We start from the raw sequence: 461,373 nt of genomic DNA on the forward strand, positions 1-461,373 counted from the left end.
CGGGAAGGCGGCATCGTGCATACGGTTTATGACGACCTCGTCCGTGGAGTGGTGGATCTCCACTGCCACATCGACATGGAGTTCTCGCAGACGTCGTTTCGCAAGGCGCTGCCGGAATGGGAGTGGCTGCCGCGCGCCGAGGCGGCGGGAATGCGTGGCGTGGTTCTCAAGTCGCACCTGTGGCCCACGACGACAGCGACACCGTTCCTGTCGCAGTTGTATCAAGGACCCGTCGAGGTGTTCAGCAGCATCACACTCAATCCGCTGGCCGGCGGTCTCGACCCATGGGCTGTCGAAGCCGCCGTCGCGATGGGGGCCAAAGTGGTGTTCATGCCGACGTGGGGCGCGCGCAACGATCATGAACGGCACGGTTTCGGCCGACGCCTCAGCGCCACGTTCGACCACTTCGACGGTGAACGACTCGCCCGGCTCACGGTGACCGGCCCCGACGGCAGGCTCACCGACGACGCTCACGAGATACTGCGGCTGGCAAAGCAATTCGATGTCGTGCTGAGCACCGGGCATGTGTCCTGGCAGGAATCACTGGCGATTGCCCGCGAAGCAAATGCGATTGGCTTCGAACGGCTGATGTTCGGGCACCCGTTGTCGGGTTCGGTGGGGGCGCCGTCCGACGCCGCGATCGAGGCCGCGGGCCTCGGCGCCTTTCTCGAGATTTGTTGGCCGACCATCGCGCCGGGTCGCCGCGACCCCGCGGAAGTGGTGAAGCTCATCGGTGAGGTCGGTGCGTCGCGCATGGTGTTGACGAGCGACTTCTTCGGGGGGAGCAATCCGTCACCGTCGGACTTGCTGCGGATGCATCTGGGCGCGTTGTTCGATGCCGGCCTGGATGCGGCCAGCATTCACATTGCGGCGGTCAAGAATCCAAGTCAACTGGTCGGGCTCGACACGTGAGGAGCGCCATGCGAGATCTGACAACCGGTGCGCGATCGTTGTTACGGCTGCTGCTGGTCGCCGTCCTGGCCCTGGCGGTGGCCGCGTGCGGCTCGAGTCGCACGGTCGACAACGGCAGCGCCGAGGTAGCGATGTACACCGGCAGCGATCGTGCGCAGAAGCTCCTCGACGGCGCCAAGCAGGAAGGGAATCTGTTGTGGTACACCACGATGATCCCGGATCAGCTCGCCAACCCCCTCATCGACGCGTTCAAGAGGAAGTACCCGTTCGCCAACATCGAGCTGTATCGGGGTAATTCGACTGACGTCGCGCAGAAGGCGCTGCAGGAGTACCAGGCACAGAAACACACGGTCGACCTCGTCGACGGAACCGGAACCGCCTCGCTGCTGAAACAGGGAAATGTGCTGCAGCCGTTCACCTCTCCGGAACTGGCGAGCTATTCGGACAATCTGAAGGACCCCGACGGGTACTGGGGCTCGGAGCTGCAGTACTTCATGGTGCTGGCTTACAACACCAAACAGGTCAGTCCGACCGATGTGCCAAAAACATACGAAGATCTGCTCGACCCTCGCTGGAAGGGCAAGATGGCGTGGAGCACCAGTCCCACCTCCGGCGGCCCGCTGTTCATCGGCAACCTCATCAGCGCCTGGGGTCAAGACAAGGCGACGTCGTACCTGCAGAAGCTCGCCTCCCAGGACATTCGCAACACGAATTCCTCCGGTCGCGCAGTACTCGACCAGGTGGCCAGTGGGCAGGTTCCCATTGCCCTCGAAGTGTTCAACGACCAGGTGGAGGCGAGTAAAGCCAAAGGCGCACCGGTGGATTGGGTGGCGCTGGAACCCGTCACCGCGCAGCTGTCGCGGATCTCACTGACCAAGGCGCCACCGCACCCGCATATGGCGATGCTGTTCCTTGACTTCATGTTCTCGGAAGAGGGTCAACGTGTGATCCAGGCCGGGGGAGGAATCCCCGCACGGCCGGAGGTCGACGCGATGATCGCGAGTTTGAAGCCGGCCCAAGGCGGGTTCAAGGCGCAATACACCAACCCCGATCAAGCCTTCGACCAGACCAACAAGTGGACGGACCTCTACGAGCAGCTATTCGTCAACAAATAGGACCGATGATCGCCGAGGAGTTGACGTGACGACCACCCCGCCCATGGAGTCAACCCTGGTCCTGGAGCGCGATCCCGACGAACGCCCACAGCTGGAACGCAAGATCCGGGCGCCACGACCTCGGCGATCGGGCGCACTACCGCTCAGCGTCCTCACGATCGCAGTGGCGGCGCTCGTCGTGCCGCCACTGATCAGCATCGTGATTCGCAGCTTCACCACGGTGACCCCGCTCGGCGAACCCGGTGAGCCCACACTGGGCAATTTCGCCGCCCTTGCCAACCAGGGTGGGCTGACGCAGACGTTGATCAATACTGCGGTGACGACAATCGGTTCCACCCTGCTGGCCCTCATCATCGGGGGCGGACTGGCCTGGATGGTGGAACGTACAAATGCGCCCGGCGGTGGCCTCTGCCGCCTGATGATGCTCATCTCGCTGTCGGTTCCCTACATTCTCTACGCAATCGCGTGGATCATGCTGCTCGGCCCCGACGGGCCCATCAACTCGGTCACTCGGCACGTCGGCTTCACGATCGGGGCGAACTCGCTGACCGCCATGATCATCGTCGAGGCATTGATCGCCGTGCCGCTGGCCTTCCTGTTCATTGGTGCCGTTCTCAGGACCATCGATGCTTCACTCGAGGAGGCCGCCGCCACTTCGGGCGCGGGGCATTTCCAGACCCTGTTACGGGTGACCGGCCCGTTGGCACTGCCGGGGATTCTCGGTGTCGGGCTGCTCATCCTCATCCGGATCCTCGAATCGTTCGAAATCCCCGCCCTCGTCGGGCTGCCCGGCGGCATCCACGTCATGACCACCATGATTTTTCTTGACTCCCAACGCTTTCCACCGGACTACGGAACGGCTGGCGCCTACGCGGTGCTGCTGATGCTGGCCGTCGTGGTGCTCCTGTACTTCGCGAACCGGCTCAACCGGCGCGCCGACGCATTCGCCACCGTCACCGGCAAACCGACCCAACCCCGCACCATCGACCTCGGCAACAAACGATGGGTCGGCACCGCCGCGATCGCCGTCTTCGGGGTGTTCGCGCTCATTGCCCCGATGGTCATCATCGTCTGGGCCTCGCTCGTCACGTACTACCACGCTCCGTCGCTGTCGGGGCTGGCCGAGGTCACCCTCGACAACTATCGCCAGATGTTCGAGCAGGCGACGTTCCTTCCGTCCGTGATGAACACCATCGTCGTCGGTACGGTGTCGGCCACGGCGGTGACGGCGATCGCCGCAGTCGGCGTTTTCCTGAGCCTGCGGCTGCGCGCGCCTGGCGGTCAGTTCTTCGACCAGTTCGCGATGACCCCACTCGTCATTCCTGGTGTGATCCTTGGTTTTTCGCTGGCGGCGTTCTATCTTTCGGTACCTCTGCCGATCTACGCCACGCTATGGATCCTTCTCATCGGCTATACCACGCGTTATCTTCCGTTCGGAATGCGTTACGCCACGGCCGGGATGATTCAGATCCACCGGTCACTGGAAGAAGCAGCGGAAGTCGGGGGAGCGCGCCACTGGACCACGTTCCGCCGCGTCGTGCTTCCGATCGCCCGGCCTGCCCTGGTGGCGGGCTGGATCTTCATCTTCCTCATGGCCAGCAAGGAGTTGTCCATGTCCGTCCTACTCGCCAGCCCCGGCAACGAGGTGCTGTCCGTGTCGATGTATCACCAGTGGATCAACGGCCAAACCAACCAAGTCGCAACTGTAGGGGTGCTGTGGGCGGCATTCCTCTGCGTCGTCATGCTGGCGCTGTTCCTGTTCAGTCGCCGCCGCGGCGTGTCATTCGCGGTCTGATCCGGTCGCAAATGAGTTCGCTACCCCCCAAGAATCGACGCAGAATTCGTCACCCCGGTTGGCGAGTGAATGCTGTTGTGCCCCAACTCAACGGCGCCGCGGTCATCGACGGTTGGGGCCGCGCGGGCCGTTCAACCGGGCGGCCCCGAATCGAGGCCAGCCAGGCCGCGTGGTGGTCCACCGGCTTGCCGGTGCGCCTGTCGGCCACCTTCCAGCGGCCCCTCTCGATCATCCGCATGACGAACTCGGCTTCGGAGAGCGTGAGGGACTTCTGGCTGGCGGGCCGCCCCCGGTCATCGTTGATCAGTTCGCCGCAGCGCTCGGCCGCAGCCTTACGCACCTCGCGCCGATCGACATGCGTGCCCACACACAGCATGTGGTCACGCAGCGTCATGACCTCGCGATCGGGCGACCGCGGGAACACCCACCTTCCTGCGATCTCGCCCTGAGCCTCCAGGCAGTGCGCGGCCCGATGCCAGGACTGCCGGGTCGCGCGCTTGCTGATGTCGTACCCGTGGTCGCGGGCGATCTCCAACACCGGGATCAAGGTGCCCGGTTCCTTCTCTGTGGCGTCGATGATGGCTCGCTCGAGCTTCCCGTGTCCTCCGCTCATGAACTCCAGTGTGTTCCGCGAGCGCAGCACACGTTGCTGTTTCTCTCCCGCGATCCCACGACTTTGCAGGGTAATCATGGTGCGCCCAGCATTTAGGCGGCAGAATCACCCGTGGAGGTGTTGCGCTGATGCCCAGAAGCGACCTTCGTCAGGCCCCCACAGGGGACGAACCGGTGTCAGTCGGCCGGGATCGCTGGCGCGCGCGCTTCGAGGCCGCGCGCAAGCGGGACGCCGACTTCACGACCCTCTCCGGTGTCGAGGTCGAGCCCGTGTACGGGCCGGACGACTGTGCGGTCGTCCCCGGCTTCGAGCGGATCGGATGGCCAGGGCAGTATCCGTTCACCCGCGGCCTTTACCCGACCGGCTACCGCGGCAAGCCCTGGACGATCCGCCAGTTCGCCGGGTTCGGCAACGCCACGCAGACCAACGAGCGGTACAAGCTGATCCTCGCCGGCGGCGGCACCGGGTTGTCTGTCGCATTCGACATGCCGACCCTGATGGGCCGCGACTCCGACGATCCGCGCTCGCGTGGTGAGGTGGGGCACTGCGGGGTTGCCGTCGACTCGGCCGCCGATATGGACGTGCTGTTCGACGGGATACCGCTCGGCGACGTCACGACGTCGATGACGATCAGCGGCCCGGCGGTGCCGATCTTCTGCATGTGGGTCGTCGCGGCCGAGCGCCAAGGGGTCGCCCATGCCAACCTCGACGGCACCCTTCAGACCGACATCTTCAAGGAGTACATCGCGCAGAAGGAATGGCTGTTCCCGCCCGCGCCGCATCTGCGCCTGATCGCCGACCTGATCGAGTGGTGCGCCGCGGAGATCCCGCGCTACAAGCCGTTGTCGGTGTCCGGCTATCACATCAGGGAAGCCGGCGCGACCGCGGCACAGGAGCTCGCGTTCACCCTGGCGGACGGCTTCGCCTATGTCGAACTAGGCCGCTCGCGCGGGCTCGACGTCGATGTCTTTGCGCCCGGGCTGAGCTTTTTCTTCGACGCGCACGTGGACTTCTTCGAGGAGATCGCCAAATTCCGTGCCGCGCGGCGGATCTGGGCACGCTGGATGCGCGACGTCTACGGCGCCAAAACCGAACGCGCCCAATGGCTGCGCTTCCACACGCAGACCGCTGGTGTCTCGCTGACCGCCCAGCAGCCGGACAACAACGTGGTCCGCACTGCGATCGAGGCGCTCGCCGCCGTCCTCGGCGGGACCAACTCACTGCACACCAACGCGCTCGATGAAGTGCTCGCGCTGCCGTCCGAGCGGGCCGCGCGCATCGCGCTGCGCACCCAGCAGGTGATCGCCGACGAGACCGGGGCGGCCAACGTGGTGGACCCGCTCGGCGGGTCGTGGTACGTCGAAGCGCTCACCGACGAGATGGAGCGGCAGGCCGAGGCGATCTTCGAGCGCATCCGCGAGATGGGCGACGATGGCACGATGCTCGGCGGCGTCCTGCGCGGAATCGAAAACGGCTGGTTCACAGGGGAAATCGCAGAGGCCGCCTTCGCCTATCAGCAAGCGCTGGAAAAGGGCACGAAGAAGATCGTCGGCGTCAACAGCGCCGTCGAGCCGGACGACGACGATCTGGACATCCTCCGCATCAGCGCGGGCGTCGAACGCGAGCAGTGCCGAGTCCTCGTCGAGCGGCGCGCCGGGCGCGACGACGGCCGCGTGCGCGCGGCACTCGCGGCGGTGGTCGAGACCGCGAAGGGCGACGACAATCTGATCCCCCCGATGCTGGAGGCGGTGCGCGCCGAGGCGACGCTCGGGGAGATCTGCGGTGCGCTCCGCGACCTGTGGGGCGAGTGGACGGAAACCCCGCGGTTCTGATGACCGACAACAACATTGGGCGGGGCACCATCCGCGTGGTCGTTGCCAAGGCCGGCCTCGACGGTCACGATCGCGGTGTCAAGATCGTCGCGCGGGCGCTGCGCGACGCGGGCGTCGAGGTCATCTACACCGGGCTGCATCAGACGCCTGAACAGATCGTGCAGGCGGCAATCCAGGAGGACGCCGACGCCGTCGGCGTGTCGATCCTGTCCGGAGCGCACATGACCCTGTTCCCGCGGATCGTCGAGCTGCTGCGCGAACACGACGCCGCGGACATTCTCGTCTTTGGCGGAGGCATCATTCCGCGCGAGGACGTTCCCAAACTCAAAGCCGTTGGCGTCGCGGAGCTGTTCATGCCGGGCGCCTCGACCGAGGCGATCGTGGAATGGCTGCGCGGCGCGGTACGTACCTCGGCGTCGTGAGACGCCAAGGAGCAGCCGGCAGGGGAGCTGCAGCACCGATCCTGACCGGCACAGGTGACGGGACGTCATCACCTCACTTGCGGGCGATGTAGTAGTTGTTGAACGGGTCGCTGTCGACCTGCGCGATGTCCACCTCGGCGAAGCCGGCGTCGGCCAGCATGGCGGTGGCCAACTCCTGGCCCCACACCGTGCCCAGCCCTGTCCCACCGGCCGATAACGAAACCGTCATGCAATGCATCGTCGACACCGTGTATAGCCAGGAAGCCCACGGAACCCGACGGTTCTGCGCAAGATCCGATGACGCCTTGATGTCGACCACCAGCAGATCACCACCGGCCCGCAGCTCACGATAAATATTCGCAAGCACCTTGTCAGGGTGGACCTGGTCATGAATCGCATCAAACACCACGATGGCGTCAAATGCCTCCGAAGCAGCCGGCACAGCGAGATCGCGCACATGAAACGTCGTGTTGGACAAGCCCAACGCATCCGCTTCCGCCCGCGCCGCGGCTATGGTCTCCTCGGAGAAGTCGTAACCGGTGAACCTACTCGCCGGAAACTCCCGGGCCATCACATTGATGGCATGTCCTTGACCGCAACCGAAATCGGCGACGTCGATACCCCCGCGCAGTCGTTGCGTCAGCCCGTTGACCAACGGCAGAATCGTACCGACCAGCGCAGCATCGAACACCTCACCGCTCGCTTCAGCGCGTACCGCGTGAAAGCGCGGAAACGCGTTGTACGACAAACCGCCTCCATTGCGAAAGCAGCCGACGATGCGCTGTTCGACCTCGCCGAGAAGGGCGATGTACTGGGTCATCTTGGCGACATTGTCGGTGCCGCCAGCCCGCGTCAACGCCGGTGCATGATCGGCTGGCAGATGATAGGTATGCGTCGTCGAGTCATAGTCAACGATCGACGCACAAACCATTCCGCCCAGCCATTCACGCACATAGCGCTCATCAAGTCCTGCAGCCGAGGCGATTTCAGCACTGGTAGCCGACGCAAGGTTGGCCATACAGTCGAACAGACCGGTCTGATGGCCGATGCTGAGCAGCAGCGCAACGGCCGCGTCGTTCAAAACGCCGAGCATCCGACGGCCAAACGCCTCGGCGTCAGTGGATTCAGTTTCGGAAAGCCGGTCTGTTGCAATCATATTGACGATGTTACGCGGATCGCCGACACCGATTAATGTCATGTGAGAAGCCACTCAATTCACATGCAAAGGCAATATTCGGGGCCTTCATGGCGTCCACCGCTGAGCCAGTATGTAGCGATGACGCAACCGATCCGGCAACGGGAACTTACATCGCGCAGTCGGAGCGCCGATGGCGTAGTGGCGAAATCGGCTGTCTTGTCGAAGCTTTCATGAAGCTAGGCGATCACTTTCGGTCCGCCAGCGCTCAGTGGACAGCTCAAAGCAAAAGGTCGCCTTAACGGACTAAATAGTCCGTTCATATGCCGCCACGGAGGATCGTGACCGGAAGGACGTCCTCGCGGCGCCCGGACGGAAACTCCAAAGGTGTTGCGGCGCTGGTGTTCTGAAGTGGAATCCGGTCTGCGCCGTCAGCCGCTGCTCGCAGGGGGAGTGGCAACCGCCATGCGGTCTGTCGCCATGCGCCGCGTAGGCATCAATATCACCAGGACCGCGCCGATCAAGGCGGGTGCAGCGAAGGCCGCGAACAGCACCTGCAGTCCTAACTCGGCGGACAGCAGCAGGCTGCCGTAAAGCGGGCCGATGATCGCGCCGAGCCTGCCGACAGACAACGCGGCACCGATAGCGGTGGCCCGGATCTGCACCGGGTACCGGCTGGCGATGAACACGTTGACGAGCGTTTGCGCGCCGACGGTTCCGATTCCCGCCACCACGACCGCCGCGTACAGCAACGGCGTCGGCAGCCGATAGCTGAGCACCGCGATCCCGACGACGGCGAGCAGGAACGATCCCGCGATGGCTGCCTTCGAGCCGACCCGATCCGCCACTCGGCCGACAAGCAACGGCCCCACGGCGGCGCCCATGTTGAGCACCATCAGAAACATCAACGCCGAGCCCAGCTCGTAGCCGGTGGAGCGCATGAGATGCGGCAACCAGGTAAAGATCCCGAACAGCACCAGCAGTGACGCGAACGCGATCATCCAGAACAACACGGTCATCAGGGCGCGTCCGCCGGTGAACAGAGCGACAAACCTGCCGGCCACCGCGGCCCCCGTGGATTGTGACGCCGGTCCGGCCTCGGGGGCGATGCCGAGCCGTGCGGCCCATCGTCGCGCTTCGGCCTCGCGCCCGGCGGCGCGCAGGTGGGCGAGGGACTCGGGCAGGAAGGCCACGGCCAGCGGCACGATCACCAGCGCGGCGAGGCCGCCCACCACGAACTCCATGCGGAACCCGAACGCCGGGACCAGCGTTGCACCTACCAGCGCTGCAGCCGCACCCCCGACGCCGATGCCGGCGAAGACCAATCCGGTATGCACATTGCGCTTGTGCGGCGAGGAGTACTCGAACACCAGCGCCGCGATCGACGGCACGACCCCGCCAACCCCGAACCCGACCAGCACCCGCCCGATCCCGAACGGAATCACGCCGGGCGCAATCGCACACAGGACCATGGCCAGCGAGAAGATGGTGACGCTGGCCACCACCAATCGCCGGCGACCGACGATGTCGGTGAGCAGCCCCACGACCATCGCCCCGACCAGCATCCCGACCGGCGTGAGACTGCCAAGCAGGCCGGCCTGTGGCACCGTCAGACCCCAGTCTGAGTCGGCGAGCATCATGGGCAGGACAGCGCCGTAGGAGACCACGTCGTAGCCGTCGGCCGTCATACATGCAAGGCAGATCCACAGCACGCTCGGTGGCATCCGGGTGTGCGCGGGCATCGCCGCGGTGCCTCTCATGCAGGCATGCCAGCCCGCGGTACCCAGACCACCGCGGCGGCTCGCATGCGTGCCATTCTCCCTCAACACCTTCAGCTTCACTTTTCGAGTGACGGGCGGCGCTATCGAGCATGGTCTAACGCAGGGTCTTGGCAAGGAAGTTGAAGACGGTCTGGTGCAACAGAAGCATCGCGCCCTCGTGGCAGTGTGCGCCCGCACCTTCGGCGCTGGACATGATGACGTGCTCGTGAGGCGCCTTCAACCCCGCGGCGACCTTCGAAGCCTGCCCGGCGAACACCGAGTCATCCTCGCCTTCTAGCAGCAGCACCGGTGTCTGGATGCTCGCGATGTCCTGATCGGTGAGTGTGTAGTCGCGGGTGCTGCGGACGTACTCGGCGAAATTCGCAACGCCGTTGACCCACATACCGTTCTGCAATCCCCAGCGCGCGTTGGTGTCGTCTTTGATCATCGCTTCGAACAAGGGCAGTGCTTCGTCGTCACGCCTCTCTTCGATCAGGTTCAAGATGTCGGCGGGGATCGGCGGATAGGAGGCGTAGAACGTCGTCATTCCGTCGTTGCACACAAGCGCCGCCGAGCGGTGATCGTGCGCCGCGTAGCGCGACACCAAATATCCGCCGAGGCTGTAGCCGAATTGAACGATTTTCGCGTCGTCGATCTCCGGGACGCTCAACGCATAGTCCACGACCGGGCCCAAAACGTTTTCCCAGTCAGGGCGGTAGGGCACTTTCTCCTCCCGGATCTTCCAGCCCTGCCCCGGCCCGTCGTAGGCGAGGAAGTTGTACCCGCGGCGCAACGCTGCGGCGCCGATGACGAAGTAGCCCTCCTCGCGGGTGGAGTCGAAGCCGTTGGTGTAGATGACCGTTGGGCGGGGGGTGCCGCTGTCGTCAACCAGGAAAAGATAGCCCGGCAGCGAGCCGCCTTCGAAGGGGATCTGCACCTCCGAGAACGGCCCGTCGAGCAATTCGGCAGCCTTGACGAGGTATTCCTTGGAGAGCCGGGACAATTCGAGGACCTGAGGATCATTGAGGGGATCTTTGCGGCGGTAGAACTCTGCGCAGCGGTAGTAGCTCGAGGCGCGGAAGAACGCCTCGCGGGCACTCACCGAGTCGCCCACGTCCAGCGAGTCATGGCCCCGCCGGGCCGTGCGTTCAGCGGTAGCCTTCCACGCCGCCGTCCACGCATCCTCGTCACCGTCGGGAATCCGGCTGGTGGTGACGATGACCTCGCCGATGTCCGCTCCGGCGTCGGCAGCGAACCCGGCCGCGCGCAGCGTCTCGAATTTGAACGCCTGGTCGTGGAAGATGAACTCCATCGTTGTATCCTTCCTCGGAATTCCATTGCGAGAAAACACTTCTGACGTGGGCATGCCATCGTGGTGTTCCAAGCATGGCAGTCCGCTCGATGCGAACACGTCCGCGTCGCGCCGCTCGTGGTCAGCAAAACCAAATGCGTTGACGCGGTGTGGAGGTGCAATACGACGCTGGACGCGGATGACGGTTTGGCCATGCACATCTATGGCGATTAGTGAACGCCCAACGTCGCGCGCCCCGACACAGTGTGGCGTCAGCACCTGAGATCCACGACCACAAGGAGGCGCTGACATGGCATCCTTGGCCAACAAAGTCGCAATCGTGACCGGCGGTGGGGCAGGCATCGGCAGGGCAACCGCCTTAGCGATGGCCAGCGCCGGCGCCTCGCTTGTCATCGGCAATCGCGGGGCCAAGCTCGGCGAAGAAGTCGTGCGGGCCATCGAGGAGGCCGGCGGGGTTGCGATCTATCAGATGACCGATGTGAGTAAGCCCGAGGACGTGAAGGCTCTGGTCGAGCGGGCTGTCAAGGAGTTCGGGCGGCTGGACCTGGCTTTCAACAACGCCGGGGCGGACGGCGAGCAGGTGCCCCTCCACGACCAAGACGTCGAAAAGGCGTCGTTGCTGTTCGACGTGAACATCAAGGGCGTCTTCTATTGCATGAAGTACGAGATCGGGGAAATGCTCAGGACGGGCCGCGGCTCGATTGTGAACACCTCGTCAATCTTCGGGCTCAACGGCTACCCCGGTTGGTCGTTGTATTCGGCCACAAAGCACGCGGTCACCGGCATGACCAAATCGGCGGCCCTGGACTACGCCCAGCTAGGCATCCGGGTCAATGCAGTGGGCCCGGGTCCGGTGGATACTGCGCTGCTGGCAAGGGGAACCGGAGGCGATCCGCATAGCTTCGCTTCATTCGTCCCGATGGGACGGATTGGCCAGCCCGAAGAGATCGCTGATTCTGTCGTCTGGCTGCTGTCCGACGAGGCCAGATACGTCACCGGACACACGGTTCCGGTCGATGGAGGCGTCTGCGCGCAGTGAGGTGAGAAGCTGGGTCCGCAATCCAGAGCTGGGCGATCACGAAAATGATTGCGCAGAAGGGGATTATCACAGCAGTTGGCAGAACACCAGACACGGGTAGCTCGCGCAGTACCTGTATCACCAGTGCCTTCCAGACGTCCACAACGCCTGTCACTCTGGCTGAGTTGGCGGCCCACGCCGCCACAGAGAAGACGGAGACCAATGGCGAACAACCAATTCACCACTCACACAAAGCTATTCGATCTGAGTGGGAAGTACGCTCTTGTCACTGGGGGTACCAGGGGCATCGGGATGATGATCGCGCGCGGCCTTCTCCAGGCGGGCGCCCACGTCGTCATAAGCTCACGCAAGGCGGACGCGTGCGCCGAGGCGCAGCATCTGCTGTCCGAATTCGGCAGCGTCGAAGCAATCCCCGCCGACCTGTCCAGGCACGACGAGTGTCAGCGGCTCGCTGATCTCGTGACGGTAGACTCGGGTCGCCTGGACATCCTCGTCAACAACGCGGGAGCGATGTGGCGCGAGCCGCTGGCGACATTCCCGGACGAGGCCTGGGACGCAGTGCTCGACCTCAACCTCAAGTCGCCGTTCTGGCTGGTGCAGGCGCTGCTCCCAGCACTGCGCAGGGCGGGTACCGCCGATGATCCCGCACGGATCATCAACGTCGGCAGTATCGCCGCCATCCACGTCGCGCAGTCACCCAACTACTCGTACGCCAGCAGCAAAGCGGCGCTCCACCAACTCACCAGGGTGCTGGCCAGAGAGCTGGGCCCACAGCACGTCACGGTGAACGCGGTGGCACCTGGACCGTTCCCGTCGCAGATGATGGCGTCGACGCTCGATGCCATCGGTGACACGATCGTGGCGGCGGCCCCGCTGCGCCGGCTCGGCCGCGACGACGACATGGCGGGTACCGCCGTGTTCCTTGCCAGCCGTGCTGGGTCCTACCTCACGGGCACCGTCATCCCGGTAGACGGCGGCATCGCGACGACCGCGTCGGGTACCTAGGCGTGGGGGCACCCGCAGTGCCTCCCTGGAACCCCGCGACGGGCTTACGGTTGGGGGATGGCCCCGGTGGATCTGCGCTCCGACATCCGCGAGTTTCTCAGCTCACGTCGCGCCCGCATTGCCCCCGAGCAGGCGGGGCTGCCCGCGTACGGCGGCAATCGTCGGGTCAAAGGTCTGCGTCGCGAGGAGGTCGCACTCCTGGCGGGGGTTTCAGTGGACTACTACGTGCGCATGGAACGCGGCAGCCTCGCTGGTGCCTCCGACGGCGTCCTCAACGCGTTGGCCTCTGCCTTGCAGCTCGACGAAGCCGAGCGCGATCACCTGTTCCACCTCGCTCGCCAATCCGGGTCGGGCGGCGGCCCACGCCGGCGCAGGCGTGCCGTGACGGTGCGGTCGACATTGCGGCAGGTGCTCGACGCCATCTCTGATGCACCGGCCTGGATCTGTAGCGGACGTTATGACGTGCTTGCCGCGAATCAACTTGCCCGCGCGCTGTTTTCACCAGTGCTGGCCGACCCGCGACGGCCCGCGAACGCGGCGCGGTTCGTCTATCTCGCCCCCGAGGCGGCCAGAGAATTCTTCGTCGACTACGACCAGATCGCCGCTGACATGGCCGCCAAGCTACGCATGGAAGCCGGCCGCAATCCGCATGACGAGGAGCTGATCACCCTGGTCGGCGAACTGTCAACCTGCAGTGAGCTATTCCGGCAGCGATGGGCATCTCAGGACGTGCGGCTGCACCGGTCCGGCCGCAAGCGACTGCACCATCCGATCGTCGGCCAGCTCGACTTGGACGTCGAGTCCCTGGAACTGCCCGCGGAACCCGGCCTGCACCTCACCGTCTATACCGCGCCCGCGGGCACGCCGACCGCTGACGGTCTAGCGCTCCTGGCGTCGTGGGCCGCCGGCCAGCCCGGACTCAGTCCAGGATCGCCCGCGCCGCGCGCTCGGCGATGAGCATGACTGGCGCGTTGGTGTTGCCAGAAGTGATGGTGGGCATCGCGGAAGCATCAGCCACTCGAAGGCCGGCGACGCGGTACACGCGGAAGTCGGTGTCGAGCACTGTGGAGGGCGACTGCGGCAAGCCGTGTGCGTCAAAGGCACCCATCGCACAGGTGCCCACCGGGTGGAAGATGGTGGTGCCCAGTTCACTAGCGGCCTGCTGCAGGTCGTCGTCGCTGACCAGTTGCGGGCCGGGAAGCATCTCTTCCGGGGAGTATCGAGCCAACGCCGGGGACGACATGATCTGCCGCGTCATCCGCAGACCGCGCACGGCGATCTTGCGATCCGCGTCGGTGGACAGATAATTGCAGAAGATCTTCGGGCTGGTCAGCGGATTCGCGTCGGCAATGCGCACATGGCCACGCGAGGTCGGGCGGAGATTGCACACCGACGGAGTGATGGCCCCGAAGGGGTGTAGAGGTTCGCCGAACTTCGGCAGAGACAACGGCTGGACATGCCACTCCAGATCCGGGCTGGCCAGTGCGGGGTCGCTCTTGGCGAACGCTCCCAGTGTGGACGGTGGCATGGTCATGGGTCCTGATCGCAGCAGCAGGTACTGAATTCCCATGCCCGCGCGGGTGATCCAATTCCGGTAGAGCGTGTTGACGGTGCGCGCGCCGCGGATGCGGTAGACGGTTCGAAGCTGTAGATGGTCCTGAAGGTTGTCACCCACACCTGGCAGATCGACGGCCACCGGCACCTGATGCTGGGTGAGCAGCCCGGCCGGACCCAAACCCGAGACCTGCATCAGATGAGGCGAGCCGATGGCTCCGGCACTCAGGATGACTTCACGGCGGGCCCGAACGTCGACGATTTGGCCGTCCTTGAGCAGCCGCACCCCAGTGGCGCGGTGCTGCGCCGTGGTCCACGCACCGCGACGTTGACCGTCGCGGACGTGGTCGTCCATCAGCAGCTGTAGCGCCTGGGCTTGGGTGTAGACGGTGAGATTGGGTCGATGGGAGATGGGGTGGAGGAACGCATCGGCCATCGACCAGCGTCGGCCACGCCGTTGAGTGACATGGAAGTAGGCACTGCCGGAGTTGTCGCCGCGGTTGAACTCCTCGATCGCGGCGATGCCGAATTCGGCAGCGGCGGCCTGCCAGGCGTCCAGAATCTTCCAGCGCACCCGCGGCCGCTCGACCCTGATCTCGCCACCGGCGCCGTGCCATTCGTCGGCTCCGCCGAAGTAGTCTTCCAGCTCCTTGTAGATGGCCAACGTCTGGCCGGTGCGGTCTGGGCTGCCCCAGAGCCACCGCTCGTCACCGGTCGCTTGCGCCCACAGTTCGTAATCGCTTGCCTGCCCGCGCATGTGGATCATGGCGTTGATCGATGAGCATCCGCCGATGACGCGGCCCCGCGCGTAGATGATGCTGCGCCCGGCCAGACCCGGGTCGGGCTCAGTGGTGAAGCACCAGTCGGTGCGGGGATTGGCGATTGTGAACAGATAGCCGACTGGCACCTTGATCCAGAACCAGTTGTCTTTGCCGCCGGCCTCGACCAAGAGCACACGGTGGTCAGGGTTGGCGCTGAGCCGATTGGCGAGCAGACAGCCCGCGCTGCCCGCGCCAACGATGATGAAGTCGAATTCGGCCACAGGGCTCAATTCCGGCACCGTTCCTCCATAGCCGTTGGATGCGCGTCACCAGTGTGCGCGATGACGGACCGCCGCGCAGGCTCCGATGTCAAGTGACCGACGCTAAGGGACAGTCGCGGGACCCGGCCTACTCGGCCTGAGGGGACCGTCGTCGACGCGTCTCACGTGCTGAGTGGGATCAAATCCGCTGCCACACCGAAGACGAGGACCACCAAGTAGAGATAGAAAGCCTCATCCAATGCGGTGGCTGCGCGTCCACGGGGAATCGTTGGCATCCCAGCGTCTTTGCAGCGGTGGATAGATTGCGGTCTGGTCATGGGGTAGGTCATTCTTCAGTTGGCGCGTGCCATCGTCGGTGAGCACTTCGCTGCGACCAGCTTCGAGAGCATCAAGGGTTTGCTCGACCACTGATGCTGGCGAAATCTTGGGTTCGTTGACGTCAGCGGCCATGTCGGTGTCGATGAAGCCGGCATGCACGCCAACGACCGCGATGCCTTTGCTGCGGAGTTCAATCCGCAGCGCGTTGGTCAGCACCCATTCGGCCGACTTGGAGGCGCAGTAGGTGCCATTGAAGGGGTTGGCGAAGAAGCTTGCTATCGATAGCACATTGACCAGTGCACCCTGATGGGCAGCGAGACTGGGGGCGAAGGCGCGTGACATCAACAGGGTGCCGAAGTAGTTGGTTTCCATCTCGGCGCGAGCGCCGTCGATGTCGGGGGTTGTGGTGAACGTTGTTCCGCGCATCAGGCCGGCATTGTTGATGAGCAGCGAGGTGTCACGGCACGCCCGTACCGCGGCGTCGATGTCGACGGCCTTGGTGATGTCGAGGCCGACGGGCACGACGCGCGGGTCGTAGACGTCGATGCCGTCCGGTCGACGCGCCGCGGCGTATACCTTGTCCGCGCCTCGGGCCAGCAGGGCGCGGACGAACGCTTGGCCGAGTCCGCGGTTGGCGCCGGTGACCATGGCGGTCGTTCCGGCGATGGGCCGGGGCATTGCAGTGCTCATGGCGAGGTTCTCTTCCTGTCGGGATATGACGACGCGTCCCGCGGCGAGGAGGGGAGCGTCTGAACGTACACGGTGGCGCGCTATTTGGATATTGTCAATATCGTTGTGCGGCACTGTTTTTCGACGGGAACAACTTCTCGGTGGGCCGATGCCCGATGGGTATTGGAAGCCGACCAAAAGGGTCTTGGACAGCCACGGCGTCGTTGGGACAGCCTGGTGACCAGACACCAAGGGAAAGGTCGCGGGATGAAAGTCTTCGTCACCGGAGGATCCGGATACATCGGCAAGTCGTTGATCGCCGAACTTGTCAGACAGGGGCACGCTGTGTCTGCGCTTGCTCGTGCTGACGCGTCATCGGAGTTCGTCGCGGGATTGGGCGCATCCCCGGTACGCGGCGGGCTGACTGATCTGGACGTCCTCAACCACGCCGCCGCTGACGCCGAGGCGGTGATTCACCTCGCCCAAGCCTCCACCGGGGCCGAGGACCTCGCCGCAGCCGAAGCGATGCTCGACGGGATCGGAGGGGGAACCTACGTCCACACCGGCGGCACCTGGGTTTACGGTGACACCAGCGGTGTGGTCGACGAGACGGCGCCGTGGAATCCGCCGACGTTGGTCGCGTGGCGCAAGCCAGTCGAGGAGGCCGTGCTAGGCAGGGCAGCCGAGGGTGGGCGTCCGGTGATCGTTCAGCCGGGTCTCGTCTATGGCGGTGACAACCGACTCATCGATGTCTTCTTCACCGCCCCAGGCCGAGAATCGCGGAGCGTCAAGTACATCGGCGATGGCACCAACCACTGGGCGTTGGTCCACATCGACGATCTGGCCACCTTGTATGTCGCGGCACTGGACGCCAAGAGCGGATCGGTCTACATCGGCGTCGGGGGAGTCAATCCCACGGCCAAGGAGGTCGCGACGGCGGTGAGTCACGGCGCCGGAATGGAGGGACGGATCGAGTCGCTGACTCTGGATGAGGCCCGCCAGCAGATGGGACCCATCGCCGAGGCGTTCGCCCTGGATCAGCAACTGACCCCGGCACGGGCACGCGACGAGCTGGGGTGGGTACCGACCTACCTCGACCCCTTGAGCATCCTCGCCGCGGGGTGATCGGCACAACTGTGAACCCGCACGGAGGGGACTAACCCGTGCCCGCGCGACGTTAGTCGGCACGTCGCGGCCGCGAGGCTACCCACGAGCAAGGAGGAATGCGTGCTGGTCGACCGGTGGATCGACGTTCATGCCCACTTTTCGCCCCCGCTGTCGGAGCAGGCGCGCGACACCGTGCTTGACGCCATGCAGCGGGCGCACTGGCGCATCGACCAGGCGCCCACCTGGCGCATGGACGACATTTTGGCCTACATGGACCGCACCGGCATTCAGATGCAAATGTTGAGCAACATCCCCAAATCACTGGAGGCGTTACGCGACTCCAACGACTTCGGGGCCGAGGTGGTGCGCACCCACCCTGACCGATTTGGGTTGTTGGCGGCGTTGCCCACCGATGACCCAGACGCCGCGCTGGCCGAGATCGACCGCGCCACAACGCAGCTGAGTGCCGACGGGTTCGCGGTGACGTGCAACTACAACGGAGTGCTGCTCAGCGACGCGTCGCTGGACCCGGTATGGGCCGAGTTGGATCGCCGACAGGCAGTCGTGTTCGCTCACCCCGACGCCTACACCCCGGGCGCTCAAGGCAGACCCGCACCGGTGCTGGAGGTGGCTTTCGAAACCACCCGCACCTTCACCGACATGTTGTACGTGCGCCTCTTTCAACGGTTCCCCCGCATTCGCTTCATCGTCGCGCATTGCGGGGCGGCCCTGCCCGCGCTGTCGGGGCGGTTGCGGCTCCTGGGTTTGGCGTCGTGGGTCCCCAATCCGCACGGCCTGACTGCCGAGGAACTCGCCGACGCGCTGCGGCGGCTACACCTCGACACGGCCGCAACCTGTCCGACGTCGTTGGCCGCAGCGATGGCCATGACCACCCCTGACAAGCTGGTCTACGGCTCGGACTGCGGGGTGCCATGTAGTTCGGAAGCCAGCATGAACCGAAACCTGCAGGCACTGCTGGACTTCGACGGGCTCACGACCCAGGAGAAGGCCGCAATCGGCACGGCCGCACTGCAACTGTTTCCCAATGCTGCAGCGCGCCTGAGTTGAGGCGGACGACATCTGAGCGGCGCGCATCGTCTGTTTCTGCTGAGCAATGTCGCTCATGCGACCGACGCCAGATATGCGCTGAATTCTGTTGCAGATAGCGATAATTGAGCTTGGTCGCGGCAGCAAAGCAGGAGGTTTCGGTGAGCCCATGCGTTTGTCAAGTCGACGGAGCGCAGGACTTGATGCGACCGCCAGGCAGCGGCTAGGGCCGGGACGACCGCTATTCCGACACCTGCTGCGACCGCGGCACAGATCGCCTCGGTGGTGGGTAGATACGCGCGGTAGCGCGGGCGAAGCCCGAGGGGCTGGGTTTGGCCACTCAAGTGTTCCTGCAACGGATTCCCCTTGGAATATCCCAGGAACGGGTAATCCAGACACTCACTGAACGCCACCTGGTCACGCTCGGCGAGAGCATGGTCGGCGGGCACGATCACGACCAGGTGGTCCGGACGCAGCGTGGTGCAATCCAGCCGGCCCGTGTCCACGGTGTCGGCGATGATTCCGAGCTCGGCGCGCCCGTGGGTGACCGCCGCGACGATTTCGTGGCTCGGGCATTCCCGCAACTCGACGTCGATGTCGGGGTGGGTGGCCAGAAAGTCGGCCAACCCCGTCGGCACCAGTGTCTGGGTAGCCGAGGTGTTCGCCAGCACCACCAACGTGGACTGCAGCCCGTCGGAGCAGCGGGCCAACTCGGCGCGCATGCGGGCCAACTGACCGACGATGGCTCGGGCGTGTGCGACCAGCAACCACCCGGTCGGGGACGGCACCACGCCCCGCCGGTGGCGGACCAGCAGCTTGGCCCCGAGTGCCTTCTCCATGGCTGCGACCCTCGCGCTGGCCGACGCCAACGACAGATGCGCGCGCTCGGCTCCCTGAGTGATACTGCCCTGGTCGACTACCTGCAGGAACAGTTCCAAATCGGTGAGGTCGTAGGCCATACAGTCACGGTACTCAAGCTCCCACACAAACATCAGCCTTCGGCCTAGCCGAATGCTGACTCACAAGATGCCGCATTGTGCACCCGGCTGCGGACGCCCACGCTGGTGTTGATGCCGGATACCGGCCGGCAGTCATGACGGGAAGGTACTGAATGACAACGCACGCTGATCTGACCGAGGTCTTCGATCAACGGATCGTCCCGGACTGGGCACTGGGCGAGTGGGCGGATCGACTTCTCGAACAAGCCGGCGTCGGGGTCACCATCGTGGACCGGCACGGCACGGTGATGTACTACAACAAATGGGCGGCCGAGCACTTGGACCGCGAGCCCGGTTATCTCGGCCACACGGTGCACGAACGGCATCACCGCAGGATCACCAACGTGCGCTTCGACGCGATGCTCAAACTGTTCGTCGACGGCCGCGTCGAGCCGGTGATGTACGTGGCCAGGCCGTACGGGAAGACCACCATCCTGGTGATTGTTTCCCCGATCCGTATCGACGGCGAGCTGGTCGGCCTATCGCAGCTCGTGTTGCTCAAAGATGAAGTGCAGGAACTGTTTGCACGTTTCGACGCCACGGGCCGTGAGTCGTTCGAGCGCGACATGCTGCCCGACGGCTATTCGGGCGCGCGATGACACGCATCCGGCCCCTCGAAATCGACGAGGTGGACGCCAAGACCGCCGCAGCGATCAAAACGGGAGAACTGACCAGGGGAGGCTTTCCCAACAACTTCGTCAAAGTGATGGCTCACTGCCCGCGCTTCGTGCAGCTGGAGATCGAGTACGCCAACTCCTTCATGTTTGATCCAGTCACTTACGTCGGTGGCGTTCAGACCGCGGGCTTCAACGACCGGTTCCTCAAGGAATTAGTCATCTCGCGAACATCGCTGTTGAACCGTTCGCACTACTCGGTGAGGCACCAGTCTCTTGTCGCAACCGCCCTGTTCAATGACGCGGGGCGGGGCGAAGAGGGACACCGAAAACTTCTGTACCTCCACGAGCACGAGAACCACCCGGACGTGTACACCGCGCGCGAACGAGTTGTCCTTGACTACACCGTCACGGTCAGCCGAGACGCGCACACAGTCACCGACCAAGACTTCGCCGATCTGCGCAAGGTACTCGAGGCACATAATCGCACGGACGCGCGACTCAACGAACTCGACGACGCCGCGATGGCTCGCCACGTCGATAGTCAGGTCGTCGAATTGACCTGGCTGATTGGACATCTCTGCCTGTTGAACCGATGGTTCACGGCCCTGCAGGTTCCCGATGAAACCGAGTTCGTGACGCTTTACGAGCGGACGGTGCCCAATGACATCAGGGAACGCAACGCGCGAATCCTTACCAATGGCATCTAAGGGAATGAGTCGAAATGGTCAGTGTGTCAGCGGTTCTGGGAATCGCGGCGGTAGCGTTCGGGATAGTTCTCATACCCGGACCGAACATGTTCTACCTGGCATCGCGCTCGATCAGCCAGGGCCGCGGCGCGGGACTGATCTCGCTAGCGGGAGTCGCGGTGGGCTTCGGAGTGTACCTGGTGGCCGCGGTGGCCGGACTCGCGACGATCTTTGCGGTGGTCCCGGTGGCGTACACGCTACTGAAAGTGGCCGGTGGCGTTTACCTGCTCTACCTGGCATGGCAAGCGCTACGCCCGGGCGGAAGCTCCCCGTTCTCCCCGCAGCACCTGAATCCGGCCTCGCGGCGCCGACTGTTCAGCATGGGACTCGTGACCAACCTCCTGAATCCCAAAATCGCAGTGCTCTACGTGTCCCTGCTCCCGCAGTTCGTGCAGCCGGGCCACGGCTCGGTGGCGTTGCAAAGCCTGATACTGGGCGGGGTGCAGATCAGCATCGCGCTGGTAGTCAATGGGGCAATCGTATGGAGCGCGTCGGGGTTGTCGGTGTATCTGGCGGCCAGACCCCGATGGATGGCGCTGCTGCGGCGAACCATGGGCACGGTGCTCGCAGGCTTCGCGGTGAAACTGTTCCTAGGCCCCTCAGGGCCAGCTGCCACGGGCTGAGCCACCCTTCGACCCCTCGGCTTTCCACAGAACGGTCAGCAACATGCCACTAGTCCACATTCACGTCATCGAAACTCGCCGCACACCAGCACAACTCAAGCAGCTGGCGGATACCGTCCAGCAGGTGATGCGCGAGCACTTCGGCGCACCCGACCGCGACCGCTATCAAATCATCACCGAGCACAAGCCGGGTCAGATAATCGCCGAGGACACCGGACTCGGATTCCAGCGGACTGATGACATCGTCATCTTGCAGATCTTTCAGCAGGGTCGAACACGCGACGACAAGCAAGCGGCGTACCGGGCATTAGCGGACCGTCTTCGGGATCAAACCGGGCTAGAACCATCGGATTTGATCGTCTCCGTTATCGAAACCGCGCGTGAGGATTGGTCCTTCGGTGACGGCATCGCGCAGTTCGTCGAAGGTCGACTGTAGGTTCGCGCTCCACCAGTGCACACCCTCCGGTAGGTCGATCCGAACGCGGCCAGCCGCGTAGGGGGACGGCGAGCGGAGGTTGGGGAGAGGTGTGTCCGTTGGGCCCGTCTGGCCGATCACCTGCGGGAGCGGTTGCGGGTCAGTGCGGTGCGATAGCGTCACAGAACTGAAATCGCCTAAAGCACACCAGCCTTCGGTATACGCGAAGGATGACTCGCAGAATGACGCATTGTGCGTTCGGCTGTGCGCGGCCATGCTTGGGTAGGGCCGGATATTGGTCGGCAGGCATGATGCTGGAAGGTGTTGAATGACAACGAATGATGGTTCTGGGCAGCCTTTTCGGTCAAGTGATCGTCGCGGGCCTGGCACAGTTGGTGTCGTTCAACGATTAAGTGCAGGAACAGTGCTCGCGCCTTAACGCTTCGGGTAGCGAGGTGTTCGAACGCGAGATGTTATCCAACGGCCCATCCGGTCGTGCCCGTCGATCAAACTTGGAGTGTCAACAGATGTCGCGAATGATTCCGCCGGCTGAGGACGACGTCCCCGCCGCCTCCCGTCCCGGATTGGACAGCGCCGCTGACCAACTGGGTTTCGTGCCGAATATGCATCGGGGGCTAGCGGCCGCCCCTAAAGCTTTCAACGCCTGGCTGGGTTTGAGGAAGGCGATGAGCACCGCGCTGGATGCCGCGACCCGCCAAGGTATCGCACACGCTATCGACGAAGTCAATGGTTGCCGCTACTGCGATGCTATGCACACCTGGGTATCTGAGCAGATGACGCGCCTCGATGATGGCGAGATCGCCCGCAACCGCAACGGATCCTCGAGTGACACACGGCGTGCGGCAGCGCTGGCCTTTGCCCGCGAGGTCGCACTCACCCGCGGAAACGTGGATGACAGCGCGCTGGACGCGGTGCGGGGCGCAGGCTTCACCGACGGCCAAATCCTCGACATCGTCGCCGTGGTCGTGCTGTCCACGATGAGCAACTACTTCAACAACGTCATGGAAACCGATGTCGACGCGTTCCCTACAGGGGCATTCAATCCGCCGCGAAGCACGGCTTGCGCTGACCCGAGCACCGAAACATCCGGGTGAACAGGCGGGTGGGGTGATGACCAATCACCCCACCCGGCGCAAACCTGATGCTGTGGGTGGATTCAGGGGCGTGCAAAATTCGGCTCGAAGCACCGCGGTGCGGGCAGAAAGGTAAGGATCATGATTTGGAACGCACTACTGGCGAAGGCGGTTTCAACAGTGGCGACCGGGGCGGTGGGTGTCGCCGCCTATGACGGGTTACGCAGGGCAGTCAAGGCAGCGCCGACGCACGAGGCCGCGGTCACCACGACGGCCTGGAGCTTGCGCGGGATCCGTAAGGCCGAGGAGGGCGCCGAGCGTGCGCGGTTGGCCATTGGTGACGTAGTCGCCGAAGCCCGCGGACGCCTCGGTGAAGAGGCATCGCCGCCGGCGGCGGACGCCGAACACAATCACGACCACTGAGTCATCGATGTCGAGGGTTGTTTCGAATGCGGGTGGGCGCCTCCGGGTATACAGCGCTGCCCTGCACCATGATTCGCGGCGGGCTATTGCGATCGAGGATGCGGTCGCCATGATCGCCGGTGTGCGGGCGGTGCACGCCTACCCCCGCACGGCCTCGGTCGTAGTGTGGTATTCGCCGGTGCGCGGCGACGCTGCCACGATACTAACGACGATCGACACCACGGCTTCCGCTCAGCTGAGCGCCGCGACGCCTGGCCGACTGCCCCGCTCGGCTGACGTGCGCAACGGCGAAGTCCTACGAATGGCGGTGGGTGGGGTGGCGCTCGTGCTGCTGGGGCTGCGGCGCTACGTATTTGCGCGGCCACCCTTGTTGGGCCCGAAGAGTCGGCTCTTCGTCACCGGAGCCACAATCATCACTGGGTATCCGTTTCTTCGCCGCGCGCTTGCTTCGCTGCGCGGTGGCCGCTCATCAGGGACCGATGTGTTGGTGTCCGCGGCGACGATTGCCAGCCTCGTCCTTCGCGAGAACGTGGTGGCGTTAACCGTCTTATGGTTGCTCAACATCGGTGAGTACCTGCAACAACTCACGCTTCGGCGGACTCGCCGCGCGATCGCCGATCTCCTTGCGGGCAACCAAGATACCGTCTGGCTTCAACTCGACGACGGCACCGAGGTCCAGGTCGCCGTCGATACAGTGTCGATCGGTGATGTTGTGGTCATCCACGAGCACGTGGCCGTCCCAGTCGACGGTGAAGTGATCGCGGGAGATGCGATCGTTGATCAGGCGGCGATCACCGGAGAGACGCTCCCGACCACTGTCGCCGTCGGCGCTCTCGTCCACGCGGGTTCGGTGGTGCTTCGTGGCCGGATCGCAGTCCGCGCCAAGGCTGTTGGCGCGCAGACGGTGATCGGGCGTGTCATCGCCCGGGTCGAGGAAGCGCAACGCGACCGGGCTCCCATCCAAACTATCGGTGAAAACTTTTCACGTCGCTTCGTACCCGCATCGTTCCTGTTGTCGGCCATCACATTCGCGGTGACACGCGATGTTCGGCGGGCAATGACCATGTTGTTGGTGGCTTGTCCGTGCGCAGTTGGGTTAGCCACCCCCACTGCGATCAGCGCTGCTATCGGCAACGGCGCGCGGCGCGGCATTCTCATCAAGGGTGGTTCACACCTCGAACGAGCGGGATATGTGGACGCGGTCGTGTTCGACAAGACGGGCACGCTGACCGTCGGCCGACCCGTCGTTACCAATGTCGTTGCATTGCACAAGGAGTGGCAGCCCGAAGAAGTGCTTGCCTACGCGGCAAGCACGGAAATTCACTCGCGCCATCCGCTGGCCGAGGCGGTGATCCGGTCTACCGAAGAGCGTCAGCTCGCGATACCTTCGCACGAGGAGTGCGAAGTGATCATCGGATTGGGAATGCGCATGAGGGCCGATGGACGCACGCTGCTATTGGGTAGTCCCGCCCTGTTGCGTAGCGAGAAGGTGCGCGTCACCAAGAAGGCATCCGACTGGGTCACCCGGCTACAGGGCCGGGCCGAGACGCCCCTGCTGCTGGCGGTCGACGGCATGCTCGTCGGGCTGATCAGCTTGCGTGACGAAGCGCGGCCTGAGGCCGGTCCGATCATCAAGATGTTGCGCGACAACGGTGTCCGGCGTGTCGTGATGTTGACCGGGGATCATCCCGACACCGCCCGGGCGATCGCTGACGAGCTGGACATCACCGAATGGCGCGCAGAAGTGCTACCCGAGGACAAGCTCGAGGTGGTGCAGCAGCTACGCGCAGAAGGTCATGTGGTAGCCATGGTTGGCGACGGTGTCAACGACGCGCCTGCGCTGGCCGCCGCGGACATCGGCATCGCGATGGGCATGGCGGGTACCGACGTCGCGGTCGAAACCGCTGATGTCGCTTTGGCCGGCGATGATCTGCACCGGCTGCTCGACGTGCGCACCCTGGGCGCCCGTGCGGTGACAGTGATACGACAGAACTACGCGATGTCGATCGCGGTAAACGCTCTCGGCCTCTTGATCGGGGCGGGTGGCGCGCTGTCCCCAGTCCTCGCCGCGGTACTGCACAACGCTTCATCGGTGGCAGTCGTCGCGAACAGCTCACGGCTGATCCGCTTCGAGATTGCAGAGAGTGGCAATGAGTAACCGAGCACGCGCCACGATGGTTGAGAAAAAGCTGTCGTTACGACGCGTCGTCCGCTCATGCGCACTGATCGCGGCCGCGTCGGTATGGCCGTTGACAGCGTGCGGTTCCGGCCAGGCCGGCGTATCGCCGTCGAGTCCGACCGGCTCCGCTGCCGCAGGCATCGACAGCGCACCACCATGCCCCACAGTCCCCGTTGCGGTGGTGGTCAGCGTCGACCAGTGGGGCGATATCGCATCACAGCTTGGAGGTCAATGCGCAACGGTCAAGACCGTGCTGGCCAGCTCTTCGGTCGACCCGCACGACTATGAGCCGTCACCCGCCGATGCGGCCTCGTTCACCGGCGCGAGATTGGTCGTCGTCAACGGTGCCGGCTACGACCATTGGGCCGCCGATTTGGCCACCACGTCAGCGCCATCGGCACCCGTGGTCAACGCGGCTGAGGTCACCAAGGCATCCGACGGTGCCAACCCCCACCTGTGGTACAGCCCCTCGGCCGTCACCTCGGTCGCCGACGCGGTCACCATCGAACTGCGCAAGATCGACCCCTCTGCTGCAACCTATTTCAGCGACCGGCGGGCGGCGTTCAGCCTCGCGTTGCAGCCCTACACCAGGCTGATCGCCAAGATCAAAGCGAGTTCGACGGGCAAGTCGTATGCCGCCACTGAAGGGGTCTTCGACTATCAGGCCGCCGCATTGGGATTGGTCAACAAGACACCGTCGGGATACCGGCAGGCGGCGGCGAACGAATCAGACCCGTCCCCGGCGGATCTGCAGGCCTTCCGTACTGCGCTGGCTAGTCGGCAGATCGACGTCCTGATCTGCAACACGCAGACCGAGGGGGCAATCCCCGACCAAATACGCACGGCGGCCGAACAGTCCGGCGTACCGGTCGTCGACATCACCGAAACGGTGCCGCCGGATCAGACCAGCTTTGTGGGTTGGCAAGACAAGCAGTTGACCGCTTTGGGGGAGGCCCTCGGTGTCGCTCTCTGAAAACAATGCACAGTGCGCTGCGCTGTCGTTCAAAAATGTCAGCGCTATGCGGTCAGGGCGAGTGCTCTGGACGCAGGCAACCTTCGATGTTCCGGCAGGCGGCATCGTCGCCGTGATCGGTGCCAACGGATCCGGGAAAACAACTCTGCTTCAGATGATCCTTGGACTGCGTCCGTTGGCGACCGGGACGCTGGAGGTGTTCGGAGGCAAGCCCGGTGAAGACAACAACCGTGTGGGCTATGTTCCGCAGGACTATGCGGCAACGGCGGGCGAAGCCGTTCGTGCCTGCGACGCGGTGCTTCTCGGTCTGACTGGGCGCAGTTGGTCCGCGCGTCGCGCCACCCCGGCTCAACGGCGCCGCGCTGCCGATACATTGGCCGCCGTTGACGCGCACCAGTTCGCCCGAAAACGACTGTCCACGTTGTCGGGCGGGCAGCGTCAACGGGTGGCTATTGCCGAGGCTCTGGTCGCCGGGCCTCAATTGCTGATCCTGGACGAACCGCTGGCGTCTCTGGACTTGCGTAGCCAGCGTGAGCTAATGCTGCTGCTCGCGCGATTACACCGTGACCTCAACATGACCGTCGTCGTCGTGACCCATGATCTCAACCCCTTCCTGCCCATTTTGGGCAGCGTGATTTATCTGCTCGGCGGCCACGCGCACTACGCGCCCATCGCCGACGTCGTCGATGACAACCTGCTAACCGATCTCTACGGCACCCCGATCTGCATCGCACATACGCCCCATGGGCATCCCTACATGAGCAGCGCGCTGTGACAACGCGTTTCGCGACAATCGGCTACCAGGAGAATTGGTGGAGCATATTGACCTCGCCATTCATGCGCAACGCCGTGGTCGGCGGCACGATCGTCGCCCTTGCCGCCGGCCTGATCGGCTACTTCATCATCGTCCGACGGACAGCCTTCGCCGCCCACGCGTTGGCCCACATTGGGCTGCCCGGCGCCACCGGTGCCGTCCTGCTTGGCCTGCCCGCTGTGCTCGGTCTCGGCGTGTTCTGTGTCGGCGGGGCTCTCGTGATCGGCGTACTGGGAAAGCGCGCTTCCGAACGTGACGTAGTCACCGGAACAATCCTGGCCTTCGCTACTGGACTCGGCTTGTTCTTCAACTCACTGGCCACGAAAAGCTCCAGCACCATCACCAACGTCTTGTTCGGCAACCTCTTGGCGATCTCGTCTGAACAGCTCGCTACCTTTACGGCACTGCTGTTGGTCCTTGCGTTGACCATCGGGCTGATGTACCGGCAGTTGTTGTACACCTCGATCAACGCCCCGGTGGCCGAAGCCAAAGGGTTACCACTTCGAATGCTCTCAGTAGTCTTCATGGTGCTGTTGGCACTGGCGGTGACCATGGCGGTGCAAGCGGTCGGCACCCTGTTGTTGTTCGCACTCGTTGTCACTCCCGCCGCGACCGCGATCGCCCTCACGCCGCGGCCGGTTGTCGCGATGGCGATCTCCACCGGCCTGAGTCTGGTGAGCGTGTGCATCGGCCTGGGGGCGTCAGCGATGTTCAACCTGCCACCCAGTTTCCTCATCGTCACCATCGTCACCGTGATCTGGCTGGCAGTATGGGCAACCGCCAGTCGGGTCCATGCGACCGCGCATCCCCATCACACCGCAGACACCGAAGCCGTTGAATCCGAGAGGGTCTCGTGAACGCTGCCACGCAATTGTTCTTCGGCGAAGCCTAAGCGCGAGGCCTGATCAAGCGACCCAGGGCAGCCGATCCAGTCCGACACTGCGGCGTGCATCGAGGTGTGGATATACGGGCCGGTTCGATGGAAGAGACGACGAGAAGCGTTGGCTGCTTGAGTAGTTCGCCGCTTTCACAAATCTGATAGATGAGATGTCCCCTCCAGCAGCCGTTTTCACGTGCCACATCTGTGTGTGGCTATCATCACCGTCGTTCTCAGGTTGAATCGATTACACCGAAATCTCGTTTGTCAATTTAGGGATCGTTCACATGCGGCTGAGCTAGGGACGCAACGCGATCGACGAGAAAGTAGGGATAAACAGAGTGGCCAATCGACTGAGCTCCACATCGGCACCTAAAGGCAGCTTTGGTACAAGCGTGCTCAATGTGCTTGGGCGACAGCTGTGGCTGGACCGACCCAGTTACCGGCTGGAACACGCGATGACCCTGCTGTTCGCCGCATGTGGCCGCCATCGGGATCGTGTCGCCAACGTGCTGTACGGCACGTGGCTTGGCCATCCATTGCACCCGGCGTTCGCGGCCGTGCCCACCGGTTCAGTGGCCACCGCGATAGTTCTGGATGCGGTGAGCGTGCTGTCCGGCCCCAGCGCGGCGATGCGCGATGCGTCAAGGTTTGCGCTCGGCGTGGGAATCATCGGCGCCGTCGGGGCGGCGACCACCGGTGTGACCGACTGGCAGCACACCCACGAAGAGTCGCGACGGATCGGAATCGTTCATGGGCTGTTGAACGTCGTCGCGACAGGGCTATACGCAATGTCGTGGTGGGACCGCCGGAGGGGCCGCCACTTTCGCGGCATCGCTGCGACCGCGATGGGCTACGGGCTGACCATGAGCAGCGACTACTTAGGCGCTGCGCTCGTGTACGGCTCCGGCATCGGGGTGGACCGAGCGGGGCCACGTTTGAACCACGGGTGGACGCCCGTGCTGCCGGCAACGGCGTTGACCGGCCAACCGCAGCGAGTCGCGGTTGACGGGATCGGCGTGGTCCTGCATCGCGACGGCGATCACATCCTTGCCGTCGGCGAGTACTGTCCGCACCTGGGCGCGCCGATGTCTGACGGATGGGTAGACCGCGGACGAGTGGTTTGTCCCTGGCACGGTGCCAGATTCGACTGTGGCTCCGGGGCGGTGCTGCGTGGCCCGGCCACGGCCTCGCTGCCGAACTACGCGACTCGGGTCCGTGACGGAATGGTGGAGGTAAGTGCGCGATGAACGCCTACGACGTGCTGTTCGACCACCACAACACGCTGCGCGGCCTGTGCCGCAAGATCACCGCGCTGCCGCCGACCTCGGTCGAGCGCCGCGACGCCCTCGATAAGCTGCTCGTCGAGCTCGACATCCACATGCGCATCGAGGACGACATGTTGTATCCGGCCGTGCAGGCGGCGGCGAGCACGCTGGTTGCCATCTCACACGCCGAGCATCGGCAAGTGATCGATCAGTTGACCGTGGTCCTGCGCACGCCACCACACGCACCCGAGTACGACGACGAGTGGCGGTCCTTTGTCATCGTGCTGGACGCGCACGCCGGCGAGGAGGAGCGTGACCTGTGCCCGCCGCCAGTCGAGATCGCCGAAGATGAACTAAAAGCGTTGGGAATCAGAATGTCTGCGCGCATCGCCGAACTGCACGCGTCGACGTTCCAAACCCTCCGTGTCCGCGCTCGAACTGCGCTACTGCGGGCGATATAGCGCCAGCGCCGGGCGAATGGCCCGCGAATTAGCCCCGCTGAATCATTGCTGGTGACAATAGTATTCGTGGCGCTGCACAGAAGGTGCTCCATGAGCCGCTCACGCAGCGGTACTTCGGCCACATGACGGAAACTTTCGGGGGACGTAGCGAGACTGATCGTATCGAAAAGACGTGGAGTTTGGATCGCCAACAGGGAGGACGTCGCCCGTGTTCGCGGATTGAGTGAAAGGTGTTGAGAGTGAGAAGGTTAACGACGGCGGCTGGTGTGGCGTGTACCTTGGCAGCCACTGTACGGGGCTCCTCGGCAGTGGCCGGGGCGGCTCCGTCAGGGTTCGCAAATTTCGGCAACGCGCAAGACACCATCAACGCGCTAACAGCCGCGGGCTATAACGTGCAGATCAATGGAGCGACGGTCTTTCCGTTGTCGACCTGCACAGTCATTCAGGTCGAGGGATTGAACAACTCGAACATCGATGCCAATGGAAACCGGATCGATCCAACTAAGTTCGACACCGTTTACGTCGACATATCGTGCCGGGGAGGTTAGCAGGACGCTCACGAAACACGATTTCCGACAGGGCGATAGCCCTGAGACGGGATTTACCGCACGAACAAATTTCAAGTCGGTTCGCGAAGATGAGCCTTCGACTTCACCGAAATCTGACCGAGCACACGCCTCCACGTGGGCATAGGGCCCCGAGTTGCATTTGAAATGAAAGGAAAACCCTTGAAATACAACGTGAGTAACATTGTGCGGTCCGCTGACCGCATCACGGCTGTCGGTACGGCGATCGTGCGCTATGGCCTGGTGATTGTCATCGCCTGGATCGGGTTGATGAAGTTCACCGCCTCGGAGGCCATGCGGATAAGCCAGTTCACCTCGCACAGCCCATTCATGAGCTGGCTGAACGGCTTCTTGTCAATTCGCGTGCAGTCCAACGTCATCGGGGTGATCGAGATTCTCGCCGCCGTGTTGATCGTCTTGAACGTGGTGTCGCCGCGTCTTGGTGCGGTTGGCGGCGCGCTATGCATGCTGTTGTTCGTGATTACGCTGAGCTTCCTTTTCACCACGCCCGGCATCGGTGATGCTGCGGCGGGCGGATTCCCGGCGCTGTCGCGGCTGGGGGAGTTCCTGTTGAAAGACCTTGTGCTGCTCGGCGCCTCGATCCTCGCGCTGGGCGAGTCGCTGACCGCCATGCGCGTATCGTCCGACCCCGATCAGGTGTCGGCGAACACCACTTCGTAACCCTACAGGTCAGCCGAGCCGAGTCCGATGTGTCAGCCACTATTTAGGCCTGGCACCTGCAAATTGGCACCGGAGGCCTTTTCATCGTTGTGATCCCTAGTCGATCGGAATCGTTACCGTTAGCGTGGTTCCGTGTCCACGGGGGCTTGACACGGTTAGCTTGCCCGCTACGGATTCGATTCGGTCCTGGAGCCCGATCAATCCCGAGCCGTCGCCGAACGCGGCCCCGCCCACTCCGTTGTCGCTGACTGACACGTGTAGCTGCCCCTTGTCGATGGAGGCAGAGACGTGGACTGTCGAGGCCCGTGCGTGCTTGGTCGTATTCGTCAACGCCTCCGCGACGACGTAATACGCTGCGACCTCGACTGATTCTGCGAGGCGACGTCCAATGTCGATGGTGTAGGAGGTCGGTACGGCCGACCGACGCAACAGCGCAATGAGAGCCGGACCCAATCCACCTTTGGACAGGATTGCCGGGTGTATTCCATGCGACAGTTCACGAAGGTCGGCGTGCACCCACAACAGAGTCTTCACTGCCCGGCTCACCGCGTCGCGGTGCTGAGCCGGCACAGCTGCCTCCAACTCGCGCAGGTCCATGCCCAATTTCACCAGCCGCTGTTGGGCCCCATCGTGTAGATCGCGCTCGAATCCTCGCCGGGCCTGATCGGCGGCCGCGACAATGCGCGCGCGCGATGCCTGGAGCTGTGCCTTGTTCTGCGCGTTGGAAATCGCTGTCGCTACCAAGTCCGCGAAGTCGGCCACCTGTGCGTTGTATTGCGGTGCCATCGCCTCACCTGTGGCCGACCCGGCGATCAATGCACCCCATCGTTGACCGTCGACCACCACCGGCGCGGCCACACTCGAGCGCGGGCCCAGGCCCGGCATCTGGTCCGCTATCGCGCCGCCGAGGTCGCCCTCAACTCGCCCCAGTTCGGTAGCACCCATCACCTCAGTGCCGACCCCCGTGCCGTTCAGCCGAAACCGTTGCCCCACCGTGATCCTCGCCGGACCCCTGTTATCCCGCACCGCCAGGACCACACCTTCATCGTCGTCGTACCCAATCAACGTCGCATGTTCTAAATCCAGGCCGAGCGCCAACTCCACTACCGCCACTGGATACACGTCGTCGGGTGCCGCCCCGCGTGCGACGAGCGTGGCTACACGACGCAGCGCGGCCTGCTGCCGTGCCAGGGCGCAGACTTCGGCATCGATCTCTTGCCGATGTCGGGTGGCGATCAACAGGGCCTCGAGCGAGGGCACCAGGCGTCGCACACGCTTTTGTTGGCCGGATGGCAGACGCGTCGGCACCACCAGTGTGGCGATCTGCTCGTCGCCATCGCGCAACGGCACCGCCAATCGTTGCTCGTCGCCCCGAATTTCGGTGAGAACCAGGTCGGCATAGGCCAACCCGAGCACCTGGGCAACGCGCTGTCCGGCGCCGTTGAGTGCTGAATTCAAGTCTTTTGCCTGCAGTGTCATTCGTGCAAACTCTGCCAACAAGTCGGCCTCGACCTGCCGCTGTTCGGCGTCGGCTACGTGTGAACGGGCCTGTCCAGCAAGCGCATTGGCCAGCAGCGCCAGGCACAGGAAGACAACGACGCCAGGCCCCACGCTGTCTCGATGGAGAAGAAGCACATACGCCAACACACTGGCCACCGACGTGGTTGCTGCCAAGCCGAAATCCCAAGCCGCCGACACGACTAGCACACCGAGCAGGAACAGCACGCCGTATGCATTCTCCGGCGCCACACTGTGTAGCCATCGCACCAGGACAGCTTCCGCGCCGAGGAACCCGGTCGCCACCACCACACCCAGCCACAACGGCGGCGCCGTCGGCCGCACAACACGAGCAAGAACTCCCTGGTACAGCACCGGAATACGACCTAATCCGGCGGTAATTGCGCCCAGATTGTGGTTCCTGATCCTGTTGACGCAGTGCGTCAGCTCAATGGGCACGACCACTACTCCTCATCACACGGGGCGGCGACGTTAGGAAAGCCGCCGAACGGCTGATGCCGCCTTGGCCCGATCGACCTGAATCCACGATGGCCCGCGCACTCGACCCGGTTGTAAGCCGTGGTACACACACCCCAGGCCGGTCGGCTCATTCCGGGTGCGATGGAGGCGTGAATTGTAGTCGCGTTGTTATGGCGACGGGCCGTCGCAACATGGGTGACGGAGACCAACCTGGGTACACCCGCTACGCCGAGATGTGAATGAGAGTGACCAGTGAAGCCCGTATCTGCAAGCCCTTCCGGAACGGTCTGCAGCGAGAGGCTGATACGAAAGTCTCTGCCGGCCGTTCGAGGTGTGCGGAACAAGGTAGGTCCTCTCGGCGCCAACGTATTGCAGAGAATTCTGTGGAGAAACGTCCCTGAGCAATGCGGAGGCGTCGAAACCTCAGATCACACGCTCACCCCAGTGCGCGCTCCTACGTCGACCGATCTATATCGAAAGGCGCGAGGCACGTTCTACCTCCAGTGCTTGTGGCAACTCACCCATCATTCCGCGGCTGGCCAACTCCAACCCATCGGCGAGCGCGGCTTTTGGATCGACGAGCCGATCTGCGACGGTGCAGGAACCCGATAACGCGTGGTCGGCGTGACCTCGAAGGTCAGTCATGCAGCGCCGCAGTATGCGCGGCCGCCGTCGTCACGCCTACTTGCGGGCGATGTAGTAGTTGTTGAACGGGTCGCTGTCGACCTGCGCGATGTCCACCTCGGCGAAGCCGGCATCGGCCAGCATGGCGGTGGCCAACTCCTGGCCCGACACCGTGCCGAGCCCTGCCCCACCGGCCGATAACGAAACCGTCATGCAATGCATCGTCGACACCGTGTATAGCCAGGAAGCCCACGGAACCCGACGGTTCTGCGCAAGATCCGATGACGCCTTGATGTCGACCACCAGCAGATCACCACCGGCCCGCAGCTCACGATAAATATTCGCAAGCACCTTGTCAGGGTGGACCTGGTCATGAATCGCATCAAACACCACGATGGCGTCAAATGCCTCCGAAGCAGCCGGCACAGCGAGATCGCGCACATGAAACGTCGTGTTGGACAAGCCCAACGCATCCGCTTCCGCCCGCGCCGCGGCTATGGTCTCCTCGGAGAAGTCGTAACCGGTGAACCTACTCGCCGGAAACTCCCGGGCCATCACATTGATGGCATGTCCTTGACCGCAACCGAAATCGGCGACGTCGATACCCCCGCGCAGTCGTTGCGTCAGCCCGTTGACCAACGGCAGAATCGTACCGACCAGCGCAGCATCGAACACCTCAGCGCTTTCTTCAGCGCGCAGCGTGTGAAAGCGCGGAAACGCGTTGTACGACAATCCGCCTCCATTGCGAAAGCAGCCGACGATGCGCTGTTCGACCTCGCCGAGAAGGGCGATGTACTGGGTCATCTTGGCGACATTGTCGGTGCCGCCAGCCCGCGTCAACGCCGGTGCATGATCGGCTGGCAGATGATAGGTATGCGTCGTCGAGTCATAGTCAACGATCGACGCACAAACCATTCCGCCCAGCCATTCACGCACATAGCGCTCATCAAGTCCTGCAGCCGAGGCGATTTCAGCACTGGTAGCCGACGCAAGGTTGGCCATACAGTCGAACAGACCGGTCTGATGGCCGATGCTGAGCAGCAGCGCAACGGCCGCGTCGTTCAAAACGCCGAGCATCCGACGGCCAAACGCCTCGGCGTCAGTGGATTCAGTTTCGGAAAGCCGGTCTGTTGCAATCATATTGACGATGTTACGCGGATCGCCGACACCGATTAATGTCATGTGAGAAGTCACTCAATTCACATTCAATGCAATATCCGAGGCAATTTCGGCGTCGGCGGATAAGCGATCCTACGTCTCAATTCGCCTGTTTTTCAGTCAGTTTCGGGTCAGTAGGGCGGGACAGTTGGCTAACGTAGTTGCGCGGTGCCCCAGAGAAATGTGTATCGAACTAGCTTCAGCGCATTCCAGGGCCGACCGCCCCTACCAACCATGCGCCACATATTTCACGCCGGTTCGCACCGTGTTGGCGAGATTTCTTGCGTCACTCGACCCTCAGCCTAAGTAGTCAATCTCAGGGCGCGAGTGGTCGACTACAGGCGATCTCGTCGCGGTAACAAGGGTTGCCGCCGTCGTCTGCCGCAGCACCAAACGGCTCTCGGATACGTCGATCCGTTTCTCGGCGAACAGATACGTAGGGTGTGCGTTACGCAGGCGGTAGATCCTTACGCAGGATCTTGCCCGACGTGGATTTCGGGATCGCATCGATGAACGCCACTTGGCGCACCTTTTTGTACGGAGCGACTTGGCCCGCAACAAAATCGATAACCTCGTCTGCCGTCAACTCAACACCAGACTGCCTGACCACGAATGCCTTCGGCACTTCCTCGCCTTCGGCGTCCTTGACGCCGATGACAGCGGCGTCAGCGATGGACGGATGCCCCAACAGCACCGCCTCGAGTTCGGCGGGCGGCACCTGGTAGCCCTTGTATTTGATCAACTCCTTGAGCCGATCAACGATATACACGCAGCCGCGTGAGTCGACCCGAGCCAAATCCCCCGTGTGCAGCCAGCCTTCGCCGTCGATGATCTCGCGGGTGGCCTGCTCGTTGCCGAGGTACCCGGCCATCACGTTAGGCCCCTTGAACCACAGTTCGCCGGTCTCACTGAGACCTTCTGTTGGAATACCAATTTCCTCGCCAGTGTCGGGATGTACCAGTTTGGAGGCCGCATTCGGCACCGTCCACCCGACCGAGCTGAGCGGCGCCACCCTCCCCATCTTTTGCATGCCTCCGTCGAACGGGGTGACGTGACTGGCCGGGCTCAGCTCGCTCATTCCGTAGGCCTGTACCACCCGGCAGCCCACCCGCTCGGCGACGGCATGGCCGAGGTCGGCGTCCAGTGGGGCGGCGCCGGACATCACCACGTTCAGCGAGGACAAGTCGTAATCATCGATCAGCGGATGTTTGGCCAGCGCAACGGCGATCGGCGGCGCGATGAACGCGATCGTGCACTTGTGGTTCTGAATGTTGCCGACGAACTCAGCGAGGTCGAAACCTCTCATCACGACCAGCCGGGCACGTGCATGCAGGGCAGCGTTCAGCAGCACCGTCATGCCGTAGATATGAAAAAACGGAAGGACGGCCAACACCACGTCCTCTGGGACGATCCCGCTAACCGGCCGGATCTGGGCGACATTGGCCACCAAGTTGCGGTGCGTCAGCATCACACCCTTGGGGATGCCGGTGGTACCGGAACTGTAGGGCAGCGCCGCCAAGTGCGACGACGGAGCGAAATCCACCTGCGGTGCCGGCAGGCCCTTGCCTATCAGTTCGGCGTAATTGGGGTGTCCGGCGGCGTCGCGTCCCTCGCCGTCAAGCACCACCAAGTCGGCGTCAGACAGCCCCACCGCCGCGACTGCTTCCTTCGACTGGGGCAGCAGCGCCTCGACCGTTACCAGCATCCTGGCCTTCGAGTCGGCCAGCTGCTTTGCGATGTCCTTCGCGGTGAACAGCGCGTTGATCGTCGTCGCCGTCGCACCGGCACGCAGGATGCCATGGAAGGCGACCGCAAAGCCCGAACTGTTCGGCGACAGTAGCCCGACCACATCACCGACCCCGACACCGCAGTCGGCCAGCGCGCCGGCGAACGCGTCGATGCGCGCGATCATGTCGCGGTAGCTGGTCTGTCGGCCGGACTCGGCGTCCACCAGCGCGATGCGGTCCAGATTTGCGGCGTCGAGGCCACCGAACAGGTAGTCGTACACGCTGGTTGAAGGAATCTCGACCTCGGGGAAGAGACTCGCGAAACTCATACCGCCTCCAATCAAATGGCCTGCCGTCTACCTGATCCGCGTCAGTCGGCTACTTGATCCTTAACGCCTGCGGCCGCCAGAACGATCCTATAAATAGCCGGACTATTTAGTCCCTAATGATTCGGTCCCGGCGTGTGCGCGATGTGATGGGTGATGCCGCGTCTACTCCATTCGCATGCGCGCACGCAGCGTCTAATGTCTCTAGTTCGGTACGATCGAAAGGTCTTATATATCAATGGATATTGATATATACACGTGGTGCGCCGATGCGCTGCGCCGGACACACCCGCAGCCGTGAGTCGTTCGGCCTCGATAGCCATCGACCACTAACTGAGATCAAGCTCGGATAGTCAACACTGGACTTTTTAGTTCGCACGATCCGGGCTGGAAGACGGTTCGAGTTGAACGATCTCGATGTCCGTTGCCCTACCGGCGACCACACGGGCGAGCGCGCGAGGCCTGTGTGGTGATCGTGAGGGGAGGAGGGCGTCGGCGGCCTGTTCTGATCATTACCGATGCGTTGGGACTGAAACCCTGTTCCGCGGCGCACAATTAGAGTCGGCAGTCCCGTCTGGCAGACGCAATTGGATCCGGATAGCTTGCCGCGACCGCAACATTGAGCAGGGCGCCGCCTCACCGGCGGATCACGGTGAGCATGCGACCCGTTCCGAAATGTCTGCGTAAGATCTGAGAACCTCCAACCGGTGCTGAACGCATTCGCAATCGGAATGCGTTCAGCACAGATATGGGACCGATGAACTGTAAGACACTGACCGGCTACATCTCGGGCGACCGGCATCTCACCGCCGAGCAGATGGCCGATCGCGTGGAGCGCGCTACCACTGTCCTTGGCGACCATGGCATCGCACTGCACGACCACGTGGCAATCATGTTGCGCAACGACCTCGCGTTCATCGAGGCGTCGTATGCGGCACAGGCGCTTGGCGCGGTCCCTGTCCCGATCAACTGGCATTACAAGGGCGACGAGGTCGGTTTCATACTTCGTGACTCCGGCGCAAAGGTCCTTCTGGTGCACGCAGACCTGCTCGCCCAGATCGAAAGGCAGGTCCCAGACGACTGTGTCGTTTTGGTAGTCGACACGCCGCCGGAAGTCTGGGCCGCGTACGAGTTCCCACAGCAGAGCGCTACGGTCGGCTCATCGTGGAATGCCGCTGTCGCCTCCGCGGGTCGCTGCACGAACCCACCCCACCCACCTGCTCCAAGCATCATCTACACCTCCGGGACCACTGGCACACCGAAGGGAGTTCGCCGATTCAAGCCGCTGGATACCGAGCATCCCGTGATGGCGGGCACCGTCTCCGCGCTCGGCGTGGCGCCCGCGATGCGCACCGTCGTCTGCGGTCCGATGTATCACACGGCGCCTAACGTATTCGCCCTGCTGGCCGGTAGAACGGGTGGCCTTGTTGTGCTGCAGCCGAAATTCGATGCCGAGGGATTACTGCACCTCGTCGATCGCTACGCGATCGACACGTTGCACCTGGTTCCCACGATGATGGTCCGGTTGTTGGCGCTCGATCCGGACACTCGGGCACGGTATGAGATGTCCTCCCTCAAGCGAATCACACACGGTGCTGCGCCGTGCCCGCCGTCGGTCAAGCACGCCCTGATCGAATGGCTCGGCCCGATCGTCGACGAGTACTACGGGGGCACTGAGGTCGGCATCGTCACCGCCTGCAACAGCCAGCAGTGGCTGACCCACGAAGGCACAGTCGGCACAGTAGTCGACGGCTGCGTGGTGAAAGTCCTCGACAACGACGGGTCGGAGGTACCGCGAGGCCAGATCGGCGATATCTACGTCTGGAATCCCGGGGCTGGCGACTTCACCTATCACGGCCGCGACCGCGACCGGGCGGCGATTGAGAAGGACGGTCTGGTCACGCTCGGCGACATCGGATATTTCGACGACGATGACTTCCTGTATTTGTGTGGACGCAGCAAAGACATGATCATCTCGGGTGGAGTCAACATCTACCCGGCCGAGATCGAAGCTGCGCTGATTCAGCATCCCGATGTGGCCGACTGCGCGGTGTTCGGCATCCCAGACGACGAGTTCGGTGAATCCGTCGCAGCGGTGGTGCAGCTGCGCGAATCCGGGGTCGGCGATGCCGAGGGTATTCGTACATTTCTGAGGAACCAGTTGGCGTCCTTCAAGGTTCCGCGCATCATCGAGTTCAATGACAATCTTCCACGCGAGGACTCGGGAAAGATCTTCAAGCAGAAGCTACGGGCCCGCTACTGGCCCGAACACAGACAGATCTAGGTGCGGTGCCATCGCCTCCCGCATCGACATCAACGCAGGATTGGTGATGCGCGATGACTGGATTCGAGAGCTCTTTCAGTCCAATCTATTTGGTGTAGACGCCATGATCGAGTGCATCCGTATCCAACACTTCCTCAACCGCAGCCTATGCCGGGCTGGTCCGAGATCGAAGTCACTTCCCTCGGCCTGTCGGCTGATCGGTGGAGTGGGTGTGGGGGAGGTAGGCGGCTGAAAACTGGGTGAGAAGGCTTTGTTCGTCGGCACCGCCATAGGTGTAGGCCGGTGACAGGATCGGTCGCACACGTTCAACATTCACTAGGACCGCCTGGTTGGCCGGATAGCCTGGCCCGTTGAGCTCGAGCAGCCAGTGATGTAACCAGGTGTGCACGGGGCTGCCGGGCTCGTGCAATTCGGCAGTACCACTGAATCGGTAGCCTCGTCGGCGCAGGAAGTCCACAACAGCGATCTCGATTCGAGGGTTCACGGACAGATTCGCGATGGTGGCAGGTGAGGCGATGTCCATGAACGCGACATGATCATCGTCGTAGACGCGCAAAGATCCCTTCGGGGAGAGGTTCGGCGATCCGTCGGGATTGACCGTCGCGACAAACGCGAGCTTGGCGCTAGCGACGATGTCGCGCATATCGTTGTCGATGAGGGTCATATCACTGCCTTCCGTTCTGTGCGCCGGCACCGGCACAGGTGTTCGATACTGACGGCGTCACTGCCCGGCGGGCAGAGACCAAGGAACATCGCGACCGAGGCCGGACTCGAATCTGAAGTGTCGTCAAGCAACCGTGCCGGGAAATATGCTGTACTAGCGCGCATATGGCGGTATCGGTCGAGGCTTCCCCATGCCACATTGTTGGCGGCGGCACCCTTCTCCTGTCGTCGGCTGAGTTCGAGCCAGCCAAGCATCCGTGCCCGGCTTGACCGTCGTTTGCAGAGACGTCGGGGCCTGGCCGTCCTCATAACGCGGAGACCGGGCTGCCAGCTGTTCAAGGGCCTAGACGTCCGTTAAGCGCCAGATCCGAACCAAGCGGCATGCTGCTTATAACGGACTAAACAGTCCGTTCCATCCCTCGTCGCCATTTCGGGCGACAGGACCGGATGGAGCTAGCTAGAGCGTGATGCTCGCCCTGGGGCGTAACGCCGATCCTGCGGCGGGCAGTCCCGAGCACTGTCAAGCCGCACGCTATCTGCGTACCCTTCAGACCCTTCGGATTGTACGAAGGGCGAGAAGCAAAAATCCGGATTGTGCCAACGCACAGGTTGCAGATGCAATTACTTCATGCAGACCTCCATCCTCGTCATCCTCGTGACGATGACGTTCCTGGGCGCCGGAGTTGTCAAAGGCGTCACAGGTATGGGCCTGCCCACCGTCGCCATGGGTGTGCTCGGAATCGCTATGCCGCCGGCCGCTGCGGCGGCGATGCTTGTGATTCCTTCGTTGGTGACCAACGTCGGACAACTGCTTGCTGGGCCTGCGATTGTGACAATGGTGCGGCGCCTATGGCCGATGATGATCGGGATCGTCCTGGGCACGGTCGGCGGCTCAAGTTTATTGGTGCACGCCGACCCCATGTGGTCCGGGGTTTCACTGGGAACCGTTTTGATCATCTACGCCGGCTATGCGCTACTGACGCCGACGCTGTCGATTCCGCGTTCTGTCGAGGTCTGGTTGGCGCCGCTGGTGGGGGTCGTGACGGGAGTAATCACGGGCGCCACCGGGATCCTCACCATACCCGCTGTGCCATATCTGCAAGCGCTTAAGTTCAACACCGACAAGCTGATTCAGGCGCTAGGACTTTCATTCACGACATCCACCATCGCACTGGCAGTCGGGCTCATGACACAAGGCTCCCTGCAGCTCGACCACCTCGGCCCCTCCGCTCTCGCGGTTGTCCCAGCAATGGCTGGGATGTGGGTCGGTAGCCGAATCCGGTCACGGATCAGTCCCACGCAATTCCGGCGGTGTTTTTTGGCGCTGCTGATACTGCTCGGCCTTGAGCTGGTATGCCGCCCGTTCATCTAGTCGCGTAGCAGCGGACTAAGAGCCAACGGGCTGAACACCGATGAAGCGTGCAGCATTACGAGGACGAAGACGAGGATGACAACGGCCACATAAGCTGACCGCGCATAGAGACGGCCCAGGGGGGTGCCAGCCAAACCATGGTGCTGCCCTCGGCCGCCAACTCGACTGCGACCCGGGAACGCCAATCCGTCGACCGCCAGTTCAAGATCGCGGCACGAGTCGGCGCCGCAGGGACAGCACGCGGGAAGCCCTGTACACCAGCCGAAAACGACGTGAAAGCGGTGATGGCACAGAGGTGGGCGATGATTCCTCTGATGCAAAATTTGGTGTTTTGCTGGTAACCCGCCGATTCGATCCCGCCGTATTCCTCGCGATGCGCAGCAGTGAATCGGGTGTAATGCGACGGGGGAGAGGTGCTGACTGCTGGCCAGATCGCAACCGGCGCCCGGACCAGATCTTGTATCGCTGTGCGGCATCAGATGTTTACTGGCTGTCCGATTGGGTTTGCAGGAAATACAGCCTCACTCCGTGCGGACAGAACATGTCGCGACCGACGGATGAATCGGGCTTCGAGGGAAAGTAGTGACCGCTCGCGGGATCGGCCCGTCGTGGAGGGAAGCTCGTCAAGGGACTACTTCCGGGAGTTGCCGGACGTCGCCAACCATCCGGTGTTCACGCCTGTCGCGTTGTGATAGTTCACGCGGCACTGCTGACGATCGCGATAACCAGCCCGCCCAGGGTCAGCACACCGACTATCACCGCGGCTGCGATCGCCCGGCCCCGGCGGTGCCGGCGTGCGTCGTGGATCGTCACCGCGATGCCGGCGAAGATCAACGCTGCATACACCGCAAGCCCTACCGTCAGCGCAGCCGTTGACGCGGCGCTGGCCAGGATCACGTTGTGCACGCCCTGAGCCTACGGCGCGAACGGAAGCATCGCGCCGTCTGGCTACATCATCAACGGCTTCCTCGGCCGACGTCATCGCAGTGGCGGTCGAGACGGATATCCGCGCGGGCGCCCGTGGGGTTCGCTCCTCATCGTCGATCTTCGGGACGGCCCGCGGTTCTCGGTGCGTGCGAAACGCAAGCGCCATAACTGATGTCGTGCGCGACGTGGCAGTGGGCGTCGGCATATCTACAGGGCGCTTACCTCGAGCCACTCATCGATCACAAAAGCGTCGCCGCGCGCCACCACGGTCGCGCCGCCGACCCCCGGATAGTGCGCGGGGATGACGACGGCGCGCCTCCGGGACGCCTCGGTGAGCACCCGCCGACGCGTCACCGCGGCCTCGTCGAAGTTCTCGTCTAGTACGCAGGAATCCGCAGGTCTGTGCAACTGCATGGGGCTGTGGGTGAGGTCACCGACGAACACCGCGGGACTGCCCGCATCCAGCCACAGGACAGACGAGCCGGGAGTATGGCCGGGGGCCGGCCGTAACCTCAACGAGTCGCTGACGCGATGGTCGTCGGACCACAGTTCGATCTGGCCCGCCGCATCAACCGGAAGAATGCTGTCGGAGAACAGGATTCGGCTCGCATCCAACCGCGCCTGATGCTCCTCAGTCCGGCCGGGGCCGCGTGCGTCGGCGTTGTCGGGGTGGTAGTAGCGGTAGTCGGCTTCTGGCACTAGGTAGCGCGCATTCGGAAAGGTCGGCACCCATTCGTCGTTCTGACGCTTGGTGTTCCAGCCGACGTGGTCGGTATGGACGTGGGTATTCACCACGACGTCCACCGAGTCGGGTGCGATGCCCGCGGCGTTGAGCGCTTCCAGGAAATCGGTGTCCAGACCGGACAGGAACGGCATCGCGGGGCGGTCGCGGCCGTTGCCAACGCCCGTGTCGACCAGCACCGTGAGGCCATCCACCTCGATCGCCCACGTCTGAACGACGGCGTGCCAGTTGTCGGAGTCCCAGAACGTCTGGCTCAGTTCGGATGGCAGCTCCCGCCACGCCGCCTGTGGTGTCTCGGGAAACATGGCGAGCGGCAGGTCGAGTCGCCACTCGACAACCCGCGTGACTGTCGCGGCACCTAGCTGCGCGCGGTCGGCCATACTCGAACCCTACTCATCCCAGGATTGCCACGCGGTACGCTCCGCGATCCGCATGATCGAAGCGTCTGTGTTCACCGGCGTTGTGGCGGGCATCGTCGACATGGCGGGGGAGCGGCGAGCGCGCGCTGGTCGTAACCACCCCGCCGAGGGTGAAACCGCATCCGATACTGGCGGTTTGGCGGCACCGCTCAAAGTTGCGTCACGGGCTGTTCGTTGGCCAGGTCGGCCAGCATGTGGAAGGCATGCTCGGAGGGGCTGCCCGGCTCCGCGTGATAGGTGACGAGCAGATGCTGGGATTCCGGCAGCGCGAACTCTTGGTACTGCAAGTCCAGCGGGCCGATCAGGGGATGCTGCAGTTTCGTGCCGCCCCCTCACGGACTCTTACGTCGTGCTTTGCCCATAAGGTGCGCAATCGTTCACTGCACAGGCTGAGTTCGCCGATGAGCCGGGTAATGTGCGGGTCGTCGTGGAGACCGACGACCACCGATCTTGGAACCGACATCAAAGTGTGCAGACAAAGCCGCAGCCAACCGGTTGGCCGCCAGCACGGTGAACTCCCGATTTCACCTGTCGACCGATCTGCTCAACGCCGCCGAGGTTGCGGCCACTTTGAGCCAGGTGCTGCAGCGCGACGTCCCCGCGGTGATCCTCACACCCGACTTCTACGACGACGCATACGCTTCGAGCGCGTTGAGCTGGTTGCAACAAACCTGCGATGGTCGCCTGAGCTACTCGGCGATCACCACTACCACCGTTCACGACCTGCTAGGCCGCGAACCAATTCACCTGAACGAGTGGGCAGCCCGCCATCGGGACGAGTTACTGGCACAGCTCCGATGATGACCAACTGCGTTGTCCTGCCGGGCATTGCAGAGATCGAGTTTCGCCCTGTCGGCCGATCAGGGCGGACCGGTCAGCTGCACACTCTTGGCGTGGAGAAAACGCCACGCCCTGGCAGCCGCGTGGAGGTTGAATCGGGTATTGACGTCGCGCAGGTCATGGTCCGTCAGTTCACTGATGCGCGCCAGCCGGTAGCGCAACGTGCTGCGGTGGATGTGCAGCGCCTTGGCGGACTCGTCGTAACTCCCACCGTTTTCCAGGTATTGGCTCAGTGTGAGAACGAGCTCCGAATTCTTGGCGGCGTCGTACTCCAGAAGCGCGCCCAGCCATTCGCCGATGAAGTCGTCGACGGCCCCGCACGCGTGGGCTACGTCGATGAGACGGTAGAAGCCGAGTTCGTCGTAGGCAGACGCACCGGCGGGCGCCGCGGAATGCATCCGCACATTCAGTGCTCGTTTGGCTTCGGCGAACGACTGCGGGAACTCCGACGGTTTTTCACACCGCGATCCGACGCCGATCGCGCAAGTAGCTGGGCTCAGCAACTCGCTCAGCTGGCGGTAAAGCGCTTGTGGGTCCGGGCGGCCTGCGGTCAGTAGCACCGCCAGCTGACCACTATGTCCCTGAAGCGTGTTCAGCTGCAACGCAGCGGCCGCGCGGCCGGCGGCGGCCACCACGGAACCCAAACCGGCCGAGCTGTGCACGACTACTACGTAGTGCGGGCCGCGGAGGTCGTGGGCAAGCGCTTCTGCCCTGGCGATGGCGCCCTCGCCGCCCGTGCCGGCCAGGAGGTCATCGACGAGTTCTTGGCGAATGCCTTCCTCTAACTCGACCAGGCTTCGCTGATGGGACAATTCGTAGCCCAACAACGTGCACCCGAATTGCAGGGCGTCTTTGTCGTCTTCGGTTACCTGCTTGTGGGGGTCGACGATTGCCAATACGCCCAGAGTTTCGCCGCGCGACGCCAGGAGTACGGCGATGCGATCCTTCATTCGCATGGGCCCGCGACGAGCAGCCAACACAGCCAGTTGGCGCTGATGCCGTTGCGGGTCTTGTTTGGGATAGCGCTCTGGCCGTCCAGGGCCGGACCAGCGGCGAAGATTGCCGAATCGGTCCTCAAGAACCACCGGTAGCCCCGTCAATTCGTGCAGCGCGTCGACGATCGCCAGCTCGTCGTGACCGCCTGTCAGCGCCGCCTCGATGATTTCGTATGCGCGGGTTCTGCTCCTCAGCCGTTGCCGCGCACCGACGAGGTCGCTGGTGATTGTTGCGAGTTCCTCGTTATACCGCTCGTCTCGCCGACGAAGGGCAACACATGCCAGCGCTGCGCCCGTCTGATTCGCCAACACCATCAAGAGTTGCAAGTGCTCGCCTGAGGGGCGGTCGGCTGCGCTGACGACAAGCGTGCCTTCGACAACTCCTTGGTGACGGACGGGAAAAGCCCAGCCCCACGGGCGTCCGGGTATCTCCATGGCACCGCTACCGCCGGATTCGGTGATCAGTTGATCCAAGTCAGGACGTTCATCCTCGCCCGAGGGCGACAATCGCCATGATCCATCGATGTGCAGGTAGGTGGCCTCTGTCTGACAGGCCCCTAGGCGGGGCACCGCAGCAGCGGCCTGGCAGAGCACGGTTGCTGCGTCGCGCAACTCGAACGTGAGCTGAGATAAGGCGGCCAGCTCACCAGATGCCGGTCCGGCGCCGAGCGATGCGGTTGTCACGTCCAGCCCGACCCCCCGACACATGTCCGATAGGCGGCAGATCAGCGTTTGACCTGCTCCTCGGATATGCATTCAAATCGATCTCTCGGCAATCCTACATCGCCAACCAGCGCCTCCAGTTAGTTCGCTGTTGTTGTACCGGGCGGCGCCGAGAGGACAAATTGACGCATGCGTCGGCGTCCTGGGCGGCCTGCTGGGCTCTAGCAGAAGCTGATGGCGTTGATGCGGCTTGGTGCCACTGGCGTCGTTGACATCTTGGCGCGTGGGGCACACGGTGGATCTGATGCTAACCGGGGTCGAGGATAACATCGAAACTGACTGGGAGACACCAGGTTTGGAATCCAACATTGGTACGCCGCGACGTCGGATACGCTAATCCGCTTTGACGGCTTGGCGATTCGCATGGGATGACCCACAGGCGCCTCGGCCTGAAACGGTACCCGCAGAGGCACCTGCGCTGAAAGCCCCAGCAAAGAATCCATCCGGTCACGGATGATGCGCGAACTGTGTTGCTCAACTTGTGAAGATCCTGTGCGATTTTGCCAGATCGCGATTGTTCGAATACAGTTCACGGCTGACTGCGACGGTGCAGTAGCACTAGTTTGAGTGACGCCGATCACAACCTGGCAAAGTCGTGGCGAGTCAGCTAGTGCGTCACTGCGGCTGTAACGCGCGCTCAGCGAATTTCGCTGGCACGCACCGTTTATTTCGGTGACAAGTCACCGGATCGCGACCAGTGCGCGATCAGACCCTGCTGCTCAGCTCCCGAGCTGCGGGGTTTTGAGGGGGAGTCCGAGGTCCGGCACACGGATCCACAAGTTCAAACCCCCGAAAAGAGAGCACAACCATGGCCAAACACCGAATGCCTGCCACATCCGGCGCACAGAAACCTGCGAAGACGATTCTCGCGGGCGTTCTCGTGGTGACGGGCATCGGTGGCGCGGCGGTGCTGTCTACTCCGACGAATCGCGCGACATCGGTCGCGATTGACCAACAGCCGGCGCACGAAGTCGCTGTCGTCCGCGCGGTCGCACCCGCCCCTGCACCGGCAGCCGCGCCCGCACCGGTGGCCGCGGTGACCAAGGACTCCGACGCGCTGGCGATAGTCAAGGCCATCGTGAGGCAGGGGCAGGCGGCCGGGCTGAGTGAAGATCAGATCAAGACGATCATCGCCACTGCGAAGATCGAGTCCGATTTCCGCCCGGCCGTGTCCGGCGGTGTGCAGGCCTACGGGAACCGGGGTAGCAGGGCTGACGAGGTCATCGGCCTGTTCCAGGAGAAGGCCAGTTTCGGCACGGTCGAAGAGCGCCAAGACCCCGACAAGGCGATTGCGCGGTTCATCGTCCGATTCAGCGATGCGTTCAGGAAGTACCGCATCAGCGACAGCGTGCTCGCGGCCACGCTTGCGCAGAACCCGCAACTGCGCAAATACCGTAGCGGCGGTGTCGGCACCCACTACTACAACACTGTCCGTGCCGCGATGGGGGCGGCTGCGAACTTGTACGGCCAGGCCGCCGGGCCGCGCGCTGACGCGATGTGATGCGCCGCCGCGGGCGAAGGCGTAACCGGCGCGCCGGCGAGGTAATCGTCAAGGTGTTCCATGGTGCGCGGACCGACGATCGCTGAAGTGACACCGGGGTGGGTGATCGCGAAAGCGGTGACCAGATGGGTGAGCGTGATGCCGGCCTCGTCGGCGAGCGTGATGAGTTGTTCAACGGCGTCGATGCGGATCTCGTGCTCACCGATGACCTCCTCGACCGGATCGACGCGATCGTCCCGCCGGGCACCGACATCGGTCAACTCGACATGGCCTATCAACCGGCTGCCCTTACCGATGCCTCGCTGCGCCGCCGCACCGTCGCCGACCGAGTCGCGGCCGACACGTTGAGATGATCTCGTCACGGTGGGCGGATCAATCGCATTGGGACGCGGCACACCGTGGGGCTCAGGCGTTCACTTCAATCGCTCGGGCGTGAAGGTGACGTCGACACCGCCCACGGTCATCGTCACCTGACCCTCCATCACCATTACCTGCGCCGCGAACCGTCGATCGACGGTCTGAGCCAGTTGCCGCACCGGCTCATGCGGTATCTGCACCACAGACAGGTTCGGCAGCCCCGCCACCTTGGGGCCGACGGTTCGCCACCAGGTGTCCACTCCGGCGGCGAACGGGAACAGCACCACCTGGTCGGCCTGGCTGGCAGCCTTGCCCAAGGCGCGTCCATCGGGCTGGCCGACGTTGATCCACTCCAGGATCCGGCCCGTGTAGTCCGCGAGCCGCAAGTCTGGTACGCCAGGGGTGGACAGGCCCGCCCCGAACGCCAACTCACCGTCGACGTCGCTGAGCCGGTGTGCGCGCAGCCCAAACGCCAACAACCGCACCACCATCCGCTCATCGGTCTCACTGGGATGACGGGCCACGGTCAGCATGTGATCGGCGTAGTAATCGTGATCGACATCGGAGACGCCGAGTTCGACTTTGAACACCGTTGCGGAGAGAGCCACGACATATTGTCCACCCAGGTGGTGTTCCCCGAGCAGTCAGGCCGCTTGGACTGGTCGCGTAGATTCTTTGACAACAGTCCGAGCATTCAACGAAAGCCACCATGTCCGAGGATCAGAACACAGACGTTCCCCCGAATCACCTCTCCATCGATCCGCGCAGCGCCTTCTATAGCGAAGAGGTGCTTCTCCGCGGTGTGGGTATTCGCTTCAATGGCGCCGAGAAAACCAATGTTCACGAATACAACGTGGCCGAGGGATGGGTGCGCGTTGAAGTCCCCACCGCGAGGGATCGCCGCGGAAATCCCATGGTCGTCAAGCTCAGTGGCACGGTTGAGCCATATTTCCGCTCAACGGAATAGCGGACGCCTTAAGGTCGCACCTCGACGGGCAGGGCTGGACGGCCGCCACCAAACGAACTACTGGCACGGTCGATCTCGCCGAAGAACACCATGACGTCGTTGGGATCCGTTCCGGCCGACTGAAGGCGGCTCACGATCGCGGAAAGTAGCAACCGTTTCCTGTCTGCATCGGTCCCTGACGACACCAGAACCTCGATCATCACGACACGCTCACTGCGGGGCTTCTGCAGATCGGGGTAGAGGGGGCTGACGCGAAAGTCGGCCTCTTCCAACGAGAGGAACCTCTGGAAGTGATCATCTTCGGGGTACCCAGCGCTGACGCTCGCTTCATGAATGGCAGCGGATATCGCGTCCTTCTCGGCCACCGTTCTCCGGGAACGCAACGTGACCGTGAAAAGTGGCATCGGATTCCGACCTGGCGAGTAGGAGAGGATCTGTTCGTGAAGGTGTTGCAAGTGTAGTCGCGTCCGGAACGTCCTGGCGCCCGTCTCACGGCAGCAGGAGGTCGGGCAGTGATTCAGGTGGTGCACCACGCAATGGCCTACTTGACATAATGTGGCTTATCGGCGTTTTGTCTACCTGAGCCTCGAACTCCAGACCGCGAAATCTTCAGGGGCTGCACGCATTACCGGCGTGCTCCGTCCTCCGCACGCCGGACCGTGCGCAACGGCGCGGCGATTTCGGTGCGCTCGGTCGCGATGCGCGCGACTCATCACACCGAAACCACACGGGCCGACCGGCTGCCGACCGGCAGGTCTGTCCTCATCCCTTCCCCGCGGGTGTCCATCATTTCGTCACTGTGACGGATTGAGGTCAGCGTGCGGGCCGCTGACTACTTCGCATTCGGGCATTCGACATCGACCGAGACCGTGACCGTTGCCGGATCCGCTGTCGGCGGGCTCGGGTCGTCGATCCCGATGACGGTGCATGCCGACAGCGCGACGTTGGGCTGGCCTTCCAAGAAGTTGACCACGACGTTGTACCCCTGAGCCTTGAGGTCGTCGACCGTGGCTCCGACAGATTCCGAACCTGCTGACGGGAAGACCAGATCGGCTGCGGCGACAGGCGCGCCGGCGTTGGCCGCGACAATGGCTAGGGCACCGACCGCAAGCCAGCGTCGGGTACGCGTGGAAATCCGTGAACTCGGCACAATTCGTCCTTCCTGCGGCGCTATATCGCATCCAACGAGACCGGCTTCAAGATCGTTCATGCCTCCAACGACCGACAGATGCGCGGGTTTACCGCAAAGCTCGGACAGATACGCACATCCGAGTCATGGTTACCAAATGCCGAACCCGAAGGTTCCGACCCCGAAAGAGATCAAGGCCGCCGCGCAGGCGGCCGCCGACACCGCGCAATCGGTCGCGACCGGAGCGATGCGCATCCCACCCGCCTCGATCCAACTCGCCAGCCAGTTGCCTGACCTGATCGAGAATCTCGCGATCGCCACGGAACGCCTCAACACGGCGATCGATCGTGCCGAACGGTACCTCGCACTGGCCGATCCGATGATCCGGACGATGGACGCGCTGCTGCCGCAACTCGAAGCCCTTGTCGCCACTGGCAACGACGTCTACAACGCCGTGTCGTCGCTGCCCGGCGCGGCAACGCTCGGCCGGCTTGCGAGCAGCGGCACATCGGTTGCGCGGAAGCGGCCAGCACGGCCCCGATCCGGCGACAAGAAGTCCTAAGGCTCCCCCGCGAACACCCTTGTCCCCCAACCCAATACGTCACTGTGACGTATTGGGTCCGCCACCATCCGATGCGCGTCCGTCGAAGTCGATCCGAACAATTGCGCTGTCGGGCCACACATTTCGGTCGCGCGCCCACCGCAACTTCTCCCGCAGGGGCAATCCGCTGTGCACATTGGTGACGCCGGGAATCTTGATCAGCGGCACGGTAGTCCATTGCCACCCATACCGCCGATGCAGCGCGCGATTGGCTTCCGTGGCCTCGGCTCCGGACAGGATGGTCGCTCGACCGGTGAACGTGCTGGCACCGCGGATGATCCGGCCACGGTAGTCGCACGCGGTGATCTCGACCTCGGGGTGTGCGGCCATCCGTTTGGTCTTCGGCCCGACCTTCGTCCGGAACACCAAAGAGCTTCCTTGAAGGTCGAACCATATCGGGGTGTCGACCGCGGTGCCGTCACGCCGGTACGTCCGCAGCATCGCGTACCGGGCGCGGCTCAACTCATGGGCAAGGTCGACTCGCTGTGGATGCTTGTGCATGGCTACAGTCAACAACTTAGAGTTAACTCCAAGTCAAGCCCAGGGATCAAAGGACGCATCATGACCAGCACTCTGACGATCGGCGAACTGGCTCAGCAGGCGGACGTGGCGGCCACCACGCTGCGCTACTACGAGCGGATCGGCCTCATCCGCTCCCCCGATCGCGTCGGGGGTCAGCGCCGCTACGACCAGTCGATCGTCGCCCGCCTCGACGTGATCAGGCTGTGCAAGGCCGCCGGGTTCGCACTCGACGAGATCCAGGTGTTGTTCGCCGACGACGCCCCCGGCCGGCCCGCGAGTCGCGCGCTCGCAGAGACGAAACTCGCCGAGATCGATGGGCGCATAGCCGAGTTGCAACGCGCACGACAGATCATCGAGTGGGGCATGCGCTGCACCTGTCCGTCGATCGACGACTGCACCTGCGGAATCCACACCGCCAAGCCTTTCGATACGTCACAGTGACGATTTGGGCGCTCTAAATCCCCTGTGCTGCAACGAGACTGATCCGATCAGTCGTGTTTCGCCGCGTAGCGCAACAGCACCGTGCCACCCGGGAAGTTGCGATTCTCCACCAGTTCCAGCGAAATCCACGACGGTAGCGCCGGGAAGAACGGCGTGCCGCCTCCAACGGCGATGGGCGCGATGACGATCCGGTATTCGTCCACCAGTCCGGCCTGCACGATCGGTGCGGCCAGCGTCGCGCCGGCCACCTCCAGCTGGCCGTCGGTTTCGGCTTTCAGCTTCGTCACCACCTCGACCGGGTCGCCGCGTTCCAGACGGGAGTTCCAGTCGACGGACTCCAGCGTGCGCGAGAACACGACCTTGGGCATGTCGCGCCAGATGCGGGCGAAATCGACGATCAACGGCGTGGCGTCTGGTTCCTGATCAGCGGTCGGCCAGTACGCGGACATCAGTTCGTAGAGCCGCCGGCCGTAGAGCGACACGGCGGTCTCCCGCTCGAAGTCGTTCCAGTACTGGTGCAGTTCCTCGCTCGGTTCGGACCAGTCGATGTTGCCGTGCGCGTCCGCGATGTACCCGTCCACCGACACGTTGAAGCCATAGATGAGCTTGCCCATGCCATTCAGACTGCACCCGAGGGCAAGAATCATCGCGGCGCCACGCAACGGGGTTACGACTCCACGCGACGCCGCGCCACATCCTTGATCTCATCGGCCAGCGCGTCGGCCCGCAGAACTTCGGGCAGCAACTCCGGTTCCAGCGTGAGCGCGCGGAACACCAAGCCCACGGTCACATCGTGGGTCGGTCGATCGGTGACGACGATCGAATCGCCGGCGCGCACCGATCCGGACTCGATCACACGCAGGTACGCCCCGGGCGTCGCCGCCTTGGTGAACGTCTTCACCCAGCCTCGGATCGACAGCCACGTCGCGAACGTCCGGCACGGGATCCGCGGCCGGGTCACCTCGAGCACCAGCCCGTCGGTGCCGACCTGCCATCGCTCGCCGATACGAGCGCCGGTGACGTCCAGCCCCGCTGTGGTGAAGTTCTCCCCGAACATGCCGTTGTCCAGGTCGCGGCCCAGCTCGCGTTCCCATTCGTCGAGGTCCTCGCGGGCGTACGCGTAGACCGCCTGATCGTCGCCGCCGTGGTACTGCTGATCACCGATGTAGTCACCCAACAGGCCACTGCCGAGGCCGCCGTGCTTCGGGCCGGGAGCACGCACGCTCACCGCGTCATCCGTCGGACGCTTGTCGATGCCGGTCAACAGCGAGTCCTTATCGGAATTCGGGTACGGATGCGCCAGATTGACCGTCAGCACGTTGGGCATGGCGGCAGCCTATCGGGATGACGGCCGGTCACGCGCTGACGTACTCGGCCAGGTGCTCGCCGGTCAACGTGGAACGGGCAGCGACCAGATCAGCGGGCGTGCCCTCGAAGACGATGCGGCCACCGTCATGCCCGGCGCCGGGGCCAAGGTCGATGATCCAGTCGGCATGCGCCATCACCGCCTGGTGATGTTCGATAACGATCACCGATTTCCCGGAATCGACAAGACGATCCAGCAACGCGAGCAACTGCTCGACGTCGGCGAGGTGCAGGCCGCTGGTCGGCTCGTCGAGGATGTAGATGTCACCCTTGTCGGCCATCTGCGTCGCCAGCTTGAGCCGCTGCCGCTCGCCACCGGACAACGTGGTCAACGGCTGACCCAACGACAGATAGCCCAGACCGACGTCGGCAAGCCGAACCAGAATCTTGTGTGCTGCAGGCACTTTGGCTTTATCACCGAAGAACGACAATGCGTCGGCGACCGACATCTCCAACACCTCGCTGATGTCGCAGCCACCCAACTTGTATTCGAGCACTGACGCGTCGAACCGCCTGCCCTCGCACACGTCGCACGGTGTGGCGACGCCCGCCATGATGGCCAGATCGGTGTAGATCACACCGACGCCGTTGCAATTCGGGCACGCGCCTTCGGAATTCGCGCTGAACAGCGCTGGCTTCACCCCGTTTTCCTTCGCGAACGCCTTGCGGATCGGTTCGAGCAATCCGGTGTAGGTCGCCGGGTTGCTGCGCCGCGAGCCCCGAATCGGCGTCTGGTCCATCGCCACCACACCGTCCGCCCCCGCCACCGATCCGTGGATCAGCGAACTCTTACCCGAGCCAGCGAGCCCCGTGACGACCACCAGGACCCCCAACGGGATGTCGACGTCGACGCTCTGCAAGTTGTGGGTATCGGCGCCGCGAATCTGCAACGCACCGTTGGGCTTGCGCGTCTTCTTCTTCAAGGTTGCCCGGTCGTCCAGATGCCGCCCCGTCAGGGTGCCACTGTCCCGCAACTGCTCGACGGTGCCCTCGAACACCACCTCGCCGCCTGCCGCGCCCGCCCCAGGGCCGAGGTCGACGACGTGGTCGGCGATCGCGATCGCCTCCGGCTTGTGCTCGACGACGAGCACGGTGTTGCCCTTGTCGCGCAGTTGCAGCAGCAAGTCGTTCATCCGTTGAATGTCGTGTGGGTGCAGGCCGATCGTCGGCTCGTCGAAGACGTAGCTGATGTCGGTCAGCGACGAGCCGAGGTGGCGCACCATCTTCACCCGCTGCGCCTCACCGCCCGACAGCGTCCCGGCGGGCCGGTCGAGCGACAGGTAGCCCAACCCGATCTGCACGAACGAATCGAGACTGTGCTGAAGCGCCGCCAGCAGCGGCGCCACCGACGTCTCGTTGAGCGCCTTGACCCACTCGGCCAGATCGCTGATCTGCATCGCACACACGTCAGCGATGCTGGCCCCGTTGATCTTCGACGAGCGGGCCAACTCGGACAGCCGAGTGCCGTCGCACTCCGGACACGTCGTGAACGTCACCGCCCGCTCGACGAACGCCCGGATGTGCGGTTGCATCGCGTCGACGTCCTTGGACAGCATCGACTTCTGAATCGTAGGAATCAGCCCGGAGTACGTCAGGTTCACGCCGTCGACCTTGATCTTGGTCGGCTCCTTGTACAGCAGGGCGTCCAATTCCTTCTTGCTGTACTTGCGGATCGGCTTGTCCGGGTCGAAGAAGCCGCAGCCCCGGAAGATCCGGCCATACCAGCCGTCCATGCTGTAGCCCGGGATGGTCAGCGCACCCTCGTTGAGCGACTTGCTGTCGTCGTACAGCGCGGACAGGTCGAAGTCGTTCACCGAACCGCGACCCTCGCAGCGCGGGCACATACCGCCGGTGATGCTGAAGTCGCGCCGCTCCTTGACGGTCTTGCCGCCCCGCTCGAACGTCACCGCCCCTGCGCCGCTGATCGAGGCGACGTTGAAGGAGAACGCCTGCGGCGAACCGATGTGCGGCTGCCCGAGCCTGCTGAACAGGATGCGCAACATCGCGTTGGCGTCGGTGGCGGTGCCGACCGTGGAGCGGGGGTCGGTGCCCAACCGCTCCTGGCCGACGACGATCGCGGTGGTCAGCCCGTCCAGCACGTCGACGTCAGGGCGCGCCAACGTCGGCATGAACCCCTGCACGAACGCGCTGTACGTCTCGTTGATCAGCCGCTGCGATTCCGCGGCGATCGTGTCGAACACCAACGAACTCTTGCCCGACCCCGAGACGCCGGTGAACACCGTCAGCCGACGCTTCGGCAGTTCGACGTCGACGTTCTTGAGGTTGTTCTCGCGGGCGCCGTGCACCCGGATCACTTCGTGGCTGTCCGCCGCGTGCAGGGCCGGCGGCCGAGTCGGCTTTCCCATGGATCAGCGGATCTCCTGGATGCGGACCATGTTTCCGGCGGGGTCACGCAGTGCGCAGTCGCGAACGCCGTACGGCTGCTCGGTCGGCTCCTGGACGACCTCGACGTCTCCCGCCTGTACGCGCTCGAAGGTACCGTCCAGGTCGTTCGTGGCCAGGTTGATCTGGCCAAAGGTGCCCTTGGCCATCATTTCGGCGATCAGGCGGCGCTCGTCGTCGGTGAGGCCGGGCGTGGCGGCAGGCGGGTAGAGCACCACGTTCGTGTCGGGCTGGTTGGGCGGGCCGACCGTGATCCAGCGCATCTTGCCGTTGCCGACGTCGAGGCGGACCTCGAAGCCGAGGACGTCGCGGTAGAACGCCAGCGACTCATCCGGGTCGTCGAGCGGCAACATGCTGGAGTGAATGGTGAGGTTCATGTCGCTCACGTTATGTGGAGCCGGGTGGCGGGCGCTTCTCGATTCCTGATCGGTCTGGTGATCTGCTTCTCCACGCACGACGGGAGCCCGCCGACCGCACCGGTTGCCTGGTCTCGATAGGCGCTCGGCGACATGCCGACCAATTCGCTGAAGCGGGTGCTGAAGGTCCCCAACGACGAGCATCCGACGGCGAAACAGACCTCGGTGACGCTCATGTCACCGCCGCGCAGCAACGCCATCGCCCGCTCGATCCGGCGCGTCATCAAATAGGAGTACGGCGACTCCCCGTACGCGAGTTTGAACTGGCGCGACAGGTGACCTGCCGACATGTTCACGCCCCGCGCGAGCGCCTCGACGTCCAACGGCTGGGCATACTCGCGGTCCATCCGGTCGCGGACCCGGCGCAGCAGCTTGAGGTCGCGCAGTCGTTGCGCATCCGGGAACGTCACATCGGGATCGTACGACGGGCGGCTACGTCCAGAATTCGTTCATGGGGTACGCGTAGCGGTCGTTGTTGGTCAGCGGTGGAAGCCCGAGCGAATCCTCGATCGTGCGCAGCAGGCTGTAGTGGTCGTAGCGGTCGTCGGCGATGAACGCACCGGCACGCATCCCACCTGCGACCGCACCCGGTGACGGGATGACCACGGTGACGATGTGGTTGCCGTCATTGCCGATGCCCAACGAGATGTTGTTGTAGTCCTCGTCGAAGGTCAGGAAGATGGCGCTTCTCTCGTTGGGGTCGTTCCAGGTGTTCGAGTCCATGATGATGGGCAGCGTCTCGGCGAGCCATCGGTCGCCCGCCGCCACGTTGTATTGGTGTCCGCCAAGGAATTGCGGCGTGAGCTGACTCAACGCCCACCCGATGACGCCGCTGAGGGTATCGGTGGGGCCCTCCATGTTGGTCGCGTCGTCGGCGGCGAACCACACGAAATCGGGCGCCAGATGGGGAACGACGAGATCTCCTGCCATTTCCGACAGATCGAACAAGTGGCTTTCCACCCGGGCCTGGTCGTCGTAGATGTCATGGAACGCGAGGAACGGCAACCGGTCGGTGGGTGTGCTGTAGCCGCCGCCGCCCTCCATGTAGCCGGCCCAGGTCTTGTGCGCCAACTCGATGTTGTCGACCAGGTTCACTGGGGGGTCGAAGCAGTCGGCCGGGCAGTTGTAGTTGAACCCGAAATCTGAACCACCAATGATCGGATAGTAATTCGGGTCGCTCGGGTGGGTCAGCGCGTAGTATTTGGATGCGAACCCGTAGGTCTGGATGAGGCTGTTCAGGTACGGCGCGTTGCGGCTGCCGACGATGTCGCTGAAGCCCTTGTTCTCCATGTAGACCATGAACACGTGATCGAGTTCGCCGACGTGCGAGTCCGGTCGGACAAGCGTCGGCGCGACGACGTTCTCCGAGCCCACCCGAAACGACAGGTTGTCGGCGTAGGCGTTGTTGTAGTTGCCCAGCACCGGGTTGCGGTCCGCCAGCGTGACGACCACGCGTGCGGCGCGGGTGCCCACCGGAATGGTTCCGGTGGTCTGACGGCTGAGGAACCGGGTCTGGAAGAAGCGATCCAGCACCCCGACCGGGCGGATCCTGCCGGTGCCGAGTGTCGCCCCGCTTGCGTCGAGGAACTCGACGCGGACCGAGGCCGCTGACGGATCGATGGTGAATCCACCAAGGTATCCGCTCAACGCGTAAGGCACTGTGCCGCCGTCGATTTCGGTAGCGGCGGCGCGGAGATCGACAGTTTGGCTCAGAGTGGACGTCGCGACCGGTCCACCCCCGAAGAATTGCTCGCCGCTGTCGGGCGGCGCACTGGCCGAGGTGGGGAACGCCAGGAACCGCGGGAATGTCGGGCCCGGCGACGAAGTGGGCCACGGGAAGCGGCGCGGTGTGCCGTACTCGATGACGGTCGGGGTGCCCGTCACCGTCCAGCCCGGCACGGTCACCGAGCTGTAGCCCGACAATGACGGATCACCGAGTTCGGCGCCAGGGTTGACCAACAGGTTGGGTCCCGTGACGATCAGCGCGGGGACATGCTGCACGCCCGCGGTGGGCACCGCGATTCGCAGCGTCTGCTCGATCTCGCGGCGCACCCAGGCCAACATGGTCCACAACACCGGCTCGTGAAGCGGCGCAAAGGGACTGGCGGTCATCGAGGGGCCAAGCCCGGCCCAACCGAGCAGGCTCGAGACCACCTCGGTGACGATGTTCAGCGGCGTCAGTGGACCGCTGAACTTGGGCGGCTCCACACGCGATGTGACCGGTGTGCTGACGGTGACGGTTCGTGCACTCGAGCTCGGCATGTCGGCCGCCGACCGAAATTCGTTGGGAGGACTCGGTGTCGGGGCGGTGTCGGTGCTGGAATCGGCCTTGGGCTTGACGTTCGACGGTGCTGGACTTCGTGTTGACTTCTTGGTCACCCGATCGGGGTCGACCTTGCGCGGTTTGCGTTTCGGCGTGGTCGGTGTGTTCTCGTTTCGATCCGTCGTGGTCACCTTGGTCGACGGCGTTGCGGCGGAAGCGGTGTCGGGAGCCGTCGACGCAGGCTCGTCGGGCTTGACCGGCGTACTGGACGACTTCTTCTTCGGCGTGTGCTTCTTCGGAGGCGGCGAGTCCGACTCCACGGACGTCGTCGACGCCGCATCGGATGGCTCCGCCAGTGCGACACCCGGCATCGTTCCCACCGCGAGGCCCACGCCGAGCGCGACGGCCAGCGCACCCACCCTGCCGACGTACCCGACGTAACCCATCTTGGCTCCTTAGCTCGATGGGGATGCCCAGCGTCAGAAAATCTACGCCGAGAGGCCTTGACCGAGGACCGAATCGACAGAAGACGGTCGCCCTCCTTGCCTGCGAAAAAAGCGACTCGGCGTGCATACCACGATTTCCGATCCCCTATACTGCTGCGACGATGACGCAGCCGATCAACGAATATCGCGACCCTCGCGAAATCGCCGACGAGTTGGACAAATCCGGCGTGGTATGCCTTCAGAATGCCGTCCCCGAGGAATGGCTTGCCCATGCGCGGGAAGACATCGAGGATCGGCTCCGAACCCATGGCACGCGCGATCACTTCATACAATCTCCGCACGACGACACACACAGCGCTGCAGCGGTTTTCGTCAATAGTCCGTCGGTTGTGTCACTGCTCACCGACATCGTCCGGGCCCGCTTTCCCGACGATCCCGGCACTCTGCAGTTGACCGGTTCCGCGTTGCGCATAATCGCCGGTCCGCGCGGCGAAGGCGACGCGTATTGGTTTCACTACGACGCGAGTGTCGTGACGATGGTGGTACCGATTTATCTGCCAGCAGCCACGCCTGGGAACGCAGGCGAATTGGTCGGCATATTCAACAAGCGACCGTTCCGGCGTTCTGTTCTCGCCAACATCATCGACAAGGTCGTCGGACAAAGCGGCTTCTATCGCCGACAAATTCTCGGAAAGCTCGACAACGCCGACTATCTGCGCAGAGTCGACATGAAAGTCGGAGACGCATACCTGTTCTGGGGTTATCGCAGTCTGCACGGCAATATGCCGTGCGAATCCGGAGCCGTGCGCGCCACATTACTGCTCCATTTCGGTCGTCCGCACGGATCGAGCGAGGCGTTGACGACAGCCGTCCGCATTGGTCAGTCGCTGCGCAGCAGAGGCCGGAAACCCAGTGCCGAGGAACCTGCGGTCGGCGTGTACTGACTGCTCGGATCCGCGGTTTGCCGTCGGCGTTAGCATCGGGGGGTGACTGAGCGCGAAGCCCCGCCGGGTTCGGGCTTCGATTACCGGCAGGACGACCCGTACGAAAGCGACGGGTGGTTCGGCGGTGAGCAGGTCACCGAGCCGGCACACGTGAACGAGGTGTTCCGCGAGCCTCGACGCGAACCCCCCGCCCCTGCGCCGCGGAACCGGGTCGAGACGCGCCCTGCACCCGCGGCCCGGCCAATGACCAGTCCCACCGTGAACACCTGGACCGTCAACGGCCAGCTGCGCGCGTCGGACAGCAGCACACTGACCTTCCGGCGGCCCCCGGAGCCGTGGTACCGGTCCAAGCAGGCCGGCATCGGGTTCCTTGTCGTCGCGGCGGCTGCGGTGCTCGTGCCCATCGTCTGGCTCGTGCTGCCCGACAACTCCGCTCCGGCGCCGGGTCCGTCCACCTCTGTCGCCCCGCAGCCGTCCACGCCGCAACCGACGCCCACCACCGCTGCGTCGACGCCGGTGAACCTGCCACCGCCACCACCACCCCTCCGGGCCGGCTCAGGGGCCGCACACCCCGATTGCCCGTCAGCCGCCCCCGCCGCAACCGAGGCCCACCACCGCTGCGTCGACGCCGGTGATCCTGCCACCGCCAAGGCGCCCACGCCTGTCACCCGGTCACCGATCAGCGTGGCGCCGGTGCCAAGGAAACCGACGGAGCGCAACTCTCTCGGTGAAAGCGACAAGCCCGGCTGCGCGGGCTGGTGCTGAGGTGTCGGCTACTCGTAGTTGAGGCCCTGCACCAGCGTCGGCCGGGTCGAAAAGTCAATCTGTGCTGCGGGATTGGCGACCGCGGTGACCATCCCCGTGCCGAACGGGCCTTGCGAATCGAAAAGTGTCGCGGTACCGACCGAAATGCCGTCGGACGTCCAGTGTGAGTCCGCCTGTACCGCGATCCAGGCGTCGACGGGCAACCGGGCGAACGCGGCGGTCAGGTCCCCGTTGATGTAGCCGATGCCCCGAGTACCGAGGTTGGTGACCAGACTTGTCGACTCGGCGAGCATGACGGCCCGGACGAAGGCGGAGTTCTCCTCGCCCGCAACCACTTTGATTCCGTCGTTGAAGAAGCACTTACGAGAATCGTTCTGGTGCGCGGCGGGCGACCGGGTCCAGCCCACCTCCGCACTGCCGACGAACGGCTGGATCGAATCGTCGGGCTCGGGCGGCTGAGGATGCGCGACCGACGCGCTCCACTCCCGACCGGGTGGTGGTGCTGAACGCCGGTACTGCACAAGTGTCGCGCGCGTCACCGGTCTGCCGTCCTGCACCACATCGCATTCCGTGGTGCGCACCCGCCGGCCGTCACGCACGGTGCGGACATCGATGGTCGTCGGGGTGTTGCGTGCGGCCCTGAACAGGTCGGCGGTGAACCGAGCGGGCGTGAAGTCTGGTGACCCAGCGTGCTTTTCGAGTTCGCGTGCAGCCAGTCCGACAACGGCAGGACCGTTGAGATGGTCATCGCCCCAGTGGCTCTGCGCGAACGACGTCGGGAGGTAACCGCCGTCGCCAGTCAGGGCGAAATGGGCCGGTTGCGTTGGCATCCGATGATCGTCGCATAGCGGCCGACCGGTCAGGTGTTGCGCCCTCCGTTGACACCGAGGATCTGACCGGTGATGTAACCGGCCTCGTCGGAAATCAGGAAGGCACACGCCGCGGCGATGTCGTCAGGTTTGCCCATCCGGCGGACGGGGGTGGCGTTGATCGTCGCTTGCACGTCGCCGATGACGCCGCGGGACTGCGCGCTGCGCAGCATCGGGGTGTCGATGAAGCCCGGCGGCACCGCATTGACGGTGATGCCTGCCGGCCCATACTCCAGCGCCAGCGATTTGGTCAACCCGTTGACCGCCGATTTCGCGGCCACGTAATGCGACATGTACGGCGTCCCGGAATGCGTGCTGGACGACGAGATGTTGACGATGCGGCCCCAGCCCGCTTCGATCATGTCCGGCAGCACCGCCTGCGTGCAGTGGAACACCCCGTTTAGGTTGACGTCGACCACTTTGCGCCACTCGTCGAACGTGATCTCGGTGAACGGGGTGAACGCGTCCAGGCCGGCGGCGTTGACCAGGATGGTCACCGGCCCCAGTTGTGCGCGTATGGCCGCGAGCGCGGCGTCCACTTGGGCGCGGTCCGTGACGTCGGCGGTCTGGGCGAACTCGTCCGCGCAGGGCGTCACGTCGAGTGTGGCCACGTGATAGCCATCGGCGCGCAACCGATCGGCCACCGCCCGCCCGATGCCTGAGCCGCCCCCGGTGACGACAGCCGTCTTCATGATCTTTCCTTCCGCATCGTGTGATCAGTCGGTGCTTGGTCTCACGAGCGCCGAGGCGCCCGCAGCCCCAGCGTGCGACGCCCGGCGTCCACCAAATGTTCGCGCAACGCGTCGTCGTCGAAACGTCCCCACGCGGGCCCCACTGCGCCCGCCATGCCTGCGAACACCATGGCCGCCTTCACCTCGCCGCCCGGTCCGGAGTCGACATCGGCCAACAGTGCGAGCTGGCGGCCGATGAGTTCACCCCATTCGGCACGCTCGCTGAGCGCGGTGGCAACGCTCGGATCCGCGGCGAGCACCGCGACCAACCCCCGGTTGCGCACGGCCAGCGTCGCGTACCCGGTGAGCATGTGCTCGGCCCGCGCATGCGCGGTGCGTTTGGCCTGGGCGGCTTCGACGACGGCGCGCAGTTCGTCCAGCATGGGTTCGAGGACGGCGGCCAGCAGTTGTTCACGCGTTCGGAAATGGTGGTAGATGGCGGCTTTCGTGAATCCGAGTTCATCGGCGATCATCTGCAAGGACGTGCCGGCATAACTGTGCCGGGTGAACAGATCGACCGCAGCGTCGATGAGTCGAGTACGGGTGTCGGTGGCCTCGGACACCTTCCCAAGCACCATGCTGACCGCCTATCTAACCCGGCACCCGACTTTACGATCGTATAGTACTGTACTAGCCATTCGTAAAGCTAGCCGACGGTCAACAGTACGCCGTCCGGCGCCCGTTCGACCCTGGTGCCGAACGGTCGGCTGATGTCCTGGAGGTTCGCGCGCAGCCACTCGGCATCGGAATCGGGTGTGCGCTCGAGCCGCATCCGTCTCATCCGCATCGGCACCATCCGCAGTGCGCGTTCGTCGTCCGACGCGAAGTACAGCAGCCGCAGTTCGTGCCGGAATGATTCGTATCCGGTGATGCCTTCGTAGTCGTCGACGGTGTCACCGCAGCCGTACATGATCAGCTTCCCCCGATACCACTCGATCGGCCGCGGATGGTGCGACGAATGGCCATGCACCAGATCGATGCCTGCGTCAATCAGCCTGTGCGCGAACCGGATTTGCGCATCACGCACGTCGTAGCCCCAGTTCGAGCCCCAATGCACCGACACCACCGCGGTGTCGCCCGGTCGTGTCACGTCGTGTACCCGTTCGGCGATCACGTCGGCGGCGTCGTCCGACATGTCCGGTACGTACGCAACACCAGGTCGCTGATCCGTCGCGGCCCACGCAGGCGGAATGCCGCTCGACCGCATGCCGCAGCCCGCGATCACCGCCCTGGCTACCACGGCGGGACGCCACGCCTGCCCGGCGTCCAAACCCGCACCGGTGCTGCGTATTCCGGTATCTGCGATGGCCCGCAACGTGTCGCGCAGTCCGCGATGACCGAAGTCGAGCACGTGATTGTTCGCCAGCGTGCAGACATCCGCGCGGATCGCGGTCAGGCATTCGATGTTGTCCGGATGCATTCGGTAGTGCACGGCCTTCCCCGGCGCGAAGTCGGCGCACGTGGTGATGCTGGTCTCCAGATTGAGTAGCCGCACATCGGGGGCGAACGAACCCACGATGTCGAGCGCCTCGCCCCAGGGCCACGTGTAGTCGACCGGTGCCTGGATGGGACCGTGCACGCGCTCGGCCAGCGAGATGTACCTGCGTGCGTCGCGGACGACGCTCTCGCGCAGTTCCGGATCGCCGGGATGCGGCAACAATTGGTCGATCGCACGCCCAGTCATCACGTCACCGGTGAGGAAGATGACGGTCACTTAGGACTCAGCGGGTGCCGGCCGCTGCGAGGTCGGCCACCGTGTTGATGTTCGTCTCGTCGACGAACGATGGTCCGGTCAAGGTGGGCTGGCCACCGCCGATCACGTCCCTGTTGGTGAAGTAAAGCCACAGCGAGTCGACCGCGAGATAGCCCTGCAGGAACGGCTGTTGGTCGATGGCCCACTCGACCATGCCGTTCTTGATCGCGTCGACGACGCCGGCGTTGGTGTCGAATGTCGCCACCTTGGCGTAGCTGTTCTCCTCGGCCACCGCCTCCAACGCGGCCAAAGCCATTGGGGCTCCGAGGGTCAGGATGCGGTCGATGCTGAAGTCCTGTCGTAGGCGTGCCGCGACCGCGTTCTTGACGATCGCCTTGTCCACACCGTCGACTTCGAGCGTCTGAGACTTACCGGCGAATGCGTTCGCCAATCCTTCGCATCGGGCTTCGAGGTTGACGTGCCCCGGTTCGTGGATCACACAAAGCGCGTTTTGCGCCTGTTCGTTGGTGAGGCGCTCCCCCGCGGCCTGGCCCGCGATCAACTCGTCCTGCCCGAAATACGCCATCACGCCGAGCTGGTCCCAGTCTCTGATCCCGGAATTGATTGCCACTACCGGTATTCCGGCTGCTACCGCCTCCCGCACCGCGGGCGCCATCACCGCGGGGTTGGCCAGCGTGACAGCGATACCTGACACCTTCGCGTTGACGGCCGACCGCACGAGGTCTGCCTGCGCCGCCGAATCGGGGTTGTGCGAATACTGCAGATCGATGTTGTCTTTACGAGCGGCCGCTTCGACACCGCGCCGGACGAGGTCCCAGAACGTGTCTCCTGGCGCCTGGTGGGTGATCAGAGCGACCGTCGCGCGCGGCGCGTTGCCGACCGGACTCGACTCCGTCGTCGTGGCCGTCCGCTCACCGCCCGAACATGCCGTAAGCGAAACCAATACGGCCGAGAGGATGTACGCAGTGAACCGTTTGGCCATGGCTTCGCCCCTCCCGTGCGAACCGGCGCGATCCCACCCGTGACGGTGGTGTCGACCCCATTTTCGCAGGTGATCACCGCCGAGATGGCAGCTTTACCCCGAACCCCTCAAGCATTTCCGGAGACGCGCTGACGCTCGTCCTCTGGCGCGCCACCACGGTGTCACCGGCCGCGGTTGAGTTGCCAGATGCGCGAAGACAGCAGCGTCGCGAACGCGCACCACGCCGGGTAGGCGGCGAGCACTCCCGCGGCGGGTCCGCGCGCGGCAACCGCCCGCCTCGTGAGATCGGCACTGCTGGCCGTCAACGCCGCGGCCGCCACAGCCGAGGTGCCGAGCAGTCGACGGTCGAAGAACAACCACGACCAACTGGCGTTCAGCACGAGATTGACCCCCAGCAGCGCCGCGAAGGTTCGGGCCTGCCCCTGGTCGCGGTTGCGCAGGTGATCCAACGTCGACGCCGAGACGGCGGCGATGTCCGCGTAGAGGATCGGCCACACGATCGGAAAGGCCTGCCGCGGCGGCTGAAAGCTCGGCTTCTTCAGCTTGGCGTACCAGCCCGACTGCGCGGGCCTGCTCGCCAAACCGCCGACCGCGCCGGTGAGAAGGACTGCTCCAAGGGTGCTGACCAGGGTCTTCGGTTGCATGACGTTATTTACCCGGAAGTCGATGTCACGAATCGCCGGGGTTCTTGCGTCTCGTGTTCATCAGTCGCCGACACGGAAGGCACCAATGATGAACGAGATCCTGATACTGGGCGCCGGATACACCGGCATGGCGGCCGCCGCGGGCCTCGTGGGCCGACTCAAACACCGCGACGACGTGCACGTCACCATCGTCAACCCGCAGACCCGGTTCACCGAACGACTGCGCCTGCACCAGATTGCCTCCGGCCAGGAATTGGCCGACCTTCGGATCCCCGACCAGTTGGCGGACACCGGCGTCGACTTCGTCAAGGGCTGGGTGACCGGTATCGACGCCGACGCGCGAACCGTCCGGGTGGACGATGCCTACACGTTGCGCTACGACACACTGGTCTTTGCGCTCGGTAGCGTCGCCGACACCGAAACAGTCCCGGGTGTCGACGAATTCGCGTACACACTGAACAGCGCACAAGACGCAGCACTGCTCGCCGCCCAGTTGAGCCGCCGCTCCGACGGCACCATCGTGGTGGCAGGCGGCGGGCTGACCGGAGTGGAGTCCGCGGCCGAAATCGCCGAGCAGCATCCTGAACTCGATGTCGTGCTGTTGAGCCGCCAGGAGCCAGGGGCGATGATGGGCGCCAAAGCGCGGGCCCGGTTGCACGCCGGTCTCGAACGGTTGGGTGTGCGGGTACGCGCCGGTGCCGAGATCGTGAAGGTGATGGCGGACGGTGTCGCGCTGGACGACGGCGAGGTGGTGCGCGCCGATGCGGTGTTGTGGACCACGGGCGTGCGCGTGTCCCCCATCGCCGCCCGCGCGGGCTTCGAGGTCGACGACCGCGGACGCATCGTGACCGACGAATCGCTGCGTTCGGTGTCGCATCCGGCCGTCTACGCCGTCGGCGACGCCGCCGCGATCCGACAGGGCTACGGGATCATGCACGGCACCTGCCAGAGCGGCATCCCGAGCGCGCTGCACGCGGCAGCGTCGATCGCTCGCGAGCTGAAAGGCAAGCAGCCCAAGCGGTTCCGCTTCGGCTATGTGCACCAGCCGGTGAGCCTGGGCCGCCACGACGGCGTCATCCAGTTCACCCACGCCGACGACAGCCCTGGCCGGTTCTACCTGGCCGGCCGCTACGCGGTGGCGTACAAAGAGACGGTGAGCTCCAGCCCGTGGACCACATATCGACTTCTCAAGGTGCTGCCCGCGCTGGGAGCGGCGACCTGGCGGCGCGGCGGCCGGTCGACGAGATGACGTCGGACCAGCAGACGTTCGCCGATCACAGAACCCTGTTGTTCTCGATCGCCTACCGGATCCTCGGCTCCGCCGCGGACGCCGAAGACGTCGTCCAGGACGCCTGGTTCAAGTGGTCGGCACAGGATCGCTCGCGGGTGTCCGACCCGAAGGCCTACCTGGCGCGCATCATCTCGAACCTGTCGATGGAGCGGCTTCGCTCGACCCGGCGCCAGCGCGAAACCTATGTGGGGCCTTGGCTTCCGGAGCCGATCCTCACCCAGCCCGACGCGTCCGACGACGTTGCTACCGCCGAATCGGTGTCGATGGCGATGCTCGTCGTGCTGGAGACCCTCAGCCCACTGGAGCGCGCGGTGTTCGTGCTCAAGGAGGTGTTCGACTTCAGCTACGCCGAAATCGGTGACGCCGTCGACCGCTCGGAATCCTCCGTACGGCAAGCGGCCCACCGGGCGCGTGAGCACGTCCGGGCGCGCCGCCCGCGGTTCGAGACCGACCGCGTCAAGAAACGCCAAGCCACCGAACGCTTCTTCGCCGCGATCACCGGGGGTGACATCAACTCGTTGATGGAACTGCTCGCGCCTGAGGTCACGCTGTGGACCGACGGCGGAGGCAAGGTCCGCCAGGCGATGCGCCCGATCCGCGGCATCGACAACGTCGCCCGCTGGATCGCCGGCGCCAGTCAGCGGCCATATGAGGGTGTCGAAATCGCCGATATGGCAGCCGAAGTCGTCGAGATCAACGGCGGGCCGGGAATCGTGTTGACCGGCGGTGGCCGGGTGATCGCCACCCTCACCGTCGACCTAGACGCCGACGGTCGCATCGAAACTGTGCACAACGTGGCCAACCCCGACAAGCTGCGTGCGGTGACAGACGGGGTGAAGTACATCTAGCGTGGCGTGATGACCGATTGGCAACTGCGGACCGGCAGCGCGGCGGACTTGGATCTGGTGGGTCCGCTGTGGACCGCGGTGCATCACCGACATGCGGCGGTCATGCCGCACTTGGCACCGTATGTCAGTGACGACGAGACGTGGCGCGTCAGGCGCGGCCTGTACGAGCAGTTGCTCGCCAAGCCCGACACACTGCTGCTGCTCGCGTTCGACGGGGACACCGCGGTGGGCTACGGCCTGGCCCACGTGATGCCGGTCGACGACAGTTGGATCGCGGACACCTGGGTCACCGGCCCGCGGATCGGCGAAATCGAATCCCTCAGCGTGCTACCGGAATACCGCGGCGGAGGGCTGGGCTCGGCCCTTCTGACTCGCCTCGAGGAGCACCTGCGCGACGCGGGCTGCGAAGACCTGATCCTGGGCGCCTTGCCCGGCAACACCGACGCGATCCGCCTCTACGAGCGCATGGGTTACCAACCGACGTGGCTCTATTTGTCGCGGTTCACCGGCCGCGACAGCCAGCGGTAGCCGCCATAGAGCAGCGCGGCCACTGTGAGGTTGACGAAGTACGCGATGTCCGCGCCGTGCCAGGCCTTGGCGATGGGCCCCTCGAACAGCGAGGTGTTCATGAACGGCACCGCAGCGACATACGCCAGCAGGAAGACGACGACCGCGACGGCCGCATCCCGGCGGCCGGTGGTTTCCTCCGCCGGGTTGATGCTCGCCCTGCCGTCGATGCGCAACAGCCAGTCGACGGCCACGATCGCGACGAACGCCGGGATCCAGTAGCTGACCAACAGCAGCACAGCCTGAAACCTCGGCGCGGTGTCGACATCGTTGAGCCACAGGATCAGCGGATACGCCAGCACCGCCACCATCAGCGCCGACACCGGCCGTCGCACCTTGACGCCGATGGTCTGCAGCGCGAGCGATCCGCTGTAGTCGTTCATCACTCCGGAACCGATCGAGGCCAGCGCGATGATCAGCAGCGCCAACCCGCCCAGCACGCCGCCGCCCATCACCGTCCGCACACCCTCGGCGGTCTGGTCGGACACCACGTTGCCCGCGGCGACGCCAATGCCTTGAATGAAGGTGTAGCCCAACATGATTCCGGCGAACGTGAAACCGAAGACCCGCGTTTTCGGTGAGGTGGCGGGCAGGTAGCGGCTGAAGTCGGCGGCGTAGGAGGCCCATGACACCGCGAGGCTGAACGCGATGGTCACCTCGAGCACGAACGCGCCCGCCAGGTTGGCGCCTTCCGCGCCTGCTGGCGTGATGATGTCTTCTCCGCTGACCAGTTTCACCGCGAACACCACGAACGTCACGAACAGCACCACGGTCAGCACGGCCTGCAGGCGGTGGATGAGCTCGTAGCCGAAGAAGCCGACCGCCGCCTGTACCGCGAGCACGATCAGCACCGCGAGCCAGAACGGAATGCCGACCAACAGCGCCAGCGCCTGCCCGCCGAACAACCCGACGAGTGCGTCCCACGCGATGGTGCCCAGCCATTGCAGCACCGCGGGCAATACCACCGCGCCACCGAAGGCCATCCGCGAGTTGGGTAACTGCCCGGTGCCGGTGCGCGGGCCCCACGTCGACAGATAGGCGACCACCAGGGAGCCGAGCGCGGTGCCGATCACCATCGCGAGCAGACCCAGCCAGAAGCCGAGGCCGAGCACGATCGCCAGCGCGCCGGTGAACACGCCGGTCATGTTGACCTGGGGCGCGAACCACACGGTGAACAACCGGGCCGGCGAACCGTATCGCTGGTCTTCCGGGATCGGCGCGATGCCGTGCGTCTCGACTGAGAGATCGCCTGCGGCCGCGGGTCGGTGGCCTGCGAAGGTCGGTTCGGTCAGCGCGCTCATTGCTCCATTCGATCACGACTGTTGAGAGGATCGGCCGGTGACCATGACCCACACCAGTGACGGCAGGCCCCGCGCACGCGGGCTCGGCATCCGGCTGCCCGGTGAGCCGGGACCGCTCAACACGATCACCGACGTCGACGGCGTGGCCGTCGGCGTCGCGACGTTGATCGACGGCGCGGCGGTGCGCACCGGCGTCACCGCGATCCTGCCGCGCGGCCGCGACGGCGTCGGCCAGCCGTGCGCGGCGGGCTGGTATTCGCTCAACGGCAACGGCGAGATGACCGGCACCACGTGGATCGACGAGGCCGGATCGTTCAATCTGCCTGTCGTACTGTCGAATACGCACGCGGTCGGCGCCTGCCACACCGGCGTCGTGGGCTGGGTCAATCGGGTCAACCCTGGGCTGGCGCGGCAGTGGCTGCTTCCGGTGTGCGCCGAGACGTGGGACGGCTACCTCAACGACATCAACGGTGGCCACGTCCGACCCGAGCACGTGGAGGCCGCGCTCGACGCGGCCACGACGGGACCGGTGGCCGAAGGTTCGGTCGGCGGCGGCACCGGGATGAACTGTTACGAATTCAAGGGCGGCAACGGCACCGCGTCGCGCCGAGTCGATTACGGGTCGAGAACATTCACCGTGGCGGCGTTCGTGCAGGCGAACTTCGGCTCGCGGGCCGAACTGACCGTCGCCGGAATCCATGTCGGTCCGCGCCTGCTGGACGACAATCCGCTCGGCGGCGATTGGTTCGAGGTCGATCTCGGCCTCAAACCGCCGCCGGGCGGGGGGTCCGTCATCGCGATCATCGCCACCGATGCCCCGCTGCTCCCTGGACAGTGCAAGGCGCTGGCCCGGCGCGTTCCGCTGGGCCTGGCGCGCACCGGAACGGCGGGCAGCCACTTCTCCGGCGACATCTTCCTGGCCTTCTCGACCGCGGATGTGCCGGGTTTGGCCAGCGCGTTTCCCGTCGGCCCCGTCCGCGACGATGAGTTCGGCACGCTGACGTTCGTGCCATGGGGCCGGATGGACGACCTCTACACCGCTGTCGTACAGGCCGTGGAGGAGGCGGTGCTCAACGCACTCGTCGTCAACAGCGACATGGTCGGCCGCGACGGCCACCGCTCCCCCGCCCTCCCGCACGACCGACTGCTGGCGCTGTTGAGTTAGCCCGCCCTCTCGGCCGAACGTTCCGTACCGCTCGATATGGCGCCGATTTTTCGAGCGGTAACGAACGTTCGCCGGGTGGGCAGACATAATGCGAGAGAACCGAAGATGAGCTAACGATCGGAGCCGGGCCGTGGTCGAGACCGAAGCGACACGGTCCGGCGCAGGCGTGAAGCCGGGACTGCTCATTGCCGGTCTGTCGATCGTGGTGCTGACGGTCGCGGTGCTGCAGACCGCCGTCGTTCCGGTGCTCGGTGTCATCGCCGACCAACTGAACGTCTCGGCGGTCGCGACGAGTTGGGTCGTCACCGCGAACCTGCTCGCCGCCGCGGCCGCCACCCCGCTGATCGGCCGACTCGCCGACCTGCACAGCAAGAAGCGGGTGCTGCTGACCGTGCTGGTGGTCGTCCTCGCCGGTTCGATCCTCGCCGCCACCACGACGTCGCTGGCGTTGCTGGTCGTCGCCCGCGTGCTGCAGGCGGCCTCATACGGCCTGTATCCGATCAGCATCGCGATCCTTCGCGAGGAACTGCCCGACGACCGAATGGGCTCGGCGATGTCGGTGCTGTCGGGCACGTTGGGCTTCGGCGGCGGCACCGGCCTGGTGGTGGTCGGCCTGCTGATGAGCGGGCAGGCCGGCTATCACCGCGTCTTCTGGCTGACGACGGCGTTCACGGTCGTCGTGATCGCGATCGCGCTGCTCGTCGTGCCCGACCGCGCACGCACTGCGACCGGGACCATCGACTGGGTCGGTGCGTTCGGGTTGGCCGCCGGCCTCTCGGCGGTGCTGTTGGCCATCACGCAGGGCCACTCGTGGGGTTGGACGGCGCTGCCCACCGTGGGCTGCGCGGCGTGCGGCGTGCTGACCCTCTGCGGTTGGTGGTTCTGGGAGCGCCGCGCCAGGCAGCCGCTGGTATCGACCAAGATGATGACCCGACGGCCTATCATGCTCACCAACCTCGCCACCGTTTTCGTCGGCATGGGCTTGTACTTCGCCTTCCTCGGCCTCACCCAGTTCGTCCAAATCCCTTCCGACGCAGCGGGATACGGCTTCGGCGCGACCGTCCTGCAGGCCAGCGTCATCTACCTGCTACCGGGTGCGTTGACCGGCTTTCTGGTGGCTCTGGTCAGCGGCCGGTTCATCGACCGTTTCGGCGCCAGCCCGGTTCTGATCGTCGCCGCCGTCGCAGGCATCGCGGGCTTCCTATTCATCGCGTTCGCGCACGACGCGCCGTGGCAGATCATCGCCGCGAGCATCCTGGCCAACGCCTACATCAGCCTCGGCTACGGTGCGCTACCCGCGCTGGTGGTGGCCGAAGTCGACGCAACCGAGACCGGCGTCGCGACGAGCATGAACGCGATCGCGCGGACCATCGGCAGCGCGCTGGCCGCCGCACTGGTCGCGGTGTTGCTCGGCCGCACCCTCAACGGCGTCCCGATGGAGAGCAGTTTCGTCGCGATCTTCGCGGGCGGCGCGATCACCGCGGCCCTGGCGATGGTGCTGATCGCGTTCTCCCGACCACGGCGCACGACGATCGAATCCGTCGAGGCACGCTACGAATCCCGCGCCATGAACCACGAGTGGGGTTAACCCAGTGCCGCGAGATTCTCCACGGACTTGCGCACGTCGTTTCGGATCAGTTTCGCCACGAAGTTCCCCACCGGAGTGTTCAGCACACCGCCGGACAGGTCGGCGACCACCCGGAAGGTGGTGCCGGGATCGTTGTCGACCACGTGAACGCACAGGCCGATGCGGATTCCGGGACGGCCGCGGCCGACCAACTCGATCAACTCGGGCTCGTCGTAGCGGGTCACCCGCCAGTGGATGACGTTGCGGACACCCTTGACCCGGATGCAGGACGACACACACGTACCGACCTCGATCTGCGACGGCACCTCGCTGCGCCAGCCGTTGAAGATCGTCAGCCACTCGTCGAAGCGACGCAGGTCCGATGCCAGCGCCCATGCCTTCTCGGGACTCAGACTCGTCGACACCGCTACATCAACCTTCGCCATGTCAGAGCATCTACCCGGCTGTGCGCATGAGGTAAACGACGTCGGCAATTTCCACCGACCGCGCCGCGCACGGCTGGGAAACTAAAAGCCCATCCCGTCGCCCTGCCGCCAGCGGCAGGCGGTAGGCGACGACGCCCGATTCAGCGGTTTTTCTCGGTCTCAGGGGCGACTGACGAAGGATTCCATTGTAAAAATGTAAATTCGTTGCGGAATCGCTTGCGCAGGACCGCTCGATCCGCGAAGGTTTACCCACAGCTTCACTGCTGTGTCTAGAGGAGGCTCGCCCTGACCGGCACACACACCACCCCCGTCGAGCAAGCGGCGGGATCAGACGGGGCCCGCGCCAAGGGCGGCCCGGTCATTGAGATTGATCATGTCACCAAACGGTTCGGCGACTACGTCGCCGTAACCGAAGCCGACTTCTCCATCGCGTCGGGCGAGTTCTTCTCGATGCTCGGCCCGTCGGGCTGTGGGAAGACGACGACATTGCGGATGATCGCTGGTTTCGAGACGCCGACCGAGGGCGCGATCCGGCTGGAGGGCGCCGACGTGTCGCGCGTCCCTCCGCACAAACGCAACGTCAACACGGTGTTCCAGCACTACGCGCTGTTCCCGCACATGACGGTATGGGACAACGTCGCGTACGGACCGAGGAGCCGGAAGAAGTCCGCCAAGTTGAGCACCGCCGAGGTCCGCAAGCGGGTCGACGAGTTGCTCGAGATCGTGCGGCTCACCGACTTCGCCCAGCGCAAGCCCGCGCAGTTGTCCGGCGGCCAGCAGCAGCGGGTGGCACTGGCCCGTGCGCTGGTGAACTACCCCAGCGCGCTGCTGCTCGACGAACCACTCGGTGCACTCGACCTCAAACTGCGTCACGCCATGCAGTTCGAGCTCAAGCGCATCCAGCGGGAGGTCGGGATCACGTTCATCTACGTGACCCACGACCAGGAGGAAGCGCTCACGATGAGCGACCGGATCGCGGTGATGAACGCGGGCAACGTCGACCAGATCGGCACCCCGACGGAGATCTACGACCGGCCGTCGACGGTGTTCGTGGCGAGCTTCATCGGACAGGCCAACCTGTGGGCAGGCAAGCAGACCGGCCGGGTCAACCGCGACTTCGTCGAGGTCGAGGTGCTTGGCACGAAGTTGAAGGCGCGCCCCGGCGACACCACGATCGAATCCGGCGGCCACGCCACGCTGATGGTGCGACCGGAGCGGGTGCGGGTGTCGATGGACGCGCCGACCGGAGACGTCGCGACGGTACGCGCGACGGTCACGGACCTGACGTTCCAAGGCCCGGTTGTGCGGTTGTCGATGGCCGCGCCTGACGAGTCGACGATCGTCGCGCACGTCGGCGCTGAGCAGGATCTGCCGATGCTGCGACCCGGTGACGAGGTCCATGTCTGCTGGGCACCCGAGGCTTCGCTGGTGCTGCCCGCTGCGGATATCCCCACCACCGAGGATCTCGAAGAGATGCTCGACGACTCTTAACCGTTGGCAGTTGTTTCGTCCTCTTCCCTTCGTCGAAAGGCACAGTCGCCATGCCCTCCAAGGACTTTGATCCGCAAATTCTGAATCGTCTTGCCGCCAACCGGACTTCGCGTCGGCGCTTCATCGGCGGCGGTGCCGCGGCCGCCGCGGCGTTGGCCGTGGGCGGCTCGTTCCTGGCCGCGTGTAGCTCCGACAACAAGTCCTCCTCCTCCGGCGGCGCCACGTCGACGCAGGAAGGCCCTGCCACGGGCACGGTGCGGATCTCGAACTGGCCGCTGTACATGGCCGACGGTTTCGTGGCCGCCTTCCAGAAGGCGTCCGGTCTGACCGTGGACTACAAGGAAGACTTCAACGACAACGAGCAGTGGTTCGCCAAGGTCAAAGAGCCGCTGTCGCGCAAGCAGGACATCGGCGCCGACCTCGTGGTGCCCACGCAATTCATGGCCGCTCGCATCCATCGCCTCGGCTGGCTCAACGAGATCAGTGAGGCCGGCGTGCCGAACAGGAAGAACCTCCGCAAGGACCTGCTCGACTCGCAAGTCGATCCGGGCCGGAAGTTCTTGGCGCCGTACATGACCGGCATGGTCGGGCTGGCGTACAACAAGGCCGCCACCAAGCGGGACATCGCGACGATCGACGATTTGTGGGATCCGGCCTTCAAGGGCCGGGTCAGCCTGCTCTCCGACACGCAGGACGGGCTCGGGATGATCATGCAGTCGCAGGGCAACTCCGTCGAGAAGCCGACCACGGAGGCCGTCCAGAAGGCGGTCGATCTGGTCAAAGAACAGAAGGACAAGGGCCAGATCCGGCGGTTCACCGGCAACGACTATGCCGACGATTTGGCGGCAGGCAATATCGCTGTCGCGCAGGCATATTCGGGTGACGTGGTGCAGTTGCAGGCCGACAATCCCGATCTGCACTTCGTGATCCCCGAGTCGGGCGGCGACTGGTTCATCGACACGATGGTGATTCCCTACACCACCCAGAACCAGAAGGGCGCCGAGGCGTGGATCGACTACATCTACGACCGGCCCAACTACGCCAAATTGGTTGCGTTCACCCAGTACGTTCCCGTGCTTTCGGACATGACGGATGAACTCAACAAGATCGACCCCAAGCTGGGTGCCAACCCGTTGATCAACCCGCCGCAGGAGAGCCTCGACAAACTGAAGTCCTGGGCCGATCTGACCGACGAGCAGACTCAGGAGTTCAACACGATGTACGCCGCAGTCACCGGCGGTTGATCAGATGGCAGGTGTCGCCAGCAGCAGTCGGCAGCGGAGCAAAATCGCCCCGTATCTGATGATTCTGCCCGCGCTCGTATACCTCGGGATCTTCTTCGTGGTGCCGCTGTTCACGCTGGCCCGCACGTCGTTGTCGAGTTCCGGTGGCTCGGTGTTCCTGCCGACGCTGACGTTCAACTGGGACTTCGGCAACTACTCCGAGGCGTTCACGACTTACCGGGATCAGATCATCCGGTCGTTCTCGTACGCGTTGGTTGCCACGGTGGTGTGCCTGCTGCTGGCCTTTCCGCTGGCGTATGTCATCGCGTTCAAGGCGGGCCGGTACAAGAACCTGATCCTGGGACTGGTGATTCTGCCGTTCTTCGTCACGTTCCTGATTCGCACGATCGCGTGGAAAACGATTCTGGAAGACGACGGTTTGGTGGTCAAAGCCCTCGGAGCGATCGGCTTGCTGCCTCACGAAGGCCGATTGCTCTCGACGGCATGGGCGGTGATCGGCGGGCTGATCTACAACTGGATCATCTTCATGATCCTGCCGCTGTACGTATCGCTGGAGAAGATCGATCCCCGACTGCTCGAGGCGTCGCGCGATCTGTACTCCGGCGCGCCGCGCAGCTTCCGCAAGGTGATCCTGCCGCTGGCTATGCCCGGCGTGCTGGCGGGCAGCATGCTGGTGTTCATCCCTGCGGTCGGTGACTTCATCAACGCCGACTATCTCGGTAGTACGCAGACAACGATGATCGGCAACGTGATTCAGAAACAGTTCCTGGTGGTCAAGGACTACCCGGCCGCCGCGGCGCTGTCCATGGTGTTGATGGCGATCATTCTCGTCGGCGTGCTGCTGTACACGCGGGCGCTGGGCACGGAGGACCTGGTATGACGACTCAGGCCATGACCGACCTGGCCAGCACCGAGACGACGACGGTCAAGGGCAGCCCGAAATGGGGCGACCTGCTTCTGCGGATCGTCGCGGGACTTGTGCTGCTGTATCTGTTCCTGCCGATCTTCGTGATCATCCTGTTCTCGTTCAACAAGCCGCTTGGCAAGTTCAACTACACGTGGAAGGGCTTCACGCTCGAGAACTGGATGCACCCGTTCAAGTACCCGGCGTTGACCGACGCGCTGAAGCTGTCGTTGAACGTGGCGTTGGTGTCCACGTTGATCGCACTGGTCTTCGGCACACTGGTGGCGATAGCGCTTGTGCGGCAACGGTTCCGCGGTCAGACCGCGGTCGACACGTTCCTGGTGCTGCCCCTCACCGCGCCGGAGGTGGTGATCGGCGCCGCGCTGCTGACCCTGTTCCTGGATTTCGGCTGGGCGGCCGGCTACACCACGATCGTGATCGCGCACATCGCCTTCGAGATCAGCTTCATCGCGATGACCGTTCGCGCGCGGGTGCGAGGGTTCGACTGGACGTTGGAGGACGCGTCGATGGACCTCGGCGCCTCCCCCACCCGCACCTTCTTCAAAGTGACGCTGCCGCTGATCGTTCCCGGCATCATCGCCGCGGGCATGCTGTCGTTCGCACTGTCACTGGACGACTTCATCATCACCTATTTCGTCAGCGGGTCGACGGTGACCTATCCGCTGTACGTGAACGCCGCCGTCAAGGCCGCGGTGCCGCCGCAGATCAACGTGCTGGCGACCGCGATCCTGGTGATCAGCCTGCTGCTGCTTGCGGTGGGGACTCTGTACCGGCGCAAGCGGTTCGAGGCCTAACCCAACTGCACGGCGACCTGTACGCGGCCCTTCTCGTCGCGACTGGCGATGGCGTGTCCGGTGCGGTCTCGGCCGTCGAGCTTGAGCAGCGTTATCGGGCCGCCCTCACCGAGGAAGTTGCGCCACCACGTCTTGCTGTCCGGTGCCGTCACGTTGATGACGATGCGGTCGCCGGAGCGCCGGTAGCCCACCGGCGTCTGAATCGTCTTGCCTGAGCGGCGCCCGACGTAGCGGATGTTGATCAGGCCGCGCCGCACGACCGTACCCACGACGGGCGCGTCGATCAGCGCGACGAACACCTTGTTGACGATGCCGGCGATGGGCGTAGCGAAGATTCCCGATGCCATGGCTTCGAGGGTAGGTCAGCCGACCTCGGCGGGCACCGGCGACGGGCGTGCACCGGTGCGTGCTGCACCGATGCCAGCGGCTACCACGAAGCAGATGCCGACGGTGCCCGCCGGGCCGGGGATCTGGTGCAGCACCAACAGTCCGACGATCATCGCGAACGCCGGCTCCAGCGCCATCAGGGTGCCGAACGCCGCGGTGGTCAATCGCCGCAGTGCGAGCAGTTCAAGGGCGAACGGCACCACCGGCAGCAGGATCGCCAGGCCGATGCCGATGAGCAGGATCTCGGGGGTCATCCGCGGCAGCACCGCCGGCCCGACCGCGATGGTGGCGACGAGGCCGGCGACGGGCATCGAGACTGCGAGCGCATTGATGCCGGACACCGTGTCACCGGCCCGCTGGGTGAGCACGATGTAGCAGGCCCAGCACGCGCCCGCACCCAACGCGAACAGCACCCCGATCGGATCGACCGACCCGGTCCACGGCCCGGTCAGCAGCACCACGCCGACGGCGGCCAGCCCGGGCCACACCACCCGGTGGCTGCCCTTGCCATGTGCCACCGCGACGCCGAGCGGCCCGAGGAACTCCAGCGCGCTGGCCGTGCCGAGTGGGATGCGATCCAGCGCGGCCATGAACAGCAGGGTGACGGTTGCGGTCACGACGCCGAGCACCACACACACCCGGAACGTCGCCCAGGTGAACGCGGCGAACCGGGGCCGCACGATGACCAGCATGAGCACCCCGGCCCACGCCAGTCGCAGCCACGCGGCACCCTCGACGCCGATGCGGTCGATCAGCGTCACGGCCAGCGCGAGGCCGACCTGAACGCACATCATCGAACCCATGGCCATCAGGGCGCCGGTGCGGGCCTGGTTCGTCATCACCCCTGAATTGAACGGGATAACGACCGTTCACGTCCACGTGATTTTTCTGCACATACCGTTCACAATTCGTGAACAGTTATTTGATGGTGTAGCCCCCGTCGATGACGAGGTCGGCACCATTGACCATCGCCGCGGCATCGGAGGCCAAATACACTGCTGCCGCAGCGATTTCGTCCGGATAGGCGAACCGCCCGGTGGGGATCAGCTTCTTGAGCGCATCGCCGTGCGGCCCGTCCCACGCCTTGCGGCCCAGTTCGGTCAGCACCACTGTGGGCGAGATCGTGTTGACGCGCACCCCACGCGGTCCCCATTCCGCGGCCAGCACTTTGGAGACGCCGACGACGCCGAACTTCGACGCACAGTAGGCCACGTGCTGGTCGAGCGCGACGCTGGCGGCCTGCGAGGCCATGTTGACGATTGCCCCGCCGCCCGCCTCCAGCATCGACCGGCCCACCGCCTGACACATCAGGAAGGTGCCCTTGAGGTTCACGTCGAGCGTGGTGTCCCACGCCTTCTCCGACAAGTCCTCCGCAGGGGCGAGGTGGACGACACCGGCGCTGTTCACCAGGATGTCCATCCGGCCGAACGCGCTGTGCACCGCCTCCACGGTGCGGCGCACCGAATCCGGATCGGCGACATCACAACGGAAGCCGCGACTTTCGGTTCCAAGACCCTCGGCACGGGACACCGCACCGGCCTCGTCGAGGTCGACGACCGCGACGCGGGCCCCCTTGGCGGCGTAGGCCTCGGCAATGGCCGCCCCGATGCCGGCGGCCGCGCCGGTCACCAGGGCGGTCTTACCGTCCATGCGGAAGTCGAAATCGACTGTGACTTCGTCGGTTTCGGCGGTCACGGCTGCTTCTGACCCGGGATGCCCTCGTAGGCGATGTCACCGGTTTCGAGGTTGCGGTTGGTCAGCTCGGTCAGGTCCTTGAGGAACTGCGCGCGGTCGGTCACCACGTGCTGGATCGCGACGTCGACGTTGTCCTTGGTGATCGCGGGCATGGTGTACACGGGATCGGCCTTGACCGCTTCGTGCTTGGCGAGCTTGCTGGCCACCGCGAGACCGGCTGCCAGTTCGACGGTGCCGTTCTGCAGTGAGGTGCCGATGAATTCACCGCTCTTGACCGCGTTCAGGCCGTCCTCGATGCCGTCGATGCCGACGATCGGAACACCCGCACGGCCCGCCTCCTTCAACGCCTGGAGCGCGCCGAGGCCCATATCGTCGTTCTGCGCGACGACGCCGGTGATCTGCGGTCCGAACCCGGAGATCCAGTTCTTCATCTTGTTGACGGCCTCGTCGCGTTTCCAGTTGGCGGTGTCCTTGGCGAGCACCTTGATGTCGGGGTACTTGGCCAGCACCTGTTCGATGCCCTTGCTTCGGTCGAGTTCACCCGACTGCCCCAGGGGGCCCTGCAGGATGACGATGTTGCCCTTGCCGCCCAGCTTGTCGGCCATCATCTGCATCTCCTGGGCACCGGCCGCCACGTCATTGGGTTGGACATTGCCTTGGATGTCCTTGCTGTTCAGCGACGCGTTGACGGCCACGAGCGGAATGCCCTTGGCCTTGGCCGCGGCGACCTGCGGGGCGAGCGAATCCGCTTGCACGGGAACGACGATCAGGGCATCGACGCCCTGGTTGATCATCGAGTCGACCTGGCTGGCCTGGGTGGACACGTCGAGATTGGCTGAGTTCCAGACCAATTCGATGTTGTTCTCCTTGGCGTAGGCGTCCATCCCCTCCTTGCCCGCGGTGATGAACGAACTCATGTCGTACACGGTCACCCCCACCCGCATGGTGCCCTTTTTGGCGTCGGTGTCGCCTGCGCCGCAGGCCGTCATGCCGAGGGTGAGCGCGCCTGCCGCGGCGACGGCGCCGATCTTGGTTGCCAGTTTCATGTGACGGTTCTCTTTCTCTGTGTGGTGATTCAGGTTCCGACTCTGCGGCGTGACGACCACACGTCGACGGCGACGGCCGCGACGATCAGCACACCCTTGATCACGTCCTGCCAATACGCCGGGACGACAAGGATGTCCAGGCCGTTGTTGAGGGTTTGAATCATGAACAGGCCGAGCGCGGTACCCCAGATGGTGCCCCGCCCGCCCATCAGGCTGGCCCCGCCGATGACCACCGCGGCGATGGCGTCGAGTTCGTAGCCCTGCCCGAGGTTCGGCGGTCCTGATATCACCCGGGAGGCCAGCATCACGCCGGAGATGCCCGCCAGCAGACCGGAGAAGGCGTACACACTGAACAGCACATACTTGGTGTTGATACCGGCGATCTCGGCCGCATTGCGGTTGCCGCCGACCGCGTAGACCCGCATGCCGTAGGTGGTGCGCTTCATCACCACCGCCAGCGCGACGATGCCGATGATCATCAACAGCACCGGAATCTGCAATCCGAGGATCTTGGTGTTGGCGATCGACCCGAATTCCGCTGGCAGTCCGTTGATGGGTGCGCCGCCGCCGATCACGTAGGCCATACCCGAGCCGGCGGTCAGGGTGCCCAACGTCGCGATGAACGGGGGAACATTGATGCGCGACACCAGGATTCCGTTCAGACAGCCGACCGCGAGCCCGACGACCATCGCGACCACGACGGTCAGCCACACCTGCCCGGGGTTCGCCTTGGCGGTGGCCGCCGCTGCCATCGCCGACACCGCGATCACGCTGCCGACCGAGAGGTCGATACCGCCGGTGAGGATCACCAGCGTCTGGCCGAGCGCAATGAGCGCGAACGGTGCGGCCGCGACCAGGATGGTGACCAGGTTGTCGACCGTGCTGAATCGCATACTGCGGTAACTGAAGTAGGCGATGACAAGCAGCATCACCAGCACCATCGCGTAGCGCAGCGCCAAGCCGGCGAACCATGCGCGCGAGAACAGCCGCACCGGCTCACCGGTGGCCGGCGAGGCCACACTGCGAGCCCGCACAGATGCGGTCTCTTCGCTGTCGAGTTGGGTGGTCACGATGCAGCCTCCTGAGTTGTGCCGGCCGGCAGGCTGGGTGACGGTGCATCCAGGGCGGTGGCCAGACGGAAGACGGATTCCTGGACCGCCGGGTGGTCCAGCGCGTCACGGTCGAGTTCGCCGACGAGCACGCCGGCGCGCATGACGAATGCCCGATGCGACAAACCGACGATCTCGGGCATATCCGATGACGCCATCACCACCGCCATGCCGTTGGCGGCGAATTCGGTGATGATGCGGTAGATCTCGCTGCGGGCGCCGACGTCGACGCCGCGGGTGGGTTCGTCGAGGAGCAGTACGTTGACCTCGCCGGTCAGCCACCGGGCCAGCACCACCTTCTGCTGGTTTCCTCCGGACAGCGTGCCGACCTCCTGACCGAGTCCGCGGCTGCGCAGGCGCACCGACGTCATCACGTCCGAAACGGCTGCGGTGCGGGCCTTTCCGCGGAGCCACCCGGCCAGCGAGAACGACGACAGCCGTGGCAGCGAACCGTTGTCGAGCACGCTCATCGACAAGACGGCACCGTTGAGTTTGCGATCCTCGGGCACCATCGCCATGCCCGCGGTGATGGCGGCGGCGGGTTGGTTGCGTTTGACCGGCCTGCCGTCCACCAGCACCGTCCCGGCCGTGCTGCGCCGTGAGCCGAAGATGGCCTCGAGCAGTTCGGTCCTGCCCGCGCCGACCAACCCTGCCAGGCCGACGATTTCGCCGGCGCGCACGTTGAACGACACCGGTCCTGCGGCGCCGACCACTTCCAGATCGCGGACCTCGAGGACGGTGTCGGTGCCGGGTTGCGGGCGGTGGGGAAACAGGGTGTCGAGTTCGCGGCCGATCATCGCAGTGACGATCTCGTCGTCGGACACGTCGGCGATGGGCGTGTCCATGATCAGCCCGCCGTCGCGCAGCACCACGACGCGGTCGGCGATGGCGCGGATCTCGGCCATCTTGTGCGTGGTGTAGACCATCGCGACACCCTGGTCGCGCAACCGGCCCACGATGCGGTAGAGCCCTTCCACCTCGCGTTCGGAGATCGCCGACGTCGGCTCGTCGAGCATCATCACGCGCGCGCCGGTGCGGGCAGCCTTGACGATCTCGACGATCTGCCGCAGTCCGACGGGCAGGCTGCCCATGCGCGCGGTCGGCGAGATGCTGACGTCGAACAGCCCCAACGTCTGCTTCGCCTCGGCGATCATCGCGCGGCGGTTCAGCAGCGGTCCGCGCCGCAGTTCCCGCCCGACGAACATGTTCTCGTAGACCGTCATGTCCTCGATGGAGGCGAGTTCCTGCGGGACGATGGCCACGCCGTGGCGGACGGCATCGCGGGGGCTGCCTGGCGTCAGGGTGGCGCCGGACACCGATACGGTGCCGTCGTCGGCGCTGTACTGACCGCTGATGATCTTCATCAGCGTCGACTTGCCTGCGCCGTTCTCACCGGCCAGCGCGGTCACCGTGCCGGGTTCGAGGCGTAGGCTCACCCCTTTGAGGACCGGTACGCCGCCGAATCCCTTTGTGATCGACGAACATTCGAGAAGTGTCTCGGCCATCGTCATCCTGCGCTGGCCTGCGTGGCCGGCTCGTACTCGCCGATGGCCTCCACCTTCCCCGCCGACGCGCTCTGCGGATCGAACTCGTATGCCAACCATTCGCGGGCCAGCCGCCTCGCGAGTTCCAGGCCGATGACGCGTTGTCCGAAGCACAGCACCTGCGCGTTGTTCGACAGCACCGACCGCTCGACGGAGAAGCTGTCGTGCGCGGTGACGGCGCGGATGCCGGGCACCTTGTTGGCGCTGATCGCGACGCCTAAACCGGTCCCGCACACCAACAGTGCCCGGTCCGCGTTGCCTTCGGCCACGACGCGCGCCGCCGCGACCGCGACATGCGGGTATGCGGTGTTGTCGTCTGCGCCGACACCGACATCGATGACTTCGGCGACGCGGTGGTCGGCGAGCAGGTCGCCCTTGAGGGCTTCCTTGTATTCGTATCCGGCGTCGTCGGCGCCGACCACGATCCGCAAACCTGCGGAGTGTTCTGTCATGTCAGGGTTTCTCCTTTGGAGGTCAGGGTGAAGCAGTCGGCGACGGTGACGGCGCACATGGCAAGTGAGATGGCCCCCGCGTCCGGTGTTCCGACGCTGCGGTCGGCGAGCGGCCTTGCCCTGCCGATCTTCGGTCGCATGTCCGCCGTGCCGCGCGCGGCATCGGTCGCGACGTCCGCGGCCGCCGCCCACGCCTGCTGCCACGGTGTGCCGTCGCCGACGCGTCGCTCGAGATCTTCGACGAACGGCAGTAGCGCGTCGAGCATCGTCTTGTCTCCCGGTGCCGCGCCGCCGAGTTGGATCAGCGCGTCGTAGCCGGCCCGCACGCCAGCCGCGATGGTGCGACCGTCCGGTCTTCCGGTGTCGCCCAACCGCGTTCCGAACGCCTTGAGCAGTGCGCCCCACAACACGCCGGACGTGCCGCCCGCCCTGGCCGCCCACTGTTCGCCCGCGACCGTAAGGACCGAACCCTGTCCTGCGCCTGCGTCGACAGCGCTCAGGGCCGCGTCGCGTGCCGCGGTCGCCCCTCTGACCATGCCGCGGCCGTGGTCGCCGTCGCCTGCCACCGCGTCCAGGCGGCCGAGTTCCTCTTCCGCTGCGGTCAGCGTCTCCGCCATCGCCTCCAACGCCCGCGCCACCAACCTGCCGCCCGCGCGGCCGTCGCTGTCCGACAGCGACGCCAAATCCGGTGTGGTCGTGGCGGTTTCAACGGTGCTGCTGTCGGTTCGCCGCTCCCCTGCTGCCGCCCAGACGTCGGCGGCCCCCTTCTTGTAGGCGGGCGTGTCAGCGGGCGCCTTCCAGTAGCGTTCGAGTTCGTCGTCGAGCCACATCACGGTCAGCGAGCACCCGGCCATGTCGAGGCTGGTCACCAGTTCCCCCACCTCGGGCTCGACCAGCTGATAACCGCGATCACGAAGGAGTCGGGCGACCTCACCCCACACCACGAACAGTTCTTCGTATTTCGTGCGGCCGAGTCCGTTGAGTATCACCGCAATTCGACGAGACGTGGCGTCCTCGTTGTCGCCGAGCACGCCGTCGACCAGGGTGGCGGCCAGCCCGGCCGCGGTCGGCATGTCCCGTTCCTCGACGCCGGGTTCGCCGTGGATGCCGAGCCCCAGCCCCATCTTGCCATCCGGCACGGTGAACAGCGGGTGATCCGCGCCGGGCAGGGTGCAGCCGTCGAACGCCACCCCAAGCGTGCGGGTCGCGGCGTTCGCCTTCTCGGCAACCCGGATCACGCCGGCCAGGTCGAGTCCTTCTTCGGCCGCCGCACACGCGGCCTTGAACACCGTGACATCACCGGCGATACCGCGGCGCTTGCTCTCCTCCCCCTTCGGTGCGCTGGCGACGTCGTCGGTCACCGCGAAGTAGTGCGCGTCGATCCCTTCGTCGCGCAACTGTGTGGCAGCGAGGCTGAAGTTCAACACGTCGCCGGCGTAGTTCCCAGTCGTCAACAACACGCCCGCATCGCCGTGGGCCGCGCGCGCCACCGAGACGGCCTCCTCGGTCGACGGTGAACTGAACACGTTGCCGACCACAGCGCCGTCGGCGAATCCGGGTCCGACCGTTCCGCAGAACGCCGGATAGTGCCCTGACCCGCCGCCGATCACCACCGCGACCTTGCCCGGCCTGGTCTGGTGTGCGCGCACCACGCCGCCGGGCACGCCGCTCACGTATTTGGCGTAGGCGTCGAGGAACCCGACCAGCATGTCGTCGCTGAAGCGGGCCGGGTCGTTGAAAAGCTTCGTCATCGCAGGCGCTCTCCGGTCTCGGCGTCGAACAGGTAGACGCGTTCGGGTGGTGCGGTGACCACCACGCGCTGTTCGGGTTCATACGATTCGGACGCCGGGGTCTGCACGATGATTCCTTCCTCCATGCCTGCGACGGTGCTGGTCGCCAGTCCGAACTCCAGCAGGTGTTCGAAGTACGCGACGGTGGCGGTGATCCCCTTCTCGGCAGCCGGATTCAGCGCGCAGTCCTGCGGGCGGATACCCACCGTGACGCGGGTACCGTCGGCCACCTCTTTGGCAGTCGTCTCCAAACCGCCTGTGCCTGAGCCGACCTCGACTCGCACCCGGCCGTTGTCGACCTTCGCCACCCCGCGCAGCACGTTGATCTGTGGTTCACCGACGAACTGTGCGACGAACAGATTCGCCGGGTCGTCGAACACCTCGTCGGGGGTGCCGAACTGTTGCACGACGCCCGCATCCATCACCGCGAGGCGGTCCGCGAGCGACAGCGCCTCGACCTGGTCGTGGGTGACGACGATGGTGGTGTAGCCGAATTCGCGCTGCAGCACCTTCAGTTCGCGCCGCACCCGCTGCCGCGCCGACGCGTCGAGGTGCGACAGGGGCTCGTCGAGCAGCAGCACGGGTGGGTTGCGCACCAGCGCGCGAGCCAGCGCGACGCGCTGCTTCTGACCGCTCGACAGCCCGGCAGGGCGCAGTTCGAGCATGTCGTCCATCTCCAGCCTGCGACTGATCGAGGCGACCATCTGCTCGGCGCCCTTCACCTTCCTGGCCTTGAGGCCGTACAGCAGGTTCTCCCGCACCGACAGCGGCGGGTACAGCGCGTAGCTCTCGAAACCGACGCCGATACCGCGTTTGGCGGCCGGAAGGCCGGACACCTCCCGCTCGCCGATGCGGATGGAACCGCTTGTCACGGTTTCCAATCCGGCGATCATCCGCAGCGTGGTGGTCTTGCCGCAGCCCGACGGCCCGAGCAGGGCGACCAACTCGCCGGCTTCGATGGCCAGGTTGATGCCCTTGACCGCGGTCACGCTTTCCCGTCCGCGCGACGCGTACGTCTTCACCAGGTCGGTCAGCGTGAGGCTTTGTGCGGTGCCGGTGCTGGGCTTCTCGAGGGTGGCGGTCATTGTGCTACCTCCAGCGTGTCGTTCGCGTTCAGCCGTGGACTGTCTCCCTCGCCGGCGGCGAACACGTGCACGTCCGGATCGGCGACGCTCAACCCGACGTGCGCCCCTTCGCCGACACCTTCGCGGCCGGAGGCCAACACGATCACCTGCGTGCCCGCGACGTCGACGGTGAGTTCGATGTTGCGGCCCAACCGTTCGGCCAGCACCACGCGTCCGCGGATCGCGGCCGAGTCCGGATCGGCGACGTGAACATCGCAGGGTCGCAGGCCCACCCGAACCCGATCACCCCTGTCGCAGCGAACGCCGTCGGGCACCGGCACGTCGAACGATCCGTCGCCCAACCGGATTCGATGGTCGTCGACGACTCCGTCGAGGAGGTTGATCTCCGGCTGGCCCAACGCGCGCGCGACGAAGGTGTCCGCAGGCCGACGCCAGATCTCCTCGGGGCTACCGATCTGGATCAGCTTGCCCGCACGCATGACCGCGATGCGGTCGCCGAGCGCGAGCGCCTCCTGATAGTCGTGGGTGACGTAGAGCGTGGTGGTGTTCGACATCGCGCCGAGCTGTTTGAGTTCGGCCCGCATCGACGCCCGCAGCTTGGCGTCGAGGTGGCTGAGCGGCTCGTCGAGCAGGTAGATGTCGGCGGGTCGCACCAGCACCCGGCCCAACGCCACCCGCTGCCGCTGACCGTTGGACAGCTCGCGCGGAAAACGCTTGAGCAGGTGGTTGATTCCCAGCGTCGTGGTCACCTGGTCGATGCGCTCGGTGCGTTGCCGCTCGGTGTACTTGCCGGTGCGACCGGACTTCAGCGGTGAGGCGAGGTTCTCGCTGACGGTCTTCTGCGGATACAGCGCATAGCTCTCGAACGCCATCGCGACGTTGCGGTGGTACGGCTCGACGCGTGTCACGTCGGTGCCGCCGATGGCGACCGTGCCGCCGTCGACGTCGATCAGACCCGCGACCGACTTCAGCGTCGTGGTCTTACCGGCGCCGCTCGGGCCGAGGATGACGAAGAATTCGCCGTTGTCGATGTCGACCGATATGCCGTCGACGGCTTTCGTCTTGCCGTACGACTTGTGCAGATCGGTGATGCGCACCGTTGCCATCAGGCTTTCACCGCCCCGAACGACAGGCCCCGTACCAGGTAGCGCTGAATGGTCAGCGCCAGGATCAGGGGCGGGAGTGCGGCGATGATCGCCGCCGCGGCGGTCAGGTTGTAGTAGGCCTGCCCACCGCCACCGAGGAACTTCGTGATGGCGACCGTGACGGTGGCGGCGTTGGTGTCGGCCAGGATCAACGGGAACACGTAGTTGTTCCACGCGAAGATGAAGGCCAGCAGCGCCGCGGCGGCGATGCCCGGCCGCACGATCGGCAGCGCAACCATCAGGAACGCTCGCGTCCTGGTGTAGCCGTCGAGCAGCGCGGCCTGCTCGAGATCCTCCGGCAGATCCTGGAAATACGATCGCAGGATCCACACCACCAGCGGCATCGTGACCAGTTGCAGCACCCAGATCATGCCGACCTTGGTGTCGAACAATCCGATCTGGTTGTAGATCACGAACAGCGGCACGATCACCATCAGCTCCGGCGCGAACCGGAAGGACAGCATCTGGAACATCAGGTCCTCGCTGCCGCGGTAGCGCCACCGGCCCGCGGCGTAGGCCGCCGGAATGCCGATCACCAGCGAAACGATTACCGCGCCACCGCAATTGATGAGGCTGGTGATCAGCGACGCCTTGAAGTCGACGCTGGTCAGCTGGGTGCCTTTGTCGCTCACCACGGTCGCGAAGTTGGACCAGGTGGGGCTGAACTGAAAGTAGGTCGTGGTCTGCTGCTCGTCATTCTTCAACGCCAGCAACAACATCCAGGCGATCGGAAACAGCGAGAAGAGGAACCAGAAGACCAACCCGACGTCCGCGACGGCGGCGCCGATGGAGAAGCGCTTCTGGCCGGGCAATAGTTCCTGTTTGGCCATGGTCTACGACTCCGCTCCGGCAGCACGTCGCTGCGCCTTGCCGAGCACGCTCACCAGGTAGCGCGCGGTGATGAACACGATGATCCACAGCAGCAGCATGTAGGTGCTGCCGCGGGAGTAGTCGAGGTTGATGATCGAGTCCTCGAACGCGCCGATCTGCAGCGTGCGCGTCGCCACCCCGGGTCCACCTGCGGTCAGCACGTAGATGTGGTCGAACACCTTCAGGTTGTCCATGAACCGGAAGATCACCGCCACCAGGATGTAAGGCCACAGCATCGGCAGCATCAGCTTGCGGAACATGTAGAACCAGCTGGCGCCATCGACCTCGGAGGCTTCGAACGGCTCCCTGGGCAGCGACCGGATACCGGCCAGCACCAGGATGGCCACGAACGGGGTGAATATCCAGGTGTCGACCAGGATCACCGACATCAGCGCGGTGCGGCCGGACAGCCAGTCGAAGGTACTTCCCAGTCCGAGAACGTGATTCAGAACGCCGAACTGCGGGTTGAACATCAGCTTCCAGATCACGCCCGCGATCACCGGCGCGATCATCAGCGGAACGATCAGCACCTTCTCGAAAACCCGCCCGATGGTGCTGGACCGGTTGAGCAGCAACGCCAACCCGACGCCGAGCACCGTCTCGATCGCGGTGGCCGCGACCGCGAAAATGCCGGTCACTTTCACGCTCTGCCAGAAGACCTGGTCGCCCAGTACCGATTTGAAGTTGTCGAACCAGACGAAGTGCGGGTTGGGATTGACCGCCGCGTAGTTGAGGAACGCGTAGTAGGCGCCCAGCACGAACGGGTAGAGGATGCCGATGACGATCACCAGCGCCGGGATCGACAGCAGGTAGGGCCGCAGTCTGCGACGCCACTGCGGGACCTCGGGCAGCACTCGGCGCGCGGTGGTGTCGGGTTGCTCGGGAGCGGACTGGGAGACCTTGGATGTCTGAGTTGTCATGGTGCGCCGGACTCCTACAGATTGACCTTGGAGGTGTTGGTCTTGGCGAGGCTGCGCAGCCGCGACGCGGTATCTGCACCGCCGTAGATGTCTTGCAGCGCGACCGCCCAGTTCTGAGTGGTGTCGAAGAACTTCTTCTGCGGGGTGAACTGGATCTTCGACGATCCGATCACGGTCTCGAACGCCTCGAGGTAGCCGAACTGGTCGGCGGCCACGCGCTTGAACGTCGTGTCGAACACCGACTTGCGGACCGGGTCGGCGTACGTGCCGCCTTCGACGGCCTTGTTCAACGAGTCCTTGCCTGTCGCCCACTGGATGAACAGCCAGGCGGGCAACTTGTTGCGGGAGTTGGCGCTCATCGCCCAACTCCACGTCCAGAGGTTGGTCTTGTAGTTGCCATCCGGACCGGCCGGACCCGGATACCAGCCCAGGTTGCCTGCCAGGGCGCTGGCGCCCGGCTTGTTCTTCGGGTAGGTCGCGCTGTCGGCGTCGTACACCATCATCGCCGTGCCGTCGCCGAGATCGCCCGTGGCGTTCGGGTAGTCATAGGAGGTCCACGAGGTCGGCCCCGCCTTGTGCTGCATCTCGATCCACTTCTTGGTGAAGTCGATCGCCTTGTCGCTGTCCATCTGGGCGACCAGGTCGGAGCCGTTGAACGTGTAGTCCACTGCCCCTTCGCGCACATATTGCGTCATGAAGCCGGGATGGATGGTGGCCCACGACTTCGACCCGCGGGTGGCGATGCCGTAGCGGTTCTGTGAGCGGTCGGTGAGGTCGACCGCCAGTTGGATGAAGTCGTCGAACCGGTCCGGCAACTTCTTGATGCCGCGCTGGTCGAAGTACTTCTTGTTGTAGGCCACCACGTTGTTCTCGAATCCCCATGGAATCGCCCACTGCCCACCGGTGCCCAACGGGTTGCCGGTGGTGAAGTCCCATCGCGTCGAAGTACGTAGACCTTCGAAGATGTCCTCGAAGTCGTAGTCGGGTCCGGTGGCCGACGAGTTCTGCAACCAGGGGTCCAGGTTCTCGATCCATCCGGCAGGCCCGTACTGCCAGATGAAGTAGGCGCCGAGCATGAACGCGTCGTGTTTGCCGCTGCCGCCGGCCAATTCGGTGTTGAGCTTGGTGAAGTAGTCGGCCTCCGGCACCAGGTCGACGTTGACGTTGATCCCGGTGAGTTCGGTGAACTCCTTCAGCAGCGGCTGGTAGGACTTCTGGTAGGGGTGCGGGGTCTGCAGGATGTTGATCGTCGACCCGGCGGCCTTCTTCCAGTCGAATCCGCCGGTGACCTCCCCAGCCCCGTTGGGCGCGTTGGTCTTTCCTCCGACGCCGCATGCCGACAGCACCGGCAGGCTCACCGCCGCCATGCCGGCAAGGCCCATGGCCGCCAGCATGTCGCGGCGCGACAGTTCTCGACTCATTTCTCGTCCTTCGCTTCGGCGCGATCGATCAGGCCGGAATCAGCGAGACCTTCACCGACTCCTTGCCGCTGGCGACCAGGTCGAGGCCCTTCTGGAAATCGGTGAGCGGAAACTGGTGTGTGCAGATCTTGTCCATCGGCAGTACGCCGGACTCGATCATCTTGATCGCGGCTGGCCAGCAGTACGGGCCGAGGTGCGCGCCGAGCACGTCGAGTTCCTTGTCGTCGCTGATGATGCTCCAGTCGACCGAGGCCTCGCTGCCGAAGACGCCGTACTCGACGTAGCGGCCGAGCTTGCGTAACACGTTGAGCCCCTGGGAAACCGCGGAGGGATGACCGGTTCCCTCGAGGTACACGTCGGCGCCGTAACCGTCGGTGAGGTCCTTGATCACGCTGACGGGATCCTGCTCGGCGATGTTGATCGTGAGGTCGGCGCCGCAGGCCTTGGCCAGGTCGAGCTTCTCCGGGGCCATGTCCAGTGCGATGACCCGCATCGGGTTCTTGGCCTTGGCGCCGGCGACCATACCGAGGCCGATCGGTCCGCAACCCGCCACCACGACGGTGTCCTCGAAGGTGATCTGCGCGCGCTCGACGGCGTGCAGTGAGCACGACAACGGTTCGGCGAATGCCGCGTGGTGTGCGGGAATGTCACCAGAAACCTTGTGCACCAACGCTTCCGCCGGATACACCATGTAGCTCGCCATCGCTCCGGGGGTGCGCCGCTTGAATCCGTAGAGGTCGTGCGGTTGGCACATGTGGTACTGCCCGCGCTTGCAGAACCGGCATTCCCAGCACGGCACGATCTGCTCGGAGACCACCCGGTCGCCGACGGTGATCCCCCACCGCGCGGCGGCGGCGTCGTCGAGTGCGACTACCCGCCCGGCGAACTCGTGACCGGGAATCACCATGGTCTCGGCCCAGGCCGGACGATTCTCGTCACCCCAGAACTTCGCCGCGCCGTGATAGCACTTCAGGTCGCTGGCGCAGATGCCGACGGCCTCGACCTTGATCAGGGCTTCGCCGGGGCCGACGGTGGGCACCGCCACCTCCTCGAGGCGATAGTCGTGCGGCCCGTGGCAGACCACGGCCTGCATCTTCTCGGGGACTTGGTCGGACATCTGCAACTCCTTCGATGTCGGTGAACCGGCCGATCACAGCGCGATATCGCTGTGGTTGCAGTCACACTAAAGCAGCTGGTGCACAAATGTCCAGAACAGATGTTCATAGAAATTTCGCCCCGAACACATGTGCAGTGTCATACTCGTCACGTGCCAGGGCCCGCGCACTCCACCCAACCGGACGGCGTCGACACCGCCGTCTCCGAAGTCGACGCCGGACATTTCCAACCGTCGTTGCTGTATGCGGCCGCCAAGCTCTACTACACCGAAGAGGCCACCCAGGCCGAGGTCGCCGCACAACTGGGCACCAGCCGAGCCACCGTCAGCCGGCTACTCGCCGAGGCGAAGCGACGCGGCATCGTGCGCATCGAAGTGGTGCCGCCCGAAGAGGTCGCGACCAGCGATGTTGCCGATCGGCTAGTCCGTGCGCTGTCGCTGACCACGGTGTATCTCAGCCATCCGCTGCCCGCGCCAGGTGCGGGCCGCACGATCGTCGACGTGATGGGCGCCGCGCTGGCACCCGCCGTCGGCCGGGCGCTTGCGGCCGCCGGACTTTTGCCGGGTGACGTGCTGCTGGTGTCGTCGGGCCGCACCGTCTACGAAGTGGCACAGTACGAACTGGCATCGCTGCCAGGCGTGCTGGTGGCGCCGACGGTCGGCGGCAACGACCAGCCCGAGGAGTGGTACCAGACCAACGAGATCACCCGCCGGGTCGCCAACCGGGTGGGCGGTCGGCCGAACTATCTGTTCGCGCCCGCCTTGCCGGGTCCGGACCTGTACCCGTCGCTGTTGAAGGATCCGAGCATCCAGCGGGTGCTGCATCTGTGGCCGCGCGCCCGGTGCGCGCTGATGGGCGTCGGCGCGCCACCTCTGATGCGTTCGGACATTCCCCGTTTCGTACCAACGGATTCCACGTCGCTGCGCTCGGCCGTCGGCGACGTCTGCTCGCGGTTCTTCGACCGTGCCGGTGACGAGGTCGACTTCGAGGGCCGCGAACGCCTGATCGCCGTCGAACTCGAGGCTCTGCGCCACGTCCCGGTCACCATCGCGGTGGCGGTCGGTCAGGAGAAGGTCGACTCCATCGTCGCGGGGGCGCGCGGCGGCTATTTCAACCAGTTGGTGACCGATCCGGTGACCGCGGCGGCCATTCTGGCCAGCGTGGAGGCCGCCGACCAGCCTGCGAAAGGTGAAGCGTGACAACGATGACCGAACGGCGCTACGCGGGCGTCCTGCGCCTCGACGGCAAGCGCGCCCTGATCACCGGCGCCACCAAGGGCATCGGCGCCGACATCGCGAAGGCGTTCGCGTCGGCAGGCGCCCGCGTGGTGCTCAGTGGCCGCGACGAAGACGAGTTGGCCGCCGCGAAGACCGCTCTGACCGCCGAATTCGACGCCGAAGTGCGTACTGCCGCGGTGGATCTGGCTCATCCCGACGGCGCCGCACAGCTGGCGCAGGTTGCCCACGACGCGTTCGGCGGCCTCGACGTCCTGGTGAACAATGCCGGCATCTCCCATCCGCAATCGGTGCTGCAGACGGATCCGGCGGTGTTCGATGCGACGATCGCGGTGAACTTGCGGGCCCCTGCGCTGCTGGCTTCGGCGGTCGGCGCTGCCATGGTCGAACAGGGCACCGGGGGATCCATCATCACCGTGGCGTCGGCGGCGGCGTTGGCTCCGCTACCGGACCACTACGCGTACTGCGCTTCCAAGGCCGGGCTCGTGATGGCGACCAAGGTCCTGGCGCGCGAACTGGGCCCGTACGGCATCCGCGCCAACTCGGTGTGCCCGACCGTGGTCCTCACCGAGATGGGCCAACGGGTTTGGGGCGAAGAGGCCAAGGCCGCGCCCATGCTCGCTCGAATCCCGTTGGGACGCTTCGCCGTACCGCAGGAGGTGTCCGACGCGGTGGTATGGCTGGCCTCCGACGCGGCCAGCATGATCAACGGCGTCGACATTCCCGTCGACGGCGGCTACACGATGGGCTGATGCTAGGCCGGACCGGGTTCGGCGAGCCTGTGCACCTGGTCGCGGGTTGCCGGGTACAACTCACGCCACGTCGCGTACAGGCCTTCGTAGAGTTCGTGGTTGCGCGCGTCCGGTTTGATCTCGCGGGCGATTTTCGCCCAATCGGTGTCGGGTTCCACCAGGCCGACGCCGATGCCCGCCAGCAAGGCGTCGCCGTAGCTGGCACCGATGGCCTGCTCGGGTACGAGTTGCGGGCGTCCGGTGATGTCGCTGACCGCCTGCGCCCAGACCGGGCTGCGTAGTCCGCCGCCGACGGCCACGGTCCGCAACGCGCTGTGCGCGTCGTCGAAACGCTCGAGGATCTGCCGGATGCCGAACGAAATCCCTTCGTAGGCAGCTCGGAACAGATGTCCGCGGCCGTGGCGCAAGGTCAGGCCGGCAACGACGCCGCGGGCGCGCGGGTCGAAGACCGGCGTCCGCTCGCCCGCCAGGTACGGCAGCACCAGCAGCCCTTCGCTGCCCGGTGGCACCCGCTGCGCCTCCGCGGTCAGGTCCTCGAACGACGGTTCGCCCGTGACCTTTTGCAGCCACGCGATCAGACTGCCCGCCGTGGATGTGCCTGCGGCCAGTGCCAAGCTGTTGTGATCGACGCCCGTCGTCGTCCACAGCGTCGGGTCGCTGTGGTACTCGTCGATGATCTGCACCAGAAACATCGTCGAGCCGTACATCAGCATCTGATCCCCTGGCTGCCGGACGCCGACCGAGAACGCCTCGGAGTAGGCGTCGACCGTGCCAGCAGACACCGGGGTGCCGACAGGGACTCCCGTCGCCTCGGCGGCCGCCGCGGTGACGAACCCGACCACGTCGCTCGGCCACACCAACCGTGGCAGCGGCAACGGCCCGCAAATGCGTTGCGCCCAGTCGTGATTCCAGTCGAACCCGCGTGTGGCATACAGCGGGTCGCACTGGCTGGCGGTGTGGTGATCCATCACGTATTCGCCGGTCAGCTTGGCGGCGATGTAGGAGTTGGAGCCGTACCATCCGGCGGCCCTGTCGAACACGTCGGGTTCGTGGCGCCGGACCCACTCCAGTTTCGGGCCGACGGCCTGACTCGACAGCAGGGTGCCTGCGCGGTCCAGGATGTTCTGCTCGCCGAGTTCGGCGGTCAACGACTCGATCTCCGCTGTGGCCCTGGTGTCGATGCCGTAGAGGATCGCGGGCCGCAGTGGTCGCAGGTCGGCGTCGCAGAGAACGAGGCACGGCCCGACGCCGCTGACACACATTCCGGCGAGCGACGCGCCGCCGGGCATCTGTGCCATCAGCGAAGTGCTGATGGCGCACACCTCGCGCCACCACAAACCCTCGGCATCCACCTCCGCCCACCCGGGCCGCGGCAGATCCATCGTGTGGGGAATCGCCTCCGACGCCACGATCGAACCGGTGGTGTCCACCAGGACACCCTTCGTGCTCCCGGTTCCGATGTCGATTCCGAGTAGCAAGTCCACGCGACAACCCTACGTGGTCGTCAGGCACGTCACAGTGCGCCGCGGGGAATCGAAGCCGTGCGATCCGCAGCGAATGGTTACCGCATTGCCCGGTGTCAGACAATCCGTGCGTTGTCTGCCTCGACCGTCATATCGCGGTTTGCCTCGAGCAGCTTCAGCCACACCTCACTGATCGTGGGGAAGCACGGCACGGCGTGCCACAGCCTGGCCATCGGAACCCGCGCGGCGACGGCGACGGTCGCCGAGTGCAGAAGTTCCGAGATACCGGGACCGACGAAGGTGACGCCCAGCAGATGGTCGCCGTCGACATCGACGACCATGCGCGCCCGGCCGGTGTACCCGTCGGCGAAAAAGTTTGCCCCCGGCACGGTTTCACCGATGTTGACGTCGACGACACGCACCCGGTAACCGGCGTGCTCCGCGTCCTTGGCGGTCAGACCGACAGCGGCGGCCTCGGGGTCGGTGAAGAACACCTGAGGTACCGCGTGCGAATCGGCGGTCGCCACGTGCGCGCTCCACGGGGTCCGATCCAGCCCCGCGCCCGCGGCAGACGCGGCGATCGCGTTTCCTGCTATCCGGGCCTGGTACTTGCCCTGATGGGTGAGCAGCGCGCGATGGTTGACGTCACCGAGCGCATACAGCCAGTCGTTGTGGGCGCCGGTCACCCGGCAGGTGTCGTCGACGTCCAGCCAGGAACCCGGCGCGAGACCCACTGTCTGCAGACCGATGTCGAACGTGTTCGGGGTGCGGCCGATGGCGAAGAGCACCTCGTCGACGCGCAATTCGTCGTCGTTGTCGAGCGTCACGGTCACCTCGCCGGCACCGCCGGGGCGGCGCAGTTCAGCGACCGCCACCCCGGTACGCACGTCGACGCCTGCATGCCGAAGTCCGTCTGCGACCAACTCACCGACGAAGGGTTCCATGCGGGGCAACAAGTCACGGGAGCGCGACAACAGGGTGACTTGCGAGCCGAGACCGTGCCAGGCGGTGGCCATTTCGACGCCGACACCGCCTGCGCCGACGACAGCCAGGCGCGGCGGCACCGCACTGCTGTCGGTGGCTTTGCGGTTGGTCCACGGGCGCGCTTCGGCGATGCCCGGGATATCGGGCAGGGTGGCGGTGCTGCCGGTGCAGATCGCGACGGCGTGCCTCGCGGTCAGCACGACCGTCTCGTCGTCGGCGGTTTCCACGGCGACGCGTCGCGGTCCGTGCAGTCGCCCGTGTCCGCGAATCAGGTCGGCGCCGATCTCCTTGACCCAGGTCGCCTGTCCGGTGTCGTCCCACTGCGTGACGTAGCGATCGCGACGACCGAATACCCCCTGTGTTCGAACCGGGCCGGTAACGGCTTCGCGGGCGCCGTCGACCTTGCGGGCGTCTGCGACGGCGAGGACCGGGCGCAGCAGAGCCTTACTCGGAATGCAGCCCCAGTACGAGCATTCGCCGCCGACGAGTTCACGCTCGACTACCGCGACGGTCAGGCCCGCGGCGCGGGCGCGGGCCGCGACGTTCTGGCCGACCGGCCCTGCACCCAACACGATCACGTCGTAGGAGTCCGACGGTGTGTCCATGATCGATCCCTTCCATTGTTGGCCCACCGAATACCTGAACGCCTCCCGTCCTCGAAAAGAAGACGGCCCGCGATTGCGATCCGCGATCACAGGCATAAGCCGGCCGCATGGCAGCGTCGTATTGGGACATTCAACCCACTAATCTGGGCCGTATAACCCATTTTGTCCAGACCGCGAATCCGATCAATCGGTCTCGCATTGTTCACAGATGCTGAACAATCACCGGTGATGGACACCCGTCGCCTGCAACTGCTGCTGTCGCTGTCGCGGCTCGGTTCCATGCGAGCCGTCGCCGAGACACACCACCTGACCACGTCCAGCGTGTCGCAGCAGATCGCCGCCCTGGCAAAGGAAACCGGGGCGCAACTCATCGAACCCGCGGGACGGCGCGTGCGACTCACCCCCGCCGGGCAGCGCCTCGCCGAGCACGCGGTGACGATTCTGGCTGCCGTCGACAGCGCCCGCCTCGACCTCGACCCGGATGCCGATCCCGCCGGAACGGTCCGGGTGGGTGGATTCGCGACCGGAATCCGGCTTTCGCTGCTGCCGATCGTCGCCGAACTCGCCGAGGAGTTTCCGAAGGTGCAGTTCGTGATCAGCGAGTACGAGCCCATCGAGGCGTTCGCACTGTTGACCGACGACGACCTGGATCTCGCGCTGACCTATGACTACAACCTCGCTCCGGCGTCGCCAAGCCCGGTGCTGGAAACGGTTGCGCTGTGGTCCGTCCCGTGGGGTCTCGGCGTTCCGGCAGACTCTGCGGACGGACCAGCGGATATCGCCGAGTACTCGGATCGGACGTGGATCGTGAACTCCCGCAACACCGCCGACGAAGATGCGGTGCGGACGCTGGCGTCGCTCGCCGGATTCGTCCCGCGTATCGGGCACGAAATCGACAGTCTGGAATTGGTCGAGGATTTGATCGTCGCCGGCTTCGGCGTCGGGCTGCTACCCGTCGGCAGGCCGACGTCGGCAGGCGTCAAAGTGCTACCGCTGGCCGAACCCCAGGTGGTCCTGACCGCCTATGCGGTCACCCGTCGCGGCCGCGCGACGTGGCCACCGCTGCGCACCGTCCTCGACCGGATGCGCCAGCGGTCCGGCACCGAACTGCCGCAACCGAAATGGCCGCGCCCCGTCCCCGAAACGAGCAGGGCTAAACGCGCGTCTCCCTGACGGCCTCGACGTCCCCACGCCGAACATCGACGGTGAACCGCTTCGGTCCCCAGCCCGTGGCAAGTGAGAAGTAAACCTTCTTGGGTTTGCCGAGGACGGTGGTGGACTGGACCGTCCCGACGGACCCGGCCGGGACCTCGGGGACATTCATGCCCTCGATCCGTCGGCGGGCGATGATCGAATCTCCTTTGCGATAGCGCAATTCAGTTACCCCCAAGGCTCCGAGTGCTTGACAGCTCGCAGAACTATGTTGGCAATTTCGGCTGTTCCAACGCAACCGAATTGTGGCGGACGGGTGTCCGAACGGCCAGCATGCCGGCAAGGCCGAGGGCCAGCACCACGCAGATTCCGCCCATGCCCGCGCGGTCCGTGTCGAAGACGTCGATGAACGTCGAAAACAACCATGGCGCAAGAAAAGACACCGCCCGACCGGTCGTGGTGAACAGGCCGAAAGCCACGCCTTCCTTACCGTCGGCCGAGATCCGCAGCATCAACGTGCGCGCCGACGCCTGGATCGGCCCGATGAACAGGCACAGCAACAGACCGCACACCCAGAACGCCGCGGGTCCCGAGAGCGCCATCAAGGTGAGTGCAACGACGAGCATCGCGAACAACGATCCGACGATCACCGACTTCGACCCCAGTCGGTCGTCGAGCAGGCCGCCGGCCACCGCACCGACGGCGGCGATCACGCTGGCGCCGATGCCGAACAACAGCACGTTGGCCGCCGAGACCCCGTACACCTTGACACCGAGCACCGCGCCGAATGTCGCGACGCCGGTGATCCCGTCGCGGAACACCGCGCTGGCAAGCAGGTAGTAGACGACGTTGCGGTCGCGCCGCCACTCGCTGACGATCTCCGTCCACAGCGTCCGGTATGCGCCGAGAAACCCGACCGACTCCCGTCGCTCCCCCACCGGTATCGGCGGCACGGCAACGAACACCGGAAGCGCGAACACCGCGAACCAGACGGCCGCCAGCAGGACCGCCGCTCGCACGTTCTGCCCGTCGGCGCCAGGCAACCCCAGGAGCCCGTGCACGTCGCCGTCACCGGAGATGAAGCCGAAGTACACGATCAGCAGCAGCAGGACACTGCCGAAAAACCCCATCCCCAAACCGAATCCGGAGACCCGCCCGGCGCTCTCCGTGGTCGACACCTGCCGCAGCATCGCGTTGTACGGGACGGTCGCCAGGTCATTGCACGCCGCGGTGCAGGCCAGCAGGATCAGGCCGGGTAACAGGTAGTGGTAATCGTCGCGGATCAGACTCATCGCCGCCGTCAGCAGCACCGCCGCACCGGTCAGCATGGCCAGCACGCGGCGCCGCCGCCACGGTGCGTCGACCCACACCCCGGTGACAGGCGCCAACACGGCCACCACCACGCCTGCGACGGCCAACGCCCGCCCGAGCCAACTGGCAGCACTGGTGTGCCCCGGCAGATCCTGGCCGACGCTGCTGGTCAGATAGACGGAGAAGACGAACGTCACCACGATCGCGTTCACGCCGGTCGCGCCGAAGTCCCACAGCGCCCAGGACGCTTGCGACCACCGGCGACTCATGACCGCCCACCATATACAGGCAGTCGGCTGGGTCTCAGGCCGCCTTGTAGCGACGGACCGTGCGCTTGCGGGTGTCGGTCGACCACAGCGTGGCGCAGTTCGGGCACTGCAGGTGCACCACCGTCGCCTGACTGCTCAGCAGGTATTGCCAGTGCGACGCACAGTTCCTGGCGCTCTGGCACTCGACACAGTCCGCGCCCTGATCGCAGTTCGGGCAGGGCAGCCACGCGCGGCGGCACCGGTTGGCGGTCGGATCAATCGGTAACACGGTTGGCCGTCCGATCAGGCAGCACGCCGGAAGCGACGAGTTCGTCGTAGATCCGCTGCTGCTCATCGTCGAGATCGGAGTACAGCATGTCGTAGGCCTTCTCCTGGACGGCCAGTACGGCGACCGGGTCCCAGTCGTCGCCGATCGCTTCGAGCACCGCGGCGCGCCGTCGACCCTCGTCAAGGGTGAGGTCGTAGGAGAAGTCCAAATCGCGCATTGCGGCCAGAGTTCCCGACGATCGTTAGCCCGAGCAATGATCTAGGTCACGTTGGGGACTTGAGCTACATCACAGCGCGCTATCGCCCGAGCGTCAGCGGTTGCGCGGCGAGATACTGGTCGATCACACTCGGCGTCGGGTCGGCAACGTAGGACGCCGCCGACTGCGCCGACCACTCGGGCGGCGAATCCTGTTGCGAGACAACCCATGCCGCCTGTCTGGCCGCACCGATCGCGACGTACTCGGCAGGCGTCGGCACGTATACCGGTGCGCCCAGCACCGCAGGCGCGATACGGCGCACCGCTTCTGAACGCGCTCCCCCGCCGATCAAGATGATGCGCTGGGCGTCGACACCCTGGGCGGCGATCTTGTCGATGCAGTACGCCATAGAGGCCAGCAGCCCCTCAACCGCGGCACGAGCTACGTTGGCGGGCAACAGATTACGGGTCGTCACGCCGTGCAGCGCGCCTGCCGCATTGGGTAGGTTCGGCGACCGTTCGCCTTCCAGGTAAGGCACCAGGGTCAGTCCTTCGGCACCGGCGGGGGCCGACAGCGCCAGCTTGTCGAGTTGATCGAAGTCGACGCCGAGCATCTTCGTCACCGCCGCCAGCACCGGCGCCCCGTTGAGGGTGCACACCAGCGGTAGCTGACGTCCGGTGGCGTCGGCGAATCCGGCGACGATGCCCTCGGGATCATGTGGCGCGGCCTCGCCCACCGCGCTGACCACCCCCGACGTGCCGAGCGAGACGATGCAGTCGCCGGTTGCGGCGCCGAGGCCCAGTGCCGCCGCGGCGTTGTCACCGGCGCCGGGACCCAGGACGGCTCCGGACCGGGTCTGGCCGGCAGACTCCCTCGGGCCGAGCACAGTGGGTAGCGTGGGCCGCCGCCCGCGCGTCGCCAACTCGAGCAGATCGGGTTGATAGCTGTCGGTTTCCGAGGAGAAGTATCCGGTGCCGCTCGCATCGCTGCGATCGGTGCGCAGCGTGGTGATGTCCGTCGAACCGCTCAACCGCCACGTCAGCCAGTCGTGCGGCAGGCACACCGCCGCCGTCATGTCCGCGTGCGCGGGTTCGTGGTCGGCCAGCCAGCGCAGCTTCGTCGCGGTGATGGCGGCCACTGGGACCACGCCGATTCGTTTCGCCCACTCGCCGGGTCCGCCGAGTTCGTCGACGAGCGCGGCCGCCGCGTCGCTGGATCGAACGTCGTTCCACAACAACGCATCCCGGACGACAGCGCCGTCACCGTCCAGGCACACCATGCCGTGCTGTTGGGCGCCTACCGAGATTGCCGCGACGTCGTCGAGGCCGCCGACGGCGGTGATGCTCGCCTCCAACGCCGCCCACCACAGCTGCGGATCGACCTCGGTGCCGTCGGGATGCGGCGACGACGCGGACCGCACGATCTCACCGGTATCCGCATCGCAGACAACCACCTTGCAGGACTGGGTGGACGAGTCGATTCCCGCAACGAAAGCCACGCCTGCGAAGCTACTACGGTGCGACGGCTTCTTGTCACCATCCTCGCGGTCGTGGCCGCGGTGCTACCGACGCCCGTCGCGCAGGCCGATGACGACGCGGCGGCCAGGATCGCCGCAGCGGATTCCTACCTGAGCACCCGGCCCGGCACCGTCGGCTACGTGTTGCGCGACCGCACGACGGGGGCGGTGTATCGCAACGCGCACGCCACCGATTCGGTGTGGACGGCGTCGACCATCAAGCTCGCGATGGTGGTCGACCTGCTCACCCGGCAGCGCGCAGGCGCGATCACCCTGACGGACAGCGACAACCGTCTGATCGCGGCGATGCTCCACTCGTCCGACGACGACGCCGCCGACACGTTGTGGGCGCGGTACAGCGGAGCGGATCACCAGGCCTTCAACAACGACTTCCCGTCCTACGGAATGACCGGCCTTCGGCCGCAACGCGGCTACAGCAATACCTATCCCTACTGGGGTTTCCAGAAGGCCACCCCGGACGATCTCGATCGACTGATCAACTACACGCTGACCCGGTTGGATCCGGCCGACACCGCGAGCATCGTCACCCAACTTCAGCACGTCGACGCCGATCAGCAGTGGGGTGTATGGGGCGCCGGACCGGCGATGGCACCCGGCAACAAGGACGGCTGGTCCCTGGAGGACACCGGTTGGGTGATCAACACGGTGGGATTCGCCGGGCCGGGCCAGCGGTACACGCTTGCGGTGATGAACGACCTCGGCGGAGCGGGCGGCTACGCCGACGGCGTCGCCACCACGACGCATCTTGCGCAACTGCTGCTCGCAGGCCGATGAGTTGACCGCGCCTGCGGTCAGCAGCGCCTACCTCCGACTGTTTCCCGAAGGAACAACAATCGGCCGACTGCGACCGGCGCAACCCGCCGTTCGGCGTAACCGCAGCACCCCGGACTGTCACACTTACTTGGTGTCGGACATCGAGCATCCGGAGGCCCAGAAATGGGATCGGGATCGCGACGAGACGGAAGCGCAACGGCTGGACCGGAATTGGTCGAGTCTGCTGCAAGAACTGCGCGTCGCGCAGACCGGTGTCCAGTTGCTCACCGGCTTCCTTCTGACGCTGCCGTTCCAGCAACGGTTCACCCAACTCGACGACGTCATGCGCAGCGTCTACCTGGTCACCGTCGCGTGTTCGATAGGCGCCACCGTGTTGCTCGTCGCACCCGTGAGCATGCATCGACTGTTGTTCCGCAGGCACCGCCTCGACACGTTGGTCTCGGCCGCGCACACCTACGCGATGGTGGGTCTGGTTTTGCTGGGGGTAGCGCTCGCCGGCGTGGCGGTCGTCATCTTCGACGCGGTGCTGGGCGCGATCGAGGCGTGGGTGGCCGGAGCGGCGACCTTGGTGGCGTTGGCCGTGTTCTGGTACGCCATGCCGATGCTCGGTCGACGCGACCGGAAGAACCGCTACTGACGTTTGCGTCACGGGGGGCCGGGGAACCCAGGGCACATGTTGATCCGACGAATCGCGCGCCCCATGCTGTCGGCGGTTTTCATCAGCCGCGGCATCGATGCCCTTCGCAGCCCCAAACCCGCGGCAGATGCGGCCCGTCCCACCCTCGAGGGCCTGAGCAAGCTGCCGGATCCGGTAGGCACCAACGTCCCGTCCAACGCCGAGACGGTGGCCCGCGTCAACGCCGCGGTGCAGATCGGCGGCGGCCTGTTGCTCGCCAGCGGCAAGCTGCCGCGCCTGGCGTCCGCCGCACTGGCTTTCTCCGTGGTACCGGGAAGCCTTGGCGGGCACACGTTTTGGAGCGAATCTGACCCGCAGCGCAAAGCCGACGAGCGGCGGGCGTTTTTGACCGACGTCAGCTTGATCGGCGGGCTGATCATCGCCGCGCTGGACACCGAAGGCAGACCGTCCCTTGGCTGGCGAGGACGTCGCGCGGCACACAAGGTCACCGAGGCGGTGGGCGCGGCACTGCCGGTCGGCGCGGCAGCCGGTGGGACGCTGACAGATAGCGCCTTCGCCGAGAAGGTCGGACACGGCCTCCAGGTCGGGGCGGAACGCGGCCGCGAGTTGGCGCACGTCGCCCGTGAACGCGGCGCCGAGTGGGCGGAGATCGCCCGTGAACGCGCACCGGTCGTCGTCGAAGCGGCGCGTGAGCGGGGCGCGGAATGGGCCGAAATCGCCCGCGACCGCGCGCCGGTGCTTGCCGAGGCGGCCCGTGAACGCGGAGCGGAGTTGGCCGACATCGCCCGAGACCGCGCGCCCGAACTCGCCGAAACCGCGCGTGAGCGCGCGAATGAGTTGGCCGGGACCGCTAAGGCTCAGGCCAAGCAGCAGCGCCGCCGCTGGAGCTGATGTCCCGAATCACGTTGCGCGCCAATTTGCCATCATCTGTGCACGTGAGCGGTACATTTGCCGCATGACAAGCGGTGAGTATCAACCTCAACCCGGACAGTACGGCGAACCCGGCGGTTATTCGCAACCCGTTGGCCAAGAACCCGGTGGCCTGGTTCCGCGTTTCGTGGCGCGCTTCATCGACGGCATCATCGTCAACGTCGTCGCGATCGTGATCGCCATCGCCATCGGCTCGCTGAACAATTACTGGGTGACCGGCCTGTTCTCCGGTCTGCTGATGTTCCTCTACTTCTTGGTGTTCGAATCCAGCCAGGGCTGGACGCCCGGCAAGAAGCTGCTCGGCTTGAGCGTGCGCGGGCCCGGCGGCGCCGCCAAACCGGATCTGCAGCAGGCCGCGATCCGAAACGTCTGGACGCTGTTGAACATCGTGCCGTTCATCGGCGGTCTGCTGACCCTGATCGCGGTCATCGTTATTGCGGTGACCATCAACGGCAGCCCGACCAAGCAGGGCAAGCACGACGAGCTCGCCGGCGGCACCCAGGTGGTCAAAGGCTAGCGGCCGCCGTCAGATAAATATCCCGAGCACCAACACCAGCACGAGGCCTGCGACCGACAGCACGGTCTCCATGATCGACCACGACTTGATCGTCTGGCCCACGGTCATTCCGAAGAACTCCTTGACCAACCAGAAGCCGGCGTCGTTCACGTGCGAGAAGAACAGCGAGCCCGCACCGACCGCCAGCACCACCAAGGAGACCTGGCCGGTGCTCATGCCTTCGACCAGTCCGAGCATCAACGACGACGCGGTGATGGTGGCCACCGTGGCGGAACCCGTTGCGAGGCGGATCAATACGGCCAGCACCCAGGCCAGCAGGATGGCGGATATGTTCGCGCCCTTGGCCCAGTCGGCGAGCAGTGTGCCGATGCCGCTGTCCACCAGGACCTGCTTGAAGCCGCCACCTGCCGCGACGATCAGGATGATGCCCGCCACCGGCGGCAGTGACGTCTCGAGGCATTTGACGATCTGATCGCGTGTCATCGCCGCGCCACGGCCCAACGTGAAGATGCCGACGACCACCGCGATCAGCAGCGCCATCAGTGGGCGGCCGAGGATGTCGAAGATCTGCCGCAGCAGGTTGGTCTCGTCGTCGATGAAGATGTCGGCCAACGCCTTACCCATCATCAGTCCGACCGGTAGCAGCACGGAGAACAACGTGATGCCGAAGCTCGGCCGTTGCCGCTCGACGCGGGTGGCCGTCTTCGTCGTCGCGGCCTCCCCCTCGGCGACGTCCGCCGCGGTGACCACCGAGCCTGTACCGTTGCCGCGCGCGAAATCGTCGGCGTCGAACCGGTCGGGGACGTCGAGGACCACCCAGCGACCGGCCAGCCTGCCGAACAACGGACCCGCGACGATCACCGTCGGGATCGCGACCAGCACACCCAACGCCAGCGTGATGCCGAGATCGGCCTTCAACAGGTCGATGGCGGTCAGCGGGCCCGGGTGCGGCGGAACCAACCCGTGCATGGCGGAAAGGCCTGCCAGCGCGGGGATTCCGACCGTGATCAACGACAGTTGGGAGCGTCGTGCCACCAGGTAGATGACGGGCATCAGCAGCACCAGGCCGATCTCGAAGAACATCGGCAGCCCGATGATGGCGCCTACCAACGCCATTGCCCACGGCAGCGCCCGCGGCGACGCGTGCCCGACGATGGTGTCGACGATTTCGTCGGCGCCACCGGAGTCCGCGAGCAGCTTGGCGAACATGGCACCGAGCGCGATCAGGATGCCCACCCCGGCGGCGGTGGTTCCGAAGCCGTCGCCGAACGAGTCGAGCACGTCGCCGACGTTCTCCCCGGCGACGATGCCCACGGTCAGCGCGCCGAAGATCAGCGCGAGGAACGGGTGCATCTTGGTGATCGTGATCAGCACGACGATGAGCGCGATGCCCGCGACCGCGGCCAGCACCAGTTGCCAACCGGCCGCGACCGGTTCCGGTAGCTCGGTATCGGCCGCCAAAACAGTGAGTGCGGGATTCATCAGTTCTCCTGTTCCGTTGTGCGCGCGACGGATAACGCGACGTAGTTGTCGATGATGGAGTCGATGTTCTGGTCGACGTCGATGACGACGCCGTGTTCGTCGGGGGCCAGCGGCTCGAGCGTGGCGAATTGGGACGCCATCAACGATGCGGGCATGAAGTGTCCGGGCCTGCTGGCCTGGCGCCTACCGATGACCTCGGGTGTGCCGGACAGATGCAGGAATTCGACGTCGGGGCAATGGCGGCGCAACTGGTCGCGGTACTTGCGTTTGAGAGCCGAACAGCTCATCACCCCGCCGTCGCGGCAATGCCCGGCGAGCCAGTTTCCGATCGCTTCGAGCCACGGGTAGCGGTCGTCGTCGTCGAGCGGTTCACCGGCCGTCATCTTCGCGATGTTGGCGGCCGGATGAAAGTCGTCGGCGTCCGCGAACGGGACCCGCAGGCGCTGCGCCAACGCCGCGCCGACGGTCGACTTCCCGGAGCCGGAAACGCCCATGACGACGATTGGTGACGCCATTCTCTCCACCTACCCAGTTGTGCTTGACGTCACACAGCATGCACCAATAGTCATACGATTGCAAGTCTGAAGCGCAATCATATGTTTTTAATAACGTCAGCAAAGTTATGACAAGATGTATGTGTGACTTCTGAGGCAAACGCCGGCGCACTGCACGGCAATTTGCTCACCGCGCTGGGGGCGGCCATCGTGTCTGCGAAGTACCCGGCGGGGCAGGTCCTGACGCTGGAAGGGGTCAGCGCCGAGCACGGGGTGTCACGCAGCGTCGCCCGCGAGGCGATTCGCGTGCTCGAGTCGATGGGAATGGTGGAGTCGCGCCGCCGGGTCGGCATCACGATCCAGCCTGCGGCGAAGTGGAACGTTTTCGATCCCCGGCTCATTCGCTGGCGGCTGGAGGCCGGGGACCGCGCCGCGCAGTTGGTTTCGCTGTCCGAACTGCGTCGCGGCTTCGAGCCCGCGGCCGCGGCGTTGGCCGCCAGACGCGCCGACCCCCACCAGTGCCGGATCATGGCGGCCGCGGTGTCGGACATGGTGGTGCACGGCCGGTCCGGCGACCTGGAGGCATATCTGTTGGCGGACAAGATCTTTCACAAGACCCTACTGGAGGCCAGCGGCAACGAGATGTTCCGTGCGCTTAACGGTGTGGTGGCCGAGGTGCTCGCGGGCCGCACCCACCACGGCATGATGCCGGACTCGCCCAACCCCGCGGCGATCGAACTGCACGACCAGGTCGCGCGCACGATCCGGTTGCGCGACGAAGAAGGCGCCGAGCGGGCCATGCGCGCCATCATCGACGAGGCGGTATCGGCTGTGGCCGAGGAGTTTTCGGATCCGGCCTAAGGCTTCGGGGTGTAGCTGTAATTGATGCTGCCGTCGCTGACGGTGGTGACCGTCAATGTGAACGCCGCCGTTTGCGAGCCGGTGACCACCGTGCAGTCGACCGTGTTGCCCGGCGTGCCCTCGAGGTTGTCTGCGCACCGCGCGGAATCGGGCCGCAGGCCGGTTTGCCGTTGCAGGTCGTCGAGCAGCGACGTGGCCACTTCGTCCCTGGTCAGCACGGGCACCACGTCGAAGTTCATCATCAGCCCCTCGACGCCGGTCACTTCGACCGTGCGCCGAAGCGTGAGTCCGCCTGAGTCGACTTCGCAGTGCGCGGTGGCGCCGGTCTTACCGTCGAGACCGGATTCGCACCGCACAGACGCCACCGGGGCGCGCGTCGCATCGGCGACGAGTCGCGAGACCGCCTTCTCGAGTTGTCCTTTCGACACCGCAGGGCGCATCTCGTAGTTGATGGTGCTCCCCTGCACGCCGGTGACCGTGACGACCGGTTCGAAGCTGTTGGTCGGACTCATCACCACCTCGCAACGCGCAGTCCTGCCCACTTCGCCTTCGAGATTCTGTTGACAGGTGACCGACTGCGGTTTTTCGCCTGCCGCAGCGAGCCGATCGGCGATGTCGGTCTGCAGCGCTTCCTTTCCGACGGCAGGCGTGTTGCCCACTCCGACGCTGGCATCACACGCCAAGATGAGCGCTCCAAGGGTCGCCATAGCGCCAACGGTCGTAGTCACCGTATGCACGGCCGCCTGCTGGACCCGTACTGGCATGCCACCCCCGGGCGATTGCAGGGACCATAACAAGTCGTCGAGTGACGTGATGGTTAACTGCAGAAGTGACCAGACATCCTTCGCTTGCCCGCCGGTTCTTCGAACGCTTCGAACCGGTGCACGGTGTCACGTATTTCGCGCCGGAGGCCCGAACGGCGCTCGACCAGCTGGGATTTCGCGGATTCTGGATGAGCTACTTCGCCGCCAGGTCCGCACCGTTCGGGGTGGTGCCCGCGCAGGTCGTCGCGGCCGCGTTTTACAACTTCGCCCCCGAACGCATCGCAAAGGCGCTGCCCGCGGCGTGGGACGTCGCGTCACCGGAAGACGCGCTGCGCGCCCGCGAAGAATCGGCGGTCGAAGCGCTACGCCGCTACGGCGTGACCGATGACGAGGCCGCCGCCGCAGCGGAACTGGCCGAGAAGGCGGCGCGCAGCGCACCGCTGGATGGCAGGCCGCTGTTCGCCGCGAACCTCGCTCTGCAGTGGCCGGACGATCCCGTCGCTCGGCTGTGGCATGCGGCGACACTGTTGCGCGAACAGCGCGGGGACGGACATGTCGCGGTCCTCGCGACGCTGGGGGTGTCGGGTCGGGAGTGCAATGTGCTCCATGCCGCCGCGGGCCGAGTGCCCGCGGAGATGATCATGCGCAGCCGCGACTATGACGAGGCGAAGTGGGAGAGGTACCGGTCGCAGTTGGCCGACCGGGGGCTGCTCGACGCCGACGGTGCGCTCACCGACGCCGGTCGGGACTTGAAGCAGCGCATCGAGGACACCACCGACACGCTGGCGCTGGCGGCACTCGACGCACTGACCGACGACGAAGTCGAGCGGCTGTTTCGGGCGCTCACGCCGATCACCCGCAAAGTGGTCGCGGCGGGCGATGTGCCCGCGGCGACGCCGATGGGCCTCACCCGCGACGACCTGCACGACGACAGCGCCCACCTGGTCTGACCGGTCTCGTTCGGCGAGCGACCGCGTCTGCACGCCGACACGCCGTGTTCTGCGTACATTCTGCGGTCACTCGCGGCACGCTGAGGGCGTGACCGTGTTGAAATCCGTCGCCTTGTTCGTGCTCGCCGCGCTGCTGGAGATCGGCGGCGCTTGGCTGGTGTGGCAAGGCGTGCGTGAACACCGCGGATGGGTCTGGGCCGGTGCGGGGGTGATCGCGCTGGGCGCCTACGGATTCGTCGCCGCGTTTCAGCCCGACGCGCATTTCGGCCGAGTGCTGGCCGCCTACGGTGGGGTGTTCATCGCGGGCTCACTGTTCTGGGGAATGGTCGCCGACGGCTTCCGGCCCGACCGCTGGGACATCGCGGGCGCCGCGGTGAGCCTGATCGGTGTTGGCCTGCTGATGTACGCTCCGCGCTGATGCGTGTCATCGTCACCGGCGGCAACAGCGGCGTCGGACAAGCCACGGCCGCGGCCCTTGCCGCCGAGGGCCACAGTGTTGTTCTTGCCTGCCGCAACCTCGCCAAGGCCGACCAAGCCGCCGCCGCGATGTCCGGCGACGTGTCGGCCGCCGAGCTCGACCTCGCCGACCTTGCCAGTGTGCGAGCGTTCGCCGAATCGGTGAAAACCGTTGACGTGCTTGTCAACAACGCCGGTGTGATGAACCTGCCGCTGACACGGACCGCGGACGGCTTCGAGGCGCACATGGGCACGAACCATCTCGGCCACTTCGCGTTGACATGTCTGCTCGCCGACAAGATCACCGACCGGGTCATCTCGGTGGCCAGCGCGATGTATCACTTCGCGCGTATTCATTTCGACGACCTGAACTGGCAGCGCAGGAGGTACGCGCGCACCGCGGCGTATGCAGAGTCGAAGCTCGCCAATCTGCTGTTCGTGCACGAACTGGCCGCACGCGGCGTGCGCGCCTACGCCTCGGATCCCGGGATGACCGACAGCGGCATCACCAGGCGCGCCGCAGAGGGGTTGCCGGTGGGTGAGCGAAATCTGGTGTGGCGCATGCTGCATACGCCGGCTCAGGGTGCGCGCGCCACGCTCGAGGCGGTGCGCACCGATCTGCCGAGCGGTACGTATTTCGCGCCGCGGTTCAACCAGTGGGGCAAGCCGCGGGTCACCGGGTTACGAAAGAAGGCCCGCGATCCGGTGGCGGCCCGCCGGTTGTGGGAGCTGTCCGCGGAGTTGACGAACTGCGACTGGCCGGGCTGACCCGCGCGAGCGACCGCTTTTGCACAGGATTCCGCGGCGTGTCGACGTGCAAACACGGTCGCTCGCGGAGAAGGAGGGTCAGCGCTGGTTGCGGTTCCACTCAACCCAGCCGACTCCGGTGCGGCCGTCGTCGGTGGTGATCGTCGCCCATGCCCGCGGGAAGTGGCTGATGCGGCCGTCGGGCGCGGTCAGCAGCACCGGAGCGTGCCCGCGGATGTCGATGGTCGCGGTGACGTCGCCGTAGGTGATGGTCGTCGCTGTCGGTAGGCCGTTGTCCGCGAACGCTTCCCGTGTCGCGGTGGCCTGCACCTCCACCAGCGGGCGATCGGTCGGCTGCACATATCCGACGCTGAAGGCCGGGGCGCCGGGGATGCGGATGTCGACGCCGTGCAGATGGGCGCCGTCGTCGAGGTGCAGCGCGCTCCACACCCAGTCCATCGCCCACCAGTCCCGCACGCCCCACGAGTGGTCACGCTGGCCCGCGACGTCGCGCACCATCACATCGCGGTCGCCGACGGTGACGGTGCCGGACACCGTGCACGGGATCTCGTAGCGCGGGGTGACGCGATACAGGTAGGGCACTCCGGCGGTCGACCACACCAGGTCCATCGCGACCTCGATCGGTGTGCCCGGCTCACCGCGCAGCAGCGCCGCCGGATCGTCGTAGCGCTGTCCCTGCCCCCGCACCGTCACCCGGTATGTCTGCAGCGGTTCGGTTGCGGCGAGGGTGAGTTCGAGTCGGTCGGTGCGCACCGCGGCGGGGTCGTCGGGCAGCGCGGCCTCGAAGTCGTTGATCGCCACGGTGGCCGAGTCGGGTCCGCATAGCAGCGCGTTCACCCATGCGGTGCGCTGATTGGGATACAGCCCCAACCGGATCCAGCCGCCAAGGCCCTGGTCCTGGTCGGCGAAGTCGAAGTACCAGCTCTCATTCCACAGCGGCTCATCGGTCGCCTCATGTGGACCCTCGTCGTCAGCAGCCGGAGTAAGCGGTTCTGGCGCAACGGGTTCCGGTAGGACGGCCAGCGCATCGGTGTCGAGCACATGCTGGCAGTGCCGCTGCAGCATCACCATGAACATCTCGTCACCGCGATCGGTCCGCTCGACCAGCATCGACGAGACGATCGCCATCATCACCCCGAAGAAGCTCTGCCGGCGCACGCCGTCGCGCACCTCGTCGAGCGTCAGCGCGGGATTCTCGCCGAGCGCGTCATGGTAGGCCCGCAGCAGCGCTTCATAGTGCGCACGGCGGACGTCGTCGGGCAGTGCGCAGCCGAGGAAGTACGCGACATCGGTCAACGCGGGGCCCCAGGTGACCGTCTGCCAGTCCACCACGGTCAGCGGCCGGTCGGCGCCTGCCTCACCGAACAGCATGTTGTCCAGCCGATAGTCGCCGTGCACCAGTCCGTGTGGCCGCTGTGCGGCGGATTCGCTTGCCACATAGGCATCGAAGCTCGCGACCAGCCGCTCGCACACCTGCTGGTGTTCGGGCGCGATGCGGTCGCGGTACCGGTCGACGAACCCGGCGTACAGTTGGCCGATCAACGCCTGGTTCATCGGCGACTCACGGTTGAGCCACTCGGCGTTGGCCATCGCGGTGTCGCCCAGCAGCGGCGCATGCACCCGGCCCAGCTCTGAGAGCGCGAGCATCGCCTGTTGCGCTGTCGCGCCGCGGATCTCGTCGCCCACCACCGCGGGTCCGGCGTCGCCGAGCAGCAAGTGGAAAGCCCCGGTCTCGGTGTCGATCCCGGCGTGGTGACACGGGGCGATGGGCCCGTCGATGCCGGGTGCGATATCGGTGTAGAACCGCACTTCCCGTTCGTAGAGGCCCAACGCCAGACCGGTCTGCCTGCTCACCGGGTCGGTCGCCGCGACCTTGAGCACCACCGAAGCCGGGCCGTCCTGACCGTCGGCGTAGCCGAGTTCGACGCGGTAGCACTCGCTCATCTGGCCGGTGCCGATGCGGTCGAACGTGAAGTCGCGCACCGGAGCACCGAGCGCCGCGGAGAGCCACTCGGCCGTCAGATCGGCGGGCCGCTCGATGATGTCAGTGGTGTGCACTGGTGGCCTGGGTGTGTGCGCCCTCGACGTCGAGCGACGGGTTGCGGTCGAAGAAGCCGAACGGCTTGAGCCAGAACGACACCACGTCGACGGGCATCACCGGCCAGTCTTCCGGTCGGGTGATGTGGTGAATGCCGAACACGTACCACAGCACGACATCGGTGTTGTCGATGGACCTGTTGGCCCGGGTCCACCGGCCCAGCCCGGTGTCGTGTGCCGATTGGTTGACGAATTCGCCTGCCGGCCAACGCTCGTCGGGCCGGTTCGGTGTCACCCACAGGGTGTGCCCGATCACTCCGGCGCGTTCGATCACCGGAGATTCCGGATCGAACATCGGCGGAATCGCCCCGGTCGGCACAAGCTTGTACGACGGATGCGTGCCAAGGCCGTTGACCACGTTGGTGTTGACCACCTTCCAGCTGCGTTGAGTTGCGAAGTTGACGTCCTGTTTGGCCTGGCTCTCGCTGCGCAACGGCACGTTACGCACCACCAGTGAGAGCCCGTGCGGGTTGTCCGGACCGACCGGCTCCGGGTGCGACTCGGTCATGTACACGGTGTTGTCGCTGCCGTCGACGTCCATGTCCAGCCGTGCCACCAGAAAGTGTTGGTGGAAAGGCGCATACGTGCGCTCGTCGACGAGCGTGCCGTTCGGGTGCGGTTGGCCGGCGGCCAGCGGCGTGGTGACCATGATCCCGGTGGCCCGAACCTCGCATTCGATGTTGCCGTCCTGATACAGCCGCCAATACACCAGGTATTCGTAGTTCGCCACCGTGACGTGAAACGAGATGGTCAGTCGCCGCGACCTGCGCACCTCGGCGCCGACGTCGTGGTCGACGTGCTTCCACAGCACCGCGTCGTCTTCCTCATGGATGCAGATAGCGTTGGCGATGGTGTACGGCTCACCCTTGCTGTTGTGCAGAACGGCGTCCACATACCGGATCTCGCCGAGGCAGTCGCAGCCCAATTCCAGCGAGGTGGTCATGTAGCCGAGTCCCCACTCCCCGATGTCGAATGCGGTGCGCCGATAGTGGTCCACCGAGGGATCGCGATACGGGACGATCATCTCGGCGAACGACAATCGGTGTGCCACTGACCGATTCCGGTCTGCGTCGCGGTAGCGCACGGTGTGCAGGATCAAGCCCTCGCGGTAGTTGAAGCCGATGCGCAGCGACCAGTTCTGCCATTGCAGCAGGTTTCCGTCCAGCGTGAACGACGGGCCTTCGGGTTGGGTGACGTGCAGCGGCTTGAGCGGTTCGCGCCGCGATTCGGCGCGGATGGCCTCGGGGATGCGGCTGGGCACGTATTCGCCCATCACGTCAGGTGTCTCGACGCCACCGTCGTCCTCGACGCGCAGCAGTTCCATTGCGTTGAGGTCGATCACACAATGCAGACCGCTGACCAGATTCGCGTACGGGTTCGCCCCCGGCCCGGCCTTGAGCCAGCTGTCCGACCAGCCGAGTCGCCGGTTGCGGTACTCCTCGGGCAGCACCGCGTCGCCGTAGGTCCAGGTGTCGAAGAACACCAGATCCATGTCCGTGATGCCGCGGTTGGCCAGCGCCGCGATCACGTCGGGATGGGTGCGCAGCAACTGGTCGCATTCGACGAATTCGTCGACGGTGAAGTTGGCCTGCACACCCGGGATGTGCTCGAAAGACTCGGCCCGGTCATCGGTCAACGACACCACGCTCTTGTAGGTGGCGTTGGTGGACCGCTGCAGGCACACCGCGATCGCTCGCCGCGGCGGCGGCGCTCCCCCGTCGTCGAACGCGCGCAGTTCCGCCTTGCTCGGCTCCGCGAGTTCGATCGAGGCGAACCGCCAACCGGTCCCAACCCCGTGTTCACGGTCCAGGATCGATGCGACCGTCCTGAACTCATCCCCCGTCAGCGGGTCCAGTGGGTGAGCCACCGAATTACGCAATCACATCCGCTGCAGGCCGCGCAGCCGATTCGGGCGAGGATCTCATCCGGTCGCCAGGGAGAAATCGGCCCACGCCTGCCTGCGATCGGCATGTGGGTCGTATTCGACGCGGGGCCGCCGGTCCAGCACCATCACCGCCCGGTCTTCGGTGCTGTAGGCAGGCCAATCGTGCCCCGGCACACCGGTGCGGGAAAACGTCCGCCAGCGCGCCTGCACGTCGTCGCTGACCCGTAGCGCCGATCGGCGGTCCGACGCAGCGGTCAGCAGCCGACCGAATGCCGTGCGGTAGACGTCGAACACCGCCAACAACTCGGTGGCGTGCGTGGCCCCCAGACCCGACCAGCGCAGCGTCCTGGGCGCGTAGTCGTAGCGGTACAGGTACGTCGGCGCGTGCTGACTGTGCGCCTCCGCGATCTGCCATGCCGCGGACCCGAACGCGAAATCGCCGCCGAACTGGATGCACGCCGAGGGGTCCGGGTAGCCGGGGTATGCGGCGGTAATGCGTTCGCGCTCATCGGGTTCCACCGCCGCGAGCAGTCGCTCGATGGTCGGCTCGGTCATCGGCAACAGCTTGAGGAACCGGCCGAACAGCCGGGCTTCCTCGGCGTTGGTGCCCACGATGAGCGGTACCCGATGCGCCGCGCCGGCCCCCATCGCCTCGACGGGATCGAGCGGTAGGTACTCGGTGTTGCGGGTCGGGCCCGCCGCGAACGCGCCGAGCATCTCCCGCTGGCCCTGGCGCACCAACCGGTCGAACGCGGCGACCAGGTCCGCGGGCCTGGCCGCCATCACCGCCCGGGCACCGTCGCCGCTGCCCGCGCCGAGCAGCGCGGCGAACTTCGCCGCGTATTCGGTGGCGATCTCGGGAGACCGGACCATACCCGCGGCCGGGCTCTCCGAAATCGCCTGCGCGAAAAGGCCTTTGGCCTCGGGAACGGCCAACAGCGTGGCGACCGCATGGGCCCCCGCGCTCTCGCCGAAGATGGTCACGTTGTCCGGGTCGCCGCCGAACACCGCGATGTTGTCGCGCACCCAGCGCAGCGCCATCACCAGATCGCGGAGGAACAGGTTGTCGTCGATCCTGATGTCCTTGGTGGACAGCGACGACAGGTCGAGGCAGCCCAGGGCGTTGAGCCGGTAGTTGACCGAGACGTACACACAGCCCTGGCGGGCCAGCGCCGCGCCGTCGTAGATCGGCGTCGCCGAGCTGCCCATGAAGTAGCCGCCGCCGTGGATGAACACCATCACCGGCAGCGGCTGTGCTGCCTGCCGTTTGGGGGTGACGACGTTGAGCGTCAGGCAGTCCTCCCCCATCGGCTGGTATTTGCCGGGACCGAGCACCGTGTACATCCGTTGCTGCGGTGCGCAGTAGCCGAAGCCGTGGCAGTACCGCACGCCGCGCCACGGCTCGACGGGCTGTGGTGCACGTAGACGCAGCGGGCCGACCGGCGGCCTGGCATACGGGATCGACCGCCACCTGTTCACGCCGTCACGGGTGAAGCCCTCGACCGTGCCCGACTCGATAGTTGCGCGGACAACGTGTTGGTGCATGGCTCCGACGGTATCGAACGAGCCCGGCCGCCGCGCCTGGCGTCCGATCGCGTGTCGGCCCGCTAGCCTTGGCCGTTATGCGGATTGCTGCCCTGATCGCGGCGTCTGTGCTGGTGGCGGGATGTTCGCACTCGGTCGGCCCTTTCCCCCCCCCAGGGCGAACATACCCCCCCCAGCACAGACCCCCCCGTCAGGGCAGCAAACCGCCTAACAGGCAAAGCCAGCGGGCCCACAACCGACTGGGCGCCCGGCGCGGCCGCCCGGCCCGGTCCCTACCCCCCGCGCCATGCCACAACACGCTGTCCCCGCCGCCGATGAGTGACGTCATCGCCTGGGTGGAAGCAGGCACGCCCGCCGACCCGGCGCAATTCCACTCCGCCTCGCGCGGCGGCGAAACGACCGATCTCGGCGCGGACGTCGCCTTCGTCACCCCGTCGGGCAAGACCAATTGCATGACCGACTCTGCGCACAGCGCGGGCGCATTGGCGTGCCTGGTGGATCTGAAGGACCCGCCGCCGCGGCCTGACGACGCCTATGGCGAGTGGAAAGGCGGTTGGGTCGACTTCGACGGGATGAGCGTTCAGGTCGGATCGGTACACGGCGACCCGGGCCGGTTCGACGCGGGCACCGGCGCCGAACTGCCGTACGCTCAGTCGCTGGCGTTCGGCGACTACCGCTGCCGCAGCGACCAGGCGGGGCTGGTGTGCGTCAACTACGCGCACCAATCGGCGGCGCGGCTCAGCGACGCCGGCGTGCAGGTGTTCGGGTGCTTACAGCCTGCCACCGCCCCGCCGCAGATCGGCGAGATGTTCAGCTGCTGAGCGCGTGCGCGGGATAGGCGTGCACGATCACCGAGCTGAGCTTCGGATTGCTGTGCGCCAGTTCGTGTTCGGCGCTGTGGGCGATGGTGTGCGCCTCGGCAAGGCTCAACGACGGATCGACGTCGAGTTCGACGTCGGCCTCGAGTTGGTGACCGACCCACCGCATCCTGACCCGGCGCACCGCGCGGACGCCGGGTCTGGCCGCCAATACGGTCACGGCGTCGTCGACCAGTTCGGGATCGACACGATCCAGTAGCCTGCCGAACACGTCGCGCGCCGCGAAGACCAGGACGACGACGATGGTCGCGGCGATCACCAGGCCGACGATCGGGTCGGCGGCGGGGAACCCGAGCGCCGCCCCGGCGGCGCCCACGACGACGGCCAGCGACGTCAAACCGTCTGTGCGCGCGTGCAATCCGTCGGCCCGCAGCGCCGCGGAACCGATTCGCTTGCCGACACGGATGCGGTACAGCGCCACCACCTCGTTGCCGAGGAATCCGACGACGCCGGCTGCCGCCACCCAGCCAAGGTGAGTCAGCGGGACGGGGTCGATGAGCCTACGGATCGCCTCGACCGCGGCGATCACGGCGGAGATCGCGATCATCGCGACCACGAACAGGCCCGCCAGATCCTCGACCCTGCCGAAGCCGTAGGTGTACCGACGGGTGGCCGCGCGCCTGCTCATTGCGAACGCGATCCACAGCGGCACCGCGGTCAGTGCGTCGGAGAAGTTGTGCACGGTGTCGGCGAACAATGCGACCGAACCGGATAGCGCCACGATGACCAACTGGGCGGCGGCGGTCAGGCCCAACACCACCAGACTGATCTTGACCGCACGGATGCCCGCGTCGCTGTCACGCAATGCGTCGTCGACGGCGGGGCTGTGGTCGTGGCTGTGCCCCAGTCCCATCAGCCGGTCGCTTCCTCGTGCAGCACCCGCAATTCCTTGTCGTCGAGGTGGTGTGCGGGCACGCCGCCCGCCGCATGTTCGGCGTTGTGTATTGCGTCGGTGAGGAGTTGGCGGACGTGGTCGTTCTCCAGCCGGTAGAACACCTGGGTGCCCTCCCTGCGGGTCCGCACCAGCCGTGCCATCCGCAGTTTCGCCAGATGCTGCGACACCGACGGCCCGGGCTTGCCGACCCGTCCTGCGAGTTCGTTGACCGAGAGTTCGCGGTCGGCCAGCGCCCACAGCAGCTGAATGCGGGTGGCGTCGGCCAGCATCCGGAACACCTCGACCACCAGGTCGGCCTGTTCGTCCGCCAGCCGTCGCGCACAGATCTGCTTATCTGCATTCATACGCAGATAATAGCGCTCGGTTAGACCGGTCGGGCGCTCTCCCGTGCCCGGGCGGGATAGATCTGCGTCATGCCGATGGCGCCGACGATCACCACGACCGGGATCACCGCTTTGGTCCAACCCGCGGTCTCGGGTGCGTCGACGGCGACGTAGCCGAGGACGGCGATCAGCGCGAAGACCAGCGCCCACATCAGCGTGAGTACCCGGTTGGTGCGCCGGAACGCCGCCTTCTCCCAGTCGTCACGCGGTCCGCGCTCGGGCGCGTACTGCGCGGTGAACGGCACGAACGCCAGCGACGCCACCGACATCACCGCGAGCACGCCACTCGACAGCGTGGTGGCGTAGGTGTCCATCCAGTCGCGGTCCTCGGCGCCGACGACCATGCCTGCGATGGTCACCGCGACGAAGAACACGATGGTCACCACTTCCAGCAGGCGCGGTCCGCCGCGGCCTGCGGACACCCCGAGCGTCAGCGCCGCGATCACCGCGCATATCGCGCCGAACATCCAGGTGCTCGGACCGTCGGCGACCACCCAATAGATGATCCACGGCGCGAACCCGACGAACGGGCTGCGCTCAAACCACGCGTCCACGGTTCAGTTCTATGCGCGAGCAGACGCAGAAACGTGCAAAATCCGCTGAATTGACACGTTTCTATGTCTGCTCGCGGGTTCTAGGCGACGCCCTTCTGCTTCAGCAGCGGCAGCACGCCCTCGGCGAACCAGTAGGCCTCCTCCAGATGCGGATAGCCGGACAGGATGAACTCGTCGAAGCCGAGCGAGTGGTACTCGTAGATGAGGTTCGCGACTTCTTCGTGGCTGCCGACCAACGCGGTACCCGCCCCGCCGCGAACCAGCCCGACACCGGCCCACAGGTTCGGGTAGATCTCCAACTGATCCACCCGACCGCCGTGCAGCGCTGTCATCCGACGCTGCCCTTCGGACTGCGACTTGGCGTGCAGCTCAGTGGCTTTGGCGATCTGGTCGGGGCTGAGCTCGGCCAGCAACTCGTCGGCGACGGCCCACGCCGCGGCGGAGGTGTCGCGGCTGATGGTGTGCAGGCGGATGCCGAACCGCACGTTGCGGCCGCGCTCTTCGGCGAGCTTGCGCACGGCCGCGATCTTGGCTGCGGCGGCCTGCGGCGGCTCACCCCAGGTCAGATAGACGTCGACGTACTGCGCGGCGATCGGCAGGGCGGCCGGCGATGACCCGCCGAAGTAGATCTGCGGCAGCGGATCCGGCGGCGTCGACACCCGCGCATCGGACCGAGTAGTACTTGCCCTCGAAGTCGAGGGAGTCCTGGCGCCAGATCGAATTGACGATGTGCAGGAACTCCCCTGTGCGGGCGTAGCGCTCGTCGTGGCTGAGCCAGTCGCCGAACCGGCGCTGCTCGAGGTCGTCGCCGCCGCTGACGATGTTGAGCAGCACGCGACCCTCGGAGAACCGCTGCAGCGCCGCCGTCTGTTGCGCAGCCAGGGTCGGCGGCACCAACCCGGGCCGGAACGCGACCAGAAACTTCAGTCGCTCGGTCTCGGCCAGTAGCGCCGATGCGGTCAACCACGCGTCCTCGCACCATGTTCCGGTCGGAGTGAGCACGCCTTCGTAGCCGAGGCGGTCGGCGGCGCGGGCCACCTCGGCCAGATAACGACGGCTTGGGGCGCGGTAGTTCGCGGGCACGGTGTGATGCGACGACGCGTGCGACGCGCCGACGATGGAGCGGCTGTCGCCGTTGGTGGGTAGGAACCAGAAGAACTTGGCCCGCGGAGCGGGCGATTCAGATGTGGCCCGCGGAGCGGGCGATTCAGATGTGGCCCGCGGAGCGGGCGATTCAGACTTGGCCCGCGCGGGCGATTCAGATGTGGCAGACACACGGACTCCTAATTGGTACTGACGAGCAGCGGGCGCAGTACGTCGTTGTAGCGGCGGTCCACCCAGTCATTGAATTTCGGTGCAGGGGACGCGATTTGGCCCGACGCGGCGAAGAGATCGGCAAGCTTCTGCTCGGAGGCGACGACCTCGTCGTCCAGCTCTGTCGGCAACCGCAGGCTGCGCCCCTGCGCGACGGCGGCCACCTTCGGATCGAGGCCGACGGCGGCGGCGTAGCCGTCCGCCCACTGCTGCGGGTGATCCTTGGCCCAACGGGCTGCCTTTTCGAAGCGCACCAACAGATCGGCAAGCGCGGTGTTGCGCTTCGGGTCGGCGAGTGCTGCATCCGACGCGATACCGAACCAGTAGCCGTTGGTGACGTCCCTGGCCTGACCGATGCTGCGCACCGGCAACTGCGCGGCCGCCTGCGCCGTATACGGATCCCAGATCGCCCACGCATCGGCCTGATGCTGCTTGAACGCCGACAAGGCGTCGGCGGGTTGCAGGAACACCAGCTTCACGTCCGACGGTGTCAGCCCCGCCTTGTCGAGCTGACCAAGAATGTGTCCGTGTGCAGAGCTGCCCTTGCCGACGACGATGCTCTTGCCACGCAGATCGGCGATCGACTGGATCGGCGAATCGGCATGCACCAGAATCTGATCGCCGTTACCGCCACCGTCGTACGCGGCCACCACCTTCACCTTCGCGTTGGACGCCGCCCCGAAGATCGGTGGGGTGTTCCCGGTGATCGCGAAGTCGATCTTGCCTGCCGTGGCGGCCTCGACCTGCGGCGGGCCCGACGTGAACGTGGAGAACGCCACTTGGTACGGCAGGTTGTCCAGCGCACCCGCAGCCCGCAGCAGTGACTCGGTGCCGCCCTTCTGATCGCCGACCTGCAGTGTGAGCCCGGATAGTTCAGACAGTGCCACGGTGGCGGGAGCCGCCGTGGCGCCCGAGTTGTCGGTGCGGGACACACATCCCGCGAGCAGAATTGTCGCGGCGATCACCACCGCGACCAAACGTGTCTTGGACAAGGTTTGCCTTTCTCAGATCTGGACGCCGAGTTTGTCGAGCAGTTCGTTCCGGTAACGGTCGGTGTGAATGCCAAACGACTCGCGCGGTTCGTCGATGGTCAAGGTGTGGATCACCCGGCCCGCCTCGAGCACGAGCACTCGGTCGGCGAGGGCGAGCGCTTCGTCCACGTCATGCGTGACGAGCAGCACGCCGAAACCGTGCTCGCGCCACAAGTCAAGCAGCAGCGCGCGCATGCTCAGCCGGGTCAGCGCGTCCAACGCGCCGAAGGGTTCGTCGAGCAGTAGCAGCTCCGGCTCGGCGACGAGGGCGCGGGCCAGCGAAACGCGTTGCGCCTGACCGCCGGACAGCGTCAGCGGCCAGGCGCCGGCGCGGTCTGCCAGGCCGACATCGGCCAGCGCCCGGTCTGCCCGGGCCTGGGCTTCTGCCCGCGGCAACCGGCTGCGGGTCAAGCCGTACACGACGTTGGTGCGTACGTCGCGCCACGGGAACAGCCGCGGCTCCTGAAACGCCAGCGCCGGGGCCCCGGAGACCACGCGCTCACCGGTGTGGTCCGTCGACAGTCCGGCGAAAACCCGTAGCACCGTGGACTTTCCAGAACCGCTGCGGCCGATGAGCGCAACGATCTCGCCGGGCCCAACCCGCACGTTGACGTCGACGAGCACGTGATGGTCGCCGTACCACTTGTCGACGTGGCGCAGTTCCCCCGCGGTCGCGGTCCGTCGTCCAGACACAATCGTCATGACCGGTACCTCAATGCTCGACGTTCCAATGTTCGGACGATGGCGTCGGTGCCGATTCCGAGGAGTGCGTAGACGATCAGACCGAAGATGATGATGTCGATCCGGAGGAAGTCGCGGGCGTTGTTGATCAGGAAGCCAATGCCCTTGTCCGCGTTGATCTGTTCGGCGACGATCAGCGTCAGCCAGGCGATCGCCAGGGACTGCCGCACACCGACGAGGACCTGCGGCGCGGCGCTGGGCAGGATGATCGTCCGAAACCGCTGCCAGAACGAGAATCCAAGCACCTGTGCGGTTTCGAATAGTTTCGGGTCGACCTGGCGGATCGCCGAGAAGGTGTTGAGGTAGAGCGGGAAGCTCACCCCGAGCGCGACCAGCAGCACCTTGGGCAGTTCACCGATCCCGAACCAGAGGATGAACAACGGGATCAAGCCGAGGTGCGGCAGCGCCCGGATCATCTGCATCGGCGGGTCGACGGTGGCCTCGAACCACCGTGACAGCCCGACGGCGGTTCCCAGTGCGACACCGAGGATTCCGCCGAGCAGCAGCCCCTCGACGACACGCAGCCCCGACACCTGCAGCGCATCCGCCAGTTGCCCTTTGTGGATCAGTTCGATCCCCGCCTCGACGATCAGTGACGGGGCAGGCAGGACATCCTGTGGGATCACGCCGACGGCGCTGCCCAACTGCCAGACACCGAGCAGAACGAGCGGCGACAACAGCCGGATCAATCCCCACTTGCGGTGGGCCCACCGGTCGGATCGCGCAGCAGTGGTCGACGCCAAAGGCACGGCCGACTCGGCGGAGATGGTCACGGTTGGTCGACGCTACGCGTCGCGACAAGGCCGTTGAAGACTTTGATTCTGGGTGATGAAAAGACCGACGGCCCAGCCGGATCAGGTGGTTGGGCGGTCAGCCCAACCGGAAGGTGCCGGTGACAAGGGTCGGTGTCACGTCGTGGCCGTTGATGGTCGACCGCGCACTCTTGTTCTGCAGGAACTGGATCTGTGACGCCTGCTGAAGCTGACGCTTGTTGCGCACACTGCTGCGGAACTGTTGTTCGTTGAGTTGCTGCAGTTCGGCCTGCTCGAAGTCACGGCCGCTGATGCTGCCGGTGTTGAACTGCACGCCGGTCGCCGAGCCGTCCTCACGCACCACCCACGATGCACGCACGCCCTCGAAATCGGCGGTGTACATGCCTGCGATGCCCGAAGCCGGCGCGGCGGTGAACTTGTAGGCGACACCGTTCATCGTCAGATCGCCCGTCACGTCGGTGCCGTTGAACTCGGCGCTCAACGTGTCGCGGAAGCGGGACTTGAGGTCGAGTTTGCCGTCGGTCTGGTTGCCGAAGAACCAGGCTTCGTCGTCGGTGCCGTTGCACGCATATGCGGCGACGGACGAACCGTCGACGGAGATGCCGATGGCCATGGTCTTGCCATCGGCCGCCTTCATGTCGGCGACGTATCGCGCCGACTGCGGGAACGGTTTCGCGGTCGCTGCGGGCGGCGTGGTGACCGCCTCGGAGGTGTTGGTGGCTTCGGTGGTGGTGCCGCCGGAGCATGCGGACAGGGTGCCAAGGGCGAGCAGCGCGCTGGCACCCAGGATCAGGGTGCGGAGGTGCTTGTTCATGGTGATCAGCATGTCCGGTTCACAGCCACTTCACATGAAGAATGTGTGGAGATTGCATGGAGATCCCCAGCGATATCAGGACGCGAGAAAGCGGTCGACCTCGGCGAGGAACGGCGGCCACGCCGGCTCGTCGGCGGTGAGCAGATGGTTGTTGCTCGACATCGCGACGAGTCGCGAATCGGGTATCAGCGCGGCGAGTTCCTCGGCGAATTGGATCGGCACCCGGTGGTCGTCGCGCGAATGCATGATCAGCGTCGGGCAGGTCAGTTGTGCCGCCTCGTCGCGAACGTCGATGCGCCCGAACTCCTCGAGGAAGCGGACCGCGTTCTCCGGCGAGGTGGTGCGCCGTTGCAGCTGATCGAACGCGGCCCAGTCGGCGCGGGTGCCGTCCGGCTGGAACTGCGCGGCGAACACCTGACGGAATGCCGGGTCATCTCGCCCCCAGCCGACCCTGGCGAGCTCCAGATCCAGGGCGGCTGCGCGCTTTTCCGCTTCGCTCACCGCTCGCACCGCCCGTCCGCGCGCGTAGGCGCCGCAGAGCACCAGATGGCTGACGCGGTCGGGATGCCGGGCCGCGTAGGCCACCGCCACCGCACCGCCCTGCGACACGCCGAGCAACGGAAAGCGCTCCAGCCCAAGGGATTCCACTACCGACTCGAGGTCGGCCACCCAGTCGTCGAAGGTGAAATCGGCGGCGTCCCAGTCCGATAGCCCGCAGCCACGTTCGTCGTAGCGGATGAAGCGGTACCGCGACGACAGTTCACACACCCAGTGTTTCCAGACGGGGCTTTCGATGTCGTAACCGAGGTGGGTCATCCAGTTGGCCGCCCTGACGAGCGGAGGGCCCTCCCCCGCGACCGCGTAGGCCAGTCGAACACCGTCGGCGGCGCGGCAGAACGCGATCTGCTGGCGCGGGGTGGGCGGCTCCGGCGCGGGATCAGGCTGCGCCGCAGGGTCGTCGGCGATGATCCCGACGAATTGGTAGCCGCGGCCGCGGACGGTCCTGATGTAGCGCTGCGATTCGCCGTCGTCGCCGAGCGCCCGCCGCGCAGCCTTGATGCGACTGGTCAGCGCCGCCTCGCCGACGAAGCGCCCGCCCCACACGGAGTCGAACAGTTCTTCTTTGGTGACGAACCGGTGCGAATTGCGCACCAGGTGGGTGAGGACGTCGAACACCTGCGGCTCGACGCGGACCACGGCGTCGCCGTTGCGCAGTTCGTAGCGCAGTGTGTCGAGCACGAACGCGTCGAAGCGCCACACCCCGGTCTCTGGAAGTGAAATGGACACCCGCGTTCCCCGTCTCGCGTTTCGTCGTTGGCAAATCGTAGAACGGGTGTCCTGCCCGCGATGTTCACCGCAAAAAACAATTTGGTGGCTAGCGCCAGCCGTCGGCCGCCTTCGCCGCGCGCATCAGCGCGTCGCACAGCTGGCGGAGCTCCGCCTCTTCCGCCCCTTCCTCGACCGCGATCGCGACGTCTTCGGCGGCGCATCTGACCTGGTAGACCCGGTCGGAGAGCTCGGAGGCCTCATCAGCGGTCAGCACCACGGAATCCGGAGCCAACGAGGTGCCCTTGACCATCGCGCGCTGTTCGTACGCGCGTTGCCGGCACGACTGCCGGCAGTACTGTCTGCGCCTGCCGAGTCCCGCGTCGGCGACTTCTCGACCACACCAGCGACAAGGCTGGGGTTTCACGCTTCGTCTTCCGTGCCCCACGGACCAGACTGTAAACCGGACGCGGCGCGGATCCCGGTATCATTGACCGTCGAGTCGGGAACTGCGCGCGGCGTTGCTGCGTTGTTTCTCCGGACAAATATTGACTTGAGGAGTGATGACGATGGCTGATCGTGTCTTGAGGGGCAGTCGCCTCGGAGCCGTGAGCTACGAGACTGACCGCAACCACGACCTGGCGCCGCGTCAGGTCGCCCGTTACCGCACCGAAAACGGCGAGGAGTTCGACGTTCCGTTCGCCGACGACGCCGAGATTCCCCACACCTGGCTGTGCCGCAACGGGATGGAAGGAACCCTGATCGAGGGTGATGCGCCCGAGCCCAAGAAGGTGAAGCCGCCGCGCACTCACTGGGACATGCTGCTGGAGCGCCGCTCCGTCGAGGAACTCGAGGAGTTGCTCAAGGAGCGCCTCGACCTCATCAAGGCCCGCCGGCGCGGGAACTAACTAGCGGGTGACACCGACGCCGCGGGCGCGATCCATCCGCCCGCGGAAACCCCATTCCGCGACCTTGAACAGGGCCTCGCGAATGTTGGATCCGCTCATCTTGGACTGACCGAACTCACGTTCGGTGAACGTGATGGGCACCTCGACCACGATGAAGCCGTTGTTGATGGTGCGCCAGGTCAGGTCGATCTGGAAGCAGTAGCCCTTGGAGTCCACCGCGGCCAGGTCGATCTTCTCGAGCACCTCCCGCCGGTAGGCGCGATAGCCGGCGGTGATGTCGTGGATGTCGACGCCGAGCAGGATGCGGGAGTAGCCGTTGGCCGTGCGCGACAGCACCAGCCTGCGGCGCGGCCAGTTGCGCACCTCGCCGCCGTGGACATAGCGCGAGCCGATCACCAGGTCCGCGCCCGCGTCGACGGCATCCAACAGCCGGTGCAGTTGCTCCGGCGGATGGCTGCCGTCGGCGTCCATCTCGACCAGCACCGAATACTCCCGATTCAGGCCCCACGCGAACCCGGCCAGGTACGCCGCGCCGAGCCCGCCCTTGGCGGTGCGGTGCATGACGTGGATCCGGTCGGTGTCGGCCAGCGACAGCTCGTCGGCCAGGTCGCCGGTGCCGTCGGGGCTGTTGTCGTCGACGATCAGGATGTGCACGTCGGGACGCGCTTTGTGCACCCGCTCGACGATCAGGGGCAGGTTCTCCCGCTCGTTGAAAGTGGGGATGATGACCAGAGTGCGCTCACTCGGGCTGGGAGGTTCCCCCACCGCTCCGCCCCTTGGGACGCCCATCTCGCTCCTTAATCCTTGCCGCGCCGTCCGAGCCGACGCACGAAACTCCCATTGTGCAGCATCGCGATGAGCACAGCGGCAACGCCGATCGCGGCCAGCAGGTACGAAACGATCGGTTCCCACCGGGTGGCGGGCGTGAGCTGCGTCTTTAGCCGCACCTGCATGTCGAGGTACGCCGGTTCGAAGAATCCGGTGCGAGCCAGCTCACGGCCGTCGGGAGCGATGACGGCGCTGATCCCGGTGGTGCCCACGACGACGACGTATCGGTCGTGTTCCACGGCCCGGAGCCTGCCGAACGCGAGTTGCTGCTCGCTCATCGCCTCGGTGAAGGTGGCATTGTTGGACGGCACGGCGAGCAGTTGGGCGCCGCTCTCCACCGCCTCGCGTGCGGCGCGGTCGAAGATGACCTCCCAGCACGTCGTCACCCCGATGGGCACGCCCGCCGCGTTGACCACCCCGTTGCCGGTGCCGGGCACGAAGTAGCCGGCCCGGTCGGCGTAGGACGACAGATGCTTGAAGAAGCCCCGCCACGGCAAATACTCGCCGAACGGCTGAATGATCTTCTTGTCGTGCCGGTCGGCGGGGCCGCTGCCCGGATTCCACACGATCACCGAGTTGGTGGCCACCGGGTTGTCGGGGCTGTAACCGGGGGCGGCGACGACGCCACCGACCAGGATGGGCGCCCGGATCGCCGCGGCGGCGGTGTTGATCTCCTCGCGGGCGTCGGTGTTGGTCAGCGGATCGATGTCGGACGAGTTCTCCGGCCAGATGACGACCATCGGCTGCGGTGCCCGACCGGCGTGTACGTCGTCGGCGAGTTGCATCGTCTGACGGACGTGGTTGTCGAGGACCGCGCGGCGCTGCGCGTTGAACTCCAGTCCGAGTCGCGGCACGTTGCCCTGGACCGCGGCGACCGTGACCGCCGGATCGTCGCCCGCGCCGACGCCGGACTGCTTGACGTGTGGCCACGCCAGCGCGGTGCACAGCAGCACGGCGCTGATGCACACCCCCGGCAGCACCACAGCGGACGGCGCACCGGCCTCGTCGCCTTTGCGGCGCCACCACTTGATGATCTCGAAGGTGATGGCCGCCAGACTGAATCCGGTCAACACCACCGCGAACGACAGCAGTGGCGCACCGCCGAGTTGCGCAAGTGCCAGCAGCGGACCGTTCGTCTGACTGAAACCGACGACGCCCCAGGGAAATCCACCGAACGGGACGGTGGACTTCAACCACTCCGTGGCCGCCCACAGCCCGGCGAACCAGAACACCCAGCCCGACAACCGCCGAACGTAGACGGCGGCCAGCCCGAACAGTGCGGTGAAAAGCGCCTCGACCGCCGACAGCGCGATCCACGGGGCCGGGCCCACCAGACCGCTGATCCACGGGATGAGGGGCAGATAGAAGGCCAGCCCGAACAGGAAGCCGTACCCGAATCCGCCTGCCCGGGTTGTCGTCTCGCGGGTGAGCACCCAGGCCAGCAGGCCGACCGCCGCAAACGCGGCGAACCACCAACTGAACGGCGGGAAGCTCACACACAGTGCCAACCCGGCGACGATCGTGACACCCAGCTGGGCCAGCCGGTCCACCACGGCCTGGCCGAATCGCTTTGCCCGCGTTTGGATTTCAGCCTTCCAATCGCGGCCTTTTGCGGGTGCCAGTTCGGCGTAGTCTTCGCCTTCCACCGGCTCTTCGGTGTCGTCGACGATCGGCGGGAATGTCTCCGTGTCGTCGGCTGCGCGGGCCCATTCGCGTCGGCGGCCGGACGGGTTAGCCATGTATGACGGCACCCCGGTGAACCGTTTGCCTGCAACGCGGCAACGGGTCGTCGAGTCGCGGCAGCGGCGGCACCCGCGACCGCTGATCGGTCGACCACCGCTGCACCGCATCGGCAGGCGCGCTGACTTCCAGGGCGTCGGTCTCCCAGACGGCATAGGACGCCGGGGCACCCGGGACGAGGGTTCCGGTGATGCCGTCGCGGGCGCCGCCTGCCCGCCACGCACCGCGGGTCGCCGCTGCGAACGCGGCCCGCGCCGACACCGCGCTGCCTGGAGTGCGGTGTCGGGTCGCGGCACGCACCGTCGCCCACGGATTCAACCCCGTCACAGGGCTGTCCGAGCCGAAGGCGATTGGCACGCCTTGGGATGCTAGCAGCGCAAACGGGTTCAATTTGACGCCTCGGCCAAGCCCGAGGCGGTGCGCGTACATCCCGTCCTCGCCGCCCCACAGCGCGTCGAAATTCGGCTGCATGCTCGCGAACACGCCCCAGGAACCGAGCTTGGCCGCCTGCTCCGGCGTGACCATCTCGAGGTGCTCCAGCCGATGACCGCAGCGGGCGACCGCGGGCGCACCGAATTGGTCGACGACACGCTCGAGTCCCTCGACGACGGCGCTGACCGCGGCGTCGCCGATGACGTGGAAGCCCGCGGTGATGCCCGCCTCAGTGCAGGCCCGCAGATGGGCGATGATGGCGTCGACGTCGAGATAGGTGTTGCCGCAACAGTCGGGCGCATCGTCGTAGGGCGCGTGCAACCACGCGGTGCGGGAGCCGATCGCGCCGTCGACGAACAGGTCGCCGGCAAGACCTCGGGCACCCGTTCGCTCGATGAGCTCACGCGCCGCGTCCGCCGTCGTCACATGCTCGCCCCAATAGCCGGTGACCTCGACTCCGTGGTCGGTGTCGCGGACCTCGACCCAGTCATCGATGCCGCCGATCTGCGGACCCGCGCACTCGTGCACCACCGCGATGCCGAACGCGGCCGCCGCGTCGAGGGCCGCGATGCGGGCCTGACGGCGCTGCGCCGCGGTCAACCGGTCACGGGCGGCCGCGCGGACCAGATGGTGCGCCTCGCTGGTCAACGGCAGGTGCGGGTCGAAACCCGCCGCGCCTGCCAGATCGGGCGCCAGCCGCCGCAGCGCGGTCGACGCGGCCGCCGAGTGCACGTCGACGCGGGCCAGGTAGGCAGGCCGGTCGCCGACCACGCGGTCCAGGTCGTCGGTGCTGGGCGCGGTGTTCTCGGGCCAGCCGGACTCATCCCAGCCGTGGCCCCAGACGGGACCGTCGGGATGGCTGCCCACGTAGTCGGCGACCAGATCCAGGCAGTGCCGCAGCGAGGTGGCGGGCCGCAGGTCCAGACCGGCCAGCGTCAGCCCGGTCGCGGTGAGGTGGACGTGGCTGTCGACGAAGGCAGGCGCGACGAAACCGCCGTCGAGGTCGACGACCTCCGCACCCGGAAACTGTTGGCGCCCAACGTCGTCGCTACCGAGCCACGTGACGACGCCATCGGCGACCGCCATCGCGGTGGCGTCGGGCATGGCGGGGCTGTGCACCCGCCCGTTGAGCAGGAGAGTCGCCACTAGTCAGGCTTGCGCTCCACTGCGTGCGGCGGCACTTCGATGACCTCGCCGTCGATGTAGTCGCCGCGGCCTGAGGCGTCGTAGCCCCATCCGGTGGCCGCGATCGGACCGGCGGCAGCCACCAAGGGCACCCGGCGCGCGGCCATCGCGGCGATCAGCGGACGGGCGGCGGCCCTGGTCGGCGGCAGCAGGAACAACGCGCCGACCACAGAGCTGGCCAGTCCCGGAATCACGACGAGCACGGTACCGAGTGCGACGAGCAGGCTGTCCGTCGCGGCCCCCGGGACCGCTGCGGGCTTGAGGCCCGACTGGAGCCGGCGGAGGTGTCGCTTGACCTGTGATCCGGCCAGCGTGACACCGACCAGCCAGGTCGCGAGCAGTGCCACGATGGTCCAGCCGAAGCCGATCGTCGACGTCAGGGCCACGATGACCGCAAGCTCGACGACCAGATAGACCAGAAACAGCCGTATCGCCATGCCATGTGAACGTCGCTGGGCGCGGCTGGGTTCCGGACGTGCCAGTCAGGCCGGCTGGATCTCGATCGCGCTGTGCACCTTGTCGACCCCGCCGCGGATGATCGCCTGCGGGATCCACCACCACGCGTGCCACCAATACTTCCTGGTGACCATCTCGAAGACCCGCCGGTTCTGCGACTTGGGCAGGTTGCGGGCCACCGCTTCCACCGGTTCGCCCTTCGGCTTACCAAGGGCGGTGGACTTCTGGATGGTCACCCGCGGGGTGTTGTTGATGCGCTTGGTCTTCCACGATCCGTCGTCGGTGGAGATCAGCAACCGGTCCCCCTCGCGCACACCCCAGACCGGGGTCGGTTTGGGCCTGCCGTCCTTGGTGAACGTGGTGAGCAGCAGGTACTTGGAGTCGGCGATGTCATGGAACGTGTCAGGCATGGGTCGCTTTCACAGGGTTTGCGAAACGGCTCGCAACTCGAGGGTCACGTTCTTCGTCATTCCCCCACGCAGCTTCGAGAAAACGTTGAACGTTTTGCCGAGCAGCCCGTAGCGCTTGCCGATCGCGTCGTAGGTAGCGCCGTTCGCCGACTTGTCCAGGATCACGGCGGTCGCCTCGACCGCCTCGCCCTTGGGGTTGCCGCGCCGGTCGCAGACGGCGATGGTGACGCGCGGGGTGTTGCGGATCCGCTTGACCTTCCAGGACTGCTCCTGCGTGATGACGAGGAGGCGGTCGCCCGCGGGCGCGGCCCAGATGGCGGTGGGCTTGGGCCTGCCGTCCTTGGTGAACGTGGTCAGCAGGATGTACTCGGATTTCGCGACGTCGGCAAAGGTGGTGGGCACCGACCCAACCTAGCCTTCGAGTTCGCCTTCCGTCTCGAGCAGCACCTGCCGCAACCCGTCGAGGGTGGCCTGCTCGGGCTGGGCCCACATACCGCGGCCCGCGGCCTCCAGCAGGCGTTCCGCCATGCCGTGCAGTGCCCACGGGTTGGACTCGGCCATGAATTTGCGGTTCTGCTCGTCGAGCACGTATTCCGCGGACAGCCGTTCGTACATCCAGTCGGCCATCACGCCTGCGGTGGCGTCGTAGCCGAACAGATAGTCGACGGTGGCCGCCATCTCGAACGCACCCTTGTACCCGTGCCTGCGCATCGCGGTCATCCAGCGGGGATTGACGACGCGTGCGCGGAACACCCGTGTCGTCTCCTCCGACAGCGTGCGGGTGCGCACGGCGTCGGGCCTGGTGTTGTCGCCGATATAGGCGGCGGGCGACTGCCCGGTCAGCGCGCGCACCGTGGCGACCATGCCGCCGTGGTATTGGAAGTAGTCGTCGGAGTCGGCGATGTCGTGTTCGCGGGTGTCGGTGTTCTTGGCGGCCACCACGATTCGCCGATACTGCCGGTTCATGTCGTCGGCGGCGGGCGCGCCGTCCAGCCCGCGGCCGTACGCGAACCCGCCCCATGCGGTGTAGACCTGCGCGAGGTCGGCGTCGTCGCGCCAGTTGCGGCTGTCGATCAGCTGCAGCAGGCCGGCGCCATAGGTGCCCGGCTTGGACCCGAAAATCCTTGTCGTGGCGCGACGTTGGTCGCCGTGGTCGGCGAGGTCGGCCTGCGCGTGCGCCCGCACGTAGTTGTCGTCGGCGGACTCGTCGAGGCCGGCGACCAGTTGCACCGCGTCGTCGAGCATGGTCACCACGTGCGGGAAGGCGTCGCGGAAGAAGCCGGAGATGCGCACCGTGACGTCGATGCGCGGCCTGCCGAGTTCGGCAAGCGGGATCGGCTCGAGGTCGACCACTCGGCGTGACGCGTCGTCCCAGACCGGCCTGACGCCGAGCAGCGCAAGGACTTCCGCGATGTCGTCGCCTGCGGTGCGCATCGCCGACGTGCCCCACACCGACAGTCCCACCGACTGCGGCCAGCGGCCGTAGTCGTCGCGGTAGCGCGCCAGCAGCGAATCCGCCATCGCCACACCGGTTTCCCACGCCAACCGGGACGGCACGGCCTTGGGATCGACGGAGTAGAAGTTGCGGCCCGTCGGCAGCACGTTGACCAACCCGCGCAACGGTGAGCCCGACGGCCCCGACGGGATGAAGCGGCCGTCCAGCGCCCGCAGGACCTGATCGATCTCCCCCGCCGTCCCGGCGAGTCGGGGCACCACTTCGTCAGCGGCGAACCGCAGGATCGCGGCGATGGCGGGGTCGTCGGTCAGGGAGTCGGCGGCCGCGGCGTCCCAACCGGTCTCCTGTAGTGCTGCCACCAGGTCGCGGGCGGCGGACTCGGCGGCGTCCACCGCGGCCCGCTCGTCGCTGCCGTCCTCGGCCAGGCCGAGCGCCTGGCGCAACCCGGGCACCGTCTGCTCGCCGCCGAACAACTGTCTGGCCCGCAGGATGGCCAGCACCAGGTCGAGTTCGGCTTCGCCCGTGGGCTTTTGGCCGAGGACATGCAGGCCGTCGCGGATCTGCACGTCTTTGATCTCGCACAGCCAGCCGTCGACGTGCAGCAGCATGTCGTCGAACACGTCCTCGTCGGGGCGGTCCTCGAGGCCGAGGTCGTGATCCATCTTCGCCGCCCGCATCAGCGTCCAGATCTGCTGACGGATGGCGGGCAGTTTACCCGGGTCAAGGGCGGCGATGTTCGCGTGCTCGTCGAGCAACTGCTCCAAACGGGCGATGTCGCCGTAGGTTTCGGCGCGAGCCATCGGCGGGATCAGATGGTCGACCAGTGTGGCGTGGGCGCGGCGCTTGGCCTGGGTGCCCTCGCCGGGATCGTTGACCAGAAACGGGTAGATCAGCGGCAGGTCGCCGAGCGCGGCGTCGGCGCCGCACGCCGCCGACATGCCCAACGTCTTACCCGGCAGCCATTCCAGGTTGCCGTGCTTGCCGAGGTGCACCACGGCGTCGGCGCCGAATTCGCTGCCGATCCAGTGGTAGGCGGCGAGGTAGTGGTGGCTGGGCGGCAGGTCGGGATCGTGGTAGATGGCGACCGGATTCTCGCCGAACCCGCGCGGCGGCTGGACCATCAACACCACGTTGCCGGCGTGCAGCGCGGCGATCACGATCTCGCCGTCGGGATCGCGGCTTCGGTCGACGAACAACTCGCCGGGCGGCGGGCCCCAGTGTGCGGTGACGGCGTCGGTGAGCTCGGCGGGCAGCGTGTCGAACCACTCGCGATAATCCTTGGCGGACAATCGGATCGGGTTGCCGGTCAGTTGTCCGTCGGTGAGCCAGTCAGGGTCCTGACCGCCGCGCGCGATCAGCGCGTGCACCAACGCGTCGCCGTCCCGCGCGTCGAGGCCGGGAACGTCGTCGATGGTGTAGCCCGCGTCGCGCATGGCGCGCAGCAGCGCCACCGCGCTGGCCGGGGTGTCCAGCCCGACCGCGTTGCCGATCCTGGCGTGTTTGGTCGGGTACGCCGAGAACACCAGCGCGACCCGCTTGTTCGACGGCGGAATCGTCCTCAGCCGGGCATGTTTCACCGCAAGCCCGGCGACCCGCGCGCACCGCTCGGGATCGGCGACATACGAAATCAGGCCCTCGTCGTCGATTTCCTTGAACGAGAACGGAACCGTGATGAGGCGACCGTCGAACTCCGGCACGGCGACCTGGGTGGCGACGTCGAGCGGGGACAGCCCGTCGTCATTGTCCGCCCACTGCGCACGGGAACTCGTCAGACACAGGCCCTGCAGGATCGGAATGTCAAGCGCGGCAAGGTGCGCCACGTTCCAGCTGTCGTCGTTGCCGCCCGCGGTGACGGAGGCGGGGGTGGCGCCACCCGCCGCGAGCACGGTGGTCACCATCGCGTCGGCCGTCGACAGCAGGTCCAACAGACCCGGTTCGGCGGTTCGCAGCGAGGCGCAGAACACCGGAAGCGGCCTGCCGCCCGCGTCTTCGACCGCCCGGCACAACGCTTCGACGTAGTCGGTGTTGCCCGCCAGGTGCTGGGCGCGGTAGTAGAGAAGCGCGATCGTCGGGCCTTCGACGTCACGTGCCGTACGGTCCAGGACGCCCCACGACGGTGTGGTCTCCGGCGGGGCGAAGCCGAACCCTGTCATCAGCACCGTGTCGCACAGAAACGCGTGCAACTGGCGGAGGTTCGGCACGCCGCCCTGGGCCAGATAGATGTGGGACTGCAGGGCGACTCCGGCGGGGGTCGTGGAATGGCCCATCAGATCGGCGTCCGGTGCCTGCTCGCCGCTGACCACGACGGCAGGCACGCCGCTGGATACCACGGTGTCGATGCCGTCCTGCCAGGCCCGGTAGCCGCCGAGGATGCGGACAACGGCGATGTCGGCGCCGGCCAGCAGTTCCTCGAGTTCGCCGTCGACCAGCCGTGCCGGGTTAGCCCACCGATAGTTCGCGCCGCTCGCGCGCGCCGTGATCAGGTCGGTGTCGGACGTCGACAGCAGCGCGACGGTTGGCTGGTTCACCCACCATTCGTACCGCACCGCCCCCTCGAGCGGTGCGGTCGGTGGGTCAGCCGCCGTTGCCCCAGCGGCCGTGCCATGTCTGCGGGTACGGCAGCCCGACTCCAGCGATGAGCACCAGCAGGAGCACGCCGAATGCGATGAGTCCGAACATCGTCGTCCTTCCGTGACATTCGGTTACTACACACGCGTGCAGTAGCCAAAACTTAACGCGCTACCGGCGGATATTCAATGCTTCTGTGTGGGAGAGATCACCGCGGCCCGCACTGTGGCGGCCGTCACATCTCCCGTCGTCGAATTCGGATCGCGCTCAGCCAAACCGTTTACCCGCCGGCCGATGCCTGCCGGAATGGATCCGTGACTGAACTCTTCGATGTGGTGAAACTGGGCGCCAATATCGGGGCCCGCATTGACGGCGTCCGTCTGGCAGATGATCTCGACGCCCATACGGTGGCGGCGATCAACGACGCACTGCTGGAACACAAGGTGATCTTCTTCCGCGACCAGCACGATCTGGACGACGACGGTCAACTTGCGTTTGCAGGAAAGCTGGGCACCCCCACCACCGCACACCCCACGCTTTCGGCAGGCGAGTCGGTGCTGCCGATCGACTCGCGATACGACAAGGCCAACAGTTGGCACACCGACGTCACCTTCGTCGACCGCATCCCGAAAGCCTCTCTGCTGCGCGCTGTTTCGCTGCCGAGTTACGGCGGCACCACGGCGTGGGCGTCGACCGAAGCCGCATACGACCAGTTGCCGGAACCGCTGCGGGTGCTCACCGAGAACCTGTGGGCGGTGCACACCAACAAATACGACTATGTCCGCGAACACTTCGACCACAACGAGCAACTGACCGACACGGTTCGGCAGTACCGCGAGGAATTCGTCCGCGAGTACTACGAGACCGAACATCCGGTGGTGCGGGTACATCCCGAAACTGGTAAGCGGGTGCTGCTGCTCGGCCACTTCATCAAGCAGTTCGTCGGCCTCGGCCCTTCCGAGTCGGCGACCCTGTTCAACCTGCTGCAGGCCCGGGTCACCAAACTGGAGAACACGATTCGCTGGAACTGGGCGCCCGGCGATGTCGCGATCTGGGACAACCGCGCCACCCAGCACTACGCGGTCGCGGACTACGACGACCAGTACCGGCGGCTCAGCCGTGTCACGCTGGCCGGCGACATCCCGGTGGATGTGCACGGCAGGGGCAGCCGCGTCGTCGTCGGCGACGCGACACAGTACTCGGACGTCGTCAGCCCCATCGCGCTGGCGAGCTGACTACAGCCGATCCATTTCGCGTGACATCAAGGCGTTCTCGAACCAGACACGCCGCTTGGGGTAGACCGGCTTCGGCGGCTGCGCTGCACTTCCCAGCCAGCTGCCGACAGCCGCCATCATTGCGGTCGCGCTCCACCGGCGGGTCTGCGCCGGTGGCAGCGCCGCGGCGGCGGCCGTGCTGAGCAGCACCTGCTGCTCGGTGATCAGCGAGTGCGGCTGAGCCGAGATCTGTTGGGACGTGACCAGTTGCTCGCGACCCTCGTCGAGTGGCCGTTGCGACGTTGCGGTGTCAGTCATTTCAATTGCTCCCACCCGATGTGCGGTGATTCGGTGATCACCTCTATTTCAAAATTAACGAGGTAGTCGGTACGTCTCACGCGTAGCTGAGTACCTGTTTCCTGGGTTAACCGGCGCTGTTGTACGCAGGTACCGAGCCTGCGCCCGTCGCCGACCCGACGACGTGCGCAAAGAGCGGTGGTGCGCGGCGACGGGGCCGCCCCGGCGCCGGGCTTGGGGCTGTCGAGCAAACCCGGCTGCCTGTTGACCACCGGTCATAGCCGCATCATCTCGCGCGCCATCCGGGAATCTTCGAGGAAGTCCGCGCGGGGCGGGTAGTGACGCCGCGTCGGCCGCTTTTCGTTGCCGGACAACACGAATGCGGCGAGAACCGCCCGCACGTTGTCGATCCAGCGCGTCTTCGTCGGCCGCAGCGGAACCGCGGCGGCGGTGGCGAACAGCACCTGCTGCTCGGTGATCAGGACCGGTGTGCGCGGCGGTGCCTCTACGTCGGCGGGCCGTTGGACCGGCTCTGCGTCGAAAGGCGCTATCAGATCAGTCATTTCGATTCTCCCCCTGTTTGACCCCTGGGCCGCCGTACGCGGCTGTCGGCTGGAAAGAATCGTCGATCGGTCGTTAGCGATCCTCACGAGTATCCGACTACCTGTTTATCCCCGTCACTGACTACGCAATGGCATCGGCAAAGACGTAATCGGTATCTACCTGTGTTCTACTACTGTTCCGCAATGCTCGTCGGCGCCGTGTCGTGCCCGTTTCGCGGGGACGTACGGTGGTCTGGTGGACCGAAACCGCGAGCACGACGCCTGCCCCGGCGCACTGCAACTGCACCAGGCGGCAGACGGCGCACTCGCGCGGGTGCGACTGCCGGGCGGCATGATCACGGCCAATCAACTCAACACGCTCGCGCACGCCGCAACGCAGTTCGGATCGCCTGCCATGGAGTTGACCTCGCGCGGCAGCATCCAGTTGCGGGCCATCACCGATACCGCGGCGGTGGCGGAAGTCGTTGCGGCCGCCGGGCTTTTGCCTTCGCAAACGCACGAGCGGGTGCGCAACATCGTCGCGTCGCCGTTGTCCGGACGCGTCGGTGGTATCGCCGATATCCGCGGACTGGTCACCGAACTGGACGAGGCAATCCAGGCCGAACCCGCGCTCGCAGCGCTGCCGGGTCGGTTCCTGTTCAGCATCGACGACGGGCGCGCCGACGTCTCGGGTCTCGCCGCCGACGCGGGGGCGCACTTCCTGGATCCGTCGACAGCCGCTCTGCTGTTGGCGGGCAAGGACACTGGCCTACGACTGGCGGCTGCTGAAGTGGTCGCCGCGCTCGTCGACGTCGCGGTCCGATTCACGGCCATCCGCGGAAATGCCTGGCGCGTAGCCGAACTCGCTGACACCGCGGCACTGCTCGAGCCGTTCAGCCCCGCAGCGACAACGGGAGCGACCTGGCCTGCCGTCACTCGCCCACCCGTCGGGTGGCTGCCGCAGAACGACGGACGCATCACGCTCGGCGCGGCGGTGCCGTTGGGTGTGCTGCAGGCACGGGTGGCCGAATTCCTGGCCGCGATCGAGGCGCCGATGGCGATCACACCGTGGCGCTCGGTGCTCGTGTTCGACCTCGACGAGGGCGTCGCCGACACCGCACTGCGGGTCCTGGCGCCGATGGATCTGATCTTCGACGAGAACTCTCCGTGGCTGTCGGTGAGTGCGTGCACGGGCAGTCCTGGCTGCCACCATTCGGCCGCCGACGTCCGCGCCGACGCGACCGCCGCGGTGGCCGACCCCGCCGACCGCCACCGGCACTTCGTCGGCTGTGACCGGGCATGCGGAAGTCCACCTGTCGGAGATGTACTGGTGGCCACTCCAGACGGATACCGGCTGCGTACCCCGCCCCCGTAGGGTGAGCGGGTGCTCGACTACATCCGCGACGCCGCGGAGATCTACCGGCAGTCGTTCGCGACGATCCGCGACGAGGCAGATCTGTCTCGATTTCCCGACGACGTCGCACGCGTGGTGGTCCGGTTGATCCACACCTGCGGGCAGGTCGACGTCACCGAACACGTCGCATTCAGCGACGACGTCGTCGCCAAGGCACACGCCGCGCTGGCGGCGGGGGCGCCGGTGCTCTGCGACTCGTCCATGGTGGCCGCGGGCATCACCAAGTCGCGGCTACCGGCCGACAACGAGGTGGTGTCGCTGGTGGCCGACACCCGGGCCGCCGAGTTAGCCAGCCGCACCGGTACGACGCGTTCGGCCGCCGCGGTGGATTTGTGGTCGGATCGGCTCGGCGGTGCGGTGATGGCGATCGGCAACGCGCCGACGGCGTTGTTCCGGCTGCTGGAACTGATCGACGAGGGCGCCCCGACGCCCGCCGCCGTCTTGGGCGGGCCGGTCGGATTCGTCGGCTCGGCGCAGTCGAAACAGGAGCTGATCGACCGGCCCCGCGGCATGGCCTATCTGGTGGTCGAAGGCCGACGCGGCGGCAGCGCGATGGCTGCGGCCGCCGTCAACGCGATCGCGAGTGCCGACGAATGAGGGGCACGCTCTGGGGAGTCGGCCTCGGTCCGGGTGACCCCGAACTCGTCACGGTCAAGGCGGCGCGGGTGATCGGCGAGGCGGACGTCGTCGCCTACCACAGCGCCCGGCACGGCCGCAGCATCGCGCGCAGCATCGCCGAGCCCTATCTCCGCGCGGGCCAGATCGAGGAGCACCTCGTCTATCCCGTCACCACGGAGACCACCGACCATCCTGGCGGTTACGCAGGCGCGATGGACGACTTCTACCGCGAGTCCGCCGACAAGATCGCCGCGCATCTGGACGCGGGCCGCGACGTGGCGCTGCTGGCCGAGGGCGATCCGCTGTTCTACAGCTCGTATATGCACATGCACACCAGGCTCACCGAACGGTTCGACGCCGTGATCGTGCCTGGGGTGACGTCGGTCAGCGCCGCCTCGGCGGCGACCGGCACTCCCCTCGTCCAGGGCGACGAGGTGCTGACGATCCTGCCGGGCACGCTGCCCGCCGACGAACTCGAGCGCAGGCTCGCCGACACCGACGCCGCAGTGGTGCTGAAGCTGGGCCGGTCGTATCCGTCTGTGCGGGAAGCGCTTTCGTCGGCCGGCCGGCTGGACGAGACGTACTACGTGGAGCGGGCCAGCACACCCGAGCAGCGGGTGCTGCCCGCGGGCGAGGTCGACGACGACAGCGTGCCGTATTTCTCGTTGGCGATGCTGCCCGGCACCACGCAGCGGCGGTCGAGCGTCGGCAGCGTCGTCGTGGTGGGCCTCGGGCCTGGGGACACCGACTGGATGACGCCGCAGAGTCGGCGCGAGGTGGCCGCGGCGACCGACCTGATCGGCTACGGGCCGTATCTCGACCGGATCAAGGGCCGCGACGGTCAACGCAGGCACCCCAGCGACAACACCGACGAACCGGCGCGCGCCCGCCTGGCCTGCACGCTGGCCCAGCAGGGCCACGCCGTCGCGGTGGTGTCCTCCGGTGATCCCGGCGTGTTCGCGATGGCGACGGCCGTGTTGGAGGAGGCCAAGCAGTGGCCGGGCGTCGACGTGCGGGTGATCCCCGCGATGACGGCCGCGCAGGCGGTCGCCAGCCGGGTCGGCGCCCCGCTGGGCCACGACTATGCGGTGATTTCGTTGTCCGATCGGCTCAAGCCGTGGGAGGTCATCGAGCAGCGACTCACCGCCGCGGCGCGCGCTGATCTAGTGCTGGCGGTCTACAACCCCGCGTCCAAGAGTCGCACCTGGCAGGTCGCCGCGATGCGGGATCTGCTGCTGGATCACCGCGACGCCAGCACGCCGGTGGTGATCGGGCGCGACGTGTCGGGGCCCGCCGAAAGCGTGCAGGTGGTCAGGCTCGCCGACCTCGACCCCGCCGACGTCGACATGCGCTGCCTGCTGATCATCGGGTCGTCGCAGACGCAGTGGTACTCCGACGAGGCCGGGGACCGAGTGTTCACGCCGCGTCGCTACCCGACCTAGCAGTCTGGGCGCACCCACAGTGCTAACGTCCGGCGCGTGACCCTAGACATTCCACGCGGGCCGTCAGATGTAACGCCGGCTTGGCTCGGTTCGGCGCTCGGAGCCGACGTCCGCGACGTCGATGTCACCCCGGTCGGCACAGGCCAGACGGGCGCGACCTATCGGGTATGCGCGACGTATGCCGCGGCCACCGGCCTGCCGGACACGTTCGCGGTCAAGCTGTCGGCGCAGGACGACGCGGTCCGCGAGCGCGTCGCACTCGGCTATCTGTCCGAGGTCGAGTTCTATGCCGACGTCGCCGCCCAGGTGCAGATCCCGGTCCCGAAGTGTTACTACAGCGACATCAGCGACAGCGGTGCAGACTTCGTACTGGTGCTCGCCGATATGGCACCCGCGGTGCAGGGCGACCAGATCGGCGGGTGCAGCCCGCAGGAGGCGCAACTGGCTGTCGAGGCGCTCGCCGGTTTGCACGGCCCGAGTTGGTGTGACCCGACATGGCTTGCGCTGAAGGCTGTTTCGATGCCCAGGCCCGGCGACGAGGCAGCGGCGAAAGGGCTCGGTGACATCTCGGTGATGGCCGCCGACATCACCATCGAGAAGCTCGGCGCCCGGATGAGTGCGAAGGACCGCGACACGCTGCGCGCGGCCATGGGGTTGGTGACGCCGTGGTTGTTGGCCGAGCCGACGCGTTATTCGCTGATGCACGGGGACTACCGGCTCGACAACATGCTGTTCGATCCCGACCGCACCCGGATCACCGTGGTCGACTGGCAGACGGTGGGCCTCGGTCTGCCTGCACGGGATTTGGCGTACTTCACCGCGACCAGCCTGGTGCCGGAGGTGCGCGCGGAGATCGAGCGCGATCTCGTCGGCCGCTACCACGACGCGCTGCTGGGTTTCGGCGTCACCGGCTACGATGCCGAAACATGTTGGCGGGATTACCGTCTCGGTGTGTTACAGGCGCCGCTGCTCGGCTGTCTCGGGTTCGCGTTCGCGGCGTCCACCGAGCGTGGCGACGAGATGATGCTGACCATGTTCGCTCGTGGCTGCCGGGCGATCCGCGAGTTGGGCACGCTGGAGTTGATCAACAGCTACCAGTCGATCTGACCCAGTCGGCGGCGGCGTCGACGGTGCTCACCGTCGCCACCCCGGCGGGCAGCGGCGGGCGGTCGACCATCACCACCGGGATGCCGAGGGCCGCAGCGGCATCGAGCTTCGGCCGCGTCATCGCGCCCCCGCTGTTCTTGGTCACCAGCGCGTCGATGCGGTGTTCGCGCAGCAGAGTCACCTCGCCGTCGTAGTGGTAGGGCCCGCGGGACAGCACGAGGTGGTGGCGTCGGGGCAACGTGGCCGGTTCCGGGGCGGTGACCGCGCGGATCAGAAACCAGGCGTCGACGTCGGCGAAGGCCGTCGTGCCGGATCGGCCGGTAGTGAGGAACACCCGCGAATAACCGTTGGCAGTCACGGTTTTCGCCGCGTCGGTGTCGGACGCCACGACGATCGCGTCGCCAGGGTCCCAGCCCGGCCTGGCCAGCACCAGATGCGGAAGGCCCACGTCGCGGCATGCGGCGGCGGCGTTGCCGGTGATCGTGGCGGCGTAGGGATGGGTGGCGTCGACGACGGCGTCGACCCGGGTATCGCGTAACCACCGGCGCAGTCCGTCGACGCCGCCGAAGCCGCCGATCCGGACCTCACCCACCGGGAGCGCCGGGTCGGGGACGCGACCGGCCAGCGAGCTGATCACCTCGACGTCCTGGTGCAGTCGGGCGGCCAGCGCGCGGGCTTCCGATGTGCCGCCGAGAAGCAGGATGCGCATCAGTGCCGTCCCCGGCGCACCCGACCCGACGAGTAGAGATAGCTGTCGGCGAACCCTTCGGCGGCGAGCACGTCGCCGACGACGATGACCGCGGTGCGGGTGATGCCCGCCGCCTTGGTCTGCTCGGCCAGGCCGGCCAGCGTGCAGCGCAGCACCGTCTCCTGCGGCCACGTCGCGAAAGCCACCACCGCGCAGGGTGTTTCGGGTCGGTAGCCGCCGGCGAGCAGCTCAGGCACGATCGAGTCGATCTGCGCGGCGGCCAGATGCAGCACCAGCGTCGAACCGGATGCCGACAGGGTCCGCAGGTCCTCCCCCGGTGGCATCGCGGTGGACAGCGTCGCGACCCGGGTCAGGGTGACGGTCTGCGCGACGCCGGGCACGGTGAGCTCGCGGCCCAACACGGCCGCCGCAGCGGCGAATGCCGGTACGCCGGGGACGATCTCGTAGTCGACACCGAGCGCGTCGAGTCGACGGCTTTGTTCGGCCAACGCGCTGTATATCGACGGGTCGCCGGAATGCAGTCGTGCGACGTCGAGGCCCGCGGCATGGGCGTCGGCGAGTTCGGTGATGATCTGGTCGAGCGTCAGCGGTCCGGAGTCGATCACACGTGCGTCCGGCGGGCAGAGCGCCAGCAGGTCCTCGGGCATGATCGACCCGGCGTACAAACAGACCGGACACCGGCTGAGCAGACGCTGGCCGCGCACGGTGATCAGGTCCGCTGCGCCGGGGCCGGCACCGATGAAGTAGACGGTCATTCCTTCGTCACCGACCACTGGGTGACAGGCATCGCGGGCCGCCAGCCGGTGAACCCGCCCAGCGGCTCGCCGCGGTAGTGCTGGAACCGACGAAGCTCGCCGCCGAGGTGCGAATACCACTCGGCGAGAACAGCTTCGGATTCAACGGTAACGGCGTTGGCGACCAGCCGCCCGCCTGATTGCAGCCGGTCGTAGCAGGCCTCGAGCAGCCCCGGCTGACTCAACCCGCCGCCGATGAAGATCGCCGTCGGCAGCGGTATCCCGTCGACGCCACCATCGCTCAGCACTGCGTCGTCGAATGCGGCAGGCGCCGCACCATGCACGTCCACCTTGACTCCGAAGGACCGCGCATTGGCCTCGATGAACATGCGGCGCATGTGATCTCGTTCGAATGCCACGGCCGTACAGCCCGGCCAGGCGCGCGCCCACTCTACGGCGATACTGCCCGATCCGGCACCGACGTCCCACAGCCGCTCGCCGGGGCGCGGCGCGAGCGCCGCAAGCGTCGCAAGCCGGATCGGCTGTTTGGTGATCTGGCCGTCATTGGTGAACGCGTCGTCGGGCAAGGGCCAGACCCGGTCGTCGGGCAGGTACCGCACGGCGATCACGTTGAGGGCGTCGACGTCGAGCGGATGGCTATCAGCCCATTCGCGGGCTGTGCTGTCCCGTCGGCGCTCGGCAGGGGCGCCGAGCTGCTCGAATACCGTGAACTCCGAATCGCCTCTGCCGTGGTTGTTCAGCATGATGGCCAGGGCCATCGGCGTCGCGCTGTCTCGCGACAGGACGATGGCCTGCCCGCCACGGCGCATCGCCGCGTACGGTCCAGCCGTCACCAGGCTGATCACCTCGGTGTCCTGCACCGCCCAACCGAGGCGCGCGCATGCGAGCGTCACCGAGGACACATGCGGCAGCACCGTCACCTTGTCTGCGCCCAACAGCTTGATCAGCAGCCTGCCGACGCCGTGCAGCATCGGGTCACCGCTGGCGACGACGTGCACATCGCCGTCGATGTCGCCGAGAGCCTGCACCGCGCCCAGCATCGGCGACGGCCACGGCCTGCGCTCGGCGGTGACGGTGTCGTCGAGCAGGTCCAGTTGCCGAGCCGACCCGTAAACGATTGTTGCCCTTCGTAATTCGGCCGCTGATGCCGGCGCCAGCCCGGACATGCCGTCGGCGCCGATGCCCACGACGGTGATCATCGCGGCATCCTGCGCCAGATGAAGCGTGGCGTCAGCCGGAACGCGAACGCCAGCAGCCCGAGCGGCGCGGGCACCCAGATCGCGCTGCGGCCCTTGGCCAGTGCGCGGGCGGTCGCGTCGGCGACTTGCTGCGGAGTGCTGGACAGCGGCGCGGGTGACATGCCTTCGGTCATGCGCCCGATGACGAACCCCGGCCGCACCAGCAACACGTGCACTCCGGTGCCGTGCAGCGCGTCGGTCAGACCGGCCGCGAACCCGTCGAGGCCCATCTTCGCCGACCCGTAGACGTAGTTGGCTCGGCGCGCCCGCGCTCCCGCCACCGAAGAGAACACCACGATCGACCCGGATCCCGCCGCCCGCATCGTGTTCGCCAGCACCGTCAGCAGGCTGACCTGCGCGACGTAGTCGGTGTGCACGATGGCGGCGGCGTGCCCGGGATCCTTCTCGGCCATGGCCTGATCGCCGAGGATGCCGAACGCCAGCACCGCGGTGCGGATCGGGCCGTGCTCGGCGATGATCTCGTCGACCAGCGGACCGTGCGACGCGAGGTCGTCGGCATCGAACTCCCGCACGTGCACCGCCGCGGCGCCGGACGCCCGCACGCCGGCCACCTCGTCGTCGAGTTTGTCGGCGCGTCGCGCCGCGAGCACGACGGTCGCCCCGGCCGCCAGCCGCTTGGCCAGTTCGAGCCCGATCTCGCTGCGGCCGCCGAAAATCACGACCAGCCCGGGGTCCGTGTCCTTCACGGCCCTGATTATGTCCTGCGCTACCGTGAGCGTTGATGGCGAAGGCAACCACCCGGCTCACGAACGACGCGTTGGCGTTTCTCACCGAACGGCATTTGGCCATGTTGACGACGCTGCGCTCGGACAATTCCCCGCATGTGGTGGCGGTCGGATTCACCTTCGATCCGAAGACGCACATCGCGCGGGTGATCACCACCGGCGGCTCGCAGAAGGCGGTGAACGCGCAGGAGCGCGGTGTCGCGGTGCTCAGCCAGGTCGACGGAGCCCGCTGGCTGTCGCTGGAGGGCAAGGCGGTGGTCAACACCGAGACCGAGGCGGTTCGCGACGCCGAACTGCGGTATGCGCAGCGCTACCGCACACCGCGCGTCAACCCAAAGCGGGTGGTCATCGAGGTCCGCGTGGAGCGGGTGCTGGGGTCCTCCGACCTGCTCGACCGCGCCGAGGATTAGGGCCGCTTCCGGGCACGAGCCGAACTCAGGCAGGCACCACAATCAGGTCGTGCGGGCGATTGTTCACCGACAGCGCACCGTCGGCGGTGACCACCACGATGTCCTCGATGCGGGCGCCCCACTGGCCCGGGAAGTAAATACCGGGCTCGACGGAAAAGGCCATGCCCGGCTCCAACGGCAAGTTGTTGCCGGCGACGATGTAGGGCTCCTCGTGCACCGACAGCCCGATGCCGTGGCCGGTGCGGTGCACGAACGCGTCGGCCAACCCCTCCGCGGCCAGCACGTCGCGCGCGACGGCGTCCACCTGTTCGGCTGTCACCCCTGGCCGCACCGCCTCGACCGCGGCCTGCTGCGCGCGTTGCAGCACCGCGTAACGTCTCGCCACCTCGGGGTCGGGTTCGCCGATGCTGTAGGTGCGCGTCGAGTCGGAGTTGTATCCCGGCTCGTAGGGGCCGCCGATGTCGACGACGACGATGTCGCCGGTGCGCAATTCGCGGTCGGAGCACTCGTGGTGCGGGTCGGCGCCGTGCGGCCCGGAGCCGACGATGATGAAGGCCACCTCTGAATGTCCCTCGGCGACAATCGCTTCGGCGATATCCGCGGCGACGTCGGCTTCGGTCCTGCCGGGCACCAGGAACTCAGGAACGCGGGCGTGCACCCGGTCGATCGCCGCGCCGGCCTTACGGAGCGCGTCGATTTCGGCGGCGTCCTTGATCATCCGCAACCGGCGCAGCACGCCGGTGGCGAGCACCGGCACCACACCGAGCACTTCGGCCAGCGGCAGCAGGTGCAGCGCGGGCATGGCATCGGTGACAGCGGTCGCGACGGGCGCGCCCCCCAGCGCGTCGGCGACCACCGCGTACGGGTCGTCACCGTCGACCCAGTCGCGCACGGCCAGACCGAGTTCGGTGACCGCGGACTCCTTCAGCGACGCCAGTTCCAGCCGCGGCACGACGACCGTCGGTTCATCCTCGGCAGGCAACACCAGCGCGGTCAGCCGCTCGAAGGTCTGCGCTCGCGAACCCACCAGGTAGCGCAGGTCGTAGCCGGGGGTGATGACGAGCCCGGCCAGGCCCGCGTCGGCGGCAGCGGACGCGGCCGCGGTGAGCCGCTGCGCGTACACATCGGTGCTGAATCGACTGGCGGTCATGCCATGAAGGCTAATCGCGGGCCGAATAGCTGGCGACCTCGATGAGGTTGCCGTCGGGATCGCGGCAGTAATGCGACGTCATCGGGCCCTGCGCGCCGGTCTTTGGCACCGGCCCCGCGGTGATCGTCACTCCGCACGCCCGCAGGTGGGCTCCGATCTCGTCCGGGCTCAGGTCGGCGATGAAGCACAGATCCAGCGACCCGGGCGCGTCGACCGCGCCGGTCTCCCAGTCGGGCGCGCCCGTCGGCCGCACGTTGATCTTCTGGTTTCCGAAGGCAAGCGCAATCCGATTGTCGCCGAACACTTCTCGCCTCATGCCGAGCACCCGCACATACCAGTCGACGGTGGTGTCGACGTCGCGACAGTTGAGCACGACGTGGTCGATGCGATCAACACCGAAGGGCATCTGTTCTCCTCTGTCAGCCTGCGGCCCACTGTGCGGCCTGCTCGATCTCGTCGAGACCGAACAATGCGAGTTCCCCGGGGACCATCCAGGCGAACGCGTGTAGCGCATGCGCTACCCAATCCTTGTCGGAAACGACCGCGATTCGTTTGAACGCCGAATGGTGGTGAATCAATGCACCGAGACCCAACTTCAGGTCTTCGGCCAGCCCGCCAGGCCCGAAGCCTTCGTAGTCGGGAGCGATGACCTCGACGATCCTGATCTCACCGGTCTTCGCCAGGTCCTCCATCGTCGGCTTGAAGTCGCGCAGGTCGTCACCGCGTACTCGGCCTGACACGCGGATGCCGGTGACGCCCGCTGGCATGTCGGGCAACATCTCGATCATCCGTCCAGTGTGACCCGCTAGCCGAACTGTCCGGGTTGGTAGTCGCCTGCCGGCCGCTGAAGGATGACGTTGAGCCTGTTGAACGCGTTGATGACCGCGATCTGGGCGACCAGGGCCGCGAGCTGATCCTCGTCGTAGTGCTTTTCGGCGTTGGCCCAGGCGTCGTCCGAAACGACGCCGCCGTCGGCCAACCGAGTGCCTTGCTCGGTGAGCGCGAGCGCGGCACGCTCCGCCTCGCTGTACACCGTCGCCTCCCGCCAGGTGGCGACAAGGTTGAGCCGTACTGGCGTCTCACCCGCGGCCGCCGCGTCCTTGGTGTGCATATCGAGGCAGACCCCGCATCCGTTGATCTGGCTGGCGCGGATCTTCACCAATTCCTGGGTGGCGGCGGGCAGAGTGCCGGCGGTCGACCGGCCAGCCGAGGCCAGACATTTCACTGCTTTCATCGCGGTGTCGTTGCGCAAGACGTCCAGTCGAGGGTCCATGGTGATCTCCTTGGTTCGTTGTCGGTCACTGGTCCGACGAAATAGCCCTGCGGAATGTCAGGCCTCACACTTCCGACGGCTATTTCGTCGGATCGGTGACAGCACGCACCCGGGAAGGGGACATAGTGAGCGATCCGGACCTGAGCGCGGTCATGAGCGAGCGCCGTCAACTGCTCAACCTGACGTACCGGTTGCTCGGCTCGTTGGCAGATGCCGAGGACGTGGTGCAGGAGACCTACGCGCGGTGGTATGCGATGACGCCACAACAGCAGCAAGCCATCGAGTCGCCCGGCGCTTGGTTGACCACGGTCGCCAGCCGGATCTGCCTCGATCTGCTCGGCTCGGCGCGAGCCAAGCGGGAACGCTATGTGGGCGAGTGGATTCCGGAGCCGGTGCCGGCATCGACGGAATGGGCAGGCGCACCGGACCCGGCGGACCGGGTGACTCTCGACGAATCGATCAGCATGGCGTTTTTGGTGGTGCTGGAATCGATGACGCCTGCCGAGCGCGTCGCGTTCATCCTGCACGATGTGTTTCGCTATCCCTTCGGCGAAGTGGCCGAGATCGTCGGCCGGACACCGGCGGCCTGTCGGCAACTGGCCAGTTCCGCGAGGCACCGGATCGACGCCTCACAGTTGCGGCCGACGCCGGCCGCGCACCAGGCAGACATCGTCAAGAACTTCAAGCAGGCGTGGGAGGCCAAGGACATCGGTGCCCTTGTGGCGATCCTCGATCCTGACGCGACCGCGATCGCCGACAGCGGCGGCCTCGCCAAGGCGCACCTCGAACCCATCGAAGGCGGTGAGCTGATCGCGCACGCCTACCTTGACGTCATCGGCTGGGCCCCGAATCTAGAACTGTTGCAGCGCACGGTAAATGGTCAACCCGGGCTGGTGGCTCGACTGGACGGCATCGTGGTGACGGTGTACGCGTTCGACGTCGTCGACGGCCGGATCAAGCGCATCTGGGCGATGCGTAATCCCGAGAAGCTCCGCGCCTGGGCGGCGGATGGGTAACTCAGAGACGCCGCTGCAGCGTGCGCACCCGGCGGCGCAGCGCCGCGACGGGCCGCATCGCATATCGCCTCTCGATGGCGCGTGCGCCGGACCGGAAGAACCGGCGCACCGCGTCACTGACCGCCTTCTCGTCTCCGACGGTGACTGAGAAGTGGGCCGTCCAAATCACGGTGCATCGGTGTCGTCCGCCGGGGCGGATGCGGAACTCGCCGCGAAAATCGGCGATCGGCAGATTGGCCGAGGCTTCGTATCGGTAGATCCGTTGCGCGGGATCGCATTCGGTCAACCGCTCCTCGAACCGCACGCCGTCCTCGGTCTCGTAAATCCGCACCGCGCCGGGCTGTTCGCCTTCTCCGGACGCCGCGGTGACCATCGGATGCCAATCGGCGATGCTCTGGAACCGGCCGATTTGCCGCCACATCGAATCGGCGCTGCGATGGGCGTCGGCGAAGACTTGCACCTGTGGCATGCCTGACCGGATACCCGCGAACGCGCTGCGCAACCCCTGGCAGGATGACCGACATGTCCTTGTTGCTGCTCGACGGCGCCAGCATGTGGTTCCGCTCGTATTTCGGTGTGCCCTCATCGATCAAGGCGCCCGACGGACGGCCCGTCAACGCGGTACGCGGTTTTCTCGACGCGGTCGCGACGCTGATCACCCGGGAGCAACCGACGCGACTGGTGGTGTGCCGCGACGACGACTGGCGTCCGCAGTGGCGCGTCGACCTGATCCCGTCGTACAAGGCGCATCGTGTGCTCGAGGAGAACCCGGACGGACAACCCGACGTCGAAGAGGTCCCCGACGAGTTGACCCCGCAGGTGGACATGATCATGGAGATCCTGGACGCCTTCGGCATTCCGACCGCGGGCGCCCCACAGTGCGAAGCCGACGACGTCCTCGGCACGCTGGCCTACCGCGAGCGCCGCGACCCGGTCGTGGTGGTCAGCGGTGACCGCGACCTGATGCAACTGGTGTGCGACGACCCGGTCGCGGTCCGGGTCCTCTACCTGGGCCGCGGACTGGCGAAGGCCACCAAGTTCGGGCCCACGGAAGTCGCCGAAACCTACGGTGTGCCGGTCGACCGTGCCGGACCCGCATACGCCGAACTGGCGTTGCTGCGCGGGGATCCGTCGGACGGCCTGCCCGGCGTGCCCGGCATCGGAGAAAAGACCGCGGCGACGCTGTTGGCGCAGCACGGCTCGCTGGAAGCGATCCTGGCTGCGGCGCAGGACCCGAAGTCGAAGATGTCCAAGGCGTACCGGAACAAGTTGCTGGCCGCCACCGACTACATCGAGGCGGCGGGGCCTGTCGTGCGGGTGGCCGCCGACGCCGACGTCAACTTCTCCACGAAGTCCGACAAGCTGCCGCTGGCGGCCGAGCATCCGCGCAAGGTCGTCGAACTCGCCGAACAGTACGGAGTGACGTCGTCGATCGGTCGCCTCCAGAAGGCGCTCGACGCGCTGCCGGGATAGCCGCTACTTGGGCCTGCCCACCTCGTAGGTGCCCTTGTCGTCCTGGAACGTCACGGTGACCTGCCGCTTGGTGCCGTCGATGCTGACCTCGCAGTTGAAGGTCTCACCCTTCTTCACCGTGGGGTTCTGGCCGTCGTTGCACTTGACGTCCTTGACGTTCTTCGCGCCGTAGCCGTTGGCCTCGTCGGTCAGGATTTGCTGCACCCCGGTCTGCGCGGCGTTGATGTCCAGCTTGTTGGTCCAGAACCAGCCCGGCGTGACGAATCCCAGCACCGCCACCGCCGCGATCACCACGAGGACAAGCGCCCCGACGACGCCGAGGATGACGCGCATCGAGCGCTTGGAGCTTTCTTCCGCACCCGGCGCGCTGTACTGCGGGAACTGCCCGTACTGACCGGGCTGTTGGCCATATTGGTCGGGCTGCTGCCCGTAGGGCTGGCCGGGCTGGGGGGCGTACGGCTGACCCGGTTGGGGGGCGTATTGGCCGGGCTGACCGTACTGACCCGGGTAGGTCGGCGGCGGGTACGCCCCTGGCTGGGCGTACTGCTCACCCGACGGGTACTGCTGCGGCGGCTGATAGGCCGGCGCGCCCGGCTGCTGGTACTGCGGATACTGCTGCTGTTGCGGATCGTAAGCCGGCGGAGGCTGCCAGGACGGCACCGCGGTGGTCGGTTGTTCGGCCCCTGGAGTCGGCGGCTGCCACGGCTGATTCCCCGACGGGTCGCTTGACGTCTGATCCTGCCCGGACTCCGGTTGCTGACCGGGCCACGGCTGCGTCGGATCAGATCCTTGCGGTCCGCTCATGTCTCTCCTTGCTCATGGGTCGCACTGCTGGCGAACACACTACCCGGCATCAACAGCCACGACGCCGCGTCGAATGTCGTTGATAGCGCGTTTCGCGGTCGTTCGCAGCGCCGGTGTCGGTGCGGCGTTGCGGACCTGGTCGAGCAGGTCGAGCACCTGACGGCACCACCGCACGAAATCGCCCGCCGACAACGGTGTCCCGGTGCCTGAGGCATCGGAGGCGGCGAGCGCGGTGGTCAGGTCGCCGGTGGTGGCCCACCGGTAGATCGCGGTGACGAAACCCTCTTCGGGCTCACGGCTTTGAGCGATCCGGTGCCGCTGCTCGTCGGCGCGCAACTCGCTCCACAGCCGACGGGTCTGGTTCAGCGCGCGGCGCACCTTGCCGGTCGGCACTTGAATTCCGTCGGGGGCGCCCGGCGCGTCGCCGCGCGATTCGAAGAGCACCGATGACACCACGGCCGCGAGTTCGGCGGGCTCCAGCCCATCCCAGGTGCCGCTGCGCAGGCATTCGGCCACCAATAGGTCGCTCTCGCTGTAGATCCTGGCCAACAACCGGCCGTCGTCGGTCACCTTGGGGTCGGCGCCTTTGCTGTCGATGAACCCGCGCTCGGTCAGCAGCACCACAATGCGGTCGAAGGTGCGGGCCAGCGAATTCGTGGCGGCCGCGATCTTCTGCCGCAGCTGTTCGTTGTCGCGTTCAATCCTCAAGTAGCGTTCGGCCAACCGGGCCTTGGCTTCCCGTTCGGGTAGGTGGTGGGCGGGATGACGGCGCATCTGTTCACGGAGCCCCGCGAGTTCGGGGTCGACGTCGCGTTCCTTCGGCGGTCCGGCGCGGTGGCGGTTGCCCGAGGGCACGTCGAGTCCCGTCGACGCCGAACGCAGCGCCGACGCGAGGTCGCGGCGCATCCGCGGGTTGCGGTGTTCGACCCGTTTGGGCAGCGGCATCGAGCCCAGCGGTTCCGAGGCACCCGAGTAGTCGGCCGACGAAATGCGCCCGGCCCAACGGTGTTCGGTGAGCACCAGTGGACGCGGATCGTCGCTGTCGCGGTCGGCTTCCAGTACGACCGCCAGGCCGCCGCGGCGGCCGTGGGTGATGGTGATGATGTCCCCGCGGCGCAGTGCGGCCAGCGCATCGTTGGCGGCCCGGCGCCGTTGCACACGCGACGCCCGGGACTGCGCCCGTTCGCGTTCCGAGATCTGCTGTCGCAGCCGCACATACTCCAAGATCGGCGCGTCACGGCCGCCTACTTCGCCTGCTATTTCATCCAGTAACCGTTCACCGCGCTCGACGGCACGCACCAACCCGACCACCGAGCGGTCGGCCTGGTACTGCGCGAAGGAGCTTTCCAGCAGTTTGTGCGCCTGCGTGGGCCCCATCTGGTTCACCAGATTGATGGTCATGTTGTAGGTCGGCGCGAACGAACTGCGCAGCGGGAAGGTACGCGTCGACGCCAGGCCCGCGACCTCGGCCGGGTCGACGTCGGGATGCCACAACACCACCGCGTGCCCTTCGACGTCGATGCCGCGTCGTCCCGCCCGGCCCGTCAACTGGGTGTATTCCCCCGGCGTCAACGGCATGTGCTGCTCACCGTTGAACTTGACCAGCCGTTCGAGCACCACCGTGCGGGCCGGCATGTTGATACCCAAAGCCAGTGTCTCCGTGGCGAAGACGGCCTTCACCAAGCCCGCGGTGAACAGTTCCTCGACGGTGTGGCGGAAGGTCGGCAGCATTCCCGCGTGGTGGGCGGCGAGCCCGCGCAACAGTCCCTCGCGCCATTCGTGATAGTCGAGGACGACGAGGTCAGCGTCGTTGAGGTCGGCGGTGCGCCGGTCGATGATCTCGGCGATGCGGGCTCGCTCCTCGTCGGAGGTGAGCCGCAGCGGCGAGCGCAGGCATTGCTTGACGGCGGCATCGCAACCGGCCCGGGAGAACACGAAAGTGATTGCAGGCAAAAGGCCTTCGCGGTCGAGCGCGCTGATCACGTCGGGTCTGCCCGGTGGCCGGTAGATGCTGGGCCGGGAGCGGCCACGGCCGCGGGGCTGCCAGTCGGCCAGTCGGTCCGCTTCCCGCCGATTCGCGATGTGGCGCAGCAGTTCCGGGTCGACCAGCAGTTCGCGACCGGACTTGGCGGCCTTCGAGTGGCGGTAGTCGAATAGGTCGAACAGTCGCTTGCCGACCAGGACGTGCTGCCACAACGGGACCGGGCGGTGTTCGTCGACGACGACGGTGGTGTCCCCACGCACGGTCTGGATCCAGCCGCCGAACTCCTCGGCGTTGCTGACCGTCGCGGACAGACTGACCAGTCGCACCTCCTCGGGCAGGTGCAGGATCACTTCCTCCCACACCGCGCCGCGCATGCGGTCGGCCAGGAAGTGCACCTCGTCCATCACCACGTGTGAAAGACCGCGCAGCGCAGGCGAATCCGCGTACAGCATATTGCGGAGCACTTCGGTGGTCATCACGACGACGTCGGCGTCGCCGTTGATCGACTGGTCGCCGGTGAGCAGGCCGATCCGCTCCGGACCGTATCTGGCCACCAGATCGTTGTGCTTCTGGTTGCTCAACGCCTTGATCGGCGTGGTGTAGAAGCACTTTCGGCCGGCGGCCAACGCCAGGTGCACGGCGAACTCGCCGACGACGGTCTTACCCGCACCAGTGGGTGCGCACACCAGCACACCGTGGCCGTTCTCCAGCGCTCGGCAGGAGCGCTGCTGAAAGTCGTCCAGCGCGAACGGCAACTGCGCGGAGAAACTGGCGAGTTGGTCGCTAGGTGGCGTCGTCATCGATCACGACCCGGGACGGAGCGGGCACGGCGCTGGGCGCCTCGATCGGTTCGACACTGCCGATCGGCGCAGCGAGTTCGTCGGGGACGTCCGCGGCCGCCGCGCGGCGGGCCTTGCGCCGGTCGTGGATGCGGGCCAGCTGGATGGACACCTCCAGCAGCAGAGACAGCGCCAGCGCCAACGCCAGCATCGAGAACGGGTCGGACCCGGGCGTCGCGAACGCGGCGAAAATGAAGAGGCCGAAGATCAGTCCGCGTCGCCACGCCTTCAGCCGGTCGTAGGTCAGGATGCCGACGAGGTTGAGCATGATGATCAGCAGCGGGAATTCGAAGCTGATGCCGAATACCAGCAGCAGGTTGATCAGAAAACCGAAGTACTGCTCACCGTTCAGCGCGGTGACCTGGACGTCGCTGCCGACGGTCAACAGGAAGTGCAACGCCTTCGACAGCACGACGTAGGCGAGCACGGCGCCGGTGACGAACAGCACCGCCCCGACGGCGACGAACGCGCTGGCGAACCGGCGTTCCTTTTTGTACAGACCGGGCGTGATGAATGCCCACAGCTGATACAGCCAGACCGGGCAGGCCAGGATGACGCCCGCGGTCAACGCCACCTTCAGCCGCAGCATGAACTGGTCGAACGGCGCCGTGGCCAACAGGCGGCATTCGCCGTCGGGTGCGATGGCGGCGCGCGCGGACGGCGGCAGTGAACAGTACGGCCCGCGCAGCCATTCGCCGAGGCTGTGGAACCCGAAGAAAGTGTGGCTGTACCAGAAGAACCCGACGATCGTCGTCAGCAGGACGGCGGCCACCGCGATCAGCAGGCGGGTCCGCAGTTCGGTGAGGTGCTCGACCAACGACATAGTGCCGTCGGGATTCACGCGCGACCGACGTCGACGCGGATCGAGTTTCTTGAAGATTCCGGGGGTTTGCACGGGCTATCTACGCCGCGTCACGAAGCGGCCATTGGGGTGGGCGACGGTCAGGCCGGGCGTTGGTCCGACCGCTGCTCGGCCTGCGGGGCCGGCGGTGGCGTGTCGACGCGCTCCGAGGAGATGGGCGTCGGGGCCGGAGCCGCTTGGCCGGCGACATTGGGCGCCGGCGTTGAGGCATCCGGCTTGGAGTCCGACTGCATCTCTTTGATCTCGGATTTGAAGATCCGCATCGACTTGCCGAGCGAACGCGCTGCGTCCGGCAGCTTCTTGGCGCCGAAGAGCAGCACGAATACGGCGATGACGATTACCCAGTGCCAGGGCTGTAAACCGCCCATTTTTGTTACCTCCAGACGTCTGGACCGAGTCTACCTGCCGGTGCTGTCCGCACCGACCTCGTAGGCGTGCAGCGCGGCGGTCGCCGAGTCGCGGACCCGCTGAGCCAGCGATTCGGGCTCCAGGACGCGGACCGCGGAGCCGAAGCCCAGCACGAACCGTGCCATCCACTCCTCGGAGGCGTAGGTCATGGCGGCCTCGCAGGCGCCGTCGGCCAGCTCCCGGATGTCCCGCAGCGGGTAGTAGTCGAACATCCACGACGCGGACCGGTCGATCAGCAGGGTGGCCGACGGCAGCGACGGGTCGGCGTCGAACAGCGAGGTGTCCGGCCCGGCCTGCACCGCGGGCGGCGGCGGGGCGGACGGCTCGTCGAGCACGTGCGCGTCGACGATGCGGTCGAAGCGGAACAGCCGCACGCCCTCGGCCGAGCGGCACCAGGCCTCCAGATAGCTGTGGTCGGCGACCAGTACGACGCGGATCGGGTCGACGACGCGACTGGTGAGGACATCGTGGGAGGCCGAGTAGTACTCGATGGACAGGGCGCGGCCGTTGCGCACGGCGGCACGGACCGCGGCGGCGGCCTCGCTTTCGGCAGGCGCGGGCGCGTCGACGGCGGCTTCGGCACCCTGACCGACTGTGCCCGCGGCGGATTCGATCTTGGCGATCGCGCTGCGCGCGGCCTCGGGGTCGACCATGCCTGGCACGTCGAGCAGCGCCCGCAGCGCGACCAGGATGCCGGTGGCCTCCGGCGACGTCAGCCGCAGCGGGTGGTCGATACCGGCGGTGAACGTGACTTCGATTGTGTCGCCGGAGAATTCGAAGTCAATGAGGTCACCGGGGCCGTAGCCGGGCAGCCCGCACATCCACAGCTGGTTGAGGTCGTCGCGCAGTTGTTTGACGCTGACACCGAGGTCGGTGGCGGCCTCGGCGTAGGTGATCTTCGGATTGGCCTGGAAGTACGGCACCATGTTGAGCAGCCGGACCAGCCGGGTGGACACGGCGGTCATGCGGGCACCTCGCCCGCTTGGGCGCGCAGGCGCGCGAGGACGTCGTCGCGCAGGGCCTGCGGTTCGAGGACGACGGCATCGGGGCCGTAGCTGGCGATTTCGCGGGCGAGGCGGTCCATCATGCCGATTTCGACGGTGATCTCCTCACCTGCGCGGCCACCGAGGGTGCGCGGTCCGACGACGGATGCGTGACGGCGCAGGGCGGTGGCGCGGCCGTCGGCGACCCACACCCGGGCTTCACCGGTGCTCGGCCACTCTCCGACAGCGCGGTCGACGATCTCGCGCAGGTTGACGCCTTCGGGCGGTCGCACCGCGCCGGTCGGGCCGATCGGGGTGACGTCGGCGCCGATGCGGGACAGCCGGAAGGTGCGGGTGGCGTTGCGGTCGCGGTCGTGACCGACCAGATACCAGCGCCCCTTGTCGGTGACGACGCCCCACGGTTCGACGGTGCGAACGGTGTAGGGGTCGCTGCGCGATGGCCGGTGCGGGAATTGGACGGCTTGGCCAGAGTCGATGGCGGACAACAGGATTCCCAACACGTCTTCGGAGCCGCGCAGTCCGGGCAGCATGCCGGTGGAGGAGATCGCGATGGCGGAGTCGGTGGCGTCGACGTCGACGCCTGCGGCGCGCAACTTGAGCAGTGCGCCCTGGGTGGCGGTGATCAACTCGGGCGATTCCCAGAGTTGGGTGGCTACGGCGACGGCGGCGGCCTCGTCGGCGGTCAGTTCGACGGCGGGCAACGCGTAGGCGTCGCGGTTGATGCGGTAGCCCTCGGTGGGGTCGAACTGCGACACCCGTCCGGTTTCGAGCGGGATGCCGAGGTCGCGCAGTTCGTTCTTGTCGCGCTCGAACATCCGGGAGAAGGCTTCGTCGCTGGCGCTGTCGGCGTATCCGGAGACGGTTTCGCGGATCCGATCGGCGGTGATGTAGGTGCGGGTGGAGAGCAGCGCGATGACGAGGTTCATCAACCGCTCGACTTTGGAAATACCCACTCGTGACAGCTTAGGGCTTCCTGTCGCCGTCACTTCGCTGCGGCACCTGCCAGCGCGTCGGAGATGAGCACGCTCAGGTGCTGCCAGTAGACCCAGTCGGCGATGGCGCCGCGTTGAGCGGCGGCGTCGGCGGCGGTGTGCGCGCGGTACAGGGCTTGTTCCTGGGCGTGGTCGGCGTAGTTGACGAAGGCTTCCAGATGCGCGACCCCGCGTTCGGGGTTGGTGCTCATCATCGGCTTCATCACTTCGAACCACAGCTTGCTGGTCTCATCCGGCGGCGGGTTGGTGTCCGACGGCGGGGGCGGCAGCAGTTCGGACAGTCCGCCGGCGCTGACGCCGGCCAGCCGAGCGGCGGCTTCAGGTGCGATGACCGCTAATCTGTTGCGGCCCTGCATCTTTCCACTTTCGGGGATGTCGTCGGATTGCAGGGTGATCTTGGGGGCGCCGGGGTCGAAGTTCTTGAACTGGTCCTCGGTCGCGACGACAGCACGCAGTCGCAGGTTGTGGTGTTGCGCCCAGCCCTGGACGGCGAGGATCGGATAGGTGGCCCACTTCGCGCGTTCGCCGAGCGGGATGGCTTCGTCGGCGCTGGCCATGCGAACTTGGTCGGGCAGGTTGACGCCGTCGGGGATGTAGGCGATGCCGTAGCTGTTGGCGACGACGATCTGACCGTCCTGGGTCAAAGCGGTCACCCAGAAGAAGCCGAAGTCGATGTTGGGTTCGGCGTTGAGGGCGGCGCCGATGCGGCGGGCGACCTGAAGGGGGTCGTTGCCGCTGGCGGATTGGCGGCGCAATGCTCCGGCGGTCGCGGCGGAGGCGATGGCGTCGCGTTCGGCGCGAGCGGCCGAAACCGGTACTGGCGCAGGCGCTCCCACGGGCGTCTCTTATACACCTCTGATGCTGCCGACGATCTTACGCGTGGAGATCACGTGGGTCTGTCTGTCGATCGAATATGCGTCGACATATTCACTAACTCCATTGGCGCGTCGGGAATCGGGGCTGGGCCGGGAGGCGGGGTGGGGATGGACGGTTGGGCGGCCATCGGCGGGGGCGGATTAGTTACGGGTGCGGTTTGGGGCTGGAAGGTGTTGGGTTGACCGGCTCCGGCTTTGGCGGTGTCTACGCCTGGTGCTTGCGCGCCGCCCTGGCCGGCCGAGGCCGCGTGGACGGGTGCACCGCCCGTTGCACCGGACGTCGTCGACAACGGCGAGCTTGGACTGCTGATACCGGGAGCGCCGGAAGAGGATCCTCCGCCACTTCCGCCGCCGAGGCTTGGGGCTGCGGGAGCGGGACCGGTTGGTGCGGATGCCACTGTCGGAGGTTGCGCGGGAGCGGGCTGCACGACGGGAGCCTGTCCCTTCACAACGGGGTCGGGCCTAACTGCCTGCGGCGCCGCCGCTTGCGGCGGCGCTTGAACCGGAACAGCATCCGACGGCTTCTCTATCCAAGCAGGTCTCGACCCGCCTGGCGGCGTCTGGGGAGGAAGTGTCTGAACGGAAACTGGATCTGTTGGCTTCACTATCCAGTCGGGCCGTGTCAAGTCGGATGGCGCGTCAGTTGTCGCTTTGCCATCTTCTGGGCCTGGCTGCATCGGGTCGGGTTTACCCGGATCCCTTCTTGGCGAGGTAGGTATCGAAGGCTTGCCGCCCAAGCCGACTGCCAGAGCGTCGATCGTGGAGACGTTTTCACCGTACTTACGTTGAATGACTGAGCGAATAGCACCGTCAGGATTCTGGTTTGTCTTGGCGGCGGCCTTTTCGATCGATTGAATCTCATGTTGGCCCACTGCGACATTCGACGCGACCGTGTCCTTAGCGCTAGTGATATGCGTGGCAGCATCATTGCACCAGGCGATGGCATCCCGAAGCTGCTGCTGATGAGCCTGCAATGTCTTAGTGGCGCCGTCGACTGCTGCGCTCGCTGCCTTTGAGGCGTCGCCCGACCAGACATGTGGGCCGTTGAAAATAGAAGCCTGCTGGCTCTGCCACGAGTCTAGGGCTGCTGTCACTGACGACAGAACGCCCCCGAGTTCCTGCGCGCGCTTAGAGTAGGCATCCTCGTCGACTTCGGGCCAGGCGCCGGGTCCCGTCATCTCACTGGCATGTGGACCTGTCGGTTTAGCTTTGCCCATTTTCAACCACCACTAGCTTTGCATGCCCAATTCACGGCCTGAGCAAGATACGTAGCGACGTTAGAAAGGTAATTATCGGAAGATGTGTATGTAGGAATAGCCTTCGCAAATCCGCGTTGATATTGAGCCAACAGAACGGCAATATCTTCGAATATGGCATTCTGACTCCGGCGACCCAGTTGCTCGAGCGTGTCGGCATCTGACATTAATTCGGGCACAACCGCATCGTTAACCGCTCTCTGTTCAGGCGTCCAATTGGCGGCTGGAATAGAGGGATCTATAGCGCGCCACTCGGCTGTGCTCTTGCTGAAGCTATCCATCTCGACGCCCCACTCGGCGCACACGCCATTCGGAGAGGTTAGAAAACGCTTAGGTTCTGCCGATTTGTCCAAGTGCGAAAGGGTACTGGGCGGCTCAGCGCTCGCGATCAGTGGCGCTACGGTTGGCGCAGAACGGTAATTTATTGCCGAGCAAATTGCAGACAGTGCGGACGTTAAGGAATCAGTCACAACGGCTAAGTTATCGTCCTGTGGACTGTAATTAGGAACCGAATTAGCGAACCCCTTTCCGTATGCAATAAATTGCTGATAGAGTTCGCGCATAACCCTATGTGGCGTGAGCTTAGTCAGATTCACTGTCTGATCGCCGGCTGATGTCATCGCATTCGCGACATCCTCATACATGGAACGCTGGTCGGTTGTCCACGCACTTGCGGGAATCGCCGAATCCCTCTTGCTCCAATTGGCCGCCTTCGTTGCAGCCGAATATTCCTGCGAGACACGGCCCCACGCGTCACACGTCGGATCCTCCGTGATAATCCCAACGGGCCCTTTGTCATTCGCGCTCGCAAACTCAGAGCCATTGCCATTAGTCGGCGTCGGCGATTCACCACCGCCGGAGTTCTTGCCGACCACCAACACCGTCACGGCCACCGTCACCGCGATGACCGCAAGCAACGCGATACCGCCAAAGATCCACTTACCCTTGCCACCTCGGCTCGGCGGCGGTCCCGGCGGAGGCCCCCACGGTTGCTGTGGGCCCCACTGCGGGGCCCCACCTGGCTGACCCGGAGGCGGTCCCCACTGCGGCGGCCCTCCCGTCGGCGGTTGCGAACCCCACTGGTTCGGCGGCGGGGGCACACTCATCGGCGCACCTTCGCGTCATGAATTCTCATGTCACAGAACGCTTTCCGGCCCTGACGTCGCCGGCCGCGTCGGCGCCGGCTTATGCGGTTGCGGCGCAGCCTCCGGCGACGGCGCAGGCTCCGGCTCGGTGGGCGCCCGTTCCGCCGTACCCGGGCCCGCGGCGCCATCGGACGGCGCCTTCTGCTCTGCCGGCCTCCCCTCCGGCTCCGCGCGCTTGGCCTCCTCCGGCGAGCCTTCGCCCGGCTCATTCGGATCCGTATTCTCCCCTGCGCCCTCGGCCAATTGGCCGGCTTGCTGCATCGCGCTCTGCACGCCCTGCATGATCCCTTGCGGTATCGACGCCGCCATGCTCGCCAACTGCATCGGTATTTGCGCCGCCTGCTGCGCCATCTGCATCGGCATGCCCATCATCTGGCCAAGCTGACCCGCCTGCTGCGCGGCACCCGTCGCACCCGCAGCCGGAGTCTCGCCCGCCATCCCTGCCGCACCCGTGGCGCCGGCACCACCGCCACCAGTTCCGCCCGCGCCGCCAGCGCCGGCAGCTTCCGCGCCCTCGAGTTCAGCCAGCGCCTTCATCACCTGATCCGCCAGGTGTTGGTCGACGCCTTCGTATTTCGCGGCCGCCTGAATGATGTTCTGCGCCGTGCGCAGCGCATCCGCTTTCGTCACCGGTAAGCCCGCGATCAATGGCGCCTCGAGCGCCTGTGTGCGCGCATTGAGAATGGTCGACAACGCATCCGCACCCGTCGCCGCGAAAGGCTGCGGCGGCTCCGGAATCTCCCCGGCCGCATTCAGTAGCCCTTGACCACCCGTGGCCAGCGGTGTGGTGTCGACCCTGAGCTCTCCTGGCATCAGACCAGTCCCCCTGCCAAGTCAGGTCTGATAGCTGCCGGTCGCGGATCGAAACTCAACAAAACCGGCTCGCCTCCGCCAACACCCGCACACGTGAAGACCTCAGAAGTCGCTACGACCCCATTCAGCAACCGCGCTCCAGGATTCATCGGGCGCTCGGCATTCGCGTCGCGCAGCCTTCTGAAAGTCACTCAACCACCTTCAGAAACACCCGAACAGCACCAATTCGCAACAGTTGCGATTCCGGCGCGCGCATTCGACATTCCCTCCAGCAGTCATGCAGCAAAAATGCTACCGGAGCCGCGACCTTCCCCACCGCGCCAATTTGTCCCGCTGGGACGGTCTACATCGAGGCGATCAGCCGCTTGACCCGCTCATCGACAGACCGGAACGGGTCCTTGCACAGCACCGTCCGCTGCGCCTGATCGTTCAGCTTCAGGTGCACCCAGTCCACGGTGAAGTCGCGACCCGCCTCCTGCGCGGCGCTGATGAACTCGCCACGCAGCTTGGCCCGCGTCGTCTGCGGCGGCGTGTTCACCGCGGCCTCGATCTCCTCGTCGGTGGTCACCCGCGACGCCAAGCCTTTGCGCTGCAGCAGGTCGAACACCCCGCGGCCACGCTTGATGTCGTGGTAGGCCAGGTCCAACTGGCTGATCTTGGGGTCGGACAGCTCCATGTTGTAGCGGTCCTGGTAGCGCTGGAACAGCTTGCGCTTGATCACCCAGTCGATCTCCGTGTCGACCTTCGCGAAGTCCTGACTCTCCACCGCGTCGAGCTGCCGACCCCACAGGTCGACCACCTGCTCGATCTGCGAGTTCGGCTCCCGGGTCTGCAGGTACTCCACCGCGCGCTGGTAGTACTCGCGCTGGATGTCCAGCGCGCTGGCCTGCCGCCCGCCCGCCAGCCGCACCGGCCGCCTGCCGGTCAGGTCGTGGCTGACCTCGCGAATCGCCCGGATCGGGTTGTCCAGCGAGAAGTCGCGGAACGGCACCCCGGCCTCGATCATCTCCAGCACCAGCGACGCCGTGCCGACCTTCAGCATCGTTGTCGACTCGCACATGTTGGAGTCGCCCACGATGACATGCAGCCGCCGGTACTTCTCGGCGTCGGCATGCGGCTCGTCGCGGGTGTTGATGATCGGCCGCGACCGCGTGGTCGCCGACGAAACACCTTCCCAGATGTGCTCGGCGCGCTGCGACAGGCAGAACGTCGCCGCCTTCGGCGTCTGCAGCACCTTGCCCGCACCGCAGATCAGCTGCCGGGTCACCAGGAACGGCAGTAGCACGTCGGAGATCCGGGAGAACTCCCCCGCCCGCACGATCAGATAGTTCTCGTGGCACCCGTACGAGTTGCCCGCCGAGTCGGTGTTGTTCTTGAACAGGTAAATGTCGCCGCCGATGCCTTCATCGGCCAGCCGCTGCTCCGCGTCGATCAACAGGTCCTCGAGCACGCGCTCTCCGGCGCGGTCGTGGGTGACCAACTGGGTGAGGTTGTCGCATTCGGCGGTGGCGTACTCGGGGTGGCTGCCCACATCGAGATACAACCGCGCACCGTTGCGTAAGAACACGTTCGAACTGCGGCCCCACGACACGACCCGCCGGAATAGGTAGCGGGCAACCTCGTCGGGACTTAGCCGACGATGGCCGTGGAACGTGCAGGTGACACCGAACTCTGTCTCGATGCCCATGATTCGTCGCTGCACCTCATCGAGACTACTTGCTGCTGGCCGACCTCGGCGGGCAAGCCGCGCCGAAGGTTCCAGTTGACACTGACGAGAGCGTCCGTCAACCCAAGCCGACGCCGCCGCGAGCAGACGCAGAATGCGCCGACACGCCGACGAAATGGCGCACTTTGCGTCTGCTCGGCGGGTGACACCAGCCCTGTGGATAACGCCACCGCCGCCGCGGCGAAATCTGCCAGCATGAGGCATGGGGGAAATCGTCGAAGTCGATCTGACTCGGCTGCGGGCCGTCGCCAACCGGGTCATGGAGTCCGCCGAGAAGATCGCTCAAATGCGTTGGCCAACACTGAATCCCGACGATCTGCAAGGCTCGGCCGTCGGCAACATCGCCGCGCCCGTTCTGGTGGCCGCCCGGCTCACCGACGTCGTCGCGAACATGCGCGGGTGGGCGGTCGCGGCCCACATGTCGGCCGACGCGTTCGAGCGCGCCGACCGCAGCAACGGCGAACGCCTGCAGTGACCCGGCCGACCGTCTCGCAAGCCCATGCCTGGCAGCCGGATTCGCTTCGCCGACTCGCCGACGGCTGGGACCAGGCCGCCCGCTGGGTGACGGAAACCGTCGACACCGCCATCAGTGACATCCGTCGCGGCCACGACACCTGGACGGGCGCCGCCGCCGACGCCGCACGCAACCATGCGAGCGCCATCACCACCGCCGCCGACGCCGCGGTCCGCTGCCTCGTCCTCGCCGCGGTCGCCGCGCGCGACGGCGCCGACCAGATCGCGGCCGGGCAGGCCGCGCTGCAGTCGCTGGTCGCCGACGCGCAGTCCAGCGGATTCGACGTCGCCGACGACGGAACCGTGTCGATCCGCGCCGGCCCCCCACCACTCCTCGTCGCGCTCTCCGGCGGCGACCCCGCCGTCGCACACGAATTGCTCGACGCGCGCGCCGACGCGCTGACGCAGCAGATCACCGACGCGTTGGATCGACTGGCCGCTGCCGATAGGGACGCCGCCGCCGATATCGACGAGGCGTTCGCACCCGCCACCGCGTCGCCGGTGAAGTCCCCCGACCTGGTCGCCGGTTGGCCCGCGATGAGCCAGGACCGGATCGGCGCGCAGATCGCCGCCATGACGCCCGCCCAGCGACAGCAGTTGATCGCCGAGTTCCCGCGCCAGGTCGGCAACACCGACGGCGTCCCCTGGCCGATGCGTGTCGCCGCCAACCGGACCAACATCGCCCAGGCCATCGTCGACGGCTTCGACGGTCCCTCCCCGCAGCAGCCGCTCTACCGCAGCCTGCTCGGCGAGATCGACGACCCGGCCGGAACCGGTCGCCGCATCGACCGCCAGATCCTCGCCTTCGACCCGGCACGCGCATCGCTGGTCGAACTCAACGGGGACCTATCGACCGCCAAGAGCGTCGCCGTGTTGGTGCCCGGCCTGAACACCACGGTCGAGGCATCGGCGGCCAACACCCGCACCGCGCGACGCTTCGTCTCGGCAACGCGCGGCGACGTCGCCGCCATCACCTATCTGGGCGGCCCCTTCCCCCGCGGCAATCCGGTGACCGGCCCTATCGCGGCCGCCGACCCGCGGTACGCACTCAACATGGCGCCGCGGCTCGTCGCGTTCAGCGAAGACGTCGACCGCACCGTCGACGCGACCGGGCGGTCCATCCCGGTCACCTACATCGGGCACTCCTACGGCGGGTCGATCGTCGGCACCGCCGAAGCGCTGGGCATGACGGGCGACCGGGTGCTCTACGTCGCGGCCGCAGGCGCAGGCGTCGGTGTCGACGACCCTGGCGACTGGCACAACCGCAACCCCGACGTGCTGAGATTCTCGATGACCGCGCCCGGCGACATCATCGAGGCCGTACAGGGCATCCCCGGCGGCCCACACGGCGCCGACCCCGACGAGATGCGCGGTGTAATCCGTTTAACGACAGGACATTACGACGACGGCAGGCTGATGGCAGGCCCACAGGCGCACAGCGACGTGCTGAACTGGCCCTCCGACGCCTGGCGCAACATCCTCGCCGTCATCACCGGCGATTCGGAAACCCTGCACCAATCCGGCTGACATATGGCCAGAATGGGCCAATGTGGTCGCGCAGCTCGCCCGTCGACGGGTTCCGATTGGCCTTCGACCGCTTCGGCACACCGGGCTCGCCTCCCGTGGTGCTGCTGCACGGGTGGCCGGGCAACCGGCATGACTACCGCAAGGTCATCCCGATCCTCGGCGATATCGCCGACGTCATCGTTCCCGACCTACGCGGCTTCGGGGGCTCCGACAAACACGAAGTCGCGGTCCGACATTTCTACAGCGCCACCGCCCAAGCCAGCAGCGTCATCGGATTGATCAAGGAACTCGATCTGTCGAACGTGGTCATCGCCGGCTATGACGTCGGCAGCCGCGTCGCCCAGAGCATCGCCAGAATGCATCCGGACCTGGTGTCGGCTCTCGTGCTGTCTCCCCCGCTGCCCGGCGCGGGCGAACGGGTACTCACCGCCCACGCGCAGGGCGAATTCTGGTATCAGGCATTCCACCAACTCCCGCTCGCCGCAGAACTGATCGACGGCAATCCCGACGCCGTCCGAGAGTACTTGCGGCACTTCTGGACTCATTGGTCTGGGCCGAATTTTTCGCTGTCCGAAGACGATCTGGACCGGTTGGTCGCCGACTACGCTCTGCCGGGCGCGTTCACCGCGTCGATCGCCTGGTACCGCGCAGGTGCAGGAACCGTCGCCCAGTCACTGGTCGAGCTGCGACCCGACGCCGCCATCAAGATCCACGTCCAAACCGATGTGCTGTGGCCGCAACATGATCCGCTGTTCCCGCCGGAGTGGGCGGACCAACTCGAGCACTACTTCACCAACGTCCGCCTTCACATCGCCGACGGCGCCGGGCATTTCACCCCGCTCGAATGCCCCGAGCAGTTCGCCGAGTTGATCCTCGTTCAGCAGCCGACGTAGTTCACCGACACGTTGACCGCGAGCCCGCCGGTCGACGTCTCCTTGTACTTCGAGCTCATGTCGCGGCCGGTGGCACGCATGGTCTCGATCACCTCGTCGAGGCTGACCCGATGCTCACCGTCGCCGCGCAACGCCATCCGCGCCGCGTTGATCGCCTTGCCCGCCGAGATCGCATTGCGTTCGATACAGGGGATCTGCACCAGCCCCGCAATCGGATCGCACGTCAGGCCCAGGCTGTGCTCCATCGCGATCTCGGCGGCGTTCTCCACCTGTTCCGGTGTGCCACCGAGGATTTCAGCCAGCCCGGCGGCCGCCATCGACGACGCGGAACCCACCTCGCCCTGACAGCCGACCTCCGCACCGGAGATGGACGCCCGCTCCTTGTACAGCGACCCGATGGCGCCCGCGGCAAGCAAGAACCGCACCGCGACGTCGTCGGGGTCAGCCACGCCCGCCTCGGTGTAATGCACCGCATAGTGCAGCACCGCTGGGATGATGCCCGCCGCGCCGTTCGTCGGTGCCGTCACGATCCGTCCGCCGGATGCGTTCTCCTCGTTGACGGCCAACGCCACCAGGTTGACCCAGTCCTCGGCGAAGCGCGGATCACGGTGCGGGTCTTCCTGACTGAGACGCTCGTACCACTGACCCGCCCGCCGGCGCACCTGCAGCGCACCGGGCAGCAGTCCGGTGCGCGCGATCCCGCGTTGCTCGCATTCCACCATCACGTCGCGCAGATGCAGCAGCCCCGCGCGCACCTCCTCGGCACTGCGCGTGCGGCGTTCGTGAGCGAGCATCACCTCGCTGATCGACCGGCCCGATGCCATCGCGAGCAGTTCGGCCGCCGACGAGAACGACGTATCCCCGGATTCGACGTCGGCATCTGCGAGCACCTCACCTTCGGCGACGACGAATCCCCCACCGACGGAGAAGTAGGTCCGGCGATGCAGCGTGCTGTCGTCGGCCGCGTACGCCGTCACCGTCATACCGTTCGGATGGAAGTCCAGCACCGTCCTGGTGTAGAGCGCGATGTCGTCCTCGGACAACGCAATCGGGGTCCGCCCGCCCAGCATGATCTTGCCGGTATTGCGCAGCCGCTCCCGGCCGGCCTCCATCTCCTCGGTCTCGACGGTTTCCGGCCGATACCCCTCGAGGCCGAGCAGCACCGCAGGCAATGTGCCGTGGCCCCGGCCGGTCGCCGCCAGCGATCCGTACAACTCGACACGGACGTCGGCCACCCGCGGCAAGGTTCCAGCAGCCTTGAGGTCGGCGACGAAGTTCGCGGCCGCCCGCATCGGCCCGACGGTGTGCGAACTCGACGGACCGATGCCCACCTTGAACAACTCGAAGACGCTGATCGTCACTGAAACATCCCTTCCCGGTCAGAGCTGCGGGTACAGCGGGTGACGCTCGGCGAGTTCACTCACGCCACGGGCAAGCTTCGCGGTGTCCGCGTCCGGCGCCGCGATCAAGCACTGCGCGATCAGATCCGCCACGGCGGCGAAATCCTCCGCCGCGAATCCGCGGGCCGCCAACGCGGGCGTGCCGATGCGCAGCCCGGAGGTCACCATCGGCGGCCGCGGATCGAACGGAACGGCGTTGCGGTTCACCGTGATTCCGATCGTCGCCAGCCGGTCCTCGGCCTGACGCCCGTCGATCTCCGCGTTGCGCAGGTCGACCAACACCAGATGCACATCCGTGCCGCCGGTCAGCACGGCGATGCCCGCGTCCCGAACGTCCGGCTGCGACAACCGCTCGGCGAGGATGCGCGCACCCTCGACGACCCGCTGCTGGCGCTCGACGAAATCGGGTTCGGCGGCCATCTTGAAGGCCACCGCCTTGGCTGCGATCACGTGCTCCAGCGGGCCGCCCTGCTGGCCCGGGAACACCGCCGAATTGATCTTCTTCGCGATGTCGGCGTCCTTGGTCAAGATGATGCCGCCGCGCGGTCCGCCCAACGTCTTGTGCGTTGTGGAGGTGACCACGTGCGCGTGCGGCACCGGCGACGGATGCAGGCCTGCCGCAACCAGACCCGCGAAATGCGCCATGTCGACCATCAGATAGGCGCCGACCTCGTCGGCGATCTCGCGGAATCGGGCGAAATCCTGATAGCGCGGATACGCCGACCAACCCGCGATGATCATCTGCGGCCGGTGCTCGCGGGCCGCCTCAGCCACCTGGTCCATGTCGATCCGATAGTCGTCTCGCGAGACGCCGTACGCCGCAACGGTGTACAGCTTGCCGGAGAAGTTCAGCCGCATCCCATGGGTGAGGTGCCCACCGCAGTCCAGCGACAGCCGGAGGATGGTGTCCCCCGGCTTCAGCAGCGCGTGCATCCCCGCGGCGTTGGCCGGCGCACCGGAATGTGGCTGGACGTTGGCGAACCCCGCGCCGAACAGCGCCTTGACCCGATCGATCGCGATCTGCTCGATGACGTCGGCGTCCCCGCACCCGCCGTAGTAGCGCCGACCTGGATAGCCCTCGGCGTACTTGTTGGTCAGCACGGACCCCTGCGCCTGCATCACGGCCAGCGGCGCATGATTCTCCGAGGCGATCATCTCCAGGCCGGTGCGTTGTCGGTCGAGTTCCTTGTCGATCAGCTCGGCCACCTCGGGGTCGAAATCCGCCAGGTGCGCGTCCAGAACGCTCATGCACGTACTCCGTTCATGGGAAAAATCATGCATACCAGATAATCAGTAACTGATATATCAGGGTGTGACGGGCATCATAGCTGCGTGCGGCTTCGACGGTCAAGGGTGCCCATGTCCGGCTTGTTACCAGCGAGTTTCGTTTCACTCCCGCCCTTGACAGTGATGTCCGCCACGGTCCACTCTGTTGCATGTAGAGGGTTCTATTGCGCGATACGCAACGTTGACGTAGCTGGGCGAGAGGCCGACTAGGTGGCGGAACACCTGAATTTGTACATCGCGGGCGAGTGGCGCCCCGCGCACGGCGATGCTCGCCGAGAGATCCGATGTCCTGCCGACGGCCAGTTGGTCGCCCAGGCGGCAGAGGCAACCACCGAGGACGCCCACGCTGCGATCGCCGCCGCGCGGGAAGCCTTCGACACCGGCCCCTGGCCGCACACGCCGGAACGCGACCGGGCCGAGGTGTTGCGGCGCACCGCCGACCTGATCGACCGCGACCGCAAGGATTTCGTCCGCGCCGAGGCGCTCGACACCGGTAAGCGGATCGTCGAGGCCGAATACGACATGGACGACGTCGTCGGCTGCCTGCGCTACTACGCGGGCGTCGGCGGCACCGAGGCGGGCCGCGTCGTCGACACCGGCAAGGCCGACGCGATCAGCCGCCTTGTCTACGAGCCGATCGGCGTATGCGGACTGATCACACCGTGGAATTACCCTCTGCTGCAAGCGAGTTGGAAGGTCGCGCCGGCGCTGCTGGCGGGCAACACCTTCGTGCTGAAGCCAAGCGAACTGACGCCGTCGACGGCTGTTCTGTTGATGCGCGCGCTGGAAGAGGCGGGCCTGCCCGCAGGCGTCGCGAACCTGGTGCTCGGCGCCGGGCCCGTGGCGGGTGCGCCGCTGTCGGAACACCCCGACGTGGACATGGTGTCGTTCACCGGCGGTGTGCCCTCGGGCACCCGCGTCATGGCCGCCGCCGCCGCGACCGTCAAACGGGTCGCGCTCGAACTCGGCGGCAAGAACCCCAACGTGGTGTTCGCCGACGCCGATTTCGACACCGCGGTCGACTTCGCGCTCACCGCAGTGTTTCTGCATTCAGGGCAGGTGTGTTCGGCGGGTGCGCGACTCATCGTCGAGCAGTCCATCCACGACCGGTTCGTCGACGAAGTCGTGGCGCGTGCCCAGCGGATCAGGCTCGGCGGACCGTTCGACCCCGAGGCCGAGACCGGTCCGCTGATCTCGGCCGCGCACCGCGACAAGGTCGAGGCCTACGTCGCCAAGGGTATCGAGGAAGGCGCCGTGCTGCGCTGCGGCGGACGTCGTCCCGAAGACGACCTCTTGCGCGACGGATTCTTCTATCCCCCAACTATTCTCGATGGTTGCCACTCGAAAATGACTGTGACACAGGAAGAGTCGTTCGGTCCGGTGCTGACTGTTGAGACATTCACCGACGAGGACGACGCCGTACGGTTGGCCAACGACACCGTCTACGGCTTGGCAGGCGCGGTCTGGACGCAGGACGCCGGTAAGGCGCAACGCGTGGCGAACCGACTGCGGCACGGCACCATCTGGATCAACGACTACCACCCCTACGTGCCGCAGGCCGAGTGGGGCGGCATGAAGCGCTCCGGCAACGGCCGCGAACTCGGCCGCGTCGGTCTCGACGAGTATCGCGAGATCAAACACATCTGGCAGAACACCAATCCACGGCCCGAGCGGTGGTTTCGGGGTTGACCCCCGAATCCCCTGAACGCCGCTTGTTCATCAGCCCATCAAGTTAGGAGATTTCCGTGGCGATCCACACCGAGAGCGCGCCCACCGCGGTGGCCGCGCCGCCCACTCCCCGCCGCGGTGACGCCGAACTGAGCGTCCAAGGCCTGTGGAAGGTCTTCGGCAACAAGGCATCCGATGTCGCATGCGACGAGTCGATCGAGCGGCTCAGCGTGCAGGACATCAAGAAGAAGACGGGTTGCGCGGTCGCCGTCCGGGACGTCAGCTTCGACGTGGGATGCGGTGAGGTGTTCGTCGTCATGGGCCTGTCCGGTTCAGGCAAGTCGACGTTGGTGCGATGCCTGACCCGGCTCATCGAGCCGACCAAGGGGCAGGTGGTGTTCCAGGGCACCGACATCATGTCTGCCGACGAGAATCAGTTGCGCGATCTGCGCCGCCGCAAGGTGTCGATGGTCTTCCAGCACTTCGGCCTGCTGCCGCACCGCCGGGTGCTGGAGAACGTGGCGTACGGCCTGGAGGTCAAGGGCACCCCGAAGAAGGAACGGATGCAACGGGCCGCCGAGGTCACCGAACTGGTCGGCCTCGCCGGATTCGAATACTCCTACCCGGATCAGCTCTCGGGCGGTATGAAGCAGCGCGTCGGCCTGGCCCGCGCGCTGGCCAGCGATCCCGACATGCTGCTGTTCGACGAGCCGTTCTCGGCGCTGGACCCGCTGATCCGCCGCGACATGCAAAACGAGGTCATCCGTCTGCACCACGAGATGGGCAAGACGATGGTGTTCATCACCCACGACCTGTCCGAAGCGCTCAAGCTGGGCGACCGGATCCTGATCATGCGCAACGGCGAGGTGGTGCAGATCGGCACCGGCGACGAACTGGTCGGTGCCCCCGCCGACGACTACGTCCGCGAATTCGTCAGCGACGTGCCGCGCTCACGGGTGCTGACGCTGAAGTGGATCATGCGCGAGAAGCGTGCCGACGACTCGCTCGACGGTCCCGAAATGAGCCCCGACACCGTGATTCGCGACGCCGTCGATCCGGTGCTGGCCGCCGACAAGCCGATCAAGGTGGTCTCGGACGGCGAACTGCTCGGCGTGGTCGGCCGCAGCGAGATCCTCGCGGTGATCGGCAAGGTCGACGAGGGCGGTGCGTGATGGCCACCCTCGCCGTCGATGCTCCCCCTGCGCCACCGTCACCGGAGGCGCAGTCGCGGACGTCGTGGTTCACCGAACGCGGGCCCGCCCAATTCGTCGCGGTCATGTGTGCGGTGCTCGGGCTGTGGATCATCCTGTACCAGTTCCTGGCAGGCCGAAACACGTTGGCGCAGGCCCCCGCCGACACCAAACCGCTGCACGTCTGGCTGTCCGAACTGCAGACGCGCGTCGGTGAAGGCCGAAACAGCAACCCGCTATTCACCTATTTCTTCAACCCCATCCGATCCGTGATCGACGCGTTCGGCACCGCCATCGCCGACCTGATCGCGCATCCGGTGGACGGCCGGCCCGTCCCCTACATCGGCTGGCTTGGCGTGGTGGTGCTGCTGACCTTCCTGGCGTGGGTGCTCGGCAATTGGAAGGTCGGACTGCTCACCCTGTGCGGATTCTTGTTCATGGGCCTGCAGGGCCTGTGGCAGGACAGCATGGAGACACTGGCGCTGACCATCGCGGCCGTCGCGATCTCGCTGCTGATCGGAATCCCACTGGGCATCTGGGCGGGAATATCCGACGGCTTCAACCGGGTGATCACCCCGGTGCTGGACTTCATGCAGATCCTGCCGTCGTTCGTCTACCTTGCCCCGTTGACGCTGGCGTTCCTGATCGGCCCGGCAGCGGCCATCATCGCGACCGTCATCTACGCGGCCCCGCCGGTCATCCGGCTCACCGCCCACGGCATCCGGTCGGTGCCCTCCGAATCGCGTGAGGCCGTCGAATCGCTGGGCGCCACCCGATCGCAGGAACTGTTCGGTGCGCTGCTGCCAATGGCCAAGCGCACCATCGTGCTTGGCATCAACCAGACCATCATGGCGGCCTTGGCGATGGTGACCATCGCCGCGCTGATCGCCGCGCCCGGCCTCGGCCAGGTGGTGGTCCAGGCGCTGTCCACCCAGGACGTCGGCACCGCGTTCAACGCCGGCCTGGCCATCGTGATCATGGCGATCATCCTGGACCGGACCACCACCGCGGCCAGCGAGCGCGTCGAAACACAACGACGAAAGTCCGCTGAGCCCAACAAGTATCGCCGCCCGGGCATCATCGTCGGCGCCGTTGTCACGGCGATCGCGATCTGGCTGTCCTACACCTACCAGTTGGTCGCGCTGTTCCCGTCGTCGCTGCAACTCGGTTCCGTTCACATCGGACTCGACGTCGGCACGCCGATCATCAACGCCGCCAACGCCGTGACCAACTGGGCGCAGACCAGCTTCTCCGGAGTGACCAACGGCATCAAGGACGTGGTCACCGCCGTGGCGCTGGACCCGCTGCAGAAACTGCTGGACAACTCGCCGTGGTGGCTCACATTCGTGGCGATCACCGTGATCGCGGCGATCGTCGGCGGCCGGATCGCGGCGCTGATCACCGCCGTGTGCCTGCTTCTGATCCTGTGGCCGCTGGAGTTGTGGCAGGCGACCATGGACACCCTGGCCGCGGTGCTGGTGGCCACGGTCATCGTCGTCGCACTCGGCGTCGTCGTCGGAGTGTGGATGGGTCGCAGTCCCACCGCGGACAGGTTCGTCCGACCGTTCCTCGACGCCGCGCAGACCATGCCGTCGTTCGTGTATCTGGTGCCGTTCCTGGCGTTGTTCTCGGCGTCGCGGTTCACCGGCATCGTCGCGGCCATCGTGTACGCGGCGCCGGTGTCCATCAAGATCATGGCCGACGGGATCCGCGGTGTCTCCGCCGAGACGGTCGAAGCGGCGCGCTCGGTGGGGTCGAACACCTGGCAGGTGATCAGCAAGGTGCAACTGCCGATGGCGGTGCGCTCGCTGACATTGGCCACCAATCAGGGCCTCATATATGTGCTTTCGATGGTGGTGGTCGCCGGTCTGGTCGGCGGCGGCGCGCTGGGCTACCTGGTGGTGGCCGGCTTCGCGCAGACCAGCCTGTTCGGTAAGGGACTCGCCGCCGGTCTGGCCATCGTGCTGCTCGGCACGATCCTCGACCGAACTACCGCGGCCGCATCGAAACGGATAGGACGGGTCAGCCAATGAAGCGAATCGCCATCGCCGCAGTGGCACTTGCGCTGCTCGTATCGGGGTGCAACGCCACCAAGGTGTCCGACCTGCAGGCCCGCGGCGAACTCAAGCCGGGTGCCAGGCCGTGCGGCACCTTCAACCTGGCCATCAACTCGTGGGTCGGGTACGAGGCCAACGCGGCCGTCATCACCTACCTCGCCGAGAATGTGTTGGGCTGCTTCGTCAAACAGCGGCACATCGCGGAACAGGTGTCGTGGCAGGGCATGTCGACCGGACAGGTGGACGCCATCCTCGAGAACTGGGGCCACGACGACCTCAGGCAGCAGTACATCGACAACATGGGCGTCGCGCAGAGCGCAGGCTCCACCGGCATCGAGGGCGAGATCGGTTGGTACGTGCCGCCGTGGATGGTCGAGCAGTATCCGGACATCACCGACTGGCGCAATCTGAACAAGTACGCCCACTTGTTCAAGACCTCCGAATCCGGTGACAAGGGGCAGTTGCTCGACGGTGATCCGGCATACGTGACCAACGACGACGCATTGGTGGCCAACCTCGACTTGAACTACAAGGTGGTCCAGGGCGGCAGCGAGACGGCGCTGATCTCGAGCATTCGGCAGGCCCAACAACAACGCAAACCGCTGCTCGCGTACTTCTACTCGCCGCAATGGCTGCTGAGCGAGGTGCCGATGGTCAAGGTCAAGCTGCCGCCCTACACCAAGGGCTGCGACGACGATCCCGCCAAGATCGCCTGCGACTACCCGGCCTACGACCTGGACAAGATCGTCTCGACGAAGTTCGCGGAATCCGGCAGTCCGGCCTACACGCTGGTGAAGAACTTCCAGTGGACGGCCGAGGACCAGAACTCCGTGGCCCGGTCGATCGCCGACGGCATGAGTGACGACGAGGCCGCCAAGAAGTTCATCGACGCCCACCCGCAGTTGGTCGCCAAGTGGCTGGCGGGCACGGGCGCCGAGAACGCGGCGTAACGCCTGCTGAGAAGCGGAAAAACACCCGCCGCGACTCTTGACAAGGGCAGGCGATTTCCAGCAGGCTGTTGCATATTACGAACCGTGTTTCATAATCCGCTACAACAATCCATCCGAAGGAGGTCATGGTCGTGCTGGAAATCTGCCCGCTCGCGGCCCTGCCTCGCGGGGAGGCGCGCAGGGTCGAAGCGGACCCGCCGATCGCCGTCTTCCACACCGACGACGGCGAGGTGTTCGCGATCGACGACACCTGCACGCATCAGGACGCGTCACTGGCCGACGGCTGGCTCGAGGGCTGCGAGATCGAATGCCCTTTGCACGCTTCGCGTTTCAACCTGCGCACCGGTCAGGTCGACGAACCACCGGCGAAGCTTCCGGTGCGCACGCACGAGGTGGTCATTGTCGACGGCGTGATCAACGTCGTCCTCGACGATGCGCCGCCCAACCTTCCCCCCGGTGTCACCACCCGCGGGGCTGGGCAGTGAAAAGCGTTGCGGTCATTGGCGCCTCGCTGGCGGGGCTGTCGGCGGCCAGGGCGCTGCGGGCGCAGGGTTTCGACGGCGATCTGACGGTCGTCGGCGGCGAAGACCGCCGGCCGTACGACCGTCCGCCGCTGTCGAAGGAATTCCTGGCCGGTGACATCGGCGAGGACACCCTGGCGCTGGAAGCCGACGACGACGACCTGCAGGCCGATTGGCTGCTGGGCGCGCACGCCACCAGGCTCGACCCGGCCGCAGCCGCGGTGCACCTCGACGACGGCACCGTGGTCCACGCCGACGGCATCGTGATCGCGACGGGCGCGCGCGCCCGCACCTGGCCGGGCGCCGAGCACCTCGCCGGCGTGCACGTGCTGCGGACCATCGACGACGCCGTCGCGCTGCGCGCCGACCTGAATCCCGGTGCCCGCCTCGTGGTCATCGGGGCCGGCTTCATCGGAGCCGAAGTCGCTTCCACCGCAGCCAAATTGGGTCTCGACGTGACCGTGGTCGAGGCGGCGTTGGCGCCGCTGGCCGGTCCGCTCGGCGTGCAGCTGGGCGCCGCGGTGGCACGGCTGCACACCGAACACGGCACCCGGTTGCTGTGCGGTGCGCCGGTGGCAGGTCTGATCGGCACGGACCGGGTGACGGCCGTCGAACTGGCCGACGGGCGCCGACTGGCCGCCGACGTCGTGGTCGTCGGCATCGGCGCGATACCCAATGCCGAGTGGCTGCGCGACAGCGGACTCGAACTCGCCAACGGTGTCGTCTGCGACGCGGGTGGGGCGACGTCCCTACCCAATGTGGTCGCGGTCGGCGACTGCGCGGCCTGGCACGAGCCTGCCGTCGGATTTCCGCACCGCGTCGAACACTGGACGGGTGCGCTGGAGCGACCCGCTGTCGCGGTCGCCACCCTGCTGGCGGGCGGGCAACACACCGGCAACCCGGTCAAGCCTCCCTACTTCTGGTCCGACCAGTACGGCCACCGCATCCAGTTCGCCGGCATCGCCCATACCGGCGACGAGATCGGCTTCGAGGTCGGATCGGTGCGCGACGCCAGCTTCCTCGCCGTCTACCGCCGCGGCGGCGAACCGGTCGCCGTGCTCGGTGTCGACCAGCCCAAGCTGTTCACCAGATGGCGTCGCCAACTGGCCTTCGTTCCTGTCCCAGCCTGACTTTTCTTTCCCCAGAAAGGATTTCGATGACCACCGTCGGACTGCCGCAAAGCTTGATCTCGACGCTGCCCGGCAGCTACTACACCGACCCGACGATCTTCGCGATGGAACAGGCGCAGATCTTCGAGTCGATGTGGTTCTGCGCGGTGCGGTCTGCCGAACTCGACAAGCCAGGCGCGTTCAAGACCGTGCAGGTCGGCACCGAGAGCGTGCTGATCACCCGGTCGCGCAGCGGGGAGGTGCGCGCATTCTTCAACGTCTGCAGGCACCGCGGTGCGCAACTGTGCACCGAGGACAGCGGCGAGGCCAAGCGTGCGTTTCAATGTCCTTACCACGCTTGGACTTACGATTTCGACGGCAAGCTGGTGGCCGCGCCGAACCTGACCAAGATGCCGGACATCGACCGGGTCGAGTACGGGCTGCGCCGCATTGCGGTGCAGGAGTGGCTGGGATATGTGTGGGTGTGCCTGGCCGACACCCCGCCGTCGTTCGACGACACGGTCCGCAAGGATGTCAACGACCGCCTCGGCAGCATCGACTTGATCGACCATTACGACATCGCCAACCTGAGCGTCGGGCGCCGGATCGTCTACGACGTCAAGGCCAACTGGAAGCTCATCATCGAGAACTTCATGGAGTGCTACCACTGCGCCACCATCCACCCCGAACTGACCGAGGTGTTGCCGGAGTTCGCCGACGGGCTGGCGGTGCAGTACCACGTCGGGCACGGCGCCGAATTCGGGGAGAACATCGAGGGATTTACGATCGACGGCTCGGCCGGACTGGACCAGATTCCGACGGTCGCGCAGGAGCAGGACCGGCGCTACTACGCGATCACGATCAAGCCGCAGGTGTTCGTCAACCTGGTGCCCGACCACGTCATCCTGCACCGGATGTTCCCGATGGCCGCCGACCGCACCGTCGTCGAATGCGACTGGCTGTATCTGCCGGGAGTGGTCGAATCCGGTAGGGACGTCAGCCGTTCGGTCGAGTTGTTCCACCGCGTCAACGAGCAGGACTTCGCCGCGTGCGAGCGGTGCCAACCGGCGATGAACTCACGCACCTACCGCGACGGCGGCGTGCTGGTGCCCAGCGAGCACCACATCGGCGAGTTCCACAACTGGGTGCAGGCGAAGCTCACCAAATGACCGCCGTGTCAGTCCAGGTGACCCATCCGGTTGCTGATCGCCGCGGCAGCGGCGACGACGTCGGGGGTCACTTCACGCAGCCGCTCCTCGGTGAACCGGTAGACCGGGCCGGAGACGGACAGCGCCGCGATCACCCCGCCGGTGTGGTCGCGCACCGGCGCGGCGACGGCGTTGAGCCCCTCTTCGAGTTCCTCCAGCGACGACGCGTAGCCGTCGCTGGCGGCGGCCTCGACTTGGTCCTCGAGTTGCCGTTGCGAGGTGATCGTGTGCGCGGTGAGGCGGGTAAGTCCCGCGGCGGACAACACCTTTCGGCGCTCGTCGGCTGTCATGTAGGCCAACAGCACCTTGCCGCTCGACGTGGCGTGCAGCGGCGTCAGCTCCCCGACCCAGTTGTGGGTGGCGACCGCGCTCGGCCCTCGGACCTGGTCGATATTGACGACGAAATGCGAACGGCGCACCGCGATGTTGACGGTTTCGCCGACTTGCGCGGCGAGTTGCTCGCAGATGGCGCGGGCCTGGTGGGTGATGTCCAGTTGACCGGGCACCGCGCTGGCGAGTCGCAGGATGCCGAAGCCGAGACGGTACTTGCCGCGCTCCTGGGTCTGCTCGACGAGTTCGCGCTCCTCGAGCGCGGCGAGCAACCGGAACGCGGTCGACTTGTGCACGCCGATGTCGGCGGCGACTTCGCTGACGCCGGCTTCTCCCCGCTGCGCCAGGATTTCCAACACGCTGATGGCACGGTCGACGGATTGCACGCCCCCTGCGCTCTCCCGCTCGTTGCTCATAGCGCAACTATACGAGAAGCGGTTGCACATAGAGGAACTTGATGCGTATCACGCTTCTTGACTACTAGCCTTTACCCAGGATTCGCAGGAGGACAGCGATGGCCGGAAAAGTTTCCACTCGGTATGACTTCGTAATCGTCGGCGGCGGATCGGCAGGCTGCGCGCTCGCCAACCGTCTCTCGGCCGACCCGGCCAACAAGGTCCTGGTGCTCGAGGCCGGACGCAACGATTCGCTGTGGGACGTGTTCGTACACATGCCCGCCGCGTTGCCGTTCCCGATCGGAAGCCGGTTCTACGACTGGAAATACGAGTCCGAACCCGAACCTCACATGCACGGCCGTCGCATCTACCACGCCCGCGGCAAGGTGCTCGGCGGGTCAAGCAGCATCAACGGGATGATCTTCCAGCGGGGCAATCCGATGGACTACGAACGCTGGGGCGCCGATCCCGGCATGGGCGACTGGGACTTCGCGCACTGCCTGCCGTACTTCAACCGGATGGAGAACTGTCTGGCCGCAACGCCCGACGATCCGTATCGCGGCCACGACGGTCCACTGGCACTGGAGCGCGGACCCGCCACCAATCCGCTGTTCGAGGCGTTCTTCACCGCGGGCGAGCAAGCCGGTTATCCCCGCACCGACGACGTAAACGGTTACCGCCAAGAGGGTTTCGCGAAGTTCGACCGCAACATCCGCAACGGCCGCCGGCTGTCGGCGGCTCGCGCGTACCTGCATCCGGTGATGAACCGGCCGAACCTCGACGTTCTCACCCGGGCATTCGTCGAGCGCATCGTGTTCGACGGCAAGCGCGCGGTCGGCGTCGAGTATCGGCACGGTCGCGGCGCGACCCAACGTGTCAACGCAGGCCAGGTCGTTTTGTGCGGCGGCGCGATCAACAGCCCGCAACTGTTGCAACTGTCCGGGATCGGCAACGCGGCCGAACTGCAGGCCCTCGGCGTCGACGTGGTCCATGACCTGCCCGGTGTCGGTGAGAACCTGCAGGACCACCTCGAGGTGTACATCCAGTACGCCTGCAAGCAACCGGTGACCATGCAGAAGTACTTGAAGTGGCGCTACCGGCCGTGGATCGGCGCCAACTGGTTGTTCCTGCGCCGCGGGCCCGGCGCCACAAACCATTTCGAGGGCGGCGGCTTCGTCCGCAGCAACGACGACGTCGCGTATCCGAACCTGATGTTCCACTTCCTGCCGATCGCCGTGCGATACGACGGCTCGCAACCCGAGGGTGGCGAGGGCTACCAGGTGCACGTCGGCCCGATGTACTCCGACGCCCGCGGCAGCCTGAAGATCGTCAGCCGCGACCCGAAAGTCCATCCGGCACTACGGTTCAACTATCTGTCCACCGAGCAGGACCGCCGCGAGTGGGTGGAGGCCGTCCGGGTCGCTCGAAACATTCTCAATCAGCCCGCGATGGCGCCGTTCAACGGTGGCGAGACCTCGCCAGGCCCGAGCGTCGAGACCGACGAGGAGATCCTCGAGTGGGTGGCGCGTGATGCCGAGACCGCGCTGCACCCGTCGTGCACCGCAAAGATGGGCACCGATGCGATGTCGGTGACCGACCCGCAGACCATGGGCGTGCACGGCGTCGAAGGTCTGAAAGTCGTTGACGCGTCGGTGATGCCGTACGTGACCAACGGCAACATCTACGCCCCGGTGATGATGGTCGCGGAGAAGGCCGCCGATCTGATCCTCGGCAACACCCCGCTTCCGCCCGCGACGGTGCCGTTCTACCGACATCAACCCAAACAGCAGCCAAGCGACTCGGAAACCGTCAGCCGCAACTGATGAACACTCCGCGTGTCGTCATCATCGGCGCAGGCATCGTCGGCGCCAACCTGGCCGATGAACTCACCGCTAGGGGCTGGAACCGCGTCACCGTATTGGATCAGGGGCCGCTGCCGTTAACCGGCGGGTCGTCCTCCCACGCGCCGGGACTGGTTTTCCAGACCAACGCGACCAAGGCGATGACCGACTTCGCCCGCTACACCGTCGAGAAGTTCGCCGCCATGGACCTCGACGGCCAGTGGTGCTTCAACCAGGTCGGCGGCCTCGAGGTGGCGACGACGCCGGAGCGCCTCGCCGAACTGCACCGCCGCCAGGGCTGGGCCACCTCGTGGGGCGTCGAGGGCAGTGTGCTTGATCCCGCCGAGTGCGTGCGGATCCATCCGCTGCTCGACGAGTCGAAAATCCTTGGCGGGCTGTATGTTCCGACCGACGGGCTGGCCAAGGCACCGCGCATCGTTGCGGCCCTCATCCGGCGAGCCCAGTCGCGCGGCGCAGAGTTCCGCGGGTCGATCAGGGTGACAGGCATCGAACACAGCGGTGGCCACGTCACCGGTGTCGCGACGTCGGGCGGCACCGTCGACGCCGACATCGTGGTGTCGTGCGCGGGGTTCTGGGGCCCAGAGATCGGTGCGATGGCAGGCATGGCCGTTCCGCTGCTGCCCCTGGCGCACCAGTACGTCAAGACCGACCAGATCCCGCAGTTGGTCGGCCGCAACACCGAGGCCGCGGAGGCAGGCCTGCCGATCCTGCGTCATCAGGACCAGGATCTGTATTTCCGAGAACTCGTCGACTGCCTCGGCATCGGGTCCTACGCGCACCGCCCGATGCCCGTGAACCTGCGTGACCTCACCGACTCCGCCGACGTTTCCGCGTCGAGCATGCCGTCGATGTTGCCGTTCACCGACGAGGATTTCGCCGAACCCTGGGAACAGTGCAAGCGGCTACTCCCCTGCCTGGAGCAGGCCAAGGTCGACAGCGGCTTCAACGGGATCTTCTCGTTCACCCCTGACGGCGGCCCGCTGATCGGCGAATCTCCTGACGTGTCGGGGTTCTGGATCGCCGAAGCCGTCTGGGTGACGCACTCCGCCGGTGTCGCGCGCGCGGTCGCGCAACTGCTGGTCGACGGCCGCAGCGACACCGACGTGCACACCTGCGACGTGCACCGGTTCGAAGACGTTCAACTGTCGGCCGATTACGCCGCCGAGACGTCGCAACAGAACTTCGTCGAGGTCTACGACATCCTGCACCCGCTTCAGCCCCGCATGTCGCCGCGGAACCTTCGGGTCAGCCCGTTTCACGTCAGGCAGACGGAACTGGGCGCGTTCTTCCTGGAAAGCGGAGGCTGGGAGCGGCCGCATTGGTATGAAGCCAATGCTGCTCTGCTGCAACAGCTTCCGCCCGAATGGACGCCGCCCGCTCGCGACGCCTGGTCGGGCCAGTTCTGGTCGCCGATCGCGGCGGCTGAGGCGTGGCGCACCCGCACCTCGGTCGCGATGTACGACATGACGCCGCTCAAGCGACTCGAGATCGCCGGGCCAGGCGCGTTACCGCTGCTGCAGCGGTTGACCACCGGCAAGATGGACAAGTCAGTCGGTTCGGTGACGTACACCCTTCTGCTCGACGACGCAGGGGGCATCCGCAGCGACCTCACCGTGGCCCGGTTGGCCGAGGACCGGTTCCAGGTCGGGGCCAACGGCAACATCGATCTCGACTACTTCCGCCGGTTGGCCGACGACGGCGTCCAGGTCCGCGACATCACCGGCGCCACCTGCTGCATCGGGCTGTGGGGCCCGCGTGCCCGCGATGTCGTCTCGGCGCTGAGCCATGACGACTTCTCGAACGCGGACTTCAAGTACTTCCGCACGAAATCCGTTCGCATCGCCGGTATTCCGGTCACCGCCATGCGACTGTCCTACGTCGGCGAGCTGGGCTGGGAGCTCTACACCAGCGCCGAGTACGGGCTGCGGCTCTGGGACGTGCTGTGGGCGGAGGGCCAGCAGCACGACGTGATCGCCGCGGGACGGGCCGCCTTCAACAGCCTGCGCATCGAAAAGGGCTACCGCGCGTGGGGCACCGACATGACCACCGAACACAACCCGTACGAGGCCGGTCTCGGCTTCGCGGTGTCGCCGAAGAAAACCGACTTCGTCGGATACGCGGCCCTGCAGGGTGTTTCGGATTCGACGGTCGAGCGAAGGCTGAGGACCGTGACCGTCGACGACGGTGTATCGGTCGTGATGGGCAGCGAGCCGGTGTTCCTCGACGGCACGCCGGTCGGATACATCACCAGCGCCGCGTTCGGGCACACCGTCGGCGCGCCGGTGGCGTACGCGTGGCTGCCTGCTTCGGCGACGGAAGGCACCCGCATCGAGATCCAGTACTTCGACCGGCGGATTGCGGCCACCGTCGCCGCCGAACCGCTCGTCGACCCGGAGATGACGCGGGTCCGGTCCTAAGCGGCGCCGTCGGCGCCGCCCAGACTACGGTTTATGACGGAATTCGCGACGAAATCCGTCATAAACCGTAGCGTCGGCGCAATGGGGCGAGGCGCTCAGAGCACCACGACCGACCGCAGCACCTCGCCGCGGTGCATGGTCGCGAACGCGTCCTCGACCTGGTCCAGCTTGATGCGCTCGCTGACGAACTTGTCCAGCGGCAGCCTGCCCTGCTGGTAGAGATCCACCAGCGCCGGGAAGTCACGCTCGGGCAGGCAGTCGCCGTACCATGACGACTTCAGCGACCCGCCGCGGGAGAAGAAGTCGATCAGCGGCATCTCCAGCGTCATATCGGGAGTCGGCACGCCCACCAGCACCACGGTGCCCGCGAGATCACGCGCGTAGAAGGCCTGCTTCCAGGTCTCCGGGCGGCCGACCGCGTCGACGACCACGTCGGCGCCAAAGCCGTCGGTCAGGTCCTGCACGGCGGCCACAGCGTCCACCTTCGACGCGTCGACGGTGTGGGTGGCGCCCAATTCGACTGCCATCTGCAGCTTCTTGGGGTCGCGGTCGATCGCGATGATCGGTGAGGCGCCCGCCAACCGGGCACCGGCGATCGCGGCATCGCCGACACCGCCGCAGCCGATCACCGCGACAGAGTCGCCGCGCGACACGTTGCCGGTGTTGACCGCCGCACCGAGACCGGCCATCACGCCGCAGCCGAGCAGGCCGACGACCGCGGGGTCGGCATTCGGATCGACCTTCGTGCACTGTCCCTCGTGCACAAGGGTTTTGTCCGCGAACGCGCCGATCCCCAGCGCCGGCGTCAACGCGGTGCCGTCGGTCAGCGTCATCGGCGCGCTCGCGTTGAAGGTGTCGAAGCAGTACCACGGCCTGCCCCGCTTGCATGCCCGGCAGTTGCCGCACACCGCGCGCCAGTTCAGCACGACGAAGTCGCCGACCGCCACGTGGGTGACCGCGCTACCAATCGATTCGACGACGCCCGCCGCCTCGTGGCCGAGCAGGAACGGGAACTCGTCGTTGATGCCGCCCTCGCGATACGTCAGGTCGGTGTGGCACACCCCGCACGCCTGGATGCGCACGACCACGTCGTTCGGGCCGGGATCGGGGATGACGATGTCGACCAGTTCGACCGGGGCGCCCTTGCTGCGCGCAATGACACCCTGAACCTGCTGTGGCATGTGATGACCTTCCTGGATTGTGGGAAAACGGTTGCTTACAGCGCGAGGCACAACCGGTACGCGTCGTATACCGCCGCGTGGATGTTGCGGCTGGCCACCGCGTCGCCGATGCGGAACAGCTGGTAGGTCCCGTCCGGATTACGTTGAACTGTCTGCGGATTGAGGTCGAGCAGCGCTTGCTGGTCCACTTCGCCGAGGTTCGACGAACCGGGCACCAGCGCGAAGTACAACTCGTCCGACGGCAGCGTGCCGTGCTCGACGACGACCTGGTCGACCATGCGCTGCCGGGTGACGTGTGCGTACTCGTTGTACAGATCGACTTCGAGCCTGCCGTCCTTGCGCCGCACCGCGGTCAGCCGATCGTTGAGCGTCACGCGGACGTCGTGTTCGGCGAACACCTTGAAATAGCCGGGGTAGTTGACCCCGCCGACGTCAGGTGCCAACGTCCGCTCCGGCGTGACGAACTCGATGTTCGCACCCGCCCGCGCCAGCACCTCGGCGGCGTCGAGGCCGGGATGCTGCCCGTTGTCGTCGAACAGCAGCACGTCGCCCTTGACCCGGAACGCACCGCTGAGCACATCCCACCCGTCGGACACCAATTGTGCGCCCTCGGTGAGGAATTCGGTGTTCGGGACGCCACCGGTGGCCACCACCACCAGATCGGGATTCTCGGCGAGCACATCGTCGGCCTCGGCGTAGGTGTTGAACCGGATGTCGACGTCGAGGTGTTTGCACTCGGCCAGTCGCCAGTCGACGATGCCGATGAGGTCGCGCCGCCGCGGCGACGACGACGCGAGCCGGATCTGCCCGCCCGCGGCGTCGCTGGCCTCCAGCACCACCACCTGATGCCCGCGCAACCCGAGCACCCGCGCGGCTTCGAGGCCCGCGGGACCGGCGCCGACGACGACGGCCTTGCGCGGCGTACCCGTCGCGGGCGACACGTGGTGCGGCAACCGGTCCTCCCGACCCGTCGCCGGGTTGTGGATGCACTTGGCGTCGCGGGCCTGGTAGATCTCGTCGAGGCAGAGGCTGGCGCCGACGCAGGGTCGGATCCGGTCCTCCTCTCCCGCTTGGATTTTCGCCACGATGTGCGGATCGGCGATGTGCGCGCGGGTCATCCCGACCAGGTCGAGCAGGCCGTCGCGGATGGCGTGCCTGGCGGTCGCCACGTCGTTGATCCGGGACGCATGCATCACCGGGACGCCGACCTGACGCTTGATCTCGCCGGCGAACTCCAGATGCGGCGCCACCGGCGTGCCCATCGGCGGGATCACGCGTGACAACGCCTCGTCGCTGCCCATGTATCCGCGGATGATGCTGATGAAGTCGACGCCCTCGGCGACCACCTGCTGCGCGATCGCGAGCGCCTCCTCGCGGCCGAGGCCGCCGGGCATCTCCTCGTCGAAAGACATCCGGATACCGACGGCGAAGTCGGGCCCCGCCGCCTCGCGCACCGCGCGAATCACCCTCAGCGGGAACCGCATCCGCGCTTCGAGGCTGCCGCCGAACTCGTCGTCGCGGTGGTTGGTCAGCGGCGACCAGAACGCATCGAGCAGGTGAGTGTAGGCCTCGATCTCGATGCCGTCCAGGCCTGCCTCGCGGCACCGGGAGGTGGCGTCGGCGTAGGCCCGCACGATGCGGTCCATATCCCACTCCTCGGCCACCTTCGGGAACGCCCGGTGCGCGGGCTCCCGCAGCGGCGACGGGTACACCACCGGCAGCCAGTCGCCGTCGTAGTTGCTGGTGCGCCGGCCCAGATGGGTGATCTGGCACATCAGCGCGGTGCCGTGCTCGTGCACGCCGTAGGCGAGTTCGCGTAGCCACGGCACGATTTCGTCCTTGTAGACGTGCAGGTTGCCGAATGCGGCCGGGCTGTCGGGCGCGACGACCGCGGACCCGCCCATCATGGTCAACCCGATGCCGCCCTTCGCCTTTTCCTCGTGGTAGAGGCGGTAGCGCGCCTTGGGCATTCCGTCTTCGGTATAGGACGGTTCGTGCGAGGTGCTGACCACGCGGTTGCGCAGCGTCAGATGCTTCAGTTCGAACGGCTGCATCAACGGGTCGATGAGCTGACGAGTCATAGCGAGTACTCCTGCGCGGCGTCGAGTAACCAATCGGCCAGATAGCGGGCGAACGACGAGCGGACCAGAATGCGGTAGTCGGCGCCGCTGTCGTCGACGGCCAGCAGCACGATCCCGGTGCGCCCCAAAGTGGTCTGCACAGCCGCCCCTTCGCCGAACTTCGTCGGATGCACGTCGATGGCGCACCCCTTGCTCAGGACGTCGCGGCTGTGGCGGCCGCGCAATCGCAGCGTGGTGCGTTGTGCGGAGACGTCGACGGCGCTGCCGCCGTGCGGCGCGAGGGCCTCGCGCAGCCGGGCCTCCAGATCGGCGCCCGCCAACTGAGTGCCGGTCACCAACCATTCGTCGGGGCCGAGCCAAATCACCGTGGTGTCAGTGCCTTTGGCGTAGGTGGACGCAGCCGTCGGCGGTTCGATCCCGAGCACTCCGGTCACTGCATCAACACCAGAAGCGTCGGCGCGCAGTTCGACCATCGTGACGAACGGTTCCTCGGCGATCGACACCGAATCGGACAGTTCGGCGAACCGTCCCGCCCACGGCTCTAACGGGCTGGTGCGTTGCAGGGTGTCAGCCATCGCGGCGCGCTCCTTCCGGGTCGACCAATACCGAACCGGTGATTTCGACGGGGATCAGCGCTCCGTCGACCGGCACATGCAGCGTCTCGCCGATGCGGGACTGTCCCGCCTTGACGAGCGCCAGTGCGAACGTGCGGCCGAGCTCGGCGCTTCGGTAACTGGAGGTGACGTGCCCCAGCATCGGCACCGGCGGCGGCGGAAGCACATCGCCGTCACAGAACTCGACGATCTGCGATCCCTCAGGCAGTCGGCTGACCCTGTCGACCGGCAACAGCCCGACGAGTTGTTTACGCGACGGGTTCTGGTTCTCCGCCCTGCTGAACGAGCGCTTGCCGATGAAGTCGGGCTTCTTCTTCGACACCGCCCATGCCATCCCGAGATCGTGTGGAGTGACCGTGCCGTCGGTGTCCTGCCCGATGATCGGATAGCCCTTCTCCGCGCGCAGCACGTGCATGGTCTCGGTGCCGTACGGCGTGATGCCGTACGGGGCTCCCGCCGCGATCAACCGCTCCCACACCGCGGGCGCATGCCACCAATCGACGTTGACCTCGTAGGCCAGTTCACCGGAGAAGCTGACCCGGCCCAACCGCACCGGCACCCCGGCCAGGCTGGTCGACCGCCAGGTCATGAACGGGAAGGCCTCGTTGCTGACGTCGACGTCGCCGAACACCGCCCCGATCACGTCCCGTGACCGCGGGCCGACCACCGGGAACGTCGCCCAGTGATCGGTCACCGAGGCGAGCGACACCTGCAGTTGCGGCCATTCCGTCTGCAGCCACTCCTCCATCCAGTCAAGGATTTTCGCCGCACCGCCGGTGGTGGTGTACACCAGGAACCGGTCGTCGGCCAGCCGCATCACGGTGCCGTCATCGATCACCATGCCGTCGACACCGCACATCACGCCGTAGCGGACAGCGCCGACCTTCAGGCTGCTCATCAGGTTGGTGTAGATGCGGTCGAGCAGTTCGGCGGCGTCACGGCCGGACACGTCGATCTTGCCCAGCGTCGACCCGTCGAGGATGCCGACACTTGTTCGCACGGCGGCACATTCGCGTAGCACCGCATCGTCCATACTTTCTATGGCGGCCTCGCCGCCCAGCGGATAGTACCGCGGACGCTTCCACTGCCCGACGTCCTCGAACACCGCGCCGTTGGCGACGTGCCAGTCGTGCAGCGCCGTGGTGCGCTCCGGGTCGAACAACGCGCCCCGGTCGCGGCCCGCCAACGCGGCGAATGCGACCGGCGTGTACGGCGGCCGAAATGTGGTGGTGCCCAACTTCTCGATGGGCACGCCGAGCAGTTCGGCGGTGATACCGGAGGCGATCACACCCGACGTCTTGCCCTGGTCGTGCGCCGTGCCGATGGTGGTGTAGCGCTTGATGTGCTCCACCGAGCGCATCCCCGCGCCCACCGCGCGCGCCACATCGGCGACGGTGGCGTCGCGCTGAATGTCGACGAACTGATCCTGCTCACGTCCCGGCACCCGCCACAACACCAGACCGGGGCCTGCGGCAACCTCCGAACCCTCGGGCAGCGGATCATGCGCCGCCACACCGAGCGCCGCGGCCGCCGAGTCCCGCCCCTCGCGCAGGCAACCCGCCAGATCCATGACGCCGTTGGCCGCGCCCGCGACGCTGACGCCGTCGAGGTGCTCGCCGGGGACGAAGCCACCCAGCGCCGCGTCGTAGCGCAGCACGCCCCGGGCCTGGCTGAACAGGTGCACCGCCGGGTTCCAGCCGCCGCTGACCAACAGCGTGTCACACGAAACAGTCTCGGCGGCAGCGGTATTCGTGCCGTCGAAGTCAGCGATCAGGGCGTCGGTGATGCGGTCCTCACCCCGGGTTCCGGTGACGACGGCGCCTGCCCGCAGTGGAATGCCTCTGCGGTCGCACGCGTCCTTCAGCGCATCCGGCACCTTGGCGCGGGCGTCGACGACCAGCTGGATCTGCACACCAGCATCGGCCAGGTCGAACGCGGCGGCGTAGGCGCTGTCGTTGGTGGTGAACACCACCGTCGTGTGCCCGACCAGCACGCCGTAGCGGTGCAGGAAGGTTCTCGCGCTGTGCGCCAGCATGATTCCGGGCAGGTCGTTGTCGGCGAACACGATGGGCCGCTCGTGGGCACCGGTTGCGATCAGCACGTGACTGGCGCGGATGCGCCACACTCGTTGGCGTGAGATGCCTGCCGGCGCGGCGGCACCGAGGTGGTCGGTGCGCCGCTCGAGGGCAAGGACGAAGCCGTCGTCGTAGTGCCCGAATGCGGTGGTGCGCTGCAGGTGTCGGACCTCGGGGTAGGTCGCCAACTCCTCGACGGCGGCCTGCACCCAGTCCAGGGCGTCGGCGCCGCCGATCCGGTCGGTGCTGCCGAGCAGCGAACCACCGGCCTCGGACTGCTCGTCGACCAGCACCACCCTGGCGCCGGAGCGCGCCGCGGTCAGCGCCGCGCTCAGTCCGGCGGGCCCCGCGCCGACGATCAGCACATCGGCGCGCGCATGCATCGCGTCGTAGCGGGCGGAGTCGGCGATGTCGGCCAGCCTGCCCTGTCCCGGCAGGCCGCGGGCAGCCAGTCCGTCGTACAACTCGACCGTCGAGGCCAGCAGCATGGGTTCGGGGAACGGGGTCTCGATCTGCACCAGTCCGCCGGTGTCCTCGGCCCATGCCGCTGAGATGCCGCGCGGGCGGCCGAGTTTGACGCTGGTTGCGATCTTGTGCACGCCGTTGGCGAGCAGTGCCGACGCCAACGTGTCACCGGGATGGCCGGTGTAGGTGCGACCGTCGAAGGTGAATTCGTGGCGGCCGCCGCGATCGATGCGGCCACCCTTGGCGGTGCGGAACGGTGCGGTCATCAGATCACCGGTTTCGGATCGTCGATGCGGTAGACAGTCTCGAAGCGATAGGTCGCGGTGTCGCGCACGGCGTTGAACCACCGCCGGCATCCGGCGCTGTGCACCCAGCGCTCGGTGAACTTGCCCTTGGGGTTGGCGCGGAAGAACACGTAATGCGCCCACTGTTCGTCGGTCAGCACGTACGGGTCGTCGGGGTAGGCGACGTGCGCCTGCCCGCCGTAATGGAATTCGGCCTCTTCACGGGGCCCGCAGTACGGGCATTCGATGAGTTGCATTGCTGCTCCCGTCTTTTGAAAGTCTCAGTGCGCGACGGCGGCGGCGCCGTGTTCGTCGACAAGCGCTCCCGTGACGAACCGGTCCAGGTGGAACGGGGCCACGTACGGGTGGGGTTCGTCGTTGGCGATGGTGTCGGCCATGCACCAACCGATGCCGGGGGTGGCCTTGAATCCGCCTGTGCCCCAACCACAGTTGAGGTACAGGTTGCGGTACGGGGTGCGGCCGATGATCGGCGAGGCGTCGGGCGTGGTGTCGACGATGCCGCCCCAGGTGCGCAGCAGATGTGCCCTGGCGAAGATCGGGAACAGTTCGACGGCCGCCGCCATCTGCCGCTCGATGATGTGGAACGCGCCGCGCTGCCCGTACCCGTTGTACGAGTCGATGCCTGCGCCCATCACCAGTTCGCCCTTGTGCGCCTGGGACACATAGACGTGCACGGCGTTGGACATCACGATGGTCGGGTGCACGGGTTCGAGCAACTCCGAGACCAGCGCCTGCAGCGGATGACTCTGCAGCGGCACCCGGAATCCGAGCATGTCGGTGAGCACCGAGGTGTGGCCCGCCGCGCACATGGCGACCTGCCCGGCCGAGATGTCGCCGAGCGTGGTGCGTACCCCGGTGATCCGGTCCCCGTCGGTGACGAAGCCGGTGACCTCGCAGCCCTGCAGCAGATCCACGCCCGCCGCGTCGACCCGACGCGCGAAACCCCAAGCGACGTAGTCGTGTTTGGCGATCCCGGCCCTGGGCTGATACGTCGCGCCGAGCACCGGGTAGCGCAGATCGGCGGAGATGTTGACGATCGGGCAGATCTTCTTGACCTCGTCCGGTTCGAGCCACTCGGCGTCGATTCCGTTGAGCACGTTGGCTTCTACGCGACGGACGCTGTCGCGGACGTCCTGCAGGCTGTGCGCCAGGTTGAGCACCCCGCGCTGGCTGAACAGGATCGGATAGCCGAGGTCGTCCTCGAGGCCCTCCCACAACTTCAGCGAGTGCTCGTAGATCGCGGCGCTTTCGTCCCACAGATAGTTCGACCGGATCAACGTCGTGTTGCGGGCCATGTTGCCGCCCGCGAGCCAGCCCTTCTCCAGCACCGCCACGTTGGTGATGCCGTGGTTGCGCACCAGATAGTGCGCGGTCGCCAGGCCATGCCCGCCGCCGCCGATGATCACGACGTCGTAGGACCGCTTCGGCTCGGGATTGCGCCAGAGGAAATCGGGATGATCGGGCAGGTGCGCGCCCGGCGCCTGAGGACTCACGCGGCTCTCCATCGAACAGTCGTTTCGTAACTGATATATCAGTTGTGGAGCACAGTATGGTACGTTGATTTGCACGTCAAGGGTCAATGTCCGACAGGAGACCGAGATGAGCGTGGAACTGGTCGACACCGGCGAGGGCGCCACCCAGTCCAACGCCGACCTGGCCTATCAGATCATTCGCGAGCGCCTGATCATGCTCGACATCCGGCCCAGCGAGCCGATCAACGACGAGGGCCTGGCCCGCCAGCTCGGGTTCGGCCGCACCCCGGTGCGCGAGGCGCTCAAGCGGCTCGAGCGCGACCGCCTGGTGATCGCCTATCCCCGCCGCGGCACGTTCGCCACCACCGTCGACATCACCGACCTCGCGCACATCCAGGAGATCCGCAGGCAGCTGGAGCCGGTCGTCGCCGCCCGCGCCGCCACCGCCGCCTCCCAGGAGACCAAGGCCAAACTGTCGGAACTCGCCGACGACATCGCCAAACTCGATCCCGCCGACGACCCGCGCACGCTGCTGCGGTTCGACGTGCGGGTGCACACCGCGATCTACAAGGCCTCCGGCAACCCGTATCTCGAGGACGTGCTCGTCTGCCAGGATGCCCACGCCACCCGCATCTGGTGTCTGTTCCTGGACCGGTTGTCGAACGTGGCCGAGCACGTCACCGAACACGTGTCGCTGCTGCGGGCGATCATCGACGGCGACGCCGAGCTGGCCGCCAAACTGGCCGCCGAACACGTCGCCGGTTTCGAAAAGGCCGTCCGCGCAGTCCTTTAGCCCGCGCGCGGACCGTCGAGATTGCAGCCGTGCAGGAAAAGTTCGAGTAGAGGCCTGTTGGAATACAGTTTCGGCGAACGGTGGCCGATCGCTGATCAACGCGCTCGCGGCGTGCCCGCGCGCGGGGTGGTCGCGCGCACCGGCCTGCCGAAGCGCGCCGCGACACCGTCGCTGTACGCCACATGGTCCGGCGCTCGTCGGCCGAGTTCGCCCAGCCCGACGGATGCCAGCAGCCCGTCGTCGCTGAAGTCGATCAACTCCGCGCGTCGCAGCGCCCACACCGGATGCTCGTTGGGCACGTACCAGGTGCGCCCGGCGCGCACCACGTGCGCGCCCCACCGTGCGGTCAGATAGTGCTCGAGCGGCCCGCACGCCAGCGAATCACCCACGCGCACTTCGATGGAACTCGACGCCATGACGTTCGGCCAGCGCAGCGTCGACGTGTAGACGCGGCGGTCGCCGTTCGCGCGATAGCTCATGCGGGCCCATCGGTAGGGCACCCCGAACACCCACCGACCGCCCGCGACGATGTCAAGTCGGGTGGTGTCCAGCGACAGGAACACCACCCCGCGGCGGCCCGTCTGATCCACCGAGTACAACCGGACGTTGGTCTCGAGGAACGTGCCGAACAGCGACATCTGGAACGGCACGACGCCGACGAAGCTGCGGCCCTCGAAGGTGTCAGGCTCGGTGCCCGGCGGATACAGGTGGGCGATGTCCGCCGGTTCGACCGCCCAATGCAGGAAGGACAGGTTGAGCCACCGCTGCCGCAGCATCCGCGGCCTGGGCAGAATCGGCGCGTAGGGCGTCACCGACTCGGCCATGGCGAGGAGCTAACCGCCGTCCGACGGCTTCGGGTCCGAATCCTCAACGGGCAGAACGGCTTCCAACGCAGAGCCGGTGATCCGGCGGAACGCGCGACGCGGTCGGTTCGCGTCCAGGATCGCGACCTCCAGCGTCGCGGGCCCCAATTGGCGCGGTTCAGCGCCGCCATTGGCGCCCGCCTTCAGCGCCTCGACGGCGACCTTGACCGCGTCGGACAACCCGAGGTTCTCCGAGTACGACTCGTTGAGCGCCGCGGTGATCGGGTCGGTGGTCCCGCCCATCACCACGAAATGCGGCTCGTCGGCGATGGATCCGTCGTAGGTGATCCGGTACAGCTCAGGCGCTTTGGTCTCGCCGAAGTGGGCCACCTCGGCCACGCACAGCTCCACCTCGTACGGCTTGGCCTGCTCGGTGAAGATGGTGCCCAGCGTCTGCGCGTACACGTTGGCCAGTTGCCTGCCCGTCACGTCGCGACGGTCGTAGGCGTAGCCGCGGGTGTCGGCGAACTGGATGCCACCGCGACGCAGGTTGTCGAACTCGTTGAACCGGCCGACGGCGGCGAAGCCCACCCTGTCGTAGAGCTCGCTGACCTTCTGCAGCGACCGCGACGGGTTCTCGGCGACGAACAGCACGCCGCCGGAGTACGCCAGCGCCACCACGCTGCGACCGCGGGCGATGCCTTTGCGTGCGAGCTCCGAACGCTCGCGCATCGCCTGCTCGGGCGAGATGAAGTATGGAAAGCTCACGAGTCTCCTCGCGCGTCGGCGCTACGGTGTTGTGCGTCGGGGCCGAAAGTGTCCGAGCGGGACCGGCTTTCGATGACCTCGCGGGCCAGCTCGGCGATCCTGGTCTCAGGCACCTCTTCGGCGCCCTCGGCCTGCAGGATCACCGCGGTCGGGAAGATGCCGCGCACCAAGTCTGGTCCACCGGTCGCGGAATCGTCGTCGGCGGCGTCGTACAACGCTTCCACCGCCACCCGCAAGGCCGAATTGCCGTCGGTCACCTGCGAATACAGCTTCTTCATCGACGACTTGGCGAAGATCGAGCCCGAGCCCACCGACTGGTAGCCCTCTTCCTCGAGGTTCCAGCCGCCCGCCGCGTCGAACGACACGATGCGCCCCGCCGCCTCCGGGTTCGGGTCGTCGAGGTCGTAGGCCGCCAGCAGCGGCAGCGCGACGAAGCCCTGCAGCGCCGCGCCGAGATTGCCGCGCACCATGGTCGCGAGCCGGTTCACCTTGCCGCGGAACGTCAGCGGCACGCCTTCGGTCTTCTCGTAGTGTTCGAGTTCGACGGCGTAGAGACGGGCGAACTCGACGGCGATAGCCGCCGTGCCCGCGATGCCGGTGGCCGTGTAGTCGTCGGTGATGTACACCTTCTGCACGTCGCGGCTTGCGATCATGTTGCCCTGGGTGGAGCGGCGGTCGCCCGCCATCACCACACCGCCGGGAAACTTCAGCGCGACGATGGTGGTGCCGTGCGGAACCGCGTCACCGGGAACGACGGACGCGGACGCGGCCCGGTTGATCGGCAGGAGTTCGGGCGCCTGACGGCGCAGCAGGTCAGAAAAGGACGACAAATCCACAGGGATGGAGGGTGCTCCTGATTGGGGTGACGGGATGGCCAGCTGTTCGCGGTACGGCCAGGTCACTGTCCACCCTTCTGGACGTACGCACGGACGAAGTCCTCGGCGTTCTCCTCGAGAACGTCGTCGATCTCGTCGAGCAGGTCGTCGGTCTCCTCGGCCAGCTTCTCGCGACGCCCCTGCCCGGCGGCAGTGCTGCCGGTGAGGTCGTCGTCCTCGCCGCCGCCCCCGCCCCGCTTGGTCTGCCCCTGACCCATCGCTCCCTCCTGATAGTCATCGGCGGGCTCCCTGCGCCCGCCGTTACTCCACCCTACCGTTCGTCGCCTGTTTTGCCCGGGATAGCAGGGCTACTGGGTGAGCTGTTCCACCAGTTCGACGGCGGTGTTGACGCTGTCCAGCAGGGCGCCGACGTGCGCCTTGCTGCCCCGCAGCGGCTCCAGGGTTGGAATCCGCACGAGTGAATCGCCGCCAAGGTCGAAGATCACCGAGTCCCAGCTCGCGGCGGCGATGTCGGCGCCGAACCGGCGGAGGCACTCGCCGCGGAAGTACGCGCGGGTGTCCGTCGGCGGATTGTCGACCGCGTCGATCACCTGCTGTTCGCTGACCAGCCGCTTCATCGAGCCGCGCGCGACCAGCCGGTTGTAGAGCCCCTTGTCCAGCCGGACGTCGGAGTACTGCAGATCGACCAGGTGCAGCCGCGGGGCCGACCAGTTGAGGTTCTCCCGCTGCCGGAAGCCCTCCAGCAGCCGCAGCTTCGCCGGCCAGTCCAGGATCTCCGCGCACTCCATCGGATCGCGCTCCAACAGGTCCAGGACGTTCGCCCACGTCTCGACGACGTGCGCGGCGCGCGGATCGGGGTCGCGGCTGTCCACCAGCTTGGCCACCCGGTCCAGGTAAATGCGTTGCAGCGCAAGGGCGGTCAGCTCCCGGCCGTCGGCAAGTGCGACGGTGGCGCGCAGCGACGGGTCGCGGCTGATGACGTGCACCGCGTGCACCGGCCTGGCGAGCGCCAGATCGGTGAGGTCCATGCCCTCTTCGATCAGGTCGAGCACCAGCGAGGTGGTGCCCAGCTTGAGGTAGGTCGACGTCTCGGCCAGGTTCGCGTCGCCGATGATCACGTGCAGCCTGCGGTACTTGTCGGCGTCGGCGTGGGGTTCGTCGCGGGTGTTGATGATGCCGCGCTTGAGCGTGGTCTCCAGGCCGACTTCGACCTCGATGTAGTCGGAGCGCTGCGACAGCTGGAAGCCGGGCTCGTCGCCGGACGGTCCGATGCCGACCCGGCCCGAACCGGTCACCACCTGCCGCGACACCAGGAACGGGGTCAGGCCCGCGATGACCGCCGAGAACGGCGTCTGCCGCGACATCAGGTAGTTCTCGTGCGAGCCGTACGAGGCGCCCTTGCCGTCCACGTTGTTCTTGTAAAGCTGCAGCTTGGCGGCCCCTGGCACGCTCGCGACGTGCCGTGCGGCGGCCTCCATGACCCGCTCGCCTGCCTTGTCCCAGATGACCGCGTCCATCGGGTCGGTGCATTCGGGCGCGGAGTATTCGGGGTGCGCATGGTCGACGTACAGGCGGGCCCCGTTGGTGAGGATCATGTTGGCCGCACCGACCTCGTCGGCGTCCACCACGGGCGGAGGACCGGCAGAGCGACTCAGGTCGAATCCGCGGGCGTCGCGCAGCGGCGACTCCACCTCGTAGTCCCAGCGGGTGCGCTTGGCGCGCTGGATTCCCGCGGCCGCCGCGTACGCCAGCACCGCCTGGGTGGACGTCAGGATCGGGTTCGCGGTCGGATCGGACGGCGACGATATGCCGTATTCGACCTCGGTCCCGATAATCCTTTGCATAGGGCAAGCCTAGGCGACGCCGCGCAGTAGCCTGCGACCGTGCCGTCCGAGCAACGCGATGTGGCCGCGCCCCAGTTCGTGGCCGCGCTCGGCGCCGCCATGGCCGCGGCGAACTATCCCGTCACGATGGTGCGCGCGGTGATGGAGCAGACCGCCCGCGCATACGGTCTTGACCACGAGTTCCTGGCGCTGCCCAACTACGTGCAGGTGGGCAGCCCGTCGGGTGAGGGCGTCTACATCGCCAACCCGAATTTCACTGTGCGCTATGACCAATCCTTCCCGCTGGCGACGTTGGTGGCGCGGGCGCCGTCGGGTACGGTCAGCCCCGCCGAAGGGATGGCCGAGCTCGAGCGAATTCGCATCCTGGACAACCGATTTCCGCTGCCGATCACCATCTTCGGCTATGCGGTGCAGAGCGTCGGGTTGGCGCTGATCCTGCAGCCGACACCGTGGAGTCTGTACGGCGCCGCGATACTCGGCCTGCTCGTCGGCGGTCTGAGCGTGATCGGCCGTCGCGTCGAGGCGATCGGCCACATGTTGCCGACCATCTGCGCATTCCTGGTGGCGCTCATCGTGTTCTCGTTCGAGAACCGCTACCACGTCGGGACCGACAGCCTGCGCGCGCTGGCCGCGCCGCTGGCCACGTTCCTTCCCGGCGCCGCGATCACGCTCGCGGTCATCGAGTTGAGCACCCAGCACCTGGTGTCCGGTGCGAGCCGGTTGGTGGCGGGCTTCATGCAGATCGCGCAGTTGGCCTTCGGCATCCTGATCGCCGCGCAGATCGCAGGCGTCGCGGACACCGACCTGGTGACCACCCAGTTCAACCGACTCGGTCCGTGGGCGCCGTTCGTCGGGGTGCTGGTGTACGCCATCGGGATTTGGCTGAACTACGCTCCGCCGACGAAGTTCCTGCCGTGGATGGTGCTGATGCTGTACGTGGCTTACGGCGGCCAGTGGATCGGCAATTCGGTGCTCGGCAGCTACGCCAGCGGGTTCGGCGGCGGATTGACACTGATCCTGTTCGCGCTGGCGATATCCCATCGGCCAGGCACACCGCCGACCATGTCGCTGGTGGTGCCGGGCTTCTGGCTGCTGGTGCCGGGCTCGCTGGGCTTCATGGGTGTCACCCAACTGCTCGGCACGCACAGCACCGCGGTGTTCACTGCGACGCTGATCTCGATGATGTCGATCGCGGTTGGCGTGCAGACGGGGCTGCTGCTGTGGCGAGCGGCGATCCAATTGACGTCGACACCCGACCGGCGGGCTCTTCATGATTGACGCGACGCAGCGCCGTGCTGCCGACGCCTGGTTCCTCGATCGCGGGCTGCCCGCGGTGTTGCGCCCTGGCGCGTTGGTGCGACGGCTGTGGCCCCGTTCGGCGCCCGCGCTGGCCGCGTTCGCGGTGTTCATGGTCAACTCCGCCGTCGTCGTCGCCGTCACCGGTGAACACACCATCGACATCGACGGTCATCCGACGCGCACGGAGTGGTTCGTCCTTGCCCTGCTCGTCCTCGTGCTGCCCGTCGCGGTGGCGGTCGGCTGGTTGGTCTCGCGCATCTCGACCGTGCGGGGTCGCACCGTGGCGGCGACGGTGGCGGTCGCGATTGCGATCGTCGGCGGCATCCTCGGCGGGCCGAGCCCACGGGTGCTCGTCGACCTCGTCCTGGAAGCGGTCGTGATCGCGGCCATCTTGGCGCTGACCGCGTGCGGTGCGGGCTCCATCATGGCCTGGGCCGTGCAGATGACGACGACGAATCTCGCGGCGGCGGGTTCGATGGTGACGCGCGCGCTGCCGCTGCTGCTGCTGACCTTCCTGGTGTTCTTCAACTCCCCCGTGTGGCTGATGGCGGCCACCGTGTCGCGGCCGCGGCTGTGGTTGGCGCTGGCGTTCCTCACCGCGATCGCGGCGGTGTTCGTGGTGTCGGTGACGCGCGACCGGGTCAAACCGATGATGCTGGCCGACGATGCGGACGACCGCTCAGTGCAGTTGGCGGGCACGCCTTTTGCGGCGATGCCGGATCCGGCGACGGCTCGTCCGCTCAGCCGCGTCGAGCGGGTCAACATCATGTTCGTGGTCGCCGCTTCGCTGATCACCCAGATCGCCGGGGTCGCCGCGATGGCCGCCGGACTGTTTCTGATCCTCGGCCTGATTCTGTTGTCGCCTGAGTTGCTGGCGCAGTGGACACGCAACGGCCGCAGCGACGGCACCGTGCTCGGCATGACCATTCCCGTACCGAATTCGCTGATTCAGATCACGTTTTTCCTTGGCGCGCTGACGTTTATGTATCTCAGTGCGCGGACGATCAGTGACGCCGAGTATCGGACGCGTTTCTTCGATCCGCTCATTGACGCCCTTCGGCTCACGTTGCCCGCACGGCCCCGCTCCCGTGCCGCTGTGGCGAGTTGCCCCGCCGCAGCGGCGCCGATCCCGCACAATGTTGCTCGTGGCCGACCTGCGGCAGGTACACCAGTGGTTCCTGCATCGCGGGCTGCCGTTGGTACTGACCCGCCGCGTCCGCTCACGTGCCCTGATCGAGCGCTCGGCGCCGATGGTCAGCGGGATCGGTGCGGTGATCGCGGTGACCATGCTGCTGGCCGAACTCACCGATGGCGATCCCGATTTCGGTTATGTGATCCGGTTGGGTGTGTTGGCGTTGTTGTTGGTGGCGGCGCCGTTCGCGCTGTACCTGCTGCGACAGACGGGCACCACGCTCGGCGAGGCGGGCCGTCGCTCCGCGGCGCTGTTGGTGATGGCGCTGTTCGTTTTCGGGCTTCCGTTCGCAGACAGCGGGTTTTCCGGCATCGCCGCCGCCGAGGCGTTCGGTTTCGCGGTCGTGGCGTTGTTGGCAATCTGGCTGACGTACCTCGGCTTTGGCTCGATTCTGTTGTGGGCGTTCAGGTTTGCGTTGCAACAGGTGGGTGCGCTCGGCACGCTGATGAGCCGCGCGCTGCCGTTGATGATGCTGACCGTGGTGGTGTTCTTCACCGGCGAACTGTGGCAGTTGGCGGCCAGGATGTCGCGTGAGCGGCTGTGGCAGACCATCGGATTCCTCTCCCTCGTCGCGATCCTGTTCGTCGTCGCCACCATCAGGGACGAAGTGCGCGCGCTGCGCGACGATCGCGCCGAGCAGACCGACCCCGCCACGTTGCTCGCGGGCACACCGCTGCAGACCGCGGCGGGCCGTCAACCGGCGCGCACCCCGCTGTCGCGCGCCGAGCAGGTCAATGTCGTCGCGGTGATGGTGGTGTCACAGGCGATCCAGGTGGTTTTGTTCACCGCCGGGTTGTTCGCGTTCTTCCTGGCGCTCGGCATCGTCGCGGTGCCCGACGATGTCGCGGTGCTGTGGTCCGCCGAGGAGACCTGCCCGGTCGGCGAACCGCCTTGTCCAGGAACGTGGTTCGGAGTCCACGTGCCAGTCCCCCAGACCATCGTCCACGTGTCGCTGTTCGTCGCGGTGCTGTCCGGGCTGTACTTCACGGTGAGCACCAGCGTCGATCCGCTGTACAGGGAGCGGTTCTTCAACCCGCTGATCGACGACGTGGCGGTGAGCCTGGCGGGTCGCGACGCTTATCTGGAGATGGAGAGATGATGGCCGACGACGTCACGATGATCGACGGTGTATTCGGGAAACGCTACGGCGAGGTGCTCCTGGTTCACGTCACCGACGACGGGCCCGAGGCAACCGTCTACAACACCTTCGGACTCAACGACTGCCCCGCCGATTTGTGGGACAGGCTCGACGCGCAGGCGATCGCGGCCGAGAACGGCGCGGCCGCCGCGTTGCTCAACGGCCCGCGCTACTGGCTGATGAGCAGCATCGGCAAGCGGGGCCGAGAAACCCAGGAGCACAAGAGCTTCGGCGGTCTGGAGATGATCCGTCAGGCGACCGTACAGCTCGCGTCGATGAATCCGGCGCCCTACCACGTCAACCGGGTCGACCGTAAGGCGGTGTTCGTCTTCGACGCGGGCCGCGAGTTCTACGAACTCGTCGACCCCGACGGCGGGCGCTGGGTCATGCAGACCTACAGCCAGACCGTCAACCGGGGGCTGCGCCTGGCGGATCTGCCTGGGCTCGCTTCCAGACTGTCGCTGCCCGCAGGCTGGCGCTACGAGGCGCGCACCCCGTCGACACCACTGCGGGTGGATACGACCACCACCGACGCCTGCGTGACGCAGGACGATCTGGCCAACAGCTACTCGGCCTACAGGTACTGACCCAGGTTCGACTCGGTGTCGATCGCCCGGCTCGCCGACGAACTCTTGCCGGTGACCAACGTGCGGATGTAGACGATCCGCTCGCCCTTCTTGCCCGAGATCCGTGCCCAGTCATCGGGATTCGTGGTGTTGGGCAGGTCCTCGTTCTCGGCGAACTCGTCGACGATCGAGTCCAGCAGATGCTGGATCCGCAGACCCGGCTGACCGGTCTCGAGCACCGACTTGATCGCGTTCTTCTTCGCCCTGTCGACGACGTTCTGGATCATCGCGCCGGAGTTGAAGTCCTTGAAGTACATGACTTCCTTGTCACCGTTGGCGTAGGTGACCTCCAGGAACCGGTTGTCGTCGATCTCGGCGTACATCCGGTCGACGACCTTCTCGATCATCGCCTTCAGGCAGGCCGCCCGGTCGCCGCCGAACTCGGCGAGATCGTCGGCGTGCACCGGCAGGTCCTCGGTCAGGTACTTGCTGAAGATGTCCTGTGCCGCTTCGGCGTCCGGCCGCTCGATCTTGATCTTGACGTCCAGGCGGCCGGGCCGCAGGATCGCCGGGTCGATCATGTCCTCGCGGTTGGAGGCGCCGATGACGATCACGTTCTCCAGGCCCTCGACACCGTCGATCTCCGAAAGCAGCTGGGGCACGACCGTCGTCTCCACGTCCGAGCTGACGCCGGTGCCGCGGGTGCGGAAGATCGAGTCCATCTCGTCGAAGAACACGATCACCGGCGTGCCCTCGGATGCCTTCTCCCGGGCGCGCTGGAAGATCAACCGGATGTGGCGCTCGGTCTCGCCGACGAACTTGTTCAGCAGCTCCGGGCCCTTGATGTTGAGGAAGTACGACTTCGCCTCGCGGGCGTCGTCGCCACGGACCTCGGCCATCTTCTTGGCCAGCGAGTTCGCGACCGCCTTGGCGATCAACGTCTTACCGCAGCCGGGCGGCCCGTAGAGCAGCACACCCTTCGGGGGCCGCAGCGAGTACTCGCGGTAGAGCTCCTTGTGCAGGAACGGCAGCTCGACCGCGTCGCGGATCTGCTCGATCTGCCTGCCAAGGCCGCCGATGTCGTTGTAGCTGACATCGGGCACCTCTTCGAGCACCAGGTCCTCGACCTCGGCCTTGGGGATGCGCTCGAACGCATACCCGGCCTTGGTGTCGACGAGCAACGAGTCGCCAGGACGCAGCTTGCGCGGCCGAAGGTCGTCCTCGTCGTCGTCCTCGTAGTCGTCGGGCAGGAACTCGGCGGAGACCAACGGCTCCGCCAGCCAGACGATGCGCTCCTCGTCGGCGTGACCGACCACGAGCGCGCGGTGCCCGTCGGACAGGATCTCGCGCAGCGTGCTGATCTCGCCGACCGCTTCGAAGTTCCCGGCCTCGACAACGGTCAGCGCCTCGTTGAGTCGGACGGTCTGGCCCTGCTTGAGCGACTTGGTGTCGATGTTGGGCGAGCACGTCAGCCGCATCTTGCGGCCCGAGGTGAACACGTCGACGGTGTCGTCGTCCTGGACCGCCAGGAGCACGCCGTAGCCGCTCGGTGGCTGACCGAGCCGGTCGACCTCCTCACGCAACGCCAGCAACTGTTGGCGGGCCTCTTTAAGAGTTTCCATTAGTTTCGCGTTGCGGGCTGCGAGCGAGTCGATCCGCGCCTCGAGCTGGTGCACGTCGCGGGCGCTGCGGAGTCCGCTTTGCGGCCCTACCGCGTTCTCCAGCTGCTCTCGCAAGAGCGCGGCTTCTCGTCGCAGCTCTTCCAATTCGGCGGCGTCATCGCTGGACATCCCTGACTCACGGGATGTCCCGTACGCTTCAGAACGCTCTGACTCATTCATGTTGCGCCCCTTCCCGCACCGGAAGTTGGTGCAGTAACAACTTCAACGCTACCGGCGATTCAGCCATTGTGTGTGGTGTAGGAATTCGACACACCAGCAACACTTGTTAACCTCTCTGGTGAGTTGGGCCGATCGAAAGGACAATCGTGACCCTGAAAACCCTCGTTACCGGCGTAGCAGCGGCTGCTCTGGTGGGTGGTGTGGCAGCGGGTGTGACTTCCATTGCATCTCCCGTCGCGTCGCCGGCGCCAGCCGCGCAACCGGTCGTGTGGGACATTCCGATGCCGCAAGCGCCGGCACCGGACTTGCAGGCTCCGCTGCTGCAGACGTTGCAGGCGCTCGCTTCGGGCGGCTCGTTCGCGGGCAAGGCGTCCTACATTCAGGGCGGCATCGGCCGGATCGAGGGTATCGCCGCCGACCGCGCGTACAACCGTGCCGCGGCCGAGGGCAAGTTCCCGTTGACGTTCAGCATCGTCAACATCGACTCGGACGGTGCAGTCGCCAACGCTGACGTCACCGCGACGTCGGCGCTCGGCACCAGCGCCACCCAGAACGTCCAGTTCGTCGCCGGGCCCAGCCCGACCGGCTGGCAGATCTCCAAGTCGTCCGCCCTCAACCTGCTCTCGGCGGCGAGCTAGTCGACCCGAGTGCATCGCACCTGTGCCGCAATCCTGGGCGCCGTCACGATAGTGGCGGCGCTCGGGCTTAGCGGGTGTAGCGACGACACGAGCAGTTCCGCGCCGAGTCCGACGCCGTTCCCGTTGAGCAAGCCGCCGACGGTGCCGCCACCGCCGACCGAGACCGGCGCCCCGCTGCCTCCTGCGGCCACCCTGACCGATCTGATGGGCAAGATCGCCGACCCCAATGTGGCGGGCGCCGACAAGGTCGGTCTGATCCAGTACGGCACCTCCGCCGACGGGGCCGCGCTGGACCGGTTCGCCAAGGCGCTGCAAGACAGCGGATACGCGCCGTTGACGTTCGACGCCTCGGACATGACCTGGGCGCAGGATCAACCGGGCAACGTCATCGCCAACATCACCATGAAACCGAGCGGGCCGCAGGCCGCCGGTAAGGACCTCAAGTTCCCGATGGAATTCAGCCCGCAGCAGACCACCTGGCAGCTGACCCGCCAGACCGCGGACCTGCTGCTGCAGATGGGTCAACAGCCCACCCCGTCGGCGCCTGCGCCGACACCGACCCCCTGAGCGCGTGTGGATCGGCTGGCTGGAGTTCGACCTGCTGCTCGGTGACGTGCACTCGCTCAAGCAGAAGCGCTCCGTCATCCGTCCCGTCATCGCCGAATTGCAGCGCAGATTCGCGGTGTCCGCGGCCGAGACCGGCGACCAGGATCTGCACCGCCGCGCCAACATCGGCATCGCGGTGGTGTCGGCCGACCGCGCGCACGTCGTCGAGGTGCTCGACGCCGCCGAGAGGCTGGTGGCCGCGCGGCCCGAACTGGATCTGCTGTCCACGCGGCGCGGACTGCACCGCAGCACCGACGACTGAAACTAAATGCTCCCGCCGAGTTGACGCTTGCGCCGCAACGGCATCGGCGCCACGGCTCCCGGCGCCAATTTGCGCACGTTGATCAGAAACGCCGTATGGCCCCGCATGGTGTGTTGCGGACGCACCGCCAGCCCCACCACATGCCACCCGCGCTGCATGCTCTCCCAGGCCCGCGGCTCGGTCCAGCACTGCTGCTCGCGCAGCGCCTCCACGGTCCGCGACAGCTGCGTGACGGTGGCGACGTAGATCATCAGCACACCGCCCGCCACGAGCGCGTTCCCGACGGCCTCGAGCACCTCCCACGGCGCCAGCATGTCGAGCACGACGCGATCCACTTCCTGGCCCGCGTAGTCGGCCAGGTCGGCGGTGACCAGCTCCCAGTTCGCGGGACGCTCGCCGAAGAACGTCTCGACGTTGCGCACCGCATGCTCGGCGTGGTCCTCGCGCACCTCGTAGGACGTCACCTTGCCCTCGGCACCCACCGCGCGCAGCAGCGAGCACGTCAGCGCCCCGGAACCCGCGCCTGCCTCCAGCACCCGCGCGCCCGGGAAGATGTCGCCCTCATGCACGATCTGGGCGGCGTCCTTGGGGTAGACGACCTGCGCACCGCGCGGCATCGACATCACATAGTCGACGAGCAGCGGCCGCAGCACAAGGAACTGGTCGCCGCTCGTCGACTTCACCACGCTGCCCTCCGGCAGCCCGATGACGGTGTCGAGCGCGATGATCCCGCGATGGGTGTGGAACTCCCCGCCGGGAGTCAGCACCATCGTGTAGTGCCTGCCCTTCGCGTCGGTCAGCTGGACGCGATCGCCGACTTCGAACGGACCGGTCCTTCGCACAGCTGATCAGCCTGCCAGTTGACGCGCCGAGCCGGGTGTCCGGGGTTGCGCAACATTGTCGGGGGGTCGCCATACGCTGATTTCATGAGCGACGAGCAGGCCCGTGAGGTGCGTCGCCCTGCGTTGTCGCCGTCGCGGGCCAGCGACTTCAAGCAGTGCCCGCTGCTGTACCGGTTCCGCGCGATCGACCGGTTGCCGGAGCCCGCGTCGACGGCCCAGATCCGCGGTTCGGTCGTGCACGCGGCGCTGGAGCAGCTGTACGCGCTGCCGGCCCAGCAGCGCGGCCGCGATACAGCGCTGACGCTCGTCGGCCCCGCGTGGGACCGGGTGATGGCCGAGCAACCGGAGCTGGCCGACTTCGAGCCGGCGCTGCGGGCAGAACTGCTCGACGAGGCGCGCGCCCTGCTGTCCGGCTACTACCGGCTGGAGGATCCCACCCGATTCGACCCGCAGAGCTGCGAACAGCGCGTCGAGGTCGAGTTGGCCGACGGCACGCTGCTGCGCGGCTTCGTCGACCGCATCGACGTCGCCCCCACCGGCGAACTGCGGGTGGTCGACTACAAGACCGGTAAGGCTCCGCCCGAGGCGCGGGCGCTGGCCGAGTTCAAGGCGATGTTCCAGATGAAGTTCTACGCCGTCGCGCTGTTACGGTCGCGCGGCGTGCTGCCCGCCCGGCTTCGGCTGCTGTATCTGTCCGACAGCCAGGTGCTCGACTACACCCCCGACCTCGACGAGTTGTTGCGCTTCGAGAAGACGTTGATGGCAATCTGGCGGGCCATCCAATCAGCAGGCGTCACAGGCGATTTCCGACCGCAGCCGTCGCGGATGTGCGACTGGTGCGCCCACCATGCGCATTGCCCGGTGTTCGGTGGCACCCCGCCGCCCTACCCTGGTTGGCCGGAGGCTCCCGGCGAAGGCGATGATGACACCGTGCTGAATGCCTCGGAGCCCGCTGCGTGATCGACTGTCTGTACCGCAGGCTGCCCGCCGACGGCGAGTTCTCGGTATTCGAGTCGACCGACGGGACGAGGAGCAACTGGGATCCTGAGATCCAGCACGGCTCACCACCTCTGGCGCTGATGACCAAGCTGATCGAAGAGATGGCCGCGGGTTCGGGGCTGCGTGTCGGCCGTGCGACGCTCGACATCCTCGGCGCCATTCCCGTCGCGCCGGTCAAAGTGCGGACGTGGATCGAACGTCCAGGTAAGCGGATCTCGCTGATGATGGCTGAGATGACGGCGGCACGGGCCGACGGCACGGATCGCGCGGTCGCGCGGGTCAGTGCGTGGCTGCTGGCCACCAGCGACACCTCCGACGTGGCCACCGACCGCTATCCCCCGCTGGTCGAAGGCGAGGCGGTTCCGGTACCGCACAGTTGGGTGGGAGCGAAGGGATATCTCGAAACGGTGACCTGGCGGCGGCAGCCAGACACCGGCGAGACCGGCAATGTGGTGTGGCTCAGTCCCCTTGTGCCACTGGTGGATTCAGAACCAACGACTGGCGTGCAGCGCCTGGCAATGGTCGTCGACTCGGCCAACGGTGCTGGCGCGGCGTTGGACCCGGAGCAGTTCGTCTTCATGAACACCGACACCGTGGTGCATCTGCACCGGTTGCCCGCCGGGGACGATTTCGCGCTGCGTGCGCGCGGGTCCATCGGCCCCGACGGCATCGGCGTGACGACGGCGGATCTCTTTGACAGGCAAGGTTTTATCGGCACCGTCGCGCAGACGCTGCTGGTGCAACGGCGACCCTACTGAACGCCCAAACGGACGTTTGGATGCAAAAGTCGAGTAGAACTCACCGTTTCGTCGATCTCGGCGCAAACAGAGCATTATATTTACTTGCATCTATATAGACGCAGTGCAATACTCGGGGCATGGACGTCTTCGAAGCGGTCGCCGAACCGAGTCGCCGCGCCCTGCTGGACGCATTGCTCGACGGTGAACGCACCGCAGGCGAACTCGTCGCGACCCTGCCGGGGCTGACGCAGCCGACCGTCTCAAGACACCTGAAGGTGTTGCGCGAGGTCGGGTTGGTCGAAGTCCGGCCCGACGCGCAGCGGCGGATCTACGCGTTGCGCGCCGACGGCCTCGTCGCGATCGACGACTGGATCGACCGATACCGCCGCTTCTGGGCCGATCACCTCGACGCCCTCGAACGGCACCTCGAACGCAAACACAAGGAGTCACGATGACCGAGCGCGACGGCAGGCTGACGGTCGACGGCGACCGAGCGGTATTGAATTTCGAACGCCGCCTTCCCTTTCCGGTCGAAGTGGTCTGGTCGGCCATCACCGACCCTGTCGAACGCGCGCAATGGTTCGGCGAAACCACCATCGAACCTCGACAGGGCGGCACCATCGACATGGTCGCGACAGGACCGCCGCTGCCGCCCGAGCGCAAGCGGATGACCGGACGCATCCTGGTGTGGGATCCGCCGCATGTGCTCGAACACGAATGGAAACAGCCCATCGTCGAGGACGGTGTGGTGCGCTACGAACTCACCGCCGACGGCGACGGCACGCTACTGCGGTTCACGCACCGCGGCCTCAGCCCCCGCAATGCCTCCGGCTTCTTCGGCGGCATGTACGCCTACCTGGACCGACTGCAGGCCTATTTGTCCGGTGACGAGCTACCGGACTGGATCACCCGACGTCTCGAAGTCAACCAACGATTGGGAGCCAACTAACATGTCGCACAACGGATCTGATATCGCTGCGCCGACCCTGGCGATCGCTTACCATTCCGGCTTCGGTCATACCGCGGTGCTCGCCGACGCCGTCGCCGCCGGTGCCAGCCAAGCGAGCGCACACGTGCACGTGATCGAGGTCGACCGGATCACCGACGAACAGTGGGAGATCCTGGATGGCGCCGACGGAATCGTGTTCGGCACCGCCACATACATGGGCAACGTGTCGGCCGGCTTCCAGACGTTCGCCGAGCAGACCGGACGTCGATGCCTCAACGGCACCTGGCGCGACAAGGTCGCGGCGGGGTTCACGAACTCCGGCGCCAAGAGCGGCGACAAGCTGAACACCCTGGTGTCACTGGCTGTCTTCGCGGCCCAGCACCACATGCATTGGGTGAGTTTGGGTTTGGGGGCAGGCTGGAACAGCAGCGCGGGCAGCGAGAACGACCTCAATCGGCTCGGCTTCTGGTTGGGCGCGGGTGCACAGACCGATGTGGACGCCAACTCCGATCAGGTGCACCCGTCGGACGTGCAGACCTGCCGCCATCTCGGCTGGCGGGTCGCGGTGGTGACCCGTCAACTCACCGTCGGGCGGTCGGTCACTGCAGCGGTTTCAGCTCCTGCAGCATCGTCGGCACCAACTCACTGACCGTCGGATGGATGTGCATGGTGCGGGAGATCGCGGTGTAGGGCTCCTTGGCCGTCATGATGTCGAGGATCGAGTGGATGACCTCGTCGCCGCCGACACCGAAGATGGCCGCGCCGAGGATCTGCTCGGTCTCGGCGTCGACGACCACCTTCATGAAACCCTGGGTCTCGCCCTTCTCCACCGCACGACCGACGCGTGTCATCGGGCGCTTGCCCACCAACGCTTTTCGGCCCGACTTGCGAACCTCGTCGACCGTCATGCCCGCGCGGCCCAGCGGCGGGTCGATGTAGAGCGCATACGTGGTGACGCGATCGCTCACCCGCCGCGGATCGTTGTCGAGCAGGTTGGCCGCCACGATCTCGTAGTCGTTGTAGGACGTATGGGTGAAGGCGCCCCTTCCGTTGCAGTCACCCATCGCCCAGATGTGCTCGACGTTCGTCCGTAACTGGTCGTCGACGACGATGTAGCCGTGGCTGTCGGTCTCGACGCCCGCCTTCTCCAAGCCGAGATCGTCGGTGTTCGGCCGCCGCCCGACTGCCAGCAGCAGATGTGTACCGACAATCGCCTCGGCGCCGTCGGCCGGCACCACCGAGAAACCGCTGTCGAGCTTGGTGAACCGCATCGCCTTGGCGTTGAGCACGATGTCGATGCCCTCGCCTTCGAGGATCTCCTTGATGGTCGCCGAAACGTCCTCGTCTTCGCGTGACGTCAGCCGCGGCCCGCGCTGCAGAACGGTGACCCTGGCGCCGAATCGGCGGTACATCTGGGCGAACTCGAGGGCGATGTAGCTCCCGCCGACGATCACCAGATGCTCTGGGACACTGTCCAATTCGAGAATGCCGACGTTGGTCATGTAGTCGATGTCGTCGAGGCCCGGCATGTCGGGCGCCACCGCGCGGCCGCCGACGTTGAGGAAGATCCTGTCGGCTGCCAACTCCCGGCCGTCGACGCTGATGGTGTGCGGCCCCACGAACCGCGCGTGTCCGCGAATCAGCGTGCAGCCCGCCATGCCCTCCAACCACGATTCGACGCCACTGCGGTCGTCGAGCATGATCTTGTCCTTGCGCGCCTTGACCCTTGCCATGTCGACGGTGATTTCGCCTGTGCCGACACCGTATTCGGCTCCGCGGCGGGCCAGGTGTGCGGCGTGGGCGCTGGCCACCATTGTCTTGGTCGGGATACAGCCGGTGTTGACGCACGTGCCGCCGACCAGGTGGCGTTCGATGACGGCGACGGACTGGCCGACTTCAGTCAACCTGCCTGCCAGTGGCGGCCCGGCCTGACCGGCGCCGACGATGATCGCGTCGAATTTCTCTGCCATGGACGACTAGACCAGTGGCGCGAAGCTGACGAGGAACGCGATCAGGAAACCGCCACCGACAGCCACGACATCTTCGCCGATGGCCACCGGTCGGTCCTTACCGCCGTTGGATGCCACCAGGCGACTGCGGGCTTCGGCGCCGCCCAGCGTGCCGAGCACCGCGCCGATGATGCCCGCGCCCATCCCGATGAAGGTGTGGTGCGAAACGCTGCCGATCACCGCGCCAGCGAACGCCCCGGTGATCAGCCGGGTGATGAACTGCGGCGGCGTCCTGCGGCTCGGCGTTTTGGGCAGCTGGTCGGTGACCAATTCGACGAGCAGGAAAATGCTCAGCACGGTGACGGTGATCGGATGCGCCACCCACTCCGACCATTTGCCGTCGACGTCGATCCAGCCGAAAAACGCCCCCCATGCCACCACGGCCGGTGCCGTGAGCGCGCGCAGACCCGCGATCACGCCGATCAGCACAGCGAGCACGAGAACGATCACCTGCGTCATGGCAACCTCCGGAGCCGCGAAACGGACTACCGGACGCTAACACGCAGAACGGAATGGAGCCTGTCAATCAGAACCGGCAGAACCGGATGTCAGACGCCAGGATCGCCTTGGCACCGATCGCGGCAAGCTCGTCCATGATCGCGTTGACGTCACGACGAGGCACCAAGGCCCGCACCGCAACCCACGCCGGATCGGCGAGCGGTGCGATCGTCGGGGATTCGAGACCCGGTGTGACGGCAGTCGCGTCGTCGAGGACGCTGCGCGGACAGTCGTAGTCCAGCATCAGATACTGCTGCCCGAACACCACACCCTGTACCCGGCCCGCGAGTTGATCGCGGGCAGCGGCGTTGTGCTCGCCGGCGTCCTCGCGTTCGATGAGGACCGCCTCGGAGTCGCACAGCGCATCGCCGAACGCGACCAGGTCATGCAACGACAGCGTGCGGCCGGATCCGACCACGTCGGCGATGGCGTCGGCGACGCCGAGTTGCACCGAAATCTCGACGGCACCGTCGAGTCGGATGACCGTGGCGTCAATCCCCCTGCGGGCCAGGTCTTTTCGCACCAGGTTGGGAAACGCGGTGGCGATCCGCTTGCCTGCAAGGTCTTCGACGCGCCACTGCCTGCCCGCAGGCGCCGCGTAGCGGAACGTCGACGAGCCGAAGCCGAGCGCGAGACGTTCCCGGATCGGCGCGTCGGACTCCTGCGCGAGATCGCGACCGGTGATGCCCAGGTCGAGCTGCCCCGATCCAACATAGATCGCAATGTCTTTGGGGCGCAGGAAAAAGAACTCGACGTTGTTGACCGGGTCGATGACGGTCAGATCCTTGGCGTCGGTGCGGCGCCGGTAACCCGCCTCCGACAAGATCTCAGCGGCCGGTTCGGACAATGTGCCCTTGTTGGGTACGGCGACCCGCAGAGTTCCGTTCATCACAGCTTGGCGTACACGTCGTCGAGCGTGAGTCCACGCGAGATCATCAGCACCTGCGTCCAGTACAGCAGCTGGCTGACCTCGTCGGCGAGGGCGTCGTCGCTCTCGTGTTCGGCCGCCAGCCACACCTCGCCGGCTTCCTCGAGAATCTTCTTGCCGATCCCGTGCACCCCGCCGTCGAGGGCGGCCACCGTGCCGCTGCCCGCCGGCCTGGTGCGCGCGCGCTCCGTCAACTCCGCGAACAGGGCATCGAACGTTTTCACGGGACGCGATTGTTTCACGCCCGCGCTGCCGCGGTCACGCGGGTTTGCCTCGGACCGCCTCCTCGATGCTGTCGCCGACGCTCTTGTCGATGCTGCGCCAGTAGTCGAAGGCCCGCTGCAGCACCTGTTCGGACACGCCGTTACGCAGGTGCCCGGCGACATTGCTCACCAACCGGCGGCGTTCCGCGTCGTCCATCACGTCGCGCACCAGCACGCCTGCCTGCCCCCAGTCGTCGTCGGCGGCCCGTGGCGTGTTGGCGGCGCGCACCATCTCACCGTCGACCGACCACACCACCTCCGCGGCCCTGGCCGGGTCCGCCTGCGGACCGCCGTAGGAGTTGGGCGCGTACACAGGGTCGGCGACGTTGTGGATGCGCATGGCGCCGTCCTTGGAGTACGAGTGCACCGGCGCCTTCGGCGCGTTGACCGGGATCTGCTTGTAGTTGACGCCCAACCGGGCCCGGTGCGCATCGTTGTAGGCGAAGGTGCGGCCCAGCAGCATCTTGTCCGGGGACAAGCCGGTGCCGGGCACCTGGTTGCTCGGCGAGAACGCGGCCTGCTCGATCTCGGTGTGGTGGTCGGTGAAGTTGCGGTTCAACACCAACCTGCCCACCTCGATCAGCGGGTAGTCGGCGTGCGGCCACACCTTGGTCAGGTCGAACGGGTTGATTCGGTACGTCTTGGCGTCGTCGAAGGGCATGATCTGCACCTTCAGCGTCCAACTCGGGTAGTCGCCGTTCTTGATCGCCTGGTGCAGGTCACGCGCGTGGTAGTCGCCGTCGACGCTGACCAGCCGGTCGGCATCGCCCTGCGTCAGGTTCTGCACCCCCTGATCGGAGATGAAGTGGTATTTGACCCACGAGATCTTCCCGTCGGCGTTCAGCCAGCTGTAGGTGTGGCTGCCGTAGCCGTTCATGTGCCGCCAGGTGCTGGGGATACCGCGGTCACCGAACAACCACGCCACCTGATGCGCCGACTCCGGGGTCAACGTGAAGAAATCCCACTGCATGTCGTGATCGCGCAGGTTGTTGTCCGCACGACGCTTCTGCGAGCGGATGAAGTGGCCGAACTTCAGCGGATCCCTGATGAAGAACACCGGGGTGTTGTTTCCGACGATGTCGAGGTTGCCCTCGGAAGTGTAGAACCGCAGCGCGAAACCGCGCGGGTCACGCCAGGTGTCTGGGCTGCCGCGCTCCCCCGCCACCGTCGAAAACCGAATCAGCGTCTCGGTTTTCACACCCGGCTGGAACACCGCGGCGCGAGTGTGGGCGCTGACGTCGTTGGTCACCTCGAAATAGCCGAAGGCGCCGGACCCCTTGGCGTGCGGTTGGCGTTCCGGGATGCGCTCCCGGTTGAAGTTGGCCATCTGCTCGATCAGGTAGCTGTCTTGCAGCACGATCGGGCCGTCGGGCCCGATCGTCAGCGAGTGCACATCGCTGGCGACCGGGATGCCAGCATCGTTCGTCGTCGGTTCAGTCATTGTCGAGTCTCCTTGTGGCGGGCCGGAAGTCGGCTCTTGCCGCAAGTGTGGACTCCAAGGAGGTCAGGCTGCCCCTAGCAGGTGCGCCATCGTTCCCACAAAAAGCGACACGTCAGTGCGCCGCGTGATGCGTCTCGTGGTGGTAGGCCTCGCGATGCATGTCCTCCAGGTGCATGCCCTTGGTTTCCTGCACCCACTGCCACACGAAGAGGAACGACAAGAACGCGCACAGCGCGTAGAAGCCGTAAGCCATGCCCAGGTGGTCACGCAGTCCGGGGAACGTCACGGTGATCAACCAGTTGGCCACCCATTGACCCGCCGCGGCGAGGCCGAGGGCGGCCGCCCTGATGCGGTTCGGGAACATCTCACCAAGCAACACCCAGACCATCGGCCCCCACGACATGCCGAAGGCCACCACGAAGAGGTTGGCGGCGACCAGGGCGATCGGCCCTGAGGCCCCGGGCAGCGACGGCACCATCTCGCCTGCTTCGTTGGGTTCGAGTTCCGCCACCAGGCCGAAGATGACCGCCATCGTGCCCAGCGTGACCGCCATCCCGACCGAGCCGACCAGCAGCAGCGGTTTACGCCCGACCTTGTCGACCAGCGCGATCGCGATCAATGTGGTCGCGATGTTGGTGACCGACGTGATGACCGTGATGAGGAAGGCCGCGCTCTCGCCGAATCCCACTGCCTCCCAGAGGATGTTGGAGTAGTAGAAGATGACGTTGATGCCAACGAACTGCTGGAAGATCGAAAGCCCAAGTCCCACCCAGACAATTCCGTAGATGCCGCCGGTCGGCTTCTTCAAATCGCTCCAGGACGGCGGCTTTTCGGCTTTCAGCGATTCCTGAATCCGGGTGATCGTCAGCTCGAGGGCCTTCTCGCCGAGAAGAACCGAAAGAACCTTGCGGGCCTCGGGGATGCGGTACTTCGCGACGAGGTATCGGGGCGATTCGGGAATGGTGAAGGCCAACGCGCCGTAGACGACCGCGGGCACCGCCATCACGATGAACATCCAACGCCAGGCCTCCATGCCCATCCACAGCACCTCACCCGAACCACCGGCCAATCCCGCGAGCACATAATCGATTGCCAGCGACAGGAAGATGCCGGTCACGATGGCCAACTGTTGCAGCGAGCCGAGTCGCCCTCGGATACGCGGCGGCGACGTCTCCGCGATGTACATCGGCGCGATGACGGAAGCCACGCCCACGCCGATGCCGCCGACGATCCGGAACACCACCAGCATCCAGACGCCGCTGGGCAGGCCGAGGTAGTGGTCGTCGTTGGTCCCGACGAAGTTGAAGGACAGCCCGGCGCCGATCGCACTGATCAGGAACAGCAGCGCGGCGATCTTCATCACCGCCAGTCGGCCGATCCGATCGGCGAGCCTGCCCGCGGTGACCGCGCCGAGGGCGGCCCCGAGCAGCGCCGAGGCCACGGCGAAGCCCAGCTTGAAACCGCCGACCCCGAATTGGCCCTCGATCGCCGACACGGCGCCGTTGATCACCGCGCTGTCATAGCCGAACAGCAGACCGCCGAGCGCGGCCACCGACGCGATCCGGACGACGCGGCCGGCGTGCTCGGTTTCTTCGTACTCCACTACGGAAGAGGAATCGCCAACGGGTCCGTGAGTCATGTGACACCCCTCCGCAACATTGCGTGATGTGGGTCACATTCAACCACTTACGGCGACGTCAGGCGGTGCGTTCCCCGAACTGTGTGAGTTCCGCGTGCACCCGGCGCAGGTCGGCGACGTCGATGCCGGCGAGCGAACGGACGTGGCGTCGCCGCGGGCCCTTGGGCACCACGACGTCATTGGGCACCACCAGCACCGGACAGCCTGCGCTCTCGGCCGCCGCGGTGCCCGTCACCGAGTCCTCAATGGCCAGACAGAAATCCGGCGCGAGGTCCAACAGTTCGGCCGCCCGCAGATAAAGATCGGGCGCCGGTTTGCCCTGCGCTACCTCGTCGGCGCACACAGTCGTCGAGAAGTATTGGCGCCCAATGCTGTTCAAGGCCCGGTCGGTGAGTTGACGTTGGGTGTTGGTCACCAGCGCCATCGGAGTGCCTTCGGCGGCAAGCGCTTCCAGCAACTCCTGCGCGCCGTCGCACCACGGCAATCCCTCGTCGAACAACTCCGCGGTGTAGTCGTGCAGCCAGCGGATGGAGTCTGACATCGCTGCGGGGTCCATCCGCAAACCCAGGTCGGCGTACACGGTCTGCATGGTGTCCTCGGCGGATCCGCCGACCATCGATTCGCGCACCTCGGGCGTCAGCCGACCACCGAGGTGTTCGTAGAGCGCCCCCAGCGAGATGTCCCAGAGTTTTTCGGAGTCGACGAGCGTGCCATCCATGTCGAACAGCACCGCCTGCATGACCCCAATTCTGTCATGGCGGTCGGCGTGCGGCTAAATCGCGAGACTGTAGTTGTTGTGCAACTCACTCGAACTTCCTCGCGACAACAGCAGTTTCGCGGATTCAGTCCTCCGGGTTGTAGCCGAGATTCGGTGCCAACCAGCGTTCGGCTTCCTTCAGCGTCCAGCCTTTGCGCTTGGCATAGTCGGCGACCTGATCCTGGGCCAACCGGCCCACCACGAAGTACTGCGACTGCGGGTGCGAGAAGTACCAGCCGCTGACGGCGGCACCCGGCCACATCGCCATCGACTCGGTGAGCTCGATACCGGTCCGCTCCTGGACGTCCATCAGCTGCCAGAGGGTGGCCTTCTCGGTGTGCTCCGGGCACGCCGGATAGCCCGGCGCGGGCCGGATTCCCACGTACTTCTCGCCGATCAGCGCGTCGTTGTCCAGGTGCTCGTCGGGCTGGTAGCCCCAGAACTCCTTGCGGACCCGTTGGTGCATCCGTTCGGCGAACGCCTCGGCCAACCGGTCGGCGAGCGACTCCAGCAGGATCGCGCTGTAGTCGTCGTGCTCGGCCTTGAACTCGGCGATCTTGTCACTGCTGCCGAGTCCCGCGGTGACCGCGAACGCGCCGACGTAGTCGGCCAGACCCGTTACCTTGGGGGCGATGAAGTCGCCGAGCGACCGGTTCGGGATGCCGTCGCGGTGCTCACCCTGCTGACGCAGGTTGTGCAACGTGGTCAGCACCTCGGTGCGGGTGTCGTCGGTGTAGACCTCGATGTCGTCACCCACGGCGTTGGCAGGGAAGAAGCCGATCACCCCGTTGGCCGTCAGCCACTTCTCTTTGATTAGGGTGTCGAGCATCTCCTGCGCGTCGTCGTACAGCTTGCGCGCGGCCTCACCCGACGCCGGGTTGTTGAGGATGTCGGGGAACCGGCCCTTCATCTCCCAGGCGTTGAAAAACGGCTGCCAGTCGATGAATTCGCGCAACTCGGCGAGGTCGTAGTCGGAGAAGTCCCGTACTCCAAGCCCCTGGGCCGGCACGGGTGGCGTGTAGCCGTCCCAGTCGATCGGCGTCCGGTTCGCGCGCGCCTTCTCCAGCGTCAGCATCGGCCGCTCGTTCTTCTGCGCGTGCCGTTCCCGCAGCGAGGCGTAATCCTTCTCGGTCGCCTCGAGCAGCGCCGGACGCTGCTTGTCGTCGAGCAGCGCGGCCGCGACCGGCACCGAGCGCGACGCGTCCTTCACCCAGACCACCGGACCCGACCGTCGCGGCGCCACCTTCACCGCGGTGTGCGCACGCGAGGTGGTCGCGCCGCCGATCAGCAGCGGGATCTCCAGCCCCTCGCGTTCCATCTCGACGGCGAAGTTGACCATCTCGTCCAGCGACGGGGTGATCAGCCCGGACAGCCCGATGATGTCGGCGTCGTGCTCCCTGGCCGCGGCCAGGATCTTCTCGGCGGGCACCATCACACCGAGGTCGATGACCTCGAAGTTGTTGCACTGCAGGACAACTCCGACGATGTTCTTGCCGATGTCGTGGACGTCGCCCTTGACGGTCGCCATGATGATCGTGCCGTTGGTGTCCTTGCTGCCTGAAGTGCCGTTCTCTTCCTTCTCCGCCTCGATGAACGGCAGCAGGTACGCGACGGCCTTCTTCATCACCCGCGCCGACTTCACCACCTGGGGCAGGAACATCTTGCCGGAGCCGAACAGGTCACCGACGACGTTCATGCCGTCCATCAGCGGACCCTCGATCACCTCGATGGGCCGCCCTCCCGCGGCGGCGATCTCGGCGCGCAGTTCCTCGGTGTCCTCGTCGACGTGGGCGTCGATGCCCTTGACCAAGGCGTGCGTGATGCGCTCGCGGACCGGCAGGCTGCGCCACTCGGCCGCCTCCGCCTCGTCCGCCTTCTCCGACTTGTTGAATCGCTCCGCGATCTCCAGCAGCCGCTCGGCCGCGTCCTCGCGACGGTTCAGCACGACGTCCTCGATGCGGTCCCGCAGCTCCGCGTCGATCGAGTCGTAGGGCACCAGCGCGCCTGCGTTGACGATGCCCATGTCCAGACCGGCCTTGATGGCGTGGAACAGGAACACCGAGTGGATGGCCTCGCGGACCGGGTTGTTGCCGCGGAACGAGAACGACACGTTGGAGATGCCGCCGGAGATGTGCACCCCCGGCAGGTTCTCCTTGATCCAGCGGCAGGCCTCGATGAAGTCGATGCCGTAGGTCGCATGCTCCTCGATACCGGTCGCCAACGCGAAGCAGTTCGGGTCGAAGATGATGTCCTCGGCCGGGAAGCCGACCTCTTCGGTGAGGATCCGGTAGGCGCGCCCGCAGATCTGCTTGCGGCGCTCGAGGTTGTCGGCCTGGCCCTGTTCGTCGAAGGCCATCACGACGACCGCGGCGCCGTACTTGCGGCACAGCCGGGCCTCGCGGACGAACTTCTCCTCGCCCTCCTTCAGGGAGATCGAGTTGACGATCGGCTTGCCCTGCACGTTCTTCAGGCCCGCCTCGATGACCTCCCACTTGGAGGAGTCGATCATCACCGGGACCCTGCTGATGTCGGGTTCGGCCGCGATCAGCTTGGTGAACCGGTCCATCGCGGCGACGCCGTCGATCATGCCCTCGTCCATGTTGATGTCGATGACCTGTGCACCGACCTCGACCTGTTGCAGGGCCACCGACAGCGCAGTGTCGTAGTCCTCGGCCTTGATCAGGTTGCGGAACCGGGCGGAGCCGGTGATGTTGGTCCGCTCACCGATGTTCACGAACAGCGAGTTGTCGTCGATGTTGAGCGGCTCCAGACCCGAAAGCCGGGTCGCCACTTCGATCTCCGGCACCTGGCGCGGCGGTTTGCCCTCGACGACCTTGGCGATCTCGGCGATGTGCGCGGGCGTCGTCCCGCAGCAGCCACCGACCATGTTGACGAAGCCGGCCACGGCGAATTCGGCGACGTAGCCTGCCTGACGCTTCGGCGACTCGTCGTATTCGCCGAAAGCGTTGGGCAGCCCGGCATTCGGATAGCAGGACACGAAAGTGTCAGCGATGCGCGACATCTCGGCGATGTAGGGCCGCATCTCCGGCGCGCCGAGCGCGCAGTTGAGGCCGACGGCCAGTGGCTTGGCGTGCCGGATCGAGTTCCAGAACGCTTCGGTGACCTGACCGGACAGGGTGCGTCCGGAGGCGTCGGTGATGGTGCCCGAGATGATCACCGGCCAGCGTCGGCCGCGCTCCTCGAACAACGTCTCGATGGCGAAGATCGCGGCCTTGGCGTTGAGCGTGTCGAAGATGGTCTCGACGATGAGCAGATCCGCACCGCCGTCGACCAGACCCCTGGCGGCGTCGAGGTATGCGTCGGCCAACTGGTCGTAGGACACGTTGCGGGCACCGGGATCGTTGACGTCCGGGGAGATCGACGCGGTCCGCGTCGTGGGCCCGATGGCACCGGCGACGTAGCGCGGCCTGTCCGGGGTGCTGAAGTCGTCGACGGCCGTGCGGGCCAGCGCCGCGCCTGCGTAGTTCAGCTCGTAGGCCAGTTCGGCCATGCCGTAGTCGGACAGTGAGATCGCGTTCGCGTTGAACGTGTTGGTCTCGACGATGTCAGCGCCCGCCTCGAGGTACTCGCGATGGATGCCCTCGATGATGTGCGGCTGCGTCAGGGTGAGCAGGTCGTTGTTGCCCTGCAGGGCGGTCGGCCACTCCGCGAACCGCTCGCCGCGGTAACCGGCCTCGTCCGGCCGGTCGCGCTGGATCGCCGTGCCCATCGCGCCATCGATGACGACGATCCGCTGACGCAGTGCGGCCGTCAGTTCGTCGGTGCAGTCGGGGCGGATGTTCGGCTCCCACACGGTCACGTGCACTCCTTCCGTAAGCGGAAGGCGTCCTTGACTCTGCCGAGCGTGGCGGATACCGGTTCTACCACCCGGTCCCGTTGCAACGCCTCTCGGCCAAGACAGTCTACGTCGTCACCTGATCGACGTCTGGACGCCCAGCTCACCCCCGCGTCGTCTTATAGTTAAACAGGTTAACGATATTGCAGCCGAACGTATTTCGTTCCGGCCTCCGATTCGCGGATCGCCACGTGTGGCTATGCCCCTCGCACCTACCGCGCAGGGCTTACGCTGGCGTAGTGACCCCGTCGGATGCGAGCGGCTACAAGGATGGTCTTCGCGCAAGCGGCTCATCCGAAAACCGCCCGGGCCTGCCCAAACTCAACGACACCGTGATTGTCGCCGCCTTCGAAGGCTGGAACGACGCTGGCGACGCCGCCAGCGATGCGTTGGAACACCTCGACGCGATCTGGGAGGCCGAGCCGATCGTCGAGATCGACGACGAGGCCTACTACGACTACCAGGTGAATCGCCCGGTCATCAGGCAGGTCGACGGCGTCACCCGCGAACTGGTGTGGCCGTCGATGCGGATCTCGCACTGCCGCCCGCCGGGGTCCGATCGCGACATCGTGCTGATGCACGGTGTCGAGCCGAACATGCGGTGGCGGACGTTCTGCGCCGAACTGCTGGCGATCGCCGACAAGCTCAACGTGCAGACCGTCGTCATCCTGGGTGCTCTGCTGGCCGATACGCCGCACACCCGGCCGGTCCCGGTCTCGGGTGCGGCGTACTCCCCCGATTCGGCGAAGACGTTCGGTTTGGAGGAGACCCGCTACGAAGGCCCGACCGGCATCGCCGGGGTGTTCCAGGACGCGTGTGTGCAGGCGGGCATTCCGGCGGTGACGTTCTGGGCCGCTGTTCCGCACTACGTGTCGCAGCCGCCGAATCCCAAGGCGACGGTGGCGCTGCTGCGTCGCGTCGAGGACGTGCTCGATATAGAGGTGCCGCTCGCGGATCTGCCCAGTCAGGCCGAGGAGTGGGAGCAGGCCGTCAGCGAGATGACGGCCGAGGACGACGAGATCGCCGAATACGTGCAGTCGCTCGAGGAGCGCGGCGACGCCGAGGTCGACATGAACGAGGCGCTCGGCAAGATCGACGGCGACGCGCTGGCGGCCGAGTTCGAGCGTTACCTGCGCCGCCGCGGCCCGGGCTTCAGGGGCTGAGCGGCCAGTTATGTCACGCTTCCTCGTCTCAGGTTCAAGGGGTGATTGCAACGGCTCCTAGCTGAGGAGTTGTTGATGCGTCCGTCGCGTTATGCCTGTGTTGGTCGTCAGTTCTGGGGTCATGTCGGCGATGGCACGTCGGTGGTGGAGGCGGCGCAGGCAGTCGGTGTGTCGGTGCGCACCGGCTGGCGCTGGTTTGCCGATGCTGGCGGGGTGAGACCCAAATTTCCTGATGAGACCGGTGTGCGGAAGTGGTCGCGGCTGGGCGAAGACGAACGTAACGAAATTCAAGACGGCATTGCCAGAGGGGAAAGCATTCGGCAGATCGGCAGGCGGCTGGGCCGCCCGGCCTCGACGGTCATGCGTGAGATCGACCGAAACGCGTTCTGCCGTGGACGATATCGTTCGCGGTACCGGTTCGGGGCGCAACGGCACGGCGGCTGGGATGCCACGCCGAGGTATCGGGCCGGCGTCGCACAGGCGCGTGCTCACGCGCGGGCTCGACGCCCGAAACCGCGCAAGCTGGCCACCAATGAACGGTTGCACCTTGAGGTGCAGAATCGGCTGCTAGACGACCACAGTCCTCAACAGATCGCCAACCGGCTGCCGATCGAATTTCCCGACGATGCGGAGATGCGGGTGTCCCACGAGACCATCTATCAGTCGATCTACGTGCAGGGTAAAGGAAATCGGCGCCGTGAGCTGCACAAATGTCTACGCACTGGGCGGGCGTTGCGCAAGCCTCAACGACGCGGTAACCAGCGCCGAGGGCAAATCCGCGACATGGTCAACATCAGCGAGCGTCCACCGGAGGTCGAAGACCGTGCCGTACCCGGCCACTGGGAAGGTGACCTGATCATGGGTAGCACCGCATCGGGTTCGGCGATCGGCACCGTGGTCGAACGCATGACTCGGTTCGTGCTGCTGCTGCATCTGCCTGACGACCACGGTGCCCTGGCAGTGCAAGAGGCCATCGTCGCGAAAATGGCTCAGCTGCCGGCGATTCTGCGTAAGACACTGACCTGGGATCAAGGCAAAGAGATGGCCAATCACGCCGCTATCGCCGCAGCGACGGAATTAGATATCTACTTCTGTGATCCGCACTCACCATGGCAGCGCGGGACCAACGAGAACACCAACGGACTGCTGCGCCAATACTTTGCTAAAGGCACCGACTTGTCGATCTTCCCGGCAGACTATCTGGACTACGTCGCCGCCAAGCTCAACAACCGGCCCCGGCAAACCCTGAGCTGGAAGACCCCAGCCGAAACCCTCGACGAACTACTCTCAAACCCGTCAAAACCACCCGCTGTTGCAATCACAGCGTGAAACCGCCCGTGTCTGGCGTGCGATAACTGGCCACTGGGCAGCGAGGAGTCAGCGCTTCTCCAGCGCCTCGTTACGCGCGCTCATCGACCGGCCCAACGCGGCCACCTCCGCGTCCATCTTCGGGAGCATCTCCGGTGCCATCTTCAGCGTCGGCGCCTCGCCGACGCGGGTCGACAGGAAGGGCTTGAGCCAGCGCAGGAGGCCGACCCAGCCGGGTACGAAGATGTGCCGCTTGCGGCCCTCGATGCCTGCGACGAACGCCTCTCCGCACTTCTGTACCGACGTGGTCTTGCCCAGCGGGCCCGGCAGCGCGTCCAGCATCTGCCGGAACGCCGGCATATCGGCCTTGCTGTCGCGGACCAGCGGAGTGTCGATCCACGACATGTGCGCCGAGCCCACGTCGACGCCCAGGTGCGCGACTTCCAGGCGCAGCGAGTTGGCGAAGTGCTCCACACCGGCCTTGGCCGCGTCGTAGGGCGCCATCCCTGGCGCGGCCGCGAACGCCGCGAGCGACGAGACGATCAACACGTAACCGCGTCGGTCGATGACCTGCTTCAGCGCGGCACGCACGGTGTTGAAGACGCCGACGATGTTGACGTCGATCAGCGTCCGGAACGCCTGCGGATCGACCTGCAGCACCGATCCGTACGTCGCGATTCCGGCGTTGGCCACGACGACATCGATCCCGCCGAAGCGCTCGACGCCCTCGGCGACGGCGCCCTCCATTGCCGACAGGTCACGCACGTCGGCGGCGACGGTCAACACCCCCTCGTTACCGAGGCCGGCCGCCACCTCTCCCAGCTTGGTCTCGTCGAGATCGGTCAGCACCAGCTTGGCGCCCTTGGCGTGCAGACGGCGTGCCACCTCCGCGCCGACGCCGTTGGCGCCGCCGGTGATCAGCACGACTTTTCCAGTCACAGAACCCATAGCCGCCAACGTAGTCAGTGCGACAACTGGACACCTAGCAATGCGTCGACTGCGGTCGCAACTGTCTGCGGCGCCGCGGTGTCGTGGCCGCCGTACTCGAGCGCGTCCGTCGCCCAGCCGTCCAGCGCGGCCAGCGCCTTGGGCGTGTCCAGATCGTCGGCCAGGTACTGCCGCACCCGCGCGACGACATCGGCCGCGTCGGGGCCGGCCTGCAGGGCTGTAGCGGCCCGCCACCGCTCCAGTCGGGCGATGGCCTCGTCGAGCACCTGATCGCTCCAGTACCGGTCGGCGCGGTAGTGCCCGGCGAGCAACCCGAGTCGGATGGCGGCAGGCTCGACACCGTCGGCGCGCAGCCGCGACACCAACACCAGGTTGCCGCGGCTCTTGCTCATCTTGTGGCCGTCCCAGCCGATCATTCCGGCGTGCACGTAGTGGCGGGCGAATCGCCGTTCCCCCGTTACCGATTCGGCGTGCGCGGCGGAGAACTCGTGATGCGGGAAGATCAGGTCGCTGCCGCCGCCCTGGATGTCCAGGCCGGTGCCGATGCGGCTCAACGCGATCGCAGCGCACTCGACGTGCCAGCCGGGCCTGCCGGGGCCGAACGGTGACGGCCAGCTCGGTTCGCCTGGCCGCTGCGCCCGCCACATCAGTGCATCGAGTTCGTCGGCCTTACCCGCGCGGGCCGGGTCGCCGCCGCGTTCGGTGAACAGCCGCAGCATGGTCTCGCGGTCGTAGCCGGACTCGTAGCCGAACTGTGGGGTGGCGTCGGCGTGGAAGTACACGTCCGGGAAGTCGGGATCGTCGACGACGTAGGCCGCACCGGAGGCCAACATCTTCTCCACCAACTCGACCACCTCGCTGATCGCGTCGGTGGCCGCCACGTAGTCGTGCGGCGGCAGCACCCGCAGGGCCGCCATGTCCGCGCGGAACAGGTCGGTCTCGCGCGCGGCGAGTTCGCGCCAGTCGATGCCGTCGCGCTCGGCCCGCTCGAACAGCGGATCGTCGACGTCGGTGACGTTCTGCACGTAGTGCACCTTGTGCCCACTGTCCAGCCACACCCGGTACACCAGGTCGAACGCCAGATAGGTGGCCGCGTGTCCGAGATGGGTGGCGTCATAAGGCGTGATGCCGCAGACGTACATGGACGCCGTCTCGCCGGCGGCGACGGGACGCACCTGCCGGTCGGCGCTGTCGTAGAGCCGCAACTGCGGCCCGCGGCCTGGCAGAGCCGGGACGTCGGGAGCCGGCCACGAATGCATAGCCTCGACTTTAAGGTGTTCGGTCAGGACGGCCTCCGGATGGTGCGTTGCTTCGATGTGACCTACAACGCCGAAGGCCATTCCATTCCCCGACTATCAATTCCGGTAGGCCGACCAGATGCCCTCCAGCAGGACGTCGGCCAGCTCGGCGCGGCACATCAGCAAGTCGGGCAGGTAGGGGTCCCGCCGGTTGTAGATCAGCGGCGAACCGTCGATCCGGGAGGCGTGCAGCCCCGCGGCCTGCACGACGCCTGCCGGAGCCGCGGAATCCCACTCCCACTGGCCGCCCGCGTGCACGTACGCGTCGACGTCGCCGCGAACGACGGCCATCGCCTTGGCGCCCGCCGACCCGATGCGGACCATCTGGATGTCCATCATGTCGCGCAGCCGCCACAACACGGCGGGTGGCCTGCTGGCGCTCGCGGTGATGCGGATGGGTCCGTCGCGGCGCGGCGGCGGTGGTGTCACGGTGTCGGTGCGATAGACCTCTCCGCGCGCCGGCAACGCCACGGCCGCGTCGGTGATGCCGCCGTCTCGTTGCCACAGCGCGATGTGCACCGCCCAGTCGGTGCGGCCCGGCCAGGAGAATTCGCGGGTGCCGTCGACGGGGTCGACGATCCACACCCGGTCGGCATGTACCCGCGACAGGTCGTCGACGGCCTCTTCGGACAGCACGGCGTCGTCGGGCCGGTCCCGCCGCAGCCGGTCGAGGATCAGCTCGTTGGCCCGCATGTCGCCCGCGTCGCCGAGGTCGTACGGATCGTCGAAGCCGACTTCCTCGCGAACCGCCAACAGCAGCTTTCCGGCGTCGACCGCCACGTCGGCAGCCAGCGCCGCGTCGGTCAGATTCACCGGGTCAGTAGACCACGCACGCGTCGAAGACGTTTAACGTCGCCGTGCCGTGGAATCCGTGGCTGGCTGGCGGTGGGGCGGCGAAGGACGAGGGTGCGGTGACCGAGCTTCGAGACGTGACAATGCAACAGGCCGCGACGGTGTAGAGCTGGCAGGTCCGACACGATCTGACGCAGACGGAGTTGGCCCAACTGATCGGCGCCACCCGCGAAAGCGTCAACAAGGCGCTGTGCGACTTCGTTGCCCGTGGCTGGATCACCACGGACGGCAAGATGACGCTGATCCACCAGCCCGAGCGGCTGGCTCACCGGGCGGGTTGATCAGAACGCGGGCCACGGGATGGGCCTGCGCCGGTCCGGTGTCGGCATCACCGGGTTATCCAGCAGCCCAACGGTTCTGGCGTGCAGTGCCGCGACCTCGCGGCGGGTGATGTGCGCACGAAGTCGATCGCCGAGGTCACCGCGGATCTGGTCACGCAGTCGGGCAACGGCTTCCAGCATTTCGTCGTCGACGGGCTTCCCGGACCAGCCCCACAGCACGGTGCGGAGTTTGTCCTCGACGTGCAGGCTCACGCCGTGGTCGACGCCGTAGACGTGGCCGTCGACGCCGCACAGGATGTGCCCGCCCTTGCGGTCGGCGTTGTTGATCAGCACGTCGAAGACCGCCATCCGACGCAGCCTGATGTCGTCGGCGTGCACCAGGGTCACTTCGTCGCCCGCGTAGTCGTAGGCCTGCAATACGGGCAGGAAGCCCGGCGGGATGTGGCCCGCGGGCAGCAGGTCGACAAGATCGGGTCCGGCCTGTGGTTCGTCGCCCACCTCTCCGAGACTTGAGCCGGGTTGGTCGACCCACACCTGCAGCATGCCGGGGCCGGCAGGCCCATCACGAATGATGGTGTGGGGCACGATGTTCCAGCCCAGCGCGGCCGAAATCAGGTAGGCGCTCAGTTCGCGTCCCGCCAGCGTGCCGTCGGGAAAGTCCCACAGCGGAGCCTCGCCCTTGATCGGCTTGTAGACGCAGTGCGCCTGCAGCTCACCGAGGTGAGCCTCGCAGAGGAAGGTGGCGTTGCTCGCTGACCGGATCCGGCCGATGACCGTCAACTCGCCGCGCTGCAGCACCTCATCGTTATGAATCGGCGTCATCGTCGGACCCGGCAAGGGCGCCGCGTCGATAGCCGTTGGTGCGCACGCAGATGTGGCCCTCCGGGTCGAGCGGCTCATCGCACAGCGGACATGGCGGGCGGCCAGCCGAGATCACCCGGTTGGATCGCGTCGCGAACTGACGAGCCGATTCCGGAGTCAAAAACACCCGCACCGCGTCGGGTCCCTCCTCGGCGTCGTCGAGCACCACCGACGCGTCGAACTCGGTTTCCGACACCGCGAGCAGTTCGACGACGACCGTCTGCGCCTCCGAATCCCAGCCCAGCCCCATCGTGCCGACCCGGAACTCGGCATCGACGGGGGTGATCAGCGGGCTGAGGTCCTCGACGTCGCCGGTCTCGGGCGGGATGGGCGTGCCGAAGCGACGGTTGATCTCGAGCAGCAGCGCCGCGATGCGCTCAGCGAGCACGGCCACCTGCTGCTTCTCCAGCACCACCGAGATCACGCGTTTGTCGTGCACCGCCTGCAGATAGAACGTGCGGTTGCCTGGCTGCCCGACGGTCCCGGCGACGAACCGGTCGGGTGTACGGAAGACGTGAATTGCGCGGGCCATGGCACCCTCCAAAATACCGGCATAGCCTCGTCGGCCGTAATTCCGTCAATCTGTCGAACCACCGATTACCGCATCCTCCGGCGGCAGCTCGTCGTCCTTCTTCTCGGCTTGGCCGTCGGCCGTCGCCGGCTTGGCCAGCAGCCCGGCAGTCAGCGCAGCACCAGTGTGGTTGACGTGGATGACGAACGGACGCAACGCGGTGTAACGGATCACACTCATCGACGCGGGATCGGCGGTGATGCGCTGGAAGCTGTCCAGGTGTGCGCCGAGCGCGTCGGCGACGATCGCCTTGATCACGTCGCCGTGCGTACACGCGACCCACAGCGCGTCACCCTCGTGCAGTTCGGCCAGCTTGCGGTCGTGTTCACGCACGGCTGCGACCGAGCGGGCCTGTACGTGGGCCAGCCCCTCGCCGCCGGGGAACACTGCGGCGCTGGGCTGCTGCTGGACGACCGCCCACAGCGGTTCCTTCACCAGATCGCCGATCTTGCGGCCGGTCCAGCTGCCGTAGTCGACCTCGGAGATGCGCTCGTCGACGATGGGGTCCAGGCCGAGCGCCGCGGCGAGTGGTTCCACCGTGCGCCTGCAGCGCAGCAGCGGTGACCGCACGATCGCCCGGATCGGCAACCCGGCCAGCCGCTCGACAATCGCTTGCGCCTGCTCTGCGCCCTTGTCGTCGAGGTCGACCCCGTTGGTGCGACCGGCCAGGGTGTGCGCGGTGTTCGAGGTCGACCTGCCGTGCCGGAGCAGGATGACCGTCATGTCGCGGAGACTACCCCGGCGGCGAGCAGGGCGATCACCACGGCGCCGAGCACCACGCGGTAGCCGACGAACCAGTACATGCTGTGCCGCACCAAAAAGCGCAGGAACCAGGCCACCGCGAGGAAGCCGATGACGAATGCGATCACGGTGGCGACGAACAGTTGCGGGCCGCTGGCGCTCATCCCCTCGCCGACCGGATGAAAGGCGTCGGGCAGCGAGAACAGACCCGAGGCGAACACGGCGGGGATAGCGAGCAGGAAGCCGAACCGGGCGGACAGTTCACGGTCGAGTCCGAGGAACAGCCCCGCGCTGATCGTCGCGCCCGAGCGCGAGACGCCGGGCACCAGCGCCAGACACTGCGCCAGGCCGACGATGATGCTGTCCTTCCACGTCAGCTGTTCGGCGTGCCGGGTCTGCCTTCCGACGTACTCGGCGACCGCGATCACGACGGAGAACACGATCAGCGCGCTGGCGATGAGCCACAGATTCCTTGCGCCAGTACGGATTTCGTCTTTGAACAGCAGACCAAGCACCCCGATCGGAATGGTGCCGATGATGACGTACCAGCCCATCCAGTAATCGAGGTTGCGGTGCGCCGCCACGAACAGGCCGTTGAACCAGGCCTTCAGGATGCGCCCGATGTCGCGCGCGAAATACAGCAGCACCGCCAGTTCGGTGCCCAACTGGGTGACCGCTGTGAACGAGGCACCCGCGTCGTCGTCGAAGAAGATTCGCGAGGCGATCGCGAGATGTCCCGACGACGAAACAGGCAGGAACTCTGTCAACCCCTGTATCACCGAGAGAACGACGACTTGCAGCCACGACATCGCAGGCGCGTCAATCACGCCGACGACCGTACCGTGGGGTTGCTGTCAGCGCGCTGTGCGTGTCACCGGCTGCGCGGCGGCCACCGCGTCGCGTACCGCCGCGGAGACACTGCGCTCATCGGTGACGTCGATGTCGGTGAGCTTGCGACTGGCGACCGCGACGACGTCCTCGGCCTGCGGCACCGGCCCCGCGATGCGCGGCCGGTACACCTCGACGACCAGCACCTGCTTCTCGACGTGGAAGGAAAAACTGCGCCCGTCCCCGACCTGGCCAAAGCCGCTGGCGTGCAGACCTGTGGTGATGTCCTCGATAGCAAACTGTTGGTTACCCAAATCCCTGTCTGCGGCGAGGGTCATGATCGAACCATACCTTCGCGAACGTCGCCGAGCGCGACGGACGTGGCCAAATGTGGATAACCGGCTTGCCTACACTTGCATTTCGATTGAAATCCAATTCGCACGTCCGAGAGCTACCCCTTGTTTCGCGGTTCAAACGCCTTTGCTCAGCTAATTCGAGCCAGCGCTGTCGTGCTGGCAACCATCGGATTGGCCGGTTGCTCGGCTAATCATCCCGACGCCCCACCGGCGACGATCGTGCCCGCACAGGCCGCAGAGTCGCCCCCGGTCACCGCGCCGCCCGACGGCGTGGTGCGGCCGCTGACCGGCCTCGCGCAGGTCGCCGTCTTCGATGCGGCAACGACGTCGTTGGCGGTACTCAGCCCCCTTTTGGGAAGCCAGTCACAGGTGACTGTGGTGCCGGTGACCGGCCCGCCCCGACCGGTCACGCTGCCTGCTCCCGCGACGGCACTGGCGGGTGACAACGAGGGAACGGTGTACGCGTCGACCCGCGGCGGCTACTTCCGCGTCGACCTGCGCGCGGCCACCGCCACCCGGGTCGACGTGGAAGGTCAACCGGACACCGACTTCACGGCGATCGCCAGGCGCGCGGACGGCAGATTGGCGTTGGGCAGCGCGGACGGGGCGGTCTACACGCTGAGCTCCGACTCGAAGGTCGGCGCGTCGCTGAAGATCTTCGCGAAGGTGGATGCGCTTGTCGCACAAGGCAATACGATTGTGGTGTTGGACCGGGGCCAGACTTCGGTGACCACCATCTCGGCCAGCGGTGAGGAAGCTGAGCACGCGCTGCGGGCCGGTGAGGGGGCCACCACCATGGCGGCGGACTCCGCGGGCCGGGTGCTGGTCGCCGACACCCGCGGCGACGAACTACTGGTGTTCGGCACCGACCCGCTTATTTTGCGCCAGCGTTATCCGGTGCAGGGGGCGCCATACGGGCTGGCCGGATCGTCGAAGCTTGCCTGGGTGTCGCAAACGGCGAGCAACACGGTGGTTGGTTACGATCTGGCTACCGGTATCCCCGTGGAAAAGGTGCGTTATCGAACCGTGCAGCAGCCCAACTCGCTGGCCTTCGACGAAGCGTCTGGCACCCTGTATGTGGTGTCTGGCTCGGGAGCAGGTGTGCAGGTGATCGCGAACGCGGAGAAGCATCAATGACGCAGATGCACCGCGGACGGATGCCGGAGGGCTGGGACAACGATCTGTCAGACGACTACGAGTGGATACCGCTGCGGCTGCCGCCGGAGTTGACCAGGATCAGCGCCTCCACCCGGCTGTCCATCGAGGCCGAATACCGCGGGTGGGAGCTCACCAGGGTCCGGTTGTACACCGACGGAAGCAGGCGGGTGCTGCTGCGCCGCAAGAAGACCGCTGCGGACAGACTGGACCAGCCCGGCCTGTGATGTACGGCGCGCTGCGCAGGGCGTTCTTTCTCATTGCGCCCGAACGCATTCACACGCTGGTGTTCGCCTTCCTTCGCGTCGTGACTGCGGTGCGACCGCTGCGCCTGGCGCTGACGCGGTGGCTGGCGCCGCGCGATCCTGTGCTTGCCAGCACGGTGTTCGGGGTGCGATTCCCTGGACCGCTCGGCCTGGCAGCAGGTTTCGACAAGGACGGCAAAGGGCTGCACACGTGGGGCGCGCTCGGTTTCGGCTATGCGGAGATCGGCACCGTCACCGCGCAGGCCCAACCGGGTAATCCGCAGCCGCGGATGTTCCGGCTGCCCGACGATCGCGCGCTGCTGAACCGGATGGGATTCAACAACCACGGTGCGGCCGAACTGGCGCTGCGCCTGACCCGCACCACACCCGACGTGCCCATCGGGGTCAACATCGGCAAGACGAAAGCCACGCCCGCCCAGGACGCAGTTGCCGATTACGCCCAAAGTGCCCGTCTGGTGGGCCCGTTGGCCGACTTCCTGGTGGTCAACGTCAGCTCTCCGAACACGCCAGGGCTGCGTGATCTGCAGGCGGTCGAATCGCTGCGGCCGATTCTCGCCGCCGTGAAAGCGGAGACGTCGACGCCGGTTCTGGTCAAGATCGCCCCGGATCTGTCCGATGAGGATGTCGACGAGATCGCGGATCTGGCAGTCGAATTGGGGTTGGCAGGGATCGTCGCGACGAACACCACGGTGTCGCGCGACGGGCTGGCGACGCCCGGTGTCGAGGCGTTGGGCGCAGGCGGGGTGTCCGGTGCGCCGGTCGCGCAACGGTCCGCCGAGGTGTTGCGCCGGTTGTACCGGCGGGTCGGTGACCGGTTGGTGTTGATCAGCGTCGGCGGCATCCAGACCGCCGACGACGCGTGGGATCGCATCACGTCGGGCGCGTCACTGCTGCAGGGCTACACCGGCTTCATCTACGACGGCGGCTTGTGGGCCAAGCACATTCACGACGGCATCGCCCTGAGGCTGCGCGAGGGCGGGTTCGCCTCGCTGGCCGATGCGGTGGGCTCAGGAGTCCCGCGCTAGGTCGAGTCGCACCATCGGCAGCTTCAGATCCGGGGTGTCGAGCGCGGCCGACATCGCCGCCTGCAGCGTGCGCCATGCCCGCGGATGGTGCCGGGCGTAGCGGTCCAGGGTCTCGTCGACGGCCTGCGGGGTCATCGGCGTCGCGGTCGCGGTCGCATCGCGGCGCAGTCCCACACTCACCCGGACGTGTGGGTCGGCAACGACGTTGCGATACCACTGCGACTTCTCACCGAACCCCGACACAATGACGTACTGGTCGGGGCCGGGGCGGTCGACCACCTCGAGTACCGCATATCGACGCGCCCCGCTCTTGCGGCCGATGTGCTCGAGCATCAGCATGCGATGACCGAACAGGACGCCGAGATGCGCCCGGTAGAGCCAGATCGGTGCCCGAACCAGCGTCCGGGTCTGCAGTATCCGCGCGAGAAGCGCGCTACTTCTGCTCATACGTGCCGTGGATGACGGCCCGCGCGATTGCGTTCATGAACAGGTTGAAGCCCAGGTAGGCCGGGCTGGCGTCACCGTCGACCTCGAGTTTGTCGACCTTGACGGCATGCACCGCGATGAAGTACCGGTGCACACCGTGGCCCTGTGGCGGCGCGGCGCCGATGAAGCGGCTGAGTCCCGCGTCGTTGCGCAAAGTGATTGCGCCACCTGGCAATTCGCTGCCGTCGCCGGCGTTGGCAGCCAGTTCGGTGACGGTGGCGGGCAGGTTGGCGACGGCCCAGTGCCAGAAGCCCGATGCCGTCGGCGCGTCGGGGTCGTACACCGTCACGGCGAAGCTGCGGGTCTCCTCGGGGAAGCCGGACCACGACAGCTGCGGTGAGACATCGTTGCCTCCCGCGCCCATGATGCCGCTGACCTGGTCGTTGCTCAGGGGCTGGCCGTCGGTGACCGACTCCGAGGTCAGCGTGAACGACGGCAGCTTCGGCAGGAAGTCGTAGGGGTTGTAGTCAAACGCCATGGTGGGTCGTCCTTTCTGGTGGTCAGCAGTGCAGAAGGAAGTGCTCGAGAACCTGGGTGCCGAACTTCAATGCGTCAACGGGTACCCGCTCGTCGACGCCGTGGAACAGCGCGGTGAAGTCCAGATCCGGCGGCAGTTGCAGCGGCGCGAACCCGAAGCAGCGAATTCCCAACTGCATGAACGCCTTTGCGTCGGTGCCGCCGGAAAGCATGTAGGGCACAATGCGCGCGTCCGGGTCAACGGACAGGATCGCGCCGTTCATGGCGTCCACCAGGTCGCCGTCGAACGTGGTCTCGTACGACGGCAGTTCGGTGATCCACTCGCGCGTCACGTCGGGGCCGATGATCTCGTCGACCTCGCGCTCGAAGGCTTCCCGCCGACCGGGCAGGATGCGGCAGTCGACCACCGACTCGGCGGTGGCCGGGATGACGTTGGCCTTGTAACCGGCCTTCAGCATGGTGGGGTTGGCGGTGTCGCGCAGCGTGGCGCCGACGACGCGGGCGATCGGCCCGAGCTTGGCGATGGTGCCCGCCAGGTCGGGCGAGTCGACGTCGAACTGGTAGCCGGTCTCCTCGGTGATGGCCTGCAGGAACTGGCTGACGGCGTCGGTCATCACCAGCGGGAACTCGTGGCGGCCGAGTTTGGCGGTGGCCTCGGCAACCGCGGTGACGGCGTTGTGGTCGTGGATCATCGAGCCGTGACCGGCGAAGCTGCGCGCGGTCAGCTTCATCCACATCATCGACTTCTCGGCGGTCTCGACCAGGTACAGCCGCCGCTCACCGCCGTCCTTGCGGGGCACGGTCAGCGAGAACCCGCCGACCTCGCCGACGGCCTCGGTGACGCCTTCGAACAGCTCCGGCCGGTTGTTGACCAGCCAATGGGCGCCGTATTTCCCGCCTGCCTCCTCATCGGAGACGAACGCGAACACCAGATCGCGGGGCGGCACGATGCCTGCCCGTTTGAAGTGCCTGGCGATCGCGATGAGCATGCCGCACATGTCCTTCATGTCGACCGCGCCGCGACCCCACACGTAGCCGTCCTCGATGGCCCCGGAGAACGGGTGCACGCTCCAATCCGAGGCCTCCGCGGGCACCACGTCGAGGTGACCGTGCAGCAGCAGCGCGCCGCGCTCGGGGTTGGCGCCCTCGAGCCTGGCGAACACGTTTCCCCGGCCCGGTGCGCCTGCCTCCACGTACTGGGTGGTGTAACCGACCTCCTCAAGCTGTTCGGCCACCCAGCGGGCGCATTCGGCCTCGCCTTTGGTGGTTTCGGGTTCGCCGGTGTTCGACGTGTCGAAGCGGATGAGCGCGCTGACGAGGTCGACCACCTCGTCTTCGGAGTTGGGGGGAGGCGTCACAGTCACCATTCGTACCATTGAGAGGACCGTTCGGTTTGGGCGCGGGCTGTCTCATCCGATAGCCTTAGCTGCCCAACTGGTCCGAGTGGCGGAATGGCAGACGCGCTAGCTTGAGGTGCTAGTGCCCTATTAACGGGCGTGGGGGTTCAAGTCCCCCCTCGGACACCCGACTGAGGCGAGTGAAGTGAATGCTCGCATTCACTTCCGAGCCGATGGAGTGTGTTGAGCGGCGAAGCCGCAATCACACACGACCAAGCCGTGCGAAAGCGATAGCGCTCGCTTTTCGAGGCGCTCCGCGGCGCGGCACCGCAAAGTGGCAGTCAAGTCCTCAACGGCCTCATCCTCGAACGGACTACGTGCTGCCGCCGGAGCGGACAGCAAAGTGCAGTAGTGCGCTACTGAGTTCGGCCCGGCCCCACGGCAGCACGATTCCTCGTATTGCACGACACCACAGTGGGCCGGGTTTACCAGCGTCGGCCGACACGGATTGGGGACGACGATGGGTACCGCAAAATATGTCGGCCGTGTGGGGGCATTGGCTGTCGCACTGGGAGTGGCAGCCGCGAGCGTACCGGCAGCGACGCCGACGGTGTCACCGAACGTAGGGCTAACGGCGGATTCGACGGCGTTAGTCGTGTGCGGCCTCGGTTGCCCGACACCAGACGCCTACTTTGTTGACAGCATGATGGACCGATTCGTCACGCCGACGCATCCGGGCCAGACCCTCACACCGGTCGGGGTGACCGGGCCCACGGACTCCTTTCCCCTACTGGGGATCTTGCGACTTATCGCGAGTCTGACAGGGGATCCGAAGGTCGTTCCGAATTTGTGGCCGGACGAACCGTGGTGGAAACTCACGGGGCTGTTCGACCGCACCAACGATCAGGCGGTGGCCGCCGGGGTGAGCGATCTCGAGGCGGCGATGGCCGCGCACGGCAATGACCATCTGGTGATTGCCGGCGAGTCGGGGGGCGCCGCTGTCGTAGTAGCGGAGAAGCGCAAGCTCGCCGCTCAGTACCCGAAAGGCACTACCGCGCCGGACATCAGCTTTGTGCTGGTCGGTGACCCGAGTGTGCCCAACGGCGGCCTCAATTCGCGGTTCCCGGGCTTCCCCAGTTTCTTCCTTGGTACGTTCACCAGCGCCGAGCCCACCGATACGCAGTTCCACACCGACGTCGTCATCCGCCAGTACGACATGGCTTCCGACTTCCCGCTGTATCCACTCAACTTCGTCGCAGACCTGAACGCCGTGCTGGGGTTCTTCTATGTGCACACGTATCCGTTCGACGTCGGCCTGCCTGCCGACCCCACGAAGTCGCCTGCGTATCAAGGTACGTACGGCGACTCCAGTTACTACTTCTTCCCGACCGACGAACTGCCGTTATTCGCACCTCTGCGCCAGGTGGGAGTGCCCGAAGGGTTGATTGATGTGGTCGAGCCGTTTTTCCGGGTACTGGTGGAAATGGGTTACGACCGCAGCATCCCGGTGTGGGAACCCACCCGGGCGCGGCTGATTCCGGCGCTAGACCCGGCGAAGGTGGTCACCGACCTCGCCGCCGCTGTCGGCGAAGGCGCGAACAACGCCGTCGCCCTGGTAAGTAACCCGTCGAAACTGATCCCGACGATCCCCCCGCCGATCGTGGCCAATGTGGCGACCCTGGTGTCGATGCTGCAGACGGTCGCGGCACGACAGACGCCGACCACGACCGTCAGCCCGATCAAGCCCGCCGCCGGTGGACTGCCGTCCGCCGCTTCTGCGCCGGTCACTCTCGCGGCACCGGCCGGCAATAGCGGAAAGGCGGATGTCTCTCCATCGGTGGAGTCGACCGGCACTCAGTCCCGCTCCGAGCGGGTGACGTCGACGAAAAAGAAGGCAGCGGTGCGCGCGCCAGAGCCGTCGGACGGTGACGCCAAAGCAGAGACGCCGAAGCCCATTGTGCGGCCAATGAAACGTCGGCCGGCGGTGCGCGATTCGCTCGAGGTGGGCAAGCAGATACGCGATCCGGTGCGCCACATGGGTCGGGGTCGCCATAACAACGAGGCCGACGGTGACACCGTGAGCGGCGAATCGCCCTCGGCGTCGTCGGGCGGTGACAGCGGCGGGTCTTAGGAAGCCAAACGATTCCGCCATCACACCTTCATGCCTCGTTCGGCATGTTCGTCCAGCCCTTGCCGTCGGCACGGGCATACCACCCCGCAGCGGCCAGCGTGCCGCCGTCCACAGGGATCGTGTGCCCGGTGACGAAGCGGGCGTCGTCGGACGCGAGGAACTCCACGACGGCCGCGTAGTCGTCGGGCCTGCCGAACCGGCCGACCGGGATCCACGTCCTGATCAAGTCGGGGTCGCGGCCGCGCAGCATCAGCGCGGCGGGCGTCTGCGCGGTGTCGGCGAGGTCCGGGGCGATCGCGTTGACCCGTATCCCGTGCTGCGCGACGTCGACTGCCAGGCTGCGGGTGAACGCCACCACGCCCGCGTTGAATGCCGCATACGGCGCGGCGTACGGGATGCCGCGAAACGCCTCCACGGTCGCGTTGTTGACGATCACGCCTCCTTCCCGCTCGACCATCGCGGGCAATACGGCGTGGCACATGCGGAGCACATGCAGCAGGTTCAGTTCGTAGAGGGTCTGCCACTGCTCCTCAGTGCTGTGCAGGAAGTCGCGGGCCGCGGGCCGAAAGTCGCCGACGTTGTTGACCAGGATGTCGATACGTGAATCAGCAACGGCCAGAGCCGTTTTGGTCACTGCAGTCACGACGTCGCGGTCGCGGATGTCCCCGACGACGGTGGTGCATGATCCGCCCCGTGCGGTGATTTCGTCGCGGGTGGCCGACGCCGCCTCGCCGTCGATGTCGTTGAGTACGACATGCGCACCCGCCACGGCCAGTCGCCTGCTGATGCCGCCACCGATGCCGAGTGCCCCACCCGTGACGATCGCGACCTGTCCCGAGAACCGCATCGGGACAGTCTCACAAACCGAGCCGCATCCCAGTTGGAGGACGAGACAATTAGGTCATGTCAGGGGGCGCGCTCGAATCGGATCTTCGTAGGCTCATCGGCCCCGACGCGGTCTCGGTAGACGCGTCTACCCGCCTCGCGGCCGGAACAGACTTCGTCACCCAACGCGGTGTACCTCTCGCGGTCGTGCGACCTACTTCGAGCGATCACGTCGCGGCACTGCTGGACTATGCCGGCGGGCGGGGCATCAAAGTCGTCCCACGCGGCGCGGCGACGAATCTGTCGGCGGCGGTCGCACCGGGCGACGACGCCCTCGTGATGGATCTGGCACGAATGAATCGGATCCTCGACATCGACGCGGAAGCACGTCGCGCGGTCATCGAGCCGGGGGTAGTCAACGCCGATCTCAAGGCCGCCGCCCTCGCGCAAGGTTTGGTGTACGCGCCAGATCCAGCGTCCGCCCCGATTTCGACGATCGGCGGCAACATAGCCGAAAACGCGGGCGGCCCCGCGTGTATCAAGTACGGGGTCACGTTCCACCACGTGATCGCGTTGGACGTCGCGCTGGGCGACGGCCGCGTGGTCACCTTGAGCGACGATGACGACGTCGACCTACTCGGTGTGGTGATCGGGTCCGAGGGCATCCTTGGCGTCGTCACTCGTGCGGTCCTCAACCTGATACCGATCGCGGCAGCGCGTTGGACAGCACTGGTGTCCTTCGACCGCGTCGAGGAAGCCACACATACGGTGTCGGAGATCATTGCCGCGGGGGTACTTCCAGCCGCGTTGGAGCTGTGCGACAAGCGGGCCATGGAGGTCATGGAGGGCTATCTGCCGTCCGGCTATCCGTTGAACAAGGCCGCGATGCTCATTGTCGAACTCGACGGCACACACGATGAGGTCGGCCGAGACACCCCTGTGATCGAAAACATCCTGCGGCGAAGGGATCACGAGCTTCGTACCGCGGTCGACGAGGCCGAACGCGCGGCGCTATGGGCGGGTCGGCTCGCGACGGGATTCGCGGTGCGCGAGGTGGGTAAGGCGTACTACATCTGTGATTCAACGGTGCCCCGCCAATGGGTGCCCGAGTTGATGACTCGCAGCGCAGAGATCGCGGCAGGCGCTGGATTGGACGCCATGATCCTGGGGCATGCCGGCGATGGAAACCTGCACCCGGTTCTTTTCTATGACCCAGACGAACTCGGCACTGTGGAGGCGGCCGCTGAGGCGATCGCCGATGCGGCGCTCGAACTCGGTGGCACGCTCACCGGTGAGCACGGAATCGGTACTGCGAAGCGGGACCTGATGCGTCGAGTGTTCACCCCGCCAGAGCTCGCAGCGTTCCTGGCGATCAAGCACGCATTCGATCCCGACGACCTACTCAACCCCGGCGTCATGTTGCCCACGCCAGTGCACCCCGAGCCTGACCTCAAGAAGTTTGGTGACGCGGTGACAGCAGCACTCTCGGGGCGTCGAAATACCTTGCCGGCTCCGCGCATTGGATGCGATACCGACATTGCGATCGACACTGAGAACATGAGCGTCAGCGCGGGCGGCGACGCGGCCTGTCGCGACGTGGCTGCTGCGGCCAGGGCCGCTGGACTGTCGTGTGTGGCCATGGAGTGCGACGGGAACGTGGCCGACGCGATCGAGCGCACGGGGCACCGGCAGCCGGCGCGAAGGGCGCTCCTCGGTGTCGAGGCGGTGCTGAACGACGGACACCACGTGAAGTTCGGCAGCGCAGCCATGAAGGACGTTGCGGGACTGGATGCCAAGCGACTCGTCGCGGGCGGCGCCGGCGAATTCGGCCGACTCACCCGCGCGGTTCTTAGGGCGATCCCACAACGGTGACCTAAGTCCCTTGCGGGGCGTGTCGGCGCCGGTGGTGAATGGAGGTGCGCCATCGATGGGGGACGTACATGACGACGGAAGCACCTTCGGCTGAAACACTGGTGGCCCGTCGCCCGTTCCCGGCGCGGCTCGGCCCCAAGGGCAACCTGGTCTACAAGCTCATCACGACGACCGATCACAAGATGATCGGCATCATGTACTGCGTCGCCTGCTTCATCTTCTTCTTCATCGGCGGGCTGATGGCGCTGTTCATGCGTACCGAGCTGGCATTGCCGGGGTTGCAGTTCCTGTCCAACGAGCAGTTCAACCAGCTGTTCACCATGCACGGCACGGCGATGCTGCTGTTCTACGCGACCCCGATCGTGTTCGGGTTCGCCAACCTGGTGCTGCCGCTGCAGATCGGCGCCCCCGACGTCGCCTTCCCACGGCTGAACGCACTGAGTTTCTGGCTGTTCGTCTTCGGCGCCCTGATCGCATTGAGCGGTTTCATCACTCCCAACGGCGCGGCCGATTTCGGCTGGACGGCCTACAGCCCCCTTACGAACGCGATGCACAGCCCTGGTCCCGGAGGCGACCTGTGGATCCTCGGCCTCGGAGTCGGCGGTCTTGGCACCATTCTCGGTGGCGTCAACATGATCACCACCGTGGTCTGCATGCGCGCCCCCGGCATGACGATGTTCCGGATGCCGATCTTCACCTGGAACATCCTGGTGACCTCGATCCTGGTCCTGCTGATATTTCCATTGTTGACGGCCGCGCTGTTCGGCTTGGCCGCCGACCGTCACCTCGGTGCGCACATCTACGACCCGGCCAACGGGGGCACGATTCTCTGGCAGCACCTGTTCTGGTTCTTCGGCCATCCCGAGGTGTACGTCATTGCGTTGCCGTTCTTCGGGATCATCACCGAAGTGGTGCCGGTCTTTTCACGCAAGCCGCTATTCGGCTACACCACACTCGTCTACGCGACGTTCAGCATCGGCGCACTGTCAATGGCGGTGTGGGCCCACCACATGTTCGCCACCGGCGCGGTGCTGCTGCCGTTCTTCTCGTTCATGACGTTCTTGATCGCGGTGCCGACCGGCATCAAGTTCTTCAACTGGATCGGCACGATGTGGAAGGGCCAGTTGACGTTCGAGACACCGATGCTGTTCTCGGTCGGCTTCCTGATCACCTTCCTGCTCGGTGGTCTTTCCGGTGTGCTGCTGGCCAGCCCGCCGCTGGACTTCCACGTCACCGACTCCTACTTCGTGGTGGCGCACTTCCACTACGTGCTGTTCGGCACCATCGTGTTCGCCACCTACGCGGGCATCTACTTCTGGTTCCCGAAGATGACCGGCCGCCTGCTCGACGAGCGGCTGGGCAAGCTGCACTTCTGGCTGACCTTCATCGGCTTTCACACCACATTCCTGGTGCAGCACTGGCTCGGCGACGAAGGCATGCCGCGCCGGTATGCCGACTACCTGCCCACCGACGGGTTCACCACGCTGAACATCGTGTCGACGATCGGCGCGTTCATCCTCGGCGTTTCGACCATCCCGTTCGTGTGGAACGTGTTCAAGAGCTGGCGTTACGGCGAGCCGGTCATGGTCGACGACCCCTGGGGTTACGGCAACTCGCTGGAGTGGGCCACCAGCTGCCCGCCGCCGCGGCACAACTTCACCGAGCTGCCCCGCATCCGTTCCGAGCGTCCGGCGTTCGAACTGCACTACCCCTGGATGGTCGATCGGATGCGCGCCGAAGCGCACATCGGCCGGCCACACAGTTCTCAATAGACATCGCGCACATAGCGTTTCGACGCCACGAGTTCACGCTTGTAGTCGTGGGCGTCCTCGTCGGACATCGACCCGTGCCGCCGGATGATCGACGTCAACGCCGCGTCGACGTCCTTGGCCATCCTGTTGGCGTCTCCGCACACGTAGATGTGCGCGCCGTCGTCGAGCCAGCGCCACACGTCGGCGCCGTAGTCGAGCATCTTGTGCTGTACGTACACCCGGTCGGCCTGATCCCGCGAGAACGCCAGATCCAGCCGGTTGAGGAAACCGTCGCGGACCATGTCCTCCAAATCGTCGCGGTAGTAGAAGTTTTCGCTGCGGTGTCGGTCGCCGAAGAACAGCCAGTTGCGGCCGCTGTGGCCGAGTGCGCGGCGCTCCTGCAGGAAGCCGCGGAACGGCGCGACGCCGGTCCCCGGGCCGACCATGATCATCGGCGTCCCACCGTCTTCCGGCGGACGGAAGTGCGGCGAACGCTGCAGGAACACCGGCGCCGCCGCTGCCCGGTCGGCCAGGAACGTCGAGCACACCCCGCCGCGCTGGCCGCCGTCGACACCGCGGTATCGCACCACCGACACTGTCACCTGCACCTCGTTCGGGCTGATCAGCGGGCTCGACGAAATCGAGTAGCAACGCGGCGTCAGTCGGACGAGCACCTCCTGCCACTCGTCGGGTGCTGCGCGAACGGCGAACTCCGCAACGATGTCCAGCCCGTTGCGGTTCACCAGCCACTTCGCGAGTTTGTCGCGGTTGACTTTCGGCGCGCCGACGAACCGCAGCAGGTCGGGCGTCACCCGGCAGATGTCGTACGACATGATCAGCGCGTCGCGCAGGCTCTGCTCGTTGCCGTCCACTTCCACCGACACGTCGCCGCTCAACCCGGTGGCCGCCAGCCACGCGTCGACCGTCGCGGGATCGTTGGTTGCATACACCCCCAACGAATCGCCGACGGCATAGCTGACGTCGTATTCGGAGACGTCGAATCCGAACTGCCGCACCTCTTTTCGCGATGTCTGCGCCGTCAGCACCACGTTGCGGCTCAGCGGCGCGAGTAACGGCTTGGCGCGGGTGAACGGCTCTGCCACTTTGCCGCGCTTGACGATCGACGGTGCGCTGACGGTGCCCGTTAGCAGCGCGGCCACCTGGTCGGCCCACTTGTCCATCGGCGCATCGTCGTATGCCTCACATTCGATGCGCTCCAGCATCCGCGTCGCGCCCAGCGCCGCGAGCCTGCCGTCGATGGCCTTGGCGTGCCCGCAGAAATCGGCATACGACCGGTCCCCGATGCCCAGCACCGCGTACCGAACACCGTCCAGCGCAGGCGCGTCAGCGGAATGCAGGCGGTCCCAGAACCCGGCACCGTTGTCCGGCGGTCCACCGTCGCCGAAGGTGCTGGTGATCACCAGCACGTCCTTGGCGGCGGCCAATTCGGCCAACTCCATGTCGTCCATGTTGACCAGTTGCGAGTCGCCAAGCCGGCCGGCAAGTCGCGCGGCGAAGTCCTCGGCATTGCCGGTCTGCGACGCCCACAACACCAGCGGCCCGGCCTTGACGGGGCGCGCTTGCGACGGTGCAGGCGTGCGGGAATAGCGGCCCGCCAGCAAGCCGTCGATCCACAATCGGACGTCTCTGGCCACCGGGGCGGAAGCAGGCAGCACCGGCACGCCGCTGACACCTTCGGCGAGTCCACTGAAAAACGCCGCCAGATATATCTTTTCGTCGCCCGTCACGGCTGGCTTGGAGACGTCGAGACCCAATGGGTCCGCCTGCTTCACCCGCTTCAGACTGACCGCGCAGACCTTGAATTCGGGTTGCAGGGAGTCGGCATCGACCGCGTCGTTGGTCAGCGCGTTGATGGTCAGCTCGTCGCCGTGTTCGTCGTTCCAGTGAAACGGCACGAAGCAGTTCCCCGGTCGCACCCGGTCACTGACCACCGCGGGAAGCACCGCCCTGCCGCGACGCGTCGTGAGCTCGACAGGTTGACCTGTGACGATGTCGAGGCCTGCGGCGTCGACCGGGTGGATCTCGACGAAGGGCCCGCTGTCGAGCTTGTTGAGTTTGTCGACCTTGCCGGTCTTGGTCATGGTGTGCCACTGGTGTTGCAGCCGACCGGTGTTGAGCACCAGCGGGAAGTCGTCATCCGGCAGCTCGCGGGCCTCCATGTGCGGCCGGGTGTGAAACACCGCGCGTCCTGACGGCGTCGGGAACGTCAACACACCGCTGCTGACATACCGGATCGGGTTGCGCGCGTCGCCGTCCGGAGGGCACGGCCACTGCACCGGTGTCTGTCGCAGCCGCTGATAGCTGGCTCCGCGCAGGTCGTAGCCGGTCTGCGGATTGGCGAACCGGCGGATCTCGTCGAAGATCTCCTCGCTGGACTGGTAGGCGAAGTGCTCACCGAATCCCATGTGCGCTGCGACACCGCAGATCAACTGCCAGTCGGGCCGCGCGTGGCCAGGGGCCGGGATCGACTGCTGCAGCAGCGTGACATTGCGCTCCGAATTGACCATCACGGCGTCGGATTCGGCCCACAGCGTGGCGGGCAGCACGACGTCCGCGTAGTGGTTGGTGGCGGTGCTGCGGTACGCGTCTTGGGTGATGACCAACTCCGCCTTCTGCAGACCGGCGATCACCGTGCCTCGATTTGCAACGCTGGCAACGGGATTGGTGCAGATGATCCAGCACGCCTTGACGGTGCCGTCGGCGAGTTGGGAGAACATGTCGATGGTGCCCGGGCCGACGTCGGTGCGGATGGTGCCTGCAGGCAGCCCCCACTGGGTCTCGACGAAGGCTCGGTCGTCAGCAGAAAGAACCGACCGCTGCCCCGGAAGACCCGGCCCCATGTAGCCCATTTCGCGCCCGCCCATCGCGTTGGGCTGACCCGTTAGAGACATCGGTCCGCTGCCCGGCCGACAGATCGCGCCGGTGGCCAGATGCAGGTTGCAGATCGCGTTGGTGTTCCAGGTGCCGTGTGTGCTCTGGTTGAGTCCCATCGTCCAGCAGCTCATCCACTCCCCCGCGTCGGCGATCATTCGCGCGGCGGTACGGACGTCGCATTCGGCGAGACCGGTGATCGCGGCGACGCGGTCCGGCGGATAGTCGGCGAGAAACGCGGGCATACCGTCCCAGCCGGTGGTGTGGGCCGCGATGAAATCCGCATCGATGTCGCCGTTTTCCACCAGCAGGTGCAGTATCCCGTTGAGCAGCGCCAGGTCGGTGCCCGCCTTGATCTGCAGGTACAGATCCGCGCGTTCGGCGGTTGTGGTGCGGCGCGGGTCGACGACGATCAGCTTCGCGCCCGCCTTGAGCCGGTCGACCATCCGGAGATAGAGCACCGGGTGGCAGTCCGCCATATTCGACCCGATCACGAAAAACAAATTGGTGCAGTCGAAGTCGTCATACGAGCCGGGCGGCCCGTCGGCGCCCAACGACTGCTTGTAGCCGGTACCCGCGCTGGCCATGCACAGCCGCGAGTTCGATTCGATGTGCACGGTGCGGATGAAGCCCTTGGCCAGTTTGGTCGCCAGATACTGCGCTTCGATCGACATCTGACCGGAGACGTAGAGCGCAACCGCATCGGGGCCGTGCTCGTCGACGATCTCACGCAACCGCCTGCCCGCCTCGGCGACGGCGTCGTCGACCGGAGTCGGGACGGGTTCGTCGTCGCGGGTCGGGCGCAGCAGCGCGGACTTCAGTCGGTCATCGTCGGCGGCCATCATCTCGGCGTGGGTGGCACCCTTGGTGCACAGTCGGCCGAAGTTGGCAGGGTGCAGCTTGTCGCCGAGGATGCGGGCGATGACGGGTTTGCCGTCCTTTTCGGCGGTGTGCACCTCGATGCCGCAGCCGACGCCGCAGTACGAGCACGCCGTCCTGGTCACCGCCATGAGGCCATGGTGGGTGAGCTATGTTTCGCGTTGCTTTGCGGCGACGTTATCGCGGTGAAAACTGATCCTCACCCGGTCACAAGCGCCGCGGTGAGCGGCGTGTGCCCAGGTCAGACGAAATAGAACGTGAGCCCGACCACAGCGTAGATGGCGAGCAGCTGCAACCCCTCGTACCAGGTCGACTCGCCACGCTGGGTGACCTCGTTGGCGATGATGACCGCCAGGAAGATGGCGCCGATCTCAAAGCCGTTGAACACCAAAGCCATTGGGAACGGGCCGATGAAAAACGACGCCAGCACCAGCACCGGAGCGACGAACAGCGCGATCTGCGCCGCCGATCCCACCGCGATGTTGATCGAGATGTCCATCTTGTCGCGGGCCGCGAAGTACACCGCGACCCAGTGTTCGGCGGCGTTGCCGACGATCGCCACCACGATGACGCCGACGAAGAACGGTGACAGCCCGATCGCGTCCGACGCCTCGGTGATGGAGTGCACCAGGATTTCCGACATCCAGCCGACCGCGGCACCCGCGATGGCCAGCATCAATACGCTTCTGCGCACCGACCACGGTTCGCCGTCGTGGTCGTCGTCGCCGTGCGGGTTGAACAGGTGCGAGTGGGTCTTCAACGAGAACACCAGCCCGGCGGCGTACGACAGCAGCAGCACGATCGCGACGCCGACCGACAGCGCCTGCAGGTCGCTGGGAAACGCCACCGCCTTCGCCGTCGGGCTGGGCAGCCCACCGCCCGCGACCAGCTCGAAGATCGCGGGCATCACCAGCGCGACCGTGGCAAGCAGCAGCATCAGTGACTGCGCGGTGGCGGCGCGCAGTTCGAAGTGCTGTCGCTCCCGTTTCAGCCCGCCTGCCAGCATCGACATGCCCAGGACCAGCAGGATGTTGCCCAGGATCGAGCCGACGAGTGAGGCCTTGACCACCTCCTGCAGCCCGGCGCTGAGGGCGAACAGCGCGATGATCAGCTCGGGCGCGTTGCCGAACGTGACGTTGAGCAGGCCGCCGATCCCCGGACCCGACCGCGCGGCCAGTTCCTCGGTGGCACGGCCCATCAGCGCGGCGGTCGGAATCACGCCCAGCGCCGAGGCGAAGAACACCAGCACGGCGTCGGCGTGCGTGAACTCCAGGACGATCGCGACCGGGATCAGCGGTACGAGCAGATAGGGCCAGCCTTCGCCCGTCAGCACATACGGCTTGCCCGCCATGAACGCTGCTTACAGCTCGTCGGGTTTGACCGCCAGCACCGGTTTCGGGCACTCCAGGAGCAGCTGCTGCGAGATGCTGCCCAGCAGCAGCTTGCCGACCGGGCTGCGGTGGCGGATGCCGATCACCAGCAGTTCGGCCTCGGGGCGGTCCATCGCCTTGAGCAGCTCTTCGGCCGGATCGACCCCGACCGGCTGGTGCAGCTGGTACTCGACGCCGCAGTCGGCCAACCGCTCTTCGATGTTGTGGATCTCGCCGGACTGCGCGAAGTGGGCGTCGACGTAGGCGTTGCCTGCCGTGGAGTTGATCACGTGCAGCGTCGTCCCGCGCACCTTGGCCTCGGCGATCCCGTGCTCCAGCGCTGCGCGGCCGAACGCGTCGGCGCTGTATCCGATGACGATCATGCCTGCGCCGCCTTCTCCTTCTGGTCCGCGTCGTCCTCCACAACGAGCAGTGTTTCCTCGCTGCGGTGCATCAAACGCAGCACCAACGGGGTCAGCAGCAGGATCGCCATCAGCACGTACACGACGATCGCGACCGGCTCGGTGAACAGGCTGCTCCAATCGCCGCCGCCCAGTTGCAGGGCCTGCCGCAACTGACGTTCGATCCGCGGACCGAGGATGACGCCGATGATCAGCGGCAGCACCGGTAGGCCGAAGCGTCGCATCATCAGCCCGAGCAGGCCGAACACCAACAGCAGCGCCAGGTCGAGCGGCTGGACGTTCACCGCGAGCGCGCCGAGCGTCGCGAAGAACAGAATGCCTGCGTACAGGTATGGCCGCGGGGTGCGCAGCAGCCTGGCCCACAGCGGCGCCAGCGGCAGGTTCAGCACCAGCAGCAGGAAGTTGCCGATGAACAGGCTGGCGATCAGTGTCCAGATCAGCAGCGGCTCCTTCTGGAAAAGCGTTGGGCCGGGCTGAATTCCGTACGACACGAACGCGGTGAGCATGACGGCCGCGGTGGCGTTGGTGGGCAGGCCGAGTGACAGCATGGGCACCAATGTGCCTGCGGCGGAGGCGTTGTTGGCCGCTTCCGGCCCTGCGACGCCTTCGATCGCGCCCTTGCCGAACTCGTCTTTATGCTTCGACAGTCGCTTCTCGGTGATGTACGACAAGAACGTCGGCAGCTCGGCTCCACCGGCGGGCAGCGCGCCGAACGGGAATCCGAACGCGGTGCCGCGCAGCCACGGCTTCCACGACCGCTTGAAGTCGTCGCGGCCCATCCACGGCCTGCCGACCGGGATGACCTCGGCGGGTCGGCGACGCAGATGCGCGGCGACCCACAGCGCCTCGCCGACAGCGAAGATGGCGACGGCGATCACGACGATGTCGATGCCGTCGGACAACTGCGGAAGTCCGAACGTCGCCCGCGGTTGACCGGTGAGGAAATCGATGCCGACGACGCCGATGCCGAGGCCGAGGAACAGCGAGATCGCGCCGCGCAACTTCGACGCACCCAGCACGGCCGTCACGGCGACGAGCGCGAACAGCATGATGGCCAAATACGAAGGCGCGCCGAGGGTCACCGCGAACCTGGAGATCGGCGGCGCGAACGCAGCGAGCAGCGCGGTGCCGATGGCACCCGCGACGAAAGACCCGATGGCGGCGGTCGCGAGGGCCTGTGCGGCCCGGCCCGCTTTGGCCATCTTGTTGCCCTCGATCGCGGTGATCACCGACGACGATTCACCGGGCGTGTTCAACAGGATCGACGTGGTCGACCCGCCGTACATGCCGCCGTAGAAGATGCCTGCGAACATGATGAACGCCGCACTCGGGCTGACGTTGTACGTGACCGGCAGCAGCAGCGCGACCGTCATGGCCGGGCCGATGCCGGGTAGCACGCCGACGGCGGTGCCGAGCAGCACCCCGATGACGGCGTAGAGCAGATTGGTGGGCGTCGCGGCCTGCTCGAAGCCCTGCAGGAGCCAGTTCAGATTGTCCATCTACAGAATCCCGTCCAGAATGCCTGCGGGCAGCGGGATTCCGAGCCCGGAGTAGAACGCGTAGAAGCTGGCGACGGAGAGCACCGCGCCGATGACGATGTTCCGCACATAGTGGTGATTGCCCAGGATGGTGGCCGCGCCCGCGAACAGCAGGGTGCCGGTGATCGCCCAGCCCAGCGGGTTGACCAGCACGATGACTGCCACGAACAGCCCGACGAGCAGTCCGACAGTGCGCCAGTCGCCGGGGGTGGTGGGGTCGACGTCCTCGCCCGCGTCCGCCTCGCCCACCGAGCCGCGCGGAATGGCAACGGCCAGAACGATTGCCAGCAGAATCAGGATGCCGCCGATGCCGATCGGGAACAGCCTTGGTCCGACTGGGTCGACCTTGGCGAAGCCGGCCTCGAGGCTGAGTGCGTCGTAGATCAGGAACGCACCGACAGCGACCATCACCACACAGACGATGTATTGGGCCTTGTCAACTGTTTTCGCGGGCAGGTCGGTCATATCAGCCCCAATTCGGTGAGCGTCGACGAGACGCGGTTGTCCTGGTCCTTCAGGAACTGTTCGAACTGTGCACCGGTCACGAACGCATCGGTCCAACCGTTCTTCACCAGCGCCTCCTTCCACTGGGGTGTGCTGTGCAGGTCTTCGAGAACCTTGACCATCGCTTGTTTGGCGCCGTCGGAGATGCCCGGCGGCGCAAGAACTCCGCGCCAGTTGGCGAAGGTGAGGTTTATGCCCGACTCCTTGAGGGTGGGCGCGTCGACGCCTTCGACCCTCTTGTCACTCGACACCGCGAGCACCCGCAGTTGGCCTGCCTCGATCTGATCGATGAGTTCGCCGGGGCTGGACGTGCCGACCGTGACCTTCTTGCCGAGCAGGGCGGTCAACAGGTCGCCGCCGCCGTCGTATGTGATGAAGTTGACCGACTTGGGTTCCACCCCAACGGCTTTGGCCAGTTCCATGGGGAACAGGTGGTCTGGTCCGCCGGGTGAGGAGCCGCCGCCGATGGTCACCTTCGACGGGTCCGCCTGCCACGCCGCGACGAAGTCCTGCACCGTCTTGAACGGCGAATCGGCAGGCACGAAGATCGCGCCCGGGTCTTCGATCAGTTTGGCCAGCGCGGTGGCATCGGATGCCCGGGCCTTGGATCCGTTGGTGTAGGTGGCGCCGACGACGCCGAGCCCCATGGTCATCATGAGGTCGTCGTTGCCCTTTTCGTTCATCAGCCGCGCCATCGCGACGGTGCCGCCTGCGCCGATGACGTTGAAGACCTCGACGCGGCCGGTGATGTCGTCGTCCTCCATGATCTTCACCGCGGTGCGCGCGGTGAGGTCGTAACCGCCGCCGGGGCTGTTCGGCACCATCATCCGAAGCCGGTGCAGGCCCGGTGCCTCGCTGCCTCTGGTGACGCCGCAGGCCGACAGCACGAGTGCGGCGATCAACGCGACGATCAGGCCGGTCATCATTTGATGCCGTCGCAACATTGGTTGTCCCCAATCACTTCAGTTGTGATGCTCAGCAATACTGGACCCCACAGTGACCCACGTCACCGATGAGTACGCAAAGGAAGTATTGGTCGTTGTGAACAATGAGATCCCCGGTCCGTAGCATCCGTAGCCTGGCGGGCCAGTTCCTGGTGTTCCAGTTGCTGGTCGTCGCCATCGTGCTGGTCGCGGTCGCCGCGGTGTCGGTGGCGCAATCGACGCGCGAGTTCCGTGACGTGCGCGGTCAGCGGATGATCGCCGTCGCCGAGAACATGGCGTCGACGCCCGTCGTGCGTGACCGCTACGCCGACCCGTTCGCCGGCAAGGTGCTTGCGCCCGAGGTGGACCGCGCGGTCGCGCTTTCCGGTGCGGACCTGGCGGAGATCCTCAACCCGGATGGCACCGTGCGCGCATCGTCTGATCCCTCGCGCATCGGCCAGCGGATGGACCTGGGACCGAGTCGCGCCGACGAAGGCCGGGCGTGGTTCGGCGACGACACCATCGACAGGGTGCACAGCCTGGTCGGCCAGGTGCCGATCCTGTCCACCAACGGCGACGTGTTGGCGGTCGCGTCGGTGAGCGAGCCGTATCCGTCCATCTGGCAACTGCTCAGCGGCGCGGGCGAGCGCTTGCTGATCTATCTGGGGCTCGGCGCGGCGTTGGGCATGCTGGCGTCGTGGCTGCTGTCGCGGCGGATCAAACGGCACACACGTGGACTCGAGATCGCGGAGATCGCCGGCCTCGCCGAACATCGAGAGGCGTTGCTGCACAGCATCCGTGAGGGTGTGGTCGCGGTAAACAACGAGGGTGACATCACGCTGCTCAACGACAGCGCCCAGGAGTTGCTGGGGGTGTCGCCGTCGGCCGTGGGGCGGCGCGCCGACAGCGTGGGCCTCGAGCCCGCGATCGTGGAGTTCCTGTTGTCGGGCGAGGACGGCCGCGATGTCGTGATCGCCACCCGAACAAGGGTTTTGGCGTTGAACAGGCGAGCCGCGACCAGCCAGGGGCAGCAGATCGGCACTGTCACGACCATGCGCGACAGCACCGAACTGGCTGCGCTGCAAGGTCAGTTGTCGTCGCACAAGAGCGTGACAGACACGCTGCGGGCACAGACGCACGAATTCGCCAACCAACTGCACACCATCTCGGGGTTGGTGCAGTTGGGTGAGTACGACTCGGTGCGCGATCTGGTCGGCACGTTGACGCGGCGGCGCGCAGAGATCAGTGATGCGGTCACCCAGCGGATCGCCGACCCCGCCGTCGCCGCGTTGATGATCGCGAAGACGTCGCTGGCCGCCGAGAGCGGCGTGTCGCTGGAGATCGCGCCCGATTCCCATCTCGCGGCGCTGGATCCGGCGCTCGCCACGGACGTGATCACGTTGTTGGGCAACCTGATCGACAACGCGGTCGACGTTTCGGTCGGAGCGAATCCGGCCAAAGTCACCGTCGCCATCCAAGACCACGACGGGCTGACCATCACGGCGGCGGACTCCGGAACCGGTGTGCCGGAACATCTCCGCGAGGAGATCTTCGCCAGAGGGGTGACCTCCAAACCCGACGTCCCCGGCGGCCGGGGCATCGGGTTGGCGTTGGTCCGTTTGGTCAGCGCGCAGCACGGCGGGACGGTGGAGGTCAGCGACGGGCCTGCCGGTGGCGCGTTGTTCGTGGTGCGGCTACCGGTCTCTATAGCCGCGGTGGCGACGGAGGGGGCCGCGCATGCGTGACGTACTGGTGGTCGACGACGATTTCATGGTCGCCGAAATCCATCGCCGGTTCGTCGAACAGGTCGGCGGCTTCCGCGCGGTGGGTGTGGCCCGCACCGGCGCAGAGGCGCTCTCCGCGGCACGCGAGTTGAACCCGCAGTTGATCCTGCTCGACGTGTACCTGCCCGATATGACCGGCCTGGAAGTGTTGCAGCGGTTGCGATCCGAGGGCGACCGGGTGGGCGTCATCATGATCACCGCGGCCCGCGAACTGGACACCGTCAAGGGTGCGCTGGACGGCGGGGCAGCGGACTTCTTGATCAAACCGTTCGAATTTCCGCAATTGAAGGCCAAACTGGAGGCATTCGCGGCCCGCGCGGATGCGCTGGAGTCGGCGGGCGGTGTCGACCAGTCGTTGATCGACACGCTGTTCGGCGGACCGCCCGCCGCTACACCGCAGGAGGTGCTGCCCAAGGGGCTCGGCGCCGAGACGGGTCGGCTGGTACTGGATGCGGTCCGCGACGCCGGCGAGGTGTCTGCCGCCGAATGCGCTGAGCTGGTGGGGATTTCGCGGGTCAGCGCGCGCCGGTACCTCGAGCATTATCTCAGTACCGGCGCGCTGGAATTGCGGCTGCAATACGGCGTCGGCCGACCCGAACGGCGTTATCGTTCGACGCGTTAGAAGGGTGGGTCGTCGTTGTTGGTGGTGGGTGTGGGTGGTGGTGGTTTCCAGTCGGGTGGGAGTTCTTCGGGTTCGAAGGGTTCGTTGAGCCAGGTGCACCAGGGGCTGGTGCTGTGTTGTTCGCCTTTGAACAGGATCAGGTAGCGTCGGGATTGGTTGCGCCACTTGCGGAGTTCGATCTCGCGGCGGATGGCGTAGTTGACCCGGCGGTTCTCGGCGTTGACCGGTCGTTGGGCGCGCAGGTGGGCGCGGGCGCGGTTGATCCGCGCGGCGAGGTCTTTGGCTCTGCTGCGTTTACCTCCGGTGGGTGCTCGGCAGGCTTGGCGTAGTTGGGGAAACAGGTCATAGCCCAGTGGGCTGGTGGTGTAGGTGCGTCCGGTCGGTGAGGTCCACTCGATGCGGCCGTCGGGTAACTGTTTATCGCGCCACCCGCCCGGCCCGCCGTGGAAGGTGTAGGCGTCGACCCCGGGCGTAGTGTCCCGGATTTCTCAGGGGCTATTTCCCGGGGCCGCGCCCCCGAACCGGACGTGCGACTTTCACCGCATCCGGCTCTCCATAGATCACGCAGGGACGGCTGATGGATTCCAGGGAGTGGGGATCTTGTTGCCGCGGTAGCGATAACGCTGGATGCGCATCGAGGCCGGGTTGTAGAGCTGCACTCCGGCGTATTCCGGTTTTCGATCCACGTGGTATCGACGGAAGAGCTCGCGCCTGCGGGTGCGCGGATGTTTGTCGCGCATCCATCCCCAGACCCGCCACCACAGGTAGTGCCCGATGTCGTGGTAGGCGGCGCTAGAACTGCCGTGCCGGAAATACTGGGCCCATCCCCGCACCGTCCGGTTGAGCCGGTGAAACAAGACTGCCGGGGAGTGGTAGGTGCTACTGCGTGTGGTCATGGCCTTGATCCGGCGACGAATCGATGCCATCGATTTGGTCGACGGATAGCTGTAGACATATGACCGGTGGCTGCCTTTCTGGGGGTGTCGCTGGATGTGAAACCCCAGAAAGTCGAACCCCTCGTCGATGGACACGACATGCGTTTTCTCCGGGGCTAACCGCAGCCCCAGTGATGCCAGCACGTCGGCCACCTCGCCCTGGATGTGCACCGCATGTTCGCGGGTGCCGAACACCATGACCACGAAGTCGTCGGCGTACCGGACCAGCCGGTAGGTCGCTCCTCCGCGGTGGCGATGCCGCCTGCGGGCGGTGTCGTTGGTGCGGGCCTTCCATGTGACCTCGAAGTGGTCATCGAGAACCGACAAGGCGATATTGGCCAGTAACGGCGAAAGGATGCCGCCCTGGGGAGTACCGGCGACGCTGTCGCGAACGAAGGACGCTTCTTCGAGCACACCGGCTTTCAGAAACGCCTTGACCAACCCCAGCACGCGTTTGTCGGTGATACGGCCACGAACCCGGCCCGTCAGGGCGGTGTGATCGATCTCGTCGAAACACGAGGCGATATCGGCCTCCAGCACCCACGTGTAGCCGTGGTGGGCGTTGAAGCGGATCGCCTCGATTGCGTCCTGGGCGCGTCGCCCGGGCCGAAACCCATAACTGGCCGCCGAAAAATCGGCCTCAAAGATCGGTTCCAGCACCAATTTCAGCGAGGCCTGCACGACACGATCCGCGATAGTCGCGATGCCCAGCTTGCGGACCTTGCCGCCAGTCTTGGGAATCTCGACCCGCCGCACCGGAACTGGAGTGAAAGTACGGGCCTTCAACTGCCCCCGCAGATCCTCCAGAAACCCTTGCGCACCGTCGGCGGAGGCTTCGATCGAGCGCACCGTCGCCCGATCAATTCCCGCCGTTTTGGCCCCGCGATTCTCCCGGACCCGTTCCCACGCCGTAACGAGGAAACACGGGTCGGCCACGAGGTTGAACACATCATCAAACCGACGACCACCCTCGGCGGCCGCCCAACGATGCAACTTGGTCTGCATCCTCAGTACCTGCTGGGCCGCCGCGAACGGACGCTCCAACGCGGCACCGATATTCACCGGCGCATCTTCTGACATTGCACTCCCAACATTGCTGATCTACTGCCGCCCTTCCCCATGTGACCGGCTTTCCCGGCCTCGGAGTACTACGACGGCTCCGCCCCGCTACACGCCATCAGTGGGCAATGACACCTACCCGCCGCACTCCTGGCTGAAATGCGGGAAGGGCAGCCGCGCAGCGGTTCCCGTGTTCACATGCATTCCGATCGACGAGGGAGGCACCCAGCTATACCCCGGTGACCCCGACGACTACTTCGCAGCTGATTTCATCGTCGGCCAGCGTCCACCCCTGGCCGGGATGGCCGCCGGACGTTCGGACACCAAAAGTCACCGAACGTGCATCACGCACCGACCCACATCCGCCAGATTCGGGGTCGGTTCCACCTAACGAGGCCTCCAACACTGGTTCCTCGCGTATGCCTTCTCGTCTTGCTCGCCGCGCGCACAGTCCATCTGGCAGTACTGGACCGCCGCGGCTTTGTCAGGGCCGCTTGCCACCAAACCCGCCCATTCCCAGCAGATCCGGCTGCCCTCAGCTTCACTCAGATCACTGCGACAACCCGAGGATCGGGGTCTCTCACCCCCATTCGGAACACACGCGCCTCACGGCGCACCTTCAGCCGGTGATGCTCGCGGCATTCACAACTGAGATCCTCGGCCACGGTCAACCCGCCCGCGGCGGGGTTGGCGTGGTTGAACGGCTGGGTGTGGTCGAGGTCGCAGATCCAGGCTTTACGGTCACAGCCGGGAAACCGACACGTCAAATCCCGACACCGGATCCAGTTCTCCAACCCCGCCGAGGGCTGATAGCGGTGCGCCTGCTCCTCAGAGACGTCCGGGCACTCCACCGGGCGGATGATGGCGTGCTCGGCCAACTCACGCACCAACTCGGCGTCGATGACCCCGTAGCCCTCCAGATAGCCGGGCTGCTGGCCCTCGCCGGCCACGGTGGCCTCGGTGGCGATCACGTTGATCACCACGCTCGCCGGACTCGCCGGCCGGTCGGGGTCGGGATTCGGTGTGGCGGGGCAGTCGGGTCGCCCGCAGGCACAGCTCAGCTCGCGGCGCTCGGCCAGCGCCCACAACGCATCGGTGCGCCGCTGATCCATGGTGCGTGGATCCTTGCCGCACACCGATGTGGCCATCGCCGCCAACTGTTTGTCGACGATCGCGGCCACCGGCGCGGGCAGCGTGGCGCGCAACTGGGCCATCCCATCCGGGCCGGGCCTGAGGTGGATGTGGCGTTCATTGTGGGCGCGCACCCGACGCTCCTTGGCCGCTGCCGGGTCGATCTGGCGCACCGCGGCGTCCACGGCGTTGATGATGCGCTGGCGCGACCAGCACAACCACGACCCGATCCGCTCAGCCAGCAAGGTGTCCAGCGCGGCCATCGACACGGCGTCCTCGACCAGTTCGGTGCGTTTGATGACCTGCTCCACGGCGCGCCAATCCGTGCCCCCGGCCGCCAGCAGTGCGGCCACCTGCGGCAGCCGGGTGTCCAGTGCCTCGGCCTGGGCCACCAGATGCTGCGCACCGCGCGCGGTCATGTTCATCGCCGCCGACACCTCGGCGGTGGTACGGGCGAACCCGGTGATCATCGACCACCCCGGATCCGGATCCGCAGCCTCGGCCTCGCCGGTGCGCAGCGCCAACAGTGCTGCGATCGCCGCACACCGGCGGGCCATCAACACCGACTCGTCCCGCACAGTGTCCTCGATCGCGGCGACCAAACCCCCCGCCGACCTATCGAACATAGGTTCGACACTGCCAGGCCACCCCGACCCGCGTTGACTCTCCAGATATGCGCGCGAAAAGGTGATTCGTTGCCTCATCGAAAATGCGCGCGTACGCCCAGTGGATGGGGTTGACATTGGCGCAGCGCAGAGCAATCACCGAGACGATCGCGACCCGCTACCAGCTGGCGAGTAAGCGCGGCAAGAGTCGCATTCTCGACGAGTTATGCGCCAACACCGGGTGGCACCGAAACCACGCCCGCAAGGCGCTCGCAGCGGCGCTGCAACCCAAGGTGTTGACCCCACGCAGTCCCCGGCCAGTGAAGTACGGTCCCGATGTCATCGCCGCGCTGACGATCTGCTGGACAGTGCTCAGAATGCCCGCCGGCAAACGGCTCGCCCCGATGTTGGGTGAGCTGGTGGCAGTGCTGCGTTATTTCGGACAACTGAACATCGACGACGACACCGCAGTGCTGCTGGCGTCGATGTCGGCGGCCACCATCGATCGCCGCCTGGCCAGTGAGCGAGCCAAACATCGGCTCAAAGGACGCGCAGGGACAAAACCGGGATCACTGATCAAAAGCCAAATCCCGGTGCGCACTTGGGCGGACTGGGACGACTCCCAGCCAGGCTTCGTCGAGATCGACCTGGTCTGGCACGACGGTGGGGGCAGCCGAGCTGCCAACCATGCATATACGTTGACGGTCACCGACATCGCCACCGGCTGGATCGAGAATCGCTCCGTACCCGACAGGACCGCCAAATGCGTTCTGGTCGCACTCAATGACATCGCCCGCAGAATGCCGTTCCCACTGCTGGGCGTGGACTCCGACAACGGGTCGGAGTTCATCAACGAACACCTACTCCAATGGTGCCAAGGCCGCCAAATCACCTTCACCCGGGCACGGCCGGGCAATAAGAACGACGGCTGTCACGTCGAGCAGAAGAACTGGGCGGTCGTACGCACAGTTGTCGGCTACCACCGCTACGACACCGCTGCAGAACTGTTGTTACTCAACGAGATCTGGCAGTTGCACTCCAAGCTAGCCAACTACTTCTACCCTCAGCAGAAGCTGATCTACAAGATCCGCCACGGCGCCAAGGTGTCCAAGAAACACGACACCGCCACCACCCCATTTCATCGCGCAATCGATCACCCAACCATGACCGTTGACCGCATCGTGGCGATGACCCGGACCTACTCCCTCATCAACCCAGCCGCGACCCAACGCCAGATTCAAGCCCTGACCGCCCAACTCACCGCCCTCGCCACCAGCAAAGCCCAACCCACAGCCCACCGACCAACCAACAAGCGCGCACAATTACGTGAGGCAACGAATCCCCCCTACGCGCGCATATTGACATGAGGCAACAGGCGACCCGCGCACAAAGTTATCCACAACCCGGTTGCCTCATCAGAAATGCGCGCACACGCCCAATGGAACGGTTTGACCTCCGACGCGTCGGGCCAGCGCCCCAGAATCACAGCCGGCGTCTGAGCCGGTCCCGGTACGACCGGCCGTCCGGGTCGTAGAACATCCGATAGGCGGGATCGGCCCACAGCCTTGTCAGCAGTCCGAGTCGCTCGGCCTTGTGTGGTCGCAGCCGCCCCGGCGGACGCCGTCCCGCGCACCCGGACGCATACCAGCCCTCCAACGCCTCGGCGGCGGCCACCATCTCCCGCACGGCCGCTTCGGGATCGGCCAGTCCGTCGTCGTCGTCGCGATCGAGGTGTTCCCGCATCAACCGCAGTCGAAGGTCGCGTGCGAACTCGCCGTTCTCGTCGAGCACCGCGCAGGACAATTCGCTGTCATGCGTCCACGACCGACGGTTGAAGTTGTCGCTCCCGACACTTGCCCAGGTGTCGTCGATGACGCAGACCTTCGCATGCACGTAAACCGGTGTGCCCTGATGGTTTTCGACGTCGAAGATGTGCACCCGCTCTGGGCTGGCCTCCTTGCACGCATCGATCGCCTGACGACGGCCAACCATGTTGGGCGGCAACGCAAGTGCCCCATCCACGTCGGGATACCGCGGCACCACCGCGACCAGATGCAACTCCGGATTCTCCTCCAACGCGCGTGCGAACAACCGCGCCACCCGCTTCGACCACAGGTACTGATCCTCGAGGTAGATCAACCTCCTGGCCCGACGCACCGCCTTGCTGTAGCCGCGCGCCACGCTGCGCTCGCCGTGGGGCGCGAAGTCGTATTCGAAGTGTGCGTCGGGATATGTGCGCAGCACCTGCACGGCGTGCGACCCGCACACCGGCGGATCCGGCGGTTGCTCCGGCAACTCCCCCGGCTTGAGGTCCGCACCGCGGAGCTTGTCCTCGATCCACGCGATCGGTGACAAAGTATCCAGCGGCGCCGGGTCGTTCCACCGCTCCCGGAACGTGTGATCGAGCGCGCCGACGACGGGCCCCCGAAGTTCCAACTGGACGTCGTGCCACGGTGGACGGTCGCCGTAGCGCTTCGACATCTGCACCGCCTGCGGGTCACCCCGATGCGACGCGTCGTCGCGGCGCGAGTGGCACAGATCGATGCCGCCCGCGAAGGCCACGTCCCGCGCAGGCTCTGCCGGATGGCGCAGCACCACCAGCTTCTGATGATGCGAGCCACCGAACCGCACCCGCTGATCGAGCAGCACCTCACCGCCTGCCTCTTCGATCGCCTCGCCGAGGTGCTCGTTCTCCTCTTCGCTGTCCTGGCACTTGTCCAGATGCGACCGCCACACCAAACCCTTCACGACGACGCCTCTTTCGGCCGCACGCCAGAACAGGTCGCGGATGGTCGGCCCCTCGTCGCGCAGCTTCTCGTCGGGGTCACCGCGCCAGTCCGTGAAGAACAGATGGTCTCCCGCGCCGAGCGCATCCACCTCGTCCACGAGGCGGTCGAAGTACGTCGCACCGTGGATCAGCGGTTCGGCCCGATTGCCTGCACACCAGGCCGGCATCGTCGAAGCGGGATTGCCGCGTTCGGATTCGGTGAGGAACCAGTCGGCGAGGTTCACGGCCGCCACCCCAGCAGCCGATCGCGATACGACCGCCCGTCGGGGTCGTAGATCAGCCGATACGCGGGTTCCGCCCACAGCCGGGTCAGCGCGTCGACGCGGTCGATCGGGTGGGGACGCAGCCGACCGGGCGGCCGCCGGCCCCGGCGGCCCGATGCATGCCATGCTTCCAACCTCTCTGCCGCGGAACGGATCTCGTCGACGGCCGTGCCGGGGTCGGCCAGTCCGCCGTCCTCACTACCGTCGTCGGCCCTGTCGAGGTGCTCGCGCAACAACTGCAACCGCAGATCGCGTGCGAACACGTCGTCGGCGTCCAGCACCGCGCAGGACAGTTCGCTGTCATGCGTCCACGACCGTCGGTTGAAGTTGTCACTGCCCACACACGCCCAAGTGTCGTCGATGACGCAGACCTTCGAGTGCACGTAAACCGGTGTGCCCTCGTGGTTTTCCACGTCGAACACGTGTACCCGATCCGGCGCCGCGCGTCGGCAGGCGTCCACCGCCAACTGGCGCCCCACCACCGTCGGGGGATGACCGAACCCGCCCTCGAGATCGAAATACCGTGGCACGACGGCCACCAACTGCAACTCCGGATTCGCCGTCAACGCACCGGCGAGCAGCTTCGCCACCTCCTCCGACCACAGGTACTGGTCTTCGAGGTAGATCAGCCGCCGGGCGCGCCGCACCGCCTTGGTATAGCCGCGGGCGATGCTGCGTTCCCCGTTCTTGGCGAACTCGTACTTGATCAGCGCATCGCCGTACGTCCGCAACACCTGCACGGCATGCCGACCGCACGGCGGCGGGTCGGGCGGCGGCTCCGGCAACGCGCGCCTGCCGGCGTCGGCGTCGAGAAACCGGCCCCGCAGCCACTCCAGCGGATTGAAGACGTTCAGCGGTGCTCTGGCCGTCCACCGCTCGCGGAAGGTGGCATCCAGCGCGGCCACCGCCGGACCGTGCACCTGCAACTGGACGTCGTGCCACGGAGGCCGCGGGCCGTAATGGTGCGACATCTGCACCGGCTGCGGATCACCGCGGTGCGCCGCGTCGTCGCGCCGCGAATGGCACAGGTCGATCCCGCCAATGAACGCGGTGTCGCGGTGCGGTTCGTCGAGATGGCGAAGCACCACGAGGCGCTGATGGTGTGAACCGCCGAGCAACACCCGCTGGTCCAGCAGCACCTCGCCGCCCGCGCGTTCGATCGATTCGGCGAGATGGCGGTTCTGCTCCTCGTTGAACTGCAGCTTGTTGGGGTAGGACCGCCACATCAGGCCTCTGACGAGGACCCCGCGCTCGGCGGCCGCACGGAACAGTTGCGCGACGGTCGGGCCGGCCTCCCGCAGCCGCTGATCGGCGTCTCCGCGCCAGTCGCTGAAAAACAGGTGATCACCGGGTCCGAGCGCCTCCACCTCGTCCACGAGGCGGTCGAAGTACGTCGCCCCGTGGACGAGCGCCTCGGCCTCGTTGCCGTCGCTCCACGCCGGCAGGCGCCAACTCGGATTCCCGCGCTCCGCGGACGTGAGGAACCATTCCGCAAGGACAGACACGCCCTGGGATGCCCGCTGGTGCGTTAACTTACGCACTATGGCCGCGGTACGGCGCCTGCTCGCCAGCACGTGCGCTCTCGTCATGCTCGGCGGCTGTGCTCCCGGCGCGCTGCCCAGCCAGACCCCCACCTCGACCACCGACACCGCCAAGGCCGACGCCGTGATGCGGATCGTCCGCGACACCATGGCGCAGGCGCATCTGCGGGCCGCCATCGTCCGGGTGACCATCGACGGCAAGGAACTGGTCACCCAGGCCGTCGGCGAATCGATGACCGGTGTGCCCGCGACCCCTGCAATGCATTTCCGCAACGGCGCCGTGGCGATCTCGTATGTGGCCACCCTGCTGCTGAAACTCGTCGACGAGAAGAAGGTCAGCCTCGACGACAAGCTGTCGAAGTGGCTGCCGCACATACCGCATGCCGACCGGGTCACGCTCGGCCAACTCGCCCAGATGACGTCCGGCTACGTCGACTACGTCATCGGCAACACCGCGATGAACGACGCGCTGTACGCAAACCCGTTCCGGCGCTGGACCGTTCCCGACATGCTCAGCTACGCCGTCAACAAGCCGCTGCTCTATCCGCCAGGCACGAACTGGAACTATTCGCACACCAACTACGTGCTGCTTGGCATGGCGCTCGAGAAGGCCACCGGCGAAGAGATGTCGAAGCTGTTGTCCGACAAGGTGCTTCGCCCCCTCGGCCTGACGAATACCGCGGCCTCCCTCACCCCCGAGATCCCCCCACCGGTACTGCACGCGTTCACCTCGGAACGCCGGGCCTTCCTCGAGATCCCGTCGGGCACCGACTTCTACGAGGAGTCGACGTTCTGGGACCCGTCGTGGACGATCACCCACGGTGCGGTGCAGACGACAAATATCTACGACCTGGAGGCCACCGCGGCGGGCATCGGTTCGGGTCGCCTGCTCACCGCCGACTCCTACCAGAAGATGGTGTCCACCGACCTTCGCGGCAGGACGCACAAACAACCCGGCTGCACCACCTGCGACGCGATGACCGACGGCTACACCTACGGCCTCGGAATCGTGATCTCGGGCAACTGGCTGGTGCAGAACCCGATGTTCGGTGGCTACGCCGCGGTCGAGGCCTACTTACCTGCACAGAAGATCGCAATCGCCGCCGCCGTCACCTTCAGCCCCGAGGCGTTCGACGACCAGGGCAATTACCGCAACGAGGCCGATCCGCTGTTCCGCAAGATCGCCGCCGAACTCGCCCCCGACGATGCGCCACCCATGCCACCGCCGAAATAATGTCGGAGTGACGTCCAAGGTTCTGTTTCTGCGCAACGAGCACCTCGCGACCGAGGGCCTGCTCGGCGAAGCCTTCGCCGACAGCGGCTTCGACGTCGACAGCTTCGAGGTGGTGCCCGCCGAGCGCGTCGACAGCCCCGCCTGCGACGTCACCTTCCCTGACCCAAGCGGCTACGACGTGATCGTCCCCCTCGGCGCCCGCTGGCCCGTCTACGACGACGCGCTGCGCCGCACCTGGGTGGGCGCCGAAACACGACTCATCCGTGAGGCCGTCGACGCCGGAGTCGCCGTGCTCGGTGTCTGCTTCGGCGGTCAACTCCTGGCCCAGGCATTCGGCGGGTCGGTGAGCCGGGCACCCGCAGCCGAGATCGGCTGGTACGACATCGAAACCGACGACACCGACCTGATACCGAGGGGGCCGTGGTTCCAGTGGCACTTCGACCGCTGGACGCTGCCGCCCGGCGCCACCGAGATCGCCAGGACTGCCGACTCGTCACAGGCGTTCGTGCTCGGCCGCTGCCTCGCGCTGCAATTCCACCCCGAGATCGACCGCGAACTGCTCGACACGTGGCTGGCCGACGACCGGGACGGCGAAGTCGTCGGTGCCGGTCTGCGTCACGACGAATTGCTCGCCCGCACAAGTGAATTCGCTGACGGTAAGCGGGTGCGCGCCCTCGTCGACGGGTTTCTGGCGCACGTCGCGCGTCAGCCGCGCCCGAGTTCGTGACCGAGCGCGTCGGTGAGTTTGGACCGCCGGAAGCGGTGCCCCAGCGACTGCAACTTCGCGGGTAGCACCCGCTGGTTGGCCGCCGCGAGTTCGCGCACGCCCTGCTCCCCCAACAGCAGCTTGGGCCCCAGTGGCGGCACCGGCAGCACCGCGGGCCGGTGCAGCACCGCCGCCAGCGCCTTGGTGTAGTCGGCATTGCGCACCGGATCCGGTGCCACCGCGTTGACCGGTCCGCTCAGCCGCGCGTCGTACAGCGCCCGGTGATACACGTCGAGCAGGTCGTCCAACCCGATCCACGACAACCACTGCTCGCCACTACCGAGGCGCCCGCCCAACCCCGCCGCGAACAGCGGTCGCATCAACTTCAGCGTGCCGCCGCGGGCGGACTGCACGATCCCCGTGCGCACGGTCACCACCCGCAGGCCCGCCTCTGCGGCAGGCGCCGTCGCCTCTTCCCAGTCGGCCACCACGTCGGCCAGGAAGCCGTCGCCGCGCGCGCTGTCCTCCCCCAGCAGCGCATCGCCTCGATCGAATCCGTAGTAGCCGATCGCCGAGGCGCTGACGAACGTGGTGGGTCCGTCGTCTGACAGAGCCGCGGCGTCGGCAAGCCTGCGGGTCGGCTCGATGCGGCTGTCCCGGATCGCAGCCTTGTGCCGATCGGTGAAACGGCCCGCTATCGAGGCACCGGCCAGATGCACGACCGCGTCAACGCCCGACAGCAGATTCGGCGCCGGACAGCTCGGATCCCATTGGCGCTCAAGGCTATTGGCGGCCCTCCGACGCACCAGGCGGATGACGCGATGCCCACCTGTGGACAGGAACGCCGCCAACGCCTCGCCGACCAAACCGGAAGCCCCCGAGATCGCCACCACCATCGGCGGCGCCGCCGCGGCGCGGTGTGCGGCCAGATCCTCGGCCAACTGCCGATGCCGGTAGACGAATGTCGAGCGCAACGCGGCCCCGGGCACGGTGGTGTCGACGCGGTCGCGGACCTTCGTGCCCCCCGCGTGCGCGCTGAACTCATGCGTGTGCCGCCACCGGCCGACGATGCGCGCGGGCCACGACGCAAGGCCCTGCGACGACAACTCGTCGACGAAACAATGCGGCGGATCGAATCCCGCCGGATCGTGCTGGGCCACCCACCGCAGCCCACCCGGCAGGCCAAGCACGGCCCGCCCGTCGGCCAGCGACGGCGTCTCCGCCACGACGGTCATCGGTTGCCACGGCGGCACCAGCCGCCTCATCGCGCCGGGCCGGGTGTGCCAGGCGAACACCTCGTCGAGCGGATGGTCGACGACGCTTTCGTATTCGATGCCCACATCTATGGGTACCCCTGGACGTACGCTGAACATGTCCCCGATATCGAAAAGATCGCGATGAGCGGATGGAGCGGGCTCGCCCGCCGCAATGCGAGGCGCACCTTCCGGGACCGCCGCGAAGCCGGCCACGTCCTGGCTGAGGAGTTGGCGTCCTACCGCGGAACAGAAAACGTGTTGGTGCTCGGATTGGCGCGCGGCGGCGTGCCCGTCGCCTGGGAAGTGGCGTCGTACCTGCATGCGCCGCTGGACGTGTTCCTGGTGCGCAAGCTGGGCGTACCGCAGTGGGAGGAACTGGCGATGGGCGCCCTGGCTACCGGCGGCGGCGTGGTCATCAACGACAACCTGGTGCGCAACCTCGGCATCAGCGACGAACAACTGCAGGCCGCGATCGCCCGCGAGACCGAAGAACTGCACCGCCGCGAGACCGCCTACCGTGGCGGGCGGCCGCCGGTCGACATCGCGGGCAACACGGTGATCCTCGTCGACGACGGCATCGCGACGGGTGCCAGCATGCTCGCGGCCGTGCGCGCGGTGCGGGCGGTCGGACCGGCTCAGGTGGTGGTGGCGGTGCCGGTGGGGCCCGCGTCGGCGTGCAGGCAGTTAGCCGAAGAGGCCGACGACGTGGTGTGTGCGACGACACCGCCCGGCTTCGAGGCCGTCGGCCAGGTGTTCGAAGACTTCCACCAGGTCACCGACGACGAAGTGCGTGAATTGCTCGCTACCCCAACGGTTTAGCGGGTGTTGGTGTCCTCGTCGTGGGACTCCACCACGGTGGTCTGTTCCTCGGACTCGTCGTCCTGCGCGAGGGGAGGCTCCTCCTCGGGATAATCCTCGGCGAACTCGGGCTCTTCGGATTCGGGTTCGGGTTCGGGTTCGGGTTCTGCGGGCGCCTGCGCCGCATCACCCTTGGACCGCTCGCGCAGCGCATCGACGATCAACAGCACGACACCGATGACGCTGGCGGCGATGCACACCCACGCGATCAGTTCGTTGCTGGTGACGACGGCGGTCACCAGGGCCGCCAGGCCGATGACGGCGAGGACTAGCGCGACTATGAGCATGTGTCAGCGGGTTAGTTGTTACCCCGATTGAACTGGTTGAAGCCACCGCCGTCGTTGTTGGCGCTGGAATCCACCGGTGCTGCGGAGCCACGCTGACCCAGCTCTTCGAGCTGCGATTCCAGATAGGTCTTGAGCCGGGTGCGGTATTCGCGCTCGAACGTGCGCAGCTGCTCGAGCCTGCCTTCCAGCACGGTGCGCTGCTGATTGATGGTGCCCATGATCTCGGAGTGCTTGCGCTCGGCGTCGGCCTGCAGGGCGTCGGCCTTCTCCTGGGCCTGGCGCAGCTGCGCCTCCGACCGGGTCTGGGCGTCGGCGAGCATGGCGTCGGCGCGCTGGCGCGCCTCGGCCACCGTGGCCTCGGCGGTCTGCCGGGCCTCGCTGACCATCGCGTCGGCCTGGGCGCGGGCGTCGGCCAGCATCTTCTCCGACTCGGCCTTCGCGGTGCCGGTCAGCCGGTCGGCGGTGTCCTGGGCCAGGCTGAGCACCTTCGCGGCCTTGATGTGGCTTTCCTCGCTGGCCGGAGCGGCGGGCTGGGCCGGGGCGTCGTAGACCGGCTGCGGCGCGGGAGTCGGCTCGGGCTCGGGCTCGTAGACCGGGATGCTTGTGGTGGGCTGCGCCCCGCCACCGGCCCTGGCGCTGGCCAGTTCCTGGTCGAGCTCCGAGACGCGTTGACGAAGGTCTGCGTTCTCCTCGATGAGGCGGGTCAGCTCGTTCTCTACCAGATCGAGGAAGGCGTCGACCTCGTCCTCGTTGTAGCCTCGCTTGCCGATCGGTGGCTTGCTGAACGCGACGTTGTGAACGTCGGCTGGTGTGAGCGGCATTGTCTGCCCCCTTGGAGTTCTGGACCGTCAACCGATCTCAAAGTGTAGAGCCTAACTGGAACGTAACTGGCGTCCATCCTGTCACACCAGACCCGGCGGTTGCAGAAGAGGCTGAATTTTAAGAGCGAATTTCAATCTTCTTACCCGCGATATTGCCCTCGGCAAACCGTTCGCAGCTAGCGTCCCGGTCGCCAAATACCGGCTCGCGGGCCGGATCTCACGCCGCGGCGCCGAACGCCAGCTGCATCCCGATGAACGCCACCAGCAGCAGCACCATGATCGACAGATCGAACCGGACCGCGCCTATGGTGAGCTGCGGAATGAGCCGGCGCAGCAATTTCACCGGCGGGTCGGTGACCGTCATGATCACCTCGAGCACGACCACGGTCAGCCCCTTGGGCTGCCAGTCGCGGGAGAACGACCGGATGAACTCGACGACGACGCGCGCAATCAACAACAGCCAGAAGACGAACAGCGCGAAACCGAGGATCTCGAAGAAGAGCGACAACGACAGCCGTCCTCACTACGGGCAGAGGTGTGACATTGGATACAGCTCCGCAACTCATCGCATGCGAAGCGCGACGCCAGCCTACCTGCCGCGCCGAATACCTACTGGTACGCGTAGAAGCCGGCCTCCGCAATCCGCCTGCGCTCCTCGGCGCTGACGTCGATATCGGCCGGTGAGAGCAGGAAGACCTTGGTGGCCACCTTGTCGAACGAACCGCGCAACGCGAACGCCAGCCCGGCAGCGAAGTCGACGAGTCGTTTGGCGTCGGCGTTGTCCATGCTCACCAGGTCCATGATCACCGGGGTGCCGTCACGGAAGCGTTCGCCGATCGTGCGGGCCTCGCTGTAGTCCTTCGGGCGCAGCGTGGTGATCTTCGACAGCGGGCTGCCTGCGTCGAAGAGTTCGGCCATGCGGCGCGGGTCCATCGCAAGCGCGCCGCGCGTCGAGCCACGTAGGGAGCTGAATCGGGGTGCGGGCCGGTCGAATTCGCGCGGGCCACGCAGCCTGGCGTCGAACCTGTCCTCGTCGCGGTAGCCGCCGCGGAAGCTCGGCTCGTCGTAGTCGCGGCCGGGCAGCCTGTCGTCGTAACCGCGGCCGTATCCGTCGTCCTCGAAGTCGCGGGACCGACGTGAGTAGCTGCGGGCGGGGGCGCGGTCGTCGTCGTCGTAGTACTCGTCGTCGTAGTCCTCCATCGGCGCCATACCGAAGTAGGCCTTGACCTTGTGCAGTGTGCTCATCGGTGGACCCTTCCGAGGTGTTCTGACTCTGTTGTCTGTGATGAAGATGTGACTAGAGTGACTACTCAGGGTGACGTTAGCGGTCGTTGCCCCATCAGCGCGGTACCGACACGCACACACGTCGAACCGTGTTTGACCGCGCTTTCGAGGTCGCTGGACATACCGGCCGACAGCCCGAGGCGCTGGTCATAGGACTTCTGCACCCGATCCCTTTCCTCTTGCAGCCGCGCGAAAGCCTCGTCGGGATCGGCGTCCAGTGGCGGAATGCCCATCAGCCCGACGAAGTCCAACCCGTCGGCGGCGTCGACGGCGGCGCACAGTTCGTCCACCGATTCCGGCCTGCCGATGGCCACTCCTCCCCTGGACTCGTCGCCGTCGAGGCTCAGTTGGAGGTAGACGCGCAGCGGTTCGGCCCGGCGGCCGTCGGCCAGCGCGTCGCAGGCGGCCCGGTCCAGCGCGGCGATCAGCTTGGCGCTGTCGACCGAGTGCGCGGCGTACGCCCATCCCGCGATCGACCGCGCTTTGTTGCGCTGAATCCGCCCGACCATATGCCAGCGAATCGGCTCAGTTCCCAACACCGCACCGACTTCCGCGCATTTATTCGACGCTTCCTGTTCGCGCGATTCGCCGAATTGTCGACACCCCAAACGATGCAAAATAAGTACGTCACTAGCCGGAAAGAATTTCGTTATGGGCAGTAATTCAATTTCATTTGCATTGCGATTTGCGGCCTCGGCGGCGCGGTCCAGTCGGGCCCGCAGCGCCGTCAGCGCATCGGCCAGTTCCCGTTCACGTGTGCTCGCCATCGCGGTCATTCCATCCACACCAACGACGCCAGCCGTCCCGTCGGTGCATCGCGACGATGACTGAACAGATTGCGGTCGGCCACTGTGCAGCGCGGGTCGACATCGATGGCCGTGATCCCCAAAGTCGTTAATTGCCTAGCGATTCCGGCTCGTAGATCAAGACCGGGGGTGCCCCGCGAGGTGGTCGTGCGACTGCCGGGCAGCGCGGCATCGACGTCGGCGGCCATCTGCGCGGGCACTTCGTAGTTGGCTCCGCTGACCGCGGGACCCAACAACGCCGAGATGTCGTCGACCCGAGCGCCCGCCTCGAGCATGGCCTCCACCGTCCTGACCACGACACCCTTCTGCGCACCGACCCGCCCCGCGTGAACGGCCGCCACCACGCCCGCGCGGGCATCGCCCATTAAAACCGGAACACAATCGGCGGTTACCACCGCCAAAGCCAATCGCGGCGTGGTAGTGACCAATGCATCGGTATTGTCGACGGCCACCTCGACCGGGCCGTCGACACGCACCACATGATCGCCGTGCACTTGGTTCATCCACACCACGCGGTCGTCGCCCAATTTCAGCGCGGCGGCGAGTCGTTTCCGATTGGCGGCCACGGCCGCCGGATCGTCACCGACATGGTCGCCGAGATTGAAGGTATCGAACGGCGGCGCGGAGACGCCGCCAGCGCGGGTGGTGGTCACGCGGCGGATACGAACGGTCACTCGCCCAGTATCCGCACGTGCATCAGTGGCGCATGAACGGCGGCACGTCGACGTCATCGTCAGAGATGCCACCGTCGTCGCCACCGATCTTCACCGTCGCGCCGTTGGTGTGCACCGGCACGCTGGCCGCATCCGCAGGGTCGAACAACGAGGTGCTGACCGTCCCGGCCTTTCCTGGCGTGATCGACTGCGCGCCGGTGGCGCCGACCACCGGTTTGCGGCCGGGCCCCTGGGCATCGAAGCCCGCGGCGATCACCGTCACCCGAACTTCGTCGCCGAGCGAGTCGTCGATGACCGTGCCGAAGATAATGTTGGCTTCCGGATGGGCGGCGTCCTGCACCAGCGACGCGGCCTCGTTGATCTCGAACAACCCGAGGTCACTGCCGCCCGCCACGGACAACAGCACCCCCTGCGCGCCCTCCATCGAAGCCTCGAGCAGTGGCGAGTTGATCGCGATCTCGGCGGCCTTGAGCGCACGGCCGTCACCCCGCGCCGACCCGATGCCCATCAACGCGGTGCCCGCGCCGCTCATCACACCCTTTACGTCGGCGAAGTCGACGTTGATCAGACCGGGCGTGGTGATCAGATCCGTGATGCCCTGCACGCCGTTGAGCAGCACCTCGTCGGCGGCGCGGAACGCGTCCATCAACGACACGGCGGCATCGCCCATCTGCAGCAGCCGGTCGTTGGGGATGACGATCAGGGTGTCGCAACTCTCCCGAAGCGAGGTGATGCCGTTTTCGGCCTGGTTGCTGCGCCGCTTGCCCTCGAAGGAGAACGGCCGCGTCACCACGCCGACGGTCAGCGCACCTAGCTTGCGCGCGATGGTCGCGACGACCGGCGCCCCGCCGGTGCCGGTGCCACCACCCTCACCGGCGGTGACGAACACCATGTCGGCGCCGCGCAGCAGTTCTTCGATGTCGTCCTTGGCGTCCTCGGCGGCCTTGCGACCGACCTCGGGGTCGGCTCCAGCGCCGAGACCGCGGGTGGAGTCGCGGCCCACGTCGAGCTTGACGTCGGCGTCGCTCATCAACAACGCCTGCGCGTCGGTGTTGATCGCGATGAACTCGACGCCCTTGAGGCCCTGCTCGATCATCCGGTTGACGGCATTGACGCCGCCACCGCCGATGCCGACCACCTTGATGACGGCGAGGTAGTTGTGCGGGGGGGTCATCTGTCGCCTTCCTCCCTTGTTGCGATTCCACGTGCGCAACACCTCGGCAAACTCTCAACCTCAACCAGAGGGTTATAGTTATGTCAAGTTGTTCCGCGCATCCAGAACGGTAGGGGGCGGTCGCGGCGTAGCCGTGCAGGCGCGCCGAAGCACGTGTCGAGATTTTCCGCGCAACGTGTGTTCGCCGAAGTCCGCGCTAACCGCCCGGCGTTGCTGCCACAATCAACCAAACACTTTGCTGTGCTTACGCCTAGGGGGGGCTTTGATGGGTCGGAACATCCGTATCGCCGGGATCGCCGTGTTCGCAGCAGCGCTGGCCCTCTCGGGCTGTGGGGACAAGAGTGAGAAGAGCGAACCCACCCCCACGCCGACGTCCGAGGTAGCCAAGGAGTCGTCGCCTGCACCAACCCCGAAAGCCTCGGACGAGGACCAGGTCCGGGACGTCCTCACCCAGGAAAGCGCCGCTTTCGGCGCATGGGACTTCGCCAAGGTCGGGCAGTTGACCTGCCCGAAGTACCGCGAGCACGCCTCGTCGGTGGACAGCGCCATCCCGCCGATGGACATGTACCCGGCCGATGCCGCGGCCTCGATGGGTGCGCAGGCGTTCGCCGCTCAACTCGGCGCGCAGTTCCCCGGTGCCTCCGAGCAGTCGCTACAGGCAGCGGCGGATGCGGTGATCCGCAAGGACGCAAACGCCTACAGGACCACGATGTTGGACGTCGTCAAGCAATCGATGTCGGTGCAACTCGACAAAGTCGAGAACATCGTGATCGTCGGTGACACCGCGACGGCCGACGTGACGGTGACGCAGCGGGTGGGCGACACGGAGCCGCAGTCACGAACCAATTCGGCGATGCTCGTCCGGGAGAACGGCGTGTGGCTGGACTGCACCCCACCCGAACAGCAATGAGCTATTTGACGGTGGGCAGGTCCGGACTGGACACGTCGTAGGTCTGACCCGGCTGGGTCAGCAGCGCGCCCAACTTGAGCGCTTTCTCCTCGGTGCGGTCGGTGGTGCCCCACACCACGGTTCTGCCGTCGATCAACGTCAGCGTTATCGCGGCGACCGACGGCGCGGCGATGCGGCCGACCTGTCCGGCCACCTCGGGGCGCAGCGCGGTCATCACCTGCAGCGCCGCCTTGGTCGGGGCATCGCTGGGGCCTGGGTTGTCGGTGTCCAGATACGGCACGCCCGCTGGCGGCGGTGCCGTCGCGAAGTCCACGCCGTCCTTGTCGAACAGGTGGGGCCCGTCCGGATAGTCCTTGACCACGACGGGGATTCGCTCGACGACGGTGACACGCAACGTCGACGGGTACTGCCGCTGGACGCGCGCACTGGCCACCCGCCGGATCGCCGCGACGCGCTCGGCCACCGCGTCGGTGTCGACCTGCAGCAGCGGTGTGCCGGGTTGCACCGCGGCGGCGGCGATCACCTCGTCCTGTGTCACCGCGCCCAATCCGACCACGACGATGTTGCGCGCCGACATGATCGGCGTGAAGTACAGCAGCAGGCCGAGGCCGACCACCACGACGCTGATCAGCGCCGACCACATCAGCACCTTCAGGCCCCGAACCGCCCGGCGGCCAAGCTTTTTCGAGTCGTCGGCCGGCCCGCCCATGACGCGGCGTTTCGCCTCCCGGCGGGCATTCTCGATCGCCATCGCCCTGGCCTGCGCGGCGCGGCGCTCCTCGCGCTCCCGCCGGGCCCGTCGTCGCGGCCCCTCGTAGTCGGCAGCCGCGGCAGGCGGCAACGTCTCCTGCGGGGCGCCTGCCTCGCCTGTGTCCTGATCGGTCGACTCGGTCGGCTCGGTCATCGCAGCGCTTTCCCCGACCCGCCCGGTGCGCTGCGGTTGGCCCTGATACGAAGCGCGGCAAGGATTTCCTTGCCCAGCATCGTGACATCGCCTGCGCCCATGGTGATGACGACATCGCCGGGGTCGGCGGCCGCGGCCACCTGCTCCGCCACCGCGGAGAGGTTCGGCACGTAGGTCACCGGGGCGGTGACGTGGTCGACGATCATCGCGCCGCTGACGCCCGCCATCGGTTGTTCCCGCGCGGCGTAGACGTCAAGGACGAACACCTCGTCGGCCTGGCTGAGGGCCTGCCCGAATTCGCGGGCGAAAGTCGCTGTCCGCGAATACAAGTGCGGCTGGAACACGACGATGGAGCGGCCTGCGAATCCGGGGTCGCCCTGCGCAGCGACCGCGCGCAGAGCGGTGATGGTGGCGGCCACCTCGGTCGGGTGATGCGCGTAATCGTCGAAGACCCGCACGCCGTTGGTGGTGCCGACCAGTTCGAAACGCCGCCGCACGCCCTCGAAGTTGGCCAGCCCGTCGAGCACCGCGTCGACAGGCGCGCCGATGTGGGTGGCCGCCAGCAGCGCACCGAGCGCGTTGAGCGCCATGTGTCTGCCAGGCACCGACAGCCGCATCACCCTGGGGTGCGTTTCCCCGTCGAGTTGGATGTGGGCGACCGCGCCGGTGCCCTGCTGCTCCCAACTCAACAGTGTGCCCGCCAGCTGTTGCGCCGGGTCGCTTCCGTACCGCAGCACCCGAATGCCAAGCGCGGCAGTGCGTTCGGCAAGCCCGGCGGCACCGGCATCGTCGGTGCAGACCACCAGCACGCCACCGGGTTTCAGACGCTCGACGAAGCCGTCGAACACCGCGCTGTAGGCCTCGGCGCTGCCGAAGAAGTCAAGGTGGTCGGCCTCGATGTTGGTGACCACGGCGACGTCGGGGGTGTACTCCAGCAGCGATCCGTCGCTCTCGTCGGCCTCGGCGACGAAACAGTCGCCGCTGCCGTGGTGGGCGTTGGTGCCCGCCTCGCCGAGATCGCCTCCGACCGCAAATGAGGGATCAAAGCCGCTGTGCTGCAACGCCACGATCAACATCGACGTCGTGGTGGTCTTCCCGTGGGTGCCGGTGACCATCAGCGTGGTGTGCCCGGCCATCAGCTTGGCCAGCACCACGGGCCGCATGATCACCGGAATGCCGCGGCGACGCGCCTCCACCAGTTCGGGGTTGGTCTTGGGAATGGCGGCATGCGTGGTGACCACCGCGGTCGGTCCGCCCGGCAGCAGGTCCAGCGACGACTCGTCGTGCCCGATCCGGATCGAGGCGCCGCGGGCGCGCAGCGCGATCACCCCGCGCGATTCCTTGGCGTCCGAACCGGACACCATGCCGCCCCGGTCGAGCAGGATGCGCGCGATACCGGACATACCGGCTCCGCCGATGCCGACCATGTGCACCCGCTGCAGCTCGTCCGGCAGCGAATTGCCGTTCATCGCAACCGCTTTCTCGCGACTTCGAGCGCCACTTCTGCGACTCGCTGCGCCGCGTCCCTGTGCCCGGCGAGCGCGGCGGCGGCGGTCATCGCCCGCAGCCTGGCGTCGTCGTTGAGCAGGCCTGTCACCGTGTCCGCCACGAAGGCCGGGGTGAGGTCGGCGTCGTCGACCAGCAGACCGCCGCCCGCGGTGACTACGGGCAGCGCGTTGAGTCGCTGTTCGCCGTTGCCGATCGGAAGCGGCACGTACACCGCGGGCAGGCCGACGTCGGTCACCTCGGCGACCGTCATGGCCCCCGACCGGCAGACCGCCAGATCGGCCGCCGCATAGGCCAGGTCCATCCGATCCAGATACGGCACGGCGACGTACGGCGGATCCCCGTCGGCGGGTTCGCGAAGGTCGAGGGTGTTCTTCGGGCCGTGCGCGTGCAGTACCGAAATGCCAGCGGCGGCAAGGTCTTTCGCAGCGCCGGCGACGGCTTGGTTGATTCGCTGTGCGCCCTGGGAGCCGCCGGTCACCAGCAACACCCTGGCGTCATCGGCGAAGCCGAAGTGCGCCCGCGCCTCGCTGCGCAGTGCCTTGCGGTCCAGCGCCGTGATCGATGCGCGCACCGGCACCCCGACGACCTCGACGCGCTTCAACCCGGGATCGGACACCGCGGACAACACCCGCTGCGCGGAGCGCGCCCCCACCCGGTTGGCCCAGCCGGCGCGCGCGTTGGCCTCGTGCACCACGACGGGAACGCGGCGCCGCAACGGCCCGCCGCGGGCGGCCAGGTACGCGGGCAGTGCGACGTAGCCGCCGAAGCCGATCACCACGTCGGCGTCGACGTCGTCGAGCACAGCGCGGGTTTGCCGGACGGCGCGTCGCACCCGCAGCGGCAACCGCAGCAGGTCACCCGACGGCTTGCGCGGCAGCGGCACGGGAGTGATCAACTCGAGTCGATATCCGCGCTCGGGCACCAGTCGCGTTTCCAGGCCACGCTGGGTGCCCAGCGCAGTGATGCGAATCTCCGGGTCGAGCGCGGTGAGCGCGTCGGCCACGGCCATGGCGGGTTCGACATGCCCCGCTGTGCCGCCGCCCGCAAGGACGATCGATGCGCTCACCCGTAACGCTGGCCTTCCAATGTTCTCGCCCGGCGCTGTCGCTGGGCGCCTCCATGATGCCCTGCGCGCCGACCCTGCCGGTCGGCCGGTTGGGGTTTGCGCTTCTTGGCGGGCGCGGGCTTGCGATCCGGTTTGCGCTCGGGTTTGCGCGCCGACTTGGCGGGCGCGGCGCCGGGCTTGGTGCGCAACCGGTCGCGCAGCGCCTCGGTCTTGGTCGGCACGTACGGCTCCGGCAGCGGCAGCCGCAACAACCGGTTGACCCGGTCGTCGCGCCCCGCGCGCAGCGCGGCCACCGCCTCCGGTTCGTGCCTGGCCGCGTTTGCCATGATGCCGATGATCAAAAGTGTTGTCGCGGTTGATGTTCCACCCGCCGAGATGAGCGGCAGCTGCAGCCCCGTGACCGGCAGCAGGCCGACCACGTAGCCGACGTTGATGAACACCTGGCCCATCACCCACAGCGTCGCGGTGGCGGTCAGCAGCCGCAGGAACGGGTCGGCGGACCGCCGCGCGATCCGCATGCCGGTGTAGGCGAACAGCCCGAACAGGCACAGCAACCCGATGGCGCCGACGAACCCGAGTTCCTCGCCGATGATCGCGAAGATGAAGTCGTTGTGGGCGTTGGGCAGATAGTTCCACTTCGCGGTGCCCTGCCCGAGCCCGTCGCCGAACACCCCGCCGTTGGCCAGCGCGAACCGGGCCTGCCGTGCCTGGTAGCCGGAGCCCTGCGAGTCGGCGCCCGGGTTGAGCCAGGACTGCACCCGGTCGGATCGGTATCCCTCGGAGACCGCCAGCACGGCCGCCGACGCCATCACCGCGAGCAGTGAGGACAAGAACACCCGCAGCGGCAGGCCCGCGTACCAGAGCAGACCGAGCAGGATGATGCCGAGCGACACCGTCTGCCCCAGGTCTGGCTGCGCGACGATCAGCGCCAGCGCGATCACCGCGGCCGGCACCAGCGGGATCAGCATCTCGCGAAGCGAGGCATGCTCCATGCGCCGCGCCGCGAGCAGATGCGCACCCCAGATCGCGAACGCGATCTTGGCCAGTTCCGACGGCTGCATGGAGAACCCGGCGATCACGAACCAACCGCGGGAACCGTTGGCTTCGGTGCCGACGCCCGGGATCAGCACCAGCACCAGCATCACGATGGTGAGCGCGAAGCCGGTGAACGCCAGCCTGCGCATCAACTGCACGGGCATGCGCAGCGCGACGTAGAACGCGAACAACCCAACGATGGTCCACAGCACCTGCCTGGCGAAGATCGCCCACGGTGAGCCGTCCTCGTCGTAGCTGTGCACCCCCGAGGCGGACAACACCATGGTGAGGCCCAGCGTGATGAGCAGCGCGGTGACCGCGATGATGAGGTGGAACGACGTCATCGGCCGGCCCAGCCACGCACCGAATCTGGTCCGCGGCGCAGGTGCCTCGGCCGTGACGACGCCGTCGCCGCCCGGTTCGGTGTTCGGCTTCGTACGCCGGTGCCGCAACCGGGTCAGGATGTTGCTCACCGGCGCCTACCGGGTCAGTGCGGAGACGGCGGCGGCGAACGCATCGCCGCGCTGGCCGTAGCCGCTGAACTGGTCGAAGGACGCACCGGCCGGGGCCAGTAACACGGTGTCGCCGGGAGTCGCCAAGCCGCGGGCGGCGTCGACGACCTCAGTCATCAGTCGAGTCACATTTACCCCACGCACCCCAGAATCCTCCCCCGTCACAACCTCCACGACGGGGACATCCGGGGCGTGTCGCGATAACGCATCCCGGATCAGGTTCCGGTCGCGACCGATCAACACCACTCCGACCAGGCGATTCGCCACTGCAGCAACCAGTTCGTCGACCGAGGCGCCCTTCAGCAGGCCGCCGGCGATCCAGACCACCCGCGGATACGCGGTGATCGACGCCTGCGCTGCGTGCGGGTTGGTGGCCTTGGAGTCGTCGACGTAGCTGACGCCGTCGACGTCACCGACCACCTGCGCGCGGTGCTTACCGACCTCGAAGCCGCGCAGCGCGGCGGCGATGGCCTCCGGTGGCACGTCGACGGCGCGGGCCAGCGCCGCGGCGGCCAACGCGTCGAGCACCCCTACCGGGCCTGCCACCGGGATCGCATCGGCGTCGACGAGCGGCACGTCGTCGCCGAACGCGTTGTCGACGAGCACGCCGTCGCGCACACCCAACTCCCCCGGCCCCGGTTCACCGAGCCGAAAGCCGACCCGCACGCCGGCGGCCGCGCCTCCCAGCAGGCCCGCCGCGACCGGGTCGTCGAGTCCGACCACGGCGACGCGGCCGTCCAGCACCCTGGCCTTGTCGCGGGCGTAGGCCTCCATCGACCCGTGCCAGTCCAGGTGATCCTCGGCGACGTTGAGCACCGCGCCCGCCTCCGGACGCAGCGACGGCGCCCAGTGCAGTTGGAAGCTGGACAGCTCGACGGCCATCAACTCGGCCGTCTGCTCGAGCACATCGAGCACCGGGTCGCCGATGTTGCCGCACAGCAGCGCGCTGCGGCCCGCGGCGACCAGCATCGCGTGCAGCATCGACGTGGTCGTGGTCTTGCCGTTGGTGCCGGTCACGACGAGCCAGCGTCGCGGCGGCCCGTACCGGCCGGAAACGTCCAGCCGCCAAGCCAATTCGACGTCTCCCCAGATCGGCACGCCCGCTGCCGCTGCCGCGGCAGGCACCGCCGCGGTCGGCGGCAGGCCTGGGCTGGTGACGACCAGGTCGAAGTCGGTGATCCGCTCGGCGGCGCTGGCCGCGTCGATCACCGCGACGCCGTTCTGTGCGAACTCGGTCAGCATCGACGGACTGTCGTCGGTCAGCGTGGCGCGTGCGCCGAGCGGCGTCAGCGCGGCCAGGATCGCGCGGCCGGTGACGCGGGCACCGGCGACGAGGACCTTGGCCCCTGACAGCTCCACGTCAGGCCCCGACTGTGGTCAGCCACTCGCTGTAGAAGAGCGCGACACCGAGCCCACACGCGATCGCCGTGAGCAGCCAGAACCGGATGATGACGGTGGTCTCCGCCCAGCCGACGAGTTCGAAGTGGTGATGGAACGGCGCCATCCGGAAGACCCGGCGCCCTGTGGTCCGAAACGCCATGATCTGCACGACGACCGACGTCACCTCGGCCACGAACAGCGCGCCGAGCACGACGGCCAGCATCTCGGTGCGGCTGGTCACCGACAGTCCGGCGATGATGCCGCCCAGCGCCAGCGACCCGGTGTCGCCCATGAAGATCTTGGCGGGCGCGGCGTTCCACCACAGGAAGCCGATGCAGGCGCCCGCGGTCGCCGCGGCGATGATCGCCAAATCCAGCGGGTCGCGCACGTTGTAGCAGCCGAGGCCGGGGCTGGTGGCGCAGGCGTTGCGGAACTGCCAGAACGTGATGAGCACGTACGCCGCGCACACCATGGCCATCGCGCCCGCGGCGAGGCCGTCGAGGCCGTCGGTGAAGTTCACCGCGTTCGACCAGGCGCTGACGATCACGATGCAGAACAGCACGAAGATCGCCGGGGCCAGAGTGACGGTGGCGATCTCGCGCACGTACGACAGTTCCGGGCTGCCCGGCGTCAGCCCGTCGGCGTTGCGGAACTGCAGGGCCAGCACGCCGAACAGCACGGCGGCGGCCAGGATGCCGATGGTCTTGGCAGTCTTGTTCAGGCCCAGATTGCGGGCCCGGCGGATCTTGATCAGGTCGTCGACGAACCCGACGGCGCCCAGCGCGGTGGCGAGGAAGAGCACCAGCCAACCCGACGCCGACGGCCCCTTGCCGTCCATCACGATGCCGATCAACTGGGTGCCCAGGTAGCCCGCCCAGATGCCCGCCACGATCGCGACGCCGCCCATCGACGGGGTGCCGCGCTTCTTGTGGTGGCTTGGCGGCCCGTCCTCGCGGATCTCGTGGCCGAACCCCTGGCGGGTGAACAGCTTGATCAGCAGCGGTGTCAGCAGGATCGACACCGTCAGCGCGATGCCGACGGCGATGAGGATCTGCCTCATCGGCGAGCCTCAGCGGTCAGCGCGTCGCCAAGCGCACCCAGCCCTGCCGCATTCGAGGCTTTCACCAGCACCACGTCGCCGGCCTGCAGTTCGGCCTGAAGCAATGCCAGCGCGGCGTCGGCGTCGGCGACCATGGTGGCCTCGGAGCCCCACGATCCCTCCATCACCGCCCCGTGGTGCATGGCGCTCATAGCCCTCCCGGTTCCCACGACGACGAGTCGAGACACATCTAATCGCACCGCCAACCGGCCGATGCGGTCATGCTCGGTTATCGCGTCGTCGCCGAGTTCGGCCATCTCACCGAGCACCGCCCAACTGCGCCGCTTCCCGCCGCCCTCGCGGGCGATGGCGGCCAGCGCCTTCAGCCCCGCCTGCATGGAGTCCGGGTTGGCGTTGTAGGCGTCGTTGATGACGGTCACCCCGTCGGTGCGGGTGGCCACCTGCATGCGGTGTTTGGACACCGGGGTGGCCGCGGCCAGCGCGGCGGCGACCTGGTCGAGGGTCGCACCGCACTCGAGCGCGACGGCCGCCGCGCACAGCGCGTTCGAGACTTGATGATCGCCGTGTACGGCCAGCGCGACGTCGATCTGCCCGGCTTCGGTGTGCAGGGTGAACCGCGGGCGGGCCAGCGCGTCGAGTGTGACGGCCTGCGCCCGCACATCGGCGGTGGCCGACCGACCCACCCGCACCACCCGCGCGGAGGTCTGCTCGGCCATCGCGGCCACCGCGGTGTCGTCGACGTTGAGGATCACCACGCCCGACGCTGGAACTGCTTGCGGCAGTTCGGCTTTGGTCGCCGCGATGGCCTCCCTTGAGCCGAATTCGCCGAGGTGCGCGGTGCCGACGTTGAGTACGACGGCGATCGACGGCGGCGCGATCTCGGCGAGCGCCGCGATGTTGCCTGGATGGCGCGCCGACATCTCGAGCACCAGGTAGTCGGTGGACTCGGTGGCGCGCAACACCGTCCACGGGTGGCCGAGTTCGTTGTTGAAGGATCCCGGCGGTGCGACCACTTCGCCCAGCGGCGCGAGCACCGCGGCCAGCAGATCCTTCGTCGAGGTCTTACCGGAGGAACCGGTGATCCCGATGATCGTCAGCCCGCCCGCGACCAGTTCCGCCGCGACCGCTTGCGCCAGTCGCGCTAGCGCCGCGAGCACCGCGGCGCCCGATCCGTCGGTGTCGTGTTCCAGCACGCTGGCACCGGCATCGCGGGCGGGTGCGGGGTCGACCACGATCGCGGGCACCCCCACCGGACGTGCGGCCAGCACAGCGACGGCGCCCGCGTCGACGGCGGCGGCTGCGAAGTCGTGGCCGTCCGAGCGCGCGCCGGGCAGCGCGAGGAACAACGAGCCGGGAGTGACTGCGCGCGAATCAAATTCGACGGTGCCGGTGATGCGGGTGGTTTCCGCCTCGTGCGGCGTGATGTCGGCGAGCCTGCCGCCGACGATGTCGGCGACCTGGGCCACGGTCAGCTCGATCACGGCCGGGGCCTTCGCGATTCGAGGGCCGCCGCGAGTTCGATGCGGTCGTCGAACGGTTTGGTCTGCCCGTGGCTGGTCTGGCCCGCCTCGTGGCCCTTGCCTGCGATCAGCACCACGTCACCGTGTTGCGCCCACGCCACCGCGTGGCCGATCGCCTCACGGCGGTCGCCGATCTCGACCACCTGGGCCGCGCCCTGTTTGGCGCCTGCCACGATCGCCGCCCTGATCGCGGCGGGGTCCTCGTCGCGGGGGTTGTCGTCGGTGACCACCACCAGGTCGGCCAGTTCGGCCGCGACCAGCCCCATCGGCTCCCGCTTGCCGGGGTCGCGGTTGCCGCCAGCGCCGAACACGACGGCGAGCCTGCCGTCGCTCTGCGCGCGCAGCGTCTCGAGGACCGCCCGCAGCGCGCCGGGTTTGTGCGCGTAGTCGACCAGCGCGAGGAAGCCCTGCCCGCGGTCGATCGGTTCGAGTCGACCGGGCACGGTGGCGGTGCGCAGTCCCGGCGCGGCCTGTTCCGGCGACACCCCGACTGCGTCCAGCAGCGCGATCGCCAGCAGGCAATTGCCGACGTTGTAGCGGCCGGGCAGCCCGATCCGCAGCCCGTGGTGCACGCCCGCGGGGTCGACGGCGAAGAACTCCTGCGCGCCGAGTTCGACGGTGCTGATGTTCTCCACCCGCCAGTCGGCGTCGCGTCCGGTGGCGCTGACCGACACCGGCTGGTGTGCGACCCTGGCCATCTGGCGTCCTGCGTCGTCGTCGATGCAAATTACGGAAAGCGTTGCGTGCGTGGGTGATTGCGGGTCGAACAGCCGCGCCTTGGCGTCGAAGTAATCCTGCATCGTCGGATGGAAGTCGAGGTGGTCGCGCGACAGGTTGGTGAAGCCACCGACCGCGAAATGAACGCCGTCGACGCGGCCCAAGGTCAGCGCGTGGCTGGACACCTCCATCACGACGGTGTCGACACCCTGTTCGACCATCACCGCGAGCAGCGCCTGCAGGTCGGGCGCCTCGGGCGTGGTGAGCGCGCTGGGCTGCTCGCGGCCGTCGATGCGGACGCCGACAGTGCCGATCAGGCCTGCCACCCGGTCCGCGGCGCGCAGGCCCGCCTCCACCAGATACGTCGTGGTGGTCTTGCCGGACGTGCCCGTCACGCCGATCACCCGCAGCCGATCCGACGGGTGTCCGTAGACGGTGGCCGCCAATTCGCCGAGCACCGAACGCGGCTCGGGGTGCAGCAGCACAGGCACGTCGACGTCGGCACCCATCGCGTCGACACCCTGCGGGTCCGTCAGGACGGCGACGGCGCCGCGCGCCACCGCGTCAGCGGCATAGCGCCCGCCGTGCGCCGACGCCCCCGGCAGCGCCGCGAACAGGTCGCCCGGCTGGGCGTTCTGGCCGCGCAGCGTGACGCCGGTGACCCGAACGTCCGGCACGGCTCCCCCACCTGCGGGCACCGCCCGCACCTGCTGTGCCAGCCGCCCCAGCAGTTCGCCGACGGGTTGAGTGGGACGCAGGTTCATGGCGTAGACACCCTACCGACCTGGCCGCGCGGGCCACGTCGGTCAGGTGGCCTGCAGCGTCAGCGGCGGGCCGGGGTCGGGTGACAGCGGCACGTTCTCCCGCTGCAACAGCCAGGCGGCGATGTTGTGGAACAGCGGTGCCATCGTGGTGCCGTGCTGGCCGTCGGCGGTGCGTTGCGGGTTGTCGGCCATCACGCCGATCACGTAGCGGGGGTTGTCGGTGGGAACCATGCCCGCGAACGTGATCCAGTAGACGTCGTCGTAGTAGCACCCGCAGGCGGGGTTGATCTGCTGTGCGGTGCCCGTCTTGCCCGAGATCTGGTAGCCGTCGACCGCGCCCTGTGAGCCGGTGCCCTGCTGGACGCCCGTCGGATCGCGCTGCAGCGTCGCGCGCAGCATCTGGCGCACCGTCTGAGCGGTCTGTGGCGACACCACCCGCACACCCTCCGGCCTCGGCTCGTCCTTGCGCGTGCCGTCGGGCGCGATGGTGGTCTTGACGATGCGCGGGGGGATGCGCACCCCGTCATTGGCGATCGCCTGGTACATCGCGGTCATCTGCAGCAGGGTCATCGAAAGACCTTGCCCGATGGGCAGATTGGCGAACGAGCTGCCCGACCACTGGTCGATGGGCGGTACCAGACCTGCGCTCTCGCCGGGCAGTCCGACGCCGGTACGCTGGCCGAGCCCGAATTTGGTGAGCATGTCGGCGTAGCGCTCCGGTCCGATCCGCTGGGCCAGCATCAGTGTGCCGACGTTCGACGACTTTCCGAAGATGCCGGTGGTGGTGTACGGCGTGACCCCGTGTTCCCACGCGTCGTGCACGGTGACGCCGCCCATCTCGATCTCACCGGGTACCTGCAACACCTCGTCGGGACTGGACAGCCCGAATTCGATCACCGAGGCCGCGGTCACGATCTTGTTCACCGAACCCGGTTCGAACGGCGACGACACCGACGGGTTGCCGAGATCCCGGTCGGACTGGCGGCCGACGTCCTGCGACGGATCGAACGTGTTGTCGTTCGCCATCGCAAGCACCTCACCGGTTTTCGTGTCCAGCACGACGGCCGAAACGTGCTTGGCGCCGGACATGTCCTTGGCCTGCTGCACCTGCTGCTGCACATAGAACTGGATGTCGTCGTCGAGGGTCAGCATCACCGTCGACCCGTCGACCGCGTCATGGCGGTTGCGGTAGCTGCCCGGGATCACCACACCGTCGGAGCCGCGGTCATAAGTGACCGAACCGTCGGTGCCTGCGAGCGAGGCATCGAGCGAATCCTCCAGTCCGAGAAGGCCGTGGCCGTCCCAGTCGATGCCGCCGACGATGTTGGCCGCCAGCGATCCGCCGGGATACTGGCGCAGGTCCTGGCGCTCCGACCCGACCTCGGGGAACTTCGTGGTGATGGCGTCGGCGATGGCGGGATCGACCGCGCGCGCCAGATACACGAACGAGTCGTTGCTGTTGAGCTTCTTGAGCACGGTCGCTTTATCGGGTTTGTTGTTGAGCCGCAACGCCACTTCGGCGGCGATATCGCGCAGTCGCCGCTGCGGGTCGGGCGCCTCTGGCGTTTTCGCCTTGGCCTCTTCGAGTTGCTTGCGGATCTTGATCGGCTGGAAGGTCAGCGCACGCGCCTCGATGGTGAAGGCGAGCTTGTCGTTGTTGCGGTCGACGATCGCACCGCGCACTGCCTTTTCCACATCGGTGACCTTGAGCTGTCCGGCGGCCTCGGCGCGCAGACCCGCGGCGCGCGGCACCTGCAACATGAACAGCTGCGCGGCGGCAACCACCAGTACCAGGAAGATGACCGCGTTGCCCGTTCGATGCCGGAACACGAAAGATGCACTGCGCAAACCCTTTTCGGCGGCAGCCTGCCGGGTCCGGCGGGCTTTCGCGGGACGTTCCTGGCCGGCTTGGGCCTTTTTGCCTTTCGGCGCGCCGGCGACACGGCCCCGAGGAGTTGGCCGGCTCATGCGGGCGCACCGGCTACTGGCGCGGCCACGGCGGGGACCGCGGGGGCGTCAACGGCAGGTGCGGCAGGCGGTGCGGGCACGGGTGCGGGGACCGCGGGCCCGAGCGCAGGCACCTGCCCGCTGACCGCGTGCGGCACCTCCGCGCCTGGCGGCGTCGCCAGCGGGGCCGCCCCGGGCACCGCTCCTGGCACCGGCACCGAACGCTCGACACCCGGCAGCGCAGCCGCCCCGCGCGTGGTGGATCCGCGCTAGCTCACCGTCCGGATGCCGCCGCGGACCGCGCCGCCCGCTGCGCTGCCGGGTGTCGAGCGTTCGGTGCCGGTGCCAGGAGCGGTGCCCGGGGCGGCATCCGGACGGTGAGCTCGCGCGGATCCACCACGCGCGGGGCGGGCGGGGCGGGCGGAGGCGGCGGGGCCTCATCGGGCAGCGGGGTGTTCAGTGGTGGCGGCGCGACGCCCTGCGCGGGCTTGGGCGTTCCGACCACCACCCAGTTGCCAGACGCATCCTGGACCAGATGCGCGGTGTCGCGTGACGGGATCATGCCCAGGTTGCGGGCCGCCTCGGCGAGCGCGGGGGCGGCCTGCGCCTCGAGCACCTGACGTTCCAACGCTTCCTTCTGTTGCAGCAGAGCCTGATTCGTCTCGCGGGCATGGCCGAGCTCATACGAGCGTTCCGCGGCGTCCGTCGACAGCCACAGCGTGACGCCGAGCCCGAGACCGAGCGAGGAGATGACCAGCACGACGAACGGCACCCGTGCGACGAGCGTTCGCGGGTTCAGGTCGATCGACGCCAGCCTGACGATGATCCGCTCGCGCAGCGGCGGGCGGGCGACCTTGGGCGCCTTCGCCTTTCGCGCCTTGGCCCGCGCCTTGGCCTGGCTGGTGTTCTTCGGCCGCGCCGGCGCGTCCGTCGGCCTCGGAATGGGGTTGGTCGCGGGCGCCGAGCGCTGCGGCCGCTGCTCACGCGTCGGCTTGCGCCTGCGCGGCTGGGCGTCGGCCTGCCTGCGGGTGGCGCTGCGTCCGGCGCGACGGGATTCGTCGCCACCGCGGACCGACGCCGGCTTGCGTGCCTTCATGGTCAACCCCCCACCTTTTCCAGTGCCCGTAGCCGTACCGACGCGCTACGCGGATTGAGTTCGATCTCTTCGGCGCCCGCACGTTCGGCTCCGCGGGTCAATGCGATGAATTCCGGTCCGTGGCCCGGTAATTCGACCGGCAGTCCCGGTGGGGTGCGAGATGAGGTGGCGGCGGCGAACTGATTCTTCACGATGCGGTCCTCCAGCGACTGGTAGGCCATCACCACGATCCGGCCGCCGGGTGTCAATGCGTTGAGGGCCGCGGGCAGGGCGTCCCGCAGCGAGTCCAATTCGCCGTTGACGACGATGCGCAGCGCTTGGAACGTGCGCTTGGCCGGATGCCCGCCGGTGCGGCGGGCGGGGGCGGGAATCGCCTGATACAGCAACTCGACGAGTTCGCCGGTGGTGACGAACGGCCGCTGCGCGCGGCGGCGAACGATCTGCGCGGCGATGCGGCCCGCGAACCGCTCTTCGCCGAACTCCCGCAGCACCCGGCTCAGTGTCTTCTCGTCGTAGGTGTTGATGACCTCGGCTGCGGTCAGCTCCGCGTCGGGATCCATCCGCATGTCCAGCGGTGCGTCGGCAGCGTAGGAGAAGCCGCGCGCGGTGCGGTCGAGTTGCATCGACGAGACGCCGAGGTCGAACAGGATGCCGTGCACTTGGCTTGCCCAGTAACCGGTTTCGGCCAACACCCTTTCGATGCCGTCGTAGCGGGTGCGCACCAGCATGACCCGGTCACCGAACCGCGCCAACCGCTCGCCCGCGATCCACAGTGCGTCCGGGTCGCGGTCGAGGCCGATGAGTCGCAGCCCGGGCAGTTCGGTGAGGAAGCGCTCGGCGTGTCCGCCCGCGCCCAGCGTCGCGTCGATCAGCACTGCGCCCTCGCCGTCGGTGTGTTCGCGGGTGAGTGCCGGTTTGAGCAACTCGACACACCTGTCGAGCAGGACGGGAATATGTGGGTGCTCGTTCGAATTCGCGGCCATCGCAACCTCTTTGATGAAGGCCCCTGCACCGAGGTCCCTGTCCGAGGTCGCGGACCTGACGTCGGGGAAGTACGTCAGGGCCGGTTCGGGCAGAGGCCACGATGCACGGGCAAGGTGCGGGTCGGCCACCTCAAATGATGTCGGAAAGAGCTTCATCGGTGGCCGCGGAGAAGTTCTCTTCGTGCGTCTGTTGGTACTCCTGCCATGCGGCGGAGTCCCAGATCTCCAGGTAGTCAACCGATCCGATCACCACGCAGTCCTTCGACAGGTTCGCGTAGCGGCGGTGGTCGGCTGACAACGTGATCCGGCCCTGGCCGTCGGGGTGCTGCTCGTCGGTGGCCGCGGCCAGGTTACGAAGGAACGCGCGCGCCTCCGGATTGCTGCGCGATGCCTGCGATGCCCGTCGAGCCAGCTTTTCGAACTCGGCGCGCGGGTAGACCGCCAGGCTGTGATCTTGGCTCTTGGTGACCATCAACCCTCCTGCCAGCGCGTCGCGGAACTTGGCGGGCAGCGTGAGCCGCCCCTTGTCGTCGAGCTTCGGCGTGTAGGTGCCCAGAAACATCTGGCCTACCTCCAACCACCCTGCCTATCAACAGAGCCCCGGTCGCTCCGTTGTCCGCCACTTTACCCCACAATCCCCCACATTGCTCCATTTGATAGCAAAACTTGGCCGAATGTCCCCACCACGCCCCCGCATCGAGGTGTTTTACCCGCGGTCAGCGCCATGCCCAGGGGCGCGCAGAAGATAAAACTGCAGGTGACCGCCCTCAGGGCGGGTGGTGGGGCGATGTGGGGGATCCGAAGCCGGGCCGCGACACGCGAGCGCACGAAAAAGGGGTAGCCCGCTGCGGGCTACCCCTTGCCTCGGTGGGCGTTACTCGTCGAAGCGGCGGCGGAAGCGGTCTTCCATCCGGCTGGTGAACGAGCCACCCGAGCCCTTGGCCTTCTTCTGCCGCGGCCCACCGGGTTCAGCGCCTGAGCGGTCGCGACCGCCCGCGACACGCGGACCGGTGATGGCGTAGATCACGCCGCCGAACATCACCAGAAAGCCGATCACCGAAAGGATCGGGAAGCTGCCAATCATGGTGGCCTTGAAAGCGACACCGCAAACCAGCATGGCCAGACCGATCACAAAGAGCGCGGCGCCCTGAAGGCGGCGCCGGGCCGAGGGTGCGCGCAGAGTCCCACCGCGGACGCTCGAAGCGAACTTGGGGTCCTCGGCATAGAGCGCGCTCTCGATCTGGTCGAGCATGCGCTGCTCATGATCGGAGAGTGGCATTCGTCCCTCCTTGCCGGCCCTGCCGTCTCAAACGTTCAAACTTCAGTGTGCTCGCATTTACGGGCACCTAACAGTCATGATACGAGGTCAATCTGAGCCGTACCACCTACTTGGATCCTCGATTCTATGACGAAGGCCGCGACCGTGAGGCGGTGCCACCTGGAGGCCTCGGTCACCCAATAATGGTGTGGACGGTCCGCTCGACACCCGAGAGAGGCAACGAGAGTTGGCGACGTTTCTCATCGATCTCTCGCCGAGCGATATGCAACGGCGTCTCGGTGACGCGCTCGCGGTGTACGTCGACGCAATGCGCTACCCCCGCGGCACCGAGGAGCAGCGGGCGTCGATGTGGCTGGAGCACACCCGGAGACACGGCTGGAAGGCCGTCGCAGCGGTCGAGGTGGCCGAGCCGGCCGACGACGCCGGGCGCTCACCGGCGGCGCTGGCCTCGGCGCCGCTGCTCGGCATCGCATACGGCTACTGCGGTGCGCCCGACCAGTGGTGGCAGCAGCAGGTCGTGCAGGGTCTGCACCGGGTCGGCGCGGACCGGACCCGGATCGCGGAGCTGATGACGAGCTACTTCGAGCTGACCGAGTTGCACATCGCGCCGCGCGCACAGGGGCGCGGACTCGGTGAAGCGCTGACCCGTCGGCTGCTGGCCGACCGCGGCGAGGCGCACGTGTTGTTGTCGACCCCGGAGATCAACGGCGAGGCCAACCGGGCGTGGCGGCTGTACCGGCGGCTCGGATTCGTCGACATCATCCGCGGCTATCACTTCGCCGGCGATCCGCGCGCCTTCGCGATCCTGGGCCGGGCTTTACCTCTCTGAGCCTCTGTGAGAGCGTCCGATCTGGCACGATGACCACGTGCCCGCTCGCTCCCGCCGGATCCGCAAGCTCGCGGTGGTGTTGCTACTGGTGCTCGTCCTGCCGCTGGCCGTTGGCTGCGTGCGGGTACGCGCGTCGATCACGGTGTCTCCCGACGACCGGGTCTCGGGACAGATCGTCGCCGCGGCCAAACCGCGCAACGCCGACGACAAGGGCCCGCAGCTGCTGAACAATCTGCCGTTCGCGCAGAAGGTGGCCGTCTCGGACTACGACCGCGATGACTACGTGGGGTCTCAGGCCGTGTTCTCGGACCTGACCTTCGCCGAGCTGCCGCAGCTGGCCAACATGAACCGGGACGCCGCTGGTGTCGACATCTCGCTGCGCCGCGCGGGTGACCTGGTCATTCTCGAGGGCCGCGCCGATCTCACCTCGCTCAACGACCCCGAAGCCGACGTATCGCTGTCCGTGGCGTTCCCCGGCGAGGTCACGTCCACCAACGGCGACCAGGTGTCGGCCGAGGTGGTCGAATGGAAGCTGCGACCCGGCGTGGTCAGCACCATGAACGCGCAGGCCCGCTACACCGATCCCAGCGCCCGCTCGTTCACCGGCGCGGCGATCTGGCTGGGCCTCGCGTCGTTCCTGGTGGCCGGGATCATCGGGGGTATTGCGTATACGAGTCGGGACCGCTCGCCCCGGCCGACGTGAAAGCTCTAGTCTGAGAGCACTCGGGGGCGAGTACACACAGACTGACCTTGCAGAAAGGGGCGCCCGCTGAGCGTGGATGCAGCGGCACCGTCAGCCGTCGAGTTGGCAGGCGCCGTCACCGACCAATTGCGGGAGTATCTCCGCAGCCGTCGCAGCGATGCTGCGTACATCGGCGCCGATTATGCGGAGTTGACCGCCGCCCTCGAAGAATTCGTGCTGCGCGGCGGCAAGCGGCTGCGACCCGCGTTCGCCTATTGGGGCTGGCGGGCGCTGGCCGACGGGCAGCAGGATCCGTTGAATCCGTCGATGCTGCGGCTGTTCTCGGCGCTGGAGCTGCTGCACGCCTGCGCGCTGGTGCACGACGACGTGATCGACGCCTCGGCCACCCGTCGCGGGTTGCCGACCGTGCACCGGCTGTTCACGGACAAGCATCGCAGCAGCCAATGGCACGGATCCGCCGAACAGTTCGGCATCTCGGCCGCCATCCTGCTCGGCGACCTCGCGCTGGTGTGGGCTGACGACATCGTTGCCACCGCCGATGTGCCCGCCGATGCGCAGGCGCGGGTGCGTCGGGTGTGGTCGGCTATCCGGACCGAGGTGCTGGGCGGGCAGTACCTCGACATCGTCGCCGAGTCCAGCGGAGCCGAATCCGTCGCGTCGGCGATGACCGTCAACATCTACAAGACCGCGTCCTACACGATCTCGCGCCCGCTGCAGTTCGGCGCCGCGGTCGCCGCCGACCGGCCCGACGTGCAGGACGCCTTCCACGAGCTCGGCACCAACCTGGGCGTGGCCTTCCAATTGCGTGACGATGTGCTGGGCGTGTTCGGTGACCCCGCGGTGACCGGCAAGCCGTCGGGTGACGATCTGCGATCCGGTAAACGCACCGTGCTGCTGGCCGAGGCGGTCGAGCGCGCTGAGAAGGTCGACCCGGTCGCGGCCAAACTGCTGCGCACATCCATCGGCACCGAGCTGACCGAGCCGCAGGTCAGGGAATTGTGTCTGGTGATCGAGTCGGTCGGTGCGCTCGCCGCGGTCGAGGGCCGCATCGATTCGCTGACCCGCCGCTCGCTGGAGATCCTCAGCGCCGCGCCGATCGATCCTCAGGCCAAGGTCGGACTCGCCGAACTCGCCAGATTGGCTGCGAACCGGTCGGCGTAGCAGCATGACGACCCCTACGCCGACGCTGGCCGCGAAAACCGGTCTGGCGCATCATCTTTGGAGACTGAAGTCGTTTGCGGCGTCGCCGCAGGCGCGGCCAGCGCTGCTCGGCGCGGTGGGCGCGGTGCTGATCACCGCGGGCGGCCTCGGTGCGGGCAGCACCAGGTTGCACGATCCGCTGCTGGAGTCGCTGCACGTGTCTTGGCTGCGGTTCGGCCACGGCCTCGTGCTGTCGTCGGTGCTGCTGTGGATCGGCGTCGCACTGATGCTGTTCGCGTGGCTCTGGTTGGGCCGACAGTTGTTCGACCGCACCGCAACCGAATACACGATGGTGGCTACTACGGGCTTCTGGCTGGCACCGCTACTGCTGAGCGTTCCGGTGTTCAGTCGGGACACCTACTCGTATCTGGCACAGGGCGCACTGCTGCGCGACGGATTCGATCCGTACGTCGTCGGCCCGATCGACAATCCGAACTCGTTGCTGGACAACGTGAGTCCGATCTGGACGACGACGACGGCGCCCTACGGGCCCGCGTTCATTCTGGTGGCCAAGTTCGTCACGATGCTGGTCGGCAACGACGTGGTGGCGGGAACCATGCTGCTACGGCTGTGCATGCTGCCGGGCCTGGCCCTGTTGATCTGGGCGGCGCCGAGGGTGGCCCGGCACGTCGGCGCCGACGGCGCTGCCGCACTGTGGATCTGCGTGCTGAACCCGTTGGTGATCATCCACCTGATGGGTGGGGTGCACAACGAAATGCTGATGGTCGGCCTGATGATGGCGGGCATCGCGCTGACGTTCAGCGGGCGCCACATCTGGGGGGTGGCACTGATCGCGGTCGCAGTGGCCGTCAAAGCCACAGCGGGACTGGCTCTCCCGTTCATGGTGTGGGTGTGGATGCGACACCTCCGCGATAAGCGGGGCTACCGCCCGGCGAAGGCGTTCGCCGCGGCGACCGCGGCCTCGGGCCTGATCTTCGTCGCGGTGTTCGCGGTGTTGTCGTGGCTGGCCGGGGTGGGCCTCGGGTGGCTGACCGCGCTGGCGGGCTCGGTGAAGATCATCAACTGGTTGACCATACCGACCGCCGCGTCCAACCTGATTAATGCGATCGGCGGCCTGCTGTTCCCGGTGAACTTCTACGCGGTGCTCGACGTCACCCGCATCATCGGCATCGCGATCATCGCGATATCACTTCCCTTGCTGTGGTGGCGGTTTCGGCACAGCGACCGCGAGGCGCTGGTCGGCATCGCGTTGGTGATGATCGTGGTGGTGCTGTTCGTCCCCGCCGCGCTGCCGTGGTACTACACCTGGCCGCTGGCGGTGGTGGCGGCGCTGGCCCAGTCGCGTCAGGCGATCGCGGTGATCGCCGGGCTGTCGACGTTTATCACGGTGATATGGAAGCCCGACGGCGCCCACGGCATGTACTCGTGGATCCATGTGTTGCTGGCCACGGCTTGCGCTGTGGCGGCGTGGTATTCGCTGGCCCGGTTCGACTGGCGGGCGGTCAATAAGCCACGACCGCGGGCGGTCAATAAGCCACGACCGCGGGCGGTCAATAAGCCACGACCGCGGGCGGTCAATAAGCCATCGCTTGGGCCCGACGCACCACTTCCCGGGCCTGATGCGAATGCAACGCGTCCACAGGACGCGCATTAGCCTGCCGCTCTTTGCTTCCGTCGTGGCTGATGGTCAGCGACGGATCCGGGGTGAACAGCCACCGCACGATCTCGGTGTCGTGGTAGCCGCCGTCGTGCAGCACGACGAGCAGCCCTGGCAGGCTCTTCACCACGTGGCCGGTGTCGTCGAAGAACACCTTGGGCACCACCACCGTGCCGTCGCGGCGCACCGCGACCAGGTGGCCGTCCCGCAATTGCTGATGCACTTTCGTCACGGCAACCCCGAGCAAATTCGCAACGGTGGGTAGGTCGTATACGTCCTCGCCGGGGTCCAGAACATCGTCGGCGGCCGGAATGCTGCTCACCGCACAGAGTCTAGGTCCAAAGGGGCGCCTCGTAACATGTGTTCGGTGGAGGCCTACCAGCAATCCGACCCACTCATCGGGGCGGTGCTGGACGGGCGCTATCGCGTCGAGGTGATGATCGCGACGGGTGGCATGTCCGCGGTGTACCGCGGACTCGATCTGCGGCTCGATCGGCCGGTGGCGCTGAAGGTCATGGACTCCCGGTACGCCGGAGACCACCAGTTCCTCACCCGATTTCAGCGCGAGGCCCGTGCGGTGGCCCGGCTCAAGGACCCCGGCCTCGTCGCGGTGTACGACCAGGGCATCGACGGCCAGCATCCCTTTCTGGTGATGGAACTCATCGAGGGGGGCACGCTGCGCGAACTGTTGCGCGAACGCGGCCCGATGCCGCCGCACGCGGTCGCCGCGGTGTTGCGACCGGTGCTAAGCGGCCTGGCGGTGGCGCACCGCGCCGGCCTGGTGCACCGCGACATCAAACCGGAGAACGTGTTGATCTCCGACGACGGCGAGGTCAAGATCGCTGACTTCGGTCTGGTGCGAGCCGTCGCCGAGGCCAAGATCACCTCCACCAGCGTCATTTTGGGCACGGCAGCCTACCTGTCGCCGGAACAAGTCAGCACCGGCGACGCGGGACCACGCAGCGACGTGTACTCCGTCGGCATCCTGGCCTACGAACTGCTGACCGGGGTCACGCCGTTCACCGGGGACTCGGCGCTGGCGGTCGCATACCAGCGGATGGACAACGACGTCGCACCCCCCAGCCGCAGGATCGCCGGTGTGCCAGCACAATTCGACGAGTTGGTGGCCCACGCGACCGCACGCGAACCCGCCGACCGCTACGCCGACGCGCACGACATGGGCGCCGATCTGGAGGCGATCGTCGCGGAACTCGCACTCCCCCCGTTCCGCGTGCCCGCACCCCGCAACTCCGCGCAGCACGCGTCGGCGGCGTTGCACCACAGCCAGATGGGTGACCAGCAGGCGACCGCCGTGACCACCGCGAGGCCGCCCGCCCCCGCCGTGCTGACCCCCCGTCAGCACACCCGGGAACTCACCCGCGACAGCTGGCCGCAGCAGCCCGAATATGCGCCCGGCTCAGGGCAATTCGCCGGAATCGATCTCGAGGACTTCTACTGGGCCCGGCAGCGCGCCAGACGTGTGCTGGTGTTCTGGGTACTCAGCGTGTTGACACTGACCGCCCTGATCGCCGCCGCGGCGTGGACGCTCGGCAGCAATATCGGCAATCTGGTCTAGCTCAACAGACGAACGGCACACCTGGCTGGCAGCGTCCGCTGGCGGCGTGCATCCAACCGTCGTGGCGTGCCATGAACAGCGCTAAGCGTCGTCGACCGGACCACCCGCAGGTGCACCCCGCCGTGCGGCCGGTGACGGTGACCACGCCGGAGAACGCCGGCGCGGTACTCAACTGTTTCAGGTCGACAACTGCGGTGCTCAAGAAAGTTCCCCCACATCCTCAAACGGCCACCTGCCCCAAGTAGCCACCACAAAACAATATTGACAGGGGCGCAAGTAATAAATCGGGTGTTTCCCTATCTCGGTTTCCGGGTGTTGCGCCGCCAGGCACCAATCACTACAGTCGTAGTGAAATAATTCATCACTTGATGAGATCACAACGAGGTGGTTGAAATGACGGAATCAGTGCTTGGCGTGCTGGTCGTGGGCGCGGGCCCGACCGGACTGACGGTGGCCAACGAATTGGCGCGACACGGCATCGTGCCGCGGATCGTCGACCGCAACCCAGCACCCGCGACGACATCCCGGGCACTGGTCGTCCAGCCGAGAACGCTGGAGATCTTCGACGACCTCGGCGTGGCCGATCAGGCGATCGCGGCGGGCGCCTCGGCGGCCAGCCTGACGGTCACCTTCGCGGACAAGACGGTCGAGTTGGAGTTCGCCGACCAGTTGACCGGGCCGCAGAACCGCACCGCCTATCCCGAACCGCGCACGCTGTCGCAGCACGACACCGAGCGCATCCTCACCAAACTGCTGACCAAGCACGGTGTCCAGATCGACCGTGGCCTGGCGCTGACCGATCTGACACAGGACGGCGAGGCGGTGACAGTGACGCTGCGCGGCGAGGACGGGTCGACTGAGACGCTGCGCTCTCGGTGGGTGATCGGCTGCGACGGCGCCCACAGCGCAGTCCGCAAGGCCACGGGCATCGCGTTCACGGGGTCGACGTATCGCGACGAGTTCATCATGGCCGACGCCGAACTCGACTGGCAGCTGCCGCACGGTGGGCTATACGGATTCCCTAGTTCCGCAGGCATTTTCGCCGCCTTCTCGATGCCGGGCGAGAATCGGTATCGGATCTTCGGCAACTTCCCGCCCGGCCCGCAGGGCCCCAGCGCCGAATACAGCGAACCGACCCACGAGGAGTTCCAGGCGATGGTCGACGAGCGTGTCCCGTTCCCGGCCACGGTCGTCAAGGAACACTGGGTGACCCGCTACCGCGTGCACAGTCGCACCGTGCCGAGGTACCGCGAGGGGCGGGTATTCCTCGTCGGCGACGCCGCACATGTGCACAGCCCTGCCGGCGCGCAGGGCATGAACACCGGCATCCAAGACGCATACAACCTGGCCTGGAAGCTCGCCCTGGTCGAACGCGGGATCGCCGACGCCGGACTACTGGACACCTATGAGCAGGAACGCCACCCGGTCGGCGTCCAACTGCTCAAGACCACCGATCGCCTCTTCTCGGTGTTCGGCGGGCAGAACCCGCTGGCACGACTGGCCAGGGGCCGGGTCGCGCCGTTGCTCGCCAGCCATCTGCTCACCCAGTCCTGGTTGCGCAGGCGGTTCATCGGCGTGCTCGCGCAGTTGCGGATCCGCTATCCGGAAAGCGCGCTCAACGCCGAGGACGGTTCGGGTTGGCGCCACGCGCCCGCCCCCGGTGACCGGGCCCGCGAGGCCGACGTCACGATCGGCGGCGCACCAAGTCACCTCTACGAGGTGTTCCGCGGCACCCGGCACACCGTGTTGCTGTTCACGGGCCTCGACGACGAGGCCCGGCCTGCCGTCGAACTGTGCCGGATCGCCGAACAACTCGAGCAGGCCTACCCGGGCCTGGTCACGGCGCGCGTAGTCACCGCGGAACGGTACGCGGATCATGCTGCGGCCCTTGGTGATCCGACTCGGGCGGCGCACCGTCAGTACGGGGTCACTGCGCCGAGCGCATTCGTGATCCGGCCCGACAAGTACGTCGGATACCGCGGCCGTCCTGTCGACGCCGAGGAGTTGCTGGCCGACCTGGCGCGCCGACTGCCTAGTCGCGCAGCAACTCCGCCCCAGCTCAATCGCGGAGCATCTCCGCCCCAGTTCAATCGCGGAGCATCTCCGCGACCAAAAACGCCAGCTCCAGACTCTGCTGAGTGTTGAGCCTCGGGTCGCAGGCCGTCTCGTAGCGACCGGCCAGGTCGGTATCCGAGATGTCCTGCGCCCCGCCGAGACACTCGGTGACGTTCTCGCCGGTGATCTCGACGTGGATGCCGCCCGGATGGGTGCCAAGCGCGCGGTGCACCTCGAAGAAGCCCTGCACCTCGTCGACGATGCGGTCGAAGTGGCGGGTCTTGTAGCCGGTGGAGCTCTCGTGGGTGTTGCCGTGCATCGGGTCGCATTGCCAGATCACCTGATGACCAGTGGCCTGGACCTTCTCGATGATCGGCGGCAGCAGGTCGCGCACCTTGTTGTTGCCCAGCCTGCTGACCAGCGTCAGCCGCCCCGGCTGGTTGTGCGGGTCCAGCCGCTCGACGTACTCGACCGCGAGTTCCGGCGTCATGGTCGGGCCGATCTTGACGCCGATCGGGTTCGCGATCACCTCGGCGAACGCGACGTGCGCACCGTCGAGTTGGCGGGTGCGCTCGCCGATCCACACGTAGTGCGCGGACAGGTCGTACAACCGCGGCTCGGGAGTCTCCAAGGGGTATTCCGTCGAAAGCCGCAGCATGGCCCGCTCATAGTCGAGCACCAAAGCCTCATGGCTGGCGTAGATTTCGGCGGTCTGCAGGTTGCGGTCGTCGACGCCGCAGGCGCTCATGAACGTCAGCCCGCGATCGATCTCACCGGCCAGCGCCTCGTAGCGGGCGCCCGCGGGCGAGGTCCGGACGAATTCGCGGTTCCAGTCGTGCACCGCGTGCAACGACGCCAGGCCCGACGCGGTGAGCGCGCGCACCAAATTCATCGCCGCGCTGGCGTTGGCGTAGGCGCGCACCAGTCGCGACGCATCGTGTTCGCGGGCGGCAGCATCGGGGGCGAAGCCGTTGATCATGTCGCCGCGGTAGGACTTCAGGCCCAGCGCGTCGAGGTCCGACGACCGCGGCTTGGCGTACTGACCCGCGATCCTGGCGACCTTGACCACCGGCATGCTGGCGCCGTAGGTCAGCACCACCGCCATCTGCAGCAGGGTGCGGATGTTGGCACGAATGTGGGGTTCGGTGTTGTCGGTGAACGTCTCGGCGCAGTCGCCACCCTGCAGCAGGAACGCTTCGCCGCGGGCAACGTCGGCAAGCAGTCCGCGCAGCCGCTCGATCTCGGCGGGCACCGTCACCGGCGGGACACTTTCCAGCACCGTGCGCATCACCTTGGCCGATTCGGCGTCCCAGCTTGGCTGCTGCGCCGCGGGCTTGGCCAGCGCGGCATCCAGCCGATGCCGCAGGTCATCCGGCAGTGGCGGCAGCGGTGGCAGCTGGTCGATGGGTACGTCGACGGTCCAGTTCACCCGTTCATGGTAACGGGCGCCCGCATGTGCTTTTCACCGCTGGGCTGGCACTTCCCCGCTAGTCATCAGGCGAAATCGCACCAGGTTGTGCTTCGCGTCGACCAGGGCGTCATGGGCGTCCCGGGGCCGCGGCGGCATCCGCGGCGACCCGCGGTCCTCCCAGAACTGCCGCAACTCCCGGGTGAAGCGCGGGATCGCGGGCGGCAGGTCGGTCATCGGGCCCCACAGCTGGCACAGCACCACGTGGTCGTAGGCGCCGACCCAGGCCCACAACTCGATCGGCTCGTCGCCGTCCACCCCGAAGAAATCCTCCAGATCCATCCGGATCTGCCGACGCGAGCGCCACAGCGGCGACGCCGGCGACGGCAGCTTGGGGAGCACATGCTTACGCACCCAGCTGCCGGCTCGCTCGGGGTCGAATTCCGTTGAGATGGCGTAATATTCGCGGCCGTCTTCGGCCGCGACGCCGATCGAGATCAACTCGATGGTGCGGCCGTTGTCGATGAATTCGGTGTCGTAGAAGTACCGCACGCCTACGACACCTGAGCCGTTTCCCGGTCGGACCGTGATGCCGGTACCGGCGCGGCGTGAATCTCACGGTCGAGTTGCTTGTCGACCTCGCTGTCCTCCGGAAAGTGCGGCTCCCCCGCGATGACGTGCTGCAGCCACAACTTGGCCTGGACCACCGGCCGGCGCAGCCTGCGCTCCCGCTCCAGCGCCCGGTGCATCTTGCGGGGCTTGTTGCAGTAACGCCACCGCGCCCACGGTGCGTGCGGCCGGGACAGCCGGATGGCGCCGATGAGCAGCAGCGGGGTCATGAACATCCCGACCAGGCCGGTCCACACCTTGCCCTTGAGCAGCACGATCACCGCGAACACCAGCGTCAGCACCGCGGCGGCGACCACCAGTGCCCGCGCCTCGAAGGACTGCTCCTCGCGCCAGATGGTCACGTCGAAGAACGACAGCGGGTTGTAGCCCAGAATCAGCAGGCCCGCGACCGCGACGGCGGCGAACACCGCGTCCACCGACGTCCGGCCGTCCTCGGCCCAGTAGACGTCCTGCAGATGCAGGATCAGCGCGAACTCGTCGAGCACCAACGCCGCGCCGATGCCGAAAAATGTTGCCGCGACCGTGAATTCGGGTACTCCCCCGTCGACCGCCAAAGTCACCATCGAGACCCCGGAGATCATGACCAAGATCACACCGATGACCACGTGGTGGATGTGCAACCCGCCCCCGGCGGAGATGTTGCGCGGCTGCCACCACTTGCGTGGCGCATCGCTGTCCGGGTGGCTGCGGATGTACCGCACGATCGTCCGGGTCACGAAGAACGTCAGGATGAACGCGACGAGGCAGAACACCAGCGGCAGCCGCCCATGGGGGATGGACAGGTTCAGGCCGAACGTCGCGTGCACGCAGAAAACTTACGCCGAGGGCCGCGTGTCAGGGACGGGATACCGCCCGACTCGCCGGTGGGCCCCGATACGCTGGTCTGCGACATGAGTAATCGGCGGTCGCCCGGCGGGGCTGTTTGGTGGCCCACACTCGCCTGGCGGCTGTTTCAATTGCTCACCCTGGCGGCCCTGGTGTGGGCGGGTTGGCGGCTGCTAGGCCACATCCCGTACCGCATCGACATCGACGTGTACCGAATGGGCGGGCGCGCGTGGCTCGACGGCCGTCCCCTCTACGCCGACGGCGCGATGTTCCACACCCGCGGCGGCCTCGACCTGCCGTTCACCTATCCGCCGCTGGCGGCGGTCGCGTTCGCGCCGTTCGCCTGGCTGACGCTGAACGTAGCCAGTGTCGCGATCACGCTGACCACGCTGGTGCTGCTGATCGCGTCGACGGTGATCGTGCTGACCGGGCTCGACGTGATGGCCTCACCGGTGCGCCGCTGCTGGCTGGCGGCCGCGATCGTCGCGCCCGCGATCATCTACCTGGAACCCATCCGGTCGAACTTCGACTTCGGTCAGATCAACGTCGTGCTGATGACGCTGGTAATCGCCGACTGCGTGCCGCGCAGGACGCCGTGGCCGCGCGGCATGCTGCTCGGCGTCGCGATCGCGCTGAAGCTCACTCCCGCTGTGTTTCTCCTCTATTTCCTGCTCCGCCGCGATACCCGCGCGTTGCTGGTCACCGTCGCCTCGGCGGCGGTGGCCACACTTGCCGGTTTCGCGTTCGCCTGGAAGGACTCGTGGGAGTACTGGACCGACACGGTCCGCAACACCGACCGGATCGGCACCGCGACGCTGAACACCAACCAGAACATCGCGGGCGCGCTGGCCCGGTTGGGTCTGGCCGAGGGCGAGCGGTTCGTGCTGTGGATCGTGGCCTGCTTCGCGGTCCTCGGTCTGACGGTGTGGGCGGTGCGTCGGGTGCTGCGCGCCGACCAACCGGTGCTCGCGCTGATCTGCGTGGCGATGTTCGGGCTCGTGGTGTCGCCGGTGTCGTGGTCGCACCACTGGGTGTGGGCGCTACCGAGCCTGGTGGTGATGATCGTGACGGCGGTGCGGCTGCGGCACGTCGGCCTCGCCGTGGTGGCCGCCGTGGGTATCGCGTTGATGGTGTGGACGCCTATTCCGTTGATGCCCGAGCACCATGAGACGTCGGCGTCACTGTGGCGTCAGCTGGCAGGCGGGTCGTATGCCTGGTGGGCGATCGCGCTGATCGCGGTGGCGGGCACGGTGTCCGCCGGCTGGGCCACGCGTCCGGTCAGCCCGCAGCTGCTTCCGGCATCCGCGCCGGCGGCTTGAGCGCCGCCTCACCTTTTCCCTCTTTGACATCGGCGGCGTACAGGTCGACGTACTCCTGACCGGACAGCCGCATCAGCTCGTACATCACTTCGTCGATGACGGCGCGCTCGATGAACCGGTTGCCTGCCAGGCCCTCGAACCGGCTGAAGTCCATCGGCTTGCCGAACTTCACCCGGACCCGGCCGAACCGCCACATCTTGCTGCCGGGCGGGTTGACGACGTTGGTTCCGATCATCGCGACCGGAATCACGGGCACGCCTGACTCCAGCGCGAGCCGGGCCAGGCCGGTCTTGCCCTTGTACAGCCGCCCGTCGGGCGACCGGGTGCCCTCCGGGTACATGCCCAGCAACTTGCCTTCGTTCAGGATCCGCTGCGCGGTGTCCAGCGCGCTCTTCGCGCTGTCGGCGTCCGTGCGGTCGATCGGCACCTGGCCGGCGACGGTGTAAAACCAGCGGGTGAACCACCCTTTGATGCCGGTGCCGGTGAAGTATTCGGCCTTGGCCAGAAAGGTGATCCGGCGCGACACGACCAGCGGCAGATAGAAGCTGTCGGCGACGGCGAGGTGATTACTGGCGAGGATCATCGGGCCGGAGTGCGGAACATATTCCAGCCCTTCGACTTTCGGACGTCCCAGCAAAGACAGCAACGGGCCCATGAAGATGTACTTGAAAAGCCAGTACCACATGGACCCTCCCCACCAACGGAGCACCGGACGGTGCTTTGCGACAACTTTACTCACGCGGTGTGGGTGCGGCCACAGGGCCGCACGCTCACTCCTCCACAGTCACGGGAATGTGTTGATAGCGCCCAGGACCGTTCGGCGGAGGTTCACCGTCCGGCGGTGGTGGCGGCGGTTCGCCAGGACCGGACGGGCCCTGCGGTGCGCCGTTCGCTGTGCCGTCGACGAGCGCGCGCACCACCGCCAGCAGCGCCACGCTGTGCTCGGCGATGACGTCGAGCAGCGGATGCTGCTCACCGGCGACCAAGGCCGCCAGCGCGCACACCGGGCACCACACCTGCTGGCACGCGCCCGGCCCGGCTGCGCTACCGGCGGCCCGCTCGGCCGCCAGTCGCACCACAGGGTCGAGCTTGTCGAGGATGGTCTGGGCCAGCTGCCGCAGTTCGGGACCGATATCGGAGTGGCCCTCCGTCATGCTGGCCACACCTCCGGATTCGGTCGAAATCGCACGGTCAGTTCGCTGCCCTTCAGCTGCGCGTCCATCACGATGCACCGCCGCAGGACGGACGCCAGCCGAACCCGACGCCGCATACCGCCCGCGCCGATGATCAAGTCGTCGTCGACCCGGCCCAGCGTCAAGGCGGCGGAATCGACCTGCGGCAACTCTAGCCGCAACCGATACACCGATTCGAGTCCCGTTCCGGATTCGCGGTCCACGATCGGCCGCAGCGGCCCTGGCGGCGGCGATCCGTCGCGCCGCCGGGCGCAGTCCAGCAGCTCACCGAGCGCCTTCGGCCCGATCGGCTCGCCCGCGAGGTGCGGCACCAGCACCAGTTGCACGTCGCCGATGGTGTCGTCCAGCTGGTCGAGCACGGCCTGCTGATCCGAGATGCGTTCGGCATACCAGTCGAACGCCGGGTGGTCGGGAAGATTGCGGTACTCGTATGAATCGTCTTGCACCAGAATCTGATTGACGATCAGCTCGTCGATCCGCAACCCCATCAGGGCCAGCGACCCCAGCGTGCGGACCGCCTCCGCGGCGACCACCCGTTCGGCCGTCATCACCAGGTGGGCGCTGACGCGTTCGCCGTCGGTCAGCAGCGCACCCAACTGTTCGGTCCCTGCGCTGATGCGTTCGATCAGCGCGACGATGGCCGCGGCGCGGGCATCGTCGCTGGACAACCGGCGGTGCCGCGGCCATGCGCGTTCCAGGTACAGGCCGAACGTCGCGGGCAGGGTCAGCATCCGCAAGGCGTCGGCGGTGGACGCGCAGTCGACGACGACGTGGTCCCACAGGCCCGAGGCCGCCAGTTCGCCGACCTCGTGCAGACCGAGCACCTCCTGAATGCCGGGAAGGGCCGAGAGTTCTTCCGGCGCAACGTCTCCCAACTCGGACTCGGGGAACCGGTCGGCCAACAGGCCCGCGATCTCGGCCCACCGCGCGGCGAGCAGAGCCAGCGTGTCCAGTGCGAGCGCGTCGAGGAAGCCGCCGCCCGCATCGGCGTCGTCCGCGAGCACTCGGGTGGGTTCGCGCAGCCCCGTCGGAGCGATCGTGCAACCGAGCACGTCTCCGGTCGAATGCGCCTGGTCGGTCGAGACGATCAGCACCCGTTGCCCGGCGCGCGCGTCGCGCACCGCGGTGGCGGTGGCCAATGTCGACTTACCTACCCCGCCCTTGCCGACGAAGAGACTGATCCGGGCACTGGTCGGGGCGCCAGACTCAGTCAGTCTCGACTCGTTTCTTGAGGTCCTTCAGTGCGGTGTCGGTCAACCTGCGCTCGGCTTTGCGTTTGAGCAGCCCGATCATCGGGATGATCAGATCGACCGAAAGTTCGTAGGTGACGTCGGTACCGGAACCCTTGGGCACCAACCGATATGCGCCGTCCAGCGACTTCAGCAGCGAGCTGGACACCAGGCTCCACTTCACCGACTTGCGGTCCTTGGGCCAGTCGTAGGACAGCACCATGGTGTCCTTCAGGACGGTGGCGTCCAGCACCAGGCGGGCGGTCTTCGGGTAACCCTCGGCGTCGGCCTCGAGCACCTCGGTCTCCTTGTACTCGGCGACCCAGTCCGGGTAGGAGCCGATATCGGCGATGACGTCCATCACGGTGGAAGGATCGGCATCGATGTAGATGGTCTGCGCCGTCTTGTCCGCCACGGTAAAAACCTACCCCCCTGTGCTTGCTCCGGCCCGGGTATCAGGCCAGCCGAGAGACGCCCACCGGGCGCGTCGCCTCTAGTATCCGCTTCACCTCGAACGCCATGTTCTTGCCGGCCACGCGGCGGCGGTGGTTCACCTTCGCCAGGTTCATCTTGGCCAGTTGCCACGCCGCCACCCCCGTTGGTTCAGCGTGCAGAAAATAATGCAACACGACCCCGTCCAGCACCGGTTCGAGCCAGATCTCCATGGTGCCGGTCAGCGCGCCGGCCACCGTCCAGCGGTGGCCTTTGTCGGCACGGTCCTCGACGACCGTCAGCAGCAGGTCGGGCCACCAGCGCCGCCAACTGGCGGGATCACCGACGGCCCTGCCCACCTCGACGGGATCAGCCGCGATGAACGTCTCGTCAGCAATCTGGATGCTGTTCATGCGGACAAGCTTCACATATGCCCCGACCACCCGCGACGGAGGCCGACTAGGCTGGGAACACCCAAGGTCGCCAGTGAACCGTTGAGAGGCCAGGATCGTGCGCGAATACAGTGTTCCCGCAACGTTCACCGTCGGTGAGCACGACAGCATCGTCACTTCGGTGTTCAGTCACGAGCGCGACGATCCCGATCACGTGATCTTCCAGCGCCTCGTCGACGGCACCTGGACGAATGTCACCTGTAAGCAAGCCGCGGATCAGATCCGTTCGGCGGCATTGGGTTTGATCGCCGAGGGGGTACAACCCGGTGACCGGGTCGCGGTGTTCTCGGCGACCAGGTACGAATGGCCCATCCTGGACCTCGCGATCCTGTCCGTTGGCGCGCTGACAGTGCCGATCTACGAGACCAACTCGGCCGAACAGGTGCGGTTCGTGCTGCAGGACTCCGGCGCCGTGCTGATCTTCGCCGAGACCGACGCCCATGCCGACAAGATCGAGCATCTCGAGCATGAGCTGCCCCAGCTACGCAAGGTGTACCGGATCGACGGGTCCGGCCCGTCCGCGCTCGACGCGCTGGCCGAGGCGGGCGCCGCCGTCGACCCGAAGGAACTCGACGCCCGGTTGGCCGGTATCAAATCCGCCGATCCGGCGACGCTGATCTACACGTCCGGCACCACGGGGCAGCCGAAGGGCTGCCAACTCACCCATTCGAACCTGATGTACGAGATCCGCGGCGCCAAGGAGTGCTTTCCGACGCTGCTTGGCAAGGGCGAGCGGATGCTGGTGTTCCTGCCGCTGGCGCACGTGCTCGCCCGCGCCATCACGTTGGCGTGCTTTGCGAACAAGGTCACGCTCGGCTTCACCAGTGACATCAAGAACCTGGTCCCGACGTTCGGGGTGTTCAAGCCGACGCTGGTCGTGTCGGTGCCGCGGGTGTTCGAGAAGGTGTACAACACCGCCGAACAGAACGCCCGCAACGACGGCAAAGGCCGCATCTTCGAGATGGCGGCCAACACCGCCATCGAATACAGCCAGGCACAGGACTCCGGCGGAGCAGGCCTGGTGCTGCGGGCGAAGCACGCGCTGTTCGACCGGCTGGTGTACGGCAAGCTGCGGGCCGCGCTCGGTGGCGAGTGCAGGGGCGCGATCTCGGGCGGTGCGCCGCTTGGCGCCCGGCTGGGGCACTTCTACCGCGGCGTCGGGCTGACCATCTACGAGGGCTACGGGTTGACCGAGACCAGCGCGGCGATCACCGTCAACAAGATCGACGAGGTCAAGGTCGGCACCGTCGGAAAGTTGTTGCCCGGCAACAGCATGCGCTTGAACGACGACGACGAGCTGCTCGTCAAGGGCGGCGTGGTGTTCAGCGGCTACTGGCACAACGAGGAGGAGACGAACGCCGTCTTCTCCGACGGCTGGTTCCACACCGGCGATCTGGGTGCGATCGACGATGACGGCTTCCTGACCATCGTCGGCCGCAAGAAGGAGATCATCGTGACCGCGGGCGGCAAGAACGTCGCGCCCGCGTTGCTCGAGGATCGGCTGCGGGCGCATCCGCTGATCAGCCAGGCGATGGCCGTCGGCGACAAGCAGCCGTTCATCGCGGCGCTGATCACCATCGACCCCGAAGCGTTCCCGGGTTGGAAGCAACGCAACGGCAAGGACCCGAACGCGACTGTCGGCGACCTGGCAGGAGATCCCGATCTGGTGACGGAGATCGAGTTGGCCATCAAGGAGGCCAACCAGGCGGTGTCGAAAGCGGAGGCCATTCGCAAATTCCGCATCCTGGCAGTCGATTTCACCGAGGACACCGGTGAGCTGACGCCGACTTTGAAGGTCAAGCGCAAGGTGGTCGCCGAGAAGTTCGCCAGCGACATCGACGCCTTGTACGCCTAGAGCAATTCGGCACGGCTCTACGCCTAGAGCAATTCGGCCAAGCGCTGCGCCTTGCTGCTCCACTGCCAGTTCTCGACCACCCAGCGTCGGCCTGCTTCGCCCATCCGCGCGGCCCGGTCCGGCTCGGCGAGCAGGTCGCTGACCGCCGCCGCGATCGCGCCGACGTCCCAGCCGTCGACCACCACGCCGGTCTCACCGTCGCGAACCGTCTCGGGCGCGCCGCCGGAACGGCCTGCCACCACCGGCACGCCCGTCGCCGACGCCTCGAGGAACACGATGCCGAGCCCTTCGACGTCGAGTCCGGCGCCGCGGGTCCGGCACGGCATCGCGAACACGTCGGCCATGGCGTGGTGGGCGGGCAGTTCGTCGCCAGGCACCCCTTCGGTGAACACCACGTGTTCGGCTACCCCGAAGCTGTGCGCCAACCGGCGCAGCGGCGTCAGATACGGGCCGCCGCCGACGATCACCCGCGCGGCCTCGGGCACCCGCTGCCGGATCGCGGGCATCGCCCGGATCAACATGTCCTGGCCCTTGCGCGGCACCAGCCGCGATACGCAGACCACGACCGGCCGCTGACCGAGCCGGTAGCGGGCACGCAAGTCGGCTCTGGCCACCTCGTCGGGGGCGAACCGGTCGGTGTCCACACCGGGCGGCAGGTGCTCGAGCGCGGCGTTCGCGCCGAACGCCGAGGCGAACCGGCCGCGGGTGTATTTGCTCACATACGTGACGACGTCGGTGCCAGTTCCGATGCGCCGCAACGCAGTTCGGGCCACCGGCAGCATCGACCAGCCGACCTCGTGACCGTGGGTGCTGGCGATGACGCGCTCGGCGCCCGCGTGGCGCGCCAGCGGCGCCATCAGCGCCAGCGGCGCGGCGGCGCCGAACCAGACCGTGTCGGCGTTGTGCCGTTTGATCAACGTGCGCATCCGGCCCGCCACCGACGGCTCGGGCAGCATCAGCGTGGTCGGATGGCGCACCACCTCGTAGCCGGCGGCCCGGTCGAACTCGTCTGCGCCCTTCCATTTCGGCGCGTAGACGGTCAGCGTGTGCGTACCTGCGGCGGCCAACCGGTCGACGAGGTTCTGCAGATAGGACTGGATGCCGCCGCGGCGCGGCGGAAAGTCGTTGGTGACCAACAGAACCCGGCTCATCGAGGCGCGCCGGACATCCATTGCCGCCACCGGGCCAGCACAGCGGGCAGGTCGGCGCCGAGGGTCTCGTGCACGGCGGTGGCCGCGTCCGGATGGCCGGGACTGCACGCCCGCAGGTATAGCGCGCGCAACGTGTCCGCGCCGTACGTGTCCGCGACGAACCGGCTGAACCACCAGGCACGGTCGTACGCCCGGGACTGCTCGGGCCCGGACAATTCCGCGTCGGTCGGCAGCGCCCAGGTCGCGGCGGAGGCAGGCCGGGGTGTCGGTGGGCGGCCCACAAAATCGGCGACCCCCTCGGTGAGCCAGCGGGGCGCGTCGGCGGCGGTGTCGGCGCGCGAGGCGAAGTGGAACAGCTCGTGGCGCAGCACAATTCGCAACGAAGCAGCGCTCATGCCCGACGCGCCGGGCGCGAACATGATGCGTTGGGCGGTGGTGGTGGCCGCGGTGTCGGGTCCGCCACCCGCGAGAGTGCCGAACTCGGCGTCCGATCCGGCAGCCACGATCACGATGTCGCGCGGCCAGTCTGGGCCCCAGAACGTGGTGACAGCCTTCGCGGCACCGTCCATCTCGGCGCCGATGCGGGCCAGCAGCGGCGCCGTGCGCGGGCCGCCCATGCTGACGAGGTGAACGGTGCGGCCGTCGTCGAGGGTCTCGGTGGTCGACGCGGCAGTCGGTGTGGTCAGCGACGCGGGAGCGGCGACGACCGGACGCTCAGGGTCGGACTGCGGCCCGCCGACGAGCAGCACCCCACAGATCAACTCCGTGATCAGGATTGCCGCCAGCCGGCGGCGGTCAGTAGCGGCGGATGTTGTGGATCGGCGCATTGTCGACCGGAGCGACGCGCACCGGCGTGCCATACGTGGAGGCATGCACCATCATGCCGTCACCGATGTAGATGCCGACGTGTGAAGCGTCTGAGTAGTACGTCACCAGATCGCCGGGCTGGATCTGATCCATCGACACCGGCTGCCCGCCCTGCGCAAGCGCCTGGCTGGAGTGCGGCAGGGAGATGCCGGCCTGCTGGAACGACCACATCACCAATCCGGAGCAGTCGAACTGGCCTGGGCCCGACCCGCCCCACACATACGGCGAACCGATCCGGCTCAACGCGGCCTGGATGACGGTGGCGGCCTCGGGTGATCCGTCGCCCGGTGGCGCCACGTCGCCCGGCGGGATGCCGTTCGGCGGGGCGGCCAGCACGCCGGGATCCGCCGGTGGGAGCGGCGCGTCGGCAGCCGGCGGTGGCGGCGCGGGCACCGGCGGCAGCGCCGCGAGCGCGTCACGCTGCGCGGGAGTCAGCGCCTGGTACTGGGACTTGACCACGGCGATCTGGACCTGCAGCTTGCTTTGCTTGGATTGCAGGTCAGCGCGCACCGCGGCGGCCTGTTCAGCCGCCGTCTTGGCGTCGGCGGCCGATTTGGCCGACGCCTGCTCGGCCAGCGTGGCCTTCTGACCGAGGTCGCGATAGCTCTTCATCTGCGCCGACATCTCGGACGCCATCACCCGCTGCACCGCAAGCTGATCGATCAGGCCCTGCGGCGAGTTGGCCGTCAGCATCGCGTCGAGACCGTCGGTCCTGCCACCCATGTACTGCGCGGCAGCTAATCTGTCGACCGCGCCCTGAAACGTTGCCAATTGGGCCTTGGCCGATTCGACAGCGGAGACGTCGGCGGCGTGCTTGGCCTCGGCGGCCTGCTGCGCTGCCAGCTTGTTGTTGAGGTCCAGCTCAGCCGAGTGCATGGCTTCGGTGGTCTGCTCGGCCTGCCGAGACAATTCGTTGAGCTTTGCCAGCGCGTCGTCGGCCGGATCGGCCTGCACATGCCCGGCGAGGATGCCTCCGAATACCGTTAACCCAGCTATCGCCCCTACAACTGGTTTCCGGAGTGCGTGAAAACCACGTGTCATCCCGCGCGTGCGGCTGAGCCTCAAGATTTGCGTCCTTTAGATGCCGTGACGAAACCGCGTCAAACTGCTCTTAGGTCTCAGATAGGTTACGAAACGGCCTCGGGCTTGTCCAACAGAAGACGCAAATTTAACAGCTGCCTCAGAGATCGTTATCAACGACCTCGTAAACGAATGTTCTTACGCCACGCCGGAATCGCCATGCCGGCGAATCGGCACCAGCCGTAATCGCGGCGCCAACCCGACATCGGCCAACACCTCTAGCGCGCGCCGCTCGTCGTCAAGCAGGGTCTCGGGGACGCCGAGCAACACGCTGACGACACAGTCCTGACACCCTGGACCACGCACCGCGCAGTCGTCGCAGTCGATCTTCACCGTGCCTGTCTGGTCGCCCATCTGGCTCGTCCTCTCAATCGGTGTTGTCCGCACGGTATCGAGGCCCACCGACAAGTTCGTCCGCGTGGCAACCGGTTGCTGTCGGTGGGCGTGCCTACCTTCAGCGCATGGGTCAGCTGAGCTTCGCGGACGTGGCTCCGGAAAGCGATGTGACCCTGCGGGAGACCACCTTCGTCGTCGTCGACCTGGAGACCACGGGCGGTCGAGCCGCCGGCGACAACCACGACGCGATCACCGAGATCGGCGCGGTCAAGGTGCGCGGCGGCGTGGTGCTCGGCGAGTTGGCCACCCTGGTCGACCCGCAGCGCGGCATCCCGCCGCAGATCGTGGCGTTGACCGGCATCACGTCGGCGATGGTGTGCAACGCGCCGACCATCGAGGCGGTGCTGCCGTCGTTTCTGGAGTTCTCCCGCGGCGCGGTGCTCGTCGCGCACAACGCCGGCTTCGACATCGGCTTCCTGCGCGCGGCCGCCGAACGCTGCCACATCACCTGGCCCAAGCCACCGGTGCTGTGCACGGTGAAGCTGGCCCGCCGGGTGCTCACCCGCGACGAGGCGCCCAGCGTGCGGCTGTCCGCGCTGGCGCGGTTGTTCAGCGCCGCCACCACGCCGACGCACCGGGCACTCGACGACGCGCGCGCCACCGTCGACGTGCTGCACGGGTTGATCGAGCGGGTCGGCAACCAGGGTGTGCACACCTACGCCGATCTGCGGTCCTATCTGCCCGACGTGACGCCCGCGCAGCGCAGCAAGCGGCATCTGGCCACCGCGTTACCGCATCAGCCCGGCGTCTACCTGTTCCGCGGGCCGTCGGCCGAAGTGCTCTATGTCGGGACCGCGGTCGATCTGCGCCGCCGCGTCGGCCAGTACTTCAACGGCGCCGATCCGCGCACCCGGATCAAGGAGATGGCGTCGCTGGCCACCGCCGTCGATCACGTCGAGTGCGCGCACGACCTGGAGGCGGGTGTGCGTGAACTGCGGCTGTTGGCCGCGCACGCGCCGCCCTACAACCGCAGGTCGAAGTTCCCGCGCCGGTGGTGGTGGGTGACGCTGACCGACGAGCCGTTCCCGCGCTTCTCCGTTGTCCGTAATCCCAAGCGCGCCAACGCAATCGGCCCGTTTCGCGGACGCGCCGACGCGGTTGAGACCGCCGCGCTGCTTGCCCGGTTCACCGGCGTGCGGACCTGCACCGCCCGGCTGGGCCGCTCGGCGCTGCATGTGTGCCCCGAGCGCGAACTGTCGCCGTGTCCCGCCCCACAGGGCGTCACCGCCACGCAGTACGCGGCCGCGCCCGCCCGCGCCGTCGAGTTGATCGAGGGCAGCGACAACCGGGCCCTCGCCGGCGTGCTCGCCCAGATCGCCGACCTCGCCGAGCGCAACCGCTACGAGACGGCCGCCCGGTTGCGCGACCACGCCGCAGCGGCCATCGACGTGCTGTGGCGCGGTCAGCGACTGCGGGCCCTGGTCGAGGTGGAGGAACTCGTCGCCGCGCGCGCCGACGGCAACGGCGGCTGGCACCTCGCGGTCATCAGGCACGGACAGCTGGCCGCGGCGGGCAACGCGCAACGCGGTGTGCCGCCGATGCCGGTCATCGACGCGATATGCGTTGGCGCGCAAGCGGTTCTGCCGACGTCTGCGCCGCTGGGCGGTGCGCTGGTCGAGGAGACCGCGTTGATCGCGCGGTGGCTCGCGCAGCCAGGGGTGCGCATCGTGCGCGCCGAACCGGGCTGGGCGTCGCCGCTGGCGGCGGCGGGCCGGTGGGCGAACTGGGCGGCGACGGCTCGGTCGGCGCGTGCGGCGGCCGAACAACTCGAGCGGACGGACTCCTCAGGCTTTCTGGGTGAACCGCACCCAACGCGCGAGCAGCTTTTCGGCCGCCCCGGAGTCGATGGCCTCGGCGGCGCGGGCCAGGCCCGACTCCCAGGCGGGCACCCATTTGGCGTCGCTGGCTAGCCCCGCGTGCGCCACCATCGCGCCAGCCGCGTTGAGCACGACGGCATCGCGGACGGGTCCCTTGGCCCCGCCGAACACCGAACGGACTTCCGCGGCATTGGATTCCGCATCACCGCCGACCAACTCGTCGATGTGCGCCCGCGCGAAACCGAACGCCGCCGGATCGAACGTCAGCCGCTCGACGGTGCCTGCCTGCACGCGCCAGATGGTGCTGGTGGTCGTCGTGGTGAGCTCGTCGAGCCCGTCGTCGCCGTGCACCACCAGCACGCTGGACCGGCGGGTGGCGAACACACCCGCCATCACCTCGGCCAGTTCACCCCACGCGCAGCCGATCAGACCGGCCCGCGGCGAGGCCGGGTTGGTCAACGGCCCGAGCAGATTGAAGACCGTCGGCACCCCGATCTCGCGGCGCACCACCCCGGCATGCCGGTACGACGGATGAAACTGCGGGGCGAACGCGAAGCCGATCCCGACCTCGGCCACGCTGCGGGCGACCTCATCGGGACCCAGGTCGATGCGCACCCCCAGCGCCTCGAGCGTGTCGGCCCCGCCGGACAGCGACGACGCGGCGCGATTCCCGTGCTTGATCACCGGCACCCCGGCCGCGGCCACCACGATCGCCGCCATCGTCGACAGGTTGACGGTGTTTGCTCCGTCGCCGCCGGTGCCGACGATGTCCACGGTCTCGTTGCCGATCACATCGGTGGGCACCCGGCGCGCGTGCTTGAGCATCGTGTCGGCCAGCTCGGTCACCTCGCCGGAGGTCGGGCGCTTCATCTTCATCGACACGCCGAAGCCGGCGATCTGGGCCGGCGTCGCGACACCGGTCATGATCTGGTCCATCGCCCACGCGGCCTGCCCTGGGAGCAGCGCCTGACCTGTGGTCAAGCGGCCGAGAATCTGGGGCCACGTCAAAGCGTCGGAAGAAGTCACCCGCCGATTATGGCGAATTGCCTGACCCGGGTGGAGATCAACAACTACAAAGCGTCATACTTGCTCCTGTGACGAGCGCTGTAGGGACCTCGGGAACCGCCATCACGTCGCGAGTACATTCGCTGAACCGACCGAATATGGTCAGTGTCGGCACCATTGTGTGGCTGTCCAGTGAGCTGATGTTCTTTGCTGGGCTGTTCGCGATGTACTTCACGGCACGTGCTCAGGCGCAAGGCGACTGGCCGCCGCACCCCACCGAACTGAACCTGTATCAGGCGGTTCCGGTGACGCTGGTGCTGATCGCCTCGTCGTTTACCTGCCAGATGGGCGTGTTCGCCGCTGAGCGTGGCGACGTGTTCGGGCTGCGACGCTGGTACTTCATCACCTTCCTGATGGGTGCCTTCTTCGTCGCCGGACAGGGCTACGAGTACATGCACCTGGTGGAACACGGCACCACGATCCCCGGCAGCGCCTACGGTTCGGTCTTCTATCTGGCCACCGGCTTTCACGGCCTGCACGTCATCGGCGGTCTGATTGCCTTCATCTTCCTGCTTGCGCGCACCACGATGAGTAAGTTCACTCCGGCGCAGGCCACCGCCGCGATCGTCGTCTCGTACTACTGGCATTTCGTCGACATCGTCTGGATTGCGCTGTTCGCCACCATCTATTTCGTTCGATGATCGGTCCGCTGATGAGAAGGGGTTCGATGACCGAGAAGGCGGCCGGAGCCGGAAGGCCGGCGACCTTGAGACAGCGTCGGCTGCGCCGGCGTCTATCGGCAGCACTGCTGCTGCTGGTCGGGCTGGCAGTCGCCGGTGGCTTGGCGGCCACCCTCACGCCGACCCCGCAGGTCGCGGTCGCCGACGAGGCGTCGTCGGCGCTGCTGCGCACCGGTAAGCAGCTGTTCGACACCTCGTGTGTCACCTGCCACGGCGCCAACCTGCAGGGTGTGCCCGACCGCGGCCCCAGCCTGATCGGCGTCGGCGAGGCCGCCGTCTACTTCCAGGTGTCGACCGGCCGGATGCCAGCGATGCGCGGCGAGGCGCAGGCGGCGCGCAAACCACCGGTCTTCGACGAGTCGCAAATCGACGCGCTGGGCGCCTACGTCCAGGCCAACGGCGGCGGGCCGACGGTCCCACGCGACGACAACGGTCACATCGCCAACGAGTCGCTGCTCGGCGACGACGTCGCGCGCGGCGGCGACCTGTTCCGGCTGAACTGCGCCTCCTGCCACAACTTCACCGGTAAGGGCGGCGCGCTGTCGTCGGGCAAGTACGCACCCGACCTCGCGCCTGCCGAGCCCGCGCAGATCTACACCGCGATGCTGACCGGCCCCCAGAACATGCCGAAGTTCTCCGACCGCCAACTGAGCCCCGACGAGAAGCGCGACATCGTGGCTTACGTCCGCGAGGCCACGCATGCGGCGAATCCGGGCGGCTACGGCCTCGGCGGCTTCGGACCGTCGTCTGAGGGCATGGCGATTTGGATCATCGGCATTGTCGGTGTGGTGGCAGTTGCGCTGTGGATCGGAGCGCGAGCATGAGCGAAACATCTGGCGTCAAGGGCAGTGACACCCCCGGCCAGCAGGGTGTGCCGGGGCAGCCGACCGACGCTGAACTGGCCGCGATGAGCCGCGAGGAACTGGTCGCGCTCGGCGGCAAACTTGACGGCGTCGAAACCGTCTTCAAGGAGGACCGCTGGCCGGTACCCGGCACCAAGGCCGAGAAGCGGGCCGAACGTACGGTCGCGTACTGGCTTCTGCTCGGCGGCATTTCGGGCCTGGCGCTGCTGCTGATCTTCTTGTTCTGGCCGTGGGAGTACAAGCCGACGGGTCATGCCGGCGAGATCTGGTATCAGCTGGCCACCCCGCTGTACGGCCTGACGTTCGGCCTGTCGATCCTCGCGATCGGCATCGGCGCGGTGCTGTTCCAGAAGAAGTTCATTCCCGAGGAGATCTCGATCCAGGAGCGCCACGACGGCCGCTCCCCCGAACTCCAGCGCAGGACCGTCGCCGCCAATCTCACCGATGCGCTGGAGGGCTCAACGCTGAAGCGGCGCAAGGTGATTGGCCTCTCGCTTGGCATCGGCCTCGGCGCGTTCGGTCTCGGCACGCTGGTCGCGTTCGTCGGCGGACTGATCAAGAACCCGTGGAAGCCGGTGGTGCAGACCGCCGACGGCAAGAAGGCCGTGCTGTGGACGTCGGGTTGGACTCCCCGGTTCAAGGGCGAAACCATCTACCTCGCGCGTGCCACCGGCAGGCCTGGCGAGTCGCCGTTCGTCAAGATGCGCCCCGAAGACATCGACGCGGGCGGTATGGAGACGGTGTTCCCGTGGCGGGAGTCCGATGGCGACGGCACCGACGTCGAATCGCACCATCGGCTTTCCGAGATCGCGATGGGTGTGCGCAACCCGGTCATGCTGATCCGCATCAAGCCTGCCGATATGCCCAAGGTGGTCAAGCGCAAGGGCCAGGAGAGCTTCAACTTCGGCGAACTGTTCGCCTTCACGAAGGTCTGCTCGCACTTGGGTTGCCCCGCTTCGCTTTACGAGCAGCAGACCTATCGCATCCTTTGCCCGTGCCACCAGTCGCAGTTTGACGCGTTGCACTTCGCAAAGCCCATATTCGGTCCAGCTGCGCGCGCTTTGGCGCAGCTGCCCATCACCATTGATCAAGACGGGTACCTGGTCGCCAACGGCGACTTCATCGAACCCGTCGGACCGGCATTCTGGGAGCGGAGCTCATGAGTCCGAAACTGCCAAAGCCGAATTTCGCGGAAATCGCCGCGGCACAAGGCGATGCGATCGACTCGCGGTATCACCCGTCGGCGGCGGTGCGTCGCCAGCTGAACAAGGTGTTCCCGACCCACTGGTCATTCCTGCTGGGCGAGATCGCGTTGTACAGCTTCATCGTGCTGCTGCTCACCGGCGTGTACCTGACGTTGTTCTTCGACCCGTCGATGGCCGAAGTCACCTACAACGGGGTGTATCAGCCGCTGCGCGGTGTCGAGATGTCCAAGGCGTTCGCCTCCGCGCTCGACATCAGCTTCGAGGTGCGCGGCGGCCTGTTCGTCCGGCAGGTCCACCACTGGGCGGCGCTGCTGTTCGCCGCCGCGATCATGGTGCACCTCGCGCGCATCTTCTTCACCGGTGCGTTCCGCAAGCCCCGCGAGGCCAACTGGGTGATCGGCTCGCTGCTGCTGATCCTGGCGATGTTCGAGGGTTACTTCGGCTACTCGCTGCCCGACGACCTGCTGTCCGGCATCGGCCTGCGCGCCGCGTTGTCCTCGATCACGCTGGGCATGCCGGTGATCGGCACCTGGTTGCACTGGGCACTGTTCGGTGGCGACTTCCCCTGCGGCGGCGTGGGTTACCAGTGTTCCGAGGACGGCGTACTCCTGCCAAGGATGTACTCGCTGCACATTCTGCTGATTCCGGGAATCATCCTGGCGCTCATCGGTATTCACCTGGCGCTGGTCTGGTTCCAGAAGCACACCCAGTTCCCCGGCCCCGGCCGCACCGAGAAGAACGTGGTCGGTGTGCGGGTCATGCCGGTGTTCGCGGTGAAGTCCGGCGCGTTCTTCGCGATGGTCACCGGCATCCTCGGCTTGATGGGTGGCCTGCTGCAGATCAACCCGATCTGGCAATTGGGCCCCTACAAGCCTTCGCAGGTGTCGGCGGGTAGCCAGCCCGACTTCTACATGATGTGGACCGAGGGCCTGGCCCGTATCTGGCCGCCGTGGGAGTTCTACCCGTTCGGCCACACCATCCCCGCCGTGGTCTGGGTCGCCGTGATCATGGGCCTGGTGTTCATGCTGCTGATCGCCTATCCGTTCCTCGAGCAGCGGGTCACCGGCGACAAGGCGCACCACAACCTGTTGCAGCGGCCGCGAGATGCACCGGTGCGCACGTCGATTGGCGCGATGGCGATCGCGTTCTACATGGTGCTCACCCTGGCCGCGATGAACGACATCATCGCGCTGAAGTTCCACATCTCGCTGAACGCGACGACGTGGATCGGCCGCATCGGCATGGTGGTGTTGCCCGCGATCGTCTACTACATCACCTACCGGTGGTGTATCGGACTGCAGCGCAGCGACCGCGCGGTGCTCGAGCACGGCATCGAGACCGGCATCATCAAGCGACTGCCGCACGGCGCCTACATCGAGTTGCACCAGCCGCTCGGGCCGGTCGACGAGCACGGCCACCCGATTCCGTTGGAGTACCAGGGCGCAGCCGTGCCCAAGCGGATGAACAAGCTGGGTTCCGCGGGTGCACCGGGCACGGGCAGCTTCTTGACCGCCGACCCGATCTCGGAGCACGAGGCGCTCACCGAAGCGGCGCACGCGTCAGAGCGCAGGGCGCTGACCGCACTGCGTGAGCACCAGGACCGCAACGGCTCGTCCAACGGCGAGACCAACGGGCATCACTGAACACCTAAAAGAAGCGCCATCGAGATCAGACTCGGCGCACCCCATCCACGCGATGCGGGTGCATCGGGTCTGATCTCGTCGCGTTTACTGCTCCGAAACGGCGCGTAGTTCGCGTAGGTAGAACCACGGAATCGCGGGCATTCCCAACGTGATCAGGCCTGCGACGGCGTAGCACACCCACGCCATGGTGTTGTGGTCGACGGCCATCAGATACGTCGCGACGCCGATGGCCACAACGGCCACCCCCATCGCGATCGCGATGACCACTGCGCACCGGAGCCACACCCGATCGATGGCCTCCTCCAACGGATTTGGCGGCGCGACGATCGCCTCGCGGGTGGGATAGCCGGGCCCTGCGGCAGGCGGTGCGCCGATCCGGATCTTCTCCGTCGGCGCCTCCGCGCCGCGCACCGGCGCCTGCGGGTGAATCGGGGCGGCGCGCACCGGGGTGCGCACCGGCGGTGGCGGTTCTTCGAGCGCGGCGCGGCGTGCGCGCAGCAGCAGCGGCACCGCGCCGATGATCACCGCCGCCGAGATCGCGATCACCGCGTACAGCAGCCACGGCGTCTCCGAGTCCCCCGACGACTGCGCATGCCCGGTGCCCAGGTCGACGAGCGCCACCGTCGCCGCCACCCCGGCGCCGAGGGCGACCAGCCAGACGCCGGCGCACGCGCCCACCAAAATGCGGTCGGTACGGTCGAATTCGCCCATCAGCAGCTGGTCTGCGCGGCGTTGTTGGTGTTCGACGAGAGCACGGTGCCGTCGCTCGTCGTGATCGAGCAGTTGAGCCGGCTGACCAGGAACAGGCTGGACGCCTGCACCGAGCCGACTTCCGACTGCGAGATCGGTGTCACGGTCAGCGACCACGGAATGTAGACGTTGCGCTGGGTGCGGCTGCGGCCCGACGCGTCGATGTAAGTGACCGTGATGATGTCGCCGGGCGCCTTGGTGCCGGTGACCGAGTAGGTGACCTGCCGCGGCCCCGCGGGTGTCGTGGTGGTCGGCGGCGGCGGCGCCGCGGACGTGGCCGGCGGGGGCGGCGGCGCCTCGGTGGCAGGGGGCTGGCGGTGGTGGTGGCGGCGCTTCCGTCGTCGTCTCCGGCGGCGGTGGCGGCGGGGGCGGCGGTGTGGTCGTCGTGATCTCGTCCTGCACCGGCGGCGGAGTGGTGGTGCTGGTCGCGGGTGTGGCGAGGTTGTCGGTGTCCGTCCGGGTCACCAGCACCGATACGGAGGCGACGAGCGCGATCGCGGCCACGATGGCCGCCACCCCCACCACCCACGGCCAGCGTGGCGGCCTGCCCTGCTCGGCCAGATCCGCGGCGGGCTCATAGCTGTCGTAGTCGTACAGCGACGAGTCGGCGGGCACGTAGGGACCGCTGGTGAACTGTTCGGACTCAGGGGCGGAGTAGGCCTGCGAGTAGAACTCGGTCTCACCCGTCTCGGGTGCCGCCGACTGGTCCGACGTGGGCTGATTGCCTGGCTCCTGACCCGGCTTATCCGACCCTTCCGATCGTGGGGGATTCGGCCCGCTCATCTACGCCTATCCTTTTCGACTACTCTCCGGCGCGGTTGACCGTGCCCCGGCAACACTACCCAAAGCCATTGGCCGATCGGCTCTCACAGTGCGGTTCGCGGGCGAACTGTTGTCCCGATTGTGACCTTGCTGAACTCAGTCGTGAAGTCAGTGCTTCTCGGGGCCCATGTAGTACTCGAAAACCAAGCCTGCGGCCGTGAAGAGCACGAAGCACGCGCCCGCCGCGATCATCCACGGCAACCACAGCGCGACGCCGACGGCGGTGACGGAGGCCGACAACGCGATGGCCACCGGCCACCAGCTGTGCGGGCTGTAGAAGCCGAGTTCGCCCGCGCCATCGCTGACCTCGGCGTCCTCGTAATCCTCGGGCCTGGTATCGAGCCTGCGCGCGACGAACCGGAAGAACGTCCCGGTGATCAGGGTCAGCCCGGACGTCATGACCAGCGCCGTGGTGCCCGCCCACTCCACACCGCCGTTGGCGAACAGCGCGGTGAGCACCCCGTACACCACCGCCGACAGGACGAAGAAGGCGGTGAGGAACTCGAACAACCTGGCTTCGATGTGCATGTGGTGTCCCTACTTGCTTGCCTGCGGGGGCACGCCGACCTGTTCGCCGCGGCGCGTGTCGAACGGATGCGTGGTGACGGCCGTCGGCGGCTGGTTGATCGCCTGCAACGCCTCGGCGTTGGTCTTACCGGCGATCCGCTGCTGCAGATAGGCCTTGAAATCGTTGGGTTCGACCACGCGAACCTCGAAGTTCATCATCGAGTGGTACGTGCCGCAGAGTTCCGCGCAGCGGCCGACGAATGCGCCGGTCTTGGTGATCTCGCTGACCTGCCACTTGTTGTCCTGGTGGTTGGCCTCTGGATCGGGGTAGACATCGCGCTTGAACAGGAACTCCGGCACCCAGAACGCGTGCGCGACATCGGCGGAGGCCTGCTGGAACTCGATGCGCTTACCCTTGGGCAGCACCAGGATCGGGATCTCGCTGGAGGTGCCCAGCGTCTCGACCTTGTCGAAGTTCAGGTAGGTGCGGTCTTCCGGGTTCAGCCCGCGTACCGCGCCGACGATCTCCTGGCCGTGCTCGTCGACGCCCTCGGGCTTCGACTGCATCGCGGCCTTGCGTGCGTTGTCGGCGCCGTCGTAGGTGAAGGTGCCGTCGCTGAAGTTGACCTTCTGATACCCGAACTTCCAGTTCCACTGGAACGCCGTGATGTCGATGACGACCTCGGGGTTCGGATCCTTGTGCAGCATCTTCTCCTGCACCACCACGGTGAAGTAGAACAGCACCGAGATGATCAGGAACGGCGTGACGGTGAGCACCAGTTCCAGCGGCATGTTGTAGCCGAACTGGCGGGGCAACTCGGTGTCGCCCTTCTTGTGCCGGTGAAACGCCGAGCTCCAGAAGATCAGCGCCCACACGATCACACCGACCACCAGTGCCGCGATCAGTGAGCCGATCCACAGTTCGCGGTTCGCGTGCGCCTCGGGCGTGATGCCCTCCGGCCAGCCAAGGCCGAGAACCTCGGACCAGCTACATCCGCTGAGCAGCACCGCAGCGCCGCCGAGGATCATCGACAACGCGACCGTCTTCAGCCCGCGACGTGCCACGTTGAAGCCTCCTACGAAGTCGATAGACCGCCGAGCGGTCACTTGCCGCAGTGAATACTACGCAGCGTAGACCACGCCGCGACGCCGGTCTCGACACACTCCGTCTATTCGGCATACTGGCGCGGTGTGCGGACTGCTGGCCCTGCTTACCGACCCGTCCGCTGACGTCTCGGACGCGCTGGTCGACACCGTTTCCGGGGCGTCGCATCTGATGCGGCACCGCGGCCCCGACGAGCCCGGCACCTGGTCGGACGACCGTGTCGTGCTCGGTTTCAACCGGCTGTCGATCATCGACATCGCCCACAGCCACCAGCCGTTGCGCTGGGGTCCGCCCGAGTCCCCTGACCGCTACGTGCTGGTGTTCAACGGCGAGATCTACAACTACCTGGAATTGCGTGAAGCACTGCGCGCCGAGTTCGGGGCGGTGTTCCATACCGACGGCGACGGCGAAGCCATCATCGCCGCCTACCATCACTGGGGCACCGCCGCGCTGACCCGGTTGCGCGGCATGTTCGCGTTCGCGCTGTGGGACACCGTCGCGCAGGAACTGTTGTGCGCGCGCGACCCGTTCGGCATCAAGCCGCTGTACATGGCGACCGGACCCGGTGGCACCGCGGTCGGCAGCGAGAAGAAATGCCTGCTGGAACTCGCCGACAGCCTTGGCATCGATCTGGGCATCGACGAGCGCGCCGTGCAGCACTACACGGTGCTGCAGTACGTGCCGGAACCCGAGACGCTGCACCGCGGCATCCGCCGGCTGGAATCCGGCAGCTATGCGCGCGTGCGGGCCGGTCAACCGCCGGAGGTGACGCGCTACTTCACTCCGCGTTTCGACGCGAGGCCCTTTGTGAATGGCAGTGAGCAGAGCCGCTACGACGAGATCACCGCGGTGCTCGAGGATTCGGTCGCCAAGCACATGCGCGCCGACGTCACCGTCGGCGCCTTCCTGTCGGGCGGTATCGATTCCACCGCGATCGCCGCGCTGGCGATGCGGCACAACCCGCGGCTGATCACGTTCACCACCGGCTTCGAACGCGAGGGCTTCTCCGAGGTGGACGTCGCGGTCGCATCGGCCGAGGCGATCGGTGCGCGCCACGTGACGAAGGTGGTCAGTCAAGCCGAGTTCGTCGCTGCCCTACCCGAAATCGTCTGGTATCTCGACGAACCCGTGGCCGATCCCGCACTGGTGCCGCTGTTCTTCATCGCACGTGAGGCCCGCAAGCACGTGAAGGTGGTGCTGTCCGGCGAGGGCGCCGACGAGCTGTTCGGCGGCTACACGATCTATCGGGAACCGTTGTCGCTGCGGCCTTTCGACTATCTCCCCCGCCCTGTCCGGCGCTCGCTCGGCAAGGCGTCGAAACCGTTGCCGGAAGGCATGCGCGGCAAAAGCCTGCTGCACCGCGGGTCGCTCACCCTCGAGGAGCGCTACTACGGCAACGCGCGCAGCTTCTCCGACGACCAACTGCGCGCGGTGCTGCCCGGCTTCCGTCAGGAATGGACGCACACCGACATCACCGCGCCCATCTACGCGACCTCCGACGGCTGGGACCCGGTGGCGCGGATGCAGCACATCGACCTGTTCACCTGGCTGCGCGGCGACATCCTGGTCAAGGCCGACAAGATGACCATGGCCAATTCGCTCGAACTGCGGGTTCCGTTCCTGGATCCCGAAGTCTTCGCGGTCGCGTCCCGACTTCCCGCCGATCAGAAGATCACAAGGGCCACAACGAAATTCGCACTACGCAAGGCGCTGGAGCCGATCGTGCCCGGCCATGTGCTGAACCGGCCGAAGCTGGGCTTCCCAGTTCCGATCCGGCATTGGCTGCGCGCAGGCGAGTTGATGGACTGGGCGTACGCCACCATCGCCGCCTCACAGGCGGGCGAACACATCGACCTCACCGCGGTGCGCGCCATGCTCGACGAACACCGCGGCGGCGCAAGCGATCACAGCCGCCGGTTGTGGACGGTGCTGATCTTCATGCTGTGGCACGCGATCTTCGTCGAGCACAGCGTGACCCCGCAGATCAGCGAACCGACCTACCCGGTGCAATTGTAAGAAGCGCCACCCAAACTATCTGTCGGCGCCGAGCGCCTCCGAGATCTCAGCACCCGCGTCCGCGCCGTAGGCGTCGGACAGCCGCTTGACCGCAGAGTCCTTGTCCCACACCCATTCCTGCGGTCCCGGTGCCTCGAGCACCAGAGTCGCCACCATCGAGGCAAGCTGAGCGGACCGCTCCAGGCTCAGGCCTGCGCTGCGGCCGGTGAGGAAGCCGGCACGGAACGCGTCGCCGATGCCGGTGGGATCGGCCTTGTGCGTCTCGGGCACCACGTCGACATGGACGAAGGTGCCGTCGCGGCCGACGATGTCAACGCCCTTCTCCCCCAACGTCGTGATGCGCATCTCGATCTGGCGCATCACCTCCGCCTCCGACCACTCGGACTTCTGCAGCAGCAGGTCCCATTCGTAGTCGTTGGTGAACAGGTAGCTCGCGCCGTCGATCAGTTGGCGGATCTGCTCGGCGGACAACCGGGCCAACTGCTGCGACGGGTCGGCCGCGAACGCCAGGCCGAGCTTGCGACACTCCTCGGTGTGCAGGAACATCGCGTCGGGATCGTTGGCGCCGACGATCACCAAATCGGTGGTGCCCGTTCGGGATACGACGTCTGCGAGCTTGATGTTGCGGGCCTCCGACATCGCTCCCGGGTAGAAGGATGCGAGTTGGGCCATGACGTCGTCGGTGGTGCAGACGAACCGTGCGGTGTAGGCGGATTCGGAGATCAGCACGCTGTCACAGTCCACGCCGTGCGCCGTCAACCACTGCCGGTAGTCTTCGAAATCCTTGCCTGCAGCGCCAACCAGCGCGACGTCACCGCCGAGCACACCGATGGCGTAGGCCATGTTTCCCGCTACGCCGCCACGGTGGATGACCAGATCGTCGACGAGAAAGCTCAACGACACCTTCTGGAGGTGATCCGGCAGCAGCTGTTCGGAGAACCGACCAGGAAAACGCATGAGATGGTCGGTCGCAATGGATCCGGTCACCGCAATGGTCACGAAACGTCACCCTTCATTTATTAAGCCGTCTACATAACCTTACCGACGGAGTTCCCGCAGACGGTGCGCTAACCTGCCTACAAGTGCCCGCTCGGTCACTGTAGACAGGCAATTCCATCGACACATCTCGGGGGAGCAAATACATGACTGGTCCTTACCCGCCCGAATACGGCGCTGGACCGGTCGGCCCGCAAATGTATGCCCCACAGCCATATCCGGGGAATGTGCCGTCGCCGTACCCCTCGATGCTGCCACCGCCGCTGCCATATCCGAAACGACGATGGGTCAAACCGGTCCTCGCAGTGGTGGCTGCCGTGGTGCTGATCGCCGCGATCATCGCCGCAATCGTGTTGGCGTCACGCGACGACAGCGGTTCGGGTCGCGGTGCGTTGACCGAGTCGTCGGCGAAGGCGGCGATTCAGGAGTACCTGGACGCCCTGTCGAAGGGTGACGACCAGACCGTCGCGCGGAACACGCTGTGTGGGCTGTACGACTCGGTCAAGGAGCGTCGCTCGGATCTGGCGCTGGCGGGGCTGAGCAGTGATGCGTTCCGCAAGCAATACAGCCGCGCCGAGGTGACGTCGATCGACAAGATGGTGCTCTGGTCACCGAATCAGGCTCAGGTGCTGTTCACCATGAAGGTCACCCCGGCGTCCGGGTCGACACGCGGCCAGACGCCGAGGGACAGTGAGGAACAGGCCGTCGCACAGCTGCTGTCCCAGGACAACGAGATCCTGGTGTGCTCCTACCTGCCGCGGACGGCAGGCCAGTACTAGCTCAGTTGAACGAGTCGCCGCAGGCGCACGAACCGGTGGCGTTCGGGTTGTCGATGGTGAAACCCTGCTTCTCGATGGTGTCGACGAAGTCGATGGTGGCGCCCTGAACGTAGGGCGCGCTCATCCGGTCGACCGTCAGGTTGACGCCGCCGAATTCCGCGGTCAGGTCACCGTCGAGGGACCGGTCGTCGAAGAACAGGTTGTAGCGCAGGCCAGCGCAACCGCCCGGCTGGACTGCGATGCGCAGCGCCAGGTCGTCACGGCCTTCCTGATCCAGCAGCGCCTTGGCCTTGGCGGCCGCGGCGTCGGTCAGGATGACGCCGTGCGTGCTGGTGGCCGTCTCGTCCTGAACAGTCATTGCTTCTCCCCTGTACATGTTCGTGGGCAGACCGTTGGGTCCACACCATCAACGGTACCTTGTTCGCGCCCTATTCCCGAGTTATCCCCAGGTCGCCGCGGTCACTTCGGCCAGGCCTTCCAGCTGATTCGCCGCGTCCCCGATGGCCAGCTCGACAGAACCCGCGTGGTCGGCAATCGAGCGCGCCGCCGCGATGCCCGCGTCGGCCAGCGTCGCGTCGTCCAGCGTGACCTGCCCGGCAAGCACGAGCACCGGGATCCGGTGCGACCTGGCGCCCGCGGCGAGCGCGCTGACCACTTTGCCGTGCAGCGACTGGTCGTCGAACCGGCCCTCGCCGGTGATCACCAATTGCGCCGCGGCGACGTCGTCGGCCAGCCGGGTGTGCTCGGCGATGACCGCGGCACCCGATTCCCGGCGGCCGCCGAGCGCGAGCAGTCCGGCGCCGAGGCCGCCGGCCGCACCCGCGCCCGGTTCCTCGCTGACCGGCCTGCCCGCCGCAGCGTTGAGTTCCGCCGCCCAGTCGCTCAACCGCTGCTCGAGTACCCGCACGGTGTCGGGATCGGCGCCCTTCTGCGGGCCGAACACCGCCGCGGCGCCCATCGGACCGAGCAGCGGATGCTCGACGTCGGTGGCCGCGATCAGCTCGATACCGGCCAACAGCTCGCGGCCTTTGGCGAGTCCGCCGAGTTCGTCGATCATGCCCTTTCCGCCGTCGGTGCAGCTGCTGCCGCCAAGGCCGACGACGATCCGCCCCGCGCCTGCGGCCACCGCCGCGGCGATCAGCTGACCGACTCCGCGGCTGTGCGCGGCCAGCGCGGTCTGCACCGTCGGCGGGCCGGGCAGCAAGGCCAGCCCGCACGCCTGCGCACATTCGATGTAGGCCGTACGCGGCGGCGCCGGGTCGAGCACCCATTCCGCGGACACCTCGTCGGAAAGCGGGCCGCTCACCCGCGCGCTGTGCACCTCACCGAACCGGCTGGCCAGCACCCGGACGAAACCGGGACCGCCGTCGGACTGCGGCGCCAGGGTGAGCTCGTCACCATCGCGGGCGCGACGCCAACCGCGTGCGATGGCCTCGGCGGCCTGCACCGCGGTCAGGCTGTCGCCAAAGCTGTCGGGCGCGATCAACACCTGCACCACGGCAGACTAATCTGGCACACGTGAAACTGCTGGGCCGCAAGAAGGACAACCCGGACTCGGAGAAGGACCTCGACGAGGCCGCATCCGAAGCCGACGCCGGCTCGCAGCGCACGGGCACCACGGCGCCGAAGGGCAAGCCGACCCCGAAGCGCGATCAGGGCAGGCGGGGCCCGGTGGCTCCGGCGCCGATGACCGCAGCCGAGGCGCGGCGCCGGCGCAAGGAGACGGGCGCGAAGCTGAGCCGCGAGGAGCGCAAGGCCGAGCGCCTCGCCCGCCGCGCCGACATGGCCGAGCGCCGCGAGAAGATGATGGCGGGCGAGGACGCCTACCTGCTGCCGCGGGACAAGGGTCCCGTGCGGCGCTATGTCCGCGACATCGTCGACTCCCGCCGAAATGTGCTCGGCCTGTTCATGCCTTCGGCGCTGGGTCTGATCTTCGTCATGTTGGCGGTGCCGTCCCTGCAGGTTCAGCGGCTGCTGTCCCCCGCCATGCTGGTGCTGGTGCTGATCATGGTGATCGACGGTTTTTGGGTGGGCCGCAAGGTCAACAAGTTGGTCGACGCCAAGTTCCCCGACAACACCGAAAGCGGTTGGAAACTCGGCTTTTACGCCGCCAGCCGCGCCTCGCAGCTGCGCCGGATGCGTGCCCCGCGGCCGCAGGTCGAGCGCGGCGCCAAGGTGTCCTGACCGCCCGTGCGGACACTGGTGCTCGGGGGTATCAGGTCGGGTAAATCACGGTGGGCGGAGTCGACGATCGCCGATTCGGCGGGTGACGGGCAACCCGTGCGCTATCTGGCCACCGGCGCACAGCACAACGACGACGCCGAGTGGTCCGCACGCATCGCGGCGCATCGGGCCAGGCGGCCGTCGCACTGGGAAACCGTCGAAACCGTTGAGGTGGCAACGCAACTGCGCGCTGACGGCTCCGCTGCGACGTTGGTCGACGACGTCGGCGGCTGGCTGACCGCGACAATGGACCGCCGCGACGCGTGGACCGCGGGATCCGTCGACGACGATGTGGCCGATCTCGTCGACGCGGTGCGGGCGTATCCCTCGCTGCTCGCGCTCATCAGCCCGGAGGTGGGTCTGACAGTGGTGCCGCCGACGGCGGCGGGCCGACGGTTCGCCGACGAATTGGGCACCCTGAACCAGCGGTTGGCGCAGGTGTGCGATCGCGTGGTGCTGGTGATCGCGGGCCAGCCACTGACTGTGAAGGCACCGTCGTGACTGAATTCGACATCACTGCACCCGATCCCGACGCGGCCGCGGCGGCGCGCGCCCGCCAGGACTCGTTGACCAAGCCGCCCGGCTCACTCGGCAGGCTCGAAGACCTCTCGGTGTGGGTGGCGGCCTGCCAAGGGGTGTGCCCGCCGCGGCAGTTCGCACGACCGCGGGTGGTGGTCTTCGCCGCCGACCACGGCGTCGCCGCCGCGGGGGTATCGGCCTATCCGGCCGAGGTCACCGCGCAGATGGTGGCCAACTTCGACGCGGGCGGCGCGGCCATCAACGTGCTCGCCGAGGCCGCGGGCGCCAGTGTCAGGGTGGTCGACATCGCGGTGGACACCGACGAACCGCGGTCGCCGTCGATCGGTGCGCACAAGGTGCGGCGCGGCAGCGGCAACATCGCGGTCGAGGATGCGCTGAGCGCCGAGGAGGCGGCCGCCGCGATCCAGGCGGGCCGCAGCATCGCCGACGAGGAGGTGGACTCCGGCGCCGACCTGCTGATCGCAGGCGATATGGGCATCGGAAACACCACGGCGGCAACGACTTTGATCGCAGCGCTGACCAACGCCGAGCCCGTCGCCGTGGTCGGCAGGGGCACCGGTATCGACGACGCAGGCTGGATCCGCAAGACTGCCGCGGTTCGCGACGCGCTGTACCGGGCCCGCACGTTCGCCTCGGATCCAGTTGCGTTGCTTCAGGTTTGCGGCGGTGCCGACTTCGCCGCGATGGCCGGGTTCTGCGCGCAGGCCGCGGTCCGCCGCACACCGCTGTTGCTCGACGGTGTGGTGGTGACAGCGGCTGCACTGGTGGCCAACCGGATGGCGCCTGGCGCACAGCAGTGGTGGCAGGCCGGACACCGGTCGACCGAACCCGCGCACACGCTGGCGTTGCAGCACCTCCACCTCGAGCCGATCGTCGACATGCGAATGCGACTCGGCGAGGGCACGGGCGCCGTGGTCGCACTGCCCATCGTGCGGGCCGCCGTCGCCGCACTGGCGTCGATGGCGACGTTCGACGAGGCGGGCGTCAGCACGTGATCCGCTCGGTCACAGGCGCATTGGCGTTTGCGACCGTCCTGCCCGTGCGCAGCTCGGCCGGCGTCGGCCGCGGCGTGATCACTGTGCTGCCCGTCGTCGGGGTGGCACTCGGCGCGTTGGCGGGCGCCACCGTGTGGGTCTCGTCGTCGGTGTTCGGCGCGGGCAATCCGCTCGGCGGCGCGCTGGCGGTGGCGGTCCTGTTGCTTCTCACCCGCGGCCTGCACATCGACGGGTTGTCCGACACCGCGGATGCACTGGGTTGTTACGGGCCGCCGGAGCGTGCGCTCGCTGTGATGCGCGACGGTTCGGCGGGTCCGTTCGGGGTGGCCGCCGCGGTGGTGGCGATTCTGCTGCAGGCATTGGCGTTCACCGGACTCGGCGTCGTCGCGGTGATCGTCGCCGTTGCGACGGGACGGGTGGCCGCGGTCGCGGCGTGCACGCGTCCGGTGCCTGCGGCGCAGGGCAGTTCGCTCGGCGGCCGGGCCGCCGGCACCCAACCCGTCGCGGTGGTGCTGGTTTGGGTGGCCGCGGTCGCGGCGTTGGCGGTACTGGCGGATCCGCGACGGTGGCAGGGCCCGGTGGCCGTCGTCGTCGCGTTGGCATGCGCGGTGGTGCTCGTCGCGCATTGCGTCCGCCGGTTCGGCGGGATCACCGGCGACGTGCTCGGCGCCGCCGTCGAGGTGGCGACGACGGTGGCCGCTGTCGGATTGGCCGCGGGAAGCGGTTAGCGCGGTTAGTGTCCTGCTGTGAGCACGTTGTCGGTGGATCTGCGGACGTTGAGCTACGAAGCGTTCATCTACTTCTATCCGCTGGTGATCATGGACGTCACCCGCACGCAGAGCATCAACACCCCGCAGGGCGCCAAGCCCGGTTTCGGCCCGCCCAACACCTTCCACCACGTCCGCGAATATCCGACCGCGGAGTTCCGCTCGGTGGTGCGGCCGAATTTCGACACCCTGTACTCGTCGGCGTTTCTGGACCTGACAGCAGGCCCGGTGATGTTGACCGCACCCGACACCGCCGATCGGTACTTCCTGCTGCCGATGCTGGACATGTGGACCGACGTCTTCGCCAGTCCGGGCAAGCGCACGACCGGCACCGATGCGCAGCGGTTCGTCATCGTCGGCCCGAGGGAGTCGGGTGATCTGCCCGCCGACGTGCCCGTCCTCGAGGCGCCGACGCCGTACGTGTGGCTGATCGGCCGCACGCAGACCAATGGGCCCGACGACTACGCGGCCGTCCACCAGGTGCAGGACGGCCTGACTCTGGCACCGCTGCGCGAAAGCCCGCAGCACCGCATCGATCCCGATGTCGACACCACCACCGAACCGCTTCGGGTGGTCAACGGCATGGATGCGCTCGCGTACCTGACATACGCGGCGCAACTGCTCGCGGTCAACCCGCCGCACGCCACCGACTACGCGATCCTGGCGCGGCTGCGTCACCTCGGAATCGAACCCGGTAAGCCGTTCGACGCCAACCGTTTCGACGAGCGCCAACAAGCCGAGATACGGACGGGCCGCGACGACGCACTCGCCGCACTGCAGGCCGCGGCTGCCACGCTGGCGCCCAGCGTCAACGGCTGGATGACGATGACCGACACCGTCGGCGTGTACGGCAACGCCTACCTTCGGCGCGCCACGGTCGCCTTGGCCGGCCTCGGCGCCAACCAACCCGAGGACGCGGTGTACCCACTGCTGATCGCCGACGCCGACGGCCGGCCGTTGACCGGGGATCGCAGCTACGTCCTTCACTTCGAGGCCGACGAACTGCCGCCGGTGCATGCGTTCTGGTCGGTGACGATGTACGACGCCGAGGGTTACCAGGTGGCCAACGAGCTCAACCGGTTCGCCATCGGCGATCGCGATCAGTTGACGTACAACGCGGACGGCTCGCTGGACCTCTACCTGCAACACGAGGACCCCGGCCCCGACCGCGAATCGAACTGGCTGCCTGCGCCATTGGGCCCGCTGGGCGTGACGATGCGGCTTTACGCACCGAAACGTGAGGTCATCGTCGGTCAGTGGCATCCTCCTGCGGTCCGCAACGTCGGTTAGCTGGCTGCCAAGAATGCGTCAAGGATCCACCAAGGGCTGAACCCGACTCTTTCGGTGTCCGCACAGGAACACCACAGGAAAGGGTTCGCCATGATCCGCCTCACCACCCTCATCGGCACCGTCGCCGCCGCGTCCGCCCTCGGCCTTGCCGCGCTGACATCGACCGGCGTCGCGGCGGCCAGCACGATCGACGACACGTTCATCACCGTGATCACCGAGCAGGGCATCCAGCCGCCGTCGACCAGGGAGGCGGTCAGCGTCGCCCACGACGCATGCGCCGTGCTCGCCGAGGGCGGCGACCTGGTCGACGCCGTCGGCGCCGTGGCGGAGTACACCGAACTGGGCACCGAGGACGCGGCGTTCTTCGTCGGCGCGTCGATCGCGACCTACTGCCCCGAGCACGAGGGGCTGGTCGACTAGGTGTACTGACCTGAGAGGTTCGGTACGCGGCTGGCGGGTGGTTGACCTTTGAGTGCTGTGTGGCCGCGGTGGTGATTGTAGGTGTGTAGCCATCGTGGGAATTCGTCGCAGCGTTCGGCGTCGCTGCGGTAGAGCCGGGCATAGGCCCACTCATCGGCCAAGGTGCGATGAAATCTCTCTACCTTGCCGTTGGTCTGGGGTCGATATGGGCGGGTGCGGCGGTGCTTGATGTCACCCAAGGCGTCGTGAAATGTGTGTGAGCGATAGCAGGATCCGTTGTCGGTCAATACCTTCCGCACGGTGAAGCCACAATCGTTGAACCAAGCGTTGGCGCGCAGCCAGAACGCTGCGGCGGTCTCCTTACGCTCGTCAGCCAGTAGTTCGGAGTAAACCAGCCGCGAATACGCATCGATCGCAGTGTGCAGGAAGTGATAGCCCCGCACCGGATTGCGGTATTTCGTTTGCACTCCACTGCTCTTGTCGGCCTGTTTATTGGCCCTGCCCACGGCGTGGCCCAGCATGCGCCAGCCGCCGCCGGCGGGGATCTTGCCCAGCTTCTTGACATCGACGTGGACCAGATCACCGCAGGCCGCGGATTCCATCCGGCGGATGACCCGCCCGGTGGGGCGGTCGAGCCAGCGCAGTCTGGCCAGGCCATACCGGGTCAGCACACGGTGCACGGTCGAGGGATGCAACCCCAGCAGATAACCAATCCGCGCCGGCCCCCAGCGGCGGATGACCCGGACTTTGATGATGCGCCGCTCGGTGCGCGTGGGTGTCCTGTGGGGGCTGTGATGAGGCCGTGAGCTGCGATCACGCATACCGGCAGGACCGAATTCGCGGTAGCGGCCAGCCCAGCGAGCAGCGGTGCTCACCGCCACCTGGAACCGTTCGGCGGCCCGCCGCAACGGCCAACCGTCTTCCACAACACAACGGGCCAGACGCAGACGCCCAGTTTCGGACAAAGGGGCATTACGGTGGGACACGAAGACCTCCGAAGTGAGTTGGTGCGTTTCTAGACAGCTCGCACTTCACTCGGAGGTCTTCGTCATGTCACCACGCCACGCCGCGTCCCTAACGTCCGTGGTCAGTACAACTAGGACAGCCGGGCCATCCAGCCGTGCGTGTCGGCGAACGTGCCGCGCTGGATGCCGGTCAACGTGTCGCGCAGGGCCATCGTGATCTCCCCCGGTCCGCCGTCGGCGATGGTGAACTCGCCGTCACCGTACTTGACCCGGGCGACCGGGGTGATCACCGCCGCGGTGCCGCACGCGAACACCTCGGTGATCTCGCCGGCCGCGACCTTCTTCTGCCACTCGTCGACGTCGATCTTGCGCTCCTCGACCGCGAATCCGGCGTCAGTTGCCAACTGCAGCAAGGCATCTCGCGTCACGCCCGGGAGGATCGACCCGCTCAGCTCGGGGGTGACCAGCCGGGCCGTTCCGCCGCTGCCGAACACGAAGAACAGGTTCATCCCGCCCATCTCTTCGACGAAGCGACGCTCGGCGGCATCGAGCCACACCACCTGATCGCAGTCGTTCTCGATGGCCTGCGCCTGGGCCAGCAGAGACGCGGCGTAGTTGCCGCCGAATTTGGCCGCGCCGGTGCCACCGGGGCAGGCGCGCACGTACTCGGTCGACAGCCAGACGCTGACCGGTTTGATGCCGCCCTTGAAGTAGGCCCCCGCGGGCGAGGCGATCACCATGTAGCGGTATTCGTTGGCGGGCCGGACCCCGAGACCCGGCTCGGTGGCGAAGACATACGGCCGCAAATACAGCGACTCCTCGCCACCCGCAGGCGGCACCCACGGCTCGTCGACGGCGATCAGCTGCCGCAGCGACTCGATGAACACCTCTTCGGGCAATTCCGGGATCGCCAGCCGGCGCGCCGACGCGCGTAACCGCCTGGCGTTGGCCTCCGGCCGGAACGACACGATCGAACCGTCGGCCCAGCGGTAGGCCTTGAGCCCTTCGAAGATCTCCTGCGCGTAATGCAGCACGATCGCCGACGGATCCAGTTCGATCGGCCCGTACGGAATCACCCGTGCGTTGTGCCAGCCTTTGCCCTGCACCCAATCGATGGACACCATGTGGTCGGTGTGGAATTGGCCAAACGGCGGATCGTTCAGGATCGACGCCCGTACCTCGTCGGTCACCGGGTTCGCATTGCGCTCTACGGTGAATTCGAGGGGGCCGTCAGTCATGCAGCGATTGTATATCCGCTAGCTAGCGGGTTTTTGCCGCGACGAACGGAGGCTTGACCACTTCGCATTCGACGCTGCGGCCGCGAACGTCCACCGCTACCTGCTGACCGTCGGCAACACCCTTGTCGGTATCGATGAGCGCCAGCGCGATGCCCACCTTCAAGCCGGGCGAAAACGTGCCCGACGTCGTCACCCCGATTTGCGTGTCGCCGTCGAGCACCGCGAGGTCGGGACGCAGCACCCCGCGACCGACCGCGCGCAGGCCGCGCAGCGTCCGCTTCGGGCCTGCCTGCTTCTCGGCGAGCAGCGCGTCGCGACCCCAGAACGCGTCCTTCTTCCACCCGACCGCCCATCCGCACCCCGCCTGCAGCGGCGAGATCTGCAGCGACAACTCGTGCCCGTGCAGCGGATAACCCATCTCGGTGCGCAGGGTGTCGCGTGCGCCGAGCCCGGCCAACTCCCCGCCTGCCGCGCCGACCGCGTCGACGAGCGCGTCGAAGACCACCTGGGAGGTGTCCCACGGCGGCAGCAACTCGTACCCGTGCTCGCCGGTGTAACCGGTCCGGCACACGCGCACCGGCACGCCGTCGAACTCGGCGTCGGCGTATCCCATGTAGTCCATGTCGGTCGGCAGCCCCAGCCCGCCGAGCACGTCGGTCGACTTCGGGCCCTGCACCGCCAGCACCGCGTACGAGAAGTGCTCGTCGGTGACCGTCACGCCCTGTGGTGCACGTTCCTGCAGCGCGGCGACGACGGCAGGCGTGTTGGCGGCGTTGGGCACCAGGAAGATCTCGTCGTCGGAGACGTAGTAGGCGATCAAGTCGTCGATCACGCCGCCGGATTCGTTGCAGCACAACGTGTATTGCGCTTTACCGGGTCCGATGCGGCGCAGGTCGTTGGTGAGCGCGGAGTTGACGAACTCGGCTGCGCCGGGCCCGCGCACCAGGGCCTTGCCGAGATGGCTGACGTCGAACAGGCCGACCGTCGTGCGCGTCGCGGTGTGCTCACTGACCGTGCCCGCGTACGACACGGGCATCAGCCAGCCCGAGAATTCCGCGAAACTCGCGCCGAGTTGCCGATGCCGTTCCTCGAGGGGGCCGTGCAGAACTTCGCTCACGCCGATCCACCCTAGTGGGAGCGTCCGCGCTGGCAGACTCGGGTGCGTGGTCGATTTCGACGCGCTGGAGGCTGCCGGTATCGCCAATGCCCGGCAACGGGTCGGCCTCATCGAGTATCTCGACGGTCTCGGGTTCACGGCCGAGGAGATGGTCGAGGCCGAGCGCCGCGGCCGCCTGTTCGGCCTGGCGGGTGACGCGCTGCAATGGTCCGGCCGCCCGATTCACACGTTGCACAGCGCCGCGGCGGCGCTCGGTGTGCCCGACGACGAGTTGGCGTTCGCGTGGGAGGCGCTCGGCCTGACGATGGCCGATCACGACACGCCCGCACTGAGCCAGGCCGACGTCGACGGATTGGCCGCGTGGGCGACGCTGCGCAAGGTCACCGGCGAGGACGCGGCGCTGAACTTCCTGCGGGTGCTGGGTGCGTCGATGGCCCGCCTCGCCGAGGCCAGCGGATCGATGATCCGGATCGCACAGCCCGACCTGATGATGACGCACACCCGCGACGAGCTCACCACCGCGCTGGCCTATCGCTCCGTCGCCGAGCTGGTTCCTGGCCTCACCGCCCTGATGGACTCGGTGTTCCGTCATCAGATCACCAGTGCCAGAGCGTATTTCGAAGGTGTCATCAGCGACGCCACCGCGAGCATCACCTGCGGCGTTGGGTTCGCGGACCTGTCCGGGTTCACCGCGTTGACGCAGCGGCTCACGCCCGCCGAGTTGTCGGATCTGCTCGTCGAGTTCGGCGGAGCGGTCAGCGACGTGGTGCACGCCGACGGCGGGCGCGTGGTGAAGTTCATCGGCGACGAGGTGATGTGGGTGACGGCGCGGCCGGAGTTGCTGGCCAAGGTCGCCCTGGACCTCGTCGAGTACCCGGCGGCGCGCGAGGCCGGGTTGCAGGTCCGCGCCGGGCTGGGCTACGGCTCGGTGCTGGCGCTGGGCGGCGACTACTTCGGCACCCCGGTCAACCTGGCGGCCCGCCTGGTGGCCGCCGCCGCGCCCGGCCAGATCCTGGCGTCCAGCGACGTCCGCGACGAGCTGCCGGATTGGTCAGCAATCCCACAGAATCCGTTGGTGCTCAAGGGCTTCGACGAGCCGGTGATGGCCTACGACCTGCACGTCAGCCGCTGAGGGCTAGGGTATGGGCTCGTGAGCCCTGCAACTCCCGGATACCAGACCCCCGCGGTCACCGTCGCCTCGTCACTGCCGAAACGCCCGAAAGGCCCGACGGTGCTGATCGTGCCGGTCGTCAGCGGCCAGGATGACGACGCCACCGCGACCGTCGTCGGCAACCCGATCCTCGACGCCGAGGCCACCGGCGAGATCGACGTGGCGTTGCGGGCGCTCGGCGCGAAGGGCGGCACCGACCAGGTCACCCGGGTGGTCGCGCCGTCGCTGCCGGTGGACAGCGTGCTCGCGGTCGGACTCGGCAAGGAGCGCGACGACTGGTCCGCCGAGGCGATCCGCCGTGCCGCCGGGGTGGCGGCGCGTTCGCTCAACGGCACCGAGGCGGTCATCACCACGCTGTCGGATCTGGACCTGAGCGCGACGATCGAAGGCCTGATCCTGGGCGCCTACCGGTTCACCGATTTCCGCAGCGCCAAGACCGCGCCGAAGGACGCGGGGCTGCGGGAGATCACGGTGCTGACGGCCGACACGAAGGCCAAGACCAAGGCGGCGGCAGAACGCGCCACCGACATCGCCGCGGCCGTGGCCACCGCGCGCGATTTCGTCAACACCCCGCCGAGTCACCTGTTTCCGGCCGAATTCGCCGAGCGCGCAAAGGCTTTGGGTGAGGCCGCGGGCCTCGAGGTGGAGGTGCTCGACGACAAGGCGCTCGCCAAGAACGGCTATGGCGGTGTGATCGGCGTCGGTAAGGGCTCGTCGCGCCCGCCGCGGTTGGTGCGCCTGTCGCACAAGGGCGGCAAGGGTAAGAAGGCGAAGGCGGTCGCGCTCGTCGGCAAGGGCATCACGTTCGACACCGGCGGCATCTCGATCAAGCCGGCAGCCAACATGCACCACATGACGTCGGACATGGGCGGCGCGGCCGCGGTGATCGCCACGGTGGTGCTGGCGGCCAAGCGGGACCTGCCCATCGACGTGATCGCGACCGTGCCGATGGCCGAGAACATGCCGTCGGCGACAGCGCAGCGGCCAGGCGATGTGCTGACCCAGTACGGCGGCATCACGGTCGAGGTGCTCAACACCGACGCCGAGGGCCGGTTGATCCTGGCCGACGCGATCGTGCGGGCGTGCGAGGACAACCCCGACTACCTGATCGAGACGTCGACGTTGACCGGGGCGCAGACCGTGGCGCTGGGCGCCCGCACGCCGGGGGTGATGGGCAGCGACGAGTTCCGCGACCGCGTCGCCGGACTCTCGCAGGCCATCGGCGAGAACGGCTGGGCGATGCCGCTGCCCGAGGAATTGAAGGACGACCTCAAGTCGACGGTGGCCGATCTGGCCAACGTCAGCGGATCACGGTATGCGGGCATGCTCGTCGCGGGCACCTACCTGCGCGAGTTCGTCGCCGACGGTGTGCAGTGGGCGCACATCGACATCGCGGCCCCGGCGTACAATACCGGCGGGCCGTGGGGCTACACCGGTAAGGGCGGCACCGGCGTGCCGACGCGCACCATGTTCGCGGTGCTGGAGGACATCGCCGAGAACGGCTGACTTCGTCCGGCCCACTGGCCACGCCCGACTGGGCTACATCACGCTGGCGCGCGCCGAACTGCGCATCGCCTGCGGCAGCACGTGGGCGACGCCGTAGACGAAGTAGGCCTCCGGCGCCACCGGCCGGATCGGCTTGTTCTTCTTCACCGCCGACACGATCGCCTTGGCCACCTTGTCGGGCCCGTATCGGCGTGCGGCGAAAGCCTTTTCGATCTGCGCGCGTCGCGCGTCGACCTTGTCTCGCTTGGCAGCAGGCACGTCGAAGCGCGTGGTGTGCACGATGTTCGTGTCGATCACGCCCGGGCACACCGTCGTCAGCCCGACGCCTGCCCTGTCCAGTTCGGCGCGCAGGCAGTCGCCGAACATGAACACAGCGGCCTTGCTGGTGGAGTAGGCGTTCATCGACTGCTGCGGTGAATAGGCGGCCATCGACGAGATGTTGACGATGTGCCCGCCGGTGCCGCGGTCGACCAGGCGACGGCCAAAAGACCTGCAGCAGTTGACGACTCCACCGAAGTTGATGGCCAGCACCCGGTCGAACTCCTCGCGCGGAGTGTCGAGGAACATGCCGGCGTGGCCCACCCCGGCGTTGTTGACCACGACATCGGGCACGCCGTGTTCGGCGCTCACCTTCTCGGCGAATTCCTCAACGGCGTCGGCGTCCGACACGTCGAGGGTGTAGGCATGCGCCACTCCCCCCGCGCGCGGCGATCTGGGCGGCAGTCTCCTTGACGGTGGCCTCGTCGATGTCACTGATCACCAGTTCGGCGCCCTCGCGGGCGAACGCCAAGGCCGTCGCACGGCCGATTCCGCTACCCGCACCGGTCACCGAAACCAGTGTGTCGCCGAAGTATTCGCGTCGACGGCCGACCTCGGCGCGCAGCAGGGCGCGCGACGGGGGCTTGCCGCCCACAAAGTCAATGAACTCGGCCACCGACGTGGCCAGCACCTGAGGGTGCGACATCGGCGACCAGTGACCCGCCCTGATGTCACGCCGCCACAGTCGCGGCACCCACCGGTGGATGTCGTCGTAGATGTAGGGCCGTACGAATTGATCTCTCGTGTTGACGATGATCTGGACCGGTACGTCGACGTAGTGGTCATCGCGGGCCGAAGTCACGCTTGCAAAGTAGTTCGCGCCGTACACCTTCAGACTGTTGGCGGCATCTGTCTTGTAGTTGGGCGAGTGGTAAATCTGCTCGCGCGGGATTCCGTCGCGCAAGACAAGCATCCGGCGGACGAACTCAGCGATGAAGCCGCGGACGGCCAGTGGGCCCACCACCGGGATCGAAAAGAAGCCCATGTAGGCGAAGGAGAAGAACTGGCTCAATGCACGAAGGAACGTTCGTGGACGGTATGGCCGCTTCAGGCTGCCGATGATGAACCGGTTCAGGTGATTCGGGCTGGGTCCGGACACCGACGTGTACGATGCGACGTGATCGCTTGCACCCGAACGGGATAGGTATTCCCACATGCCCGCCGAACCCCAGTCGTGTGCCAGCACATGCACCGGCTGACCCGGCGCCATCGCATCGATCACGGCGGCGAAATCATCGGCGTAACAGCTCAGCTTGTACGACGAAACAGCAGCGGGCACAGAGGATTTCCCGACGCCGCGGTTGTCGTAGCGGATGACGCGGAAGCGGTCGGCCAGCAGCGGCACCACCCCGTTCCACAGAAAGTGCGAGTCCGGCCAACCGTGCACCAGCACAACGGGCGGGCCTTCGGGATTGCCTTCTTCGTAGACGGCGATGCGTACCCCGTCAGTGCTGTCGACGAACCGCTCGATTGTCTGGTCCATGACACCTCCGCACAGTTAGTGGGACCGCTGGTACCGTATCAGGACTCCAATTCCTTGCGGAGCTCCCGCTGGCGCTCGATCCGCCTGCGGGCGTCGTAATCCCGCATCCGCTGCGGATAGCCCACCTTCTGGACGTCGTAGACCGGGATCCGGAGCCGTTCGCTCAACCGGCGGGCGCCCGCGTCTCCGCCCGCCCGGCGGCGGGTCCACTCCCCGTCGGCGGCGACCAGGACGACGGTGACGTCGGTGACCGTGGTCCTCGGCTCGACGTACGCCTCGACGCCGGTGTGGGTGGCCACCCAGTTCTGCAGGTAACGCAAGTCGGCGGCGGGGTCAGTGCCCGCAGCGCCCCGCGCCTGACGACCACGACGAAACCTGTCGAACAGTCCCACCTGGAGTCGGCTCCTTCTCTCTCACCACCATCGATAGTGCCAGAGCATCGAGTCCCCAGGTCCGAGGCGAACAGAGCTGAAAGACGTGACAGGATGGGAACCGACAATCGAGCCGTTACGACGAGGAGTCGAAAACACTATGGCCATCTCTGTTCAGATGCCCGCACTCGGTGAGAGCGTCACCGAGGGCACTGTCACCCGCTGGCTGAAGCAAGAGGGCGACACGGTCGAACAAGATGAGCCCTTACTCGAGGTGTCCACGGACAAGGTCGACACGGAGATCCCCTCGCCCGCCGCGGGCGTGCTGACCAAGATCATCGCGCAGGAAGACGACACCGTAGAGGTCGGCGGCGATCTCGCGCTGATCGGCGAGGCAGGCGAATCAGACGGTCAGGCCGAGGCCCCGGCCGCCGAAGCGCAGGAGCAGGAGAAGCCCGCCGAGGAGCCCGCCGCCCAACCCGAGCCCGCGGCCGAGGAGCAGGAGGCCCCCGAGCCTGAGCCCGAGCCCGCCAAGCCCGCCGCGCAGTCCTCCGGCGGCGGCGAGGCCACGTCGGTGAAGATGCCCGAACTCGGCGAGTCGGTCACCGAGGGCACCGTGACGCGGTGGCTGAAGAAGGTCGGCGACTCCGTCGAGGTCGACGAACCGTTGGTCGAGGTGTCCACCGACAAGGTCGACACCGAGATCCCCTCGCCGGTGGCAGGCACGTTGCTGTCCATCACCGCCGAGGAGGACGACGTCGTGCCCGTCGGCGGTGAGCTGGCCAAGGTCGGCGAGGCGGGCGCGCAGGCCGCCCCCGAACCCAAGCCGGAACCCAAACCCGAGCCCAAACCGGAACCGAAGCCAGAGCCCAAGCCAGAGCCCAAGGTCGAAGCCAAACCCGAACCCAAACCGGAGCCGAAGCCCGAGCCCAAACCGGAGCCCAAGCCCGAACCCAAACCCGAAGCCGCGCAGGCACCGTCGGGCGACGGCTCCCCGTACGTCACCCCGCTGGTGCGAAAGCTGGCCGCGGAGAACGACATTGACCTCGCATCGGTCAAGGGCACCGGTGTCGGCGGTCGGATCCGCAAGCAGGACGTGCTCGCCGCCGCCGAAGCCAAGAAAGCCCCGGCCCCGGAACCCGCGGCAGCACCGGCCGCCGCCGCACCCGCCAAGCCTGCCGCCGCTGCGCCTGCACCCGCGCTGGCGCACCTGCGGGGAACCACGCAGAAGGCCAGCCGGATCCGGCAGATCACCGCGAAGAAGACTCGCGAATCCCTACAGGCCACAGCGCAATTGACGCAGACGCACGAGGTCGACATGACCAAGATCGTGGCGCTGCGGGCAAAAGCCAAGAGCGACTTCGCCGAACGCGAAGGCGTCAACCTGACGTACCTGCCGTTCATCGCCCGCGCGGTGATCGATGCGCTGAAGATCCACCCGAACATCAACGCCAGCTACAACGAGGAAACCAAGGAGATCACCTACTACGACGCCGAGCACCTCGGCTTCGCGGTCGACACCGACCAGGGTCTGCTGTCTCCGGTGATCCACAACGCCGGCGACCTGTCGCTGGGCGGGTTGGCGCGGGCCATCGCCGACATCGCGGCGCGGGCCCGGTCGGGCAACCTCAAGCCCGACGAACTGTCCGGTGGCACGTTCACGATCACCAACATCGGCAGCCAGGGCGCCCTGTTCGACACCCCGATCCTGGTTCCGCCGCAAGCGGCGATGCTGGGCACGGGCGCGATCGTCAAACGGCCACGGGTGATCTCCGACGAGTACGGCAACGAGTCGATCGGCGTGCGGTCCGTGTGCTACCTGCCGCTGACCTACGACCACCGCCTGATCGACGGGGCCGACGCCGGACGCTTCCTCACCACGATCAAGCGCCGCCTCGAAGAGGCCGCCTTCGAGGCCGATCTTGGCCTGTAGACAGCCGTGACCAACGCCGTCATCGCGATCGCGGGGTCCTCGGGACTGATCGGGTCGGCCTTGGTCTACGCATTGCGGGCCACCGACCGCAAGGTGATGCGCATCGTGCGGCGCGCGCCGTCCAATGCCGACGAGGTGTTCTGGAACCCCGACACGGGTGAGTTCGACCCGGGCACCCTGACCGGGGTCGACGCCGTCGTCAACCTGTGCGGCGTCAACGTCGGCGAGAAACGGTGGTCGGGCGCGTTCAAACAGAGCCTGCGCGACAGCCGCATCGGGCCGACCGAGGTGCTGTCGACGGCGGTGGTCGAGGCCGGTGTCCCGACGCTGGTCAATGCCAGCGCCGTCGGCTACTACGGCGACACCAACGGCCGCGTCGTCGACGAAACCGCGCCTGCCGGAACAGGTTTCATGGCACGGCTGTGCGAGGACTGGGAGGCGGCGACGGCGGTCGCCGAACAGGACGGCACCAGGGTGGTGCTGGCCCGCAGCGGGCTGGTGCTGGCGCCCGCGGGCGGTCTGCTGGCCCGGGTCAAGCCGCTGTTCGCGGTCGGGCTCGGCGCGCGCCTGGGTGACGGACGTCAGTACATGCCGTGGATCACCGTCGAGGACGAGGTCCGCGCGCTGCTGTTCGCGATCGACCACGACGAGCTGTCCGGCCCTGTGAACCTGACCGGACCGGCACCCGTGACCAACGCCGAGTTCACCGCCGCGCTCGGCCGCACCATGAACCGGCCGACGCCGTTGGTGGCGCCCGGCTTCGCGCTGCGCGCAGCGTTCGGCGAGTTCGCCGACGAAGGGCTGCTCGCAGGGCAGCGGGCCATCCCAACAGTGCTGGAGCGCGCCGGTTTCGAGTTTCGGCACAACACGATCGGTGAGGCGCTGGCGTTCGCGACGGCGAGGAACCGTGACGCGTAGCGTTGATGCCGTGGCGTCATCGATCCGGTCCACGACAACCCCGGTCGACGTGCGGCGGATGGGCACCGTCGACTACCAGACGGCGTGGCAACTGCAGCGCGAACTCGCCGACGCCAGGGTGGCAGGGGGTCCCGACGCCCTGCTGCTGCTGGAGCATCCGTTCATCTACACGGCCGGTAAGCGCACGTTGCCCGACGAACGACCCAGCGCGCCCGACGTTCCTGTCATCGACACCGACCGCGGCGGCAAGATCACCTGGCACGGTCCCGGGCAATTGGTCGGCTACCCGATCATCGGCCTGGCCGAACCGCTCGACGTCGTGAATTTCGTTCGGCGCCTTGAGGAATCGATCATCAAGGTGTGCGCGGGGCTGGGCCTGTCCACCGGCCGCGTCGAAGGCCGCTCCGGGGTGTGGGTGCCTGCCGACGGACGCCGCCCGGCGCGCAAGATCGCGGCGATCGGCATCCGGGTGTCGCGTGCGACCACGTTGCACGGGTTCGCACTGAACTGCGACTGCGATTTGTCGGCCTTCGACGCGATCGTGCCCTGCGGCATCTCGGACGCCGGCGTGACGTCGCTGACCACCGAACTGGGGCGCCGGGTGACCGTCGACGACGTGTTGACCCCGGTGGCCGAGGCCGTGTGTGACGCGCTCGACGGCCGCCTGGTAGTAGCGTTGACGTAGTGACAGTCGCTCCTGGATCCAATGTCGCCGGCCCTCCGGCTCCGGACGGTAGGAAACTCCTGCGTCTCGAGGTTCGTAATGCCGAGACGCCGATCGAGCGTAAGCCGCCGTGGATCAAGATCCGCGCCAAGATGGGCCCGGAGTACACCGAGCTCAAGGCGTTGGTCAAGCGTGAGGGCCTGCACACGGTGTGCGAGGAGGCGGGTTGTCCGAACATTTTCGAATGCTGGGAGGACCGCGAGGCCACCTTCCTGATCGGCGGTGAGCAGTGCACCCGGCGTTGCGACTTCTGTCAGATCGACACCGGTAAGCCGGCCGAACTCGACCGTGACGAACCGCGCCGGGTGGCCGAGAGCGTGGCCGCGATGGGGTTGCGCTATTCGACGGTGACGGGGGTGGCGCGCGATGATCTGCCCGACGGTGGGGCGTGGTTGTACGCCGAGACGGTGCGTGCGATCAAGGCGCTGAACCCCAACACCGGGGTCGAGTTGCTGATCCCGGATTTCAACGGCGAGCCTGCGTTGCTGAAGGAGGTTTTCGACGCGCGCCCGGAGGTGTTGGCGCACAACGTCGAAACGGTGCCGCGGATCTTCAAGCGGATCCGTCCGGCGTTTCGCTACGAGCGCAGCCTTGCGGTGCTGACCGCGGCCCGCGAGGCCGGGCTGGTCACCAAGAGCAACCTGATCCTTGGCCTGGGTGAGACGCCAGAGGAGGTGCGCACCGCGCTGGCCGACCTGCACGAGGCAGGCTGCGACCTCGTCACGATCACCCAGTACCTACGCCCGTCGGTGCGCCATCACCCCGTCGAGCGCTGGGTCAAACCAGAGGAGTTCGTCGAACACGAGAACTTCGCCAAAGCCCTCGGCTTCGCCGGAGTACTCGCAGGCCCCCTGGTCCGATCCTCCTATCGGGCAGGCAGGCTGTACGCGCAGGCGGTCGCGGCCCGGCCCGTATCCTGAAGTAGTGACTTCGCCGACGCCGTTCTCGACGATGACGCCGTGTCCGCACGGTTGCCGTCGTCGAAACTGTAGTTACCGCGTCAGTCACTCGAACTTTCCCTCGATAACTACAGTCTCGTCGGAGTGAAGTAATGGCGAAAACCCGCAATCCCGATCAGGTCAAGGCCGCCAAGGCCGAGGCCAAGGCGGCGCGCAAGGCGGCCTCCAAGCAGCGGCGCAGCCAGTTGTGGCAGGCGTTCCAGATTCAGCGCAAAGAAGACAAGCGCCTGCTGCCGTACATGCTCGCCGCATTCGTGCTGATCGTGGGCGCTTCGGCCGCCTTCGGCGTGATCACGGGCGGCCTCACCGGCTACCTGATGATTCCCCTCGGCATCGTGCTCGGTGCGCTGGTCGCGTTCATCATCTTCGGCCGCCGCGCACAGAAGTCGGTGTACCGCAAGGCTGAAGGCCAGACCGGCGCCGCGGCGTGGGCGCTGGAGAACCTGCGGGGCAAGTGGCGCGTCACCCCCGGCGTCGCCGCCACCGGTCACTTCGACGCGGTGCACCGGGTGATCGGCCGCCCCGGCGTGATCTTCGTCGGCGAAGGATCGGCCACGCGCGTCAAACCCCTACTGGCGCAGGAGAAGAAGCGCACCGCACGGCTGATCGGCGACACCCCGATCTACGACGTGATGGTCGGCAACGGCGAGGGCGAGGTCCCGCTGTCCAAGCTCGAACGTCACCTGACGAAGCTGCCCGCGAACATTACGGTCAAGCAGATGGACGCGCTCGAATCGCGACTCGCTGCCCTGGGCACCAAGGCCGGGCCCGCCGCGATGCCCAAGGGCCCGCTGCCGACGCAGGCCAAGATGCGCAACGTGCAGCGCACAGTGCGCAGACGCTGAGGAAGTTATCGCCGCACGACGGCCGTATTCGTCACCTTGTCTTGCAGGCCCCGCAGGTCGGAGTCGGTGATCAGCGGCGGGATGACCACCGCGATCAGCACGCCGCGGACCAGTGCGCGGCCGAAGCCGACGTGCTGACGGTTGTCGACCGGCACCACCATCAACCCCAATGCGTACTGGCCCGGGGTGAAGCCGAACAGTCGCACCGACACCGCGCCCAGCACGAACCAGACGATCAACACCGCGGTGGACAGCCCCGGCCTCGACACCAGACCCAACGACATGGCCAGCGCGGCCAGCCCGTAGGCGATCAGCCAGTCGACGAACAGCGCGGCGACACGCCTGCCCATCCTGGCAAGCGATTTGGGGCCCGATTGCGGCAAACCCAGCCGCTGGCCCGGATACTCACTGGGTGCTTGGCCCTGACTGCCGCCCTCCGAAGACGGACCCGACAGCCAGGACCCGATCTCACGGGCCATACTGTCAGGATAAGCGGGGCCTTCCCGGGCCCATCGGCCGCCGCTGCAGGCAAATTGCGTAACGTCCGCGCAACATGCGGTTGACGACCGTGCAACATCGTGTCCATAGCGTCAACCCGCGGGTTTACCAGATATAAGGAGAGTTCTCAGTGGCAGAAAAGACCGCCGACGACATCATCAAGCAGATCAAGGACGAAGACGTTCAGTACGTCGACATCCGGTTCTGCGATCTGCCCGGTGTAGTCCAGCACTTCTCGGTCCCGGCTTCGGTGTTCGACGAGAGCGTGTTCGAGGACGGGCTGGCGTTCGACGGCTCGTCGGTGCGCGGCTTCCAGTCGATCCACGAGTCCGACATGATGCTGCTTCCGGACCCCGACACCGCACGGATCGACCCGTTCCGCGCCGCCAAGACGCTGAACCTCAACTTCTTCGTGCACGACCCGTTCACCCGCGAGGCGTACTCCCGCGACCCGCGCAACGTGGCCCGCAAGGCGGAGAACTATCTGGCCAGCACCGGCATCGCCGACACTGCGTACTTCGGCGCAGAAGCCGAGTTCTACATCTTCGACTCGGTGTCCTTCGATTCGCAGATGAACGGCACGTTCTACGAAATCGACTCCGAGGCGGGCTGGTGGAACACCGGCGAGCCGGTCGAGTCGGACGGCAGCGCCAACCGCGGCTACAAGGTCCGGCCGAAGGGCGGCTACTTCCCCGTCGCGCCCTACGACCACTTCGTCGACCTGCGCGACGAGATGTGCACCAACCTGCAGAACGCCGGCTTCGTGCTGGAGCGCGGTCACCACGAGGTGGGCACCGCGGGCCAGGCCGAGATCAACTACAAGTTCAACACGCTGCTGCACGCCGCGGACGACTTGCTGTTGTTCAAGTACATCATCAAGAACACCGCGTGGCAGGCAGGCAAGACCGTGACCTTCATGCCGAAGCCGCTGTTCGGCGACAACGGTTCGGGTATGCACTGCCACCAGTCGTTGTGGAAGGACGGCAGCCCGCTGTTCCACGACGAGTCGGGCTACGCCGGACTGTCGGACACCGCACGCCACTACATCGGCGGCATCCTGCACCACGCACCGTCTCTGCTGGCGTTCACCAACCCGACGGTGAACTCCTACAAGCGCCTGGTGCCGGGTTACGAGGCCCCGATCAACCTGGTGTACAGCCAGCGGAACCGCAGCGCCTGCGTCCGCATCCCGATCACCGGCAACAACCCGAAGGCCAAGCGTCTGGAGTTCCGTTGCCCGGACAGCTCGGGCAACCCGTACCTGGCGTTCGCGGCAATGATGATGGCCGGCCTGGACGGCATCAAGAAGAAGATCGAGCCGCAGGCGCCGGTCGACAAGGATCTCTACGAGCTGCCGCCGGACGAGGCCGCCAGCATCCCGCAGGCACCCACGTCACTGTCGGCGGTGATCGACAAGCTCGAGGAGGACCACGAATACCTCACCGAGGGCGGCGTTTTCACCGAGGACCTGATCGAGACCTGGATCTCGTACAAGCGTGAGAACGAGATCCTCCCGGTGCAGATCCGGCCTCACCCGTACGAGGTCGCGCTGTACTTCGACGTCTAAATAGTCAACCAACGGACGCGGGGCGGAGGGTCACCTCCGCCCCGCGTTTCGCTTGCATCCGCGAAGACCTGTCGGCACGAATCATGGTGTGAGATAGGGAAACGCCCGATTCCTCGCGACCGGCTAGCCCCTAGCGTCATTGCTCGGGGGGAGCCGCGTCGTGCGGCCGGTGCTCCCATGCCCCACCGGCCGCACGACGTTCCGGCGTTGCTGTTCACAGCGGCCGAGTCGCAGCCGTAGGGTCAAACCCATGACGACCAAACTGGACTCACGCCTCACCACGTACTCCCCGGCGGTGCTGAGCCTGTTCCGCGTGGTGTTCGGATTCCTCTTCACAGTGTTCGGCACCTCGAAACTGTTCGACTGGCCCATCGCGTTCGGCATCCCGACGGGCAACTGGCCGGTCTGGTATGCGGGCATCATCGAGTTCGTTGCCGGCCTGCTGATCATGTTCGGGTTGTTCACCCGGATAGCCGCCTTCATCGCGTCGGGCCATATGGCCGTCGCCTACTTCTGGCAGCACCAGCCGCACGCGCTGTGGCCGATCGTCGGTCCGGAGATGGGCGGCAACGGTGGCCTTCCCACGATCCTGTTCTGCTTTGCCTTCTTCTTGCTGGTCTTCACCGGCCCCGGCGCGTATGCAGTGGACTCAATGCGCGCCGGACGGCTGAAACAGCGAATGTGAACGCTAATCAATAGCTAACCTACGGTAAAGTTAATTCGCTGGTCAATGCATAGGATGGCATTACTAGGGAAACACCTGATTCCCCTATAGCAACAAATAGCCGATCATTGGCCAATGACCTCTGGGTCGATGGCCGACGCAGCCCCTGCACTGAGCGTGCATCAGGTGGGGGACGCCGATCGCGTCACGGGCGCGGTGACCTATCAGGCCGTCATCGGATCCGACGACGCGGCGGTCGCGTTGTCGTTCACCCGACCGCGCGACGGCGTCGTCACCGACCTGGGCTACGGCATGTTCCGCTATACACCCAACGCGCGGGTCAACGCCGAGACCGACAGCTTCGTCGTCACCGCGTCCGACGGCCGCGGTCGGCTACTGAGTTCGATCGTCAACTGGGTCAACGACAACCAGGCTCCCGTCGTGGTCGCGCCGCCGCGACTGTGGCCGCCGGATCCGACGACGGGCGCGGTCACCGTTTCTCCGAATATCGTTGACCCGAACGGTGATTGGCTGACGTTCACCGTCGATGCGCCGTTCCCGCGACGCGGCTCGGTCACCATCGATTGGGACGGAACGTTCACCTACGTCCCCTACCCCACCGAACGCGACGACATCACCGCCGGCGAGGAGACACTGGGCTTCCGCGCGGTCGACCCTCGAGGCGCCAGCGCCTACGTCACCGTCACCGTCCCGATCAGCCCGCGCCGTGTCGAACCCGCACCGGATCCTGGCTCGACGGCACACAGCCCCGACCCCGCCACCGGGGTGGTCACCGGCACCTGTGGCGTCGACGCCGACGGTCACACCTACTCGGCCAGTGCCGCCTCGAAGGGCACGGTCGTCATCAACGCGAAGACCGGCATGTGGGCGTATCGTCCCGCCGTCGCGGCGCGCCACGAAGCAGTGGCCGTCGGGGCGTCGGCGGCGCAGCGGCGCGACACGTTCACGATCACACTGGCCAAGGGCAAGCGAGACAAAGTCGTTGTGCCCGTGTCGGTTCCGCTGGTGTCGATGAAGACGGTGCCGTCGTATGCGGTCACGGCTGAGATCCCACTCGGCGTGGTGCCCGCAGGCATCGCGATCAGCCCGCGCGGCGACCGGGTCTTCGTGACCAGCTTCGTCGACGAGGCCGCGGTCACGGTGATCCGGACCGCTGACCACACGTCGTCGCGAATTCCGCTGGCATTCCGACCGGAAGGTGTGGTGGTCGGTCCGGACGGTCGCCGCCTCTACATCGCCGACCCGGCGGGGGGTCGGGTCGGCATGCTCGACCCGGACGACGGCGCCGTGGAGTACATCGCCGTCGGCGATCACCCGTTCCAGATGACCCTCGTCGGCGCGGATCTCTACGTAGCCAACAACCGGGACGGCACCGTCAGCGTGATCGACACGATCGACAACGTCGTCGTCCGCACCATCGGGGTGGGCGGACATCCGTATGCGGTCGCCGCGGCGTTGGGTCAAGCCTTCGTCACCGACTACGGCTTCTACGGCGGTCAGTCCACCCACACGATGTCGATTCTCAGCGCGCGCGGCCAGGTGGTGCGGGTTGCACCCGTCGGCTACTACCCGACCGGTGTCGCGGTGTCACCGGACAGCAGGCGGATCTACGTGGCCAACAACGATGGGGCCTACACCACCGCGCATCCGGGCACCACGACGGTCATCAACGCGTCCACCGGCGCGGTCGTCGAGACCCTGCCTGTCGGCGGCTGCGCGGTCGGCGTCTCCGACAACGGTGATCACGTGTACGTGGCCAGTCAGGGCTACGAGTCGACGTTCACCAGCAAGCTGTCGATCGTCGACCTGCCGAGCGGCCAGATCGCCTCGGTACCGATCCACGGGATGCCAAATGCGTTGGCGGTCAACGGCGACCGCATCTATCTGACAGACACCTGGCACTCGTCGCTGATGCAGATCACCGCGCGGGACACCTCCGTCGTCGACACCGAGGTGGCCAACCAGCCACCGGACCTGACCGTCACCGAGGTGGACCACCGCCTGTATCGGGTAAGTGTGGACGATCCCGACGGGGACAGCGTGACCATTGCGGCCGCCCAACCGTTCTGTGGAACCATCAGCGATCTCGGTGACGGGCTTTTCCAGTACACCCCGAACGAGAGGGCGATCGCCGGGTTCGTCGACCACTTCGCGATCACCGCCGACGACGGGCACGGCGGAGTGGTGACCCGCACCGTCGGGTTACGCGTCTAGCCCGAGGTCCTTGCGGAATCTGCGCATGCCGTCGATCCTTTCGGGCAACGATGCCTGCGGGCCGCTGTAGAACATCCACGGCATCGTGATGATCCCGGTGATGCCGTTGTCCTCGGCGCGCTGATAGTGCTCGGCAGTGAAGGCGTCGGTCAGCGGCGTAAGCACTTCGAAATGGTCCATCGACAAACCGCGTTCGGCGCGCAGGTCGCGCAGCTTGCTCACCCGTTCGATGGCCTTGTCGGTGCTGATCAGATCGCCGATCCAGCCGTCGTGGCGAGCGGCGCGGCGCAACGCGATGTCGCTGAGACCGCCGACGTAGATCGGAATGTGCGGCGGCGTCGGCTCCATCTCCAGCCGCGGCGCCGTGTAGAACTCGCCGGAGAACTCGGTCCAGCCCGGCTGCCACAGCGCCTTCATCAGTTCGAGCATCTCGTCGGTGCGCTTGCCGCGCCGGTCGAAGCGCTGCCCCATCAAGGTGAACTCTTCCTCGCACCAGCCCACCCCGATGCCGAGCTCGAGCCGACCGTCCGCCAGATAGGCCGCGGTGCCAATCGATTTCGCGGCGGAGTACGGATCGCGCATGGCGGGTAGGTACACCGTCGTCACGAACCGTAGCCGGGACGTGACGAGCGCGATGGCGCCGATCATCACCCACGGGTCGGGCCAGTCGGTGAACGCTTCCCAGCGACGCTTACCGTCCTTGGTGTACGGGTAGGGCGTCGCCAGCGTCTCCAGGTTGATGACGTGGTCGGGGATGCCCATCCCGTCGTAGCCCAGATCGTCGGCCTCCTTGGCGATCTCGATGGCTTCGTTGGTGTCCAGAAACGCGGTGCTTACGTAAAACTTCATCCGGCGTCCCTGGCCCACGCGGGCCGGATGAACACGCCGTCGGCCTCGACTGTGGTGCCATCGGCGTCGCTGAGGTAGCCGCGGGCGAAGGTCTTCACGCCTTCTGTGCGCTCGATGAACGCCTCTGCGCGCAGCGGCCCCAGCGGAGTGCCGCGCAGGTACCGCAGTGTGATGGTGCCGGTGAATTTCGGTTTGGTCAGGCCGTCACTGGCGGCCTCGCCGAGGATGTGGTCGAGCACCAGTGCGCAGATCCCGCCGTGCACCCATCCCGGCGGACCCTCGTATGCACCGCTGAGGGTGAACTCGCTCCAGGCCCGCCCGTCGGGTTCGTGGTGGATCACCATCGGCGGGGCGATCGCATTGCGCAGTCCCACAGCGGGATTGGCCCACGCCAGCGGGCGACCGGTGTCCTCGTGGCGCAATGTCGCGGTGGCAGTGCGGCGCTTCTGCACGAGCATCGCGGTCACGGCCTCGACCGCGGCCTGCGCCTCGCGGGTGGTGGCTTCGTCGACGTCGGTGTGGATGCCCGCGTCGATCAGCTTGCGGATGGCCTCGGTCAGCGGTTCGTACAGCACGCGCTGGCGGTCGTACTCCTCGGCGCTGATGACATCGAACCCGAAATCCATACTCATTCGCCGAAAACCTTTCGCACTACCGCTTTCGCCCGCCGCGTCACCCGCAGATAGTTGTCAAGGAACTCGCCGCCGTCGTCGGTGTCCCAACCCGCCGCCAGCGCAACGGCATTGAGTTGACGGCCCGGCCCCGGTAGCTGATCGGTCGGTTTGCCGCGCACCAACACCAGCGCGTTGCGCGCCCGCGTGGCCGTCAACCAGGCCTGCCGCAACAGTTCGACGTCGCCTTCGGCGATCAGTTCGGCGGCGCCGATCGCGTTGAGCGCGTCCAACGTCGAAGTGCTGTGCAGCGCAGGCACTTTGTGCGCATGCCGCAGCTGCAGCAGCTGCACGGTCCACTCGATGTCGGCCAGCCCGCCACGGCCAAGCTTGGTGTGTGTGTTCGGATCCGCGCCACGGGGCAGTCGTTCCGCGTCGACGCGCGCCTTGATCCGCCGGATCTCCTGCACCGCAGCGGCGGACACACCACCCGACGGGTAGCGGGTCTTGTCGATCATCAGCAGGAAGCGCTCCCCCAGTTCGAGGTCACCCGCCACCCGGTGCGCCCGCAGCAGGGCCTGCACCTCCCACGGCTGCGCATACTTCTCGTAGTACGCCTGATACGACGACAGCGTTCTGACCAAGGACCCGTTGCGGCCCTCCGGCCGTAACCCGGCGTCGACCTCCAGCGGCGGATCGGCAGACGGCGTGCCCAGCAGGGTGCGGACCTGTTCGGCGATGGTGATCGACCACCGCACCGCCGCCGACTCGTCGACTCCGTGGTTCGGTTCGCACACGAACATGACGTCGGCGTCGGATCCGTAGCCCAGTTCGCCGCCGCCGAGCCTGCCCATCCCGATCACCGCGATCCGGGCGGGTGCGCCGTCGGCGGGCGTGTTGGCACGGATGATCACGTCGAGCGCTGCCTGCAGCACGGCCACCCACACCGACGTCAGCGCCTTGCAGACGTCGGTCACCTCGAGCATGCCGAGCAGATCCGCGGACGCGATGCGGGCGAGCTCGCGCCTGCGCAACGTGCGCGCCGCGGCGATCGCCCGCACCGGATCGGCGTGCCTGCCCGCCGAGGCGACCAATGCCCGTGCCACCCCTTCGGGTTCGACTTCCAACAGCTTGGGCCCGGTGGGGCCGTCGGCGTAGAGCTGGATCACCTCCGGTGCCCGCATCAACAGGTCGGGCACGTAGGCCGACGTGCCGAGTACCTGCATCAGCCGCTTGGCCACCGCGCCCTCGTCGCGCAGCGTCGACAGGTACCAGCGTTGGTCGGCCAGTTCCTCGCTGATGCGCCGGTAGGCCAGCAGACCCGCGTCGGGGTCGGGGGTGTCGGACAGCCAATCCAGCAGCGTGGGCAGCAGCACCCGCTGCACCCGTCCCCTCCTGCCGCTGCCGCCGGTCAGCGCGGCCAGGTGCGTCAGCGCGCTCTGCGGACCCTCGTAGCCGAGTGCGGCGAGCTGACGTTCGGCCGCCTCCGGCGTCAGCATCGCCGGCTGGCCGGCCGACTCCAGCAGCGGTTGATAGAACAGCTTGGCGTGCAGCCGGGACACCCGCATGTTCTGCCGCTTGAGTTCCTCGCGCAGCACGCCCAGCGCGTCATGGCGTCCGTCGGGACGCACGTGCGCGGCCCGCGCCAGCCACCGCAGCGCCTCGTCGTCGTCCTCGTCGGGAAGCATGTGGGTGCGCTTGAGCCGCTGCAGTTGCAGCCGATGCTCCAGCAGCCGCAGAAATTCGTACGACGCAGTCATGTTCGCAGCGTCGTCGCGGCCGATGTACCCGCCCGCGCCCAGCGCGGCCAACGCGTCGACCGTCGACGCCACGTGCAGCGAGGCGTCGTTGCGACCGTGCACCAGTTGCAGCAACTGCACCGCGAACTCGACGTCGCGCAGCCCGCCGGTGCCCAGCTTGATCTCCCGCGCCCGCACCCCGGCAGGCACGAGTTCCTCGACCCGGCGGCGCATCGCCTGCACCTCGGGCACGAAGTCTTCACGCTGGCTGGCCATCCACACCATCGGCATCAGCGCGTCGACGTACTGGCGACCCAACTCCGCGTCGCCTGCCGCGGGCCGCGCCTTGAGCAGCGCCTGGAACTCCCACGTCTTGGCCCACCGCTCGTAGTAGGCGATGTGCGACTCCAGGGTGCGCACCAGTTGACCGTGCTTGCCTTCCGGCCGCAGCGCGGCATCCACCTCGAAGAAGGCATCACCGGCGAACCGCATCATCTCGCCTGCCAGCCGGGTCGCGGTGGCGTCGGCGGGATCGGCCACGAAGATGACGTCGACGTCGCTGACGTAGTTCAGTTCGCGCGCACCGCACTTGCCCATCGCGATCACCGCGATCCGCGGGGGCTCGTCGTCCCCGCAGACCGAGCGGGTGGCGACCGTGAGCGCGGCGCCGAGCGCGGCATCGGCTAGATCGGACAGATGCTCGCCGACGGTGGGAAACGGCAACACGGGTTCGTTCTCCACCACGGGCGCGAGATCCAGCGCCGCGAGCACCAGCAGCCGGTCGCGGTAGAGGGTTCGCAGCGGCGCCACCGCGGGCGCCGTGTCTCTGCCGATTTCGACGCTCTCGGCGATCTCGGCGAACGTCGCGCGCAACTCGTCGGCGGACGGCAGCGCGGCCTCACCCGACAGCCGGCGCCACGATCCGGGGTTGGCGACCAGATGGTCGCCGAGGGCCAGCGACGAGCCGAGCACGCCGAACAGCCGGCCGCGCAGCGCCTTGTCCTTGAGCAGCGCGTGGTTGAGTTCGTTCCAGTCGGCGCCCATGGCGTCGGCGAGGCGGACGATCGCGCGCAGGGCTTCGTCCGCGTCGGGAGCCCGCGACAGCGACCACAGCAGTTCGACGTGTGCGTCGGTGTTCCACCCGAGCCGGTCCAGGTCCGCGGTCGCGGACGCCTCGACCAGCCCCAGCCGGCCTACGCTTGGCAGCTTCGGTCGCTGCGTCGCGGGTTTGGCCACGCTTAGAAAATAGCGCAGCCGTTATTCCGTCCGTCTAGAGCGACAGATAGGTCTTCAGCTCGAACGGCGTCACGTGGCTGCGGTAGTTTTCCCACTCCGTGCGCTTGTTACGCAGGAAGTAGTCGAAGACGTGCTCCCCCAACGCTTCCGCGACCAGTTCGGAGTTCTCCATGTCGGTCAGCGCGACGCCGAGGCTGCCGGGCAGCTCCTTGTAGCCCATCGCACGGCGCTCCTCGGTGGTCAGGCTCCACACGTTGTCCTCGGCCTGCGGGCCGAGCACGTAGTTCTTCTCGATGCCGCGCAGACCCGCCGCCAGCAGCACGGCGAACGTCAGGTACGGGTTGCACGCCGAATCGGGGCTGCGCACCTCGACGCGTCGCGAGGACGCCTTGCGCGGGGTGTACATCGGCACCCGCACCAACGCCGAGCGGTTGGCGGCACCCCAGGACGCGGCCGTCGGCGCCTCGCCGCCGTGCACCAACCGCTTGTAGGAGTTCACCCACTGGTTGGTGACGGCGCTGATCTCCTGGGCATGCTCGAGAATGCCTGCGATGAACGACTTCGCGACGTCGGAAAGCTGCAGCGGGTCGTCGGGGCTGTGGAAGGCGTTGGTCTCGCCCTCGAACAGGCTCATGTGCGTGTGCATGGCCGAGCCGGGATGTTCGGCAAACGGCTTCGGCATGAACGATGCTCGCACCCCGTCGCCGATGGCGACCTCCTTGACCACGTACCGGAACGTCATCACGTTGTCGGCCATGGACAGCGCGTCGGCGTAGCGCAGGTCGATCTCCTGCTGCCCCGGCGCGCCCTCGTGGTGGCTGAACTCCACCGAGATGCCCATCTGCTCCAGCGCGTCGATGGCGTGCCTGCGGAAGTTCGGCGCCGCATCGTGCACCGCCTGGTCGAAGTAGCCGCCGTTGTCGGCGGGCACCGGCGGCGTGCCGTCCTCCTCGCCCGGCTTCAGCAGGAAGAACTCGATCTCCGGGTGCACGTAGCAGGAGAAGCCGAGGTCGCTGGCCTTGGACAGCTGACGACGCAGCACGTGCCGCGAGTCGGCCCACGACGGCGAACCGTCGGGCATCGTGATGTCGCAGAACATCCGCGCCGAATGGTGTTTGCCGGAACTGCTGGTCCACGGCAGCACCTGGAAGGTCGACGGATCGGGGCGGGCCACCATGTCGGCCTCGGACACCCGGGCGAAGCCCTCGATCGCCGAACCGTCGAAACCGATGCCTTCCTCGAAGGCGCCTTCGAGTTCGGCGGGCGCGATCGCAACAGACTTCAGGTATCCGAGCACGTCGGTGAACCACAACCGGACGAAGCGGATATCGCGTTCTTCCAGCGTGCGCAGCACGAATTCCTTCTGCCGGTCCATATCCGCAGCGTATGCACCGGCTGTTAATTCTGTGTTACACGAGCGCTGCTTTTGGCGTGCGGGTTGCGCCGCAGCGGACCGCCCGGGACTTTCGCTATTCGCGGCAGACCGAGGGTATCGAGTAGGCTCTGGGGTTTCTGGTGCATCAGGCGCGTCCCCGGCAGGCATGTCGGCCAGCACCGTGCGCTGGCGTGCTGATCACCCACCGCATCAGCCCCGGACCTGGTTGATACCGATCCCACCCGCGGCCCAACATCCAGCCCGGTCCGCTGGCGGCGGCCAGTCCACACGACCAGCTATGAGACCTGCCGATCCTCACGTTGAGTAACGTCCGTGATGTTACCCATGTCAACCATAACCAGTGGCCTGAGTGGTTTCTGTGGATGTGGTTCGCGATGAACTGTTTTGGTGGTGGGCGCGATTGAGTGGAATAGCGATCGCTATATCAAACTGAGGAGGGCGTTGTGGGCGGTGCGTTGGAGTCGCGGTACGACTTTGTTGTGTGTGGTGCCGGAACGTCGGGGTCGGTCGTGGCGCGTCGACTTGCCGAGAACCCGCAAGTGTCGGTATTGCTGGTGGAGGCTGGCGGTACTGATGAAGTTGACAGCGTGAGGCAGGCTGACCAGTGGACGCTGAATCTGGGCAGTGAACGTGACTGGGGGTTTGCGGCTGAGCCTGATGAGCGGATTCATGGTCGGGCGCTGCCGTTTTCGATGGGCAAGGGACTCGGTGGGGGTTCGAGTATCAATGCGATGATTTGGGCGCGCGGACACCGCAGGGACTGGGATCACTTCGCCGACGAGTCCGGGGAGACGTCCTGGAGATACGAGCGGGTGTTGGATCTCTACCGCACTATCGAGGACTGGCAGGGTAGTGGGGAATCGCCTCACCGCGGTCGGGGTGGACTTGTTTTCGTCGCGCCGGCTGCCGGTCCGCACCCGTTGGCCCCGACGGTGTTGGAGGCGGCCAAGGGGTTCGGGATTCCGACCTATCAGAGTCCGAACGGGCGGTTGATGGAGGAGAACCGTGGTGCTGCGGTCACGGACATGCGTATCCGCGACGGGCAACGTGTCTCGGTGTTCCGCAGCTATGTGGGCCCCTATCTGGACAAGCCCAATCTGACCGTGCTCACCCAGGCACTGGTCAAGCGGGTGATGTTCCAGGGCACCCGCGTGACCGGTGTTGAAATCGAACACGCCGGGGCGACACATCAGGTCGCTGCCAGCACCGAAGTCGTGCTGTCGCTGGGCGCTGTTCACACACCGAAGGTGCTGATGCAGTCCGGGATCGGTGACGTGACCGAACTGCGTCGCCTGGGCATCCCCGTGGTGCAGCATCTACCCGGAGTGGGCCAAAACTTCCAGGACCACTTTGGCTTTGACTGCGTATGGGAGCTGCCCGCGACCGTCCCCGGTAGCACACAAGTCCAAGCCGCCCTGTTCTGGGACTCCGGACTCAACACGGACATCGACGGACCCGACCTGTTCGCGTGCATGGGCCCATTCCCGAAAGCCACCGCCGAAAACGCCGCCAAATACGGCCTGCCGCAGAACGCATGGACATTGTGCGGCGCACCATCACACCCCAAAAGCCGCGGCCAGCTACGCCTCACCGGACCCCGCCCCACCGACCCCATCCAGATCCAGGCCAACGCGCTAGCCGAACCCGACGACCTCAAAACAGCCATCGCCTGCGTGGAGACACTGCGTGAAATCGGCAACAGCGCCGAACTACGTCCGTTCGTCACCCGAGAAGCCATGCCCACCAACACCTCAGGTGCCGAACTGGAAACCTACCTACGCAACGCCGTCACCACCTACTGGCACCAATCCGGCACCGCCAAAATGGGCCGCGACAACATGTCAGTGGTCGACGGCCACCTCAACGTCTACGGCACCACCGGTCTACGCATCGCCGACGCCTCCATCATGCCCCGCATCACGACCGCCAACACCATGGCACCCTGCGTCATCATCGGCGAACAAGCAGCCCACTTCACCAAGACCCAACACAAAACCTAAACACTCGCACGTGGCTGAGAACCGGCCCACCTATGAAAGCGCTGCGTGTTGATCAACGATTTCCTGATCAACTATCGCTACCCCAACGCTTTTCACGCAGTGATTGGTTGTCATAACAGTAGACACAGAGCGATCAGAGTCTTACCTTCTCGACATGGAGGACCGTGACCCCAGGACAGGCCACCAGGCTATCTGTCATTTACTACTCGGCTACCGGGCACGGAGCCGCGATGGCTCGCGAGGTCGCTGACGCCGGCGAAGCCGTCGGAGCTGAGGTGCGTCTGCGCCGCATCGCCGAACAAGCGGATCCTGCGGCCGTGGCAGCCGACCCGATATGGGCCGCCAATGTCTCTGCCGGCCAGCAGATTCCAATCGCGAGCCGAGAAGATGTGCTGTGGTCCGATGCCATCGTTTTCGGGACCCCGACTCGATACGGCAATCAGGCCTGGCAGTTCAGGGCGTTCATCGACTCCCTGACCCCGCTGTTCATCGAGGGCAGGCTTGCCAACAAGGCGTATTCTGCCTTCACGTCTGGCCGGACCCAGCACGGCGGCCAAGAATCAACGCTGTTGAACATTTACGTCACCTTGATGCACTTCGGTGGCATCCTTGTGCCGCCCGGATTCACCGAGGAATTGAAGTAGGCAGACGGTAACCCCTACGGTGTCAGTCATGTCACGGGCCTGGACAACAGCGCAGCAGTCTCTGAGGTGACGGTGGCAGCGTTGCATCATCTAGCCAAACGCGTAGTGTACGTTGCCAACTGCATCAAAGGACGACTGTCTCTCAGTTAGGCAACCGGTTTACGCTTCTCCGGTACCGAGACCAGCTGATTGGCTGTTTTCCGCACAGAGGCAATGACTTCCGACTGTGTGGCGCTGCTGGACATGGCGCGTGAGATCGTAATCGCCCCCACCATCAGCGAAACGATGCTCCATGCGCGCCGCAACCGATCAGCTCGAGGACCGTCGAGTGCATCTGCTATTCGCTCAGCCATCGCCACGATATTGCGCTCGTAGCCCTTCCGGGTGCGAGTACTTGCCCGAGCAACGTCCGCACTCAGCGCTGGCATAACGCAGCCGTTGGCTGGGTCTGCGACATGGTGGTCGCTGATGTAGTCCGCGATGAACTTCTTCACCAGTGACCGAAGTTCGGCTTTCGTAGTAGCGGATTCGCTCTCGGAGAGAAGCGGCTCACCGACGGCTGCGTCGACGATCGCCTTCAACATCTCTTCTTTATTCGCGAAGTTGGAATAAAAAGCCCCAGAGGTGACACCCGCTGCCGCGGCGAGCCCGTCCACCCCAATTCCGTTGAAACCGGCCACCTTCATCGAAGTCAAACCAGCCTCCAGTAGGGAGGCTCGCGCTTTTACCTTCTGATCCGGTGGATATCGCATTAACACCCCTTGTGACAGCGTTTTCAAAGGAATAGTACGAGTTTACCCCCATAACGTAACTACCGCTATCAATACATCGGCGTTGTGACAGCCGTCCGGAATCGTTCGGTTGCTGGCAGCGAGTGCGCCCGGGGTTGAATCACGACAGCAATGACATCCCGAATCAACTGCGCGCACTCTGCCGACGCGCGGCGGGTCGCTCGCATGCGCACTTGATACCTCGGGGGTATCGACATTGGCTTGAAAGGGTCTTGGACACACCCGTCCGGGGACCGCAAGGCTGGTAGCCATGAGCTTGCAGAATCAACGCGTCCTAATTGTCGGTGGAACGTCGGGCATTGGCCTGGCTGTGGCTGCGGCGGTCGCCGAGCGTGGCGCCACGCCCATCGTTGTGTCACGCGCGCAGTCGAGTGTTGCTCGCGCGCTGGCCCTCTTGCCCGCCGGCGCCCACGGTGCCACCGTCGATCTCACCGATATGGCGGCCGTCGAGCAGCTTGCCGAGGACATCGGGTCCGTCGATCACCTCGTCTATACCGCAGGCGAGCCGTTGGAAGCCGTACCTCTGACAGGCCTGACTCCAGCGGTGATCTCGAGCTTTTACCAAACCCGCTTCATCGGTGCATGCAGCACGGTGCGAGTGTTCGCACGGCGTCTGCCCGCGACCGGTTCGATCACCCTGACCAGCGGGTCGGCGAGCGAGCAACCTGAGTTCGGCGCCCTTCCTGTGAGCCTCTGCGGCGCGATGAACGCTTTGACTACCGCGCTGGCCGTCGAGCTTGCGCCAGTGCGGGTGAATGCAGTTGCCCCCGGCGTGGTGCGCTCCCCGCTGTGGAGGAATTTGGACGGCGCCGATCGTGAAGCGATGTTCTCCACGACGGCCGAACAGATCCCGCTCGGTCGTATCGGCGAGGTGGACGACGCGGCACAGGCGTACTTGTACTGCATCGAGCAGAAGTTCTCGACCGGTGCCGTGATCAAGATCGACGGCGGAAGCGTCCTGGTTTAACCCAGGCGGCAGTCAACGCGATTCGACGTCGGAAAGGTGTTGGACATGGTTCGTGAGGATGTGGTGTTTGACGCCGAAGGCGCATCGCTACACGCCTGGTTTTACCCGGCGAACGGTGCCGTTGACCGGAGTCCGTGTGTGGTCATGGCACACGGGTGGACGTCAACGAAGCGGATCTATCTCGACAAGTTCGCCGAGGTTTTCGCACGAGCTGGGTTGGCGGTGCTGGTCTTTGACAACCGTGGGTGGGGAGAATCAGGCACGGCACCCGGCAAACCGCGCCACGAAGTGGATCCGTGGGAGCAGATCCGTGATTATCAGCACGCTATCAGTGTCGCCCAGAACCGTGCCGAGGTGGATCCCGATCGAATTGGTGTGTGGGGAACGAGTTTTTCTGCTGCCCACGCCTTCGTTGTCGCCGCGATCGACCGACGCGTGAAGGCAGTGTGCGGCCAGGCGCCGTTCATCAGCGGCCGAGCGACCTACGCCAACCTCGCGCGGGTGAACAATCTGGTGGTTGGTCCGGACGTATTCACTATGGACCGGCGCGCCCGCGCCGCCGGCGAACCCGCAACGATGATCCCTGTGGTGGGCACAGACCCCTCTGTGCTTGTGGGTTTGCCAACTCCGGATTCCTATGAGTTCTTCACCCATGCGCGCGAAATGCTGGATCCGGACTGGCCTAACGAGGTGACGCTGCGTAGCCTGGACAACTTCTATGGCTATGAGCCAGCACGCTATCTGCCGGATATCACACCCACTCCCCTTCTGATGATCGTCGGGAGCGACGACGGGCTCACCGGTGGAAATCTGGCGACGGCGGCGTATGCAACAGCGGCCGAACCCAAGAAGCTCGTCTTGCTTGCCGGCGGACACTTTTCTGCATACACCGGTGAAGGCTTCACTGTGGCTTCCGAGGCTGCGCAAGATTGGTTCACGACGCATCTGTCGGTCTAGTCCAACGCATGGAGCTTCGGCGCTCAGCTCAGACGGTAGGAGCATCTCAGCCGAGATCTGGTTGACGATTGAGATAGCGCTCTTCCATACCGACCGCTATCTTAGGCGTCGCGCCTTGCGTCATGTTAGGAGAACGAGGTGGGTCCCATATGCCGTTGCGTGTTGCTTTTCATCGCCGAATCGGACCGACCGCTATCCCTACATGAAGTCCCAGCGCCCGGACGAGCCGTAAACATCAATCAACCGAAGGCGCGCCATCAGCGCACACACGGATCGCTGAATTGGATGCCGTAACGGTGGTGATCGCCGACGACAGCGTTCTGCTGCGCGAAGGGCTGGCGAGCCTGCTCGATCGACCCGGCTTCACTGTGGTCGGGCAGGCTGCCGACGGAACCGAACTGTTGACAATGGTCGAGGAGTTGCAACCCAATGCAGTGATTGTTGATATCCGAATGGCTCCGTCATATTCCACCGAGGGACTCGACGCTGCGCTCACCATCCGTGCAAAGTACCCTCAAACGGCGATCATGTTGCTCTCCGAGCAAGTTGACGTATCCGACGCGACGTCGCGACTGCTGAGCGAACCCTCTACTGGTTATCTTCTCAAGTCGGAGGTGTCTGATGTGCCGACTTTTCTCCATGCTCTCAAGATGATCACGCAGGGGTCGGTGGTAATCGATCGCACTCTGATCGGGATGTTGATGGCGGCGCGTCGGGTGAATGATCCGCTGGAGATGCTCAGTAGCCGCGAAAAGCAAGTTCTCGCACTAGTTGCCGAAGGCCTTTCCAACGCGGCGATTGCGCGGCGGCTGGAGGTCAACAATCGAACCATCGAGGTGTACATGAGACGAGTTTTTCGAAAACTGGGTCTCCGAACCTCTGATGACGACCACCGTAGGGTTCGCGCCATGCTCACGTATTTGCAGGCACGTAATCCAGTCAGCGGCCAACGTGCACAGCGGCTCTCGACCGAGCGACTGGGCTGATAATGCCCTGTGTTCCTAGTGACACTGCCCCGTAAAATCGGGGATGAATTATAGAATATCGCACGTTATATAACCGTATGGACTCTGACTACCTCTTTTCGACACCCGAACGCGCCACGCTAACTGCGGATGAACGCGGCGAGGACTTCTACGCCTACGTGGCTCAGACCTGGGAGCACGCCCAGGCGTTCCCGATCAAAGGCGCGACCCAGGTGCACCTCACCGACCAGTCCGACAACCGCTACCTCGACTTCACGTCGGGTATCAGTGTGATGAATCTGGGTTTGCGTCCGTCAAAGGTCATCACGGCCATCAAAGAACAACTCGACGTCTACACCCATACCATGATCTACGGCGAACACATGCATGACAGCCAAATCCGTTATGCGAAGGCGTTATCGCAGCGGTTTCCACCGGGTCCGAACGGTTCACCGCAGCAGGTCTTTTTCGTCAACTCGGGCACTGAAGCAATCGACCTTGCCCTCAAGATCTCGCGCAGGGTCAGCGGCAAAAAGCCGATGGTGGCACTCGAGAACGGCTTCCACGGCCGGGGATACGGCTCGATGGCGGTGTCGTGGCGCGACGAATACAAGAGTGGATTCTTCGTCGACGACTCGACGACTTTCCTCGATCCAAATGTCTCTCCTGGCCGGTGGGCTGACCCGCAAAACTGGGCGCAGTTCGGTGGATTTGTTCTCGAACTTGTACAAGGTGAAGCCGGCTGCATCCCGCTCGATGTCGAGTGGGTCCGCTCCGTCGTAGCCGCGGCCCAATCTGCGAACGTTCCTGTCATGATCGATGAGATCCAAACCGGATACGGCCGAACCGGCACATTCAGCGCGCAAGAACAGTACGGCATCCACCCCGACATCACCTGTCTGGGCAAGGCCGGAGGGGGCGGATTACCTTTCGGCGCCGTTGTTTCCAGCGTCGAGAACTTCCGTGCACTCCAAACGCCCCCGTTGTCGCACATCTCGACCTTCGGTGGTAACGCCGTGGTCATGGCTGCCGGTTGCGCCGTGATGGACTCGATGACCGACGAACTGTTCACCCATGTGCAACGCATGGGTGATCTGCTACGTAATCGTATCGGCGAACTCGCCGAGCGTTACCCCTCGATCATCAGCGGCGTCCGCGGCCGCGGACTGATGAACGGCCTACTGCTTGCCAACTCCGAGCTGAGCGCGCCCTTTCACCAGGCTTGTAAGCAGCGCGGCCTCATGCTGTTCTTCAAGCTCAACGCGGGGAACGTCTTGCGTATGTCGCCCGCGCTGATCATCTCTTCCGAACAGATCAACGAAGCGGTGACGATCATGGAACAGGCCTGTCAGGACCTCTCACGTCGCACATGATGAATGGCGGCGACAGGCCACCGCCGAATAGATCAACTGCTTCAACTGGCCAATCGCACTGTGCGAGTACATTTTTCCCGCCGTGCTAGCAGCGCAGACCGTCCGCAGGCACCGCGGCGTCGACGAGGTAGCTGACCACCGCGGTGTCGACGCACTGGTCGCCGTTGAACACGACGGTGTGCTGCGTGCCGTCGAAGGTGATCAGCGGGGCACCCATCTGGTGGGCGAGGTCGACGCCCGCCTGATACGGGGTTGCCGGGTCGTGCGTGGTGGACACGACGACCACCTTCCCGGACCCCGGCGCTGTGGCCGGGTGCGGCGTCGACGTCGGCGGCACCGGCCACATCGCGCACAGGTCGCGCGGGGCGAACCCGGTGAACGTGCCGTACTCCATGAACGGCGCAACCTCGCGGATCTGCCGGTCGGCGTCGGCCCACACCGCGGGATCGGTCGGGTACGGCGCGTCGACGCAGCGGATCGCGGCGAACGCGTCCTGAAGGTTCTTGTAGTGACCCGATTCGTCGCGATGCTGATAGTCGTCGGCCAACAGCAGCAGGTCGCCGGCGTCGGTGCCACGCTGCAGGCCCAGCAGCCCGCTGGTCAGATACGGCCAGTAGCGCCGGGTGTAGAGCGCGTTGACGGTGCCGGTCATCGCGTCCTGATAACTCAGGCCGCGCGGGTCCGACGTCCACCCGGGCCTGGTCACCAACGGGTCCACCAGTTCGTGGAAGCGGTCGACGAACTTCGCCGGGTCGGTGCCGAGCGGGCAACCGGTCGACTGTGCGCAGTCGGTCGCGTAGTCGTTGAAAGCTGTTTGGAAACCTGCCATTTGGCGGATGCTGTTGGCGATGGGGTCGAGGCTCGGGTCGACGGCGCCGTCGAGCACCATCGCCCGGATCCGGTCAGGGTATTGCTCGGCGTACGTCGCACCGAGATCGGTGCCGTACGAGAACCCGAGGTAGTTGATCTGGTTCTCGCCGAGCGCGGCGCGCACCACGTCCATATCGCGTGCCGACGACGCGGTCCCGATGTTGGCCAGGAAATCCGCGCCCATCCGCGCGAGGCAGTTGTCGGCGAGTTGGGCGTACAGCGCTTCGATCTGGGCCACGCCCTGCGGGCTGTAGTCCGCCATCGGCTCACGCCGCCACGCGTCGAATTCTTCGTCGGTGCGGCAACGCAATTCCGGTGTGGAATGCCCGACACCGCGGGGGTCGATGCCGACCAGATCGAAGCGCCGCATGATGTCCGTGTCGGCCAGCGACGCACCCATGCCCGCGACGGTGTCGACCGCCGACGCGCCGGGTCCGCCGGGGTTGACCACCAGCACGCCGATCCGGTCGCCGGACGCCGGAATCCGGATCACCGCCAATTGTGCCTGTGCGCCTTCGGGTTTCGCGTAGTCGACAGGCACCGACACCGTGCCGCACTGCGCGGTCGGGATGGCAGAGACGTCGCCGACGAAACCGCCGCAGCTTCCCCACAGCGGCGGTTGGCCGTACCGCTGGACGGACTCGCCCTCCGGTGACGCCCATGCAGCGGGGCACGCGATCGCCGAAGCCAGGAAGATCGCGAGCAGCATCGAACTCAGCCTGCCCACCCGCCACATGGCCAACATGTTCGCACGGCGGACGGGCGCGGGTCTGCGCCTGGAATACAACGGTGACCTTGCTGTTATCGGGCGGCTAGCAGCGCGTGTTCGGCGGCGGCACGACAACGTCGACCAGATAACGCGCCGCGATGTCGTCGACGCAGTTGTTGCCCTGGAACACCACGGTGTGCTGGGTGCCGTCGAACGTGAGCAGGGTGCCGCCGAGTTGATGGGCCAGATCCACCCCGGCCTGATACGGGGTGGCCGGATCGTTGGTCGTCGACACCACCAGGATCGGCGGCAGGCCACTCACCTTGATCTCGTGTTGGTCACCGGTCGCCGGAATCGGCCAGAACGCGCAAGCGTCAAGGGGCGCAAGGCCGGTGAACTGGCCGTAGCTCATGAACGGTGCCGCCTCGCGGGTACGACGGTCCTCGTCGACCACCTTGGCGCGGTCGGTGATGTGCGGTTTGTCCATGCAGTTGACCGCAACCCGCACATCGGTCGAGTTGTTGTAGTGGCCCTGCGGGTCGCGACCCATGTACAGGTCGGCCATGGCGAGCATGGTGTCGCCCTCACCGTCCTTCAATTCGGACAGCGCCTGGGTGAGATGACGCCACAGGTTCGGCGAGTACAGCGGCAGGATGGTCCCGACGATTGCGTCGCTGTAGCTGAGCCCGCGCGGATCCCTGGTCTTGGCGGGATGCTGGACCAGCGGCTCGACGAGACTCTTGTACACGTCGACCGCCTTGCTCGGATCGGTGCCAAGCGGGCAGTCCGGACTGTTGGCGCAGTCGGCGGCGTAGTTGTCGAACGCCTTCTGGAACGCCGCGGCCTGACGGATCTCCTCCTCGATCTGATCGGCATTGGGATCGACGGCGCCGTCGAGGATCATCGCGCGGACCTTGTCCGGGTACGCCTCGGCGTACAGCGCCCCGATGCGGGTGCCATAGGAGTAGCCCAGGTACGTCAGCTTGTCGTCGCCGAGCGCGACGCGGATCGCTTCCAGATCCTTGGCCACGTTGGCCGTTCCGAGATTGGCGAGGAACTCGGTGCCCATCTTGTCCACGCACCGCTGGACGAAGGCCTTGTTCTCCTTCTCGATGTGGTCGACGCCCGCCTGGGTGTACTCGACGATCGGGTCGGCGCGCAGTCGGTCGTTGTCGGCATCGGAGTTGCACCACGCCGCGGGGGTTGAGTTGGCGACGCCGCGCGGGTCGAAGCCGACGAGATCGAAGCGCTGACGCACCGAGTCCGGCAGCGTCGACGCCATCGTCGCGGCGGCCTCGACGCCGGATTCGCCGGGACCGCCGGGATTGATCACCAGCGAACCGATCTTCTGACCGGTCGCTTTGAACCGGATCATCGCGATCTGGGCGACGTCGCCGTCGGGCTTGGCGTAGTCGACGGGCACCGACAGCATGCCGCATTCGGCGCCTGCGGGGATGCGGGCGGTCTCCGAGGCAGCGGCCTTACACGGGCCCCACTGGATCGGGGTGCCGGGCCTGGGAGCCGCGATGACGGCGCGCCCGTCGACCATGTTGCTGCACCCGCCGAGCAACAGGGCAGCGATGGTCGCGAGGACCCCGATCTTGAGGTTCATGGCTCAACATGCTGCCATGACAACCTATAGACGCTGGAAAGGGCCGGTTTTCGTGGCTATCTCGTGGCGTCCAGTAACTCGGCCAGCGCCACTTCGAAGTTGTCGGCCATATCCCACAGGTCCGGCAGCAACTCGGGGCAGGAGACGATCCCGACGTCGAGCTTGCCGGTCAGCGACATCACGGTGATGTTCAGGCCCGACCCGTGGAAGATCGGGCCGAGCGGATACATGGCCTTGACTTCACTGCCGAGGAAGTACAGCGGCACCTGCGGACCCGGCACGTTCGAGATGACCAGGTTGTGCACCGGGCGTGCCTCGGTGAGCCGACTGCTGGCGTAGACGCGCATCGCGATACCGAACACGGCGGGCGCGGCGAACTGCGTCCAATCTTGCAGCAGGGTCGCGCCGATCGCCGAACTGTGTTGTTTGGCAACGGAATTCGCTTCAGCGATGGACTTCAGCCGCTCGGCCGGGTCCTCGATGTGGGTTTCCAGTTTGGAGAACATCCCCGACACCTGGTTGCGGCCGGGCCGGTCGGATTTCTCGTGCACCGATACCGGAACCATCGCGACCAACGAATTGTCGGGCAGTTCGCCGCGGTCGGCGAGGAACTTGCGCAGCACCCCGGACACCAACGCCATCACGACGTCGTTGACCTTGACGCCGAAGTGGTTCTTCACCGTCTTGATGTCTTCGAGGTCGAGTTGGGCGAACGCGACGTTGCGGTGGCCGGTGAGGTTGGCGTTGAACGCGGTCTTGGGCGCGGCGAACGGGGCGGCCATGGTCAGCCCGCTGCGGGCCCGTTTCACGGTGTCCACCACCGACGACACCGTCGTTGGCACGACGTTCACCAGGCGCAACGGCCTGGTGACGAACTTGACGGCGCCGCTGACCGCGATCTCGAGGCTCGACGCATCGCCGACGCCGTCGACCGGGTCGGGGGCCGGCGCGTCGGGTTCGGTGCTGCACAACTGCGACATCAGGTTGGCGCCGGTGACGCCGTCGACGCCCGCATGGTGCACCTTGGTCATCACCGCGAGCCGACCGCCTGCGTGCGCGTCGGTGCCCGCGATGTTCTCGATCACCCACGTCTCCCACAGCGGCCTGCTGCGGTCCAACGGCAGCGACGCGATGTGACCGCAGATCTCGGCCAGCTCATGTCGGCCGCCCGGCGCAGGCAGGCCGATGCGGTGCAGGTGCCGGTCGACGTCAAAGTCCTTGTCGTCCACCCACACCGGATGGTCCGGGTTGAACCGGCTGTCAGCGAGCTTCTCCCGGAATTGTGGCATCGCCTTGATGCGCAGATTCAGTGCGTCGCGCACGCGGTCGAAGGTGTATCCCCCCGGCATGGTGGACGTGTCCAACTCCAGGATCGAGCACACGTGCAAGGGCTGTTTGGCGGTTTCGAGGTACAGGAAACTAGCGTCGAGTCCGCTGAGCCGTTGCATGCGCCGAGCTTATGCGTGGCCGCGGTCACTGTGAGGAAATCCACTTAACGTGGCTTTTAACTTTCCGGCACGCGGGTGGCAGACTTGTAGGCGTCAGACGAACCCGGGGACCCACAGGGCCACGAGGATCGACCCGACGAACCTACGAGGGACAATGATGTCTGAGCAGACGGTTTACGGTGCTGCCGATTCCGCACGGCGTACCAAGGTGCGCACCCATCACCTGTCGAAGTGGAAGTCAGAAGGCCACAAGTGGGCCATGCTGACCGCTTACGACTACTCCACCGCCCGCGTCTTCGACGAAGCCGAGATCCCGGTGCTGCTCGTCGGTGACTCCGCCGCCAATGTGGTCTACGGCTACGACACCACCGTGCCGGTGACCATCGATGAACTCATTCCGCTGGTGCGCGGCGTGGTGCGGGGCGCTCCGCACGCGCTGGTGGTCGCGGATCTGCCGTTCGGCAGCTACGAGGCCGGCCCGCAGCAAGCGCTGGCCACCGCCACGCGGTTCCTGAAAGAGACCGGCGCGCATGCGGTCAAGCTGGAAGGCGGCGAACGGGTTGCCGACCAGATCGCGACGCTGACGCAGGCCGGTATCCCTGTGGTGGCGCACATCGGGTTCACCCCGCAGAGCGTGAACGGGCTCGGCGGATTCCGGGTGCAGGGCCGCGGCGATGCCGCCGAGCAGACCATCCACGACGCGATCGCGGTGCAGGAAGCCGGCGCGATCGCCGTCGTGCTGGAGATGGTGCCCGCCGAACTGGCCACCCAGATCACCGGCAAGCTGACCATCCCGACCGTCGGTATCGGCGCAGGACCCAACTGCGATGCGCAGGTGCTGGTTTGGCAGGACATGGCGGGCATGACCAGCGGCAAGACGGCCAAGTTCGTGAAGCGCTTCGCTGACGTCGGCGGCGAATTGCGAAGTGCCGCAGTGCAATACGCCGCCGAGGTGGCCAGCGGAGCGTTCCCCGCCGAGGAGCACTCCTTCTAGTTCTTCTTGCGCGAGACTACGGTTTCTGACGAAAATCGCCGGAGAAAATCCGTCAGAAACCGTAGTGTCGGCGACTAGTTATTGAAACTGCGCCTTGCGCTTGGCGAGGAACGCGTCGATGCCCTCTCGGCCGTCGTCGGAATCCGCCAGCAGCGCGATCAGGCGGCCTTCCAGTTCCATCTGCTCCTCGAGCCCGTTGGCGAACGTCGAGAGCATCAGGAACTTCACGCCGCCGTTGGATTTGCTTGCGGTGGCGGCCATTTGCTCGGCCAACTGGTCGGTGCGCGCAGCCAGTTCAGCGTCGGGAACCACCTCGGTGACCAGTCCCCACTGCGACGCCTCCGGTGCGCTCAGCGTGCGGTTCGTCAGCATCAACTCTTTGGTCCGCGTGATGCCGATGAGTCGGGGCAGGTAGTACGACGAACTGCCGTCGGGGCTCAGGCCCGCGCGGGTGTAGGCCATGGTGAACGACGCGGACTCGGCGGCCAGCACCAGGTCTGCTGTGACCGCGAGCGAGAAACCTGCGCCCGCGGCGACGCCGTTGACCGAGGCGATCACCACCGCGTCCATCCTGGCGAACGTGGAGATCGCGCGGTGCAGGTCGTCTGCGACACCCTTGATGAACGGCCCGCGCGTCTCGGCGGCCGCGAATGACTTCAGATCGCCTCCGGCACAGAAGAATCGGCCCTCGCCGGTGAGCACCACGACCTTGGTGGCAGCGTTGTCACACCGCTTGGCGGCATCCGCTAGTTCGCGAGTCATGGTGTCGTTCATGCCGTTTGCGGCGTCGGGCCGATTCAGCGTGATCCGTGCGATGGGTCCGGTCTGCTCGAAAGCGATGGTCTGGTATTCGGTCACACCTGGACTGTATCGGCAAACCCCAAGCGCGCCGCCGTCAGCTTGCGCAGTTCGCGGAAGTCACCGGCGAACCCGAGCGTCCGCAGGGCGCCCTCGGCGATCACCCATGGCTGTTCCGGCGGGCAGTCGGCGTCGTCGGAGCGCCGGTTGATCACCGATTCGACCAGTCGAAACGGCAGGTCCCCGGCCTCGGCAGGGCCGTCGCACTCGGTGATGACCTCAGCGGACAGGCTGCGGTAGCGGCCGCGCAGTTCGGCGCGGCGCGCCCGGAACTGTTCGAACCGGTCTCGGCGAAGTTCAGGCAGCAGGTACAGCGCGCCGAGATTCCATCGACTGGCGCACAGTTGAGTGACGTCGAAGACCACCAGCGCGTGCAGACGCTGCGCGGCGGGCCCTTGCTCGCGAAGAAGGTCGCCGGCCAGTCGCAGGGGCTCGTCGATCGTGCCGGTGAGTAGCGCGTCGAGAATGTCGTCCTTGGTGGCGAAGTGGTGGTACAGCGATGCCTGGCGGACGCCGACGGCGTCGGCGATGCGGCGGGTCGAGGTGCTGGCGTAACCGAGGTCGGTGAACAGTTCGGCCGCGGCGTCCAGGATTTCCTCGCGGGCGCTGTTGCCTGGCCGGCGGGACTGCTCGAGCCTCGGGCGGCCGCGGCCATCGGTACGCATGGCGTCATTGTGGCGCATCGCGGTTCATACTCACTTCGTGAGCGAGGATTACGGCACGGCCAAATGGGTCGCCCGCGAAGATGCTCACGCCCGATTGGCCCTGCACACCGCGAAACTCGTGGTGACCTTTTCCCTTCCGGTCGCGGCTGGATTCGTTTCCGCCGCAATGGCGGAGAACGACAAGGGGCGCTGGTCTGAGACAGCAGCGCTTCTGATGCTCGCGGCAGCGCTGTTCACGATCCGGGTCATTGTGAAGCGTACGTCGTCGTTGAAACTCCAGGACGTCACCAACCAACCGCAAGAAGTCGTCCAGGCCGCCATGAAGGAGCTGGTCGAAGCCGACACGAAGACGGCCAAGTCGGCGCACCGGTTGATGGTGTGGCAAGTATTTCTGGCCCTCGCCTCCAGCTTCGCAGCTGCGATGGCCTTGTTTCTCGGCTGAGACCAATACCTGTCACGCGACAGAAATACAGTCAACGCACTCGTAACAACCGCGATACGCGCGCGGAATGGCTGCGCTGAAAACTTTCAACTGACAGTTATTCGGACAGGAGCCGACCTTGAGTACCGACTCGACGACCGGAGCGCGCGATCACGCCCGGTCTCAGGTGCGCACCGCCACAATGCGGGTACCCGCCACGCCGCCCGACGTCGACCCGTCGCATCTGCTGTGGGCTGAGGCCATTCCGCCCGGCTCGTACGCGACCAGAGTGCTTGGCCGCGGCACCAGGTTGCGGTTGGTGGATCCCGACGGCGGCGCCTGCGCTCATCTGCTGCTGTTTCGCTCCGACGCGTCGTGGGAGCGACTCAACGTGGCCGACACCGTCAAGGTGCCGTGGCAGGCCTACCTCGGCGCGGGTCATCCACTGTTGTCCGACCAGGGCCGGGTGCTGGCGACCATGGTCGCGGACACCTCCGGTCGGCACGACACGTTGTGCGGGATGACCGCGGCCGGACAGGCCAAAATGCTGCTGGCCGCCATCAAGCACGGCCTCGATATCCGCGACGTCGCGCCGTCGGTGTCGTTCTTCAAGGGTGTCCGCGTCGGCGACGACGGCGCACTGGGTTTCAAAGGTTCGGCGGGTCCCGGCGCGGCAGTCGATCTGCTGATCCACCTGCCGGTGGTGGTCGCGCTGGTCAACACCGCTCACCCGCTTGACCCCGAACCGGCGCTCACCGATCTGGACGTGTTGGCGTGGCGCGCAGGCGAACAACTCGGCACCCCCGTCAACGACGATCCCGAATATCTACGTGCCTTGTTCAACACCGAAAGCACCTGGGCCGCAGCACAAACCAGCGAGGTTACGAAATGACCACCACAGAACGGATCGTCGTCGCCGACGACGTCGTCGGCGCCTGCGCGCCATGGTCGGCGATCGTGCGGGCAGGCCAGACATTGCAGATCATCGACCTGGAAGGCAATCAGGCGGTCGACACGCTGCTGTACGGCGTGTCGGGTGAGCAAGTGGACCGCGCGCTCCGTTACAGCGCGCAGGCGACCATCGCCGCGCAGCGCAGCATCTTCTTGACCACCGGTTCGGTGCTGCGGGCGACGAACGGCACGCCGTTGATGACGATCGTCGCCGACGACGTCGGCAACCACGACACGATCGGCGGCGCGTGCTCCAAGGAGTCCAACACGCTGCGCTACGGACACCACACCGTGCACCAACACGCGTGTGTCGAAAACTTCTTGGCCGAGGGCGCCAAATGGGATCTCGGCAAACGCGACATCGTGTCGAACATCAACTTCTTCATGAATGTGCCGGTCGAGTCCGACGGCACGCTCGGCATCGTCGACGGACTGTCCGCGCCGGGCAAGTCGCTGACATTGTGCGCGGACCGCGACACGCTGGTGCTGGTGTCGAACTGCCCGCAGATCAACAACCCGTGCAACGGATTCAACCCGACTCCGGTCCGGATGGTGATCTCGGCACAATGACTGGCATCGAGGTGGTGCGGCCCGGATTGCTGACCACCGTCCAGGACTGGCCCGGTCGCATCGGGTACTGGCATGTCGGCGTTCCGCCGTCCGGTCCGATGGACGACCTGTCGTTTCGGATCGGAAACCGGGTGCTTGGCAACCCGCAGGGCGCAGCGGGTTTGGAGTGCACGAGAAGTGGTCCGGCCCTTAGGTTTCCGGAGGGCGGCCGGGTATGCGTGACCGGTGCGCCCGTGGCCGTGACGCTGGACGGGGTGGCCGTGCCGCAGTGGCAGTCGATCACGGTGCCCGCGGGTGCGGTGCTCGACGTCGCGACGTTGACGGGCCCTGGCATGCGCTGCTACGTCCTGATCGCCGGGGGCCTGCAGGAGGCTGAATTCCTCGGCAGCACAGCCACGTTCACGCTCGGCACGTTCGGCGGGCATTGCGGCAGGCCGCTGCGGGAAGGCGACGTGTTGACCGCAGGCGCCGACCGGGCGCCACTCGGCGACCGTCCCGCCAGAGCCGCCATCGACGAGCAACCGAGCATCGGTAACCGCTGGGAGATCGCGGTGACCGAAGGCCCGCACGCCGCACCCGAATTCTTCACCCGCGCCGATATCGACACGCTGCTGAACACCGACTATTCGGTGCATTTCAACTCCGATCGCACCGGCGTCCGACTGGAGGGCCCGAAGCCGCAGTGGGCGCGCAACGACGGCGGCGAGGCGGGTTTGCATCCGTCGAACATCCACGACAACGCCTACTGCGTAGGCAGTTTGGACTTCACCGGCGACACCCCGATCCTGCTCGGACCGGACGGCCCGAGTCTCGGCGGGTTCGTCTGCCCGGTCACCGTGGTCAGCGGCGACCGGTGGAAGCTGGGGCAGATGGCGCCGGGTGACGCGGTGCGGTTCGTCGCGGTGCGCGCGGACCGGGCGCCGTCGCTGCGCACGATCGACGCCGACCGGCGCGCGTCGTTCCCTGCTGTGATCTCGACATCCAGCGACGCCGACAACGGCGTGCTCGGCCGCTACTCCGCGTCAGACGGCACCGACGTGACGCTGCGCCGCACCGGCGACGGCGGAGTGCTGGTGGAGTACGGGCCGATGATGCTCGACCTCGCAATGCGGGCCAGGGTGCATGTGCTCTACGAGCACCTCCTCGGCCAGGCCGTCCCCGGTATCACGGAACTCACCCCGGGCGTGCGTTCACTGCAGGTGCAGTTCGACCCCGCAGTGCTGTCGATCACTGAAATCGCAGCTCTGCTACAGGGTTTCGACGCCGACCTGCCGCCGTCCGATCAACTAATCGTGCCAAGCCGCTCCGTGCGCCTGCCGCTGTCGTGGGATGACCCGGCCACGCATGAGGCCATCCAGCGCTACATGCACGGCGTGCGGGCCGATGCGCCGTGGTGCCCGTGGAACATCGAATTCATTCGTCGCATCAACGGTCTCGACGACGTCGCGCAGGTGCACGACATCGTGTTCGACGCCGAGTACCTGGTGCTCGGACTCGGCGATGTGTACCTCGGCGCGCCGGTCGCCACTCCCCTGGATCCGCGGCACCGGCTTGTCACCACGAAGTACAACCCGGCGCGCACCTGGACGCCGGAGAATGCCGTCGGCATCGGCGGCGCGTATCTGTGCATCTACGGCATGGAGGGTCCCGGCGGTTATCAGTTCGTCGGCCGCACCACTCAGGTGTGGAATCACCGCCACCCCGGCGATGCGCGCGCGTTCGAACCCGGAACACCATGGCTGCTCCGGTATTTCGACCGCATCAGCTTCTACCCGGTGAGCGCCGACGAGTTGCTGCACCTGCGCGCCGAGATGGCCGCCGGGCGGGGCGACGTCGCGATCGACGACGGCAAGTTCTCACTCGCCGACTACCGGGGCTTCCTCACCGACAACGACGACAGCATCGCCGCGTTCCGCCAGCAGCAAGCGGTCGCGTTCGCCGAGGAGCGACGGGCCTGGGATGCGGCCGGGGAGTTTCGCCGGGCGTCCTGAGGTTCGCCGTGCATGTATGGCACGCTGTGAGCACCATGTCGAAATCGGGTAAGCAGGGGAAATCCAGGCATCTGGAGGTCGAGCGCAAGTTCGAGGTGTTCGAGTCGACCGTGAGCCCGTCGTTCGACGGGCTGTCGTCCGTCGCGCGTGTGGAGCGTCAGCCGGCGCAGCAACTCGACGCCGTTTATTTCGACACGCCCGCCCATGATCTGGCCGTCCGCCGTGTCACGTTGCGCCGCCGCACCGGAGGCCCCGACGCCGGTTGGCATCTGAAGTTGCCTGCGGGACCGGACGCCAGGACCGAGGTGCGGATGCCGCTCGGCGACAGCGACGACGACACCGTGCCGAGCGACTTGCTGGACGTCGTGTTGGCCATCGTGCGTGATCGTCCGGTGCGGCCCGTGGCGCGCATCTCGACCCGTCGCACGGTCGACATGCTCTACGGCGCGGACGGTCGCCCGGTGGCGGAGTTCTGCGACGACGACGTGGTGGCGCGCGCCGAGGACGACGAGGAATCTGAGCAGCGGTGGCGTGAATGGGAGTTGGAACTGGCCCAGGGCGCCGACCGCGATCTGCTGAACCGGTTGGCGAACCGGTTGCTCGACGCGGGCGCAGTACCGGCCGGACACGGTTCGAAGTTGGCGCGGGTGCTCGAGGACCCCGAAGCCGCCCCGCCGCCTACCGACCCCGTGCACACGGCGGTTGCCGAGCAGGTGGAGCAACTGCTGGTGTGGGACCGCGCGGTGCGGGCCGACGTGTACGACGCTGTGCATCAGATGCGGGTGACCACACGCAAGATCCGCAGCCTGCTGCAGGCCTCGGAGGATGCGTTCGGCATCTCCGATGACGCCTGGGTTCTGGACGAGTTACGGCAATTGGCAGCGATTTTGGGCGTCGCCCGCGACGCTGAGGTGCTTGCCGAGCGGTATGAGAAGGCGCTGGACGAACTGCCAGAGGACCTGGCGCGTGGGCCGGTGCGGGAGCGGCTGGTCGACGGCGCCAAGAAGCAGTACAAATCCGGGCTGCGGCGGTCGCTGATCGCGATGCGGTCCGAGCGCTACTTCCGGCTTCTGGACGCGTTGGAAGGTCTGGTGGCCGCGGAACCGCCGCCTGCGGCTCCCGGCAGCGAACCGGCGGCGCTGACGATCGATTCGGCCTACCGGCGGGTGCGCAAGGCCGCGAAGCACGCGGCCGCCGCGGCCGACGAGGACCGCGACGAGGCGCTGCACCGAATCCGCAAGGGTGCCAAGCGACTTCGGTACACGGCGGCGGCCACCGGCAAGGACAAGGTGTCGGCCCGCGCCAAGACCATCCAGACGCTGCTCGGCGACCACCAGGACAGCGTGGTCAGCCGTGCGCATCTGAGCCGTCAGGCCGAGGCCGCCCATGCCGCCGGCGAGGACACCTTTACTTACGGGCTGCTCTACCAAATGGAGGGCGAACTCGCGCAGCGGTCCCGCGCGCAACTGGACAAGGCGCTGCGCAAGCTCGAGCGGTCGGTGCGCAAGTCGCACTGAGCGGGCGGATGAGTTGGCCTGTAAGCCGGATTCTGTCCCTCGCCGCCGTCTGTTAAACGGCGGCGAGGCGGCGACCATCCATCTGGACACACCGTTGCCGGGTGCCTCAAGCGGCCTACCCGCAGGCTCGGGCGAGCAACCCTCAAACGCCTGCGCGACCGCACCAGGTGCGGTCTTCTTGGCCTTGCTTCGGGTGGGGTTTGCCTAGCCATTCCGGTCACCCGGAATGCTGGTGCGCTCTTACCGCACCGTTTCACCCTTACCACCGTCACCGGTGGCGGTCTGTTTTCTGTGGCACTTTCCCGCGAGTCACCTCGGATTGCCGTTAGCAATCACCCTGCTCTGTGAAGTCCGGACTTTCCTCGAACCACGTTGCCGTGATCCGCGGCCGCCCGGCCAACTCATCCGCTCCATAATAATCGCATGACGCAGGTTCCCCCCGTCCGCTATCTGCAGCGGGCGAAGGATCTGGTCGACGCCCGCTACGCCGAGGCCATCACCGTCGACGACCTGGCCGCGGCGGCCGGGCTGTCGCGGGCCCACTTCAGCAGGATGTTCACCAAGGCGTTCGGAGAGTCGCCGCGGTCGTATCTGCAGTCCCGGCGCCTCGAACGGGCCGCGGCACTGCTGCGCTACACCGACCGCTCGGTGGCCGACATCTGCGTGATGGTGGGACTGCAGAGCGTCGGATCGTTCACCACCAGTTTCGCCCGGGTCTACGGGCTGCCGCCGGCCGCGTATCGCGCCAGCATGCCGCCCGCCGCGATCCATGCCCGCGTGCCGAGTTGCATCCTGCGCCGCGACACCCGCCGCCCCGCCGACAGCCGCGTCAAGACAGCACACGGGAAGAAGACGGGCGACGGCGACCGACCGTAGCGTCGAGGCCATGATGAAAATTGGCAGCGCCCACCTGTGGGTGCACGATCAGGAAGCGGCGCTGAAATTCTGGACCGATCTGGTCGGGATGGAAGTGCGTCAGGATGTGTCCTTCCCCGAAGAAATGGGCGACTTCCGTTGGCTCACAGTCGGTCCGCCCGGCCAGGATGACGTCAGCCTCGTCTTGATGGCCGTGCCCGGCCAGCCGGTGATGGACGCGCCCACCCGCCAACAAGTGCTCGACCTGACGGCCAAGGGCTTCGCGGGCACGGTCTTCCTCACCACCGACGACATCCAGCGCGACTACGACGAAATGACTTCCCGCGGCGTCGAGTTCACCGAGCCGCCACACCAGATGCCTTACGGAATCGACTCCGGATTCCGCGATCCGTCGGGAAACAGCGTGCGACTGACCCAATTAGCGCCGCCTCCGGCCAATACTGTGTAGGTGCGCACCTCGACCGCAGCGGTCGGTTCGGCGGCCTTCTTCGTGGTGGCCCCGGGCACCTTCGCGGGACTGGGCCCATGGCTGATCACCCGATGGGAGATCCCGGAGTCCAGTCCCCCGCTGCGGGTGGCGCTCGGGGTGGCGCTGATCGTGCTCGGCCTCATCCCGCCGGTGCACGCGTTCGTCCAGTTCGCCAAGGCCGGTGGCACGCCGATGCCCGCCGCGCCGCCGGAACAGCTTGTCGTATCGGGGTTCAACCGGTTCGTGCGCAACCCGATGTACGTCGGACTGCTGACGGTGATCCTCGGCCAGGCACTGCTCTTCGACAACCCGTGGCTGGTGCTCTACGCCGTCATCGGCTGGATCGCGACGGCGTCATTCGTGCACTGGTACGAGGAACCGACCCTCGTGAAGTCGTTCGGCGAGCAATACGAGGAGTATCGCCGCAACGTGCCTGCCTGGACTCCACGCCTGACGCCGTGGCAGCCGGCGTCTCAGAATGGTGGTGGTTCGTAGTTTTCGGCGAGCCAGGCTTGGCGTTGGCGTTCTTCGTCGGCGATCAGGTCGCTGCGTTGGCGGCGTTCGGCGGTGATGCGGTCGCGGCGGTTCTGCTCACGGGTCTGCGTGCGCCGCGGCATCATCACCTCCCGATACCGCCCAGCCTCTGGCTGCACACCGGGCACCACTAACGCCTCGATGGGCTGGCCCAGGGTGGGAAACAACGCCGCCCCATGCGCTTCACACTCGTAGGTGTGTCCGGTGGGGCTGGTCAACACGATCGTGCCGTCGGGCTTCTGCTGCTCAGCCCACCCCGGGTGAAACGTCTTGATCAAATGATGAAGCCGGCAGTAATGCTTGAGCTCTGAGACATGGGTGAGCCCACCGGGATAGGGCACCGTATGGTCCAAATCGCAGTGGGCGACCGGTTTATCGCAGCCCGGCCAGCGACACGTCAGATCCCGGCATCGGGTGAACTCCCGCGTCACCGCCGAAGGCCGATACCCCGGATCCGGCGTCGGACTCGGCACCACCACCGGCTTGAGCTGCGCGCCGCGGGCCACGGTGCGCACGGATTCGGCGGGCAACACCCCGAACCCGGCCAGATACCCCGGCGCATCACTGCTGCCCGCCACGGTGGCCTGCTCGGCCAGCACATGAATGACCACCGACGCCGCCGCAGCCGCCTTGTCCCGTTCGACACCGGCCGGGCAATCCTCCCGCCCGCACTCACAGGCCAGGGTGGCTTCCCCGCGGCCCAACGCCCCACCCGCGGCCGCGCGACGCTGCTGATGGCTACGCGGATCCTGCGGGCACACCGTCGCGGCGATCACATCCAACCGCGCGGTCAACGCCGCACCATCCTCAGCGCGCATCGACCCACTGATGAGGGTCATCCCCGGCTGCGTCGGCGAAGCGGTGAGGTCGAGATAACACTGCTGATCCACCGTCGCCGGCACCCGCACCCCGGCCGGATCAAAAGTGGCCACCCACTGATCCACCCGATCCCGCAGTTTGGGCGCCGACAGTTTCATCCACTTACCGCATTGCTCGGCGATCGCCGAATCCAACCCCGGCATCACCGCATCCTCGACGTTCTCAGTCCGCGCGACGATCGTCGCGACCAGCCGGTAGTCGATCACCCCGGTCATAAACACCCGCGCCACCCGCGGCAGCCGATGCCACAAATTACAGGCGAACTGCACCTGGGCCACCGCCCGGGCATGACTGATGTGCTGCACCGCGGCGATCTCAGCGGCCACCCCATCGCAATGATCAGCCATCCACCACCGACACTCGGCCAACGGTTCCCTGCGCCGCACGAACAACTCCGCCACCGCGGCCAGCCGTTGAGCGATCGCCGTCGACTCATCACGCGTCGACTCACCCATCACCTCGATGAGCTCCCCATCCCCAAACCCCTCGAACACATGTTCGACACTGCCACACGACTACGACAAATCTCACGCATCCGCCCCCACCTGCGTCTACAAGGCATGAACACCCGACATGCGGTAATCGAGAGCCCGCTCGGCGAACTGACCCTCGTCGCCGAGGACGACGCGCTGACCGGCCTGTACTTCCGGCACCACTGGTATCGGCCCGCTGACGACGCGGTGGGCCCGAGGGTCGACGCCGACGCCGACGAACTACTCGCCAGGGCACGGACCCAACTGCTCGACTATCTGGCGGGCCGCCGCGGCGGATTCGCACTCCCCACCCGCCTGCACGGCGACGAAACCCAGCGGCGCATCTGGCATCTGCTGAGCACCATCCCGTACGGCGAGACGATCACCTACGGCGAACTGGCCGCCGTGGTCGGCGACGGCATCACCGCCCGCGAGATCGGGCAGGCGGTCGGTCGCAACCCGCTGAGCATCGTGATCCCGTGCCACCGGGTACTCGGCAAGAACGGCAGGCTGACCGGATATGCGGGCGGACTCCGACGGAAGCAACTTCTGCTGGAATTGGAGGAACCGAGCGCGGTGAAGGAGGCGCGGTTGTTCTGATGACTTCGACGCCATGGCAGAGGCGGGTCGAGTCCGCCGACTGGGACGCAATCACCGCTGAGCTCAACGACTTTGGAGGCGCGTTACTGCCCCGGCTGCTCACCAAGGCCGAGGCCGAGAAGATCCGCGGGTGCTACCCCGACGACCAGCTGTTCCGTGCGACGATCGACATGCGCAGATACCGGTTCGGCGAAGGCGAGTACAGGTACTTCCAGCAGCCCTATCCCCAACCCATCGAGGCGCTCAAGCAGGCGCTCTATCCGCGGCTACTGCCGATCGCGCGGGACTGGTGGACCAAGCTGGGCCGCACCGCCCCATGGCCGGACACGCTCGAGGAGTGGCTGGACATGTGCCACGACGCCGGCCAGACGAAATCCACCGCGATCCTGCTCAAGTACGCGAAAGGCGACTGGAACGCCCTGCACCGAGACCTCTACGGCGACTTGGTCTTTCCGCTGCAAGTGGTGATCAACCTCAGCGAACCCAGTGTCGACCACACTGGCGGCGAGTTCCTGCTCGTCGAACAGCGTCCGCGCGCGCAGTCCCGCGGCACCGCGACGTTGCTGCCGTTCGGTCACGGGTTCGTCTTCACCACCCGTGAGCGTCCCGTCGAATCAACCCGCGGTTGGTCGGCATCCCCCGTGCGACACGGCGTTTCGGCCGTCCGCTCAGGTGAGAGGTTCACCCTCGGACTCGTCTTCCACGACGCCGCGTGAGCTCTCAGCGCCGCCGCAGCACGATCACGTTGTCCGTCCACGTCGCGGTCTGTCCGGCCACTTCCCGCTCGACTGCATCGACACGTTCGCGCTCCCACTCGTCGCCGAGTTCCAGCCCTTCGATGACCTGCTCTGCGCTCGGGAAGTCGTGGTGGTGATGGTCGAGCTCCGATGCCCAGGGCGGTGGCCCCGCGTGATCGACGATCACCAACGCCCCGCCGGGGCGCACCGCGGTCGCGGCGCGCCGCAACACTTTTGGCCGGTCGAACGGGATCATCGAATGCAGGAATTGCGCGGAAATCAAATCGAAGGTGCCGTCGGGAAAGCTTTGCGAGAGGTCGCACTGTTCGAAGCGGATCCGGTCGCTCACCCCACGCTCCTCGGCGCCTGCGGCGGCCCGCTGCAACGCGATGTCCGAGATGTCTACGGCGACGACGGTCCAGCCGCGCTCGGCGAGCCACCACGCGTCGGCGCCCTCCCCACAACCGAGGTCCAGCGCATGGCCCGGCGGAAACGACGAAACGATCTCCGCCAGACGGACATTGACCCGACCGCTCCATCGCTTGTCGCGTTCGGCGTACCGCTGCTCCCAGTGTTCCTTCGCATCAGGCGTCGACATGTTCACTCCATTCCGGGACGGGCAGTCCACAATCGTCGGCCAGCAGGCTCTGCACCACCGACATACCGGCCAGCGAGCCGGCCGCAATGGCCGAGGCGACCGAGGGCGGCAACACTGTACTGAGGTCACCGGCCGCGAAAACCCCTGGCGCAGAAGTGCGGCACAGGCCGTCCACCTTCACCGGTGTCTCGCCGAACGGCGTCGCCTCTCCAGGCTCCGCTCCGAGTTGCTCAGCCAGGCGCGAGCGCTGATGCAGTGTGGTGGCGGCAAGCAGGCCACGACATTCCAGTCGGCCGCCGTCGGTGAACTGCACGGCTTCGAGTTGACCGTCGCGCCCGGTGAGTTCGGCCACCGAGCGCTCGTCGATCTTGACCGCTGCCGCGGTCAGCCGGGCCCGGTCGTCATCGCTGAGATCCGCCTCGCCGTCGGTCAACAAGATCAGATCTTCGGTCCACCCGCGCAACAGCAACGCCGAATGGATCGCCTTCTCGCCGCGGGCCAGCACGGCAAGGGGCCGATCGCGCAGTTCCCAGCCGTCGCAGAACGGGCAATGGAAAACCGAGCGACCCCAATACTCTTTCAGTCCCTTCACCTCAGGCGGCCGGTACTCCATACCGGTGGCGAGCACCACCCGACGCGTCTGCTCACCGGACCCGTCGGACAGCTTCAGGTCGAACGCGTCGCCGACCCGCTCCCCGGAGACCACCTCACAGTTCCGTACCTCGACGGTCGGATACTTCGTGAGCTCCCGACGGCCGATCTCGTACAGTTCCGCAGGCGACCGGCCGTCATGCCCAAGCAGGCCTCCGACGCCATGTGCGGCCAGGTTGCTCTGATTCCCCGCGTCGACGACAAGCGTTCGCCGCCTGGCCCGGCCCAGCACCAGCGCGGCGCTCAGGCCTGCCGCACCGCCGCCCACGACGACGCAATCCCATTTCGAGTTCATGCTTCGAGCTTGCCCAAAACCACGTGGATCAATCAAACTCTCTTGCCATGGAGGCAAAAAGCCCCGACTTCGACCTGCGGGTCCGGCAACGGCTCAAGCAACTGCGCACACAGCGCGGACTGACCCTCGAGGACGTGGCCAGCAGATCGAACATCGACGTGTCGACGCTGAGCCGGTTGGAATCCGGAAAGCGCCGCCTCGCACTCGACCACCTGCCGCGACTGGCCACCGCGCTGTCGGTGAGCACCGACGAACTCCTGCGCACGCCGGAGGCCGAGGACCCGCGCGTGAGGGCCGGTTCGCATACCCACCACGACGTGACGTACTGGCCGCTGACCCGCGCCGGTCCCGCGGGCGGCTTGCACGCGTACAAGATCCGCATCAACGCGCGGCGGCGCACCCCCCCCGCCGAACTGCCGGTGCACGAAGGCCAGGACTGGATGTACGTACTGTCGGGCCGGCTGAGGTTGATCCTCGGCGACAAGGACTTCATCATCAAACCCGGTGAAGCCGTGGAGTTTTCGACATGGACTCCGCATTGGTTCGGCACCGTCGACGGACCTGTCGAGGCGATCACACTGTTCGGGGTGCACGGCGAAAGGCTGCACCTGCACAGTTGACTACAGGTAGGCCGTCTGGTTGACCAACCGCACCGAGGCCACGCCGTCCGGATAGAACTCCGCGATGGACAGCGAAGCGAGGTCGAGATGTAACCGGTAGAGGATGCCGGGGCCCGCGTCGAGTGCCGTCCGCAGCAGCGTCTTGATCGGCGTCACATGCGAAACCACCAACACTGTTGCACCGGCGTGCTCGTTGATGATTCGCGCCTGCGCGCGTCGCACCCGCTCGGCGACACTGTCGAAGCTCTCGCCGTCAGGAGGGGCGATGCCGGCGTCGCGCAGCCAGCGCCGGTGTTGGTCGGGGTCACGCTCGGCCGCTTCGGCGAACGTCAAGCCTTCCCATGCCCCGAAGTCGGTTTCGATCAGATCGTGGTCGACCGCGACGTCGAGGCCGAGCGCCTTGGCTGCCGTCGCCGCCGTGTCGTACGCCCGCTGCAACGGCGAGGAGATGACGGCATCGATGCCGCCAGTTCGCGCGAGAAACTGTGCGGCCGCCTCCGCCTGCTGGCGTCCGACATCGGTCAGCGCAGGGTTGCCGCGGCCGGAATACCGCCGCTCCCTTGATAATTCAGTTTGCCCGTGGCGCAGCAGCAGAAAGCGGGTCGGCGCGCCGCGCGCACCGGTCCAGCCAGGGGACGACGCCACCGGTTGCGGTTGCTTCGGCTCTGCGGCCGCCTTCTCGAGTTCGGCCGCCGCATCCATCGCCTCGTTGGCCAGCCGATCGGCGTGGGCGTTCTTGGCGCGCGGGATCCAGGTGTAGCTGATCCGGTCGAACCGCCCCGCCAGTGCCTTCGCCTGCTGATGCAGCGGTTCGATATCGGGATGCTTGACCTTCCACCGGCCCGACATCTGTTCCACCACAAGCTTCGAGTCCATCGAGACCTCGACCTCGGTGGCGCCGAGTTTTGCCGCTTCCTCCAGGCCCGCGATCAACCCGCGATATTCGGCGACGTTGTTGGTGGCCCGCCCGATCGCCTGCTTGCTCTCGGCAAGCACCGCGGTGCGGTCGGCCGTCCACACGACCGATCCGTAGCCTGCGGGCCCCGGGTTTCCGCGCGAGCCGCCGTCGGCCTCGACTATCACCTTCACGCGCCGACTCCCTTGACTCGCAGCAGAATTGCGCCGCACTCGGGGCAACGCAGCACCTCGTCGTCGGCGGCGGCGGAGATGCGTGCCAACTCGCCGCGGTCGATCTCGATCCGGCACGCCCCGCAGCGACGGCCTTGCAGCACGCCTGCGCCTGCGCCACCGCGCGCACGCTGACGCTCGTACAACCCGACCAGATCGGGGTCCAGAGCGGCCACCAATTCGTCTCGGCGAGAAAGGGATTGGTGTTTGAGCTGATCTATTTCGCCTCGTGCGTCATCGCACGCCTGCTGCGCCTCGGCGAGCTTGGTCTGCAACTCGTCGATTCGGGCGAGCTCGTCGGCCTGCTGGCTCTGCAATTCCTCGCGACGCTCCATCACCTCCAGCAGCGAATCCTCGAGGCTGGCCTGACGCCGCTCCAGCGTCTCGAGTTCGTGCTGTAGGTCGGTCAGCTGTTTGGCGTCGACAGTGCCCCCGGACAGCAGCGACCGGTCGCGGTCCTCGCGCTGCCGGACAGAGTCGATCTCAGACTCGAACTTGGCCACCTGGCCGTCGAGGTCTTCCAGTGCGATCTGCACCGCGGCGAGACGGTCGTTGGCCTCTCGATGCGCCGACTGCGCCTCCTCGAGCTGCTGTTGGGCGGGCAGGTTCTTGGCCCGGTGCGCGATGCGGCTCAGCTCGGCGTCGAGTTCGGCCAGCTCGAGCAACGAACGTTGTTGCACTACTTCTGCTTTCATGTTCCGTTTCTCTCGACGTTCCACGGATCGGTGCGCACCGTCGACACCCGCACCGGCAGCCTTTCACCGAAATGGTTCCGCAACAGTTCGGCCGCCTGTGTGCACCAGGGGTATTCACTGGCCCAGTGCGCGACGTCCACCAGCGCGACGTCCGACGCCCGCCGGTGCTCGTCGGCGGGATGGTGGCGCAGATCGGCGGTGACATAGGCCTGCACGCCTGCGCCAGCGACCCTGTCGAGCAGCGAGTCACCCGCTCCCCCGCACACCGCCACCCGCGACACCATCGCCGCCGAGTCGCCTGAGGCGCGCACGCCCCACGAGGTGCCTGGCAGTGCGTCGTGGACGCGGGAAACGAACGCGGACAACGGTTCCGGCCGGGGCAACGTGCCGATGCGGCCCAACCCGACGTCGCCGGGGACCGCGGCCAGCGCGAAGATGTCGAACGCAGGCTCCTCGTACGGATGCGCAGACCGCAAGGCGGCGAGCACATGTGCGCGCAACCGGGTCGGCGCGACCATCTCCACCCTGTCCTCGGCCACCTTCTCGACGCTGCCCACGCTGCCGATCGCAGGCGACGCGCCCTCGTGCGGCAGGAACTGTCCGGTGCCGGGCACACTCCAGCTGCAGTGCGAATAGTCGCCGATGTGGCCCGCGCCGGCGGCGAACATCGCCTCGCGCACCCCGTCGGCGTCGGAGCTGGGCACGTAGACCACCCACTTGTCCATGTCACCGCTCACCGAGATCGGCTCCAGCACCTCTTCGACGGTCAGCCCCAGCGCACTTGCCAGCGCGTCGGACACGCCAGGCGTCGCCGAATCGGCGTTGGTATGAGCGGTGAACAACGCCCGCCCAGTGCGGATCATCTGGTGCAGCAGCGCGCCCTTGGCGGTGCTGGCGGCGACGGTGTCGACACCGCGCAACAACAGCGGGTGGTGCGCGAGCAGCAACCCGCTATCGGGTACTTCGGCGACGACGGCCGCAGTGGCGTCGACCGCGACGGTGACGGTTTCGACGGTCTCGGACGGGTCCCCGCAGACCAGGCCGACTGAATCCCAGCCCTGCGCCAGCCGCGGCGGATAGGCCTCGTCGAGGACACCGATGATCTCGGCCAGTTGGACGCTCATCGCAACGACTCCGCGATCGCGTCGACGAGGACGGGCCAGTGCGGGCGCACGGCCGCGCGCAGGTATTCACCGTCCAGGCCGACGAACGTGTCACACCGGCGCACAGCGATTCCCTTGCCGTCCAGAATCTTTCGCATCAGTTGCGCGTCCGGGACGGTGAACAGTACGAATGGGGCGCTGCCGTCGATGACATCCAGGCCGATGCTACTCATGGCGTCGACCATCGCGGCGCGCAGTGCACCAAGCCGGTGTGCACCGCGCTGCGCCTCGGCGACCGCCTCCGGTGTGTTGCACGCCGCAATCGCCTCGAGTTGAAGCGTGCCGATCGGCCAGTGCGGCCGCCGCGCGGTCATCCTGTCGAGGACCTCCCGCGGGCCCACCGCGTAGCCGACGCGCAGCCCGGCCAGCGCCCAGGTCTTGGTGAGGCTGCGCAGCACCACCACGTCGGGAAGCGATTCGCCGGCCAGCGACTCACGCTCATCCACGACGGCGTCCATGAACGCCTCGTCGACCACGACGACGCGGCCCGGCCTGCGCAGCGCAAGGATCTGCTCGCGGGTATGCAGCACGCCGGTCGGGTTCGTCGGATTGCCGACGACGACGAGATCGGCTGCGTCCGGCACGCGGGCACCGGCCAGGCCGAACGGCGGGCGCAGCACCACATGCCTGACCGGGACACCAGCGTCGGCCAGCGCGGCCTCGGGCTCGGTGAAAGAGGGCGCGATCAACGCGGCGAGCCGCGGCCGAAGGTTGGCCAGCATCGCGAAGGCTTCCGCCGCCCCGGCGAGCGGCGCCACCTCGTCGGCGACGCGGCCGTGCCTGGCGGCCACGGCGTGCACAGCGCGGCGCTCGTCGGCTGCGCTGGGATACCGGCCGAGGTCGGCCAGTCGCGCGGACAGCCGGTCGACCAGCCACAACGGCGGCTCGGTGGCGCGAACGTTGACGGCGAAGTCCAGCATGCCGGGTATTGCGGCCTGGTCGCCGTGGTAGCGCGCAGCCGCACGAGGATGACTGGCCACAGCACGACACTAGACGTCGGCGACAATGGAGTCGTGACAGAAACCCTGCGCAGTACCGTCGCGACGCGCCCGCAGTTGGTGCTGTTCGACCTCGACGGCACCTTGACCGACTCGGCACAGGGCATCGTGTCCAGCTTCAAGCACGCGCTCGGTGAGGTCGGCGCCGTGGCCCCCGACGGCGCCCTGGCCAGCCGCATCGTCGGCCCGCCGATGCATCACACGCTGCGCGAAATGGGGCTCGGCGACGACGTCGACGCCGCGATCGCGGCCTACCGGGCGGACTACAGCACCAGGGGCTGGGCGATGAACAGGCTCTTCGACGGGATCGCCGCCCTGCTGGCGGATCTGCGGGCGGCCGGCGTGCGGTTGGCGGTGGCCACCTCGAAGGCGGAGCCGACGGCGCAGCGCATCCTGGCGCACTTCGGTCTCGACGGGCACTTCGAGGTAATCGCGGGCGCCAGCGTCGACGGCTCCCGCGCCACCAAGTCCGACGTGGTCGCGCGCGCCCTCGCCCAGTTGCAACCGCTGCCCGACCGCGTGCTGATGGTCGGCGACCGGTCCCACGACGTGGAGGGGGCGGCCGAACACGGCATCGAAACGGTGGTGGTCGGCTGGGGCTACGGCAGTGCGGACTTCGAGGGTCCCGACGCCGTCAGCGCGCTGGCGCACGTCTGTACGGTCGACGACCTTCGCGAGGTGTTGGGTGTCTGAGCCGCTACACGTCACGTTCATCTGCTCCGGGAACATCTGCCGGTCGCCGATGGCGGAGAAGATGTTCGCCCACCAGATCCAGCAACGGGGGCTGTCCGACGCGGTCCGCGTCACCAGCGCGGGCACCGGCAGTTGGCACGTCGGCGATCCCGCCGACCGGCGCGCGTCACACGTGCTTCGCGAACACGGCTATCCCACGGCGCACCGGGCCGCGCAGATCGACGACGATCACCTCTCGGCGGATCTGGTCATCGCGCTCGGCCGCAACCACTTCCGCATGCTGCAGGAAATGGGGGTGCCTGCCAACAGGATCCGGATGCTGCGGTCGTTCGATCCGCGGTCAGGAGCGCACCCCCTCGACGTCGAAGATCCGTATTACGGAACGCATGACGATTTCGAAGACACGTTCACCGTGATCGAGGCGGCCCTGCCGGGGCTGCACAGTTGGGTGGACGAACAGTTGGCGAGCCGGGGAATCGCAAGCTGATGCTCAAGCGGTGGAGCTTTCTCCTGCGGCCGGCGTGGCTGGCGCTGTTCGTCGTGGTGATCGCGTTCGCGTACCTGTGCTTCACCGTCCTCGCGCCGTGGCAGCTGGGCAAGAACACGAAGACGTCGCGGGAGAACAACCAGATCTCAGCGTCGCTGACGGCCGACCCGGTGCCGTTGAAAACGTATCTGCCGCATCAGGATTCGTCGGCCCCGGACGCCGAGTGGCGGCGGGTGACGGCGACGGGGCACTACCTGCCCGACCAGCAGGTACTGGCCCGGCTTCGCGTGATCGAAGGCGATCCCGCGTTCGAGGTACTCACGCCGTTCGCTGTCGACGGTGGGCCGGTGGTGCTGGTCGACCGCGGATACGTCAAGCCCGAGCAGGGCTCGAACGCGCCGCCGATCGCGGCTGCGCCGACCGGAACCGTGACGATCACCGCACGGCTGCGCGACTCGGAGCCGACAGTGCAGGGCAAGGATCCGTTCCGGGAGAACGGCGCACAGCAGGTGTATTCGATCAACACCGCGCAGATCTCCGAGCTGGTCCGAACACCGCTGACCGGGTCGTATCTCCAACTGGTCGAGAACCAGCCCGGCGGGCTCGGCGTCATCGCCTTGCCGCAACTCGACGCGGGCCCGTTCCTGTCGTACGGCATCCAGTGGATCGCGTTCGGCATCATCGCCCCGATCCTGGTGGGCTACTTCGTCTACGCCGAGGTGCAGCAGCGCAGGCGGGAGAAGGCCGCCGCGTCGACTGCCGAGCGCGACGCCCCGCTCACCGTCGAGCAGAAACTCGCCGACCGATACGGCAGGCGACGCTGACACTGGTCGCCGTCGCCGCGGCCTGCACGATGCGTGACAACCGCACCGCGCGACCCAGATCGGCGACCTGGGGAGGCCTGCCGTCGCCGAGCGTCGGCCTGATCTCCAGCTCGTGGGCGTACTGCGTGGGCCCACCGAGTCGTACCCCCAGCGCACCGGCGAAGGACGCCTCCACGACGCCGGCGTTGGGGCTGGGGTGGCGGGCCGCGTCGCGGCGCCAGGCCCGCAACGCCGCAGCGGGAGAACCGCCGACCAGCGGGGCGCACAGCGCCACCAGCAGGCCTGTCACACGGGCTGCGAGGTAATTCGCCGCATCGTCGAAACGTGCTGCGGCCCAACCAAATCGGGCGTACCGGGGCGACTTGTTGCCGATCATCGCGTCGAGCGTGTTCGCGCCGCGGTAGACGAGCACCGCGGGGACCCCTCCGATCGCGGCCCACAACACGGGGGCCACATGGGCATCGGAGGTGTTCTCGGCGATCGATTCCAGCGCCGCGCGCGCCAACCCTGCCGAATCCAGCGCCGCGGGGTCACGTCCGCACAGCGACGGCAGTAGCCGCCGGGCGGCTTCGACGTCGCCGCTGTCGAGCAGGGCGGCCATCTGGTGTCCGGTGCGGCCCAGCGACGTTCCACCGAGCGCGACGAATGTGGCCGCCGCCGTCGCCACGGCCGTCCACACCGGTCCCCCGCGGCGTTCGACGGCCACACCGAAAGCACCGAGCGAGCCGAGCAGCACCCCGACGTGCACCGCCCCGGCGCGGCGGGAATCGGCGTAGGTGCGCTGTTCCAAAGCGGCTGCCGCGTCACCGAACAGCGCCACCGGATGGCCGCGACGCGGGTCGCCGAACAGCACGTCGGCGAGATAGCCGGCGGTGATCCCCGCAACGCGCGCCTGACACGCCTGCACAAACACTCCGGGAGCGTCTCACAAGTGGTCTACTCGATCTCATGAGGCTGGGTCCGCCCCGGCGCCCGACCCGGGTCGCCGATCTGCTGAACCCCGCCGCGGTGCTGCTGCCTGCGGCGAACGTGATCATGCAATTGGCCTCGCCGGGAGTCGGGTACGGCGTGCTGGAGAGTCCGGTCGACAGCGGCAACGTCTACAAGCATCCGCTGAAGCGGTCCCGCACCACCGGCTACTACCTCGCCGCGGCGACCGTTGGCACCGACGCGGACCGTGCGCTGGTGCGTCGGGAAATCGACAAGGTGCACACCATGATCCGGTCGCGCGCCACCAGCCCGGTGCGATACAACGCATTCGACCCGCGGCTGCAACTGTGGGTGGCGGCCTGTCTGTACCGGTATTACGTCGATCAGCACGAATTTCTGTATGGCCCACTGGATGACGACGCCGCCGACGCCGTGTATCAGGACGCCAGGAAGCTGGGTACCACGCTGCAGGTCCGCGAAGACATGTGGCCGCCCGACCGGGCCGCGTTCGACGAGTACTGGAAGCGCTCGCTCGAGGAGCTCCGCATCGACCCTCCGGTGCGCAAGCACCTGTACGGCGTCGCGGCGACGGAGTTTCTGCCGACACCGCTGCGGCAGTTGATCGGGCCGCTGAATCTCTTTGCGACGACCGGGTTTCTGCCACCGGAATTCCGCGATCACATGCAGTTGAAATGGTCCCGGGATCAGCAGCGGTTGTTCGAGCTGCTGCTGTTCGGCTTGCGCGTCGCCGACCGTGTCATCCCGCGAGACTTCTGGTTGTTCACCTACGAGCTGTACTTGCGCAACATGCGGGCCCGAGCACGCCTCGGAAGGCGAGTCATCTGACCCGCCTTCCGAGCGCGTCCCCTCGGATTATCCAGTGGAGTCGCTTGACGAGTCGCTGTCGCTCGACGAGTCCGTGCTGCTCGCCGACGATCCGCTGTCGCTTGTGCCGCTGGACTTAGACCCGGAGGTACGCGACGTACTGGACGTACCCGTCGTGTCATTCGTCGACGTCGATCGCGTTGACGTCGAGCGGGTCGATGTCGACTCTGCCGTCGGCTCAGCCGTCGACTCTGCCGTTGGTTCTGCTGTGGCGGTAGCCGTTGGCGCCGTTGATGTTTCGGTCGTCGCGGTGGACGGCGTCAACGTGCTCTCCGGGATCTCGGTCGCAGCCACCGGAGCCAACGTCGCGGTCCTCGATTCCGTAGAGACGTCGGTCGCCTCCGCGGTGTCCGTCGTCGCGGTCAACGTCACCGTGCTCGGTGGCGACTGTGGATGCGTCGCCGTCCACTGATCGATGACATCGGCTACGGGCTTACGAGACCAGTCCGTCCGCAGCACGCCGAGCGTGTCCTGATCATCGGTGCTACCGGTGGCACGGTCACGCGTGGTGTAGATGAACGACGGGCCGGTGTAATCGTAACCGCTCCAGGTGTTCAGGAAGTTCGAGATGAACTGCGCCTGCTTCGCCTCGCCGCCCTCCGATGTCGGCTGACCATATTCGGTCGCCCAGATCAGCTTGTCACCGTCGCCGTTGGCCACCATCTCCTGGTGCATCAGGTCCAATTGGTTGATCGGCGCCGCGGGGCCGTAGGGCTTTCCCTGCCCGAACGCGACCTGGTACTGGTAGGGGTGATACGACAGCGCGTCGAAATACCCTTGCGCCCCAGCGTCATACATGCCCTCGACGTATTTCGCCGGGCTGATCGCCAGGCCCGGGTAGTCGGTCACCCAGCCGACCACGCCGCCGATGACGGTGGCGTCCGGGTCGGCCTCCTTGATCGCCGGGTAAGCCGCCTGCAACAACTCGGTGTAGCCCGCGGGATCCGGTGACGGATACCAGAAGGTCGTTGCATTGGGCTCGTTCCACACCTCGTACGCAGAGACCTTCCCGGCGTACCGGTCCGCCACTGCGCCAACGAATTCGGCATATTCCGCGGTGTCGGCGGGCGGGCTCGCGGGCGCCGGCTGGCCGGGTTCGGTCGCCCATGCGGGCGTGGAGTTCAGCACACCAAGAATGCCCATATCGCGCTCATAGGCGGAGTTCACCAGGGCGTCGACCTTGTTCCAGTAGAAGAAGTCGTCGGCCAACTCGATTCCGTTCCATGGAATCAGGATTCGGACGTTCTGCACGCCCATGGCCTGCATCTCGTCCAGAGTCCGATCGATGTCAGCCTGTGACATGCCGATGATGTCGGAGTCGGCGAACCCGACGGTTGTGTTGTCTGTGTTGATCGCCGCCATCGTCGCGTATGGCAGCGCCACCGGACCGGAACCCCCGGCCGTCAACAGACTCGCGGCGCCCGCCGAGAACAACGCCGAGGCCGTCACTGCAATACCGATCTTCACGACAGGCCGTCGCATCCGGCCCTGTCTCTTACTTTGCCGCACAGTATCCCCATTTCGTGATCCATTCCCTACCCGGCACCCGCACCGGGCTCATCGATACAACTCTTCGATTCCCAGCAACCGGCTGGTTTAATCCTCAATGCAAGAATTTTTCGTGCTGTACCTGCTAATATGCGGGGGCAACAGCCCGTTTCAGAACCTACTCCAGCGTCAATTGGCAAACACTGGCAAACGCGGGATTGTTTAGTTGCGATAACTAGCCAGTCTGCAGAACATGCGCAATTGCATTTGCTGGATAGCCGCGATCATGGTTGCGTTCCGAAAAGGCAAACCGTCACGGGGTCGTTAGCCCGAACTGGATGCCGCCCGGGGACGTTCAATAGAACAGGTCAACGAAATGAGCAGTGAGGAGTTCCCATGGCGTTCCCCGCCCTCAATCACGTCGCACTCACAGTGAGCGATCTCGACGTGAGCGGTCCCTGGTACCGATCCCTCATCGGGACAGACCCGTTGCTCGACGAGCACACCGACGCCGGCTTCCGGCATCAGGTGTGGGCATTCGACAACGGCACGCTGTTCGGCATCCACCAGCATGACCGCGGAGCCGAAGGCGGACGGTTCAGCGAGTTTCGGGTAGGACTGGACCACGTCGGGTTCGGTTGCGCCGATCGCGCGGAATTGGAGGGCTGGGTCGACCAGCTCGACTCCCTCGGCGTCGAGCACAGCGGAATCGTCGACGAGCATTACGGATCCGGTCTGAGTTTCCGCGATCCCGACGGCAACGCGCTGGAATTCTTCGCACCGCCGTCATAACCGACAAACGAAAACGCCAGGGCGCGTGGCCCTGGCGTCGACGTATTGCGCTGTTACTCGTCGTCAGCGTTTGGGTCCGGGTCGTACTTCTCGCTGCCCGGGCTCATCAGCGTCCGCTGGAAGACCTTGGGGCCCTCCGTCACGAATTTCTGGATACTGCCCTGGAACGTCTGCGGTGCGCCCGCGATGCTGCCGGCAAAGATCAGCGGACCCTGGGTCATGTAGTCGGTGACGCCCTGCTGGTATTGGCTCAACGGGCCGTTGATCTGGCACAGCGGCATCGGCGAGCAACTCACGGAGCTCGACGGCTGAGCCCCGGCGGGCGCGGCGGCCACCACCGCCGCGGCGCCGATTAGCCCGGCTACGATCAAAGTCTTCTTCATTACTTCCCCTCGGTGGTCGTGAATGGGCCGGGCGGTTTACGCCAGCTAACGCAGTGTAGCGGGAACATCCAGGGTTTGCATAGCTTTTGCAGCCACCAGCGACTTAGACAGCCTCGCGAACTTCACGACGAGGGCGAGGCGCAACGGCTACCGCAAATATTTTGCTCACGCAACGAAGTCTCGAATGAGTGGGCGCGGACGGTATCGAACCGCCGACCGCTGGTGTGTAAAACCAGAGCTCTACCACTGAGCTACGCGCCCCTTGCCGGGCAGGCTACAGGCCGATGACCTGCAGGTGGAAATCGATCAGCGTGGCCGCAGCGCCGTCAGCGCGGCCTTCCACACCCCCTGATCGCGGGGCTCCCCCGGCTGCTTCATCTCCGCGAACCGGATGACGCCCGAGCGGTCCACCACGAACGTGCCGCGGTTGGCGAAGCCGGTGACGTCGTTGAACACGCCGTAGGACTGTGCCGTCGCGCCGTGCGGCCAGAAATCCGACAGCACCGGAAAAGTGAAGCCGCTCTGCGTCGCCCAGATCTTGTGCGTTGGCGGCGGGCCCACCGAGATCGCCAATGTGGCCGTCTCGTCGTTCTCGTAGTCCGACAGGTGATCGCGGATCTCGTCGAGCTCGCCTTGGCAGATCGAGGTGAATGCAAGCGGAAAGAACACCAGCAGGACGTCCTTCTCGCCACGGAAGCTGCTCAGGCCGACGGACTGCCCGTTCTGGTCCTTGAGCGTGAAGTCCGGCGCCTGACTACCGACTTCGAGCACTACCTTCTGCCGGCCGCTTTGGACTTCGGCTGCACCAACCTGCTCGCGATCCAGTCGCCGAGGTTGGCCGACGATGTCTGCATCAGGCCGGCCGTCGGCGCCGATTCGGCGATCTCGGCCGGTTGCACATGGCCCGGTTTGCCCGTCTTCGGGGTGACCACCCAGATGACGCCGTCGTCGGCGAGCGGGGTGATCGCGTCCATCAGGTTGTCGACGAGGTCGCCGTCGCCATCACGCCACCACAACAGGACCACATCGATGACCTCGTCGGCGTCCTCGTCGAGCAGCTCACCGCCGCACGCCTCTTCGATGTCGGCCCGGATGTCGTCGTCGACGTCGGAGTCCCAGCCCAACTCCTGCACAACCTGATCTTTTTGGATGCCCAGTCTGCGGGCGTAGTTCGGGGCGTCATCCGCCGCGACCACGGTCGGTCCTCCTTCAGCCAGCTCGAAGCGCACGTTGCGCCCGGGGATGTATCAAGCCCTATCGTCGCACGCCGGGGCTCAAACATTGACCACTGGCGGCAGGTTCATCGATATGCCGCGTCGCAAAGGTTCAGTGCGGTGGTTTTCGTGTCGTTGAGCTTGGTGATCGCCGCGTTGAACTCGTCGGGCCCGTAATTGCCCGCAATCGCGGCCGCGAGGCCCCTCGCCGCATCGACCCACGCGTTGAGCGCGTCGCGCAGATTCGGGGCCAGTGCGTCCGACAGGCTGCCCGCCACGACGTCGGCGCTGTGGTTGAGCGCGTCGACCGCCGGTTGCGCCTTGGCGGTGGCGTCGGCGGCGTTGCGGTTGAAGGCGTCGACGTAGTTGTTCACCGCGGTGATCGCGTCCACGCTCGACGAACTCAGCGCCTCACACGAGGTGTGGATCGCCTGCGTGGTGAGCGACGCCTGCCGTTCGGACTCGCGGGCGCTCGAACTGGACGCCGACTCCTCGATGGACGCCGAGACCGACGCCCGATACACCGGGGCGTCGGCGCGGTCGATCTGCACTGAGCCCCGGGTGACGCTGGTGCAGCCCACGATGACCATCGCGATGACCGCCAGGATGCCGATCACCAGGGCAGCGATTCGCAGCCGGTTGCGGGACTGCCCAGCGATCAGCACGGGTGCAGACGTTACCGGTTTGGACCCGGGATCGCGGGTTCATTCCACTCCACACCCCCGGCAGTGCAAGTGGGGCACGATGGGACAAAGATAGAGGCAGCTACGCCGATCGCGTAGCACCCACACCGCCTGACAAGGAGCGGAAGTTGACCACCGAGTTCGTGCGCCAAGACCTGGCTCAAAACTCCAGCACCACAGCCGAACCCGACCGGGTTCGAATCATTCGCGAAGGGGTCGCGTCATACCTCCCGGATATCGATCCCGAGGAGACCGGCGAATGGCTGGAATCGTTCGACGAGTTGCTGGAGCGGTCGGGTCCCGCCAGGGCGCGTTACCTGATGTTGCGGTTACTGGAACGCTCCCGCGAACAGCGAGTTGCCATTCCGGCGCTGACGTCCACCGACTACGTGAACACCATCCCGACCGAACTCGAGCCGTGGTTCCCCGGCGACGAGGACGTCGAGCGACGGTACCGGGCATGGATCCGGTGGAACGCAGCCATCATGGTGCACCGCGCGCAGCGGCCGGGAGTCGGTGTGGGAGGCCACATTTCGACGTACGCGTCGTCGGCGGCGCTGTATGAGGTCGGCTTCAACCACTTCTTCCGCGGCAAGTCGCATCCCGGCGGCGGCGATCAGGTCTTCATTCAGGGCCACGCCTCGCCCGGCGTCTACGCCCGCGCGTTTCTCGAGGGCCGGCTAACAGCCGACCAACTGGATGGTTTCCGTCAGGAGCACAGCCATCCGGGTGGCGGACTGCCGTCGTACCCGCATCCGCGGCTGATGCCCGACTTCTGGGAGTTCCCCACGGTGTCGATGGGCCTGGGCCCGATGAACGCGATCTTCCAGGCCCGGTTCAACCACTATCTGCACGACCGCGGCATCAAGGACACCTCCGACCAACACGTGTGGGCGTTCCTCGGCGACGGCGAGATGGACGAACCGGAGAGCCGCGGCCTGATCCAGGTGGCCGCCAACGAGGCGCTGGACAACCTGACCTTCGTGATCAACTGCAACCTGCAGCGCCTGGACGGCCCGGTGCGCGGCAACGGCAAGATCATCCAGGAGCTGGAGTCGTTCTTCCGTGGCGCCGGCTGGAACGTCATCAAGGTGGTGTGGGGCCGCGAATGGGATGCGCTGCTGCACGCCGACCGCGACGGCGCGTTGGTCAACTTGATGAACACCACCCCCGACGGCGACTACCAGACGTACAAGGCCAACGACGGCGCCTACGTCCGCGACCACTTCTTCGGCCGCGACCCGCGCACCAAGGCGTTGGTCGAGAAGATGTCGGACAGCGAGATCTGGAACCTCAAGCGCGGCGGCCACGACTACCGCAAGGTGTATGCGGCCTACCGGGCGGCCGTCGAGCACAAAGGCCAGCCGACGGTGATTCTCGCCAAGACCATCAAGGGCTACTCGCTGGGCGCCCACTTCCAGGGCCGCAACGCCACCCACCAGATGAAAAAGCTTGCGATAGAAGACCTCAAGTTCTTCCGCGACGCCATCCGCATTCCGGTCAGCGACGAGGAAATCGAGAAGAACCCGTACCTGCCGCCGTACTACCACCCCGGCCCGGAGGCGCCCGAGATCCGCTACATGCTCGAACGTCGTCGGGCGTTGGGCGGGTTCCTGCCCGAGCGTCGCACCAAGTCCAAGGCGCTGACGCTGCCCGGCCGCGACACCTACAAGGCGTTGAAGAAAGGTTCGGGCACCCAGGAGGTCGCCACCACCATGGCGATGGTGCGGACCTTCAAAGAGTTGTTGCGGGACAAGGAGGTTGGGCCACGCATCGTGCCCATCATCCCCGACGAGGCACGCACGTTCGGGATGGACTCGTGGTTCCCGAACCTGAAGATCTACAACCGCAACGGCCAGCTCTACACCAGTGTGGACGCCGAATTGATGTTGGCGTACAAGGAAAGTGAAATCGGCCAGATCCTGCACGAGGGCATCAACGAGGCCGGCTCCACGGCGTCGTTCACCGCGGCGGGCACGTCGTACGCGACGCACAACGAGCCGATGATCCCGATCTACATCTTCTACTCGATGTTCGGATTCCAACGCACCGGCGACGGTTTCTGGGCCGCGGCCGACCAGATGGCGCGCGGCTTCGTGTTGGGCGCCACCGCGGGACGCACGACGCTGACCGGTGAAGGTCTGCAGCACGCCGACGGGCATTCGCTGCTGCTGGCGTCGACCAATCCGGCGGTGGTGGCCTACGACCCGGCGTTCGCCTACGAGATCGCCTACATCGTCGAGAGCGGCCTGCACCGGATGTACGGCGAGAACCCGGAGAACGTCTACTTCTACATCACCATCTACAACGAGCCCTACGTCCAGCCCGCCGAACCCGAAGGCCTCGACATCGAGGCGCTGCTGCGCGGCATCTACCGCTACCGCAAGGCACCCGAGGCGCGCACCCACGTCGCGCAGATCCTGGCGTCGGGCGTGGCGATGCCCGAGGCGCTGCGGGCTGCGGATCTGCTCGCCGAGGAGTGGGACGTCGCCGCCGACGTGTGGTCGGTGACCAGTTGGAATGAGCTCAACCGCGACGGTGTGCAGATAGAGAAGGAAAAGCTGCGCCATCCCGAGCGGCCCGCGGGCACCCCGTTCGTCACGACCGCGTTGGCCGACGCGGCGGGCCCGGTGGTGGCGGTGTCCGACTGGATGCGCGCGGTGCCCGAGCAGATCAGGCCGTGGGTGCCGGGCACTTACATCACCCTCGGCACCGACGGCTTCGGCTTCTCCGACACCCGCCCAGCGGCGCGCCGGTACTTCAACACCGACGCCGAATCGGTGGTCGTCGGGGTGCTCGAGGGCCTGGCCCGCGACGGCAACATCGACGATTCGGTGGCCGTCGAGGCGGCGCGCAAGTACAAGATCGACGACGTGATGGCAGCCGGCGTGTCGTACAAGGACACCGGCAGCGCCTGACCGCGACTCACCACTGCGCCGAGTGCGCCGAGGCTACGGTTTCTGACGGATTTCGCGCCGAACCGCATCAGAAACCGTAGTCTCGGCGATCGCGCGCTGCCCGTACCCGCCGCAAGATCCCGGGCCGGTCGTATCGCAGCTGTCGCGAGCTGACCCGCACGATGATCCAGCCTTGTTCGGCAAGGAATTCCAGCCGTTCGATGTCGTCGGCATAGTCGTCGGGATTCTCGAAGTGCTGTTCGCCGTCGTACTCCACGCCGACCTTGATGTCGGGCCAGCCCATGTCGACGCGCCTGGGGCCGACGGCGATCTGAGTGACCGGCCGGGGCAGCCCGTCGCGCACCAGCAACAGCCGCAGTTCCGTTTCCTTCGGCGACTCGGCGCCGCCGTCGGCGAGGTCCAGCGCGCGGTGTAGCCGACGGATGTGGCGTGCCCCGGGATAACGTGCGGCGATCTTCTGGACCTCCTCCACCGTGCATCGGGTCGCGTTGAGCAGGGCGTCGATTCGGATGATCGCCGCATCGCCCGCGACGCGACGGCCGATGTCGTAGGCGGTACGCGCGGGCGTGGTGCAGTCGACGCTTTGCCGCAAGCAGATCTCGTCGTCGGCGATCGACCCGGTGAACACCGCGATCCCTTGCGGCGAGGGCTGCCGAATGCGCGCCAGTTCGGCAGGCACGTTGTTGGGCAGATACTTCGCGCCGTGCATCGCAGCCGCGGAGTGTCCGATGAGCGTGGCCTTGCGACGCGACCACAACCAGGCCGCCCTGGCCCGGTCGGCTGCCGTCAACTCGACACCCTTCCGGGCGTACACGTTGTGATGCAGCTTGACGAATTGGGTGCGCAGCATCTGCCGCGTCACCAGTCCTGCGGCCATGGCTTCGCTGCCCACGATGAGATCGTCCACACCAATTAGGTGCGCGAGAGCCGCTCACGGTTCCCTCTGCGCCGCGAAACTACGGAAAATGACGGCAAACGGCGCGTTTTGCGTCAGAAACCGTAGTCTCGGCGCGAAGGGGCGCGGACAGGCGTTGGAGGTTTCCTCCAGAAGAGTCGCGTAGCCTTTGGGGATGACCGACAACCGGTTCATCCCGCCGAAGTCCACCGTCGAGGTACTGCAGAGCGTGCCCGAGTCGGTGCTGCGCCGGCTGAAGCAGTACTCGGGCCGACTGGCCACCGAAGCGGTGCGCGCGATGGAGGAACGGCTGCCGTTCTTCGCAGACCTCGAGGCCTCGCAGCGCGCGAGCGTGCAGTTGGTGGTGCAGGCCGCGGTGGTCAACTTCGTCGAGTGGATGCGCAATCCGCAGAGCAACGTCAGCTACACCGCGCAGGCCTTCGAGGTGGTGCCCCAGGATCTGCGGCGGCGCATCGCGCTGCGTCAGTCGGTCGAGATGGTGCGCATCACGATGGAGTTCTTCGAGGAGGTGGTGCCGCTGCTGGCCCGCTCCGAAGAACAGCTGACCGCGCTGACGGCCGGAATCCTGCGCTACAGCCGGGATTTGGCGTTCGCCGCCGCGACCGCGTACGCCGACCAGGCGGAGGCCCGCGGCGCGTGGGACACCCGGATGGAGGCCAACGTCGTCGACGCGGTGGTGCGCGGGGACACCGGTCCGGAGTTGCAGTCGCAGGCCGCCGCGCTGAACTGGGACGCGACCGCGCCCGCGACGGTGATCGTCGGGCTGCCCCAGCCCGACCGGATCGACCTCACCAGCGACGACGTCCACGACGTCGTTCAGCGCAACGGCCGCGCCGCGCTGTCGGATGTGCACGGGACGTGGCTGGTGGCCATCGTCTCCGGCGCGCTCGCCCCGACGGACAAGTTCTTGGCGGAGCTGCTCGGAGTATTCGCCGACGGACCCGTCGTGATCGGGCCGACCGCGCCGACGCTCGGCGCCGCACACATCAGCGCCACGGAGGCGATCGCCGGCATGAACGCCGTCGCCGGCTGGAGTGGCGCGCCGCGACCGGTGTCGGCGCGCGAGTTGCTACCGGAACGTGCGCTGCTCGGCGATGCGACCGCGATCGCGGCCCTGGAAACCGAGGTCATGAGGCCGCTCGCCGACGCAGGCCCGGCGCTGACAGAGACGCTCGATGCGTACTTGGACTCCGGCGGGGCCATCGAGGCCTGCGCCCGCAAATTGTTCGTTCATCCAAATACCGTGCGCTACCGGCTCAAACGCATCGCCGATTTCACGGGCCGCGATCCCACCCTTCCTCGTGACGCTTACGTGCTGCGGGTGGCCGCCACAGTGGGCCGGTTGGGCCGCCATGCGTACCATCCGAGCACGGCAAACGCGCCGAGCGAGGTCTGACAGGCACACGTCGCAGTCCAGTGAGCGAAGGCAAAGGTTGCGGAGCGGTATCGATGGAGTCGCATCACATGCTGTTTTGTGGAGGACCTACAAAAACATAAGACGAGGTTCATAATCTCTTACACCGTCCGAAACCGTCTTCACAGTGTTTTCTTAATTCGTGCCTCAAAAAACTGCGCTCGCGTTGCTTGCGCCCGGACAGGGCTCCCAGACCCCCGGCATGCTGACCGCGTGGCTCGAGCTGCCCGGCGCCGCCGAGCGCCTCGCCGCCTGGTCCGAGATCAGCGGGCTTGACCTCGCCCGTCTTGGCACCACCGCCACCGCCGAGGAGATCACCGATACCGCGGTGACCCAGCCGTTGGTGGTGGCAGCGACGCTGCTGGCCCACGAAGAACTCACCCGGCGCGGGCTGTTCGCCGACAGGGACGTCATCGTCGCGGGCCACTCGGTCGGCGAGATCGCGGCGTACGCGATCGCCGGTGTCATCTCCGCCGATGACGCCGTCAAGCTGGCCGCCACCCGCGGTGCGGAGATGGCCAAGGCCTGCGCGCTGGAGCCCACCGGAATGTCTGCGGTGCTCGGCGGCGACGAAGCCGAGGTGCTGGCCCGCCTCGAGGCGCTCGACCTTGTTCCCGCCAACCGCAACGCCGCGGGCCAGATCGTGGCCGCGGGCGCGCTGTCCGCACTCGACAAGCTCGCCGAGGATCCGCCCGCCAAGGCGCGGGTCCGCCAGCTGGCCACCGCGGGCGCGTTCCACACGCACTACATGGCGTCGGCCACCGACGGCTACCGCGCGGCAGCCGAGGGCGTAACAACCGCCGAGCCGAACGCGACACTCCTCTCGAATGCCGACGGCCAGCCGGTCGCTTCGGCCGCAGACGCGATGACGAAGTTGGTGAACCAGCTGACTCGTCCGGTGCGGTGGGATTTATGCACCGAGACCATGCGTCAAAAGAATGTGTCGGCGATCGTCGAGTTCCCGCCCGCGGGCACCTTGGCCGGAATCGCCAAACGCGAACTTCGGGGGGTGCCGACGCACGCCGTCAAGTCTCCCGCTGATCTGGACGGGCTCGCAGGACTTTCTTGAGAGCGCCTGAGCCAGTTACAACCACATAACGATCGACCCAGTCCGAATTTCAAGCAGTATCAACCAATTAGAAGGAGCCATCGTGGCCACCACCCAGGAAGAAATCATCGCCGGCATCGCCGAGATCATCGAAGAGGTCACCGGCATCGAGCCGTCTGAGGTCACCCCTGAGAAGAGCTTCGTCGACGACCTGGACATCGACTCGCTGTCGATGGTCGAGATCGCCGTGCAGACCGAGGACAAGTACGGCGTGAAGATTCCGGACGAGGACCTTGCTGGCCTGCGCACCGTCGGTGACGTCGTCGCCTACATCCAGAAGCTCGAGGAAGAGAACCCCGAGGCCGCGGCGGCCATCCGGGCGCAGATCGCGGAGACCAAGTGACCAAGCCTTCCACTGCTAACGGCGGTTTCCCCAGTGTTGTGGTGACCGCCGTTACGGCAACCACCTCGATCTCTGGGGATATCGAGAGCACGTGGAAGGGCTTGTTGGCCGGTGAGAGCGGCATCCACGTACTCGAGGACGAGTTCGTCACCAAGTGGGATCTGCCGGTTCGCATCGGCGGCCATCTGAAGGATCCCGTCGACGATCACATGGGCCGGTTGGACATGCGGCGGATGTCGTATGTCCAGCGGATGGCCAAGCTGCTCGCGGGTCAACTCTGGGAGACCGCGGGCAGTCCCGAGGTCGACCCGGACCGCTTCGCGGTGGTCCTCGGCACCGGTCTGGGTGGCGGCGAGAAGATCGTCGAGACCTACGACGCGATGAACGAGGGCGGCCCCCGGAAGGTGTCGCCGCTCGCCGTGCAGATGATCATGCCCAACGGGGCGGCAGCGGTGGTCGGGCTCCAACTCGGTGCCCGTGCCGGTGTCATCACCCCGGTGTCGGCCTGCTCGTCGGGTTCGGAGGCCATCGCGCACGGCTGGCGACAAATCGTCATGGGTGACGCGGATTTCGCCGTTGTCGGCGGTGTCGAGGGCGGCATCGAGGCGCTGCCCATCGCGACGTTCTCGATGATGCGCGCCATGTCGACACGCAACGACGATCCCGAGGGCGCATCGCGTCCGTTCGACAAGAACCGCGACGGGTTCGTCTTCGGTGAGGCCGGCGCCATGATGATCATCGAGACCGAGGAGCACGCCAAGGCGCGCGGCGCCAAGCCGCTGGCAAGGCTCATGGGTGCGGGCATCACGTCCGACGCGTTCCACATGGTGGCTCCGGCCGCCGACGGGGTGCGCGCCGGTCACGCGATGAAGCGTGCGATCGAGACCGCGGGGCTTGACCCCAAGGACATCAGCCACGTCAACGCCCACGCGACCGCGACCCCGATCGGGGACACGGCCGAGGCGAACGCCATCCGGGTTGCCGGTGTGGAGCACGCCGCGGTGTACGCGCCGAAGTCGGCGCTCGGCCACTCCATCGGAGCGGTCGGCGCGCTGGAATCGGTATTGACGGTCCTGACCCTGCGCGACGGGGTGATCCCGCCGACGTTGAACTACGAGACCCCCGATCCCGAGATCGATCTCGATGTCGTTGCGGGCGAGCCTCGGTATGGCGAATACCAGTACGCCATCAACAACTCGTTCGGATTCGGCGGTCACAATGTCGCTCTGGCGTTTGGTCGTTACTAAGCGAGAGGAACCTTCGGAGCTGTAATGGCAGGACGCACACAGCTAACGACGGGGAATGGTTTCCCCAACGTGGTCGTCACCGGTATCGCGATGACGACCGCCCTGGCAACCGACGCTGAAGGCACGTGGCAGAAGCTGCTCGACGGGCAAAGCGGTATCCGCAAACTCGAGGATCCGTTCGTCGAGCAGTACAACCTTCCTGTCCGGATCGGTGGCCATCTTCTCGAGGACTTCGACTCCGAGCTCTCCCGTGTGGAGTTGCGGCGGTTGTCGTACCTACAGAAGATGTCCACCGTCCTCGGGAGGCGGGTCTGGGAGAACGCCGGTGCGCCGGAGGTCGACTCCCGCCGGTTGATGGTCTCCATCGGCACGGGCCTCGGTTCGGCCGAGGAGTTGGTCTTCGCCTACGACGACATGCGGGCGAAGGGCATGCGGGCGGTGTCGCCACTCGCGGTGCAGAAGTACATGCCGAACTCCCCCGCAGCCGCCGTCGGCCTGGAACGTGCCGCCAAAGCCGGTGTCATCACGCCGGTTTCGGCGTGTGCGTCAGGTTCGGAGGGCATCGCCCACGCGTGGCAGCAGATCGTGCTTGGCGAGGCGGACATCGCGATCTGCGGTGGCGTGGAATCGAAGATCGAGGCGGTGCCGATCGCGGGATTCGCGCAGATGCGAATCGTGTTGTCCACCACCAACGACGACCCAGCCGGCGCATGCCGTCCGTTCGACAGGGACCGCAACGGGTTCGTGTTCGGCGAGGCCGGAGCGCTGATGGTGATCGAGACCGAGGAACACGCCAAGGCGCGCGGTGCGAACATCCTCGCCCGACTGATGGGCGCCAGCGTCACCTCGGACGGGTACCACATGGTGGCCCCCGATCCCAACGGTGAGCAGGCGGGTCACGCGATGTCGCGTGCCATCCAGCTCGCGGGCCTGCGGCCCACCGACATCGACCACGTGAACGCACACGCCACCGGAACCTCGGTCGGCGACGTGGCCGAGTCGAAAGCGATCAACAATGCGATGGGCGGCCACAAGCCCGCCGTGTACGCACCGAAGTCGGCCCTTGGCCACTCGGTCGGCGCGGTCGGTGCGGTCGAATCCATCCTGACTGTTCTGGCGCTGAAGAATGGGGTCATTCCCCCGACGCTGAACTTGAAGAATCTCGACCCGGAGATCGACCTGGACGTCGTACACGGCGGCCCGCGACCCGGCAATTATCAATACGCAGTGAACAACTCGTTTGGATTCGGTGGGCACAACGTGGCGCTCGCCTTCGGGAAGTACTGAGAAACCAGGAGACCTCGATGACGATCATGGCCCCGGAGGCAACCAGCGAATCGTTGGATCCCCGCGATCCGCTGTTGCGCTTGAGCACGTTCTTCGACGACAACAGCGTCGAACTGCTGCACGAGCGAGACCGCTCCGGCGTGCTGGCCGCGGCAGGCACCGTCAACGGCGTGCGCACCATCGCGTTCTGCACCGACGGCACAGTCATGGGCGGCGCCATGGGTGTCGAGGGCTGCAGGCACATCGTCGACGCCTACGACACCGCGATCGAGGAGCAGAGCCCCATCGTGGGTATCTGGCATTCCGGTGGCGCGCGACTGGCTGAGGGCGTCAGGGCGCTGCACGCGGTCGGCTTGATGTTCGAGGCCATGATTCGCGCGTCGGGGTACATCCCGCAGATCTCGGTGGTGGTCGGCTTCGCGGCGGGCGGCGCCGCCTACGGGCCCGCGCTGACCGACGTCGTGGTGATGGCACCCGAGGGCCGGGTGTTCGTCACGGGACCCGACATCGTTCGCAGCGTCACCGGCGAGGACGTCGACATGGCGTCGCTCGGCGGCCCGGACACCCACCACAAGAAGTCCGGCGTGTGCCACATCGTCGCCGACAACGAGCTGGGTGCGTACGACCGTGGTCGGCGCCTGGTCCAATTGTTTTGCCAGCAAGGGCATTTCGACCGCAGCAAGGCCGAGTCGGGCGACACCGACCTGCATGCGCTGCTGCCGGATTCGGCGCGACGCGCCTACGACGTGCACCCGATCGTCGAGGCCCTGTTGGATGCCGACACGCCGTTCGAGGAGTTCCAGGCCAAGTGGGCGCCGTCGATCGTGGTGGGCCTTGGCCGGTTGTCCGGTCGCACCGTCGGCGTCATCGCCAACAACCCGCTGCGCCTCGGCGGCTGCTTGAACTCCGAAAGTGCCGAGAAGGCCGCACGTTTCGTGCGGCTGTGCGACGCGTTCGGTATCCCGCTGGTCGTCATCGTCGACGTACCGGGCTACCTGCCCGGCGTCGACCAGGAGTGGGGCGGCGTGGTGCGCCGCGGCGCCAAGCTGCTGCACGCGTTCGGCGAGTGCACCGTTCCGAGGGTCACGCTGGTCACCCGCAAGATCTACGGCGGTGCCTACATCGCGATGAACTCGCGGTCGCTGAACGCCACCAAGGTGTTCGCGTGGCCGGACGCCGAGGTCGCCGTGATGGGCGCCAAGGCCGCGGTCGGCATCCTGCACAAGAAGAAGCTGGCCGCCGCACCCGACGACGAGCGTGAGGCGCTGCACGAGGAGTTGGCGGCCGAGCACGAAAAGATCGCCGGTGGCGTGGATTCCGCCATCGAGATCGGTGTCGTCGACGAGAAGATCGACCCGTCGCACACCCGCAGCAGGCTGACCCAGGCGCTGGCCGAGGCGCCGCAGCGCCGCGGCAGGCACAAGAACATCCCGCTGTAATTGCGGCGAGCAGTCGCAAAATGCCCCGCACGCCCGGCGTGTCGGGGCATTTTGCGTCTTGTCGTCACCAAACGGGAATGATCGACTGATGGACACCGAAAGCCGGCCGAGACCGTCCGATCTGCGTCGCTGGCGACAACACCTGGCCAACGAACGCGCCGAAGCCGACGTCTACCGAGGCCTGGCGCAGCGTCGGACGGGTGAAGAGCGCACCATCCTGCTCAGCCTGGCCGAGGCCGAGCGCCGCCACGAACAACACTGGCTGAACCTGCTCGGCGACGACGTCGGGAAGCCGCGCCGCGCTGATCTGCGTACCCGCCTGCTCGGCTTTCTGGCCAGGCACTTCGGCTCGGTGTTCGTGCTGGCCCTCGCCCAGCGGGCCGAGGCACGCTCCAGCTACGACACGGACGCAGACGCAACGGCCACCATGGCCGCCGACGAGCGCATCCATCTGGAGGTGGTGCGCGCCATGGCGACCCGCGGCCGCAACCAGCTGTCGGGCACTTTCCGCGCGGCGGTGTTCGGCGCCAACGACGGGCTGGTCAGCAACCTGGCCTTGGTCCTTGGCATCAGCGCGGCGGGCGTGTCGAACCACACGGTGCTCATCACGGGCCTCGCCGGGCTGCTCGCGGGCGCGCTGTCGATGGGCGCCGGTGAGTACGTTTCGGTGACGTCGCAGCGTGAACTGCTCGAGGCCTCCACACCCAGCCCGGAAGCCGGTGCGGCGCTACCGGAGTTGGACGTCAACGCCAACGAGCTGGCACTCGTCTACCGCGCCCGCGGGATGACCGAAGAGGACGCGACCAATCGCGCTGCCCAGGTGCTGGCCAGCCTTCCGGCAGGCGGTGGTCACAGTCGGCTCGGCGCACCGGATGCCGACAGCCATGAAGCCGTCGGCACCGGGCTTCGCGCTGCGGTCTCCAGCTTCAGCTTTTTCGCCTCAGGGGCGTTGATCCCGGTATTGCCGTACCTGTTCGGGCTGCAGGGCACCGTCGCGGTGGTCGTGGCGGCCGCGCTCGTCGGAATCGCTTTGCTGGCAACGGGAGTCGTCGTCGGACTGCTGTCAGGTGGTCCCCCGGTGCGCAGGGCGGTGCGTCAGCTCATGATCGGTTACGGCGCCGCCGCCGTCACCTACCTGTTGGGGTTGCTGTTCGGCACGGGCGCGTCCTAGCCGCCGGTTCGCGAAGTACAACGCCACCACCACCGCCCACGACAGCAGGCTCAACAGCAGCTGGGAGCCGAAGTTGGCGCTGGGACAGGGCTTTCTTCAGCGTGGCTGTAGCTGTTGGGTCGTCATCCGTCGTTCGCTCTATGGACGCCTGATTGCCCGTTCAAAGGCACGTCTATGCCTGCTGGGCCAGCAGCTCCTCCGCCGCGGCCGCGGCACGGGCCCGATCTGAGGCCACCAAGCCGATGCGGGTGCGTCGATCCAGGATGTCGTCCACGGTCGTCGCGCCTTCGTGAGTGATTGCGTATTCGAATTCCGCACGGGTGACGTCGATACCCTCGGCCACCTGCTCGGTCGGCCGTTCGCACGAGGCCGCGGCAATCACGTTCGGCGCCTCCGCGCCGTAGCGGGCGACCAGCGAGCTCGGCAATTCGACCGGGGACCTCAGCGTGGCAACGGGATTCGCCCGGGCGCCCACCAGCGGCAGATTGCGGGTCCGGCACGGCGTGGCGGGCAGCGCCCGCAACGCGATCGCACGGTCGAGCACGTCTTCGGCCATGAACCGGTATTCGGTCAGTTTGCCGCCGATCACGCTGATCACGCCCGAGGGCGACTCGACGACGGCGTGTTCGCGCGAGACGTCGGCGGTGCGGCCGTGACCGGTGTCGATGAGCGGTCGCAGGCCGGCGTACGCGCCGATGACATCGGCTGGCCCGAGGGCGGTTTCGAGCGCGGTGTTGACGGTGTCCAGCAGGAAGGTGATCTCGTCCCGCGTGGGTTCGGGGACATCGGGAATCGGTCCCGGCGCGTCCTCGTCGGTCAGCCCGAGGTACACCCGGCCGAGTTGCTCGGGCATCGCGAACACGAACCTGTTGATCTCACCCGGAATCGGAATAGTCAGCGCCGCAACGGGATTGCCGAATGCCGCGGCGTCGAACACCAGATGGGTGCCTCGGCTGGGCCGCAGCCGGATCGATGGGTCGACCTCGCCCGCCCACACGCCGCTGGCGTTGATGACCGCGCGCGCGGTGACGTCGAACGACTCGCCGGAGCGTTGGTCGGTCAACGTCACCGACGTGCCCGTCGCGTTCGACGCGGCCACCCGCGTCAGGATGCGCGCACCGTGTTGTGTCGCCGTACGCGCCACCGCAGTGACGAGCCTGGCGTCGTCGATGAGTTGGCCGTCGTAGGCGAGCAGTCCGCCGCTCAAGCCGTCCCTGCGCACAGCTGGCGCCATGGCGATCGCCTTGGCCGCGTCGATCCAGCGTGAGCGCGGTAACGTCGACGACGGCGTGCCAGCCAGCTTGCGCAACCCGTCTCCGGCCGCGAAGCCGAAACGCACCAAAGCCCTTGACGCCGTGTTCATTTCGGGTAGCAGCGGGACCAGCTGCGGCATGGACTTGACGAGGTGCGGCGCGTTTCGGGTCATCAGGATTCCGCGTTCGATGGCGCTGCGGCGCGCGATGCCGACGTTGCCCGTCGCGAGATAGCGCAGCCCGCCGTGCACGAGCTTGGAACTCCATCGGCTGGTGCCGAACGCCAGGTCGTGCTTCTCCACCAGCGCGACGCGCAGACCGCGGGTGGCGGCGTCCAGCGCGATGCCGGTGCCGGTGATGCCGCCACCGATCACGATCACGTCGAGCGACGCGCCGTCGGCGAGGGCCGCGAGGTCGGCCGCGCGGCGGGCCTCGTTGAGTGCGGTGGAACCGGTCATGGCCTCAGGTATCCGTCCACGCAGTGCGCGAGTTCGACATCGAGCGCGTCGGCGTCGAGGATCGGCGCGACGATGGCGCCGGATTGAATCGTCGACCGGGCGACCAGCAGGCACATCGCCGCGAGCTGACGCGGTTCGCCCGGTCGCACGCTGCCCTCTTCCTGCGCGAGCTTGATGTCGGCGGCCAACGTGTCGATCAGGATCTGCTGACTGGTGCCCAGTCGCTCGGTCAGATAGACCATCGTCAGATCGGGCGCCTTGCGGAAGACCGCCATCACCACCTCGTCCTCGCGCAAGCGGACGCCGACGCCGACGACGCGCTCCACCACCGCCGCACGGCCGACCCCGCGACTCGGCACGGCGTCCAACGCCGCGAGGATCCGGGTGGTCAGCAGGGCGGCCAGCACAGAACGGATGTCGGGCCAGCGCCGGTATACCGTCGGCCTGCTGACCCGCGCGCGGCGGGCGATCTCCGCGAGCGTCACTCGCTCCAAGCCGTAGGCGACCACGCAATACGCCGCCGCCTCGAGGATGCGGTCGCCCATCGCGGACGAAGAGGAGTCGTTACTGATTGACACCATGTGTAATACTGTAACGCATGATCCGCCCGGACGACCAACAGACCGCGCTGCTGCCCCCTATGAAGTGGAACGCATGGGGCGATCCCGCGCAGGCGAAACCGCTATCCGAGGGCATCCGCACGCTCCTCAAGCAAGCTCTCGGCGTGGAGGGTCCTGCGGCGGCCGACCTGGCGGCAGACCAGGTGCGGTTGCGGCCGTCGGCGCTCTCACGAGCAGACGTCGACGGTCTGGCGGCGATCGTCGGCGCCGACTACTGCGGTGTCGACGACAATGCCCGACTGCTGCGGGCAGGCGGCAAGTCGACGCTGGATCTGTTGCGCCGCAAGGATTCCGGGGTGCAGGACGCGCCCGACGCGGTGCTGCTGCCCGGTTCCGACGACGAAGTGGCCGGCATCCTGCGGTTCTGTGCGGACCGCAGCATCGCGATCGTCCCGTTCGGCGGGGGCACCAGCGTGGTCGGCGGCCTCGACCCGATCCGAGGCGACTTCAAGGCCGTCATTTCGCTGGACCTGCGGCGGCTGAACCAGTTGCATTCGCTCGACGAGATTTCCGGCGAGGCGGAGTTGGGCGCGGGGGTCACCGGGCCGGAGGCCGAGCGACTGCTCGGCGAACGCGGCTTCTCGCTCGGCCACTTCCCGCAGAGTTTTCAGTTCGCCACCATCGGTGGATTCGCCGCGACCCGCTCGTCGGGCCAGGATTCCGCAGGCTACGGCCGGTTCAACGACATGGTCCGCGGCCTGCGCACGGTCACCCCCGCCGGCGTCCTCGACCTGGGCCGTGCGCCGGAATCCGCGGCGGGGCCGGACCTGCGGCAGCTGATGATCGGCTCCGAGGGCGTGTTCGGCGTCATCACCCGGGTGCGGGTGCGGGTGCATCCGGTGCCGGAGACGACGCGGTACGAGGCGTGGTCGTTTCCGGACTTCGCGACAGGGGCCGACGCGCTGCGCGCCGTCGCGCAGACGGGCACCGGCCCGACGGTGATCCGGCTGTCGGATGAGGCCGAAACCGGCGTCAACCTCGCGACCACCGAGAGCATCGGGGAAGACAGCATCACCGGCGGCTGCCTGGCGATCACGGTGTTCGAGGGTTCAGCGGCGCACACCGAGAGCAGGCATGCCGAGACCCGCGCACTGCTCGAGGCGAAGGGCGGCACGTCGCTCGGCGAGGCGCCGGCGCGGGCGTGGGAGCACGGCCGGTTCAACGCTCCGTATCTTCGCGACTCGCTGTTGTCGGCAGGCGCGCTGTGCGAAACGCTGGAGACCGCGACCAATTGGTCGAATGTGCCCGCGCTCAAGGCCGCGGTCACCGATGCGCTGACGACGGCGCTGGCCGAATCCGGTACGCCGGCCCTTGTGCTGTGCCACATTTCGCATGTGTATCCGACCGGGGCTTCGCTCTACTTCACCGTGGTCGCCGGGCAGCGCGGCAATCCGATCGAACAGTGGCGCAAGGCGAAAGCCGCCGCATCCGATGCGATGGTGCGCACCGGCGGCACGATCACCCACCACCACGCGGTGGGCGCCGATCACCGGCCGTGGATGCGCGACGAGGTCGGCGACCTCGGCATCGCGGTGTTGCGCGCCGTCAAGGCCACGCTCGATCCGGCGGGAATCCTCAACCCCGGCAAGCTGATTCCGTGAGAGTCACCGTCCTGACCAATCCCGCGTCGGGACACGGCAGCGCACCGCACGCCGCCGAACGCGCGGTCAAGCAGTTGCACCGACGCGGCGTCGACGTCGTCGCGATCGCCGGCAGCGACGCCGAACACGCCCGCCGCCTCGTCGAAGGAGCACTCGAGCGCGGCATGGACGCGCTCGTGGTGGTCGGCGGTGACGGCATCATCTCGCTGGCCCTGCAGGTGCTGGCCCAAGCCGGGATACCGCTCGGCATCATCCCGGCGGGCACCGGTAACGACCATGCCCGCGAATTCGGTATTCCCACAAAGGATCCCGAGGCCGCCGCCGACGTCGTCGTCGACGGCGTCGTCAACACCGTGGACTTGGGCCGCATCGTGGGCGCCGACGGCACCAAAAGATGGTTCGGCACCGTGATGGCCGCGGGCTTCGACTCGCTGGTCACCGACCGCACCAACCGGATGCGGTGGCCGCACGGACGGATGCGCTACAACGTTGCGATGGTGGCCGAGCTGTCCCGGTTGCGGCTGTTGCCGTTCCGGTTGTCATTCGACGGCGAAGAGGTGGTCACCGAACTCACGCTGGCCGCATTCGGCAACACCCGCAGCTACGGCGGCGGCATGCTGATCTGTCCGAACGCCGACCCCACCGACGGCCAACTCGACGTCACCATGGTGGCGTCGGCATCGCGAACGAAGTTGATTCGCCTGTTCCCCACCGTGTTCAAGGGCACGCATGTGGAGCTGGACGAGGTGCGCACCGCGCGGGCCCGCACCATCACCGTCGACTCCCCCGGGATCAACGCCTACGCCGACGGCGAGTACGTGTGCCCGCTGCCGGTGGAGGTGTCCGCCGTGCCAGGCGCGCTGAAGATCCTGACCCCGCGCGAGTCGGGAGGGGCTACCCCACTCCGCGGCTGAGCCAGCTGACCTCGGCGCCGTCGCCGCCATCGCGGTAAGGCTCCAGCGCTTCGTCCCACGCGGTGCCGAGCACCGAATCGAGTTCGGCGGCCAACACGTCGGCGCCGGACGCCATCAACGCACGCAACCGCATCTCCCCGACCATCACGTCGCCGTTGGCGCTCATCGGACCGCTCCAAAGCCCCAGCTGCGGGGTGTGGCACCAGCGGTGCCCGTCCACACCGGCACTCGGGTCCTCGGTCACCTCGAACCGCAGCACCGACCACGAGCGCAGGGCGTTGGCCAGTTGCGCGCCCGTGCCGACCGGCCCGACCCAGTTCGTGACCGCGCGCAGCTGCCCCGGCATGGCCGGTTGCGGGGTCCACTTGAGATTCGCCCTTGCCTGAAGGGTCGACGAAAGCGCCCACTCGACATGCGGGCATACCGCCGCGGGTGAGGCGTGGATGTACACCACACCTGTCGCCGCGTCGGCGAATTGGTTCGCTGCACGCATCAGCTGCTCCTTCAGTTCCACGAGGGACGTCTTCCCCAACGACCTGGCAGATCCGAATTACAGCTGTGTCGTGCGTGTCTATTGTGCCTTGTGAGGCATGTGTTGCGCTAGTCTGCGCGAAATTCTCTCAGGACTTCGTCAGAGATTGCTGGCCAGAGCGGGTAGGCCCACTCGCCGAATTCGCGGTCGGTCAGCACCACCAGCGCGAGATCCGCGTCTGGATCGGCCCACAAAAACGTGCCTGACTGGCCGAAATGCCCGTACGTCCTGCCCGAATTGGACGATCCGGTCCAATGCGGCGTCTTACCGTCCCTGATCTCGAAGCCCAGCCCCCAGTCGTTGGGCCGCTGCGACCCGAAGCCCGGCAGCACGCCGGCCAATCCGGGGAATTGCACACTGGTGGCCTCGGCGTGCATCTGCGGTGACACCGTCGCCGGACGCAACAGGTCGCGGGCGAACGCCCCCAAATCGGCGACCGTCGACGTGGCCCCGTAGCCGGCCGCCTTGGCGCCTCCCTCCAACACCGAGTCGGTCATGCCGAGCGGTTCGAACACCGCCTCGGTCAGGTATTGGCCGAACTCGATGCCCGACGCCTGCTCGATGGTCTCGGCCAGCACCTGGAAGCCGTAGTTGGAGTACACCCGGCGCTGGCCCGGCTTGGCGATCAGCTCCGACGAGGTCATCGCATACCCCGCCGCGTGGGCGAGCAGGTGCCGCACGGTCGAGCCCGCAGGCCCGGCGTCGTCGTCGAGTTCGACCACGCCCTCTTCGACCGCGATCTGTGCGGCGCGCGCCACGAGCGGTTTGGTCACCGACGCCAGCGCGAAGCGTCGGCGCGTGTCGCCATAGTCCGCAACGGCACCGGATGGGGTAACGACAACGGCAGCGGCGGAGTCGACCGGCCAATCGGCGATCGCGTCGAGGGCAGACATCGACGCGAGCCTATGACACGAGGTTGTGCTCGTACGCGTAGGCAGTCGCCGCCGACCGTGAAGACAGCCCGAGTTTGGTGAAGATGTGGTTGAGGTGACTGGCGACGGTCTTCTCACTGATGTAGAGCTCGGCGGCGATCACACGATTGGTCTTGCCGCGGGCGACGAGTGTCAACACCTCCGCCTCGCGGGTGGTGAGACCTGATGCCAGTTGCCGTTGTGGGACAGCGTCCCCTCCGAGCGCCTCAAGCGTCGACCGCGCTGCGCGCCGTTCCATCGCGGCGGTGTCGAGGTCTGCCAGCGCCTCGCAGGCGTCGGCGATCAGCAGGCGGGTGCGCGCCTCCTCATGGGGGATGCGCAAATCGATCCAATCACTGGCGGCGCGGCGCAGCGTAGCCACCGCAGCGGTCACATCTGATGTCGCGAGAAGAACGGCACCCGTCGCCAGTGCAGCCTGTGCCCGCAGTAGCGACGAACCGAATTCGGTTGCGAGCAAGGTCAATTCGTCGGCCGCCGCCCTCGCCCCTTCGACGTCCTCGACGGCGATCAGGATCTCAGCGGCCGCACACAGGATGCGGGCGCGGTCGATGGGTTGGTCCGCCTCGGCAAGCCGTCGTCGCAGTTGCGCGGCGGCGACGTCGCCGCGGCCCTGCGCGAGCCGCAGCAACGCCATGCCTGGCTGTGGTTGGCAACCGAGCGCGTTGGCGCGCTCATATGCCTGCTCGGCCATCGCGAATTCGCCACGCAGCCGGTGCAATTCGCCCTCGACGTAGTGGGCACCCCCGAGGGTCAGGGGGTTGATCGGCTCGGCGAGCCGGGCACACGCCTCCTGCGCGACGGTCACGGCGTCGGACCAGTCCCCGTGCAGCATCAGCAACTCAGCGCGATGCAGCAGGCAGTGTCCCCGGTAAAGGACAAGACCGCGCTGAGCCGCACACCACCGCATGAACGAGTCCGTCCACTGTTCGCAACGGCGAAGGTCGAACAGCTCATAAGAGGCGTCGATCACTGTGCAGTACGCGTCTCCGACGGCCATCGGCGGGATTTCGCAGGCCTCGACCGACACCATGGCCTCGTCGAGAAGCGCCAGGCCTTCGGCGATCTCACCGAGGTAGATCAAACACCTGCCCTGGCCCATGCGCGCGAGTGTGAGCAGTTCGCGGTCGCGGAATCGCTCACCGGTCTTGGCGGCCCGCCCGAACGCGGCGTTGGCCGCTGCGATGTCGCCATCAGAGAAGATCCTGCACATACCCGCGGCGTGCTCGAGGAAACCGCGCTCCACGCAGTCGAGATTCTCCTCGTCCAGCAGACGCTGTGATCGGTCGACCCACCCACAGCTGCGGGCGATATCACCTTTGAAGGCGAGGGCTTGGGCCAGCCGCACGCCAAGGCGGACCGCGCGGGCCATGTCGGTCGTCTCGAGGCAGCGGTGATGTCCCCGGCCCCACAGCTCGAAGCTCTCGTCGTCGCGCCCGGTCATATATGCGGCGGTCGCCAGTCGGTCGAGATCGCCGACGTCGAGCCCCTGCTCGGCATCAAGCGTGGCAAGTTGCCGGTATTCGTCGTCCCATGCCATGCCGCGGCTCTGGCCAGGCCCACCCACCCCTCCAGTGTGGTGGACGCACCAGCCGCCGGGAGCGTTAACCGAAGAACGTGGCGGCAGCGTCAGGGTCGGCGCCAAGGAACATCCACATCTCGGCGATCCGGCCGCCAACGAATCGGTAGACGAACGCATTGTCCGACTCGAGTGTCTTGCCGCGGCGTCCGAGCACAGCATGCTCCCACTCGGCTGCCCAGCCGTCGAGGCCGACGCAGAACTGTTGCTCGAGCTTGACATCCCCGCCGGTCGCGTCGAAGACCGGGCGGATCGCGCCGAGGATGCCCGCCACGCCGAGGTGGTCGCCAGCGGTGGTGAACGGTCCGCGAAGGTGGTACACGAAGTCGTCGGTGAACAACGACGCGAGCGTCTCGCGGTCGTCAGCCACGATGGCCTCCGTCATCCGATTCACTGTTGTCACGTTCGGGTGCTCGCTCATCGGTTCCTCCCTCTGCTCAAGCGGTTTCGATCCGTACGGTACGAGCCCTGCCTGACGCGCGCATCGGCAATTCTGTGGATTTGGCAGCGCGCATCAAATCGGGTGTTCGGTCGATGTTCCGCTGCGGCACCTCTGCCTAGCGTCAGACTGAGGCGAAAGGGAATCGACATGACGAGCATCCACATCCCAACCGTGACGGACATCAGCGCAGCCGAGCGTCTCAGTGCGGCGCTCGCCGAGATGTTCCGTACCGCCGAGGTGGGAGACCTCCTGACCGACGACGTATTTCTTGATGGGAACCCGCCGCTGTGGCGGTTCCAGCTGCAGGGCATCGAGGCCTTCGCCGAGTGGTACGAGAGCTACGCACCCAACGGCATGGACGACGTCACCGTTGTGCGCACCGTGCCCACCGCGACGGGATTCGTCACCGAGCTCACGGAGCGAGTTCACGACGGCGAGGAGGAGATCACCGGCCGCAAGATGATCCTCTGCACGGTCCGCGACGGCCGGATCGCCGAGTTGACCGTCTACTGCAGCGGCGACTGGGACGAGGAACTGCGGGCCCGCCACGCCGCCGAAGCGCCGATGCTGCGCCCCTGACCCGTCACTTGCGGGCGACGTAGTAGAAGTTGATCGGATCCGTCTCGATCTCGTTGACCGCGACATCGCCGAATCCGGCGTCGGCCAACATCGACGTGGCCAGTTGACGCCCCCAACAGGTGCCCAACCCGGCCCCGTCGAGACCCAGCGACACGCTCATGCAGTGCATGGTCGACACGGTGTACATGTAGGTCCTCAGCGGCACCCCGATGTTCTCCTCGAGCCGACTCGAGGCCTTGATGTCGACCATCAGCAGCACCCCGCCCGGCCGAAGCGCCGATGCTGCGCCCCTGACCCGTCACTTGCGGGCGACGTAGTAGAAGTTGATCGGATCCGTCTCGATCTCGTTGACCGCGACGTCGCCGAATCCGGCGTCGGCCAACATCGACGTGGCCAGTTGACGCCCCCAACAGGTGCCCAACCCGGCCCCGTCGAGACCCAGCGACACGCTCATGCAGTGCATGGTCGACACGGTGTACATGTAGGTCCTCAGCGGCACCCCGATGTTCTCCTCGAGCCGACTCGAGGCCTTGATGTCGACCATCAGCAGCACCCCGCCCGGCCGCAGCGCCCGGTAGATGTTGGCCAACACCTTCGCGGGCTGCGCCTGATCGTGGATCGCGTCGAAAACCGTTATGGCGTCGTAGGCTTCGGCCACATCGAGGTTGGCGACGTCGGCTTGCATGAACGTCGCGTTGGACAGCCCGCGGGCCCTTGCCTCGGCGGCCCCGACGGACAACCCTTCCTCGGAGAAGTCGATGCCGGTGAACCGGCTGGCCGGAAACGCCGCGGCCATCACGTTGATGGCATGGCCACTGCCGCAACCGATATCGGCGACATCGGCACCTTCCCGTAGCCGTTCGGGCAACCCCGAGGCCATCGGCAGGATGGCATCCACGAGCGCGGCGTCGAACACCTCCCCGCTCTGCTCGGCCATCACCTTGTGGAACCGCGGATACTCGCTGTAGGACAGGCCGCCGCCGCGCTGGAAGCGGTCGATGACCTTCTGTTCCACCTCGCCGAGCATCGAGACGAACTGGGCGACGCGGGACAGGTTGTCCGGTCCTGCTGCGCGCGTCAACACGGCCGCACGGTGACGCGGCAGCGAATACGTCTGCGCCGCAGGGTCGTAGTCGACCACGTGGCAGGTGGCCACCCCGCCCAGCCACTCCCGGACATAGCGTTCGTTGAGGCCGGCGGCGTCGGCGATCTGCGCGCTGGTGGCGGGCGGCAGTTCGGCGAGTGTGTCGAACAGTTTGGTCTGGTGACCGATCGACAGCAGGATCGCCAGACTGGCGCTGTCGATCGCGCCGACCATGCGCTCGGCGAATTCTTCGGTGGTCTCTGCGTGTGTTTGTGTGCTCATTTCAATCCTGTTAACGGTTGCGGCGGTCAAATGAGTTCAATGGAGCGTTTCGCCAGGCCCATCCAATAGCCGTCGATGACTTGTTTCGGCGTCTGCCCGGGGTCGCTCGACGCGCCGAGCGCAACGAACAACGGCGAGAAGTGTTCGATGGTCGGATGGGCGTACGGCATACCGGGCGCCCGGTGCCGGAAATCGATGAGCGCGTCGAGGTCGCCCGCGGCGAAGCGCTCGCGGGCCCATGCGTCGAACTCGGTCGACCAGCCAGGCGGGACCGCGCCGGGTGACGGGTCGTCAAGGAAGGGCAGGCCGTGGGTGGTGAACCCGGAGCCCATGATCAGCACCCCTTCGTCGCGCAGCGGTCGCAGGCGTTCACCCAGGTGCAGTAGACGTTGGGGGTCGAGGGTCGGCATCGAGACCTGCAGCACCGGGATCGTGGCGTCGGGATACATGACGGTCAGCGGCACGTAGGCGCCGTGGTCGAGCCTGCGATCGCTGTCGTGGGCGACGGGCTCGTCGTCGGGCATCAGGGCCTCGACGCGCGCGGCGAGGTCGGGCGCACCGGGCGCGTCATAGGTGACGTCGTAGTAGTGCTGCGGGAAACCCCAGAAGTCGTACGTCAACGGGGTCTCGGTGGTGGTCGACCCGATGGTCAGCGGCGCGGCTTCCCAGTGCGCCGAGACAGCGAGGATCGCCGACGGCGTCGGCAACTCCGCCGCCCATTGCTTGAGCTGGGCGACCCACAACTCGTCGTCGACGAGCGGGGGCGCGCCGTGGGACAGATACACAGACGTCACGCAGTCAGCTTCGCACTCTTGGCATTAGGTTGTATGCATGACTCAGACGGTGCGCGGCGTGATCTCACGTAAGAAGGGCGATCCGGTCGAGTTGGTGGATGTGGTCATCCCCGACCCGGGTCCAGGTGATGTGGTGGTCGACATTCTCGCCTGCGGGGTGTGCCATACCGACCTGACGTATCGCGAGGGCGGCATCAACGACGAGTTCCCATTCCTGCTCGGACACGAGGCGGCCGGGACCGTCGAGGCGGTCGGCGAAGGCGTGACCCATGTCGAGCCAGGCGATTTCGTGATCCTGAACTGGCGCGCGGTGTGCGGCGAATGCCGGGCCTGCAAACGGGGCAGGCCGTGGTACTGCTTCAACACCTTCAACGCCAGCAAACCGATGACGCTGACCGACGGCACCGAACTCACCCCGGCGTTGGGCATCGGCGCGTTCGCCGACAAGACGCTGGTGCACGAGTTGCAGTGCACCAAGGTCGACCCCGAAGCCGATCCGGCGGTTGCCGGCCTGCTCGGCTGCGGGGTGATGGCCGGTCTCGGCGCGGCGGTCAACACCGGTGCGGTCGGGCGTGACGATACCGTCGCGGTGATCGGTTGCGGCGGTGTGGGTGACGCGGCGATCGCCGGTGCGGCGCTGGTCGGCGCCAAGCGGATCATCGCGGTGGACACCGATAACAAGAAGTTGGACTGGGCGCGGGGCTTCGGCGCGACACACACCGTCAATGCGCGCGAACTCGATCCGGTCGCCACCATCCAGGACCTGACCGACGGTAACGGCGCCGACGTGGTGATCGACGCGGTGGGCCGTCCGGAGACGTGGAAGCAGGCGTTCTACGCCCGCGACCTGGCGGGAACCGTTGTGCTGGTGGGTGTTCCGACGCCGGACATGACGTTGGAGATGCCGTTGATCGACTTCTTCTCACGCGGCGGATCGTTGAAGTCGGCGTGGTACGGCGACTGCCTGCCCGAACGCGACTTCCCCACCCTGATCTCGCTGTACCTGCAGGGCAGACTGCCGCTGGAGAAGTTCGTCTCCGAGCGCATCGGCATCGACGGCGTCGAGGACGCGTTCCACAAGATGCACGCAGGCGAGGTGCTGCGCAGCGTGGTGGTGATGAAGTGAACGGCGGACCCATCGGACGTGTGGTCACCCACGGCACATTCGAACTCGACGGCGGCAGTTGGGAAGTCGACAACAACATCTGGCTCGTCGGCGACGACGACGAGGTGGTGGTGTTCGACGCAGCCCATGACGCGGGCCCGATCGTGGCGGCCGTCGGCGGCAGGAATGTGGTCGCCGTGGTGTGCACCCACGGTCACAACGACCACGTCACGGTCGCACCCCAACTCGGCGAGGCGCTCGACGCCCCGGTGCTGCTGCATCCCGCCGACGATGTGCTGTGGCGAATGACCCACCCCGACAAGAACTTCCGCACCGTCGACGACGGCGAGACGTTGCGCGTCGCCGGTCACGAACTGCGCGCCATCCACACCCCCGGGCACTCGCCGGGTTCGGTCTGCTGGCATGCGCCCGAACTGAATGCGGTGTTTTCCGGCGACACTCTGTTCCAGGGCGGCCCTGGTGCGACGGGCCGGTCGTACTCCGACTTTCCGACGATTCTGTCGTCGATCTCGGAGAAGCTCGGCAAGCTACCCGGCGACACCGTCGTCTACACCGGCCACGGCGACTCGACCACCATCGGCGACGAAATCGTGCACTACGACGAATGGGTGGCCCGCGGCCACTAACAGTCGAGATTCATGACGGCTGAGCTGACGATGTCCAGGGCCGCCGTGGTGGACACTCCCAGGTCGTTGGTCACCATGATGACGGCCTGCGGCGACGGGACACCCTGTCTGGCGACGGCGCACACCCGGTGGCCTTCGGCGAGCAACTGTTCGGCGCTGTAGCTCGGGTAGACGTCGCGCAGTCTCAGGTATTCGTCCTCGTCTGCTGCGGCGGGCGCGGCGCTTGCGATGGCCAGGCCCGCGAGCACCGCTGCACCTGCTGACGCTGGAATGATTCGACGTTGAACCATGGTCCCCAATGGTACTGCTGGCAATCTCCCTAGAACAGCAGAATCGGCGCCGATCCTGCATTTAAGAGCCAATCAGCCGCGCTCTGGCGAACTTTTTTTCGTTTAGTGGATAGTCGTCAGGAGTCGAGGATGCGGCGCTTCTCGGCTTCGAACTCGTCCTGTGTCAACGCGCCCGAGTCGCGCAGCGCGGCGAGTTGCCGAAGCTGTTCGAGGCGCATTCCCTGATCGCTGGGCGCATAACTCGACTCGTCGAGAGGCACGTCCGGTGTCAACGGGCGTCCCGCCTTCGCCGTGCGGGCCGACCAGATCAGCGATGCGGCCAACTCGACGATGCCCAGTGCCAGCAGCCCGCCGAACACCCATGTGAGCCAGCCATATGCGGTGCCGTGCCCGAACGCCAGCCGCGGGTTGATGTACCCGTTGACGTTGCCGTCGGTGACGACGTCGTAGCTGCCCTCCTGCCCGACGTGCAGCAGCCACACCCGGACATGCGTATCGCTGTTGACTGTCGTTGTGCCGCCGATACTTTCGGCGACCCGCGGCTTCGCGATACCTTGCGGCGGGGTGATCGAGAACTTGAGGTCCGGGATCGGAAATCCGCTCGACGGGCTGCCCGTCACCTGAGTGTGAAAGCTGACCGTCACTTCACCGGCAGGCAGCTGCAGACTGGTCGATCCCGGGACGGGCACCTCCCCGTACGCGTCGTAGTCGTCGAGCACGAACGCGTTGAGGATCAGCGCTGCGATCAGGCCGACGCCGCCGATGATCAGGGTGAGTATGGCGGAGAAGATCGCGATCCGCGGTCCGGTCCGGTTGGCCATCCGCGAAGTCTGTCACGGCGCGGTTTGCGCTGCCGCACCGATCAGCCACGTGATCAGCCCGGTGCGCAGACTGGCGTCGAGCCGCTTCACCGGATCGGGGAAGCCCAGCTCGGCAATCGCGGCGCGGACCGGATCGGTAGGGGTCGAGAACGGATACATCCCCGCCATCAACGTCAGCGCCCCCTCGGCGAAGAACTCGCTTGACTCCCCGGGCAGCCACGGCAGTTGCGTCGCGACCAGTAGTGCCAGCTGCGCGATTCTCGTCATCGCGCGCGCCTTGAAGTCACGCGCGAAATCGAAAGAGATGTTGCGTTCCAGCACCCCGGCCATCGAGGACACCAGCTCGCACAGCAAGGTCCGGTCCATCAGCGAATCAGCAACCGCGGTGGCGACGCGAATCTCGTTGACATAGTTGGGTTTTCTCGGCCTTGGCTTGCCGAGCCTGGCTTCGAGGTCGGCCAGCCAGTCCGCGAATTCCTCGTCGAGCACCTCGAGGAAGATCGCCTCGCGGCTGTCGAAATAGCGCAACACGTTGGACTTGGCCAATCCGATCCGGTCGGACAGTTCACGAAGGCTGATGTCGCCGACCGGTTTCTCGGCCAGCATCTCGCGCGCGGTCGTCATGATCGCCGAACGTCGGGCCGCCATCTGCTCAGGCCTGCGGGCGCGCTGGAAGTTCACACGATCCAAGATATCAGACCACCGGGCTCTTGTTATCAGACCAGTGGTCTGTTATCTTTCGGTGATCCGATCACGCAAAAGAGACCCCCATGGCCCCGCAACAGACCTCCGTCACCGTTCCCGACCTGTCCGGACAGCTGGCCGTCGTCACCGGTTCCAACTCGGGCCTCGGCCTGGGCCTGGCCACCCGGTTGGCCGCCGGGGGCGCTGACGTCGTGATGGCGATCCGCAACCGCGCCAAGGGCGAAGCCGCCGCGGAGCAGATCCGCGCGAAGGTGCCGACCGCGAAGTTGACGATCAAGAGCCTCGACCTGTCGTCGTTGGCCAGCATTCAGGCGCTCGGTGACGACCTCAATGCCGAGGGACGGCCGATCGACATCCTGGTCAACAACGCGGGCGTCATGCAGCCCCCCGAGCGCGAGACCACCGCCGACGGATTCGAGCTGCAGTTCGGCAGCAATCACCTCGGCCACTTCGCGCTGACCGGCCACCTGATGCCGTTGTTGCGCGCCGCGAGTCGTCCGCGGGTGACGTCGTTGAGCAGCCTGGCGGCGCGGATGGGCGGCATCAACTTCGACGACCTGCAATGGGAGAAGCGCTACAACCCGAGTCGGGCCTACTCGCAGTCCAAGTCGGCGAACCTGATGTTCGCAATCGAGTTGGACCGGCTGAGTAAGCGCGCCGGCTGGGGCGTCGTCTCGGTCGCCGCGCATCCCGGTCTGACGAAGACCAACCTGCAGTTCAGCGGTCCGTCGCAGGGCAGGGACAACCCGACACTGCTGGAGCGGTTCTACCGCGTCAGCCGCCAGGCGACGCCGTTCATGTGGCAGGAGATCGAAGACGGCATTCTGCCTGCGCTGTATGCGGCGGTATCACCCGACGCGCAAGGCGGTGCGTTCTACGGCCCGCGCGGCATCCTGGAAGTGGCGAGCGGCGGCGTCAAGCCTGCCAAGATCCCGGGGCGCTGCCTGGACGAGTCCGACGGCCGTCGGCTGTGGCAGCTCTCCGAACAGCTGACCGGGGTTCGGTATCCGGCGTAGGCGCTGGAAGGCTACCGTTTAAAGGTGCCCGAATCCAGCATCGTCGTGCGGCCCGAGCCGATGGACAGCGGCTCGTACACCGCCAGTTCGCGGCTGCAGGCGGCCGGATTGTCGGGGGCTATAAAGCTTTTCGAGCGGGCCGCCGACACCGTCCCGCTTCCGAAGGCACCGCAGCCCGTGGTCATCGCCGACTACGGCGCGTCCACCGGGCACAACTCGCTGCTGCCGATCTGCGCGGCAATCGCGGTGTTGCGCAAGCGGACCCGGCCGGAGCATTCGATCTTGGTGGCACACACCGATGTGGCCGACAACGACTTCACCGTCATGTTCGAGACGCTCGAGCACGACCCCGACTCGTATCTGAAGAAGGACCCGGCCACCTTCGCCTCGGCGATCGGCCGCTCGTTCTACACCCAGATCCTGCCGTCGAACAGTGTGAACCTGGGCTGGTCGTCGTGGGCGATCCAGTGGCTGGGTCGGGTGCCTGCTCCGGTGCCGGACCATCTGCAGGTGGCCTACAGCAGCGACGAGGGCGTCAAGGCCGCCTATGCCAAACAGGCCGCGTTCGACTGGCACGAGTTCGTCGCCTTCCGCGGGCGCGAGTTGTGCCCCGGCGGCCGTGTCGTGGTGCTAACGACGGCCATCGGCGAGGACGGCGAATTCGGCCACCGGCCGCTGCTCGACGCGGTACTCGCCGAACTGGCCGATCTGGTGGCGCAGGGTGTCGTCACCGAGCACGAGGTGCACCGGATGTGCATTCCGCTGGTCTCCCGTCGCGCCGCGGATTTCCTGTCTCCGTTCGCGCCGAAGGGCCGTTTCGAACGGGTCGAGGTCGAGCACCTGGAGGTGTTCAACGCCGAGGACCGGTTCTGGACGCAGTACCAAGTCGACCATGACGCAACCGCTTTCGGCGCGCAGTGGGCGGCGTTCGCCCGCGCGTCGGTGTTCCCCACGCTCGCCTCGGCCCTCGACGGCGGTCGCCTCGACCCGCGACGTGCGGACTTCATGGACCGGTTGCAGGCGGGTGTCGCCGCGCGACTGGGGGCCGCGCCGGAAGAGATGCAGATCCCGATGGCCCAGATCGTCCTCTGGAAACGGCCCAAAGCGCACTAACCCGCCATCCGGTCCCGGAACGTGTTGCGGTAGCTCTGCGGCGACACCCCGGTGAGCCTGCGGAACTGCTCGCGAAAATTGGCGGCCGAGGTGAATCCGACGTCGCGGCCGATCTTTTCGACGCCGTATGTGGTGCTCTCCAGCAGCTGCTGCGCATGGCGGATGCGCACACCGGCGACCCACTGCATGGGCGTCTGGCCGGTCTCGGCCTGGAATCGGCGGTTCAGGGTGCGGATGCTCATCGCTGCCCGGTCGGCGATATCGCGCAGCGACAGGTCGCGGTGCGCCTCCTGCTCGATCCAGGCCAGCACGTCGTCGAGTTCGGTGCGCTCGGCAATGTGCTTGGCAGGGGCGGTGTTTCGCAGGATAAACTGCGACTGGCCGCCGCTGCGGTGCAGAGGCGCGACGGCAAGGCGCGCGGCGTCGGCGGCCACCGCGGCTCCGTAGTCACCGGCGACCATGTGCAGGCACAGGTCCAGTCCCGCTGACGCGCCCGCCGACGTGAGCACCTGTCCTTCGTCGACGTAGAGCACGTCGGGGTCGAGTTCAACCGCAGGGAACATGCTGCGGAAGTAGTCGGCCGCGATCCAGTGGGTGGTGGCGCGTCGGCCGTCGAGCAGTCCGGCTTCGGCGAGACTGAACGCGCCCGAACAGATCGACGCGATGCGGGTGCCGTTGGCGTAGGCGGCCTTCAGTGTGCGCAGTACCTCGTCGGGAGTGGCGACGGTGACATCGTTGCGGCCGGGGACGACGATCGTGTCGGCCTCGGCCGCGGCGTCGAGGCCGAAGTCGGTGCCGATCCGCATCGGTCCGGCGCTGACCATCGGTTCGGCGCCACACACCAGTACCCGGTAACCGGGTTCGCCGGACGGCAGCGCGACACGGCCGAACGTCTCGACGGCGGTGCTCAGGTCGAACGCGATCGTGTCGGGCAGGGCCAGCACAGCGACGGTGCGCATCTTGGCAAGATACCAGCGACTAGGCCCTATTTGGCCAGCACCGCGTCGATCAGATGCGGCCCGGGTTCGGCGAGCGCGGCACTGAAGTGTTCGGCGAGTTCCTCCGCGGTGGTGGCGCGCTTCGCGGGCACCCCGAAGCCCTCGGCGATGGCGACGAAGTCGAGGTTCGGATTGGCCAGATCGAGCAGTGAGCGCGCCTTCGGCCCGCCCGCCGAGGCGCCGACCCGCGCCAACTCGATCTGGAGGATGGCGTATGCGCGGTTGTCGAGAATGACGACGGTGATGTCGAGTTGTTCGCGGGCCATGGTCCACAGCGCCGAGATCGTGTACATCGCGCTGCCGTCGGACTGCAGCGCGATCACAGGGCGGTGCGGCGCGGCGATGGCGGCGCCGACGGCCACCGGCAGGCCCTGGCCGATCGCCCCGCCCGTGAGCGTGAGCACGTCATGCGTCGGTGAGGCGGCGGTGGCGTCGGGCAGCAACAGGCCGCTGGTGTTGGCCTCGTCGGAGATGATGGCGCCCTCGGGCAACAGCGCGCCGACGACCGCTGCCCAGTTGTCGGGTCGCAGCGGTCCGCTCGGTAGCGGGGCAGGGCTGACAGTGGAGTCCGGAAGCTCCTGGGCACCAAGCAGTTCGGCAACCGTCTCGAGGCGCCCAGGCCCGAGATTGTGCACCGTCGCACCCGCAGGCACCAGATCGCCCGGCAGATTGGGATAGGCGAAGAAGGTGACCGGCGACCGGGCCCCTGCAATGATCAGATGTCGCGCACCCTTGAGTTGCTGCTGCGCCAGCTCGGCGAAGTAGCCCAGCCGCGGGAGGTTCGGCACACCGCGGCCACGGGTCAGTCGCGCCGGGAACGTCTCGATGAGCACCCGCGCCCCGGTGGCGGCGGAAATCCTTGCAGCAGCGTGTAATTCGTCTGTACCGGTAGCCGCACCGCCGAGCAGCAGGACCGCTTCTTGGCCGGATGACTTCAGCAACTGGGCGATGTCCGCGGCATCGCCGGTCTCCTCCTCGACCTGCTCGGTGGTCACCGACGGTGCCGCCGCGTCGCCGAGTTCCGCGTCGCCCCAGGATAAATCGGCCGGCAACACCAGCGTGGCGATCCGGCCCAGGGTCGCGGCAGCCACCGCCGCGTCGACGGTCTGCGCGAGTTCGTTCGACGACGCGGGTCGGTGCACCGTGCCCGTCAGCCAGTGGCCGAGCGCGTCGATGTCGGATTGCAATGGTGCATCGAGCTTTTGGTGGTAGGTGGCGTGGTCGCCCACCACGTTCACGATGGGGCTGTGGGCTCGTCGGCCGTTGTGCAGGTTGGCCAACCCGTTCGCCATTCCAGGCCCCAGGTGCAGCAGGGTGGCCGCTGGCTTGCCCGCGATGCGCGCGTAGCCGTCGGCCGCACCCGTCGCCACCCCCTCGAACAGACACAACACGGCACGCATCTGCGGTGCGGAATCCAACGCCGCGACGAAATGCATCTCCGATGTCCCGGGGTTGGCGAAACACACCTCGACTCCCCCAGCGGTCAGCCGGTCCACAACGATCTCAGCACCCGTAGTCACGTACCCATCCTGTCGAGTCATCGAGAAGCCATGCAATAAGACCGGCCCTTAACGGCGTTTTCACAGTGTCGTCGAAGAAAGGCATGAGGTGACGGACGCAATCGCTGACGTGCAGCGCGCCGCAGAATGGCGCACGTCGGCCGCCGGTCTGGATCTTCACCTCGAACGCGCCGGCCGCAGAGTTCGAGACAGTGTGACCCACGCCATTCGCGACGCCATCCGCTCGGGGCGCCTGGCGCCGGGCACCAGGCTGCCGTCGAGCCGCGCACTGGCCACCGACCTCGGTGTCGGGCGGAACACCGTGGCCCGCGCGTACGCCGACCTTGTCACCGAGGGCTGGCTGACCTCTCAGCACGGCTCGAGCACGCTCGTGTCGCATCGGGCCGCCGACGTCGTCGGGTCCGTGACCACCCCGCCCCCACGACGGTCGCCGCGCAGGCTCGACCACGATCTGCGGCCCGGTCAGCCCGACCTGTCGTCGTTCCCGCGCGCAGAGTGGAGTCGGGCGGTCAAGCGTGCGTTGGACGCGGCACCTGTCGACGCGTTCGGCTACGCCGACCCCGTCGGCAGGACCGAATTGCGGCACGCCCTCGCCCAGTACCTGGCTCGAGCGCGCGGCGTCAGAGCGCGACCGTGCACCATCGTCGTGTGCTCCGGAGCGGCTGAGGGGCTCCGTCTCGTCGCGGGCGCCATGGCGGAGCGAGGTACTTCAACCGTCGCCGTCGAAGAGTTCGGGTTGCCTGCCCACCGAGCGACGCTCAATCGCGCTGGAATCGGCTGCCCGCCATTGCCTGTCGACTCTAGTGGTGCCGACGTGCAGGCTCTTGAAAACATGCCGGACGCGGCGGGCGTGCTGCTGACCCCTGCGCACCAGTTCCCGCTGGGCGTCACCCTGAGCCACGAACGCCGAGCCGCAGTGCTCGACTGGGCACGCACCACCGGCGGCCTGATCATCGAAGACGATTACGACGGCGAATTTCGTTACGACAGGCAGCCTGTCGGGGCATTGCAGGGCCTCGATCCCGACCATGTCATCTACCTGGGAACGGTGAGCAAGTCACTGGCGCCGGGACTGCGACTCGGTTGGCTGGTGCTGCCCGAACGACTCATCGAACCGGTCGCCCGGCAGAAGGGCGAGACGGAGGAGACCTCCGGCTTCGTCGAGCAGTTGGCCATGGCGGAATTCATCAGATCCGGCTCGTACGACAGACACCTTCGCACGATGCGCGCCCAATACCGCCAGCGCCGTGCGCAACTCATGGCAGCCATCGCAGCGTCCCCGACGAGCACCGTGTCGGGAGCAGCTGCGGGCCTACACGTCATGCTGGAGATCGCCGGAGGCGGCGAAAGCGAGTTGAGTCGTCGGCCCGCGTGGCGGCGGCTCGGCGTGCGGGGCCTGGATTGGTTTCGGCATCCGGACAGCCGCAGCGAACGTGACGGAGTCGTCGTCGGATATGCGTCGCCCGCACCGAGTGCATGGTCGCCCGCCCTGGCTGCGCTGACCGGACTGCTGCCCGATTGACCGGTCGAACTGGCCCCTACCCCGGCCCTCGAAGTGGCCCCTGAAAGGCGCGGTGACGCACCTAGCGTTGAAACCATGATGGTCATAGGCAACTTGAAGAAGACGGATCTGCTGTGTGTCACCCCGCCGTCGATCCCGGAGGGTTCACACGCCATGACGCAGCTCGTCGAACTTCCGCCCGCAGATGCTGGAACGCCGCCGCATCGGCACTCGGGCCCGGTGTTCGGATACATGCTGGAAGGCAGCATGCTGTTCGAGCTGGAAGGTGAGGAACCGAGGGAAATCGTTGCAGGCGAGGCATTTTGGGAGCCCGGTGGCGACGTCGTGCACTATCAGATGACGAATCTCGACCAGACCGGTTGGACTCGCTTCGTCGCGGTGTGCATCTGTGCGCCGGGAGTCGACATGATCACCCTGCTTAAACCGGAGGAGATCGTTTCCCGCGATTCACTGCGTCACCCCAGCGCTCGTCAGCACACACGGTGACACGATGCCCGTCGATGTGACGGTTCGCCCGCCAGCGGCGAATGTGCAAAGGTTCCGCGCTGCCGGAATATGGCGGGATACCGGACAGCTCGGTGATCTGCGGAGATGGCGAGACGAGACGCCGTACGCGATCGCCATCCAGGCCTACCACGCCGACGGCGAGGCAGAACTGATCACCTACGCCGAATTGGCCAAGCGGGTAGCACGGTTCGCAGGCGCGTTGTACGAGCTCGGAGTACGGCCCGGTGCGGTGATCGCGTATCAATTGCCGAATTGGTGGCAAGCGCACGTGCTGCTGCTGGCCGCGGCGCGACTGCAGGCGGTGGTGGCGCCAGTCATGATGAGCGTCCGCCCGCGGGAACTGCAGAGGATGCTGCACCGCACCGGTGCGTCGGTGTGCGTGACCACCTCCGAGTGGGCGGGATTCGACCATGCCGCGGCGTTGAGGGAGATCGCACCGACGCTGCCCGAACTGCGACACCGTCTGGTCATCGGCGAACCGGCGACGGGCGAACTCGACTTTCGATCGTTCGTCGAGCAGACGCCATGGGAACGAGGGCATCCGGTGGGCCTGGACGACGCGGACGAAGACCCCGATCGAATTGCCATGCTGCTCTGCACGTCTGGCACGTCCGGCGTGCCGAAGATTGCCATGCACACCGAGAACACGCTGCATGCATCCGCGTCCAGCGTCACCCAGGTCCACGACTTCGGCCGCGACGACGTGCGGTTCACGCCTCATGCGCTGATGCACACCGTCGGACAAGACACCGCCAGGTCTGCTCTGGCGGCAGGGGCGTCCGTCGTTCTGCTCGACGAGTGGTCCGGGCGGCGCGGCCTGGAAGTCCTCACCGACAGTGCCACCACCGGGATCGTGGCCGCACCCAATTTCGTCTCCGACGTGCTCACGGCTATCGGGGAGAACCCCCGGCCGCTACCTGCCCTACGCACGGTCCGCTGCGTAGGCACGCCGATCCCCAAACCACTCATCACCGCGGTCCCCGCCGCTTTGGGAGCACGCCTGCTCAGCGGGTGGGGAACGACCGAAATCGGTACGGGCACCGTGACGCGCGTCGACGATACACCGGACTGGGCCGCCTTCAGCGACGGCAGGCCTATCGCGGGCGCAGAAGTCCAGCTTCGGTCTGCCGCGGTCGCTTCGCACGAGCAACCCCAGCGGGTTTTCGTCCGCGGCGCCACGGTGTGCCTGGCGACTGCGTGCCGCGACGGCGACGCGTTCACCGTCACCGCCGAGCACGACGACGGCTGGTATGACACCGGCGATCTCGCCGTACCCGATGGCCGCGGCGGGATCCGGTTGATGGGCCGCGTCACCGACCGGATCAGCGGAGTATTCCTGATTCCCGCCGACGTTGAATCCGAACTGAGGGCCAATCCGCAAGTCGACGATGTGGCGCTGGTCGGCTACCGCAACGACGACGGCGCCGAATCGCCCTGCGCCGTGCTGGTTCCCGCGACCACCCCACCGATCAACCTGGATGAACTGCGCCGGTACCTGACCGGCCTCGGGGTCACCGAATGGTGCCTGCCCACCCGGCTGGAGTACGTCCAATCTCTGCCGCGCACCAGCAATGGCAAGGTGCGCAAGGAACTTCTGCGGCGCTGGCTGGTGGGACATGCCTCGGTGCGAGATTGAAGTTCCACCGCGTAAACGAAGGAAAGCATTGAATGGCAAGAGTTCTCGCGTATCTGAGCCCCGCGATGGGTCACTTCTTCCCCGCCAGCGTGCTGCTGAGGGAGTTGGGTAATCGCGGCCACGAGATCGCGCTGCGCACTTTCGCCGCTGGCGTGCAAACCGGCTGTGACATGGGTTTCGACACGCAACCGGTCGATCCTCGCATCGAAGTCACGCGCCTCGGTGACGCGGGCGCCGCATCCCCGAAGGAGGCGCTGTCGCAGGTACGGGAGGCGTTCGCTCGTCGCGCCGAGTTCGAGATCTTCGATCTGGCCGAAGCCATCCACGAGTTCCACCCCGAACTGCTGATAGTTGACCCGAATTGCTGGGGCGCCTCGGCAGTCGCCGAGGCCAGCGGGCTGCCTTGGCTGTCGTTCTGGGCGTTCGTGCCGTATCTGCGATCTCGTGGAGTGCCGCCATGGGGGCCGGGGTTGCGGCCGTGGCCCGGTCCGGTCGGTCGTCTGCGGGATGCGCTGCTCCGTCCGAAATTCAACGCGCCTGATGCGTGGACCGCGTCGCACAACGTCATTCGTGCCAGACTCGGTCTGTCACCGCTGAAATCGGCCGACGACTACGCACGTCGGGCACCGCTGCTGCTGGTGGCCACGGCCCAACCGTTCGACTACCCGCGGCCGGACACAGACGACTCCATCCAGTACATCGGCCCCTGCTCTTATGACCCGACACCGCCGACAGTGCCGACATGGCTGACCCAGATAGACCGCCCCATCATCCTAATCTCCACATCGTCAGAAGATCAGGGAGATATCCAGCTGGCACGGGTAGCGCTGGAGGCGATGGCCGACGCGCCCGTCCATGTCGTGGCCACCTTCCCGGCGGGGGTGCCGCCCGACATCACACCGCCGCCGAATGCCACTGTGCGCGAGTTCGTCCCGCACAGCCTGGTACTCGCGCGCGCCTCCTGCGCGGTCACCCACGGCGGCATGGGCGTCACCCAGAAGTCGCTGGCGCACGGGGTGCCGGTATGCGTTGTGCCCTACGGCCGTGACCAGTTCGAAGTCGCCCGGCGCGTCGAAGTGGCGAAGTGCGGCACCCGACTGCTGCCGAAAAATCTCACCGTGCCTCGGATGCGCGCGAAGATCCTGGAGGCGATGACGATGGCCGACGGTGCGCGTCGTGTCGCCGACGGGTACGCCGCGACCGGCGGGGCGGCCCGGGGCGCCGACGTGATCGAACAACGGCTGCTGACGTCGACGCGGGATGCTTCATGACCTGTCCCACCGTGCTTCTGGTGCCGGGCGCCTGGCACAAGCCCGGCCACTTCGACCTGCTCGTCAACGAACTGACCGATGTCGACGTACGCACTGTGACGTTGACGAGCAGCGGTGACGATCCGGCAACCCTTGGCGACATGTATGCCGACGCGGCGGTGATAGCGCAGGCGGCCGCCGCGATCGACGGGCCGGTGGTCGTGGTCGCGCATTCCTATGGCGGTGTACCCACCACCCAGGCGTTGGCGAAGGCCGAAAACGTCCGGCGCGTCGTGTATCTCGCCGCCTTTCAACTCGACGTCGGTGAGTCGCTGTTGTCCCCCAACGGTGGTCGTTTGATGCCGTGGACGAGACTGCACCACCGCGACGGCATCGGCGGCTACGTCGAAGTGACCACACCGATGACCGCGTTCTACCACGACGTCGAGGACCGCACTGCCACCCAAGCGGTCGCGCAACTCGGCTACCAGCGCTACACCGCGATGCAGCAACAGGTCACCGAAACCGCGTGGCGGACGATCCCGAGCACATACGTCATATGTGAAGGGGACAACGCGATTCCAGTCGCCGCGCAGGAGATGATGGCCAAGAACGCCAACGACGTGTTGCGGATCGAGACGTCGCACTCCCCCTTCCTGTCTCAGCCGGAAGCACTCGCACAGCTCATCAGGCGGTGTCTTGAGTAGGTGACCGGCTGGCAACATCCCGGCGGGCGATGGCCACCGATCCTCTGTTGCCTGACGCCCGGCGCCCCGACGATGAGCATGTGTACGCACAGATCGTGTTATTCGACGGGTTCGACCCACTCGACGCCATCGCACCGTTCGAGGTGCTGGCCGCAGGCAGTGATGCGGTCGGCGGCGACCTCGAGGTGGAACTGGTCTCCGCCGGAGGCCCGCGGCAGGTGGTCAGCGGCACCAGGGGCATGGTGTTGAACGCGACGGCCCAACTCGACCCAGCCAAGCCCGGTTACGTGATCGTGCCCGGCGCCAGCGGTCCGATCGACGGTGATCCGGACGAGGTTGACACCATCCCGGTGCTGCTGGCCCGGTTCGGCGAGACGAGCGCGGTGCCGTTGATGCGCAAGGCGATGGCCAACCCGGACGTGACGGTGGCGACCGTCTGTGGCGGGTCGCTGGCGCTGGCGATGGCAGGTCTGCTCGAGGGCAGGCACGCGGTCACCCATCACCTCGGCATGGACGTGCTGGACGCGACGGGCGTCACCGTCGTCGATGCCAGGGTCGTCGACGACGGTGACCTGGTGACGGCGGGCGCGGTGACCTCGGGGCTGGATCTCGCGCTGTATCTGCTGCAGCGCAGCTACGGACCGCAGGTGGCGCTGAGCGTGGAGAAGTTGTTCGGGTACGAGCGGAGGGGCACGGTATGGACCTGACCGGCGACTGGGACCTGACGATCAAGACGCCGATCGGCTCTCTCGCGATCGTCTACTCGTTCACCGACAACGGCACCGGCACCGCGACCGGTAAGGGCGAGACGGTGCCTCTGCGTGACATTGTCGTTGACGGACAACGGGTTACCTGGCGGCAGTCGGTGACCAAGCCGATGCGGCTCAACCTCGATTTCGACGTCGTCGTCGACGGTGACCGGATGCGCGGTCATTCCAAAGCGGGCCGGTTGCCGCGGTCGGCGGTGACCGGGGTGCGTCAGGGCCGCATCTCGTAGGCGCCGTCATAGGCCTCGACGCGCTGCCACACCCGGTCGAAGCGTTCGGCATCGGACACCGGTTTGCGGATCGCGGCGACGGCCCAGTCCTGCTGAGCCTGCGTGGAACTCGGCTTACCGTGCAGCGCAACGGCGTACGCGCTGAAGTCGCGGATCTGGAAATCGAAGATCTGGTCGACGATGTCGTCGTCGAGGCCGGTCAGCACCGCCTGTTCCAGGATGAGCTGGCCGTAGACGATCAACGAGAACAGGTGCCCGACGTTGAGCATGAAGCCCAGGTCCTTCTGCTGGTCGGCGTCGGGCGCGGCGGTCGCAAGGAGCGTCGAAAACGCTTGGGCCTGTTCGTAGAACCGTGCCACGTTCGGGATGCGGGCGTGGTCCTCATACGTTGGTTTCCAGTCGGCGAACTGCACTTTCGCCGCGCCGCGGGTCGGCCCCTGGTTCCAGAAGAAGGTGTCGTCGGCGGGGTCGTTGCGGGTCGGGATCTCAGGGTATTCGGCCGGGTTGAACATGTAGTTGGGCATGAACTTCAGCACCAGACCGACGTTCACATGGACGGTGCCTTCCAGTCGCGGAAGTGTGCCGATCAACTGTGAAACCTCGCGGAACATCGTGTTCTTCTCGTAACCCTTGGCCGCGATCACGTCGTGCAACGCCCGCACGACCGTCTCACCCTCCATGGTGACCTTGGCTTTGGTCATCGGGTTGAACAGCAGATAGCGCCGGTCCTCGAGGCTGGCGCTGCGGAAGTAGTCGACCGCACGCTGGCTGAACAACTTCATCGCCACCAGACGGGCGTACGCGTCGACGAAATTGGCTCGCACATGGGTGAAGTCGGTCACCGGGTGGCCGTACAGGATGCGGTTCTGCGCATGCGTGATCGCCTCGTAGAAGGCGTGTTCGGTCATGCCGATGGTGCAGGTGCACAGGTTGAACTTGCCGACGTTGACCGTATTCAGCGCTGCGGCAAAGGCTTCCACGCCGGTGTGCAAAATGTCCTGCTCGCGCACCGGATAGTTCTCCAGCCGGAAGGTGCTGACGTAGATCTGCATGTGCACGACATTGTCGAGCAGGTGGTAGTTCTCGTGCCTGCTGTCGGCGGCGAAGAACACATACCCTTCCGCGGCATCCGCCTCACTCACGTCGTCTCGACGGCCGAACACCGAGACCATGCTGGCGACGTTGCCGTTGCCGATGTAGTACTTCTCGCCGGTCGCCCGGTAGCGGATGCCGTTGGCGCGGTCCTCCTCGCTGGCCGGGGTCAGCACCATGTCGGTGTTGTAGACGTCGGCGCCGTGCGCACGCTCGGACAGCCCGAAGGCCATCACCTCGCCGGCCTCCAGATCGTCGGCGGCCCTGAGTTTGGCGTCTTTGTTCTCGCTCTGCCAGATCGGTCCGAGGCCAAGGATCGTGACCTGCTCGGTGTACCAATAGGTGAGCCCGTAGAAGCCGAGGATCTCCGACAGCGCGGCGTTGCGGGCGGCGTCCCAGCGTTTGTCGGGGTTCCCGTCGGCGAACTCCGACGGCGTCAGGAACGTCGCGAACAGCTTTTCCCGCTTGACGAAATCGACGAAATCGGCGGGCCACTGCGCGGCAAGGTCGTCGTCGAGGATGCGCTTCTTGCCGAGACCTTCGAAGAAGTCGATCGTGGCGCGCAGCAGTCGCCGCGTCTCTTCGTCGAACTGCTGCGGGTCGTAGGTGTTCGGGTCGAAGAGCAAGCCGTCGGTCATGCAGGCGAGCCTAAGGGTTGGCTGGCCCCGGGATTCCTGGAATCGTCGGCGGTGCAGGGACCCACGGCAGGCCGGGCACCGTCGAGTACGGCGGGCTCCACGGCGGCTGCTGAGTCGTCGGCGGCGGGCCCTCCGTGGTCGGCGGCGGCGCCTCGGTGGTTTCCGGCGGTGGAGGGGGCGGCGCGGTGCTGTTCGTCATGCGCGACGATTCGACGCCGGCGCCGGCGTCGAATCGTCGCGCATGACGAACAGCACCGCGGCCGTCAGCGCCGCCAACAGTGCCAGCACACCAGCGGCCAGCACCAAGGCGGGTTTGCGGTACCAGGGCAGCGGTTCCGGTTGCTGCCCCCACGCCTCGTGATCGAACTGCATCTGCGGTCGCGGCCCGTCGGCGTAACCGGCCCCGGCGGGGAGGTCGTAATCGTAGGCGTCGGAGGGCGCGACATCGGGCGCGTCGTCGGCGTCCGACCATGCCAGCGCGCGGAAGGTGCTCGACTGCGGCGCGTCCTGGGCACCGACCTCGGGGGCCATCGCAGTCGCCGCAGCGGCCGCGGCCGCGACGCCCGGCGCGACAGCCATCGACGTAGCGCCCTCTTCGACGGTGCCGCGGGAGGCCTTGAGACCGCCGCCGATCGCGGCGGTCAGCTCCGGTTGCGCGGTGGTGACGACGGGCACGCGGAGGTGTTCGGACAGCGTGGTGGTGATGATCGGCATCCGCGCGCCGCCGCCTGCGGTGGCGACCGCGGCCAGGTCGGTGCCGGGAACACCGTTGCGCTCCACGGCATCTCGTAGGATCGCGACGAATTCGGCGAGCGGCCCGCGCACCGCCTCGTCGAGTTCGTTGCGGGTCAGCCGGACGTCGCTGTGGTGGCCGGGCAACTCGACCACCAACGAGGTGACCGCCGCGGTGGACAACCGCTCCTTGGCGCTGCGGCACTGGGCCCGCAGCCGACTCAACGAGCCGATCGCCGATGTGCCGGACAGGTCGATGGTGCCTGCCGCGGACAAGTCGTCGAGGACGTGGGTCAGCAGCGCCTGGTCGATCAGGTCGCCGGAGAAGTCGGTGTGGCGCAGGGTCGGGCCGATCGGCGCGAATCCGTTGGCGGCGTCGGCGAGCGTGATGCTGGTGCCGGTGCCACCGAAGTCGCAGAGCGCGACCACACCGCGAGTCGGCAGCCCGGGGTCGTCCTGCAACGCGGTGAGCGCAGCGGAGGCGTCGGATAGCAGCGCCGCCTGCGCGAGGTCCGGTCCCGACGCCAGCGCGGTGCGTAAGGCGTCGACGGCGGCGGGCCGCCAGTGCGCGGGATAGGTGACGGCAACCGGGCCACCCGGGGGGCCGACCGTGCGCAGCATGGCGCGCAACGCGTCGGCGAGCACCCGATCGGCCATGTGGGTCGAACCGTCGGCGGCGACGATCCCCACCGGGTCGCCGACGCGGTCGACGAAGTCGGTGATGATCAGCCCGCGTTCGGCGAGGTTGGGGTTTTCGCTGGGCACGCCGACCTCGGGCGGCCGGTGGGGGTACAGCGTCACCACCGGGGACCGCCGTACCGCGGTCCGGCCCACTACGACGGCCGCCAGGTTGGTCGCGCCAACCGACAGCCCTACCCCGTCAGACATGTCACTCCGTCTCGATGAAACCCTATCGGTAGTCCATCTTGATCGACGGCGCCATCGTTACCAGCAAATCGTCGTCGCGTTGAGTCTGCGGCTACGGCGCCAAATTGCCCGACACGACCGCCCTCAGCGCAGAGTCAACGCCAGAACCCCGAGTGCGGAATGCTACCGAATGGTCCCCACACCCGGGATCAGCGGCAGATCGAGTGCGGTCACCCACCCCGGCGAGAGGTCGTTGACGGCGGGCACCGCGTTCAGCGCCCGCAGACCGGTCGCAAGGCAACCGGCCGCCGCGGCGTCGCGTCCCGAGCCGTCGGTGAAGCGGAACGCGGTCTCCTGGAAGATGCTCGGCGTGCCCTCGATGTCGACGCGATAGACGTCGTTCTCGGTGCCCGACGGCCAGTCAGGAGCGGCGTCGGCGCCGATCCTGTTGACGTGCTCCAGCTGGATGCGAGTCTGCCCCTGATACACGCCATTGATGGTGAACCGCACGGCCGCAACGTTTCCGGGTTCGATGATGCCCTTGGCCGACTTGCGCTCGGTCGGCGTCACCCACTTGTCCCATGTCGTGGTGATCTCGTCGAGCATGATGCCGGCGGCGTGCGCGATCATCGGAACCGTTGCGCCCCAAGCGAATACCAGAATGTCCGGGTTCTCCAGCAGCGGCCGGTACTCGGGCGGCTTGCCGATGCCCATCTCGAACTCGTAGTCACCCTCGTAGTTGGTGTAGTCGAGCAGTTCAGAGGCCCGCACCTTGCGCACCTCGGAGCACAACCCCATCAACGTCATCGGGAACAGGTCGTTGGCGAAGCCCGGGTCGATTCCGGTGGTGAAGCAGGACGACTCGCCCAGTTCACACGCCTCGGTGATGGGCTCGATCCAGTTCGGCGGGTTCAGATGCATGGTCGGCCACACCCACGGCGTCATCGCCGTCGAGACCACGTCGATCCCGGCCCGCAGGAAGCGGGTGATCAGCGCGATGTTGTCGTCGGCGTGCGCGGCGGTGGGGCCGTAATGCACCAGCGCATCAGGTTTCAGCGCGATCAGGGCGTCGACGTCGTCGGTGGCCGCCAGCCCCAATTGCTGTCCGAGAGAACAGATCTCGCCGACGTCGCGACCAACCTTGTCCGGGTTGCTCACCCCGACTCCGACCAATTCGAACACCGGGTGCTTGACGATCTCGGCGATCACCATCCGACCCACGAACCCGGTGCCCCAGACGACTACCCGCTTCTTGTCAGAATGCTTCACGGCCTTCACCATAGGCGGGCTTGTCATCGCGGGTGAGCAACTTCGAGAGTCGACGGACCTCGTCGCGCAGTTCGTCGATCTGCGCCCGCGTCGCCACTTCCTCGGCGGTGTCCTCTTCGGCCACCCGCTGCACGATCCACGACGCCAGCGTCGCGGTCACCGAACCGACAAGGGCGATCCCGCCGATCATCAACGCGACCGCGACGATCTTCCCCATCCACGTCGCCGGTGACAGGTCGCCGTACCCGACCGTGGTCACCGTGGTGATGGCCCACCACAACGCGTCGCCGAGGTTGTGGATGTCGGATTCCGGCCGGGTGCCCTCGACATCGAGAATCGCCAGTGACGCCGCATACACGATCACCACCGCGCCGCACACGGTGTAGACCAACACCTTCCCGCGGATGGTCTGGCCGACCGCCCGCTGCAGCGCGTTCACCACAACGGCAAGGCTCAACAACCGCAGCGGGCGCAGGAACGGCAGCAGGATCACCGGCAACTCCCAGAGATGTCTGACGAACCACTTGCCTCGAGGCTCCGCCAGATACCACCGCGCGAGGTAGTCGACCACGAACAGGCAGTAGACGGCCAACAGTCCGATATCGACCGCCTTGTCGACAGCGCCATGCGGCCGGACCAACACCTTCACCGAATACAACGCCAGGAACACCAGCGCGACACCGGCGAGCGGCAGGTCAGTGCGCTGATCCCAACGTTCGAGTCGGGTTTGCTCGGTCATCAACCGGTGACCCTATGACACCCGGGAATGTTCTGAGCGCGACTTGCCTTTACCAGTGCATGACTGAATCACTTGCAGGACGTCGGGCGCTGGTCACCGGCGGATCACGCGGCATCGGGGCCGAAATCGTACGACGGCTGGCCGCTGATGGTGCCGCGGTGGCGTTCACGTACGGGGCGTCGGCCGAACACGCGGAGAAGTTGGTCGCGCAGGTCGCCGAGGCCGGCGGCACCGCCGTCGCCATCCAGGCCGACAGTACCGACGCGGCACAGGTCGCCAAATCGGTCGACGACGCCGTCGCCGAACTCGGCGGCCTGGACATTTTGGTCAACAACGCCGGCGTGGCAGCCGTCGGTGAGGCCGAGACGTTCCCGCTCGAAGAGTTCGACCGACTGGTGGCCGTCAACATTCGCGCCGTGTTCGTCGCGATCCAGAACGCTGTGCCCCATCTCGGCGACGGCGGCCGGATCATCAACATCGGCAGCATCAACGCCGACCGGGTGCCTGTCGGAGGCCTGTCGGTCTACGCGATGACCAAGGGTGCCGTCGCGAGCCTCACCCTGGGACTCGCCCGCGAGCTGGGACCGCGCGGGATCACAATCAACAACGTGCAACCGGGACCGATCGCCACCGATATGAATCCCGAAGACGGCGGCTTCGCCGACTGGGCACGGCCGATGACAGCGGTTGGCCGCTACGGGAGCACCGGCGACATCGCTGGTGTGGTCGCTTTTCTCGCCGGGCCGCAAGGGTCCTTCGTGACGGGCGCCAATTGGAACGTGGACGGCGGCTTCACCGCCTGACGGTCATAGGTTGATCGGATCGGGTGGCTCCACCGCCTTGCTGGTGTCGCGCAGCGCGGCCTTGAATTGCATTGCGCGGTAAGGCCATCCGCTGTCGGTGTGCCATTGCGACACCACCAGCCCGACGCCACCCTTGATGTCGAACCGCGAACCGGGTAGCACATAGCCGCCGTAGAGCTGCGCTACCCGGTTCGCGGTGTGGTCCTCGTCCTGCCACGACGAGCCCGTCACCGGGATCTGCAGTTCGGTGGTGTGCATGTTCGCCACCGGCGAGTCGACAACGCGGTATCCCAGCGCGTATCTCGACGCCAGGAATCCGCCGAGCACCCATTTGCCCTGCGCCATCCGGCGAAACGTCAACTCGCCCCACTTCTCGCCCTCAGGCGTGATCGGCGTGGCGTGCGTTCCCCACGCCCAGCGGTCGTCGGCGTAACCCCAACTGACGTATCGCGACCGTTGGCCGATGTGTTCGGGCTGAACGCGCATCAGGATGATGCCTTTGTCGCGTTGAAAACCCGTCGCCATCACGTACACCCAACCGTCGTCGGGTTCGTAATCCCACGACCAGCATTGCGCGTGCCCGCCGTGCAGGTCGGCGGGGAACTTCGCGTTCTCGCCCGGGTGCGACCACGACACACCGCTGTCGTCTGAGCGCCATATCTCGGTCCAGATCACGTTGCCGAATCCCCGATTGACGATGGCGTGCAAGTACATTGAGTCGCCGACCGTCAGCAGATCCGACGGGATCACGGTGCTGATGCCGCCGCGGGTCCAACCGGTGGCGGCGTCGTCGTGCACGTAATGCCACAACTGGCGGGCGTAGTTCGGGTCCTCTCCCCCGGCCCGCTCGTAGACGATCTCGTGGTCGGCGTCGCCGGTGCCGATCAGCACCACAGGCGAGCGCCAATCACCCTGTCCCACCTTGCGTCCCGAGAACGTGTCGCCGAACACCGACACCAACTTGCCGTTGGGCGCTAGCACCGAAGCGCCGAGGTCGGTGCACGTGACGCCGAACTGCGACGTGAGTCCCGGGCCGGTCAGGTCGACCACTTTGCCGTTCAGCAGCGGGACCGCGGCCGCGGGCCGCAGCCGTTGACCCGCGCGTCCGCCGAGGCCGGGCCCGGTCACTGGCAGATGCGCAGACCGGCAGGCTCGCAGTACAGCGGATATTGCTCGTTGGGAATGGGCAGCGGACCCTTGTAGGCCATCTTGAACGGGATGTTGATGATGCCCGGCGCCAGGCCGCACACGTCGGTGTGACTGATCGAGCGGGTGCCTGTCATTGTCAGGTCGTCGAATCTCAGGGTCTCCACGACGGGCGCCCAGCTGCCGTCGGGGCACTGCATCCCCTCTTTCTTGGGCGTGGTCCATTGCCACACGCCACCCGAGAGTGTCGCGTCGCCACCGGTCAAAGCGGCCGACTGCGGGGACATGTGCAACCGGCACGCGACCGGCAGGTTCAGCGGTTCGCGCAGGTCGCCGACGACCGGAACGCAGGACGGCCAGATCTCGTAGGTGCCGCTGTCGCCCTGTTCGGGGGTGTACTCGTAGATCCCCTGGAGCACCTGGTCAGCGCGCGCGGGCCCGGACAGCCCAAGCGCGGCCGAACAAAGGAGGACAGCTGCGGCGAGCCCACCGATGATTCTCACGTCGCTGAGTATCGCAGTGACCACTCGGCAAAGTCACGGTTTACCGAGCGATCGGGGTTTGGCCGCCCCCGTCGCCGGGGTAAAGAGCGGCGTGCGGGTTTTGACCGCTCTTTGTGTCGTGCTCTGGATGGTCGCCGCTCTGACCGGCTGTTCGACGGGTTCCAGGGTTGATCTCGGCGACGATTCGTCCGGCAACCTGGTCGCGGCGATCGCGGGCGAACCCGATCAACTCGATCCGCAGAAGACCAGCGCGTACTTCTCCTTCGAGGTCCTGGAGAACGTGTTCGACACTCTCGTGGCACCGGACTCGAACCTCGAGATGCGGCCCGCGCTCGCCGAGTCGTGGGACGTCAGTCCCGACCAACTGGCGTGGACGTTCCACCTGCGCCGCGGCGTCACCTTTCACGACGGCAGCCCGTTCACCGCCGACGACGTCGTGTACTCGTATCGCCGCATCATCGATGAGAAGCTGGCCAACTCCGACAAGTTCAGCGCCGTCACCGATGTCACCGCGCTCGACCCGGCAACGGTGCGGATCACGCTGCAGCACCCGACCCCGAACCTGCTGACCAACCTCGGCGGTTTCAAAGGGGTGGCGATCGTGCAGCGCCGCAATGTGGAGAGCGGCCAGATCGCCACGCATCCGGTAGGCACCGGGCCGTTCAAGTTCACGAGCCAGAAGAGCGGTGACTCGATCACGCTGAAGGCGAACCCGACATACTGGGCTGGGGCGCCGAAAATCTCGGGTGTCACGTTCCGATTCATCCCAGAAGCGTCGACGGCGCTGTCAGCGCTGCAGGCAGGCGAAATCGATTGGACGGATTCAATTCCGCCGCAACGGGTTGCGACTCTGAAGGACGACGACTCGATCACGCTGGCGGCGACGCCGAGCAATGACTACTGGTATCTCGCGCTGAACGAGGCCCGCTCCCCCTGGAACGATGTCCGCGTCAGGCAGGCGATCGCCTACGCCATCGACCGCGACGCCATCGTGCAGGCGACCAGTTACGGCACGGCCGTCGCCAACCAACTGGCGATCCCCAAAGGCAACCCGTGGTACACGCCCTATGACACCTACCGTCGCGACATCGACAAGGCCAAGAGCTTGTTGGCCGAGGCCGGCGCCAGCCCGAAGAACCTCGACATGCTGGTCACCACCGAATACCCGGAGACGGTGACCGCGGCGCAGATCATCGCGGATAACCTTGCCCCGCTTGGCATCACGGTGAACATTCGCACGGTCGACTTCGCCACCTGGCTCGACGAACAGAACAACGGCCACTTCGACATGCTGATGATGGGATGGTTGGGCAACATCGACCCCGACGACTTCTACTACGCACAGCACCACACCGACGGCAGCAGCAACGCGCAGAAGTTCTCCAATCCGGAGGTCGACCGACTGCTCGATGCCGGACGCGTCGAAATCAACCGCGACGCGCGCGCCGGCGACTACGCCAAGGCGGCGACCATCATCGCCGATCAGGTCAGCTACCTGTACCTGTACAACCCGTCGGTGATCCAGGCGTGGACGAAGCGACTGTCGGGTTACGAGGCGCGGCGAGACGGCGCGGTCCGGTTCAGTACCGCGACCGTCGCACCGGGTGGCGCCGCGTGAGAAACGTGCTCTCCCGTCCGGTCACCCGCTTCATTGCCCGTCGACTGCTGTACTCCGCCGTGGTCCTGCTGGGTGTGCTCGTGGTGGTGTTCGCACTCGTCCATCTGGTGCCAGGCGACCCGGTCCGCATCGCGCTGGGCACGCGTTATACCCCGGAGGCATACAACGCGCTGCGGTCGGCGAGCGGACTGGACCGCCCGATCGTCGAGCAGTTCTTCAGTTACATCGGTTCGGCGCTCACCGGTGATCTCGGCGTCAGCTTCCGCAACGGCGACCCGGTCACCGTCACTCTGCTGGAACGGTTGCCCGCGACCGTGTCGCTGGGCCTGGTGGGCATCGTGATCGCATTGGCCATCGCGCTGCCCGCCGGCATCTGGTCGGCGCTGCGCGAGGGCCGGATATCCGACGCGATCGTTCGCGTCACCAGCCAGTTCGGCGTGTCCATTCCGGACTTCTGGCTGGGCATCCTGCTCATCGCGCTGTTCGCGACGACGTTGGGTTGGCTGCCGACGTCGGGCTACCGTCCACTGTTCGACGACCCGGCCGGCTGGCTGCGCCACATCGTATTACCCGGGCTGACAGTCGGTTTGGTGGCCGCGGCGATCATGACGCGGTACGTGCGGTCCGCGGTGCTCGAGGTTGCGTCGATGGGCTACGTGCGCACCGCCAGGTCGAAGGGATTGCCGCCGCGGGTGGTGACGCTGCGGCACACCGTGCGCAATGCGCTTGTTCCGGTATTGACCATCACCGGAATTCAGCTTGCGACGATTCTCGGCGGCGTGATCGTGGTCGAGGTGGTGTTTGCCTGGCCGGGTCTGGGCCGGTTGGTGTACAACGCCGTCGCGGCCCGCGACTACCCCGTCATCCAGGGCGCGGTGCTGTTGATCGCCGCGCTGTTCCTGCTCATCAACCTCGTGGTGGACATGCTCTACGCGGTGGTCGATCCGAGGATCCGGTTGGCATGACGACTACCGAATCCTCACGCGTCGCATCATGGCGACTGCTGTTGCGCAACCCCGTCACCGTCGTCAGCGCGGCCGTGCTCGCCGTCGTCGTGTTCGTGGCGGTGGCAGCCAACTGGATCGTCCCGTTCGGCGTCAACGACGTCGACGTCCCGAATGCGCTGCAACCGCCCAGCGGTCAACACTGGTTCGGGACCGACGAATTGGGCCGCGACGTGTTGTCCAGAGTGCTGGTGGCGATTCAGGCGTCGATGCGGGTGGCGGTGGTGAGCGTGGCGTTCGCCGTCGTCGTCGGTGTGACGGTCGGGGTCGTCGCCGGCTACCGCGGCGGCTGGGTCGACACCGTGTTCATGCGGGTCGTCGACGTGATGTTCGCGTTCCCGGTGCTGCTGCTGGCGCTGGCGGTGGTCGCGATCCTGGGGCCGGGCACCACGACGACGATATTGGCGATCGGCATCGTCTATACGCCGATCTTCGCGCGGGTGGCGCGTGCGAGCACGCTAGGCGTGCGCGTCGAACCGTATGTTCAGGTGTCTCGGGCGATGGGCACCGGCAGTCTGTACATCCTTGGCCGCCATGTCATTCCGAACATCGCAGGACCGCTGATCGTGCAGACATCGCTGTCGCTGGCCTTCGCGATTCTGTCGGAGGCGGCGCTGTCGTTCCTCGGGCTCGGCATCCAGCCGCCGCAGCCGTCGCTCGGCCGGATGATCTTCGACTCGCAGGGGTTCGTGACGATGGCGTGGTGGATGGCGGTGTTCCCCGGCGCAGCGATCTTCGTGATCGTGCTGGCGTTCAACCTCGTCGGCGACGGGTTGCGCGATGTGCTGGATCCGAAGCAGCGCAGCATGATCGAAATGAGAGGTAAGCAGTGACTGATCCGGTGCTGAGCGTGCGCGATCTGCGGGTGCGCATTGGCGACCGCCGGGTGGTCCGCGGGGTCGGCTTCGAGGTGCAGCGCGAGCAGACGCTGGGCATCGTCGGCGAATCGGGGTCGGGCAAGACGATGACCGCGCTCGCCGCGACCGGCCTACTCGACACTCCCGGTGCGGTGGTCGAAGGCAGCAGCAAGCTGGTGGGCGACACGGAGTTGGTCGGCGCGTCGGCGCGGTTACTGCGCAGCGTGCACGGCGGCCGGATCGGATTCGTGTTCCAGGACCCTGGCACGTCGCTGAATCCGCTGCTGACACTGGACCGCCAGATCACCGAATCGCTTGAGACACACCGCAAGATGACGCGGCGGCAGGCGCAGAACCGGGCGTTGGAACTGCTCGAGGCGGTCGGCCTGCCGGATCCGCAGACCCGTCTGCACGCGTATCCGCATCAACTGTCCGGTGGTCAGCGGCAGCGGGTGATGGTCGCCATCGCGTTGGCGTGCGATCCGGAACTGTTGATCGCCGACGAGCCGACCACGTCGCTGGATGTGACGACGCAGGCGCAGATCATCGAGTTGGTGCGGGACCTACAGCGCGATTTCGGCACCGCGGTGGTGTGGATCAGCCACGACCTCGGCGTGATCGGTCAGGTCGCCGACGACGTGACCGTGCTTCGCGACGGCGAAATCGTCGAGCAGGCATCGATTCTCGATGTCTTCGATCGGCCGCGGCATGACTACACGCGTGAACTCCTACGCGCCAGGCCGCTGGTCGGCGCCGCCGAGCCCGCGCCCGCGCCGGACGACGCACCGGTGCTGCTGCGGGTCGAAGGGGTCGACGTGCGCTTCCCAGTGACCACACCGGTCGGCAGGTCGACCGTGCATGCGGTGCAGCACCTGTCGTTCGAGGTGCGGCGCGGCACGACGCTGGGCCTGGTCGGGGAGTCCGGTTCGGGCAAGTCCACGGTCGCGGCAACGCTGACTGGGCTCGTCGAACCGAGCGGCGGCAGCGCGCAGTTGGACGGCATCGACGTGTTCGGTGCGCGCGGCAAGCAGCAGAAGACGCTGCGGCGCAAGATCGGGCTGGTGTTCCAGGATCCGTTCTCGTCGCTGAACCCGCGGATGCGAGTGCAGAACGCGATCGAGGAACCGCTGCGGGTGCACCGGCTCGCGACGGATAAGGCTGCCCGGCGGGACAGGGTCGCGCAGCTGATCGAATTGGTCGATCTGCCAACGGCATTCGCATCGCGTTACCCGCACGAACTGTCGGGTGGGCAGCGGCAGCGGGTGAGCATCGCCCGCGCGCTGGCGGCGGAGCCGGAACTGTTGATCCTCGACGAAGCGACTGCCTCGCTGGACGTTTCGGTGCAGGCCCACATCCTCGACCTGCTCAAGAGCCTGCAGGACGACCTCGGGCTGACGTATCTGTTCATCGGCCACGATCTGGCTGTCATCCAACAGATGAGCCACGACGTATTGGTGATGCGCGACGGAGAGGCCGTGGAGTACCGGCCCGCCGCGCAACTGTTCGCCGATCCCCGCGACGAGTACACCCGTGCGCTGTTGGCGGCGGTCCCGCCTGCACGACCGCGCGCCGCCGTCTGACCCCGCGGCCTTCGTGAGAAGGTCTTGCCATGACACAACTGGACGGCAAGGTCGCATTGATCACCGGCGCCTCCGCGGGCCTGGGTGCGGTGACCGCACAACTGTTCGCCGAACGCGGCGCGTCGGTGTTCGGTATCGCGCGCGACGCCGACCGGATGGCGACGGTGTTCGAACAGGTGCCGGGCGGCAAGTACGCGTCGGTGGACATCGCCGACCCCGCCGCCTGCAGGCAGGCCGTCGCGGATTGCGTCGCCGAATTCGGCAGGCTCGACATCCTGGCCAACATCGCCGGCTTTCATCAGATGCGGCACACGCCGACCATGACCGACGAGGAGTGGGATCGCGACCTTGCGGTGAATTTGAACGGACCGTTCTACCTGTGCCGTGCCGCGCTTCCGCATCTGTTGGAGACGGGCGGCAACATCGTCAACGTGTCCTCGATAGCGGGCGTCGAGGGTGAGGTGTATTCGGCGGGCTACTGCTCTGCCAAGCACGGATTGATCGGGCTGACCCGCGCACTCGCGGTCGAGTTCACCAAGGAGAAGTTGCGTGTCAACGCGGTGTGCCCGGGCGGCATGCCGACCGCGCAGTCCACGGAGTTCCAGGCGCCGGAGAACGCCGACTGGAACTTGATTCTGCGGATCGCCTCTCCTCGCGGCTTCATGGAGACCATCGACGTCGCCAAGGCGATTGCGTTCCTTGCCAGTGACGACGCCGCGGCCATCCATGGCGCGGTGTATCGCGTCGACAACGGCAAGGGCGCCGGCTAGCGGTTTGGCACACTTCGCGCGTTTGCCGTGACAGTCGTCACAACCCGATTCTGCCAACCGTCGATCAATTACTGCCACCGGAATTAAACCCTTGACCTCGCTGTTCAAGCAGTCAGACCGGTGAGAACAACCTCCCGGCGAAGGCATCGAAGAAGGACAGAAAATGAAGAAGTTCGGGTTTGCCACCATGATCGCCAGCGGTCTGGCTGCTGCAGTGCTCGGGCTGGCCGGTCCGGCCCAGGCCGACATCGGCCACCACGGTTGGGTCAACAACATCACCCAGCCTGCAGTGAGCGTTCCGCACGTCGACACCAGCGTGCACCAGAGCCACTGACACTGACATACGAAGAGGGGCACCCATTTCGGGTGCCCCTCTTTCGTTGTGCGGTACTCGTTAGTGCTGTGGCCTGCGGCGTCCCAGGAACAGCGCCAGGCCGATGGCGCCGAAGCCGAGTGCCACGGTCACCCCGGCGGCGGCGTACAGGAAGATGTCCCGACCGGTCATCCCCGACGGCGACTCGTCCGACGCCAGCCTGAGCTGGTAGTCGCCGGGCAGCGGGGCTTCCTGCGGAGCATCGAGACCCGGGAACTGCTGGGTCCGGTGCACCTCGAATTGCCGCTCCCCGGTTGACGTCTGCGTCCAGACACCCCATGCCGGAGTCGCGCCGTCGAGCAGCACCTTGCGCTCGCCGAATTGCGGATCGTCGCCGACGTCGATGACGCGCCGCACCCGGAACGGCTCATACCTGGCGTTCGAATAGTTCACGAACACCGGCACGTTGTCGTAGCGCAGCACCGGCGGCGGAGGCGGCGGCAGCGGAAGCCCGACCGCCGGGACGTAGCCGCCTCCGAAGAACGTGCCGACAGCGACGTTGAGTGCGGTGTTCACCGCCGCGTTGACGATGTTGGCCGCGGTGTCGACGACAGCGGTGAAGCTGTACGCCGCGAACTGGGCCACCTCGAGCACCGCCCGCGCCAGTGGCGGGATCCACACGATGCGGGGCACGTTCTGGTAGACGTACACGATCCGCACCCGCTCGTGGTACGGGTTGATGATGATCGGCCGGTAGTACTCGTCGTACTGCACCCAGTCCGGGCGCCACTGCCGGACCGGACGATCGAAGACCCGGCTGCTGGCCAGTCTCGTATCGACCTTCGCGTTTGCGCTCGCCTCGACGCCCAACGGTCCTTTCACACCGAGGTCGAGGCCGATCGATTTCGCCATCTCGTCGACGTCTTGCTTCGGCGCCGGATCCGCTTTGACCTCAATGGGTTTCGCGTTGCGGGCCAGCTCGACGTCGGCCTTCGGCGCATCCAGCGTCGCAGGCTCAGCCATCTTGATGGCCTTGGCGGCCTGGGTGAGTGAGACGGTGGGTTCACCGCTAGTCACCGCGGCGCCCGCCTCCGGCTCGCCGCTCTTGCGCTCGCTGGTCTTGCTCTCCGTGCTCTTGCCTTCGGTGCTCGGCGCGTCCGATGCACTGGTGGGCACGTCATCCATCGCTGAACTCGGGGCCACCAGCGCAGGCGCAGGGCTGATGACGGCGGGCGCAGGTGAGTCTGCTTTCGACGCCTCTGTGGACTCCGCGGTGGACGCCTCCTGCGGCTCCCGCTGCTTCTTCGGCTCCTGGGTCTGCGGCTCCTGGGGCTCCTGCGACTCCTCCGAGGACGGCGGCGCGACAGCACGCGGAGCCGGCGATTCGACCTTCGGTCGAGGTGGAGCGGCCTTCGTCGGCGAGGCAGGGTCGACGGCGGTGACCACCGGCGCGGTCGTCGTCTGCGTGACCGGCGGCGCCACCGGCTCGACCGGCTGGACTTCCACCGGCTCGACCGGCGCGACGGGCTCGACCGGCGCAACCGGTTCGACTGCCTGCTGGGTCCGCTGCGGCGCAGGCGCCTCGACGCTCGGCGCCTCAGGAACAACCTCCGGCGCCTTCTGCGGCGCCTGCCGAGCTGGCGGTTCCGCCTCTTCGACGACGGGTGCCTTCGGCTGCGGAGCCGGCGCGGTGGTGGTGACCACCTGATCGTTGCCCGGCTTGGCGAATGCCGGTGCGATTCCCCCAGTGAGCGCGGTGAGCGAGATCACCATCCCCGACGCCAAAACGGCGATAACCCCTCGCTTAGCGCAGATTTCAAGCGGTGCACTCATCTGTGCATCGACTCCTTCAACGATGCGCAGCCGACTCCCCCAACGCTGGGCCCGGTCCAGCAGTTGCTACGACTCTGCTAGTTCATCGTTGGTTCACCGGAACTGTTACAGCGCGCGGGTCATCATGGACACCAGGAGGACCGCCATGTCCATCAGGGTCGGCATGCTCGCAGCCGGGCTCGCGCTCGCAGCGGTCAGCGCTGCGCCCGTCGCGCGCGCGGAGCCGGTATGGCCGGTCGCGGGTGCGGAGGACGCCAGCGCCACCGTCGACGACCTGCAGGCGCAGGGGTACGACGTTCAGATCAACTGGGTGAGCGGCACCCCTTCGGTCCCGCTGAACCGCTGCAAGGTCACCGCGATCCACAATCCGAACCACGCCCCGCCGACCGAGAACACATGGGCGGTGGTCTACGTCGACGTTTCGTGCCCGAATCCGAACGACGACTACTGGGGCGGCTTCGGCGTCGGGATCGGCTTCTGAAGCCAGATCAGATCCTGGTCAGCGTGAAGTAGACAGGCTGCGAGTAACCCGGGGCGAGACCCCACTGGCATCCCACCGCGGGGTCCGTCGTCAGGAACGTGCCTTCGTTCCGGGGCGCATCGACTTTGAAGGTGACCGTTCCCGGCAACACCCCGTCGTTGTTGCACTTCGTCCCGTCCGGGAGGTTGACCACGAAGCGCCACACGTCGCCCCACGGGTGGGCGTCGGCCGACCATCCGCTGCTGTCCGACACCCGGGCGCAGTCGGGGCCGCAGGACGTGACCACCCACGTGGAGGACATGCCCGGTCCGTTCGGGATGAACGTTCCGCTGAAATCCTCGGCCAGCGCGGGCGCCGCGAACCCGACCGCGGTTCCGGCGAGCACCGTGGCTGCTGCGATCCCGGCCGTGACGTTCATGCTGCCTCCCGTCAAGTCATGGCGTAGAACCATTATTTGCCGACATCGCCGATCACGGGAGACCAAATGGCCGAGGTGACCTACGAGAACGACATCACCGGCCTGGTGGTGATCGATCCCTATAACGACTTCATCTCCGAAGGCGGGAAGGTATGGGATCGGTTGAAGGCGGTGTCGGAGGCCGTCGGTTGCGTGCCCAACATGTTGGAGGTGCTCGACACGGCCCGCAGTGCGGGCATTCGGGTTTTCTACGCGCTGCACCACCGATATCGGCCCGGCGATTACGAGACGTGGAAGTACATCGCCCCGATTCAACGTGCGGCGTTCAACCGAAGGACTTTCGAGGACGGCACCTGGGGCGGTGAGCTGCGTACCGGGTTCGAGCCGCAGCCCGGCGACGTGGTAGCCCAGGAGCATTGGTGCTCAAGCGGTTTCGCGAACACGGATCTCGATGTGCTGTTGAAGAAGCACGGCATCCACAAGTTGATCGTCATCGGTTTGATCGCGCACACCTGTGTGGAGGCGACCGTCCGATTCGCGGCCGAATTCGGTTACGAGGTGACAGTGGTCCGGGACGCGACAGCGGACTACTCCGACGAGGAGATGCACGCCGCGCTCGACGTGAACATCCCGAACTATGCGACCGCGGTGGTGACCACGCGCGAGATCGTACAAGCGATCTCGTGAGACTTTCCTGGCGACAGTGAAAGGCCGCGAACGACGTTCCCCCCGTCGCCGCTCGCGGCCTTTGAAACTCACGCGGTGGTGCTCTGCACCTTGACGTAGAGGTGCCGGAAGCCGGCGATACCGCCGAACAGGGCGCCTACTTCAGTCACCTTGACGCTGGTCAACTCGTCCGGATGTGACGGCTCATGGACCGGCAGGTTCGCCAGTGCATCGGCGAACGCCTCGTCGAAGCTCAACCGTGACGACGTTCCGGTGGCCTCGTCGACCGCCCCGACCGCTTCCTGCGACGCCGACACCGCGTTGGTGAACGCCGCGAGATCCAGGCCGGCAGGCTCGATGTCGACGTCGTCCTGCCCGTCGGCGTGATGCACGGTGACCACCGACTGATCTTCGGGATACACGAACAACTCACCATAGGTGTACGGCGTGAGCACCTGCGGCCACATTCCGGCACGCCTGCGCTGCAGCAGGTTGTACTGCTGCGGAAAGATCCGCAGCGGGCTTGGCTCGATGTCCGCGTCGTAGCCCGGAGTCGGCAGGTCGCCGCTGGCGACGATCAGGATGTACCGGCCGGCCCGGAAGGCCCGGATCTTGTTCCGCCGTGCCAGTTGGTCGGTCACCTCTGGTGCGATGTCAACGCTCATTACTCCCCCTTGTTTGGCCGGGAGCGGCGTCCCCCGCGTCCGCCGCTCCCGGCCTGCAGCTATCAGCTTCCTTGCGTTCGGCGGTATCGGCACGAGTAGTCCACTACTCGAATTCCGGGGAAAGTACGGTGGGGCGCATGAAGTACCTCGACGTCGCCGGGATCGGACGGACCAGTCGGATCGGCGTGGGCACCTGGCAGTTCGGTTCGACCGAATGGGGATACGGCGCCGATTACGCCTCCGGCGTCGCCAAGGACATCGTGCAGCGGGCGTTGGCTCTGGGCGTGACGCTGTTCGACACCGCCGAGGTGTACGGGATGGGCAGAAGTGAGCGCATTCTCGGTGAGGCGCTCGGCGAGCAGCGTTCCTCGGTTGTGTTGGCCAGCAAGATCTTCCCGGTCGCACCGTTCCCACCGGTGATCAAACAGCGGGCGCGGGCCAGCGCGCGGCGGCTGGGGGTCGACCGGATCCCGCTGTACCAGATCCATCAACCCAACCCGGTGGTGCCCGATTCGGTGATCATGCCGGGCATGCGCAGTCTGCTCGACAGCGGTGAGATCGGCGCCGCGGGCGTCTCCAATTACTCGCTCGAGCGGTGGCGCAAGGCCGACGACGCGCTCGGCAGGCCGGTGATCAGCAATCAGGTGGACTTCTCACTGGCCCGACCGGGCGCCCTCGATGACCTGGTGCCGTTCGCCGAGCGGGAGAACCGGGTGGTGATCGCGTACAGCCCGCTGGCGCAGGGCCTGCTCGGCGGCAAGTACGGGGCAGACAACCGGCCGCCGGGCGGTGCGCGGGCAATGAACTCGCTGTTCGGCACTGAGAACCTGCGCCGGGCGGAACCGCTGCTGCAGACGCTTCGTGACGTGGCGGCCGACGTCGGCGCCAAGCCGGCGCAGGTCGCGCTGGCTTGGCTGATCAGCCTGCCGAATGTGGTGGCCATTCCCGGCGCGTCCAGTGTTGAGCAACTCGAGTTCAACGTGGCCGCAGCCGATATCGAGCTGAGTGCCGCATCGCGCGACGCGCTGACCGCCGCCGCCCGCGCGTTCCGGCCGGTGTCCACCCGCCAATTCCTCGTCGAGCGGCTACGTGAGAAGGTCGGCCTCGGGTAGCCGGCTAACCGCTCTGACCGAACAGCACACGACGCCAGACCCTGCGCCAATCCACGTCGGATGTCCCGACGTGCATGCGCGCCAACGGTTTTGGCGCCCACCAGTTGAACCGGCCGAGCCGGTGCATCATCGCGGGCATCAGCAGCAATCGCACCAGGGTGGCGTCGATCAGGACAGCCACCGTCAACCCGAAGCCGAACAACCGCATCAGGGACACCTGCGCGGCCATCAACGCGGCGAAGGAGATCACCATGATCAACGCCGCGGCGGTGATCACCCGCCCGGTGCGGGACAGGCCGAGCGCGATGCTTTCGCCGTTCGCCGTCGGCCCGCGGTCCGACGCCAGCCAGAATTCCCGGATCCGCGAGATGAGGAAGACCTCGTAGTCCATCGACAGGCCAAATGCGATGCAGAACAACAAGACTGGCAGTTGCACTCCCAGGGTGCCGGTCGCAGCGGTGCCCAACCCGCCGAGGTGCCCCTCCTGGAAGACCCAGACGAGCGCGCCGAACGCGGCGGTGAGCGACAAGACGTTCATCAGCACGGCCTCCACGGGCAACACCGCGCTTCCGGTCAGCAGGAAGACCAACACCACCGTGATGACGACGATGATCGCGAGCACCTGCGGCAGATGCTAGGCGATCGCCCGCATGCTGTCGCGATTGGCCTGTGCCACACCGGCGAACAGCACCGGCGTGCCTGCAGGGGTCGGCACCGCGTGCAGTCGGTCGAGTTGCTCGCTCGACGCGGCGGAATACAGCCCTACGGTGCTGTCGACCGTCACGAACGCGGCGCCGTCCATGGCTACGCTCGGGGGCGACACTGACGACACGTCGGGTACCCGTGACAGCGCTGCCGCGTAACGGTTCAAATCGGCGCGCGTCAGGTTGGCCGCGTCCGGCAGCACGACGGTGATGCTTGGCACGCCGTAGTCGGGGAACTCGCTGCGGATCTGGTCGCCGACCTGTCGCGCCGACGCGGAGGCGGGCAACACCCGGTCGTCGGGGAACCCCCATTTCACGTCGGTGAACGGCGTGCCGAGCAGCAGCAGCACCGCGATCACCGCCAGACCGATCGGGGTGGCGTGCCGCATCACGGATTTCGTCCACCGATACCAGAACCATTGCCCGAACCCGCCGGGGTGGGGGTCCGACTGCCTACGAAAACGGCGCATCAACCTGCCCATGTCCAATGCGTCGAGTCGACGGTGCAACAGGACGATCGCCGCGGGCGTGACGATGATCGATGCGGCCGCGGTGAACGCGACGACGGCGACGCCCGCGTAGGCGAAGGACTTCAAGAAGTACTGCGGGAACAGCACCATCGTCGCCATCGCCAGCGCGACGGTCATGGCCGAGAACAACACCGTGCGCCCCGACGTGGCCATTGTGCGGATCAGCGCCGCGTCACGAGTCTGCCCCGCCGCCAACTCATCCCGGTATCGGCTGAGGATCAACAGGGTGTAGTCGATGGCCAGTGCCAGGCCCATCGCGACGGCGAGGTTCAACGCGAAGATGGACACGTTGGCGAACATCGCGATGGCCCGCAACGACGCCATGGCGCCCAGAATTGCGAACACGCCGACAGCGACGGGCAGCGCCGCGGCGACCAGACCGCCGAACACCCACACCAGCACCACGAAGCTCAGCGGCAGGGCGAGGGACTCCATGAACAGCAGGTCTTTCTGCGTCTGCTCGTTCACCTGCCAGTAGACGGTGGCGTCGCCGCCCGCCAGGACACGGACGCCGTCCCGGTCACCGATGAACTCATCGGTGAGACGCTTGGCGTTGAGCGGTGCGCCGGTTTCACCACCGGTGATGGCGGCCACGATCAATCCCGTCGTGCCGTCCTTGCTGACGAGCGACGATGCCGCCGCCTGCGGGACGGTCCATGCGGAGTGCACCTGCTCGACGGCCGGTGAATCCTTCAGCCGCCGAACGAGATCCGTGCCGACGGCCGTGGCCTGGCGGCTTCTCGCACCACCGTCGGCCGTGACGGTGATCAACATGGTCATGTCACCCTGGCCGAACTTCTCCGACAGCAACGCCGAGGCTAGCGACGACTCCGCGCCGGGATCGAGCTGCCCGCCTGCCGACAGCGACTTGGCAACCGGAACGCCGAAGATCGCGGTCCCGATCAGGACAAGCGCGGCCAATGCGATGACCCGGCGCGGAGCGGCGATCGCCAGCCGCGCGATTCCGGACAGCACGTGGTTGCCTCGCTAGTCGTTGGCGAGTTCGTGTTCGATGAGTTCGCGGTAGACGGTAACGCCCATCAGTTCGGAATGGGTACCGGTGGCCTGGATCCGGCCGTCCGCAAGCACCACGATCTGATCGGCGTGCGTGACGGTGGAGAGCCGGTGTGCGACGACCAGGATGCTGCGCTGGCCGCGTGCCTGCAGCAGGTTGGTCATCACGTCGTATTCGTTGGCGCGGTCGAGATGCGCCGTGGGTTCGTCCATCAGAATCAGCTCTGACCGGGACAGCAAGGCCCGCGCCAGGGCCAGTCGTTGCCGTTGGCCACCGGAGAGTCCGCGCCCGCGTTCGAGCACGGCGGTATCGAGTTTGTCTGGGAGACGGGCAATCTCGTCGGCGATGTTCGCCTGTTCCAGCACCAGCCACAGGTCGGCCTCGGCGGCGTCGGGGTTTGCGACCAGTAGATTGTCGCGGATGGAGCCGTGCAGCACCGGGGCGTCCTGCTCGAGCAGGCCCAGTCGGCTGCGTAGGTCGCGAAGCGGGATGGCGCGGAAATCCTGCCCCTCCCAGCGCAGCGCGCCGGCGTCCGGGTCGTAGAAGCGGCACAGCAGCCCCAGGATCGTTGACTTGCCGGCACCGGATCGGCCGATCAGCGCGGTGATCTGGTCGTGGCGCAGTGCGAACGACACGCCATCGAGCACTGGTGCGTCGCCGTAGGAGAACGACACGTGGTCGAATTCGACCAACGGTGCGCGGGCCTGCCGTCGCGCCGAACCGTCTGCGACGGTCAGCGTCGGCGGATCGCCCTCGGGCAGTTCCCGCAGGGTCGTGGTGAGGTGTTGGTAGGCGCCCGCCGCGGTGCGCAGCGTGGCGAGTGCGGTGAAGGCAGCGGTGATCGGGAAGATCGCGTATACGGCGAAGGCGAGCAGGCTGACCAATTGGCCGACGCCGAGAGTGCCGTCGGCGACGCGGCGTCCGTCGATGATCATGATCGCCAGGAACGCGCCGGTGACGCCGAGGCGAATGACGGAGATGTTGATGGCGGTCGAGGATGCGATGCGCACGCCGGCGTGGTACGCGGCACGCGCGGTCGCGTTGATGGAACGCGCTTCGCGGTCCTCGGCGCCGAACAGTTTCACGGTGCGCGCCGCGCCGAGCGCCCGGTCCAGCCCTGCCGTGTAATCACCGAGTGCCGCTTGGCGATTCAGGGATGCCCGTTGTATCAGCGAGAGGAACGGGTTGCCCACGACAAACGCGAGCACCAGGATGGCCACCGCGATACCGACGGTGACCGCGTCGATCGACAACATGACGATGCCCGCACCGAGCAGAGTCATCACGCCGAACAGCACATCGCCGACGGCGCGCGGCATATCGCGCAGCATGCCTGCGTCGCTGGTTCCGCGGGCCAGCAGGTCACCGGTGCGGGCGCGGTCCAGCAGCCCGATGGGCAGGCGGACAACGTGATTGGTGAAGTCGTCACGCAACGTCAAGACAATCTTCTCGCCGGTGCGGTCGAGTCGGAAATGGGCTGACGCCTCGACTGCGAGGTAGCCGACGAGCATGACGACCAGCACGACGGCCGACCCGACATCGGCCGAGCCAGCGGTCGCGCGCTCCACGAGGCGGCCTGCCAGCAGCGGCTGAATCAGAATGAGCGCGGTCGCGGCGCCGAGCAGAAGCAGACTCACCGTCATCGACAACCGGTGCGGGCGAAGCAGACTGAGCATGTCAGAGCAACCCCAGGCGGCGCAGGTCGGTGGCGTACTTGATGATGGTCGGCGCGGACACCCGCGGGATGTCCGGATTGTTCTTGTCCGGACCGATTTTGGCGTCACGCACGGCGGACCGGAATCGGTCGGTCGGACCGAAGGAACCGAGCGTCGGCGGCAGGGGGCGCGCCCGACCGGAGTTGCGCAGCAGCAGCATCTGCAGCACCGAATGCCTGCGCTGCCGGTCCGGCAGGGCACGCAGGCCCGCTTCGAAGCGCTGCAGCCACTCTCCGAACTCGTCGATACGCCGGATCGGGTAACCGGCCTCGATCAGCCAGTCGACGTATTCGTCGAGTCCGATGCCGTCGTCATGCGGGTTCATCACGTGGAACGTTTGGAAGCCGTCGACCGTCTGGGCACCCAGTGTGGCAATCGCTTCGGCGACGAAGTCCACGGGTAGCCCGTCGAAGTGCGCGCGTTGCCGACGCCCGTCGGCGCCGAGTTGGTAGAACGACGCGGGTGCGACGCCGGTGGCCAGCACGCTGAGCACCATCCGGGTGAAGATGTCGGACACGTTCAACTGCCCGGCATATGTGGTGTCGGCCAGTATCATTCCGCACCGGAACACCGTTGTCGGCAGTCCACACAGGTCGTTGGCTTCGCGCAGCAGCACCTCGGCGGCCCACTTGCTGTTGCCGTAGCCGTTCGCCACGCCACCGTCGATGACTCGGGTTGGGCTGATGACGCGGATGTCGGCGTCTTCGATGAACGCCGACGGTTCGATCTGGACCCCGACGTCGGCGGTCGACACGTAGCTGTAGGACTTCAGCTTGGACGTGAGCGCGAGGCGGATCAGTTCAGCGGTGCCGACCACGTTGGGCCCGAACAGATCGCTGTACGGCAGCACCCCGTTGACGACAGCGGCGGAGTCGACGATCAGGTCGACGGTCTCGGCCAACCGCCGCCAACTGTGCGGCGCCAACCCAAGGTTGACCTCGCCCTTGTCTGCCGCGACGACTTCGAGGTGCGCAGCGGCCAGTTCTTCAAAGCGCCGCAACAGATCCGGGTCGCTGTCGAAGACGTCGGTGAGACGACGCCGGGCGTCCTCGTCGGAGGCGGCCCGCACCAGGCAGATCAGTGTGCCGTCGACCCGCTCCATCTGCTCGAGCCACTCCAGCGTCAGGTAGCGCCCGAGGAAACCCGTTGCTCCGGTCAGCAACACCGTGCGCACCTCGGGGCTCGGGCCGGGCAGCGTCGGGGCGCAGGCGAGCGTGGTGGCGTCGATGAACTTGTCCAAAGTCAAGTCAGCGGCATGGATTTCGCCGGCGCCGCGGCCGTGCACCGCCTCGAAGCGACGGTCGGAGGCGGGGCCGGCTGAGTGGGCGGCCCCGCCGACCCGCATGCTGAGACCTCTCACGGAGGGCGCTGCGATGAGCGTGCGCACGCTCAGGTGAGCGTCGAAGGTCTCGTTGATGGCGGCGACGACGCGCATCGCCGATATCGAGTCCCCGCCGAGGTCGAAGAAGGAGTCCTCGATGCCGACGCGGTCGATGCCGAGTGCATGCGTGTAGATGTCGGCCACCGCTTGTTCGACGGCGTTCGTGGGCGCCCGGTAGCGGTCGGTGGGCGGGTATTCCGGTGCGGGCAGGGCGCGCACGTCGAGTTTGCCGTTGACCGTGAGCGGCAGCCTGTCGACGGCCACCACCGCGGCGGGCACCATGTAGGGCGGCAGGTGTTCGGCCAACGCGGCACGTGCGGCGGCGGGATCCGCGGTTCCGATGATGTATCCGACCAGGCGGTTGTCGCCTGGACGGTCCTCGCGGGCGATCACCACAGCCTGTTCGACATCGTCGAGTCCGCCGAGCGCCGCCTGGACCTCGCGAAGTTCGATGCGGTAGCCGCGGATCTTGACCTGTTGGTCGCCGCGGCCGAGGTAGTCCAGTTGACCGTCGGGGCGCCACCGCACCAAATCGCCGGTGCGGTACATGCGTTCGCCAGGACCGCCGAACGGGCACGGCACGAACCGTGCTGCCGTCAATCCGCTGCGCCGCCAATATCCCACTGCCACACCGTTTCCGGCGATGTAGAGTTCGCCGACCACGCCGGGGGGCACCGGTCGTAGCCATCCGTCGAGCACGAACAGCCCCGACCCGGGCACCGGCGATCCGATCGGCGGTAGCCCCGGCCCGGCGGCGAGCGGACCGCTCCTGGCCGCGTCCACGGTGGTCTCGGTCGGGCCGTACGCGTTGATCATCGTGCTGCCGTGCGCCCACTGGTCGACCAGGGTGGCGGGGCAGGCCTCGCCGCCGACGACCAATGTCATCGACTCCAGCCCGTGCGGCGACAGCATCGCCGCCGCAGACGGACTCAGGTCGAGCACGGTGACGCCTTCGGCGACCAACAACGCGTGCAGGTCGTCGGGTGAGGCCATGGTGTCCTCACCCACCACCGTCAGCCGGCCACCGCGCAACAGCGCACCCCAGGTCTCCCACACCGAGACGTCGAATGCGTAGGAGTGGCATTGCGCCCACACACCGCCACGCGGCAGCGAGGCACCGAGCGATTCGACCATGTGCATCACGTTGCGGTGGGTGACGGCCACCCCCTTCGGCACACCCGAGGTTCCGGACGTGTAGATGTGGTAGGCGATGTCGTCGGCGGAAGGCGCGGGCAGGGCGGTGCAAGGATAGTCGCTCCCGTCAACGCTTCCGATGATCACTGGTACGCCGTGCGCGTCCAGTCGGCCTGCCAGTGCGGCGGTCGTGACCACGACCACCGGTGCCGTATCGGCGAGCAGGAATCCGATCCGCTTGCCGGGCAGCACCGGATCGACGGGCAGATAGGCGGCCCCGGTCTTCAGCACAGCGGTCATCGCGACGATCGCCTCGACGGAGCGCGTGAACATCAGTGCCACAACGACTCCCGGGCGGGCGCCGTGCGCCGTCAACAAATGCGCCAGCCGGTTCGACGCCTCGTCGAACTCGCGATAGGTCATCGACTCGGCACCGCCGTTGATCGCGACCGCGTCGGGGCTGCGGGCGACCTGCGCAGCCAGCGCCTCCGGAATGGACACGGCCGCAGGGGCGGATCGGCGCAGCGCGGGTTGGTTACCCCATGTCGCGAGTCGGGCGTGTTCGCTGGGATCGAGCAGATCGGTCGACGACAGCCCGCGCCGCGGATTGTCGACCATCTCGGACAGCACCCGCAGTAGCCGTTTGCCCAGCGCCTGGACGGTCTGCTCGTCGAACACATCGGTGCGGTAGTCGAGGCGAAGGGTCGTTTCGTCGCCGGGCGAGGCCTGCAGCACCAGCGGGTAGTGCGTGGCGTCGCTGGTGCTGATGTCGGTGATGGCCAGGTCGCCGTCGACCGACAGCGCACCGGCGTCGATGGGATAGTTCTCGTAGACGAACAGGGTATCGAAAAGCCGATCGTGACCGCTGATGCGGTGGATGTCGCGCAGCGCGGTGTGTTGATGGTCGAGGGTGTGACTGCGGGCGATTTCCAACTGGCGCAACAGGTCTGCGGCGGTGGTGGTCGGGGTGAGCGTGGCCCGCACCGGGATCGTGTTGATGAACAGGCCCACCATCGACTCCGCGCCGGGCAACTCCGTCGACCGGCCTGAGACCGGAACACCGAAGACGACGTCGTGGTGGCCGGTCAGTGAGGTGAGCAGTTGCGCCCACGCGGCCTGCAGGACGACGTTGACGGTGGTGTGGTGGGTGCGGGCGAGCTCGGTGAGCTCCTGTGTGTCGGATGCGGACACTACGAACGACGCGGCGGCGCGAGGACCTGAGCCCAACCGGTCGGGTGGACCGACTAGTGCCGGGGTGTCGAAGCCGGCCAGTTGGTCGCGCCAGACCGCGTGCGCGGTGTCGAGGTCGCGGCCGGCCAGCCACGACACGAACTTGCGGTAGGGCTGTGGAGCCGGTAGCCGGTGACCGTGGTAGCCGGCGAAGATCTCCCGCAAGATAATAGGCATCGACCAGCCATCGACCACGATGTGGTGAATGGTCAACACAAACCGATACCGATCAGAACCGGCGCGGATCAGCACCGCCCGAAACGCCGGCGGATCAGCCAACGCACACACCGCAGCACGCTCGGCCGCGCACAGCTGACTTACGTCATCGCCGTCGAGTTCCAGATATTGCCACCCGGCGACGGGTTTGGCAGGAATGATCTGCACCGGCTCGTCGAACCGATCACAAAACCGCGCAACCAGATTCGGATGCCGCCGCACCACCCCATGCACCGCATCACGAAGCCGCTGCACATCGAGAGGGCCGGTGACCGTCAGTGCCACCTGCACCGCGTAGACATCGTGATCGCCCTGTGTGGTGTTGGCGTGGAAGAGGAGTCCCTGCTGCATCGGTGTGAGCGGGAGGATGTCGGCGATGTCGTGTCGCTGGTGCAGATCGTCGATGTCCTGCTGAGTCAGTCGGGCAGGGGCGATGTCCGACGGCGTCAGCCCACCTCCGCCACGGCGCACATGCGCACAAACGCCCGCCAATGCCTCGAACCACAATCGCCCGATCCGCCCGGCCTGCTCGCCGTCGAAAACCGATGACGCCCACATCCATTCAGCATGTAGCTGTGGACCGGTGTCGGTGTCCACCGTGCCGGCGTTGAGGTCGACGGTGTGCAGGAGCGGCATGGGGGCAGGTGGTACCGGCACCGCGTCACTGCTGATCCGCCATCCGTCGGCGGATGTCTGCGCTGATGCGCCGAGTCGGCCGAGGTAGTTGAACCCGATGGTCGGCTCCGAGTCGGGCAGCTCGACATCGGGATTGAGGTAACGCAACAGACCATAGGTCAACCCGTCGGGGTGAGCGCGCAGTTGCTCCTTGAGATCCTTGACCATCTCCCCCAATACCGGGCCGCCGGTCGTTACTTGTGACCAGTCCAATGCCCCGACCGTCAACGCCACCGGATACTTGGCCGTGAACCACCCCACCGTGCGCGACAAATCAACCCCGGCCGCCACCTCCTCGTCACGACCATGCGCCTCGACATCCACACCGAGCGCACCCTCGATGCCCAGGAACTGCATCCACGCCAACGCGAACGCGATCAACAAAATATCCTGCACCCCAGCGTGAAACGCCGCGGGCACCTCACCCAACAACACCCGCGTCGTCTCGATGTCCAACACCACCGACGAACGCCCCGCCGTCGCAAACGTATCCACCCCAGCACACGGCCCCGGCAGCGCTGGTGCGACATCGGCCACCCGCCGCCACGCATCGGCCACATCAGCCACCGAGAGCGCATGCTCGCCCAACAGCGCCGCCCACCGCCGAAACGACGTCCCCGACCCAGGCAACGCAACCGTGCGCCCACCGCGATGTTGCGCCCAGGCAATGTTCAGGTCTTCCAGCAGGATTCGCCACGACACCCCATCGACCGCCAGATGATGGATCATCAACACCAGTTGGCCCGCCGATTCCACCCACAGCGCGCTGCACATCACCCCCGCAGCAGGATCCAACCGCGACCGCGCCGCCACCAACTCCGCATCAGACAACACACCCACCGAACGCACACACGCAGCCACCGAACCCCGCGCAGGCACACACATCGACCAACCCTCGTCGACCCGCAACCGAAGCATCCCGTGCCGATCCACCAAACCCTGCAACAACACGACCACATCGGCCTCAGTCACCCCCGCCGGCGCCTGCACCACCACGGTCTGGTTGAACTGCGCGACCGGCCCGTCGACGTTCTGCAACCACCGCATGATCGGAGTCGACAACACGGCACCCGTGCCCTCGTCGACCGCATCGCCCGCGGGGTCGGCGATCCGGGCGACGCTGGCAAGTCCGGCGACGGTCTGCTCGACGAAGACGTCGCGTGGGCGGCACAACACACCGGCCGTCCTCGCCCGCGCCACCACCTGCATCGAAAGGATGCTGTCGCCGCCCAACCGGAAGAAGGGTTCGTCCACGCCGACGCGGTCCAGCCCCAACACCTCGGCATAGATACCGGCCAGGATCTCCTCGACCGCCGTCTCCGGGGCACGGTAGTGGTCGGTGTCCTGGACCACCGGCGCGGGCAGCGCACGCGAATCGAGCTTGCCTGAGGAGGTCAACGGGAACTCGTCGAGCACGACGATGTGTACGGGCACCATGTAACCGGGTAACCGCTCGCCCAGCCTCTGGCGCACCGCGCTGATCTTGGCGTTGGTGCGCGGATCGTTGGCGTGGGATCGGCGAATATCGTTGGAGGGCAGGTAGATACCCGTCAGCGGACCCCGGTCGGTGGTGAACACGGCATCGACGGCGCCGAGGCGGGTGCCCCATGTGACGGCGACGCGGTAGCCGAGCGTCTCGCCGAGGCGGTACAGATCCTCCGGCGTGATTCCGGCAGGGTCAACCAGTCCGGCGCGCGGGATGTCGGTGATGCGCACGGCTGACGGAGATTCGGACGTCAGTAGGTCGCGCAGTTCGGTCATGCTGCCGGTCCATGCCCTGGCCGGTGCGCCGGCCACCGAACACGGCGTGGAGCCCCTGTGCACGACGACGTCGTAGCGGTACCGGGTGAGTTCGTTGTCGGCCCATCCACGTTTGACTTGGATGTCGACTCCGGCCGCCGAGGGCTGCTCGGCTGCCCAAGAGGTGAAAAACTCTGGCGCGAGGAGCAGTTCGGACTCGGCGACGACGGCGCGGTTGGCCCGTTGCGCGATGGAAGCGTGGAAGCTGCCCTGCAGGGAGTGGTTGCGCACGTCACCGACGAACAGTGCACCGCCGGGCACCAGCAATTTCATGGCGTTGTCGATCACGTCGGCCAGGTAGCCCGCGTTCGGGAAGTACTGCACGACCGAATTCAGGATGATCGTGTCGAAGTAGTCCTGCGGCAGGTCGTCGATGGCATTGGCGGGTCGGGTGAGTAGCTGGACGCGGTCGCGCCATGGAATCTGCAGGCGCTCGAGTGACCGGGCCAGGCCGTCGATCGCGGTGGCCGAAAGATCGGTTGCGACATAGCGTACGGAGTGCGGTGCGATCTGGGACAACAGCAGCCCCGACCCGGCGCCGATCTCGAGGACGCGTCGGGGCGAGAGCGCCATGATCCGGTCGACGGTTTCTGCGCGCCATTCCTCCATCTCGTCGAGTGGGATCGGTTCGCCGGTGTAGCTGCTGTTCCAGCCGCGGAAGTCGGCACCGAAGCGCGACTTCGGGTCGTCCCCCCGATACAGGTCGTCGTACAGGTGTTGCCATTGCCCCACGGCCTCTGCGATATCGAGGGTGGTGTAGGCCTGGTCGAGGGTGAGGTAGGCGACCAGGTGCGGGTGCCCGGCATCGCTGTGGTGTACCTTCGCGACCGCCTGGTCCACCTGCGGGCAGTCGAGCAGCGCGCTCTCGATCTCCCCCAGTTCGATGCGGTAGCCGCGGATCTTGACCTGCTCGTCGGCGCGTCCGACATAGTGCAGTTGGCCGTCGGCGCTCCAGGTCACCAGATCGCCTGTGCGGTACATCCGTTGGCCCGGACGCCCGAATGGGCATGCCACGAAGCGTGACGCGCTCAAGCCGCCCCGGCGCCAGTAGCCCATCCCCACTGCGGCACCCGCCACGTACAACTCGCCCACGACCCTGGCATGCACGGGTCGCAACCATTGGTCGAGTACGAAGAAGCCGAGATGCGCCAGGGGGCCGCCGATCGGGCTCGCGGCGCCGTCGATGTCGTCGGCGCCGATTTCTCGCAGGGAGGCGTGCACCGTCGTCTCGGTGGTGCCGTACAGGTTGAGCAGTCGTGGTGCGTGCGGGTGGTGGTCCTGCCAGGTCCGAAGACGCGGGGGCTGCAGCGCTTCGCCTGCGAACAGCACCGCCTCGAGCGTCAGATCGCGTTTCAGTACCGCGTCCGCGGTTTGCAGCGCGTAGAACGCCGACGGGGTCTGGCTCAGGACGGTGACCTGTTCCGCGGCGAGTAGAGCGTGGAAGTCTTCGGGTGAGCGCGCCGTGGTTTCCGGTACGACGACCAACCGCCCCCCACTGAGCAACGCGCCCCAGATCTCGCATACGGAGACGTCGAAAGCCAGCGAGTGCCACTGCGACCACACGCCCGCGGTCGGCAACTGGGGTCGCAGGGAGTTCAACAGCTCGGCGACGTTGTGATGCGTGATGGCAACGCCTTTGGGCACGCCCGTGGTGCCCGACGTGTAGATGTAGTAGGCGATGTTGTCGGCGGCGGGCGCGACCAGTGGCGTGCACGGGTGAGCGTCGGCGTCGCCGATGTCGAGGACCGGCAGGTCATGTTCACGCAGCCGATCGGCGAGCGATGCGGCGCTGACCGCGGCGATCGGCGTGGCGTCGGCGAGCATGAATCCGACGCGGGCCGCGGGCAGGTTGGGGTCGATCGGTAGGTAGGCGGCGCCCGTCTTCAGCACCGCCAGGATTGCCACGATTGCCTCGGTGGACCGCGGGAACAGCAGTGCGACAGCCGAACCCGGGCCTGCGCCGTGATCGGCAAGCAGGTGCGCCAACCGGTTCGCGGCGTTGTCGAGTTCGCGGTATGTGGTCGAGCGGCCTCGGTCGGTCACTGCCACCGCATCGGGTGTGCGGGCTGCCTGCGCGGCGAACAGGGCCGGGATCGACTCACCGGTGGATACGGGTTGGCTGAGCGCGGGCCGGTTGCCCCACCGGTCAAGTGCCGTCCGCTCGTCGGCGTCGAGCAGATCCGTCGACGACAGTGGCCGCGTCGGATCGGCGGTCATGGCCGTCACCGCGCGCTCGAACCGGGCCATTAGCGCCTGGATGCGGCCTGCGTCGAACAACTCGCTGTCGTATTCCACGCGCAGGCCCAGTTCGTTTCCCGGCAGCGCTTGGATGGTCAGCGGATAGTGGTTGTAGTCGTGCCTGCTCACCTCGGTGATGGCGAGTTGGGCATCCGACAGCGCTGCGGCGTCGATCGGGAAGTTCTGGTACACGAACAGCGTGTCGAACAGGGCATCGTGCCCGCTGATGCGGTGGATGTCGCGCAGCGCGAGGTGCTGATGTTCGAGGGTGCGGTGGTGGGCGCTGTGCAGTTGGTCGAGCAGATCGGCGGCAGTGGTGCTCGGCGTGAGCGTGGCCCGCACCGGAACGGTGTTGACGAACAGGCCCACCATCGACTCCGCGCCGACCACGTCGGCGGGCCTGCCGGAAACCGTTGTGCCGAAGGCAACGTCGTGGTGGCCGGTCAGTGAGGTGAGCAGTTGCGCCCACGCCGCCTGCAGCACGATGTTGACGGTGGTGTGGCATTGCCGCGCCAAGCCGTTGATCGCGCGTGTTTTCTGTTCGGACAGGCGGGACAGTTCGGCGCACCGCCGCCCTTGCGTCGATGCGCCGATCAGCGTCGGGGTGTCGAAGCCGGCCAGTTGGTCGCGCCAGACCGCGTGCGCGGTGTCGAGGTCGCGGCCGGCCAGCCACGACACGAACTTGCGGTAGGGCTGTGGAGCCGGTAGCCGGTGACCGTGGTAGCCGGCGAAGATCTCCCGCAAGATAATAGGCATCGACCAGCCGTCGACCACGATGTGGTGAATGGTCAACACAAACCGATACGCATCAGAACCGGCGCGGATCAGCACCGCCCGAAACGCCGGCGGATCAGCCAACGCACACACCGCAGCACGCTCGGCCGCGCACAGCTGACTTACGTCATCGCCGTCGAGTTCCAGATATTGCCACCCAGCGACGGGTTCGGCAGGAATGATCTGCACCGGCTCGTCGAACCGATCACAAAACCGCGCAACCAGATTCGGATGCCGCCGCACCACCCCATGCACCGCATCACGAAGCCGCTGCACGTCCAGGGCACCCTCGATGGCGAAGTCGAGTTGTACTGCATAGGCATCGTCGTGGGGCTGGGCAGCGTGGAAGAGCAAGCCGTGTTGGAGTGGTGTCAGCGGGAGGATGTCGGCGATGTCGTCTTGCTGATGCAGGTCGTCGATTTGCTGCTGAGTCAGTCGGGCAGGGACGATGTCCGACGGCGTCAGCCCACCTCCCCCACGACGCGCATGCGCACAAACGCCCGCCAACGCCTCGAACCACAATTGACCGACCTGCCCGGCCTGCTCGCCGTCGAAAACCGATGACGCCCACATCCATTCAGCATGTAGCTGTGGACCTGCATCGGTGTCGACCGTGCCGGCGTTGAGGTCGACGGTGTGGAAGAGCGGCATCGGCAACCCGACGGTGCTGTTGCCGGTCGATTCGATGCGCCAGCCCGCATCCGCGTGCGCGGCGAGGCGGCCGAGGTAGTTGAACCCGATGGTCGGCTCCGAGTCGGGCAGCTCGACATCGGGATTGAGGTAACGCAACAGACCATAGGTCAACCCGTCGGGGTGGGCGCGCAGTTGCTCCTTGAGATCCTTGACCACCTCCCCCAATACCGGGCCGCCGGTCGTTACTTGTGACCAGTCCAATGCCCCGACCGTCAACGCCACCGGATACTTGGCCGTGAACCACCCCACCGTGCGCGACAAATCAACCCCGGCCGCCACCTCCTCGTCACGACCATGCGCCTCGACATCCACACCGAGCGCACCCTCGATGCCCAGGAACTGCATCCACGCCAACGCGAACGCGATCAACAAAATATCCTGCACCCCAGCGTGAAACGCCGCGGGCACCTCACCCAACAACACCCGCGTCGTCTCGATGTCCAACACCACCGACGAACGCCCCGCCGTCGCAAACGTATCCACCCCAGCACACGGCCCCGGCAGCGCTGGTGCGACATCGGCCACCCGCCGCCACGCATCGGCCACATCAGCCACCGAGAGCGCATGCTCGCCCAACAGCGCCGCCCACCGCCGAAACGACGTCCCCGACCCAGGCAACGCAACCGTGCGCCCACCGCGATGTTGCGCCCAGGCAATGTTCAGGTCTTCCAGCAGGATTCGCCACGACACCCCATCGACCGCCAGATGATGGATCATCAACACCAGTTGGCCCGCCGATTCCACCCACAGCGCGCTGCACATCACCCCCGCAGCAGGATCCAACCGCGACCGCGCCGCCACCAACTCCGCATCAGACAACACACCCACCGAACGCACACACGCAGCCACCGAACCCCGCGCAGGCACACACATCGACCAACCCTCGTCGACCCGCAACCGAAGCATCCCGTGCCGATCCACCAAACCCTGCAACAACACGACCACATCGGCCTCAGTCACCCCCGCCGGCGCCTGCACCACCACGGTCTGGTTGAACTGCGCGACCGGCCCGTCGACGTTCTGCAACCACCGCATGATCGGAGTCGACAACACGGCACCCGTGCCCTCGTCGACCGGGGCGTCGGCATCGGTGAACTCCGCTACCCGGGCGAGGCCGGCCACCGTCTGCTCGACGAACAGATCGCGGGGCCGGCAGGTGATGCCTGCCGCCCTGGCCCGCGCCACCACCTGCATCGCCAGGATGCTGTCGCCGCCCAACTGGAAGAAGGGGTCCTCGACACCGACGCGGTCCAGCCCCAACACCTCGGCATAGATACCGGCCAGAATCCGCTCGATCATGGTGTCGGGCGCGCGATACCGGTCGATGTCTCGATAGTCGGGTGCGGGCAGCGCGTCCACGTCGAGTTTGCCGTTGACCGTCAACGGGATTGCGTCGAGCACCATCACCGCGGTCGGCACCATGTAGGCCGGCAGCCGATCGGTCAGCGTCGCGCGCGCCCAGGCCGGGTCGACCTTTCCGGTGACATAGCCGATCAGGCGTTTGTCGCCGAGACGGTCCTCGCGGGCGATCACGACTGCCTGCGTCACTCCGTCCAGGCCGGCCAGCGCGGCCTGCACCTCCCCGAGTTCGATGCGGAAGCCGCGGATCTTGACCTGTTGGTCTGCGCGGCCGAGGTATTCGAGTTGGCCGTCGGGGCGCCACCGCACCAGATCCCCGGTGCGGTACATCCGCGCGCCGGGTGCGCCGAACGGACACGCCACGAAACGCGCTGCCGTCAATCCGCCGCGACGCCAATACCCGACGCCCACCCCCGCACCTGCCACGTACAACTCACCCACCACGCCGGGCGCCACGGGGCGCAACCAGCGGTCGAGGACGAACAACGCCGCACCCGACACCGGCGTGCCGATCGGTACCACGTCCGAATCCGGAGTCAGCGCAGCGCTCATCGCCGCGTACACGGTGGTTTCGGTCGGGCCGTAGGCGTTGATCATCACGCGGCCCGGCGCCCACTGATCGACCAGCGCGGGCGGGCACGCCTCCCCAGCCACCACCAGCGCCGCCGATTCCAGCCCGCGCGGCTCCAACGTTGCGACAGCCGAGGGTGTTTGGCTCACGACGGAGATGCGCTCGGCGGTGAGCAAGACATGGAAGTCGTCCGGTGAGGTGGCCACCGACTCGGGCACCACCACCAACCGTCCGCCGGAGCACAAGGTGCCCCAGATCTCCCACACCGAGACGTCGAACGAATGCGAATGCCATTGTGTCGCCGCGAATTGTGTTGCGCCAGCCCGGGACCCGAAGAACTTCCGCAGACGAAGCAGTTGCGTGACGTTGCGGTGGGTGATCGCCACCCCCTTCGGCACCCCGGTTGTACCGGAGGTGTAGATGAGGTAGGCGATGTCGTCCGGTGCGGGGACCGCCAAGCCGGTGCACGGATTGTGGGCGATGACCGGATCGTCGACGTCGATCACCAGCAGGTCGTACCCGGTCAGCCTGCTACGAAGATCGGCGGTGGTGAGCACCGCGACCGGTTCGGCGTCGGCGAGCATGAACTCGATGCGCGACTGCGGTAGGGCCGGGTCGATGGGCAGGTACGCGGCACCGGTTTTCAGCACTGCCGCCATCGCGACGATCGCGTCGGCTGACCGGGGAAACAGCAGCGCCACCGAGG

General features: G+C 66.5%; 423 protein-coding genes, 2 tRNA genes, 1 other RNA gene and 12 pseudogenes (1 of these 438 only partly in view). 191 read left to right on the plus strand and 247 right to left on the minus strand.

Annotation, left to right across the window (positions count from 1 at the left end; genetic code table 11):
* The first annotated feature begins 15 nt into the window (after window positions 1-15).
* Genes C1A30_RS04120 through C1A30_RS04130 form a run of 3 tightly spaced genes read left to right on the plus strand, consistent with a single transcriptional unit; the run spans window position 16 to window position 3,822 of the window.
* The gene (locus C1A30_RS04120; protein WP_142392543.1) at window positions 16-912 is read left to right on the plus strand and encodes a DUF6282 family protein; all 897 of its coding nucleotides are present in this window, start codon (window positions 16-18) and stop codon (window positions 910-912) included.
* A gap of 8 nt (window positions 913-920) precedes the next feature.
* On the plus strand, window positions 921-2,027 hold the full coding sequence (locus C1A30_RS04125; protein ID WP_101946982.1) for an ABC transporter substrate-binding protein: 1,107 nt from the start codon (window positions 921-923) through the stop codon (window positions 2,025-2,027).
* Between the two features lie 25 nt (window positions 2,028-2,052).
* Complete coding sequence (locus tag C1A30_RS04130; protein ID WP_142392544.1) at window positions 2,053-3,822, plus strand: iron ABC transporter permease; 1,770 nt, start codon at window positions 2,053-2,055, stop codon at window positions 3,820-3,822.
* A gap of 49 nt (window positions 3,823-3,871) precedes the next feature.
* On the opposite strand, the gene C1A30_RS04135 is transcribed toward C1A30_RS04130, so the two are convergent.
* Window positions 3,872-4,435, minus strand: coding sequence for a hypothetical protein (locus C1A30_RS04135; protein ID WP_142392545.1), 564 nt, complete (start codon window positions 4,433-4,435; stop codon window positions 3,872-3,874).
* A gap of 128 nt (window positions 4,436-4,563) precedes the next feature.
* Here C1A30_RS04135 and C1A30_RS04140 point away from each other — a divergent pair, with 128 nt between their 5' ends.
* Together C1A30_RS04140 and C1A30_RS04145 are read left to right on the plus strand one after the other, a co-directional pair.
* Window positions 4,564-6,267 (plus strand): methylmalonyl-CoA mutase, encoded by a 1,704-nt coding sequence (locus tag C1A30_RS04140; protein ID WP_101946985.1) that lies wholly within the window; start codon window positions 4,564-4,566, stop codon window positions 6,265-6,267.
* On the plus strand, window positions 6,267-6,689 hold the full coding sequence (locus C1A30_RS04145; protein WP_101947621.1) for a cobalamin B12-binding domain-containing protein: 423 nt from the start codon (window positions 6,267-6,269) through the stop codon (window positions 6,687-6,689). Before C1A30_RS04140 ends, C1A30_RS04145 begins: the two co-directional genes overlap by 1 nt.
* 73 nt (window positions 6,690-6,762) lie before the next feature.
* On the opposite strand, the gene C1A30_RS04150 is transcribed toward C1A30_RS04145, so the two are convergent.
* From C1A30_RS04150 to C1A30_RS04160, 3 genes are all read right to left on the minus strand, one after another.
* The gene (locus C1A30_RS04150; protein ID WP_101947622.1) at window positions 6,763-7,845 is read right to left on the minus strand and encodes a methyltransferase domain-containing protein; all 1,083 of its coding nucleotides are present in this window, start codon (window positions 7,843-7,845) and stop codon (window positions 6,763-6,765) included.
* 410 nt (window positions 7,846-8,255) lie between these two features.
* Entirely contained in the window at window positions 8,256-9,584 is a 1,329-nt protein-coding gene (locus C1A30_RS04155) for an MFS transporter (RefSeq protein WP_142392546.1), read from the minus strand.
* A gap of 115 nt (window positions 9,585-9,699) precedes the next feature.
* Window positions 9,700-11,154: a S9 family peptidase gene (locus C1A30_RS04160; RefSeq protein WP_235009640.1), complete on the minus strand. Its 1,455-nt coding sequence runs from the start codon at window positions 11,152-11,154 to the stop codon at window positions 9,700-9,702.
* Between the two features lie 31 nt (window positions 11,155-11,185).
* Between C1A30_RS04160 and C1A30_RS04165 the strand changes: the two genes are divergently transcribed.
* The 3 genes from C1A30_RS04165 (at window position 11,186) to C1A30_RS04175 (ending at window position 13,897) form a co-directional block, all read left to right on the plus strand.
* Window positions 11,186-11,935: a glucose 1-dehydrogenase gene (locus C1A30_RS04165; RefSeq protein ID WP_101946988.1), complete on the plus strand. Its 750-nt coding sequence runs from the start codon at window positions 11,186-11,188 to the stop codon at window positions 11,933-11,935.
* A 201-nt stretch (window positions 11,936-12,136) separates the two neighbouring features.
* Window positions 12,137-12,940 carry an SDR family oxidoreductase gene (locus tag C1A30_RS04170; RefSeq protein ID WP_101946989.1) on the plus strand — a complete coding sequence of 268 codons (804 nt, stop codon included), beginning with the start codon at window positions 12,137-12,139 and terminating at the stop codon, window positions 12,938-12,940.
* A 57-nt stretch (window positions 12,941-12,997) separates the two neighbouring features.
* Window positions 12,998-13,897, plus strand: a complete 900-nt coding sequence (locus C1A30_RS04175; protein ID WP_101946990.1) for a helix-turn-helix transcriptional regulator — start codon at window positions 12,998-13,000, stop codon at window positions 13,895-13,897.
* Here C1A30_RS04175 and C1A30_RS04180 read toward each other — a convergent pair.
* Complete coding sequence (locus C1A30_RS04180) at window positions 13,860-15,545, minus strand: GMC family oxidoreductase (protein ID WP_200828190.1); 1,686 nt, start codon at window positions 15,543-15,545, stop codon at window positions 13,860-13,862. The two genes, C1A30_RS04175 and C1A30_RS04180, sit on opposite strands and share 38 nt — an antisense overlap.
* Window positions 15,546-15,767: 222 nt before the next feature.
* Window positions 15,768-16,658: an SDR family oxidoreductase gene (locus C1A30_RS04185; protein WP_235009641.1), complete on the minus strand. Its 891-nt coding sequence runs from the start codon at window positions 16,656-16,658 to the stop codon at window positions 15,768-15,770.
* 132 nt (window positions 16,659-16,790) lie between these two features.
* On the opposite strand from C1A30_RS04185, the gene C1A30_RS04190 reads away from it, so the two are divergent.
* Both C1A30_RS04190 and C1A30_RS04195 read left to right on the plus strand, forming a co-directional pair.
* Window positions 16,791-17,648 (plus strand): NAD-dependent epimerase/dehydratase family protein, encoded by an 858-nt coding sequence (locus tag C1A30_RS04190; protein WP_101946992.1) that lies wholly within the window; start codon window positions 16,791-16,793, stop codon window positions 17,646-17,648.
* 102 nt (window positions 17,649-17,750) lie between these two features.
* Window positions 17,751-18,698 (plus strand): amidohydrolase family protein, encoded by a 948-nt coding sequence (locus C1A30_RS04195; protein ID WP_235009642.1) that lies wholly within the window; start codon window positions 17,751-17,753, stop codon window positions 18,696-18,698.
* Window positions 18,699-18,751: 53 nt separating this feature from the next.
* Here C1A30_RS04195 and C1A30_RS04200 read toward each other — a convergent pair whose 3' ends face one another.
* A complete protein-coding gene (locus tag C1A30_RS04200; RefSeq protein ID WP_160112685.1) occupies window positions 18,752-19,636 on the minus strand; it encodes a LysR substrate-binding domain-containing protein in 885 nt (294 codons plus the stop codon).
* A 152-nt stretch (window positions 19,637-19,788) separates the two neighbouring features.
* Between C1A30_RS04200 and C1A30_RS04205 the strand changes: the two genes are divergently transcribed.
* The 13 genes from C1A30_RS04205 (at window position 19,789) to C1A30_RS04270 (ending at window position 31,412) form a co-directional block, all read left to right on the plus strand.
* Entirely contained in the window at window positions 19,789-20,274 is a 486-nt protein-coding gene (locus C1A30_RS04205; protein ID WP_101946994.1) for a PAS domain-containing protein, read from the plus strand.
* Entirely contained in the window at window positions 20,271-20,999 is a 729-nt protein-coding gene (locus tag C1A30_RS04210) for a carboxymuconolactone decarboxylase family protein (RefSeq protein ID WP_101946995.1), read from the plus strand. Before C1A30_RS04205 ends, C1A30_RS04210 begins: the two co-directional genes overlap by 4 nt.
* Before the next feature lie 14 nt (window positions 21,000-21,013).
* Complete coding sequence (locus C1A30_RS04215; protein ID WP_101946996.1) at window positions 21,014-21,661, plus strand: LysE family translocator; 648 nt, start codon at window positions 21,014-21,016, stop codon at window positions 21,659-21,661.
* 43 nt (window positions 21,662-21,704) lie between these two features.
* Window positions 21,705-22,097: a tautomerase family protein gene (locus C1A30_RS04220; protein ID WP_101946997.1), complete on the plus strand. Its 393-nt coding sequence runs from the start codon at window positions 21,705-21,707 to the stop codon at window positions 22,095-22,097.
* Window positions 22,098-22,603: 506 nt separating this feature from the next.
* Window positions 22,604-23,191, plus strand: coding sequence for a carboxymuconolactone decarboxylase family protein (locus C1A30_RS04225; protein WP_160112686.1), 588 nt, complete (start codon window positions 22,604-22,606; stop codon window positions 23,189-23,191).
* Between the two features lie 120 nt (window positions 23,192-23,311).
* Window positions 23,312-23,593 (plus strand): DUF1490 family protein, encoded by a 282-nt coding sequence (locus C1A30_RS04230; RefSeq protein WP_101946999.1) that lies wholly within the window; start codon window positions 23,312-23,314, stop codon window positions 23,591-23,593.
* Window positions 23,594-23,600: 7 nt separating this feature from the next.
* The gene (locus tag C1A30_RS04235; protein WP_101947000.1) at window positions 23,601-25,751 is read left to right on the plus strand and encodes a cation-translocating P-type ATPase; all 2,151 of its coding nucleotides are present in this window, start codon (window positions 23,601-23,603) and stop codon (window positions 25,749-25,751) included.
* A 202-nt stretch (window positions 25,752-25,953) separates the two neighbouring features.
* Window positions 25,954-26,745, plus strand: a complete 792-nt coding sequence (locus C1A30_RS04240; RefSeq protein ID WP_200828191.1) for a metal ABC transporter solute-binding protein, Zn/Mn family — start codon at window positions 25,954-25,956, stop codon at window positions 26,743-26,745.
* Window positions 26,732-27,520 (plus strand): metal ABC transporter ATP-binding protein, encoded by a 789-nt coding sequence (locus C1A30_RS04245; protein WP_200828154.1) that lies wholly within the window; start codon window positions 26,732-26,734, stop codon window positions 27,518-27,520. The genes C1A30_RS04240 and C1A30_RS04245 overlap by 14 nt, the downstream gene beginning before the upstream one ends.
* Complete coding sequence (locus C1A30_RS04250) at window positions 27,517-28,416, plus strand: metal ABC transporter permease (protein ID WP_369974092.1); 900 nt, start codon at window positions 27,517-27,519, stop codon at window positions 28,414-28,416. Before C1A30_RS04245 ends, C1A30_RS04250 begins: the two co-directional genes overlap by 4 nt.
* 424 nt (window positions 28,417-28,840) lie before the next feature.
* Window positions 28,841-29,686, plus strand: a complete 846-nt coding sequence (locus tag C1A30_RS04255) for a Rieske 2Fe-2S domain-containing protein (RefSeq protein WP_235009644.1) — start codon at window positions 28,841-28,843, stop codon at window positions 29,684-29,686.
* A complete protein-coding gene (locus C1A30_RS04260; protein WP_101947004.1) occupies window positions 29,683-30,165 on the plus strand; it encodes a hemerythrin domain-containing protein in 483 nt (160 codons plus the stop codon). The genes C1A30_RS04255 and C1A30_RS04260 overlap by 4 nt, the downstream gene beginning before the upstream one ends.
* 728 nt (window positions 30,166-30,893) lie before the next feature.
* Window positions 30,894-31,412: a YkgB family protein gene (locus C1A30_RS04270; protein WP_235009645.1), complete on the plus strand. Its 519-nt coding sequence runs from the start codon at window positions 30,894-30,896 to the stop codon at window positions 31,410-31,412.
* Window positions 31,413-31,508: 96 nt separating this feature from the next.
* Here the strand turns inward: C1A30_RS04270 and C1A30_RS04275 are convergent, their stop codons facing one another.
* The 3 genes from C1A30_RS04275 to C1A30_RS04285 form a co-directional block, all read right to left on the minus strand.
* Complete coding sequence (locus C1A30_RS04275; RefSeq protein ID WP_235009646.1) at window positions 31,509-33,137, minus strand: ATP-binding protein; 1,629 nt, start codon at window positions 33,135-33,137, stop codon at window positions 31,509-31,511.
* 933 nt (window positions 33,138-34,070) lie between these two features.
* Complete coding sequence (locus C1A30_RS04280) at window positions 34,071-35,153, minus strand: methyltransferase domain-containing protein (RefSeq protein WP_101947627.1); 1,083 nt, start codon at window positions 35,151-35,153, stop codon at window positions 34,071-34,073.
* 466 nt (window positions 35,154-35,619) lie between these two features.
* Window positions 35,620-37,227, minus strand: coding sequence for a 4-coumarate--CoA ligase family protein (locus C1A30_RS04285; protein WP_101947007.1), 1,608 nt, complete (start codon window positions 37,225-37,227; stop codon window positions 35,620-35,622).
* 754 nt (window positions 37,228-37,981) lie between these two features.
* Between C1A30_RS04285 and C1A30_RS04290 the strand changes: the two genes are divergently transcribed.
* Window positions 37,982-39,508, plus strand: coding sequence for an AMP-binding protein (locus tag C1A30_RS04290; RefSeq protein ID WP_160112687.1), 1,527 nt, complete (start codon window positions 37,982-37,984; stop codon window positions 39,506-39,508).
* 172 nt (window positions 39,509-39,680) lie between these two features.
* Here C1A30_RS04290 and C1A30_RS04295 read toward each other — a convergent pair whose 3' ends face one another.
* A complete protein-coding gene (locus tag C1A30_RS04295) occupies window positions 39,681-40,172 on the minus strand; it encodes a pyridoxamine 5'-phosphate oxidase family protein (protein WP_101947628.1) in 492 nt (163 codons plus the stop codon).
* Between the two features lie 627 nt (window positions 40,173-40,799).
* Here C1A30_RS04295 and C1A30_RS04300 point away from each other — a divergent pair.
* Window positions 40,800-41,543 carry a sulfite exporter TauE/SafE family protein gene (locus C1A30_RS04300; RefSeq protein ID WP_101947009.1) on the plus strand — a complete coding sequence of 248 codons (744 nt, stop codon included), beginning with the start codon at window positions 40,800-40,802 and terminating at the stop codon, window positions 41,541-41,543.
* Window positions 41,544-42,239: 696 nt separating this feature from the next.
* Here the strand turns inward: C1A30_RS04300 and C1A30_RS04305 are convergent.
* The 3 genes and pseudogenes from C1A30_RS04305 to C1A30_RS36480 form a co-directional block, all read right to left on the minus strand.
* On the minus strand, window positions 42,240-42,449 hold the full coding sequence (locus tag C1A30_RS04305; protein WP_101947010.1) for a hypothetical protein: 210 nt from the start codon (window positions 42,447-42,449) through the stop codon (window positions 42,240-42,242).
* 228 nt (window positions 42,450-42,677) lie between these two features.
* Complete coding sequence (locus C1A30_RS04310) at window positions 42,678-43,592, minus strand: MBL fold metallo-hydrolase (protein ID WP_101947011.1); 915 nt, start codon at window positions 43,590-43,592, stop codon at window positions 42,678-42,680.
* A gap of 188 nt (window positions 43,593-43,780) precedes the next feature.
* Window positions 43,781-44,094, minus strand: a pseudogene (locus C1A30_RS36480) (hypothetical protein).
* Between the two features lie 32 nt (window positions 44,095-44,126).
* On the opposite strand from C1A30_RS36480, the gene C1A30_RS04315 reads away from it, so the two are divergent.
* Complete coding sequence (locus C1A30_RS04315) at window positions 44,127-44,432, plus strand: hypothetical protein (RefSeq protein ID WP_101947012.1); 306 nt, start codon at window positions 44,127-44,129, stop codon at window positions 44,430-44,432.
* A gap of 59 nt (window positions 44,433-44,491) precedes the next feature.
* On the opposite strand, the gene C1A30_RS04320 is transcribed toward C1A30_RS04315, so the two are convergent.
* The gene (locus C1A30_RS04320) at window positions 44,492-46,150 is read right to left on the minus strand and encodes a CdaR family transcriptional regulator (protein ID WP_160112690.1); all 1,659 of its coding nucleotides are present in this window, start codon (window positions 46,148-46,150) and stop codon (window positions 44,492-44,494) included.
* An 847-nt stretch (window positions 46,151-46,997) separates the two neighbouring features.
* Between C1A30_RS04320 and C1A30_RS04325 the strand changes: the two genes are divergently transcribed.
* The gene (locus tag C1A30_RS04325; protein WP_101947014.1) at window positions 46,998-47,690 is read left to right on the plus strand and encodes a hypothetical protein; all 693 of its coding nucleotides are present in this window, start codon (window positions 46,998-47,000) and stop codon (window positions 47,688-47,690) included.
* Here the strand turns inward: C1A30_RS04325 and C1A30_RS36485 are convergent.
* Entirely contained in the window at window positions 47,609-47,896 is a 288-nt protein-coding gene (locus tag C1A30_RS36485) for an aldo/keto reductase (RefSeq protein WP_369974103.1), read from the minus strand. The two genes, C1A30_RS04325 and C1A30_RS36485, sit on opposite strands and share 82 nt — an antisense overlap.
* Here C1A30_RS36485 and C1A30_RS35990 point away from each other — a divergent pair.
* Window positions 47,816-48,043 carry a hypothetical protein gene (locus tag C1A30_RS35990; RefSeq protein ID WP_235009720.1) on the plus strand — a complete coding sequence of 76 codons (228 nt, stop codon included), beginning with the start codon at window positions 47,816-47,818 and terminating at the stop codon, window positions 48,041-48,043. The genes C1A30_RS36485 and C1A30_RS35990 overlap by 81 nt on opposite strands.
* Before the next feature lie 60 nt (window positions 48,044-48,103).
* Here the strand turns inward: C1A30_RS35990 and C1A30_RS04335 are convergent, their stop codons facing one another.
* The gene (locus C1A30_RS04335; protein ID WP_101947015.1) at window positions 48,104-48,655 is read right to left on the minus strand and encodes a YaeQ family protein; all 552 of its coding nucleotides are present in this window, start codon (window positions 48,653-48,655) and stop codon (window positions 48,104-48,106) included.
* A 101-nt stretch (window positions 48,656-48,756) separates the two neighbouring features.
* Here C1A30_RS04335 and C1A30_RS04340 point away from each other — a divergent pair, with 101 nt between their 5' ends.
* Window positions 48,757-49,014 carry a DUF3297 family protein gene (locus tag C1A30_RS04340; RefSeq protein ID WP_101947016.1) on the plus strand — a complete coding sequence of 86 codons (258 nt, stop codon included), beginning with the start codon at window positions 48,757-48,759 and terminating at the stop codon, window positions 49,012-49,014.
* Between the two features lie 8 nt (window positions 49,015-49,022).
* On the opposite strand, the gene C1A30_RS04345 is transcribed toward C1A30_RS04340, so the two are convergent.
* Both C1A30_RS04345 and C1A30_RS04350 read right to left on the minus strand, forming a co-directional pair.
* Window positions 49,023-49,379 carry a tautomerase family protein gene (locus tag C1A30_RS04345; RefSeq protein WP_160112691.1) on the minus strand — a complete coding sequence of 119 codons (357 nt, stop codon included), beginning with the start codon at window positions 49,377-49,379 and terminating at the stop codon, window positions 49,023-49,025.
* Window positions 49,380-49,846: 467 nt separating this feature from the next.
* Complete coding sequence (locus C1A30_RS04350) at window positions 49,847-50,164, minus strand: hypothetical protein (RefSeq protein ID WP_101947018.1); 318 nt, start codon at window positions 50,162-50,164, stop codon at window positions 49,847-49,849.
* A gap of 136 nt (window positions 50,165-50,300) precedes the next feature.
* On the opposite strand from C1A30_RS04350, the gene C1A30_RS04355 reads away from it, so the two are divergent.
* Window positions 50,301-50,705 carry a hypothetical protein gene (locus C1A30_RS04355; protein WP_101947019.1) on the plus strand — a complete coding sequence of 135 codons (405 nt, stop codon included), beginning with the start codon at window positions 50,301-50,303 and terminating at the stop codon, window positions 50,703-50,705.
* 39 nt (window positions 50,706-50,744) lie between these two features.
* Here C1A30_RS04355 and C1A30_RS04360 read toward each other — a convergent pair whose 3' ends face one another.
* The gene (locus tag C1A30_RS04360; RefSeq protein WP_101947020.1) at window positions 50,745-51,245 is read right to left on the minus strand and encodes a PPOX class F420-dependent oxidoreductase; all 501 of its coding nucleotides are present in this window, start codon (window positions 51,243-51,245) and stop codon (window positions 50,745-50,747) included.
* A 60-nt stretch (window positions 51,246-51,305) separates the two neighbouring features.
* Here C1A30_RS04360 and C1A30_RS04365 point away from each other — a divergent pair, with 60 nt between their 5' ends.
* Window positions 51,306-51,707: a MerR family transcriptional regulator gene (locus C1A30_RS04365; RefSeq protein ID WP_101947021.1), complete on the plus strand. Its 402-nt coding sequence runs from the start codon at window positions 51,306-51,308 to the stop codon at window positions 51,705-51,707.
* Between the two features lie 47 nt (window positions 51,708-51,754).
* Here C1A30_RS04365 and C1A30_RS04370 read toward each other — a convergent pair whose 3' ends face one another.
* From C1A30_RS04370 to C1A30_RS04395, 6 genes are all read right to left on the minus strand, one after another.
* Complete coding sequence (locus C1A30_RS04370) at window positions 51,755-52,321, minus strand: dihydrofolate reductase family protein (protein WP_101947022.1); 567 nt, start codon at window positions 52,319-52,321, stop codon at window positions 51,755-51,757.
* 53 nt (window positions 52,322-52,374) lie between these two features.
* Window positions 52,375-53,034 carry an MOSC domain-containing protein gene (locus tag C1A30_RS04375; protein ID WP_101947023.1) on the minus strand — a complete coding sequence of 220 codons (660 nt, stop codon included), beginning with the start codon at window positions 53,032-53,034 and terminating at the stop codon, window positions 52,375-52,377.
* Window positions 53,035-53,062: 28 nt separating this feature from the next.
* Window positions 53,063-55,438 (minus strand): excinuclease ABC subunit UvrA, encoded by a 2,376-nt coding sequence (locus C1A30_RS04380; protein ID WP_101947024.1) that lies wholly within the window; start codon window positions 55,436-55,438, stop codon window positions 53,063-53,065.
* Between the two features lie 3 nt (window positions 55,439-55,441).
* Window positions 55,442-55,852 (minus strand): VOC family protein, encoded by a 411-nt coding sequence (locus C1A30_RS04385; protein ID WP_101947629.1) that lies wholly within the window; start codon window positions 55,850-55,852, stop codon window positions 55,442-55,444.
* 5 nt (window positions 55,853-55,857) lie between these two features.
* Window positions 55,858-56,238 carry a helix-turn-helix transcriptional regulator gene (locus tag C1A30_RS04390; protein ID WP_101947630.1) on the minus strand — a complete coding sequence of 127 codons (381 nt, stop codon included), beginning with the start codon at window positions 56,236-56,238 and terminating at the stop codon, window positions 55,858-55,860.
* Between the two features lie 85 nt (window positions 56,239-56,323).
* Complete coding sequence (locus C1A30_RS04395) at window positions 56,324-58,600, minus strand: alkaline phosphatase family protein (RefSeq protein ID WP_235009647.1); 2,277 nt, start codon at window positions 58,598-58,600, stop codon at window positions 56,324-56,326.
* A gap of 161 nt (window positions 58,601-58,761) precedes the next feature.
* On the opposite strand from C1A30_RS04395, the gene C1A30_RS04405 reads away from it, so the two are divergent.
* Window positions 58,762-59,544: a hypothetical protein gene (locus C1A30_RS04405; protein ID WP_101947027.1), complete on the plus strand. Its 783-nt coding sequence runs from the start codon at window positions 58,762-58,764 to the stop codon at window positions 59,542-59,544.
* A gap of 42 nt (window positions 59,545-59,586) precedes the next feature.
* The gene (locus C1A30_RS04410) at window positions 59,587-60,309 is read left to right on the plus strand and encodes a hypothetical protein (protein ID WP_101947028.1); all 723 of its coding nucleotides are present in this window, start codon (window positions 59,587-59,589) and stop codon (window positions 60,307-60,309) included.
* A gap of 8 nt (window positions 60,310-60,317) precedes the next feature.
* Here C1A30_RS04410 and C1A30_RS04415 read toward each other — a convergent pair whose 3' ends face one another.
* The 6 genes from C1A30_RS04415 to C1A30_RS04440 form a co-directional block, all read right to left on the minus strand.
* Window positions 60,318-61,139, minus strand: coding sequence for a thioesterase family protein (locus tag C1A30_RS04415; protein ID WP_101947029.1), 822 nt, complete (start codon window positions 61,137-61,139; stop codon window positions 60,318-60,320).
* Between the two features lie 29 nt (window positions 61,140-61,168).
* Window positions 61,169-61,870: an SDR family NAD(P)-dependent oxidoreductase gene (locus C1A30_RS04420; protein ID WP_101947030.1), complete on the minus strand. Its 702-nt coding sequence runs from the start codon at window positions 61,868-61,870 to the stop codon at window positions 61,169-61,171.
* 41 nt (window positions 61,871-61,911) lie between these two features.
* Window positions 61,912-62,487, minus strand: a complete 576-nt coding sequence (locus tag C1A30_RS04425; protein ID WP_101947031.1) for a TetR/AcrR family transcriptional regulator — start codon at window positions 62,485-62,487, stop codon at window positions 61,912-61,914.
* A 68-nt stretch (window positions 62,488-62,555) separates the two neighbouring features.
* A complete protein-coding gene (locus tag C1A30_RS04430; RefSeq protein WP_101947032.1) occupies window positions 62,556-63,623 on the minus strand; it encodes a CapA family protein in 1,068 nt (355 codons plus the stop codon).
* Window positions 63,624-63,630: 7 nt separating this feature from the next.
* The gene (locus tag C1A30_RS04435; RefSeq protein WP_101947033.1) at window positions 63,631-64,605 is read right to left on the minus strand and encodes a substrate-binding domain-containing protein; all 975 of its coding nucleotides are present in this window, start codon (window positions 64,603-64,605) and stop codon (window positions 63,631-63,633) included.
* Between the two features lie 161 nt (window positions 64,606-64,766).
* Entirely contained in the window at window positions 64,767-65,249 is a 483-nt protein-coding gene (locus C1A30_RS04440) for a TspO/MBR family protein (protein ID WP_101947034.1), read from the minus strand.
* A gap of 88 nt (window positions 65,250-65,337) precedes the next feature.
* Here C1A30_RS04440 and C1A30_RS04445 point away from each other — a divergent pair, with 88 nt between their 5' ends.
* The 3 genes from C1A30_RS04445 to C1A30_RS04455 are packed head-to-tail and all read left to right on the plus strand — an operon-like array spanning window position 65,338 to window position 67,916.
* A complete protein-coding gene (locus C1A30_RS04445; protein ID WP_101947631.1) occupies window positions 65,338-66,498 on the plus strand; it encodes an NAD(P)/FAD-dependent oxidoreductase in 1,161 nt (386 codons plus the stop codon).
* Complete coding sequence (locus C1A30_RS04450) at window positions 66,495-67,388, plus strand: RNA polymerase sigma-70 factor (RefSeq protein ID WP_101947035.1); 894 nt, start codon at window positions 66,495-66,497, stop codon at window positions 67,386-67,388. The genes C1A30_RS04445 and C1A30_RS04450 overlap by 4 nt, the downstream gene beginning before the upstream one ends.
* Before the next feature lie 9 nt (window positions 67,389-67,397).
* Complete coding sequence (locus tag C1A30_RS04455; RefSeq protein ID WP_101947036.1) at window positions 67,398-67,916, plus strand: GNAT family N-acetyltransferase; 519 nt, start codon at window positions 67,398-67,400, stop codon at window positions 67,914-67,916.
* Here C1A30_RS04455 and C1A30_RS04460 read toward each other — a convergent pair.
* On the minus strand, window positions 67,877-69,256 hold the full coding sequence (locus C1A30_RS04460; RefSeq protein WP_101947037.1) for a cytosine permease: 1,380 nt from the start codon (window positions 69,254-69,256) through the stop codon (window positions 67,877-67,879). The genes C1A30_RS04455 and C1A30_RS04460 overlap by 40 nt on opposite strands.
* A gap of 43 nt (window positions 69,257-69,299) precedes the next feature.
* On the opposite strand from C1A30_RS04460, the gene C1A30_RS04465 reads away from it, so the two are divergent.
* Window positions 69,300-70,421 carry a P1 family peptidase gene (locus C1A30_RS04465; protein WP_101947632.1) on the plus strand — a complete coding sequence of 374 codons (1,122 nt, stop codon included), beginning with the start codon at window positions 69,300-69,302 and terminating at the stop codon, window positions 70,419-70,421.
* Between the two features lie 130 nt (window positions 70,422-70,551).
* The gene (locus C1A30_RS04470) at window positions 70,552-72,009 is read left to right on the plus strand and encodes an MFS transporter (RefSeq protein WP_101947038.1); all 1,458 of its coding nucleotides are present in this window, start codon (window positions 70,552-70,554) and stop codon (window positions 72,007-72,009) included.
* Here the strand turns inward: C1A30_RS04470 and C1A30_RS04475 are convergent.
* Window positions 72,006-72,434 carry an SRPBCC family protein gene (locus C1A30_RS04475; RefSeq protein WP_101947039.1) on the minus strand — a complete coding sequence of 143 codons (429 nt, stop codon included), beginning with the start codon at window positions 72,432-72,434 and terminating at the stop codon, window positions 72,006-72,008. The two genes, C1A30_RS04470 and C1A30_RS04475, sit on opposite strands and share 4 nt — an antisense overlap.
* A 360-nt stretch (window positions 72,435-72,794) precedes the next feature.
* Here C1A30_RS04475 and C1A30_RS04480 point away from each other — a divergent pair, with 360 nt between their 5' ends.
* The 4 genes from C1A30_RS04480 to C1A30_RS04495 are packed head-to-tail and all read left to right on the plus strand — an operon-like array spanning window position 72,795 to window position 76,888.
* On the plus strand, window positions 72,795-73,925 hold the full coding sequence (locus C1A30_RS04480; protein WP_101947040.1) for an ABC transporter ATP-binding protein: 1,131 nt from the start codon (window positions 72,795-72,797) through the stop codon (window positions 73,923-73,925).
* A gap of 50 nt (window positions 73,926-73,975) precedes the next feature.
* On the plus strand, window positions 73,976-75,169 hold the full coding sequence (locus C1A30_RS04485) for a spermidine/putrescine ABC transporter substrate-binding protein (protein WP_101947041.1): 1,194 nt from the start codon (window positions 73,976-73,978) through the stop codon (window positions 75,167-75,169).
* A 4-nt stretch (window positions 75,170-75,173) separates the two neighbouring features.
* Window positions 75,174-76,049 carry an ABC transporter permease gene (locus tag C1A30_RS04490; protein ID WP_101947042.1) on the plus strand — a complete coding sequence of 292 codons (876 nt, stop codon included), beginning with the start codon at window positions 75,174-75,176 and terminating at the stop codon, window positions 76,047-76,049.
* On the plus strand, window positions 76,046-76,888 hold the full coding sequence (locus C1A30_RS04495) for an ABC transporter permease (RefSeq protein WP_101947043.1): 843 nt from the start codon (window positions 76,046-76,048) through the stop codon (window positions 76,886-76,888). The genes C1A30_RS04490 and C1A30_RS04495 overlap by 4 nt, the downstream gene beginning before the upstream one ends.
* Here the strand turns inward: C1A30_RS04495 and C1A30_RS04500 are convergent.
* The 14 genes from C1A30_RS04500 to eltD all read right to left on the minus strand — a co-directional run bounded on the left by C1A30_RS04500 (window position 76,885) and on the right by eltD (window position 91,469).
* On the minus strand, window positions 76,885-77,235 hold the full coding sequence (locus tag C1A30_RS04500) for a nitroreductase/quinone reductase family protein (protein ID WP_101947044.1): 351 nt from the start codon (window positions 77,233-77,235) through the stop codon (window positions 76,885-76,887). The two genes, C1A30_RS04495 and C1A30_RS04500, sit on opposite strands and share 4 nt — an antisense overlap.
* Before the next feature lie 15 nt (window positions 77,236-77,250).
* Window positions 77,251-78,117 carry a DMT family transporter gene (locus C1A30_RS04505; RefSeq protein ID WP_200828156.1) on the minus strand — a complete coding sequence of 289 codons (867 nt, stop codon included), beginning with the start codon at window positions 78,115-78,117 and terminating at the stop codon, window positions 77,251-77,253.
* 76 nt (window positions 78,118-78,193) lie between these two features.
* The gene (locus C1A30_RS04510; RefSeq protein ID WP_101947046.1) at window positions 78,194-78,970 is read right to left on the minus strand and encodes an SDR family oxidoreductase; all 777 of its coding nucleotides are present in this window, start codon (window positions 78,968-78,970) and stop codon (window positions 78,194-78,196) included.
* Window positions 78,967-80,016 carry a substrate-binding domain-containing protein gene (locus C1A30_RS04515; protein ID WP_101947633.1) on the minus strand — a complete coding sequence of 350 codons (1,050 nt, stop codon included), beginning with the start codon at window positions 80,014-80,016 and terminating at the stop codon, window positions 78,967-78,969. The genes C1A30_RS04510 and C1A30_RS04515 overlap by 4 nt, the downstream gene beginning before the upstream one ends.
* A 29-nt stretch (window positions 80,017-80,045) precedes the next feature.
* Window positions 80,046-81,086, minus strand: a complete 1,041-nt coding sequence (locus C1A30_RS04520) for an ABC transporter permease (RefSeq protein ID WP_101947047.1) — start codon at window positions 81,084-81,086, stop codon at window positions 80,046-80,048.
* The gene (locus C1A30_RS04525; RefSeq protein WP_101947634.1) at window positions 81,083-82,630 is read right to left on the minus strand and encodes a sugar ABC transporter ATP-binding protein; all 1,548 of its coding nucleotides are present in this window, start codon (window positions 82,628-82,630) and stop codon (window positions 81,083-81,085) included. The genes C1A30_RS04520 and C1A30_RS04525 overlap by 4 nt, the downstream gene beginning before the upstream one ends.
* 2 nt (window positions 82,631-82,632) lie before the next feature.
* On the minus strand, window positions 82,633-83,121 hold the full coding sequence (locus tag C1A30_RS04530) for a ribose-5-phosphate isomerase (protein WP_067801549.1): 489 nt from the start codon (window positions 83,119-83,121) through the stop codon (window positions 82,633-82,635).
* Window positions 83,118-84,872, minus strand: coding sequence for a D-erythrulose 4-kinase (gene derK / locus C1A30_RS04535; protein WP_101947048.1), 1,755 nt, complete (start codon window positions 84,870-84,872; stop codon window positions 83,118-83,120). Before derK ends, C1A30_RS04530 begins: the two co-directional genes overlap by 4 nt.
* A complete protein-coding gene (locus C1A30_RS04540) occupies window positions 84,869-85,996 on the minus strand; it encodes an ABC transporter ATP-binding protein (protein WP_101947049.1) in 1,128 nt (375 codons plus the stop codon). The genes derK and C1A30_RS04540 overlap by 4 nt, the downstream gene beginning before the upstream one ends.
* Window positions 85,993-87,102: an ABC transporter ATP-binding protein gene (locus C1A30_RS04545; RefSeq protein WP_101947050.1), complete on the minus strand. Its 1,110-nt coding sequence runs from the start codon at window positions 87,100-87,102 to the stop codon at window positions 85,993-85,995. The genes C1A30_RS04540 and C1A30_RS04545 overlap by 4 nt, the downstream gene beginning before the upstream one ends.
* The gene (locus C1A30_RS04550) at window positions 87,102-87,971 is read right to left on the minus strand and encodes a carbohydrate ABC transporter permease (RefSeq protein ID WP_101947051.1); all 870 of its coding nucleotides are present in this window, start codon (window positions 87,969-87,971) and stop codon (window positions 87,102-87,104) included. Before C1A30_RS04550 ends, C1A30_RS04545 begins: the two co-directional genes overlap by 1 nt.
* Window positions 87,972-87,974: 3 nt before the next feature.
* Window positions 87,975-88,931, minus strand: coding sequence for a carbohydrate ABC transporter permease (locus C1A30_RS04555; RefSeq protein ID WP_101947052.1), 957 nt, complete (start codon window positions 88,929-88,931; stop codon window positions 87,975-87,977).
* Window positions 88,932-88,945: 14 nt separating this feature from the next.
* Complete coding sequence (locus C1A30_RS04560) at window positions 88,946-90,352, minus strand: extracellular solute-binding protein (protein WP_101947053.1); 1,407 nt, start codon at window positions 90,350-90,352, stop codon at window positions 88,946-88,948.
* A 28-nt stretch (window positions 90,353-90,380) separates the two neighbouring features.
* Window positions 90,381-91,469, minus strand: coding sequence for an erythritol/L-threitol dehyrogenase (gene eltD / locus C1A30_RS04565; protein WP_101947054.1), 1,089 nt, complete (start codon window positions 91,467-91,469; stop codon window positions 90,381-90,383).
* A 150-nt stretch (window positions 91,470-91,619) separates the two neighbouring features.
* On the opposite strand from eltD, the gene C1A30_RS04570 reads away from it, so the two are divergent.
* Together C1A30_RS04570 and C1A30_RS04575 are read left to right on the plus strand one after the other, a co-directional pair.
* A complete protein-coding gene (locus C1A30_RS04570) occupies window positions 91,620-92,666 on the plus strand; it encodes a sugar-binding transcriptional regulator (protein WP_235009648.1) in 1,047 nt (348 codons plus the stop codon).
* Between the two features lie 5 nt (window positions 92,667-92,671).
* Window positions 92,672-93,454, plus strand: a complete 783-nt coding sequence (locus C1A30_RS04575; protein ID WP_101947055.1) for an SDR family NAD(P)-dependent oxidoreductase — start codon at window positions 92,672-92,674, stop codon at window positions 93,452-93,454.
* Window positions 93,455-93,456: 2 nt separating this feature from the next.
* On the opposite strand, the gene C1A30_RS04580 is transcribed toward C1A30_RS04575, so the two are convergent.
* Both C1A30_RS04580 and C1A30_RS04585 read right to left on the minus strand, forming a co-directional pair.
* Window positions 93,457-94,938 carry an FGGY-family carbohydrate kinase gene (locus C1A30_RS04580; RefSeq protein ID WP_101947056.1) on the minus strand — a complete coding sequence of 494 codons (1,482 nt, stop codon included), beginning with the start codon at window positions 94,936-94,938 and terminating at the stop codon, window positions 93,457-93,459.
* 95 nt (window positions 94,939-95,033) lie between these two features.
* A complete protein-coding gene (locus C1A30_RS04585; RefSeq protein WP_101947057.1) occupies window positions 95,034-96,506 on the minus strand; it encodes an NAD(P)/FAD-dependent oxidoreductase in 1,473 nt (490 codons plus the stop codon).
* 228 nt (window positions 96,507-96,734) lie between these two features.
* On the opposite strand from C1A30_RS04585, the gene C1A30_RS04590 reads away from it, so the two are divergent.
* Window positions 96,735-97,679, plus strand: coding sequence for a LysR family transcriptional regulator (locus C1A30_RS04590; protein WP_101947058.1), 945 nt, complete (start codon window positions 96,735-96,737; stop codon window positions 97,677-97,679).
* Here C1A30_RS04590 and C1A30_RS35545 read toward each other — a convergent pair.
* From C1A30_RS35545 to xylB, 5 genes are all read right to left on the minus strand, one after another.
* A complete protein-coding gene (locus C1A30_RS35545) occupies window positions 97,660-97,830 on the minus strand; it encodes a hypothetical protein (RefSeq protein ID WP_160112692.1) in 171 nt (56 codons plus the stop codon). The genes C1A30_RS04590 and C1A30_RS35545 overlap by 20 nt on opposite strands.
* Window positions 97,831-97,924: 94 nt before the next feature.
* A complete protein-coding gene (locus tag C1A30_RS04595; protein ID WP_101947059.1) occupies window positions 97,925-99,238 on the minus strand; it encodes an MFS transporter in 1,314 nt (437 codons plus the stop codon).
* A gap of 34 nt (window positions 99,239-99,272) precedes the next feature.
* A complete protein-coding gene (locus C1A30_RS04600) occupies window positions 99,273-99,506 on the minus strand; it encodes a hypothetical protein (protein WP_101947060.1) in 234 nt (77 codons plus the stop codon).
* Complete coding sequence (locus tag C1A30_RS04605) at window positions 99,493-99,723, minus strand: DUF6400 family protein (protein ID WP_369974093.1); 231 nt, start codon at window positions 99,721-99,723, stop codon at window positions 99,493-99,495. Before C1A30_RS04605 ends, C1A30_RS04600 begins: the two co-directional genes overlap by 14 nt.
* A gap of 79 nt (window positions 99,724-99,802) precedes the next feature.
* Window positions 99,803-101,200, minus strand: a complete 1,398-nt coding sequence (gene xylB / locus C1A30_RS04610; RefSeq protein ID WP_101947062.1) for a xylulokinase — start codon at window positions 101,198-101,200, stop codon at window positions 99,803-99,805.
* Between the two features lie 51 nt (window positions 101,201-101,251).
* On the opposite strand from xylB, the gene C1A30_RS04615 reads away from it, so the two are divergent.
* The 4 genes from C1A30_RS04615 to C1A30_RS04630 all read left to right on the plus strand — a co-directional run bounded on the left by C1A30_RS04615 (window position 101,252) and on the right by C1A30_RS04630 (window position 104,097).
* Entirely contained in the window at window positions 101,252-102,013 is a 762-nt protein-coding gene (locus C1A30_RS04615) for a tat pathway signal sequence (protein ID WP_101947636.1), read from the plus strand.
* A 127-nt stretch (window positions 102,014-102,140) separates the two neighbouring features.
* Window positions 102,141-102,650 (plus strand): DUF6328 family protein, encoded by a 510-nt coding sequence (locus C1A30_RS04620; protein ID WP_200828194.1) that lies wholly within the window; start codon window positions 102,141-102,143, stop codon window positions 102,648-102,650.
* A gap of 36 nt (window positions 102,651-102,686) precedes the next feature.
* Window positions 102,687-103,541, plus strand: coding sequence for a DoxX family membrane protein (locus C1A30_RS04625; RefSeq protein WP_101947063.1), 855 nt, complete (start codon window positions 102,687-102,689; stop codon window positions 103,539-103,541).
* A 64-nt stretch (window positions 103,542-103,605) separates the two neighbouring features.
* Complete coding sequence (locus tag C1A30_RS04630; protein WP_101947064.1) at window positions 103,606-104,097, plus strand: RDD family protein; 492 nt, start codon at window positions 103,606-103,608, stop codon at window positions 104,095-104,097.
* A gap of 9 nt (window positions 104,098-104,106) precedes the next feature.
* On the opposite strand, the gene C1A30_RS04635 is transcribed toward C1A30_RS04630, so the two are convergent.
* The gene (locus C1A30_RS04635; protein WP_101947065.1) at window positions 104,107-105,579 is read right to left on the minus strand and encodes a GntP family permease; all 1,473 of its coding nucleotides are present in this window, start codon (window positions 105,577-105,579) and stop codon (window positions 104,107-104,109) included.
* Window positions 105,579-106,094, minus strand: coding sequence for a gluconokinase (locus tag C1A30_RS04640; RefSeq protein WP_101947066.1), 516 nt, complete (start codon window positions 106,092-106,094; stop codon window positions 105,579-105,581). Before C1A30_RS04640 ends, C1A30_RS04635 begins: the two co-directional genes overlap by 1 nt.
* A 123-nt stretch (window positions 106,095-106,217) precedes the next feature.
* Here C1A30_RS04640 and C1A30_RS04645 point away from each other — a divergent pair, with 123 nt between their 5' ends.
* A complete protein-coding gene (locus C1A30_RS04645; RefSeq protein WP_101947067.1) occupies window positions 106,218-106,934 on the plus strand; it encodes a FadR/GntR family transcriptional regulator in 717 nt (238 codons plus the stop codon).
* On the opposite strand, the gene C1A30_RS04650 is transcribed toward C1A30_RS04645, so the two are convergent.
* Complete coding sequence (locus C1A30_RS04650; protein ID WP_101947068.1) at window positions 106,931-107,641, minus strand: DUF4333 domain-containing protein; 711 nt, start codon at window positions 107,639-107,641, stop codon at window positions 106,931-106,933. The two genes, C1A30_RS04645 and C1A30_RS04650, sit on opposite strands and share 4 nt — an antisense overlap.
* A gap of 122 nt (window positions 107,642-107,763) precedes the next feature.
* On the opposite strand from C1A30_RS04650, the gene C1A30_RS04655 reads away from it, so the two are divergent.
* The 3 genes from C1A30_RS04655 (at window position 107,764) to C1A30_RS04665 (ending at window position 109,872) form a co-directional block, all read left to right on the plus strand.
* Window positions 107,764-108,648, plus strand: a complete 885-nt coding sequence (locus tag C1A30_RS04655; RefSeq protein WP_101947069.1) for a hypothetical protein — start codon at window positions 107,764-107,766, stop codon at window positions 108,646-108,648.
* A gap of 94 nt (window positions 108,649-108,742) precedes the next feature.
* On the plus strand, window positions 108,743-109,066 hold the full coding sequence (locus C1A30_RS04660; RefSeq protein ID WP_101947638.1) for a YnfA family protein: 324 nt from the start codon (window positions 108,743-108,745) through the stop codon (window positions 109,064-109,066).
* Window positions 109,066-109,872 (plus strand): SDR family NAD(P)-dependent oxidoreductase, encoded by an 807-nt coding sequence (locus C1A30_RS04665; protein ID WP_101947070.1) that lies wholly within the window; start codon window positions 109,066-109,068, stop codon window positions 109,870-109,872. Before C1A30_RS04660 ends, C1A30_RS04665 begins: the two co-directional genes overlap by 1 nt.
* A 78-nt stretch (window positions 109,873-109,950) precedes the next feature.
* Here C1A30_RS04665 and C1A30_RS04670 read toward each other — a convergent pair whose 3' ends face one another.
* The 3 genes from C1A30_RS04670 to C1A30_RS04680 are packed head-to-tail and all read right to left on the minus strand — an operon-like array spanning window position 109,951 to window position 115,399.
* Window positions 109,951-111,930, minus strand: a complete 1,980-nt coding sequence (locus tag C1A30_RS04670) for a phosphotransferase (protein WP_101947071.1) — start codon at window positions 111,928-111,930, stop codon at window positions 109,951-109,953.
* The gene (locus C1A30_RS04675; protein WP_101947072.1) at window positions 111,917-113,836 is read right to left on the minus strand and encodes a primary-amine oxidase; all 1,920 of its coding nucleotides are present in this window, start codon (window positions 113,834-113,836) and stop codon (window positions 111,917-111,919) included. The genes C1A30_RS04670 and C1A30_RS04675 overlap by 14 nt, the downstream gene beginning before the upstream one ends.
* Window positions 113,837-113,890: 54 nt before the next feature.
* A complete protein-coding gene (locus tag C1A30_RS04680) occupies window positions 113,891-115,399 on the minus strand; it encodes a carboxylesterase/lipase family protein (RefSeq protein ID WP_101947073.1) in 1,509 nt (502 codons plus the stop codon).
* Between the two features lie 77 nt (window positions 115,400-115,476).
* On the opposite strand from C1A30_RS04680, the gene C1A30_RS04685 reads away from it, so the two are divergent.
* The gene (locus C1A30_RS04685) at window positions 115,477-116,220 is read left to right on the plus strand and encodes a hypothetical protein (RefSeq protein WP_101947074.1); all 744 of its coding nucleotides are present in this window, start codon (window positions 115,477-115,479) and stop codon (window positions 116,218-116,220) included.
* On the opposite strand, the gene C1A30_RS04690 is transcribed toward C1A30_RS04685, so the two are convergent.
* From C1A30_RS04690 to C1A30_RS04735, 10 genes and pseudogenes are all read right to left on the minus strand, one after another.
* Complete coding sequence (locus C1A30_RS04690) at window positions 116,210-117,130, minus strand: cation diffusion facilitator family transporter (protein WP_101947075.1); 921 nt, start codon at window positions 117,128-117,130, stop codon at window positions 116,210-116,212. The two genes, C1A30_RS04685 and C1A30_RS04690, sit on opposite strands and share 11 nt — an antisense overlap.
* A complete protein-coding gene (locus tag C1A30_RS04695) occupies window positions 117,130-117,516 on the minus strand; it encodes a metalloregulator ArsR/SmtB family transcription factor (protein ID WP_101947076.1) in 387 nt (128 codons plus the stop codon). Before C1A30_RS04695 ends, C1A30_RS04690 begins: the two co-directional genes overlap by 1 nt.
* Window positions 117,517-117,536: 20 nt before the next feature.
* Window positions 117,537-118,109, minus strand: coding sequence for a hypothetical protein (locus tag C1A30_RS04700; RefSeq protein WP_101947077.1), 573 nt, complete (start codon window positions 118,107-118,109; stop codon window positions 117,537-117,539).
* Window positions 118,110-118,189: 80 nt separating this feature from the next.
* Window positions 118,190-119,228, minus strand: a pseudogene (locus C1A30_RS04705) (LLM class flavin-dependent oxidoreductase).
* Between the two features lie 164 nt (window positions 119,229-119,392).
* Window positions 119,393-120,415, minus strand: a complete 1,023-nt coding sequence (locus C1A30_RS04710) for an ABC transporter substrate-binding protein (RefSeq protein ID WP_101947078.1) — start codon at window positions 120,413-120,415, stop codon at window positions 119,393-119,395.
* Between the two features lie 12 nt (window positions 120,416-120,427).
* Window positions 120,428-121,156 (minus strand): ABC transporter ATP-binding protein, encoded by a 729-nt coding sequence (locus C1A30_RS04715; RefSeq protein WP_101947079.1) that lies wholly within the window; start codon window positions 121,154-121,156, stop codon window positions 120,428-120,430.
* Window positions 121,153-121,938 carry an ABC transporter permease gene (locus C1A30_RS04720; RefSeq protein WP_369974104.1) on the minus strand — a complete coding sequence of 262 codons (786 nt, stop codon included), beginning with the start codon at window positions 121,936-121,938 and terminating at the stop codon, window positions 121,153-121,155. The genes C1A30_RS04715 and C1A30_RS04720 overlap by 4 nt, the downstream gene beginning before the upstream one ends.
* A gap of 127 nt (window positions 121,939-122,065) precedes the next feature.
* Window positions 122,066-122,782 (minus strand): hypothetical protein, encoded by a 717-nt coding sequence (locus C1A30_RS04725; protein ID WP_101947640.1) that lies wholly within the window; start codon window positions 122,780-122,782, stop codon window positions 122,066-122,068.
* Window positions 122,783-122,857: 75 nt separating this feature from the next.
* The gene (locus tag C1A30_RS04730) at window positions 122,858-124,069 is read right to left on the minus strand and encodes an alpha/beta fold hydrolase (protein ID WP_235009649.1); all 1,212 of its coding nucleotides are present in this window, start codon (window positions 124,067-124,069) and stop codon (window positions 122,858-122,860) included.
* An 88-nt stretch (window positions 124,070-124,157) separates the two neighbouring features.
* Entirely contained in the window at window positions 124,158-124,475 is a 318-nt protein-coding gene (locus C1A30_RS04735; protein WP_235009650.1) for a hypothetical protein, read from the minus strand.
* Between the two features lie 142 nt (window positions 124,476-124,617).
* Between C1A30_RS04735 and rbpA the strand changes: the two genes are divergently transcribed.
* Window positions 124,618-124,956, plus strand: coding sequence for an RNA polymerase-binding protein RbpA (gene rbpA, locus C1A30_RS04740; RefSeq protein ID WP_067801986.1), 339 nt, complete (start codon window positions 124,618-124,620; stop codon window positions 124,954-124,956).
* Here the strand turns inward: rbpA and C1A30_RS36490 are convergent, their stop codons facing one another.
* Genes C1A30_RS36490 through cobN form a run of 7 tightly spaced genes read right to left on the minus strand, consistent with a single transcriptional unit; the run spans window position 124,957 to window position 133,991 of the window.
* Complete coding sequence (locus tag C1A30_RS36490) at window positions 124,957-125,745, minus strand: polyprenol monophosphomannose synthase (RefSeq protein ID WP_101947081.1); 789 nt, start codon at window positions 125,743-125,745, stop codon at window positions 124,957-124,959.
* Between the two features lie 8 nt (window positions 125,746-125,753).
* Window positions 125,754-127,523 carry an apolipoprotein N-acyltransferase gene (gene lnt / locus C1A30_RS04750; RefSeq protein ID WP_101947082.1) on the minus strand — a complete coding sequence of 590 codons (1,770 nt, stop codon included), beginning with the start codon at window positions 127,521-127,523 and terminating at the stop codon, window positions 125,754-125,756.
* Window positions 127,516-129,102: an amidohydrolase gene (locus tag C1A30_RS04755; protein WP_101947083.1), complete on the minus strand. Its 1,587-nt coding sequence runs from the start codon at window positions 129,100-129,102 to the stop codon at window positions 127,516-127,518. Before C1A30_RS04755 ends, lnt begins: the two co-directional genes overlap by 8 nt.
* Complete coding sequence (locus tag C1A30_RS04760; RefSeq protein WP_101947084.1) at window positions 129,102-129,578, minus strand: FxsA family protein; 477 nt, start codon at window positions 129,576-129,578, stop codon at window positions 129,102-129,104. The genes C1A30_RS04755 and C1A30_RS04760 overlap by 1 nt, the downstream gene beginning before the upstream one ends.
* A 45-nt stretch (window positions 129,579-129,623) precedes the next feature.
* Window positions 129,624-130,007, minus strand: a complete 384-nt coding sequence (locus C1A30_RS04765; protein ID WP_101947085.1) for a PPOX class F420-dependent oxidoreductase — start codon at window positions 130,005-130,007, stop codon at window positions 129,624-129,626.
* A 9-nt stretch (window positions 130,008-130,016) separates the two neighbouring features.
* Complete coding sequence (locus C1A30_RS04770) at window positions 130,017-130,409, minus strand: PPOX class F420-dependent oxidoreductase (RefSeq protein ID WP_101947086.1); 393 nt, start codon at window positions 130,407-130,409, stop codon at window positions 130,017-130,019.
* Between the two features lie 9 nt (window positions 130,410-130,418).
* Window positions 130,419-133,991: a cobaltochelatase subunit CobN gene (cobN, locus tag C1A30_RS04775; protein WP_200828158.1), complete on the minus strand. Its 3,573-nt coding sequence runs from the start codon at window positions 133,989-133,991 to the stop codon at window positions 130,419-130,421.
* Window positions 133,992-134,345: 354 nt separating this feature from the next.
* Here cobN and C1A30_RS04780 point away from each other — a divergent pair, with 354 nt between their 5' ends.
* Entirely contained in the window at window positions 134,346-135,266 is a 921-nt protein-coding gene (locus C1A30_RS04780; RefSeq protein WP_200828159.1) for a TauD/TfdA family dioxygenase, read from the plus strand.
* Here C1A30_RS04780 and C1A30_RS04785 read toward each other — a convergent pair whose 3' ends face one another.
* Window positions 135,267-135,563, minus strand: a complete 297-nt coding sequence (locus tag C1A30_RS04785) for a hypothetical protein (RefSeq protein ID WP_101947089.1) — start codon at window positions 135,561-135,563, stop codon at window positions 135,267-135,269.
* Between the two features lie 254 nt (window positions 135,564-135,817).
* Window positions 135,818-136,105: a hypothetical protein gene (locus tag C1A30_RS04790; protein WP_101947090.1), complete on the minus strand. Its 288-nt coding sequence runs from the start codon at window positions 136,103-136,105 to the stop codon at window positions 135,818-135,820.
* A 235-nt stretch (window positions 136,106-136,340) separates the two neighbouring features.
* Between C1A30_RS04790 and cobG the strand changes: the two genes are divergently transcribed.
* From cobG to C1A30_RS04810, 4 genes are read left to right on the plus strand one after another with little or no spacing between them, the layout of a single operon-like run.
* Window positions 136,341-137,459, plus strand: coding sequence for a precorrin-3B synthase (gene cobG / locus C1A30_RS04795; RefSeq protein WP_101947091.1), 1,119 nt, complete (start codon window positions 136,341-136,343; stop codon window positions 137,457-137,459).
* Window positions 137,460-137,468: 9 nt separating this feature from the next.
* Complete coding sequence (locus C1A30_RS04800; RefSeq protein WP_101947092.1) at window positions 137,469-138,095, plus strand: precorrin-8X methylmutase; 627 nt, start codon at window positions 137,469-137,471, stop codon at window positions 138,093-138,095.
* A complete protein-coding gene (locus C1A30_RS04805) occupies window positions 138,092-139,558 on the plus strand; it encodes a precorrin-2 C(20)-methyltransferase (protein WP_101947093.1) in 1,467 nt (488 codons plus the stop codon). Before C1A30_RS04800 ends, C1A30_RS04805 begins: the two co-directional genes overlap by 4 nt.
* Before the next feature lie 36 nt (window positions 139,559-139,594).
* Window positions 139,595-140,665 (plus strand): phosphotransferase family protein, encoded by a 1,071-nt coding sequence (locus tag C1A30_RS04810; RefSeq protein WP_101947094.1) that lies wholly within the window; start codon window positions 139,595-139,597, stop codon window positions 140,663-140,665.
* Here C1A30_RS04810 and C1A30_RS04815 read toward each other — a convergent pair.
* From C1A30_RS04815 to C1A30_RS04830, 4 genes are read right to left on the minus strand one after another with little or no spacing between them, the layout of a single operon-like run.
* Entirely contained in the window at window positions 140,643-141,374 is a 732-nt protein-coding gene (locus C1A30_RS04815) for a cobalt-precorrin-6A reductase (protein WP_101947095.1), read from the minus strand. The genes C1A30_RS04810 and C1A30_RS04815 overlap by 23 nt on opposite strands.
* Window positions 141,374-142,129, minus strand: a complete 756-nt coding sequence (gene cobM, locus C1A30_RS04820) for a precorrin-4 C(11)-methyltransferase (protein WP_101947096.1) — start codon at window positions 142,127-142,129, stop codon at window positions 141,374-141,376. The genes C1A30_RS04815 and cobM overlap by 1 nt, the downstream gene beginning before the upstream one ends.
* On the minus strand, window positions 142,126-143,328 hold the full coding sequence (cbiE, locus tag C1A30_RS04825) for a precorrin-6y C5,15-methyltransferase (decarboxylating) subunit CbiE (protein WP_101947097.1): 1,203 nt from the start codon (window positions 143,326-143,328) through the stop codon (window positions 142,126-142,128). Before cbiE ends, cobM begins: the two co-directional genes overlap by 4 nt.
* Complete coding sequence (locus C1A30_RS04830) at window positions 143,325-144,074, minus strand: SDR family NAD(P)-dependent oxidoreductase (RefSeq protein ID WP_101947098.1); 750 nt, start codon at window positions 144,072-144,074, stop codon at window positions 143,325-143,327. The genes cbiE and C1A30_RS04830 overlap by 4 nt, the downstream gene beginning before the upstream one ends.
* A 35-nt stretch (window positions 144,075-144,109) precedes the next feature.
* Between C1A30_RS04830 and C1A30_RS04835 the strand changes: the two genes are divergently transcribed.
* Window positions 144,110-144,523, plus strand: coding sequence for a F420-dependent biliverdin reductase (locus tag C1A30_RS04835; protein WP_101947099.1), 414 nt, complete (start codon window positions 144,110-144,112; stop codon window positions 144,521-144,523).
* Between the two features lie 25 nt (window positions 144,524-144,548).
* Here C1A30_RS04835 and C1A30_RS04840 read toward each other — a convergent pair whose 3' ends face one another.
* From C1A30_RS04840 to C1A30_RS04855, 4 genes are read right to left on the minus strand one after another with little or no spacing between them, the layout of a single operon-like run.
* A complete protein-coding gene (locus C1A30_RS04840) occupies window positions 144,549-145,673 on the minus strand; it encodes a Xaa-Pro peptidase family protein (RefSeq protein ID WP_101947100.1) in 1,125 nt (374 codons plus the stop codon).
* Window positions 145,674-145,683: 10 nt separating this feature from the next.
* Window positions 145,684-146,079, minus strand: coding sequence for a VOC family protein (locus tag C1A30_RS04845; RefSeq protein ID WP_101947101.1), 396 nt, complete (start codon window positions 146,077-146,079; stop codon window positions 145,684-145,686).
* 13 nt (window positions 146,080-146,092) lie between these two features.
* Window positions 146,093-146,461: an STAS/SEC14 domain-containing protein gene (locus C1A30_RS04850; protein ID WP_101947102.1), complete on the minus strand. Its 369-nt coding sequence runs from the start codon at window positions 146,459-146,461 to the stop codon at window positions 146,093-146,095.
* A gap of 17 nt (window positions 146,462-146,478) precedes the next feature.
* Complete coding sequence (locus C1A30_RS04855; protein WP_101947103.1) at window positions 146,479-146,946, minus strand: carboxymuconolactone decarboxylase family protein; 468 nt, start codon at window positions 146,944-146,946, stop codon at window positions 146,479-146,481.
* Between the two features lie 125 nt (window positions 146,947-147,071).
* On the opposite strand from C1A30_RS04855, the gene sigJ reads away from it, so the two are divergent.
* Window positions 147,072-147,962, plus strand: coding sequence for an RNA polymerase sigma factor SigJ (gene sigJ / locus C1A30_RS04860; protein ID WP_200828160.1), 891 nt, complete (start codon window positions 147,072-147,074; stop codon window positions 147,960-147,962).
* A gap of 1 nt (window position 147,963) precedes the next feature.
* On the opposite strand, the gene C1A30_RS04865 is transcribed toward sigJ, so the two are convergent.
* Window positions 147,964-148,431 carry an SRPBCC family protein gene (locus C1A30_RS04865; protein WP_160112693.1) on the minus strand — a complete coding sequence of 156 codons (468 nt, stop codon included), beginning with the start codon at window positions 148,429-148,431 and terminating at the stop codon, window positions 147,964-147,966.
* A gap of 53 nt (window positions 148,432-148,484) precedes the next feature.
* Here C1A30_RS04865 and C1A30_RS04870 point away from each other — a divergent pair, with 53 nt between their 5' ends.
* Window positions 148,485-149,435, plus strand: coding sequence for a 5'-3' exonuclease (locus tag C1A30_RS04870; RefSeq protein ID WP_101947644.1), 951 nt, complete (start codon window positions 148,485-148,487; stop codon window positions 149,433-149,435).
* Window positions 149,436-149,438: 3 nt separating this feature from the next.
* On the opposite strand, the gene C1A30_RS04875 is transcribed toward C1A30_RS04870, so the two are convergent.
* The 10 genes from C1A30_RS04875 to pafA form a co-directional block, all read right to left on the minus strand.
* Window positions 149,439-150,239 (minus strand): DUF4333 domain-containing protein, encoded by an 801-nt coding sequence (locus C1A30_RS04875; protein WP_101947104.1) that lies wholly within the window; start codon window positions 150,237-150,239, stop codon window positions 149,439-149,441.
* A gap of 39 nt (window positions 150,240-150,278) precedes the next feature.
* Window positions 150,279-153,023 (minus strand): RNA helicase, encoded by a 2,745-nt coding sequence (locus tag C1A30_RS04880; protein WP_101947105.1) that lies wholly within the window; start codon window positions 153,021-153,023, stop codon window positions 150,279-150,281.
* The gene (gene tatC, locus C1A30_RS04885; protein WP_101947106.1) at window positions 153,007-153,957 is read right to left on the minus strand and encodes a twin-arginine translocase subunit TatC; all 951 of its coding nucleotides are present in this window, start codon (window positions 153,955-153,957) and stop codon (window positions 153,007-153,009) included. The genes C1A30_RS04880 and tatC overlap by 17 nt, the downstream gene beginning before the upstream one ends.
* A gap of 47 nt (window positions 153,958-154,004) precedes the next feature.
* Window positions 154,005-154,292 carry a Sec-independent protein translocase subunit TatA gene (tatA, locus tag C1A30_RS04890; protein ID WP_101947107.1) on the minus strand — a complete coding sequence of 96 codons (288 nt, stop codon included), beginning with the start codon at window positions 154,290-154,292 and terminating at the stop codon, window positions 154,005-154,007.
* Window positions 154,293-154,322: 30 nt separating this feature from the next.
* Entirely contained in the window at window positions 154,323-155,297 is a 975-nt protein-coding gene (locus C1A30_RS04895; protein ID WP_101947108.1) for a YafY family protein, read from the minus strand.
* Window positions 155,294-156,262: a helix-turn-helix transcriptional regulator gene (locus C1A30_RS04900; protein ID WP_369974105.1), complete on the minus strand. Its 969-nt coding sequence runs from the start codon at window positions 156,260-156,262 to the stop codon at window positions 155,294-155,296. The genes C1A30_RS04895 and C1A30_RS04900 overlap by 4 nt, the downstream gene beginning before the upstream one ends.
* A 56-nt stretch (window positions 156,263-156,318) precedes the next feature.
* Complete coding sequence (locus tag C1A30_RS35335) at window positions 156,319-157,164, minus strand: secretion protein EccK (RefSeq protein WP_142392549.1); 846 nt, start codon at window positions 157,162-157,164, stop codon at window positions 156,319-156,321.
* A 1,258-nt stretch (window positions 157,165-158,422) separates the two neighbouring features.
* The gene (locus C1A30_RS04910) at window positions 158,423-159,358 is read right to left on the minus strand and encodes a hypothetical protein (RefSeq protein ID WP_235009651.1); all 936 of its coding nucleotides are present in this window, start codon (window positions 159,356-159,358) and stop codon (window positions 158,423-158,425) included.
* Window positions 159,359-159,595: 237 nt separating this feature from the next.
* Entirely contained in the window at window positions 159,596-160,417 is an 822-nt protein-coding gene (locus tag C1A30_RS04915; RefSeq protein ID WP_235009652.1) for a hypothetical protein, read from the minus strand.
* 343 nt (window positions 160,418-160,760) lie between these two features.
* Window positions 160,761-162,119, minus strand: coding sequence for a Pup--protein ligase (gene pafA, locus C1A30_RS04920; RefSeq protein ID WP_101947112.1), 1,359 nt, complete (start codon window positions 162,117-162,119; stop codon window positions 160,761-160,763).
* Between the two features lie 226 nt (window positions 162,120-162,345).
* On the opposite strand from pafA, the gene C1A30_RS04925 reads away from it, so the two are divergent.
* From C1A30_RS04925 to C1A30_RS04935, 3 genes are read left to right on the plus strand one after another with little or no spacing between them, the layout of a single operon-like run.
* The gene (locus tag C1A30_RS04925; protein WP_101947113.1) at window positions 162,346-162,618 is read left to right on the plus strand and encodes a hypothetical protein; all 273 of its coding nucleotides are present in this window, start codon (window positions 162,346-162,348) and stop codon (window positions 162,616-162,618) included.
* Complete coding sequence (locus C1A30_RS04930; protein ID WP_101947114.1) at window positions 162,615-164,183, plus strand: alpha/beta hydrolase; 1,569 nt, start codon at window positions 162,615-162,617, stop codon at window positions 164,181-164,183. The genes C1A30_RS04925 and C1A30_RS04930 overlap by 4 nt, the downstream gene beginning before the upstream one ends.
* A 20-nt stretch (window positions 164,184-164,203) precedes the next feature.
* A complete protein-coding gene (locus C1A30_RS04935; RefSeq protein ID WP_101947115.1) occupies window positions 164,204-165,076 on the plus strand; it encodes an alpha/beta fold hydrolase in 873 nt (290 codons plus the stop codon).
* On the opposite strand, the gene C1A30_RS04940 is transcribed toward C1A30_RS04935, so the two are convergent.
* On the minus strand, window positions 165,061-166,437 hold the full coding sequence (locus C1A30_RS04940) for an L-serine ammonia-lyase (RefSeq protein WP_101947116.1): 1,377 nt from the start codon (window positions 166,435-166,437) through the stop codon (window positions 165,061-165,063). The two genes, C1A30_RS04935 and C1A30_RS04940, sit on opposite strands and share 16 nt — an antisense overlap.
* Window positions 166,438-166,455: 18 nt before the next feature.
* Entirely contained in the window at window positions 166,456-167,724 is a 1,269-nt protein-coding gene (glyA, locus tag C1A30_RS04945; RefSeq protein WP_101947117.1) for a serine hydroxymethyltransferase, read from the minus strand.
* Window positions 167,725-167,973: 249 nt separating this feature from the next.
* Here glyA and C1A30_RS04950 point away from each other — a divergent pair, with 249 nt between their 5' ends.
* The 7 genes from C1A30_RS04950 to C1A30_RS04980 all read left to right on the plus strand — a co-directional run bounded on the left by C1A30_RS04950 (window position 167,974) and on the right by C1A30_RS04980 (window position 176,427).
* Complete coding sequence (locus tag C1A30_RS04950) at window positions 167,974-169,452, plus strand: aldehyde dehydrogenase family protein (protein ID WP_235009653.1); 1,479 nt, start codon at window positions 167,974-167,976, stop codon at window positions 169,450-169,452.
* A 56-nt stretch (window positions 169,453-169,508) separates the two neighbouring features.
* A complete protein-coding gene (locus C1A30_RS04955; RefSeq protein WP_235009654.1) occupies window positions 169,509-170,603 on the plus strand; it encodes a glycine betaine/L-proline ABC transporter ATP-binding protein in 1,095 nt (364 codons plus the stop codon).
* Entirely contained in the window at window positions 170,603-172,654 is a 2,052-nt protein-coding gene (locus C1A30_RS04960) for a proline/glycine betaine ABC transporter permease (protein WP_235009655.1), read from the plus strand. The genes C1A30_RS04955 and C1A30_RS04960 overlap by 1 nt, the downstream gene beginning before the upstream one ends.
* Entirely contained in the window at window positions 172,651-173,628 is a 978-nt protein-coding gene (locus C1A30_RS04965; RefSeq protein ID WP_101947119.1) for an ABC transporter substrate-binding protein, read from the plus strand. Before C1A30_RS04960 ends, C1A30_RS04965 begins: the two co-directional genes overlap by 4 nt.
* A gap of 125 nt (window positions 173,629-173,753) precedes the next feature.
* On the plus strand, window positions 173,754-174,113 hold the full coding sequence (locus tag C1A30_RS04970; RefSeq protein ID WP_101947120.1) for a bifunctional 3-phenylpropionate/cinnamic acid dioxygenase ferredoxin subunit: 360 nt from the start codon (window positions 173,754-173,756) through the stop codon (window positions 174,111-174,113).
* Complete coding sequence (locus tag C1A30_RS04975) at window positions 174,110-175,279, plus strand: NAD(P)/FAD-dependent oxidoreductase (RefSeq protein WP_101947121.1); 1,170 nt, start codon at window positions 174,110-174,112, stop codon at window positions 175,277-175,279. The genes C1A30_RS04970 and C1A30_RS04975 overlap by 4 nt, the downstream gene beginning before the upstream one ends.
* 26 nt (window positions 175,280-175,305) lie before the next feature.
* On the plus strand, window positions 175,306-176,427 hold the full coding sequence (locus C1A30_RS04980) for an aromatic ring-hydroxylating dioxygenase subunit alpha (protein WP_101947122.1): 1,122 nt from the start codon (window positions 175,306-175,308) through the stop codon (window positions 176,425-176,427).
* A gap of 8 nt (window positions 176,428-176,435) precedes the next feature.
* On the opposite strand, the gene C1A30_RS04985 is transcribed toward C1A30_RS04980, so the two are convergent.
* The gene (locus C1A30_RS04985) at window positions 176,436-177,212 is read right to left on the minus strand and encodes an IclR family transcriptional regulator (RefSeq protein WP_101947123.1); all 777 of its coding nucleotides are present in this window, start codon (window positions 177,210-177,212) and stop codon (window positions 176,436-176,438) included.
* Between the two features lie 98 nt (window positions 177,213-177,310).
* Here C1A30_RS04985 and betA point away from each other — a divergent pair, with 98 nt between their 5' ends.
* Window positions 177,311-179,014: a choline dehydrogenase gene (gene betA, locus C1A30_RS04990; RefSeq protein ID WP_101947124.1), complete on the plus strand. Its 1,704-nt coding sequence runs from the start codon at window positions 177,311-177,313 to the stop codon at window positions 179,012-179,014.
* Window positions 179,014-181,470 (plus strand): FAD-dependent oxidoreductase, encoded by a 2,457-nt coding sequence (locus tag C1A30_RS04995; RefSeq protein WP_101947125.1) that lies wholly within the window; start codon window positions 179,014-179,016, stop codon window positions 181,468-181,470. The genes betA and C1A30_RS04995 overlap by 1 nt, the downstream gene beginning before the upstream one ends.
* A 95-nt stretch (window positions 181,471-181,565) precedes the next feature.
* Here the strand turns inward: C1A30_RS04995 and C1A30_RS05000 are convergent, their stop codons facing one another.
* Genes C1A30_RS05000 through C1A30_RS05025 form a run of 6 tightly spaced genes read right to left on the minus strand, consistent with a single transcriptional unit; the run spans window position 181,566 to window position 189,684 of the window.
* Entirely contained in the window at window positions 181,566-182,651 is a 1,086-nt protein-coding gene (locus C1A30_RS05000) for an S-(hydroxymethyl)mycothiol dehydrogenase (RefSeq protein ID WP_101947126.1), read from the minus strand.
* Between the two features lie 35 nt (window positions 182,652-182,686).
* Window positions 182,687-184,732 (minus strand): NADH:flavin oxidoreductase, encoded by a 2,046-nt coding sequence (locus C1A30_RS05005; RefSeq protein ID WP_101947127.1) that lies wholly within the window; start codon window positions 184,730-184,732, stop codon window positions 182,687-182,689.
* A complete protein-coding gene (locus C1A30_RS05010) occupies window positions 184,729-185,307 on the minus strand; it encodes a sarcosine oxidase subunit gamma (protein WP_101947128.1) in 579 nt (192 codons plus the stop codon). The genes C1A30_RS05005 and C1A30_RS05010 overlap by 4 nt, the downstream gene beginning before the upstream one ends.
* The gene (locus C1A30_RS05015) at window positions 185,300-188,152 is read right to left on the minus strand and encodes an FAD-dependent oxidoreductase (RefSeq protein WP_101947129.1); all 2,853 of its coding nucleotides are present in this window, start codon (window positions 188,150-188,152) and stop codon (window positions 185,300-185,302) included. Before C1A30_RS05015 ends, C1A30_RS05010 begins: the two co-directional genes overlap by 8 nt.
* A complete protein-coding gene (locus C1A30_RS05020) occupies window positions 188,152-188,427 on the minus strand; it encodes a sarcosine oxidase subunit delta (RefSeq protein WP_101947130.1) in 276 nt (91 codons plus the stop codon). The genes C1A30_RS05015 and C1A30_RS05020 overlap by 1 nt, the downstream gene beginning before the upstream one ends.
* A 24-nt stretch (window positions 188,428-188,451) precedes the next feature.
* A complete protein-coding gene (locus C1A30_RS05025; RefSeq protein WP_369974094.1) occupies window positions 188,452-189,684 on the minus strand; it encodes a sarcosine oxidase subunit beta family protein in 1,233 nt (410 codons plus the stop codon).
* A gap of 106 nt (window positions 189,685-189,790) precedes the next feature.
* On the opposite strand from C1A30_RS05025, the gene C1A30_RS05030 reads away from it, so the two are divergent.
* Window positions 189,791-190,456, plus strand: coding sequence for a GntR family transcriptional regulator (locus C1A30_RS05030; RefSeq protein WP_101947132.1), 666 nt, complete (start codon window positions 189,791-189,793; stop codon window positions 190,454-190,456).
* 95 nt (window positions 190,457-190,551) lie between these two features.
* Here the strand turns inward: C1A30_RS05030 and C1A30_RS05035 are convergent, their stop codons facing one another.
* The 5 genes from C1A30_RS05035 to dop all read right to left on the minus strand — a co-directional run bounded on the left by C1A30_RS05035 (window position 190,552) and on the right by dop (window position 194,707).
* On the minus strand, window positions 190,552-191,280 hold the full coding sequence (locus tag C1A30_RS05035) for a YqjF family protein (protein WP_101947133.1): 729 nt from the start codon (window positions 191,278-191,280) through the stop codon (window positions 190,552-190,554).
* 9 nt (window positions 191,281-191,289) lie between these two features.
* Window positions 191,290-192,027 carry a proteasome subunit alpha gene (prcA, locus tag C1A30_RS05040; RefSeq protein WP_101947134.1) on the minus strand — a complete coding sequence of 246 codons (738 nt, stop codon included), beginning with the start codon at window positions 192,025-192,027 and terminating at the stop codon, window positions 191,290-191,292.
* Complete coding sequence (gene prcB / locus C1A30_RS05045; protein WP_200828161.1) at window positions 192,024-192,929, minus strand: proteasome subunit beta; 906 nt, start codon at window positions 192,927-192,929, stop codon at window positions 192,024-192,026. The genes prcA and prcB overlap by 4 nt, the downstream gene beginning before the upstream one ends.
* Window positions 192,926-193,120 carry a ubiquitin-like protein Pup gene (locus tag C1A30_RS05050; protein ID WP_101947135.1) on the minus strand — a complete coding sequence of 65 codons (195 nt, stop codon included), beginning with the start codon at window positions 193,118-193,120 and terminating at the stop codon, window positions 192,926-192,928. The genes prcB and C1A30_RS05050 overlap by 4 nt, the downstream gene beginning before the upstream one ends.
* A 90-nt stretch (window positions 193,121-193,210) precedes the next feature.
* Window positions 193,211-194,707, minus strand: a complete 1,497-nt coding sequence (gene dop, locus C1A30_RS05055; protein ID WP_101947136.1) for a pup deamidase/depupylase — start codon at window positions 194,705-194,707, stop codon at window positions 193,211-193,213.
* A gap of 39 nt (window positions 194,708-194,746) precedes the next feature.
* Here dop and C1A30_RS05060 point away from each other — a divergent pair, with 39 nt between their 5' ends.
* From C1A30_RS05060 to C1A30_RS05075, 4 genes and pseudogenes are all read left to right on the plus strand, one after another.
* The gene (locus C1A30_RS05060; RefSeq protein ID WP_255413188.1) at window positions 194,747-195,985 is read left to right on the plus strand and encodes a threonine/serine exporter ThrE family protein; all 1,239 of its coding nucleotides are present in this window, start codon (window positions 194,747-194,749) and stop codon (window positions 195,983-195,985) included.
* A pseudogene (locus tag C1A30_RS35995) lies at window positions 195,978-197,111 on the plus strand (hypothetical protein); the annotation flags it as partial. The gene C1A30_RS05060 and the pseudogene C1A30_RS35995, both read left to right, overlap by 8 nt.
* A gap of 31 nt (window positions 197,112-197,142) precedes the next feature.
* Complete coding sequence (locus C1A30_RS05070) at window positions 197,143-198,297, plus strand: hypothetical protein (protein ID WP_101947137.1); 1,155 nt, start codon at window positions 197,143-197,145, stop codon at window positions 198,295-198,297.
* Entirely contained in the window at window positions 198,294-198,923 is a 630-nt protein-coding gene (locus C1A30_RS05075) for a hypothetical protein (protein WP_200828162.1), read from the plus strand. The genes C1A30_RS05070 and C1A30_RS05075 overlap by 4 nt, the downstream gene beginning before the upstream one ends.
* Here the strand turns inward: C1A30_RS05075 and arc are convergent.
* Complete coding sequence (gene arc, locus C1A30_RS05080; RefSeq protein ID WP_101947138.1) at window positions 198,911-200,743, minus strand: proteasome ATPase; 1,833 nt, start codon at window positions 200,741-200,743, stop codon at window positions 198,911-198,913. The two genes, C1A30_RS05075 and arc, sit on opposite strands and share 13 nt — an antisense overlap.
* A 146-nt stretch (window positions 200,744-200,889) precedes the next feature.
* Here arc and C1A30_RS05085 point away from each other — a divergent pair, with 146 nt between their 5' ends.
* From C1A30_RS05085 to C1A30_RS05095, 3 genes are all read left to right on the plus strand, one after another.
* Window positions 200,890-201,381: a hypothetical protein gene (locus C1A30_RS05085; RefSeq protein ID WP_101947139.1), complete on the plus strand. Its 492-nt coding sequence runs from the start codon at window positions 200,890-200,892 to the stop codon at window positions 201,379-201,381.
* Window positions 201,382-201,504: 123 nt separating this feature from the next.
* The gene (locus tag C1A30_RS05090; protein ID WP_235009656.1) at window positions 201,505-201,948 is read left to right on the plus strand and encodes a hypothetical protein; all 444 of its coding nucleotides are present in this window, start codon (window positions 201,505-201,507) and stop codon (window positions 201,946-201,948) included.
* Between the two features lie 4 nt (window positions 201,949-201,952).
* Complete coding sequence (locus C1A30_RS05095; protein ID WP_101947141.1) at window positions 201,953-202,249, plus strand: DUF503 domain-containing protein; 297 nt, start codon at window positions 201,953-201,955, stop codon at window positions 202,247-202,249.
* Window positions 202,250-202,251: 2 nt separating this feature from the next.
* Here C1A30_RS05095 and C1A30_RS05100 read toward each other — a convergent pair whose 3' ends face one another.
* The gene (locus tag C1A30_RS05100; RefSeq protein WP_101947142.1) at window positions 202,252-203,091 is read right to left on the minus strand and encodes a tRNA (adenine-N1)-methyltransferase; all 840 of its coding nucleotides are present in this window, start codon (window positions 203,089-203,091) and stop codon (window positions 202,252-202,254) included.
* Window positions 203,092-203,175: 84 nt separating this feature from the next.
* Here C1A30_RS05100 and C1A30_RS05105 point away from each other — a divergent pair, with 84 nt between their 5' ends.
* The 5 genes from C1A30_RS05105 to C1A30_RS05125 all read left to right on the plus strand — a co-directional run bounded on the left by C1A30_RS05105 (window position 203,176) and on the right by C1A30_RS05125 (window position 206,428).
* Window positions 203,176-204,051 carry a RecB family exonuclease gene (locus tag C1A30_RS05105; RefSeq protein WP_101947143.1) on the plus strand — a complete coding sequence of 292 codons (876 nt, stop codon included), beginning with the start codon at window positions 203,176-203,178 and terminating at the stop codon, window positions 204,049-204,051.
* Complete coding sequence (locus C1A30_RS05110) at window positions 204,048-204,848, plus strand: thioesterase family protein (RefSeq protein ID WP_101947144.1); 801 nt, start codon at window positions 204,048-204,050, stop codon at window positions 204,846-204,848. Before C1A30_RS05105 ends, C1A30_RS05110 begins: the two co-directional genes overlap by 4 nt.
* A 119-nt stretch (window positions 204,849-204,967) precedes the next feature.
* On the plus strand, window positions 204,968-205,285 hold the full coding sequence (locus C1A30_RS05115) for a helix-turn-helix transcriptional regulator (protein WP_101947145.1): 318 nt from the start codon (window positions 204,968-204,970) through the stop codon (window positions 205,283-205,285).
* A complete protein-coding gene (locus C1A30_RS05120; RefSeq protein WP_101947146.1) occupies window positions 205,282-205,779 on the plus strand; it encodes an SRPBCC family protein in 498 nt (165 codons plus the stop codon). Before C1A30_RS05115 ends, C1A30_RS05120 begins: the two co-directional genes overlap by 4 nt.
* Before the next feature lies 1 nt (window position 205,780).
* On the plus strand, window positions 205,781-206,428 hold the full coding sequence (locus tag C1A30_RS05125; RefSeq protein ID WP_101947147.1) for a flavodoxin family protein: 648 nt from the start codon (window positions 205,781-205,783) through the stop codon (window positions 206,426-206,428).
* Here the strand turns inward: C1A30_RS05125 and C1A30_RS05130 are convergent.
* The 8 genes from C1A30_RS05130 to metH all read right to left on the minus strand — a co-directional run bounded on the left by C1A30_RS05130 (window position 206,379) and on the right by metH (window position 217,134).
* Window positions 206,379-207,749 carry an FAD-containing oxidoreductase gene (locus tag C1A30_RS05130; protein WP_101947148.1) on the minus strand — a complete coding sequence of 457 codons (1,371 nt, stop codon included), beginning with the start codon at window positions 207,747-207,749 and terminating at the stop codon, window positions 206,379-206,381. The genes C1A30_RS05125 and C1A30_RS05130 overlap by 50 nt on opposite strands.
* 6 nt (window positions 207,750-207,755) lie before the next feature.
* Window positions 207,756-208,247 carry a DUF4126 family protein gene (locus C1A30_RS05135; protein ID WP_101947149.1) on the minus strand — a complete coding sequence of 164 codons (492 nt, stop codon included), beginning with the start codon at window positions 208,245-208,247 and terminating at the stop codon, window positions 207,756-207,758.
* A 67-nt stretch (window positions 208,248-208,314) separates the two neighbouring features.
* On the minus strand, window positions 208,315-209,175 hold the full coding sequence (gene hisG / locus C1A30_RS05140) for an ATP phosphoribosyltransferase (RefSeq protein WP_101947150.1): 861 nt from the start codon (window positions 209,173-209,175) through the stop codon (window positions 208,315-208,317).
* Window positions 209,175-209,456: a phosphoribosyl-ATP diphosphatase gene (locus C1A30_RS05145; RefSeq protein WP_067801839.1), complete on the minus strand. Its 282-nt coding sequence runs from the start codon at window positions 209,454-209,456 to the stop codon at window positions 209,175-209,177. Before C1A30_RS05145 ends, hisG begins: the two co-directional genes overlap by 1 nt.
* Before the next feature lie 16 nt (window positions 209,457-209,472).
* On the minus strand, window positions 209,473-210,918 hold the full coding sequence (locus tag C1A30_RS05150) for a catalase (RefSeq protein WP_101947151.1): 1,446 nt from the start codon (window positions 210,916-210,918) through the stop codon (window positions 209,473-209,475).
* Window positions 210,919-211,030: 112 nt separating this feature from the next.
* Window positions 211,031-212,557 (minus strand): sugar porter family MFS transporter, encoded by a 1,527-nt coding sequence (locus C1A30_RS05155; protein WP_101947152.1) that lies wholly within the window; start codon window positions 212,555-212,557, stop codon window positions 211,031-211,033.
* Window positions 212,558-212,615: 58 nt separating this feature from the next.
* Window positions 212,616-213,296, minus strand: a complete 681-nt coding sequence (locus C1A30_RS05160; RefSeq protein ID WP_101947153.1) for an HAD family phosphatase — start codon at window positions 213,294-213,296, stop codon at window positions 212,616-212,618.
* Window positions 213,297-213,399: 103 nt separating this feature from the next.
* On the minus strand, window positions 213,400-217,134 hold the full coding sequence (gene metH, locus C1A30_RS05165) for a methionine synthase (RefSeq protein ID WP_235009657.1): 3,735 nt from the start codon (window positions 217,132-217,134) through the stop codon (window positions 213,400-213,402).
* Between the two features lie 347 nt (window positions 217,135-217,481).
* Between metH and C1A30_RS05170 the strand changes: the two genes are divergently transcribed.
* The gene (locus C1A30_RS05170; RefSeq protein ID WP_101947650.1) at window positions 217,482-218,333 is read left to right on the plus strand and encodes a PAC2 family protein; all 852 of its coding nucleotides are present in this window, start codon (window positions 217,482-217,484) and stop codon (window positions 218,331-218,333) included.
* 75 nt (window positions 218,334-218,408) lie between these two features.
* Complete coding sequence (locus C1A30_RS05175; RefSeq protein ID WP_235009658.1) at window positions 218,409-219,662, plus strand: IS30 family transposase; 1,254 nt, start codon at window positions 218,409-218,411, stop codon at window positions 219,660-219,662.
* A 48-nt stretch (window positions 219,663-219,710) separates the two neighbouring features.
* Here C1A30_RS05175 and C1A30_RS05180 read toward each other — a convergent pair whose 3' ends face one another.
* The 3 genes from C1A30_RS05180 to C1A30_RS05190 form a co-directional block, all read right to left on the minus strand.
* Window positions 219,711-220,589: an SDR family oxidoreductase gene (locus C1A30_RS05180; protein WP_200828163.1), complete on the minus strand. Its 879-nt coding sequence runs from the start codon at window positions 220,587-220,589 to the stop codon at window positions 219,711-219,713.
* Between the two features lie 14 nt (window positions 220,590-220,603).
* Complete coding sequence (gene mshC / locus C1A30_RS05185) at window positions 220,604-221,848, minus strand: cysteine--1-D-myo-inosityl 2-amino-2-deoxy-alpha-D-glucopyranoside ligase (protein WP_101947652.1); 1,245 nt, start codon at window positions 221,846-221,848, stop codon at window positions 220,604-220,606.
* A gap of 96 nt (window positions 221,849-221,944) precedes the next feature.
* Window positions 221,945-222,700: a 3'(2'),5'-bisphosphate nucleotidase CysQ gene (locus C1A30_RS05190; protein ID WP_101947156.1), complete on the minus strand. Its 756-nt coding sequence runs from the start codon at window positions 222,698-222,700 to the stop codon at window positions 221,945-221,947.
* A gap of 152 nt (window positions 222,701-222,852) precedes the next feature.
* Between C1A30_RS05190 and C1A30_RS05195 the strand changes: the two are divergent.
* Window positions 222,853-223,020 (plus strand): annotated as a pseudogene (locus C1A30_RS05195) (helix-turn-helix domain-containing protein); the annotation flags it as partial.
* On the opposite strand, the gene C1A30_RS05200 reads toward C1A30_RS05195, so the two are convergent.
* From C1A30_RS05200 to C1A30_RS05220, 5 genes are read right to left on the minus strand one after another with little or no spacing between them, the layout of a single operon-like run.
* Window positions 223,021-223,842, minus strand: a complete 822-nt coding sequence (locus tag C1A30_RS05200; RefSeq protein ID WP_101947157.1) for an SCO1664 family protein — start codon at window positions 223,840-223,842, stop codon at window positions 223,021-223,023.
* Window positions 223,826-224,413, minus strand: a complete 588-nt coding sequence (locus C1A30_RS05205) for a DUF3090 domain-containing protein (RefSeq protein ID WP_101947653.1) — start codon at window positions 224,411-224,413, stop codon at window positions 223,826-223,828. The genes C1A30_RS05200 and C1A30_RS05205 overlap by 17 nt, the downstream gene beginning before the upstream one ends.
* 45 nt (window positions 224,414-224,458) lie before the next feature.
* A complete protein-coding gene (locus tag C1A30_RS05210) occupies window positions 224,459-225,175 on the minus strand; it encodes a histidine phosphatase family protein (protein WP_101947158.1) in 717 nt (238 codons plus the stop codon).
* Window positions 225,172-226,002 (minus strand): undecaprenyl-diphosphate phosphatase, encoded by an 831-nt coding sequence (locus tag C1A30_RS05215; protein WP_101947159.1) that lies wholly within the window; start codon window positions 226,000-226,002, stop codon window positions 225,172-225,174. Before C1A30_RS05215 ends, C1A30_RS05210 begins: the two co-directional genes overlap by 4 nt.
* A 45-nt stretch (window positions 226,003-226,047) precedes the next feature.
* On the minus strand, window positions 226,048-226,359 hold the full coding sequence (locus C1A30_RS05220; RefSeq protein ID WP_101947160.1) for a hypothetical protein: 312 nt from the start codon (window positions 226,357-226,359) through the stop codon (window positions 226,048-226,050).
* 171 nt (window positions 226,360-226,530) lie between these two features.
* Here C1A30_RS05220 and C1A30_RS05225 point away from each other — a divergent pair, with 171 nt between their 5' ends.
* Genes C1A30_RS05225 through C1A30_RS05235 form a run of 3 tightly spaced genes read left to right on the plus strand, consistent with a single transcriptional unit; the run spans window position 226,531 to window position 228,823 of the window.
* Window positions 226,531-227,514: a YncE family protein gene (locus C1A30_RS05225; protein ID WP_101947161.1), complete on the plus strand. Its 984-nt coding sequence runs from the start codon at window positions 226,531-226,533 to the stop codon at window positions 227,512-227,514.
* On the plus strand, window positions 227,511-227,759 hold the full coding sequence (locus C1A30_RS05230) for a DUF5703 family protein (RefSeq protein WP_067801898.1): 249 nt from the start codon (window positions 227,511-227,513) through the stop codon (window positions 227,757-227,759). Before C1A30_RS05225 ends, C1A30_RS05230 begins: the two co-directional genes overlap by 4 nt.
* The gene (locus C1A30_RS05235; protein WP_101947162.1) at window positions 227,759-228,823 is read left to right on the plus strand and encodes a quinone-dependent dihydroorotate dehydrogenase; all 1,065 of its coding nucleotides are present in this window, start codon (window positions 227,759-227,761) and stop codon (window positions 228,821-228,823) included. Before C1A30_RS05230 ends, C1A30_RS05235 begins: the two co-directional genes overlap by 1 nt.
* On the opposite strand, the gene C1A30_RS05240 is transcribed toward C1A30_RS05235, so the two are convergent.
* From C1A30_RS05240 to C1A30_RS05250, 3 genes are read right to left on the minus strand one after another with little or no spacing between them, the layout of a single operon-like run.
* On the minus strand, window positions 228,806-229,270 hold the full coding sequence (locus C1A30_RS05240; RefSeq protein WP_101947163.1) for a nitroreductase family deazaflavin-dependent oxidoreductase: 465 nt from the start codon (window positions 229,268-229,270) through the stop codon (window positions 228,806-228,808). The two genes, C1A30_RS05235 and C1A30_RS05240, sit on opposite strands and share 18 nt — an antisense overlap.
* Window positions 229,257-229,787, minus strand: a complete 531-nt coding sequence (locus C1A30_RS05245) for a YbhB/YbcL family Raf kinase inhibitor-like protein (RefSeq protein WP_101947164.1) — start codon at window positions 229,785-229,787, stop codon at window positions 229,257-229,259. Before C1A30_RS05245 ends, C1A30_RS05240 begins: the two co-directional genes overlap by 14 nt.
* Window positions 229,788-229,809: 22 nt before the next feature.
* Window positions 229,810-231,153 carry a M20/M25/M40 family metallo-hydrolase gene (locus C1A30_RS05250; RefSeq protein WP_101947165.1) on the minus strand — a complete coding sequence of 448 codons (1,344 nt, stop codon included), beginning with the start codon at window positions 231,151-231,153 and terminating at the stop codon, window positions 229,810-229,812.
* A gap of 70 nt (window positions 231,154-231,223) precedes the next feature.
* Here C1A30_RS05250 and C1A30_RS05255 point away from each other — a divergent pair.
* Both C1A30_RS05255 and C1A30_RS05260 read left to right on the plus strand, forming a co-directional pair.
* Window positions 231,224-231,309: transfer RNA gene (locus C1A30_RS05255), tRNA-Leu, on the plus strand.
* Between the two features lie 517 nt (window positions 231,310-231,826).
* The gene (locus C1A30_RS05260; protein WP_235009659.1) at window positions 231,827-233,254 is read left to right on the plus strand and encodes a PE-PPE domain-containing protein; all 1,428 of its coding nucleotides are present in this window, start codon (window positions 231,827-231,829) and stop codon (window positions 233,252-233,254) included.
* 28 nt (window positions 233,255-233,282) lie between these two features.
* Here C1A30_RS05260 and C1A30_RS05265 read toward each other — a convergent pair whose 3' ends face one another.
* A complete protein-coding gene (locus tag C1A30_RS05265) occupies window positions 233,283-234,101 on the minus strand; it encodes an SDR family NAD(P)-dependent oxidoreductase (protein ID WP_101947167.1) in 819 nt (272 codons plus the stop codon).
* Between the two features lie 56 nt (window positions 234,102-234,157).
* On the opposite strand from C1A30_RS05265, the gene C1A30_RS05270 reads away from it, so the two are divergent.
* Entirely contained in the window at window positions 234,158-235,951 is a 1,794-nt protein-coding gene (locus C1A30_RS05270) for an FAD-binding oxidoreductase (RefSeq protein WP_101947168.1), read from the plus strand.
* Between the two features lie 68 nt (window positions 235,952-236,019).
* Entirely contained in the window at window positions 236,020-237,723 is a 1,704-nt protein-coding gene (ctaD, locus tag C1A30_RS05275) for a cytochrome c oxidase subunit I (RefSeq protein WP_101947169.1), read from the plus strand.
* Here the strand turns inward: ctaD and C1A30_RS05280 are convergent.
* From C1A30_RS05280 to C1A30_RS05305, 6 genes are all read right to left on the minus strand, one after another.
* Window positions 237,717-241,604, minus strand: coding sequence for a bifunctional nitrate reductase/sulfite reductase flavoprotein subunit alpha (locus C1A30_RS05280; RefSeq protein WP_200828164.1), 3,888 nt, complete (start codon window positions 241,602-241,604; stop codon window positions 237,717-237,719). The genes ctaD and C1A30_RS05280 overlap by 7 nt on opposite strands.
* A gap of 110 nt (window positions 241,605-241,714) precedes the next feature.
* A complete protein-coding gene (gene cax, locus C1A30_RS05285) occupies window positions 241,715-242,824 on the minus strand; it encodes a calcium/proton exchanger (RefSeq protein ID WP_101947170.1) in 1,110 nt (369 codons plus the stop codon).
* A gap of 9 nt (window positions 242,825-242,833) precedes the next feature.
* Window positions 242,834-243,226, minus strand: a complete 393-nt coding sequence (locus C1A30_RS05290) for a universal stress protein (protein WP_101947171.1) — start codon at window positions 243,224-243,226, stop codon at window positions 242,834-242,836.
* Window positions 243,223-244,764, minus strand: coding sequence for a tripartite tricarboxylate transporter permease (locus C1A30_RS05295; RefSeq protein WP_101947172.1), 1,542 nt, complete (start codon window positions 244,762-244,764; stop codon window positions 243,223-243,225). Before C1A30_RS05295 ends, C1A30_RS05290 begins: the two co-directional genes overlap by 4 nt.
* Window positions 244,765-245,268, minus strand: coding sequence for a tripartite tricarboxylate transporter TctB family protein (locus tag C1A30_RS05300; protein ID WP_101947173.1), 504 nt, complete (start codon window positions 245,266-245,268; stop codon window positions 244,765-244,767).
* Window positions 245,265-246,230 carry a tripartite tricarboxylate transporter substrate binding protein gene (locus tag C1A30_RS05305; protein WP_101947655.1) on the minus strand — a complete coding sequence of 322 codons (966 nt, stop codon included), beginning with the start codon at window positions 246,228-246,230 and terminating at the stop codon, window positions 245,265-245,267. The genes C1A30_RS05300 and C1A30_RS05305 overlap by 4 nt, the downstream gene beginning before the upstream one ends.
* Before the next feature lie 125 nt (window positions 246,231-246,355).
* On the opposite strand from C1A30_RS05305, the gene C1A30_RS05310 reads away from it, so the two are divergent.
* Window positions 246,356-247,975, plus strand: coding sequence for a sensor histidine kinase (locus C1A30_RS05310; protein ID WP_101947174.1), 1,620 nt, complete (start codon window positions 246,356-246,358; stop codon window positions 247,973-247,975).
* On the plus strand, window positions 247,968-248,636 hold the full coding sequence (locus C1A30_RS05315) for a response regulator (RefSeq protein ID WP_101947175.1): 669 nt from the start codon (window positions 247,968-247,970) through the stop codon (window positions 248,634-248,636). The genes C1A30_RS05310 and C1A30_RS05315 overlap by 8 nt, the downstream gene beginning before the upstream one ends.
* A gap of 560 nt (window positions 248,637-249,196) precedes the next feature.
* On the opposite strand, the gene ltrA is transcribed toward C1A30_RS05315, so the two are convergent.
* Together ltrA and C1A30_RS05335 are read right to left on the minus strand one after the other, a co-directional pair.
* A complete protein-coding gene (ltrA, locus tag C1A30_RS05325) occupies window positions 249,197-250,633 on the minus strand; it encodes a group II intron reverse transcriptase/maturase (protein ID WP_101947656.1) in 1,437 nt (478 codons plus the stop codon).
* A 542-nt stretch (window positions 250,634-251,175) separates the two neighbouring features.
* Window positions 251,176-252,387, minus strand: a complete 1,212-nt coding sequence (locus tag C1A30_RS05335) for an HNH endonuclease signature motif containing protein (RefSeq protein ID WP_160112695.1) — start codon at window positions 252,385-252,387, stop codon at window positions 251,176-251,178.
* 104 nt (window positions 252,388-252,491) lie between these two features.
* Between C1A30_RS05335 and C1A30_RS05340 the strand changes: the two genes are divergently transcribed.
* Entirely contained in the window at window positions 252,492-253,733 is a 1,242-nt protein-coding gene (locus tag C1A30_RS05340; RefSeq protein ID WP_200828197.1) for a DDE-type integrase/transposase/recombinase, read from the plus strand.
* A gap of 115 nt (window positions 253,734-253,848) precedes the next feature.
* On the opposite strand, the gene C1A30_RS05345 is transcribed toward C1A30_RS05340, so the two are convergent.
* Window positions 253,849-255,321, minus strand: a complete 1,473-nt coding sequence (locus C1A30_RS05345; protein ID WP_101947658.1) for a phospholipase D family protein — start codon at window positions 255,319-255,321, stop codon at window positions 253,849-253,851.
* A 53-nt stretch (window positions 255,322-255,374) separates the two neighbouring features.
* The gene (locus C1A30_RS05350; protein ID WP_101947179.1) at window positions 255,375-256,922 is read right to left on the minus strand and encodes a phospholipase D family protein; all 1,548 of its coding nucleotides are present in this window, start codon (window positions 256,920-256,922) and stop codon (window positions 255,375-255,377) included.
* A 37-nt stretch (window positions 256,923-256,959) separates the two neighbouring features.
* Here C1A30_RS05350 and C1A30_RS05355 point away from each other — a divergent pair, with 37 nt between their 5' ends.
* Together C1A30_RS05355 and C1A30_RS05360 are read left to right on the plus strand one after the other, a co-directional pair.
* A complete protein-coding gene (locus C1A30_RS05355; protein ID WP_101947180.1) occupies window positions 256,960-258,192 on the plus strand; it encodes a serine hydrolase domain-containing protein in 1,233 nt (410 codons plus the stop codon).
* Between the two features lie 7 nt (window positions 258,193-258,199).
* Window positions 258,200-258,919, plus strand: coding sequence for a type 1 glutamine amidotransferase (locus C1A30_RS05360; protein WP_101947181.1), 720 nt, complete (start codon window positions 258,200-258,202; stop codon window positions 258,917-258,919).
* Here C1A30_RS05360 and C1A30_RS05365 read toward each other — a convergent pair.
* Window positions 258,898-260,238: a TIGR01777 family oxidoreductase gene (locus C1A30_RS05365; protein ID WP_101947182.1), complete on the minus strand. Its 1,341-nt coding sequence runs from the start codon at window positions 260,236-260,238 to the stop codon at window positions 258,898-258,900. The genes C1A30_RS05360 and C1A30_RS05365 overlap by 22 nt on opposite strands.
* 57 nt (window positions 260,239-260,295) lie before the next feature.
* On the opposite strand from C1A30_RS05365, the gene C1A30_RS05370 reads away from it, so the two are divergent.
* Window positions 260,296-260,973 carry a phosphoribosyltransferase gene (locus C1A30_RS05370; protein ID WP_200828198.1) on the plus strand — a complete coding sequence of 226 codons (678 nt, stop codon included), beginning with the start codon at window positions 260,296-260,298 and terminating at the stop codon, window positions 260,971-260,973.
* On the opposite strand, the gene C1A30_RS05375 is transcribed toward C1A30_RS05370, so the two are convergent.
* The 7 genes from C1A30_RS05375 to ftsZ all read right to left on the minus strand — a co-directional run bounded on the left by C1A30_RS05375 (window position 260,970) and on the right by ftsZ (window position 266,058).
* Window positions 260,970-261,299 (minus strand): hypothetical protein, encoded by a 330-nt coding sequence (locus tag C1A30_RS05375; RefSeq protein ID WP_101947183.1) that lies wholly within the window; start codon window positions 261,297-261,299, stop codon window positions 260,970-260,972. The two genes, C1A30_RS05370 and C1A30_RS05375, sit on opposite strands and share 4 nt — an antisense overlap.
* Before the next feature lie 11 nt (window positions 261,300-261,310).
* Window positions 261,311-262,120, minus strand: coding sequence for a DivIVA domain-containing protein (locus C1A30_RS05380; RefSeq protein WP_101947184.1), 810 nt, complete (start codon window positions 262,118-262,120; stop codon window positions 261,311-261,313).
* A gap of 217 nt (window positions 262,121-262,337) precedes the next feature.
* Complete coding sequence (locus C1A30_RS05385; RefSeq protein ID WP_067799052.1) at window positions 262,338-262,628, minus strand: YggT family protein; 291 nt, start codon at window positions 262,626-262,628, stop codon at window positions 262,338-262,340.
* A 101-nt stretch (window positions 262,629-262,729) separates the two neighbouring features.
* Window positions 262,730-263,365, minus strand: a complete 636-nt coding sequence (locus tag C1A30_RS05390; RefSeq protein WP_101947185.1) for a cell division protein SepF — start codon at window positions 263,363-263,365, stop codon at window positions 262,730-262,732.
* A gap of 65 nt (window positions 263,366-263,430) precedes the next feature.
* A complete protein-coding gene (locus C1A30_RS05395) occupies window positions 263,431-264,171 on the minus strand; it encodes a YggS family pyridoxal phosphate-dependent enzyme (RefSeq protein WP_200828165.1) in 741 nt (246 codons plus the stop codon).
* A gap of 5 nt (window positions 264,172-264,176) precedes the next feature.
* Window positions 264,177-264,884 (minus strand): peptidoglycan editing factor PgeF, encoded by a 708-nt coding sequence (pgeF, locus tag C1A30_RS05400; protein WP_200828166.1) that lies wholly within the window; start codon window positions 264,882-264,884, stop codon window positions 264,177-264,179.
* A 22-nt stretch (window positions 264,885-264,906) separates the two neighbouring features.
* Window positions 264,907-266,058, minus strand: a complete 1,152-nt coding sequence (ftsZ, locus tag C1A30_RS05405; protein WP_101947188.1) for a cell division protein FtsZ — start codon at window positions 266,056-266,058, stop codon at window positions 264,907-264,909.
* 265 nt (window positions 266,059-266,323) lie between these two features.
* Here ftsZ and C1A30_RS05410 point away from each other — a divergent pair, with 265 nt between their 5' ends.
* Window positions 266,324-266,968: a hypothetical protein gene (locus C1A30_RS05410; RefSeq protein ID WP_101947189.1), complete on the plus strand. Its 645-nt coding sequence runs from the start codon at window positions 266,324-266,326 to the stop codon at window positions 266,966-266,968.
* Between the two features lies 1 nt (window position 266,969).
* Here C1A30_RS05410 and C1A30_RS05415 read toward each other — a convergent pair whose 3' ends face one another.
* From C1A30_RS05415 to C1A30_RS05475, 14 genes are all read right to left on the minus strand, one after another.
* A complete protein-coding gene (locus C1A30_RS05415; RefSeq protein ID WP_101947190.1) occupies window positions 266,970-267,872 on the minus strand; it encodes a cell division protein FtsQ/DivIB in 903 nt (300 codons plus the stop codon).
* Complete coding sequence (gene murC, locus C1A30_RS05420; RefSeq protein WP_101947191.1) at window positions 267,869-269,341, minus strand: UDP-N-acetylmuramate--L-alanine ligase; 1,473 nt, start codon at window positions 269,339-269,341, stop codon at window positions 267,869-267,871. The genes C1A30_RS05415 and murC overlap by 4 nt, the downstream gene beginning before the upstream one ends.
* The gene (gene murG, locus C1A30_RS05425) at window positions 269,338-270,390 is read right to left on the minus strand and encodes an undecaprenyldiphospho-muramoylpentapeptide beta-N-acetylglucosaminyltransferase (protein WP_235009698.1); all 1,053 of its coding nucleotides are present in this window, start codon (window positions 270,388-270,390) and stop codon (window positions 269,338-269,340) included. Before murG ends, murC begins: the two co-directional genes overlap by 4 nt.
* Before the next feature lie 53 nt (window positions 270,391-270,443).
* Entirely contained in the window at window positions 270,444-271,955 is a 1,512-nt protein-coding gene (ftsW, locus tag C1A30_RS05430) for a putative lipid II flippase FtsW (RefSeq protein WP_101947192.1), read from the minus strand.
* Between the two features lie 6 nt (window positions 271,956-271,961).
* A complete protein-coding gene (murD, locus tag C1A30_RS05435; RefSeq protein ID WP_101947193.1) occupies window positions 271,962-273,353 on the minus strand; it encodes a UDP-N-acetylmuramoyl-L-alanine--D-glutamate ligase in 1,392 nt (463 codons plus the stop codon).
* 1 nt (window position 273,354) lies between these two features.
* On the minus strand, window positions 273,355-274,434 hold the full coding sequence (gene mraY, locus C1A30_RS05440; protein ID WP_101947194.1) for a phospho-N-acetylmuramoyl-pentapeptide-transferase: 1,080 nt from the start codon (window positions 274,432-274,434) through the stop codon (window positions 273,355-273,357).
* Entirely contained in the window at window positions 274,431-275,915 is a 1,485-nt protein-coding gene (gene murF / locus C1A30_RS05445) for a UDP-N-acetylmuramoyl-tripeptide--D-alanyl-D-alanine ligase (RefSeq protein WP_101947195.1), read from the minus strand. The genes mraY and murF overlap by 4 nt, the downstream gene beginning before the upstream one ends.
* Window positions 275,912-277,435: a UDP-N-acetylmuramoyl-L-alanyl-D-glutamate--2,6-diaminopimelate ligase gene (locus tag C1A30_RS05450; RefSeq protein ID WP_101947196.1), complete on the minus strand. Its 1,524-nt coding sequence runs from the start codon at window positions 277,433-277,435 to the stop codon at window positions 275,912-275,914. The genes murF and C1A30_RS05450 overlap by 4 nt, the downstream gene beginning before the upstream one ends.
* Before the next feature lie 42 nt (window positions 277,436-277,477).
* Window positions 277,478-279,403, minus strand: a complete 1,926-nt coding sequence (locus C1A30_RS05455) for a penicillin-binding protein 2 (RefSeq protein ID WP_101947197.1) — start codon at window positions 279,401-279,403, stop codon at window positions 277,478-277,480.
* Window positions 279,400-279,600, minus strand: coding sequence for a hypothetical protein (locus C1A30_RS36425; protein WP_200828167.1), 201 nt, complete (start codon window positions 279,598-279,600; stop codon window positions 279,400-279,402). The genes C1A30_RS05455 and C1A30_RS36425 overlap by 4 nt, the downstream gene beginning before the upstream one ends.
* A gap of 56 nt (window positions 279,601-279,656) precedes the next feature.
* Complete coding sequence (locus tag C1A30_RS05460) at window positions 279,657-280,478, minus strand: hypothetical protein (RefSeq protein ID WP_369974095.1); 822 nt, start codon at window positions 280,476-280,478, stop codon at window positions 279,657-279,659.
* Between the two features lie 2 nt (window positions 280,479-280,480).
* A complete protein-coding gene (gene rsmH, locus C1A30_RS05465; RefSeq protein ID WP_101947198.1) occupies window positions 280,481-281,617 on the minus strand; it encodes a 16S rRNA (cytosine(1402)-N(4))-methyltransferase RsmH in 1,137 nt (378 codons plus the stop codon).
* Entirely contained in the window at window positions 281,592-282,023 is a 432-nt protein-coding gene (mraZ, locus tag C1A30_RS05470; RefSeq protein ID WP_101947199.1) for a division/cell wall cluster transcriptional repressor MraZ, read from the minus strand. Before mraZ ends, rsmH begins: the two co-directional genes overlap by 26 nt.
* Before the next feature lie 312 nt (window positions 282,024-282,335).
* Window positions 282,336-282,740, minus strand: coding sequence for a DUF3040 domain-containing protein (locus C1A30_RS05475; RefSeq protein ID WP_067799098.1), 405 nt, complete (start codon window positions 282,738-282,740; stop codon window positions 282,336-282,338).
* A 226-nt stretch (window positions 282,741-282,966) separates the two neighbouring features.
* Between C1A30_RS05475 and C1A30_RS05480 the strand changes: the two genes are divergently transcribed.
* From C1A30_RS05480 to C1A30_RS05495, 4 genes are all read left to right on the plus strand, one after another.
* Entirely contained in the window at window positions 282,967-283,569 is a 603-nt protein-coding gene (locus tag C1A30_RS05480) for an N-acetyltransferase (protein WP_200828199.1), read from the plus strand.
* A gap of 37 nt (window positions 283,570-283,606) precedes the next feature.
* The gene (locus C1A30_RS05485) at window positions 283,607-284,272 is read left to right on the plus strand and encodes a DUF3153 domain-containing protein (protein ID WP_101947201.1); all 666 of its coding nucleotides are present in this window, start codon (window positions 283,607-283,609) and stop codon (window positions 284,270-284,272) included.
* A 72-nt stretch (window positions 284,273-284,344) separates the two neighbouring features.
* On the plus strand, window positions 284,345-285,433 hold the full coding sequence (gene idsA2, locus C1A30_RS05490) for a bifunctional (2E,6E)-farnesyl/geranyl diphosphate synthase (RefSeq protein ID WP_101947202.1): 1,089 nt from the start codon (window positions 284,345-284,347) through the stop codon (window positions 285,431-285,433).
* Between the two features lie 4 nt (window positions 285,434-285,437).
* Window positions 285,438-287,087, plus strand: a complete 1,650-nt coding sequence (locus C1A30_RS05495; RefSeq protein ID WP_101947203.1) for an alpha-(1->6)-mannopyranosyltransferase A — start codon at window positions 285,438-285,440, stop codon at window positions 287,085-287,087.
* Here the strand turns inward: C1A30_RS05495 and C1A30_RS05500 are convergent.
* Window positions 287,008-287,412, minus strand: coding sequence for an Rv2175c family DNA-binding protein (locus C1A30_RS05500; protein WP_101947204.1), 405 nt, complete (start codon window positions 287,410-287,412; stop codon window positions 287,008-287,010). The two genes, C1A30_RS05495 and C1A30_RS05500, sit on opposite strands and share 80 nt — an antisense overlap.
* 36 nt (window positions 287,413-287,448) lie before the next feature.
* Here C1A30_RS05500 and C1A30_RS05505 point away from each other — a divergent pair, with 36 nt between their 5' ends.
* A complete protein-coding gene (locus tag C1A30_RS05505) occupies window positions 287,449-288,666 on the plus strand; it encodes a protein kinase (RefSeq protein WP_101947205.1) in 1,218 nt (405 codons plus the stop codon).
* Between the two features lies 1 nt (window position 288,667).
* On the opposite strand, the gene C1A30_RS35340 is transcribed toward C1A30_RS05505, so the two are convergent.
* A complete protein-coding gene (locus C1A30_RS35340) occupies window positions 288,668-288,868 on the minus strand; it encodes a hypothetical protein (protein WP_142392551.1) in 201 nt (66 codons plus the stop codon).
* 191 nt (window positions 288,869-289,059) lie between these two features.
* On the opposite strand from C1A30_RS35340, the gene C1A30_RS05510 reads away from it, so the two are divergent.
* On the plus strand, window positions 289,060-290,811 hold the full coding sequence (locus C1A30_RS05510; protein ID WP_101947206.1) for an FAD-dependent monooxygenase: 1,752 nt from the start codon (window positions 289,060-289,062) through the stop codon (window positions 290,809-290,811).
* Here the strand turns inward: C1A30_RS05510 and C1A30_RS05515 are convergent.
* Genes C1A30_RS05515 through C1A30_RS05525 form a run of 3 tightly spaced genes read right to left on the minus strand, consistent with a single transcriptional unit; the run spans window position 290,753 to window position 293,565 of the window.
* Window positions 290,753-292,150, minus strand: a complete 1,398-nt coding sequence (locus tag C1A30_RS05515) for a class II 3-deoxy-7-phosphoheptulonate synthase (protein WP_101947207.1) — start codon at window positions 292,148-292,150, stop codon at window positions 290,753-290,755. The genes C1A30_RS05510 and C1A30_RS05515 overlap by 59 nt on opposite strands.
* Window positions 292,151-292,183: 33 nt before the next feature.
* The gene (locus C1A30_RS05520) at window positions 292,184-292,681 is read right to left on the minus strand and encodes a polyadenylate-specific 3'-exoribonuclease AS (protein ID WP_101947208.1); all 498 of its coding nucleotides are present in this window, start codon (window positions 292,679-292,681) and stop codon (window positions 292,184-292,186) included.
* Window positions 292,682-292,683: 2 nt separating this feature from the next.
* The gene (locus C1A30_RS05525) at window positions 292,684-293,565 is read right to left on the minus strand and encodes a hypothetical protein (protein WP_101947209.1); all 882 of its coding nucleotides are present in this window, start codon (window positions 293,563-293,565) and stop codon (window positions 292,684-292,686) included.
* An 84-nt stretch (window positions 293,566-293,649) separates the two neighbouring features.
* On the opposite strand from C1A30_RS05525, the gene C1A30_RS05530 reads away from it, so the two are divergent.
* On the plus strand, window positions 293,650-294,903 hold the full coding sequence (locus tag C1A30_RS05530; RefSeq protein ID WP_101947210.1) for a glycosyltransferase 87 family protein: 1,254 nt from the start codon (window positions 293,650-293,652) through the stop codon (window positions 294,901-294,903).
* On the opposite strand, the gene C1A30_RS05535 is transcribed toward C1A30_RS05530, so the two are convergent.
* The 5 genes from C1A30_RS05535 to C1A30_RS05555 all read right to left on the minus strand — a co-directional run bounded on the left by C1A30_RS05535 (window position 294,863) and on the right by C1A30_RS05555 (window position 298,170).
* Complete coding sequence (locus C1A30_RS05535; protein ID WP_101947211.1) at window positions 294,863-295,588, minus strand: 1-acyl-sn-glycerol-3-phosphate acyltransferase; 726 nt, start codon at window positions 295,586-295,588, stop codon at window positions 294,863-294,865. The two genes, C1A30_RS05530 and C1A30_RS05535, sit on opposite strands and share 41 nt — an antisense overlap.
* 85 nt (window positions 295,589-295,673) lie before the next feature.
* Window positions 295,674-296,057 carry a hypothetical protein gene (locus C1A30_RS05540; protein WP_101947661.1) on the minus strand — a complete coding sequence of 128 codons (384 nt, stop codon included), beginning with the start codon at window positions 296,055-296,057 and terminating at the stop codon, window positions 295,674-295,676.
* A complete protein-coding gene (locus C1A30_RS05545; protein WP_101947212.1) occupies window positions 296,054-297,310 on the minus strand; it encodes an ArsA family ATPase in 1,257 nt (418 codons plus the stop codon). Before C1A30_RS05545 ends, C1A30_RS05540 begins: the two co-directional genes overlap by 4 nt.
* Window positions 297,303-297,740: an SRPBCC family protein gene (locus tag C1A30_RS05550; protein WP_101947213.1), complete on the minus strand. Its 438-nt coding sequence runs from the start codon at window positions 297,738-297,740 to the stop codon at window positions 297,303-297,305. The genes C1A30_RS05545 and C1A30_RS05550 overlap by 8 nt, the downstream gene beginning before the upstream one ends.
* 40 nt (window positions 297,741-297,780) lie before the next feature.
* Complete coding sequence (locus tag C1A30_RS05555) at window positions 297,781-298,170, minus strand: polyketide cyclase / dehydrase and lipid transport (protein WP_101947662.1); 390 nt, start codon at window positions 298,168-298,170, stop codon at window positions 297,781-297,783.
* Between the two features lie 97 nt (window positions 298,171-298,267).
* On the opposite strand from C1A30_RS05555, the gene C1A30_RS05560 reads away from it, so the two are divergent.
* Window positions 298,268-300,064 (plus strand): long-chain fatty acid--CoA ligase, encoded by a 1,797-nt coding sequence (locus tag C1A30_RS05560; protein WP_101947214.1) that lies wholly within the window; start codon window positions 298,268-298,270, stop codon window positions 300,062-300,064.
* Window positions 300,065-300,087: 23 nt separating this feature from the next.
* Here C1A30_RS05560 and C1A30_RS05565 read toward each other — a convergent pair whose 3' ends face one another.
* The 4 genes from C1A30_RS05565 to C1A30_RS05580 form a co-directional block, all read right to left on the minus strand.
* Complete coding sequence (locus C1A30_RS05565) at window positions 300,088-301,215, minus strand: glycosyltransferase family 4 protein (RefSeq protein ID WP_101947663.1); 1,128 nt, start codon at window positions 301,213-301,215, stop codon at window positions 300,088-300,090.
* Window positions 301,212-302,042, minus strand: a complete 831-nt coding sequence (locus C1A30_RS05570) for a peptidase (protein WP_101947215.1) — start codon at window positions 302,040-302,042, stop codon at window positions 301,212-301,214. The genes C1A30_RS05565 and C1A30_RS05570 overlap by 4 nt, the downstream gene beginning before the upstream one ends.
* Complete coding sequence (ripC, locus tag C1A30_RS05575) at window positions 302,011-303,123, minus strand: peptidoglycan hydrolase RipC (RefSeq protein WP_101947216.1); 1,113 nt, start codon at window positions 303,121-303,123, stop codon at window positions 302,011-302,013. The genes C1A30_RS05570 and ripC overlap by 32 nt, the downstream gene beginning before the upstream one ends.
* Before the next feature lie 177 nt (window positions 303,124-303,300).
* Window positions 303,301-303,516 (minus strand): hypothetical protein, encoded by a 216-nt coding sequence (locus C1A30_RS05580; protein WP_101947217.1) that lies wholly within the window; start codon window positions 303,514-303,516, stop codon window positions 303,301-303,303.
* 107 nt (window positions 303,517-303,623) lie between these two features.
* On the opposite strand from C1A30_RS05580, the pseudogene C1A30_RS05585 reads away from it, so the two are divergent.
* Window positions 303,624-305,405: pseudogene (locus C1A30_RS05585) on the plus strand (DEDD exonuclease domain-containing protein); the annotation flags it as partial.
* On the opposite strand, the gene trpD reads toward C1A30_RS05585, so the two are convergent.
* Window positions 305,343-306,401 (minus strand): anthranilate phosphoribosyltransferase, encoded by a 1,059-nt coding sequence (trpD, locus tag C1A30_RS05590; protein WP_160112696.1) that lies wholly within the window; start codon window positions 306,399-306,401, stop codon window positions 305,343-305,345. The pseudogene C1A30_RS05585 and the gene trpD overlap by 63 nt on opposite strands.
* A 68-nt stretch (window positions 306,402-306,469) precedes the next feature.
* Between trpD and C1A30_RS05595 the strand changes: the two genes are divergently transcribed.
* Genes C1A30_RS05595 through C1A30_RS05610 form a run of 4 tightly spaced genes read left to right on the plus strand, consistent with a single transcriptional unit; the run spans window position 306,470 to window position 310,831 of the window.
* Window positions 306,470-307,081 (plus strand): heme-copper oxidase subunit III, encoded by a 612-nt coding sequence (locus tag C1A30_RS05595; RefSeq protein ID WP_101947219.1) that lies wholly within the window; start codon window positions 306,470-306,472, stop codon window positions 307,079-307,081.
* A gap of 26 nt (window positions 307,082-307,107) precedes the next feature.
* Window positions 307,108-307,944: a c-type cytochrome gene (locus C1A30_RS05600; protein ID WP_101947664.1), complete on the plus strand. Its 837-nt coding sequence runs from the start codon at window positions 307,108-307,110 to the stop codon at window positions 307,942-307,944.
* Window positions 307,941-309,146 (plus strand): ubiquinol-cytochrome c reductase iron-sulfur subunit, encoded by a 1,206-nt coding sequence (locus tag C1A30_RS05605; protein ID WP_200828168.1) that lies wholly within the window; start codon window positions 307,941-307,943, stop codon window positions 309,144-309,146. Before C1A30_RS05600 ends, C1A30_RS05605 begins: the two co-directional genes overlap by 4 nt.
* Window positions 309,143-310,831, plus strand: a complete 1,689-nt coding sequence (locus C1A30_RS05610) for a cytochrome bc complex cytochrome b subunit (protein ID WP_101947221.1) — start codon at window positions 309,143-309,145, stop codon at window positions 310,829-310,831. Before C1A30_RS05605 ends, C1A30_RS05610 begins: the two co-directional genes overlap by 4 nt.
* Before the next feature lie 84 nt (window positions 310,832-310,915).
* On the opposite strand, the gene C1A30_RS05615 is transcribed toward C1A30_RS05610, so the two are convergent.
* The 4 genes and pseudogenes from C1A30_RS05615 to C1A30_RS05630 form a co-directional block, all read right to left on the minus strand.
* Entirely contained in the window at window positions 310,916-311,542 is a 627-nt protein-coding gene (locus C1A30_RS05615; protein WP_101947222.1) for a DUF2561 family protein, read from the minus strand.
* Window positions 311,542-312,364 (minus strand): annotated as a pseudogene (locus C1A30_RS05620) (MmpS family transport accessory protein). The gene C1A30_RS05615 and the pseudogene C1A30_RS05620 overlap by 1 nt, the downstream one beginning before the upstream one ends.
* A gap of 147 nt (window positions 312,365-312,511) precedes the next feature.
* The gene (locus tag C1A30_RS05625) at window positions 312,512-312,931 is read right to left on the minus strand and encodes a cytochrome c oxidase subunit 4 (protein ID WP_101947223.1); all 420 of its coding nucleotides are present in this window, start codon (window positions 312,929-312,931) and stop codon (window positions 312,512-312,514) included.
* A gap of 9 nt (window positions 312,932-312,940) precedes the next feature.
* Window positions 312,941-313,939: a cytochrome c oxidase subunit II gene (locus tag C1A30_RS05630; protein ID WP_101947665.1), complete on the minus strand. Its 999-nt coding sequence runs from the start codon at window positions 313,937-313,939 to the stop codon at window positions 312,941-312,943.
* Window positions 313,940-314,099: 160 nt separating this feature from the next.
* Between C1A30_RS05630 and asnB the strand changes: the two genes are divergently transcribed.
* Window positions 314,100-316,031 carry an asparagine synthase (glutamine-hydrolyzing) gene (asnB, locus tag C1A30_RS05635; protein ID WP_101947224.1) on the plus strand — a complete coding sequence of 644 codons (1,932 nt, stop codon included), beginning with the start codon at window positions 314,100-314,102 and terminating at the stop codon, window positions 316,029-316,031.
* 15 nt (window positions 316,032-316,046) lie between these two features.
* Here the strand turns inward: asnB and C1A30_RS05640 are convergent, their stop codons facing one another.
* Window positions 316,047-317,030, minus strand: coding sequence for a carbohydrate kinase family protein (locus tag C1A30_RS05640; protein ID WP_101947225.1), 984 nt, complete (start codon window positions 317,028-317,030; stop codon window positions 316,047-316,049).
* Window positions 317,031-317,173: 143 nt separating this feature from the next.
* Between C1A30_RS05640 and C1A30_RS05645 the strand changes: the two genes are divergently transcribed.
* Window positions 317,174-317,806, plus strand: a complete 633-nt coding sequence (locus tag C1A30_RS05645) for a hypothetical protein (protein WP_101947226.1) — start codon at window positions 317,174-317,176, stop codon at window positions 317,804-317,806.
* Window position 317,807: 1 nt separating this feature from the next.
* On the opposite strand, the gene C1A30_RS05650 is transcribed toward C1A30_RS05645, so the two are convergent.
* Window positions 317,808-318,164: an iron-sulfur cluster assembly accessory protein gene (locus C1A30_RS05650; RefSeq protein WP_067799197.1), complete on the minus strand. Its 357-nt coding sequence runs from the start codon at window positions 318,162-318,164 to the stop codon at window positions 317,808-317,810.
* 81 nt (window positions 318,165-318,245) lie between these two features.
* A complete protein-coding gene (locus tag C1A30_RS05655) occupies window positions 318,246-319,301 on the minus strand; it encodes a glycerate kinase (protein ID WP_101947666.1) in 1,056 nt (351 codons plus the stop codon).
* Window positions 319,302-319,324: 23 nt separating this feature from the next.
* Between C1A30_RS05655 and C1A30_RS05660 the strand changes: the two genes are divergently transcribed.
* The 6 genes from C1A30_RS05660 (at window position 319,325) to C1A30_RS05685 (ending at window position 324,041) form a co-directional block, all read left to right on the plus strand.
* Window positions 319,325-319,990 (plus strand): DUF3043 domain-containing protein, encoded by a 666-nt coding sequence (locus C1A30_RS05660; protein WP_101947227.1) that lies wholly within the window; start codon window positions 319,325-319,327, stop codon window positions 319,988-319,990.
* A 6-nt stretch (window positions 319,991-319,996) separates the two neighbouring features.
* A complete protein-coding gene (locus C1A30_RS05665; RefSeq protein WP_101947228.1) occupies window positions 319,997-320,530 on the plus strand; it encodes a bifunctional adenosylcobinamide kinase/adenosylcobinamide-phosphate guanylyltransferase in 534 nt (177 codons plus the stop codon).
* A complete protein-coding gene (gene cobT, locus C1A30_RS05670; protein WP_101947229.1) occupies window positions 320,527-321,564 on the plus strand; it encodes a nicotinate-nucleotide--dimethylbenzimidazole phosphoribosyltransferase in 1,038 nt (345 codons plus the stop codon). Before C1A30_RS05665 ends, cobT begins: the two co-directional genes overlap by 4 nt.
* On the plus strand, window positions 321,561-322,292 hold the full coding sequence (locus tag C1A30_RS05675; protein WP_101947230.1) for an adenosylcobinamide-GDP ribazoletransferase: 732 nt from the start codon (window positions 321,561-321,563) through the stop codon (window positions 322,290-322,292). Before cobT ends, C1A30_RS05675 begins: the two co-directional genes overlap by 4 nt.
* An 18-nt stretch (window positions 322,293-322,310) precedes the next feature.
* Window positions 322,311-323,621 (plus strand): DUF1254 domain-containing protein, encoded by a 1,311-nt coding sequence (locus C1A30_RS05680; RefSeq protein WP_101947231.1) that lies wholly within the window; start codon window positions 322,311-322,313, stop codon window positions 323,619-323,621.
* Between the two features lie 90 nt (window positions 323,622-323,711).
* Window positions 323,712-324,041, plus strand: a complete 330-nt coding sequence (locus C1A30_RS05685; protein WP_101947232.1) for a DUF732 domain-containing protein — start codon at window positions 323,712-323,714, stop codon at window positions 324,039-324,041.
* Here the strand turns inward: C1A30_RS05685 and C1A30_RS05690 are convergent.
* The 3 genes from C1A30_RS05690 to gcvT all read right to left on the minus strand — a co-directional run bounded on the left by C1A30_RS05690 (window position 324,038) and on the right by gcvT (window position 327,361).
* Window positions 324,038-325,027 carry an IS481 family transposase gene (locus tag C1A30_RS05690; protein ID WP_101947233.1) on the minus strand — a complete coding sequence of 330 codons (990 nt, stop codon included), beginning with the start codon at window positions 325,025-325,027 and terminating at the stop codon, window positions 324,038-324,040. The two genes, C1A30_RS05685 and C1A30_RS05690, sit on opposite strands and share 4 nt — an antisense overlap.
* Window positions 325,028-325,137: 110 nt before the next feature.
* Window positions 325,138-326,244 carry a branched-chain amino acid aminotransferase gene (locus C1A30_RS05695; RefSeq protein ID WP_101947234.1) on the minus strand — a complete coding sequence of 369 codons (1,107 nt, stop codon included), beginning with the start codon at window positions 326,242-326,244 and terminating at the stop codon, window positions 325,138-325,140.
* Window positions 326,245-326,266: 22 nt separating this feature from the next.
* Window positions 326,267-327,361 carry a glycine cleavage system aminomethyltransferase GcvT gene (gcvT, locus tag C1A30_RS05700; protein ID WP_101947235.1) on the minus strand — a complete coding sequence of 365 codons (1,095 nt, stop codon included), beginning with the start codon at window positions 327,359-327,361 and terminating at the stop codon, window positions 326,267-326,269.
* 46 nt (window positions 327,362-327,407) lie between these two features.
* Between gcvT and C1A30_RS05705 the strand changes: the two genes are divergently transcribed.
* Together C1A30_RS05705 and C1A30_RS05710 are read left to right on the plus strand one after the other, a co-directional pair.
* Window positions 327,408-328,493, plus strand: coding sequence for an adenylate/guanylate cyclase domain-containing protein (locus C1A30_RS05705; protein WP_101947236.1), 1,086 nt, complete (start codon window positions 327,408-327,410; stop codon window positions 328,491-328,493).
* An 18-nt stretch (window positions 328,494-328,511) separates the two neighbouring features.
* On the plus strand, window positions 328,512-330,038 hold the full coding sequence (locus C1A30_RS05710; protein ID WP_101947237.1) for a leucyl aminopeptidase: 1,527 nt from the start codon (window positions 328,512-328,514) through the stop codon (window positions 330,036-330,038).
* Between the two features lie 33 nt (window positions 330,039-330,071).
* On the opposite strand, the pseudogene C1A30_RS05715 reads toward C1A30_RS05710, so the two are convergent.
* Both C1A30_RS05715 and C1A30_RS05720 read right to left on the minus strand, forming a co-directional pair.
* Window positions 330,072-331,839, minus strand: a pseudogene (locus C1A30_RS05715) (SDR family oxidoreductase).
* A 38-nt stretch (window positions 331,840-331,877) separates the two neighbouring features.
* Window positions 331,878-332,231, minus strand: coding sequence for an oxidoreductase (locus C1A30_RS05720; RefSeq protein WP_101947238.1), 354 nt, complete (start codon window positions 332,229-332,231; stop codon window positions 331,878-331,880).
* Window positions 332,232-332,370: 139 nt separating this feature from the next.
* Here C1A30_RS05720 and sucB point away from each other — a divergent pair, with 139 nt between their 5' ends.
* The 5 genes from sucB (at window position 332,371) to C1A30_RS05745 (ending at window position 337,589) form a co-directional block, all read left to right on the plus strand.
* Entirely contained in the window at window positions 332,371-334,143 is a 1,773-nt protein-coding gene (gene sucB, locus C1A30_RS05725) for a 2-oxoglutarate dehydrogenase, E2 component, dihydrolipoamide succinyltransferase (protein WP_101947239.1), read from the plus strand.
* 6 nt (window positions 334,144-334,149) lie between these two features.
* Window positions 334,150-335,061: a TIGR01777 family oxidoreductase gene (locus C1A30_RS05730; RefSeq protein WP_101947240.1), complete on the plus strand. Its 912-nt coding sequence runs from the start codon at window positions 334,150-334,152 to the stop codon at window positions 335,059-335,061.
* 10 nt (window positions 335,062-335,071) lie between these two features.
* Window positions 335,072-335,746, plus strand: a complete 675-nt coding sequence (gene lipB / locus C1A30_RS05735; protein ID WP_101947241.1) for a lipoyl(octanoyl) transferase LipB — start codon at window positions 335,072-335,074, stop codon at window positions 335,744-335,746.
* Window positions 335,746-336,705, plus strand: a complete 960-nt coding sequence (lipA, locus tag C1A30_RS05740; RefSeq protein WP_101947242.1) for a lipoyl synthase — start codon at window positions 335,746-335,748, stop codon at window positions 336,703-336,705. Before lipB ends, lipA begins: the two co-directional genes overlap by 1 nt.
* A gap of 131 nt (window positions 336,706-336,836) precedes the next feature.
* Window positions 336,837-337,589, plus strand: a complete 753-nt coding sequence (locus C1A30_RS05745; protein ID WP_101947243.1) for a DUF4191 domain-containing protein — start codon at window positions 336,837-336,839, stop codon at window positions 337,587-337,589.
* A 5-nt stretch (window positions 337,590-337,594) separates the two neighbouring features.
* Here the strand turns inward: C1A30_RS05745 and C1A30_RS05750 are convergent, their stop codons facing one another.
* Window positions 337,595-338,068, minus strand: a complete 474-nt coding sequence (locus C1A30_RS05750) for an RDD family protein (protein ID WP_101947244.1) — start codon at window positions 338,066-338,068, stop codon at window positions 337,595-337,597.
* A 149-nt stretch (window positions 338,069-338,217) separates the two neighbouring features.
* On the opposite strand from C1A30_RS05750, the gene glnA (C1A30_RS05755) reads away from it, so the two are divergent.
* From glnA (C1A30_RS05755) to C1A30_RS05765, 3 genes are all read left to right on the plus strand, one after another.
* Window positions 338,218-339,654, plus strand: coding sequence for a type I glutamate--ammonia ligase (gene glnA, locus C1A30_RS05755; RefSeq protein WP_101947245.1), 1,437 nt, complete (start codon window positions 338,218-338,220; stop codon window positions 339,652-339,654).
* A 250-nt stretch (window positions 339,655-339,904) separates the two neighbouring features.
* Window positions 339,905-340,339: a DoxX family protein gene (locus C1A30_RS05760; RefSeq protein WP_101947246.1), complete on the plus strand. Its 435-nt coding sequence runs from the start codon at window positions 339,905-339,907 to the stop codon at window positions 340,337-340,339.
* A gap of 114 nt (window positions 340,340-340,453) precedes the next feature.
* Window positions 340,454-342,553 carry an Ig-like domain-containing protein gene (locus C1A30_RS05765; RefSeq protein WP_142392552.1) on the plus strand — a complete coding sequence of 700 codons (2,100 nt, stop codon included), beginning with the start codon at window positions 340,454-340,456 and terminating at the stop codon, window positions 342,551-342,553.
* On the opposite strand, the gene C1A30_RS05770 is transcribed toward C1A30_RS05765, so the two are convergent.
* The 4 genes from C1A30_RS05770 to glnA (C1A30_RS05785) are packed head-to-tail and all read right to left on the minus strand — an operon-like array spanning window position 342,542 to window position 348,363.
* Window positions 342,542-343,402 (minus strand): TIGR03619 family F420-dependent LLM class oxidoreductase, encoded by an 861-nt coding sequence (locus tag C1A30_RS05770; protein ID WP_101947667.1) that lies wholly within the window; start codon window positions 343,400-343,402, stop codon window positions 342,542-342,544. The two genes, C1A30_RS05765 and C1A30_RS05770, sit on opposite strands and share 12 nt — an antisense overlap.
* A complete protein-coding gene (locus C1A30_RS05775; protein ID WP_101947248.1) occupies window positions 343,399-344,034 on the minus strand; it encodes a PaaI family thioesterase in 636 nt (211 codons plus the stop codon). The genes C1A30_RS05770 and C1A30_RS05775 overlap by 4 nt, the downstream gene beginning before the upstream one ends.
* Complete coding sequence (locus C1A30_RS05780) at window positions 344,031-346,988, minus strand: bifunctional [glutamine synthetase] adenylyltransferase/[glutamine synthetase]-adenylyl-L-tyrosine phosphorylase (protein WP_101947249.1); 2,958 nt, start codon at window positions 346,986-346,988, stop codon at window positions 344,031-344,033. Before C1A30_RS05780 ends, C1A30_RS05775 begins: the two co-directional genes overlap by 4 nt.
* Before the next feature lie 34 nt (window positions 346,989-347,022).
* Window positions 347,023-348,363, minus strand: coding sequence for a type I glutamate--ammonia ligase (gene glnA / locus C1A30_RS05785; RefSeq protein WP_101947250.1), 1,341 nt, complete (start codon window positions 348,361-348,363; stop codon window positions 347,023-347,025).
* 464 nt (window positions 348,364-348,827) lie between these two features.
* Here glnA (C1A30_RS05785) and C1A30_RS05790 point away from each other — a divergent pair, with 464 nt between their 5' ends.
* Window positions 348,828-350,384, plus strand: coding sequence for a GMC family oxidoreductase (locus C1A30_RS05790; protein WP_101947251.1), 1,557 nt, complete (start codon window positions 348,828-348,830; stop codon window positions 350,382-350,384).
* Between the two features lie 164 nt (window positions 350,385-350,548).
* Window positions 350,549-351,178: pseudogene (gene wrbA, locus C1A30_RS05795) on the plus strand (NAD(P)H:quinone oxidoreductase).
* Here the strand turns inward: wrbA and C1A30_RS05800 are convergent.
* The gene (locus tag C1A30_RS05800) at window positions 351,175-351,780 is read right to left on the minus strand and encodes a TetR/AcrR family transcriptional regulator (protein WP_101947252.1); all 606 of its coding nucleotides are present in this window, start codon (window positions 351,778-351,780) and stop codon (window positions 351,175-351,177) included. The pseudogene wrbA and the gene C1A30_RS05800 sit on opposite strands and share 4 nt — an antisense overlap.
* A 289-nt stretch (window positions 351,781-352,069) precedes the next feature.
* Between C1A30_RS05800 and C1A30_RS05805 the strand changes: the two genes are divergently transcribed.
* From C1A30_RS05805 to C1A30_RS05820, 4 genes are all read left to right on the plus strand, one after another.
* Window positions 352,070-352,786 carry an SDR family oxidoreductase gene (locus tag C1A30_RS05805; protein WP_101947253.1) on the plus strand — a complete coding sequence of 239 codons (717 nt, stop codon included), beginning with the start codon at window positions 352,070-352,072 and terminating at the stop codon, window positions 352,784-352,786.
* Between the two features lie 45 nt (window positions 352,787-352,831).
* Window positions 352,832-353,743 carry an alpha/beta hydrolase gene (locus tag C1A30_RS05810; protein ID WP_101947254.1) on the plus strand — a complete coding sequence of 304 codons (912 nt, stop codon included), beginning with the start codon at window positions 352,832-352,834 and terminating at the stop codon, window positions 353,741-353,743.
* Between the two features lie 299 nt (window positions 353,744-354,042).
* Window positions 354,043-354,729, plus strand: coding sequence for a LuxR C-terminal-related transcriptional regulator (locus C1A30_RS05815; RefSeq protein WP_369974096.1), 687 nt, complete (start codon window positions 354,043-354,045; stop codon window positions 354,727-354,729).
* A 77-nt stretch (window positions 354,730-354,806) separates the two neighbouring features.
* Window positions 354,807-356,081 (plus strand): aspartate aminotransferase family protein, encoded by a 1,275-nt coding sequence (locus tag C1A30_RS05820; protein WP_101947256.1) that lies wholly within the window; start codon window positions 354,807-354,809, stop codon window positions 356,079-356,081.
* Window positions 356,082-356,166: 85 nt separating this feature from the next.
* Here the strand turns inward: C1A30_RS05820 and C1A30_RS05825 are convergent, their stop codons facing one another.
* From C1A30_RS05825 to C1A30_RS05835, 3 genes are all read right to left on the minus strand, one after another.
* Window positions 356,167-357,696: an alpha/beta hydrolase gene (locus C1A30_RS05825; RefSeq protein WP_200828169.1), complete on the minus strand. Its 1,530-nt coding sequence runs from the start codon at window positions 357,694-357,696 to the stop codon at window positions 356,167-356,169.
* A 67-nt stretch (window positions 357,697-357,763) separates the two neighbouring features.
* Window positions 357,764-359,272 carry an alpha/beta hydrolase gene (locus C1A30_RS05830; protein WP_101947257.1) on the minus strand — a complete coding sequence of 503 codons (1,509 nt, stop codon included), beginning with the start codon at window positions 359,270-359,272 and terminating at the stop codon, window positions 357,764-357,766.
* A gap of 56 nt (window positions 359,273-359,328) precedes the next feature.
* Entirely contained in the window at window positions 359,329-360,720 is a 1,392-nt protein-coding gene (locus tag C1A30_RS05835; RefSeq protein ID WP_101947258.1) for a wax ester/triacylglycerol synthase family O-acyltransferase, read from the minus strand.
* 157 nt (window positions 360,721-360,877) lie between these two features.
* Here C1A30_RS05835 and panB point away from each other — a divergent pair, with 157 nt between their 5' ends.
* On the plus strand, window positions 360,878-361,714 hold the full coding sequence (gene panB / locus C1A30_RS05840) for a 3-methyl-2-oxobutanoate hydroxymethyltransferase (RefSeq protein ID WP_101947669.1): 837 nt from the start codon (window positions 360,878-360,880) through the stop codon (window positions 361,712-361,714).
* Window positions 361,715-361,792: 78 nt separating this feature from the next.
* On the opposite strand, the gene C1A30_RS05845 is transcribed toward panB, so the two are convergent.
* Both C1A30_RS05845 and C1A30_RS05850 read right to left on the minus strand, forming a co-directional pair.
* Complete coding sequence (locus C1A30_RS05845; protein ID WP_101947259.1) at window positions 361,793-362,572, minus strand: enoyl-CoA hydratase/isomerase family protein; 780 nt, start codon at window positions 362,570-362,572, stop codon at window positions 361,793-361,795.
* Window positions 362,569-363,237, minus strand: coding sequence for a TetR/AcrR family transcriptional regulator (locus C1A30_RS05850; protein ID WP_101947260.1), 669 nt, complete (start codon window positions 363,235-363,237; stop codon window positions 362,569-362,571). The genes C1A30_RS05845 and C1A30_RS05850 overlap by 4 nt, the downstream gene beginning before the upstream one ends.
* A gap of 37 nt (window positions 363,238-363,274) precedes the next feature.
* Here C1A30_RS05850 and C1A30_RS05855 point away from each other — a divergent pair, with 37 nt between their 5' ends.
* The 5 genes from C1A30_RS05855 (at window position 363,275) to C1A30_RS05875 (ending at window position 368,687) form a co-directional block, all read left to right on the plus strand.
* The gene (locus tag C1A30_RS05855; RefSeq protein WP_142392553.1) at window positions 363,275-363,679 is read left to right on the plus strand and encodes a hypothetical protein; all 405 of its coding nucleotides are present in this window, start codon (window positions 363,275-363,277) and stop codon (window positions 363,677-363,679) included.
* Window positions 363,680-363,797: 118 nt separating this feature from the next.
* Entirely contained in the window at window positions 363,798-364,550 is a 753-nt protein-coding gene (locus tag C1A30_RS05860; protein WP_101947262.1) for a DUF1989 domain-containing protein, read from the plus strand.
* Window positions 364,547-365,179, plus strand: coding sequence for an urea amidolyase associated protein UAAP2 (locus C1A30_RS05865; RefSeq protein ID WP_101947263.1), 633 nt, complete (start codon window positions 364,547-364,549; stop codon window positions 365,177-365,179). The genes C1A30_RS05860 and C1A30_RS05865 overlap by 4 nt, the downstream gene beginning before the upstream one ends.
* The gene (locus C1A30_RS05870; RefSeq protein WP_101947264.1) at window positions 365,176-367,170 is read left to right on the plus strand and encodes a 5-oxoprolinase/urea amidolyase family protein; all 1,995 of its coding nucleotides are present in this window, start codon (window positions 365,176-365,178) and stop codon (window positions 367,168-367,170) included. The genes C1A30_RS05865 and C1A30_RS05870 overlap by 4 nt, the downstream gene beginning before the upstream one ends.
* 35 nt (window positions 367,171-367,205) lie before the next feature.
* The gene (locus C1A30_RS05875) at window positions 367,206-368,687 is read left to right on the plus strand and encodes a CYTH and CHAD domain-containing protein (protein ID WP_101947670.1); all 1,482 of its coding nucleotides are present in this window, start codon (window positions 367,206-367,208) and stop codon (window positions 368,685-368,687) included.
* A 5-nt stretch (window positions 368,688-368,692) separates the two neighbouring features.
* On the opposite strand, the gene rnpB is transcribed toward C1A30_RS05875, so the two are convergent.
* Window positions 368,693-369,091: RNase P RNA component class A (gene rnpB, locus C1A30_RS05880), an RNA gene on the minus strand.
* Window positions 369,092-369,110: 19 nt separating this feature from the next.
* Between rnpB and C1A30_RS05885 the strand changes: the two genes are divergently transcribed.
* From C1A30_RS05885 to C1A30_RS05895, 3 genes are read left to right on the plus strand one after another with little or no spacing between them, the layout of a single operon-like run.
* Window positions 369,111-369,563 carry a helix-turn-helix domain-containing protein gene (locus tag C1A30_RS05885; protein ID WP_101947265.1) on the plus strand — a complete coding sequence of 151 codons (453 nt, stop codon included), beginning with the start codon at window positions 369,111-369,113 and terminating at the stop codon, window positions 369,561-369,563.
* 10 nt (window positions 369,564-369,573) lie between these two features.
* Window positions 369,574-370,011: a VOC family protein gene (locus tag C1A30_RS05890; protein WP_101947266.1), complete on the plus strand. Its 438-nt coding sequence runs from the start codon at window positions 369,574-369,576 to the stop codon at window positions 370,009-370,011.
* Window positions 370,012-370,527, plus strand: a complete 516-nt coding sequence (locus tag C1A30_RS05895) for an isoprenylcysteine carboxylmethyltransferase family protein (RefSeq protein WP_101947267.1) — start codon at window positions 370,012-370,014, stop codon at window positions 370,525-370,527.
* Here C1A30_RS05895 and C1A30_RS05900 read toward each other — a convergent pair.
* The gene (locus tag C1A30_RS05900) at window positions 370,506-371,939 is read right to left on the minus strand and encodes an HNH endonuclease signature motif containing protein (RefSeq protein ID WP_101947268.1); all 1,434 of its coding nucleotides are present in this window, start codon (window positions 371,937-371,939) and stop codon (window positions 370,506-370,508) included. The two genes, C1A30_RS05895 and C1A30_RS05900, sit on opposite strands and share 22 nt — an antisense overlap.
* A gap of 66 nt (window positions 371,940-372,005) precedes the next feature.
* On the opposite strand from C1A30_RS05900, the gene C1A30_RS05905 reads away from it, so the two are divergent.
* The gene (locus tag C1A30_RS05905; RefSeq protein ID WP_101947269.1) at window positions 372,006-372,518 is read left to right on the plus strand and encodes a methylated-DNA--[protein]-cysteine S-methyltransferase; all 513 of its coding nucleotides are present in this window, start codon (window positions 372,006-372,008) and stop codon (window positions 372,516-372,518) included.
* The gene (locus C1A30_RS05910) at window positions 372,518-373,234 is read left to right on the plus strand and encodes a 2OG-Fe(II) oxygenase (protein WP_101947270.1); all 717 of its coding nucleotides are present in this window, start codon (window positions 372,518-372,520) and stop codon (window positions 373,232-373,234) included. Before C1A30_RS05905 ends, C1A30_RS05910 begins: the two co-directional genes overlap by 1 nt.
* Window positions 373,235-373,238: 4 nt before the next feature.
* On the opposite strand, the gene C1A30_RS05915 is transcribed toward C1A30_RS05910, so the two are convergent.
* Complete coding sequence (locus tag C1A30_RS05915; protein WP_101947271.1) at window positions 373,239-373,853, minus strand: bifunctional 2-polyprenyl-6-hydroxyphenol methylase/3-demethylubiquinol 3-O-methyltransferase UbiG; 615 nt, start codon at window positions 373,851-373,853, stop codon at window positions 373,239-373,241.
* Window positions 373,840-374,799 (minus strand): NAD(P)/FAD-dependent oxidoreductase, encoded by a 960-nt coding sequence (locus C1A30_RS05920; protein ID WP_101947272.1) that lies wholly within the window; start codon window positions 374,797-374,799, stop codon window positions 373,840-373,842. The genes C1A30_RS05915 and C1A30_RS05920 overlap by 14 nt, the downstream gene beginning before the upstream one ends.
* 47 nt (window positions 374,800-374,846) lie before the next feature.
* On the opposite strand from C1A30_RS05920, the gene C1A30_RS05925 reads away from it, so the two are divergent.
* Window positions 374,847-375,419, plus strand: a complete 573-nt coding sequence (locus tag C1A30_RS05925) for a helix-turn-helix domain-containing protein (protein WP_101947273.1) — start codon at window positions 374,847-374,849, stop codon at window positions 375,417-375,419.
* Here the strand turns inward: C1A30_RS05925 and C1A30_RS05930 are convergent, their stop codons facing one another.
* Genes C1A30_RS05930 through cobC form a run of 4 tightly spaced genes read right to left on the minus strand, consistent with a single transcriptional unit; the run spans window position 375,420 to window position 379,325 of the window.
* Window positions 375,420-376,508 carry a bifunctional RNase H/acid phosphatase gene (locus C1A30_RS05930; RefSeq protein WP_101947274.1) on the minus strand — a complete coding sequence of 363 codons (1,089 nt, stop codon included), beginning with the start codon at window positions 376,506-376,508 and terminating at the stop codon, window positions 375,420-375,422.
* The gene (locus C1A30_RS05935; RefSeq protein WP_101947275.1) at window positions 376,505-377,242 is read right to left on the minus strand and encodes a zinc ribbon domain-containing protein; all 738 of its coding nucleotides are present in this window, start codon (window positions 377,240-377,242) and stop codon (window positions 376,505-376,507) included. The genes C1A30_RS05930 and C1A30_RS05935 overlap by 4 nt, the downstream gene beginning before the upstream one ends.
* Window positions 377,239-378,366, minus strand: a complete 1,128-nt coding sequence (locus tag C1A30_RS05940) for a Nif3-like dinuclear metal center hexameric protein (protein ID WP_101947276.1) — start codon at window positions 378,364-378,366, stop codon at window positions 377,239-377,241. The genes C1A30_RS05935 and C1A30_RS05940 overlap by 4 nt, the downstream gene beginning before the upstream one ends.
* A complete protein-coding gene (gene cobC, locus C1A30_RS05945) occupies window positions 378,363-379,325 on the minus strand; it encodes an Rv2231c family pyridoxal phosphate-dependent protein CobC (protein WP_235009706.1) in 963 nt (320 codons plus the stop codon). The genes C1A30_RS05940 and cobC overlap by 4 nt, the downstream gene beginning before the upstream one ends.
* A 93-nt stretch (window positions 379,326-379,418) precedes the next feature.
* Between cobC and C1A30_RS05950 the strand changes: the two genes are divergently transcribed.
* Genes C1A30_RS05950 through C1A30_RS05960 form a run of 3 tightly spaced genes read left to right on the plus strand, consistent with a single transcriptional unit; the run spans window position 379,419 to window position 381,407 of the window.
* Window positions 379,419-380,096: an HAD-IA family hydrolase gene (locus tag C1A30_RS05950; protein ID WP_235009660.1), complete on the plus strand. Its 678-nt coding sequence runs from the start codon at window positions 379,419-379,421 to the stop codon at window positions 380,094-380,096.
* A complete protein-coding gene (locus C1A30_RS05955) occupies window positions 380,089-380,583 on the plus strand; it encodes a low molecular weight protein-tyrosine-phosphatase (protein ID WP_101947278.1) in 495 nt (164 codons plus the stop codon). The genes C1A30_RS05950 and C1A30_RS05955 overlap by 8 nt, the downstream gene beginning before the upstream one ends.
* On the plus strand, window positions 380,583-381,407 hold the full coding sequence (locus C1A30_RS05960) for an SURF1 family protein (RefSeq protein ID WP_101947279.1): 825 nt from the start codon (window positions 380,583-380,585) through the stop codon (window positions 381,405-381,407). The genes C1A30_RS05955 and C1A30_RS05960 overlap by 1 nt, the downstream gene beginning before the upstream one ends.
* Here the strand turns inward: C1A30_RS05960 and C1A30_RS05965 are convergent.
* Window positions 381,361-382,320, minus strand: coding sequence for a cobalamin biosynthesis protein (locus C1A30_RS05965; protein ID WP_101947280.1), 960 nt, complete (start codon window positions 382,318-382,320; stop codon window positions 381,361-381,363). The two genes, C1A30_RS05960 and C1A30_RS05965, sit on opposite strands and share 47 nt — an antisense overlap.
* Window positions 382,321-382,355: 35 nt before the next feature.
* Here C1A30_RS05965 and C1A30_RS05970 point away from each other — a divergent pair, with 35 nt between their 5' ends.
* A complete protein-coding gene (locus C1A30_RS05970; RefSeq protein ID WP_101947281.1) occupies window positions 382,356-383,183 on the plus strand; it encodes an oxygenase MpaB family protein in 828 nt (275 codons plus the stop codon).
* 27 nt (window positions 383,184-383,210) lie between these two features.
* Here the strand turns inward: C1A30_RS05970 and C1A30_RS05975 are convergent, their stop codons facing one another.
* Window positions 383,211-384,704 carry a cellulase family glycosylhydrolase gene (locus tag C1A30_RS05975; RefSeq protein WP_101947282.1) on the minus strand — a complete coding sequence of 498 codons (1,494 nt, stop codon included), beginning with the start codon at window positions 384,702-384,704 and terminating at the stop codon, window positions 383,211-383,213.
* Window positions 384,705-385,106: 402 nt separating this feature from the next.
* On the opposite strand from C1A30_RS05975, the gene C1A30_RS05980 reads away from it, so the two are divergent.
* Window positions 385,107-385,502, plus strand: a complete 396-nt coding sequence (locus C1A30_RS05980; protein ID WP_101947283.1) for a VOC family protein — start codon at window positions 385,107-385,109, stop codon at window positions 385,500-385,502.
* A gap of 53 nt (window positions 385,503-385,555) precedes the next feature.
* Here the strand turns inward: C1A30_RS05980 and C1A30_RS05985 are convergent, their stop codons facing one another.
* From C1A30_RS05985 to C1A30_RS06005, 5 genes are all read right to left on the minus strand, one after another.
* The gene (locus C1A30_RS05985; RefSeq protein ID WP_101947284.1) at window positions 385,556-385,885 is read right to left on the minus strand and encodes a hypothetical protein; all 330 of its coding nucleotides are present in this window, start codon (window positions 385,883-385,885) and stop codon (window positions 385,556-385,558) included.
* Between the two features lie 189 nt (window positions 385,886-386,074).
* Window positions 386,075-386,146: transfer RNA gene (locus C1A30_RS05990), tRNA-Val, on the minus strand.
* Between the two features lie 45 nt (window positions 386,147-386,191).
* Complete coding sequence (locus tag C1A30_RS05995; RefSeq protein WP_101947285.1) at window positions 386,192-386,656, minus strand: peroxiredoxin; 465 nt, start codon at window positions 386,654-386,656, stop codon at window positions 386,192-386,194.
* Window positions 386,656-387,081, minus strand: a complete 426-nt coding sequence (locus C1A30_RS06000; protein ID WP_067811650.1) for a DUF3052 domain-containing protein — start codon at window positions 387,079-387,081, stop codon at window positions 386,656-386,658. The genes C1A30_RS05995 and C1A30_RS06000 overlap by 1 nt, the downstream gene beginning before the upstream one ends.
* A 104-nt stretch (window positions 387,082-387,185) precedes the next feature.
* Window positions 387,186-387,689: a hypothetical protein gene (locus C1A30_RS06005; protein ID WP_235009708.1), complete on the minus strand. Its 504-nt coding sequence runs from the start codon at window positions 387,687-387,689 to the stop codon at window positions 387,186-387,188.
* 221 nt (window positions 387,690-387,910) lie between these two features.
* Here C1A30_RS06005 and aceE point away from each other — a divergent pair, with 221 nt between their 5' ends.
* Window positions 387,911-390,700 carry a pyruvate dehydrogenase (acetyl-transferring), homodimeric type gene (gene aceE, locus C1A30_RS06010; protein ID WP_101947286.1) on the plus strand — a complete coding sequence of 930 codons (2,790 nt, stop codon included), beginning with the start codon at window positions 387,911-387,913 and terminating at the stop codon, window positions 390,698-390,700.
* Between the two features lie 67 nt (window positions 390,701-390,767).
* Here aceE and C1A30_RS06015 read toward each other — a convergent pair whose 3' ends face one another.
* Complete coding sequence (locus C1A30_RS06015) at window positions 390,768-391,607, minus strand: DUF559 domain-containing protein (protein WP_101947287.1); 840 nt, start codon at window positions 391,605-391,607, stop codon at window positions 390,768-390,770.
* 163 nt (window positions 391,608-391,770) lie between these two features.
* Here C1A30_RS06015 and C1A30_RS06020 point away from each other — a divergent pair, with 163 nt between their 5' ends.
* The 7 genes from C1A30_RS06020 (at window position 391,771) to C1A30_RS06050 (ending at window position 399,625) form a co-directional block, all read left to right on the plus strand.
* Window positions 391,771-393,012 (plus strand): CdaR family transcriptional regulator, encoded by a 1,242-nt coding sequence (locus tag C1A30_RS06020; protein ID WP_101947288.1) that lies wholly within the window; start codon window positions 391,771-391,773, stop codon window positions 393,010-393,012.
* Window positions 393,013-393,172: 160 nt separating this feature from the next.
* Window positions 393,173-394,099 carry an ACP S-malonyltransferase gene (locus C1A30_RS06025; RefSeq protein WP_101947289.1) on the plus strand — a complete coding sequence of 309 codons (927 nt, stop codon included), beginning with the start codon at window positions 393,173-393,175 and terminating at the stop codon, window positions 394,097-394,099.
* Between the two features lie 82 nt (window positions 394,100-394,181).
* Window positions 394,182-394,481, plus strand: a complete 300-nt coding sequence (acpM, locus tag C1A30_RS06030; protein WP_015307814.1) for a meromycolate extension acyl carrier protein AcpM — start codon at window positions 394,182-394,184, stop codon at window positions 394,479-394,481.
* A complete protein-coding gene (gene kasA, locus C1A30_RS06035) occupies window positions 394,478-395,728 on the plus strand; it encodes a 3-oxoacyl-ACP synthase KasA (protein ID WP_101947290.1) in 1,251 nt (416 codons plus the stop codon). The genes acpM and kasA overlap by 4 nt, the downstream gene beginning before the upstream one ends.
* Before the next feature lie 24 nt (window positions 395,729-395,752).
* Window positions 395,753-397,015: a 3-oxoacyl-ACP synthase KasB gene (gene kasB / locus C1A30_RS06040; protein ID WP_101947291.1), complete on the plus strand. Its 1,263-nt coding sequence runs from the start codon at window positions 395,753-395,755 to the stop codon at window positions 397,013-397,015.
* Window positions 397,016-397,032: 17 nt separating this feature from the next.
* A complete protein-coding gene (locus C1A30_RS06045) occupies window positions 397,033-398,454 on the plus strand; it encodes an acyl-CoA carboxylase subunit beta (RefSeq protein WP_101947292.1) in 1,422 nt (473 codons plus the stop codon).
* Between the two features lie 88 nt (window positions 398,455-398,542).
* Window positions 398,543-399,625 carry a VIT1/CCC1 family protein gene (locus tag C1A30_RS06050; RefSeq protein ID WP_101947293.1) on the plus strand — a complete coding sequence of 361 codons (1,083 nt, stop codon included), beginning with the start codon at window positions 398,543-398,545 and terminating at the stop codon, window positions 399,623-399,625.
* A 172-nt stretch (window positions 399,626-399,797) separates the two neighbouring features.
* Here the strand turns inward: C1A30_RS06050 and C1A30_RS06055 are convergent, their stop codons facing one another.
* Both C1A30_RS06055 and C1A30_RS06060 read right to left on the minus strand, forming a co-directional pair.
* Entirely contained in the window at window positions 399,798-401,336 is a 1,539-nt protein-coding gene (locus C1A30_RS06055; protein ID WP_101947294.1) for a glycerol-3-phosphate dehydrogenase/oxidase, read from the minus strand.
* Window positions 401,333-401,917 carry a TetR/AcrR family transcriptional regulator gene (locus C1A30_RS06060; RefSeq protein ID WP_101947295.1) on the minus strand — a complete coding sequence of 195 codons (585 nt, stop codon included), beginning with the start codon at window positions 401,915-401,917 and terminating at the stop codon, window positions 401,333-401,335. Before C1A30_RS06060 ends, C1A30_RS06055 begins: the two co-directional genes overlap by 4 nt.
* Before the next feature lie 59 nt (window positions 401,918-401,976).
* Here C1A30_RS06060 and C1A30_RS06065 point away from each other — a divergent pair, with 59 nt between their 5' ends.
* Window positions 401,977-403,557: an FAD-binding oxidoreductase gene (locus tag C1A30_RS06065; RefSeq protein ID WP_101947674.1), complete on the plus strand. Its 1,581-nt coding sequence runs from the start codon at window positions 401,977-401,979 to the stop codon at window positions 403,555-403,557.
* Complete coding sequence (locus C1A30_RS06070; RefSeq protein WP_101947296.1) at window positions 403,554-404,471, plus strand: diacylglycerol kinase; 918 nt, start codon at window positions 403,554-403,556, stop codon at window positions 404,469-404,471. The genes C1A30_RS06065 and C1A30_RS06070 overlap by 4 nt, the downstream gene beginning before the upstream one ends.
* Here the strand turns inward: C1A30_RS06070 and C1A30_RS06075 are convergent.
* The 4 genes from C1A30_RS06075 to C1A30_RS06090 form a co-directional block, all read right to left on the minus strand.
* Entirely contained in the window at window positions 404,452-404,964 is a 513-nt protein-coding gene (locus C1A30_RS06075; RefSeq protein ID WP_101947673.1) for a DUF3145 domain-containing protein, read from the minus strand. The genes C1A30_RS06070 and C1A30_RS06075 overlap by 20 nt on opposite strands.
* A 107-nt stretch (window positions 404,965-405,071) precedes the next feature.
* The gene (locus C1A30_RS06080; protein ID WP_101947297.1) at window positions 405,072-405,896 is read right to left on the minus strand and encodes a serine hydrolase; all 825 of its coding nucleotides are present in this window, start codon (window positions 405,894-405,896) and stop codon (window positions 405,072-405,074) included.
* Window positions 405,897-405,906: 10 nt separating this feature from the next.
* Complete coding sequence (locus C1A30_RS06085) at window positions 405,907-407,499, minus strand: helix-turn-helix transcriptional regulator (RefSeq protein ID WP_160112697.1); 1,593 nt, start codon at window positions 407,497-407,499, stop codon at window positions 405,907-405,909.
* 37 nt (window positions 407,500-407,536) lie between these two features.
* The gene (locus C1A30_RS06090; RefSeq protein ID WP_101947299.1) at window positions 407,537-407,932 is read right to left on the minus strand and encodes a nuclear transport factor 2 family protein; all 396 of its coding nucleotides are present in this window, start codon (window positions 407,930-407,932) and stop codon (window positions 407,537-407,539) included.
* Between the two features lie 168 nt (window positions 407,933-408,100).
* Between C1A30_RS06090 and C1A30_RS06095 the strand changes: the two genes are divergently transcribed.
* Window positions 408,101-408,532 carry a hypothetical protein gene (locus C1A30_RS06095; RefSeq protein ID WP_101947300.1) on the plus strand — a complete coding sequence of 144 codons (432 nt, stop codon included), beginning with the start codon at window positions 408,101-408,103 and terminating at the stop codon, window positions 408,530-408,532.
* Window positions 408,533-408,536: 4 nt separating this feature from the next.
* Here C1A30_RS06095 and C1A30_RS06100 read toward each other — a convergent pair.
* The 3 genes and pseudogenes from C1A30_RS06100 to C1A30_RS06110 form a co-directional block, all read right to left on the minus strand.
* A pseudogene (locus C1A30_RS06100) lies at window positions 408,537-408,809 on the minus strand (methyltransferase); the annotation flags it as partial.
* A gap of 21 nt (window positions 408,810-408,830) precedes the next feature.
* Complete coding sequence (locus C1A30_RS06105; RefSeq protein ID WP_101947301.1) at window positions 408,831-409,898, minus strand: class I SAM-dependent methyltransferase; 1,068 nt, start codon at window positions 409,896-409,898, stop codon at window positions 408,831-408,833.
* Between the two features lie 26 nt (window positions 409,899-409,924).
* Complete coding sequence (locus C1A30_RS06110; protein WP_101947302.1) at window positions 409,925-410,692, minus strand: dioxygenase; 768 nt, start codon at window positions 410,690-410,692, stop codon at window positions 409,925-409,927.
* Window positions 410,693-410,729: 37 nt separating this feature from the next.
* On the opposite strand from C1A30_RS06110, the gene C1A30_RS06115 reads away from it, so the two are divergent.
* Window positions 410,730-411,818: an S-(hydroxymethyl)mycothiol dehydrogenase gene (locus tag C1A30_RS06115; RefSeq protein WP_101947303.1), complete on the plus strand. Its 1,089-nt coding sequence runs from the start codon at window positions 410,730-410,732 to the stop codon at window positions 411,816-411,818.
* The gene (locus C1A30_RS06120; RefSeq protein WP_101947304.1) at window positions 411,815-412,444 is read left to right on the plus strand and encodes an MBL fold metallo-hydrolase; all 630 of its coding nucleotides are present in this window, start codon (window positions 411,815-411,817) and stop codon (window positions 412,442-412,444) included. Before C1A30_RS06115 ends, C1A30_RS06120 begins: the two co-directional genes overlap by 4 nt.
* Here C1A30_RS06120 and C1A30_RS06125 read toward each other — a convergent pair.
* The 3 genes from C1A30_RS06125 to C1A30_RS06135 form a co-directional block, all read right to left on the minus strand.
* A complete protein-coding gene (locus C1A30_RS06125; protein WP_200828170.1) occupies window positions 412,441-412,734 on the minus strand; it encodes a DUF732 domain-containing protein in 294 nt (97 codons plus the stop codon). The two genes, C1A30_RS06120 and C1A30_RS06125, sit on opposite strands and share 4 nt — an antisense overlap.
* Before the next feature lie 116 nt (window positions 412,735-412,850).
* The gene (locus C1A30_RS06130; protein WP_101947306.1) at window positions 412,851-413,555 is read right to left on the minus strand and encodes an SHOCT domain-containing protein; all 705 of its coding nucleotides are present in this window, start codon (window positions 413,553-413,555) and stop codon (window positions 412,851-412,853) included.
* Window positions 413,556-413,567: 12 nt separating this feature from the next.
* Window positions 413,568-414,236 carry a TetR/AcrR family transcriptional regulator gene (locus tag C1A30_RS06135; protein ID WP_235009661.1) on the minus strand — a complete coding sequence of 223 codons (669 nt, stop codon included), beginning with the start codon at window positions 414,234-414,236 and terminating at the stop codon, window positions 413,568-413,570.
* A gap of 89 nt (window positions 414,237-414,325) precedes the next feature.
* Here C1A30_RS06135 and C1A30_RS06140 point away from each other — a divergent pair, with 89 nt between their 5' ends.
* Window positions 414,326-415,276, plus strand: coding sequence for an SDR family oxidoreductase (locus tag C1A30_RS06140; protein ID WP_101947308.1), 951 nt, complete (start codon window positions 414,326-414,328; stop codon window positions 415,274-415,276).
* A gap of 24 nt (window positions 415,277-415,300) precedes the next feature.
* Window positions 415,301-416,389: an SAM-dependent methyltransferase gene (locus C1A30_RS06145; protein WP_101947309.1), complete on the plus strand. Its 1,089-nt coding sequence runs from the start codon at window positions 415,301-415,303 to the stop codon at window positions 416,387-416,389.
* Here the strand turns inward: C1A30_RS06145 and C1A30_RS06150 are convergent.
* Window positions 416,386-417,348, minus strand: coding sequence for a GlxA family transcriptional regulator (locus C1A30_RS06150; RefSeq protein WP_101947310.1), 963 nt, complete (start codon window positions 417,346-417,348; stop codon window positions 416,386-416,388). The two genes, C1A30_RS06145 and C1A30_RS06150, sit on opposite strands and share 4 nt — an antisense overlap.
* 26 nt (window positions 417,349-417,374) lie before the next feature.
* A complete protein-coding gene (locus C1A30_RS06155) occupies window positions 417,375-418,928 on the minus strand; it encodes an acetolactate synthase large subunit (protein WP_101947675.1) in 1,554 nt (517 codons plus the stop codon).
* A gap of 67 nt (window positions 418,929-418,995) precedes the next feature.
* On the opposite strand from C1A30_RS06155, the gene C1A30_RS06160 reads away from it, so the two are divergent.
* The 7 genes from C1A30_RS06160 to C1A30_RS06190 all read left to right on the plus strand — a co-directional run bounded on the left by C1A30_RS06160 (window position 418,996) and on the right by C1A30_RS06190 (window position 425,526).
* On the plus strand, window positions 418,996-420,429 hold the full coding sequence (locus C1A30_RS06160; RefSeq protein WP_235009662.1) for a PLP-dependent aminotransferase family protein: 1,434 nt from the start codon (window positions 418,996-418,998) through the stop codon (window positions 420,427-420,429).
* 75 nt (window positions 420,430-420,504) lie between these two features.
* The gene (locus C1A30_RS06165; RefSeq protein WP_200828171.1) at window positions 420,505-420,915 is read left to right on the plus strand and encodes a cupin domain-containing protein; all 411 of its coding nucleotides are present in this window, start codon (window positions 420,505-420,507) and stop codon (window positions 420,913-420,915) included.
* A 4-nt stretch (window positions 420,916-420,919) separates the two neighbouring features.
* Window positions 420,920-422,572 (plus strand): AMP-binding protein, encoded by a 1,653-nt coding sequence (locus C1A30_RS06170; RefSeq protein ID WP_101947311.1) that lies wholly within the window; start codon window positions 420,920-420,922, stop codon window positions 422,570-422,572.
* A 32-nt stretch (window positions 422,573-422,604) separates the two neighbouring features.
* The gene (locus C1A30_RS06175) at window positions 422,605-423,843 is read left to right on the plus strand and encodes a glycosyltransferase (protein WP_101947312.1); all 1,239 of its coding nucleotides are present in this window, start codon (window positions 422,605-422,607) and stop codon (window positions 423,841-423,843) included.
* Window positions 423,840-424,529, plus strand: a complete 690-nt coding sequence (locus C1A30_RS06180) for an alpha/beta hydrolase (RefSeq protein WP_101947313.1) — start codon at window positions 423,840-423,842, stop codon at window positions 424,527-424,529. Before C1A30_RS06175 ends, C1A30_RS06180 begins: the two co-directional genes overlap by 4 nt.
* Window positions 424,530-424,609: 80 nt before the next feature.
* Entirely contained in the window at window positions 424,610-425,236 is a 627-nt protein-coding gene (locus C1A30_RS06185) for a DJ-1/PfpI family protein (RefSeq protein ID WP_101947678.1), read from the plus strand.
* Window positions 425,227-425,526 carry a hypothetical protein gene (locus C1A30_RS06190; protein WP_101947314.1) on the plus strand — a complete coding sequence of 100 codons (300 nt, stop codon included), beginning with the start codon at window positions 425,227-425,229 and terminating at the stop codon, window positions 425,524-425,526. The genes C1A30_RS06185 and C1A30_RS06190 overlap by 10 nt, the downstream gene beginning before the upstream one ends.
* On the opposite strand, the gene C1A30_RS06195 is transcribed toward C1A30_RS06190, so the two are convergent.
* The 4 genes and pseudogenes from C1A30_RS06195 to C1A30_RS06210 all read right to left on the minus strand — a co-directional run bounded on the left by C1A30_RS06195 (window position 425,508) and on the right by C1A30_RS06210 (window position 430,863).
* Window positions 425,508-427,256 (minus strand): acyl-CoA dehydrogenase family protein, encoded by a 1,749-nt coding sequence (locus tag C1A30_RS06195; RefSeq protein WP_101947315.1) that lies wholly within the window; start codon window positions 427,254-427,256, stop codon window positions 425,508-425,510. The two genes, C1A30_RS06190 and C1A30_RS06195, sit on opposite strands and share 19 nt — an antisense overlap.
* A 10-nt stretch (window positions 427,257-427,266) precedes the next feature.
* Window positions 427,267-428,876: pseudogene (locus C1A30_RS06200) on the minus strand (Hsp70 family protein).
* 162 nt (window positions 428,877-429,038) lie between these two features.
* On the minus strand, window positions 429,039-430,136 hold the full coding sequence (locus C1A30_RS06205; RefSeq protein WP_200828202.1) for a dihydrodipicolinate reductase: 1,098 nt from the start codon (window positions 430,134-430,136) through the stop codon (window positions 429,039-429,041).
* Window positions 430,111-430,863 (minus strand): potassium channel family protein, encoded by a 753-nt coding sequence (locus tag C1A30_RS06210; RefSeq protein WP_101947316.1) that lies wholly within the window; start codon window positions 430,861-430,863, stop codon window positions 430,111-430,113. The genes C1A30_RS06205 and C1A30_RS06210 overlap by 26 nt, the downstream gene beginning before the upstream one ends.
* Window positions 430,864-430,922: 59 nt before the next feature.
* On the opposite strand from C1A30_RS06210, the gene C1A30_RS06215 reads away from it, so the two are divergent.
* Window positions 430,923-431,666 carry a 3-oxoacyl-ACP reductase family protein gene (locus C1A30_RS06215; RefSeq protein ID WP_101947317.1) on the plus strand — a complete coding sequence of 248 codons (744 nt, stop codon included), beginning with the start codon at window positions 430,923-430,925 and terminating at the stop codon, window positions 431,664-431,666.
* A gap of 3 nt (window positions 431,667-431,669) precedes the next feature.
* On the opposite strand, the gene C1A30_RS06220 is transcribed toward C1A30_RS06215, so the two are convergent.
* Window positions 431,670-432,755, minus strand: a complete 1,086-nt coding sequence (locus tag C1A30_RS06220) for a DUF4185 domain-containing protein (RefSeq protein WP_101947680.1) — start codon at window positions 432,753-432,755, stop codon at window positions 431,670-431,672.
* Window positions 432,756-432,790: 35 nt separating this feature from the next.
* Entirely contained in the window at window positions 432,791-433,315 is a 525-nt protein-coding gene (locus C1A30_RS06225) for a hypothetical protein (protein ID WP_101947681.1), read from the minus strand.
* A gap of 127 nt (window positions 433,316-433,442) precedes the next feature.
* Between C1A30_RS06225 and C1A30_RS06230 the strand changes: the two genes are divergently transcribed.
* The 6 genes from C1A30_RS06230 (at window position 433,443) to C1A30_RS35735 (ending at window position 439,478) form a co-directional block, all read left to right on the plus strand.
* Window positions 433,443-434,933, plus strand: coding sequence for an ABC transporter substrate-binding protein (locus C1A30_RS06230; RefSeq protein ID WP_101947682.1), 1,491 nt, complete (start codon window positions 433,443-433,445; stop codon window positions 434,931-434,933).
* Window positions 434,930-435,898, plus strand: a complete 969-nt coding sequence (locus C1A30_RS06235; RefSeq protein ID WP_101947318.1) for an ABC transporter permease — start codon at window positions 434,930-434,932, stop codon at window positions 435,896-435,898. Before C1A30_RS06230 ends, C1A30_RS06235 begins: the two co-directional genes overlap by 4 nt.
* A complete protein-coding gene (locus C1A30_RS06240; protein WP_101947319.1) occupies window positions 435,895-436,770 on the plus strand; it encodes an ABC transporter permease in 876 nt (291 codons plus the stop codon). Before C1A30_RS06235 ends, C1A30_RS06240 begins: the two co-directional genes overlap by 4 nt.
* Window positions 436,767-438,374, plus strand: coding sequence for an ABC transporter ATP-binding protein (locus C1A30_RS06245; protein ID WP_101947320.1), 1,608 nt, complete (start codon window positions 436,767-436,769; stop codon window positions 438,372-438,374). The genes C1A30_RS06240 and C1A30_RS06245 overlap by 4 nt, the downstream gene beginning before the upstream one ends.
* A 29-nt stretch (window positions 438,375-438,403) precedes the next feature.
* Window positions 438,404-439,144 (plus strand): SDR family NAD(P)-dependent oxidoreductase, encoded by a 741-nt coding sequence (locus tag C1A30_RS06250; protein WP_101947321.1) that lies wholly within the window; start codon window positions 438,404-438,406, stop codon window positions 439,142-439,144.
* Between the two features lie 163 nt (window positions 439,145-439,307).
* Window positions 439,308-439,478, plus strand: a complete 171-nt coding sequence (locus C1A30_RS35735) for a hypothetical protein (RefSeq protein WP_200828172.1) — start codon at window positions 439,308-439,310, stop codon at window positions 439,476-439,478.
* 60 nt (window positions 439,479-439,538) lie between these two features.
* Here the strand turns inward: C1A30_RS35735 and C1A30_RS35740 are convergent, their stop codons facing one another.
* Window positions 439,539-441,290 carry a hypothetical protein gene (locus C1A30_RS35740; RefSeq protein WP_101947322.1) on the minus strand — a complete coding sequence of 584 codons (1,752 nt, stop codon included), beginning with the start codon at window positions 441,288-441,290 and terminating at the stop codon, window positions 439,539-439,541.
* A gap of 145 nt (window positions 441,291-441,435) precedes the next feature.
* On the opposite strand from C1A30_RS35740, the gene C1A30_RS06260 reads away from it, so the two are divergent.
* Window positions 441,436-441,771: a hypothetical protein gene (locus tag C1A30_RS06260; RefSeq protein ID WP_101947683.1), complete on the plus strand. Its 336-nt coding sequence runs from the start codon at window positions 441,436-441,438 to the stop codon at window positions 441,769-441,771.
* Between the two features lie 7 nt (window positions 441,772-441,778).
* Here C1A30_RS06260 and C1A30_RS06265 read toward each other — a convergent pair whose 3' ends face one another.
* Window positions 441,779-442,189 carry a hypothetical protein gene (locus tag C1A30_RS06265; protein WP_101947323.1) on the minus strand — a complete coding sequence of 137 codons (411 nt, stop codon included), beginning with the start codon at window positions 442,187-442,189 and terminating at the stop codon, window positions 441,779-441,781.
* Between the two features lie 66 nt (window positions 442,190-442,255).
* Here C1A30_RS06265 and C1A30_RS06270 point away from each other — a divergent pair, with 66 nt between their 5' ends.
* A complete protein-coding gene (locus tag C1A30_RS06270; protein ID WP_101947324.1) occupies window positions 442,256-442,876 on the plus strand; it encodes an isochorismatase family cysteine hydrolase in 621 nt (206 codons plus the stop codon).
* A gap of 68 nt (window positions 442,877-442,944) precedes the next feature.
* On the opposite strand, the gene C1A30_RS06275 is transcribed toward C1A30_RS06270, so the two are convergent.
* On the minus strand, window positions 442,945-443,520 hold the full coding sequence (locus C1A30_RS06275; RefSeq protein ID WP_142392556.1) for a hypothetical protein: 576 nt from the start codon (window positions 443,518-443,520) through the stop codon (window positions 442,945-442,947).
* 137 nt (window positions 443,521-443,657) lie between these two features.
* On the opposite strand from C1A30_RS06275, the gene C1A30_RS06280 reads away from it, so the two are divergent.
* Window positions 443,658-444,632 carry an aldo/keto reductase gene (locus C1A30_RS06280; protein WP_101947326.1) on the plus strand — a complete coding sequence of 325 codons (975 nt, stop codon included), beginning with the start codon at window positions 443,658-443,660 and terminating at the stop codon, window positions 444,630-444,632.
* Between the two features lie 4 nt (window positions 444,633-444,636).
* On the opposite strand, the pseudogene C1A30_RS06285 reads toward C1A30_RS06280, so the two are convergent.
* The 3 genes and pseudogenes from C1A30_RS06285 to C1A30_RS06295 form a co-directional block, all read right to left on the minus strand.
* Window positions 444,637-446,841: pseudogene (locus tag C1A30_RS06285) on the minus strand (MMPL family transporter).
* 12 nt (window positions 446,842-446,853) lie between these two features.
* A complete protein-coding gene (locus C1A30_RS06290; RefSeq protein WP_101947327.1) occupies window positions 446,854-448,557 on the minus strand; it encodes an ABC transporter ATP-binding protein in 1,704 nt (567 codons plus the stop codon).
* Between the two features lies 1 nt (window position 448,558).
* Window positions 448,559-461,373 (minus strand): annotated as a pseudogene (locus C1A30_RS06295) (amino acid adenylation domain-containing protein) (its annotated part continues 5,317 nt past the right edge of the window); the annotation flags it as partial.

It is taken from the genome of Mycobacterium sp. 3519A (assembly GCF_900240945.1).
GTDB lineage: Bacteria > Actinomycetota > Actinomycetes > Mycobacteriales > Mycobacteriaceae > Mycobacterium.

Bases quoted from the DNA above. Each gene is read 5' to 3' on its own strand.
- C1A30_RS04125 (WP_101946982.1), top strand. From the start codon at position 921: ATGCGAGATCTGACAACCGGTGCGCGATCGTTGTTACGGCTGCTGCTG.
- C1A30_RS04135 (WP_142392545.1), bottom strand. From the start codon at position 4,435: ATGAGCGGAGGACACGGGAAGCTCGAGCGAGCCATCATCGACGCCACA.
- C1A30_RS04140 (WP_101946985.1), top strand. From the start codon at position 4,564: ATGCCCAGAAGCGACCTTCGTCAGGCCCCCACAGGGGACGAACCGGTG.
- C1A30_RS04145 (WP_101947621.1), top strand. From the start codon at position 6,267: ATGACCGACAACAACATTGGGCGGGGCACCATCCGCGTGGTCGTTGCC.
- C1A30_RS04150 (WP_101947622.1), bottom strand. From the start codon at position 7,845: ATGATTGCAACAGACCGGCTTTCCGAAACTGAATCCACTGACGCCGAG.
- C1A30_RS04155 (WP_142392546.1), bottom strand. From the start codon at position 9,584: ATGAGAGGCACCGCGGCGATGCCCGCGCACACCCGGATGCCACCGAGC.
- C1A30_RS04165 (WP_101946988.1), top strand. From the start codon at position 11,186: ATGGCATCCTTGGCCAACAAAGTCGCAATCGTGACCGGCGGTGGGGCA.
- C1A30_RS04170 (WP_101946989.1), top strand. From the start codon at position 12,137: ATGGCGAACAACCAATTCACCACTCACACAAAGCTATTCGATCTGAGT.
- C1A30_RS04175 (WP_101946990.1), top strand. From the start codon at position 12,998: ATGGCCCCGGTGGATCTGCGCTCCGACATCCGCGAGTTTCTCAGCTCA.
- C1A30_RS04190 (WP_101946992.1), top strand. From the start codon at position 16,791: ATGAAAGTCTTCGTCACCGGAGGATCCGGATACATCGGCAAGTCGTTG.
- C1A30_RS04200 (WP_160112685.1), bottom strand. From the start codon at position 19,636: ATGGCCTACGACCTCACCGATTTGGAACTGTTCCTGCAGGTAGTCGAC.
- C1A30_RS04205 (WP_101946994.1), top strand. From the start codon at position 19,789: ATGACAACGCACGCTGATCTGACCGAGGTCTTCGATCAACGGATCGTC.
- C1A30_RS04210 (WP_101946995.1), top strand. From the start codon at position 20,271: ATGACACGCATCCGGCCCCTCGAAATCGACGAGGTGGACGCCAAGACC.
- C1A30_RS04215 (WP_101946996.1), top strand. From the start codon at position 21,014: ATGGTCAGTGTGTCAGCGGTTCTGGGAATCGCGGCGGTAGCGTTCGGG.
- C1A30_RS04220 (WP_101946997.1), top strand. From the start codon at position 21,705: ATGCCACTAGTCCACATTCACGTCATCGAAACTCGCCGCACACCAGCA.
- C1A30_RS04225 (WP_160112686.1), top strand. From the start codon at position 22,604: ATGTCGCGAATGATTCCGCCGGCTGAGGACGACGTCCCCGCCGCCTCC.
- C1A30_RS04230 (WP_101946999.1), top strand. From the start codon at position 23,312: ATGATTTGGAACGCACTACTGGCGAAGGCGGTTTCAACAGTGGCGACC.
- C1A30_RS04235 (WP_101947000.1), top strand. From the start codon at position 23,601: ATGTCGAGGGTTGTTTCGAATGCGGGTGGGCGCCTCCGGGTATACAGC.
- C1A30_RS04260 (WP_101947004.1), top strand. From the start codon at position 29,683: ATGAACGCCTACGACGTGCTGTTCGACCACCACAACACGCTGCGCGGC.
- C1A30_RS04280 (WP_101947627.1), bottom strand. From the start codon at position 35,153: ATGATTGCAACAGACCGGCTTTCCGAAACTGAATCCACTGACGCCGAG.
- C1A30_RS04285 (WP_101947007.1), bottom strand. From the start codon at position 37,227: ATGAGTTTCGCGAGTCTCTTCCCCGAGGTCGAGATTCCTTCAACCAGC.
- C1A30_RS04290 (WP_160112687.1), top strand. From the start codon at position 37,982: ATGAACTGTAAGACACTGACCGGCTACATCTCGGGCGACCGGCATCTC.
- C1A30_RS04295 (WP_101947628.1), bottom strand. From the start codon at position 40,172: ATGACCCTCATCGACAACGATATGCGCGACATCGTCGCTAGCGCCAAG.
- C1A30_RS04300 (WP_101947009.1), top strand. From the start codon at position 40,800: ATGCAGACCTCCATCCTCGTCATCCTCGTGACGATGACGTTCCTGGGC.
- C1A30_RS04310 (WP_101947011.1), bottom strand. From the start codon at position 43,592: ATGGCCGACCGCGCGCAGCTAGGTGCCGCGACAGTCACGCGGGTTGTC.
- C1A30_RS04325 (WP_101947014.1), top strand. From the start codon at position 46,998: ATGGCCAAACACCGAATGCCTGCCACATCCGGCGCACAGAAACCTGCG.
- C1A30_RS35990 (WP_235009720.1), top strand. From the start codon at position 47,816: ATGGGTGAGCGTGATGCCGGCCTCGTCGGCGAGCGTGATGAGTTGTTC.
- C1A30_RS04340 (WP_101947016.1), top strand. From the start codon at position 48,757: ATGTCCGAGGATCAGAACACAGACGTTCCCCCGAATCACCTCTCCATC.
- C1A30_RS04355 (WP_101947019.1), top strand. From the start codon at position 50,301: ATGCCGAACCCGAAGGTTCCGACCCCGAAAGAGATCAAGGCCGCCGCG.
- C1A30_RS04360 (WP_101947020.1), bottom strand. From the start codon at position 51,245: ATGCACAAGCATCCACAGCGAGTCGACCTTGCCCATGAGTTGAGCCGC.
- C1A30_RS04365 (WP_101947021.1), top strand. From the start codon at position 51,306: ATGACCAGCACTCTGACGATCGGCGAACTGGCTCAGCAGGCGGACGTG.
- C1A30_RS04370 (WP_101947022.1), bottom strand. From the start codon at position 52,321: ATGGGCAAGCTCATCTATGGCTTCAACGTGTCGGTGGACGGGTACATC.
- C1A30_RS04375 (WP_101947023.1), bottom strand. From the start codon at position 53,034: ATGCCCAACGTGCTGACGGTCAATCTGGCGCATCCGTACCCGAATTCC.
- C1A30_RS04380 (WP_101947024.1), bottom strand. From the start codon at position 55,438: ATGGGAAAGCCGACTCGGCCGCCGGCCCTGCACGCGGCGGACAGCCAC.
- C1A30_RS04385 (WP_101947629.1), bottom strand. From the start codon at position 55,852: ATGAACCTCACCATTCACTCCAGCATGTTGCCGCTCGACGACCCGGAT.
- C1A30_RS04390 (WP_101947630.1), bottom strand. From the start codon at position 56,238: ATGGACCGCGAGTATGCCCAGCCGTTGGACGTCGAGGCGCTCGCGCGG.
- C1A30_RS04395 (WP_235009647.1), bottom strand. From the start codon at position 58,600: ATGGGTTACGTCGGGTACGTCGGCAGGGTGGGTGCGCTGGCCGTCGCG.
- C1A30_RS04405 (WP_101947027.1), top strand. From the start codon at position 58,762: ATGACGCAGCCGATCAACGAATATCGCGACCCTCGCGAAATCGCCGAC.
- C1A30_RS04415 (WP_101947029.1), bottom strand. From the start codon at position 61,139: ATGCCAACGCAACCGGCCCATTTCGCCCTGACTGGCGACGGCGGTTAC.
- C1A30_RS04420 (WP_101947030.1), bottom strand. From the start codon at position 61,870: ATGAAGACGGCTGTCGTCACCGGGGGCGGCTCAGGCATCGGGCGGGCG.
- C1A30_RS04425 (WP_101947031.1), bottom strand. From the start codon at position 62,487: ATGGTGCTTGGGAAGGTGTCCGAGGCCACCGACACCCGTACTCGACTC.
- C1A30_RS04435 (WP_101947033.1), bottom strand. From the start codon at position 64,605: ATGGCCAAACGGTTCACTGCGTACATCCTCTCGGCCGTATTGGTTTCG.
- C1A30_RS04440 (WP_101947034.1), bottom strand. From the start codon at position 65,249: ATGCAACCGAAGACCCTGGTCAGCACCCTTGGAGCAGTCCTTCTCACC.
- C1A30_RS04445 (WP_101947631.1), top strand. From the start codon at position 65,338: ATGAACGAGATCCTGATACTGGGCGCCGGATACACCGGCATGGCGGCC.
- C1A30_RS04450 (WP_101947035.1), top strand. From the start codon at position 66,495: ATGACGTCGGACCAGCAGACGTTCGCCGATCACAGAACCCTGTTGTTC.
- C1A30_RS04455 (WP_101947036.1), top strand. From the start codon at position 67,398: ATGACCGATTGGCAACTGCGGACCGGCAGCGCGGCGGACTTGGATCTG.
- C1A30_RS04460 (WP_101947037.1), bottom strand. From the start codon at position 69,256: ATGAGCGCGCTGACCGAACCGACCTTCGCAGGCCACCGACCCGCGGCC.
- C1A30_RS04465 (WP_101947632.1), top strand. From the start codon at position 69,300: ATGACCCACACCAGTGACGGCAGGCCCCGCGCACGCGGGCTCGGCATC.
- C1A30_RS04475 (WP_101947039.1), bottom strand. From the start codon at position 72,434: ATGGCGAAGGTTGATGTAGCGGTGTCGACGAGTCTGAGTCCCGAGAAG.
- C1A30_RS04485 (WP_101947041.1), top strand. From the start codon at position 73,976: ATGCCCTCCAAGGACTTTGATCCGCAAATTCTGAATCGTCTTGCCGCC.
- C1A30_RS04490 (WP_101947042.1), top strand. From the start codon at position 75,174: ATGGCAGGTGTCGCCAGCAGCAGTCGGCAGCGGAGCAAAATCGCCCCG.
- C1A30_RS04495 (WP_101947043.1), top strand. From the start codon at position 76,046: ATGACGACTCAGGCCATGACCGACCTGGCCAGCACCGAGACGACGACG.
- C1A30_RS04500 (WP_101947044.1), bottom strand. From the start codon at position 77,235: ATGGCATCGGGAATCTTCGCTACGCCCATCGCCGGCATCGTCAACAAG.
- C1A30_RS04515 (WP_101947633.1), bottom strand. From the start codon at position 80,016: ATGAAACTGGCAACCAAGATCGGCGCCGTCGCCGCGGCAGGCGCGCTC.
- C1A30_RS04525 (WP_101947634.1), bottom strand. From the start codon at position 82,630: ATGGCCGAGACACTTCTCGAATGTTCGTCGATCACAAAGGGATTCGGC.
- C1A30_RS04530 (WP_067801549.1), bottom strand. From the start codon at position 83,121: ATGACAGAACACTCCGCAGGTTTGCGGATCGTGGTCGGCGCCGACGAC.
- derK (WP_101947048.1), bottom strand. From the start codon at position 84,872: ATGACGAAGCTTTTCAACGACCCGGCCCGCTTCAGCGACGACATGCTG.
- C1A30_RS04540 (WP_101947049.1), bottom strand. From the start codon at position 85,996: ATGACCGCCACCCTCGAGAAGCCCAGCACCGGCACCGCACAAAGCCTC.
- C1A30_RS04545 (WP_101947050.1), bottom strand. From the start codon at position 87,102: ATGGCAACGGTGCGCATCACCGATCTGCACAAGTCGTACGGCAAGACG.
- C1A30_RS04550 (WP_101947051.1), bottom strand. From the start codon at position 87,971: ATGGCCAAACAGGAACTATTGCCCGGCCAGAAGCGCTTCTCCATCGGC.
- C1A30_RS04555 (WP_101947052.1), bottom strand. From the start codon at position 88,931: ATGACAACTCAGACATCCAAGGTCTCCCAGTCCGCTCCCGAGCAACCC.
- C1A30_RS04560 (WP_101947053.1), bottom strand. From the start codon at position 90,352: ATGAGTCGAGAACTGTCGCGCCGCGACATGCTGGCGGCCATGGGCCTT.
- eltD (WP_101947054.1), bottom strand. From the start codon at position 91,469: ATGTCCGACCAAGTCCCCGAGAAGATGCAGGCCGTGGTCTGCCACGGG.
- C1A30_RS04575 (WP_101947055.1), top strand. From the start codon at position 92,672: ATGACCGAACGGCGCTACGCGGGCGTCCTGCGCCTCGACGGCAAGCGC.
- C1A30_RS04585 (WP_101947057.1), bottom strand. From the start codon at position 96,506: ATGGACACACCGTCGGACTCCTACGACGTGATCGTGTTGGGTGCAGGG.
- C1A30_RS04590 (WP_101947058.1), top strand. From the start codon at position 96,735: ATGGACACCCGTCGCCTGCAACTGCTGCTGTCGCTGTCGCGGCTCGGT.
- C1A30_RS35545 (WP_160112692.1), bottom strand. From the start codon at position 97,830: ATGAATGTCCCCGAGGTCCCGGCCGGGTCCGTCGGGACGGTCCAGTCC.
- C1A30_RS04595 (WP_101947059.1), bottom strand. From the start codon at position 99,238: ATGAGTCGCCGGTGGTCGCAAGCGTCCTGGGCGCTGTGGGACTTCGGC.
- C1A30_RS04605 (WP_369974093.1), bottom strand. From the start codon at position 99,723: ATGCGCGATTTGGACTTCTCCTACGACCTCACCCTTGACGAGGGTCGA.
- C1A30_RS04625 (WP_101947063.1), top strand. From the start codon at position 102,687: ATGTTGATCCGACGAATCGCGCGCCCCATGCTGTCGGCGGTTTTCATC.
- C1A30_RS04630 (WP_101947064.1), top strand. From the start codon at position 103,606: ATGACAAGCGGTGAGTATCAACCTCAACCCGGACAGTACGGCGAACCC.
- C1A30_RS04635 (WP_101947065.1), bottom strand. From the start codon at position 105,579: ATGAATCCCGCACTCACTGTTTTGGCGGCCGATACCGAGCTACCGGAA.
- C1A30_RS04640 (WP_101947066.1), bottom strand. From the start codon at position 106,094: ATGGCGTCACCAATCGTCGTCATGGGCGTTTCCGGCTCCGGGAAGTCG.
- C1A30_RS04650 (WP_101947068.1), bottom strand. From the start codon at position 107,641: ATGGCGACCCTTGGAGCGCTCATCTTGGCGTGTGATGCCAGCGTCGGA.
- C1A30_RS04665 (WP_101947070.1), top strand. From the start codon at position 109,066: ATGCGTGTCATCGTCACCGGCGGCAACAGCGGCGTCGGACAAGCCACG.
- C1A30_RS04680 (WP_101947073.1), bottom strand. From the start codon at position 115,399: ATGCACCAACACGTTGTCCGCGCAACTATCGAGTCGGGCACGGTCGAG.
- C1A30_RS04685 (WP_101947074.1), top strand. From the start codon at position 115,477: ATGCGGATTGCTGCCCTGATCGCGGCGTCTGTGCTGGTGGCGGGATGT.
- C1A30_RS04690 (WP_101947075.1), bottom strand. From the start codon at position 117,130: ATGGGACTGGGGCACAGCCACGACCACAGCCCCGCCGTCGACGACGCA.
- C1A30_RS04695 (WP_101947076.1), bottom strand. From the start codon at position 117,516: ATGAATGCAGATAAGCAGATCTGTGCGCGACGGCTGGCGGACGAACAG.
- C1A30_RS04715 (WP_101947079.1), bottom strand. From the start codon at position 121,156: ATGACGATTGTGTCTGGACGACGGACCGCGACCGCGGGGGAACTGCGC.
- C1A30_RS04725 (WP_101947640.1), bottom strand. From the start codon at position 122,782: ATGAACAAGCACCTCCGCACCCTGATCCTGGGTGCCAGCGCGCTGCTC.
- rbpA (WP_067801986.1), top strand. From the start codon at position 124,618: ATGGCTGATCGTGTCTTGAGGGGCAGTCGCCTCGGAGCCGTGAGCTAC.
- C1A30_RS36490 (WP_101947081.1), bottom strand. From the start codon at position 125,745: ATGGGCGTCCCAAGGGGCGGAGCGGTGGGGGAACCTCCCAGCCCGAGT.
- lnt (WP_101947082.1), bottom strand. From the start codon at position 127,523: ATGGCTAACCCGTCCGGCCGCCGACGCGAATGGGCCCGCGCAGCCGAC.
- C1A30_RS04760 (WP_101947084.1), bottom strand. From the start codon at position 129,578: ATGGCGATACGGCTGTTTCTGGTCTATCTGGTCGTCGAGCTTGCGGTC.
- C1A30_RS04765 (WP_101947085.1), bottom strand. From the start codon at position 130,007: ATGCCTGACACGTTCCATGACATCGCCGACTCCAAGTACCTGCTGCTC.
- C1A30_RS04785 (WP_101947089.1), bottom strand. From the start codon at position 135,563: ATGACTGACACCGCAACGTCGCAACGGCCACTCGACGAGGGTCGCGAG.
- C1A30_RS04790 (WP_101947090.1), bottom strand. From the start codon at position 136,105: ATGACTGATCTGATAGCGCCTTTCGACGCAGAGCCGGTCCAACGGCCC.
- C1A30_RS04805 (WP_101947093.1), top strand. From the start codon at position 138,092: ATGAGGGGCACGCTCTGGGGAGTCGGCCTCGGTCCGGGTGACCCCGAA.
- C1A30_RS04815 (WP_101947095.1), bottom strand. From the start codon at position 141,374: ATGCGCATCCTGCTTCTCGGCGGCACATCGGAAGCCCGCGCGCTGGCC.
- cobM (WP_101947096.1), bottom strand. From the start codon at position 142,129: ATGACCGTCTACTTCATCGGTGCCGGCCCCGGCGCAGCGGACCTGATC.
- cbiE (WP_101947097.1), bottom strand. From the start codon at position 143,328: ATGATCACCGTCGTGGGCATCGGCGCCGACGGCATGTCCGGGCTGGCG.
- C1A30_RS04835 (WP_101947099.1), top strand. From the start codon at position 144,110: ATGGCGAAGGCAACCACCCGGCTCACGAACGACGCGTTGGCGTTTCTC.
- C1A30_RS04840 (WP_101947100.1), bottom strand. From the start codon at position 145,673: ATGACCGCCAGTCGATTCAGCACCGATGTGTACGCGCAGCGGCTCACC.
- C1A30_RS04845 (WP_101947101.1), bottom strand. From the start codon at position 146,079: ATGCCCTTCGGTGTTGATCGCATCGACCACGTCGTGCTCAACTGTCGC.
- C1A30_RS04850 (WP_101947102.1), bottom strand. From the start codon at position 146,461: ATGATCGAGATGTTGCCCGACATGCCAGCGGGCGTCACCGGCATCCGC.
- C1A30_RS04855 (WP_101947103.1), bottom strand. From the start codon at position 146,946: ATGGACCCTCGACTGGACGTCTTGCGCAACGACACCGCGATGAAAGCA.
- C1A30_RS04865 (WP_160112693.1), bottom strand. From the start codon at position 148,431: ATGCCACAGGTGCAAGTCTTCGCCGACGCCCATCGCAGCGCCGATTCG.
- C1A30_RS04870 (WP_101947644.1), top strand. From the start codon at position 148,485: ATGTCCTTGTTGCTGCTCGACGGCGCCAGCATGTGGTTCCGCTCGTAT.
- C1A30_RS04875 (WP_101947104.1), bottom strand. From the start codon at position 150,239: ATGAGCGGACCGCAAGGATCTGATCCGACGCAGCCGTGGCCCGGTCAG.
- C1A30_RS04880 (WP_101947105.1), bottom strand. From the start codon at position 153,023: ATGACGACGCCACCTAGCGACCAACTCGCCAGTTTCTCCGCGCAGTTG.
- tatA (WP_101947107.1), bottom strand. From the start codon at position 154,292: ATGGGCGGTTTACAGCCCTGGCACTGGGTAATCGTCATCGCCGTATTC.
- C1A30_RS04895 (WP_101947108.1), bottom strand. From the start codon at position 155,297: ATGACCGCCGTGTCCACCCGGCTGGTCCGGCTGCTCAACATGGTGCCG.
- C1A30_RS04900 (WP_369974105.1), bottom strand. From the start codon at position 156,262: ATGAACCTCGTCATCGCGCTGCTCTCCACCCGCACCTACATCACCGCC.
- C1A30_RS04915 (WP_235009652.1), bottom strand. From the start codon at position 160,417: ATGCCAGGAGAGCTCAGGGTCGACACCACACCGCTGGCCACGGGTGGT.
- C1A30_RS04925 (WP_101947113.1), top strand. From the start codon at position 162,346: ATGGGGGAAATCGTCGAAGTCGATCTGACTCGGCTGCGGGCCGTCGCC.
- C1A30_RS04935 (WP_101947115.1), top strand. From the start codon at position 164,204: ATGTGGTCGCGCAGCTCGCCCGTCGACGGGTTCCGATTGGCCTTCGAC.
- glyA (WP_101947117.1), bottom strand. From the start codon at position 167,724: ATGAGCGTTCTGGACGCGCACCTGGCGGATTTCGACCCCGAGGTGGCC.
- C1A30_RS04960 (WP_235009655.1), top strand. From the start codon at position 170,603: ATGGCCACCCTCGCCGTCGATGCTCCCCCTGCGCCACCGTCACCGGAG.
- C1A30_RS04965 (WP_101947119.1), top strand. From the start codon at position 172,651: ATGAAGCGAATCGCCATCGCCGCAGTGGCACTTGCGCTGCTCGTATCG.
- C1A30_RS04970 (WP_101947120.1), top strand. From the start codon at position 173,754: ATGGTCGTGCTGGAAATCTGCCCGCTCGCGGCCCTGCCTCGCGGGGAG.
- C1A30_RS04980 (WP_101947122.1), top strand. From the start codon at position 175,306: ATGACCACCGTCGGACTGCCGCAAAGCTTGATCTCGACGCTGCCCGGC.
- C1A30_RS04985 (WP_101947123.1), bottom strand. From the start codon at position 177,212: ATGAGCAACGAGCGGGAGAGCGCAGGGGGCGTGCAATCCGTCGACCGT.
- betA (WP_101947124.1), top strand. From the start codon at position 177,311: ATGGCCGGAAAAGTTTCCACTCGGTATGACTTCGTAATCGTCGGCGGC.
- C1A30_RS04995 (WP_101947125.1), top strand. From the start codon at position 179,014: ATGAACACTCCGCGTGTCGTCATCATCGGCGCAGGCATCGTCGGCGCC.
- C1A30_RS05000 (WP_101947126.1), bottom strand. From the start codon at position 182,651: ATGCCACAGCAGGTTCAGGGTGTCATTGCGCGCAGCAAGGGCGCCCCG.
- C1A30_RS05005 (WP_101947127.1), bottom strand. From the start codon at position 184,732: ATGACTCGTCAGCTCATCGACCCGTTGATGCAGCCGTTCGAACTGAAG.
- C1A30_RS05010 (WP_101947128.1), bottom strand. From the start codon at position 185,307: ATGGCTGACACCCTGCAACGCACCAGCCCGTTAGAGCCGTGGGCGGGA.
- C1A30_RS05015 (WP_101947129.1), bottom strand. From the start codon at position 188,152: ATGACCGCACCGTTCCGCACCGCCAAGGGTGGCCGCATCGATCGCGGC.
- C1A30_RS05020 (WP_101947130.1), bottom strand. From the start codon at position 188,427: ATGCAACTCATCGAATGCCCGTACTGCGGGCCCCGTGAAGAGGCCGAA.
- C1A30_RS05030 (WP_101947132.1), top strand. From the start codon at position 189,791: ATGAGCGTGGAACTGGTCGACACCGGCGAGGGCGCCACCCAGTCCAAC.
- C1A30_RS05035 (WP_101947133.1), bottom strand. From the start codon at position 191,280: ATGGCCGAGTCGGTGACGCCCTACGCGCCGATTCTGCCCAGGCCGCGG.
- C1A30_RS05050 (WP_101947135.1), bottom strand. From the start codon at position 193,120: ATGGGTCAGGGGCAGACCAAGCGGGGCGGGGGCGGCGGCGAGGACGAC.
- dop (WP_101947136.1), bottom strand. From the start codon at position 194,707: ATGCAAAGGATTATCGGGACCGAGGTCGAATACGGCATATCGTCGCCG.
- C1A30_RS05070 (WP_101947137.1), top strand. From the start codon at position 197,143: ATGTTGCTCGTGGCCGACCTGCGGCAGGTACACCAGTGGTTCCTGCAT.
- C1A30_RS05075 (WP_200828162.1), top strand. From the start codon at position 198,294: ATGATGGCCGACGACGTCACGATGATCGACGGTGTATTCGGGAAACGC.
- arc (WP_101947138.1), bottom strand. From the start codon at position 200,743: ATGAATGAGTCAGAGCGTTCTGAAGCGTACGGGACATCCCGTGAGTCA.
- C1A30_RS05105 (WP_101947143.1), top strand. From the start codon at position 203,176: ATGAGCGACGAGCAGGCCCGTGAGGTGCGTCGCCCTGCGTTGTCGCCG.
- C1A30_RS05115 (WP_101947145.1), top strand. From the start codon at position 204,968: ATGGACGTCTTCGAAGCGGTCGCCGAACCGAGTCGCCGCGCCCTGCTG.
- C1A30_RS05120 (WP_101947146.1), top strand. From the start codon at position 205,282: ATGACCGAGCGCGACGGCAGGCTGACGGTCGACGGCGACCGAGCGGTA.
- C1A30_RS05125 (WP_101947147.1), top strand. From the start codon at position 205,781: ATGTCGCACAACGGATCTGATATCGCTGCGCCGACCCTGGCGATCGCT.
- C1A30_RS05130 (WP_101947148.1), bottom strand. From the start codon at position 207,749: ATGGCAGAGAAATTCGACGCGATCATCGTCGGCGCCGGTCAGGCCGGG.
- C1A30_RS05135 (WP_101947149.1), bottom strand. From the start codon at position 208,247: ATGACGCAGGTGATCGTTCTCGTGCTCGCTGTGCTGATCGGCGTGATC.
- hisG (WP_101947150.1), bottom strand. From the start codon at position 209,175: ATGAACGGAACTCTGCGGGTCGCCGTACCCAACAAGGGCACATTGTCC.
- C1A30_RS05150 (WP_101947151.1), bottom strand. From the start codon at position 210,918: ATGACTGAACCGACGACGAACGATGCTGGCATCCCGGTCGCCAGCGAT.
- C1A30_RS05155 (WP_101947152.1), bottom strand. From the start codon at position 212,557: ATGACTCACGGACCCGTTGGCGATTCCTCTTCCGTAGTGGAGTACGAA.
- C1A30_RS05160 (WP_101947153.1), bottom strand. From the start codon at position 213,296: ATGCAGGCGGTGCTGTTCGACATGGATGGCACGCTCGTCGACTCCGAA.
- C1A30_RS05175 (WP_235009658.1), top strand. From the start codon at position 218,409: ATGCGTCCGTCGCGTTATGCCTGTGTTGGTCGTCAGTTCTGGGGTCAT.
- C1A30_RS05180 (WP_200828163.1), bottom strand. From the start codon at position 220,589: ATGGGTTCTGTGACTGGAAAAGTCGTGCTGATCACCGGCGGCGCCAAC.
- mshC (WP_101947652.1), bottom strand. From the start codon at position 221,848: ATGCATTCGTGGCCGGCTCCCGACGTCCCGGCTCTGCCAGGCCGCGGG.
- C1A30_RS05200 (WP_101947157.1), bottom strand. From the start codon at position 223,842: ATGACGCCGATTCATAACGATGAGGTGCTGCAGCGCGGCGAGTTGACG.
- C1A30_RS05205 (WP_101947653.1), bottom strand. From the start codon at position 224,413: ATGGCCCGCGCAATTCACGTCTTCCGTACACCCGACCGGTTCGTCGCC.
- C1A30_RS05210 (WP_101947158.1), bottom strand. From the start codon at position 225,175: ATGACGGTCATCCTGCTCCGGCACGGCAGGTCGACCTCGAACACCGCG.
- C1A30_RS05215 (WP_101947159.1), bottom strand. From the start codon at position 226,002: ATGTCGTGGCTGCAAGTCGTCGTTCTCTCGGTGATACAGGGGTTGACA.
- C1A30_RS05220 (WP_101947160.1), bottom strand. From the start codon at position 226,359: ATGACCCTCGCCGCAGACAGGGATTTGGGTAACCAACAGTTTGCTATC.
- C1A30_RS05230 (WP_067801898.1), top strand. From the start codon at position 227,511: ATGACGCAGATGCACCGCGGACGGATGCCGGAGGGCTGGGACAACGAT.
- C1A30_RS05235 (WP_101947162.1), top strand. From the start codon at position 227,759: ATGTACGGCGCGCTGCGCAGGGCGTTCTTTCTCATTGCGCCCGAACGC.
- C1A30_RS05240 (WP_101947163.1), bottom strand. From the start codon at position 229,270: ATGAGCAGAAGTAGCGCGCTTCTCGCGCGGATACTGCAGACCCGGACG.
- C1A30_RS05245 (WP_101947164.1), bottom strand. From the start codon at position 229,787: ATGGCGTTTGACTACAACCCCTACGACTTCCTGCCGAAGCTGCCGTCG.
- C1A30_RS05250 (WP_101947165.1), bottom strand. From the start codon at position 231,153: ATGGTGACTGTGACGCCTCCCCCCAACTCCGAAGACGAGGTGGTCGAC.
- C1A30_RS05260 (WP_235009659.1), top strand. From the start codon at position 231,827: ATGATGGACCGATTCGTCACGCCGACGCATCCGGGCCAGACCCTCACA.
- C1A30_RS05265 (WP_101947167.1), bottom strand. From the start codon at position 234,101: ATGCGGTTCTCGGGACAGGTCGCGATCGTCACGGGTGGGGCACTCGGC.
- C1A30_RS05270 (WP_101947168.1), top strand. From the start codon at position 234,158: ATGTCAGGGGGCGCGCTCGAATCGGATCTTCGTAGGCTCATCGGCCCC.
- ctaD (WP_101947169.1), top strand. From the start codon at position 236,020: ATGACGACGGAAGCACCTTCGGCTGAAACACTGGTGGCCCGTCGCCCG.
- C1A30_RS05280 (WP_200828164.1), bottom strand. From the start codon at position 241,604: ATGGCGGTGACCAGGACGGCGTGCTCGTACTGCGGCGTCGGCTGCGGC.
- cax (WP_101947170.1), bottom strand. From the start codon at position 242,824: ATGGCGGGCAAGCCGTATGTGCTGACGGGCGAAGGCTGGCCCTATCTG.
- C1A30_RS05290 (WP_101947171.1), bottom strand. From the start codon at position 243,226: ATGATCGTCATCGGATACAGCGCCGACGCGTTCGGCCGCGCAGCGCTG.
- C1A30_RS05295 (WP_101947172.1), bottom strand. From the start codon at position 244,764: ATGGACAATCTGAACTGGCTCCTGCAGGGCTTCGAGCAGGCCGCGACG.
- C1A30_RS05300 (WP_101947173.1), bottom strand. From the start codon at position 245,268: ATGACCGACCTGCCCGCGAAAACAGTTGACAAGGCCCAATACATCGTC.
- C1A30_RS05305 (WP_101947655.1), bottom strand. From the start codon at position 246,230: ATGACCGGCCTGATCGTCGCGTTGATCGCCGCACTCGTGCTGTCGGCC.
- C1A30_RS05310 (WP_101947174.1), top strand. From the start codon at position 246,356: ATGAGATCCCCGGTCCGTAGCATCCGTAGCCTGGCGGGCCAGTTCCTG.
- C1A30_RS05315 (WP_101947175.1), top strand. From the start codon at position 247,968: ATGCGTGACGTACTGGTGGTCGACGACGATTTCATGGTCGCCGAAATC.
- C1A30_RS05335 (WP_160112695.1), bottom strand. From the start codon at position 252,387: ATGTTCGATAGGTCGGCGGGGGGTTTGGTCGCCGCGATCGAGGACACT.
- C1A30_RS05340 (WP_200828197.1), top strand. From the start codon at position 252,492: ATGGGGTTGACATTGGCGCAGCGCAGAGCAATCACCGAGACGATCGCG.
- C1A30_RS05345 (WP_101947658.1), bottom strand. From the start codon at position 255,321: ATGCCGGCCTGGTGTGCAGGCAATCGGGCCGAACCGCTGATCCACGGT.
- C1A30_RS05355 (WP_101947180.1), top strand. From the start codon at position 256,960: ATGGCCGCGGTACGGCGCCTGCTCGCCAGCACGTGCGCTCTCGTCATG.
- C1A30_RS05370 (WP_200828198.1), top strand. From the start codon at position 260,296: ATGAGCGGATGGAGCGGGCTCGCCCGCCGCAATGCGAGGCGCACCTTC.
- C1A30_RS05375 (WP_101947183.1), bottom strand. From the start codon at position 261,299: ATGCTCATAGTCGCGCTAGTCCTCGCCGTCATCGGCCTGGCGGCCCTG.
- C1A30_RS05380 (WP_101947184.1), bottom strand. From the start codon at position 262,120: ATGCCGCTCACACCAGCCGACGTTCACAACGTCGCGTTCAGCAAGCCA.
- C1A30_RS05390 (WP_101947185.1), bottom strand. From the start codon at position 263,365: ATGAGCACACTGCACAAGGTCAAGGCCTACTTCGGTATGGCGCCGATG.
- C1A30_RS05395 (WP_200828165.1), bottom strand. From the start codon at position 264,171: ATGGCGAGCACACGTGAACGGGAACTGGCCGATGCGCTGACGGCGCTG.
- ftsZ (WP_101947188.1), bottom strand. From the start codon at position 266,058: ATGACCCCCCCGCACAACTACCTCGCCGTCATCAAGGTGGTCGGCATC.
- C1A30_RS05410 (WP_101947189.1), top strand. From the start codon at position 266,324: ATGGGTCGGAACATCCGTATCGCCGGGATCGCCGTGTTCGCAGCAGCG.
- C1A30_RS05415 (WP_101947190.1), bottom strand. From the start codon at position 267,872: ATGACCGAGCCGACCGAGTCGACCGATCAGGACACAGGCGAGGCAGGC.
- murC (WP_101947191.1), bottom strand. From the start codon at position 269,341: ATGAACGGCAATTCGCTGCCGGACGAGCTGCAGCGGGTGCACATGGTC.
- murG (WP_235009698.1), bottom strand. From the start codon at position 270,390: ATGGCCGTGGCCGACGCGCTCACCGCGCTCGACCCGGAGATTCGCATC.
- mraY (WP_101947194.1), bottom strand. From the start codon at position 274,434: ATGAGGCAGATCCTCATCGCCGTCGGCATCGCGCTGACGGTGTCGATC.
- C1A30_RS05450 (WP_101947196.1), bottom strand. From the start codon at position 277,435: ATGAACCTGCGTCCCACTCAACCCGTCGGCGAACTGCTGGGGCGGCTG.
- C1A30_RS05455 (WP_101947197.1), bottom strand. From the start codon at position 279,403: ATGAGCCGGCCAACTCCTCGGGGCCGTGTCGCCGGCGCGCCGAAAGGC.
- C1A30_RS05460 (WP_369974095.1), bottom strand. From the start codon at position 280,478: ATGAAGGCACGCAAGCCGGCGTCGGTCCGCGGTGGCGACGAATCCCGT.
- rsmH (WP_101947198.1), bottom strand. From the start codon at position 281,617: ATGAAGCTCTTTCCGACATCATTTGAGGTGGCCGACCCGCACCTTGCC.
- mraZ (WP_101947199.1), bottom strand. From the start codon at position 282,023: ATGTTTCTGGGCACCTACACGCCGAAGCTCGACGACAAGGGGCGGCTC.
- C1A30_RS05475 (WP_067799098.1), bottom strand. From the start codon at position 282,740: ATGCCACTCTCCGATCATGAGCAGCGCATGCTCGACCAGATCGAGAGC.
- C1A30_RS05495 (WP_101947203.1), top strand. From the start codon at position 285,438: ATGACGACCCCTACGCCGACGCTGGCCGCGAAAACCGGTCTGGCGCAT.
- C1A30_RS05505 (WP_101947205.1), top strand. From the start codon at position 287,449: ATGTGTTCGGTGGAGGCCTACCAGCAATCCGACCCACTCATCGGGGCG.
- C1A30_RS05510 (WP_101947206.1), top strand. From the start codon at position 289,060: ATGACGGAATCAGTGCTTGGCGTGCTGGTCGTGGGCGCGGGCCCGACC.
- C1A30_RS05530 (WP_101947210.1), top strand. From the start codon at position 293,650: ATGAGTAATCGGCGGTCGCCCGGCGGGGCTGTTTGGTGGCCCACACTC.
- C1A30_RS05535 (WP_101947211.1), bottom strand. From the start codon at position 295,588: ATGTGGTACTGGCTTTTCAAGTACATCTTCATGGGCCCGTTGCTGTCT.
- C1A30_RS05540 (WP_101947661.1), bottom strand. From the start codon at position 296,057: ATGACGGAGGGCCACTCCGATATCGGTCCCGAACTGCGGCAGCTGGCC.
- C1A30_RS05555 (WP_101947662.1), bottom strand. From the start codon at position 298,170: ATGAACAGCATCCAGATTGCTGACGAGACGTTCATCGCGGCTGATCCC.
- C1A30_RS05565 (WP_101947663.1), bottom strand. From the start codon at position 301,215: ATGAGCCGGGTTCTGTTGGTCACCAACGACTTTCCGCCGCGCCGCGGC.
- C1A30_RS05570 (WP_101947215.1), bottom strand. From the start codon at position 302,042: ATGCGCCGATCCACAACATCCGCCGCTACTGACCGCCGCCGGCTGGCG.
- ripC (WP_101947216.1), bottom strand. From the start codon at position 303,123: ATGACACGTGGTTTTCACGCACTCCGGAAACCAGTTGTAGGGGCGATA.
- C1A30_RS05580 (WP_101947217.1), bottom strand. From the start codon at position 303,516: ATGGGCGACCAGACAGGCACGGTGAAGATCGACTGCGACGACTGCGCG.
- C1A30_RS05600 (WP_101947664.1), top strand. From the start codon at position 307,108: ATGACCGAGAAGGCGGCCGGAGCCGGAAGGCCGGCGACCTTGAGACAG.
- C1A30_RS05605 (WP_200828168.1), top strand. From the start codon at position 307,941: ATGAGCGAAACATCTGGCGTCAAGGGCAGTGACACCCCCGGCCAGCAG.
- C1A30_RS05610 (WP_101947221.1), top strand. From the start codon at position 309,143: ATGAGTCCGAAACTGCCAAAGCCGAATTTCGCGGAAATCGCCGCGGCA.
- C1A30_RS05615 (WP_101947222.1), bottom strand. From the start codon at position 311,542: ATGGGCGAATTCGACCGTACCGACCGCATTTTGGTGGGCGCGTGCGCC.
- C1A30_RS05625 (WP_101947223.1), bottom strand. From the start codon at position 312,931: ATGCACATCGAAGCCAGGTTGTTCGAGTTCCTCACCGCCTTCTTCGTC.
- C1A30_RS05630 (WP_101947665.1), bottom strand. From the start codon at position 313,939: ATGATCCTCGGCGGCGCTGCGGTGCTGCTCAGCGGATGTAGCTGGTCC.
- C1A30_RS05645 (WP_101947226.1), top strand. From the start codon at position 317,174: ATGACTGGTCCTTACCCGCCCGAATACGGCGCTGGACCGGTCGGCCCG.
- C1A30_RS05650 (WP_067799197.1), bottom strand. From the start codon at position 318,164: ATGACTGTTCAGGACGAGACGGCCACCAGCACGCACGGCGTCATCCTG.
- C1A30_RS05685 (WP_101947232.1), top strand. From the start codon at position 323,712: ATGATCCGCCTCACCACCCTCATCGGCACCGTCGCCGCCGCGTCCGCC.
- C1A30_RS05695 (WP_101947234.1), bottom strand. From the start codon at position 326,244: ATGACTGACGGCCCCCTCGAATTCACCGTAGAGCGCAATGCGAACCCG.
- sucB (WP_101947239.1), top strand. From the start codon at position 332,371: ATGGCCATCTCTGTTCAGATGCCCGCACTCGGTGAGAGCGTCACCGAG.
- C1A30_RS05745 (WP_101947243.1), top strand. From the start codon at position 336,837: ATGGCGAAAACCCGCAATCCCGATCAGGTCAAGGCCGCCAAGGCCGAG.
- C1A30_RS05750 (WP_101947244.1), bottom strand. From the start codon at position 338,068: ATGGCCCGTGAGATCGGGTCCTGGCTGTCGGGTCCGTCTTCGGAGGGC.
- C1A30_RS05760 (WP_101947246.1), top strand. From the start codon at position 339,905: ATGACGACCAAACTGGACTCACGCCTCACCACGTACTCCCCGGCGGTG.
- C1A30_RS05765 (WP_142392552.1), top strand. From the start codon at position 340,454: ATGACCTCTGGGTCGATGGCCGACGCAGCCCCTGCACTGAGCGTGCAT.
- C1A30_RS05770 (WP_101947667.1), bottom strand. From the start codon at position 343,402: ATGAAGTTTTACGTAAGCACCGCGTTTCTGGACACCAACGAAGCCATC.
- C1A30_RS05775 (WP_101947248.1), bottom strand. From the start codon at position 344,034: ATGAGTATGGATTTCGGGTTCGATGTCATCAGCGCCGAGGAGTACGAC.
- glnA (WP_101947250.1), bottom strand. From the start codon at position 348,363: ATGGACCGGCAGAAGGAATTCGTGCTGCGCACGCTGGAAGAACGCGAT.
- C1A30_RS05800 (WP_101947252.1), bottom strand. From the start codon at position 351,780: ATGCGATATCCACCGGATCAGAAGGTAAAAGCGCGAGCCTCCCTACTG.
- C1A30_RS05805 (WP_101947253.1), top strand. From the start codon at position 352,070: ATGAGCTTGCAGAATCAACGCGTCCTAATTGTCGGTGGAACGTCGGGC.
- C1A30_RS05810 (WP_101947254.1), top strand. From the start codon at position 352,832: ATGGTTCGTGAGGATGTGGTGTTTGACGCCGAAGGCGCATCGCTACAC.
- C1A30_RS05820 (WP_101947256.1), top strand. From the start codon at position 354,807: ATGGACTCTGACTACCTCTTTTCGACACCCGAACGCGCCACGCTAACT.
- C1A30_RS05825 (WP_200828169.1), bottom strand. From the start codon at position 357,696: ATGTTGGCCATGTGGCGGGTGGGCAGGCTGAGTTCGATGCTGCTCGCG.
- C1A30_RS05830 (WP_101947257.1), bottom strand. From the start codon at position 359,272: ATGAACCTCAAGATCGGGGTCCTCGCGACCATCGCTGCCCTGTTGCTC.
- C1A30_RS05835 (WP_101947258.1), bottom strand. From the start codon at position 360,720: ATGCAACGGCTCAGCGGACTCGACGCTAGTTTCCTGTACCTCGAAACC.
- panB (WP_101947669.1), top strand. From the start codon at position 360,878: ATGTCTGAGCAGACGGTTTACGGTGCTGCCGATTCCGCACGGCGTACC.
- C1A30_RS05850 (WP_101947260.1), bottom strand. From the start codon at position 363,237: ATGCGTACCGATGGCCGCGGCCGCCCGAGGCTCGAGCAGTCCCGCCGG.
- C1A30_RS05865 (WP_101947263.1), top strand. From the start codon at position 364,547: ATGACCACCACAGAACGGATCGTCGTCGCCGACGACGTCGTCGGCGCC.
- C1A30_RS05870 (WP_101947264.1), top strand. From the start codon at position 365,176: ATGACTGGCATCGAGGTGGTGCGGCCCGGATTGCTGACCACCGTCCAG.
- C1A30_RS05875 (WP_101947670.1), top strand. From the start codon at position 367,206: ATGTCGAAATCGGGTAAGCAGGGGAAATCCAGGCATCTGGAGGTCGAG.
- C1A30_RS05885 (WP_101947265.1), top strand. From the start codon at position 369,111: ATGACGCAGGTTCCCCCCGTCCGCTATCTGCAGCGGGCGAAGGATCTG.
- C1A30_RS05890 (WP_101947266.1), top strand. From the start codon at position 369,574: ATGATGAAAATTGGCAGCGCCCACCTGTGGGTGCACGATCAGGAAGCG.
- C1A30_RS05905 (WP_101947269.1), top strand. From the start codon at position 372,006: ATGAACACCCGACATGCGGTAATCGAGAGCCCGCTCGGCGAACTGACC.
- C1A30_RS05910 (WP_101947270.1), top strand. From the start codon at position 372,518: ATGACTTCGACGCCATGGCAGAGGCGGGTCGAGTCCGCCGACTGGGAC.
- C1A30_RS05915 (WP_101947271.1), bottom strand. From the start codon at position 373,853: ATGTCGACGCCTGATGCGAAGGAACACTGGGAGCAGCGGTACGCCGAA.
- C1A30_RS05920 (WP_101947272.1), bottom strand. From the start codon at position 374,799: ATGAACTCGAAATGGGATTGCGTCGTCGTGGGCGGCGGTGCGGCAGGC.
- C1A30_RS05925 (WP_101947273.1), top strand. From the start codon at position 374,847: ATGGAGGCAAAAAGCCCCGACTTCGACCTGCGGGTCCGGCAACGGCTC.
- C1A30_RS05935 (WP_101947275.1), bottom strand. From the start codon at position 377,242: ATGAAAGCAGAAGTAGTGCAACAACGTTCGTTGCTCGAGCTGGCCGAA.
- C1A30_RS05940 (WP_101947276.1), bottom strand. From the start codon at position 378,366: ATGAGCGTCCAACTGGCCGAGATCATCGGTGTCCTCGACGAGGCCTAT.
- cobC (WP_235009706.1), bottom strand. From the start codon at position 379,325: ATGCTGGACTTCGCCGTCAACGTTCGCGCCACCGAGCCGCCGTTGTGG.
- C1A30_RS05960 (WP_101947279.1), top strand. From the start codon at position 380,583: ATGCTCAAGCGGTGGAGCTTTCTCCTGCGGCCGGCGTGGCTGGCGCTG.
- C1A30_RS05970 (WP_101947281.1), top strand. From the start codon at position 382,356: ATGAGGCTGGGTCCGCCCCGGCGCCCGACCCGGGTCGCCGATCTGCTG.
- C1A30_RS05975 (WP_101947282.1), bottom strand. From the start codon at position 384,704: ATGCGACGGCCTGTCGTGAAGATCGGTATTGCAGTGACGGCCTCGGCG.
- C1A30_RS05980 (WP_101947283.1), top strand. From the start codon at position 385,107: ATGGCGTTCCCCGCCCTCAATCACGTCGCACTCACAGTGAGCGATCTC.
- C1A30_RS05985 (WP_101947284.1), bottom strand. From the start codon at position 385,885: ATGAAGAAGACTTTGATCGTAGCCGGGCTAATCGGCGCCGCGGCGGTG.
- C1A30_RS06005 (WP_235009708.1), bottom strand. From the start codon at position 387,689: ATGGTCATCGTGGGCTGCACCAGCGTCACCCGGGGCTCAGTGCAGATC.
- C1A30_RS06020 (WP_101947288.1), top strand. From the start codon at position 391,771: ATGACCGACAACCGGTTCATCCCGCCGAAGTCCACCGTCGAGGTACTG.
- kasB (WP_101947291.1), top strand. From the start codon at position 395,753: ATGGCAGGACGCACACAGCTAACGACGGGGAATGGTTTCCCCAACGTG.
- C1A30_RS06045 (WP_101947292.1), top strand. From the start codon at position 397,033: ATGACGATCATGGCCCCGGAGGCAACCAGCGAATCGTTGGATCCCCGC.
- C1A30_RS06050 (WP_101947293.1), top strand. From the start codon at position 398,543: ATGGACACCGAAAGCCGGCCGAGACCGTCCGATCTGCGTCGCTGGCGA.
- C1A30_RS06055 (WP_101947294.1), bottom strand. From the start codon at position 401,336: ATGACCGGTTCCACCGCACTCAACGAGGCCCGCCGCGCGGCCGACCTC.
- C1A30_RS06060 (WP_101947295.1), bottom strand. From the start codon at position 401,917: ATGGTGTCAATCAGTAACGACTCCTCTTCGTCCGCGATGGGCGACCGC.
- C1A30_RS06065 (WP_101947674.1), top strand. From the start codon at position 401,977: ATGAAGTGGAACGCATGGGGCGATCCCGCGCAGGCGAAACCGCTATCC.
- C1A30_RS06075 (WP_101947673.1), bottom strand. From the start codon at position 404,964: ATGCGTGCAGCGAACCAATTCGCCGACGCGGCGACAGGTGTGGTGTAC.
- C1A30_RS06080 (WP_101947297.1), bottom strand. From the start codon at position 405,896: ATGTCTGCCCTCGACGCGATCGCCGATTGGCCGGTCGACTCCGCCGCT.
- C1A30_RS06090 (WP_101947299.1), bottom strand. From the start codon at position 407,932: ATGAGCGAGCACCCGAACGTGACAACAGTGAATCGGATGACGGAGGCC.
- C1A30_RS06095 (WP_101947300.1), top strand. From the start codon at position 408,101: ATGACGAGCATCCACATCCCAACCGTGACGGACATCAGCGCAGCCGAG.
- C1A30_RS06105 (WP_101947301.1), bottom strand. From the start codon at position 409,898: ATGAGCACACAAACACACGCAGAGACCACCGAAGAATTCGCCGAGCGC.
- C1A30_RS06115 (WP_101947303.1), top strand. From the start codon at position 410,730: ATGACTCAGACGGTGCGCGGCGTGATCTCACGTAAGAAGGGCGATCCG.
- C1A30_RS06125 (WP_200828170.1), bottom strand. From the start codon at position 412,734: ATGGTTCAACGTCGAATCATTCCAGCGTCAGCAGGTGCAGCGGTGCTC.
- C1A30_RS06130 (WP_101947306.1), bottom strand. From the start codon at position 413,555: ATGGCCAACCGGACCGGACCGCGGATCGCGATCTTCTCCGCCATACTC.
- C1A30_RS06140 (WP_101947308.1), top strand. From the start codon at position 414,326: ATGGCCCCGCAACAGACCTCCGTCACCGTTCCCGACCTGTCCGGACAG.
- C1A30_RS06150 (WP_101947310.1), bottom strand. From the start codon at position 417,348: ATGCGCACCGTCGCTGTGCTGGCCCTGCCCGACACGATCGCGTTCGAC.
- C1A30_RS06155 (WP_101947675.1), bottom strand. From the start codon at position 418,928: ATGACTCGACAGGATGGGTACGTGACTACGGGTGCTGAGATCGTTGTG.
- C1A30_RS06165 (WP_200828171.1), top strand. From the start codon at position 420,505: ATGATGGTCATAGGCAACTTGAAGAAGACGGATCTGCTGTGTGTCACC.
- C1A30_RS06170 (WP_101947311.1), top strand. From the start codon at position 420,920: ATGCCCGTCGATGTGACGGTTCGCCCGCCAGCGGCGAATGTGCAAAGG.
- C1A30_RS06175 (WP_101947312.1), top strand. From the start codon at position 422,605: ATGGCAAGAGTTCTCGCGTATCTGAGCCCCGCGATGGGTCACTTCTTC.
- C1A30_RS06180 (WP_101947313.1), top strand. From the start codon at position 423,840: ATGACCTGTCCCACCGTGCTTCTGGTGCCGGGCGCCTGGCACAAGCCC.
- C1A30_RS06190 (WP_101947314.1), top strand. From the start codon at position 425,227: ATGGACCTGACCGGCGACTGGGACCTGACGATCAAGACGCCGATCGGC.
- C1A30_RS06195 (WP_101947315.1), bottom strand. From the start codon at position 427,256: ATGACCGACGGCTTGCTCTTCGACCCGAACACCTACGACCCGCAGCAG.
- C1A30_RS06205 (WP_200828202.1), bottom strand. From the start codon at position 430,136: ATGGTGAAGGCCGTGAAGCATTCTGACAAGAAGCGGGTAGTCGTCTGG.
- C1A30_RS06210 (WP_101947316.1), bottom strand. From the start codon at position 430,863: ATGACCGAGCAAACCCGACTCGAACGTTGGGATCAGCGCACTGACCTG.
- C1A30_RS06215 (WP_101947317.1), top strand. From the start codon at position 430,923: ATGACTGAATCACTTGCAGGACGTCGGGCGCTGGTCACCGGCGGATCA.
- C1A30_RS06230 (WP_101947682.1), top strand. From the start codon at position 433,443: ATGGTCGCCGCTCTGACCGGCTGTTCGACGGGTTCCAGGGTTGATCTC.
- C1A30_RS06240 (WP_101947319.1), top strand. From the start codon at position 435,895: ATGACGACTACCGAATCCTCACGCGTCGCATCATGGCGACTGCTGTTG.
- C1A30_RS06250 (WP_101947321.1), top strand. From the start codon at position 438,404: ATGACACAACTGGACGGCAAGGTCGCATTGATCACCGGCGCCTCCGCG.
- C1A30_RS35735 (WP_200828172.1), top strand. From the start codon at position 439,308: ATGAAGAAGTTCGGGTTTGCCACCATGATCGCCAGCGGTCTGGCTGCT.
- C1A30_RS35740 (WP_101947322.1), bottom strand. From the start codon at position 441,290: ATGAGTGCACCGCTTGAAATCTGCGCTAAGCGAGGGGTTATCGCCGTT.
- C1A30_RS06260 (WP_101947683.1), top strand. From the start codon at position 441,436: ATGTCCATCAGGGTCGGCATGCTCGCAGCCGGGCTCGCGCTCGCAGCG.
- C1A30_RS06265 (WP_101947323.1), bottom strand. From the start codon at position 442,189: ATGAACGTCACGGCCGGGATCGCAGCAGCCACGGTGCTCGCCGGAACC.
- C1A30_RS06270 (WP_101947324.1), top strand. From the start codon at position 442,256: ATGGCCGAGGTGACCTACGAGAACGACATCACCGGCCTGGTGGTGATC.
- C1A30_RS06275 (WP_142392556.1), bottom strand. From the start codon at position 443,520: ATGAGCGTTGACATCGCACCAGAGGTGACCGACCAACTGGCACGGCGG.
- C1A30_RS06280 (WP_101947326.1), top strand. From the start codon at position 443,658: ATGAAGTACCTCGACGTCGCCGGGATCGGACGGACCAGTCGGATCGGC.
- C1A30_RS06290 (WP_101947327.1), bottom strand. From the start codon at position 448,557: ATGCTCAGTCTGCTTCGCCCGCACCGGTTGTCGATGACGGTGAGTCTG.